The organism is Bacillus sp. FSL R5-0712 (genome assembly GCF_038593285.1).
In the GTDB taxonomy this organism is placed as follows: Bacteria; Bacillota; Bacilli; order Bacillales; family Bacillaceae; genus Bacillus; species Bacillus safensis.
On sequence record NZ_CP151981.1, the window covers coordinates 1091909 to 1553281 of the forward strand.

At 41.4% G+C, this 461373-nt stretch carries 478 protein-coding genes, 1 tRNA gene, 3 pseudogenes, 11 riboswitches and 3 other annotated features (2 of these 496 only partly in view); of the genes and pseudogenes, 367 read left to right on the plus strand and 115 right to left on the minus strand.

Going from position 1 to position 461373, the window contains the following annotated elements; translation table 11 throughout:
* The 5 genes in view from addB to NSU11_RS05355 are tightly spaced (at most 26 nt apart) and all read left to right on the plus strand, a layout consistent with a single transcriptional unit that may run on beyond the window.
* A protein-coding gene (gene addB, locus NSU11_RS05335) for a helicase-exonuclease AddAB subunit AddB (protein WP_342493828.1) crosses the window boundary here: on the plus strand, nt 1-3459 show its 3' portion. The gene continues 51 nt to the left of window position 1, outside the view; the window shows 3459 of its 3510 coding nt (coding positions 52-3510); its start codon lies off the left edge, out of view; it ends in the stop codon at nt 3457-3459.
* A complete protein-coding gene (gene addA / locus NSU11_RS05340) occupies nt 3437-7141 on the plus strand; it encodes a helicase-exonuclease AddAB subunit AddA (protein ID WP_342493829.1) in 3705 nt (1234 codons plus the stop codon). Before addB ends, addA begins: the two co-directional genes overlap by 23 nt.
* Nucleotides 7142-7167: 26 nt before the next feature.
* Nucleotides 7168-8343, plus strand: a complete 1176-nt coding sequence (gene sbcD / locus NSU11_RS05345) for an exonuclease subunit SbcD (protein ID WP_268420709.1) — start codon at nt 7168-7170, stop codon at nt 8341-8343.
* Nucleotides 8340-11735: an exonuclease subunit SbcC gene (gene sbcC / locus NSU11_RS05350; RefSeq protein WP_342493830.1), complete on the plus strand. Its 3396-nt coding sequence runs from the start codon at nt 8340-8342 to the stop codon at nt 11733-11735. Before sbcD ends, sbcC begins: the two co-directional genes overlap by 4 nt.
* Nucleotides 11736-11755: 20 nt before the next feature.
* A complete protein-coding gene (locus NSU11_RS05355) occupies nt 11756-12055 on the plus strand; it encodes a hypothetical protein (protein WP_024425503.1) in 300 nt (99 codons plus the stop codon).
* A 47-nt stretch (nt 12056-12102) separates the two neighbouring features.
* Here the strand turns inward: NSU11_RS05355 and NSU11_RS05360 are convergent, their stop codons facing one another.
* The 8 genes from NSU11_RS05360 to NSU11_RS05395 all read right to left on the minus strand — a co-directional run bounded on the left by NSU11_RS05360 (nt 12103) and on the right by NSU11_RS05395 (nt 15566).
* Nucleotides 12103-12321 carry a spore germination protein gene (locus tag NSU11_RS05360; RefSeq protein ID WP_003211468.1) on the minus strand — a complete coding sequence of 73 codons (219 nt, stop codon included), beginning with the start codon at nt 12319-12321 and terminating at the stop codon, nt 12103-12105.
* Nucleotides 12322-12343: 22 nt separating this feature from the next.
* On the minus strand, nt 12344-12775 hold the full coding sequence (locus NSU11_RS05365) for a spore germination protein GerPE (protein ID WP_024425504.1): 432 nt from the start codon (nt 12773-12775) through the stop codon (nt 12344-12346).
* A complete protein-coding gene (locus NSU11_RS05370) occupies nt 12775-12951 on the minus strand; it encodes a germination protein GerPD (protein WP_003210893.1) in 177 nt (58 codons plus the stop codon). Before NSU11_RS05370 ends, NSU11_RS05365 begins: the two co-directional genes overlap by 1 nt.
* Complete coding sequence (locus tag NSU11_RS05375; RefSeq protein ID WP_024425505.1) at nt 12948-13562, minus strand: spore germination protein GerPC; 615 nt, start codon at nt 13560-13562, stop codon at nt 12948-12950. The genes NSU11_RS05370 and NSU11_RS05375 overlap by 4 nt, the downstream gene beginning before the upstream one ends.
* Before the next feature lie 30 nt (nt 13563-13592).
* Nucleotides 13593-13826, minus strand: coding sequence for a spore germination protein GerPB (locus tag NSU11_RS05380; protein WP_003210877.1), 234 nt, complete (start codon nt 13824-13826; stop codon nt 13593-13595).
* A gap of 14 nt (nt 13827-13840) precedes the next feature.
* Nucleotides 13841-14062, minus strand: coding sequence for a spore germination protein (locus NSU11_RS05385; protein WP_024425506.1), 222 nt, complete (start codon nt 14060-14062; stop codon nt 13841-13843).
* Nucleotides 14063-14187: 125 nt separating this feature from the next.
* Nucleotides 14188-14349: an aspartyl-phosphate phosphatase Spo0E family protein gene (locus NSU11_RS05390; RefSeq protein WP_029707539.1), complete on the minus strand. Its 162-nt coding sequence runs from the start codon at nt 14347-14349 to the stop codon at nt 14188-14190.
* A 122-nt stretch (nt 14350-14471) separates the two neighbouring features.
* The gene (locus tag NSU11_RS05395) at nt 14472-15566 is read right to left on the minus strand and encodes a CotH kinase family protein (protein ID WP_149125788.1); all 1095 of its coding nucleotides are present in this window, start codon (nt 15564-15566) and stop codon (nt 14472-14474) included.
* A gap of 932 nt (nt 15567-16498) precedes the next feature.
* On the opposite strand from NSU11_RS05395, the gene NSU11_RS05400 reads away from it, so the two are divergent.
* Together NSU11_RS05400 and NSU11_RS05405 are read left to right on the plus strand one after the other, a co-directional pair.
* Nucleotides 16499-17404 carry a fumarylacetoacetate hydrolase family protein gene (locus NSU11_RS05400; protein ID WP_342493831.1) on the plus strand — a complete coding sequence of 302 codons (906 nt, stop codon included), beginning with the start codon at nt 16499-16501 and terminating at the stop codon, nt 17402-17404.
* Between the two features lie 92 nt (nt 17405-17496).
* Nucleotides 17497-17865 (plus strand): YisL family protein, encoded by a 369-nt coding sequence (locus NSU11_RS05405; protein WP_034282135.1) that lies wholly within the window; start codon nt 17497-17499, stop codon nt 17863-17865.
* 38 nt (nt 17866-17903) lie between these two features.
* Here the strand turns inward: NSU11_RS05405 and NSU11_RS05410 are convergent, their stop codons facing one another.
* The gene (locus tag NSU11_RS05410) at nt 17904-18431 is read right to left on the minus strand and encodes a DUF2777 family protein (protein ID WP_342493832.1); all 528 of its coding nucleotides are present in this window, start codon (nt 18429-18431) and stop codon (nt 17904-17906) included.
* 154 nt (nt 18432-18585) lie between these two features.
* On the opposite strand from NSU11_RS05410, the gene asnB reads away from it, so the two are divergent.
* The 4 genes from asnB (at nt 18586) to NSU11_RS05430 (ending at nt 24396) form a co-directional block, all read left to right on the plus strand.
* A complete protein-coding gene (asnB, locus tag NSU11_RS05415; RefSeq protein WP_075622772.1) occupies nt 18586-20427 on the plus strand; it encodes an asparagine synthase (glutamine-hydrolyzing) in 1842 nt (613 codons plus the stop codon).
* 147 nt (nt 20428-20574) lie between these two features.
* Nucleotides 20575-22092: a phytoene desaturase family protein gene (crtI, locus tag NSU11_RS05420; RefSeq protein WP_024425093.1), complete on the plus strand. Its 1518-nt coding sequence runs from the start codon at nt 20575-20577 to the stop codon at nt 22090-22092.
* Nucleotides 22089-23564: a phytoene desaturase family protein gene (gene crtI / locus NSU11_RS05425; protein WP_024425092.1), complete on the plus strand. Its 1476-nt coding sequence runs from the start codon at nt 22089-22091 to the stop codon at nt 23562-23564. Before crtI (NSU11_RS05420) ends, crtI (NSU11_RS05425) begins: the two co-directional genes overlap by 4 nt.
* Nucleotides 23557-24396 (plus strand): phytoene/squalene synthase family protein, encoded by an 840-nt coding sequence (locus NSU11_RS05430; protein WP_024425091.1) that lies wholly within the window; start codon nt 23557-23559, stop codon nt 24394-24396. The genes crtI (NSU11_RS05425) and NSU11_RS05430 overlap by 8 nt, the downstream gene beginning before the upstream one ends.
* 26 nt (nt 24397-24422) lie before the next feature.
* Here the strand turns inward: NSU11_RS05430 and NSU11_RS05435 are convergent, their stop codons facing one another.
* Nucleotides 24423-25799, minus strand: coding sequence for an MATE family efflux transporter (locus tag NSU11_RS05435; protein WP_342493833.1), 1377 nt, complete (start codon nt 25797-25799; stop codon nt 24423-24425).
* Between the two features lie 113 nt (nt 25800-25912).
* On the opposite strand from NSU11_RS05435, the gene NSU11_RS05440 reads away from it, so the two are divergent.
* From NSU11_RS05440 to NSU11_RS05455, 4 genes are all read left to right on the plus strand, one after another.
* Nucleotides 25913-26779, plus strand: a complete 867-nt coding sequence (locus NSU11_RS05440; protein WP_024426517.1) for an AraC family transcriptional regulator — start codon at nt 25913-25915, stop codon at nt 26777-26779.
* A gap of 14 nt (nt 26780-26793) precedes the next feature.
* Entirely contained in the window at nt 26794-27351 is a 558-nt protein-coding gene (locus NSU11_RS05445) for a GNAT family protein (RefSeq protein WP_073204656.1), read from the plus strand.
* A 62-nt stretch (nt 27352-27413) separates the two neighbouring features.
* Nucleotides 27414-27689, plus strand: coding sequence for a hypothetical protein (locus tag NSU11_RS05450; RefSeq protein ID WP_024425087.1), 276 nt, complete (start codon nt 27414-27416; stop codon nt 27687-27689).
* Nucleotides 27690-27720: 31 nt separating this feature from the next.
* Nucleotides 27721-27978, plus strand: a complete 258-nt coding sequence (locus NSU11_RS05455) for a hypothetical protein (RefSeq protein ID WP_024425086.1) — start codon at nt 27721-27723, stop codon at nt 27976-27978.
* Here the strand turns inward: NSU11_RS05455 and NSU11_RS05460 are convergent.
* Nucleotides 27973-28509 carry a serine acetyltransferase gene (locus NSU11_RS05460; protein WP_044334187.1) on the minus strand — a complete coding sequence of 179 codons (537 nt, stop codon included), beginning with the start codon at nt 28507-28509 and terminating at the stop codon, nt 27973-27975. The two genes, NSU11_RS05455 and NSU11_RS05460, sit on opposite strands and share 6 nt — an antisense overlap.
* A 384-nt stretch (nt 28510-28893) precedes the next feature.
* Here NSU11_RS05460 and NSU11_RS05465 point away from each other — a divergent pair, with 384 nt between their 5' ends.
* Genes NSU11_RS05465 through NSU11_RS05490 form a run of 6 tightly spaced genes read left to right on the plus strand, consistent with a single transcriptional unit; the run spans nt 28894 to nt 37204 of the window.
* On the plus strand, nt 28894-30240 hold the full coding sequence (locus tag NSU11_RS05465; protein WP_024425084.1) for an aspartate aminotransferase family protein: 1347 nt from the start codon (nt 28894-28896) through the stop codon (nt 30238-30240).
* Nucleotides 30227-31723, plus strand: a complete 1497-nt coding sequence (locus NSU11_RS05470) for an aspartate aminotransferase family protein (protein ID WP_332284620.1) — start codon at nt 30227-30229, stop codon at nt 31721-31723. Before NSU11_RS05465 ends, NSU11_RS05470 begins: the two co-directional genes overlap by 14 nt.
* Nucleotides 31720-33501, plus strand: coding sequence for an IucA/IucC family protein (locus NSU11_RS05475; RefSeq protein WP_332284619.1), 1782 nt, complete (start codon nt 31720-31722; stop codon nt 33499-33501). Before NSU11_RS05470 ends, NSU11_RS05475 begins: the two co-directional genes overlap by 4 nt.
* Complete coding sequence (locus NSU11_RS05480; RefSeq protein ID WP_103132112.1) at nt 33498-34052, plus strand: GNAT family N-acetyltransferase; 555 nt, start codon at nt 33498-33500, stop codon at nt 34050-34052. The genes NSU11_RS05475 and NSU11_RS05480 overlap by 4 nt, the downstream gene beginning before the upstream one ends.
* Nucleotides 34027-35376, plus strand: a complete 1350-nt coding sequence (locus NSU11_RS05485; protein WP_041117094.1) for a lysine N(6)-hydroxylase/L-ornithine N(5)-oxygenase family protein — start codon at nt 34027-34029, stop codon at nt 35374-35376. Before NSU11_RS05480 ends, NSU11_RS05485 begins: the two co-directional genes overlap by 26 nt.
* Nucleotides 35377-35389: 13 nt before the next feature.
* A complete protein-coding gene (locus tag NSU11_RS05490) occupies nt 35390-37204 on the plus strand; it encodes an IucA/IucC family siderophore biosynthesis protein (protein WP_342493834.1) in 1815 nt (604 codons plus the stop codon).
* A 43-nt stretch (nt 37205-37247) separates the two neighbouring features.
* On the opposite strand, the gene NSU11_RS05495 is transcribed toward NSU11_RS05490, so the two are convergent.
* The 4 genes from NSU11_RS05495 to NSU11_RS05510 form a co-directional block, all read right to left on the minus strand.
* Nucleotides 37248-38105, minus strand: coding sequence for a GNAT family N-acetyltransferase (locus NSU11_RS05495; RefSeq protein WP_342493835.1), 858 nt, complete (start codon nt 38103-38105; stop codon nt 37248-37250).
* 134 nt (nt 38106-38239) lie between these two features.
* Nucleotides 38240-41668 (minus strand): methionine synthase, encoded by a 3429-nt coding sequence (gene metH, locus NSU11_RS05500; protein ID WP_342493836.1) that lies wholly within the window; start codon nt 41666-41668, stop codon nt 38240-38242.
* Entirely contained in the window at nt 41652-43493 is a 1842-nt protein-coding gene (locus tag NSU11_RS05505; RefSeq protein WP_342493837.1) for a bifunctional homocysteine S-methyltransferase/methylenetetrahydrofolate reductase, read from the minus strand. The genes metH and NSU11_RS05505 overlap by 17 nt, the downstream gene beginning before the upstream one ends.
* A 78-nt stretch (nt 43494-43571) precedes the next feature.
* A riboswitch (SAM riboswitch) is annotated at nt 43572-43690 on the minus strand.
* Nucleotides 43691-43771: 81 nt separating this feature from the next.
* A complete protein-coding gene (locus NSU11_RS05510; protein ID WP_216431217.1) occupies nt 43772-44263 on the minus strand; it encodes a YajQ family cyclic di-GMP-binding protein in 492 nt (163 codons plus the stop codon).
* 237 nt (nt 44264-44500) lie between these two features.
* Between NSU11_RS05510 and NSU11_RS05515 the strand changes: the two genes are divergently transcribed.
* From NSU11_RS05515 to NSU11_RS05525, 3 genes are all read left to right on the plus strand, one after another.
* Nucleotides 44501-45349, plus strand: a complete 849-nt coding sequence (locus NSU11_RS05515; RefSeq protein ID WP_039177728.1) for a S1 RNA-binding domain-containing protein — start codon at nt 44501-44503, stop codon at nt 45347-45349.
* Nucleotides 45350-45495: 146 nt separating this feature from the next.
* Nucleotides 45496-46473, plus strand: a complete 978-nt coding sequence (locus NSU11_RS05520; protein WP_332284613.1) for a BMP family ABC transporter substrate-binding protein — start codon at nt 45496-45498, stop codon at nt 46471-46473.
* Entirely contained in the window at nt 46470-48119 is a 1650-nt protein-coding gene (locus NSU11_RS05525) for a methyl-accepting chemotaxis protein (RefSeq protein ID WP_024425074.1), read from the plus strand. Before NSU11_RS05520 ends, NSU11_RS05525 begins: the two co-directional genes overlap by 4 nt.
* A 47-nt stretch (nt 48120-48166) precedes the next feature.
* On the opposite strand, the gene NSU11_RS05530 is transcribed toward NSU11_RS05525, so the two are convergent.
* On the minus strand, nt 48167-49018 hold the full coding sequence (locus NSU11_RS05530; protein WP_024425073.1) for a DegV family protein: 852 nt from the start codon (nt 49016-49018) through the stop codon (nt 48167-48169).
* 139 nt (nt 49019-49157) lie between these two features.
* On the opposite strand from NSU11_RS05530, the gene NSU11_RS05535 reads away from it, so the two are divergent.
* Both NSU11_RS05535 and NSU11_RS05540 read left to right on the plus strand, forming a co-directional pair.
* Complete coding sequence (locus NSU11_RS05535; RefSeq protein WP_024425072.1) at nt 49158-50000, plus strand: YitT family protein; 843 nt, start codon at nt 49158-49160, stop codon at nt 49998-50000.
* Nucleotides 50001-50014: 14 nt separating this feature from the next.
* Entirely contained in the window at nt 50015-50470 is a 456-nt protein-coding gene (locus NSU11_RS05540; RefSeq protein WP_048238454.1) for a BsuPI-related putative proteinase inhibitor, read from the plus strand.
* Nucleotides 50471-50520: 50 nt separating this feature from the next.
* Here the strand turns inward: NSU11_RS05540 and NSU11_RS05545 are convergent, their stop codons facing one another.
* From NSU11_RS05545 to NSU11_RS05555, 3 genes are all read right to left on the minus strand, one after another.
* Nucleotides 50521-50712, minus strand: a complete 192-nt coding sequence (locus NSU11_RS05545; RefSeq protein ID WP_024425070.1) for a DUF3813 domain-containing protein — start codon at nt 50710-50712, stop codon at nt 50521-50523.
* A complete protein-coding gene (locus tag NSU11_RS05550; RefSeq protein WP_024425069.1) occupies nt 50709-50858 on the minus strand; it encodes a hypothetical protein in 150 nt (49 codons plus the stop codon). Before NSU11_RS05550 ends, NSU11_RS05545 begins: the two co-directional genes overlap by 4 nt.
* Before the next feature lie 88 nt (nt 50859-50946).
* Nucleotides 50947-51759: a Cof-type HAD-IIB family hydrolase gene (locus NSU11_RS05555; protein WP_122631171.1), complete on the minus strand. Its 813-nt coding sequence runs from the start codon at nt 51757-51759 to the stop codon at nt 50947-50949.
* Between the two features lie 137 nt (nt 51760-51896).
* Between NSU11_RS05555 and NSU11_RS05560 the strand changes: the two genes are divergently transcribed.
* The 12 genes and pseudogenes from NSU11_RS05560 to NSU11_RS05615 all read left to right on the plus strand — a co-directional run bounded on the left by NSU11_RS05560 (nt 51897) and on the right by NSU11_RS05615 (nt 64648).
* Complete coding sequence (locus NSU11_RS05560) at nt 51897-52682, plus strand: alpha/beta fold hydrolase (protein ID WP_024425067.1); 786 nt, start codon at nt 51897-51899, stop codon at nt 52680-52682.
* A 46-nt stretch (nt 52683-52728) separates the two neighbouring features.
* A complete protein-coding gene (locus tag NSU11_RS05565) occupies nt 52729-53037 on the plus strand; it encodes a metal-sulfur cluster assembly factor (protein ID WP_024425066.1) in 309 nt (102 codons plus the stop codon).
* 87 nt (nt 53038-53124) lie between these two features.
* Nucleotides 53125-53427: pseudogene (locus tag NSU11_RS05570) on the plus strand (hypothetical protein).
* Nucleotides 53428-53564: 137 nt separating this feature from the next.
* Entirely contained in the window at nt 53565-54602 is a 1038-nt protein-coding gene (argC, locus tag NSU11_RS05575; protein WP_024425065.1) for an N-acetyl-gamma-glutamyl-phosphate reductase, read from the plus strand.
* 22 nt (nt 54603-54624) lie between these two features.
* Nucleotides 54625-55845, plus strand: coding sequence for a bifunctional ornithine acetyltransferase/N-acetylglutamate synthase (gene argJ / locus NSU11_RS05580; RefSeq protein WP_103132104.1), 1221 nt, complete (start codon nt 54625-54627; stop codon nt 55843-55845).
* 14 nt (nt 55846-55859) lie between these two features.
* Entirely contained in the window at nt 55860-56636 is a 777-nt protein-coding gene (gene argB, locus NSU11_RS05585; protein ID WP_024425063.1) for an acetylglutamate kinase, read from the plus strand.
* Nucleotides 56633-57784 (plus strand): acetylornithine transaminase, encoded by a 1152-nt coding sequence (locus NSU11_RS05590; RefSeq protein WP_024425062.1) that lies wholly within the window; start codon nt 56633-56635, stop codon nt 57782-57784. The genes argB and NSU11_RS05590 overlap by 4 nt, the downstream gene beginning before the upstream one ends.
* Nucleotides 57785-57855: 71 nt before the next feature.
* Complete coding sequence (locus NSU11_RS05595) at nt 57856-58917, plus strand: carbamoyl phosphate synthase small subunit (protein ID WP_024425061.1); 1062 nt, start codon at nt 57856-57858, stop codon at nt 58915-58917.
* Nucleotides 58910-61990 carry a carbamoyl phosphate synthase large subunit gene (locus tag NSU11_RS05600; protein WP_342493838.1) on the plus strand — a complete coding sequence of 1027 codons (3081 nt, stop codon included), beginning with the start codon at nt 58910-58912 and terminating at the stop codon, nt 61988-61990. Before NSU11_RS05595 ends, NSU11_RS05600 begins: the two co-directional genes overlap by 8 nt.
* Nucleotides 61987-62937 carry an ornithine carbamoyltransferase gene (argF, locus tag NSU11_RS05605; protein ID WP_342493839.1) on the plus strand — a complete coding sequence of 317 codons (951 nt, stop codon included), beginning with the start codon at nt 61987-61989 and terminating at the stop codon, nt 62935-62937. The genes NSU11_RS05600 and argF overlap by 4 nt, the downstream gene beginning before the upstream one ends.
* Nucleotides 62938-63039: 102 nt before the next feature.
* Complete coding sequence (locus tag NSU11_RS05610; protein ID WP_008348517.1) at nt 63040-63219, plus strand: YjzC family protein; 180 nt, start codon at nt 63040-63042, stop codon at nt 63217-63219.
* A gap of 163 nt (nt 63220-63382) precedes the next feature.
* A complete protein-coding gene (locus NSU11_RS05615) occupies nt 63383-64648 on the plus strand; it encodes an MFS transporter (protein ID WP_342493840.1) in 1266 nt (421 codons plus the stop codon).
* Nucleotides 64649-64758: 110 nt separating this feature from the next.
* On the opposite strand, the gene NSU11_RS05620 is transcribed toward NSU11_RS05615, so the two are convergent.
* Nucleotides 64759-64953: a YjzD family protein gene (locus NSU11_RS05620; protein WP_003211779.1), complete on the minus strand. Its 195-nt coding sequence runs from the start codon at nt 64951-64953 to the stop codon at nt 64759-64761.
* Nucleotides 64954-65165: 212 nt separating this feature from the next.
* Between NSU11_RS05620 and NSU11_RS05625 the strand changes: the two genes are divergently transcribed.
* The 4 genes from NSU11_RS05625 (at nt 65166) to NSU11_RS05640 (ending at nt 67819) form a co-directional block, all read left to right on the plus strand.
* On the plus strand, nt 65166-65906 hold the full coding sequence (locus NSU11_RS05625) for a hypothetical protein (protein ID WP_024425057.1): 741 nt from the start codon (nt 65166-65168) through the stop codon (nt 65904-65906).
* A 73-nt stretch (nt 65907-65979) separates the two neighbouring features.
* Nucleotides 65980-66555, plus strand: a complete 576-nt coding sequence (locus NSU11_RS05630) for a nad binding enzyme (protein WP_342493841.1) — start codon at nt 65980-65982, stop codon at nt 66553-66555.
* A gap of 91 nt (nt 66556-66646) precedes the next feature.
* On the plus strand, nt 66647-67609 hold the full coding sequence (locus tag NSU11_RS05635; RefSeq protein WP_024425055.1) for a BMP family ABC transporter substrate-binding protein: 963 nt from the start codon (nt 66647-66649) through the stop codon (nt 67607-67609).
* Between the two features lie 12 nt (nt 67610-67621).
* Nucleotides 67622-67819: a ComZ family protein gene (locus tag NSU11_RS05640; RefSeq protein ID WP_024425054.1), complete on the plus strand. Its 198-nt coding sequence runs from the start codon at nt 67622-67624 to the stop codon at nt 67817-67819.
* A 9-nt stretch (nt 67820-67828) separates the two neighbouring features.
* Here the strand turns inward: NSU11_RS05640 and NSU11_RS05645 are convergent, their stop codons facing one another.
* Nucleotides 67829-68062 (minus strand): hypothetical protein, encoded by a 234-nt coding sequence (locus NSU11_RS05645; RefSeq protein WP_024426489.1) that lies wholly within the window; start codon nt 68060-68062, stop codon nt 67829-67831.
* Nucleotides 68063-68233: 171 nt separating this feature from the next.
* Between NSU11_RS05645 and NSU11_RS05650 the strand changes: the two genes are divergently transcribed.
* The 9 genes from NSU11_RS05650 to NSU11_RS05690 all read left to right on the plus strand — a co-directional run bounded on the left by NSU11_RS05650 (nt 68234) and on the right by NSU11_RS05690 (nt 78194).
* On the plus strand, nt 68234-69172 hold the full coding sequence (locus NSU11_RS05650) for a beta-ketoacyl-ACP synthase III (protein WP_024425052.1): 939 nt from the start codon (nt 68234-68236) through the stop codon (nt 69170-69172).
* A gap of 21 nt (nt 69173-69193) precedes the next feature.
* Nucleotides 69194-70435, plus strand: coding sequence for a beta-ketoacyl-ACP synthase II (gene fabF / locus NSU11_RS05655; protein ID WP_024425051.1), 1242 nt, complete (start codon nt 69194-69196; stop codon nt 70433-70435).
* 77 nt (nt 70436-70512) lie between these two features.
* Complete coding sequence (locus NSU11_RS05660; protein ID WP_268436410.1) at nt 70513-71316, plus strand: DUF2268 domain-containing protein; 804 nt, start codon at nt 70513-70515, stop codon at nt 71314-71316.
* A 149-nt stretch (nt 71317-71465) separates the two neighbouring features.
* Complete coding sequence (locus tag NSU11_RS05665) at nt 71466-72446, plus strand: ABC transporter ATP-binding protein (protein ID WP_025093401.1); 981 nt, start codon at nt 71466-71468, stop codon at nt 72444-72446.
* A complete protein-coding gene (locus NSU11_RS05670; protein ID WP_024426487.1) occupies nt 72443-73465 on the plus strand; it encodes a dipeptide ABC transporter ATP-binding protein in 1023 nt (340 codons plus the stop codon). Before NSU11_RS05665 ends, NSU11_RS05670 begins: the two co-directional genes overlap by 4 nt.
* 83 nt (nt 73466-73548) lie before the next feature.
* Nucleotides 73549-75183, plus strand: a complete 1635-nt coding sequence (locus NSU11_RS05675; protein WP_342493842.1) for a peptide-binding protein — start codon at nt 73549-73551, stop codon at nt 75181-75183.
* Nucleotides 75184-75412: 229 nt separating this feature from the next.
* Entirely contained in the window at nt 75413-76363 is a 951-nt protein-coding gene (locus NSU11_RS05680; RefSeq protein ID WP_024426486.1) for an ABC transporter permease, read from the plus strand.
* Nucleotides 76364-76380: 17 nt separating this feature from the next.
* Entirely contained in the window at nt 76381-77295 is a 915-nt protein-coding gene (opp4C, locus tag NSU11_RS05685) for an oligopeptide ABC transporter permease (RefSeq protein WP_342493843.1), read from the plus strand.
* 146 nt (nt 77296-77441) lie between these two features.
* Nucleotides 77442-78194, plus strand: coding sequence for a YjbA family protein (locus tag NSU11_RS05690; protein ID WP_024426484.1), 753 nt, complete (start codon nt 77442-77444; stop codon nt 78192-78194).
* 35 nt (nt 78195-78229) lie between these two features.
* Here NSU11_RS05690 and trpS read toward each other — a convergent pair whose 3' ends face one another.
* Nucleotides 78230-79225, minus strand: coding sequence for a tryptophan--tRNA ligase (trpS, locus tag NSU11_RS05695; RefSeq protein ID WP_024425046.1), 996 nt, complete (start codon nt 79223-79225; stop codon nt 78230-78232).
* A 53-nt stretch (nt 79226-79278) separates the two neighbouring features.
* Nucleotides 79279-79499, minus strand: a binding site (T-box leader).
* Between the two features lie 482 nt (nt 79500-79981).
* On the opposite strand from trpS, the gene NSU11_RS05700 reads away from it, so the two are divergent.
* The 8 genes from NSU11_RS05700 (at nt 79982) to spxA (ending at nt 87312) form a co-directional block, all read left to right on the plus strand.
* Nucleotides 79982-81619 carry a peptide ABC transporter substrate-binding protein gene (locus NSU11_RS05700; protein WP_024425045.1) on the plus strand — a complete coding sequence of 546 codons (1638 nt, stop codon included), beginning with the start codon at nt 79982-79984 and terminating at the stop codon, nt 81617-81619.
* A 116-nt stretch (nt 81620-81735) separates the two neighbouring features.
* Nucleotides 81736-82680: an ABC transporter permease gene (locus NSU11_RS05705; RefSeq protein WP_024425044.1), complete on the plus strand. Its 945-nt coding sequence runs from the start codon at nt 81736-81738 to the stop codon at nt 82678-82680.
* A 3-nt stretch (nt 82681-82683) separates the two neighbouring features.
* Complete coding sequence (locus NSU11_RS05710; protein ID WP_024425043.1) at nt 82684-83601, plus strand: ABC transporter permease; 918 nt, start codon at nt 82684-82686, stop codon at nt 83599-83601.
* A gap of 3 nt (nt 83602-83604) precedes the next feature.
* Complete coding sequence (locus tag NSU11_RS05715; RefSeq protein ID WP_087975602.1) at nt 83605-84693, plus strand: ABC transporter ATP-binding protein; 1089 nt, start codon at nt 83605-83607, stop codon at nt 84691-84693.
* 1 nt (nt 84694) lies between these two features.
* Nucleotides 84695-85615 (plus strand): ATP-binding cassette domain-containing protein, encoded by a 921-nt coding sequence (locus NSU11_RS05720; protein ID WP_024425041.1) that lies wholly within the window; start codon nt 84695-84697, stop codon nt 85613-85615.
* 104 nt (nt 85616-85719) lie between these two features.
* Complete coding sequence (locus NSU11_RS05725) at nt 85720-86007, plus strand: hypothetical protein (RefSeq protein ID WP_149125764.1); 288 nt, start codon at nt 85720-85722, stop codon at nt 86005-86007.
* Nucleotides 86008-86144: 137 nt separating this feature from the next.
* The gene (locus NSU11_RS05730; protein ID WP_024425040.1) at nt 86145-86723 is read left to right on the plus strand and encodes a GNAT family N-acetyltransferase; all 579 of its coding nucleotides are present in this window, start codon (nt 86145-86147) and stop codon (nt 86721-86723) included.
* Nucleotides 86724-86916: 193 nt separating this feature from the next.
* Nucleotides 86917-87312, plus strand: coding sequence for a transcriptional regulator SpxA (gene spxA, locus NSU11_RS05735; protein ID WP_003211421.1), 396 nt, complete (start codon nt 86917-86919; stop codon nt 87310-87312).
* A gap of 39 nt (nt 87313-87351) precedes the next feature.
* Here the strand turns inward: spxA and NSU11_RS05740 are convergent, their stop codons facing one another.
* Complete coding sequence (locus NSU11_RS05740; protein WP_149125763.1) at nt 87352-88017, minus strand: TerC family protein; 666 nt, start codon at nt 88015-88017, stop codon at nt 87352-87354.
* A 263-nt stretch (nt 88018-88280) separates the two neighbouring features.
* Between NSU11_RS05740 and mecA the strand changes: the two genes are divergently transcribed.
* The 4 genes from mecA to pepF all read left to right on the plus strand — a co-directional run bounded on the left by mecA (nt 88281) and on the right by pepF (nt 93918).
* Nucleotides 88281-88946: an adaptor protein MecA gene (mecA, locus tag NSU11_RS05745; protein ID WP_024425038.1), complete on the plus strand. Its 666-nt coding sequence runs from the start codon at nt 88281-88283 to the stop codon at nt 88944-88946.
* Between the two features lie 87 nt (nt 88947-89033).
* Complete coding sequence (cls, locus tag NSU11_RS05750) at nt 89034-90554, plus strand: cardiolipin synthase (protein WP_044334757.1); 1521 nt, start codon at nt 89034-89036, stop codon at nt 90552-90554.
* A 162-nt stretch (nt 90555-90716) separates the two neighbouring features.
* Complete coding sequence (locus NSU11_RS05755; RefSeq protein ID WP_149125762.1) at nt 90717-91877, plus strand: competence protein CoiA family protein; 1161 nt, start codon at nt 90717-90719, stop codon at nt 91875-91877.
* A 214-nt stretch (nt 91878-92091) separates the two neighbouring features.
* The gene (pepF, locus tag NSU11_RS05760) at nt 92092-93918 is read left to right on the plus strand and encodes an oligoendopeptidase F (protein WP_342493844.1); all 1827 of its coding nucleotides are present in this window, start codon (nt 92092-92094) and stop codon (nt 93916-93918) included.
* Nucleotides 93919-94025: 107 nt separating this feature from the next.
* Here pepF and NSU11_RS05765 read toward each other — a convergent pair whose 3' ends face one another.
* The 5 genes from NSU11_RS05765 to NSU11_RS05785 form a co-directional block, all read right to left on the minus strand.
* Nucleotides 94026-94199 carry a hypothetical protein gene (locus tag NSU11_RS05765; protein WP_024425034.1) on the minus strand — a complete coding sequence of 58 codons (174 nt, stop codon included), beginning with the start codon at nt 94197-94199 and terminating at the stop codon, nt 94026-94028.
* 295 nt (nt 94200-94494) lie between these two features.
* A complete protein-coding gene (locus NSU11_RS05770) occupies nt 94495-95406 on the minus strand; it encodes a ClpXP adapter SpxH family protein (RefSeq protein ID WP_024425033.1) in 912 nt (303 codons plus the stop codon).
* Nucleotides 95403-95801: a thiol management oxidoreductase gene (locus NSU11_RS05775; RefSeq protein WP_008355333.1), complete on the minus strand. Its 399-nt coding sequence runs from the start codon at nt 95799-95801 to the stop codon at nt 95403-95405. Before NSU11_RS05775 ends, NSU11_RS05770 begins: the two co-directional genes overlap by 4 nt.
* A gap of 275 nt (nt 95802-96076) precedes the next feature.
* Complete coding sequence (locus NSU11_RS05780; protein WP_024426472.1) at nt 96077-96844, minus strand: lytic transglycosylase domain-containing protein; 768 nt, start codon at nt 96842-96844, stop codon at nt 96077-96079.
* Between the two features lie 21 nt (nt 96845-96865).
* Nucleotides 96866-97444: a CYTH domain-containing protein gene (locus tag NSU11_RS05785; protein ID WP_342493845.1), complete on the minus strand. Its 579-nt coding sequence runs from the start codon at nt 97442-97444 to the stop codon at nt 96866-96868.
* A gap of 237 nt (nt 97445-97681) precedes the next feature.
* Between NSU11_RS05785 and NSU11_RS05790 the strand changes: the two genes are divergently transcribed.
* From NSU11_RS05790 to NSU11_RS05805, 4 genes are all read left to right on the plus strand, one after another.
* Nucleotides 97682-98047 (plus strand): hypothetical protein, encoded by a 366-nt coding sequence (locus NSU11_RS05790; RefSeq protein ID WP_024425029.1) that lies wholly within the window; start codon nt 97682-97684, stop codon nt 98045-98047.
* A 33-nt stretch (nt 98048-98080) separates the two neighbouring features.
* Nucleotides 98081-98710 (plus strand): GTP pyrophosphokinase family protein, encoded by a 630-nt coding sequence (locus NSU11_RS05795; protein ID WP_024425028.1) that lies wholly within the window; start codon nt 98081-98083, stop codon nt 98708-98710.
* Nucleotides 98711-98773: 63 nt separating this feature from the next.
* Nucleotides 98774-99574 carry an NAD kinase gene (locus NSU11_RS05800; RefSeq protein ID WP_003211364.1) on the plus strand — a complete coding sequence of 267 codons (801 nt, stop codon included), beginning with the start codon at nt 98774-98776 and terminating at the stop codon, nt 99572-99574.
* A gap of 8 nt (nt 99575-99582) precedes the next feature.
* A complete protein-coding gene (locus NSU11_RS05805) occupies nt 99583-100485 on the plus strand; it encodes an RluA family pseudouridine synthase (RefSeq protein WP_034621762.1) in 903 nt (300 codons plus the stop codon).
* A 41-nt stretch (nt 100486-100526) separates the two neighbouring features.
* Here NSU11_RS05805 and prpE read toward each other — a convergent pair whose 3' ends face one another.
* Nucleotides 100527-101270: a bis(5'-nucleosyl)-tetraphosphatase PrpE gene (gene prpE / locus NSU11_RS05810; RefSeq protein ID WP_044334771.1), complete on the minus strand. Its 744-nt coding sequence runs from the start codon at nt 101268-101270 to the stop codon at nt 100527-100529.
* Between the two features lie 161 nt (nt 101271-101431).
* Here prpE and NSU11_RS05815 point away from each other — a divergent pair, with 161 nt between their 5' ends.
* The 10 genes from NSU11_RS05815 (at nt 101432) to NSU11_RS05860 (ending at nt 110415) form a co-directional block, all read left to right on the plus strand.
* Nucleotides 101432-103273: a monovalent cation:proton antiporter family protein gene (locus tag NSU11_RS05815; protein WP_025093414.1), complete on the plus strand. Its 1842-nt coding sequence runs from the start codon at nt 101432-101434 to the stop codon at nt 103271-103273.
* A 59-nt stretch (nt 103274-103332) separates the two neighbouring features.
* Nucleotides 103333-103442: riboswitch (TPP riboswitch) on the plus strand.
* 78 nt (nt 103443-103520) lie between these two features.
* Nucleotides 103521-104231 (plus strand): thiaminase II, encoded by a 711-nt coding sequence (gene tenA / locus NSU11_RS05820; protein WP_024425024.1) that lies wholly within the window; start codon nt 103521-103523, stop codon nt 104229-104231.
* A complete protein-coding gene (tenI, locus tag NSU11_RS05825) occupies nt 104206-104823 on the plus strand; it encodes a thiazole tautomerase TenI (protein WP_171464151.1) in 618 nt (205 codons plus the stop codon). The genes tenA and tenI overlap by 26 nt, the downstream gene beginning before the upstream one ends.
* A complete protein-coding gene (gene thiO / locus NSU11_RS05830; RefSeq protein WP_171464152.1) occupies nt 104807-105919 on the plus strand; it encodes a glycine oxidase ThiO in 1113 nt (370 codons plus the stop codon). The genes tenI and thiO overlap by 17 nt, the downstream gene beginning before the upstream one ends.
* Complete coding sequence (gene thiS, locus NSU11_RS05835) at nt 105916-106119, plus strand: sulfur carrier protein ThiS (protein ID WP_024426466.1); 204 nt, start codon at nt 105916-105918, stop codon at nt 106117-106119. Before thiO ends, thiS begins: the two co-directional genes overlap by 4 nt.
* Nucleotides 106120-106123: 4 nt before the next feature.
* On the plus strand, nt 106124-106891 hold the full coding sequence (locus NSU11_RS05840; RefSeq protein ID WP_041117145.1) for a thiazole synthase: 768 nt from the start codon (nt 106124-106126) through the stop codon (nt 106889-106891).
* Nucleotides 106888-107901, plus strand: coding sequence for a thiazole biosynthesis adenylyltransferase ThiF (locus tag NSU11_RS05845; RefSeq protein ID WP_342493846.1), 1014 nt, complete (start codon nt 106888-106890; stop codon nt 107899-107901). The genes NSU11_RS05840 and NSU11_RS05845 overlap by 4 nt, the downstream gene beginning before the upstream one ends.
* 16 nt (nt 107902-107917) lie before the next feature.
* Nucleotides 107918-108724 (plus strand): bifunctional hydroxymethylpyrimidine kinase/phosphomethylpyrimidine kinase, encoded by an 807-nt coding sequence (thiD, locus tag NSU11_RS05850; protein ID WP_342493847.1) that lies wholly within the window; start codon nt 107918-107920, stop codon nt 108722-108724.
* 149 nt (nt 108725-108873) lie between these two features.
* Nucleotides 108874-109650 (plus strand): enoyl-ACP reductase FabI, encoded by a 777-nt coding sequence (gene fabI / locus NSU11_RS05855; protein ID WP_024425017.1) that lies wholly within the window; start codon nt 108874-108876, stop codon nt 109648-109650.
* 114 nt (nt 109651-109764) lie between these two features.
* Nucleotides 109765-110415: a CotO family spore coat protein gene (locus NSU11_RS05860; RefSeq protein ID WP_342493848.1), complete on the plus strand. Its 651-nt coding sequence runs from the start codon at nt 109765-109767 to the stop codon at nt 110413-110415.
* A 35-nt stretch (nt 110416-110450) separates the two neighbouring features.
* On the opposite strand, the gene NSU11_RS05865 is transcribed toward NSU11_RS05860, so the two are convergent.
* The 5 genes from NSU11_RS05865 to NSU11_RS05885 all read right to left on the minus strand — a co-directional run bounded on the left by NSU11_RS05865 (nt 110451) and on the right by NSU11_RS05885 (nt 113105).
* A complete protein-coding gene (locus NSU11_RS05865) occupies nt 110451-110894 on the minus strand; it encodes a CotY/CotZ family spore coat protein (protein ID WP_342493849.1) in 444 nt (147 codons plus the stop codon).
* Between the two features lie 205 nt (nt 110895-111099).
* Entirely contained in the window at nt 111100-111591 is a 492-nt protein-coding gene (locus tag NSU11_RS05870; protein ID WP_003211658.1) for a CotY/CotZ family spore coat protein, read from the minus strand.
* Between the two features lie 146 nt (nt 111592-111737).
* Nucleotides 111738-112241 (minus strand): spore coat protein, encoded by a 504-nt coding sequence (locus NSU11_RS05875; protein WP_048238524.1) that lies wholly within the window; start codon nt 112239-112241, stop codon nt 111738-111740.
* A gap of 88 nt (nt 112242-112329) precedes the next feature.
* Nucleotides 112330-112665 carry a hypothetical protein gene (locus NSU11_RS05880; RefSeq protein WP_048238867.1) on the minus strand — a complete coding sequence of 112 codons (336 nt, stop codon included), beginning with the start codon at nt 112663-112665 and terminating at the stop codon, nt 112330-112332.
* A gap of 44 nt (nt 112666-112709) precedes the next feature.
* Nucleotides 112710-113105 (minus strand): spore coat protein, encoded by a 396-nt coding sequence (locus NSU11_RS05885; RefSeq protein ID WP_252057859.1) that lies wholly within the window; start codon nt 113103-113105, stop codon nt 112710-112712.
* A gap of 167 nt (nt 113106-113272) precedes the next feature.
* Between NSU11_RS05885 and NSU11_RS05890 the strand changes: the two genes are divergently transcribed.
* The 5 genes from NSU11_RS05890 to NSU11_RS05910 all read left to right on the plus strand — a co-directional run bounded on the left by NSU11_RS05890 (nt 113273) and on the right by NSU11_RS05910 (nt 114750).
* On the plus strand, nt 113273-113623 hold the full coding sequence (locus tag NSU11_RS05890) for a DUF1360 domain-containing protein (protein WP_342493902.1): 351 nt from the start codon (nt 113273-113275) through the stop codon (nt 113621-113623).
* A 71-nt stretch (nt 113624-113694) separates the two neighbouring features.
* Nucleotides 113695-113823 (plus strand): hypothetical protein, encoded by a 129-nt coding sequence (locus NSU11_RS05895; protein WP_254967544.1) that lies wholly within the window; start codon nt 113695-113697, stop codon nt 113821-113823.
* A 90-nt stretch (nt 113824-113913) separates the two neighbouring features.
* Nucleotides 113914-114135 (plus strand): hypothetical protein, encoded by a 222-nt coding sequence (locus NSU11_RS05900; RefSeq protein WP_342493850.1) that lies wholly within the window; start codon nt 113914-113916, stop codon nt 114133-114135.
* Between the two features lie 84 nt (nt 114136-114219).
* Nucleotides 114220-114354, plus strand: a complete 135-nt coding sequence (locus NSU11_RS05905) for a YjcZ family sporulation protein (protein WP_047201816.1) — start codon at nt 114220-114222, stop codon at nt 114352-114354.
* 138 nt (nt 114355-114492) lie between these two features.
* Complete coding sequence (locus tag NSU11_RS05910) at nt 114493-114750, plus strand: stage VI sporulation protein F (RefSeq protein WP_008348417.1); 258 nt, start codon at nt 114493-114495, stop codon at nt 114748-114750.
* Nucleotides 114751-114766: 16 nt separating this feature from the next.
* Here the strand turns inward: NSU11_RS05910 and NSU11_RS05915 are convergent, their stop codons facing one another.
* The gene (locus tag NSU11_RS05915; protein WP_342493851.1) at nt 114767-117079 is read right to left on the minus strand and encodes an ATP-dependent helicase; all 2313 of its coding nucleotides are present in this window, start codon (nt 117077-117079) and stop codon (nt 114767-114769) included.
* Nucleotides 117080-117205: 126 nt separating this feature from the next.
* On the opposite strand from NSU11_RS05915, the gene NSU11_RS05920 reads away from it, so the two are divergent.
* Nucleotides 117206-117463 (plus strand): hypothetical protein, encoded by a 258-nt coding sequence (locus NSU11_RS05920; RefSeq protein ID WP_003210759.1) that lies wholly within the window; start codon nt 117206-117208, stop codon nt 117461-117463.
* Nucleotides 117464-117545: 82 nt separating this feature from the next.
* Here NSU11_RS05920 and NSU11_RS05925 read toward each other — a convergent pair whose 3' ends face one another.
* Genes NSU11_RS05925 through NSU11_RS05935 form a run of 3 tightly spaced genes read right to left on the minus strand, consistent with a single transcriptional unit; the run spans nt 117546 to nt 119295 of the window.
* Nucleotides 117546-117980: a GNAT family N-acetyltransferase gene (locus NSU11_RS05925; protein ID WP_151039290.1), complete on the minus strand. Its 435-nt coding sequence runs from the start codon at nt 117978-117980 to the stop codon at nt 117546-117548.
* Between the two features lie 6 nt (nt 117981-117986).
* Nucleotides 117987-118502, minus strand: coding sequence for a YjcG family protein (locus NSU11_RS05930; protein WP_024426454.1), 516 nt, complete (start codon nt 118500-118502; stop codon nt 117987-117989).
* Between the two features lie 52 nt (nt 118503-118554).
* Complete coding sequence (locus tag NSU11_RS05935; protein WP_172881641.1) at nt 118555-119295, minus strand: esterase family protein; 741 nt, start codon at nt 119293-119295, stop codon at nt 118555-118557.
* Between the two features lie 221 nt (nt 119296-119516).
* Nucleotides 119517-119639: riboswitch (SAM riboswitch) on the plus strand.
* Nucleotides 119640-119717: 78 nt separating this feature from the next.
* Here NSU11_RS05935 and NSU11_RS05940 point away from each other — a divergent pair.
* The 10 genes and pseudogenes from NSU11_RS05940 to NSU11_RS05985 all read left to right on the plus strand — a co-directional run bounded on the left by NSU11_RS05940 (nt 119718) and on the right by NSU11_RS05985 (nt 127649).
* Entirely contained in the window at nt 119718-120836 is a 1119-nt protein-coding gene (locus tag NSU11_RS05940; protein WP_197172783.1) for a methionine biosynthesis PLP-dependent protein, read from the plus strand.
* Nucleotides 120833-122011, plus strand: a complete 1179-nt coding sequence (metC, locus tag NSU11_RS05945; protein WP_197172784.1) for a cystathionine beta-lyase — start codon at nt 120833-120835, stop codon at nt 122009-122011. Before NSU11_RS05940 ends, metC begins: the two co-directional genes overlap by 4 nt.
* A 132-nt stretch (nt 122012-122143) precedes the next feature.
* Nucleotides 122144-122216, plus strand: a tRNA-Val gene (locus tag NSU11_RS05950).
* 524 nt (nt 122217-122740) lie between these two features.
* Entirely contained in the window at nt 122741-123358 is a 618-nt protein-coding gene (locus tag NSU11_RS05955) for a hypothetical protein (protein WP_197172785.1), read from the plus strand.
* A gap of 74 nt (nt 123359-123432) precedes the next feature.
* Nucleotides 123433-123938 (plus strand): annotated as a pseudogene (locus NSU11_RS05960) (site-specific integrase); the annotation flags it as partial.
* An 807-nt stretch (nt 123939-124745) separates the two neighbouring features.
* Nucleotides 124746-125096: a hypothetical protein gene (locus NSU11_RS05965; RefSeq protein WP_342493852.1), complete on the plus strand. Its 351-nt coding sequence runs from the start codon at nt 124746-124748 to the stop codon at nt 125094-125096.
* Nucleotides 125093-126145 (plus strand): serine/threonine-protein kinase, encoded by a 1053-nt coding sequence (locus NSU11_RS05970; protein ID WP_197172787.1) that lies wholly within the window; start codon nt 125093-125095, stop codon nt 126143-126145. The genes NSU11_RS05965 and NSU11_RS05970 overlap by 4 nt, the downstream gene beginning before the upstream one ends.
* A 23-nt stretch (nt 126146-126168) precedes the next feature.
* Nucleotides 126169-126351 carry a hypothetical protein gene (locus tag NSU11_RS05975; RefSeq protein ID WP_197172788.1) on the plus strand — a complete coding sequence of 61 codons (183 nt, stop codon included), beginning with the start codon at nt 126169-126171 and terminating at the stop codon, nt 126349-126351.
* 115 nt (nt 126352-126466) lie between these two features.
* Nucleotides 126467-126997 (plus strand): hypothetical protein, encoded by a 531-nt coding sequence (locus tag NSU11_RS05980; RefSeq protein WP_197172789.1) that lies wholly within the window; start codon nt 126467-126469, stop codon nt 126995-126997.
* A 127-nt stretch (nt 126998-127124) separates the two neighbouring features.
* Complete coding sequence (locus NSU11_RS05985) at nt 127125-127649, plus strand: hypothetical protein (RefSeq protein WP_197172790.1); 525 nt, start codon at nt 127125-127127, stop codon at nt 127647-127649.
* Nucleotides 127650-127971: 322 nt separating this feature from the next.
* On the opposite strand, the gene NSU11_RS05990 is transcribed toward NSU11_RS05985, so the two are convergent.
* The 3 genes from NSU11_RS05990 to NSU11_RS06000 are packed head-to-tail and all read right to left on the minus strand — an operon-like array spanning nt 127972 to nt 129696.
* Nucleotides 127972-128277, minus strand: a complete 306-nt coding sequence (locus tag NSU11_RS05990; RefSeq protein ID WP_342493853.1) for a hypothetical protein — start codon at nt 128275-128277, stop codon at nt 127972-127974.
* The gene (locus NSU11_RS05995) at nt 128264-129217 is read right to left on the minus strand and encodes an acetyl-CoA carboxylase carboxyltransferase subunit alpha (RefSeq protein WP_197172791.1); all 954 of its coding nucleotides are present in this window, start codon (nt 129215-129217) and stop codon (nt 128264-128266) included. Before NSU11_RS05995 ends, NSU11_RS05990 begins: the two co-directional genes overlap by 14 nt.
* 32 nt (nt 129218-129249) lie before the next feature.
* Nucleotides 129250-129696 carry a MarR family transcriptional regulator gene (locus NSU11_RS06000; protein ID WP_197172792.1) on the minus strand — a complete coding sequence of 149 codons (447 nt, stop codon included), beginning with the start codon at nt 129694-129696 and terminating at the stop codon, nt 129250-129252.
* A 273-nt stretch (nt 129697-129969) separates the two neighbouring features.
* Between NSU11_RS06000 and NSU11_RS06005 the strand changes: the two genes are divergently transcribed.
* From NSU11_RS06005 to NSU11_RS06030, 6 genes are all read left to right on the plus strand, one after another.
* Nucleotides 129970-130155, plus strand: coding sequence for a hypothetical protein (locus tag NSU11_RS06005; protein WP_024424989.1), 186 nt, complete (start codon nt 129970-129972; stop codon nt 130153-130155).
* Nucleotides 130145-131116: a flagellin Hag gene (gene hag, locus NSU11_RS06010; RefSeq protein WP_024424988.1), complete on the plus strand. Its 972-nt coding sequence runs from the start codon at nt 130145-130147 to the stop codon at nt 131114-131116. Before NSU11_RS06005 ends, hag (NSU11_RS06010) begins: the two co-directional genes overlap by 11 nt.
* Before the next feature lie 258 nt (nt 131117-131374).
* Complete coding sequence (locus tag NSU11_RS06015; RefSeq protein WP_024424987.1) at nt 131375-131698, plus strand: hypothetical protein; 324 nt, start codon at nt 131375-131377, stop codon at nt 131696-131698.
* A 255-nt stretch (nt 131699-131953) separates the two neighbouring features.
* Nucleotides 131954-132610 (plus strand): type A chloramphenicol O-acetyltransferase, encoded by a 657-nt coding sequence (gene catA / locus NSU11_RS06020; RefSeq protein ID WP_024424986.1) that lies wholly within the window; start codon nt 131954-131956, stop codon nt 132608-132610.
* Nucleotides 132611-132859: 249 nt separating this feature from the next.
* Complete coding sequence (locus NSU11_RS06025; RefSeq protein WP_024424985.1) at nt 132860-133159, plus strand: contact-dependent growth inhibition system immunity protein; 300 nt, start codon at nt 132860-132862, stop codon at nt 133157-133159.
* 345 nt (nt 133160-133504) lie between these two features.
* Entirely contained in the window at nt 133505-134335 is an 831-nt protein-coding gene (locus tag NSU11_RS06030; protein WP_024424984.1) for an SMI1/KNR4 family protein, read from the plus strand.
* Nucleotides 134336-134378: 43 nt separating this feature from the next.
* On the opposite strand, the gene NSU11_RS06035 is transcribed toward NSU11_RS06030, so the two are convergent.
* Entirely contained in the window at nt 134379-134627 is a 249-nt protein-coding gene (locus NSU11_RS06035) for a DUF2651 family protein (protein ID WP_024424983.1), read from the minus strand.
* A gap of 585 nt (nt 134628-135212) precedes the next feature.
* Here NSU11_RS06035 and NSU11_RS06040 point away from each other — a divergent pair.
* Nucleotides 135213-136109: a macrolide 2'-phosphotransferase gene (locus tag NSU11_RS06040; protein WP_024424982.1), complete on the plus strand. Its 897-nt coding sequence runs from the start codon at nt 135213-135215 to the stop codon at nt 136107-136109.
* Between the two features lie 44 nt (nt 136110-136153).
* Here NSU11_RS06040 and NSU11_RS06045 read toward each other — a convergent pair whose 3' ends face one another.
* Together NSU11_RS06045 and NSU11_RS06050 are read right to left on the minus strand one after the other, a co-directional pair.
* Entirely contained in the window at nt 136154-137029 is an 876-nt protein-coding gene (locus NSU11_RS06045) for a LysR family transcriptional regulator (protein ID WP_024424981.1), read from the minus strand.
* Nucleotides 137030-137052: 23 nt separating this feature from the next.
* Nucleotides 137053-137751, minus strand: a complete 699-nt coding sequence (locus tag NSU11_RS06050; RefSeq protein WP_024424980.1) for an amino acid racemase — start codon at nt 137749-137751, stop codon at nt 137053-137055.
* 178 nt (nt 137752-137929) lie between these two features.
* Here NSU11_RS06050 and NSU11_RS06055 point away from each other — a divergent pair, with 178 nt between their 5' ends.
* Nucleotides 137930-138454, plus strand: coding sequence for a DinB family protein (locus tag NSU11_RS06055; protein WP_024424979.1), 525 nt, complete (start codon nt 137930-137932; stop codon nt 138452-138454).
* 4 nt (nt 138455-138458) lie between these two features.
* Here NSU11_RS06055 and NSU11_RS06060 read toward each other — a convergent pair whose 3' ends face one another.
* Both NSU11_RS06060 and NSU11_RS06065 read right to left on the minus strand, forming a co-directional pair.
* A complete protein-coding gene (locus tag NSU11_RS06060) occupies nt 138459-139022 on the minus strand; it encodes a GNAT family protein (protein WP_024424978.1) in 564 nt (187 codons plus the stop codon).
* A 16-nt stretch (nt 139023-139038) separates the two neighbouring features.
* Nucleotides 139039-139929: a LysR family transcriptional regulator gene (locus NSU11_RS06065; RefSeq protein ID WP_024424977.1), complete on the minus strand. Its 891-nt coding sequence runs from the start codon at nt 139927-139929 to the stop codon at nt 139039-139041.
* A gap of 127 nt (nt 139930-140056) precedes the next feature.
* On the opposite strand from NSU11_RS06065, the gene NSU11_RS06070 reads away from it, so the two are divergent.
* The 4 genes from NSU11_RS06070 to NSU11_RS06085 all read left to right on the plus strand — a co-directional run bounded on the left by NSU11_RS06070 (nt 140057) and on the right by NSU11_RS06085 (nt 143065).
* On the plus strand, nt 140057-141214 hold the full coding sequence (locus NSU11_RS06070) for an MFS transporter (RefSeq protein WP_024424976.1): 1158 nt from the start codon (nt 140057-140059) through the stop codon (nt 141212-141214).
* A 41-nt stretch (nt 141215-141255) separates the two neighbouring features.
* Entirely contained in the window at nt 141256-141675 is a 420-nt protein-coding gene (locus NSU11_RS06075; protein WP_024424975.1) for a GNAT family N-acetyltransferase, read from the plus strand.
* Between the two features lie 129 nt (nt 141676-141804).
* Nucleotides 141805-142938: a tetratricopeptide repeat protein gene (locus tag NSU11_RS06080; RefSeq protein ID WP_341053096.1), complete on the plus strand. Its 1134-nt coding sequence runs from the start codon at nt 141805-141807 to the stop codon at nt 142936-142938.
* Complete coding sequence (locus tag NSU11_RS06085; protein WP_095408252.1) at nt 142928-143065, plus strand: aspartate phosphatase; 138 nt, start codon at nt 142928-142930, stop codon at nt 143063-143065. The genes NSU11_RS06080 and NSU11_RS06085 overlap by 11 nt, the downstream gene beginning before the upstream one ends.
* Nucleotides 143066-143102: 37 nt before the next feature.
* On the opposite strand, the gene NSU11_RS06090 is transcribed toward NSU11_RS06085, so the two are convergent.
* Nucleotides 143103-143450 (minus strand): hypothetical protein, encoded by a 348-nt coding sequence (locus NSU11_RS06090; RefSeq protein WP_134817552.1) that lies wholly within the window; start codon nt 143448-143450, stop codon nt 143103-143105.
* Between the two features lie 140 nt (nt 143451-143590).
* Between NSU11_RS06090 and NSU11_RS06095 the strand changes: the two genes are divergently transcribed.
* Nucleotides 143591-144202, plus strand: a complete 612-nt coding sequence (locus NSU11_RS06095; RefSeq protein ID WP_342493854.1) for a GlsB/YeaQ/YmgE family stress response membrane protein — start codon at nt 143591-143593, stop codon at nt 144200-144202.
* Between the two features lie 171 nt (nt 144203-144373).
* A complete protein-coding gene (alr, locus tag NSU11_RS06100; protein WP_024424972.1) occupies nt 144374-145555 on the plus strand; it encodes an alanine racemase in 1182 nt (393 codons plus the stop codon).
* A 69-nt stretch (nt 145556-145624) separates the two neighbouring features.
* Here the strand turns inward: alr and NSU11_RS06105 are convergent, their stop codons facing one another.
* Nucleotides 145625-146737: an NAD(P)-dependent alcohol dehydrogenase gene (locus NSU11_RS06105; protein ID WP_024424971.1), complete on the minus strand. Its 1113-nt coding sequence runs from the start codon at nt 146735-146737 to the stop codon at nt 145625-145627.
* Nucleotides 146738-146946: 209 nt separating this feature from the next.
* Here NSU11_RS06105 and NSU11_RS06110 point away from each other — a divergent pair, with 209 nt between their 5' ends.
* The 4 genes from NSU11_RS06110 to hag (NSU11_RS06125) all read left to right on the plus strand — a co-directional run bounded on the left by NSU11_RS06110 (nt 146947) and on the right by hag (NSU11_RS06125) (nt 151752).
* A complete protein-coding gene (locus tag NSU11_RS06110) occupies nt 146947-147567 on the plus strand; it encodes a TetR/AcrR family transcriptional regulator (RefSeq protein ID WP_024424970.1) in 621 nt (206 codons plus the stop codon).
* Between the two features lie 380 nt (nt 147568-147947).
* Complete coding sequence (locus NSU11_RS06115; RefSeq protein WP_024424969.1) at nt 147948-149477, plus strand: kelch repeat-containing protein; 1530 nt, start codon at nt 147948-147950, stop codon at nt 149475-149477.
* Nucleotides 149478-149707: 230 nt separating this feature from the next.
* Nucleotides 149708-150643 (plus strand): flagellin Hag, encoded by a 936-nt coding sequence (gene hag / locus NSU11_RS06120; protein ID WP_024424968.1) that lies wholly within the window; start codon nt 149708-149710, stop codon nt 150641-150643.
* A 287-nt stretch (nt 150644-150930) separates the two neighbouring features.
* Nucleotides 150931-151752: a flagellin Hag gene (gene hag / locus NSU11_RS06125; RefSeq protein WP_024424967.1), complete on the plus strand. Its 822-nt coding sequence runs from the start codon at nt 150931-150933 to the stop codon at nt 151750-151752.
* Nucleotides 151753-151786: 34 nt separating this feature from the next.
* Here hag (NSU11_RS06125) and NSU11_RS06130 read toward each other — a convergent pair whose 3' ends face one another.
* Entirely contained in the window at nt 151787-153259 is a 1473-nt protein-coding gene (locus NSU11_RS06130; RefSeq protein WP_342493855.1) for an FAD-dependent monooxygenase, read from the minus strand.
* Nucleotides 153260-153477: 218 nt separating this feature from the next.
* On the opposite strand from NSU11_RS06130, the gene NSU11_RS06135 reads away from it, so the two are divergent.
* A complete protein-coding gene (locus NSU11_RS06135; protein WP_024424965.1) occupies nt 153478-154302 on the plus strand; it encodes a methyl-accepting chemotaxis protein in 825 nt (274 codons plus the stop codon).
* A 42-nt stretch (nt 154303-154344) separates the two neighbouring features.
* On the opposite strand, the gene NSU11_RS06140 is transcribed toward NSU11_RS06135, so the two are convergent.
* Nucleotides 154345-154710, minus strand: coding sequence for a DUF5412 domain-containing protein (locus NSU11_RS06140; RefSeq protein WP_029706785.1), 366 nt, complete (start codon nt 154708-154710; stop codon nt 154345-154347).
* Between the two features lie 242 nt (nt 154711-154952).
* On the opposite strand from NSU11_RS06140, the gene NSU11_RS06145 reads away from it, so the two are divergent.
* The gene (locus NSU11_RS06145; protein WP_024424964.1) at nt 154953-155576 is read left to right on the plus strand and encodes a poly-gamma-glutamate hydrolase family protein; all 624 of its coding nucleotides are present in this window, start codon (nt 154953-154955) and stop codon (nt 155574-155576) included.
* Nucleotides 155577-155602: 26 nt separating this feature from the next.
* Here NSU11_RS06145 and NSU11_RS06150 read toward each other — a convergent pair whose 3' ends face one another.
* Nucleotides 155603-156151 (minus strand): ImmA/IrrE family metallo-endopeptidase, encoded by a 549-nt coding sequence (locus NSU11_RS06150; RefSeq protein ID WP_024424963.1) that lies wholly within the window; start codon nt 156149-156151, stop codon nt 155603-155605.
* A 310-nt stretch (nt 156152-156461) separates the two neighbouring features.
* On the opposite strand from NSU11_RS06150, the gene NSU11_RS06155 reads away from it, so the two are divergent.
* Complete coding sequence (locus tag NSU11_RS06155) at nt 156462-157361, plus strand: N-acetylmuramoyl-L-alanine amidase (RefSeq protein ID WP_024424962.1); 900 nt, start codon at nt 156462-156464, stop codon at nt 157359-157361.
* On the opposite strand, the gene NSU11_RS06160 is transcribed toward NSU11_RS06155, so the two are convergent.
* The 6 genes from NSU11_RS06160 to NSU11_RS06185 form a co-directional block, all read right to left on the minus strand.
* Complete coding sequence (locus tag NSU11_RS06160) at nt 157350-157481, minus strand: type II toxin-antitoxin system SpoIISB family antitoxin (RefSeq protein WP_120207232.1); 132 nt, start codon at nt 157479-157481, stop codon at nt 157350-157352. The genes NSU11_RS06155 and NSU11_RS06160 overlap by 12 nt on opposite strands.
* Nucleotides 157482-157579: 98 nt before the next feature.
* Nucleotides 157580-157756, minus strand: a complete 177-nt coding sequence (locus NSU11_RS06165) for a type II toxin-antitoxin system SpoIISB family antitoxin (RefSeq protein ID WP_080652934.1) — start codon at nt 157754-157756, stop codon at nt 157580-157582.
* Complete coding sequence (locus tag NSU11_RS06170; protein WP_024424960.1) at nt 157725-158495, minus strand: type II toxin-antitoxin system SpoIISA family toxin; 771 nt, start codon at nt 158493-158495, stop codon at nt 157725-157727. Before NSU11_RS06170 ends, NSU11_RS06165 begins: the two co-directional genes overlap by 32 nt.
* Before the next feature lie 146 nt (nt 158496-158641).
* Nucleotides 158642-159640: an inorganic phosphate transporter gene (locus NSU11_RS06175; protein ID WP_017359158.1), complete on the minus strand. Its 999-nt coding sequence runs from the start codon at nt 159638-159640 to the stop codon at nt 158642-158644.
* 15 nt (nt 159641-159655) lie between these two features.
* Nucleotides 159656-160273 (minus strand): DUF47 domain-containing protein, encoded by a 618-nt coding sequence (locus NSU11_RS06180; protein WP_024426775.1) that lies wholly within the window; start codon nt 160271-160273, stop codon nt 159656-159658.
* Nucleotides 160274-160479: 206 nt separating this feature from the next.
* Nucleotides 160480-160938: an ASCH domain-containing protein gene (locus NSU11_RS06185; protein WP_024424958.1), complete on the minus strand. Its 459-nt coding sequence runs from the start codon at nt 160936-160938 to the stop codon at nt 160480-160482.
* 227 nt (nt 160939-161165) lie between these two features.
* On the opposite strand from NSU11_RS06185, the gene ggt reads away from it, so the two are divergent.
* The 18 genes from ggt to NSU11_RS06275 all read left to right on the plus strand — a co-directional run bounded on the left by ggt (nt 161166) and on the right by NSU11_RS06275 (nt 178510).
* Entirely contained in the window at nt 161166-162917 is a 1752-nt protein-coding gene (gene ggt, locus NSU11_RS06190; RefSeq protein ID WP_029706783.1) for a gamma-glutamyltransferase, read from the plus strand.
* 260 nt (nt 162918-163177) lie between these two features.
* Entirely contained in the window at nt 163178-164215 is a 1038-nt protein-coding gene (locus NSU11_RS06195; protein WP_342493856.1) for a sulfate ABC transporter substrate-binding protein, read from the plus strand.
* Nucleotides 164216-164226: 11 nt separating this feature from the next.
* Nucleotides 164227-165072: a sulfate ABC transporter permease subunit CysT gene (gene cysT / locus NSU11_RS06200; protein WP_024424955.1), complete on the plus strand. Its 846-nt coding sequence runs from the start codon at nt 164227-164229 to the stop codon at nt 165070-165072.
* A gap of 5 nt (nt 165073-165077) precedes the next feature.
* Nucleotides 165078-165947: a sulfate ABC transporter permease subunit CysW gene (gene cysW / locus NSU11_RS06205; protein WP_024424954.1), complete on the plus strand. Its 870-nt coding sequence runs from the start codon at nt 165078-165080 to the stop codon at nt 165945-165947.
* A 15-nt stretch (nt 165948-165962) separates the two neighbouring features.
* Nucleotides 165963-166694, plus strand: coding sequence for a sulfate ABC transporter ATP-binding protein (gene cysA, locus NSU11_RS06210; RefSeq protein ID WP_024424953.1), 732 nt, complete (start codon nt 165963-165965; stop codon nt 166692-166694).
* 240 nt (nt 166695-166934) lie between these two features.
* Nucleotides 166935-167402: a PTS sugar transporter subunit IIA gene (locus tag NSU11_RS06215; protein ID WP_024424952.1), complete on the plus strand. Its 468-nt coding sequence runs from the start codon at nt 166935-166937 to the stop codon at nt 167400-167402.
* Between the two features lie 53 nt (nt 167403-167455).
* Complete coding sequence (locus tag NSU11_RS06220; RefSeq protein WP_025093457.1) at nt 167456-168829, plus strand: PTS transporter subunit IIC; 1374 nt, start codon at nt 167456-167458, stop codon at nt 168827-168829.
* A 19-nt stretch (nt 168830-168848) separates the two neighbouring features.
* Nucleotides 168849-169127 carry a PTS sugar transporter subunit IIB gene (locus NSU11_RS06225; protein WP_003212259.1) on the plus strand — a complete coding sequence of 93 codons (279 nt, stop codon included), beginning with the start codon at nt 168849-168851 and terminating at the stop codon, nt 169125-169127.
* Nucleotides 169128-169188: 61 nt separating this feature from the next.
* Nucleotides 169189-169635, plus strand: a complete 447-nt coding sequence (locus NSU11_RS06230; protein ID WP_024424951.1) for a hypothetical protein — start codon at nt 169189-169191, stop codon at nt 169633-169635.
* Nucleotides 169632-170663: an alcohol dehydrogenase catalytic domain-containing protein gene (locus NSU11_RS06235; protein ID WP_311165241.1), complete on the plus strand. Its 1032-nt coding sequence runs from the start codon at nt 169632-169634 to the stop codon at nt 170661-170663. Before NSU11_RS06230 ends, NSU11_RS06235 begins: the two co-directional genes overlap by 4 nt.
* A gap of 180 nt (nt 170664-170843) precedes the next feature.
* On the plus strand, nt 170844-171827 hold the full coding sequence (gene pdhA, locus NSU11_RS06240) for a pyruvate dehydrogenase (acetyl-transferring) E1 component subunit alpha (protein WP_024424949.1): 984 nt from the start codon (nt 170844-170846) through the stop codon (nt 171825-171827).
* A gap of 31 nt (nt 171828-171858) precedes the next feature.
* The gene (locus NSU11_RS06245; RefSeq protein ID WP_034281944.1) at nt 171859-172839 is read left to right on the plus strand and encodes an alpha-ketoacid dehydrogenase subunit beta; all 981 of its coding nucleotides are present in this window, start codon (nt 171859-171861) and stop codon (nt 172837-172839) included.
* A gap of 17 nt (nt 172840-172856) precedes the next feature.
* Nucleotides 172857-174182 (plus strand): dihydrolipoamide acetyltransferase family protein, encoded by a 1326-nt coding sequence (locus tag NSU11_RS06250; protein ID WP_224426333.1) that lies wholly within the window; start codon nt 172857-172859, stop codon nt 174180-174182.
* 12 nt (nt 174183-174194) lie between these two features.
* Entirely contained in the window at nt 174195-175577 is a 1383-nt protein-coding gene (lpdA, locus tag NSU11_RS06255; protein ID WP_311165242.1) for a dihydrolipoyl dehydrogenase, read from the plus strand.
* A gap of 25 nt (nt 175578-175602) precedes the next feature.
* Complete coding sequence (locus NSU11_RS06260) at nt 175603-176304, plus strand: SDR family NAD(P)-dependent oxidoreductase (protein ID WP_175579094.1); 702 nt, start codon at nt 175603-175605, stop codon at nt 176302-176304.
* The gene (locus tag NSU11_RS06265; RefSeq protein WP_025093463.1) at nt 176282-177067 is read left to right on the plus strand and encodes an SDR family oxidoreductase; all 786 of its coding nucleotides are present in this window, start codon (nt 176282-176284) and stop codon (nt 177065-177067) included. The genes NSU11_RS06260 and NSU11_RS06265 overlap by 23 nt, the downstream gene beginning before the upstream one ends.
* A gap of 93 nt (nt 177068-177160) precedes the next feature.
* Nucleotides 177161-178117 carry a sugar-binding transcriptional regulator gene (locus NSU11_RS06270; protein WP_024426787.1) on the plus strand — a complete coding sequence of 319 codons (957 nt, stop codon included), beginning with the start codon at nt 177161-177163 and terminating at the stop codon, nt 178115-178117.
* A 63-nt stretch (nt 178118-178180) separates the two neighbouring features.
* Nucleotides 178181-178510 (plus strand): bh protein, encoded by a 330-nt coding sequence (locus NSU11_RS06275; RefSeq protein ID WP_034281483.1) that lies wholly within the window; start codon nt 178181-178183, stop codon nt 178508-178510.
* A gap of 174 nt (nt 178511-178684) precedes the next feature.
* Here NSU11_RS06275 and NSU11_RS06280 read toward each other — a convergent pair whose 3' ends face one another.
* On the minus strand, nt 178685-180007 hold the full coding sequence (locus tag NSU11_RS06280) for an amino acid permease (RefSeq protein WP_034623410.1): 1323 nt from the start codon (nt 180005-180007) through the stop codon (nt 178685-178687).
* A gap of 329 nt (nt 180008-180336) precedes the next feature.
* On the opposite strand from NSU11_RS06280, the gene NSU11_RS06285 reads away from it, so the two are divergent.
* Complete coding sequence (locus NSU11_RS06285) at nt 180337-181293, plus strand: ring-cleaving dioxygenase (protein WP_149125721.1); 957 nt, start codon at nt 180337-180339, stop codon at nt 181291-181293.
* A gap of 34 nt (nt 181294-181327) precedes the next feature.
* On the opposite strand, the gene NSU11_RS06290 is transcribed toward NSU11_RS06285, so the two are convergent.
* Nucleotides 181328-182617 (minus strand): trypsin-like peptidase domain-containing protein, encoded by a 1290-nt coding sequence (locus NSU11_RS06290; protein ID WP_149125720.1) that lies wholly within the window; start codon nt 182615-182617, stop codon nt 181328-181330.
* A 168-nt stretch (nt 182618-182785) separates the two neighbouring features.
* Between NSU11_RS06290 and proG the strand changes: the two genes are divergently transcribed.
* The 10 genes from proG (at nt 182786) to NSU11_RS06340 (ending at nt 193385) form a co-directional block, all read left to right on the plus strand.
* Nucleotides 182786-183610 (plus strand): pyrroline-5-carboxylate reductase ProG, encoded by an 825-nt coding sequence (proG, locus tag NSU11_RS06295; RefSeq protein ID WP_149125719.1) that lies wholly within the window; start codon nt 182786-182788, stop codon nt 183608-183610.
* A 189-nt stretch (nt 183611-183799) separates the two neighbouring features.
* Nucleotides 183800-184624, plus strand: a complete 825-nt coding sequence (locus NSU11_RS06300; RefSeq protein ID WP_149125718.1) for a M55 family metallopeptidase — start codon at nt 183800-183802, stop codon at nt 184622-184624.
* A gap of 18 nt (nt 184625-184642) precedes the next feature.
* A complete protein-coding gene (locus tag NSU11_RS06305) occupies nt 184643-185578 on the plus strand; it encodes an ABC transporter permease (RefSeq protein ID WP_041116384.1) in 936 nt (311 codons plus the stop codon).
* Nucleotides 185575-186537, plus strand: coding sequence for an ABC transporter permease (locus tag NSU11_RS06310; protein WP_024424622.1), 963 nt, complete (start codon nt 185575-185577; stop codon nt 186535-186537). Before NSU11_RS06305 ends, NSU11_RS06310 begins: the two co-directional genes overlap by 4 nt.
* Before the next feature lie 7 nt (nt 186538-186544).
* Nucleotides 186545-187558, plus strand: a complete 1014-nt coding sequence (locus tag NSU11_RS06315; RefSeq protein WP_135031944.1) for an ABC transporter ATP-binding protein — start codon at nt 186545-186547, stop codon at nt 187556-187558.
* On the plus strand, nt 187555-189177 hold the full coding sequence (locus NSU11_RS06320; RefSeq protein ID WP_135031942.1) for a peptide ABC transporter substrate-binding protein: 1623 nt from the start codon (nt 187555-187557) through the stop codon (nt 189175-189177). Before NSU11_RS06315 ends, NSU11_RS06320 begins: the two co-directional genes overlap by 4 nt.
* Nucleotides 189178-189492: 315 nt before the next feature.
* Nucleotides 189493-190434 (plus strand): LD-carboxypeptidase, encoded by a 942-nt coding sequence (locus tag NSU11_RS06325; protein ID WP_025092301.1) that lies wholly within the window; start codon nt 189493-189495, stop codon nt 190432-190434.
* Complete coding sequence (locus tag NSU11_RS06330; RefSeq protein ID WP_135031940.1) at nt 190431-191510, plus strand: dipeptide epimerase; 1080 nt, start codon at nt 190431-190433, stop codon at nt 191508-191510. Before NSU11_RS06325 ends, NSU11_RS06330 begins: the two co-directional genes overlap by 4 nt.
* Entirely contained in the window at nt 191510-192427 is a 918-nt protein-coding gene (locus NSU11_RS06335; protein WP_034623397.1) for a C40 family peptidase, read from the plus strand. The genes NSU11_RS06330 and NSU11_RS06335 overlap by 1 nt, the downstream gene beginning before the upstream one ends.
* Nucleotides 192417-193385, plus strand: coding sequence for an oligopeptide/dipeptide ABC transporter ATP-binding protein (locus NSU11_RS06340; protein WP_024426800.1), 969 nt, complete (start codon nt 192417-192419; stop codon nt 193383-193385). The genes NSU11_RS06335 and NSU11_RS06340 overlap by 11 nt, the downstream gene beginning before the upstream one ends.
* A gap of 38 nt (nt 193386-193423) precedes the next feature.
* Here NSU11_RS06340 and NSU11_RS06345 read toward each other — a convergent pair whose 3' ends face one another.
* On the minus strand, nt 193424-194305 hold the full coding sequence (locus NSU11_RS06345) for a dimethylarginine dimethylaminohydrolase family protein (protein WP_034623395.1): 882 nt from the start codon (nt 194303-194305) through the stop codon (nt 193424-193426).
* Between the two features lie 179 nt (nt 194306-194484).
* On the opposite strand from NSU11_RS06345, the gene NSU11_RS06350 reads away from it, so the two are divergent.
* The 5 genes from NSU11_RS06350 (at nt 194485) to NSU11_RS06370 (ending at nt 197367) form a co-directional block, all read left to right on the plus strand.
* Nucleotides 194485-195006 carry an acyl-CoA thioesterase gene (locus NSU11_RS06350; protein ID WP_008346212.1) on the plus strand — a complete coding sequence of 174 codons (522 nt, stop codon included), beginning with the start codon at nt 194485-194487 and terminating at the stop codon, nt 195004-195006.
* Between the two features lie 114 nt (nt 195007-195120).
* A complete protein-coding gene (locus tag NSU11_RS06355; protein WP_149125715.1) occupies nt 195121-195447 on the plus strand; it encodes a PadR family transcriptional regulator in 327 nt (108 codons plus the stop codon).
* Nucleotides 195448-195451: 4 nt separating this feature from the next.
* Nucleotides 195452-196210 (plus strand): hypothetical protein, encoded by a 759-nt coding sequence (locus NSU11_RS06360; RefSeq protein ID WP_149125714.1) that lies wholly within the window; start codon nt 195452-195454, stop codon nt 196208-196210.
* A gap of 105 nt (nt 196211-196315) precedes the next feature.
* Nucleotides 196316-196804, plus strand: coding sequence for a small multi-drug export protein (locus tag NSU11_RS06365; RefSeq protein ID WP_034623389.1), 489 nt, complete (start codon nt 196316-196318; stop codon nt 196802-196804).
* 17 nt (nt 196805-196821) lie between these two features.
* Nucleotides 196822-197367 carry a GNAT family N-acetyltransferase gene (locus NSU11_RS06370; protein ID WP_135031933.1) on the plus strand — a complete coding sequence of 182 codons (546 nt, stop codon included), beginning with the start codon at nt 196822-196824 and terminating at the stop codon, nt 197365-197367.
* Between the two features lie 14 nt (nt 197368-197381).
* On the opposite strand, the gene NSU11_RS06375 is transcribed toward NSU11_RS06370, so the two are convergent.
* Together NSU11_RS06375 and NSU11_RS06380 are read right to left on the minus strand one after the other, a co-directional pair.
* The gene (locus NSU11_RS06375) at nt 197382-198425 is read right to left on the minus strand and encodes a trifunctional transcriptional activator/DNA repair protein Ada/methylated-DNA--[protein]-cysteine S-methyltransferase (protein ID WP_034623385.1); all 1044 of its coding nucleotides are present in this window, start codon (nt 198423-198425) and stop codon (nt 197382-197384) included.
* 208 nt (nt 198426-198633) lie between these two features.
* Entirely contained in the window at nt 198634-198768 is a 135-nt protein-coding gene (locus NSU11_RS06380; protein ID WP_073204910.1) for a YrzI family small protein, read from the minus strand.
* 222 nt (nt 198769-198990) lie between these two features.
* A riboswitch (guanidine-I (ykkC/yxkD leader) is annotated at nt 198991-199100 on the plus strand.
* Nucleotides 199101-199167: 67 nt separating this feature from the next.
* Here NSU11_RS06380 and NSU11_RS06385 point away from each other — a divergent pair.
* On the plus strand, nt 199168-199497 hold the full coding sequence (locus NSU11_RS06385; RefSeq protein WP_034623384.1) for a multidrug efflux SMR transporter: 330 nt from the start codon (nt 199168-199170) through the stop codon (nt 199495-199497).
* Complete coding sequence (locus tag NSU11_RS06390; RefSeq protein ID WP_024424636.1) at nt 199494-199808, plus strand: multidrug efflux SMR transporter; 315 nt, start codon at nt 199494-199496, stop codon at nt 199806-199808. Before NSU11_RS06385 ends, NSU11_RS06390 begins: the two co-directional genes overlap by 4 nt.
* 136 nt (nt 199809-199944) lie before the next feature.
* On the opposite strand, the gene NSU11_RS06395 is transcribed toward NSU11_RS06390, so the two are convergent.
* The gene (locus NSU11_RS06395; protein ID WP_024424637.1) at nt 199945-200130 is read right to left on the minus strand and encodes a hypothetical protein; all 186 of its coding nucleotides are present in this window, start codon (nt 200128-200130) and stop codon (nt 199945-199947) included.
* Nucleotides 200131-200291: 161 nt separating this feature from the next.
* Here NSU11_RS06395 and purU point away from each other — a divergent pair, with 161 nt between their 5' ends.
* The 6 genes from purU (at nt 200292) to NSU11_RS06425 (ending at nt 205853) form a co-directional block, all read left to right on the plus strand.
* Entirely contained in the window at nt 200292-201194 is a 903-nt protein-coding gene (gene purU / locus NSU11_RS06400; protein WP_024424638.1) for a formyltetrahydrofolate deformylase, read from the plus strand.
* A gap of 43 nt (nt 201195-201237) precedes the next feature.
* Nucleotides 201238-201456: a binding site (T-box leader), on the plus strand.
* Between the two features lie 55 nt (nt 201457-201511).
* Entirely contained in the window at nt 201512-202609 is a 1098-nt protein-coding gene (gene proB, locus NSU11_RS06405; protein WP_024424639.1) for a glutamate 5-kinase, read from the plus strand.
* A 12-nt stretch (nt 202610-202621) separates the two neighbouring features.
* The gene (locus NSU11_RS06410) at nt 202622-203869 is read left to right on the plus strand and encodes a glutamate-5-semialdehyde dehydrogenase (protein WP_135031929.1); all 1248 of its coding nucleotides are present in this window, start codon (nt 202622-202624) and stop codon (nt 203867-203869) included.
* Nucleotides 203870-203993: 124 nt separating this feature from the next.
* On the plus strand, nt 203994-205130 hold the full coding sequence (locus NSU11_RS06415) for a Rap family tetratricopeptide repeat protein (RefSeq protein WP_024426809.1): 1137 nt from the start codon (nt 203994-203996) through the stop codon (nt 205128-205130).
* Nucleotides 205120-205254, plus strand: coding sequence for a hypothetical protein (locus NSU11_RS06420; protein ID WP_024424642.1), 135 nt, complete (start codon nt 205120-205122; stop codon nt 205252-205254). Before NSU11_RS06415 ends, NSU11_RS06420 begins: the two co-directional genes overlap by 11 nt.
* A gap of 170 nt (nt 205255-205424) precedes the next feature.
* On the plus strand, nt 205425-205853 hold the full coding sequence (locus NSU11_RS06425) for an organic hydroperoxide resistance protein (protein WP_024424643.1): 429 nt from the start codon (nt 205425-205427) through the stop codon (nt 205851-205853).
* A gap of 32 nt (nt 205854-205885) precedes the next feature.
* Here the strand turns inward: NSU11_RS06425 and NSU11_RS06430 are convergent, their stop codons facing one another.
* Nucleotides 205886-206332, minus strand: a complete 447-nt coding sequence (locus tag NSU11_RS06430; protein ID WP_024424644.1) for a MarR family transcriptional regulator — start codon at nt 206330-206332, stop codon at nt 205886-205888.
* A gap of 161 nt (nt 206333-206493) precedes the next feature.
* On the opposite strand from NSU11_RS06430, the gene NSU11_RS06435 reads away from it, so the two are divergent.
* A complete protein-coding gene (locus NSU11_RS06435; protein ID WP_149125712.1) occupies nt 206494-206910 on the plus strand; it encodes an organic hydroperoxide resistance protein in 417 nt (138 codons plus the stop codon).
* 86 nt (nt 206911-206996) lie between these two features.
* On the opposite strand, the gene NSU11_RS06440 is transcribed toward NSU11_RS06435, so the two are convergent.
* The 3 genes from NSU11_RS06440 to NSU11_RS06450 all read right to left on the minus strand — a co-directional run bounded on the left by NSU11_RS06440 (nt 206997) and on the right by NSU11_RS06450 (nt 211309).
* Nucleotides 206997-207467, minus strand: a complete 471-nt coding sequence (locus tag NSU11_RS06440; RefSeq protein ID WP_024424646.1) for a nucleoside deaminase — start codon at nt 207465-207467, stop codon at nt 206997-206999.
* A 139-nt stretch (nt 207468-207606) separates the two neighbouring features.
* Complete coding sequence (gene metE / locus NSU11_RS06445; RefSeq protein ID WP_342493857.1) at nt 207607-209895, minus strand: 5-methyltetrahydropteroyltriglutamate--homocysteine S-methyltransferase; 2289 nt, start codon at nt 209893-209895, stop codon at nt 207607-207609.
* A 149-nt stretch (nt 209896-210044) separates the two neighbouring features.
* Nucleotides 210045-210236: riboswitch (cobalamin riboswitch) on the minus strand.
* A gap of 113 nt (nt 210237-210349) precedes the next feature.
* The gene (locus NSU11_RS06450; protein WP_024424648.1) at nt 210350-211309 is read right to left on the minus strand and encodes a S8 family peptidase; all 960 of its coding nucleotides are present in this window, start codon (nt 211307-211309) and stop codon (nt 210350-210352) included.
* Nucleotides 211310-211752: 443 nt separating this feature from the next.
* Here NSU11_RS06450 and NSU11_RS06455 point away from each other — a divergent pair, with 443 nt between their 5' ends.
* From NSU11_RS06455 to NSU11_RS06485, 7 genes are all read left to right on the plus strand, one after another.
* Nucleotides 211753-212439, plus strand: coding sequence for a response regulator transcription factor (locus NSU11_RS06455; RefSeq protein WP_024424649.1), 687 nt, complete (start codon nt 211753-211755; stop codon nt 212437-212439).
* A 3-nt stretch (nt 212440-212442) separates the two neighbouring features.
* Complete coding sequence (locus tag NSU11_RS06460) at nt 212443-213792, plus strand: ATP-binding protein (protein ID WP_076840934.1); 1350 nt, start codon at nt 212443-212445, stop codon at nt 213790-213792.
* Between the two features lie 66 nt (nt 213793-213858).
* Nucleotides 213859-214548 (plus strand): PepSY domain-containing protein, encoded by a 690-nt coding sequence (locus NSU11_RS06465; RefSeq protein ID WP_024424651.1) that lies wholly within the window; start codon nt 213859-213861, stop codon nt 214546-214548.
* A 93-nt stretch (nt 214549-214641) separates the two neighbouring features.
* Entirely contained in the window at nt 214642-215160 is a 519-nt protein-coding gene (locus NSU11_RS06470; RefSeq protein ID WP_024424652.1) for a PepSY domain-containing protein, read from the plus strand.
* Between the two features lie 250 nt (nt 215161-215410).
* Nucleotides 215411-215551, plus strand: coding sequence for a hypothetical protein (locus NSU11_RS06475; protein WP_003212346.1), 141 nt, complete (start codon nt 215411-215413; stop codon nt 215549-215551).
* 133 nt (nt 215552-215684) lie between these two features.
* Nucleotides 215685-215849: riboswitch (M-box (ykoK) riboswitch) on the plus strand.
* A gap of 208 nt (nt 215850-216057) precedes the next feature.
* Nucleotides 216058-217416, plus strand: coding sequence for a magnesium transporter (gene mgtE, locus NSU11_RS06480; protein WP_024424654.1), 1359 nt, complete (start codon nt 216058-216060; stop codon nt 217414-217416).
* A 290-nt stretch (nt 217417-217706) separates the two neighbouring features.
* On the plus strand, nt 217707-218105 hold the full coding sequence (locus NSU11_RS06485; RefSeq protein ID WP_149125711.1) for a hypothetical protein: 399 nt from the start codon (nt 217707-217709) through the stop codon (nt 218103-218105).
* 34 nt (nt 218106-218139) lie between these two features.
* On the opposite strand, the gene NSU11_RS06490 is transcribed toward NSU11_RS06485, so the two are convergent.
* Nucleotides 218140-218469 (minus strand): MerR family transcriptional regulator, encoded by a 330-nt coding sequence (locus NSU11_RS06490; RefSeq protein WP_024424656.1) that lies wholly within the window; start codon nt 218467-218469, stop codon nt 218140-218142.
* A gap of 192 nt (nt 218470-218661) precedes the next feature.
* Here NSU11_RS06490 and NSU11_RS06495 point away from each other — a divergent pair, with 192 nt between their 5' ends.
* The 3 genes from NSU11_RS06495 (at nt 218662) to NSU11_RS06505 (ending at nt 219840) form a co-directional block, all read left to right on the plus strand.
* Nucleotides 218662-218817: a hypothetical protein gene (locus tag NSU11_RS06495; protein WP_087977671.1), complete on the plus strand. Its 156-nt coding sequence runs from the start codon at nt 218662-218664 to the stop codon at nt 218815-218817.
* Nucleotides 218818-218854: 37 nt separating this feature from the next.
* Entirely contained in the window at nt 218855-219019 is a 165-nt protein-coding gene (locus NSU11_RS06500) for a hypothetical protein (RefSeq protein ID WP_024426818.1), read from the plus strand.
* A gap of 356 nt (nt 219020-219375) precedes the next feature.
* Nucleotides 219376-219840, plus strand: a complete 465-nt coding sequence (locus tag NSU11_RS06505; protein WP_087975546.1) for a MarR family transcriptional regulator — start codon at nt 219376-219378, stop codon at nt 219838-219840.
* Nucleotides 219841-220074: 234 nt separating this feature from the next.
* On the opposite strand, the gene NSU11_RS06510 is transcribed toward NSU11_RS06505, so the two are convergent.
* Nucleotides 220075-222495: an EAL domain-containing protein gene (locus NSU11_RS06510; RefSeq protein WP_149125710.1), complete on the minus strand. Its 2421-nt coding sequence runs from the start codon at nt 222493-222495 to the stop codon at nt 220075-220077.
* 246 nt (nt 222496-222741) lie between these two features.
* On the opposite strand from NSU11_RS06510, the gene NSU11_RS06515 reads away from it, so the two are divergent.
* The 4 genes and pseudogenes from NSU11_RS06515 to NSU11_RS06530 all read left to right on the plus strand — a co-directional run bounded on the left by NSU11_RS06515 (nt 222742) and on the right by NSU11_RS06530 (nt 226573).
* Nucleotides 222742-223356 carry a DedA family protein gene (locus NSU11_RS06515; protein WP_025092317.1) on the plus strand — a complete coding sequence of 205 codons (615 nt, stop codon included), beginning with the start codon at nt 222742-222744 and terminating at the stop codon, nt 223354-223356.
* Nucleotides 223357-223433: 77 nt separating this feature from the next.
* A riboswitch (yybP-ykoY riboswitch) is annotated at nt 223434-223540 on the plus strand.
* A pseudogene (locus NSU11_RS06520) lies at nt 223536-224427 on the plus strand (TerC family protein). Its footprint overlaps the riboswitch before it by 5 nt.
* Before the next feature lie 215 nt (nt 224428-224642).
* A complete protein-coding gene (gene sigI, locus NSU11_RS06525; RefSeq protein WP_003210952.1) occupies nt 224643-225398 on the plus strand; it encodes an RNA polymerase sigma factor SigI in 756 nt (251 codons plus the stop codon).
* Nucleotides 225395-226573, plus strand: a complete 1179-nt coding sequence (locus NSU11_RS06530; protein WP_149125709.1) for an anti-sigma factor domain-containing protein — start codon at nt 225395-225397, stop codon at nt 226571-226573. Before sigI ends, NSU11_RS06530 begins: the two co-directional genes overlap by 4 nt.
* Nucleotides 226574-226611: 38 nt before the next feature.
* Here the strand turns inward: NSU11_RS06530 and NSU11_RS06535 are convergent, their stop codons facing one another.
* Nucleotides 226612-226806 carry an alpha/beta-type small acid-soluble spore protein gene (locus tag NSU11_RS06535; RefSeq protein WP_024424662.1) on the minus strand — a complete coding sequence of 65 codons (195 nt, stop codon included), beginning with the start codon at nt 226804-226806 and terminating at the stop codon, nt 226612-226614.
* A gap of 123 nt (nt 226807-226929) precedes the next feature.
* The gene (locus tag NSU11_RS06540; protein ID WP_025092320.1) at nt 226930-227646 is read right to left on the minus strand and encodes a DUF1836 domain-containing protein; all 717 of its coding nucleotides are present in this window, start codon (nt 227644-227646) and stop codon (nt 226930-226932) included.
* Between the two features lie 278 nt (nt 227647-227924).
* Here NSU11_RS06540 and htpX point away from each other — a divergent pair, with 278 nt between their 5' ends.
* The 5 genes from htpX to NSU11_RS06565 all read left to right on the plus strand — a co-directional run bounded on the left by htpX (nt 227925) and on the right by NSU11_RS06565 (nt 231268).
* Nucleotides 227925-228824 carry a protease HtpX gene (htpX, locus tag NSU11_RS06545; RefSeq protein WP_024424664.1) on the plus strand — a complete coding sequence of 300 codons (900 nt, stop codon included), beginning with the start codon at nt 227925-227927 and terminating at the stop codon, nt 228822-228824.
* A 144-nt stretch (nt 228825-228968) separates the two neighbouring features.
* Nucleotides 228969-230315: a TrkH family potassium uptake protein gene (locus tag NSU11_RS06550; RefSeq protein ID WP_342493858.1), complete on the plus strand. Its 1347-nt coding sequence runs from the start codon at nt 228969-228971 to the stop codon at nt 230313-230315.
* Nucleotides 230316-230412: 97 nt separating this feature from the next.
* Nucleotides 230413-230931 (plus strand): YetF domain-containing protein, encoded by a 519-nt coding sequence (locus tag NSU11_RS06555; protein ID WP_024424666.1) that lies wholly within the window; start codon nt 230413-230415, stop codon nt 230929-230931.
* A 6-nt stretch (nt 230932-230937) separates the two neighbouring features.
* Entirely contained in the window at nt 230938-231102 is a 165-nt protein-coding gene (locus tag NSU11_RS06560) for a hypothetical protein (RefSeq protein WP_087975542.1), read from the plus strand.
* A complete protein-coding gene (locus NSU11_RS06565) occupies nt 231095-231268 on the plus strand; it encodes a hypothetical protein (RefSeq protein ID WP_166644678.1) in 174 nt (57 codons plus the stop codon). Before NSU11_RS06560 ends, NSU11_RS06565 begins: the two co-directional genes overlap by 8 nt.
* A 28-nt stretch (nt 231269-231296) precedes the next feature.
* Here the strand turns inward: NSU11_RS06565 and NSU11_RS06570 are convergent, their stop codons facing one another.
* The gene (locus NSU11_RS06570; RefSeq protein WP_041116436.1) at nt 231297-232316 is read right to left on the minus strand and encodes an acyltransferase family protein; all 1020 of its coding nucleotides are present in this window, start codon (nt 232314-232316) and stop codon (nt 231297-231299) included.
* A gap of 293 nt (nt 232317-232609) precedes the next feature.
* Between NSU11_RS06570 and NSU11_RS06575 the strand changes: the two genes are divergently transcribed.
* The 3 genes from NSU11_RS06575 to NSU11_RS06585 all read left to right on the plus strand — a co-directional run bounded on the left by NSU11_RS06575 (nt 232610) and on the right by NSU11_RS06585 (nt 235540).
* Complete coding sequence (locus NSU11_RS06575; protein WP_034623371.1) at nt 232610-234820, plus strand: PAS domain-containing sensor histidine kinase; 2211 nt, start codon at nt 232610-232612, stop codon at nt 234818-234820.
* A 1-nt stretch (nt 234821) separates the two neighbouring features.
* Nucleotides 234822-235313, plus strand: a complete 492-nt coding sequence (locus NSU11_RS06580; protein ID WP_149125707.1) for a methylated-DNA--[protein]-cysteine S-methyltransferase — start codon at nt 234822-234824, stop codon at nt 235311-235313.
* 89 nt (nt 235314-235402) lie between these two features.
* Complete coding sequence (locus NSU11_RS06585) at nt 235403-235540, plus strand: hypothetical protein (protein WP_162860203.1); 138 nt, start codon at nt 235403-235405, stop codon at nt 235538-235540.
* A 24-nt stretch (nt 235541-235564) separates the two neighbouring features.
* On the opposite strand, the gene mtnA is transcribed toward NSU11_RS06585, so the two are convergent.
* Nucleotides 235565-236626: an S-methyl-5-thioribose-1-phosphate isomerase gene (mtnA, locus tag NSU11_RS06590; protein ID WP_024426829.1), complete on the minus strand. Its 1062-nt coding sequence runs from the start codon at nt 236624-236626 to the stop codon at nt 235565-235567.
* A 6-nt stretch (nt 236627-236632) separates the two neighbouring features.
* The gene (mtnK, locus tag NSU11_RS06595) at nt 236633-237826 is read right to left on the minus strand and encodes an S-methyl-5-thioribose kinase (protein WP_056766282.1); all 1194 of its coding nucleotides are present in this window, start codon (nt 237824-237826) and stop codon (nt 236633-236635) included.
* Nucleotides 237827-237905: 79 nt separating this feature from the next.
* A riboswitch (SAM riboswitch) is annotated at nt 237906-238065 on the minus strand.
* A gap of 163 nt (nt 238066-238228) precedes the next feature.
* On the opposite strand from mtnK, the gene NSU11_RS06600 reads away from it, so the two are divergent.
* From NSU11_RS06600 to NSU11_RS06625, 6 genes are all read left to right on the plus strand, one after another.
* Nucleotides 238229-239419: a pyridoxal phosphate-dependent aminotransferase gene (locus NSU11_RS06600; RefSeq protein ID WP_133743890.1), complete on the plus strand. Its 1191-nt coding sequence runs from the start codon at nt 238229-238231 to the stop codon at nt 239417-239419.
* A 44-nt stretch (nt 239420-239463) separates the two neighbouring features.
* Nucleotides 239464-239565, plus strand: a riboswitch (SAM riboswitch).
* Between the two features lie 72 nt (nt 239566-239637).
* Nucleotides 239638-240888, plus strand: coding sequence for a 2,3-diketo-5-methylthiopentyl-1-phosphate enolase (mtnW, locus tag NSU11_RS06605; RefSeq protein ID WP_166644677.1), 1251 nt, complete (start codon nt 239638-239640; stop codon nt 240886-240888).
* Nucleotides 240888-241583 (plus strand): 2-hydroxy-3-keto-5-methylthiopentenyl-1-phosphate phosphatase, encoded by a 696-nt coding sequence (locus tag NSU11_RS06610; RefSeq protein ID WP_171464181.1) that lies wholly within the window; start codon nt 240888-240890, stop codon nt 241581-241583. Before mtnW ends, NSU11_RS06610 begins: the two co-directional genes overlap by 1 nt.
* Nucleotides 241547-242185: a methylthioribulose 1-phosphate dehydratase gene (locus tag NSU11_RS06615; RefSeq protein ID WP_197172798.1), complete on the plus strand. Its 639-nt coding sequence runs from the start codon at nt 241547-241549 to the stop codon at nt 242183-242185. The genes NSU11_RS06610 and NSU11_RS06615 overlap by 37 nt, the downstream gene beginning before the upstream one ends.
* A 16-nt stretch (nt 242186-242201) precedes the next feature.
* Nucleotides 242202-242732: a cupin domain-containing protein gene (locus NSU11_RS06620; protein ID WP_171464183.1), complete on the plus strand. Its 531-nt coding sequence runs from the start codon at nt 242202-242204 to the stop codon at nt 242730-242732.
* Between the two features lie 300 nt (nt 242733-243032).
* Nucleotides 243033-243275 carry an aspartyl-phosphate phosphatase Spo0E family protein gene (locus NSU11_RS06625; RefSeq protein ID WP_024424676.1) on the plus strand — a complete coding sequence of 81 codons (243 nt, stop codon included), beginning with the start codon at nt 243033-243035 and terminating at the stop codon, nt 243273-243275.
* A gap of 46 nt (nt 243276-243321) precedes the next feature.
* Here the strand turns inward: NSU11_RS06625 and NSU11_RS06630 are convergent, their stop codons facing one another.
* Nucleotides 243322-244827 carry an ATP-binding protein gene (locus tag NSU11_RS06630; RefSeq protein ID WP_024424677.1) on the minus strand — a complete coding sequence of 502 codons (1506 nt, stop codon included), beginning with the start codon at nt 244825-244827 and terminating at the stop codon, nt 243322-243324.
* Nucleotides 244828-245031: 204 nt separating this feature from the next.
* Between NSU11_RS06630 and NSU11_RS06635 the strand changes: the two genes are divergently transcribed.
* Nucleotides 245032-245487, plus strand: coding sequence for a MarR family transcriptional regulator (locus tag NSU11_RS06635; protein WP_024424678.1), 456 nt, complete (start codon nt 245032-245034; stop codon nt 245485-245487).
* A 192-nt stretch (nt 245488-245679) separates the two neighbouring features.
* Here NSU11_RS06635 and motB read toward each other — a convergent pair whose 3' ends face one another.
* The 3 genes from motB to NSU11_RS06650 all read right to left on the minus strand — a co-directional run bounded on the left by motB (nt 245680) and on the right by NSU11_RS06650 (nt 249718).
* Nucleotides 245680-246450, minus strand: a complete 771-nt coding sequence (gene motB / locus NSU11_RS06640) for a flagellar motor protein MotB (RefSeq protein ID WP_024424679.1) — start codon at nt 246448-246450, stop codon at nt 245680-245682.
* Nucleotides 246443-247237: a flagellar motor stator protein MotA gene (gene motA, locus NSU11_RS06645; RefSeq protein ID WP_024424680.1), complete on the minus strand. Its 795-nt coding sequence runs from the start codon at nt 247235-247237 to the stop codon at nt 246443-246445. Before motA ends, motB begins: the two co-directional genes overlap by 8 nt.
* Before the next feature lie 378 nt (nt 247238-247615).
* Nucleotides 247616-249718 (minus strand): ATP-dependent Clp protease ATP-binding subunit, encoded by a 2103-nt coding sequence (locus NSU11_RS06650; protein WP_024426836.1) that lies wholly within the window; start codon nt 249716-249718, stop codon nt 247616-247618.
* A 244-nt stretch (nt 249719-249962) separates the two neighbouring features.
* Here NSU11_RS06650 and NSU11_RS06655 point away from each other — a divergent pair, with 244 nt between their 5' ends.
* From NSU11_RS06655 to queF, 5 genes are all read left to right on the plus strand, one after another.
* Nucleotides 249963-251006, plus strand: a complete 1044-nt coding sequence (locus NSU11_RS06655) for a membrane protein (RefSeq protein ID WP_034623360.1) — start codon at nt 249963-249965, stop codon at nt 251004-251006.
* A 71-nt stretch (nt 251007-251077) separates the two neighbouring features.
* A riboswitch (PreQ1 riboswitch) is annotated at nt 251078-251122 on the plus strand.
* 158 nt (nt 251123-251280) lie between these two features.
* Nucleotides 251281-251937 (plus strand): 7-cyano-7-deazaguanine synthase QueC, encoded by a 657-nt coding sequence (gene queC, locus NSU11_RS06660; protein WP_024424683.1) that lies wholly within the window; start codon nt 251281-251283, stop codon nt 251935-251937.
* On the plus strand, nt 251938-252378 hold the full coding sequence (queD, locus tag NSU11_RS06665; protein WP_024424684.1) for a 6-carboxytetrahydropterin synthase QueD: 441 nt from the start codon (nt 251938-251940) through the stop codon (nt 252376-252378).
* Nucleotides 252371-253102, plus strand: a complete 732-nt coding sequence (gene queE, locus NSU11_RS06670) for a 7-carboxy-7-deazaguanine synthase QueE (protein WP_034623358.1) — start codon at nt 252371-252373, stop codon at nt 253100-253102. The genes queD and queE overlap by 8 nt, the downstream gene beginning before the upstream one ends.
* Before the next feature lie 15 nt (nt 253103-253117).
* Nucleotides 253118-253615, plus strand: coding sequence for a preQ(1) synthase (gene queF / locus NSU11_RS06675; RefSeq protein WP_024426839.1), 498 nt, complete (start codon nt 253118-253120; stop codon nt 253613-253615).
* 432 nt (nt 253616-254047) lie between these two features.
* On the opposite strand, the gene NSU11_RS06680 is transcribed toward queF, so the two are convergent.
* Nucleotides 254048-254410, minus strand: a complete 363-nt coding sequence (locus NSU11_RS06680; RefSeq protein ID WP_034667321.1) for a winged helix-turn-helix transcriptional regulator — start codon at nt 254408-254410, stop codon at nt 254048-254050.
* A gap of 168 nt (nt 254411-254578) precedes the next feature.
* On the opposite strand from NSU11_RS06680, the gene NSU11_RS06685 reads away from it, so the two are divergent.
* Both NSU11_RS06685 and NSU11_RS06690 read left to right on the plus strand, forming a co-directional pair.
* Nucleotides 254579-255325, plus strand: coding sequence for a glucose 1-dehydrogenase (locus tag NSU11_RS06685; RefSeq protein WP_171464184.1), 747 nt, complete (start codon nt 254579-254581; stop codon nt 255323-255325).
* A gap of 379 nt (nt 255326-255704) precedes the next feature.
* Nucleotides 255705-255923, plus strand: coding sequence for a hypothetical protein (locus NSU11_RS06690; RefSeq protein ID WP_024424687.1), 219 nt, complete (start codon nt 255705-255707; stop codon nt 255921-255923).
* A 123-nt stretch (nt 255924-256046) separates the two neighbouring features.
* Here NSU11_RS06690 and NSU11_RS06695 read toward each other — a convergent pair whose 3' ends face one another.
* Nucleotides 256047-256235, minus strand: a complete 189-nt coding sequence (locus NSU11_RS06695; RefSeq protein ID WP_003211747.1) for a DUF2187 family protein — start codon at nt 256233-256235, stop codon at nt 256047-256049.
* Between the two features lie 167 nt (nt 256236-256402).
* Between NSU11_RS06695 and NSU11_RS06700 the strand changes: the two genes are divergently transcribed.
* From NSU11_RS06700 to NSU11_RS06725, 6 genes are all read left to right on the plus strand, one after another.
* On the plus strand, nt 256403-256597 hold the full coding sequence (locus tag NSU11_RS06700) for a hypothetical protein (RefSeq protein WP_024424688.1): 195 nt from the start codon (nt 256403-256405) through the stop codon (nt 256595-256597).
* A 307-nt stretch (nt 256598-256904) separates the two neighbouring features.
* A complete protein-coding gene (locus tag NSU11_RS06705; protein ID WP_044331914.1) occupies nt 256905-257555 on the plus strand; it encodes a cell wall hydrolase in 651 nt (216 codons plus the stop codon).
* Between the two features lie 114 nt (nt 257556-257669).
* On the plus strand, nt 257670-258986 hold the full coding sequence (locus NSU11_RS06710; RefSeq protein WP_342493859.1) for a polysaccharide biosynthesis protein: 1317 nt from the start codon (nt 257670-257672) through the stop codon (nt 258984-258986).
* 54 nt (nt 258987-259040) lie between these two features.
* Complete coding sequence (stoA, locus tag NSU11_RS06715; RefSeq protein WP_044331916.1) at nt 259041-259529, plus strand: endospore biogenesis thiol-disulfide oxidoreductase StoA; 489 nt, start codon at nt 259041-259043, stop codon at nt 259527-259529.
* Nucleotides 259530-259818: 289 nt separating this feature from the next.
* On the plus strand, nt 259819-261738 hold the full coding sequence (locus tag NSU11_RS06720; RefSeq protein WP_056766305.1) for a heavy metal translocating P-type ATPase: 1920 nt from the start codon (nt 259819-259821) through the stop codon (nt 261736-261738).
* A 104-nt stretch (nt 261739-261842) separates the two neighbouring features.
* Nucleotides 261843-262937: a Xaa-Pro peptidase family protein gene (locus NSU11_RS06725; RefSeq protein ID WP_073204970.1), complete on the plus strand. Its 1095-nt coding sequence runs from the start codon at nt 261843-261845 to the stop codon at nt 262935-262937.
* A 54-nt stretch (nt 262938-262991) separates the two neighbouring features.
* On the opposite strand, the gene NSU11_RS06730 is transcribed toward NSU11_RS06725, so the two are convergent.
* A complete protein-coding gene (locus tag NSU11_RS06730) occupies nt 262992-263135 on the minus strand; it encodes a hypothetical protein (RefSeq protein WP_162842493.1) in 144 nt (47 codons plus the stop codon).
* A 93-nt stretch (nt 263136-263228) separates the two neighbouring features.
* Here NSU11_RS06730 and NSU11_RS06735 point away from each other — a divergent pair, with 93 nt between their 5' ends.
* The 10 genes from NSU11_RS06735 to NSU11_RS06780 all read left to right on the plus strand — a co-directional run bounded on the left by NSU11_RS06735 (nt 263229) and on the right by NSU11_RS06780 (nt 274782).
* Entirely contained in the window at nt 263229-264218 is a 990-nt protein-coding gene (locus NSU11_RS06735) for a LacI family DNA-binding transcriptional regulator (RefSeq protein WP_073204972.1), read from the plus strand.
* 55 nt (nt 264219-264273) lie between these two features.
* Complete coding sequence (locus NSU11_RS06740; RefSeq protein WP_073204974.1) at nt 264274-265128, plus strand: transcription antiterminator; 855 nt, start codon at nt 264274-264276, stop codon at nt 265126-265128.
* A gap of 202 nt (nt 265129-265330) precedes the next feature.
* On the plus strand, nt 265331-267430 hold the full coding sequence (ptsG, locus tag NSU11_RS06745) for a glucose-specific PTS transporter subunit IIBC (protein WP_149125700.1): 2100 nt from the start codon (nt 265331-265333) through the stop codon (nt 267428-267430).
* Between the two features lie 93 nt (nt 267431-267523).
* Nucleotides 267524-267790, plus strand: coding sequence for a phosphocarrier protein HPr (locus NSU11_RS06750; RefSeq protein WP_003211078.1), 267 nt, complete (start codon nt 267524-267526; stop codon nt 267788-267790).
* Complete coding sequence (ptsP, locus tag NSU11_RS06755; protein ID WP_024426847.1) at nt 267790-269508, plus strand: phosphoenolpyruvate--protein phosphotransferase; 1719 nt, start codon at nt 267790-267792, stop codon at nt 269506-269508. Before NSU11_RS06750 ends, ptsP begins: the two co-directional genes overlap by 1 nt.
* Before the next feature lie 100 nt (nt 269509-269608).
* Entirely contained in the window at nt 269609-269851 is a 243-nt protein-coding gene (locus NSU11_RS06760) for a transcriptional regulator SplA domain-containing protein (RefSeq protein ID WP_044331928.1), read from the plus strand.
* An 82-nt stretch (nt 269852-269933) separates the two neighbouring features.
* Nucleotides 269934-270962, plus strand: a complete 1029-nt coding sequence (gene splB / locus NSU11_RS06765) for a spore photoproduct lyase (RefSeq protein WP_024424698.1) — start codon at nt 269934-269936, stop codon at nt 270960-270962.
* A gap of 113 nt (nt 270963-271075) precedes the next feature.
* Nucleotides 271076-273037, plus strand: a complete 1962-nt coding sequence (locus tag NSU11_RS06770) for a methyl-accepting chemotaxis protein (protein WP_171464187.1) — start codon at nt 271076-271078, stop codon at nt 273035-273037.
* Between the two features lie 73 nt (nt 273038-273110).
* Nucleotides 273111-273896, plus strand: coding sequence for an SDR family oxidoreductase (locus NSU11_RS06775; protein WP_041106064.1), 786 nt, complete (start codon nt 273111-273113; stop codon nt 273894-273896).
* 13 nt (nt 273897-273909) lie between these two features.
* Complete coding sequence (locus NSU11_RS06780) at nt 273910-274782, plus strand: NAD(P)-dependent oxidoreductase (RefSeq protein ID WP_024426850.1); 873 nt, start codon at nt 273910-273912, stop codon at nt 274780-274782.
* A gap of 61 nt (nt 274783-274843) precedes the next feature.
* Here NSU11_RS06780 and NSU11_RS06785 read toward each other — a convergent pair whose 3' ends face one another.
* A complete protein-coding gene (locus NSU11_RS06785; protein ID WP_041108781.1) occupies nt 274844-275644 on the minus strand; it encodes a CAP domain-containing protein in 801 nt (266 codons plus the stop codon).
* A 337-nt stretch (nt 275645-275981) separates the two neighbouring features.
* Between NSU11_RS06785 and NSU11_RS06790 the strand changes: the two genes are divergently transcribed.
* Together NSU11_RS06790 and NSU11_RS06795 are read left to right on the plus strand one after the other, a co-directional pair.
* Entirely contained in the window at nt 275982-278108 is a 2127-nt protein-coding gene (locus tag NSU11_RS06790; protein WP_185854366.1) for a penicillin-binding protein 2, read from the plus strand.
* Nucleotides 278109-278264: 156 nt separating this feature from the next.
* Nucleotides 278265-280094, plus strand: a complete 1830-nt coding sequence (locus NSU11_RS06795) for a PAS domain-containing sensor histidine kinase (protein WP_034623336.1) — start codon at nt 278265-278267, stop codon at nt 280092-280094.
* Nucleotides 280095-280119: 25 nt separating this feature from the next.
* Here NSU11_RS06795 and NSU11_RS06800 read toward each other — a convergent pair whose 3' ends face one another.
* Nucleotides 280120-281289 carry an aminotransferase A gene (locus tag NSU11_RS06800; RefSeq protein ID WP_024426854.1) on the minus strand — a complete coding sequence of 390 codons (1170 nt, stop codon included), beginning with the start codon at nt 281287-281289 and terminating at the stop codon, nt 280120-280122.
* Between the two features lie 293 nt (nt 281290-281582).
* Between NSU11_RS06800 and NSU11_RS06805 the strand changes: the two genes are divergently transcribed.
* Nucleotides 281583-282467: a cation diffusion facilitator family transporter gene (locus NSU11_RS06805; RefSeq protein ID WP_024424706.1), complete on the plus strand. Its 885-nt coding sequence runs from the start codon at nt 281583-281585 to the stop codon at nt 282465-282467.
* 63 nt (nt 282468-282530) lie between these two features.
* Here NSU11_RS06805 and NSU11_RS06810 read toward each other — a convergent pair whose 3' ends face one another.
* On the minus strand, nt 282531-282683 hold the full coding sequence (locus NSU11_RS06810) for a hypothetical protein (RefSeq protein WP_162842519.1): 153 nt from the start codon (nt 282681-282683) through the stop codon (nt 282531-282533).
* A 301-nt stretch (nt 282684-282984) separates the two neighbouring features.
* Between NSU11_RS06810 and NSU11_RS06815 the strand changes: the two genes are divergently transcribed.
* From NSU11_RS06815 to NSU11_RS06825, 3 genes are all read left to right on the plus strand, one after another.
* Nucleotides 282985-283524, plus strand: coding sequence for an RDD family protein (locus tag NSU11_RS06815; RefSeq protein ID WP_024424707.1), 540 nt, complete (start codon nt 282985-282987; stop codon nt 283522-283524).
* Between the two features lie 125 nt (nt 283525-283649).
* A complete protein-coding gene (locus NSU11_RS06820) occupies nt 283650-284960 on the plus strand; it encodes an MFS transporter (protein ID WP_034281575.1) in 1311 nt (436 codons plus the stop codon).
* 73 nt (nt 284961-285033) lie between these two features.
* Complete coding sequence (locus NSU11_RS06825; protein WP_024424709.1) at nt 285034-285942, plus strand: chemotaxis protein; 909 nt, start codon at nt 285034-285036, stop codon at nt 285940-285942.
* A gap of 36 nt (nt 285943-285978) precedes the next feature.
* Here NSU11_RS06825 and NSU11_RS06830 read toward each other — a convergent pair whose 3' ends face one another.
* Both NSU11_RS06830 and NSU11_RS06835 read right to left on the minus strand, forming a co-directional pair.
* Nucleotides 285979-286440, minus strand: a complete 462-nt coding sequence (locus NSU11_RS06830) for a YkyB family protein (protein ID WP_008356877.1) — start codon at nt 286438-286440, stop codon at nt 285979-285981.
* Nucleotides 286441-286618: 178 nt separating this feature from the next.
* A complete protein-coding gene (locus tag NSU11_RS06835) occupies nt 286619-287536 on the minus strand; it encodes an AraC family transcriptional regulator (RefSeq protein WP_024424710.1) in 918 nt (305 codons plus the stop codon).
* A 113-nt stretch (nt 287537-287649) separates the two neighbouring features.
* On the opposite strand from NSU11_RS06835, the gene NSU11_RS06840 reads away from it, so the two are divergent.
* Entirely contained in the window at nt 287650-288546 is an 897-nt protein-coding gene (locus NSU11_RS06840) for an EamA family transporter (RefSeq protein WP_024424711.1), read from the plus strand.
* A gap of 151 nt (nt 288547-288697) precedes the next feature.
* On the opposite strand, the gene NSU11_RS06845 is transcribed toward NSU11_RS06840, so the two are convergent.
* The 4 genes from NSU11_RS06845 to NSU11_RS06860 all read right to left on the minus strand — a co-directional run bounded on the left by NSU11_RS06845 (nt 288698) and on the right by NSU11_RS06860 (nt 292034).
* On the minus strand, nt 288698-288913 hold the full coding sequence (locus tag NSU11_RS06845; protein ID WP_024424712.1) for a hypothetical protein: 216 nt from the start codon (nt 288911-288913) through the stop codon (nt 288698-288700).
* Between the two features lie 258 nt (nt 288914-289171).
* Nucleotides 289172-290449: an MFS transporter gene (locus NSU11_RS06850; RefSeq protein ID WP_024426859.1), complete on the minus strand. Its 1278-nt coding sequence runs from the start codon at nt 290447-290449 to the stop codon at nt 289172-289174.
* 73 nt (nt 290450-290522) lie between these two features.
* Nucleotides 290523-291020, minus strand: coding sequence for a L,D-transpeptidase family protein (locus tag NSU11_RS06855; protein WP_034623332.1), 498 nt, complete (start codon nt 291018-291020; stop codon nt 290523-290525).
* Between the two features lie 156 nt (nt 291021-291176).
* Nucleotides 291177-292034, minus strand: a complete 858-nt coding sequence (locus NSU11_RS06860; protein WP_073204995.1) for a metallophosphoesterase — start codon at nt 292032-292034, stop codon at nt 291177-291179.
* Nucleotides 292035-292172: 138 nt separating this feature from the next.
* On the opposite strand from NSU11_RS06860, the gene fadH reads away from it, so the two are divergent.
* The 15 genes from fadH (at nt 292173) to NSU11_RS06935 (ending at nt 303361) form a co-directional block, all read left to right on the plus strand.
* Nucleotides 292173-292937, plus strand: a complete 765-nt coding sequence (fadH, locus tag NSU11_RS06865; protein WP_041117243.1) for a 2,4-dienoyl-CoA reductase — start codon at nt 292173-292175, stop codon at nt 292935-292937.
* Between the two features lie 64 nt (nt 292938-293001).
* A complete protein-coding gene (locus tag NSU11_RS06870; protein WP_342493903.1) occupies nt 293002-294222 on the plus strand; it encodes an EAL-associated domain-containing protein in 1221 nt (406 codons plus the stop codon).
* Nucleotides 294223-294622: 400 nt separating this feature from the next.
* Complete coding sequence (locus NSU11_RS06875; RefSeq protein WP_024424718.1) at nt 294623-295519, plus strand: manganese catalase family protein; 897 nt, start codon at nt 294623-294625, stop codon at nt 295517-295519.
* 183 nt (nt 295520-295702) lie between these two features.
* On the plus strand, nt 295703-295945 hold the full coding sequence (locus NSU11_RS06880; RefSeq protein ID WP_003212254.1) for a DUF1797 family protein: 243 nt from the start codon (nt 295703-295705) through the stop codon (nt 295943-295945).
* A gap of 146 nt (nt 295946-296091) precedes the next feature.
* A complete protein-coding gene (locus tag NSU11_RS06885; RefSeq protein WP_024426864.1) occupies nt 296092-296607 on the plus strand; it encodes a ribonuclease H-like YkuK family protein in 516 nt (171 codons plus the stop codon).
* A gap of 149 nt (nt 296608-296756) precedes the next feature.
* A complete protein-coding gene (gene abbA, locus NSU11_RS06890) occupies nt 296757-296948 on the plus strand; it encodes an antirepressor AbbA (protein ID WP_003210802.1) in 192 nt (63 codons plus the stop codon).
* Nucleotides 296949-297094: 146 nt separating this feature from the next.
* Nucleotides 297095-297538 carry a cyclic-di-AMP-binding protein CbpB gene (gene cbpB / locus NSU11_RS06895; protein ID WP_024424720.1) on the plus strand — a complete coding sequence of 148 codons (444 nt, stop codon included), beginning with the start codon at nt 297095-297097 and terminating at the stop codon, nt 297536-297538.
* A gap of 96 nt (nt 297539-297634) precedes the next feature.
* The gene (locus tag NSU11_RS06900) at nt 297635-298516 is read left to right on the plus strand and encodes a LysR family transcriptional regulator (RefSeq protein WP_024424721.1); all 882 of its coding nucleotides are present in this window, start codon (nt 297635-297637) and stop codon (nt 298514-298516) included.
* 77 nt (nt 298517-298593) lie between these two features.
* Entirely contained in the window at nt 298594-298986 is a 393-nt protein-coding gene (locus NSU11_RS06905) for a DUF4275 family protein (protein WP_342493860.1), read from the plus strand.
* A 214-nt stretch (nt 298987-299200) separates the two neighbouring features.
* Nucleotides 299201-299677 (plus strand): flavodoxin, encoded by a 477-nt coding sequence (locus NSU11_RS06910; protein WP_024426866.1) that lies wholly within the window; start codon nt 299201-299203, stop codon nt 299675-299677.
* On the plus strand, nt 299667-300560 hold the full coding sequence (locus NSU11_RS06915; protein WP_342493861.1) for an exo-alpha-sialidase: 894 nt from the start codon (nt 299667-299669) through the stop codon (nt 300558-300560). Before NSU11_RS06910 ends, NSU11_RS06915 begins: the two co-directional genes overlap by 11 nt.
* Before the next feature lie 49 nt (nt 300561-300609).
* Nucleotides 300610-301035 (plus strand): flavodoxin, encoded by a 426-nt coding sequence (locus NSU11_RS06920; protein ID WP_029706705.1) that lies wholly within the window; start codon nt 300610-300612, stop codon nt 301033-301035.
* Nucleotides 301036-301144: 109 nt separating this feature from the next.
* Nucleotides 301145-301855, plus strand: coding sequence for a 2,3,4,5-tetrahydropyridine-2,6-dicarboxylate N-acetyltransferase (gene dapD / locus NSU11_RS06925; protein WP_342493862.1), 711 nt, complete (start codon nt 301145-301147; stop codon nt 301853-301855).
* A gap of 82 nt (nt 301856-301937) precedes the next feature.
* Nucleotides 301938-303068, plus strand: a complete 1131-nt coding sequence (locus NSU11_RS06930; protein ID WP_103132185.1) for an N-acetyldiaminopimelate deacetylase — start codon at nt 301938-301940, stop codon at nt 303066-303068.
* A gap of 50 nt (nt 303069-303118) precedes the next feature.
* The gene (locus NSU11_RS06935) at nt 303119-303361 is read left to right on the plus strand and encodes a YkuS family protein (protein WP_024424725.1); all 243 of its coding nucleotides are present in this window, start codon (nt 303119-303121) and stop codon (nt 303359-303361) included.
* Between the two features lie 22 nt (nt 303362-303383).
* On the opposite strand, the gene NSU11_RS06940 is transcribed toward NSU11_RS06935, so the two are convergent.
* A complete protein-coding gene (locus NSU11_RS06940; protein WP_024424726.1) occupies nt 303384-304193 on the minus strand; it encodes a mechanosensitive ion channel family protein in 810 nt (269 codons plus the stop codon).
* A gap of 271 nt (nt 304194-304464) precedes the next feature.
* Between NSU11_RS06940 and ahpA the strand changes: the two genes are divergently transcribed.
* The 3 genes from ahpA (at nt 304465) to rok (ending at nt 306591) form a co-directional block, all read left to right on the plus strand.
* A complete protein-coding gene (gene ahpA / locus NSU11_RS06945) occupies nt 304465-305007 on the plus strand; it encodes a biofilm-specific peroxidase AhpA (RefSeq protein WP_003211758.1) in 543 nt (180 codons plus the stop codon).
* Between the two features lie 82 nt (nt 305008-305089).
* A complete protein-coding gene (locus NSU11_RS06950) occupies nt 305090-305548 on the plus strand; it encodes a TlpA disulfide reductase family protein (protein ID WP_024424727.1) in 459 nt (152 codons plus the stop codon).
* Between the two features lie 470 nt (nt 305549-306018).
* Nucleotides 306019-306591, plus strand: a complete 573-nt coding sequence (gene rok, locus NSU11_RS06955; protein ID WP_024426871.1) for a transcriptional regulator Rok — start codon at nt 306019-306021, stop codon at nt 306589-306591.
* A gap of 48 nt (nt 306592-306639) precedes the next feature.
* Here the strand turns inward: rok and NSU11_RS06960 are convergent, their stop codons facing one another.
* Nucleotides 306640-307557, minus strand: coding sequence for a hypothetical protein (locus tag NSU11_RS06960; protein ID WP_024424729.1), 918 nt, complete (start codon nt 307555-307557; stop codon nt 306640-306642).
* A gap of 85 nt (nt 307558-307642) precedes the next feature.
* Here NSU11_RS06960 and NSU11_RS06965 point away from each other — a divergent pair, with 85 nt between their 5' ends.
* The 6 genes from NSU11_RS06965 to moaD are packed head-to-tail and all read left to right on the plus strand — an operon-like array spanning nt 307643 to nt 311778.
* The gene (locus tag NSU11_RS06965) at nt 307643-308224 is read left to right on the plus strand and encodes a molybdenum cofactor guanylyltransferase (protein WP_332284469.1); all 582 of its coding nucleotides are present in this window, start codon (nt 307643-307645) and stop codon (nt 308222-308224) included.
* Nucleotides 308225-308254: 30 nt separating this feature from the next.
* Nucleotides 308255-309271: a thiazole biosynthesis adenylyltransferase ThiF gene (locus tag NSU11_RS06970; protein WP_024424730.1), complete on the plus strand. Its 1017-nt coding sequence runs from the start codon at nt 308255-308257 to the stop codon at nt 309269-309271.
* A 9-nt stretch (nt 309272-309280) separates the two neighbouring features.
* On the plus strand, nt 309281-310558 hold the full coding sequence (gene glp, locus NSU11_RS06975) for a gephyrin-like molybdotransferase Glp (RefSeq protein ID WP_024424731.1): 1278 nt from the start codon (nt 309281-309283) through the stop codon (nt 310556-310558).
* Nucleotides 310540-311064 (plus strand): molybdopterin-guanine dinucleotide biosynthesis protein B, encoded by a 525-nt coding sequence (gene mobB / locus NSU11_RS06980; RefSeq protein ID WP_024424784.1) that lies wholly within the window; start codon nt 310540-310542, stop codon nt 311062-311064. Before glp ends, mobB begins: the two co-directional genes overlap by 19 nt.
* Entirely contained in the window at nt 311061-311552 is a 492-nt protein-coding gene (locus NSU11_RS06985; RefSeq protein ID WP_024424732.1) for a molybdenum cofactor biosynthesis protein MoaE, read from the plus strand. The genes mobB and NSU11_RS06985 overlap by 4 nt, the downstream gene beginning before the upstream one ends.
* On the plus strand, nt 311545-311778 hold the full coding sequence (gene moaD, locus NSU11_RS06990) for a molybdopterin converting factor subunit 1 (RefSeq protein ID WP_024424733.1): 234 nt from the start codon (nt 311545-311547) through the stop codon (nt 311776-311778). The genes NSU11_RS06985 and moaD overlap by 8 nt, the downstream gene beginning before the upstream one ends.
* A 47-nt stretch (nt 311779-311825) precedes the next feature.
* Here the strand turns inward: moaD and NSU11_RS06995 are convergent, their stop codons facing one another.
* Nucleotides 311826-312203: a hypothetical protein gene (locus tag NSU11_RS06995; RefSeq protein ID WP_024424734.1), complete on the minus strand. Its 378-nt coding sequence runs from the start codon at nt 312201-312203 to the stop codon at nt 311826-311828.
* A 517-nt stretch (nt 312204-312720) separates the two neighbouring features.
* On the opposite strand from NSU11_RS06995, the gene NSU11_RS07000 reads away from it, so the two are divergent.
* The 8 genes from NSU11_RS07000 to lepB all read left to right on the plus strand — a co-directional run bounded on the left by NSU11_RS07000 (nt 312721) and on the right by lepB (nt 321013).
* Complete coding sequence (locus tag NSU11_RS07000) at nt 312721-313347, plus strand: YIP1 family protein (protein ID WP_024424735.1); 627 nt, start codon at nt 312721-312723, stop codon at nt 313345-313347.
* A 9-nt stretch (nt 313348-313356) separates the two neighbouring features.
* Nucleotides 313357-314463: an efflux RND transporter periplasmic adaptor subunit gene (locus NSU11_RS07005; RefSeq protein WP_342493863.1), complete on the plus strand. Its 1107-nt coding sequence runs from the start codon at nt 313357-313359 to the stop codon at nt 314461-314463.
* Nucleotides 314460-315161, plus strand: a complete 702-nt coding sequence (locus NSU11_RS07010; RefSeq protein WP_024424737.1) for an ABC transporter ATP-binding protein — start codon at nt 314460-314462, stop codon at nt 315159-315161. The genes NSU11_RS07005 and NSU11_RS07010 overlap by 4 nt, the downstream gene beginning before the upstream one ends.
* Entirely contained in the window at nt 315148-316341 is a 1194-nt protein-coding gene (locus NSU11_RS07015; RefSeq protein WP_024424738.1) for an ABC transporter permease, read from the plus strand. Before NSU11_RS07010 ends, NSU11_RS07015 begins: the two co-directional genes overlap by 14 nt.
* A gap of 318 nt (nt 316342-316659) precedes the next feature.
* The gene (locus NSU11_RS07020) at nt 316660-317415 is read left to right on the plus strand and encodes a DeoR/GlpR family DNA-binding transcription regulator (RefSeq protein ID WP_024424739.1); all 756 of its coding nucleotides are present in this window, start codon (nt 316660-316662) and stop codon (nt 317413-317415) included.
* On the plus strand, nt 317412-318323 hold the full coding sequence (gene pfkB / locus NSU11_RS07025) for a 1-phosphofructokinase (RefSeq protein ID WP_024424740.1): 912 nt from the start codon (nt 317412-317414) through the stop codon (nt 318321-318323). Before NSU11_RS07020 ends, pfkB begins: the two co-directional genes overlap by 4 nt.
* A gap of 13 nt (nt 318324-318336) precedes the next feature.
* Nucleotides 318337-320229: a fructose-specific PTS transporter subunit EIIC gene (locus tag NSU11_RS07030; RefSeq protein ID WP_342493864.1), complete on the plus strand. Its 1893-nt coding sequence runs from the start codon at nt 318337-318339 to the stop codon at nt 320227-320229.
* 211 nt (nt 320230-320440) lie between these two features.
* Nucleotides 320441-321013, plus strand: coding sequence for a signal peptidase I (lepB, locus tag NSU11_RS07035; RefSeq protein WP_029706712.1), 573 nt, complete (start codon nt 320441-320443; stop codon nt 321011-321013).
* Nucleotides 321014-321076: 63 nt separating this feature from the next.
* Here lepB and NSU11_RS07040 read toward each other — a convergent pair whose 3' ends face one another.
* Nucleotides 321077-321352, minus strand: a complete 276-nt coding sequence (locus NSU11_RS07040) for a hypothetical protein (RefSeq protein WP_039178200.1) — start codon at nt 321350-321352, stop codon at nt 321077-321079.
* Between the two features lie 143 nt (nt 321353-321495).
* On the opposite strand from NSU11_RS07040, the gene NSU11_RS07045 reads away from it, so the two are divergent.
* Nucleotides 321496-323115, plus strand: coding sequence for an ATP-binding cassette domain-containing protein (locus NSU11_RS07045; RefSeq protein ID WP_342493865.1), 1620 nt, complete (start codon nt 321496-321498; stop codon nt 323113-323115).
* Between the two features lie 34 nt (nt 323116-323149).
* Here NSU11_RS07045 and NSU11_RS07050 read toward each other — a convergent pair whose 3' ends face one another.
* The 3 genes from NSU11_RS07050 to mreBH form a co-directional block, all read right to left on the minus strand.
* Complete coding sequence (locus NSU11_RS07050) at nt 323150-324382, minus strand: aminopeptidase (protein WP_058837765.1); 1233 nt, start codon at nt 324380-324382, stop codon at nt 323150-323152.
* A gap of 107 nt (nt 324383-324489) precedes the next feature.
* Nucleotides 324490-324621, minus strand: a complete 132-nt coding sequence (locus NSU11_RS07055) for a protein YkpC (protein WP_003210922.1) — start codon at nt 324619-324621, stop codon at nt 324490-324492.
* Between the two features lie 74 nt (nt 324622-324695).
* Nucleotides 324696-325703, minus strand: coding sequence for a rod-share determining protein MreBH (gene mreBH / locus NSU11_RS07060; RefSeq protein ID WP_024424745.1), 1008 nt, complete (start codon nt 325701-325703; stop codon nt 324696-324698).
* A gap of 276 nt (nt 325704-325979) precedes the next feature.
* Here mreBH and NSU11_RS07065 point away from each other — a divergent pair, with 276 nt between their 5' ends.
* The 5 genes from NSU11_RS07065 to ade all read left to right on the plus strand — a co-directional run bounded on the left by NSU11_RS07065 (nt 325980) and on the right by ade (nt 331249).
* Complete coding sequence (locus NSU11_RS07065) at nt 325980-326258, plus strand: AbrB/MazE/SpoVT family DNA-binding domain-containing protein (protein WP_017359400.1); 279 nt, start codon at nt 325980-325982, stop codon at nt 326256-326258.
* 144 nt (nt 326259-326402) lie between these two features.
* A complete protein-coding gene (locus NSU11_RS07070) occupies nt 326403-327713 on the plus strand; it encodes an ATP-binding protein (protein WP_058837764.1) in 1311 nt (436 codons plus the stop codon).
* Nucleotides 327714-327717: 4 nt separating this feature from the next.
* The gene (locus NSU11_RS07075) at nt 327718-328554 is read left to right on the plus strand and encodes a gamma-glutamylcyclotransferase (protein ID WP_342493866.1); all 837 of its coding nucleotides are present in this window, start codon (nt 327718-327720) and stop codon (nt 328552-328554) included.
* A 37-nt stretch (nt 328555-328591) separates the two neighbouring features.
* Nucleotides 328592-329260 carry a TrkA family potassium uptake protein gene (locus tag NSU11_RS07080; RefSeq protein WP_008345123.1) on the plus strand — a complete coding sequence of 223 codons (669 nt, stop codon included), beginning with the start codon at nt 328592-328594 and terminating at the stop codon, nt 329258-329260.
* Nucleotides 329261-329521: 261 nt separating this feature from the next.
* The gene (gene ade, locus NSU11_RS07085; protein WP_025092364.1) at nt 329522-331249 is read left to right on the plus strand and encodes an adenine deaminase; all 1728 of its coding nucleotides are present in this window, start codon (nt 329522-329524) and stop codon (nt 331247-331249) included.
* Nucleotides 331250-331347: 98 nt separating this feature from the next.
* Here ade and rnjA read toward each other — a convergent pair whose 3' ends face one another.
* Together rnjA and NSU11_RS07095 are read right to left on the minus strand one after the other, a co-directional pair.
* Nucleotides 331348-333015 (minus strand): ribonuclease J1, encoded by a 1668-nt coding sequence (gene rnjA / locus NSU11_RS07090; RefSeq protein ID WP_012009818.1) that lies wholly within the window; start codon nt 333013-333015, stop codon nt 331348-331350.
* Nucleotides 333016-333020: 5 nt separating this feature from the next.
* Complete coding sequence (locus NSU11_RS07095) at nt 333021-333230, minus strand: DNA-directed RNA polymerase subunit epsilon (protein ID WP_008345114.1); 210 nt, start codon at nt 333228-333230, stop codon at nt 333021-333023.
* 397 nt (nt 333231-333627) lie between these two features.
* Between NSU11_RS07095 and NSU11_RS07100 the strand changes: the two genes are divergently transcribed.
* A complete protein-coding gene (locus tag NSU11_RS07100) occupies nt 333628-334407 on the plus strand; it encodes a Cof-type HAD-IIB family hydrolase (RefSeq protein ID WP_101677235.1) in 780 nt (259 codons plus the stop codon).
* Nucleotides 334408-334445: 38 nt separating this feature from the next.
* Here NSU11_RS07100 and def (NSU11_RS07105) read toward each other — a convergent pair whose 3' ends face one another.
* Complete coding sequence (gene def / locus NSU11_RS07105; RefSeq protein WP_024424751.1) at nt 334446-335003, minus strand: peptide deformylase; 558 nt, start codon at nt 335001-335003, stop codon at nt 334446-334448.
* Between the two features lie 111 nt (nt 335004-335114).
* A complete protein-coding gene (locus tag NSU11_RS07110; RefSeq protein ID WP_029706718.1) occupies nt 335115-335306 on the minus strand; it encodes a YjcZ family sporulation protein in 192 nt (63 codons plus the stop codon).
* A 233-nt stretch (nt 335307-335539) separates the two neighbouring features.
* Between NSU11_RS07110 and NSU11_RS07115 the strand changes: the two genes are divergently transcribed.
* The 5 genes from NSU11_RS07115 (at nt 335540) to lpdA (NSU11_RS07135) (ending at nt 341579) form a co-directional block, all read left to right on the plus strand.
* Nucleotides 335540-336208 carry a YkyA family protein gene (locus NSU11_RS07115; protein ID WP_064498399.1) on the plus strand — a complete coding sequence of 223 codons (669 nt, stop codon included), beginning with the start codon at nt 335540-335542 and terminating at the stop codon, nt 336206-336208.
* A 409-nt stretch (nt 336209-336617) separates the two neighbouring features.
* Nucleotides 336618-337733 carry a pyruvate dehydrogenase (acetyl-transferring) E1 component subunit alpha gene (gene pdhA / locus NSU11_RS07120; protein ID WP_039178223.1) on the plus strand — a complete coding sequence of 372 codons (1116 nt, stop codon included), beginning with the start codon at nt 336618-336620 and terminating at the stop codon, nt 337731-337733.
* Nucleotides 337734-337736: 3 nt separating this feature from the next.
* The gene (pdhB, locus tag NSU11_RS07125) at nt 337737-338714 is read left to right on the plus strand and encodes a pyruvate dehydrogenase complex E1 component subunit beta (RefSeq protein WP_039178226.1); all 978 of its coding nucleotides are present in this window, start codon (nt 337737-337739) and stop codon (nt 338712-338714) included.
* A 107-nt stretch (nt 338715-338821) separates the two neighbouring features.
* Nucleotides 338822-340162 carry a dihydrolipoamide acetyltransferase family protein gene (locus NSU11_RS07130; RefSeq protein ID WP_039178229.1) on the plus strand — a complete coding sequence of 447 codons (1341 nt, stop codon included), beginning with the start codon at nt 338822-338824 and terminating at the stop codon, nt 340160-340162.
* 4 nt (nt 340163-340166) lie between these two features.
* Nucleotides 340167-341579, plus strand: a complete 1413-nt coding sequence (gene lpdA / locus NSU11_RS07135; protein ID WP_039178233.1) for a dihydrolipoyl dehydrogenase — start codon at nt 340167-340169, stop codon at nt 341577-341579.
* 124 nt (nt 341580-341703) lie between these two features.
* Here the strand turns inward: lpdA (NSU11_RS07135) and NSU11_RS07140 are convergent, their stop codons facing one another.
* Nucleotides 341704-342084, minus strand: coding sequence for a hypothetical protein (locus NSU11_RS07140; RefSeq protein ID WP_223250976.1), 381 nt, complete (start codon nt 342082-342084; stop codon nt 341704-341706).
* Nucleotides 342085-342400: 316 nt separating this feature from the next.
* On the opposite strand from NSU11_RS07140, the gene NSU11_RS07145 reads away from it, so the two are divergent.
* A complete protein-coding gene (locus NSU11_RS07145; RefSeq protein WP_003212464.1) occupies nt 342401-342520 on the plus strand; it encodes a GapA-binding peptide SR1P in 120 nt (39 codons plus the stop codon).
* 44 nt (nt 342521-342564) lie between these two features.
* Here NSU11_RS07145 and NSU11_RS07150 read toward each other — a convergent pair whose 3' ends face one another.
* Nucleotides 342565-344037, minus strand: a complete 1473-nt coding sequence (locus NSU11_RS07150; protein WP_342493867.1) for an aminotransferase class I/II-fold pyridoxal phosphate-dependent enzyme — start codon at nt 344035-344037, stop codon at nt 342565-342567.
* Nucleotides 344038-344227: 190 nt separating this feature from the next.
* On the opposite strand from NSU11_RS07150, the gene NSU11_RS07155 reads away from it, so the two are divergent.
* Nucleotides 344228-344497 (plus strand): UPF0223 family protein, encoded by a 270-nt coding sequence (locus NSU11_RS07155; RefSeq protein WP_034281639.1) that lies wholly within the window; start codon nt 344228-344230, stop codon nt 344495-344497.
* 27 nt (nt 344498-344524) lie between these two features.
* Here NSU11_RS07155 and NSU11_RS07160 read toward each other — a convergent pair whose 3' ends face one another.
* Nucleotides 344525-345160 carry a DUF1054 domain-containing protein gene (locus tag NSU11_RS07160; RefSeq protein WP_171464198.1) on the minus strand — a complete coding sequence of 212 codons (636 nt, stop codon included), beginning with the start codon at nt 345158-345160 and terminating at the stop codon, nt 344525-344527.
* A 277-nt stretch (nt 345161-345437) separates the two neighbouring features.
* Between NSU11_RS07160 and NSU11_RS07165 the strand changes: the two genes are divergently transcribed.
* The 6 genes from NSU11_RS07165 to NSU11_RS07190 all read left to right on the plus strand — a co-directional run bounded on the left by NSU11_RS07165 (nt 345438) and on the right by NSU11_RS07190 (nt 349667).
* Nucleotides 345438-345626 carry a hypothetical protein gene (locus NSU11_RS07165; protein ID WP_024424761.1) on the plus strand — a complete coding sequence of 63 codons (189 nt, stop codon included), beginning with the start codon at nt 345438-345440 and terminating at the stop codon, nt 345624-345626.
* A gap of 133 nt (nt 345627-345759) precedes the next feature.
* Nucleotides 345760-346566, plus strand: coding sequence for an inositol monophosphatase family protein (locus NSU11_RS07170; protein ID WP_024426895.1), 807 nt, complete (start codon nt 345760-345762; stop codon nt 346564-346566).
* Nucleotides 346567-346677: 111 nt separating this feature from the next.
* Entirely contained in the window at nt 346678-348603 is a 1926-nt protein-coding gene (locus NSU11_RS07175) for a hypothetical protein (RefSeq protein ID WP_216100329.1), read from the plus strand.
* Nucleotides 348593-348856: a hypothetical protein gene (locus tag NSU11_RS07180; RefSeq protein WP_024424763.1), complete on the plus strand. Its 264-nt coding sequence runs from the start codon at nt 348593-348595 to the stop codon at nt 348854-348856. Before NSU11_RS07175 ends, NSU11_RS07180 begins: the two co-directional genes overlap by 11 nt.
* A complete protein-coding gene (locus NSU11_RS07185; protein WP_029706720.1) occupies nt 348856-349374 on the plus strand; it encodes a sigma-70 family RNA polymerase sigma factor in 519 nt (172 codons plus the stop codon). The genes NSU11_RS07180 and NSU11_RS07185 overlap by 1 nt, the downstream gene beginning before the upstream one ends.
* A complete protein-coding gene (locus tag NSU11_RS07190) occupies nt 349371-349667 on the plus strand; it encodes a zf-HC2 domain-containing protein (RefSeq protein ID WP_024424765.1) in 297 nt (98 codons plus the stop codon). Before NSU11_RS07185 ends, NSU11_RS07190 begins: the two co-directional genes overlap by 4 nt.
* A gap of 41 nt (nt 349668-349708) precedes the next feature.
* On the opposite strand, the gene NSU11_RS07195 is transcribed toward NSU11_RS07190, so the two are convergent.
* Nucleotides 349709-350344, minus strand: coding sequence for a hypothetical protein (locus tag NSU11_RS07195; RefSeq protein WP_024424766.1), 636 nt, complete (start codon nt 350342-350344; stop codon nt 349709-349711).
* Between the two features lie 275 nt (nt 350345-350619).
* Entirely contained in the window at nt 350620-350799 is a 180-nt protein-coding gene (locus NSU11_RS07200) for a DUF5325 family protein (RefSeq protein WP_024426900.1), read from the minus strand.
* A 113-nt stretch (nt 350800-350912) separates the two neighbouring features.
* On the opposite strand from NSU11_RS07200, the gene typA reads away from it, so the two are divergent.
* Together typA and NSU11_RS07210 are read left to right on the plus strand one after the other, a co-directional pair.
* Nucleotides 350913-352751: a translational GTPase TypA gene (gene typA, locus NSU11_RS07205; RefSeq protein WP_048238847.1), complete on the plus strand. Its 1839-nt coding sequence runs from the start codon at nt 350913-350915 to the stop codon at nt 352749-352751.
* A gap of 54 nt (nt 352752-352805) precedes the next feature.
* Nucleotides 352806-353129, plus strand: a complete 324-nt coding sequence (locus tag NSU11_RS07210) for a YlaH-like family protein (protein ID WP_003210819.1) — start codon at nt 352806-352808, stop codon at nt 353127-353129.
* 31 nt (nt 353130-353160) lie between these two features.
* On the opposite strand, the gene NSU11_RS07215 is transcribed toward NSU11_RS07210, so the two are convergent.
* Nucleotides 353161-353394: a YlaI family protein gene (locus tag NSU11_RS07215; protein ID WP_223250959.1), complete on the minus strand. Its 234-nt coding sequence runs from the start codon at nt 353392-353394 to the stop codon at nt 353161-353163.
* Between the two features lie 99 nt (nt 353395-353493).
* A complete protein-coding gene (locus NSU11_RS07220) occupies nt 353494-354111 on the minus strand; it encodes a YhcN/YlaJ family sporulation lipoprotein (RefSeq protein ID WP_149125679.1) in 618 nt (205 codons plus the stop codon).
* 140 nt (nt 354112-354251) lie between these two features.
* Here NSU11_RS07220 and NSU11_RS07225 point away from each other — a divergent pair, with 140 nt between their 5' ends.
* On the plus strand, nt 354252-355574 hold the full coding sequence (locus NSU11_RS07225) for a PhoH family protein (RefSeq protein ID WP_025092370.1): 1323 nt from the start codon (nt 354252-354254) through the stop codon (nt 355572-355574).
* A gap of 15 nt (nt 355575-355589) precedes the next feature.
* Here NSU11_RS07225 and NSU11_RS07230 read toward each other — a convergent pair whose 3' ends face one another.
* Nucleotides 355590-356072 carry a hypothetical protein gene (locus NSU11_RS07230; protein ID WP_024426903.1) on the minus strand — a complete coding sequence of 161 codons (483 nt, stop codon included), beginning with the start codon at nt 356070-356072 and terminating at the stop codon, nt 355590-355592.
* A 120-nt stretch (nt 356073-356192) separates the two neighbouring features.
* Between NSU11_RS07230 and glsA the strand changes: the two genes are divergently transcribed.
* The 5 genes from glsA to NSU11_RS07255 all read left to right on the plus strand — a co-directional run bounded on the left by glsA (nt 356193) and on the right by NSU11_RS07255 (nt 364011).
* Nucleotides 356193-357122, plus strand: a complete 930-nt coding sequence (glsA, locus tag NSU11_RS07235) for a glutaminase A (protein WP_044334025.1) — start codon at nt 356193-356195, stop codon at nt 357120-357122.
* A 122-nt stretch (nt 357123-357244) separates the two neighbouring features.
* On the plus strand, nt 357245-357526 hold the full coding sequence (locus tag NSU11_RS07240; protein WP_003212509.1) for a YlaN family protein: 282 nt from the start codon (nt 357245-357247) through the stop codon (nt 357524-357526).
* 210 nt (nt 357527-357736) lie between these two features.
* On the plus strand, nt 357737-358948 hold the full coding sequence (ftsW, locus tag NSU11_RS07245; RefSeq protein ID WP_024426905.1) for a putative lipid II flippase FtsW: 1212 nt from the start codon (nt 357737-357739) through the stop codon (nt 358946-358948).
* Nucleotides 358949-359027: 79 nt separating this feature from the next.
* Nucleotides 359028-362474, plus strand: a complete 3447-nt coding sequence (gene pyc, locus NSU11_RS07250; protein ID WP_025092374.1) for a pyruvate carboxylase — start codon at nt 359028-359030, stop codon at nt 362472-362474.
* 100 nt (nt 362475-362574) lie between these two features.
* Nucleotides 362575-364011 (plus strand): deoxyribodipyrimidine photo-lyase, encoded by a 1437-nt coding sequence (locus NSU11_RS07255; protein ID WP_276507234.1) that lies wholly within the window; start codon nt 362575-362577, stop codon nt 364009-364011.
* Between the two features lie 37 nt (nt 364012-364048).
* Here NSU11_RS07255 and NSU11_RS07260 read toward each other — a convergent pair whose 3' ends face one another.
* A complete protein-coding gene (locus tag NSU11_RS07260; protein WP_024426908.1) occupies nt 364049-364972 on the minus strand; it encodes a heme A synthase in 924 nt (307 codons plus the stop codon).
* A 393-nt stretch (nt 364973-365365) separates the two neighbouring features.
* Between NSU11_RS07260 and cyoE the strand changes: the two genes are divergently transcribed.
* The 6 genes from cyoE (at nt 365366) to ctaG (ending at nt 371538) form a co-directional block, all read left to right on the plus strand.
* Entirely contained in the window at nt 365366-366283 is a 918-nt protein-coding gene (cyoE, locus tag NSU11_RS07265; protein WP_024424777.1) for a heme o synthase, read from the plus strand.
* 279 nt (nt 366284-366562) lie between these two features.
* A complete protein-coding gene (coxB, locus tag NSU11_RS07270) occupies nt 366563-367630 on the plus strand; it encodes a cytochrome c oxidase subunit II (RefSeq protein WP_342493868.1) in 1068 nt (355 codons plus the stop codon).
* A 175-nt stretch (nt 367631-367805) separates the two neighbouring features.
* Nucleotides 367806-369677, plus strand: coding sequence for a cytochrome c oxidase subunit I (gene ctaD, locus NSU11_RS07275; protein ID WP_034621096.1), 1872 nt, complete (start codon nt 367806-367808; stop codon nt 369675-369677).
* Nucleotides 369674-370297: a cytochrome c oxidase subunit III gene (ctaE, locus tag NSU11_RS07280; RefSeq protein WP_087977219.1), complete on the plus strand. Its 624-nt coding sequence runs from the start codon at nt 369674-369676 to the stop codon at nt 370295-370297. The genes ctaD and ctaE overlap by 4 nt, the downstream gene beginning before the upstream one ends.
* A 2-nt stretch (nt 370298-370299) precedes the next feature.
* A complete protein-coding gene (gene ctaF / locus NSU11_RS07285; protein WP_024426910.1) occupies nt 370300-370629 on the plus strand; it encodes a cytochrome c oxidase subunit IVB in 330 nt (109 codons plus the stop codon).
* A 30-nt stretch (nt 370630-370659) separates the two neighbouring features.
* The gene (gene ctaG / locus NSU11_RS07290) at nt 370660-371538 is read left to right on the plus strand and encodes a cytochrome c oxidase assembly factor CtaG (RefSeq protein ID WP_024424782.1); all 879 of its coding nucleotides are present in this window, start codon (nt 370660-370662) and stop codon (nt 371536-371538) included.
* 74 nt (nt 371539-371612) lie between these two features.
* On the opposite strand, the gene NSU11_RS07295 is transcribed toward ctaG, so the two are convergent.
* Nucleotides 371613-371978: a YugN family protein gene (locus NSU11_RS07295; RefSeq protein WP_024424282.1), complete on the minus strand. Its 366-nt coding sequence runs from the start codon at nt 371976-371978 to the stop codon at nt 371613-371615.
* A gap of 161 nt (nt 371979-372139) precedes the next feature.
* Here NSU11_RS07295 and NSU11_RS07300 point away from each other — a divergent pair, with 161 nt between their 5' ends.
* From NSU11_RS07300 to coaD, 9 genes are all read left to right on the plus strand, one after another.
* A complete protein-coding gene (locus tag NSU11_RS07300; RefSeq protein WP_029706548.1) occupies nt 372140-372562 on the plus strand; it encodes a CBS domain-containing protein in 423 nt (140 codons plus the stop codon).
* 122 nt (nt 372563-372684) lie between these two features.
* Complete coding sequence (locus NSU11_RS07305) at nt 372685-373728, plus strand: CAP domain-containing protein (protein ID WP_024424280.1); 1044 nt, start codon at nt 372685-372687, stop codon at nt 373726-373728.
* Nucleotides 373729-373838: 110 nt separating this feature from the next.
* Nucleotides 373839-374252, plus strand: a complete 414-nt coding sequence (locus NSU11_RS07310; protein ID WP_025092528.1) for a YlbD family protein — start codon at nt 373839-373841, stop codon at nt 374250-374252.
* 19 nt (nt 374253-374271) lie between these two features.
* On the plus strand, nt 374272-374520 hold the full coding sequence (locus NSU11_RS07315) for a YlbE-like family protein (protein ID WP_024424278.1): 249 nt from the start codon (nt 374272-374274) through the stop codon (nt 374518-374520).
* A gap of 70 nt (nt 374521-374590) precedes the next feature.
* Complete coding sequence (locus NSU11_RS07320) at nt 374591-375001, plus strand: hypothetical protein (RefSeq protein ID WP_225315492.1); 411 nt, start codon at nt 374591-374593, stop codon at nt 374999-375001.
* A 57-nt stretch (nt 375002-375058) separates the two neighbouring features.
* Nucleotides 375059-375508, plus strand: coding sequence for a YlbF family regulator (locus NSU11_RS07325; protein WP_007499807.1), 450 nt, complete (start codon nt 375059-375061; stop codon nt 375506-375508).
* Between the two features lie 65 nt (nt 375509-375573).
* Nucleotides 375574-375846: a YlbG family protein gene (locus tag NSU11_RS07330; protein WP_024424276.1), complete on the plus strand. Its 273-nt coding sequence runs from the start codon at nt 375574-375576 to the stop codon at nt 375844-375846.
* 280 nt (nt 375847-376126) lie between these two features.
* A complete protein-coding gene (rsmD, locus tag NSU11_RS07335; protein WP_254967935.1) occupies nt 376127-376714 on the plus strand; it encodes a 16S rRNA (guanine(966)-N(2))-methyltransferase RsmD in 588 nt (195 codons plus the stop codon).
* A 1-nt stretch (nt 376715) separates the two neighbouring features.
* Nucleotides 376716-377198 (plus strand): pantetheine-phosphate adenylyltransferase, encoded by a 483-nt coding sequence (coaD, locus tag NSU11_RS07340; protein WP_024424274.1) that lies wholly within the window; start codon nt 376716-376718, stop codon nt 377196-377198.
* Between the two features lie 14 nt (nt 377199-377212).
* On the opposite strand, the gene ylbJ is transcribed toward coaD, so the two are convergent.
* Nucleotides 377213-378421 (minus strand): sporulation integral membrane protein YlbJ, encoded by a 1209-nt coding sequence (ylbJ, locus tag NSU11_RS07345; RefSeq protein ID WP_042968177.1) that lies wholly within the window; start codon nt 378419-378421, stop codon nt 377213-377215.
* 156 nt (nt 378422-378577) lie between these two features.
* Between ylbJ and NSU11_RS07350 the strand changes: the two genes are divergently transcribed.
* Together NSU11_RS07350 and NSU11_RS07355 are read left to right on the plus strand one after the other, a co-directional pair.
* On the plus strand, nt 378578-379357 hold the full coding sequence (locus NSU11_RS07350; RefSeq protein ID WP_073205073.1) for a patatin-like phospholipase family protein: 780 nt from the start codon (nt 378578-378580) through the stop codon (nt 379355-379357).
* A gap of 4 nt (nt 379358-379361) precedes the next feature.
* Nucleotides 379362-380390 carry a SepM family pheromone-processing serine protease gene (locus NSU11_RS07355; RefSeq protein WP_056766360.1) on the plus strand — a complete coding sequence of 343 codons (1029 nt, stop codon included), beginning with the start codon at nt 379362-379364 and terminating at the stop codon, nt 380388-380390.
* A 233-nt stretch (nt 380391-380623) separates the two neighbouring features.
* Here the strand turns inward: NSU11_RS07355 and NSU11_RS07360 are convergent, their stop codons facing one another.
* Entirely contained in the window at nt 380624-381871 is a 1248-nt protein-coding gene (locus NSU11_RS07360; protein WP_197172819.1) for a nucleotidyltransferase, read from the minus strand.
* Between the two features lie 206 nt (nt 381872-382077).
* Here NSU11_RS07360 and NSU11_RS07365 point away from each other — a divergent pair, with 206 nt between their 5' ends.
* The 3 genes from NSU11_RS07365 (at nt 382078) to gerR (ending at nt 383469) form a co-directional block, all read left to right on the plus strand.
* Complete coding sequence (locus NSU11_RS07365; protein WP_019743276.1) at nt 382078-382596, plus strand: DUF177 domain-containing protein; 519 nt, start codon at nt 382078-382080, stop codon at nt 382594-382596.
* Nucleotides 382597-382617: 21 nt separating this feature from the next.
* Nucleotides 382618-382791 (plus strand): 50S ribosomal protein L32, encoded by a 174-nt coding sequence (gene rpmF, locus NSU11_RS07370; RefSeq protein WP_008354700.1) that lies wholly within the window; start codon nt 382618-382620, stop codon nt 382789-382791.
* 138 nt (nt 382792-382929) lie between these two features.
* Nucleotides 382930-383469: a sporulation-specific transcriptional regulator GerR gene (gene gerR, locus NSU11_RS07375; protein WP_024426922.1), complete on the plus strand. Its 540-nt coding sequence runs from the start codon at nt 382930-382932 to the stop codon at nt 383467-383469.
* A 45-nt stretch (nt 383470-383514) separates the two neighbouring features.
* Here the strand turns inward: gerR and NSU11_RS07380 are convergent, their stop codons facing one another.
* Nucleotides 383515-383994 carry an N-acetyltransferase gene (locus NSU11_RS07380; protein WP_007499784.1) on the minus strand — a complete coding sequence of 160 codons (480 nt, stop codon included), beginning with the start codon at nt 383992-383994 and terminating at the stop codon, nt 383515-383517.
* A 210-nt stretch (nt 383995-384204) separates the two neighbouring features.
* On the opposite strand from NSU11_RS07380, the gene NSU11_RS07385 reads away from it, so the two are divergent.
* From NSU11_RS07385 to NSU11_RS07675, 59 genes are all read left to right on the plus strand, one after another.
* Nucleotides 384205-385104 carry a 2-dehydropantoate 2-reductase gene (locus NSU11_RS07385; protein ID WP_339241323.1) on the plus strand — a complete coding sequence of 300 codons (900 nt, stop codon included), beginning with the start codon at nt 384205-384207 and terminating at the stop codon, nt 385102-385104.
* Between the two features lie 65 nt (nt 385105-385169).
* Nucleotides 385170-386789: a bacillithiol biosynthesis cysteine-adding enzyme BshC gene (bshC, locus tag NSU11_RS07390; RefSeq protein WP_342493869.1), complete on the plus strand. Its 1620-nt coding sequence runs from the start codon at nt 385170-385172 to the stop codon at nt 386787-386789.
* A 128-nt stretch (nt 386790-386917) separates the two neighbouring features.
* Nucleotides 386918-387349 carry a division/cell wall cluster transcriptional repressor MraZ gene (mraZ, locus tag NSU11_RS07395; protein ID WP_003211163.1) on the plus strand — a complete coding sequence of 144 codons (432 nt, stop codon included), beginning with the start codon at nt 386918-386920 and terminating at the stop codon, nt 387347-387349.
* A gap of 66 nt (nt 387350-387415) precedes the next feature.
* Nucleotides 387416-388348, plus strand: a complete 933-nt coding sequence (rsmH, locus tag NSU11_RS07400) for a 16S rRNA (cytosine(1402)-N(4))-methyltransferase RsmH (protein WP_024426925.1) — start codon at nt 387416-387418, stop codon at nt 388346-388348.
* 37 nt (nt 388349-388385) lie between these two features.
* The gene (gene ftsL, locus NSU11_RS07405; RefSeq protein ID WP_024424265.1) at nt 388386-388733 is read left to right on the plus strand and encodes a cell division protein FtsL; all 348 of its coding nucleotides are present in this window, start codon (nt 388386-388388) and stop codon (nt 388731-388733) included.
* Between the two features lie 7 nt (nt 388734-388740).
* Nucleotides 388741-390891, plus strand: coding sequence for a penicillin-binding protein (locus NSU11_RS07410; protein ID WP_034623711.1), 2151 nt, complete (start codon nt 388741-388743; stop codon nt 390889-390891).
* Between the two features lie 128 nt (nt 390892-391019).
* On the plus strand, nt 391020-392939 hold the full coding sequence (locus tag NSU11_RS07415; RefSeq protein WP_024424263.1) for a stage V sporulation protein D: 1920 nt from the start codon (nt 391020-391022) through the stop codon (nt 392937-392939).
* Between the two features lie 211 nt (nt 392940-393150).
* Nucleotides 393151-394626 carry a UDP-N-acetylmuramoyl-L-alanyl-D-glutamate--2,6-diaminopimelate ligase gene (locus tag NSU11_RS07420; protein ID WP_024424262.1) on the plus strand — a complete coding sequence of 492 codons (1476 nt, stop codon included), beginning with the start codon at nt 393151-393153 and terminating at the stop codon, nt 394624-394626.
* 135 nt (nt 394627-394761) lie between these two features.
* Nucleotides 394762-395736: a phospho-N-acetylmuramoyl-pentapeptide-transferase gene (gene mraY / locus NSU11_RS07425; RefSeq protein WP_003211854.1), complete on the plus strand. Its 975-nt coding sequence runs from the start codon at nt 394762-394764 to the stop codon at nt 395734-395736.
* A complete protein-coding gene (gene murD, locus NSU11_RS07430; RefSeq protein WP_149125677.1) occupies nt 395737-397092 on the plus strand; it encodes a UDP-N-acetylmuramoyl-L-alanine--D-glutamate ligase in 1356 nt (451 codons plus the stop codon).
* Between the two features lie 59 nt (nt 397093-397151).
* Nucleotides 397152-398252, plus strand: coding sequence for a stage V sporulation protein E (gene spoVE, locus NSU11_RS07435; RefSeq protein WP_024424259.1), 1101 nt, complete (start codon nt 397152-397154; stop codon nt 398250-398252).
* Between the two features lie 196 nt (nt 398253-398448).
* The gene (gene murG / locus NSU11_RS07440) at nt 398449-399543 is read left to right on the plus strand and encodes an undecaprenyldiphospho-muramoylpentapeptide beta-N-acetylglucosaminyltransferase (RefSeq protein WP_024426929.1); all 1095 of its coding nucleotides are present in this window, start codon (nt 398449-398451) and stop codon (nt 399541-399543) included.
* A gap of 31 nt (nt 399544-399574) precedes the next feature.
* Complete coding sequence (murB, locus tag NSU11_RS07445; protein ID WP_024426930.1) at nt 399575-400486, plus strand: UDP-N-acetylmuramate dehydrogenase; 912 nt, start codon at nt 399575-399577, stop codon at nt 400484-400486.
* Between the two features lie 125 nt (nt 400487-400611).
* Nucleotides 400612-401391 (plus strand): cell division protein FtsQ/DivIB, encoded by a 780-nt coding sequence (locus NSU11_RS07450; protein WP_024424256.1) that lies wholly within the window; start codon nt 400612-400614, stop codon nt 401389-401391.
* Nucleotides 401388-402077, plus strand: coding sequence for a DUF881 domain-containing protein (locus NSU11_RS07455; protein WP_025092542.1), 690 nt, complete (start codon nt 401388-401390; stop codon nt 402075-402077). Before NSU11_RS07450 ends, NSU11_RS07455 begins: the two co-directional genes overlap by 4 nt.
* A 20-nt stretch (nt 402078-402097) precedes the next feature.
* Nucleotides 402098-402823 (plus strand): DUF881 domain-containing protein, encoded by a 726-nt coding sequence (locus NSU11_RS07460; protein WP_041117315.1) that lies wholly within the window; start codon nt 402098-402100, stop codon nt 402821-402823.
* Nucleotides 402823-403191, plus strand: coding sequence for a small basic family protein (locus NSU11_RS07465; RefSeq protein ID WP_003210988.1), 369 nt, complete (start codon nt 402823-402825; stop codon nt 403189-403191). The genes NSU11_RS07460 and NSU11_RS07465 overlap by 1 nt, the downstream gene beginning before the upstream one ends.
* 159 nt (nt 403192-403350) lie before the next feature.
* Nucleotides 403351-404673 carry a cell division protein FtsA gene (gene ftsA / locus NSU11_RS07470; RefSeq protein ID WP_024424253.1) on the plus strand — a complete coding sequence of 441 codons (1323 nt, stop codon included), beginning with the start codon at nt 403351-403353 and terminating at the stop codon, nt 404671-404673.
* Between the two features lie 33 nt (nt 404674-404706).
* Nucleotides 404707-405852, plus strand: a complete 1146-nt coding sequence (gene ftsZ, locus NSU11_RS07475; protein ID WP_056766369.1) for a cell division protein FtsZ — start codon at nt 404707-404709, stop codon at nt 405850-405852.
* 308 nt (nt 405853-406160) lie between these two features.
* Nucleotides 406161-410471 carry a S8 family peptidase gene (locus NSU11_RS07480; protein ID WP_235566715.1) on the plus strand — a complete coding sequence of 1437 codons (4311 nt, stop codon included), beginning with the start codon at nt 406161-406163 and terminating at the stop codon, nt 410469-410471.
* A 249-nt stretch (nt 410472-410720) separates the two neighbouring features.
* On the plus strand, nt 410721-411650 hold the full coding sequence (gene spoIIGA / locus NSU11_RS07485; RefSeq protein ID WP_056766373.1) for a sigma-E processing peptidase SpoIIGA: 930 nt from the start codon (nt 410721-410723) through the stop codon (nt 411648-411650).
* 58 nt (nt 411651-411708) lie between these two features.
* Nucleotides 411709-412428, plus strand: coding sequence for an RNA polymerase sporulation sigma factor SigE (gene sigE / locus NSU11_RS07490; RefSeq protein WP_007499746.1), 720 nt, complete (start codon nt 411709-411711; stop codon nt 412426-412428).
* A gap of 143 nt (nt 412429-412571) precedes the next feature.
* Nucleotides 412572-413351, plus strand: coding sequence for an RNA polymerase sporulation sigma factor SigG (gene sigG / locus NSU11_RS07495; protein WP_024424250.1), 780 nt, complete (start codon nt 412572-412574; stop codon nt 413349-413351).
* A 150-nt stretch (nt 413352-413501) separates the two neighbouring features.
* Nucleotides 413502-414440, plus strand: coding sequence for a sugar-binding transcriptional regulator (locus NSU11_RS07500; RefSeq protein WP_056766375.1), 939 nt, complete (start codon nt 413502-413504; stop codon nt 414438-414440).
* A 244-nt stretch (nt 414441-414684) separates the two neighbouring features.
* The gene (locus NSU11_RS07505) at nt 414685-415929 is read left to right on the plus strand and encodes an SAF domain-containing protein (protein ID WP_056766377.1); all 1245 of its coding nucleotides are present in this window, start codon (nt 414685-414687) and stop codon (nt 415927-415929) included.
* A 12-nt stretch (nt 415930-415941) separates the two neighbouring features.
* Nucleotides 415942-416373, plus strand: coding sequence for a transcriptional regulator GutM (locus tag NSU11_RS07510; RefSeq protein ID WP_024424247.1), 432 nt, complete (start codon nt 415942-415944; stop codon nt 416371-416373).
* Between the two features lie 18 nt (nt 416374-416391).
* Nucleotides 416392-416922 (plus strand): PTS glucitol/sorbitol transporter subunit IIC, encoded by a 531-nt coding sequence (locus NSU11_RS07515; RefSeq protein WP_024424246.1) that lies wholly within the window; start codon nt 416392-416394, stop codon nt 416920-416922.
* Between the two features lie 13 nt (nt 416923-416935).
* Complete coding sequence (locus NSU11_RS07520) at nt 416936-417946, plus strand: PTS glucitol/sorbitol transporter subunit IIB (protein ID WP_024426936.1); 1011 nt, start codon at nt 416936-416938, stop codon at nt 417944-417946.
* A gap of 26 nt (nt 417947-417972) precedes the next feature.
* On the plus strand, nt 417973-418329 hold the full coding sequence (locus NSU11_RS07525) for a PTS glucitol/sorbitol transporter subunit IIA (protein ID WP_007499733.1): 357 nt from the start codon (nt 417973-417975) through the stop codon (nt 418327-418329).
* A 130-nt stretch (nt 418330-418459) separates the two neighbouring features.
* Complete coding sequence (locus NSU11_RS07530) at nt 418460-419236, plus strand: ABC transporter ATP-binding protein (RefSeq protein WP_024424244.1); 777 nt, start codon at nt 418460-418462, stop codon at nt 419234-419236.
* A gap of 79 nt (nt 419237-419315) precedes the next feature.
* The gene (locus NSU11_RS07535) at nt 419316-419552 is read left to right on the plus strand and encodes a YlmC/YmxH family sporulation protein (RefSeq protein ID WP_008344958.1); all 237 of its coding nucleotides are present in this window, start codon (nt 419316-419318) and stop codon (nt 419550-419552) included.
* A gap of 235 nt (nt 419553-419787) precedes the next feature.
* Nucleotides 419788-420627, plus strand: coding sequence for a peptidoglycan editing factor PgeF (gene pgeF, locus NSU11_RS07540; protein WP_235183640.1), 840 nt, complete (start codon nt 419788-419790; stop codon nt 420625-420627).
* A 6-nt stretch (nt 420628-420633) separates the two neighbouring features.
* Nucleotides 420634-421323 carry a YggS family pyridoxal phosphate-dependent enzyme gene (locus NSU11_RS07545; RefSeq protein WP_056766881.1) on the plus strand — a complete coding sequence of 230 codons (690 nt, stop codon included), beginning with the start codon at nt 420634-420636 and terminating at the stop codon, nt 421321-421323.
* A gap of 1 nt (nt 421324) precedes the next feature.
* Nucleotides 421325-421783 (plus strand): cell division protein SepF, encoded by a 459-nt coding sequence (sepF, locus tag NSU11_RS07550; protein WP_024424241.1) that lies wholly within the window; start codon nt 421325-421327, stop codon nt 421781-421783.
* A 6-nt stretch (nt 421784-421789) separates the two neighbouring features.
* Complete coding sequence (locus NSU11_RS07555; RefSeq protein ID WP_024424240.1) at nt 421790-422071, plus strand: YggT family protein; 282 nt, start codon at nt 421790-421792, stop codon at nt 422069-422071.
* Between the two features lie 53 nt (nt 422072-422124).
* Complete coding sequence (locus NSU11_RS07560) at nt 422125-422901, plus strand: RNA-binding protein (RefSeq protein WP_056766379.1); 777 nt, start codon at nt 422125-422127, stop codon at nt 422899-422901.
* 26 nt (nt 422902-422927) lie between these two features.
* Entirely contained in the window at nt 422928-423422 is a 495-nt protein-coding gene (locus NSU11_RS07565; protein ID WP_008344947.1) for a DivIVA domain-containing protein, read from the plus strand.
* A 61-nt stretch (nt 423423-423483) separates the two neighbouring features.
* Nucleotides 423484-423718: a binding site (T-box leader), on the plus strand.
* Between the two features lie 59 nt (nt 423719-423777).
* Nucleotides 423778-426543, plus strand: a complete 2766-nt coding sequence (gene ileS, locus NSU11_RS07570; protein WP_056766381.1) for an isoleucine--tRNA ligase — start codon at nt 423778-423780, stop codon at nt 426541-426543.
* A 159-nt stretch (nt 426544-426702) separates the two neighbouring features.
* Nucleotides 426703-427077 (plus strand): hypothetical protein, encoded by a 375-nt coding sequence (locus NSU11_RS07575; protein ID WP_024424237.1) that lies wholly within the window; start codon nt 426703-426705, stop codon nt 427075-427077.
* A gap of 94 nt (nt 427078-427171) precedes the next feature.
* On the plus strand, nt 427172-427639 hold the full coding sequence (lspA, locus tag NSU11_RS07580; RefSeq protein ID WP_024424236.1) for a signal peptidase II: 468 nt from the start codon (nt 427172-427174) through the stop codon (nt 427637-427639).
* A complete protein-coding gene (locus NSU11_RS07585) occupies nt 427636-428550 on the plus strand; it encodes an RluA family pseudouridine synthase (protein WP_024426940.1) in 915 nt (304 codons plus the stop codon). Before lspA ends, NSU11_RS07585 begins: the two co-directional genes overlap by 4 nt.
* A gap of 170 nt (nt 428551-428720) precedes the next feature.
* Nucleotides 428721-429263, plus strand: a complete 543-nt coding sequence (gene pyrR / locus NSU11_RS07590; RefSeq protein WP_024424234.1) for a bifunctional pyr operon transcriptional regulator/uracil phosphoribosyltransferase PyrR — start codon at nt 428721-428723, stop codon at nt 429261-429263.
* A 155-nt stretch (nt 429264-429418) separates the two neighbouring features.
* A complete protein-coding gene (locus NSU11_RS07595; RefSeq protein ID WP_025092549.1) occupies nt 429419-430747 on the plus strand; it encodes a solute carrier family 23 protein in 1329 nt (442 codons plus the stop codon).
* A 130-nt stretch (nt 430748-430877) separates the two neighbouring features.
* Nucleotides 430878-431801: an aspartate carbamoyltransferase catalytic subunit gene (locus NSU11_RS07600; RefSeq protein WP_024424232.1), complete on the plus strand. Its 924-nt coding sequence runs from the start codon at nt 430878-430880 to the stop codon at nt 431799-431801.
* A complete protein-coding gene (locus NSU11_RS07605) occupies nt 431785-433071 on the plus strand; it encodes a dihydroorotase (protein WP_024424231.1) in 1287 nt (428 codons plus the stop codon). Before NSU11_RS07600 ends, NSU11_RS07605 begins: the two co-directional genes overlap by 17 nt.
* On the plus strand, nt 433068-434162 hold the full coding sequence (locus NSU11_RS07610; protein WP_024424230.1) for a carbamoyl phosphate synthase small subunit: 1095 nt from the start codon (nt 433068-433070) through the stop codon (nt 434160-434162). The genes NSU11_RS07605 and NSU11_RS07610 overlap by 4 nt, the downstream gene beginning before the upstream one ends.
* Nucleotides 434147-437362, plus strand: a complete 3216-nt coding sequence (gene carB, locus NSU11_RS07615) for a carbamoyl-phosphate synthase (glutamine-hydrolyzing) large subunit (RefSeq protein ID WP_149125674.1) — start codon at nt 434147-434149, stop codon at nt 437360-437362. The genes NSU11_RS07610 and carB overlap by 16 nt, the downstream gene beginning before the upstream one ends.
* Entirely contained in the window at nt 437359-438135 is a 777-nt protein-coding gene (locus NSU11_RS07620) for a dihydroorotate dehydrogenase electron transfer subunit (protein ID WP_103132564.1), read from the plus strand. Before carB ends, NSU11_RS07620 begins: the two co-directional genes overlap by 4 nt.
* The gene (locus NSU11_RS07625; RefSeq protein WP_044330734.1) at nt 438129-439061 is read left to right on the plus strand and encodes a dihydroorotate dehydrogenase; all 933 of its coding nucleotides are present in this window, start codon (nt 438129-438131) and stop codon (nt 439059-439061) included. The genes NSU11_RS07620 and NSU11_RS07625 overlap by 7 nt, the downstream gene beginning before the upstream one ends.
* The gene (gene pyrF / locus NSU11_RS07630) at nt 439033-439737 is read left to right on the plus strand and encodes an orotidine-5'-phosphate decarboxylase (protein ID WP_171464215.1); all 705 of its coding nucleotides are present in this window, start codon (nt 439033-439035) and stop codon (nt 439735-439737) included. The genes NSU11_RS07625 and pyrF overlap by 29 nt, the downstream gene beginning before the upstream one ends.
* Nucleotides 439738-439744: 7 nt before the next feature.
* Nucleotides 439745-440383: an orotate phosphoribosyltransferase gene (gene pyrE / locus NSU11_RS07635; protein ID WP_024424225.1), complete on the plus strand. Its 639-nt coding sequence runs from the start codon at nt 439745-439747 to the stop codon at nt 440381-440383.
* Between the two features lie 166 nt (nt 440384-440549).
* Nucleotides 440550-440652, plus strand: a riboswitch (SAM riboswitch).
* A gap of 74 nt (nt 440653-440726) precedes the next feature.
* Nucleotides 440727-440873, plus strand: a complete 147-nt coding sequence (locus tag NSU11_RS07640) for a YezD family protein (protein ID WP_073205135.1) — start codon at nt 440727-440729, stop codon at nt 440871-440873.
* A gap of 45 nt (nt 440874-440918) precedes the next feature.
* Nucleotides 440919-441620, plus strand: coding sequence for a phosphoadenylyl-sulfate reductase (locus NSU11_RS07645; RefSeq protein WP_024424224.1), 702 nt, complete (start codon nt 440919-440921; stop codon nt 441618-441620).
* A 13-nt stretch (nt 441621-441633) separates the two neighbouring features.
* Nucleotides 441634-442698, plus strand: coding sequence for an inorganic phosphate transporter (locus NSU11_RS07650; protein ID WP_025092551.1), 1065 nt, complete (start codon nt 441634-441636; stop codon nt 442696-442698).
* A 57-nt stretch (nt 442699-442755) separates the two neighbouring features.
* Nucleotides 442756-443892, plus strand: coding sequence for a sulfate adenylyltransferase (gene sat / locus NSU11_RS07655; RefSeq protein WP_149126681.1), 1137 nt, complete (start codon nt 442756-442758; stop codon nt 443890-443892).
* Between the two features lie 14 nt (nt 443893-443906).
* Nucleotides 443907-444500 (plus strand): adenylyl-sulfate kinase, encoded by a 594-nt coding sequence (cysC, locus tag NSU11_RS07660; protein ID WP_149126680.1) that lies wholly within the window; start codon nt 443907-443909, stop codon nt 444498-444500.
* A 29-nt stretch (nt 444501-444529) separates the two neighbouring features.
* Nucleotides 444530-445285 carry a uroporphyrinogen-III C-methyltransferase gene (gene cobA, locus NSU11_RS07665; protein WP_025092552.1) on the plus strand — a complete coding sequence of 252 codons (756 nt, stop codon included), beginning with the start codon at nt 444530-444532 and terminating at the stop codon, nt 445283-445285.
* A 74-nt stretch (nt 445286-445359) separates the two neighbouring features.
* Nucleotides 445360-446145: a sirohydrochlorin chelatase gene (locus tag NSU11_RS07670; RefSeq protein ID WP_149126679.1), complete on the plus strand. Its 786-nt coding sequence runs from the start codon at nt 445360-445362 to the stop codon at nt 446143-446145.
* The gene (locus NSU11_RS07675) at nt 446126-446629 is read left to right on the plus strand and encodes a bifunctional precorrin-2 dehydrogenase/sirohydrochlorin ferrochelatase (protein ID WP_149126678.1); all 504 of its coding nucleotides are present in this window, start codon (nt 446126-446128) and stop codon (nt 446627-446629) included. The genes NSU11_RS07670 and NSU11_RS07675 overlap by 20 nt, the downstream gene beginning before the upstream one ends.
* A 34-nt stretch (nt 446630-446663) precedes the next feature.
* Here NSU11_RS07675 and NSU11_RS07680 read toward each other — a convergent pair whose 3' ends face one another.
* Entirely contained in the window at nt 446664-448373 is a 1710-nt protein-coding gene (locus NSU11_RS07680) for an NFACT RNA binding domain-containing protein (protein ID WP_024426952.1), read from the minus strand.
* Between the two features lie 164 nt (nt 448374-448537).
* Between NSU11_RS07680 and NSU11_RS07685 the strand changes: the two genes are divergently transcribed.
* From NSU11_RS07685 to NSU11_RS07740, 12 genes are all read left to right on the plus strand, one after another.
* A complete protein-coding gene (locus NSU11_RS07685) occupies nt 448538-451213 on the plus strand; it encodes a calcium-translocating P-type ATPase, SERCA-type (protein WP_149126677.1) in 2676 nt (891 codons plus the stop codon).
* An 83-nt stretch (nt 451214-451296) separates the two neighbouring features.
* Nucleotides 451297-452172: a YicC/YloC family endoribonuclease gene (locus NSU11_RS07690; protein WP_034281735.1), complete on the plus strand. Its 876-nt coding sequence runs from the start codon at nt 451297-451299 to the stop codon at nt 452170-452172.
* A gap of 76 nt (nt 452173-452248) precedes the next feature.
* Nucleotides 452249-452518 carry an extracellular matrix/biofilm regulator RemA gene (gene remA / locus NSU11_RS07695; RefSeq protein WP_008344898.1) on the plus strand — a complete coding sequence of 90 codons (270 nt, stop codon included), beginning with the start codon at nt 452249-452251 and terminating at the stop codon, nt 452516-452518.
* A gap of 9 nt (nt 452519-452527) precedes the next feature.
* Nucleotides 452528-453142, plus strand: a complete 615-nt coding sequence (gene gmk, locus NSU11_RS07700; protein ID WP_149126676.1) for a guanylate kinase — start codon at nt 452528-452530, stop codon at nt 453140-453142.
* A 3-nt stretch (nt 453143-453145) separates the two neighbouring features.
* Nucleotides 453146-453349, plus strand: a complete 204-nt coding sequence (rpoZ, locus tag NSU11_RS07705; RefSeq protein ID WP_003211647.1) for a DNA-directed RNA polymerase subunit omega — start codon at nt 453146-453148, stop codon at nt 453347-453349.
* 117 nt (nt 453350-453466) lie between these two features.
* Nucleotides 453467-454684, plus strand: a complete 1218-nt coding sequence (gene coaBC, locus NSU11_RS07710; RefSeq protein ID WP_149126675.1) for a bifunctional phosphopantothenoylcysteine decarboxylase/phosphopantothenate--cysteine ligase CoaBC — start codon at nt 453467-453469, stop codon at nt 454682-454684.
* Nucleotides 454681-457089, plus strand: coding sequence for a primosomal protein N' (priA, locus tag NSU11_RS07715; RefSeq protein ID WP_087978869.1), 2409 nt, complete (start codon nt 454681-454683; stop codon nt 457087-457089). Before coaBC ends, priA begins: the two co-directional genes overlap by 4 nt.
* 15 nt (nt 457090-457104) lie before the next feature.
* Complete coding sequence (def, locus tag NSU11_RS07720) at nt 457105-457587, plus strand: peptide deformylase (protein ID WP_025092560.1); 483 nt, start codon at nt 457105-457107, stop codon at nt 457585-457587.
* A gap of 5 nt (nt 457588-457592) precedes the next feature.
* Entirely contained in the window at nt 457593-458546 is a 954-nt protein-coding gene (fmt, locus tag NSU11_RS07725) for a methionyl-tRNA formyltransferase (protein ID WP_087975456.1), read from the plus strand.
* Nucleotides 458533-459876: a 16S rRNA (cytosine(967)-C(5))-methyltransferase RsmB gene (gene rsmB / locus NSU11_RS07730; protein WP_149126673.1), complete on the plus strand. Its 1344-nt coding sequence runs from the start codon at nt 458533-458535 to the stop codon at nt 459874-459876. The genes fmt and rsmB overlap by 14 nt, the downstream gene beginning before the upstream one ends.
* Before the next feature lie 3 nt (nt 459877-459879).
* Nucleotides 459880-460962, plus strand: a complete 1083-nt coding sequence (rlmN, locus tag NSU11_RS07735; RefSeq protein ID WP_149126672.1) for a 23S rRNA (adenine(2503)-C(2))-methyltransferase RlmN — start codon at nt 459880-459882, stop codon at nt 460960-460962.
* A gap of 3 nt (nt 460963-460965) precedes the next feature.
* Nucleotides 460966-461373 carry the 5' portion of a Stp1/IreP family PP2C-type Ser/Thr phosphatase gene (locus tag NSU11_RS07740; protein ID WP_029706534.1) on the plus strand. The gene runs 363 nt beyond the window's last position, so the window shows 408 of its 771 coding nt (coding positions 1-408); it begins with the start codon at nt 460966-460968; the stop codon falls past the right edge of the window.

The window sequence follows — 461373 nt, forward strand, 5'->3', positions numbered from 1 at the left end:
ATCTTAGAGGAAATCAAAGAACAGCTTCGGCTTGATCCGTTGGGTCCGCCAATCATTTTTTTAGTCCCGGATCAAATGACATTCTTAATGGAATACGAGCTTGCAAAAACGTCTGAAGCTGGCGGAATGATCAGGGCCAAAGTATTTAGTTTCACGCGTCTTGCTTGGTCTATTTTACAGCAGACTGGCGGAGCGAACCGGCAATTTGTGACAAGCACAGGAATTCAAATGCTTTTAAGAAAAGTGATTGAAGAGGAGAAAGAAAAGTTTAAGGTATTCAAAAAAGCAAGTGATAAGCCGGGGTTTGTGGAGCAAATCGAAAAGACGATGGCTGAGTTCAAGAGATACTGCATGCTTCCGGAGGATATTGAAAAAATTTATTTATCGAGCATGCATTCAGAGTATACAGAAGAAAGACGGGCAGCCGAGAAATTGCATGATCTGCATGTTCTTTATCAGCAGATGGAGCAGCATTTACAAGATGAATATGTGCACTCAGAAGACTATTTGACGCTTCTCACGCAGCAAATTCCTTTATCTGAAGAAATAAAAGGAGCACACATTTATATAGATGGTTTTTATCAATTTACACCGCAGCAGCTTCTCGTCATTGAACAGCTTCTGCTGCATGCTGAGAAAATAACGGCTGCTTTCACAGTGGATCGTTCCTATCATGATAAGCAGCCAAATGAACTTGATTTATTTCGTATGACAGGTAAAACGTATTTCCAGCTCCATCAGCTTGCAAGAGAGTGCGGAGCGGCCATTTCTGAGAACATTTTGGAGGGAAATAACCGTCATCTTCATACGCCAGATCTTGCTTATTTAGAACGCCAATATGAGCAGAGACCGGTGCAGCCATATCAGGAAGTAACCCCTCATCTCACAGTATCTAAAAGTGCAAGTAAACGAGCTGAAATTGAGGGAGTAGCGAGAGAAATTCTTCATTTAGTGAGAGAAGAAGGACTTAGACTGCGAGATATTTCGATTGTAGCGCGGCATGTAGACGACTATAAAGATACGTTAAAAGAGGTTTTTCGAGATTACGATATTCCATTTTTTATTGATGGAAATGAATCAATGCAGTATCATCCGCTCATTGAATTGATTCGTTCGAGCTTGGATGTCATAAAAGGAAACTGGCGGTATGAGGCCGTGTTTCGCTGCGTGAAGACAGAGTTTTTATTTCCGCTCGAACTTGCCAAAAACAAAGCGAGAGAACAGGCAGATCAGCTTGAAAACTACTGTATTGCTTATGGTGTAAAAGGAGAACGCTGGACAAACGGCTCCCGTTTCCATTACAGACGGTTCCAATCCTTAGATGAGGATTTTGGACAAACAGACCAAGAAATTGAAATGGAACAGATGCTGAATGATGTAAAGGAATGGATCGCACCCCCGCTTTTCCAGTTGCAAAAAAGGCTGAAAAAAGCACAAAAGGTCAAAGACATGGTGGAGGCAGTCTATGTCTTTTTAGAGGAAATACAAGTGCCGGAAAAACTTGAAAAGGCGAGGCTGGAGGCTGAAGAAGCAGGTAGATTAACTGAAGCCATGCAGCATGGACAAGTATGGGATGCTGTAATTCAATTAATGGATGAATTTGTTGAAATGCTCGGTGAAGAGGAGCTCTCATTTCCTTTATTCCAACAGATGATGGATACAGGACTGGCCTCTCTCAAATTCGCTTTAATTCCGCCTTCACTCGACCAAGTATTTATCGGAAGTATGGATTTATCCAGAATGTATCAAGTGAAGTGCATGTTTATCATTGGGGTAAATGATGGCGTTATTCCCGCACGCCCATCTGACGAAAGTGTTTTGTCTGAGGATGACCGGGAATGGTTAAAGCGAGCAGGAGCAGAGCTTGCAGAGACAGGAAAGGAACGGTTGTTAGATGAGCAATTTTTAATTTACCAAGCGCTGTCGAGCCCATCCCATCATTTGTATCTGTCTTATTCGGTGTCAGATGAAGAGGGGCGATCTCTATTGCCTTCGACTCTTATCAAGTATTGTCAGGAGCTTATGCCGAATCATCAGCATGCTTTGTATGTGTTAGACCCGGAACAGCTGGGTGACGATGAGCAATTAAAATTTGTAGCGAATGAGCATGTCTCGTTATCTTATACCGTCTCGCAGCTGCAGCAATGGCTCAATCAATATCCCATCAGTGGTGTATGGTGGAGTGTCTATAATTATTTGATGACGTCATCTCATCGGGATGTTTCAAAAAATATCTTGTCGAGTTTGTTTTTTACAAATCGAGCGAAGCACTTAAAACCAAACGTCACAAAAGAACTTTACGGTGATCACATTCAAGGCAGTGTTTCAAGAATGGAGAAATTCAATGCGTGTGCGTTTTCTCACTTTGCTTCCCACGGGTTAAAACTAAAAGACCGGCAATTTTATAAACTGGAGGCCCCTGATATCGGCCAGCTGTTTCACTCAGCTTTAAAGCATATTTCAGATACGCTTGTTGAACAAAAAAAGGATTGGAAAAACCTAACGAAGGAAGAGTGTGTCACTTATTCAAGACATGCAATCGAACAGCTTGCTCCGCGTCTTCAAAAGGAAATTCTATTAAGCTCTAATCGGCATGCTTATATTAAAGAAAAGCTCCAGAAAATCTTGATTCGAGTCTCTTCTATTTTAAGTGAGCATGCAAAAGTGAGCGGATTTTCTCCCGTTGGGCTTGAGTTAGGCTTTGGCGGTCAAGGACCTTTGCCGCCGTTTACTTTTCAATTGAAAAATGGCTGCACGATGGAGCTTGTCGGAAGAATTGACCGGGTGGATAAAGCAGAAGGTTCAAAAGGGCTGCTGTTGAGAATCGTCGACTACAAATCGAGTGAGAAAGGTCTTGATCTAGCAGAAGTATACTATGGGCTGGCCTTGCAAATGCTCACTTACTTAGACCTGACCATTACGTATTCGAAGGAATGGCTCGGCGTAGAAGCAACACCAGCTGGCATTTTATATTTCCATATTCATGATCCACTCGTTCAAGCACCGATTCCGCTTGCAGAGGATGAAATTGAGCAAGAAATATTCAAGAAATTTAAAATGAAAGGTCTATTGCTTGAAGATGTAGAAGCGGTAAAGCTAATGGATCAAACGCTTGAGTCAGGAAGATCACAAGTCATTCAAGCCGGTTTGAAAAAGGATGGGTCTTTCCGTTCTGACTCTGCTGTTTTAAGTGAAGATCATTTTCATATACTCACACAGCATGTTCGGCGCACGTTTGAAGAGGCAGGCGAAAGAATTACAAATGGCGAGGTAGCCATTAATCCATATAAATTAAAGGATCAAACACCATGCCGCTTTTGTTCATTTAAGTCTATTTGCCAATTTGATGAATCGATAGAGGACAATGAATTTAGAGTGCTTTCATCTGAAAAGGATGATGTCGTGATAGACCGGATCAAAAAAGAAGGGGATCAGTATGCAAATACCAAAACCGAATAACAGTACTTGGACGGATGACCAGTGGGAAGCCATCGTTTCAGAAGGACAAGATATCCTTGTTGCGGCGGCGGCAGGGTCAGGTAAAACAGCTGTTTTGGTTGAACGGCTGATTCGAAAAATGACCCGTCCTGAAGATCCAGTTGATGTGGATCGTCTGCTCGTTGTGACTTTCACAAATGCATCTGCGGCAGAGATGAAGCATCGGATCACAGAAGCACTTGAAAAGGAATTAGTCAAAAACCCCGGGTCCCTTCATATGAGAAGACAGCTGTCACTCATGAATCGTGCCAATATTTCTACCCTGCACTCCTTTTGCTTGCAGGTTCTGCGCACCTTTTACTATGAGATTGACCTAGATCCAGGCTTTCGTTTGGCTGATCAAACAGAGGGAGAATTATTAGGAGATGAAGTGTTAGATGAACTGTTTGAGGATGAATATAAGGCTGGAAAGCCAGCGTTCTTTGAACTGGTTGATCGTTACACTTCTGACCGGCATGATTTAGACTTGCAATGGCTTGTAAAGAGAATTTATGAGTTTTCCAGATCTCACCCTTCACCTGAGCAATGGATGAGGGCATTCCTTTCTCTTTATGATGTAGATGCTCAAACAAAAGTAGAACAATTACCGTTTTATCCATATATCAAAGAGGATCTTTCTCTCGTTTTTCGAAGCTGTCTGGAACTGCTCGAACGAGCTCTCGCTCTATCAAAAGAACCGGGCGGCCCAGCACCGAGAGCGGAAAATTTTATAGATGATTTAGAGCAAGTCAATGAATTAATCAGGCATCAAGATGATTTTGAGAAGCTTTACGAGCTTTTGCCAAACATCAATTTTAAAAGGCTCAAAACATGTAAAGGGGACGAATATGACCCTGTGCTGTTAGAAAAAGCCACAGATGCACGCAATCAAGCAAAAAAACAATTAGAAAAGCTCAAAGATGAATACTTTATGCGAAGTCCCGCTCAGCATCTGAAAAGCTTAGCTGAAATGAAGCCAGTGGTCGAAACACTTGTGGAGCTTGTCATCCAATTTGGACAGCGATTCGAAAGAGCGAAGCAAGAAAAATCAATCGTGGACTTTTCGGATTTAGAGCATTATTGCTTACGCATTTTAGCGGAGCAGGACGCGGAAGGAAATTTAATCGAAACAGAAGCGGCCAAGTACTATCAACAGCAGTTTGAAGAAGTGCTCGTTGATGAATACCAAGATACAAACCTTGTACAGGAAACGATTTTAAAGCTTGTATCTAAAGGGGAACATGCTGCAGAGGGCAACCTGTTTATGGTTGGTGATGTAAAGCAGTCCATTTATCGTTTTAGATTGGCTGAGCCCATGCTCTTTTTAAACAAATATAAACAATTTAAACCAGATGGCAAAGAAACAGGGAAGAGAATTGATTTAAATAAAAACTTCCGCAGCCGTTCAGATGTGTTAGACAGTACGAACTTTTTGTTCAAACAGCTGATGGGGGAAACAGTTGGAGAAATTGAATATGATGAACAAGCTGAATTAAAGCTTGGAGCGAGTTATCCAGAAAGCGAAGATACAACGACAGAAATGCTTCTTGTACATTTAGATCAACAGGAAGCAGAAACTGATGAAGAGCGAGAAGAGCTAGAAACCGTACAGGTTGAAGCGAGAGTCATTGCTAAAAAAATAAGAAAATTAGTGGAGCAGCCATTTCAAGTGTACGATTCAAAACAGCAAATGACCCGTAACTTGCAGTATCGGGACATTGTGATATTGCTTCGCTCCATGCCGTGGGCACCGCAAATGATGGAGGAATTGAAGAAGCAGGGAATCCCTGTGTATGCGAATCTTTCCTCTGGTTATTTTGAAGCAACAGAGGTGTCTGTGATTCTTTCTCTGTTAAAAGTCATTGATAATCCATATCAAGATATCCCGCTTGCAGCTGTATTAAGATCACCAATTGTTCATTTAGACGAAAATGAAATGGCACTGATCCGCACGAGTGATAAAAAAGGCACCTATTATGATGCTGTGAAAGCATTTATGAGTGTGACTCATTCAGATCACCCTACATGCAAAAAACTAGAACGATTTTTCAGGTTGCTGCGTAAGTGGCGTGATTTCTCTATGAATCATTCAGTAGCGGAATTGATTTGGGAAGTATACCGCGATACGCAGTATCTAGATTACGTCGGCGGGATGCCTGGAGGCAAACAGAGACAGGCGAATCTCCGTGCTCTTTATGATCGAGCGAAGCAGTATGAAAAAGCTGCTTTTAGAGGGCTGTTCCGTTTTCTTCGCTTTATTGAAAGAATGCAGGAGCGTGGAGATGATCTTGGGGCGGCAAAAACGTTCAGTGAAACAGAGGACGTTGTTCGCATGATGACGATCCACAGCAGTAAAGGATTAGAATTTCCAGTCGTCTTTACCGCAGGACTCGGCAGAAACTTTAATATGATGGACTTAAACCAGTCCTACTTACTTGATAAAGAATTAGGCTTTGGAAGCAAATATATTCATCCAGAGCTGAGAATTAGTTATGCAACATTACCGCTTGTTGCGATGAAAAAAAAGATGAGGAAAGAGCTATTATCTGAAGAGCTGAGAGTTCTATATGTAGCGCTCACAAGGGCTAAGGAAAAATTATTTCTTGTCGGCTCTGTCAAAAATCAGGTGAAGGCATTAAGCAAATGGCAAAATGCTGCAACCGGAGAGGACTGGCTCCTCCCTGATTTTGAACGTTATCAATCGAAAACATACTTAGATTTTATTGGTCCTGCTCTCATCCGTCACCAAGCAATGTCATCTATTTTAGAAGAAACAGGTGATGTTGTTCTTTCGCACCCATCAGCATTCACAATCTCATTTACTCAAGCTTCCGATCTTCTAAAAGAAGATATGTCACTTGAAAAGAAGCAGCAAGATGAGGTGGTACAAGCATTGATGGACGGCTTACCTGTTGAAGGATATGGTGATGCTGATGAGAAAGTAGCAGAGAGACTTTCATGGAGATACCCGTATCTAGCGGCCTCACAAGTCGGGACAAAGCAGTCTGTTTCAGAGATAAAGAGAATGAAAGAAATACAGGATGAGTACAGTGTTCCTTCTTCTCTTAGAAGAGCTCATGCAACGTTGTATGACCGGCCGGCTTTCATGAAGAAAAAAGCACTCACTGCCGCAGAGCAAGGCACCGCAATGCATACAGTCATGCAGCATATTCCGCTTTCTTCTGACGAGCCCCTCGATGAAATCCGTATACATCAGCTGCTCGATTCCTTACAGCAGCGAGACTTGCTAACAAATGAGCAAGTTCAGTCAATTGATCAAGAAGGAATTTCCGCTTTTTTCTCTACTTCTATTGGTCAAAAGCTGCTGAAAGCGGACTGGGTGAAACGAGAAGTGTCATTTAGTATGGTGTTACCTGTTAAAGAGGTATACAGCCATATTGATGCAGAGGGGGAGCCTGTCCTAATTCAAGGGATGATTGACTGTTTATTTGAAACGGATGGAAAACTATATTTACTAGATTATAAAACAGATAGAGTGCAAGGCAGATATACAGGCGGTCTTGAAGCAGCTGTATCTATTTTGAAAAAGCGCTATGAAACTCAAATAGCGTTGTATGCACAAGCGGTGGAACGTTTAACAAACAGAACATTAGAGGAGAAAATTCTTTATTTCTTTGATGGGAATTTAGAAATTTCATTATAAATGTATCGGAATGAGAGGTGAATCACATGAGGATTTTGCATACGGCAGATTGGCATTTAGGAAAAACCCTTGAAGGCCGGAGCCGGCTTGATGAGCAAGCACAGTTTTTAGATGAGCTGTATCAAATCGTAAAAGACGAACACATTGATGTCATTGTCATGGCTGGAGACGCCTTTGATACAGTGAATCCGCCTGCTAGAGCAGAACAGCTTTTTTATGAAAGTCTATCTGCCTTATCTGATAAAGGAAAACGTCAGGTCGTGGTCATCTCAGGCAACCATGATAATCCGGATCGACTATCTGCCGCATCGCCTTTAACAAATGATCAGGGGATTCATTTAATTGGATATCCGACAAATGACATCATCCGCGTCGATGTTCCTTCTTCGAGTGAACGTTTATCCATTGCAGCACTCGCTTATCCGTCTGAAGCGAGACTTAACGAGGTGCTGGCTGAAACATTTGAAGAGAAATTGCTTCGTGATCATTACAATTTAAAAATACAGCAAGCGTTCCAACATTTAAGCGCTCAATTTCAAGCCGATACGGTCAATATCGCAACAAGCCATATTTATGTGGCAGGAGGAAGTCAAACAGATTCAGAAAGACCGATTGAAGTAGGCGGTGCATATACCGTTGCGGCTGAAAGTTTGCCAGAAGCAGCCTGCTATGTGGCCCTTGGTCATTTGCACCGCCCGCAAACCATCAAACGTGCCAAAACGACTGCCCGCTATTCCGGGTCACCTCTTGCTTACAGCTTTTCTGAATCAGGATATGCCAAATCAGTCACGATTGTAGAGGCAAAACCTAATGAAAAAGCAAGCTGGAAAGAAGTGTTGTTATCAAGCGGAAAACCACTTGTGAAATGGAAGGCAACTGAAGGATTGAGCCAAGTACACGAGTGGCTGGATGAAAAACGGGATCTTCAGGCATGGATTGATTTAGAGATTCATTTAACAGATCAGCTCTCCATAGAAGAGATTCATCAGCTCCGAAAGCAGCATAGCGGGTTTGTCCATATTAGACCGAAATTTAAAGAACTGCAGCAAATGGAAGAACAAAAACAAGCCGAAAAGCTCTCAATCGAAGAGCGGTTCGTGAAATTTTATGAGCGCCAGACAGGCGGCGGTCTTCCTGATGCAAAAACAGTCAAGCTGTTTTTGGAGCTCGCCAATGAAATGCAAGAGGAGGAAGCGACTTGAAGCCGATTACGCTAACCATTAAAGGACTTCATAGCTTCAGAGAAGAACAAACAATTGACTTTAGCTCATTATGTGATGCAGGTGTGTTTGGCATTTTTGGACCGACAGGAAGCGGAAAGTCGTCCATATTAGACGCCATGACCCTGGCGCTTTATGGAAAAGTGGAACGTGCGTTAAATAATACACATGGTATTTTGAACCAAGCGGAAGAGAAGCTGTCAGTTTCCTTTACGTTCGCTTTACAAAAGGAACACCACATTTCTTATAAAGTCGAACGTGCTTTCAAGCGGGCAGATGAAATGAAAGTCAGAACGACACTATGCCGTCTGATTGAAATTGGGGATACGCAGACAGTTCTTGCAGATAAAGCGAGTGAGGTCAATCGTAAAATAGAAGAATTACTCGGGTTAACCATTGATGATTTTACGCGTGCGGTAGTCTTGCCCCAAGGGAAGTTTGCAGAATTCCTTTCTTTAAAAGGAGCCGATAGACGACAAATGCTTCAGCGTTTGTTTAACCTAGAGAAGTATGGGGATCAGCTCGTTAAACGTTTGCGCGCAAAGGCGCAGAATCAGTATGGACAAAAAAATGAACTGCTTGCTGAGCTGAATGGCTTAGGAGAAGCTGGCCCAGAGGCGCTCGCAAAGGCAAAGGAAGCGGCTGAGCAGGCAAAGGCTATTTTTCATGAGAAAAAACAAGCGCGGGATGAAGCGTTCACTGCTTTTACAAAGGCGCAAACAATTTGGCAGTATCAAAAGGAACGAGAAGCTTATGAGACGGAACTAAACCATCTGAATCAACTGGCACCATCAATGGAAGAGAAAAAGGCCAAGCTTCATATTGCTGAGCAGGCAGAGGCATTAAAGCCTTATGCGGATGCATTAACAAAGGCTGAAAATCAGCTTTCTCAAGCATTAAAAGAGAAGCAGGAAGCAGAAAATCAGCTGCTGCATCAACGAACGATCTATGATCAAATGACACAGAACTATGAGCAAGCAAGGCAAAAGAAAATAGAAACTGAGCCAGAACTTCTTCAAAAGAAAGAGCAGCTGCTTCAGCTAAAGGAAATTGAACGAAAAAAAGAGGCGGCTCTTCAGGAAAAGACGGCAATCGAACAGCGAAAAAACGATACAGCGCAGCAATTATTACAAAAGAAAGAAGAAGCAGACAATCTCCAATCTTTGTTAGAACGTGCACTGGCAAAACAAACACAGCTGAAGCGTGAGCTGGAGCAATTACAAGTCTCTGTAAAAGAACGGAAAAGTGTACAGGATGCTTTGCGTTTAAGCGAAAATATTCAAAGAATACACCAAAGCATACACAAGGAAGAACAAAAGATGGAGGAGCTCAAAAAGCGATCATCACAGACCGCAGCAGCATTTGAAAAGTTTCAAAAACAGCAAAAAGACCATCATGAAAAAATAGACCAATCGTTTCAAGCGATTGAACAGCTCTATTTCTATGTATGTGAATTTGAACGGGCTTTTACAGAATGGAGTAAAAGAGAACAAAGTCAGAAGCTCGAAAAATTAAAACAGCGTGATGCTGTTAGGGCGGCAGAATTAAGAAAAGAATTAGCGGCAGAGCTCGTAGATGGTGAGCCATGTCCTGTTTGTGGATCGATTCATCATGACCCAAAGGCACTGGAAAACAATGACCATGAAGAAACAGTGGCACAAATCGATGAAGTGATTCAACGGATGGACACAGAGCTCAAGCAGGCAGAGGAATATACAAGAGACATGTATGCCGCCAAGCAGTTATTGGAAACGCACGCCAATCAATTAGTAAAGCAGTTTGCCTTTTTATCTCAGAAAGCTCCAGGTGCGGAAGTTGCAGCAGCAGTAGAAGCAGTGCAAAAGCCGGAGTCCTTGCAGTATCTCATGCAAGAATGGAAAGGCTTGAAACAAGATATTCAAGAAGTTGAACGTAAACGAGCTCGTTTAATGGATGAAACACATGATCAAGCAGCAGAGATAAACAAGATAAAAGATCAGATGACATTTGAACAGCAGCGTATCGAAGAATTAGACGGGCTGATCAAGGAGCTTCAATCTGAGCTTTCAGAGCAAACATCTCAATTTGAACAGGCCTTCCCGCACTTTACATTGCATCAAGTACAAGAAATGCAAAAGCAGATAGATGAAAAGGACCAGCAAGCGGAAGGCTATAAAGAGCGGATTGAGAAAAGTATTTCATTTTTGGAAGAAAAACAGCAGGCAAAAGAACAGCTGCAAACAGCCATATACGATGTGGAGAAGGAACTTGATAAACTAGCGCATCAGCTGGAAAGTCAGCAAAAGCTCATTCATCAATATGAAACAGATTTAGGGAGATATCCATTGAAAGCTGTCTCTATTTCTGATGAATTGATCGAGGTTGAACACACGCTTGCTCGTCTCAATGAAATGGAACAGCAATCGTACAAGCAATTACAGCAAGCGCAGGAGCTCTTTAGTGAAGCACAAAGTCATTTTTCAAGCTGTGAGCGTCAGCTTCAAGAGGCTGACCGGAGAAAACAAGAAGCAAGTGAAGCATGGACTAAAGAATCGGAGTCTTCTCCTTTTGATAAGCCTCAAGAGATTGAATCTGCTTTCATGAATCAATCAGTACGTCAAACTGTTAAACAAGAAATTGACGAATTTGAGGATAAAAGAAAGCAATGTGCCGCAAACTTAAAGCGAATTTCTGAACTGCTGAAAGATGAGTCACTAGATGAAAAGCAATGGACTGACATTCAACTGAGGAAAGAAGCGGCAGAAAAGGCATTGGAAGAAGCAACAGTGATGAGCGGCTCTGCATATGAACATCTGCGTGTAATGGAAGAAAATCACCAGCGATTTGCAAGTATTCATGAACGTTTGGCGGAGCTGCAGCAAGAAATTGATCGGCTCGATAAGCTGCAAACCGTGTTTAAAGGAAATACATTTGTTGAGTTTTTAGCAGAAGAACAGCTGGAAAGTGTCAGTCGTGATGCATCTGCCCGTCTTGGTATTTTGACAAGACAAAGGTATGCGATTGAGGTTGATTCAGAAGGCGGTTTTGTCATGCGTGATGATGCGAATGGCGGTGTCAGACGTCCAGTGTCCAGCTTGTCCGGCGGGGAAACCTTCCTGACGTCGCTTGCGCTTGCTCTAGCTCTTTCAGCGCAGATTCAGCTGAGAGGCGAGTTCCCGCTGCAATTCTTTTTCCTTGATGAAGGCTTTGGTACCCTTGATCAAGACTTGCTTGATACAGTGATTACTGCATTAGAGAAATTACAGTCTCAAAACTTAGCTGTTGGCGTCATCAGCCATGTGGAAGAATTGAAAATGCGGCTGCCGAAAAAACTAATTGTCCATCCGGCAGATCCAAGCGGGAAAGGGACAACAGTCTCAATGGAATTAATGTAAATATTGAGGTGATGACACGGGTGGCAAAGCAAACAATTGGATTATGTGAGATGTGCGGAAGACAAGATGTCCTGCTCACAGAACATCACTTAACCCCAAGAGAAGAAGGCGGGGCTTTTTTACCGACTGCCTACCTATGCATCCCTTGTCATAAACAAGTACATGCCCTCTATACAAACCAGGAGCTTGCCGCACGTTTGAACACAATTGATGCGCTGAGGCAGGATGAAAAGCTTGCTTCGTACATCAAATGGATTCGGAAACAGCCGGCAAGCAAGCTGGTCAAAACAAAAAAATCGAGACAGCGCAGAAAGAAATAAGCATAAAAAAGCGCTCCTCTATTTGAAATGGATGTAGAGGAGCTGCTTTATGCATTGCCTACCATATTCTGATCATTTAAGTCAGGATCCACATAGTTGGTGGCGCTAATGCCATTATTTAATATCAAGAAATCTCCGGTATTCCCCGCTCCAGAGCCTAAAGCAGATTTTGACGAACTTTTAGGCGACAGGTAGAATGAGTCACCGACGTTTACGACGCCTCCAGAAATAGAGTTAATGTAAATGGGTCCGACAATTGCTGGCATAATCGACATCCTTTATTCGAAGTCATATCACCATCATATGCGCAGGTAGGTCCATTTGTGAGTTTTGCGGACTTTCATCATTGCTAAACAGCTCTCTAATATGCTTCACTCGCGCAACGCCATTCATTCTACAAGTAGAGCCGATTTGATAGACAGAGGACGATGATACCCCTTCTACATGGATTGAAGACACTTTAATCACAGGCTTTTCATGGTAAAATGCCGTTCTCACTGATCGCTCTGGCAGCATCAAAGGAATGGGCTCATAATACACTTCAAATTCTTTCGCATCTAAATTTTCTGCTTCATAGCCATAAAACAAACTAATGGTTCGTTGAACAGCTAATACCTTGACTTTCGGGCATAGCTCCTGAGTATCACCAATTTGAACCACACTCGAAATCCCGACAGAATTCACCTTTGAGAACTTTACTTGAGATGTGCGCTTGATCATTATCGAGGCGCCAGAGGAACAAACGGGCCAATAATCAGTGATTCTGGCGGAGTATCGAAAATCGAGGATAATTGTACATGGTCTGTGTCCCCGATGATAAATAGGGAAGAAGACGATACCCCGACTACTTTAATGCTTCCAGTCTCGATGTTGCGGTTGACAACTGTGAAATTCATCCGTTTTCCTCTCCTTTCGTTTCACTTGGAATATGGGCTAAAAAGTGCTCAATCGCCCGCTTTACATCATGCTTCACATATTCGGCAATTTGCTCTGAACGCTGCAGCGGTGTCATATCTTCCCGGTGTGGCAGCTGTCCCGCATAGTATTTGATCCTGCTGTCAATTTGCTTGCGAATATCCTCAATGATATGGTGTTTGTTGCTTTCATCGAGGGACCCTTCGTATCGCTGTTCTAGTTCTTCAAGAAGTTCTGGTGCTTCTTCATTTAAAAATGCATCGACAAGCTGCCGTGTTTGATTGAAAAATTGACCAGCCATTTCTTGCTGCATCATTCCAATTCCCGGGGTTGTTGTTTGGCCCACTTCAAAGTTTTGAACACTGTTTGGATCAGATGGATTGAGGCCGATATTCAGCGTTCCTTCCAGCCGTTCGATTTTCAGTTGATCAAATTGATAATCAATCCGTTCAATATTCGTTGTCGGTTTATCTTTGATCATTTGTATTTCCTGCTGAAGCTCGTTAAGCCTTTTTTCCAGCATCATGATTTGTTGCGAGTGTTTTTGAATGATGCCATATACTTGTGAAGCGTTGCTCTGATAATCATACATTTACATACACCTCCGGGGATTGCAGATGGCTTAAGTTGTTGGTGACTGAAGCGGTACAAAAGGTGCTGTGCTTGCGCCTTGAGATTCTTCAATTCCTTGTGTACCTGCTGCGGCAGGCGCTGCTTCTACATAGCTTCCCGTGTTATACAGGTTGGAAAGGGCCTTGATGGATCCAGCACTCCCAATTTGCAGAACAGAGGAGTTACTCACAGACTCTACACGTAAATAATTAATTTGTATCGCTTGATTAATATAGAAGTTCAACGGATCCTCACTCCTTACAAGTTACCAACAAGCGGTTGATCAATGACATCACTGTCGTACGTATTTGTCACACTTTTGTAGTTGCTAATTTGTAATTGATCACCTGTATTAAAACTGCCTGCGCCAGCAAACGTTTTAACCTGACTATTTGGAGAAATGGTGATGCAGTCTCCAACATGAACGACTCCGCTCGTTCCGACGGCATTTACTTTAAAGGCTCCCACAATAGCCGGCATAGCGGTGCACATCCTTTATAAAATTAGGGCACTTGTTTTGGGCGTTTCACCATAGCTTATGATGGGTCTTTTAATGTGTGATTGTCTTTTTGAAAGCTTTTGATGAGAGGAATTAGATGTATCGCTTACCCTTTTTTTGAGCAATCTTTAGAGGTGGATTTGATGCCTTTATTTAAGAGTGTGTCAAGCTCTTGACTGCACCTGATCGTTTCTTCGGCATTCATCCCGAATTTTTTCGCAGTCTCAATTAAATGTAATCTTTTTTGTTCAATTTCATAATTGATCATAACGGACGCCAACTCTCACATTTTTTATCAAATAGAAGGATATGGTTAGTATACCCTATTTTTCTATAAAAAAAGCTGTTTCGTCAATATGAGTAATAAAGTGACAAAATTCGAAAGTGTTCTTACGTACCAAATATCTCTTTTTTGATCTCAGTCTGTAAATAGCGTCGTCTTTTGTTGATATACTGCCGAATTAAGTCTCTTTCAGACTGCAAGATGTCTTTTCGATCTTTCGTATATGGATCATCTCCAATTCGATTCTCAATCGATTCATGCCATTTCTCGATGATTGGGCAGAGCCGGTCTTCTACAAAATGTGTATCGAGTACATGCTGGAAAAGTGTGTAATAGGCTCTTTTAAACGAAGGAATATCTAGTAATCTAGCAGTTAATGTATTAAATCCGTTAACTGGGATATAATCAAACGGCATTTCTTCTCCATGAATGTCACGACCCCATGTTGCATCATAATCCCAAGGAAGTACTTGAAACCTCCCTTGTTCATTTACATAAAGAGCGTAGTTATGGACAAAACCATCAAAGTTTTGTGTGCATACCACACCGATGAGCCAGCGGAAATATTGTGTCACATCTAGGTATTGTTCAATTTTTTCTGCAAAAGTGTCATCTTTCGCTGTGTTGAGAAAGTAAATAAATTCACTCAGCTGCTGATCATGTTGAGAAGTTCCCGTTTTTTTCTCGTATCCGAGAAGAAGGTGCTTTTTTGGTTTTTTATCAAAAGAACTCAAAAGGGAGAAGTTCGCGTCATCATCAACCGCATAATAAATGCCGCCTCCTGAAAGCTGCCGTTTTTGAAGAAAGAACTCATCGACGGATTCTATTTTCAAATAAATCCCTTCTTTTCTTCCATTTATGGTGAGAAACACATGAGAAGCAGCGGGGCTATGCACCCCCATCTGCTCAAAGAAATAAAAGGACAGCCTGTTTCGGCTAAATGAAGGATCATTGTACTCTGCATTTAAATGAAAGATCGATTCGCCCTGTCTTTGTTTCGGCTTTCGATATTCAATTTGATAGGACTTTTTCTTAAGCTTTCTAATGTGTGATCCGCGGTATGAAGCATAAATATGTGATTTGGTTTGGCCTGTTTTTAGAATAGCTTCAACAGGTTCATCGTTCCAAATGTCTCTTTTTAATTCAATCAGGTCCTTTGGATGAATCCACATATCAAGTTGTTTTAAAGGTTCTGTGTTCATACGTTCATCAGCCTCCTATATGCTCTTCTTTACAATATGAAAGTGAAGGAATGTCCTGTACCGGCTGGTAGGTATTCATGGAGTTTTAAAGGAAAGAGGCATTCGTCACGAACACTTGTCTACCGAGTCTCGTAACATAAAGCAGAGAAGATAAACAGCTTTGTCTGTTTGTTTTGTCGAAGCATAGACTGGGAGGGGAATTGTTCGTGAGTACATTTGATCATTCACACATTGAACATGCAGTGGCTTCACTTCGAAGTGAGGGACGTGATCATCACTTAGATCGTGAACCAGAATCGAGACGTTCGCACAAGTCAGCTCGTTCTCGTCATTCAAGTCGCGGTCATTGGTTCTTTGGCGGTGGTGGACACCGTAAATCACGCCGCAGTAAAAAAAGTTACAAAAGCTATCGTTCAAAGAAAAGTTATCGCTCTAAGAAAAGCATGAAGAGCAAGAAGTCATGTAAAAGCAAAAAATCTTACAGAAGCAAAAAGAGCGAACCGAAAAAGTCATGTCGCAGCAAACACAGATCGCATCATAAGAAGAGCTGCCGCAAATCACATCGCAGCAAGCACAGATCGCATCATAAGAAAAGCTGCCGCAAATCACATCGCAGCAAGCACAAATCCCACAATAAGAAGAGCCGAAAGTCACACCGCAGCTATCGATCTAAACGTTCTCATCACCATAAACGTAGCCGTTCTTGCCATAGATGTGGAAAGAAGAAGCATCGTTCTCGAAGAACAGGAAATGTTGAGCGTAAATGGGATCAAGGGAATATGTGGGAATATCGCCGTTTCCGCTAGGCATTCAATCATCATTTTTGAAACCCTTTTTAAAAGAGAGTATGATAAAAAAGGGTTTTTTTTATTTCATAGAGAAATAAAATGAGACATCATAACTTAGCGAAATGAAGATTGTGAGGGGAAGACATGAAGTTTTTTACAGGTGAGATACATAGCAGCATGTTTATTGGGGTAGTCATTGATGATGAATGGGTGATGGACGTCAAAAAGGCAGAAGCCAAATTATTTGAGCTTGAGACTCTGCCAAACTCTTTATCTGAGTGCATCAAAATGGGGGACAAGTTTGTAGAACATGTGGGGCAGCTTCTTAATTGGGCTGAGAAAAAAGAAGAAGACCGCGGCTCTTATGTATATCCGCTTTCGGACGTAAAACTCCATGCCCCGATTCCAAAGCCGTCTAAAAACATTATGTGTGTCGGAAAGAATTATCAAGATCATGTTATGGAGATGGGAAGTGCAGCGGATATTCCTAAAGACGTGATGATTTTTACAAAGGCACCTACTTCTGTCATTGGGCACGAAGATGAGATTCTTCTTCATGAAGATGTGACAAGTGAATTGGATTATGAAGGAGAGCTTGCTATCGTGATGGGCAAATCAGGGAAAAACATTGCTCCTGAAGAGGTCCGAGATTTTATATTCGGTTACACCATTTTAAATGATGTGACGGCAAGAGATTTGCAAAAAAAACATAAACAATTTTTCATTGGCAAAAGCTTAGATACAACCTGCCCGATAGGACCTTATATCGTTCATAAGTCAATGATCGAGGATCATGGTGCGCTCCATGTGGAAACAAAGGTAAACGGAGAGGTTCGTCAATCTGCCAGTACGGAATTAATGATCTTCACAATTGAGAACATTGTCTCCACTCTTTCAAAAGGGATGACGCTAGAAGCAGGTGACATCATTGCAACAGGCACACCTTCCGGGGTAGGGAAGGGCTTTGAACCGCCTAAGTTTTTAGCTTCTGGAGATCGAATTGACATCACGATTGAACCGATTGGGACGCTGACAAATCACGTCAAATAAAGCACGTGATGACACAGGATTGTCGCTTTGTGTTCGACTTATTTCGTGGTACGATGAGAAGGTACTTGTTCTGATAAAGGGGGAAATCACAAATGGGAACACATTTACATATCACAGCATGGGTGCTGGGGATTATTTTATTCTTCGTAGCCTTTGCTCTAGCAGGTAAAAACGATAAAGGCGCTAAAATTGTGCACATGATCGTTCGCTTATTCTACTTAATCATTATCGCAACAGGCGTAGAGCTGTATGTTCGCACAGGAATGAAAATTCCAGGTTTCGGGGGCGAGTATATCGGAAAAATGATTCTCGGTATCCTAGTGATCGGTTTCATGGAAATGGTCCTAGTGCGCAAGAAAAAAGGGAAATCGGTGACTGGTGTGTTGATTGGTTTTATCGTATTTGCGATTGTGACCATTCTTCTCGGTTTACGTCTGCCGATCGGTTTCCATATCTTTTAATATAAAAAGGACATTGCTTATACGAAGCAGTGTCCTTTTTATGTGGCATCAAATTGTGAAACGATCCGTTGTCCATCTGAAGTGGTCCATTCAAAACGGATGTGACTGGAGGCAGGGTCATGGTGACATTGAAGTGCAAGTGATTGCGTATCTGCCGAAAACTGAAAGAAAGAGACGCGCTGCAATGAATGAAAGGAAGAGAAGACACAATCATAGACGGAAAAACCAAGCTGCTCTATCTGGTCAAGGATGTGATCAAAAACGTTTTCCTGTACGAACATGAGAAGATCAAGCCAGCCTTTGGCAAGAGACGCCGTATATTGAATGTTTTCTCCTCCCTGTACTTCTATTAGCTGCCCGTTTTCATAAAGAATCATAGAACCGAGCAATTCTCCTTTTGTCCATCGGTCATTTTCCTTCAAACAGATCATCGTGCTTTGAAGACTTTCTGGCAGCATGATCTCTCCTTCTTCATCTTCAATCAGGCAATGCCCGTTTTCAATGAGCAAATACCCATTACACCATCTTCTGCTGCAGCGTTCAAGCTGCCTCATTCGATTCTCCATTTGCAAAAGCTCCTTTCCTCTTTCTTTTCTTACCAAATCAAGCTTGTCCTATACGCCGGGAAAAAAGGACAAATCAACTATCAAGGAGACGATGCATAAACTAAGAAAGGCTGAATGAGAACACTTGAGGAAAAACGGATGGGAGCTGATGATGATGTGTGGAATTACAGGCTGGGCAGACTTTAAAAAGCAGCTCATCCAACAGGATCATGTAATCAATCAAATGACAGATACATTATCTAAAAGAGGGCCAGATGATACAAATACATGGAAAAGTGAGCACGTTCTTTTCGGGCATAAAAGGTTAGCGGTGGTAGATGTAGAAGGCGGAAAGCAGCCGATGACATATACACATCAAAACCATGCTTATACGATTGTATACAATGGAGAGCTCTATAACACGGAGGATATAAGAAAAGAATTGTTAAAAAGGGGGCACCGCTTTCTTGGGCATTCTGATACAGAAGTTCTTCTTCATGCCTATACAGAATGGAAGGAAGAGTGTGTCTCTCATTTTAATGGCATTTTTGCATTTGTGATCTGGGATAGTGAGCGTGAATTGTTATTTGCAGGGAGAGACCGGCTAGGCGTCAAGCCATTTTTCTATACAGAACGTCATCATTCCTTCTTATTTGGTTCAGAGATCAAAGCACTTCTTGCTCACCCTGATATCAAAGCAAAAGTCGATCATGAAGGACTGTCGGAGATCTTTGGGTTAGGACCGTCAAGAACACCAGGTCAAGGCGTATTTAAAGGGATAAAAGAGCTGAGACCTGCACATGCCTTGACCTTTTCAAAAGACGGTCTGCGCGTATGGAGATACTGGAATGTTAAAAGCAAGAAACATACCGATTCACTTGATGACACCGCACAGCACATTAAGCATCTCTTTACAGATGCCGTGACAAGACAGCTCGTCTCTGATGTGCCTGTATGTACATTTTTATCTGGGGGCGTCGATTCTAGTGCCATTACTGCCATTGCCGCTAAGCACTTTGAGAAAATAGGGAAAGCACCGCTTCATACGTATTCCATTGATTACGAAGGAAACGATCAATTTTTTGAGGCAAATCAATTCCAGCCGAATGCTGACGGCCCATGGATTGATCGAATGACCAAAGCGTTTCAAACGAATCATCACAGCTGTATCATTGGACAAAAAGAGCTCGCTTCCTATCTGAAGGAAGCCGTTGAGGTTCGAGACTTACCGGGTATGGCAGATATTGATTCTTCCTTGCTTTGGTTTTGCCGAGAAATTAAAAAGGACTTCGTTGTTGGCTTGTCAGGTGAATGTGCGGATGAAATCTTTGGCGGCTATCCTTGGTTCCATATGGAAAATGAAACGAATGGTTTTCCTTGGATGAGATCGACTGAAGCTAGAACTCAGCTCCTGCAAGACTCGTGGCAAAAAAAGCTGTCACTTAAGGAATATGCGCAAAGCAAATATGAAGAAACGGTGGCAGAAACGCCTCTTTTAGATGGAGAAACCGGCGTCGATAAAGCCCGGAGAGAACTTTTTTACTTAAATATGATCTGGTTTATGACAACACTGCTTGATCGAAAAGATCGAATGAGTATGGGGGCTAGTCTTGAGGTACGTGTGCCATTTGCAGATCATCGCCTTGTCGAATATGTGTGGAATATTCCTTGGGAAATGAAAATGCATGGAAATCGTGAAAAAGGGGTTTTACGAAAAGCATTAGAGGGAATTTTACCGAATGAAGTGCTTTATCGAAAGAAGAGTCCTTACCCGAAAACACATCATCCAGCCTATACTCAGGCTGTGAAAGAGATGCTCACAGACTGCCTCGCGCAAAAAGACTCTGTACTTCACGAATTTTTAGATCCACATCAATTAAAGCAGCTGATTGAAACGGAAGGGGCTTCCTTTCATGTGCCATGGTATGGCCAGCTCATGAAGGGCCCGCAGTTGATTGCCCATCTAGCACAGATTCATCATTGGTTTGAAACGTATCGAATTGATATAGAAGCGTAATAAAGAGTCGGCTTTCTTGCACATGTTGAAAGGAAGCCGGCTTTTTTGATACATAACATGAGGATTTTTGAGCACATCAAAAGTTGATCTAATCTTTCTAATTTGTATAATTAACTTAAAGTGAATTAATTTGGAGGAAAAAGGATAATGAAAATCATTGTGATTGGAGCGGGACCAGGGGGCCTTGCAGCAGCTATGATGCTTCAAAGCAAAGGACATGATGTTCATGTATACGAAAAACAGCCCTTTGTCGGCGGGCGTAACGCTAAGTTTCAGCTTGGTGATTTCACGTTTGATACAGGTCCTACCTTTCTCAGTATGATTCATATTGCAGAGGAGCTGTTCACCTTTGCTGGTAAAAATCTTTATGACTATATTGATGTGATTGAATTAAAAGAGATGTATAGATTAATATTTCAAGACAATCAGCTGGATATGATCCGGGATCGCGATGAAATGTACAAACGATTAGAAGCCTTTGCACCTGGTGAGGGCGAAGGGTATTTACGATTTATGAATGATACAAAGCGCAAAATGGATCGTCTCACACCAATTTTACAAAGTAAAATGGACCGCTTTCATCATTACCTTCGCCCGAAGGTGATCAAAGCACTTCCACAGCTTTCACTAAATAAAAGTTTGTATGATGTGCTGTCAGACTATTTCTCGAATGAATCAGTAAAATATGCCTTTACATTTCAATCAAAGTACTTAGGAATGTCGCCGTGGGAATGCCCTGGTGCGTTCTCGATCCTTTCGTTTATGGAACATGACTCAGGTGTTTTCCATCCGAAAGGCGGTGTCAATCAGCTGTCAGAAGCGATGGCAAAGGCGGCGGTTGAAGCTGGAGCAGCGATTCATCTGTCAGCTGGCGTTGAAAAGCTGCTCACGGAGGGAAGGAAAGTAAAAGGCATTCGTTTAGAATCTGGGGAAGAAATACAGGCAGATGAGGTTGTCGTCAATGGAGACTTTGCACATGTGATGACAAGGCTTGTCGAGCCAGGTCTTTTAAAGAAATACAGTGAGAAAAAACTAAAAAAGAAAAAATTCTCATGCTCTACCTTTATGCTCTATTTAGGATTGGATACCATGTACGATGAGCCGCATCATACCATTGTTTTTTCCGATGATTATGCTAGATTCGTCAAAGGCATTACGAAAACATATGAGCTGCCAGATGATCCGTCTATTTATATTCAAAATGCAAGTGTAACCGATGACTCACTTGCTCCAAAAGGAAAATCAGCTCTTTATGTGCTGGCTCCAGTTGCCAATAACCAAAGCGGTATTGACTGGGAAACGCATCAAGATGAATTTAGAGAGCTTGTGCTGGATACATTGGAGCGGAAAACCGGCTTTCAAAATGTGAGGCAGCATATAGAAGTTGAGAGGATGATCACACCGACACAATGGGAGGAAGACCTTTACGTATATGAAGGAGCTACATTTAACCTTGGCCACCAGCTCACGCAGATGATGGTCCTAAGGCCGCACAATGAATTTGATGAATTAAAGCACTGCTGGCTCGTTGGAGGAGGCACACATCCAGGAAGCGGGCTGCCAACCATTTTAGAATCAGCGCGTATCACGACAAATGCCATTCTTTCAAAAGAGAAACATTCACACAAAACAATGCGGCATCAAGAAAAGGGGAGCGCCTCATGAAACAACATATATTGATTGCTGGCGGTGGTATTGGCGGAATGATCTCAGCGCTTTATTTAAAAAAAGCGGGACATGATGTCACCCTTGTCGAAAAAAATGAACGGCTTGGCGGGAGACTTGCATTTGTACGTGAGAAAGGATATAAAGTAGATGAAGGTCCGACCATTGTCCTACTTCCTGACATGTTAAAAGGCATTTTACATGAGGTAGGAATTGACGATTCATCTCTTGATCTGTTGCAGCTTGATCCGCTGTATACCATTCAATATCAAGATGGAACCTCCTATACGAAATACTCTGATGCACGTCGTCAGCTAGATGAAATCAGACGTGTATTTCCAAAGGAAGATCAAGGGTTCCAGAGGTTTATGGAAGAAATGACGGATCGGTTTCAAGAAGGGCAGAAAGCTTTTCTAGAAAAATCATTTCACGAAAAACGTACATTTTTTACAAAAGCGAATATGAAGATTTTAATGAAATTAAAGGCGTATCGAACGGTACAAAGCGCTCTGAAAAAATATTTCTCAGACGAACGCCTGCGAGATGCATACGCACTTCAAACTCTCTATGTTGGGGGAAACCCGTATGAAGCATCGGCCATTTATTCGCTTGTTTCATATAGTGAGCATGCACATGGTATTTACTATTTAAAAGGCGGTTATGCAAGTTTAGTAGATATATTGGAAGGGCAGCTCATCAAAATGGGTGTGCATGTAAGAAAAAATGAAGAAGTCACGCAATTGATGTTTGAGGGAAAACGGGCAGTCAAAGCAAAGGTGAATGATGAACATGTAGCCGCTGATGCATTTGTGATCAATGGAGATTATCCAGCTGCGTTAAAACAGTTTGGTTTATACGAACAAGATCGCCGGAAATACGTGCCGTCCTCTGGCTGTGTGATGGTGTATCTTGGGTTAAACAAGATGTATCATGAAGCACCTGTTCATCAATTTTTTATGGGAGAACACTTTGATCAGCATATGAAAGAGGTTTTTCAAACGAAAACGATTCCTCAAGACCCGTCGTTTTATACATTTAATCCATCGATCATTGATCCATCTCTTGCCCCAGCTGGCTGTAGTGTTTTATACATGCTCGTTCCCGTTCCTTCAGGTGATCATATCAACTGGGAAGAGGAGACAGATTTTGCCGAGAACATGGTGGAGCGCCTTGAGAAAAGAGGCTTTCCGAGATTGCGAGAGTCGATTGTTTGGAAAAAGGTCAGAACACCAAATGATTCCTTGCAAGAAGGATTGTTTGAAGGCGGCAGCTTTGGACTTGCACCTAATTTGTTTCAATCAGGTGTCTTCCGCCCGCAAGTGAAGGTCAGTGAGACAGACAATCTTTATGCGGCAGGTGCTTCCATCCATCCGGGCGGAGGAGTGCCGATCGTGATGCAAAGTGCGAAGCTCATGGCTTCTGTACTACTAAAAGATTTGAATGATAGAAAGGAAGTGAAGCTAAGTGGTTGATGTACAAACAGCATTAAAAGTGTGTGAGGAAACCATTCAAACCCATTCCAAAACGTTTTACCGGGCCTTTTCCATGCTGCCTAAAAAGAAAAGACAGGCCGTCTGGGCCGTGTATTCTTTTTGCCGGAGAGCAGATGACATTGTAGATGAGTCGCCTACGCCACAAGAGGACCTTGCATCCTTTCGGGAGACGTTTGATCGATTTTTACAAGGTGAGGTAGACCGGAATGATCCGATATGGGTGGCGCTAGAGCATACATTTCAAGAGTTTCGGATGGATGAAGCCCCGTTTCGTGACCTGCTCCAAGGACAGGAGATGGATTTAGAGCAGCAGCGATACGAAACGTTAGATGAACTGCTCATCTATTCCTATCATGTTGCTAGTACCGTTGGACTCATGCTCCTTCCCATTATTGCACCGCGTAAAAAAGAGCAGCTAAAAGAAGCAGCCATTTCGTTAGGGATCGCTATGCAGCTAACCAACATTCTTCGAGATATTGGGGAAGATCAGGCTGAAAGAGACCGCATTTATTTGCCAAAGCAGGTGATGGATCAATTCGGGTACACAGAGCAAGAATTGCAGGAAGGGATTGTCAATCAAGCCTTCCAGCACGTCTGGGAGTACATTGCCTTTGAGGCAGAGGCATACTACGAGGAGTTTTTTGACCATCTTCATGAATTCCCCCTATATTCACGTATGCCGGTGAAAGCAGCAGCCCACTTTTATAAAGCCATTTTAGATAAAACAAGAGAAAACGAATATCGCGTCTTTACAGAGCGAGCATTTATTTCAAAACAGGAAAAAGCACTTATTTTAGAAGATATTAGATAAAAAAAGGACTGCACCCGCAGTCCTTTTTATGTGGAAGAAAAACGATACTCCGTCCATACTCTGGAACGCCAGCGCCTATACATGAAGATGCCTCTGACCCATTCATCCACGATAAAAGAAATCCAAACTCCGATGAGACCCATTTCAAATTGAATGCCTAACAAATAAGCGATCGGAAGCCCAATTCCCCACATTGAAATCATCGCCATATACACTGGAAACTTCGCGTCACCAGCAGCCCGCAATGAATTAATAATGACCATATTAAAAGAGCGTCCCGGCTCTAAAATGATCGTCAATAGGAGAAGTGTGGCGGCGATTTGAATGATTTCACGATTGCTAGTGAAAAAGGTAAGCAAATGCGTCGATGATAAAGATAAAGCAGTGGAAGAAAGAAGAGAGATCCCAATGGCCCAGTATAAGCTTTTCATACATCTGCGGTAGGCAGCATCAAATTCTTTCGCTCCAATATGGCGCCCGATTAAAATCTGTGTCCCTTGGCTAATCGCTGCACCAAACAACATAATGAACATCATCAAATTTTGAGTGTAGACCTTTGCGGCTAAAGCCTGCGTTCCCATAAATGTAATAAACAGTGTAATGATCATTTGAGAGCCGTTATAAGAAAGCTGCTCTCCGGCAGAAGGAATACCAATTTTCAGCAGCTTTTTTAAATGCGTCCGCTGGATGTGAAACATACTCTTCAGCGAAAAATGCAATCCAATGCGGCGGCGGGCAATGAGGATCATCGCCATCAATCCGATCAACCGAGCCAGTGAGGTTGAAAAGGCAACACCCATGACACCTAATACAGGAAAGCCAAACGGACCAAAAATGACCAAATAATTACCGGCAACGTTGAGCAAATTCATTCCGATGGTGACATACATCGTGTCTCTTGTATATCCGTAGCTTTTTAAAATAGCACTATACGTCATAATGAGTGCTTGAATAAAAGAAAGCAGGCCGACAATTTGTAAAAAGACCGCCGCATCCGGCATGAGTTCACTTGATAAGCCCATCATGTTCAGGATTGGAACAGCTAAAATAAACATAAGGAGACTAATGACAAAGCTGATCAAGAAGTTGGTTCCTAGTGAGACATAGGCGACTTGAGCCGCTTCCTGCTTGCGGTCAGCTCCTAAAAGCTGCGCAATCACAATGGTCGTTCCTGTTGTAATGAAGCTGAACATGACAATTAATAAATTCAGGAGCTGGTTGCTTACACCTACTGCGGCCACACTGTTATCGGAGTATTGGCTGAGCATGAGTGTATCAGCGCTCCCCATGAGCATATATAAAGAGATTTCGATAAAAATAGGCCAAGTTAATGCAAATAATGAAGGGTGTGTTTTCTCATCTTTTGCTTGAACCTTTTCATATGACAGGGTTTGAGATTTCATCACATAGCCCCCTTTCGTATAAATCCGATTTATAGTGTACCGTGCATCGACTATAATAAGAAGAGACGAAACCGAAACTTATTGGAGAAATCCGACTTCATAAGGGGATGAATATGGATCGATTTATTACATTTACTGTACCGCCGTTTCCTACTTATATTGCATCAGGTAAAGGGGTATTTCATCAAGGAGAAAGACATATCTCAAGAACCTTCACTGTATTTGATCTGCTCTATGTCACAAAAGGTGAACTATGGATGACAGAGGGCGAGGAGGCTTTTCATGTAAAAGAAGGTGAATATACGATTCTCTCACCGGGCCTGTCTCATGGTGGACATCTGCCATGTGAAGAGGAAACCCACTATGAGTGGCTGCATTTCTCAATTGACCGATTTGAGCTGACGAACCGGCTGAGAGAACACTGGATTGATATGAAACAAAATCAAGCTACCTTTGAAAAGCCGGCAACCTATGAATTTAGTCTGCCCCGTTTAGGAAAAGTGAAAGGACGAAGTGTGTTAGAAAAACACCTTTCAGCGATGAGAGCACTAAATCATGGTGCATCTGAACTTCCGCTGAAAAAACAGCTTCTATTTGAGGAACTGCTCATTCACCTGCAAAAGGAAGCATTCCATATTCCAAGTGCAAAGGAGACCGTCGCATCAGAAGTGGTTCATTATCTTGAGCATCATTTTATGGAGAAATTACACATGGAGCAGCTTGCAGAGAAACTGCACTATCATCCTGACTACATGACAAGATGTATGCAGACGGTATATGGATTGACGCCAAACCAGTACAGCCATCGTCTCAAAATCGAAAAAGCCAAAAGCATGCTGGCATCAACGAATGAAAAAATCGCTGCTATTGCAGATCATGTAGGTATTGACGACCCTACTTATTTTTCTAAACTGTTTCGGCAAAATGAAGGCATGACGCCGATCGAGTACCGTCATTTAGCAAAAAGAACGACAAAGTAAAGGAACGTGAACAGATGAAAAGGGAAAAGGAAGAGCTTGTGAACATACGTCCATTAACCGAAACGGACTTAGAGACGGTGTGGCATTTAAAATTTAAAGCATCAGACCAGTCCTATCGAAAATGGAATGCCCCTTATTTTTATGAACACGAAATCCCGCTTGCTGCATTTAAGAAACGTTACTTACAGGAAGAATCCATTCCCCAAAAGCTATATGGCATTGAAATAGATGGTGATATCAAAGGCACCGTCTCATATTATTGGGAGAATGAACGTACGAGGTGGCTTGAATGCGGCATTATCATTTATGACTCACGTTTTTGGAGCGGGGGTATTGGGACAAAGGCATTAAATCTATGGATTGATGTGTTATTTACGCATATTGATATCCCTCGAATTGGTTTAACAACTTGGTCAGGGAATGAACGGATGATGCGGTGCGCAGAGAAATGCGGATTTGTCCTTGAGGGGAGACTGAGAAAGGTCCGTTATTATCAAGGAGAGTATTATGACTCTATGCGCTTTGGGATGCTGAGAGAGGAATGGCAAAGCCTCCCGCGCAATATCCTCTGAATCATTATTTTTTAGGACAAAAGTATCATATAATGGAATAAACTGAAGAAGAAGGTTGGCAGATGAATGTGGGCTGGATAACTGGATGGTTTGTTTCTATTTTAGTCGCAATCTATCTATTGATAGATGCACCAAAACATGGGAAAAATAAATGGTTATGGTCTATTTTAGGTCTTTTATTCGGGCTCTTTGCATTTGGGATATACCTCATCAAAACAGGAAGAAAAGGATTGGGCTGGACAGTTCTGATCGTGTCCATCATCATCTATTCTATTGTTATACTAGTCTTTGTCTTTTACTTCCTGTTGCTGATCTTCGGATACTCAAACGCATCATAGAGAGCGCGTATACATAAGGGGGAATTTAAATATGAGATTAACGGGTCTATTCGTTTCACTTGCTGTTGCCATCTATTTATGGTTTGATGCGCCAAAGCACAACAAAGACAAATGGCTGTGGGCCATTTTAGGCGTGCTATTTAGTACCATCGTACTCGGTATTTATTTGATCAAGACAGAGAGGAAGGGGCTGGGCTGGACGATCTTGATTTTAACCATCTTGTTTTATCTCATGCTGCTCATCTCTGTTTTGATCGGTGTTATTCTTTTTTATCAGGCGCCTTCATGAAGAAGGGCCTTTTTCTTTTACCTTTTGAGCCGGTACACCAGCAATGACGATCTGCTCTTCATGAAAGGAACGATTCACTACGGCATTTGCTCCGATTGAAATATGATTTGCAATATAAATGTCTCCAAACAGCTTAGCACCGGGGCCAATCCATACGTGATCTCCAATGGTTGGTACATCCTTTTCGGAATGGTTTTGGCCAATATTCACCCCTTGATGAATATCACAAAATGCCCCAATTTTTGCGTGCTTATTCACAATTAAGAGACCACTATGATTGATTCTAAGGCCGGGGCCAAAGACGCCAATCGGAATATCAAAGCCAAGCTGCATGCCTTTCTTTTTATGTAAATAGCGATAAAACCATTTGCGCAGTAGAGCGCCGCTATTAGAATAGTATTCATATTTTCGCAAATACCTTTGATATTTCCATATATCGTCCCCAAACCACTTTGGTCTTCTGCGCGTAATCGCTAATGCTTTCTTATCCTGCATTAAGTAATGGTGAAGATCGTGCTTTGTAAAAATCATCAAATTCCCCTCCATTCCTTTATGTTTCAGAGAAATTATACCATCAAATCCATTTATATCAAGAAAAAATGGTGTTACTTCTTCAATTTTCTACCTTCATTTCATCCAAATTTCTTCATAAAATGAGCGCTTTGAGTTGAATAGAACAAAAGAACCAGGAAGAATGATTTGTAATTTTTTTCAATATCAAACCGTCTCATGCGTTCCATCCCCTTATGGCAGTAAGGTTTGTAAAAATTACTCGAAAATACTCATTAAAAAGAGAATATTGCATTCATATGCTTTTTGAATCATCTTTTTGAATACAATTGACTTTCCTATCTCACATCCTCTAGGCTAATAAATGAAAATGATAATCTTTATCAATTGGAGGAGTGTTTTATTATGTCCATCAAAACCGTTTCTAAAAATCAGCAATTTTTAGAGCAGCAAAGTCAAAGAGAATCTAATGCAAGGTCTTACCCGAGACGGTTCCCATTAGCCATGCAAAAAGCCGAGGGTATGATCGTGACAGATGCAGATGGCAGAGAGTTTTATGACTGTCTGGCAGGCGCAGGAACACTTGCACTTGGTCACAATCATCCGGTTGTTATAGAAGCTATTGAACGTATGCTTCATGAAAAAAGACCATTGCATACGTTGGACATAACCTCAGAAATTAAAGAAGAGTTTGTGAATGAAATTTTTTCTCACCTGCCAGAAGAGTTTGCAAAGAGAGCAAAAATTCAATTTTGTGGACCAACTGGCGGTGATGCCATAGAAGCTGCGATTAAATTAGTCAAGACAGCGACAGGTAATCGTTCCATTCTTTCTTTCCACGGTGCTTATCACGGTGCGACACATGGCACGATGTCATTAAGCGGAAATTTGTCTCCAAAGGAAAGAGTGCAAGGGTTAATTCCAGATGTGCATTTCATGCCTTATCCATATGAATATCGCTGCCCATTTGGCATTGGCGGTAAAGATTCACACCGTATTTCCAGTTCTTATATTGAGCGTGTATTAAATGATCCTGAAAGTGGTATTCTTCCGCCAGCAGGTATGATCTTTGAAGCTGTGCAAGGTGAGGGAGGCTCAATTCCAGCATCTATTGAATGGATAAAAGAAATGAGAAGAATCACAAAAGAAAAAGGCATTCCGCTCATTATCGATGAGGTTCAATCAGGCATTGGCCGAACAGGTAAGATGTTTGCCTTTGAACATGCAGGAATTGTGCCAGACGTTATTGTATTATCTAAAGCCATTGGTGGAAGTCTGCCGCTTTCAGTTGTGATTTATGATCAAGATTTGGATCAATGGAATCCAGGTGCACACATTGGCACATTTAGAGGAAATCAAATGGCGATGGCTGCAGGAACTGCTACGCTTAAATTTATAAAAGAAACCAATCTGCTTGATCATGTAGACCAGTTAGGTAATCGCATGCAGGCTTATTTAAAAGACATTCAAAAAAATGTACCTGCTATCGGTGATGTTCGAGGAAGAGGATTAATGATTGGTGCTGAAATTGTCAATCCAAATGAAAAGCAGGATGTGGATGGAAGTTATCCAGCAAATCCTGAGCTAGCAAGTCTCATTCAAAAGAATTGCTTCGACAAAGGCTTAATTGTAGAGACAGGAGGCCGTTTCGGCAGCGTCATTCGATTCTTACCGCCATTGATCATGACAGAAGAACAGCTTGAACAAGTCATCGCCATTTTCAAAGAGGCCGTTTACGATGCAATCAACTAAAGCTTCTGTGGATTCATTATTTATCAATCAAAGCCAGCTTGGAAGAGAGTCCTTCCGAGCGGCTCTTCATACATCTATCGACAGCTTACTGGATCAGTGGCAAAAAGACCAAGGACCATACAGCGGAATATTGCCTGGGAAATTAGCGGCTAGTGTCGAATCCTTATTTCAGTTTCAACCGTCTGGCGAATCAATGGAATCTGTCTTTCAAGATATAAAGCAGCATCTTTTGCCGCATCTCGTTGATGTATCGCATCCTAAATGCTTGGCACATTTGCATTGCCCGCCGCTCATACCTGCTCTTGCCGCAGAGGTGATGGTAAGCTCCTTTAACCAATCAATGGATTCCTTCGATCAAAGCGGTATTGCATCTTTGGTTGAGGAGGAAATTTTAAAGTGGCTATGTGCGAAGTTTTCTTATGGAAATCTAGCAGATGGGACATTTACGAGCGGTGGCACCCAATCTAACTATATGGGACTGCTTCTTGCAAGAGATGCATTTTGTGAAAACACATGGCAATGGAATGTTCAGCAGAAAGGCTTGCCGAGTGAGGCTCACCGCATGAGAATTCTTTGCTCTAAGAATGCTCACTTCACTGTGAAGAAATCTGCATCACAGATAGGCTTAGGGGAGCAGGCAGTTGTTCTAGTAGAGACAGATGAGCATCACCGCATGGACCTCAACGATTTGAAGAAGAAACTTGTTGAGTTAAAGGAACAGGATCTCCTGCCTTTTGCGGTAGTGGCGACTTGCGGGACAACTGATTTTGGCAGTATTGACCAGGTTCGAGATGTGTATGACATCGTCAAGCCATACGGTCTATGGATTCACGCAGATGCTGCTTACGGAGGTGCGCTTATATTAAGCGAAACCTACGGGTGTAAATTAGACGGTATTGAGCTTGCTGATTCAATCACGATCGACTTCCACAAACAATTTTATCAGCCGATCTCCTGCGGGGCATTTTTGCTGAAGGATAAAAGACATTTTGGTTTGATCAATTATCATGCAGATTATCTTAACCCAAAGGAAGATGAACTGGATGGAATTCTACATCTCGTCAATAAATCTGTCCAAACGACGCGCCGGTTCGACGCACTGAAATTGCTTCTTTCTCTTCGTCTGATTGGAGAGGAGGGGTTTGGTGACATCATTGACCATACCATTGATTTTGCGAAGGATGTGGCAGCACTTATCGAGAGAAATGATCACCTTGAAGTGATCAATCCTGAGCCAGAAATCAATGCAGTTGTGTTTCGATTTAAGGATGACCAACGAACGGATGACATCAATAAAATCATTCATCGAACGTTATTCAAATCAGGAACTGCTGTCATTGCGAAAACAGTGGTGGATGGTCAAACATGCTTAAAATTCACTTTGTTAAATCCGAGAACGACAATTACACATATTGAGGAAATCCTTTCTGACATCGTTGATATCGGGATCGCTCATATTCAATCCGGGAGGGTACTACGTTGAGTCAATATAAACAAATGGCTGAAAATGCAACTATGCAAAGCTTTTTAAACTGTTTTTTACGTGAAACAGGAATCGATCGATCTGCAAAAAAAGAGACGAAAGCAGATGGATCGCTTGTATTCGTGGCAAAACTAGCAAAGCAAGACCTTGAGCTTGTGATTCCGATCCGATATTTTTCATCTGTAGGCCGCCATCTCTTTGATTTTCCGATTCGCTTTCGTCCAAGTGGCAGCGAAAAAGAGGGAACGGTCGTCGATTACACGACACTTGTTGCTTTATGTTCAAAGGAGCTTCTCATTGCATATGGCCGTACAGATGCAGAGGATGAATTCATGCTTCGCATCATTTTAAGCTGCCGAAATATTGAACGATTCTTAAAGGAGAGAGAAAGTGATCAAGCTGCTTTATCTCAAGCTGATTTTGAGTACATCGAGGCTGAGCAGTCACTTCTCCTTGGACATTTAACACATCCTACACCAAAAAGCAGACAAGGGATGACAGAAGAAGAGGAAGCCGTCTATTCTCCTGAGCTGAAAGGAGCTTTCCAGCTTCATTACTTTAAAGCGCACCATTCGATTGTGCTTCAGGATTCGTCTATTTCACAATCTGCGGCAAGCCTCATGTTAGAAGAGCTTTCGCGTCAGGTGCCAGAAGAAACAGAGAGGCTGAATAGGTTAACAGAAAACGGAGAATATGTGCTCATTCCGATTCATCCGCTGCAAGTCAAAGTGGTCATGGAGAAGGCATTCGTGAAGCGTTATATAGTGGAGGGGAAACTGACTTATTTAGGACCGCTCGGGTCTGAATACACAGCGACCTCATCCTTTAGAACGGTCTATCAAAAAGATTCTGCTTACATGCTCAAATTCTCTGTTCCTGTGAAAATTACAAACTCGTTACGCATCAATAAACAAAAGGAACTGGATCGAGGAGTAGAGATGTCCCGCATCTTAAAAACAGAATTAGGCGTTTCTTTATATGAAAAATTCTCTGGATTCCGGGTCATTGAAGATCCTGCATATCTCTCTATTCGAGGAGATGAAGCGGAATCTGGCTTTGAAGTGGTTATTCGTCAAAATCCATTCTTGCATCGTGAAAAAGGCGCAAGCTTAATTGCTGGGCTGTGTCAGGATCATGCGTATGGAGGAAAATCGAGATTAGCAGGAATTATTCATAAACTTGCAGGCGCAGAAGGCAGGTCAACAGAAGCGGTCAGCCAAGATTGGTTTAAACAATATTTGACTATTTCGTTAAAGCCGATGCTCTGGCTGTTTGAAACGTATGGTCTTGCACTCGAGGCCCATCAGCAAAATGCTGTTGTGCAAATGAAGGATGGTTATCCAGAGACCTTCTATTACCGTGACAACCAAGGCTACTATTATAGTGAATCGAAAAAGGATAAGCTCGCGAATCTAGTTCAAAACTTGAGCGTGAGAAGTGAAACCATTTGTGCAGATGATGTAGCCGTTGAGAGACTTCGTTATTATTTCTTCTTTAATCATCTATTTGGTCTCATTAATGGCTTTGGCACGGAAGGCCTTGCAAAGGAAGAAGACTTGCTGGCACTTGTGAGAGATACATTGCTCGCTCATGAGGAGACGTACGGAGCATCTGATCTGACTAACAGCCTTCTCCGCTCAAAAGAACTTCCTTCAAAAGCGAATTTGCTGACACGATTTGAAGATATGGATGAGCTGACCGGATCTCTGGAAACACAATCTCGTTACACGGCTGTCTTGAATCCGCTCTTTTTACATAAGGAGGCGCTGATTGGATGAGGCATCGTATTAGGTTTATTCGCGCTGAATATGAAAGAGACGTCCAGCTTGTCCATAAGTGGATGCAAGAAGAGTATGTTCACCCATTTTGGCATTTGAATATTCCGTTTTCTGATTTTGAAAAGCATTTTTATCAGGCGATACATGATCCGCATCAAACCCTTTATTTAGGCACGATTGATGGTACACCAATGAGTTATTTTGAGGCTTATAACGTCAAAGGGGATATCATTGAATCCTACTATGAGCCTTCTCCGCATGATCAAGGCATCCACCTGTTAATAGGGGAGCCGGATTATGTGGGGAAAGGATTTGCTGCGCCGCTCCTTAAGGCAATGACAGCATTTCAATTTGAGCAGAACAAACGAACAGAAAAAATCGTTGCTGAGCCGGATATTCGCAATGAAAAAATGATTCATGTATTTGAAAAATGCGGCTTCGAACGTGTAAAACCAGTTACTTTACCCGACAAAACAGGTCTTTTGATGTTTTGTGATCGAGAACGATTCGAAAGGAAGTATAACCATGACGCGGTTCAACAAGCAAAATAATGTAGTGGATGTAATAGGGATCGGCATTGGCCCGTTTAACCTGGGGCTTGCCGCATTATCTGAAGAGGTAAATGAAATCAACGCTTTGTTTTTTGAAAGAAGTGAAGCCTTTCACTGGCACCCAGGGATGCTCATTGAAGGGACAACACTGCAAGTCCCATTTTTAGCGGACCTTGTCAGCATGGCAGATGTGAAAAGCAAATATAGCTTTCTCAACTATTTGCAGGAACAAAACCGTTTGTATTCATTTTACTTTCTAGAAGACTTCCATATCCCGCGCAAGGAATACAGTCATTATTGCCGCTGGGTCGCTGACCAGTTAGACTCCTGCCGATTTGGCATGAACGTCGAATCTGTCTCACTGATTGAAAAGGCAGGGGAAAAGCGCTATGAAGTGCATGTCCGTCATGTAAAGGACCAAACTGTAGAGGTGTTTGAAAGCAAACATCTCGTCTTAGGAATTGGCACGCAGCCGGCGATACCCGCATCGCTCCAGCCAGCTTTAGGAGAGAAGGTTTTTCACTCAGCTGACTATTTAAAACGAAAAAAAGAAGGCTGTTTCAAAGGGAAATCTGTAACAGTTATCGGCTCTGGTCAAAGTGCGGCAGAAGTGTTTTATGACATTTTATCAGATGATGAGGCAAAGGATATTCACTGGTTTACACGATCAAAAGGATTTTTCCCAATGGAATATTCAAACCTTGGACTTGAGTATTTCTCCCCTGACTATATTGATTTCTTTTATGAGCTTCCGCAAGCCAAAAAGGATGCGTTATTAAAACAGCAAGACTTGCTTTATAAAGGTATCAGTTCGGCGATGATTCGTGATATTTATCATTTGCTTTATGAACGTTCTGCCTGCGGAAACCAGCTGAACACAGTGCTTCAAGCCATGACAGAGGTCAACTTGATTGAGGAAACAGCGGGCGGGTTATCACTTTCATGCACGCAATGGGTCAAGGAAGAATCCTTTACACATGAGACGGATATTGTCGTATTGGCGACTGGCTATCAATCCGTTCTGCCGCCATTTATCAATCCTATTTCTCATCACATTCAATGGGATGATCAAGGGAGATTCCAAGTTGAACGTGAATATCGTTTGAAAACAAATACGATGGGTGAAAATGATATTTTTGTACAAAATGCAGAGCTTCATACTCATGGGGTCGGCGCACCAGATTTGGGGCTGGGGGCTTATCGAAACAGTGTGATCATCAATGAACTTGCTCGTCAAACTGTGTATCCACTTTATCAAAAGCACGTCTTCCAGACATTTGGTACACACAAGAACGCACACACATTTGAAGAAATGAAAGGATAAGGAGGATGAAGCGATGAGTGTACAAGATGAATTGAAAAAAGCGGTGAATCCTGCTGCTTGGAAAAAGGCAAACCAGCGAATGGTGGCTAAAATGCTGTCTGAATATATGTATGAGGACATGCTTCATCCTGTTGAGCTGGATTGTAAGGATGGCATCGCGCAGTATGAATTAATCATTCACGAACATAAGAAATATCGTTATCTGGCAAAACCTCGGTTGTTTGATAGTTTTGATACAATCGCTGAATCAATTGAGTACTGTCAAGATGGAAAATGGTCAAAGGATGTCAGTGCCATTGTGTTTTTACTAGACATTCAGCCGATCATTCCAATGTCCTCTGACACAACAGGCCATCTTATCAAAGAGCTTCACCATACTTTGTTAGCCGATGTCCATTTGCTGTCGAAAAAAGCACTTCGTGCGGATGAACTGACAGATACGGATTATGCATGGATTGAAGGAGAAATGACAGGCCATCCTTGGATTGTGTATAACAAAGGACGTATAGGATTCAGCTACGATGATTACTTAGCCTATGCACCTGAACGGCAGGAATGTGTGCAGCTGTCTTGGATTGCTTTACATAGAGAGCTTGCGACATTCCATGCAGTCGATCATGAAAACTATGAGCAGGTGATCGCCAAAGAATTAGATGAAGTCACGATTCGTCAATTTCAGCGTGTGTTAAAGGATGAAGGACTGAATGCAGCTGACTATTATATGATGCCTGTTCATCAGTGGCAGTGGACGCATATGATTATTCAGCATTTCCCTGAAGATTTGGCCTTGCGCCGGATTGTGTATTTGGGAGAAGGGCTGGATCAATATATCCCGCAGCAGTCGATCAGAACCTTTACAAATATCTCAAATAAAGACAAGCATCATATTAAACTGCCAATGAGTATTTTAAATACGCTCGTGTACCGTGGACTCCCATCAGAACGTACGGTCATTGCCCCGCGCATTACAGCGCATATTAAAGGGATTGCCGATCAAGACTCATTTTTATCTGATGTCTGCCGCGTCATTTTACCAGGTGAGAATGCAAGTATCAATGTCGATCATCCATACTACAGCAAACTGCCTGGTGCGCCGTATCAATATCTTGAGATGCTCGGTGTCATTTTTAGAGAAAGCATTTATACGTACTTAGAAGAAGGGGAGAGCCCTGTTACACTTGCGGCACTTACTTACGAGGATCATGAAGGTGAGCCGTATATCAAGCAGCTGATTGAAAAATCAGGTCTCTCAGCAAAAGAATGGATGGCGAAGTTCTTCCATGTCGTGATGCCGCCGCTGCTGCACTTTATGTATCAATACGGCACAGTCTTTTCACCGCATGGGCAAAATACAATTCTTGTGTTAAAAAATCATCAGCCGCATCGTTTGGCGATCAAAGATTTCGTTGATGATGTGAATATAAGTGACCAGCCGCTGCCTGAATTAGCTTCACTAGAAGAAGATTTAAAAGAAGTGCTGCGCAGTGAGCCGCCAGAAGGTCTAGTACAATTTATCTTTACAGGATTATTTATTTGCAATCTGCGTTATGTATCCAACGTATTAGACAATCACAATCTGTTAGATGAAACGACTCTTTGGCGTTTGCTTGCTGAAGAAATTCAGCAGTATCAAAAGCAATTTCCACAGCTAAAAGACCGTTTTGAATTATTTGATCTATTCCAGCCGAAGCTGACAAAGCTTTGCTTAAATCGTAATCGAATGATTGATTATGGCTATGGAGATGGAGATGACCGCCCGCATGCTTCAGAGCATGGGAAGGTCACAAATGCACTCGCTCATGTTCTTTCGTCAGTTGGGGAGAAGTAATAGAAAAGCTGTAGACATCAAGTGTCTACAGCTTGTTTGTTTTTTAAGAAAATGCTTGAGAGGCAAGAAAATAGAAAAGGGCGGGATCATTTAGTTTTTCTTTCCCGCGAATCATCATAAAATGCGCTACGTTTGTTTTTGTAAATCCTGCTTCAACAAGTGTTTCATGCAGGCGCTCAGCAGTTTCTTCCTGCATATCTATACGAATTGCCCCTGAATAAGACGAGATGAGTGATTGGATGAGAGCGAGAGCGGTTTGTTCATTGTTTGCTGTAAGCGGTCCAATCATTAGATTAGCAGGGGTTTCGATGCCAAATGCAAAGCCAGTTGTTTCATGATGCGCATTCTTTGCGATCAGCCGGAACGATGCTCGTTCCATTCGCTTTCTTATAAAGCTTGATCGATTGGTGCCTGCACCTTTTTCGTCAAGTGCTTCAATAGATGGAAGGTCCGCTTCATCAGCAGGAGAAAGGTGAATCCCGCGTGACACACGAAAAGCCGATGGATTCGTGGTCTGTGCTTTGTATGTATGAATATAGCCGGCCGTTTGGAATCCGATTTTTTCGTAAACGGGCTGTCCTTGTACAGTAGCAGTTAAAACGACAGGAACACTTTGATCGCTTCGGCGAAGCAGGGTGTCAATCATTTTCCGCGCAAGGCCTAAGCCGCGATGCGTCTCAGATACAATAACGGCACCAATTGATGCTGCTTTATCATATTGGAAAAGTCCCGCACATGAGATCACTTGTCCATCTGTTGTTGAAAAACCTGTAAAATATCCGTTTGTTAAAAGAGATGTAAGCTCATCCTCATTGTAATCAGGCCAGTCGACCTCTTTTGACAATGCGATAAGATCGGGTATGTCATCAAGTGTTAAAGTTCGTTGTACAACGTTTTTCAATACACGCAACTCCTTCTTAGCTGATTTCATCTATATGTATCGTACCATATGAAGGCATAAGAAAAAGGAAAAGGAAGATCCTTTTCCTCTCAGCGTGTATCAAATAAGAACCCCCAATGACGGAGGTTCTAGTCTTAATGAACATTAAAATATCGAGCTTCAGGGTGGGAAACGACGATCGCAGAAACAGATGCTTCAGGTTCCATCATGAATCCTTCTGTCAGATGGATGCCGATTTTTTCAGGCTGAAGCAGCTTGAACAGCTTTTCCTGGTCCTCAAGATTTGGACACGCTGGATAACCAAAGGAATAGCGCTGCCCTTGATATTTCGCTTGGAATCGTTTTTCCATTGTAAAATCGACTGGATCAGGGAATCCCCATTTGTCACGAATCACTTGGTGGGTTCTTTCAGCTAATCCTTCTGCAAGCTCAAGTGCCAGAGCTTGGACAGCATGCATTTTTAAATAATCTCCTTCCTGCTTAAATTGCTGCGCGACTTCACGTATACGCGCGCCGGCTGTGACGGCGAATAAGGCAATATAATCTTTCTCGTTTTCATCACTTTTCCGTACATAATCAGAAATAGAGCGGTACGGGAGTTTCTCCTGCCTTGGAAATTGGAACGTTTCAATGATGCGGTCAGGTTCTTCGGGATCATAAATATGCAAATCATTTCCGTCTGAACTGGCAGGGAAGAATTGATACACAAATGCTGGCGCAAACCAGTTTTTCTCTCTGCCTTCGTTTAGAAGATCTGTGACAAGCTGTTTTAATTCCAATGCTTTTGGGTGCTGTTCAGCTAATAAGGTTTTGACCTTTCCCTTTAAACCGAGATGATGACCAATGAGCATTTGTTCATTCACATATGGCATAATATGATGCAAATCGATGTCCTTCACATAATGGCGTGTGGTATTTTCTGGCGTAAATACCGGTGCTTGCGGGAGAGATGCGCGTTTTTCTAGTAATTCAATGACAGCTTTCGGCTGCTTTCCTTCTTTCTCCTTGATAGGTGCCGCTGGCTCTTCTGGCGGCTTTGTTTGAAATTGCAGTGGATTTGCTTTTAACTCATTGGCTAATGACAGTCCGTCCATAGCATCTTTTGCATAAAGAACAGGCCCATCATAATGAGGCGAAATTTTCATTTTTGTAAATTTACGAGAAAGGGCAGCACCGCCGACCAAAATAGGAACAGAAATGTTTGCTTTTTGTAAATCCTGAGCGGTTAGTACCATTTGCTGTGCGGACTTTACAAGTAAGCCTGATAATCCAATCATATCTGGTTTTTCCTTTTGCACAGCTTCAATCAATGTTTGAGGAGTCACCTTGATGCCGAGGTCGACCACTTGAAAGCCATTATTGCTCAAAATGATGTCGACAAGGTTTTTCCCGATATCATGGACATCTCCTTTAACGGTGGCAAGCAGAATCTTTCCTTTCCCGCTTGCATGCTGCTTTTCCATATATTGCTCAAGAAACGAAACAGATGCTTTCATGACCTCTGCCGATTGGAGTACCTCGGCTACGATCAGTTCGTTTTGATTAAAAAGACGACCAACTTCAGCCATTCCCTGCATTAACGGGCCATTGATGATATGAAGCGGCGATTCATAATGCTCCAAAGCAAGGGATAGATCATCGATGAGACCTTCTTTCGTTCCCTCGACGACGTAGAGCGCCAGCCTTTCATCAAGTGATAAGGAGACCTTTGGTTTTTTCTCCGTTTTCTTTTTGCCGCGGTAAAATTGGGTGAATTCAGCCAGTGTTTGATCATTTGTTTCATAAAGCAAGGTTTCAGCTAGTTTGATTTCTTCCTTTGGAATGGAAGCGAAGCGTTCAAGCTTTTCTGTATTGACAATGGCATAGTCAAGTCCTGCTTGCACGCAATGATATAAATAGACAGCATTTAAGATTTCTCTGCCAACAGGCGGAAGTCCGAAAGATACGTTGCTAATGCCTAAAATGGTGAGGCACTCAGGCAGGGTTTCCTTGATCATTTTAATGCCTTTGATCGTTTCTTCAGCGGCGCCAATATATTGCTCGTCTCCAGTGCCTACGGGAAAGACAAGCGGATCAAAAATGATGTCACTTGCGGGAATTCCATACTTCCTCGTTAGCAAATCGTGAGAACGTACAGCAATTTCAAGCTTTCGTTCTGCTGTCACGGCCATTCCTATTTCATCAATCGTGCCAACAACAAGTGCACCGCCATATAGCTTTACAAGAGGAAGAATCTCTTCAAAGCGTTCCTCGCCATCCTCAAGGTTGATGGAATTGATGATGGCTTTCCCTTGAGAATAGGTGAGTGCCTTTTCAATCACGTGTTTATCCGTTGAATCAATGACAAAAGGGGCTTTCACCTTTTTCATGGCTTCTTGTAAAAAGCCTTCCATGTCTGCTGCCTCATCACGGTCTGGGTCGGCGAGACACACATCAACGACGTGAGCGCCATTTTTCACTTGAGCACGAGCAATTTCTGCTGCTTCTTCAAACTTTTGTTCCGCAATGAGCCGTTTGAATTTGCGAGAACCAATGACATTGGTCCGTTCGCCTACAAAAAGAGGACGCATTGAATCCTCATAAATAAGGGGCTCAATTCCTGATACGGTATGCTGCGGTGATTCTCGAGTGATATGACGCGGCTGAATCGTGCGTACTTCATCTGACAATGCTTGAATATGCGCAGGTGTAGTCCCACAGCAGCCGCCGACGATATTTAACCAGCCTTCCTTAGCAAAGGCGGCGATTTTTTTAGCAAGAGAAGCAGGGGATTCGTGATAATGACCTTCTTCATCTGGGAGTCCAGCATTCGGATAGCAGCTCACCGCTGACTTTGCGATGGAGGAGAGCGTGCGGATATGGTCTGTCATAAATTCTGGACCAGTCGCACAGTTAAGGCCCACACTGATGGGTTTCATATGCTCAAGAGAGATATAAAAGGCTTCGATATCCTGACCAGCAAGGGTGGTGCCCATCGGTTCAATCGTCCCTGATACCATGAGTGGTAATTGAATGCCGGTCTGCTGAAAGGCTTCCTGAATCCCTTTGAATCCAGCTTTTACATTCAGCATGTCTTGGCTTGTTTCTAAAAGAAGGGCATCACACTTTCCGTCAATCAGAGCTCGGGCCTGTTCTTCATAGTTTTTGACGAGCTCACTGAAGGTTGTGCCGCCTGTTACAGATAATGTTTTCGTTGTCGGGCCCATTGCGCCTACAACAAAACGAGGCTTTTCCGGTGTGGAGAAACGGTCAGCTTCTGCCTTTGCCAGCTGCGCTGCTCGAACATTGAGTTCATAGGCAAGGTGGCCAAGCCCATATTCATCAAGGACGAGCTTTGTAGCGCCGAACGTATTTGTTTCAATAAGATCGGCACTTGCCTCCAGGTACTCCCTATGAATCGCACGGATGACGTGAGGGGCTGTCACATTCAAATATTCGTTACAGCCCTCATACTCTTCTCCGCCAAAGTCCTCTGCTGTCAGGTTGGCGTTTTGAATCATTGTGCCCATTGCCCCATCAAGGACGAGGATGCGTTTCTTGAGCTGTTCAGTGATAGTTGACATGGACGTTAGACTCCTTTTCTTTCTGATGGATGTAGGTGGTCAGTTCTGCTGTTAAATCTGATCGAAGGAAAGGAGTAATTAAATAAATGCCATTAAACAATTCGCAGGCTGTATCTAATAAAGAGCGGGCAATCGCTAAGCCTTCTACTCGCTGCTTTTCTTTATCCTCGCCAGCTTTGGCCATAATGTCACGAATAGAATCAGATAATTTGATGCCTGGAATTTCGTGATGAATAAACTCGGCATTTCGGCTGCTTGTTAATGGCATAATGCCGATGTAAATCGGTTTATCCAAGTGGCGGCTTTCCTCATGAATTTTCACAAGCTGTTCCTCAGAATAAACAGGCTGTGAAATAAAATAATCAGCACCGTATTCGATTTTTTTCTCAAGACGTTTGACTGCTTTATCAATATGGCGCACATTTGGGTTAAACGCGCCAGCCACTGAAAAATTGGTCTTTTTGCCAAGGGGCTTTCCTGAGAAAGAAAGGCCTTCGTTAAACTGTTTGATGAGACGAATCAAATCAAAGGAGGTTAAATCATACACAGATGTTGCACCTGGGAAGTCTCCAATTTTAGATGGATCGCCTGTAATGGCTAAAATATCGGTTAATCCAAGGGTGTCGAGCCCCATTAAATGAGATTGAAGCCCAATCAAATTACGGTCGCGGCATGTGATATGAACAAGAGAACGCATATCAAGCTGCTGCTTTAATAATGCGCCGCAAGCGACATTGCTAATGCGCGGAGTCGCAAGAGAATTATCGGCTAACGTCAATGCATCAATGCCAGCATTCTTTAATTCATTTGCAGCAACGAGAAATCTTTCGAAGTTCAGCTTCTTCGGCGGATCGAGCTCTACGATAATCGAACGTTTTTTCACAGCCAGCTCATCAAGACCTGGTTCAGTGCGCTGATCTTGGATTGAAATGATTTCTTCTTTTAACACCTTTACTTCTTTTTCAGTGATCGGCGCTAAATCTTTGACCGCTTCAGCTATTGCGCTAATATGCTGGGGCGTTGTTCCGCAGCAGCCTCCGATAATACGTGCGCCCTGATTTCTAAATTCAAGTGCACTTTTTCGGAAATAATCGTTATCGGTATCATAGACGAGTCTGCCTGCTTCAAGAGAGGGGAGACTGCTGTTAGGATAGACAGATAAATGCGAATTTTCCAAAAGTGGAACGCCTTCTAGTGCCTGAATCATATGATAAGGACCCAGCCGGCAGTTGATGCCGACAACATCTGCACCAAGAGATGATAACTCAGATAAACCATCCTTCAGCGGGGTACCATCCTGCAAGACTCCTTGTTCATGCATAGAGACGTTCATGACAATCGGAAGAGTCGTTTCTTTGCGGGCAATTTGGAGAACAGCCTTCGCTTCTTCTATGTCATAATACGTTTCAAGCAACAATCCGTCAGGTTCTTCATTTAATAGGATGTACAGCTGCTCTCTAAAGCTTCGTTTGATTTCTTCTATAGAGTAGGCATTTTTGTTAAACGTTCGAATTCCGCCAATTGTTCCGAGTACATAAGCAGAGCCTGCGGCTGCTTTTGCGATTTGCACCGCTTTTGTATTGATGCGTTTCGTTTCTTCCTCTAAGCCGTAGCGGGATAGTTTAATATAATTCGCACCGTATGTGTTCGTTTGGATGATGTCAGCGCCTGCCTGCACATATGCTTCGTGCACGCGTTTCACTTCATCCGCTTTCGATAAATTTAATTCTTCAAAGCAGCGGTCAATGCCGTAAGAGTATAAAAGTGTTCCCATCGCTCCGTCAGCTATCAGTACACGGTTTTGTAAGTCTTGTAATAGGCCCATTGTATTCCTCCTTATTTCTATGTAACAAAAAAAGCCTTCTGATAAGAAGAAGACTTTTTGGCTGTATCGTAATTCTTCTCCTTATCTTCCAAGCAGTTGCTTGCTGGATTTAGCACCTTGGTCATAGAAAATAGATTTCTACTACACCGGTTGCTGAGGCTTCACAGGGCCAGTCCCTCTGCCTCTCTTGATAAGAAAGCAATATGAACATGTCAATGAATTGAACTTCCATCAACTGTAACGAAAAATACAGAAATAATCAATGGAAAATTTGAAATTTATCGAAAATTTATAAATTGGACATCAATCGGCAAATCAGCCTTACGCATAAGAGAAATAACCTCTTGTAAATCATCTTTATTTTTCCCTGTCACACGCAATTGGTCATCCTGAAATTGTGATTTCACTTTGATACCAGACTGCTTGATGAGTGCGTTGATCTTTTTGGCGTTGTCTTGATCAATCCCGCTGATCAGCTTCGCACGCTGGCGTACTGTACCGCCAAGAGCATGCTCGGTTTTTCCGTAATCGATGTTTTTAGTTGGCACATTTCGTTTGATCAGCTTTGTCACAAGTACATCTTTTAGCTGCTCAAGCTTGAAGTCATCATCAGAAATGAGAACAAGTTCTTCTTTTTCGAGAGAAATATCACTTTTACTTCCTTTAAAATCATAACGGTTTTTAATTTCTTTCAGCGCTGCTTGAACAGCGTTTTGCACCTCAGGCAGTTCGACTTTCGATACAATGTCAAATGAGCTTTCTTTTGCCATCACACATGACCTCCAAGTATTGATATTGCGTCTATTTTATCATGCCAATAGGCGAAGAAGAAACTTTATCGAAGAGATGAGGCAAAGAGTTCAGCCGGCTGCGGTATAAATCGTGTCCAGTTTGTCCACTTTAGCTAACAGAACTAGAGATGTTCATGCGGGGAGAAGTATAGTAGAATAAAGTGAATCAAAAGATGAACGAACGCTCTTTTATGGGCAGATAGGAAGGAAGAGAACATGAGACCAGGTGAGCAACTGACCTTGCAAATAGAGAACGAAATGGAATACGGCTACTTTTTGACAGATGGTGAAGATTCGGTTCTCCTGCACCGCAGTGAAATGACAGAGGATCTTGATGACCGAGATGAAGTAGAGGTCTATTTATATGTAGATCATGAAGAAAGACTCGCTGCCACAATGAAAATCCCTACAATTAACGCACATACATATGGCTGGGTACAAGTTGTAGACGTGGTAGAAGACATGGGTGCATTTGTCGATGTTGGACTGTCAAAGGATGCACTTGTGGCAACAGAACACCTCCCGCCATTTGAGGAAGCATGGCCGAAAAAAGGAGACAAACTCTACTGTATGCTGAAAGTCACAAGTTACGGCAGAATGTTCGCAAAACCAGCCACAGAAGACGTGATCAGTGAATTGTTTACTGAGGCACCAGAAACCTTAATGAACAAAGAAATCACTGGAACAATCTATCGTTTAATTGCGACAGGTTCTTTTATGCTGACAGATACAGGTGTGCGAGGGTTTATTCACCGCACGGAACGAAAAGAAGAGCCAAGACTAGGATCGACCGTTACAGGACGCGTTATTGCAGTGAAAGAGGATGGAACCGTGAACGTTTCTCTGCTTCCTAGAAAACAGGATGCATTATCTGTCGATGCAGAAGAAATTTTAACCTATATGAGAACAAGAAACGGCGCCATGCCTTACGGAGACAAAAGTGATCCAGAGGATATCCGCGAAAGATTTCAAATGAGCAAAGCAGCCTTTAAACGAGCACTAGGTCATCTCATGAAAAATGATCTAGTTTACCAAAAAGAAGGCTGGACATACGAGAAAAAGTGAGCATTTGCTCACTTTTTTATTTTTGTCTTAAATAATGGATTTTTTCTATGAAAAAAGTCATGAAAAACCTTCACTATATCATTGAAACAACGCCCCTCAAATCCGATAAAAAAGGAGTAAGGATGATAAAAGGAGTGTGTTTTTGGATGAAAGTGAAAATATCATTACTTCTGATGGCAGCCATGCTTATGATGCTCGCCGCATGCGGTAATCAACAGGAAGGGGCGCCAAAATCAACTGCGAAGCATATTGGCGTTATGCTCACAGATGATGGTCTTGGTGATCAATCATTTAACGATTCATCATTTAAAGGATTAGAAAAAGCACGTGATGAGCTTGGCATTGAATTTGATTATAGAGAAATTGCAGAAACTGATACATATGAAAAAGGGCTGACAGAGCTCGTGAAAGATGGAAATGATCTCATCATTGGTGTAGGTTTCAGTATGCAAGAAGACCTAGAAAAAGTCGCGAAGAAATATCCGAAGAAGCAGTTCCTGCTTATTGATGCCGTATCTGAGCTGAAAAATGTGACCTCTGTGACGTTTAAAGAAGAGCAAGGCAGCTATTTAGCAGGAGCACTTGCTGCAATGACAACGAAAAGCGATGTCATTGGATTTGTTGGCGGTGTTGACGCAGATGTCATCCATCGTTTTGAAAAAGGATTTCAAAAAGGCGCTAAATCAGTCAATCCGAAAATTAAGATCTTATCCACCTATGCCGGTACGTTTAGTGATGCAGGCAAGGGGAGTAAAATAGCCAAAGACATGATCAAAAAGAAAGCAGACGTTCTATATGCCGCAGCCGGCTACTCAGGTGTCGGTGTATTAAAAGAAGCACAGTCACAGGGTAAATATGCTATTGGTGTAGACAGCGATCAGTACTATACTGCTGAAAAAGCGGTCATTTCGTCTATGGTGAAAAAAGTCGATGAAGTGGTATATCAATTCAGCGAACAGCTCGTTAAGAACAATCAAATGAAAAGCGGGCATGTTGTCTATGACTTAAGCAATGATGGAATCGATATGGCAAAAATCCGGGTTTTGAAAAATGCTGAGACATTGACTAAAAAATTAAATGGGCTGAAACAGACGCTTCTAAAAGAAGAGGGAGGCGCATCATGAGCTTACGCGTCAAAATTTTACTCAACTCACTTATCTCACTTCTTTTAGCAGTTGGCGTTATTGCCTTTATCATTGTCAGCATGACAAAAATCCAATCATCAAATGAGACAGATGTCCAAACCCTATTAAATGTACAAAAAACGAAGGCAGGCTTTGAAAGTGTCGAGCAAGCCATGACCAATTATTCGATGACACTCTCAGATGAACAGCTAGAGATCGTTCAAAACGATATTTCTACAGCAAAGAAACAGCTGCAAACGTTAAACAAACATGCAGGAAATATGAACAAAGAGGCATTAACTAGGTTAAATTCAAAATATGACACGTGGACCAAGGAAGCAAACAATGCCATTGGTGAAAAAAACGCATCGGATGCAAGACGTGTGGCAGCAAGAATTGATGGCGTTTTAAACGATGTGCATACGATGAATAAAAGGGCAGAAGAAGCGTATAAACAAAATCTAGAGGCTGCAGCAGACAATGTCCAATGGATTATCACAAGTGCACTCGTCTCAGCCCTCACACTAATTGTCATTGCTGTCTTTTTGAATATTGGATTAACACGATCCATCGTGACACCTATCAAATCATTATCCTACAGAGCAAAGCAGATCGCAGAAGGCAACCTTGCTGTGGAGCGGATGGATATTCAGCGTAAGGATGAAATCGGCGGCTTGAATGAATCCTTTAATCAAATGACCGAGCAGCTGATTAGTCTGATTAAAGAAATCAGCAATGTCTCAAGCCGAGTAGAGACATTCTCGATCCACCTGAATGATGAAAACAAAAAGATGATGGAGTCTGCGAATCAAGTATCTGTTTCGACAGACGAAATGGCCAATGGATCACAAGCGATTTCAGAAGATCTCCAGCACGGCGTCAGCTTGATTGAGAAAATGGACCAGCATGGACGTAAAAATTCCGAACGCTCACAAACGGTCATCCGCAGTACAGAGGATGCCATCGAAGCCGTAGAAAGCGGAAAGCACACGTTAACAGAAACAAAAAAAGCGATTGAAAAAAATACACATGCGACGAGACAAATCGAAGAATCAGCCGGAGAATTCACGCAATACGCCAGCGGAATCTCGGCCATGGCCAAAACGGTTTCTGACATTGCGGACCAAACAAACCTGCTTTCCTTAAACGCAGCCATTGAAGCGGCAAGAGCAGGCGAAGCTGGAAAAGGCTTTGCTGTTGTAGCGGATGAAATTCGCAAGCTTGCCGATGAATCGTCTAATGCAACAAGACAAATCTTTGACATGGTCAGTCATATTGAAAGAGGCATTCAATCCATTAGTCAAACGGTCCAAGAAGGGGTCAAGCTTTCACTTCAGCAGCAGGATGCGATGGACAAAACCTCACACTCCTTTGAAGATATAGAAACAAAAGCGCAGCATATTAAACAAGAAATGGCGGTCTTAAATGACCAAATTATGCAATCAACAGAACTTGGCGGACAAGTGCTGCACTCGATTGAAAATATTAGTGCAGTGGTAGAAGAAACAGCAGCTGGCAGCGAAGAAATTTCTGCCTCAGCCAATGAACAGCTGCAATCGTTCCATCAAATGAACAAACAGGTCGAAGAATTGATGAGTATGACGGCGAGGTTAAATGAAACCGTGCAGCGATTTAAACTTTCATAAGAAAAGCACCCTTCCCGTGTTGAGTCAGGGAAGGGTGCTTTTTCTGATCATTTGCCTGTAAAAAAGATCGCAAGCGTACTAGGTCCTGAATGGGACCCAACAGCGGCGCCGATGATCTGAATATCAATTTCCTTTGGATGAAATTCGGCTTCGATCAGCTGTTTCATGTCTTCCGCCAGTGCAGGATCATCACCATGACTAATACCAACCGTTTGGTTCGACCAATCCGTTCCGCGTTCTTTCATTAGTTCAATAATGCGTTTTAGCAGCTTTTTACGTCCGCGGATTTTTTCAAGCGGGATGAGTTTTCCATCTTCGACATGTAAAATGGGCTTAATGCTTAACAAACCGCCAACAAATGCGGACGCTTTACTGATTCTTCCGCCTCTTGCTAAATACGATAAATCGTCTACAGTAAAAATATGTTGTAAAGATTCACAAAAATGCTTTACAGACGTTTCAATTTCTTGTATTGTATTTCCGTCAATGGCAAGTGATTGAGCGTGTTTGACAGCAAGCCCATAGCCGAGTGAAGCGCATTTAGAATCAATGATTCGTAAATCAAAATCAGGGTATTCTTCCTTCACTTCGTTTGCCATCATCACAGCTGTCTGGTATGTACCTGAAAGCTCTGATGAAAAAGCGACATAGATGGCAGATGTATGGGTTTGAGCGGCGGAAACAAAGGTTTCCTTGATCCGGTTTGGTGAAGCCTGTGACGTTTTTGGACTGGCTCCTTGTCTCATCGCATCAAATACTTGTTTTGGTTCAATGGTGATCAAATCCTCAAATTCCTGCTCGCCAAGTAACACGCGTAGCGGAATGAGCGTTATGTTATGTTCATCATAATAAGAAAGAGGCAGATCAGCAGCACTGTCTGCTATGATATGAACAGTCATATAAATCCCTTCTTTCTAAAAAATAAGCCATATTTTACATCTTTTTAGCCTAACTATATCATAGAAATCATCTTTTCGTGTTCAAATTCTAAATTTTAGGGAAAACCATAGAGAGAATGGTAAGTGGAGGAATGACAACATGTTCATTGGAGAAGCAAAAAAACTCATTGTCGTCGTTATTGGTGCATTACTCAATGCGATTGGACTGAATTTATTCTTAATCCCAGCTGACGTATATGCGAGCGGTTTTACAGGGGTAGCCCAGCTGTTATCCAGCTTAATCGATCAATATGCGCCATTTTATGTATCAACAGGGATTCTATTATTTATTTTAAACATTCCAGTCGGCATTTTAGGCTGGATGAAAGTTGGCCGTTCCTTTACTTTGTACAGCATCATCAGTGTTGCACTGACGACCATTTTCCTTGGCATTTTACCAGAAACGAGTGTTTCCCACGATATTTTATTAAATGCTGTGTTTGGCGGTGTCATATCCGCAGTAGGGATTGGAATCACGCTCAAATACGGGGCTTCGACAGGCGGACTTGACATTGTTGCTATGGTTTTAGCGAAATGGAAGGATAAACCAGTTGGCACGTATTTCTTCATTTTAAATGGAATCATCATTTTTACAGCAGGATTATTACAAGGTTGGGAGAAAGCATTATATACCCTTGTCACATTATATGTGACCACAAGGGTCATTGATGCCATCCATACAAGACATGAGAAGCTGACCGCGATGATTGTCACGAAGAAAGCAGATGAAATCAAAGAAGCCATTTATGGAAAAATGGTCAGAGGCATTACGACTGTACCTGCAAAAGGCGCATTCACCAACGAACAAAAGGAAATGATGGTGATCGTCATTACAAGGTATGAGCTATATGAACTTGAACAAATTATTAAAGAAGTCGATCCAAAAGCCTTTACAAATATTGTGCAGACAACCAATATTCTTGGATTTTTCAGACGAGATTAAAAGGTGGGTAGCAGATGAAAAAAGGGTTGGTGCTTCTTCTCATTCTATTGGTTTTAGCCGCTTGTGGACAACAAAAAAAGGATGAACCAGACAAGGAGGTATCCGGTCAAATGGGAGAAAAAACGGTTGAGCTCACAGTAGACCCCGTCCAGAAAGGTTCTTCAGTTCAATTTAACATGTCACTGAAAAATGAATCAGATCGAGATATTGAATTTACCTTTAACACAAGCCAAAAATTCGAACTTAGTGTGTATGACGAAAACGGAAATGAACAATACCGCTATTCGAAAGACCGTATGTTCACACAGGCCATCCAATCTTTCGTACTGAAAAAAGGCGAGGCCTATGATTTTCAAGATACGTGGTCAAACGGAGTAAAGCCCGGAACGTACGAAGCAGTCGTTACGTTTAAAGGAAAAGCAGAAGGGCTGAAACAAATCACGGAGAAGAAAACGTTCCAAGTCAAATAAGTGCAGGAATCAGAAAAAGCTGTCCATCTATTGTGGACAGCTTTTTTATGTTAGAGATCATCGAGCAAGTCTTGGAAGGTATGCAGCTGGTTTCTTTCTGCATCTGTCGAATTGGCAAATGCAGACGATACGGCGTTTTTCGCCCGTTTCACTGCCTGCTGACGCTCTAACCCAGATGAAAATGAAGAAGTAAGAGCTTCTTCAGTAAACGATTTGGCTTGATCAAAAAGTTCGTTTCTCACAATGAACCTCCAGAAGCATCAGTCTTCATATTTCCTCTGTCTGACGCTTCTTCAAGTGTCGAACGATAAGGAAAGCGTGCGTCATGAAGACTGACTGAATCTTTACCTTGTTGTATAAAGCGTTTCGATTTGCTTCTTTTACCCATTCGGAATCCGCCCCTTTACACAAGCTGACAGGACAACCTGTCTAACGGTAGTATGCCCGCTTCCATCTGCTATGTATGAATGGAAAAATTAAAGCGAGAAGTAATTCGTTAGAAACTTCGCAATCCCGTCTTGTTCATTTGTATCAGTGACTTCATTTGAGACACGTTTCACGGCATCAATGCCGTTGCCCATTGCTACACCGCAACCAGCAAATTCAAGCATTTCTAAATCATTGTCTTCATCTCCGAATGCCACAATCCGCTCCTTAGGAACACCGTAATAATCACTGATCTTTTGCAGTCCAACGGCTTTGTTCATGCCTGTTTTAATGATTTCAATCACGTGCCACGGGGCAGCCCAGCGCCTGTGATCAATCACTTCTGCATGGACATCTGATAAATAGCTTCGAATAGCTCCGACGTCCTCTTCTTTTGCATGGATTAACACGCTCGTCACATTCTCTCCAAGGTTGTCCCTAAGGTCTCCAACAGTAACTTTGTTTGCATTCATATTAAAGATATCAATGAGTTTTTCATCATGATAATGGAAATACAAATCGTCTAACACTTCAGCCAACACATTGTGCACTTTATACTCTTCACTAATGTCTACAAGCTGTTTGACCACTTGAAGATCAAGTGACGTATGAAATCTGCCCCATTTTTCATCAAGAGGATGATGGACAAACGCTCCGTTAAAATTCACAATGGGTGAATCAAGCTGTAATTGCAGATAATAAGGAGAGCTGGATCGAAATGGCCGGCCTGTTGATATACAGACATGATGCCCGCTGTCTCTCACTTTTCGAATGACGTCAAGTGTATGCGCAGAAATGGTTTTATCATCTTTTAATAATGTGCCATCCAGGTCAAGTGCGATTAGATAAGGTTTAGTCTCCATAAAATCTCCTTTGATCTGTAAGTGATAGGAGGCAATTCATGTTAACGCCTCTATCTATAGTGTATCTTTATCACATCTTTGTTGTCTACATGTTAAAATAAACAAAGACGGGAATGATAAAGGAGGATTCATAGGCTGTGATCACCATTGATGAGCAAATTACGCGCGATATTCCATTTTTACATATCGTAAAAGCTGAAAATAAAGACAAACCGCTGCCGCTTGTATTTTTTATTCATGGATTTACAAGTGCACGCGAGCATAATTTACACTTCGCCTTCCATTTGGCGGAAAAAGGCATGAGAGTCATTTTGCCTGACTGTGCTTATCATGGTGTAAGATCAGAAAACCTCAGCTTAGAGGAACTGGCATCAAAGTTCTGGGAAATTGTCCTGAACGAAATTCGTGAAATCGATATACTTAAAACATACTTTCAAGAAAAACAATTGATTGAAGCCGATCTGATAGGCGTTGCGGGTACATCCATGGGCGGCATCACCACCTTTGGTGCACTTGCCAAGCATGATTGGATCAAAGCCGCTGTCAGCTTGATGGGAAGTCCAAACTATACGACGTTTCTAAAAGCACAAATCATGGACATGCGTCACAAAGGGTTAATGAAAGACATTACAGACGAAGAGGTTCATCTGCAATTAGACGCCCTGCGCCCATATGATTTAACGCTGCAAACGGATCGATTAAATAAAAGACCGCTCTTATTCTGGCATGCAGAAAATGATCCTGTCGTCCCTTACCGGCACGCAAAATCCCTATATGATGAGTTAGCGGCCACACAATATAAGCAGGATCCGCATCTGATTCGCTTTATTACTGATGGACAAGCAGGCCATAAAGTCTCAAGACAAGCGATGTTTGAAACGATTGACTGGTTTGTGACACATCTGAAAAGCACAAACGTTTAGTCAGAAGAAAAAGTACGTTATACTAATGGAAAAAGGAGTGGATATCATGGATGAAGCATTGAAAGAAAATATTTTAGGCGCCCTAGAACAGGTGATTGACCCTGAGCTGAATGTCGACATTGTCAACCTTGGACTTGTCTATGATGTCGATCTTGATGAGAATGGAAAAGCGGATATCACCATGACCTTAACATCAATGGGTTGTCCTCTTGCACCAATTATCGTGGATGAAGTCAAAAAAGCATTAAGTGATCTTCCAGAAGTAAAAGAAACAGAAGTTCACATCGTATGGAATCCGCCTTGGACACGAGACAAAATGTCAAGATACGCAAAAATTGCGCTCGGTATTCAATAAGCAAAAATGCCTGGTATGAGTTAAACTCATGCCAGGTTTTTTTTATGAAAAATTAAGGTGGAGGAAGAGAGTAGCTTGATATAATGGATGTTTTTCGCCAGCAGTTTGATATTTCCTTTTACATTATTTTTATTAAAAATGTTGAATCAAGCTATTCACAGTTTGGTCTTGCCTAAGGTGTGTTTGGTTTAAGCGGTCCTCACAACAGAGAACAAACGAATGAAAGAAGTCGGTCACTATCATTTTTGGACAGCCCTATTTTCATCCATCGCCATTATGCTTGGCGGCCTGTTTGCTGATTTCTTTACCGTTTACTTCATTTTTTATGCAAGCTCCATATTATATTTATGCAGTGCACTCATGGTCATCTATATCAAAAACGAAAGATAAATCCGCATGTCTCATGAAGATATGCGGTTTTTTTGTTGAAAAAAAATAAAAATAAATATTAAATATACAATTGAATTAATTTTTATACATGTTATAATGTTAAATAATTTCACAAAGATCAAGAGGGTGTATTGACGTTGAAAATAGGTATTATAGGTGCTACAGGGTACGGTGGTGCGGAATTGGTTCGTATCTTCAAGCATCACCCGCATGTGGAGGAATGTATATTGTATTCATCAAGTGGTGATGGGCAATCATACAGTCAATCTTATCCGCATCTGACAACGATTACTGACCAAACATTAAAAGCCATTGACCCGGCTGCCATTGTGCGAGAGACAGATGCTGTGTTTTTAGCGACACCAGCAGGCGTATCAAGTGAACTGACGCCAAAGCTTATGAATCAAGGAGTGCCGATCATTGATTTATCAGGTGATTTGCGCATTCAAGATGGAGCAACCTATGAAGCATGGTATAAACGAAGGGCAGCGGATGGAGCATCTGTTCAACAAGCGGTGTACGGTTTATCCGAACTGAATCGTGACAAAATTCAACAGGCTGAAGTGATTGCCAACCCGGGCTGCTTTCCTACCGCAGTTCTTCTCGGTTTAGCACCGCTCATCAAACAGAATGTCATCGATGAATCCATGATTATAATAGATGCAAAAACAGGGGTGTCCGGTGCCGGACGATCTGCCTCACTTGGCACGCATTTTTCAGAACTAAACGATAACTTTAAAATTTATAAGGTGAATGAGCATCAGCATACGCCAGAAATAGAGCAAATATTAAGAGAATGGAATCCGCAGACGGCGAACGTCACATTTTCTACGCATCTTGTCCCGATGACAAGAGGGATTATGGCGACGATGTATACACAATTAAAAACAGATGTCACAAAAGAAGAATTGATGAAGCGAATGAAAGACTTTTATGAAGATTCCTATTTTGTCAGAGTGAGAGATCACGGCGTTTATCCACAAACGAAAGAAGTATACGGCAGTAACTTCTGTGATATTGGCTTTCATTTAGATGAGCGAACAGGGAGACTGACAATCGTGTCGGTCATAGACAATCTCATGAAAGGTGCGGCCGGTCAAGCGGTTCAAAACTTCAACATCATCAAAGGTTTACATGAAGAGGCGGGCCTCACAATGACACCTCTTTATCCATAAGAGAACAGGGGAGACAACAAACATGATCGAATTGAATGAAAAAAGCATTGTCAAAATAGACGGTGACGTATCATCACCAAAAGGCTTTGAAGCAAAGGGGATTCACATTGGCTTGCGCTATTCAAAAAAAGACCTTGGCCTCATCGTCAGCGAAGTGCCAGCAGTAAGTGCAGCGGTCTACACACAAAGTCACTTTCAAGCTGCGCCTCTCAAAGTCACACAACAAAGCTTAAAAAAGACAGGACAATTAAAAGGTGTCATTGTCAATAGTGCTATCGCCAATGCATGTACTGGTGAGCAGGGATTAAAAGACGCATACGACATGCAGGCAGCCTGTGCAGATATGTTAGGTGTAGCACCTGATTATATTGCTGTTTCTTCTACAGGTGTCATTGGGGAATGTCTGGAGATGGATAAAATCAAAAAGGGCATCGCCGAGTTAAAAGAAGCAAAAGCCGAAAAAGGCCATTTTGAAGAAGCGATCTTAACGACAGATACTGTCATTAAAAATACAGCATACACCCTTACGATAGACGGAAAAGAGATCATCATTTCAGGCGCAGCAAAAGGTTCGGGCATGATTCACCCGAACATGGCGACAATGCTTGGCTTTGTCACAACAGATGCAAATGTCGAACAGGAAGCCTTACAGCAAGCGCTTCGTGACATTACGGATGTGACTTTTAATCAAATTACCGTCGATGGAGAAACTTCGACAAACGATATGGTGCTTGTAATGGCAAATGGAATGGCACAAAACGATGCACTCAATCAAGAGCATCCAGAGTGGCCATTGTTTAAAGAAGGATTAAAACTAGCTTGCGAGGATTTAGCTAAAGAGATTGCGAGAGATGGAGAAGGCGCAACCAAATTAATTGAAGCAAAAGTCGCTGGTGCTAAAAATAACTTGGAAGCCGGCATCATTGCGAAAAAGATTGTTGGTTCAAGTCTTGTTAAAACCGCCGTATATGGTACAGATGCCAACTGGGGACGAATCGTTGGAGCCATTGGTCATAGTGCAGCTTCCGTCACACCGGAAGAGGTAGAAGTCTATTTAGGCGGACAATGTTTGTTCAAACACAATGAACCGCAGCCATTCTCAGAAGAGAAAGCAAAAACATATCTAGAGCAGGATGAGATTACGATTTTCATTCAAATGAGTGAGGGGAATGGTGAAGCAGCAGCATGGGGCTGTGATCTTACCTATGATTATGTGAAAATTAACGCGAGCTATCGCACATAAAGAAGGAGATAGACATGAATAAAACGATCGTGTTCAAGTGTGGAGGCAGTGTCATTCGAGAACTTTCAGATACCTTTTATGAGAATGTCCGCTCACTTCAAGCTGCTGGATTTAAGCTGGCTATCGTGCATGGCGGAGGACCTGAGATCACCGACATGTTGCAAAAATTAGAAGTGAAAACAGAATTTGTTGACGGTCAGCGTAAAACAACGAAGCCTGTGTTAGAGGTAGCCGAAATGGTTCTCTCAGGAACAGTCAATAAATACTTTGTGTCAGAGCTTGCAAAGCATGATATATCATCTGTCGGCGTATCCGGTAAAGATGGGCAGATGCTTGTCGCCGATTTCCTTGATCAAGACGTTTACGGGTACGTTGGTGAAATCAAAGAAGTTCATCCAGAAATGGCAGAAGCACTCATGGAGAAACAATTCATTCCTGTGATTGCGCCGCTGTCTATGACGGAAGAATGCCAAACCTTAAATGTGAATGCTGATTTAGCTGCATCAGCTGTCGCCGGAGCTATGAAAGCTGATAAGCTCATGTTTGTCACAGATGTTGAAGGCATTTTAAAAAATGGTGAACTATTAGATGTCGTCACAGAACAAGAAGCCCTTTCACTCATTGATGAAGGCATTATTTCCGGGGGAATGATTCCAAAAGTACAATCCGCTTTGAGTGCTTTATCAGGTGATGTAGATGAAGTGATGATCGTAAATGGCAAAGGCAGTATCTTTACAGGAGAAACCTTTATAGGAACAAGAATCGTGAAACAAAAGGAGGCGGTCCTGTGAGTCATCTTTTTCAAAACTATGGACGGTGGAATGTTGAAATTAAAGAGGCAGCAGGTTCTTGGGCAATCGATACAAATGGAAAAAAATATTTAGACTTTATACAAGGCATTGCTGTTACAAATTTAGGCCACAATCACCCAAAGGTCAATGAGGCCATTAAGGAACAGCTTGACCACGTCTGGCATGTATCGAATCTATTTGAAAATGGACTGCAAGAAAAAGCAGCAGAAAAGCTTGCAGCAAACAGTTCAGGGGATCTCGTGTTTTTCTGTAATAGCGGGGCAGAGGCAAATGAAGGTGCCATTAAATTAGCACGTAAAGCGACAGGGAAAACAAATATCGTCACATTTTTGCACTCTTTCCATGGGCGCACGTATGCTGGTATGGCTGCCACAGGTCAAGATAAAATCAAAACTGGCTTTGGCCCTATGCTAGAAGGCTTTCACTACGTACCGTTTAATGATCCAGACGCTATGTCAGCCTGTGCAGTCGATGATGTGGCAGCAGTGATGCTGGAGGTTGTGCAAGGTGAAGGTGGAGTGAATCCAGCGACACCAGCATTCCTTGAAGCCGTTCAAGCATTTTGCAAAAAGCATGAAGCACTGCTGATTGTAGATGAAATTCAAACAGGCATCGGTCGTACAGGAACTGCATTTGCGTACGAAGAGACGTGTCTTGACCCTGATATTATCTCAGCAGCAAAAGGGTTAGGAAACGGCTTTCCAGTTGGTGCAGTCATAGGGAAAAAAGCTCTAGGAGATGCATTCTCTCCAGGTTCACATGGTACAACATTTGGTGGGAATATGCTCGCCATGGCCGCTGTGAATGCGACACTCGATGTCATTTTCAAAGAAGAGTTTCTTTCAGAAGTGAAAGAAAAGGGTGATTACCTGTTAGAAAAGCTGCAAAATGTCAAACAGCTGAATATCGTAAAAGAAGTGCGGGGAAAAGGATTGATGGCAGGTATTGAATGTGATCAGCCAGTCGCCGGCTATATCACAGCTCTTAGAGAACAAGGGCTGCTGGTGCTTCCAGCTGGTCCGAATGTCATTCGTTTATTACCTCCGCTGAATGTGAAGAAAGCAGAGCTGGATCAAGCGATCGAAGCAATTGTTCAAGTATTAGCCAATAAAACAGTTTCGGTGTAAATTTTTTTACAAACGAACGTATAAAAATACATTTGTATCATTAATTATTCAATTTTTGGGGTGACATAAGCATGAAAGGTTATTTAAATTTAGAAGATGGAGCCTCTTTTGAAGGAGATCTGACAGGAGAAGCTGGCATCACAGGTGAAGTGGTCTTTTTTACAGGTATGACAGGTTATCAAGAGGTGCTCACAGATCCTTCCTATAAAGGTCAGATCATTGTTTTCACATATCCGCTGATCGGAAATTACGGCATTAACCATGAAGACTTTGAGAGCAAGAAGCCTCAAGTAAAAGCGGTGGTTGTGTACGAGGCAGCAGAGCATTTTTCACATCATCTTGCAGCGGTCAGCTTAAAAGATTATTTACAAAAGTGGAATATCCCGCTTCTGACACATACAGATACGCGCGCAGTCGTGCAAAACATCCGGGCAAATGGAACGATGAACGCTGTGCTCAGTGTAGACGAAAACGAAACACCGCCTGCAATGAAACAAGACAATGTCGTCGCACAGGTGACAGATAGTGAGATTTACACACAAGGCAGCGGTGAAGAACATGTGGCGCTCATTGATTTTGGCTTTAAAAAATCAATTGCAGATTCGCTTGCAGCACGCGGCTGTAAAGTAACCGTCATTCCATATAAACAAATGGAAAAGGTATTTGAGATTAAGCCGGATGCGATCCTCTTGTCAAACGGACCTGGAGACCCGAAAACCATGACACCGTATTTAAAAACAATTCATGACATTATGATGTCATTTCCGACACTTGGGATCTGCCTAGGTCACCAATTAATCGCTCTTGCACTTGGCGGAGATACGTATAAGCTGCCATTTGGCCACAGGGGAGCAAATCATCCTGTCCAGGATACAGAATCCAAACGTGTCTTTATGACAAGTCAGAACCATAGCTATGTTGTGAATGAAAAAAGCATGAATGACAAAGAAGTGGACGTGAAATTCCTTCATGTCAATGATGGATCTGTAGAAGGATTCATTCATAAAGAAAAGCTGATTATGTCAGTTCAATTTCATCCAGAAGCACACCCAGGGCCTGCTGAAAGTGAATGGGTATTCGATGATTTTATTGAGAAAGTGAAACAAGCAAGGAGAGAAGTCGCACATGCCTAAAGATCAAAGCATACAAACCATTCTAGTCATCGGGTCTGGTCCAATCATCATTGGTCAGGCAGCAGAATTTGATTACTCAGGAACACAAGGATGTATGGCCTTAAAAGAAGAAGGCTACAAAGTCATCTTAGTGAATAATAACCCAGCAACCATTATGACAGACGAGTCATTTGCTGATGAAATCTATTTTGAACCGCTTTCAGTTGATTCAGTGACAAGAATCATTGAAAAGGAAAAACCAGATGGTCTTTTAGCCAACCTTGGCGGACAGACGGCTTTAAACCTTGCTGTCGAGCTGGAAAAAGCCGGTGTGCTGAAAAAGCATGGGGTGACCCTGCTCGGAACGTCAGTTGAAACCATTGAAAACGGTGAAGATCGAGAGAAATTCCGTGCTCTCATGAAGCATTTGAACGAACCTGTGCCAGATAGTGAAATTGTGGATAATGCGGAAGATGCTCTTCAATTTGCAAAAGAAGTCGGCTTCCCAGTTATCCTAAGACCAGCATACACACTTGGCGGTAAAGGCGGCGGAATCGCTCTAACAGAAGAGGCGTTTAAGCCGCTCATTGAAGGAGCTCTTTTAGCGAGTCCAATTCACCAGTGTTTAGTTGAAAAAAGCATAGCTGGCTTTAAAGAAGTTGAATATGAGGTCATGAGAGACCGTCAAAATACGTGTATCACGGTATGCAACATGGAAAATATCGATCCAGTTGGTGTGCATACAGGAGACTCGATTGTCGTTGCACCTTCCCAAACATTAACAGATCAGGATTACCAAATGCTCCGTTCTGCAAGCTTGAAAATCATTTCAGCGCTGGATGTAGTCGGTGGCTGCAACATCCAATTTGCCCTTGATCCACTCAGTAAAGAATACTTTGTCATTGAGGTGAATCCTCGGGTCAGCCGTTCTTCCGCTCTTGCATCAAAAGCAACAGGCTATCCGATTGCGAAAATGGCAGCTAAGCTTGCGGTGGGTTATACGCTAGACGAATTGAAAAACCCTCTCACAGGCACAACCTATGCTAGTTTTGAGCCGGCACTCGATTATGTTGTCGTGAAATTCCCGCGCTGGCCGTTTGATAAATTTAAACAGGCAGATCGTCAATTAGGCACAAAAATGAAGGCCACTGGCGAAGTCATGGCGATTGATCGGAATTTAGAGTCAGCCATTCAAAAAGCAGTTGCATCACTTGAAATTAAAACGAAGGGCTTCCACCTTCCAGAACTGAAAGAGCAATCGACAGAACAATTATTTGAACTCATCAAAACACCAGACGATCGCCGGTTTTTCGCTGTTATGGAGCTTCTTTCAAGACAAGAAACGGTTGAAACGATTCATCAAACGACGAAAATTGATCGATTCTTCTTACATGTGTTTCAGAATATGATTACGCTCGAACAAGAATTGAAAGATCATAAGGGGACGTTATCAAAAGATACCTTGAAAAAGGTAAAGGAAAAGGGTTTCCTTGATGAAACGATTGCTCTTCTTACGGGTCACACGGAAGAGTCAATCAGGCAGCTTCGTCAAGAATACGGCATTGCTGCTTCATTTAAAATTGTTGACACATGTGCGGCGGAATTTGATGCAAAAACGAATTACTTCTATTCCACCTACTTCGGCAAAAGCGATGGTGAACATCAAGAAAAAACAAAGCAGCGTGCACTCATCATTGGCTCTGGTCCGATCCGAATCGGGCAGGGGGTCGAGTTTGATTACAGTGCCGTTCATGGCGTTCTGACCTTGCAAAAGCTTGGATTTGAAACCATCATGATGAACAACAATCCAGAAACAGTCAGTACTGATTATGAGATTGCCGATCGTTTATATTTTGAGCCGATTACATTAGAGCACATCCTAAACGTTGTGGAAGCAGAACAGATTGATTTTGTCATTGTCCAATTTGGCGGACAGACTGCAATCAATGTCGCAGAAGGCTTGGAAAAAGCCGGTGTCACGTTGTTAGGTACGTCCTTTGATACGCTGGATGCACTTGAAGACCGTAATTTATTCTATCAGCTTCTTGATGAACTGAATCTTCCTCACGCAAAAGGAGATACGGCTCATTCAAAAGAAGAAGCACTCGTACATGCGAAAAGCATCGGTTACCCTGTATTAATTCGCCCATCGTATGTCATTGGCGGAATGGGAATGATCGTTGTTCAGTCAGAAGCACATTTGGCGTCACTGCTTGATCAGCCAGATCATTTACCATACCCAATCTTAATTGATGAGTACGTCACAGGAAAAGAAATTGAAGTCGATCTTATTTCTGACGGAAAAAAGGCGTTCATTCCAACCATCGTAGAACATATTGAGAAAGCGGGCGTGCACTCAGGTGACAGCTTTGCCATTTTACCAAGTATCTCAATCAGTGAAGACATCAAACAGCAGGTGCATACTGCGTCTGAACAAATAGCGAAGAAATTAGCGTTCAAGGGCATTATGAATATCCAATTTGTCATCAAAGGGGATCAGGCGCTTGTATTAGAAGTGAATCCGCGGGCAAGCCGGACTGTACCAGTCGTCAGTAAGGTAATGGGCATTGATATGATCCCAATGGCCACTCAATTATTAGCCGGTGCATCGCTTGAAGAACTAAACCCTGCAACGAAAAACAAAGGGGGGACAGCGGTCAAATTCCCAGTGTTCTCATCACATGCCATTCAAGATATCGACCTCAAGCTGACACCTGAAATGAAAGCGACAGGAGAAGGAATGTGTGTAGGCAAGAACGCCGAAAGCGCCTTGAAAAAAGTGTTTGCGCCGATCTGGAAGCAAAAAGGAAGCCTCTTTATACAAGGCAGCGATCAATTGATAGATGAAGCGAAGCATGCAGGCTTTGACGTCTGGACTGGCAGCTTTGAATCTTGGCTGCAGAATGAAGATAAATCCCTTCATATTCATTTAGGAGAAGATGAAGAGGCAAAAGAGCAGCGTGTAAAAGCACTCACACACGGCGTTCAAGTCCTAACCGAATATGAAACAGTTCAAGCATTCCTGCAAGGGAAAAATGGAGATGTATCACCAGTATCGCTCCATGAATTATATAAAAAGGAAGTGACGGCATGAGTCAAGTCGACGTGCAACCGGCATTATACGGAAAAGACTTTTTATCATTAAAAGATTTCTCAATCCATGAGATTGCTTATTTAATTGAAAAAGCGGAAGAAATGAAACAAAACCCATATCAAGATTTATTCAAAGGAAAAACGTTAGCGATGATCTTTGAAAAATCTTCAACTAGAACCCGTGTCTCGTTTGAAGCGGGGATGACGCAGCTAGGAGGACATGCGCTCTTCCTCAGCTCAAGTGATTTGCAAATTGGCAGAGGAGAAACCATCAGTGATACAGCGCAGGTGCTGTCTGGTTATGTCGACGGTATTATGATTCGAACCTTTGAACATGAGAAGGTTGAAGAGCTTGCACAATACGCGTCTATTCCAGTCATTAATGGATTAACCGACTACTCACATCCATGTCAGGCGCTTGCTGATTTATTAACCATTAAAGAAACAAAAGGTACTTTAAAAGGAATCAAAGTGGCCTATATCGGTGACGGAAATAACGTGGCGCACTCCTTGATGGTCGGCTGTGCGCAGCTAGGCTGTGACATTGCGGTTGCATCACCAAAAGGCTATGAACCACTTCAAGAAGTAACAGACACTGCTCGTGGGTTTGCAAAACAATCAGGCGCAGAAGTGACCGTGACAACAGATCCTGTTGCAGCTGTAAAAGATGCAGATGTTATTTATTCAGATGTGTTTACAAGCATGGGGCAGGAAGCAGAAACAGAGAAACGTCTTGCTGAATTTAAAGAATATCAAGTCAATGACGAACTGATGAGTCATGCAGCAAAGGACTATATTTTCCTTCATTGTCTCCCGGCACATCGCGGGGAAGAAGTGACGGCAGATATTATTGACGGGCCGCAATCAAAAGTATTTCAACAGGCAGAAAACCGCCTGCATGTGCAAAAAGCGTTAATGAAAGAACTTATGTATCAACCATCCAAATAAATCCAAGTGTCCCTGACTCGTATGAGCAGGGACTTTTTGCATAAAGGATTGGAGAGCCAAGGGACGGGACATAATAACATCAATCGAGAAAGGAGGATGAAAATGGGTCAGCAGCATCAGTTTAAATCAGGGAATAAAGCACCGAATAATGGTGTGTATATCGAGATCGGCGAAACTGGAAGTATGGTGAAAGATCCTTTAAAGATTAAGCTTAAAGCAGGCGATGTCTTTCCTGATAACTCGAACCATAATCGTGTTTGGACCTACCAAAGAAAGCCGTAAGCAATTGACTAAGAGTCAGCAGGAATAAGACTTTAGAGGCATGTGTCATGCCTCTTTTTTCTTTATAATAAAAAACAATTAAGTTCAAATTTTCAAATAAATAGTATGAAAAAAAGAGAACTTAAGGTAAAATATGTAATATATTGTTGAAAGGATTTGTGTGATGGAAAAGATGAATCTCAGTGAAAGTGTTTGGAATAAACGCTTCACCTCATTATTCATATCAAGACTCATTAAAAACACAGGGGAAAGTTTTGCTTTTACATCCGTCCTTTGGCTATTGATTTTAAGAGGGGATGGAGCGCTCGGTACAGGACTTCTTCTAGCAGTAACTGTTCTCCCTTCATCTTTGTTAGCCCCAATATTAGGACCTCTTATGAAAAAGCACCATTTGTCTAAATGGATGTTCGCTTCAGATGTTGTTCGAGCAACAATTGTACTCATTATTCCACTTCTGCACTTTTCGCATCTATTGCCTCTATGGTTATTGATTTCATTAATGGTTATTCAATCGGCAACAGGTGCAGCTTATAATCCAGCTTCGGTGGCAATCTTACCGCAGATTGTTCCAAAGCATCTCATTCAAAAAGCAAATGCAATCCTGCAATCTTCTTTTGAGATTGTTGCACTTGCAGCAGTCATGGTGGCAGGTCTTTTGGTTAAATTAATTGGACCTGCAGATACTCTGCTGATCACCACTGCTTTATTTGTGATTTCTGGTCTGTTTATTATCGGGGTCAAACTAAAGAAAACTGATGAAGAAGAAGCAGCGGGCATTAAACAAGCGAAGAATACATATTTGTATAACTTAAAAAGAGGTTTTCTCGTTGTCAAAAACCATCACATTTTATTTGCGCTCACGCTGTATTGTATCTTAATGAATGTCGCAGCAGCTCCGTGGCAGGCACTGTCAGCGGTATACGTAGCAGAAGCGCTGCAAAGCGACTCCATGGTGTATTCCATTTTAAGAGGTGTTGCCGCAGTTGGCGCGTTTATGATGGGCTTTGCTCTGGCAAAAGTGAAAATTAAGAGATTTGGTTTGTTCTTTATTGTCGCTGGCATGATTGAAGGGGCTGCATTCTTTATTACAGGGATGAGTACATGGCTGCCGGTTGTTCTGCTTGCTTCCTTTATTTTCGGAGCTGCTGTCAGTGCGATCAATGTGCCGGAAATGGTCATTATTCAAACATCTGTTGACCAAGAGGATCAGCCGCAAGTATATGCTGTGATCAATGCCTCATCAAATGTCTTTCTCCCGCTTGCAGCTGTCGTATCAGGCGTCCTGGCAGAAAGATTTGGAGCGGGACCTGTCATTGCTGGCGGAGGAATCCTTGAAATTTTATCAGGTATCGCGATCTTCCTGTTTACAGGGCTTGCGAAAAGCCATTTGACAGCGGACAAACAGAAGTCCGAAACCGTCGAGGTATAAACAATAAAAACCCCCTGTATGTTTAAGGCAGGGGGTTTTAGCGTGCCGCAATCACTCTGCAAAAAGAAAAAAGAGCTAAACATCAATTTAGCTCTTTTTCACAAGTCATATTAAGAATGTTTTGTTGAACTTTCCGTTTCTTTCATTGGACTTACTTCAGCAAAGATGAATAAAATAACCGTAAACACAACTGCAAGAATGGAAGTGAGCGTAAAATCATAAGCAGCTCCATTCATAGAGGCAACGATGTAACCAGCCATATGTGTCAGCAGAAAAGTCCAAATGAGGGTGATAATATAATGCATAATCCCACCGTCCTTTATGTAACAATCTATTGATTATCATACCATAGATGCAAGTGAAGGGAAAAGACTGTTTTCCGCCTTTATGTGACCATTTTGAGACCTTCTGCTATAAAAATAAAAAGAATTCTTCTGTCTTTAGGGGATTTCCTTATTCCTACAAGAGTTGTTGTTCATATCATAGAAAGCAGAATCACTGAAAGGAGGCTGGCCATATGGGTGTAAGCGAACGTTTTTTCCAGCTTGGTTCCCAGTGGAACATCATTCACCTTCCTCAAAAACCAAATGGCTTTGGCATTCTAATCCTCGGTGACCGAAATCACTTTGTGCAGGAAAATACATCATTCTGGCTTCAGCATTATGGAAGAAACCAGCTTTTAACTGCCTTAAAGGATGAAGGATATACATTGTTTAATAGTCATCTTCATGGGAATCACTGGGGATGCGAAGATGCTGTTTTTAGCGCCAAGCAGCTCGTGCATCACACACTAAAACAAGAAATATTAAACCGGGAAATTCATGTGCTCGCAGAGGGAATGGGTGCACTTGTTGCCATGAGCCTTGCTGAGGAGATGCCTGAAGTACTAAGGTCCATTGCGATGGTGAATCCATGTCTGAATCTGGATGCACAACGAGAAAGAGAAAAGGAACACAAATTCTTTTATAAGCAGCTGCTCAAAGAGTTAGCAGAGAGCTATGGCTGTTCTGAAAAGGAAGCTGAAACGTATCCACTGCCTTCTTGTCCTGTTCATTCTGCTCATGTGCCGATTCATATATGGCAAAGGCTAAACGGCGCACCTTATGCATATGAACTTCACGCAAAGCCTTTTATTGATCAGCATATGAAAAATCCAGAACATTGTCAGGTCGATCTCACGCTGCATATGTTTGATCATCCGAGAAGAATCTTTCAATCCATTCACAAGTTTTATAAATCGCATGAAAGAGAATTGTGATGAATAGGATGATAACAGCCCTTCATAGAAAGGGCTCTTCTTTTTATTCGATATTAAAAAAGGGGACGTGAACATGGAAACAGGACTGATCATAGGAGCAGATGAGTTTTTTGGCCTGACACTTTGTGAATATATGATGAAAGAGGGCATTCAAGTGGATATCACGTGTCCTCATGATCTTAAAGAAGAACAAAAGGCACTGTTAGAAGAGCGGATGATGTGGCTGGGCAGAAATGATCTCGTTCGTGTCATTGACCTTCAGGATAGCAAAGACACGTATGACCTCATTTTTATTCAATCAGAGGAACCGCATAACAGGCAGAAAGACATCAAAGCAGAGCATGGCATGTACCAGATTCTTTATGAAAAACCTGAAAACGAATCAGCGAAACAGAATGTGCCGGCAGTGATTCTTCCTCGCATGTTCGGACCATGGACACTCAATGAAGATCAAACAAAGCGTGCAGATTCACTTTTTGTAGAAGATGTGGCAAAGGAATTGTTAAAATGGGCATCGGACACAGGTCAAAGACAGGACATGACGTATGAATTGAAGGTAGAAAGCCAAACAGATGACAAACAAGCAGAAGACATGATTGCAGAATGGAAAAGACAAAACTCAACATTTTTCGACAAAAAGCAAGAATGATCTTCCATCTTATCTTTTTTCAGTATAAAATAAACCTATATTTAACATACAGGTTCATCACTGCATGTTGTAAAAGGGAGTTGAACATGGCATGAAGTACCAGCGGCTTGTCATGATCTTTTCGTTCCTTCTTCTATTATCTGCCTGCTCGCAGGCGCCTTTAAAAGGAAAAATTGAGAAGGTGGGTTTACTCGTCCCCGATACGATCAATGATCAAGTTTGGGGAACGAAAGGTTATAAAGGCTTATTAAGTATCCAATCAACATTTGGTGTAGATGTTTATTATAAGGAAGGAATGGTCGACAAGGAGAAAATCGTTGATGCCATTGAAGAATTCCATAAAAAAGGAGTCAATTTGATTATTGGCCATGGCAATGAATACAGTGAAATTTTTAACTTGATCAGTGAAGATTATCCAAACATACAATTTATTACGGTCAATGGAAACAAGCCTCAGGCGGGCAATGTCACAAACGTGACGTTTAAAGGTGAAGCGATGGGCTTTTTCGGAGGCATGACAGCTGCACATATGTCAAAAACAAAAAAGATTGGTATTCTTGCTACATATGATTGGCAAAGTGAAGTAGACGGCTTTATCAAAGGAGCAAAATATCAAGATGAACATGTACAAGTATTAGCAGAGTTTGTCGAAAACTGGGATGATGCTGACAAAGCGGTGGAGCTCTATCAAAAATTAAAAAAGCAGGGCGTTGATGTTGTGTATCCAGCAGGTGATGGTTATAATATCCCTGTCATTGAACAAATCAAAGCCGATAATTTATCAGCGATCGGGTACGTCACCGATCAATCCAACCTCGGCAGCCATACAGTTTTAACGAGCACTGTACAGCATGTTGATAAAGCGTATAGTATCATTGCAAAGAAGTTTAATGAAGGCAAGCTAAATGAACAAGATGAGTACTCCTTTGATTTTAAAGAAGGAGTGGTCGAGATGGGGAAATTTAGTTCCACCATTGACGACGCTTTTGTGAAAGACATTGAAAGTGATATTGCGTCATACAAAAAAACAGGTAAACTGCCAAATGAAAAGTGAGGAGACGACGACATGCAGCACGAAAAATCGATGGAATTTTTACAAATTGCCATGAAGTATTTTCCGCAGGCGAAGGAAGAGTTAGATAAAGCAGGGATTCAGCTTGAGCCTGAAGCACTTCAGCCGCTTCTAACATTGTTTACATCTGTCATGCAAGAAGCATACGAGCTTGGAAAAGCAGATGCAGAATCAGAAAAAGCCACAGAATAGTGGCTTTTTTTATGATAATTTTTTCTTGAAGGCACTAATCATAGGACCAACATCTTTAAACACAGGCTTCAGCTCATCGATGGAGTTCATAATGTTCCCAATTTGATTCATGACATGCATGTAGTCAATTGAGTCCTCACTTGAAGATGTCTCCGCACGTTCCTCCTTTGCCTCTGTCTTGCTTTTCTCCTTTTCAAGCGGCTGTCCAAACATCATTGCTGAGAAAATATCTTTTTGCGCCATATCACATGTTCCTTTCTACTATTGGTATATATCATTAATCTATGAAAAAAGTGAGAGGAAAGGTTAGACGTTTGTATTGCCAAGAAGAAAAAAATAAGGTAAAATTAGTACCAGATACTAATATAAGATCACAATATCACATGCTCGTATGAGTAAAAGGAGTCTTATTCAATGAATGCTGGAATTATTGGCCTTGGCCGCTATATACCTGAAAAAGTATTAACAAATCATGATTTAGAAAAAATGGTTGAAACTTCTGACGAGTGGATTCGTACTAGAACAGGTATAGAAGAAAGAAGAATTGCATCTGATGATGTCAATACATCTCATATGGCGCTTGCTGCTGCGAAAAAAGCATTAGCTGACGCAGATGTGGCTGCAGAAGATATCGATATGATTCTTGTGGCGACAGTCACGCCAGATCAAGCATTTCCGACAGTTGCTTGTATGATTCAAGAGCAGCTCGGTGCACATAAAGCATGTGCAATGGATATTAGCGCTGCGTGTGCTGGCTTTATGTATGGGCTTGTTACTGGAAAACAATTTATCGAATCAGGAACTTACAAACACGTGCTTGTCGTCGGTGTTGAAAAGCTTTCTCGTATTACCGACTGGGATGACCGCAATACAGCTGTTTTGTTTGGAGATGGAGCTGGAGCTGCTGTGCTGGGAGAAGTCAGCGAAGGTAAAGGAATTCTATCATTTGAACTTGGAGCAGATGGAAGCGGCGGGAAGCACTTGTACTTAGATGAAAAAGATCATACAATCATGAATGGACGAGAAGTATTTAAATTTGCTGTAAGACAAATGGGCGAGTCAAGTGTAAATGTCATTGAAAAAGCTGGACTATCAAAAGAAGACGTTGATTTCTTGATCCCGCATCAAGCAAATATTCGCATTATGGAAGCAGCACGTGAACGCTTAGAGCTTCCAGTTGAAAAAATGTCGAAGACTGTCCATAAATATGGAAACACATCAGCAGCATCCATTCCAATTTCACTATGTGAAGAAATCGAAGCCGGAAAAATTCATGACGGCGATGTGATTGTAATGGTTGGTTTTGGTGGCGGATTAACTTGGGGCGCAATCGCTATGCGATGGGGCCGATAAAAGAGTGGGGTGCACAAATTAATGGATAAAAAACGAGTAGTTGTTACAGGATTAGGTGCTTTGACACCACTTGGCAACGATGTAGAGTCAACATGGAAAAATGCTTTAGCGGGTGTATCAGGGGTTGGACCGATTACACGTGTCGATTCAAGTGAATATACCGCAAAAGTAGCGGCAGAACTAAAAGATTTTAACATTGAAGATTACATGGAGAAAAAAGAAGCGCGAAAAATGGCACGCTTCACGCAATATGCAGTCGTTGCTGCTCAAAAAGCGCTGGAAGATTCACGTCTTGAAATCACAGATGAAATCGCACCGCGTGTTGGTGTATGGGTTGGGTCTGGTATTGGCGGACTTGAAACATTTGAAGAGCAGTTCGAAGTGTATTCAAATAAAGGGGCAAGACGCGTCAGTCCATTCTTCGTCCCAATGATGATTCCTGATATGGCGACAGGCCAAATCTCTATTGCACTTGGCGCAAAAGGGGTTAACTCTTGTACAGTGACAGCATGTGCAACAGGAACAAACTCAATTGGTGATGCATTTAAAGTTATTCAGCGCGGCGATGCAGATGCGATGATCACAGGCGGAACAGAAGCGCCATTAACAAAAATGTCGTTTGCAGGCTTCTGTGCGAACAAAGCCCTTTCGACAAATCCTGATCCAAAGACAGCAAGCCGTCCATTCGACAAAAACCGTGACGGATTTGTCATGGGTGAGGGTGCAGGGATTATTGTTCTTGAAGAACTTGAGCATGCCTTAAAACGTGGTGCGACCATTTATGCAGAAATCGTTGGTTATGGTTCAACTGGAGATGCCTACCATATAACAGCACCAGCTCCAAATGGAGAAGGCGGCGTCCGTGCAATGAAAGAAGCGATTCGAGATGCAGGTTTGTCTGTGGAAGACATTGATTATATCAATGCCCACGGTACAAGCACACCTTACAATGATAAATTTGAAACAATGGCGATTAAAGAAGTGTTCGGAGAGCATGCAAACAAGCTTGCGATCAGTTCGACAAAATCAATGACAGGTCACTTACTTGGCGCAGCAGGCGGAGTAGAAGCCATTTTCTCTGTTCTTGCGATTAAAGACAGCGTCCTTCCTCCAACCATTAATCTTGAAACACCGGATGAAGAATGTGATCTTGATTATGTAGCAAATGAAGCACGTTCAAAAGAAGTACAAGTGGCTTTAAGTAACTCACTTGGTTTTGGCGGGCATAATGCGACAATTATTTTCAAAAAATATGAAGCATAATACTTGCTGAGAAAGCGGCGGTCGATAAACAGATCGCCGCTTTTTTGCATATGATGAAAATGGAGGTGTTCAGCGGTATGGGTCTGATCAATACACAATATCTCATTCATCAATCATCATCATTTCAGGAGCTTGCAGCGCGCTTTGTTCCTTATTTTAAAGGGGCCGAGGAAAAAGAATGGTCGTCTATCCTCGCTCACCTGCAGCATCACGGGATGGTTCGGTCTTGGAGCTCGTGCAAAAACATAATCGACAAGCTCAAGGAAAAAGGGTACTTCAAGCTTGTCATGAAAGAATATCAAACGCTTCAAAAGCAGTGGGAAGGTCCAGACATTCCTGTGTTTATTTTACCTGTCAATGAGAGCAGCAGAGAAATCAGAGAGCAATTTTATTATCAATCCGGCATGGCATTTGATGACAAGGTCTTTCTTTTTTTGTCTCCAAATACCCCGAAGGAGCGAATCGGTACATTGCTGACTCATGAATATCACCATGTATGCAGGCTGCATTTTCTCTCAAAAGAAGAAAAAGACTTTACATTCCTCGATACAATCATGATGGAGGGGCTCGCTGAATATGCTGTGTATCATAGATATGGAGAAAACTATACAGCGAAATGGACCACCTTCTATAGCGAAGAACAGCTTCAGCGTATGTACAAGAAATGGGTATCCAGTCATCTTGATCAAAGAGTCCAGGACGACGAAAGGCTGATACAGAATCTTCTTTATGGAAAAGGGAACTACCCTAAAATGCTTGGTTACGCTACCGGGTTTTATATCGTGAAAAAATATTTCAATGAGCACCGAATCAGCGAGGAATCTATGATTGCAGAGCCAGCAGAAACCTTTTTAAAGGCAATAGAATCACAAAGTGAATAATTCACATAAAAAGAGACATATTACAAATTTACTAAATACTTCTTGATTTCGTCATAACGATGTAATAATATACAAATAATTCTTTTTATTTTTAAAATACAGAATATTCAGGTTCGATTCTATTGATCTAAGGAGAAAGGGGCGAATGAATGAGCACGCTGCTTGAAGTGCAAAACTTAAAAACATATTTTTTTCGAAAAAAGGAACCGATACCTGCTGTGGATGGCGTTGATTTCAGCATCAACAGAGGAGAAACTGTCGCATTAGTCGGTGAGTCTGGGTCTGGCAAAAGCATTACGTCCTTATCCATTATGGGTCTGATTCATGGCACGGGCGGGAAAATTATGGACGGTTCCATCAAACTTGATGGAAAGGACCTTGTTACATATAGTGAAAAGGAATTATGCAGCATCCGTGGTAATGATGTATCTATGATCTTTCAGGAACCCATGACCTCACTTAATCCCGTCTTAACCATCGGAGAACAAATAACAGAAATCCTCATCTATCACAAAAAACTTTCAAAAAAAGAAGCGGTCAAAAAAGCGGTTGATCTGCTGAAGCTTGTTGGTTTTTCCCGCCCGGAGCAAATCATGAAAGATTATCCGCATCGTTTATCAGGCGGCATGCGGCAAAGAGTGATGATTGCCATAGCGCTAAGCTGTGATCCGAAGCTTCTCATTGCAGATGAACCGACAACTGCCCTGGATGTGACCATTCAAGCACAGGTACTCACTTTAATGAAAGATTTATGCTCTACCTTTGGTACATCTATTCTTCTTATCACACATGATTTAGGTGTCGTGTCTGAAGTGGCAGATCGAGTGATTGTCATGTACTGCGGACAGGTTGTTGAAAATGGGACTGTCGAAGAGTTGTTTGAACAGCCGCTTCATCCTTACACAGAAGGGCTGCTTGAATCGATTCCTGTCATTGACGGAGACATACAGCCGTTAACAGCCATCAAAGGAAATGTTCCTGCGCCAGATCAGCTTCCAGCCGGCTGCCGCTTTGCTCCTAGATGTCCGCAAGTGAAGGAACGCTGCCTGGGAGAACTGCCTAAGCTGAGAACATTTGAAGATGGCAGAAGCGTCAGATGTTTCTTATATGAGGAGGCAGACCACACATGACACTTGCTCAAAATCAAACACAAATAACAGACTTACCAGAGAAAGAAACGATCCTTGAACTGAAACAGATTCGAAAACATTTTCCGATTAAAGCGGGCGTCTTTCAGAAGAAAGTCGGTGCAGTGAAAGCTGTTGACGGCATAGACTTGAAGATTTATAAAGGTGAAACGTTAGGTATTGTCGGGGAGTCAGGATGCGGGAAATCCACCCTAGGCCGGACAATGATTCGCCTATACGAACCAACCGACGGTCAAATCTTTTTTAAAGGGCAAGACATCACGCGCGTGTCAGAATCAAAGCTAAGACAATCTACACGAAAAAACATCCAAATGGTTTTTCAAGATCCCTTTGCATCACTCAACCCTAGAAAAACACTTCGAAGCATCATCAAAGAACCCTACAAAACACATCACTTATATTCCTTAAAAGAAAGAAATGAAAAAGTAGAACAGCTTTTATCAAAGGTAGGTCTTCATCCAAGCTTTGCAAACCGCTATCCCCATGAATTTTCAGGCGGCCAGAGGCAGCGGATCGGCATCGCTCGTGCGCTTGCCATGAATCCCGACATGATCATCGCAGATGAGCCTGTATCAGCACTTGATGTATCTATTCAGGCGCAGGTTATTAATCTGATGGAGGAGCTTCAGGAGGAATTTGACCTTACCTATCTATTTATCTCTCACGATTTAAGTGTGGTCAGACATATTAGCGATAGAGTCGGCGTCATGTATCTCGGCAAAATGATGGAGCTTGCCGATAAGCACAGTCTGTACGATGAACCGCTCCATCCGTATACACAGGCTCTGCTTTCTTCCGTTCCTGTCACCCGTAAAAAAGGGCAGGTGAAAAGAGAACGCATTATGCTGCAAGGCGATTTGCCGAGTCCTGCAAATCCGCCAAAAGGCTGCGTATTTCATACAAGATGCCCGCATGCGAAAGAAATCTGTAAAGAAAAAGTACCAGCATTTCAGGAGTTAAAAACGAACCACTTTGTTGCCTGCCACCTCTACAACGCTTGATCAAGTGTATGATCTCATCTTTGAGAGGGGGGATGAAACAGGATTCGGTCATTATTTTAAAAAAAGAATAGGGGGAATTGTCTATGAAAGGTAGAAATAGAAAGTCCATTCTGGTCAGTTTACTGCTGATTTTTACATTAATCCTTGCTGCTTGTTCTGGTGGAAATAAAACGTCTGGAGACAGTGAAAAGAAATCCACAGGTAAACCGGTACAAGGCGGCGATCTTGTCATCGGTTCAATTGCAGAGCCAACATTATTTAACTCGCTGTATTCTACAGATGTGGCAAGCTCTGATATTGAGGAAAGAATCTACAGCTTCTTACTTCAAACAGACGGAAAGCTCAACCCTCAGCTATCGCTGGCAGAGGATATTAAAGAATCTGATGACGGCAAGCAGTTTGATGTCACCATTAAAAAAGGTGTGAAGTTTCATGATGGTGAAGAACTGACTGCTGATGATGTTGTGTTTACATACAGCATACCAATCAATAAGGACTACAACGGGGAGCGCGGATCAGGCTTTGAAGTTTTAGAGTCTGTTAAAAAGACAGGGGACTACTCGATCGAATTCAAGCTCAATAAAAAAGATCCTTATTTTTATAATGTCACACTAGGAAGCTACGGTATTTTACCTAAGCATATTTTAGGTGATGTGCCTATAAAAGATCTAGGTGAAAACGAATTTAACCGAAAAAAACCAATCGGTTCAGGTCCATTTAAATTCGCAGAATGGAAAGAAGGAGACTACGTCAAACTAGAAGCCTTTGACGATTATTGGGATGGACGTCCTTACCTTGATACTGTCACCATTAAAACCATTCCTGATCAGAATGCAGCGATTGCCCAGCTGTCAGCAGGAGATATTGATTTCTTTGCTGTACCAGGATCCGAGCTGCAAACAGCTGAAAAAGTGAGCAACATTAAAATCGAATCTGATCTAGGACTCAATTATTCATACATTGGCTGGAACCAGAAAAATGAACTCTTTAAAAGTAAAAAGGTCCGCCAAGCACTGACACATGCCATTGATCGTCAAACGATTGTTGACCAAGTGCTAGATGGAGACGGCAAAGTAGCCAATATTCCAGAAAGTCCGCTGTCCTGGAACTATCCAAAGGATGAAAATGTTCCAGTGTTTGAGTTTGATCAAGAAAAAGCGAAAAAGATGCTGGAAGAAGAGGGCTGGGAGGATACAGATGGAGACGGCTATCTTGATAAAGATGGCAAGAAATTCTCCTTTGTCATAAAGACCAACCAAGGAAATAAAGTTCGTGAAGATATCGCTGTCGTTGTCCAGCAGCAGCTCAAAGAAATCGGTGTGGAAGCGAAGCCGCAAATTGTGGAATTCAGTGCACTCATTGAGCAGACGACACCGCCTAAGTGGGATTATGATGCGCTGCTGCTCGGCTGGAGCCTTGCGACATTCCCTGATCAATTCAGCATATTCCACTCAAGCCAGTCAGAAAAAGGTTTAAATAACATCTGGTATAAAAATAAAGAGGTCGATAAGCTGTTAGTTGATGCTAAAAACTTAAGCGATCGAAAAGATTATTCAAAGGCATATGAAAAAATTTATAAACTGATCGCAGAGGATCAGCCGTATACGTTCCTTTACTATGCTAACTCACATCGTGCTATGCCATCTAATCTCCAAGGCTACTCTTACCACCCGAAAGATGAATATTACAAAATTGAAAAATGGTGGCTTGAACAGTAGGCTGATAGTGAAGAAGGGGGGGATTCTCCCCTTTCACCGTGAGAACAATCCCTTGCATTCGGTGTCAGTTCTCTGCGTGGGTGCTAAAAAGATCACTTCGTTCGCTCCGCATCAGCACGAGAATTCAAGGGTTTTCAGATCACGCTGAAAAGCAGACAAAGGGCTAAAATCCATCATTTTGGCCTTTTTTTTTACAGATTGGCGATCCGATGAAAAAGGAGTTGTGCATATGGTTACATATATCATTAGAAGGACATTACTCTCCATTCCCATTTTATTAGGGATTACCATCTTGTCCTTTGCCATTATGAAAGCAGCACCAGGCGATCCGATGTCACTCATGATGGACCCTACCATTAGTGCGGCAGACCGGGAAGCCTTTATTGATAAGTACGGCTTGAACGATCCTGAATATGTCCAATATATGAAATGGCTTGGCAATATGCTTCAAGGTGACTTTGGCACATCCATTGTCAAAAAGGGAACACCCGTGGCTGATTTGATTTTTGCCCGGCTGCCAAATACCCTCATCCTCATGATCTTTTCTACATTAGTTGCCCTGCTGATCGCAATTCCATTTGGTGTCCTTTCAGCAAAACGTCCATATACAAAGCTTGACTATGGCATTACGGTTACATCTTTTATCGGACTGGCTATTCCAAACTTTTGGTTTGGTCTCATCCTCATTATGGTTTTATCCGTGAATCTGGGTTGGTTTCCAACTGGCGGAGTTTCTACCTTGAATGCCGATTTTAATGTGTTAGACCGGCTCCATCATATCATTTTACCTGCCTTTGTTTTAGCAACGGCTGATATGGCAGGGCTGACCCGATACACAAGGTCGAGTATGCTTGATGTGATGAGGCAGGATTACATTCGCACAGCAAGAGCGAAAGGCTTTAGAGAAAACAAAGTCATTTTTAAGCATGGTTTAAGAAACGGTCTTATGCCTGTCATAACGATTTTCGGATTAATGATACCATCTTTTATTGGCGGCGCAGTCGTGGTGGAACAAATCTTCACCTGGCCTGGACTTGGAAAGCTGTTCATTGATTCTGCCTTTTCGAGAGATTATCCGGTCATTATGGCAATGACCGTTATTTCCGCAGTGCTTGTGGTGGTTGGAAATTTAATAGCGGATATTTTATATGCGATCGTTGATCCGCGTATTGAATATTAGAAGGGAGCTGAAGCACAATGGCACAGCCTAATATGGGAACACCTCCTGTTGATATCAAATTAAAGGAGGGCCTTGCGCCAAAGCCTGAGACGATGCTGCGTTTATTTTGTGAGAAATTTTTCAAAAATAAATTGGCGGTTGCCGGCTCCGTGATCTTATTGGTCATTATCTTTTCAGCCATTTTCGCTCCAGTGATCGCTCCATATGCACCAGAGCATCAAGATTTATTGAAGCGGCTCCAGCCGCCAAGTGCTGAGCATTTTATGGGCACAGACAAGTTTGGCCGTGATATTTTCTCAAGGGTGCTATATGGCGCGCGGGTCTCTTTGTTGGTCGGTTTCGTCTCGGTGGTTGGTGCAATTACTATTGGAACTGTCGTTGGCGCGGTCGCGGGGTATTTCAAAGGGTTTGTTGATTCCTTGTTAATGAGGTTTGTGGATGTCGTCTTGTCGATTCCAGACATTTTTCTATTGATCACGCTCGTCACCATTTTCAAACCGGGCATTGATAAATTGATTTTAATCTTTGCTTTGACAGGCTGGACAACAACCGCCAGGCTCATCCGCAGTGAATTCTTATCACTTCGAACAAGAGAATTCGTCCTCGCGGCAAGAACCATTGGAACGAAAAATCATGTCATCATCTTTTCGCATATTTTACCGAACTGTATCGGTCCTATTATTGTATCAGCTACATTAAAAGTAGGCTCCGTCATTTTAGCTGAATCAACGCTCAGCTACCTTGGATTTGGTATTCAGCCGCCAACAGCAAGCTGGGGCAACATGCTGCAAGATGCACAAAATTTCTCGATTATGGTGCAAGCGTGGTGGTACCCGCTTTTCCCAGGTTTACTCATTTTGCTGACTGTTTTATGCTTTAATTTTTTAGGAGATGGGCTGAGAGATGCGCTTGATCCTAAAAAGCTGAAATAAAGTTTAAAGGGGCTCTGCGGTTCCTGAACGAAAGAAAGACATGAAGCCATCATATACTCACCTTGAAGTTTTGATAAAGTTGGAATAATTTCTCTATCCCTTGCCCATACTGTGGACAACAGTTTTTATAAAGTGAGGGATTGGTTATGTTATTTCTTCATGACGTATGGGTGAATTGGTTTGAAGGGGAAGAAAATGGCTACAATGTGTGTCATTTTCATGAGTGGCGTAAGGAGGACAGCGTTGAACTGTTAGATCAAGTGCCTTTACTTAAGGTGCAGAGTCCTTTGTTTGATTACATAGAGAATGATCTTTCAGAGCTGCCGAAGACACTGCTAGAGTCTGTATTTGAGAAATCCTATATTCGAAAAAATCATGAACGCCGTAAATTAGAGTATTGCTTTGTGGTCACAGACGGCATTCGAATTATTGCTGTAGATACGATTGGGTATTCCATACCTGTGAGAAAAAGCCGCTTGATCCCAAGGCAGGAGCAATTGGTGTATGAAATGGTGAAAGATGTGAAGGCAGAGGAATATGAATTTTCTAAGGACAGCCTTGAATCGACGAAAGAGTATCATATTCTATCACTGCCGCCGCAGCATATCAGCGGATTAACGAGAAAAGAAAGACAGCTGAAACAGCTGATGTTTATGGCGCTCGATCAATTAAAAGGGCTCAAAAACAGGGCGGAGATTGCGTATTGGTATACGGAATGGAACCCGCGCATGTACAACCAAATCAAACGAATGTCTTTCGAAGAGATTTGGAACATGCTTTACAATGAAACGATTGATGGGTGGTCAGAGAATCATTTAGCCTTCTGTGAAAAAATGATTAAAGGACAGCCTTTTTTCGAAAAGCTTTGGGAAATGGAAAACGAATCAAAAGTAAATTAGAAAAAGCTTGCAGCGAGTCGTGCTGCAAGCTTTTTTTATTTACGTTTTCTGCCAAGACCCATCGCATTCTCCATTTTTTTCAGCATTTTGTTTGCTGCGCGGTTTGCTTTTTCAGCACCTTCGTCTAGAATGCGGTCAAGCTCGTCTGATTCAATGAGTTCATAGTATCGATCTTGAATTGGTTTTAAAGCATCAACGACAACGTTCGCAAGATCTCCTTTAAACTCACCATATCCTTTGCCTTCGTACTTTTGCTCCAGCTCTGCAATGGATATGTTGCCTAATACAGAATAAATCGTCAGCAAGTTGGCTATACCAGGCTTGTTCTCTTTGTCATACTTGACGATGCCTTCTGAATCCGTCACAGCACTTTTAATTTTCTTTTCAAGCTGCTTTGGTTCATCTAATAAGGTAATGAAAGATTTTTGGTTCGGATCGGATTTGCTCATTTTTTTCGTTGGATCTGTTAAAGACATAATCCGTGCGCCTTCTTTTGGAATTTTCACTTCAGGCACAGTGAAGATGTCATTGTACTTTCGGTTAAAGCGTTCAGCGAGCGTTCTAGTCAATTCAAGATGCTGCTTTTGGTCTTCTCCAACAGGGACTAAATCAGTACCATATAATAAGATATCGCCAGCCATTAATGGGGGATACGTTAATAGGCCTGAAACAACTGCTTCTTTGCCAGCGGATTTGTCCTTAAATTGGGTCATTCTTTCTAATTCCCCAATATAAGCAACACATTGAAGCATCCATCCTGCCTGGGCGTGAGCAGGTACCTCTGATTGGATAAACAATGTCGCTTTCTCTGGATCAAGACCAACAGCTAAATAAAGAGCTGCTAAGCTTCTAATATTTTGGCGGAGAGCTAATCGGTCCTGACTCACTGTAATCGCATGTTGATCGACGACACAAAAATAGCCATTATAGTCATGCTGCAAATCGACAAATTGCTTCATTGCTCCAATATAGTTCCCTAATGTGACAGAACCGCTCGGCTGAATGCCTGAAAAAATTGTCTTCTTTGTCATACTAAAACCTCTTTTCTTCAATATAAAAAGGCCCACCCATCACTTTTCGACAGAAAAGGGACGAATGAACCGTGGTACCACCCTTGTTATTTCACATAGAAATCACTCAAGACGTTGATAACGGAGACTGCTCCGTCTAAGCCTACTCACTTTTTTAGAAGTGTTCGGTTAGCTGCTCCAAAGCCCATTCCATACATGCCATTATCTGCTCACACCGGCCGCAGACTCTCTGTAAATGGTGAATATATGTACTCTTCTTTTTCATCGCAACAATATGTCTATCTATTATAAAGGATGACCATGAAAAAGTCACGAAGCCATTATGTGACCTTCTCATCATGCCTATTGACACTTAAAATTTTAGATAAAATACCAAATATCTGTCAGAATTTTTTAAAAAAGGATGATTAATTATATGTATAAAACATTATTCCTGCTGAATTTGTTAAATTATTTTAATCAATTTACGCTTTAATTTGTTGAAGTGATTGAGACTTTAGTTTATAAAAATCCCTCTTTATCCCCATTTACGTTTTTAAAAAATATATGAAATTGATATTGCAATAAATTATTCTATTCATTATAATGAATTTGTTCACACGTTTGTGCTAGGCTCTTTACATAGTGAAAATTCAGAAAAAACAAAAGAAATAGAAAGTAAGCTATTTAGGGACTTTTTTACGCTATTTCTTAAATCTGAATCTCATCTTCTATCGAGACCTTTGAACTAAAAACATATTATAAGGGGGAATACAGTTGAAAAAGCGTTGGTCTGTTGTTACTTTAATGCTTATTTTCACACTTGTATTAAGCGCTTGTGGTTTCAGCGGAAACAAATCAGGCGACAGCACGAGCAGTTCTGGAGAGGCTAAAACAACATTAAATGTGAATATCTCCACTGAGCCTTTTTCTCTACATCCGGGATTGGCAAATGATTCAACTTCAGGTAGTGTCATCCGTCAGACTTTTGAGGGATTAACAAGAATTAACGCTGAAGGAAAGCCAGAAAATGCAATGGCTTCTGATATCAAAACAAGTGCTGATGGTAAAACTTATACATTCACACTTCGTGATGCAAAATGGTCTAATGGTGACCCTGTAAAAGCAGAAGATTTTGAATATGCTTGGAAATGGGCATTAGATCCTAAAAATGAATCTCAATATGCTTACCAGCTTTACTATATTAAAGGTGCTGAAGCAGCAAACAAAGGGAAAGCGAAAGTTGCTGATGTTGGCATTAAAGCTAAAGACGACAAAACGCTTGTAGTTGAGCTAGAGAACCCAACACCGTTCTTTACTGAACTAACTGCATTCTATACTTATATGCCAGTCAACAAAAAAGTGGCTGAAAAGAATAAAAACTGGTACACAAATGCTGGTGAAAACTACGTATCTAACGGACCATTCGTTCTTTCTAAATGGAAACATGGCGGTTCTATCACGCTTGAAAAGAACAATGAATACTGGGATAAAGATACTGTGAAATTGAAAAAAATCAACATGTCTATGATCAAAGATACAAACACTGAACTTAGCATGTTCAAAAAAGGCGAGCTTGACTGGGCTGGTTCTCCGACTGGAAGCCTTCCAACTGAGTCTTTAAAAACATTGAAAAAAGAGGGCGGTCTGAAAATCCAGACGATCGCTGGTATCTATAACTACAAATTCAACACAGAAGTAAAACCTTTAAACAATGCAAACATCCGTAAGGCCCTTGCATACTCAATCAACCGTCAAGCGATCGTTGACAAAATTACGCAAGGTGAACAAGTTCCAGCAATGGCAATCGTTCCACCAACAATGGAAGGATTCACAGATAACAAAACTGGCTACTTCAAAGATCACGATGTAGATACAGCTAAAAAGCTTCTTGAAAAAGGTGCGAAAGAATTAGGTTATAAGTCTGTTTCTGATCTTCCAACATTGAAACTTTCTTACAACACAGATGAAGGCCACCAAAAGATTGCACAAGCAATTCAAGAAATGTGGAAAAAAGATTTAGGTGTGAAAGTTGAACTTGATAACTCTGAGTGGAACGTATACATCGACAAAATCCACAGCGGAGACTACCAAATCGGACGTATGGGCTGGTTAGGTGACTTCAACGATCCAGTGAACTTCCTTGAGCTTTACAAAGATAAAGACGGTGGAAACAACGACACTGGATGGGAAAGCAAAGAGTACAAACAATTGTTGAATGATTCTGCAAAAGAAACAGATAAAACGAAGCGTGAAGAAATGCTGAAAAAAGCAGAAGAAATCATCATCAACGATATGCCTGTAGCACCAATTTACTTCTACACTCAGCTTTGGGTACAAGATCCAAAACTTAAAGGTGTAGTTGTATCTGGACTAGGTGATGTTCAATACAAATGGGCACATTTCGAAAAGTAAGAGTCATAGTGTAAGAGATCTACGGCAAGGATCTTAAGGTATATGGAGGATGTCTCTCCATATACCTTTCTTGCTGATTAGAGAAATTGTTGTAAAATCATGGAGGTGCAATTCCGTTGCTTAAATATATCGGTAAGCGATTAATATATATTTTAATCACACTGTTTGTTATTGTAACTGCAACTTTCTTTCTCATGCAGGCAGCACCTGGTGGTCCATTCTCTGGAGAGAAGAAACTTCCTGCTGAAATTGAAGCAAACCTAAACGAGCACTACGGATTGGACAAGCCCTTATTTGTTCAATATGTAAACTACCTAGGTTCAGTTGCAACATTAGATTTTGGTCCCTCATTTAAATATAAAGGACAAACTGTAAATGACTTAATCAGTTCTGGATTCCCCGTTTCCTTTACCCTCGGAATTGAGGCAATTCTCCTCGCATTAGCATTTGGTGTATTGTTTGGGGTCCTTGCAGCGCTCTATCATAACAAGTGGCAAGACTATACGATTGCCATTTTAACGATCTTTGGAATTTCAGTTCCAAGTTTCATTTTAGCGGCGCTACTACAATATGTATTTGCATCTGAGGCAAGTATTATAGCGATCTTCCCAGTTGCAGGATGGGAGTCTTGGGCAAGCACCGTACTACCTTCTATTGCACTTTCCTTCATGCCAATGGCATTTATCGCTAGACTTGCACGGTCAAGTATGCTTGAAGTACTAAATAGTGACTACATTAGAACGGCTAGAGCGAAAGGATTAACAAAATCTGCTGTGACGATCAAACACGCCATCCGAAACGCATTGTTACCTGTTATCACATACATGGGACCAATGGCTGCTTCAGTTTTAACAGGTAGTTTTGTCGTTGAGAAGATTTTTGGTATCCCTGGATTAGGCTCTCACTTTGTCACAAGCATTACAAACCGTGATTACACCGTCATCATGGGTGTTACAGTCTTCTACAGTATTATTCTATTAATCAGTATTCTAGTCGTTGACGTCCTCTACGGTATTATCGATCCTAGAATTAAACTGACGAAGGCGAAGAAAGGGGTCTAACACATGGAAGAGATGAGAAAAGATTTATTTGTGCCTGCGACAGCTGACGCAGCAGAATCTGAAAAAATTTCTAAACCTAGTCTATCTTTATGGAAGGATGCCATGCTTCGCTTCCGTGCCAATAAACTTGCAATGGTTGGACTTACAATCATTTTTATTATTGTGATGCTGGCCATCTTTGTTCCGATGTTTTCTAAATATGATTACTCCACGACCGATTTGCTGAATGCTGACCAGCCGCCTTCAAAAGAGCACTGGTTTGGTACAGATGATTTAGGACGTGACATGTTTGTCCGTACATGGGTCGGGGCAAGAATTTCGATCTTCATCGGTCTTGCTGCAGCGGTTCTTGACGTGATCATCGGTATTATCTGGGGAAGTATTGCTGCGTTCAAAGGCGGCCGTACAGATGAAGTGATGATGCGTATCGCAGACGTTTTATGGGCAATTCCAACACTATTAATGGTTATCTTAATGATGGTTGTTCTGCCAAAAGGATTATTAACGATTATCCTCGCCATGACAGTCGTAGGCTGGATTAACATGGCACGTATTGTTCGGGGACAGGTTTTACAATTAAAGAGTCAAGAATACGTTCTTGCAGCACAAACATTAGGTGCGAAAACATCTAGACTTTTATTTAAACACTTAATTCCAAACTCAATGGGACCAATTCTTGTGACAATGACATTAACGATTCCTTCTGCTATCTTCACAGAGGCATTCCTAAGCTACCTAGGGCTTGGTGTACCGGCTCCGTTAGCGAGCTGGGGAACAATGGCGTCTGACGGAATTCCAGCCATGACGTACTACCCTTGGAGATTATGGTTCCCAGCCGCATTTATCTGTATTACAATGTTTGGTTTTAACGTGGTTGGAGACGGACTAAGAGACGCTTTAGATCCGAAGTTGCGTAAATAAGGAGTGATTAGGATGGAACGTGAACGTATTCTAGAGGTGAAAGACCTTGCAATCTCATTTAAAACATATGGTGGAGAGGTTCAAGCCATTCGTGGTGTGAACTTCCACTTAAATAAAGGCGAGACACTTGCTATTGTAGGTGAATCTGGCTCTGGTAAAAGTGTAACATCACAAGCGATCATGAGATTAATTCCGATGCCGCCGGGTTATTTCAAGCGCGGACAGATCCTGTTTGATGGCCAAGATATTGTCAAGAAAACTGAGAAACAAATGCAAACCATTCGAGGAAAAGATATCTCAATGATCTTCCAAGATCCGATGACATCTTTGAATCCAACGATGAAAGTCGGGAAACAAATTACAGAAGTGCTGTTCAAGCATGAACAAATTTCAAAAGAAGCGGCTGAAAAAAGAGCCATTGAACTATTGGAGCTCGTTGGAATTCCAATGCCTGAAAAAAGAATTAAACAATATCCGCACGAATTTAGTGGCGGGATGAGACAAAGGGTTGTCATCGCCATGGCGCTTGCAGCAGATCCAAAGCTGCTGATTGCCGATGAGCCAACGACTGCACTTGATGTAACAATTCAAGCACAAATTTTAGAATTAATGAAAGAAATTCAGCAAAAGGTTGACACTTCGATTATCTTTATTACGCATGATCTAGGTGTTGTTGCCAACGTCGCTGATCGTGTAGCTGTTATGTATGCAGGACAGATTGTGGAGACAGGGACTGTCGATGAAATTTTCTACAATCCTAAGCATCCGTATACATGGGGACTTTTAGCATCCATGCCGAGTCTTGACACAGATGGCGGAGATGAAGGAAAGCTGACTGCCATTCCAGGAACACCGCCAGATCTGACAAACCCGCCGAAAGGAGATGCATTTGCACTCCGCAGCGATTATGCAATGAAAATTGACTTTGAACAAGAACCGCCAATGTTCAAAGTATCAGATACGCATTATGTGAAATCATGGCTACTTCATCCGAATGCACCTAAAGTTGAACCGCCTGCTTCTGTAAAGGCGAGAATGCGTGAACTAGAAGGTAGCTACGAAAAACCTGTATTAGTAAAAGAGGGTGAATAGCATGGCAGAAAAACTGTTAGAAATCAAAAATTTGAAACAGCATTTCCATACAGCAAGAGGAACTGTGAAAGCAGTTGATGGGGTTTCATTTGATATTTACAAAGGTGAAACGCTTGGTCTTGTAGGTGAGTCTGGTTGTGGTAAATCCACTACGGGCCGTTCGATCATTAGACTTTATGATGCGACAGATGGTGAAGTTCTTTATAAGGGTGAAAATGTACACGGGAAGAAATCAAGACAAAAAATGCTTGAGTTCAACCGTCAAATGCAGATGATCTTCCAAGATCCATATGCTTCACTCAACCCTAGAATGACAGTGCTTGACATCATTGCAGAGGGCATCGACATTCATGGCCTTGCAAAAACAAAACAGGCGCGTAAAGAGCGTGTGTACCAATTACTTGAAACTGTTGGCTTGAACAAAGAGCACGCGAACAGATACCCGCATGAATTCTCAGGCGGTCAAAGACAGCGTATCGGAATTGCACGTGCATTAGCAGTAGAGCCGGATTTCATCATCGCCGATGAACCAATCTCTGCATTAGACGTGTCGATCCAAGCGCAGGTCGTCAATTTATTGAAAGAGCTTCAAGAGGAAAAAGGTTTAACGTACTTATTCATTGCCCATGACTTGTCCATGGTAAAATACATCAGCGATCGTATCGGCGTGATGTATTTCGGAAAATTGGTTGAACTGGCACCAGCGAATGAATTATACGAAAACCCGCTTCATCCATATACAAAATCATTGCTGTCTGCGATTCCGCTTCCAGATCCTGATTATGAGCGTAACCGCAAACGAATCAAGTATGATCCATCTGTTCACAAAGGAACAAACACCGAGTTCCGTGAAGTGAAGCCAGGTCACTTTGTGAGCTGCACAGAGGAAGAATTCAAAGAGCTACAGGCGAAACAATCATAAGAAGGAAGAAGCACTGCTAAGTCAGTGCTTCTTTTTTTATTTTACAAAAAAACAAGATGATGGTAATTTTTAGTTAAGTACAAGCAGATACCGGAGGAAATCAAATGTTAAATTGGAAAACCTTTCGTTATTCATTGCTTCATGTACTCATTGTATTCATGCTTTTTTCAACGTCTTTTTTCAGGAAACCAAACGGAGGAAAGTGGATGCTCGCGTTTATGGTGCTCATTGGGATTGTGTCTTTTTCAGTGGAATATATGCTTAACCGAAAGACAAGCGGTCAGAAGCAAGAAGCACGGCGTGTAAAATATCTTTATTTCATCATGCTTCAAATTGTCATGACACTTATCCTGTTTGTCTGCATTCAACTCGTCATGAATCGTTCGTTATAAAACTTTTTTTGCGTTAATTGAAAAAAAGTGAAACTACTTTAGACTTTGCTGCGTCTTACTAGTACAGGCGTTTAAATAGCAGGAAATCGGGAATATCTAAGGAAGTGGTTCTTAACTATAGCATAAGGAGCAGATCCATGAATTGGTATGAAAAGCTCAGTGAATATTTCCCGATAGAAGAAATGAAGTCAAAAGAGCATATGGAAGCTTTATTAAAGGAAAGAAGTGATATTTATCATAAGGAGGAAGGACCTCATCATGTGATGATGTACGCCGAATTTGATTCTTTCATCTTTATTGATTATTTATTTGTTTCCAAAGATGCAAGAGGTGAAGGCCTCGGGTCAAAGCTTATTCATAAGCTGAAGGAAAAAAAGAAACCGATCTTGCTTGAGGTCGAGCCTGTAGATGAAGATGATGCAGATACTGCAAAACGCCTAAAGTTTTACCAAAGAGAGCACTTCAAGCATGCAGAATCAATCGGTTATAAACGCAGGTCACTTGCAACAAATGAAGTGAACCGCATGGAAATTCTTTATTGGTCGCCTCTTACAAATCATGAGGAAGAGATCATGGAAGCCATGAGGAAGACCTATGAACGAATCCATACGTATAAAGATGAAGAATGGTATGGACAATCGTATGAGGATGTTGATGATGTATTGAAGATCATTGAAAATAGAAAGCAAAAAAATATTTTCGATCATCTCGACTAAATGAGAATGTTCTGACATCCAGCAGCACCACAAAATGAATGAAATTGTCTAGTTTTTGTCACAAAAATTGCAAGAAAATCTGTTCACACTTACTTTTTTATAGTATAATCACTATAAAGATTACTTATTTAGAACAATTTTAATTTAAGAATACAGATCAATATTCATTCTACAAATTGAGGAGTGAAGATTTATGGTAACATTATACACATCACCAAGCTGTACATCATGTAGAAAAGCAAGAGCGTGGTTAGAAGAGCACAATATCCCATATCAAGAGAGAAACATTTTTTCTGAGCCTCTTTCAATCGATGAAATCAAAGAAATTCTTCGAATGACAGAAGACGGTACAGACGAAATTATCTCAACACGTTCAAAAGTATTCCAAAAACTAAATGTCAATGTTGAGACAATGCCGCTTCAACAATTGTATAAACTAATCAATGAGCATCCAGGTCTTTTGCGTCGTCCAATTATCTTGGATGAAAAAAGATTACAAGTTGGGTACAATGAAGATGAAATTAGACGTTTCTTACCAAGAACGGTTCGTACATTCCAACTAAGAGAAGCTCAGCGACTTGCTAACTAATAAAAATACGAAAAGCTGCCGATCATTTGGCAGCTTTTTTTATTTGTTTTCAGCCGTTTGTTCGTAAAAGAGGCTTGCTAATATGACTGTAATGACGGTTAAAAACGGTAGCATCAATTCAAGCGTGGCATGCTGTGACATAAATTCAGTCAATTTCACATCACGCACAATCATTTCTCCGCCAGTAAAGGCCAAAAGCGCACTTCCTCCGTATAAAAGAAACGGAAATTTAGTTAAAGCTGCATGAATCAGCTTGCTTCCCCAAATAATAATCGGTACAGAAATCATGAGGCCAAAAGCGGTCAGAATCATGTTGCCTTTTGCCGCACCTGCAACTGCGATGACATTATCAAGTGACATAAAGAGGTCTGCAATCACAATGGTTTGAACCGCACGCCAAAGGGAGCCGCTGCTCTTAATCCGAATCGATTCCTTTTTTTGTTCAATTAACAGATTGTATCCTATATAAAGGAGAAAAAGACCGCCAATAAACTGCAAATAAGGGATAGTCAATAAATAAACTGCGGCACCAGTCATTGTAATTCTCATCAGAACGGCCAAAAGAGTGCCGATCCAAATGGCTTTATTGCGTTTGTCTTGTGATAAACTGCGACTGGCCATCGCAATGATGAGCGCATTATCTCCGCCTAAAATCAGGTCTATGCCAATAATCATCAGTAAGGATACGATCCACTCTGTTTCCATCCATTTCACCTCTTGTCCTAATAGAGCTCGTACAACCAATATATGAAGACAATTCAAATATATGTTTCTGCAAGTTTTCTCTGCAAAAAATGCGTTTTTATTTCTTTTATTCATGTTTTATCATAAAATAGACAATACGAAGCAATACCTCAATTCTTTAAACGGTTAACATGTAGACGGAACGGGTAAAGTGTAGTAAAGTACTATTAATTGGGAGCTTGTATGTCCCTTCAACATCTTATATAGAAGGGAAGGTTGGCAAAATGGAAATCGAAAGAATAAATGAACATACAGTAAAATTTTATATTTCCTACGGTGATATTGAAGATCGCGGATTTGACCGTGAAGAGATTTGGTATAATCGTGAGCGCAGTGAAGAGCTGTTTTGGGAAGTAATGGACGAAGTGCACGAAGAAGAAGAATTTGCAGTAGAGGGGCCGCTTTGGATTCAAGTACAGGCACTTGATAAAGGTCTTGAAATTGTCGTGACAAAAGCCCAACTTTCTAAAGATGGACAAAAGCTCGAATTGCCGATTCCAGAAGATAAAAAAGATCAAACAGATGAAGAAAGCTTAGACGCACTGCTTGATGATTTTCATAAAGAAGAGCAAGATCAAGAAGACCATAATGAGAAGGACAAAAAACTTCAACTTCAATTCGTGTTGAAAATGGATGACTTTGAAGATTTGATTGCACTTTCTCAATTAAATATGCAGGATTTTACCACAAGTTTATATTCGTTTGAAAACCGTTATTATCTATATGTTGACTTCCACGAGGATTTGTCAGATGAGCAAGTGGAAAATAAGCTCAGCATTTTGCTTGAATATGCTCATGAATCAGTGGTCAGCATCTACAGACTGAAAGAATACGGTCAGCTGATTATCGAAGGGAATGCCCTTGAAACGATTCAACAGCACTTCTCGTAACTAACAAAAAGTCGATTTCTATAGAGGAATCGGCTTTTTTATCTGAATGAATAGGTAAATAAAGAGATCGGCAAGGAGAAAAATGAAATGAGAAATGTAGTCAAAGTTCTATTTTTTCTAATCATTACGATAGGTGCTTATTTAATCATCCAATTGATTGTCGGTGATTTAGCGGTAAGTGTATTAAGTTCTGTCAGTGTTCTATTTACTTTATCGATTATTTTCATCGGATTTGTTATTTTCTTGGAGAACCGGAATCCGTCTCAAACGATTACATGGCTTGTCCTGCTTGGCAGCTTTCCGTTATTCGGCTTTTTGTTCTACATTTTCTTTGGACGCAATATTAAAAAGCGCCGACTGTTTGAAAAGAAGGCGGTATTGGACGAGAAGTTAATCCAGGAAGATGAAAATATCCATAGAGAAGCAATTGAAAAAATGACGCATATGGGTGATCATCAGCAGCTCTTATTTAAGCTGGCCCACAGACTTGGACATACTCCTATTACATATCGCACGTCCTCTAAAGTCTTAACCAATGGTGAAGAAACATTCTCTCATATTTTTGAAGAGATTAAAAAAGCAACACATCACATTCATTTAGAATATTACATTCTCCGCCACGATGACCTTGGCCAAGAATTAAAGGACATTCTCATTGAAAAAGCGAAAAATGGCGTGATTGTCCGCTTTTTATATGACGATGTAGGAAGCTTAAAACTTTCTCGTCAATATATTGCTGACCTAGAAAAGGCTGGCGTTCAGATCGTTCCGTTTTTACCAGTAAGGCTCCCCCTTTTAAATAATAAAATCAACTTCCGAAATCATAGAAAAATTGTCGTAATTGATGGGGAAGTGGGATTTGTCGGCGGGCTTAACATTGGAGACGAATACATGGGCAGAAGCAGACAATATGGATTCTGGCGTGATACTCATTTGATGATTAAGGGCGAAGCTGTTCGTGACCTCCAGCAGATTTTCATGCAGGATTGGTATTATATGACGAATGAAAGATGCTCTGGTGTGGACTATTTCAAAGATTTCAGCCACCTTGAGAGTACAACAGAAGGCGTACAAATGATTGCTGGCGGGCCTGACAAGCAGTGGGAGGTCATTAAAAATCTCTTTTTCTCCATGATCATCTCCGCCAAAAAATCCATCTGGATCGCTTCACCGTATTTTGTGCCGGATGATGATATTTTGTCCGCATTGAAAATTGCCGCATTGAGCGGAGTAGATGTACGGATTATTGCTCCAAAGAATCCAGATAAACGGATTGTTTTCCATGCGTCTCGTTCTTACTTCCCGGAGCTTCTTGACGCAGGGGCAAAGGTGTACGAGTATGATCAAGGCTTTATGCATAGTAAATTTATTATTGTGGATAGCGAGTTGGCTTCGATAGGAACGGCAAACATGGATATGAGAAGCTTTCATTTGAACTTTGAAGTGAATGCCTTCCTCTATAAAACAAAAAGCACCGAGAAGCTCGTCAACGATTTCTTAGGTGATTTAGAGCAGTCACATGAAATTGTTCCTGAAGAGTTTGCAAAGAGACCTTTGGGGGTCAGACTGTTTGAATCAACAGCAAGATTATTATCACCACTTTTATAAAGATTGTATTTTCCCCCTTTTCTATAAGGGGGATTTTTAATTTTCCTGAAGAGATGATCATTAAAATCATCTTTTGACACGGTAAAAATTCATTTTGCCTTTTCGCTTCCTTATAGACGAACAAGCTATAATACGGTCATCAAAGAGCGAGGGGCGAACTGAATGAATACAGCAATGATGGATAACGGTAAGCTTATCCGAATGACACATCATTTATCGAAAAGCCGTCTGGAGCATGTAAGAAAGACGTGCAAATTTTATTGTCCTGAGTGCAGGGAGGAGGTGCAATTAAAGCTAGGGGAGCATCGTGTCTATCATTTTGCGCATAAACAGCTGACAGCATGTCCGTTAGCCTCAGGCGAAACGGCTTATCATCAGGCGGGAAAGGAAGCTATTATGAATTGGCTGAAGGGGCTTGGACATAAACCGGCGCTGGAAAAGTATATGTCAAAGATTCATCAGCGTCCTGATGTGACCGTCTCTATAGGAAATGAAACTTATGCAATCGAATTTCAATGTGCAAATATTTCCCGGCAAGAGCTTCGCAGAAGAACTGCAGGTCTCCGCGAGGGAGGGCTCTTTCCCATATGGATGATAGGGGCAAATCGTTTAAACCGAAAATCTGCCCAGCTTTTTTCTTTCTCCTCCATTCATTGGGGAATTTTAAGGGAATCAGAGGAAAGGCGGTTGATTTTTTTCTGCCCGATCCAGAATAGGTTCATCCATCTCGATCAATTCCTTGTGTTTCAATCAACGAAAATATGTGCGGCAATAACTGTCAGACCACCTTCAGCATACCGCGAAATTCCGGCATTTCTATCTCCGCCTTCAAGCAAGCGTCAAGTAAACCAACAATGGATTAAATGTATACAGCAATTTAGGTTGCGTCCTCCTCGCATTTTATCAAATGAAAGCAAACGTTTGAGAAGTATTTTTTATGAGCATCATCAAACAGCATTCCCTTTTTTGCCAACTGAATTATTTATTCCAGTGCAAGAAGCGTATATTTTTACAAGTCCCGTGTATGTTTGGCAGGGGTGTCTCTATGATTGGATGATGAGGAAAAAAGGAAGCGGAAGAGTGACAATTCAGCAGCTAATGATGGAAATCAATCGATGTGTGCAAATGAAAGAAGTGAAACTCCGATATGGCGATGTTTCAAGAGAAGAAATAAAAGAGGTGGTCACTGCATATGTAAATGCGCTTGTAAGACAAGGGTTTTTACATATGACGAAAGAGGGTAATTATGAAGTATCGTCGAATCAAATGCCTATACGAACACTAGATGAAGTGTTAAAACGAGATGCTTTCATATTTCATTAGCATGTTTCATCACCACTTTGATCATGATAAGAAAAAGGTGGTGCTGCTATTGAATCAAAAGAAACGCTTTTTTCTCATTTTTTTAGTCTGTTTGGTATTTATTTCTGCATATGATTTGACAAATATAGTTCAAAACAAAGAAGATAAATACAACACCAATTTCTTTCACTTTCCGAAAGGTTGGTTCAACACAACTCAAGCAAGGGGGATTCATATGACTTCACAAAACAAAAACAATCATCTACCAGACAGAAGCGAAGTAAAAGAAGAAAACAAATGGCGTCTTGAAGATATTTTTGAAAGCGTCGATGCATGGAACAAGGAATTCGAAGCGGTCAAAAAAGAAATTCCGAAGCTGGCTCAGTTTAAAGGCAAGCTGGCCCATTCTGCTGATGTCCTGTATGAAGCCCTAACCTTTCAGGATCAACTTTCTGAAAAGCTTGGCAAGCTTTATACATATGCGCACATGAAATACGATGAAGATACAACGAACTCATCATTTCAGGCGTTAAATGATAAGGCATCAAATCTATTTACACAGCTGTCAAGTACATCTGCTTATATTGTTCCAGAGATTTTATCGATTCAAGAAGATAAATTGCAGCAATTCATACTAGAAAAAGAAGAATTAAAACTGTACTCACATGCTCTCGAAGAAATTAATAAAGAGCGTCCACATATTTTAAGTGAGGAGCAAGAAGCTTTATTAGCTGAGGCCTCTGAACCACTTTCATCTTCATCTACTACTTTTAGTATGTTTAACAACGCCGACATTTCTTTTCCTTCTGTAAAGGATGAGAATGGGGAGGAAAAGAAGATTACCCACGGCAACTTCATCACATTTTTAAATAGTGATGATCGTGAAGTGAGAAAGAATGCCTTTAAAGCTGTGTATAAAACGTATGATCAGTATAAGAATACACTTGCTTCTACACTGAGCGGTTCAATTAAGAAGGATAATTTTTATGCAAAAGTACGAAATTACAAATCGGCAAGAGAAGCAGCATTATCACGAAACAGCATCCCGGAAGAAGTGTATGACAATCTAATTGATACAGTTCATCAATATTTACCGTTATTACACCGTTATATTGAATTACGTAAAAAGGTATTAAAGCTTGATGAAGTGCACAATTACGACTTGTACACACCACTTGTGAAAGATGCTGGCATGAAGCTCACCTACGATGAAGCAAAGGATTATATGCTGAAAGGGTTAGCCCCATTAGGAGAAGAATATGTGTCCGTGTTAAAAGAAGGACTCGAAAATCGCTGGGTAGACGTTTATGAGAATAAAGGGAAACGAAGCGGTGCTTATTCATCTGGGAGCTATGGTACAAAGCCATATATCCTCATGAACTGGCAAAATAACATTGATAATTTGTTTACACTGGCTCATGAATTTGGGCATTCTGTACACAGCTACTATACAAGAAAGCACCAGCCATATCCGTATGGAAACTACAGTATCTTTGTAGCGGAAGTGGCTTCCACTACAAATGAGGCGTTACTAGGTGAATACCTGCTTAATCATTTAGACGATAAAAAGCAGCGTTTGTATGTATTAAACCACTTGTTAGAAGGATTTAGAGGAACGGTATTTAGACAAACGATGTTTGCTGAGTTTGAGCATCTTATTCATGTGAAAGCACAAGAAGGAGAGGCTTTAACGCCAGAATTTATGACGAACCTTTATTATGACCTGAACAAGAAGTACTTTGGTGACGGCATGGTGGTTGATAAGGAAATCGGATTAGAGTGGACGAGAATCCCTCATTTCTATTACAACTATTATGTGTATCAATACGCGACAGGCTATAGCGCGGCGCAGGCATTAAGCAAGCAAATATTACAAGAAGGAAAACCAGCGGTAGAGCGCTACACCGATTTCCTTAAAGCAGGAAGCTCTGATTATCCAATCAATGTGCTGAAAAAAGCAGGGGTTGATATGGCTTCTAAAGAACCAATCAAAGCAGCATGTCAATTGTTCGAAGAAAAACTAAAAGAAATGGAAGAGCTCATCTCCAAAACAGGTGAGTGATGAAAAGACTTCTGTCAGACGTGTGAGTGCTATCTCATCTTTTGACAGGAGTTTTTTTCTCATAAAAAAAGACCTCTTCAGATGTCGAGGCCATTCCATGTCAAACATCAACCTTTAAAACCTCTAAAGGTCTTACGGTGATTCATTCGATAAAGCGTAAAAAGAATCGAAGCAAATAAGAGTGGAGACGTCAAATAAAGAGGAAGCATCTTCATTAAGCCTAATATATTTAAAAAGAAACATAAGCCAATGGCAACAAGTCCAATAGTTGTGCTGCGCATGCAGATCCCCCCATTTTTTTGTTACTTTTACTATATGAAAGTGACAACCCTCTTATGTTTTGTGACAAAAATATGAACATATAGTATATCTGTTGTCATAAGTCGACAAAATTTGATATACTACAGATGTGAAATTAATCACATACAAACATTACCCCTTTGTTTGACCGTGAAAAATTTCTCCCATCCCCTTTGTTGTCGTTAAGACATAGTGAAACCGCGCTTATCCCGGCGCGGTTTCTTCGTATTTATAAACAGAACGAATGTTCCTAGTGGAGGTAAAGAAAAACATGGGTCAGCACCCATGTTCATTTTCACAGCGATAGACATCAAGATCTGTATGGTGGTCATTCTCTTTATAGCGCCAAAACATTTCTTGCTGCACTTGGACACGTTCTACCTTTTGAGCGAAAGCCAGCTTCTTCATTTCTCGTTCAACTTCTTCAAGCGTCAGGTCATAGACAACGGCTATCTCTTTTGCGGAAGCAAATTGAAAGTAAGCAATAAACCATTCAATTGGAGGCCGTTCTGATGGTGTTGGTTTTTCACCAATCATTTCAAAAAGGATTTCTTCGTAAATATCATAAGAGTAGGCACCTGAAATTTTTAATCCTTCGTCTCCATTTACTGTATTAAAAAAGGCGAAGGTCGGAAGCTCAGATACGTCCATTTCTGCTGCAATTTTCATATCACATTGCAGTGCTTTCACAGCACTTTGAGAATGAATGTCGCGCTGGAATTCCTCGATGTCCAGTCCAGCACTTTTTGCATTTTCTATCAGCACCTGCTCACTTGTGACATCTTGCTGATGGCAAAAAAGTGATTCTTGAATGAGACGCAAAAATTTCATTCCGCATTTTCTGCCTTGAAGCTCCGCTGCTTTTAGTGCGAGTGAGGCGAGGTAGGGTGATGTCACAATTTGTTCAGACAGCATTTGTTCTTTTTTGGTCTGCGTTTTAGTGGCAAATTTCCCCCATGCTTCAGTCAGTAAATGTTTCTTTCTTTTCCGATTCAAAGCATTAATACTAGAACTTGTTACCGTTCGTAAAGTGAAAAAACGGCCATATTTCATTTTCAACTTTTTAATGGACGGCTCTAATAACCAGCAGTCTGGGCTTAGAGGATCAATGAATACATAGATTTCAATCGGCTTTTGAGGATGTCCGTGACAGTGTGAGAAATATTGATCGTGCGTATTGCAGCTCAAGATCGTCCATCCTTTTCAGGTGTTTGGTTGACCATATGACGAGCCGTCAGAGAAAGCCGTTCAAATAAAAAGTCACGAATATCGCCGGTTAATCCTACTTGATCCATTGCATCCTCCATGCATTCAAGCCATGCGTCAGCTCGCTCCTCAGTAATCGGAAAAGGGAGATGTCTCGCCCGCAGCATTGGGTGGCCATGCTCTTCTGTATAAAGCGGTGGTCCGCCTAAATATTGCGTTAAAAACTGTTTTTGTTTTCTTGCTGTTTCTTTTAAGTCATCCGGGAAAATAGGATGAAGCAAAGGATGACACTTTACATTTTCATAAAAAGTATCAACAAGTTGCGATAGAAGTTCCTCTCCAACCGCTTCGTAAGGTGCGTTAAACGATTGTACCATGTTGACTACTCCTTTTACTCGTAGTTAATAGGATGACTCACCCTATTGCGCATTTCATTTATTTCAAAAGTGATATTCAGTTTGTTCTATTTTATTGTTTCTATTCTTGTACTTATTTTAACAACCTCATCTCAATTCCACAAACAAACCGCTTTGGTCTGCTCGAAATAAAGAGAGAATCGGGTTCTGTGATCAATTGACCATATCATAACACATTCAGTCAAAAAAGGGGGAAAAGCGACATACAAAAAACCGAAGAGGTTATTCTCTTCGGTTTAAGCGAAATATTGAGCTGTGATTTTCTTTACATAATTTTGTGTTTCTTTAAATGGAGGAATGCCTCCGTATTTATCTACATTTCCTGAGCCTGCATTATAGGCAGCTAAGGCGAGTGAGATATTCCCGTTATATTTATTGAGCATTTGTTTTAAATACTTCGTTCCGCCTTCAATGTTTTGGGACGCATCAAAAGCATTGTTGACGCCAAGTGATTTAGCAGTAGATGGCATGAGCTGCATGAGTCCAAGCGCACCTGCATGGCTGACAGCATTTGTGCGGTAGCCGGATTCCTGCTTGATGACCGCGTGAATCAGCTTTTCGGGAACGCCATGCTTTTGAGCCATTTGTGACACGATTTGATTCATCTCTTTTGATGATGAGCCGCTGGAGACAGCCTTTTGAAGCGGCGGCGTGTAGCTGTTGTTTAAGACATTTCCAATGCCATTCGCTGTATTTAATTGGTTGTCATTTGCATACAAAGATTGGGCCTCAAGCTGATCACTGCCGGAAGTGGCAGATAAATATGGGTTTGTACGCGCATATTGCGTGTTCGGAGCCGTTGATGGGTCCGTGCCCATAAAAGCAGAGATGGAAAGCGGGAGACGTGATAATTCTGATCCGCCTAAAAAATCTTGCAGCAGCGACTGAAATGAAGCTTGGGCATTCGATTCTTGACCCGCAGACATTTGCGTTTGTGCTGGATCTGTCTGTAACGTTTTAAGCGCTTGAAGCTGCATAAAGGATTGAAGTTGATTGACGTTCATCATGTTCCTCCTTCAAGGAATTCATCTATTCTGTGTTTTCATTTTTTCTTCATAAAAACGAACGACTTTGTTTTTCGTGTTTCGTACTGGAATATGAAATTTGCGGAGCAATGCGGAGAAAGCGGCTTGTCCGATTTCCAGGTCGCTCACTTCAAATTCAAGTTCATAGTCCTCTACTGTTAAATATCGGCTGTGATCCAAAACAATTAAGCCTTCTTGAATCATTTTTTCTGCTCTTGACGTTTCAAGTGAACCAAAGTACACAATTTGATCCTTTTGAATGTTCAGGTGGTCTAATCTTTCCGCAACTTCACCATCTGGCAGCTCAAAATCGTCAAGTTGAGATGGGGGAGCGATCGTTTGGTGGGTTTCGAGCAAGCCTATTTTGTGAGGTTCCTTTAATGTGAGCACCCATTGACCGTTTTTTTCTCTCATTCTTAATGCAGCCAATTGAGATTTTATATCAAATTGAGGTGTATCAAAATAATAGTTGGTTTGCGTGTGGAAATCCGCATCCTTCAATTGAAAATGCTGTTTCAGCTGTTCAAATTCTTCTTTCATTAATAATTGCTTTAGTTCGATTTCAATTTCCTGTGCCATTTTGACATCAACCTTTCATTAGAGGAAATATGATTATTGTACATGAAGTGTGTTCACCATGTAAAAGACTGTTTTTTTCACTCTATTTTCAATTTAGGTATGGACCAAAATGAATGAAGAATCTTGGGAAAGGATCATTTAAAAGAGAAAAACAGGGTTTTCTCAAAAAGTTCGGTTTATCAATATTGAACTTGATATGATAAAATAAAGCTGTACTTTGTTGTAAAGGAGATCATGATGCAAAACAGAATTGAAATCACAGAAGCAACTTTAAAAGAAGACAGGCTGATTTTGACAATCCAGTCAGAAGAGCAAATCCAAAAAGCAAAAGCATCAGGACAAATGCTTGTTGATTCTGATCACTTTGCGTTCGTTTACATACTTGAAACCGAGGAGTCCTTTTCGTATCTTATTTTAGGGGAACATACATGGGCTCCATTAAAAGAAGCAATGAATCGTGACATCCCTGTCTATTTGGCATCGGATGAATATTCGCTGGAACTCATTCAGCTTCAACAGGAATTACATTATTTAATCGACAATATTAAAGACAATGCCAATTACGGAGATATGGAAGAGAAAGTGAAAAGCACATTCCTCTGAAATAATTAGGTATATGGAATTGGGGGAAGTTTCATGGACAAAAAACAATGGGATCAATTCCTCGCACCGTATAAACAAGCAGTCGAAGAATTAAAAGTGAAACTAAAAGGCATTCGAAAGCTGTATGAATTCGAGGATGACCATTCACCAGTAGAATTTGTCACAGGCCGAGTGAAACCCGTTGCCAGCATATTAGAAAAGGCAAAGCGTAAAAACATCCCGATGCATGAGATTGAAACGATGCAGGATATTGCAGGGCTTCGCATTATGTGCCAGTTTGTAGAAGATATACAAGTCGTGAAAAAAATGCTCCAGTCACGTAAAGATTTTGTGGTTGTAGATAAACGCGACTATATTGCAGAACATAAAGAAAGCGGATACCGCTCTTACCACCTTGTTGTGTTATATCCGCTGCAAACCGTAAGTGGAGAGAAACAGCTCCTCGTCGAAATCCAAATTCGTACGCTTGCGATGAACTTTTGGGCGACCATTGAGCATTCTCTGAATTATAAATATAGCGGGAATATCCCGGAGAAGGTCAAGCTGCGCCTTCAAAGAGCATCTGAGGCAGCATCTCGTCTCGATGAAGAAATGTCCGAAATCAGAGGGGAAATTCAAGAAGCACAAGTGGCATTTTCCCGGAAAAAGAAAAACGACAGCTGAGCCAGTTTGATCAAATATGATGCTGCCCTCTCATAGCAGCAAGGTGAAAAAGGAGAAGAATTCATGAAATTTGCAGTTTCTTCAAAAGGGAATTCTGTATCTGACACGCTCAAAAGTAAAATTCAGACCTACTTATTGGATTTTGGTATGGAACTAAATGAAGAGGAACCGGATCTTGTCATTACGGTTGGTGGAGACGGCACCCTTCTTTATGCGTTTCACCGTTATAGCGACCGTCTAAATGAAACAGCGTTTGTCGGTGTTCATACAGGTCATCTTGGCTTCTATGCTGACTGGGTGCCGAGTGAAATTGAAAAACTCGTCTTAGCCATTGCGAAAACGCCTTATCATATTGTGGAATATCCGATCTTAGAAGTCATTGTCAGATACAACGACGGCGGCAGAGAAGAGAAATATTTAGCAATGAATGAATGTACGATTAAAAGCATGGAAGGGACACTTGTAGCAGATGTTGAAATTAGAGGCCAGCTGTTTGAAACATTCAGAGGTGACGGCCTTTGTCTGTCTACACCATCTGGCAGTACGGCCTATAATAAGGCACTGGGTGGCGCCATTATTCATCCTTCTATTAGAGCCATTCAGCTGGCAGAAATGGCTTCAATCAACAACCGAGTGTTTCGGACGGTCGGTTCACCGCTTATTTTGCCTGACCATCATACTTGTGTGATTAAACCGAGGAATGATGTCGATTTTCAGGTGACCATTGATCATTTGACACTGCTTCATAAAGACGTCAAATCCATTCAATGCCGGGTGGCAGACGAGAATGTCCGTTTTGCCAGATTTAGACCGTTTCCGTTTTGGAAAAGGGTGCAAGATTCCTTTATCGGAAAAGGAGAATAAGAAAGAGGTTGTTCCCGCTGGAATACTTTACGTTAAACAAAACCATAACAGCCAAAGAAGAAGGGCTGCTTTTAAAGGAATATTTAATTGATCTTGGCATTTCGAAAAGAATGCTGACGGATATTAAGTTTGATGGCGGTGACCTCCTCATTAATGGAGAGCATGTTACCGTGAAGTGCGAGCTGCATGAAGGGGACAGACTCACCATTTTATTTCCCGAGGAAAAAGTGAGTGAAGGGCTGAAGCCTGCACCGATTCCACTTGATATTATATTTGAGGACGAGCATGTCCTTGTGCTGAATAAAAGGCCGTATATTCCTTCGATCCCTTCTCGGGAGCACCCTGCGCACAGTATTGCGAATGGATTACTGCATCATTATGCCAAGCAGTCTGTTCGGCATACGGTTCATTTGGTGAACCGTCTTGATCGTGATACATCTGGTGTCATGCTTGTGGCGAAGCATCGCTTTGCCCATAGCCTTTTATCAAAGGCGCAAAAAAGTGGAGCGGTTAAACGAACATACAGAGCCTTTACACATGGCATGATCACAGAAAAACATGGAACGATCGCTGCAAAAATTGCCCGAAAAGGGGATAGTATTATCGAGCGGATGGTTGATGATGCTGGGCAGGAGGCAGTAACGCATTATTCCGTGCGAGCGGTAATCGCTGAGTTGAACATGTCGGATGTGTCTCTCTCACTTGAAACCGGGAGAACACATCAAATTCGTGTGCATATGCAATTTCTTGGGCATCCGCTCATCGGAGATACGCTGTATGGCGGAACGACCGAGCGGATAGACCGGCAGGCACTGCATAGTGAAACCCTTGTGTTTCCTCATCCGATGACAGGTGAGCAAATGACATTTTCAGCCCCGCTTCCTGATGATATGAAATCATTGCTTTTTTAAATAGAGAAACCCGGTCACCTGCAGCGCAGGACCGGGTTTTTTTATGATGTGAAATGCTGAAATCTAGAATCGTCATAAGGCATGGATGAAGGAACGGAGACCGTTTTAAGCTCAGGGTATGTGAGGGCAGACAGCTTGTTGCCAAATACGCAGCCTGTATCAATATTGACCGTTCTGCCAACGAATCGAGGTTCTTTTACTGGTGTATGGCCGTACACAATCCATGGTTTTCCGAGATACTCTTTTGCCCAGTCCTTGCGAACAGGCCGTCCATCTGGCCATGTTTCTCCTGTGACGGCACCAAATAATAAATAGGACCGCATTTGTTTATTCGGCTTTTTTCCAATATCCTTTTCCTTCATCGCCGCGTGTGCAATGATCAGCTCATCAGGAATGAGTACATCATAAAGCGGAGCCTTCTCGAATAACTGCTTAAATTCATGTGACAATTTGTTTTGTTCATGGATTGGCAGTTTTTTTATTTCGTTCACTGTGGTTTCGATGCCATGAAGCAATTTGACGGGATTTCCTTTTAAGTAGCGATAAAGCTTAAAGCAGTGGTTGCCAGGTACATAGCGGATTGCGCCGTGTGAATAGGCATGAATGACAAATCGCATGACGTCTACTGACTGAGGTCCACGATCTGTTAGATCACCAACAAGGGCCAGCGTTCTCTTATCAGGATGGACGGGTAATCCATGTTTGAGTTCGTATCCTAGTTTGTGTATGAGGGTAAGCAGCTCTTCGTAGCAGCCGTGGATATCGCCAATAATATCGAATTTCATAAGGTTTCCTCCTGATTTTTTCATCCATTCATCGGATATAAAGAAGTTTGAATTTTAGAAAATATAACGAATAGCTTTCATTTCATTTGGGCAATTGTTAGAATCAATGCTTTAACGTAAAACTTAAAAAATTAAACATGAATGTTAGGAGGCTTTAGCCAATGGAGCATACATCTGTTTCATCACTCGTTGTCGTTATTATTGTCGCCTTTTTCACCCCTATTTTATTGCACCGATTTAAGCTGACCATTCCGGTCGTTGTAGCTGAAATCATCATGGGGCTCATCATTGGGAAAAGCGGCCTTCAACTGGTTGTCGAACATGATGCGTGGTTAGATACATTATCCATGCTCGGTTTTATTTTTCTGATGTTTTTAAGTGGACTTGAAATAGATTTTTCTTCTTTTGAGTCAAAGAAGAAAGCACGAGAACTTCCAAATGGTTTAAAAGAACCAAATACATTTAAAGCAGCCACCATTATTTTTCTTGGGGTATTTTGTATTTCCTTTATCCTGTCCTATGCGTTTGTACTCGCAGGGTTTATCCAAAATGCCTTTTTAATGACGCTCATTATCTCTACCATTTCATTAGGCGTAGTGGTGCCAACCTTAAAAGAGGAAAAGTTGATGCAGACGAATATCGGTCAAATCATTCTGCTTGTAGCTGTCATTGCCGATTTGGTCACGATGATTTTACTTGCTGTGTTTTCCTCCATTTATGGAGATGGAACAGGGAACATGTGGCTCCTGCTCTTATTATTTGCTGCAGGCATTCTTCTTTATTTATTTGGCCGCGTATTTAAGACAAAGTCAATTTTTCAGTCGATGTCTAAAGGAACCGTGCAAATTGGGACAAGGGCAATCTTTACTCTCATTATAGTCTTAGTTGCCTTATCTGAATCACTCGGGGCTGAAAATATTCTAGGGGCGTTTTTAGCTGGTGTGCTTGTGTCCCTTCTTTCGCCAAATAAAGAACTCGTTCAGCAGCTGGACTCATTTGGCTACGGATTTTTAATCCCGATCTTTTTTGTGATGGTCGGAGTGGATCTGAATATATGGGCACTGTTTAAGGACCCGACGATTATGATCATGATTCCGCTTCTGTTTATTGCGCTGCTTATAAGTAAGCTCATCCCGATTCTTTATTTGAAAAAATGGTATGACATGAAAAAGGTCATTGGCTCCGGCTTTTTATTAACTTCAACTTTATCTCTCGTCATTGCAGCTGCGACGATTGGTGAGCGGCTCGGTGTCATTGATCATAAAATGTCAGGAGCGCTGATTTTAGTTGCTGTGCTAACGAGTATTTTAACACCTGTTTGGTTTAAAGCGCTGTTTAAAAAAGAACAAGCGGCAAGCCATAAGAAGCGTGTGACCTTTATTGGTGCAAATCAGCTGACTTTACCTGTCACACTTGATTTACATCAGGATGAATATGACATTCGGATTTTGCATGTGTTTCAAGAAAATAAGGAAGCACTGCTGGCAGACTCTATCTTTGAAGTCGAATCAATTGAACAATATGATGATGAGACGCTGAGAAAGGCAGGCGTCGGCCAAGAGGATGTCCTTGTCGTCGCAACAGGCAGTGAGACGAAAAATAAGGAAATTGCTTTATTTGCAAAAGAAGAAGGTTCAAAACAAGTCATTGCAAGTGTCAACAAAGCAGAGGCAGAGCTGACATTGAAGGAAGCGGGAATTGATACGTTTTCTACTTTCCTTTCATCTAAAACGGTGCTAAGAGCTTTGATTGAAGCACCTGATGCGATTCGATTGCTAACAAATGAGGATTCTTCTTTGTATCAAATTCAAATGAACAATCATCGTTATCATAATGTCATGCTAAGAGAATTTCCTTTCACCGGTGATTTGGTATTTGTTCGCATTTTTAGAGGGGTAGACAGCTTAGTACCGCATGGAGATACGACACTTAGAAGCGGCGACCGTGTGCTTGTATCGGGCTCCCGGGAGTATGTGGCAGGACTAAGAGCCCAATTAGAATGACAATGAACCCTTGACCAATGAACAATTCCTGATTAAGATAGAGGTACAACATCATATATTTGATCCACTAGGGGAGTCCTTTAAAAGGGCTGAGATAAAAGTGTTCACTTTTAGACCCTCATTACCTGAACAGGTTCATACCTGCGTAGGAAAGTGGTGCGGTTTTTGACTATGCTTTTTACAAATTCCAAGCCACTTTCCATGCGGAAAGTGGCTTTTTTATATGGAAAAACAGGAGGAGAGGAACATGACGTTTTCAACAGAATGTAAAGAGGCTGCAGCAACATGGTGGAATGGAAGCTTTACACATCCTTTTGTCAAAGGGATTGGGGATGGCACACTTTCACTCGATCGTTTCACCTATTACGTGATGCAGGATTCTTATTATTTAACTCATTTTGCAAAGGTGCAGGCATATGGAGCGGCGATAAGTGAGGACTTACATACGACGGGCAGAATGGCGTATCATGCCCAGGGCACGTATGAAGCAGAGCTGTCGCTGCATCGGAAATTTACAGAGCTTCTGCAAATTTCTGATGAAGCCATTGAGAACTTTAAGCCTTCTCCCACTGCTTATGCGTATACCTCTCATATGTACCGATCTGTAAAAAGCGGACGGTTTGAAGAGATTTTAGCCGCGCTATTACCGTGTTACTGGCTCTATTATGAGGTAGGTGAAAAGCTGAAACAAACAACACCTGACCATCCAATTTACCAAGAATGGATTTTGACATACGGAGGCGATTGGTTTAAGGAACTCGTCTTTGAACAAGTGAATCGCTTTGATGAACTAGCAGAAAAAGCACCAGACCATGTACGGGCCAATATGAAAGAAAATTTTGTGATTTCAAGCTATTACGAATATCACTTTTGGGAGATGGCGTATCAAAAAGAAATGTGGCAAACAGCATGCTTAGATGGGGTTGGTGCAAATGGAACTCCACGCAGTGACAAATGATTCCCTTCCTGCGGGTGAACTGATCAAACAAATAAAAGCCATAGCGTCTGAAGTGGATTTTATTCATATTCGGGAACGGTCTAAAACAGCAAGTGAGCTTGTTGATCTCGTGAAGAATCTCCTTTTAGAAGGTGTATCGAAAGAAAAGCTCGTGATCAATGACCGTGTAGACGTTGCACTGCTTACCAATATTCACAGGGTGCATCTCCCGGGCCACAGCTTTTCGCCAAAAGAACTGCGAAAAAAATTTCCTCACCTTCATGCGGGAGTATCTGTCCATTCGATAGAAGAAGCGAAAGCAGCAGAGAAAAATGGAGCAGAGTATGTCATGTTTGGGCACATATATGCTACCTCTTGTAAACCAGGACTTCAGGCAAGAGGTGTACATCTTGTGAAGAAACTGACTTCTGCACTAACGATTCCAGTGGTGGCCATCGGCGGGGTGACCCCAGAACGAGTTCCAGAATTGAAACAAGCAAATGTGAAAGGAATTGCTGTCATGTCTGGGATTTTTGCTCATCATCAGCCGCGTATGATGGCACAAGCATTTTCTGAAAAGGTAAAGGAGAATCCTTATGAAAAAGCATTATGACGTTGCAATCATTGGTGGTGGAATCATAGGGGTCTCCATCGCCTATCACCTTGCAAAAGCAGGAAAACAGGTGGTCTTATTTGAAGCGAATGAGATAGGGAAGCAAACGACAAGTGCGGCTGCCGGGATGCTCGGTGCACATGCTGAAGGAGAGGGTCATGAGGATGTTTTCTTTCAGGCAGGCAGAGCAAGCCAGGCATTGTACGAAAAATTAAAAGTCGATCTTCTGCATGAATCAGGCATTGATATTCGAACTTCAGCGGGCGGTATCATGAAGGTCGCCTTTACAGAAGAAGAGAAACAAGCCCTTTGCCGGATGCAGCATTTGTCTACATTTAAATGGCTTGACGCAAGCAGCGTAAAAAAATGCATGCCTCAAGTTACAGATCACATGCTGGGAGCAGGTTTGATTGAAGAGGATGTGCATGTGGAACCTTACGCTGTATGCAGGGCTTTATGGCAGGCGGCTGTCCGGTACGGGGCAGATGTGAAAGAGTGTACACCTGTGATCGAAGTGAAGCGGGACAAAGAAGCGTTAACTGTCAGAACAACGAAGGGCACATTCACATGTGATGACCTGACAGTCGCAAGTGGTGTATGGTCTGGCCGTTTTTTTGAAGAACTCGGATTATCTCATTCTCTTTATCCAGTAAAAGGGGAATGTGTGTCTGTATGGAATAATGGTCCGGCGCTCGCACACACCATTTATCATGATCATTGTTATATCGTTCAGCGAGATAGCGGAAAGCTTGTTATCGGCGCAACAATGAAGGCAAACGAGTGGCAGGCTGTTCCAACGCTTGGCGGCATGGAAGCTGTGATTCAAAAGGCGTCTCAGCTTATGCCTTCTATTAAGGAGATGCCGATTGAAGAGTGCTGGGCAGGCCTTCGTCCGGCGACAAACGACCGGCATCCTTATATCGGAAGACATCCAGAAGACAAGCGTATTCTTTTTGCTGCAGGGCATTACAGGAATGGCATTTTACTTGCGCCGATTACTGGAGAAATCATTCGTGACCTGATATTAGACGAACCGGTCAAAGAGGAATGGCTTCACGCGTTTCGTATTGGACGAAAGGAGGCACTATTCGTATGAAGATTCAATTGAATGGCAGAATCGTTGATTTCGATCAAGAGAATGGAACGATTTATGATCTGCTATCAGCCTATCAGCTTGAAAACCGTGTGGTGATCGTTGAAAAGAACCATGAAATCATTGATAAAGAAGCGTTTCAACAAGTAGAAATTCAACCAAATGACACGATTGAAATCGTTCATTTCGTAGGAGGAGGATGATCCAATGCTGCACATTGGCGGAAAAACATTCACATCAAGACTATTACTCGGAACAGGAAAGTACCCATCATTTGAGGTTCAAAAAGAAGCGGTGAACGTATCGGAAGCCGAAATTTTAACCTTTGCCGTCAGAAGAATGAACATATTCGAAGCATCTCAGCCTAATTTTTTGGAGCAGCTTGATTTATCAAAATATACGCTGCTTCCGAATACAGCTGGAGCAAGTACAGCAGAAGAGGCAGTGCGTATTGCCCGTTTAGCAAAGGCTTCTGGGCTTTGTGACATGATTAAGGTAGAAGTCATTGGCTGTTCAAGGTCTCTTCTGCCAGATCCAGTTGAAACATTAAAAGCATCTGAAATGCTGCTCGAAGAAGGATTTATCGTGCTGCCATATACATCTGATGATGTGGTGCTGGCAAGAAAATTAGAAGAACTCGGTGTCCATGCTATCATGCCTGGTGCTTCACCGATTGGTTCAGGCCAAGGCTTACTAAATCCTTTGAATCTCTCATTTATTATTGAGCAGGCGAAGGTGCCGGTCATTATTGATGCTGGCGTAGGTTCTCCAAAAGATGCAGCTTATGCGATGGAGCTTGGAGCAGACGCTGTATTACTAAATACCGCTGTCTCTGGTGCAAAGGATCCTGTGAAAATGGCAAAAGCAATGAAACTCGCGATTGAATCAGGAAGACTAGGCTATGAGGCAGGACGTATTCCGCTGAAAAACTATGGGACAGCGAGCAGTCCACAGGAAGGAATGCCGACATTTTGAGCACTCGTTATTCACGCCAAGAGCTTTTTCAGCCAATTGGAACAGAGGGACAAAAGCGGCTAAATGACTCAAAGGCGGTCATTATTGGAGCGGGGGCACTTGGAACCGCAAGTGCTGAAATGCTCGTTCGTGCCGGCGTTGGATCTGTCACCATTTTGGACCGAGATTATATTGAATGGAGCAACCTTCAGCGTCAGCAGCTTTACACGGAGCAAGACGTGATGGATCGGCTGCCAAAAGCTGTGGCGGCTGAAAAAAGACTCAAGCAAGTAAACAGTGACGTGCACATCAAAGGAATCGTAATCGATGTGACTGCTCACAATATTGACGAACTTGTCAGTGGGGCTTCAATCATTGTCGATGCAGCGGATAATTTTGAGGTAAGAATGATTGCAAATGATGCCGCTGTCAAACATCAAATTCCGTTCCATTATGGGGCCTGTGTAGCCAGTTATGGCATTCAATTCACAGTGATCCCTGGTGAAACGCCGTGTTTACACTGTCTGCTTGAACATTTACCCGCACAAGGCATGACATGTGATACAGCAGGTATCATTAGTCCAGTTGTGCAGCAGGTGGCCGCATACCAAGTGGCAGATGCACTTAAATATTTAACAGGACATCAAGTGACGCCAATTTTAAAATCCTTCGATTTATGGAAAAATGAACGGTCTGACATTCGGTCGGCCGCGTCTTTAAAGAAGAAGCAATGTCCAAGCTGTGGACTGAAGAACTATCCATTTCTTTCATATGACAAGAGAGCGAAGGCAGATGTACTATGCGGCCGCAATACGGTACAAATCCGCAGTGCAGCAGAAACACCGCCGCCTTTACATGAAGTAGCTCTTCGGTTAAAGCAAGCAGGGATGGATGTGCTTGAAAATCCATATTTGCTTTCGTGTCAAAAGGATGAGTTTAAGCTTGTCTTATTTAAAGATGGCAGAGCGCTTGTTCATGGTACGAATGATATTGCCAAAGCAAGAACCATTTATCATCAATGGATTGGCTAATGAGAGGTGTGAAGAAATGACGATCAAAAAAGCATTCACAATCGCGGGTTCTGATTCTGGCGGCGGGGCAGGCATTCAGGCAGATTTGAAAACTTTTCAGGAGCTCGGTGTGTACGGAATGTCTGCGATCACAGCGATTACTGCGCAAAACACACTAGGTGTTCACGGGATATACCCGCTTTCAATTGAGGCGTTAGAGCGTCAAATAGATGCAGTGGCAGAAGACTTACTGCCAGATGCCGTCAAAACAGGGATGCTGTGGAGTGCAGACATGATCAAGATCGTAGCTGAAAAAACGGTTCAATATGAGATGAAGCTGATTGTAGATCCAGTCATGATCGCAAAAGGAGGGTCCTCTTTATTAAATGAAGATGCGGTCTCTGCGATGAAAACACACTTGCTGCCTGTCAGCTATGCCGTAACGCCAAACCTTCCTGAGGCAGAAGTACTGACAGGCATACGTATTCAGACGAAAGAGGACCGCTATCTGGCAGCGGAGCGTCTTTATGAGCTCGGTACGAAACATGTCGTGATCAAAGGCGGTCATGGTCCATCTGATGGGATGATTTCAGACCTGCTGTATGATGGCAAAGGCTTTATTGAAGTCACAAATGAATATATTGATACACCACATACACATGGCACAGGCTGCACGTTTGCAGCAGCATTAACAGCTGAAATTGCGAAAGGATATTCGATGAAGGAAGCCTTTGAAACAGCAGAAACCTTTGTCCATGAAGCCATCAAATTCCCTTTGCGTATTGGATCTGGACACGGGCCTACGAATCATTTTGCTTATCAGCAAAACAGAATCAAACGTTAAGGGAATCGAACCGTCTTCCTTGTGAAGGCGGTTTTTTTGCGAAAATGAAACTTTCTTTCAGAGGAAATTGTCATTCTCTTATGATCTGTGATAATATTATGATCAGGTACTAATACTATGTCTTGAAAAAATAGGAGGCTTTATTACATATGAACTTTTCTTTAGAAGGCCGTAATATCGTGGTGATGGGTGTTGCCAATAAACGAAGCATCGCATGGGGAATTGCCCGCTCACTTCATGAAGCTGGAGCTCGTTTGATTTTTACTTATGTTGGAGATCGCCTTGCTGAATCGGTAAAAGAGCTTGCAAGCACACTTGAGCGTGATGATTCAATCATTCTTCCATGTGATGTGACAAGTGATGAAGAAATCGAAAAATGTTTTGCTGCAATTAAAGAAAAAGTACAAGTCATTCATGGCGTTGCGCATGCCATTGCATTTGCAAACAAGGAAGAGCTTGTAGGCGAATACTTGAACACGAACCGTGAAGGTTTCCTTTTGGCGCACAACATTAGTGCATACTCATTAACTGCTGTAGCAAAAGCAGCACGTCCATTGATGACAGAGGGTGGAAGCATTGTGACGCTTACATACCTAGGCGGAGAGCGTGTTGTATCAAACTACAACGTAATGGGTGTAGCGAAAGCATCTCTTGAAGCAAGTGTGAAATATTTAGCAGCTGATTTAGGCGCAGAAGGTATCCGTGTGAACAGTATTTCTGCTGGTCCAATTCGTACGTTATCTGCAAAAGGCATCAGCGGCTTTAATACCATTCTGAAGGATATTGAAGAGCGTGCACCGCTTCGCCGTACAACAACTCCTGAAGAAGTTGGCGATACAGCTCTATTCTTATTCAGTGATCTATCTCGCGGCATGACAGGTGAGAATCTGCATGTTGATTCTGGCTTCCATATCATTGCCCGCTAAACGAATACATGACTTGCAGCATACCGATGAAGGGTATGCTGTTTTTTTATTTTTCTTCTGATTTGAGCCCTCCGTTCATATATATAAGGAATGAATCATTCGGGAGGGATTAGTATGTCAAATAAAGGTGATGAGAATCAAAAGCCGCTGATGTATATTGTTCAGCCGAGCTATCAAGAATCAAAGCCGGCCATGCAACATATTGTGAGAAAGCGAAAGAAATCAGAAAAACAGCCAGAAAGTGATACCAATACAAAAGATGTGATCAAAAAAAGCACGCAGGAGGAACCTGCAGCTCAAGAAATAGAGCATAAAAAAGAAGCCGAGCCGCCTAAACTTCAACAAGAACGAGATATGACACAAGAAGCTGAGTTTACAGAAGAACAAGAGGATACACAAGAAGCCGAACTTACACAGGAACAAGAAATCATACAAGAACCAGAGCTCATACAAAAGCGAGAGTCTCAGCAAGAAGAGGGAAACCAGCCAGAAGGTGTCTTTCATGAAACAAAAGAAGAACCAAGAAGAAAACGAGTGAAAAAACCTTTAAGTCAGATGAGTATTGATGAAAAAGTCGATTTTCTCACAAGACTGCCTCATAATATGCCAAGGGCTCTTTGTCTGATTGAAGCTGATGGTAAAACATATAGAGGAATCATCATGGATCGAAAAGATGATACAGTGGTCATTCGTACAGCAGGCGGGGGAAATCCAGTCGAATTAGCGATTGCTGAGATTACTTCCATCCATCCGCTAGGTTTTTAACTAATAAAAAAAGTCCCATATAGGGACTTTTTTTATTAGCAGTTACGGTTGATGAGTCGTGGGTTTAGGCATTCGATTGCGCAGAAGCAGTCAAGGTCTACTTCAATGCAATATTTCGATTTTTCTAATCGGAACACATCACATAAGGAATCTTTATCTGTAAAATCTAAAATATGACGGTCTTTGTCAAATGCGATAAGCAAGCTGAGTGTTGCGCAGTGATCACAGATGTGTTCGACTCTGAAAAATGCAGTGCTGAAGCAAGGACCTGGATCTACTTCTCCGACATTTCCGAATGCGACGAATGGTTTTGATTTGGATGTAAAGAGAACAAACGGAACAGTGTCACCTAATGAATGTGATGGAGAAAGAAGATTGCTGTAACAGCTGGTCGGGCACTCTTCTTTGACAGCATTTTGTAAGTCGCTAATGTTTTCAACAGCCTCTGTTACACAGTTCCATGAATGTTTGCTGCTCATATTCAACCCTCCTATACTAGGAAATTTGTTTGAGTGTTTGAGCACTGTTATCATCTACAAGCTATCTTTGCCGGCTCGTGCATCTACTTTTAACCAATGCGGAAGCGGCCGCTTCTTATGCCGACTGCTCCGCATGATTGGCTGTCATTCGTGAGAGGAAGGGGATGCTTTGACTTATGACAAGTTAGATGAGCGGCCTGTTGATTTAGCCGTGGTGATGATGCTTTTTATCTTTTGATGGCATGACTCTGTCGACAAGCTCTGGGTTTAAGCATTGGATTGCGCAGAAGCAGTTTAGATCAACCTCAATACAAAAGTCCGTTTTTTCTAGACCAAAGAAGTCAGGGTCACAAGGGTGACACACGCTTAACGTATGTCCGTGTACATCAACAGGTCTTAATACAGATAACGTAGCACAGCAGTCGTGTAATTTTTCAACCCGGAAGAAAATGGATTCGAAGCATTGGCAATCGTCAACAAATCCTCCGATGTTTCCGAAAGTAGAGAACAACCCGCCCTTTTTATCAAAAAGTAAAAACGGAATCGTATCTTTTCCAGAAACTGTTGGGCTTAATAAATTACTGTAGCAGCTCGTAGGACATTTATCTTCTACAGCTTCCTGCTCTGCTAAAATCTTATCAACCGCATCGCATACACAGTTTTCATCATGTCGGCCATGGTGTTTTCCGCAGCTCATGGATTTCAGCTCCTTTAACAAGGTATTTGACTTTAGTCCTTAACAACATATGTATGCGCCCTCTAGTTGGTGTGGGTAAATGACCATTTATATTTGTTGTATTTTTATAAAAGGAAAAGCAGAGCTTTTCGCTCTGCTTTTGTACATTAGAGGATACCGATTGCAACGATTGTCGCAACAAGTGTTTGTGTAAGTGTTTGGATTGCGATAGAGATGTCCGCATCGATTGTAGATACTGTAACGTTTCTTGAATTTTCGATGACAAGTTTTTGGCGGTTTGTTTGTTTGTGAGTAGCTGCTTGTAAGAGATCCTGAGTGACGCGGTCTGCCAAATCACCGTCAGCGATTGAGATATTTGTAATGGTGATGATCGCTGTTTGAATCGCTACTTGGATAGATGCTGCAACCTGTGCATCGACAGAAGATACGTTAATGTCACAAGAGTCTCTGACGATAATGACTTCCTCAGATGTCTGCTTTGTGAAGCTTACTTGATCCAAGTCTTGTAAGACATCTTCATCATCATAATAATCGTCACAAAGTGCTTTTCTTTCATAGTTGCATTCGTCGTGGCGTTCGTGGTATCTGTGGTGTCCGTGGTGTGAACAGTTACGATCTAGAGCGACCCAAGAATATGGTTTAGAATCCATTTCTATTCCTCCTTCCGTTTACTTTATTAAATGCTGGAATGCGTGGTTTTGTCTCGGGCATTTACCCTAGCAGGCAACCCATTTTTATTTAATCGTTATTACGCTGCGCATTACGACGCTGCTGAATACGATTTCGAAGTGAATTTCGATTTGGACGTACTTTTGGTTCAGGCACTACTTCTTCCGGCTGTTTTGCTGCCTCAGCCTGCCTTTTTTTCTCCTGCTGCTGTTCTACGAAATCATTTGCTTTCTTTTGTAAGTCCTCGACTAATTTCAAAATCATTCTTCTTTGATCATCTGAGATATTTGCTTTCTGATCATCAGTGATATTGTTTTTGTTTAACACATCACTGACAAGAAGACTTGTTAATGGATCAATATCCGTATTGATTTGAAACTCCTTTTTTTCGTTCTCTTCAGCCACGATGATTTCACCTCTTTCATACGTCATGTTAGAAAAAGAAAGGGTCAAAGAATGCCGGCTTCAACTAAGAGTACATTCAATGTTTGAGTGAGAATTTGGACGGAGTTCATAATGGATGCATCTGATAATGTAATCGTAATGTTATGGCAGTTGATGATTTGAATCACAGTTTTCTTTTGGACTGTCACTTGTTGGGTGGATAAAAGCTGATCTGTGATGTCTGCAGCCACTTCATCGTCTGGTACAAGAATTTGGATTAAAAGAGTAATGATTGTCGTTACGGTCGCTTGAAGGGAGAGTGCAGCTGTTACATCTGTTTTATGAATTGTGACATTTTCGGAATCTTTGATCTCAATGAAATCATCATAATTGCTGATTAATTCGTTTAACAGTTGTGTATACAATGTTTCAGCACTTTCTTCAATAGACAATACTTTCACTCCTTTCTTATCTATACATTATTTAATGCAGCAAGGACGTAAGGTGGAATCGGAAAGTGTGAAAAAGTACAACCCAATTTTATTTCCGCTCGATTCATCATGTCGGTCTTTTTTCTTGCATATATAAAGAAAGGACGGAAAAAGAAGAAAGAAGGAGGTGGAGGCTTCTGAGCGGTGCTTTGTCATTTGTCGTGTTTGCCCTCGCATCCTTTAGACTGACGAGACTGATTGTGTTTGATACCATTACTGCCCCTTTCCGCCGTCTATTTCATGAAGAACAGGAAGAGGTAAACGAACAAGGTGAGGTTGAAACATATATCATCATTAAAGGAGAAGGACTGCGGTCCTGGATTGGAGAACTGTTAAGCTGTTATTGGTGTACCGGCATGTGGTGCACTGCTGCCTTACTTCTGATATACATACTTTTTCCTGTCATCAGCATGTGGCTTAATTTACTATTAGCGATTGCCGCAGCAGCAGGCATCATTGAAGCGGTCGTCTCGAAGCTTGTGAAATAAACAGGCATTCTGATCAGACACGCTTTCAATAAATGCATATACTATCAAGGAATAGGAAAGGAAGGGTTGCGATGAAACCAACTGAAACGCCGTCACATATGCTTCAAGGTTATCCAGCGCAGTCAAATCAACAATCTGTATATACGAAAAAAATCAAGAAAACTGGCTGCGGCTGTGGAAACAAAAAGAAACCTCAATAATAGAAGAGAAAAACAAAAGCCGGATTTATCCGGTTTTTTTGTTGCCCTTTTTTTGAGTGGTGCATATGTAAGAGAGAAGGGGTGACCAGAATGGATGCATTCGAACAATTAATCGGTTCCTTGTTCACTAAACCCCATGATGGGAAAGAACAAGCGCACGAAAAGGCTGAAATGGATCTATCGGATAAAGCGCATGATCTTGAGGAGCACTTAAAAGCATTTGGCGTGAAGATGGAGGTTTTTGCAAAAGAAACAGAAGCATTCATGATGCGTCATACAGAGGCAGATTACGTCTTTAAACAGCAGAAATAAAAATTCCGCACTTTTTTATGTGATCGTCCAAACCATTTCTTGCATTTTTCATACTTTGTAAGGGAGAAGAGGAGGTGCTTAAATATGAGTTGTTACGGTGGCGGTTATTGCGGCGGCTACGGAGGTGGCTACGGCGGCGGATATGGATCAACATTTGTTCTTGTTGTCGTGCTTTTCATCCTTCTAATTATCGTTGGTGCTTCTTTCTTTAACTACTAAAAAGTAAGAAGGTGAGGGAAGCAGGGGGGAAGCCTTTTGCTTTCCTTTCTCTTTGGTCAAACAAGGTTTTAGGATAGGCACATATCCCGCCTATTTTCATATAGTAAGGTGATTACTCCACAAAGAGGAGGCAAATGAATGGATAATAAATTCTTTAAAAGCGTAGAAAACAAAACCGGTGTGAATATGAATGATGTGTTTAAACTTGCAGGTTCTTTGCAAAATGCCAACTTTAAAGATGAGAATACCGTTCGAGGTGTCATTAAAAAAGTAGCGCAGCTTGCGAACAAACGTGTACCTAAAGAAATGGAAGACAAAATCGTTCAATCGATTACAAGTGGAAAAGAAAAGCTTGATTTCAATACAATCGCTAAAATGATGAATAACAAAAAATAAACAACAGGCTCTCCGTTTAAAGGGGGGCCTGTTGTTTTTGCGTAAATAATTCACGGTTTTTCTTTAGAAGAGGATACAAAAAGCGAGAACGATGAGCCGTTTTGCCTCGTCTAAATGAAGGAACAGACAGATAAAGAGATTGCTCAGCTCTTGTCATGGCCACGTATAATAAACGGCGCTCTTCTTCCAGCGCTTCTTCATCACCGTTTCTGAGTTCATCCAGTGAGAAATCATGAGGCAGTGCTCCGTCGACCACACATGTGATGTATACTGTCTGGAATTCAAGACCCTTTGCGCGGTGGATCGTCATGAGCTGAACACCGGGTTCATCTGTTTTTTCCTTTTCGGCAGATTTCATATGTTCGGCATGTGCGAGAAAGGCTTCAATCGTTTCAAAGCGTCTGGCAGCTGTTTTCACATCACGTACATCATCTGTCCCTTTTTCAAGTACATTCGTATCGTTCACCCGTTTTTTTAAGTAATCACCGAGTCCCATCTTTTGTTCAATAAATGTCACCGCGTCTGATGGCTTTAATGTTCGTAACGTTCGAAACAAAGGAACGATTGATTGCAGCTTTTTCCGTTGAAACGGCTGTATATCTGTCAGTTTTCCGAGCGCTTCTACCATTGAGCAATCTTCTGTGATGGTCAGTGCCTTTAGTGTATTCAGCGTTTGCTGCTTTAAAAAGAAAACCGGCAGCAGCTGTTTCATGGCTGCCACATCATCTGCATCCTGACTTAAGGAAAGAAAGGCGAGGAGTACCCGAACCATTCGTCTGCTGTAGAAGGCTTTGACGCCAGCATCCGTTTCATACGGAATGGCCGATTGATGCAGTCGTTCATAAATCGCACGGCCGCCTGTATTCGTACGAAACAGCACGCAGAAGTCATTCGGCTTTGCACCATTTTTAATTTTCTCCTGAATATCTGCGACAATCATTGTCGCTTCCTCTTCTTCATCATATGGATAAAAGAGCGTCGGCGGAATTTTCTCCTCGCGCACGGCTTTTAACGTCTTCTCATAACGATGCTGATTTTTCTTAATAATCGCATCTGCACTTGCGACAATTGTATGATGAGACCGGTAATTCGCATGTAAATGGACGATCTGAGCCGAAGGATAGTCCTGTTTGAATTCAAGAATGAAAGCAGGATTGCTGCCTCTAAAGGCGTAAATGGCTTGATCATCATCACCTACACAAAATAACTGCTCTGATTCTCCGGCTAAAAGTTGAATCAAGCGATATTGCACTGGATTAATATCCTGAAATTCATCCACTAAAATATACTGGAATCGTTCTTGATACCGTTTTAACAGTTCAGGCTGTTCTGTCAGCATATGTAAGCAGGCAATCGCCATATCATCAAAGTCAAATTGCTGATGATCTCGTTTTTGTTGTTCATATGATTGATAGATCGTCCACATGTGTTTTTCCTTTTCATCCTTCAAATCAGGAAGTTCACCTGGTAAAAAGGCATTTTTCCAATAGCCGATGGATTGCAGCACTTGATCAGTAGGGTAGTCTTTCTCATCAAGTCCTTCATTCATTATGGCTTTTCGAATGTATTGCTCCTTTTGCCAGTCAAACTTGATCAGATGCTGGCCGTTCCATTTATTTGCGTCATCGTGAAGCAGCATTTTATAAAAAAGACTGTGGAAGGTGCCTGTCACCACTTGGCTGGCTTGTGAAGGATGAAGCTGGTATTGCTTGCCCAGTCTTTCTTTCATCTCACTGCTCGCTTTTGTAGTAAAAGTTACGAGTAAAATATGGTGAGCAGGAATATGATGATGGGACATGAGATAAGCCGCTCTAGCCGTCAGGACTCTTGTTTTTCCGCTGCCGGCACCAGCCAGCACAAGCATCGGACCATCTAAATGTGTGACAGCTTGAAGCTGCGGTGTGCTAAAGGTGATATGCGGGAAGAGGTCGATCGTATGGACTTGTTCATTTTCTTCTAAATGTAAGGCGTCGCTAAATTGAATCGACTTTGGTTCCTGCCAGTCATATGATTCGCTAGTTTGCGAGATGATCTGTTTGCCGGTTGGAAAACGGAAGCCGCCAAGTTCTTTATAGGAAGCCTTCTCCTCCTGTTCAGCCGTTTGATGATGATCTGCTTGTTCTTCAGCTTGTTCACAGATCTCTTGCTGAGACATGTGCTTATGAATAAAGGCAGGTTCATCATGTATATTTAATCTGAAAAAGACCGGTTGTCCGCAATATGGGCAGAATAATTGTCCTTTTTTTCCCTCGTCATGGAGGAATTGATAATGTTCTCTCGAATACGTATGTAATGAGATCGTTCGATCATGTCGTCGTGCGCATTTCAAAGCTAGTCCTCCAATAGTCAATCAATCTTAAAATGAAACACATCTAATCATATCAAATGAGGCGTGTTTCAAACAGTCATAATTAGGGAATAGTAGAGTAAGAGAGAAGCAAAGGAGGCGTTCTTGATGGGATATATAGCCCCGATTCAGCCGGATCTGTATTTTCAATATATCAATCGTCCAGCTCCTCAGGATAAAGAAGACTACGCGAAAGTAACAAAGGTTACTCGCACCTTTCATGACAAGATTTACAGAGAGCTGGAGAAAAAAGAGGACTTAGTGACAGAAGCGGAAACGAAAGTACAGCAAAAAAAGCGGGAACGCTTTGTACGAGATATGTTTATGGAGGAAGGTAAGGGCGTTCATATCAACACGTATATATAAATGTTTGCGCTTTCTTCCTGTGACGAACGATAATGAAAAAGAAAAAGCCAGGGCATCTTGAATGCTCTGGCTTTTCTTTTGGTCAAACAGACAGTGTTTTTGTCATTTTGACATGTGTGATTCCCGCTTCTTCAAACGGTTCAGAAACCGCTTTGTAGCCTTTCTTTTCGTAGAAAGGAAGCGCATGGACTTGGGCATGCATCACCGCTTCTTTTGCTCCATTAGAAATTGCTTCTGTTTCTAACGCCTCTAACAGCTTAAGGCCAAGGCCGAAGGAGCGCGCCTCTTTTAACACACAAATTCTTTCTAGCTTTGCCTTTGATCCCTCAATGATCCGCAGTCTAGCGGCCGCCTGAGGCTTTTTGTCATCATTGTAAATGACAAAATGGGTGGCTTTGTCCTCTAGTTCATCTATTTCGATCTCTACTGGAACTTCTTGTTCTTTGACGAATACTTCTTTTCGAACGTAATATGCATCTTCTCGTTGTGTTTGTTCTGTTGCGATGACTGTTTTCAAATGTCTTTAACCCTCTTCTCCTAAAATAAATGTTTCATAGACGGTCCAAGATCCGTTTTCTAATTGATATAAAAGGTGGAAGCGATCCACTGTTTCTTCATGGTCAATTTTTCTCAGCTTTAATGTGCCAAGTACGTCTGAATGCTCATCATCGGATAGTTTTTGAGCGACTGTCACATGCGGAACAAAGGCATATTCAGGTGTACCAGCAAGTGGATCTGCATACAATCTTTCATTGAGCGCCATGATGTCCTCGTTCGGTTCTACTTTCATATAAATGACGTTGTTTACAGGAGCGAATGAACTGAATTTTTTAATACGTAACGTAATAGGAGAAGCATTTTTTGCATAATCTCTTAACGTTGAGACGACCTCAGCCGCTTCTAGATCCGTTAATTCAAAAGGTGTTCTTAATGTTAAATGAGGCGGTATGAGTGCATAGTTCGGATCATAACGCTTCCGGTAAGAGTTCGCAATATCTTGCAATTTTTTTGATGGAAATATAACAACTCCGTATTTCATCATGTTCCCTCCTGAATAAGAAAGTATTTATTATTGTTTATTATAACAAAATTCAGTTGATTAACGAATATGGGAGCATTCTTTTTAACGAAGGCGCAATGAGCGGCTGCCAAAACGTCCATTTATGATCCCCTTCGAATGTCTCAAATAAGTAATCCGCACCAGATTTTTCAAGAAGGGCCTTTAAATCTTCGTTCGGCTGAACAAAATCAAGCACCTGGCCATCTGTTGTTTTCACAGCCGTTTCCTCAAGCCCAATTTGATGGATAATGGCATAATGAGAAAGGGCTGTCGACTGTTTGACGGCTTCTAGAACCGACTCGTCAACGTAAGGGGACTGCAAAATCAGCCCGCCGAATAAAGAAGGATAATCAATGGCTGTCATGAGGGAAATCGTCGCACCAAGTGAATCACCAATAAACGTTCGTCCTGATCCAATTTGATAGGTTGGATAGTGTTCATCAATATAAGGAACCAGTTCATTTGCTAAAAAGCGTTTATACGCTTCAAACTTTGTACCGTCTGGATGATACGTGTTCCGTCTTTCCGTGACATTTTCATAAGGAACACCAATGATAATCGAGCGTTCCATTTCTTTGTTTTGCATCAATTCTTCTGCCTGTCTGCCTATTTTGCCTAGGCGGAAATAATCATGACCATCCTGGGCAATGATGACATGATATGTATAAAGGGGGGAGTAATTGACTGGCAAATAGATCAAAATGGTCATGTCCGCCCCAAGTTCTTTTGACTGTATGGTTTCTTCTTGAATGATTCCTGTTTTCTTCACCATAATCCATTCCTCCAGCTAACCAAATTCATCATAAAGTGAAACGTTTCCATTCATTGTAACATGAAAAACTGTGATGTTCCTATATGCTAACATGCAATCAAATCGTATAATATCGATTCTGTTATAAAATACAGAAAATTTTAATTAATCATGACATTTCCCCTTGAAAAATGAGATTTAATGGGTTACAGTATTAAGAATTAGAACAGACAGACAACACATTCTTATCGTGAGAGGTGGAGGGACTGGCCCTTTGAAACCTCAGCAACCGGTATGCATCACTTCATGTGATGTACCAAGGTGCTAAATCCAGCAAGCAGCTTTTTTTGCTTGGAAGATAAGAGGAAGCGATTAAACCCCTTCTTCTTATGAAGAAGGGGTTTTCTGTTTTGAAATCAGATTTTTACTTAGGATGGTGTCAAATGACAGAACATGTGGAAACGAAATTAGCGCAGATTGGAAACCGTAGCGATGAGGTGACTGGCACTGTCAGTCCTCCCGTTTATCTTTCGACAGCATATAGACATAGAGGCATAGGGGAATCTACAGGATTTGATTACATTCGAACGAAAAACCCAACAAGACAGCTTGTAGAGGATGCAATTGCTTCACTCGAAGAAGGGACGGCCGGTTTTGCCTTCAGTTCGGGAATGGCGGCAATCCAAACGATCATGGCTCTATTTGAAAGCGGAGATGAACTCATCGTCTCATCAGACCTATATGGCGGTACATACCGTTTGTTTGAAAACGAATGGAAAAAGTACGGCCTGCGTTTTCTTTATGATGATTTTTCAGATGAAGACTGTTTACGCTCTAAAATCACGCCAAACACAAAAGCGGTCTTTATTGAAACACCGACAAATCCATTGATGCAGGAAGCAGATATTCAAAAAATAGCGAAGATTGCAAAAGAGCATGACGCTTTGGTGATTGTCGATAACACCTTTTACACACCAGTCTTGCAAAAGCCGATTACGCTTGGAGCGGACATTGTCATTCATAGCGCAACCAAATATTTAGGCGGACATAATGACGTTCTTGCAGGGCTTGTGGTGACAAAAGGAGAGCAGCTGTCTGAAGACATGTTCCAGCATCAAAACGCGATAGGAGCGGTTCTATCACCATTTGACTCATGGCTTTTAATGAGAGGCATGAAAACACTGGCTCTTAGAATGCGCCAGCACGAGGCAAATGCGAAGGAGCTGGCTGAGTTTTTAAAGAAACAGCCAGAAATTCAAGATGTGCTTTATCCAGGAAAGGGAGGCATGCTGTCATTCCGAGTAGCTAAAGAGGACTGGGTCAATCCATTTTTAAAGCAGCTGAAAACGATTTGTTTTGCTGAAAGCCTTGGCGGAGTCGAAAGCTTCATTACGTATCCTGCAACACAAACGCACATGGATATTCCAGAAGAGATTCGCATTGCAAACGGTGTATGTAACAAGCTGCTCCGTTTCTCTGTTGGCATCGAGCATGTAGATGACTTGAAAGCAGACCTGAAACAGGCACTATCACAAGTAAAAGAGGAGGTACACGCCAAATGACCACACACGATTGGACACTCGAAACACAACTCGTTCATAATGCGTTTAAAACAGACCGTTCAACAGGTGCAGTCAGTGTACCGATTCAGCATGCATCCACATTTCATCAAAGCAGCTTCGATGAATTCGGCCAATATGACTACTCCAGATCGGGAACTCCGACACGTCAAGCATTAGAGGATACGATTGCAGCGCTGGAAGGTGGAACGAGAGGGCTTGCCTTTGCATCAGGCATGGCAGCCATTTCAACCGCTTTTCTTCTATTGTCAAAGGGAGATCACGTCCTTGTCACAAGAGATGTGTACGGCGGGACTTTCCGAATGATCACCCAAGTTCTTTCAAGATTTGGAATTGAGCATACCTTCGTGGACATGACCGATTTGAATGAAGTCAAAAGAGGCATTCAATCAAATACAAAGGTCATTTACATGGAAACACCGTCAAATCCAACACTAGGCATTACAGATATTGAAGGTGTCGTACAGCTTGCAAAAGAGCATGACTGTCTGACTTTCTTAGATAATACGTTTTTAACACCTGCGCTTCAGCGTCCGCTTGACCTTGGTGTGGATGTTGTTCTGCACAGCGCAACGAAATTTTTAAGCGGCCATAGTGATGTGCTGTCAGGCTTAGCCGTGGTAAAAGATGAGAAGCTGGGAGAGGAACTTTATTCGCTGCAAAACTCCTTCGGTGCGGTCCTTGGCGTGCAGGACTGCTGGCTCGTGTTAAGAGGGTTAAAAACCCTTCAGGTGAGATTAGAAAAAGCAAACCAAACGGCCTTCGAACTAGCTTCATTTCTAAAAGAACATCCTGCGGTGAAAAAAGTATACTATCCAGGCTTAGACGATCATCCTGGGGCACACATTCAGCGCAAGCAAGCAAGCGGAGCAGGAGCCGTTCTCTCATTTGAACTAGAAAACCAAGCGGCTGTCAAAGAATTGGTGGATGCCGTCACATTACCTGTATTCGCCGTCAGCCTCGGCGCCGTTGAATCCATTCTGTCGTATCCAGCTAAAATGTCACATGCGGCTATGCCAAAAGAAGAAAGAGAAAAAAGAGGGATTACAGATGGGCTGCTTCGTTTAAGTGTCGGAGTTGAAAACGGAGAAGACCTCAAACGCGACTTCAAACAAGCACTCGATCAACTAAAGCCCGTCCTTGTGAACCAATCATAAAGAAGGAGAGAAAAAAGCCGGCACAGCCGCCGGCTTTTTGACCTTTTTTGAACAAAACCATTGACGGCTTAATATGATGGTTATATAATAGAGACTGTCAGTAACAGAAAGCCCAGAACTGATACATAACCCGATTCCGTAGCTCAGCTGGGAGAGCGCTACCTTGACAGGGTAGAGGTCGCTGGTTCGAGCCCAGTCGGAATCATATGAAAAGACGTTGATACAGAGCCATTCTTGAGATAATCGAGAATGGCTTTTGTATTTCTAAAAACGAAAAGGTAACATTACCAAAATAAAAACCACACTGAAAATATAGTGTGGTCAATTTAAAATGCCGTCCATTTGATCAGCTTTCTGTTGGCTTGTTGAAGGTAGTACATGAGCATATGTTTGAAGCGTTACTTTTTATTGTCCTAGTCTTTCACTTACTGCTTTAACAGGAGCTTAGATTAACTTAGCTCTTACGCTTTTTTACTGATGTGCTAAAAGTTTGATGTTTTTGTATTTCATTGTCCAGCTCCTGTGAGTATTCTTTATCTTTTCTCTGCAGATATAATGCATTACGACTGACTCCAATTTCATCACCTGCATTTTCAGCCTTGCTTTAGCTATTAATGAGATTGATTTAATCTTTCTTTCATCTAATATATTTTACTTTACACGCCTTTATATTTACATAATTTTGTTTATTTATTATAATTCACCTATTAAGTTGAAGTAGGTGTTAATTTGTCCAGATCATCTCAGGCTAAGCTATTCAATGCACTCGAAGAATTATCTCATATAAAAGATTTTTACATAGAATCAGAAAGAAGAAACGAAAAAGCTTTATTAGGATTAGAAAGAAAATTTCAAAAAGCAACAGAAGGAAAAAGTGAAGAATATAAACAGCAATATTTTGATTTTAAGAGCTTAGAATTTTATTACTATGAACAAATATATCCTCAACTAATAAGGAAGACTGTATTTTTACAAATCTATTTTACTCTAGAAAACTATATTAAAACTCTTTGTGATGTAGCTCAAGAAAGAAGAAACCTCACTGTATCATATAAGGATTTACATGGTCAGGGTATTAGAAAAGCAGAGAAGTATTTTACTAAAGTCTGCAACATTACAGAGCCATTCAATTCTAGCAATTGGGAATCCATTAAGGCTTATAATGAATTGAGAAATGTCATTGCTCACAATTCATCAATTCTAAATGAGAAGTTAAAAGTCACCCTACATGATTTAATAATTAGTAATAATGATAAAGGTGAAATGATATTCCAGTTAGAAAAAGAATTTATTCCAAGTTGTATAAACATTGTAGAAGAGTTCCTTTTACAATTTAGAGATATCTAAACAACACAAAAACTATTATTACCCCATCCTCATGGTGATAATAGCTTTCCCACTTTCTATTATCCTTCTTGGACGAAGAAGGAAACTATCTTGGAATGGCATGGCTGGCAACCGCATTTAACGTAGGTGGCCGTAGAGCAGAACTAGTCCAATTTAAAACAGAAATTATAGACTTTCCTTTGAATGAAGGCCAATCATATGTTATGAGTCATAAAGTATTTGGTAAAGGTACAGGTGAAGGCAAAGTTTTAGAATACATGGTGAATTTAGAGGCACAAAAGTATATGAGGTTATGGCATAAAAAACGTGGGTATGATTATGAGTTCAACTTCACTACATATGGTGGAGAACCAAAGCAAATCTCAGAGTCGTTTGCTCCAATGTTCTGTCGGACATCCTTGGTAGACGGATTAATCCTCACCTATTTAAGGCCTCTTGTATCACTTACCTTCTTGAAGTTAAAAAGATCAAGTTAGAATTGGTTAGCAGATACATCGCTCATCATGAAGATGTCTCAACTACAATCAAGCATTACGACTTAAGAAACTTTGAGGAAGAAAACAATCAAATCTTCATATAAAAAACGGGCTTTTTCTTTAGGCATTCCCCCAACCTATTTTTCACAAGCTTCATATTATGTGACCATTAGGCATAAGGAGGAAATGAGAAAATGTTTAATTATTACCCGTATGAAATGCATTATGTTAGAACGCACGTTCCACCACAGCAACATATATGGACTCCAACGGAGGCTGCAGACTATTTAGCTCAATATAGAGGTCAGTATATTCGGACATCTATTACAGGATATGGCGTTGTTACCGCACAGTTAACAGATTACAATCCCGCAACAGGCACTGTGGACTTAAATGTTTATTTTACACCAGGCCGCCCCCCATCATTTATGAGAGTAAACAGGCAAGATCTGACGGCGATAGTCCCTCTAGGGTTTCAGCCCCCGCCTGAAATACTGGCACAGCCTGCCCCAGCTACGTCAACTCCAACTGCAAAACCTGCTTTCTGTTCCTGGATGCCAAATCATCCAATGTGTCGATAATAACTGGCAGCACTTTGTGGATAGGTTGTATATATCTTTAAAATCCCTCTTTTATTCAGAATCAAGATCCTTCTTTTGAGGGATTTTGCTTATGATTGAAATAAAATGTAAAAAAAGAAGGTAATTTATCCTATCATGTCGAAATGATATTTTATAGAATAATGATAGGAGAGAAAAAAGTTGCATTCCATTGGTATTAGAGTTTCGACCAAAAAGAAAGAATCAAAAGGGAAAATATTTTTCGCGATAACCGAGATCGAAAATTAGAATCTAAGTTTAATTAGAACATCCTGTATTATTATTCCAACCTCTCTAGAAGTTCCAGAGCAATTGGCATATATAAGAACAAATCTTCTAGCCTTAATGAAAGAATTTAACATTAAATTCGCAGGACTAAAAATTGTGGAGGGATCGGCTAACACTCAAATTCCATACAGGAAAAATATTGAGGGAGTTATCCAAGAGCTTTTTGCAAATAGTGAGATTAAAGCTTATGATCTATTGCTAATTAATAAATTCGCAAGAATATTTAGCAAAAGTACTACTGAAATAAAAAGCGTTATCGAAGGCGAACTTGATTTTGCTGGTATCTCGAAAGAAGAATGGAAATCGCATCCTAAAGAAATTAGAGAAAGTATTCTGGCTAGCCTTTCAATTATCTCTTGGGGGAAAGCTGCATGATAACATATACTGACACTATTTTAAAACTAGAGTTCAAAAAAGAAATTGGGGTTGAGGGAAGAAACTCAACAGTTTATATAGCTTATGACCCTCAACTTGATACCGATTTAGTTATAAAGAAAATAAGTAAAACTGATTTCACAAAAGTTGAGGAATATTTCACCGAAGCACAAATGCTTTATTTTACACAACACCCCAATATAATGCCAGTGAAGTATGCCTCACAGGATGAGCAAAATGTATATATTGCGATGGAATTTATGGAAAAAGGTTCGCTTAACAGTATTATAGAAGAACAATTTTTAACACCTAGAGAAATAATTAAAGTATCTTTAGAATTCCTTTCTGGTATACACTTTATGCATGCAAAGAAACTTGTGCACTTCGACATAAAACCAACAAACATCCTAATTAACAATGCTAACAAAGCGATCGTGACTGATTTTGGTACAAGTAAATATTTAAATGATTTCGGTTTAGCAAGACCTGATAAATTATACAGTCTACACATTCCTCCAGAAAAATTCGATTTTGGGCATTTCTCATTCTTTAGTGATATTTATCAAGCTGGTCTTACAATATATAGAATGTGCAATGGCAACAAGTTTTTTAAGGAACAACTCACAGACTTGAACATAAAAAAAGCAGAAGAACTTGCTGATGCTATTTCTTCCAACAAGTTTCCTAATAAGAAAAAGTTTCTTCCGCATATACCGAAAGAATTAAGAAATATTATAACTAAATCACTTTCGATAAATGTTGAGGATAGATACCAAAGTGTTTTGGAAATGATGAATGATCTTGCTAAACTTGAAAATAAGTTAGATTGGGGTTACAATGAAATAACAAACACACATTCGATTGTTTCGTTTAAAACAGATACTCACTTATCCGAAGTTTCTGTTTTAAGAAGTGACTCAGGTCAATGGTGTACTGAAGGTTATAAAATAAGATTAGCCGACGGCAAACGAACAAAAATAAATAAATTTTTTATAAAAAATTTAAAAACAAAGCAAGATGCTTTCGAAGCAATTTATAAAATTCTTTAATTGAAGAAAGGTGTGATCAAGGCATGGGTTTTGAACTCAAATTAAATACAAAGAGAAACAATGTAACGCCATACCCTCTTTGCACCTTGAAAGAAAGATTGATTAAAGATAAGGCTGTGGACATGAATGATAATTATCGAATTATTGATTTGGAGAATGGTTTTGTTAAAGTTGTCCCAATCGATGGAAATAAGTTGGTTAGATAATTAAATCCTTTAGGTTAAATTGAAATTAACTGAGCCTCACCTTTGGTGGGGTTTTTCTATGCCATCATTTAACAATCCCTCCCTTCTGCCGATAACTTTGTTGAGGTGGTAAAGATTGATACTCAAGAAAATGAAACAAAAAATAGAAAAAAGAAAACTAAGAATAGAAGAAAATAAGGCAATGGAGGAATTTAAAAAAGAAGAATTTAACCACGTCAATTTAAAAAATAACCTGATAAAAATGAGAATGCGTGTTCTTGTTAAATATATAGATTTCCATTTCTCTCTTGAGGGACAGGACGACTTGATAGTATTTAGAAGTAAACTTCGAGTAGTGAGGTCGCTCGATAAAGATGTTCTGTTGAGTGCGATAGCTAGAACGAAAGGAATGGAAAAGATATATGAAACAAAATATACTACTTTTTTTGTTGGTGCTATTCTTGCAGCTACAGTTCCAGTAATAGCAGCCTTTGGAGACTTGATTCCTGCATATACTATTATCATACGTGTTTATATTATGATATTTACAATGTTAACGTTAATTTTCTTTTTAAAGGATCTGATTAAAGACAAATATTTTGTAGCGCTACTGGTATCATTTCGGGAGATGATGGAACAAGCTTTAGCGGAAAAACATGAAAAGTGATTAGCTTTCTCTCCCCTGCTCCTTTCTAATTGAAGCAATTCTCATTATGAAATTTCCTATGTAATATAAGTAGGATTGCACTCAAAAACATGGCTTTCTTCCGATATTATCCATGAGGTGACTATAAGTGAGAAGCACACTAAAGGAAAAGAGAGAAATTAAGGAATTGAGAAAACAGAAGTTTACTAAACAAAATTTAAAGCATAATTTGGTGGAGTTGAGTTCACGTGGACTCATTGTTTACTTAACAGAAAACTTCCCTAGAGATGGTCAAGATTATCCCGAACATAAAAAGAAGATGATGATTCTAAAATCATTAGATACGGAAGATATATCAGGCGCTATCGCTCGAATGGATAGGATTAATCATGTTAATGATCAAAAAAGATTCTTCTTCTTTATTGGAATAATATCCACAATTATCGCTGCTGCAATTGGCACTATTCTTGGGAGTATAGAATTCGATCCTGATGCATCAAATTTAGACATTGGTGCAACTATTACAATGATATGCACAGTTCCCGTATTTATTTATCTATTGTTTTCTTTGGCGGTGATAATGGACAGTTTTAACAAAGCAACACTTGAATATTTTAAAGACTTGCTTATACTTGCAAGAGATGGGAAAAAGAATGATATTGAAATTCTTTAGGCTTCCCCCTTACTTGTTTAATTTATATCCTGTTTACTCATCATAAATTATGGCGATTTGTTGAAGAAAATAATCATTTTAAATGAGGGTAATGGTGATAAAGCTTAAATTTACAGAATGGAATAAGTTTAAAACAGTTGTATAAAAAGGTAACATTTTTTTCGGTTTTTAAAAAATACGAAGGAACACCAGAGGATACAGAAGGGTAAAGAAAGCTTATGTATCAAGGTTTATAAGTGAATATAGAGTATCGCTGATAATCACAGGATTCCATATATTTACCTTGACAGGGTAGAGGTCGCAGGTTCGAGCCCAGTCGGAATCATCGTTGAAACCCTTGCTTAGCAAGGGTTTTTTGTTTTTTTACAACGAATGTTTGTTCTATTTCTTTTGGTTGGGGACGAACTTTATCCGCCAGATTGTTTCTCAATATTTTTAGGATCAAAATGATTAAAGTGTTAAATTCTAATTTGTTTGTGACATGACCATAAATATCTGAGGTTGTTTTAGCACTGGCATGTCCGGCTCTTTTCTGAATAGCATTCATGCTCTCAACTGCCTCTATAAGGACAGCCACCATTTTTGCAAGAATCCTCCGAAATGCAATACGGACTTTAAATATTTTCATTTATATTCTCTATTTGTCTATATTTTTCATAACGCTGTTGTATAAGCTCTTCCGAGGATAATAGGATCAATTTTTTAAGAGATGATTCGATTGCAGATTCAATCATTTTTGCCTGTGATTTTATATCATTTTGTGCTCCACCTTTCATTTCAGGTATGATTTCATCAATCATTCCTAACTGTTTTAAATCTTTTGCTGAAATTTTCATATGTTCAGCAGCTTCTGGAGCATACTTAGCGTCCTTCCATAGGATAGATGCTGCTCCTTCTGGCGAAATTACTGAGTACCATGAATACTCTAACATATGGATATGGTTACCGACACTAATGCCAAGAGCTCCACCACTTGATGCCTCTCCAATTACAATACAAACAATTGGCACTTTAAGCGTAGCCATTTCAAATAGATTTCGAGCTATCGCTTCAGAAATTCCACGTTCTTCAGACCCTTTTCCTGGATAGGCGCCTATTGTATCAATAAATGTAATAATAGGGCGATTAAATTTATCAGCTTGTTTCATTAGTCTTAGCGCTTTTCTATAACCTTCTGGATGAGCCATTCCAAAATTTCTTTCTATATTTTCCTTTGTACTTCTACCTCTTTGATGACCAATAACCGTAACGGGCATCCCTTTAAATTTTGCAATACCACCTATCATTGCTTTATCATCACCATATAATCGATCACCATGAAGTTCGAAAAAGTTTGTAAACAATAAAGGTATATAATCTAATGTCGTGGGCCGGTTACGTAGTCTTGCAATTTGAACTCGTTGAAAAGCTGTAAGATTAGAATAAATTTCATCTTGCATTTTATTTAAACGTTTTTCTAATAAATGAATTTCTGACGATAAATCTACATTATTTTCTTTCATCATTTTCTTTAATTCATCAAATTTCTCTTTTAGTTCAATAATAGGACGTTCAAAATCCAAACTCATTTTACCCTCCAAAGGTTATGATTTACCTCACTCTAATCAAAAGACTTAGAAATAGAATCAATAAATAATTCAAAACCATCCACAACTATTTTTTGTTCTGATTCTGATAAATTATTGAGGATACGTTGATAAAATGTAAGGGATTGTTCTCTTAAGCGATTAACAGTAATGTGACCCTTTTCTGTGAGGTGCAGAAAAAGTTCTCTTCTATTTTTTTCATTTACTTCACGATAAACAAGCCCCATTTTTACTAACTTATCTACCAACCTACTTACAGTTGAAGTCTCTAATCTAAGTTTATTGGATAGTTGCCAAACAGTTAATTTTTCCACCTCTAGTTCCTCTAACGCCATCATTTGAGAAGTTGGTAGAGGTTTTTCAAATGGTCCATTGGGCAAATTATGAGATTCGAAAACCCCAGTTAATATAATCATTTTCTTAATATCTGTTCTTAGTTTTAAGGCATCTTCTCTTTTCAAAAGGTCACCCTCCTACAATTCATGCATAATACATCAATTGTATTATACATCAATTTGATTTTTTCACAAACTTAACATAAGCCAATGTGACAACATGGACGAGATATTTCTTCTTGTTAAATGTGTCTAATTTGTGAATTTAACAAATTCCACAAACTAAAATATATGGAAGTTCAGTCTATAGTAGGTAACATAATACTCATTGTTATGGCGGGTATCTAGTCTCGTAAAAGTGACAAGACTAATCATTTTGAATGAATAGAAGGAGGTTTCATGATTATTGCCATAACTGATGTTACATACGGTAGTAAAGTAAGAGAGCCAAAAGGTGCTCTGCGTTACTACTATACACATGCCTTAGAAATCGAAAATTCTAAGGAAGAGCTTCTCATCCAAATGGACTTTACAGATAAGCTCTCTAAAAAAAATTACACGGAGGTAATAGGAAATGAGAATTAACCACAATATCGCAGCACTTAACACATTAAACCGTTTATCAGCAAACAATGGTGCAAGCCAAAAGAACATGGAGAAACTTTCTTCTGGTCTTAAAATCAACCGTGCAGGGGATGATGCAGCAGGTCTAGCTATCTCTGAAAAAATGCGTGGACAAATCCGCGGTTTAGAAATGGCTTCTAAAAACGCACAGGACGGTATCTCTCTTATCCAAACAGCTGAAGGCGCATTGACTGAAACTCACTCAATCCTTCAACGTGTTCGTGAACTAGTCGTTCAAGCTGGAAATACTGGTACACAGCAAGGTGAAGACTTAGCTGCAATTAAAGATGAGATCACAGCGCTTGTTGAAGAGGTCGATGGTATTTCTAATCGTACTGAGTTTAACGGAAAAAAATTATTAAATGGTACGTTTAATGGAGTAGGTACACCTGGCACACCAGCAACTCCGCCGACAGATCCAGATGATCCAAGTACAGGTACACCTGCAGTCCCAGCAACTCCTGGTGATGCTTTAGTATTCCAAATTGGTGCAAATGCTACACAACAAATTAAAGTCAACATTCAAGATATGAGCGCTGCTGCTTTAGGCGTTACAGACAACGATGGTGCAGTTGAGACAGGTAAGTCTGTTAAAGATATCGATGTATCTAAATTTGAAACAATTGCAGCTGATGACGATGGTGGATTTGATGATCAGTTAGCAATCGTTGATGGGGCTATTAAACAAGTTTCTGCACAGCGTGCTAAACTTGGTGCAGTCCAAAACCGTCTAGAACACACAATCAACAACCTTGGTGCTTCTTCTGAAAACTTAACGGCTGCTGAGTCTCGTATTCGTGACGTTGACATGGCAAAAGAAATGAGTGAGTTCACGAAGAACAACATTCTTTCTCAAGCTTCTCAAGCTATGCTTGCACAAGCGAATCAACAGCCACAAAACGTACTTCAATTATTACGTTAATAAATCAAAAGCCCCTTTATATAGGGGCTTTTTTTGTTAGTCTTTATTGGTTCGATGCCTCATTTTATTGATCGTTCTAAAAGATGCTTCAACGCCAATAAATACGACAAAGAATATTACTATCCAACTGACCAACCTTCATAGAACATGCCTTACTAGGGTGAATTAAAACATATATAATACTTCTATTAAAGTTGTTGGTTTTAAAAAGTAAAAAACATGGTAAAATTAGATAAAAGTATAAAAAAGAGTGATTCTATGGAATATGTAATTATGTTAATCTTTTTATTAGCACTTTTCTTTATTTTTACTGTTTTCCTAAAAACCCGTTACAGTTTTGGTGAAAAATACTTAGTCTTAAAATTTGGTTTATCTAAAACAGAAATACCAATTGATCAAATCGTTAGTATTAAAGAGTCGGACAAGTATGGAATTGCAGATAATATTGATTATAGAATTGGTGCTCCATATGGTCAACCAGATAGAATCGTTATTGAAACTATGAATAAGCGTTTTCTAGTTTTTTTAAATGAAGGTCATCATTTTCTTCAAAATTATAAAAAAGCTAGTGCTAGAATATAAGATAAGTACTTTCTACGATAGAAGGTGCTTTTTTATTCGAGTTCCTCTTCTTTAAATATACTAATAGAATGAATATTTCAATACTTCAGCCAGCTCACTTATGAAGAGTTGCTGCAGGGTTTATCGTAGGCAAAACTCATGGTAGACTTTGAATGGACAGAAACATGACAAATCACTTGAAAGGATGATTGTGGTGGTGAAAACAGATAAAGTCTCCTCCTGAATTCATGAAATTACATTCAGGAGGAGATAAAAATGTTTAAACAAATAGATAATTATCCGAGAAAAGAACACTTCCATCATTATACGAAGGTAACCCGATGCTCATATAGCCTGGTGATCGATCTAGACATCACGAAATTGCATGCAATATTAAAAGAAAAAAATCTAAAAGTATATCCTGTGCAAATTTATTTGTTAGCAAGGGCTGTGCAAAAAATACCGGAGTTTCGGATGGATCTAGTGAACGATGAACTTGGTCACTGGGATCTTCTAAATCCTAGTTATACGATTCTAAATAAAGAAACAAAGACATTTTCAAGTATTTGGACGCCTTATGACGAAAACTTTGCTCAGTTTTATAAAAGCTGTGTAGCTGATATTGAAGCTTATAGCGAAAGTAACAAACTATTTCCGAAACCTCATATGCCAGAAAATATGTTCAATATTTCAAGCCTGCCTTGGATTGATTTTACTTCTTTTAACCTTAATGTATCTACAGATGAAACTTATTTACTGCCGATATTTACGTTAGGCAAATTTAAGGTGGAAGAAGGAAAAATCATCTTGCCAGTCGCCATTCAAGTACATCATGCTGTTTGTGACGGCTTTCATGTCGGTCAATATGTGGAATATTTGAAGTGGCTGATAGAACATTGTGAAGAGTGGTTAAACGAGTCATTGTATACTTAATTTTCAAAAGGTGAAAAAGGCAGACTTTTGCAGAGTCTGCTTTTTCTGTCGTGAGAAGAAATGTGTAACATCACGTTATGTTACTCTATTAAAATATAAGGGTGATGGAGAGGTAATTGGCAGAAAGTGTTTCGAGAAATTCAGAAGTAGTCGAGAATGTTACAAATGCGAAAATTATATTGAAAAAAGATGAGAATGGGGGTTTTATTTTAACGGGATACCCTGTTAAATAGAAAGAAGGATGATAAAATGAATGAGAGTTACAGTTATTTAGAAGAGTTAGAAGATTTTTTAGGTGGCACATTTCATCAGGATATCGATTCCCCAGAAGAAGCGATTGATGAGTTTATTCATGAAGCTAGTAAAGAATGTCTGCTGTCTACTATAAAGGATTGTCAGGATTTTTTGAATAGTACTTTAACAATACAGGAAAAAGAAAACTTTATCGATAATAATGCAGAAATCTATTTTCCGGCGATCTCATTAAACCCTTTACAGTGGTTTAATAAAATAATAGAGGAAATGAAAGAAGCAGTGAAGATGAAGTAACAAAATGAACCTTGATTGACTAATGCCTTTCAAGGTTTTTTTGTGTCTATTGGTCAACAAACTGAGAAAAAGAAGATCTTTTTCTACGTGGATCATCGCATGATATAGATAAACAAATCGAACGTGAATATTTTGTCCAGAAGGAATAACCTGAGGATGCTGGCATTGAGCACTTTAAGTGCCTTGTACTTAGCTGGTACTCCAGTCAGATCTTTTTTATATCTACTGATAAATTCTTTATTGGAGGAAGGGATTGAACAGGTTTGTAATTTGAGGTTTTAAAATGGTAAATGATTAGTTGGTCAATGTTATACTAACCTCAATAGATATAGGGAGGCATCCACTTTGAAATCATTCTGGGAGAAAGAAGAAGAGAGTCCTTTCACGTTAGAAAAGATAGATGAGGAAAAAATTCGTGAAGCAGAGGGAAGACTTGGTGTCGCTTTACCTGATACATATAAAAAGCTCATCTTAGAATGGAATGGTGGCTTTACAGTTCGTAATGCGTTTCCAACGGAACAACCGAATTCATGGGCTGAGGATCATGTTCAATTTGACCATCTAAGAGGAATCGCCAAAGATGATGGCATCATGAATAGTTCCCAGTTAAGTGATGAATTGGAGCTCCCGGAGGGACTTGTGATCATCAGCGGAGAGGAAGATACATGGATCGCAATGGATTATCGAAAAATGAAGGAACACCCGCCTATTCACTATTTTGATTTAGAAATGGGAGTCGATTTTAAGCTGGCGGATACTTTCGATGATTTTATTGAGCAGTTATATACAGCTGAAGACGCGATGGTCGAGGTAGTAGAGATTGATGAGGAATCCTCGGATTTGTATATCAGTAAAGAAGAGCTTGAACAAATTTTTGAAAGACAAGACCTTCGTCAGCAGAATCTTTTTAAAACGGCACATTATCCGATGGAAGACATTGAAGAGATTGAATGGTTTTTCGATCGAATGAAAAAATGCATCAAACAGATAAAAGATCAAAATGTCTTGTACGAAGCAGCCACGACTGTTCACTCCATTCTTTTGTTAAATCCAGATATGCCAAGGAATGACCGTATCAATAAAGAGCTGCAAGAAATTGCTGAGTTTCTAGAAAAGAGTGGAGAATCTCTTACCGTCCTTTTGGGAGAAGACATTCATTCAGTGAAAAAACGATAGTGAAAGAATAAAAGCCCCTCAAAAGGGCTTTTAAAAATGTAGTTTAAGATCTCTTTTTATTTAAAGTTTTCATGATGAATAATGCTATATATGAAGCAATGAATGAGCCTAAAGTGTAAACAACTGACCACCCTAAGAAAGAGACATTAAAAAGTGTAAATGTCAGGATGAGCAAAATGATAAAGCTCACAACTGGCATGAAATAAACTTTTTGTACAAACAATGTGACGATAAAAGAAGCGATGATTATACTTACTGGAAGCAAGCCGAATACGAATTCTAAATGAGTCATATCAATTCTCCCTTTAAATGACTTAGCTACATTTGATTTGTTCTAATTGCCACTCATACACTCATAATTCATAGTACATCGGGTTTTTGAGTTTAATAAATTTATTAGACAAAGGAATCAATAACCATATCTTAACACAAGTAAATACATTTATTATATTAAATGTAATCAACAGGATGTTGGATGATTTTAAATCCTTCTTTTTGTAATGTTATTGAAAGGCATATTTAAATAAAGTATAGTAACTTTATATAACAAAGAGGAAGATGGTTAAAGATGATGCATGCAGGAAGATTACGCCAGCAAACTTTGAACAATCAGTAATTTCATATGTTCAAAGGCTCTGTTTTCATCAAACGGGGTAGTCTGCACATTTTTAATGATCTTCAGCGGGAAAGTATGCAATTTCACTAGAAGACAGGCAGATAATTGTTCTGTCTTTTTTGTATGTTTTTATAATACAAAGAAAGGTATAAGTCTAGCTTTGTTTACTCTGACCACATAAAGTAGTCTGTTTGTGGTTTTTTGTGATGATATTCTTGATGCCTATTGATCATGACTAAATGAGCAATTGGAGGAATGGATATGAATAGACTGGAATTAAAGCAGTTAGCCAAACATCACGGATTAGAGATTTTAGAGAATACCATGAAAATAAATGAATCAGGTGTTGATTTCTGTGTCGCACATGTCGAAGATTTACATGGTGATCAATGGATATTAAGAGTGCCTCGCAGACCTGAATCAATGAAACATACCTTACAAGAAAAAAAGACATTAGATCATATGAGTAAGCAGGTTCACTTTCAGGTCCCTAAGTGGTCTATCTTTACAGAAAGTCTGATTGCTTATAAACAATTAGAGGGGGTACCGGCGGCTAGTATTGATATGGAGAAGCAATCGTATGTGTGGAGTTTTGACCAAACGAATGTACCGCAAGCCTATTACGAATCATTAGGAAGAGTTCTAGCGAATGTACATTCCTTAGATCAACCGCCATTTAAAACGATCGGTGTGGAGATGCTCCGTGCTCATGAATTAAGAGCATCAATGAAACAGCGAATGGAACGTGTCAAATCGCAATACACCATTAACAGTGGTTTATGGGAGCGCTGGCAAGAATGGCTAGCAAAAGATTCTTTATGGCCGCCTTTCGTGGGGGTGAAGCATGGAGATTTACATCCTGGCCACATTCTGATTGATGAAAATCAATGTGTGACGGGTGTGATTGATTGGACTGAAGTGGGGGTTGGTGATGTATCTGCAGACTTTTTGTCGCATCAACTTCTCTTTGGGAAAGAAGGATTAACAAAACTTATCCATGCGTATGAAAAAGCAGGCGGGAGAACTTGGCCAGGAATGGATGAACATATAATAGAACTTCTGACTACAAGTGCGATCACTGTGGCCGAGTACGCACAGAGATCAGGATTGAAAGATATGCATGAAGCTGCAGCATACATGTTGGCAAACGAAAGTTAATCAATCAGAATGAATCCAAAAAAAAGCCCCTAAAAAGGGCTTTTTTAATTTAATTCATGAAAAAACTGTTTGAGTTGATCAATGAAAACGGATTTTGATTTTCCTTTTTTATAAATGAACTCGATATTGATATTGAAATTGATGGATGGATCGATTGAAATTTGTTTTAATGTTCCTTGTTCTACTTCATTTCTAACACAATGATGAGGTAGAAACGATAGCCCCATTCCTTGTAGCACTAAATTTTTTGCTGTTTCCATATGATCAACCTCAATGGAAATGTTCGGTGTGATGTTGTTTTTTTGAAATAATCGGTGAAGCATCAACCAATCAAATGACCCGTAGTCAAAGAAAATAAAAGGCTGTTCTTCTAGTTCTTTCATATTGATATTGTCAAGGCTGGCAAGCGGATGATGAGTTGGGACGAACAGCCCAATCGGATCGCTGAAAATAGGAATCGATTCAATTTGAGGATGTGTTTCAGTCCTGACAATGCCAAAGTCTACTTGATTGTTAATCACTTTTTGGACAACATCCTTTGAATGCCCTGTTACAATTTTTACTTTCAGGTTTTCGTATTTTTCTTTTAGGGCTGGCAATATGTTAGGCAATAGATTATTGGAAATAGAGGATGCGCATCCAATTGTCAATTCATAAGGGATCATCGTTTGTTTGAGACTATGCTTTGCTTCTTGATAAGAATGGAGAATCTTTTTGGCATGCGGGTAAAACTGTTCACCTTTTTCCGTCAGAGATAGTTTATTTCTCTGTCTATCAAATAATTTCAGGTCTAATTCCTTTTCTAACGATTGAATACGTGCCGAAACAGAAGGCTGGGTTAAATACAGTGCTTCCGCAGCTTTATTGATACTGCCTAGCTGGCATACATAAATAAACGCTTCTATATTCTCAATATTCATGTTATCCCCTTATATGACGTTCTTTAAATGTTTAGCTTTTCAAGCTCATACACTAATTTTACAGCTTCTTTCGCCAAAATGACAGTAGGGTCAATCACTTTCACAGCATTGGTTGACCTTAGAACTAAAGGGATTTCTGTGCAGCCGGCAATGATGGCTTCGGCTCCTTGATTGATTAAAATTTCTGATGCTAATGCCAGTTCACTTTCGCCTTTACTCAATTTCCCAGCTTTCACTGCATATATCCCATTCATGACGTTTTTCTGAAGCTCTTCACTTGGGGTCATGACGTCAATCTTGTGATGAGCACAAGCCTTTTGGTAGAGCTTAGTTTTTAATGTGCCATCAGTACATAGTAAGCCCACAGACGTATAGTGATGTTTGTTCAGGTGCTTTGCGGTTTCTAGTGGCATATTCATAATAGGGATATGAGTGGATTGTTGAACATTTTCTAAAAAGAAGTGAGCGGTATTGCATGCAATCAGAATAAAGTCCGCTCCTGCGCGTTCTAATCTTTTAGCTGATGCAATCATATATTCTGTAGGATCTTCGCCTTTCCCAAATATGGCATTGGTTCTATCAGGAATTTGCGGATAATTATCAGCAATCACATGGAGATGATCCTGATCTTTTATCGCTGGAGTATGAGAAATGATTTTTTTCATCAGATCAATCGTTGCTAAAGGGCCCATCCCGCCCATAATTCCGATCGTTGTAGACATATACACCACCACATTTCTTTTTTTTCTATTATAAAAAAAGAAAGCATGGTGATCGTTATAGAAAAGTTCTATTTGTATATAGAAGGTTGATCAAAAAAGCCTTTATCTGTCTTGAAGTATGAGTTACAATCTATCCAAAATCCATTAGAATAAAGAAAATGGATAAAGGAGCAACCACATGAATTTCAATTTAAATGAAGCTTTAGATATGTTGAGTCGAACTCCTCACACGTTAGAAAGTCTTTTGTCCGGTTTATCGAAGGATTGGCTTCACAGCCGTGAAGGGGAGGGGACGTGGAATCCAGTTGAAGTCATTGAACATTTGATTGAAGCAGAGAAATTCAATTGGATTCCTCGATTAAATGTGATTCTTGCTGATGGAGAGAATACACCATTTCCTGCGTTTGACCGATACTCTCATTTGAACCATTCTGAAAGACAGATAGAGCAAGCACTATCTGAGTTTCAGCATGTGCGGATGGAGAATGTGGCATACATTCAACGCATGACACAATCAGGCCTTGATTTAGAGAAAAAGGGCGTCCATCCGGAGTTTGGGGTCGTGCAAGTGAGCGAATTACTTTCTGCGTGGGTTGTCCATGACTTCACACATATGTCCCAGATTGTTCGGGTCATGGCGGAACGATATCGAGCCGATGTGGGTCCATGGAGCGCTTATTTAGGAATTTTGAATAAAAAATAATTGTTTAATGGTGCTTAGCGGCCCACTCTGATTGAAGCATGGCATATTGATATTCATCAACCCAATGTCCCTTAGACATATAATTTTGCAGCAAATGTCCTTCGCGTCTCATTTCTAAACGTTCCAGCACTCGAATGGATTTTTCGTTGCGCACATCTGTAAAGGCAATGATTTTATGTTTGTTCAGTGTCATAAAAATATATTCGAAGATTGAACTGAGAGCTTCGTGAATATAGCCCATTCCTTGGTATTCAGGCGCGAGGGTAAAACCTATTTCGACGATTCTAGGTTCACTATCTAGTGTATGGATGGCGCAATCTCCTATCAGCTGATTGGACTCAGATAAGGCAATAGCGTATTGAAACCATGTCCCCGGTTGATTAGGTTTTTGTGCCATTTGATGTTGAACAAATGATTCAGCATCTTCGTATGTGTAGTTTTCCCAGGATTGAAATTTTGCTATAGAAGGATTTGCTCGATATTGATAAAATGCTTCAATATCCTGTCTATCGAATTGGCGAATAACAACTCGGTTTGTTCTTGTAAATATGCTGTTTGCATTCTTCATGTGTTAACCTCACTTTTTAATTTGTTCTTGATTTGAAAAAGTCTATCAGCCATTCAGATAGCTGCTGTTGTGCTTTGCTGACAAATCGATCTGCATAATAAATTAATTCCAAGTGCCGGACAGGTGCTGGCTCAGCAATAGGAATCGAAACAATATTGGGCCACGTCGAATGTTGTTTTAGTAATCCTCTTGGCTGAATGGTTGCGCCGATTCCCGCTTCAACCAGCTGCAATAGCGAAGATGCAGACCCAACCTCCATGGCAGTGTCCAGTTCAACACCCTGTTCTTTACATACGTCATCTACTAAATCCCTTCCAAGATATCCCTTCGGATACATGACCAACGCATGCTGAGTCAGCTCTTCTAAAGTCACTTCACTCTTTTGGGCGAAATCACTTTCTGAATGAACAAATAATTCGTAGGGCTCACTACCAAGTGGAATTTGAACGAGACGCTTATCCGCAGGCCCTTGAAGTCCGATGCCGAGATCTACTTTATGTGAAAGGACTTCGTCACGAACGAAGATATTTGAATATGCCTTCAGATTGGTTTCGGGGTAAAGTGTTTTAAATTCTACAAAAAGTGGCACCAGCTGAAAATCAAGATCGGAGGGGAGTACTGCGAGACGAACGGTTCCTCGTTTTTCTGATAATAGTTCTTTCATCGCATTTTTTGCATCTCTTTCAGCTTGAAGCATTTTCATGCCATATTGATAAAGCAGCGAACCAGCTTCGGTAGCAACGACTTTTTTGCCGATTCGATCAAAGAGCGGCATCCCAACTTCTGCTTCAAGCAGTCGAATTTGCTGGCTAAGTGTAGGTTGTGATATGCCTAGCTGCTCAGCAGCTTTTGTAAAATGCAAATGATTGAATACAGCCATAAAATAGGTAATATGCCGGGTATCCATTTGTCTTCCTTTCGTAAATGATAGTTTTCTCCTATCATCATAATACGAATTATTGTATTGATCAATGAATGCAGCAGATTTATACTCAAAGTAACCTTAACAAGATGAGAGAGAAAGAAGGGTATTGATGAAAAAAATATATTATTTAGCCGCTTTATTTTTAGCGGCATTAAACTTACGTCCGATCATTACTTCCGTAGCTTCCATGATGAGCATGATCCAATCAGAGCTTGGCGTAAACGCACTGACAGCAAGTCTTTTGACCACTTTGCCTGTTCTTTGTATGGGAATATTTGCTCCTGTTGCGACGATACTCAGCCGGCGGTTTGGTTTAGAGAGAACGCTGTTTTTCTCGATTCTTCTTATCACGATTGCCACCGCACTGCGTGGTACAAGCCAATCGGTTGCTATCCTGCTCATGACTGCTTTTGCAGGAGGTGTAGGGATTAGCTTCGCGGGTCCTTTATTGTCTAGTTTTATTAAAAAATATTTCCCGAGAAATCCTGGTATCGTCAGTGTGTATTCAATTTCGATGACGATAGGTGCAGCGCTCGCATCCGGCTTCACCATTCCAATTTATCTGCGTAGCCAGCATCATCTTCCATTTGCGTTGTCCTGCTGGGCTATTCTAGGAGTGATTGCACTTATTCTATGGGTCGGTTTAGTTCGCAAAAATGAGCAGAGTGATCATGTAACTTTGCCGTTAAAATTGCCGTTGAGAAACAAAAAGGCCATACAATTCACCTTGTTCTTTGGCTTTATGTCCAGTATGTTTTATTCTTTGACGGCATGGATTTCACCGATTGCTCTTAGTTTCGGAAACAGTCCGCAATATGCTGCCATGCTCTTGACCATATTTACACTCATTCAGATTCCGGTGGCACTACTCGTTCCAGCGGTCGTTACTCGATTAGGAAAACCGAAATTATTTCTCATCTTATGCAGTTTGTCTGAACTCATTGGTCTTATCTTTCTTCTTCTGCCAATGCCGATCTTGCCAGCCGTCATTTTCCTAGGTATGGGTGCAGGTGGATTATTTCCTTTAGCGCTTATGCTTCCGATTATGGAGACGAGCACTCCGGAGGAAGCCGGAACATGGTCCGCGATGTCGCAGATGGGCGGGTACATCGTGGGTGGATTCGGTCCGTTTTTCATTGGCTTGGTTTTCGATCTAAGCGGACATTTTTATGCTTCCATTGTGGCAATGCTTGTCATCGTCTCGTTAATGATTGGCGTTCAGTTATCAATGAAACTTGGTAGAAAAGCAGGAGAAGTGTCGAGTTAAATAATGCTGCTTCACATTTCAATAAAAACGGGGGAATTCTATTGCTCATTCGAGAAGCAAAAACGATCGATTATCCACAATTAAGGCAAATTTATTTAGAATCACGGCGCCAGAGCTTTCACTGGCTCAATCCAGAAGAACTCAATCTGCAAGATTTTGATCAAGATACGCAGGAAGAGCAAATTTTCTTAGCTGAGGAGAACAATAAAATCCTTGGATTCATTTCTCTATATGTACCAGATCGTTTTATTCATCTCTTGTTTGTACATCCTGAAGCTGCTGGTCAAGGGGCTGGCGATCTGCTGCTCAAACAAGCGATAAAAGTTTTGGGAACACCGGTCACCCTCAAATGTGTCTCCGAAAATCACAAAGCTTTATCTTTTTATCAAAAAAGAGGCTGGAAGGCTGTTGTAGAAGAAGGAGAACCTGGGGCGGAATACTGGGTGCTTATTTATGAATAGAAGTCTTTTTATCTTATCATTCACAGGGCCCTTTATAGGGCTTTTTTGCGGTTTCTTTTCGGTGTCGAATGGTTCATAAAATGATAATATATGTCATTATAGGGAAAATAGAGGAAGGGGTAGGGGCTGATGGAGAAAGTGCTTTCTTCTCACGTCGGTTTGAAAATCAATGAATGGTATTATCATATTCAAAGATTTAACGTACCGGACGCCGAAGCATATAAAGAGGAAATCAAATCAATGCTTGATCATATGGAAGAAAATCAAGATTTATTATTGTATTTCTCACTCATGGAGTTCAGACATAAATTAATGCTTGATTACTTGAATCCTTTAGAAAATGGGAAAGAGCGGGCTAACTTCAAGGAGCTCGCAATGAAGATCAAAAGGGACCAAGAGAAATTAACAGGATTACTCGAGTATTACTTCAATTTTTTCTACGGCATGTATGAATTTGAAAACTATGAATACCTAAATGCGATTACCTTCTATAAACGGGCAGAAAAAAAGCTGTCTCTTGTCAGTGACGATATTGAACGGGCCGAGTTCAATTACAAGATGGCTGAAATCTATTACCACATGAAACAAACCCACATGTCTATGCACCATATCGCACAGGCGATACAATGTTATCGAGAAAAAGATACATACACTGTAAGAGAAATACAATGTTCTTTTGTGATCGGATTAAACTATATAGATATGGGCTGCCCCGAAAAAGCAATACCCCATTTTCAACACGCACTAGAAAAAGCCGCCGACAATTCAACAAAACGATTAAAAGGATCAGCACTCTATAATTTAGGGTTGAGTTATTTTCATAATAAAGAAATAGCACAAGCAATTATTCATTTTAATGACTCAATTCGAGCATTTAGAGAACAGGGATACGAACATTTAAATAGAATCTTAGACCCGCTCATTATGTTGTCAAAAGCCTATTTCAAAAAGAAAGAACAGGATTTAGGTATATATGCTTTAAATAACGGCATAGAACTATCTGAAAAGCTGAAAGATCATGTGCTGTTATTGATATTCAAATTTTTAAGGGCACTATACGTTGACAACAACTTTGAACAATTGGAAAAGATAATGGAATTGCTAGAAATAAAGTCAATGTATCCTGATCTTGAAGATTTAGCCAAAGATGCTGCAAAATATTATAATGAGATGGGAGATAAAGACAATGCGATGCATTTCTATGAAAAGATTCTTTATTTCCAAACTCAAGTGAAACGGGGGGACTGTCAGTATGAAATTTAAAACGTTATCAGTCGTATTCGTGATGATAAGTGTCATCAGTATTGTTGGTTATTTTACATCTGAAGTGACAGCAAGTCATGATGAAGCTAGGAGAGGTCATACTGCAAGTATCGGTTATACAGCTTAAATAAAAAGCCCCTTAAGGGCTTTTTATTAAGTTTATCTCATGCATTTAAATGATCTAGGATTGCTTGCTTTAAATATCGATATTGATCATCATTCGTATCTTCAAATGCTTCTTCTCGATTAGAAGGTACATCCATATAAACGATTTCATCAGAGAATTGTGAAGAAGTAAAGTCGATTCTTGTTCCATTCACTACGTTGTAAAAGTGCCATCCATTGGGTAATGCAGTTTTGTTTATTTTTCCGCCTAAAAGATCATGTACGACTAAAGAAGTGACGCCGCATTGTCCGTTTGCCGGGTTGTCTTTACTCCATTTTGAGCTAGATTGAGAAGACCATGCTTTAAAAAGAGCATCAATGATTTCGTCTGTCGTGTAGAGGTTCATCATAAAAATCCTTTCTATTTAAAAGCGAAATGAATATAGTATCTGTTTAGTCTATAGTAGATTTTTTTTCGATCAAAATCCAGATGCTATACTTGATTAAACCAATATAACAATGAGGGTCATGACAGGAGGAGCATGGAGTGATATTCATCATAGGCATTGTAATCGCTTTTATTGTTGCTATTTTAGGCTTTACTATTTTCGTAGATATAGGTAATGGGCTGGGAACGGTTTTTAGCATCATCGGTGCAATGGTCATTTTATGGATAGCAGGTAGGCTGCAAAGACAAAAAGAAAAGAATGATCCAAACATATTATTAGATAAAATGATGATGCTTTTTCAAGAAGACGGTTTTCAGGCATCAACATACATCTTTTCACAAAATGTTGATAAAGGCTTTGCGATTGATGATGAGCGAAAAGTAATGCGCTTTATTACACACCAACCTGGCGGCTCATCTCGAAAATTCAGGTTTGAAGTCACTGAGCTTTCCTTGAAAGAGTTGAAACAAGTTGACATGTTAGAAGATGGTGTACCGATTGAACAATCTACTGAGAGTGATAATAATGAAGAGATCTCGACACTTGAATTAAGATTAACTATGAATGATCAGGAATCATCAACGATCACGATCACCTTCCTGCAATTTGATGTGCCAGTTCGTAAGAGCGACGCCGAATATTCGACTGAACGACAAAATCTGGAAGAGATTTATCGTGAAATTGATTCAATGATGAAATCTGCGGTTTAATAAATGACTGTTCATAAAGAAGAAATCACAGTTTGAGGTGGTTTCTTTTTTATGTCCATCAAGACAAAAGCTGGTTCAATCATTGCGGTTGAATGTTTTTCTCAAAAATGAATAAAGATAGACTAGACACGAAAACGAACATTGATATCGAAATGACTGGAGGAAACATACATGCAAAAGCTTTGCAGGGAAGTCTGGATCGAGGTCAATCTTGACGCGATTAAAAGAAATATCGAAGCCATTCAAGCGCATATTCCAAGGAAAAGCAAGATCATGGCTGTCGTAAAGGCGAATGCTTATGGACACGGTTCAGTTGAAGTAGCGCGGCAGGCACTAGAAAGCGGTGCGACAGAGCTTGCGGTTGCCAGCTTGGAAGAAGGCATTGTATTGCGGAGAGCAAAAATTGAAGCACCGATTCTGGTCCTTGGATTTACCCCTCTCGACTGTGTGAAAAGGGCTGCAGCCTGGAGAATTGACCTCTCCGGCCTTCGAGAAGACTGGATTGTTCAAGCAAATGAGATCTTAGCGGAAGAAGAAAGTCAGCATCGCCTTGGGATTCATGTCAATGTTGACACAGGGATGGGACGATTAGGTGTACGGACAAAGGAAGAGCTGTTAGAGGTGGTGGAGGCGCTTGAAAAGAGTGAAAACCTGAGGTGGGATGGAATATTTACGCATTTCTCCACTGCGGATGAGCCTGACCCTGATTTCACACTGCTGCAGCACAGCATTTTTATTGATTTTCTTCGTTTCTTAAAAAAACAAGACATTACTTTGCCCACGGTACATATGAACAATACAGCGGCTGCCATCGCATTTCCTGAATTTAGCGCAGATATGATACGGCTAGGCATCGGACTATATGGACTGTACCCATCGCAATACATTGAGAGTTTAGATGCTGTTAAGCTAGAGCCCGCTCTCAGTTTAAAAGCAAGGATTGCATTCGTGAAGGAAATGGTGACAAAGCCAAGGACCGTCAGCTATGGGGCAACCTATGTAGCAAAACCTGATGAAGTGATAGCAACCATACCAATCGGTTATGCAGATGGGTACTCACGAGCATTATCCAATCGAGGATTTATGCTTTTCCGTGGAAAACGAATGCCGATTGCTGGCCGCGTCACCATGGATATGACCATGATCAGTTTAGGAGAAATGAAAGCAAAGCAAGGCGAAGAAGTCGTCATATATGGTCGTCAAAAGGGCGGAGAAATTTCTGTCGATGAAATCGCCGAAATGCTCAATACGATCAACTACGAAGTCATCGCCACCTTAAGCCGCCGCGTCCCAAGATTTTACCGTCGAGGCGGGAAGATTATTAAAATATCGACACCGGTGATGTATGTGTGATCTCAATTTAAGCAGACTGCAAAATTCGATTAGCCCCCTTTACATGGCAAGGGGGCTAACTTTCACGACTTAAGCACGATACTCTTTATCTAAAATAAGAATTGGTTTAATCGTAGATCCATTTTTAGAATCTTCAAAGGCTTGTTCAATATCTTCTAATTCGTAGAATTTTGCTAGTTTCTCAACTGGGAATCGTCCATTTTTAAAGAACTTCACTAGTTTAGGAATAAGTAGTTGTGGAACGGCATCCCCTTCTATCACACCTTTTAATGTGAGAGCATTGATCATTAGGTCATTTGTTACATTAAATGTTAAATCGCGCTTTCCTACTGCTACTGTTGCACAAGTCCCTTTGACACGCAGGCAATGAAGGGCAGCTAGAGTGACTTCTGGTACACCAGTTGTTTCAAATGAGTAATGTGCACCTTTGCCTTCTGTTATCTCCTTAATTTTTTCAGCTGGATTCTCATGCTTACTGTTGATGATATGTGTTGCACCTAATTCTTTTGCTAACTCAAGGCGGCTATCATGAATATCAACGGCAATAATCGGATCACAGCCAGCGATTTTAGCTGCCATTAACCCACTTAAACCAACAGCACCTGTACCGAACACTACAAAGCTTGTACCTGGTGCTGGAGCAAGTGAATTTAAGACAGTACCGCTCCCGGTCATTAAGCCGCATCCGAATGGGCCTAAATAACGCAAATCGGTTTCTTTGTCTACTTTCACCACATTTTTCTCATCAACGGTGGCATATGTACCAAATGACGATTGACCAAAAAATTGCGATACATCTTGGTGATCATGTGTATGAAGTGGCGTTTCATTATGCTTATTACGACCAGAGAAATTCAAAGGCATCATGTTCTCACATCCACCTGCGTTCCCATCTAGACAATTATGACAATGACCACAATAAGCGAAGCCTAGTACAACGTGGTCTCCTTCTTGAACGGTTGTGACATTAGAACCTGCTTTGACTACAATGCCAGAGCCTTCATGTCCTAATACAGCAGGCCGTGGGACAGGAAGCGTTCCATCTAATACTGTCGCATCAGTATGACAGACGCCAGATGCAACAATTTTGACAAGCACTTCATCTGCTTTTGGGTCATCTAGTAATAACGTTTGTTTCTCGAAATCTTTTTCATTTGTTGTGACCATCGCTTGAATTTCCATATCATGTGCCCTCACTTTGTATAGTATAATATTTAATAAAGTTAGATCAAATGTCACAAAAAATTCATTTCTTTATGACTAATTTGATTGTAGGACGAAAGATTTTTCGTTTCAATCAGCAAAAAAACTTTTTTGTATAGGTTTTCAACACACAGGAATTTATGTATCTCTAATCAACATTTTTTAAAAAGTGTCTAAAGGAGGGGCCAATGATCAAAAAAGAGGATCGCCGTGTTGAGCGAACAAAAGAAACACTTCGGCAAACATTCAAAATACTAGTAAAAGAAAAAGGATATTCGCACGTAAAAGTAAAGGATATTGTGGAAAATGCAAACTATAATCGGACGACGTTTTATGTGCATTATGAAAGTAAAGATGAACTAGCAGCAGATTTTATTTATCGGGAAATGGAAGATTTCGAATATGAATTTTGTAAGCCGACTCGTGAAAATCCCCTGTTAGACTTAACTCGCATGAAACCAGAGGGCACCTATGTATTTCAATATATCGTCGAAAATCGCGACTATTATGATTTATTAGTGATGGAAGATCGCATCCCGCAAATACAAGAACAATTGCTTAAGAAAATACAATACATCTTCCAAAATAGAATGTCGTTTGTGAGTGATCAGTATGCAGAAATCAACGACAGTTATTTTATCCAATATCGTTCATACGGCATCTTTGGTTTTATCATTGAATGGATTAGAAATGACTACAATGCGTCCCCCTCTGAAATGGCACGCCGCATTATCAATTTATTATATAATCAATCCTCGCTCATGATTGAGCTGAATGGCGATGAACCGATTATTAAACGTGATGCTTAGAACATATCTTCACCACACAATATATTTTAATGATTGAATGAATGACTTATTGATTTATTGAATGAGAATGAAGCCTTTAAAGTTCCATTGAAGAAGATGTAAAATTATATTTTTTGCATTTGAGGTACTCATGTGCTTTATCAAATTAAGAATTTAAGCTTTTTGTTCAAAAAAGATAAAGTAAGCCGGAGAGGTCTTCATTTGCGTTCATTGAAAGATATGTTCAGAGAGAAAAATACAGATAAATTTGATATATGTAGAAAGATATTAATAGAAATGTGTGCATCCTGAATTTATTATGGGACACAATTGTAAAATTTAAATGTTATTACAAATATGTCGATAAAAGGAGGGACATTTAAATATGGAGGAAAGAAACGATGAAAAAAGGTTTATTCTTAGTGCTTTTGACCATTTTTATGATGGTCACAATTCATCCGTTAAAAGCTCATGCTGCTGAAACAAATGGGTGGACGAAGCGAGCGGACTTACCGGAAGAGCGTATCGGAGCAAGTGTAGGAGTAGTTGAGGGGAAAATATATGTATTCGGTGGGGCAAGTCAGCAGTCTAAATTCAACAATTCGACATATATGTATGATCCTAAAACTGATTTGTGGTCAGAAAAAGCAAGTATGCCTAGATTAAGAACAGGAGCTGCCTACGCAACAGTAGGTAAAAAAATCTATGTTATTGGCGGTCTTACTGATACAACTAAAACAGTTCACAAAACCATCGATGTTTATGATACGGAACTAGATCAATGGACAGAAGAACCGATTCAGATGCCTGAGAAATTTATATATACATCCTATATAAATGGTTCCTTAAGAGCAGTTACAGTTGGAGAAAAAATTTATATAGTGGCATCTTTATCAAGCTCTCAAGTAAATTTTTACTCCTATGATACGGTGAGTGGAGAGTGGGAAAGCTTAGATAATTCTCAATTAACTTCTCGTCAAGGGAGAAGTATTGCAGAGATAAATGGAAAGTTATACATTGCTGGTGGTGAGGCTAATGTTAGCCGAACGAATGATAAAAATATTTTAGAATATGATATGACGCTAGAGAAGTGGCAACGCTTAAAGGATATTCAATTAAATTCTTTTGCTTATGAAGCTGCATATGCGACATACAATCATAAATTATTTATGATTGGTGGTCAGAGAATTGGAGATAGATCGAGTAAATTATTAAAACAAGTCCAGATATTTGATCCAAAAACTAGTCAAGTCCAAGATTCTTTATATGAAATCCCTGAAGGAAGAGTTGGATCTATGGCAGCTATTGCTGATGATCAATTATATGTTATTGGTGGAAGAGATTATGCTGAATCAATTGGTAGTTATTCTGTCAAAAACAATTTTAAATCTGTTATCTCTATTCCATTAAAAAATCTGCAAAAAGTGTCAAAGGATCAGGATGAAACAAAACCAGATGATGGCACAAGCGAAGAACCGAAAGATCAAGACGGAACAAAACCAGATGATGGCACAAGCGAAGAACCGAAAGATCAAGACGGAACAAAACCAGGTGATGGCACAAGCGAAGAACCAAAAGATCAGGATGGGACAAAGCCAGGTGATGGCACAAGCGAAGAACCGAAAGATCAGGACGGGACAAAGCCAGGTGATGGTTCAACTGAAGAACCAAAGGATCAAGACGGAACAAAACCTGGTGAAGAAGCAGCAAAAGGCATACTTTCAATTACGATGATAAACGGGCTGCAAAAGGATTATTTGCTTTCAATGAAAGAAATCAACGATTTTCTTAACTGGTATAAAGAAAGAAGCTTTGGAATTGGTATGAACTTCTATGAAATCAATGATGAACACAATAAAGGTCCTTTCACAAGTAAGAAGGATTATGTGGTGTACCAAAATATCTTAATGTTTGATATCAAGCAATACTGAAATTCATAAATGTTAAGCTGCTGATAAGAGATCAGCAGCTTTTTATTTTGATAAAATTGTTAAAATTAGGATTAACGTCATGAAAAAATAAGATATTTTTTTAAAAATCTGCTAAACATCCTATAAACACATCCGATAATAGAATTGTCAGGGTTGATAAGCCCTAGAATAAAGGACTTTTTTCAGACAAGGACGTCTGTCAGGTCCCACATACATGGAGGTAATAGGAAATGAGAATTAACCACAATATCGCAGCACTTAACACATTAAACCGTTTGTCTGCAAACAACGGTGCGAGCCAAAAGAACATGGAGAAACTTTCTTCTGGTCTTAAAATCAACCGTGCAGGAGATGACGCAGCAGGTCTAGCAATCTCTGAAAAAATGCGTGGACAAATCCGCGGATTAGAAATGGCTTCTAAAAACGCACAAGACGGTATCTCTCTTATCCAAACAGCTGAAGGTGCATTGACTGAAACTCACTCAATCCTTCAACGTGTTCGTGAACTAGTTGTTCAAGCTGGAAACACAGGTACACAGGATAAAACTACTGATCTTCAATCTATTCAAGATGAGATTAAAGCTCTACAAGAAGAAGTAGATGGTATCTCAAATCGTACAGAGTTTAACGGTAAGAAATTGTTAGATGGTACATTTAAAGCTCCTGCTGATCCTGCAGCACCAGCTGCTGGTGAGCAATCTTTAGTTTTCCAAATCGGTGCTAATGCAACTCAACAAATTTCAGTGAACATCGAAAAAATGAGCACTGATGCACTAGGAGTTAAAGATCCAGCTGATACAACTGGAAGAACAATCTTAGCTAATCAATCTGTAAAAGATATTGATGTAACTAAATTTGCTGATAATGCAGCAGATGCAACAGATGTTGGTTTTGATACTCAATTGAAAATCGTTGATGCTGCTATCAACCAAGTATCTGCTCAACGTGGTAAACTTGGTGCAGTACAAAACCGTCTAGAGCACACAATCAACAACCTTAGTGCTTCTTCTGAAAACTTAACAGCTGCTGAGTCTCGTATTCGTGACGTTGACATGGCGAAAGAAATGAGTGAGTTCACTAAGAACAACATTCTTTCTCAAGCGTCTCAAGCTATGCTTGCACAAGCGAACCAACAGCCACAAAACGTACTTCAATTACTACGTTAATGACAGGCCCCTATATGGGGCTTTTTTTTATGCTTCTTTTCTTCACATTTTCTTCAGTCTTATGATTCTTAAATCCCTCTGTTAAATCATGATAAATGACCTTTAATTTTGGCATACTCTAGCGAAACGATCATAGTTAATGAGACTTTATCCTTATTTATTCCTTTTTTGTTAAACATATTCCAGTTAAGTTCGATAAATGGATTGTAAGGCTTACAAAAAAATTCTAATTTAGAACTTTTGGATAAGGACGTCCAATTGGTTCAAACACACGGAGGTCATTTAACATGAGAATTAACCACAATATCGCAGCACTTAACACATTAAACCGTTTGTCTGCAAACAATGGAGCAGGGCAAAAGAACATGGAAAAGCTTTCTTCTGGTCTTCGAATCAACCGTGCAGGAGATGACGCAGCAGGTCTTGCCATCTCTGAGAAAATGCGTGGACAAATCCGCGGATTAGAAATGGCGTCTAAAAACGCACAAGATGGTATTTCTCTTATTCAAACAGCTGAGGGTGCATTAACTGAAACACATGCGATTCTTCAACGTATGCGTGAATTGACAGTTCAAGCGGGTAACGTGGGTACTCAACAAACAGAAGATTTAACAGCTATTCAAGAAGAACTCGATGCTTTGGTTGAGGAAATTGATGGTATTTCTCAGCGTACAGCATTTAACGGAAAGCAACTGTTGGATGGTACTGTTGAGGATGGATTCCAATTTCAAATTGGAGCGAACATTGAGCAAAATATCAATGTAAAGATTGGTAAAATGGACGCTGAAACACTGACTGTCAAAGATATTAAAGTAAATGAAGAAGGCTTTAACTTTGACACTGAAGTAGCAAAAATCGACGTAGCAATCGGCGCTGTATCTAAACAGCGTTCAGCTCTTGGTGCAGTCCAAAACCGTCTAGAGCACACAATCAATAACCTTGGTGCTTCTGCTGAAAACTTAACAGCTGCTGAGTCTCGTATTCGTGACGTTGACATGGCGAAAGAAATGAGTGAGTTCACAAAGAACAACATTCTTTCTCAAGCATCTCAAGCAATGTTAGCGCAAGCAAACCAGCAGCCGCAAAACGTACTTCAATTATTACGTTAATGAAAAAGCCCCCTTTATCGGGGCTTTTTTTGTTTCAATCGAATGAGAGCAAGTGCTCTAGACGAAAATCAGGAACCGCTTCATGGAAAAAAGCTCGGTTGCCTTCATCGTTCTTTTGATCCCATTGCTTCCACCATTCAGCGGTTTCTCCTGAGGTGTCAGCTTGAATCATGTCGTTCAGCTGTTCTAAGTTGATGATTTCTCTCGGTTCTGTTAAGAAAGAATGCATCCGGTGATACGCTTCAAGTCGTTTGGGCTGTTTTGTGACAATGGCGTATTGTACGTAGCGATTTAAAAATTCCTGTACGAACGTCAAATGGGGGATGGGTGTTTCCCCTTTTAACTCGACACCGTCCCACGCCATATCAGCAATTGCACAAAGCCACCAGCCAAGTTCACTCGTTTGCTGCATTTGTTGTAATGTGTCCTTTTCAAAAGACAGCCGCTCATTTTTTTGTGCTTGTTTGAGCATACGGTGAAGTGTTTGTGCTTCGAGGGCAGCCTTTGTCATGCCCTGTCCATGAATGGGATCTAACGTACACAAGGCATCGCCCATCACCAATAATCCACTTGGCCAATCCTGCATGTGTTCATAGTGATGTCTCAAGCAAGAAGGAACTCTAAATCCTTTTGGTTTTGTAAAGGGCGTTAAATGGGTGATGGCTTCTGCTATCGCTGGATGGGTCAGTGCAGCGGTTTCTGAATCAAATTGATCTGCATCCGTTGTTGGATAATGTGAACCGCCAGCTGCAGAAAGAAGCACAGCTACTAAATCATGATCAACCCGTTCAAACAGTCCTGTTGGGATTTGCTTGTCTGGCTGGCCAACTACAACCATTGATTGCAGGGATGGCGCACCTGATGGTATTTGATAATATCTTGTGCTGTAGCCTAGAAACACATGTAACTCATCAGTCTGTGGCAAGGTTAATCCAGCGTCTTTCAACCATTTTGGCAACTTAGACATTCTTCCAGACGTATCGATCACTAAGTCTGCTTTCATTTCATGAAGGCTGCCAGGTTTTACTTGCCGGTCCTTCACGATGAGCCCCATGACCTGATTCGTTCCCTCTTTAAACTGAAGGGAGATGGCTTCATGTTTTTCTAAAAACTGCACACGTTCCTCTTTTACCATTCTTTGCATCAATACCCACTCTAGCATTGCGCGTCTTGTGACGGCGGTTTCTTCTGTATCAGTGAGCGTTAACTCGCCATCTTTTGTGATAAATCGAGAGGTTTGATGCATGGTATTAAATCCGCCCATTACCAGTAACTCTTTTGTATAACCAGGAAATAGACGTTCAACGATTTGCTTGCCAAGTGGCAGCATTCTATGTGGATGAAAGGCTTGAGGAGTGCCGAGACGATTCTCAGGAGAGTCTGGCAGTTCATCCTTTTCAATAATTAAGACTTGATGATAATATGTTGATAAAACTTTTGCAGCGAGCATCCCGGTGATACCTCCGCCAATGACGATTGCCCGCTCATATTTCATGGGTTGTTTCACAACATGCGCCTCCAATGAATACACAAAATGGTTACATGACCATTTCGTCATATGTCGATTCATTAATTATAGCAAATTTACGTTTGAATATAGAAAGGAAAAGTACTTCTTTTTACTCGTAAATATGAAGAATTTCTTCTAATCATCATCATTATTTTTAAAAAGTAACTATTAAATTAAGAAGAACGACCGATAAACTATATAAGGGGGTAGAGAAATTGGATATACTACAGAGTATTGTGACAGCAGCACCTTATATGATGCAGATTTTAAAAAACGAAGTGACGATGGGTGTCATTGATCGAGAGAAATTCTTGCTGTATTTGCCATCGAAAGATGTGGATTTTCAAATTCGTGCTGGAGAACCCATTAAACCAGATGATTTAAATATGAAAAAAGCGCTCAGAGGTGAAACATCAAGTACGTTTGTACCTGAATCGGTCTATGGAATACCGTTAAATGCAATGGGTTTGCCAATTTTTGATGAAAATCAACAAGTGATTGGTGCACTCGCTTTAGGTTTTCCGCTTAAAAATCAATTAGAGCTTGAAGCGTATATGGAGTCATTAAATGACATCATTCATAGTATTCAAGAAAAGGTGCATGTGGTGGCGGCGCATTCGGAGGAGCTTTCTGCGACAAGTGAGGAAATGACCTTACAAACGCAGCAAACACTTGAAAGCTCGAAAAAAACATCTGATATTACAAAAATGATTAAGGGCATTTCGAAACAAACGAGTTTGCTGGGATTGAATGCGTCAATCGAAGCAGCCAGGGCAGGAAAAGAGGGGGCTGGATTTAGTGTTGTAGCCAGTGAGGTTCAAAAGCTTTCAAGTGAAACTTCACGTGCAACAGAAAATATTGAAAGTTCACTGCAAGGAATTTCCTCTAATATACATACATTACTTGAGAGTATGGATCATATGAAAGGTTCATCATCAGAGCAGGCTTTACTTGTGACAGAGTTTAGTGAAATTGTGGAACGACTGACGAGCGTAAGTAAAGAAATGAAAGAATTCATGCAGCATGTGATGTCAACGTAAAAAACGAATCTAAGAGGGATTCGTTTTTTTGATACGCTATTTTCATTTGTTCCGGTCAAAGCGATAATCGTATGTTTCTCCTTTTACCACATTTAAAAATTCATGCCCAATTTGAACAAGCTGTCCATTTTTCCATTTGATGAGAGGGTCTTTGTCAGGGTATTTCCAGTAAATCGTTTTCTTTCGGTGGGTGAGTTTGTTTTCAATTTCTGCTCTAACTGCGTTCTCCTTTAGTTTCCCTCCGCTATGTCGATAGGTGTTGATGATATATGTTCCGTCAGGTGATGTCATCGAGCGGATAAAGGTTCCGTGAGATACGCCTTGAAGAGAAAAGCATTTCCAGTAAATGATGCCAGCGAAGCTAAGGATTAAGATGACAAAGGTGATGGTGGTTTTCTTTTTTAACATGAATTCCTCCAGATGTAGATCACAATATTTCTAATTTATGAGAGAGAATGCAAAAAGATTCATATAGTCCAAAAGTTCTATTCATTTCAATTATCGGTCATTTTTTCTCAAAATTCAACAGATAGCCGAAAAGATAAGGAAAATTTAAGGATGTATTAAGTCGATAGGTCATGCGAAATCCCTTTACAAAAGAATTTAAGATCAGTAGACTTATGCTCATATAGAGAAATGGGGAAGATGGAATGACGCAAATCATTGATACATATCAAAGTTATGAAGAGCTTTCCGCTCATGAAAGAGAGGGAATCGACTATCAAATTCTTCACGAGCGGAAAGGAGATCAGCTTTTGGTTTTGTCCCCTCATGCTGGGGGAATTGAATCTGGCGTGAGTGAGCTCATTCATGAAATCGCAAGTGATGATTCTATGTATTTATTTGAAGGCCTTAAAGTGAAAGGCAATCATGTGCTTCATATTACAAGCACACGTTTCAATGAGCCGGTCTGCCTTTCTCTAGTGCATGCCCATCATTACACGTTTGCGCTCCATGGCTACGGGGAAACGGAGGTGCTTCAAACATTAGTGGGCGGGACAGACAGAGAAAAAGCGGCAGAAACAGTGAAACGTTTAACGCTTAATGGATTTCCCGCAGTGCTGCTATCTGAATCTGATCGCTATTCTGGAACACATCCTCACAATATTAATAATCAATGTCTGACCGGAAAAAGTGTACAACTTGAAATCAGTCAGGCGCAAAGAAGAGCATTCTTTCAAGACTTCAGACGGCGCTATCGCCGTGAAACGCAAAATGAGCAATTTTATCGGTACACAAATGTACTCAAGCAAGTATTAAATCTTTATGGATAAACCCTGTCGCCCTATGCAGAAGAGGCTTACGTTTGATAAACAGCTTCTTTTTCCGCGACCTTCTCGGCTTTCATTAAATAAGATGTAAACTCTTGTTGGAAGCGAATGCCTGCTTTCCGCTGTTCGAACAAGGCGAGCCGCTTTTCAGCGAAAGCCCAGGTGACGTGAAATGTTTGCGCAATGTGCAAAATGGCTTGCTGCCGAAGGTTTGGAAGCTTCATTTGCATCAGCATAAAGGTCGGCACACAAAAGTGATACATGAATTGTTTAGCCTGAAACTCTTGCAGTTCTCGAAAGAGTTTGTGCATCTTGAAATGGTTGCCTGCATGCTTCAGCACATGACAAAGCTCGTGGGCAAAATCCTGCCATTGTTCCTCTGACGATAGAGATCTGTTTAATATAATACTGTAAAGACCTTGATGTTTGATCATCATGCTGCCAGTATCCTCATAGTGGACCCATACATGAAATTCAGAAGCGATCCTTTGCATGTCTCTATAAGCAGGACCGCTTATTTGTAATTTGGCATATAACCGCTTAATCTCTTCTTCTAAATGGGTTAAAAAACCAGTCATTTAAAAACCTCCAAGCAAACGTACGTTCTGTTTTTGGCGTAAAAGAAAAGTCCATATAGGACTAAATAGCTAATGAAGCTATTACTTACTTTTAATATCGGCTTATTTTTAACAATTTTAACATAAAATCAAGGAAAAATGGAATTAATTCCTGTTTTTTTCTTCATTTTTGCGTTTTCCATTACTAAAAAGAGTGGATTGAATTCAAATTTTACCATAGTCTTCTCACTAAAACAAACACAAGTTGTCTTACGAACGCCACCAATTGATGAGAAAGATCAATTCAATTTAGCAAAAGGGAGTGCAGAACATGGTAGAAATTTATCAAGATTTTATTCCAGTTGGAAACGGGAACCGCCCAGGATACGCCATGACACCGATGTATGTGACGGTGCATAACACAGCAAACACGTCAAAGGGAGCGGATGCAAAAAGTCATGCGGCATATGTGAAACGCCCAACGACAGCGGAAAGCTGGCACTTTACAGTGGATGATCATGAAATCTTTCAGCATCTGCCGTTAAATGAAAATGGCTGGCATGCAGGGGACGGAAATGGAAATGGGAACAGAAAGTCGATCGGGATTGAAATTTGTGAAAATGAAGATGGGAATTTCCAGCAAGCGGTCAAACATGCGCAATGGCTCATTCAAAAGCTGCTGAAAGAGCATAATATTCCACTAGCGAATGTGGTCACACATCAGCACTGGTCTGGAAAAGCATGTCCGCGTCTGCTTCTCGCTACATGGGATGAATTTAAAAAAGGAATTGAAACGGCAGGAGACCCTGAAACGGTCATCACGTATGTCGTCAAAAGCGGGGATACGTTAACGAGTATTGCCAAAGCTCATGACGTCACAGTTCAAGATCTTCAGAAGTGGAATAACATTAGCGACCCGAACAAGATTCAAATTGGACAGGTTCTCAAAATTTATCGAAATGATGGAAAAATGATGTATGAGCTGCCAGATGGGATTTTAAAGGTGACTTCGCCTCTAACGAAGGGAGAGCACGTACGCCTCGTCCAAAAAGCGCTTGCTGCTGTTTATTTTTACCCTGATAAATCGGCTGCAGATAAAGGCATCGATGGTGTTTACGGAGAAAAAACGGCGAATGCCGTAGCGCGCTTTCAGCTGGTGAACGGTCTGACAAGTGATGGGGTATACGGTCCTAAAACGAAGGAGAAGCTGCTTAAACTGTTAAATCAGTGAGTGTTTCTGTTTGTATGATTGGATGGCTGTTTCACTCTTTTCAATTAAACGCTTAGTATATGGGGATGGCTGATATTCAGCAAACTGAACATATCTCAGTTGTTTGATTTTCTTTTTCATTTTGGCACCTCAATCGTTGCAGCGTATAGTGTATTGTATGCAAGTCTATGTGAAAATGGAAGCAGGACGCGGATTTCGTTCCGCGTCCTTTAGTGTAATCAAGCCTTTTTATTTTTATACTCATCCAGAAGCTGTTCATTCTTTTTAAAAATTCGCTCAGTATGGGGGCTTACCTTATAATCGGCCATACTGATATGGCGTTTTTTCTTTAAAATCTTAAAAGGGTTTTTCTTAGGATTGTTGTTATCCCCTTGAAGTGCGTGGTCCATCTTCATCACCTTCCTCTTCGTCAGGCAAGATTAGGTCATAAATTGTTGTAAGTGATGTCATTAATAAATAGTCGAACTCCGTGACAATCTCATCGGAGGTGAGCTTAATGACAAAATGAGCATCTGCTACAGAAAATGGGATGAGCACCAAATGACCGAAATCATCGTAATATACTTCCTGCCTGTCAAGCTTCGCCTGAATAAGAGCCCGCTGGTCAAGTGTCCGAAGCAGGTCGTCTTTTTGTTCCTGCATATCGTATGGACAAAGCACCGCTTGAATATTCATCTTGTCGGCAAAAGAATAAATCAGCCGCTCAATTCCCTCTATATATGCCTCTACACTTCCATAATATACATGGATCGGTTCATTTTTCAATAGGTATTGGTACGTTTTTAGTTTATTGAGGTAGGAATGAAGCAAATCGTTATTTTGTTCAAGGAGTTGATGGGTGTCGGTTTCCAGCTCATGATTTCCGAGTTTCTTTATATAGGAGCTGAGAAAGATGAAAGCATCGGTTAATGCGAAAAAAACGGCAATGATCAAGTAGTGCATCCAATCGGTGAAGATAGAAGAAGGGTCATTTGTCCAGTACACAACAGCACCTGCTACATAAATCCAATACCACGTTTTACGAATGGCAAACATCTTTTCTTTTACTTTTTGTTCAAAGCGCCAAACTGCAAATACATACACTGCAAGAGCACCTAGCAATAACCATACAGTCAATTGAAAAAATAATAGCATGTTCTTCTCTCCCATAGACAGATGAATACTTGTTTATTTCTATGGATATGATTGGAAACCCTGCTTCATGAAAAAATGTCCTGCAGGAAAAGGGTTTTTAAGTGTGCGGGCAAATAAAAAAAGACCTGTCAGACAGGTCTTTGATATTAGAGAATCGCATTTAACACAAAGTATATAAGAGCTCCTAGAGTTCCTGAAATCGGTAATGTAATCACCCAAGTGACAAGCATACGTTTTGCCGTACCCCAGTTAACCCCTTTGACTCTGTGTGCAGAACCTACACCTAGAATAGAAGATGAGATCACGTGAGTCGTACTAACAGGTAAGTGAATAAACGTCGCACCGAAGATAATAGCTGCACCCGTTAAGTCGGCAGATACTCCGTTTACTGGACGAATTTTCATAATTTTACCGCCGACTGTTTTGATAATCTTCCAGCCGCCGATAGAAGTACCGAGTCCCATTGCAAGCGCACAAGAGAATTGTACCCAGAAAGGAATGTCGTCTGTTGTATGCAAATTACCTGCAATTAAAGCCATCGTAATAATTCCCATCGCTTTTTGCGCATCGTTTGTCCCATGGGTATACGATTGCAGTGCAGCCGTTAAAATTTGAACACGTCGGAATTGTTTATTTGTTTTTGCGAGATTGTTGTTTCTAAATATAATTTTGATAATGGTATACACGATATATCCCAATACGAAAGCTAGGATAGGTGAAAGCAAAAGTGCTTGAATGATTTTAATGAATCCCGAATAGTTTAAAGCGCCAAAACCGGCAGAGGCAATAACCGCTCCTGCAATTGATCCGATTAATGCATGTGAAGAACTACTCGGAATCCCGTAATACCAAGTAAGCAAGTTCCATGTGATGGCCGCAATTAAAGCAGCCAAGATCACAACAGAGCCGTTTTGAAGTGTAAATGGATCTGCGATATCTTTTGTAATGGATTTTGCCACACCTGTAAATGTCATTGCTCCTAAGAAGTTCATGAACGCTGCCATGATGATCGCATGTCTAGGCTTTAATGCCTTCGTTGAAACTGAAGTCGCAATGGCATTTGCTGTATCGTGGAACCCGTTAATGAAATCAAAAGCAAGTGCACAAATGACAATAAGTATGGTAAGGATGAGTAATGTGTCCATGTTTAACTAACCCCGTTACGCATTCTTCATAATGATTGTTTCTAGATTGTTGGCAACACTTTGACAGGAATCAGCGATTTCTTCAAGTGTTTCGTAAATTTCTTTGTATTGAATCACTTTAATTGGATCTGTTTCTTTTCCAAACAAGTTCTTTAATGATTTACGATGAAGATTGTCACAATTATGTTCAATCTCTTTGATCTTGATTGCGTGCGGATGAATATCTTTCAAGCGATTTTCAGCTAGTAGATCAATTGTGATTAAAATTTCTTTTGCACACTCTCTGATGTAGTGGCTGAATTTGTCGATATGTTCGTCAGAGCTTGTAATTGAGTAAATTTCTAATGTTGCGGAAAAATGCTCAATTCCATCTAAAACATCATCGAGGCTATTCGTCAATTGAAGAATGTCTTCACGTTCAATCGGTGTAATAAAGGCTTTGTTCAGCTCTTTAATCATGGTATGAACATGATTATCACCTTTTGTCTCATATTCCTTCAATGTGTCAGAAAATTCTTTCAGAGTGGTTTGATTTGTTACTTTATAGCTAACAAAATACTCAGCAGTTTCATCTAAATTTTTAGCAATTTCCGTTAACAAGACGGAAAACTTGTCTTTTTTCCTTTTTAACATGTAAAAACCCTCCATTGTATAAATGAGACAATGCACACATCAAATAATTATATATTCTTTTGTCGAAAAAAAACAGGTGTAGTCGAAAATTTCTTCACTTTTTCTATTTGATCTTATTCTGACCTAAAGATGTGATCTCAACACACCTTTTTCTAAAAGGGGAAAAGCAACGAAAAAAGCGGGCCATATTTGGCGCCGCTTAAAGGCTAAGAAGCTGAATGAATCAGCTTAAACCGTTCACAAACAAGAAGCATATCCTCTTTGAATTCTAAACCGTATGATTGGAGTGCTTCTGTGAAAAATTCTTTATGTTCTCTGTACCAATAGTCATAAGATAAGTCGCCTTCACCCTCTGCTTGTGCAAATGATACGGGAACTTCATTCATTGGCATGACATCAACATGTGTAATTTCAATGATGGCTTTTGGCTCTTCTTGGCTGTCCAAAATGACCGCATATTGTCCGGGTTGTGGAAGCGGCTCCTGTTCCTTTTCATAAAAAAGGTGTCCAGAACAAGTGGCTGTTTTTTTTCCTTGCTTTACAAGATCAAGCAAATGATCAGGATCTGAGCCGAATGCCCACGCCGAAACAAACGCGTCAGCAGGTGCTTTTTCTGATTTCTCTTTCCAATAGTCTTCCCAAAATAATCTGCATTTGTTGTTCAATGTTTTTCCCCCTCTTTGTTGTGTTTATTATACCTTGAAGCTGAATCGTTGGAAATGATGTGTCTTTATTCCTAATGAGTGAGTGCGTCATATGTTTTGAAAAACAATGTTTGATTTGGGAAATGTAGGATGATAGGATGAAAATTTTTGAAATTTTAGAATAATCTATTGTATTCTGGTCAAGAAGTCGGTAAGGTCAAAGTAAGAATATGGAAGGGGTGTTGTTCATGAAACGCATTTCTCTAACTGTTTTGTCCATATGTCTGTTTGTTTTCTCGTTTTTTCTGCCTGTCAGCCAAGTCAATGCGAACGAATCTCATGGGAGTAAAGTAGCTGTTGGTAAAGATGGCATGGTGGCTACTGCTCACCCGCTGGCATCAGAAGTAGGTGCTGATGTATTGAAGAAAGGTGGAAACGCAGTGGATGCTGCTGTTGCCATCCAGTACGCACTGAATGTGACAGAGCCAATGATGTCTGGAATTGGCGGCGGTGGTTTTATGATGGTTTATGATGGAAAGACAAAAGAAACATCCATCATCAATAGTAGAGAACGAGCACCACAGGGCGCAACACCTGACATGTTTTTAACGGATGAGGGAAAAGTCATCCCATTTGCTGAGCGGTCCACACACGGTAATGCGGTTGGTGTTCCAGGGACAGTAAAAGGTCTCGAAGCAGCATTAGATAAGTGGGGAACCCGTTCGATGAAGGAATTGATTGAGCCTTCCATTCAGCTTGCAGAGGATGGATTTGAAATCGATTCTGTTCTGGCAAAAGCCATTGAAGATCATCAAGAAAAGCTGAAAAAAACGGCCGCAGCGCCAATCTTTCTTCCAGATGATCAGCCGCTCAAAGAAGGCGATCTGCTTGTACAGCCAGGTCTTGCGAAAACATTTAAGCTCATTGCAAAAAAAGGAAGCAAAGCATTTTATGAAGGAAAAGTAGCAAAAGCACTTGCAAAGACAGTCCAAGATTTTGGCGGAACGATGACAACTGATGACCTTGGTCGTTATGAGGTCAAGACTGACAAGCCTATCTGGGGGGACTATAAAGGATACCAGCTTGCAAGTATGCCTCCACCAAGCTCAGGCGGTGTGTTTATGCTGCAAATACTCAAAATACTAGATCACTTCAATCTATCACAATATGACCCCAAATCATTCGAAAAATATCAGCTGCTAGCTGAAACAATGCATCTCTCCTATGCTGACCGTGCTGCATATGCAGGCGACCCCGAATTCGTAGATGTTCCACTAAAAGGACTACTAGACGATGATTACATTTCAAAAAGAGCTTCTCTCATTCAATTAGATCAAATGAACAAAAACCCGAAAGAAGGAGATCCATGGGCGTATGAGGAGCAAAAAAATCCATCCCCAATTATCCCGCAGCCAGAAGATAAAACCATTGGCGAGACCACTCATTTTACTGTTGCTGATCAGTGGGGAAATGTCGTGTCATTCACAACAACCATTGAACAGTTATTTGGTACAGGGATTCTTGTTCCGGAATATGGCTTTTTCTTAAACAATGAACTAACAGATTTTGACGCAAGACCAGGCGGAGCAAATGAAGTCCAGCCGAATAAGCGTCCATTATCCAGTATGACCCCGACCATCATATTTAAAGATAACGAGCCGGTCATGACTGTGGGCTCACCTGGAGGAACGACTATTATTGCTTCTGTTTCACAAACCATATTAAACTTGCTTGAATACGACATGGAGCTGCAAGATGCGGTGGAAGAGCCGCGGATTTATACAAACAGTACAACTTCTTACCGTTACGAAGTAGGTGTTCCCCTTGATGTAAGAACGAAGCTAAATGATATGGGTCATCGTTTTGGCAGTTCACCTATTGATATAGGAAATGTGCAAGCCTTGCTCATTGATCGGAAAGCAGGGACATTTACAGGAGTAGCTGACTCCTCGAGAAATGGAACCGCTGTTGGTGTCAATTTAAAGCTTTCTGCCGATTAAAACCATTTCCCGGGAAAAGAAGCGCCTCTTCAAGATGGCGTTTCTTTTTTTGTTTAAATGGAAAAACAGAGTTGACACCTGTGAATAGTTTGAATAATATATAGACTAACATCAATCATACATAGCTGATCGGACAACCGAAGGCTCTTGGCAATTTGAAGTACAGGACTGTGATGTATTTCAGGTGGCTAAGGGTCTTTTTTGCGTATGAAACGGCAAGGTTGGTGTCACTATTTTTGATAACGGGGGAGCGGGATAACATGAAAAAGTGGAAATGGGTCTGGGTCGTGACCATTATATTCGTCTTGGCTGTGACGAGTACTGCATGCTCAAACGCAAACGAAGCCTCGAGCCAAAAAGGAAAGGTTGAGCTGTTAAATGTTTCGTATGATCCTACACGTGAATTGTATCAGGAATACAATCAAGCCTTTCAGACGTATTGGAAAGACAAAACAGGTGAGGATGTCACGATCAAGCAGTCTCATGGTGGATCAGGAAAGCAGGGAAGATCGATTATTGATGGACTCGAGGCAGATGTGGCAACACTGGCTTTAGGGTATGACATTGATGCGATTGCAGATCGCGGACTGCTTTCAAAAGATTGGCAAAAAGAATTTCCAAATCAGTCAACACCGTATACATCGACCATTGTGTTTCTTGTGAAGAAAGGGAATCCTAAAAATATTAAAGATTGGGACGACTTGATTCGGCCAGGTGTGTCCATCATTACGCCAAATCCGAAAACGTCCGGCGGTGCGAGATGGAATTACTTAGCTGCATGGGCCTACGCCGATAAAACATTTCATGGGAATGAAGAAAAAACAAAGGATTTTGTCAAAAAGCTATATGAACATGTCGAAGTCCTTGATTCAGGTGCTCGCGGAGCTACAACGACCTTTGTTGAACGCGGACTTGGGGATGTGTTAATTGCATGGGAAAATGAAGCCTATTTAACGCAGCACGAACTAGGCAAAGACAAATTTGAAATTGTCACCCCATCAATTAGTATTCTAGCAGAGCCGCCTGTTGCGGTCGTTGATCAAAATGTGAAACGTAAAGGAACAGAGAAAGTGGCAAAGGCTTATTTAGATTATTTATATTCTAAAAAAGGGCAGGAAATTGCGGCAAAAAACTATTATCGCCCTAGAAATCAACAAGTCTTAAACAAATATAAAGACCAGTTTAAAAAGATTGATATGGTGACGATTGATCAAGCGTTTGGCGGGTGGAGAAAGGCGCAGAAAAGATTTTTTGATGATGGCGGATTATTTGATCAAATATACAGCGGACAAAAATAGGGGGCGATGTGATGAAGAAAGCACATGCAGCCGCCAATAAAAGAAAACGTATATTGCCTGGATTTGGGCTGAGCCTTGGGGTGACGCTCGTTTATGTGAGTGCGATTGTCGTCATTCCTTTATCCATGGTATTTATTTGGACGGCTTCATTAGGAGCAGAGGGGATTTGGAAGGTTTTTACCGATGCAAGAGTATTGAAGTCGCTTCAGCTGACTGTGACGACTTCCTTTGCAGCTGCTCTCATCAATGCAGGGTTTGGTGTACTAATTGCCTGGGTTCTCGCCAGGTACACATTCCATGGAAAGAAAATCTTAGATGCTCTCATTGATTTGCCTTTTGCTCTCCCAACAGCTGTTGCAGGTATTGCCCTGACCACCCTCTATTCTCCTAATGGATGGATTGGTCAATTTTTGCATATAAAGGTGGCGTACACACCGATTGGGATTATTTTGGCACTGATTTTTATTGGCATTCCATTCGTTATCCGAACCGTTCAGCCAGTGATAGAAGGGCTGCAGCAGGAAGTCGAAGAGGCTGCGGCGATTCTTGGTGCGACAAGGAGACAGACCTTTTTTCACGTACTGCTGCCGGCCCTGTTTCCTGCGGTGATGACTGGATTTTCACTTGCGTTTGCAAGAGCGCTAGGTGAATATGGCTCTGTTGTGTTTATTGCTGGAAATATTCCGTTTAAAACAGAAATTACACCGCTGATGATCATGTCCAAGCTTGAACAATATGATTATCATGGTGCAGCAGCGATTGCATGCTTGATGCTGCTTCTTTCGTTTTTCATCCTGTTATTGATTCACGGCATTCAGTGGTATGTTGAGCGGAAAAAACAAGTATACGTGAGGTGAAACCATTGGAGAGAGAGCTTAGTCATCAGCACCATGTTCAGTATAAAAGTCCTGTAACCGAATCTAAAGGGGTGAAAATCCTCTTGATTACGGTCGTTTATGCTTTTTTGATTTTATTTTTACTCATACCGCTGATCGCCGTTTTTTCAAAAGCATTTGAGAAAGGGTGGAGTTCATACCTTCTGGCCATCTCACATCCAGATACACTCGCGGCGATCAAATTGACTGTTTTCATTGTCGTCGTCACCTTGCCGCTTCAAATGATCTTTGGGGTGAGTGCTGCATGGCTTATCACAAAATTTAATTTCCGCGGAAAACGTTTGTTAACGACTGTGATTGATCTCCCGTTTGCCGTTTCTCCTGTGATTGCTGGACTTGTATTTGTGCTTTTATTTGGTTCAAACGGGCTTTTAGGACCTTGGCTTATGGCGAATGGATGGAAAGTCATTTATTCTGTACCAGGCATGATCCTAGCCACCATATTCGTTACATTTCCGTTTATTGCTAGAGAATTAATCCCGTTTATGCAGCATGAAGGCATTCATGAGGAGGAAGCATCGCTCACACTTGGTGCAAACGGATGGAAGACTTTTTTCTTTGTGACACTGCCGAATATCAAATGGGCTCTTTTTTACGGTGTCATTTTAGCCGGGACAAGAGCGATTGGTGAATTTGGTGCCGTGTCGGTTGTATCAGGTCATATTCGAGGCATGACCAATACGATGCCGCTTCATATCGAAATTTTATACAATGAGTACCAATTTCAAGCCGCTTTTGCTGTGGCGTCTCTCATGGCGTTTGTGGCAGTCATTACTTTAATCATTAAGCAAATCATTCAGCAGAGGGATCACCGGCTTGGCAAGCGCTCAACATAAATGGAGGGATCGGCCTTGGGGATTACAGCAAAACAAATATCAAAACAATTTGGTCAGACAAAGGTTTTGCAAAACGTGGATTTATCGATAAGAAATGGTGAATTAATCTCTTTACTAGGACCGTCTGGCTCTGGGAAAACGACTTTATTAAGAATCATTGCAGGTCTTGATTATGCCAATAACGGACAGATTTTATTTGGAGATCAGGATTACACACACATTCCAGTACGAAAACGGCAGATCGGTTTTGTATTTCAGCAATATGCGCTTTTTCGAAATATGACGGTTTTTGATAATGTGGCATATGGGCTGAAAATGAAACCTAGAGGAGAAAGACTGCCTAAAAAAGACATCAAAGAGCGGGTACATGAGCTTTTAGAGGTTGTTCAGCTTACGCAGTTTGAGCAGCGGTATCCAGATCAGCTGTCAGGCGGGCAAAAGCAGCGTGTGGCACTTGCGCGCGCACTTGCCGTTCAGCCGAAGGCACTCCTCTTAGATGAACCCTTTGGTGCACTTGATACAAAGGTGAGGAAAGAATTAAGGCATTGGCTGAAAAAAGTTCATCGTGACTTTCAAATGACCACCATTTTTGTGACACATGATCAAGAAGAAGCATTCGATATTGCTGATCGTGTTGTGGTGATGAATGAAGGAAGAATCGAAAAAATTGGCACAAAGGAAGAAATGGCAGTGCAGACAGACAATCTATTTGTATCTGAATTTTTAGATATAGGAAGCCACATTTAACATGCAGTATAGAAGAATAGAAGGAAGAGACGCGGTGATGACTGCGTCTTTTTTTTATTTAAATTTCCCTAGGGACATTGACTTATAATTTTGAATATTATAATATCTTTACAAAGGTAACAGTATTGAACATTTTTTAGAATTCACAATTGTAAGCGCTTTATAAAAGGTTATATTCTAAAAATGTTCTTTCTTTTGTTACATGTGTTCATATTTATACCAAATGAAAGGGGTGGTTGTTTGAACAGCTTGTTTGAGTTAGATGAACAACTGATTAAGCTGCAGTTCGAAGCATCTTCGAGAGAGGAGGTGACCACATATTTAGCAGGGCGGTTAGAAGCTGGAGGGTACATTAAATCGAGCTTTTTACCAGCAGTGCTTGAAAGAGAAAAAACATATCCTACAGGCCTTCCACTGGCAGCCTTTGGGGTAGCGATTCCGCATACAGATCCTGAGCATGTGAACAAACCAGCGATTAGTGTAGCTACTTTAAAGGAACCTGTCATTTTTCATAAGATGGGAAGCCCTGATGAAACAGTGCAAGCCAAAATTGTGTTTGTCCTAGCAATCTCTGAGCCTAGCAAACAGCTTGTGATGCTGGAGAAGCTAATGACACTTTTTAGAAAAGAAGAGGTGATGACAAAGCTCTCACACATGACATCTTATGAAGAAGCAGTTGACGTGCTTCAGCAAGAATTAAACCAATAGCCATTCACGAAAATATGTAAGCGCTTTATCTTAAAAATTCAGGAGGTGGATGTATGATTAAGCAAGCCGTCGATTTTATATTAGACCTTGGACCAACTATTATGCTCCCGATTATTATGACGCTTTTCGGTATGATTTTAAGGCAGGGCTTTAAGAAATCCTTCAGGGCCGGTATTACGATCGGAATTGGATTTGTCGGTGTCAATCTTGTCATTAATTTGCTCGTGAGCGGACTTGGACCAGCAGCAAAAGCCATGGTTAATTCCCTTGGGCTAAAGCTCGATATTTTGGATGTTGGATGGCCGATTGGAGCTGCCATATCCTTTGGTACACCCGTTGCCCCGCTCATGATTCCTCTTGTGCTTTTATTAAATGTCATCTTATTGTCCGTAAACTTTACGAAAACGCTGAATGTGGATATTTGGAACTTCTGGCATTTGATTTTCGCAGCCTCTGTTACTTACTATGCTTATCATAATATGTTCTTGGCTCTTGCTGTTGGCTTGATCGTCTCTGCGATCACGCTAAAATTAGCCGATTGGACGGCGCCGACAATCGAACACCATTTCGGATTAAAAGGGGTATCGATGGCTCATGCTGAAACGGTCAACTTTGCACCGCTGATGTATGCGTCAAACCGCGTCATTGATAAGATCCCTGGTTTAAACAAAATTCATGCTGATCCAGAAACATTGAAGAAACGCTTTGGCATTTTTGGTGAACCGCTTGTGATGGGTCTCATACTTGGTATCATTATTGGTCTTCTCGGCGGCTATGATGCAAAAGGTGTGATGACGCTCGGTATTCAAATGGCAGCAGTTCTTGTTTTAATGCCAAGAATGGTTGCGCTATTAATGGAAGGGCTCATTCCAATCTCTGAGGGCGCTCGTTCTTATATTCAAAAGCGTTTCCCAGGGAAAAATGTCTATATTGGTTTAGATACAGCGATTGTGATTGGTCATCCAGCGAATATGGCGGTAGCCCTTTTAATGGTGCCGATTACGATTTTGCTCGCAGTTGTCCTGCCTTACAATGGCATGCTCCCGTTTGCTGACTTATCGGTTCTGCCATTTACAGTTGTCTGGGCAGTAGCAGCCGCTCGTGGAAATATTATTCGCGGTCTTATTAACAGTATTTTTACATTAATGATTGTCTTCTTTATCGCAACGAACCTTGCACCGCTTGCGACAACCATGGGGAAAGCAGTCGGCTTTGATTTCCCAGAAGGGGCAAACATGATTTCAGGTATTGACCTTGGTTCTCACGTTATTCCTTGGATCATGGTGAGACTTCTTGATCCGAGCAACCCTTACTTTATTGCAGCGATTATCTGTGCTTTGGCTTATGCGCTTCTATGGTACTGGGTGCGAAATGATATTAAAAAGCAGTATGCAAAAGAAATGGGCTTAGATCAGAAAGAACAATAAATGAGCTGGAGGGATTCTAATGGCGAAGAAAATATTAGTATCATGCGGAACGGCAGTTGCAACATCAACGGTTGTGGCTAAAAAGGTAGAAGAAACGTTAAAGGAAAAAGGATATGATGTCGTCGTGGAACAGTGTAAGGCATCTGAAGTCCCGCAAAAAGCGGAGGGTGCTGATTTAATTGTGACAACAACGCCTGTGAGTGATACAAAAGGGACACCTGTGATTCAAACATTATCCTTTTTAACTGGATTTGGTATTGAAGATGATATCGAGAAAATCATCGATCATATCAAGTAGAAGACTATTTCAAGGAGGAGCTTTTGCGGCTCCTTCTAGTGATCTGAAAGGAGGAAGTCTCATGCAGCATCATGCTTATAGCCGAACGTCTGCAATGTTGTCTATTTTTCTTCCGGCTGTGCTCATTTCTCTATTTTTTCTCTGGTCTCTTTATACGTTATGGTCAGCAGGACCTGAGCCGTTAGCTGTATTAGGCGTTTATACGCTGCCTATTCTCATACTTTCTAGTATCACGGGACTGAACCAGCCGACAAACGTCATCATTAGTGAAGATCAACTGAAGATAGGGGCTTTTGGCAGATGGCACACATATGCAGTTTCTGATATTAAAGGAAAGCTTTTTTTAAAGCCTTATCCTCATATCGGGAAAGTCTATGTCAGGGTGGGGCCAGCTCGTATATTCGGAGGGCGCTACTGGATATCCAGTGAGATGAGTGAGTACAAGCAGCTTGTTCAAACACTACAGGATTTTGCGAAGGGTGATGAAAAGGAGGATGCTGCTACATGAAATCAGCTGTCTTTTATTCTTCAGAGGACATTCGGTATGAGGAGCGGAACCGGCCAGTCATCGGTGATGATGAAGTTTTGTTAAAGCTGCGAGCCTGCGGCTTATGCGGAACGGATATTTACAAAGCAACGCATGAGACAGTACCTCCTGGGACGGTGTTAGGGCATGAAATCGCTGGTGATATTGTCGAGACCGGCAAGCGTGTGACAAATGTCCAGACGGGAGACAGGGTTTATGTGGCGCATCATGTGCCTTGTTTCACCTGTGACTTTTGTCAAAAGGGGTTTTATACGATGTGTCCGCAGTTTACAGCCACAAATGTAGAGCCGGGCGGGTTTTCAGAATATATCCGTGTACCTGCTTTGCATGTCAAGCACACGATGGGCAAGCTTCCAAAAGACGTATCGTATGAGCAAGGGGCGATGGTAGAACCGGTTGCCTGCTGTCTGCATGGGTTTGAACGAGCTCCTGTTCATCCAGGAGATTCCGTATTGATCCTTGGAGCGGGGCAAATTGGCTGTATTCAATTGCAGCTCGCCAAATATTATTTGGCTGGGAAAGTGATGATAACAGATGTGAATGAGAACAGGCTGCTGCAAGCGAGGAGTTTAGGTGCAGATGTCGCTTTTCATCCAGCAGCTGAGCCGGTTGAAAACCGGGTGATGAAGGAAACAGATGGAAAGGGAGCAGACCTCGTCATTATTTCTGTTGGGAGCAGTGCGCTTTTAAAAGAGGCGTTTCAGGCTGTAGCGCGAGGCGGGACGATTTTGGTGTTTGCTCATTTTCCAAAGGGAGATGTGGCCATTCCTGCTGAACGATTTTTCAATGATGAAGTGAAGGTAGTAGGAGCCTATTCCTCGCATCCATATCATTATCGTGAAGCCCTTGAGCTTTTGAAAGCAAAAGTGGTCAACACTGAAAAGATGGTAACGCATCGTTATCCGTTAAGCCAGCTGCTTCAGGCGATAGAATGTGCGAGGCATCCTGAGGGTGAGAGCGTCAAAATCATGATGTATCCAGATGAATGAGTGTATGAGATTAAAAGAGAAAGAGAAGTTCTTTGGAAAAGGGCTTTGCCTTTCTCTTTTTTTCTGACAAAAGATGAAAACGCTTAAAAATGAGAGAGAAATGCTTGACTTCGATGACACTTAAACGTATGATAATTACAAATGTAACACATAAGAACAAATGTAAAGGGGAGAGAAGAAATGCAAAAACAAATCACTTTGCCTGAACAGATTAGTCATGAGAAATTAGCAGATTTATATAAACAAATGTGGTTAGTGAGATATTTTGATGAAAAGGTCGATCAATTCTTTGCAAAAGGACTTATCCATGGCACCACTCATTTATGTGTTGGACAGGAAGCGTCAGCTGTTGGATCGATTGCCGTATTAGAAGATAAAGATAAGATCGTCAGCACACACAGGGGACACGGTCACTGTATTGCAAAAGGGGCCGAGGTTAATAAAATGATGGCTGAATTGTTTGGACGTGAAACCGGCTATTGTAAAGGAAAAGGCGGCTCCATGCATATTGCGGACTTAGAAAAAGGAAATCTTGGGGCAAATGGAATCGTTGGCGGCGGTATCCCGCTGGCAACAGGTGCAGCGCTCACATCTAAAATGAAGCAGGAAGGCTTTGTTGTTCTTTGTTTCTTCGGAGATGGCGCCACAAATGAAGGCAGCTTCCATGAAGCATTAAACCTTGCGTCTATTTGGGATTTACCAGTTGTGTTTATTTGTGAAAACAACCAGTACGGCATGTCTGGCCCTGTGAAAGAAATGATCAACATTGAAGACATTTCAACAAGAGCAGAAAGCTACGGAATGCCAGGGAAAACGGTTGATGGAAATGACATGGTCGAAATTATGAACACAGTTGATGAAGCAGTCAGCCGTGCGAGAGCGGGAGAAGGCCCATCACTCATTGAAATGAAAACATACCGCTGGAAGGGTCACTCTAAGAGTGATGCGAAAAAATACCGTACACGTGAAGAAGAGACAGAGTGGAGACAAAAAGACGGCATCAAACGCTTTAAGTCTCTCTTGATTGAACTGAATGTTTTGACAGAAGAGCAGGCAGCAAGCCTACAGGAAGAAGCAAAGCAGGAAATTGAAGCGTCTGTCGAATTCGCCAAAAACAGTAAAGAACCGTCAATTGACACACTATTAGAGGATGTATACGCCTAATTAGGAGGGGAATCACGTGACAAAAACAACAGTGAGAGAGATTTCGTATTTAGAAGCCGTTCGAGAGGCAATGAGTCAGGAAATGAGAGAAAACCAAGATGTCTTCATTTTAGGTGAAGATATCGGCGTATATGGAGGTGCTTTTGGTGTCACGCGCGGCATGATTGAAGAATTCGGGCCAGAGCGCGTTCGCAATACACCTATCTCAGAGGCTGCCATCGCAGGTGGGGCAGTCGGAGCGGCTTTAACTGGTATGCGTCCGATTTTAGAACTTCAATTCTCTGACTTTATCACAATCGCAATGGATCAGCTTGTGAACCAAGCAGCCAAAACACGATACATGTTTGGCGGAAAAGGAAAGGTGCCGCTTGTCGTAAGAACACCAGCAGGATCAGGAACGGGTGCAGCGGCGCAGCACTCCCAAAGCTTAGAAGCGTGGATGGCGCATATTCCAGGACTTAAAGTGGTTCAGCCTTCAACAGCCTATGATGCAAAAGGACTTTTAAAAGCGGCGATGGATGATGACAACCCTGTCATTTTCTACGAGCACAAGCTTTTATATAAAACAATCGGTGAAGTGCCTGAAGAGCAATATTCCATTCCTCTAGGGAAAGCAGATGTGAAAAGAAGCGGGAAAGACGTCACGATTGTAGCAACAGCGATAATGGTACACAAAGCGTTAGAAGCGGCGAAGGAACTAGAAGCTGAGGGAATCGATGTTGAAATCATTGACCCAAGAACACTCGTCCCATTAGATGAAGAAACGATTATCGAATCTGTGAAGAAAACAGGTAAATGCATCGTCGTTCATGAAGCGGTAAAACGAGGCGGCTATGGCGGAGAGATTGCAAGTATGATTGCGGAAAGTGAAGCCTTTGACTACTTAGATGCTCCAATTAAACGACTTGGCGGTCTTGCGGTCCCAATACCATACAACCCGACGCTGGAAAAAGCGGTCATTCCACAAGTGCCAGATATTATTGAAGCAGCAAAAGAGCTTGTGCGCTCTTAAGTAAAGGGGAGAAGATCATGCCAAAAGAGATATTTATGCCGAAGCTGAGCAGTACGATGGAAGTCGGCACCTTGCTTCAATGGTTTAAAGAAGAAGGAGATTCAGTTGAAATCGGTGAGCCTCTTTTTGAAATTATGACAGACAAGATCAATATTGAGGTGGAAGCCTATGATGATGGTATTTTTCTAAAGAAATATTATGAAGCCGATGATCAAATTCCAGTTAATGCTGTCATTGGATACATCGGTGAGGCAAATGAACAGGTGCCAAGCGAACCGCCAGCACAATCAGATGAAGAATCACCAGACAGCAGCGAATCGTCTTCATCAGAAGCGGCTTCATCCAGTTCTACTGAAGCCCCCAAAACACCTAATGAAAAAGTACGTGCCACACCTGCGGCGAGAAAAACGGCAAAGGATCATCATGTAGCGATTCATGAGGTATCTGGCACAGGACCTAAAGGCAGAGTTCAAAAGCGTGACGTCGAGGCGGCCGTCCACTCTAGTGAGAAAGATCAGCGCGTGTCACCGCTTGCAGAAAAAGTGGCTGCTCGTGAAGGAATCAATTTAGCGAATGTTGCTGGATCTGGTGCACACGGAAAAATTATGAAGAGTGATGTAACGGCAGCAGCTGCACAAACAGCAGAGTCTTCTCCAGCGAAAACACAAAAACTAGCTGGCATGAGAAAAGTGATTGCTGACCGCATGTCACAAAGTGCCTTTACAGCACCGCACGTGACATTAACAAGTGAAATCGATATGACAAAAGCGAAAGAAGTACGCAAACAGCTATTGCCAGCGATTGAAAAAGAGACAGGCTACAGACTGTCGTTCACAGAAATTATCATTCATGCGGTCAGCAACGTACTCACACGCCACCCGCATATCAATATGACGTTTGAACAAAATGAGCTCCATTTCCATGATGATGTGCACATTGGTCTCGCTGTCGCTGTAAAAGATGGCTTAATGGTTCCAGTCATTTCTCATGCGAACCAAAAAGGGTTAAAACAGCTGACAAAAGAGGCGAAAGAAATCGGCCGAAACGCACGTGACCAAAAACTGCTGCCAGACCAGCTGAAAGGGTCCACTTTTACCATTAGTAACTTAGGGATGTATGCCATTGATACCTTTACCCCGATTATTAATCAGCCGGAAGTGGCGATCTTAGGGGTTGGGCGCATTCAAGAAAAACCTGTTGTAGTAGATGGAGAAATTCAGGTGCGGCCGATGATGGGCGTTAGTTTATCGTTTGATCACCGAGTGGTAGATGGCGCACCAGCGGCTGCCTTTTTAACAGATCTTAAAAAAGTGCTTGAACAACCATTTGAATTGCTAATGTAGGAGATGAATCGGATGACGAAAACGTATGATCTGACAGTCATTGGCGGAGGGCCTGGCGGGTATACTGCCGCCCTTCAAGCAGCTGAGCGTGGACGGAAGGTCGCATTGATTGAAGAGGATTTTCTAGGCGGTACTTGTTTAAATCGGGGCTGTATTCCTTCAAAGACGCTGCTCAAACATGCAGAAGTCATTGAATCAATTGAGAAGGCGAAAAGCTGGGGAATTGAAACAGGTGATTTGATCCTTTCCTTCGATAAAATGAGAAAGCGCAAAGATGACGTCATTGAAAAGCTCAGAGGCGGAATTGCCTTTTTATTAAAGCAAGGAAAGATTGATGTATATAACGGCAGAGGTACAGCTGTTACAAAGCACCGGATTGAGATTGAAAAGCAAGATGGGGCAGAATCGATCGAAACGAAAGAACTCATCATTGCTACTGGATCTTCACCTGCCATTCCGCCAATACCGGGCCTTAAAGACATTCAATTTGACACAAGTGATACAATCTTTGACATTCCAGATATTCCGGCTTCTGTCGTCATTATTGGCGGCGGTGTCATTGGACTTGAGCTGGCTTGTATCTTCCAGAGTCTTCAATCAAAAGTCACGATTATCGAAGCGGCTCCGTCTATTATTCCGCAAGAGGATGAGGAAGCATCTAAGCTGCTAGAAAGAGAATTAAAGAAAAAAGGCATCCATATCGCGAAAAAAACCACTGTGACAGAGGTGACGGAAAGCGAAGGAATCAAAGCGGTTCATGCATCAGACGATAAAGGAGAGACGCATATCTTTACGGCTGAAAGACTGCTTGTTTGTGTAGGAAGAAGACCTAGCGTTTCTGCTGTCAGCCAGCTTGACCTTCAGTTGGATGGTCCTTTTATCAAGGTGAACGACAAGATGCAGACAAGCGTGGAAGGTGTCTATGCAGTTGGGGATGTCGCTGGCGGCTATCAGCTTGCTCACGCAGCGATGGCAGAGGCCGCTGTTGCGGTCAGTAATATTTGCGGTGTGTCTGAAAAAATAAATGCTGATATCATGCCTAGATGTATTTATACATTACCAGAGGTAGCAAGTGTTGGTCTAACTGAAAAAGAGGCAAAAGCCAAAGGACTTAACGTGCGGGCAGAACGATTTGATTTAGCAGCAAGTGGTAAAGCACTAGCGGCAGGCGAGCAAACAGGTTTTATTAAATTGGTATACGATACAGCCTATGGTGAAGTGATTGGTGCGACGATGGTTGGCCCGCACGTCACAGAGATGATTTCAGAAGCTTCCTCCTTTATGTATTTAGAAGGAACAGCAGAAGAGATGGCGAAAATGATTCATCCGCATCCGACCATCTCAGAAGGTTTTTACGAAGCAGCACTTGATATCGTGAGTAAGCTGAGAAAATAAATGCCAAACAAGGGAAAGGGAGGAGATGCATGTGCACGTCCAGCTTCATCAGAAAGCGGCACTTGTGACAGGTAGCACAGATGGATTTGGAGAAGCCATCTGCCTGGCTTTAGCCCGGGCAGGTGCACATGTTTTTTTACACACGTTTCATGATGAATCAAAGGCTAAAACCATTCGTGAAGACATTCAAAAAATGGGCGGTCAAGCGAGTATCATTCAGAACCCGCTGGAAACGCCGCGTGATGCCACACGGATGCTGAGGCAAGTGATTGATACATGCGGTAAACTGGATATTTTGGTCAATCAAGCTGAACAAGGAGCGGACGCGGAGCTTGATGACGTGAGCCCAGATGAGTGGGTGGATGAAGTGGAATCGGCTGTGAATACCGTCTTTCTTTCCAGTCAGGCTGCCGTATGGCATATGGTTGATCAGAAGCAAGGCTGCATCATTAATATATCGTCATCAGGCAGTATCACAGGGGATGGCGGGATCTCACATGCTACATCAAATTCTATGCTGAATGCCATGACAAAAGGGTTAGCGAGAGAATTTAAGGACAAAGGTATCCGGGTGCTTGCGCTGCTGCCGCCGCCTCTCGATTTGGTTCCTGATACAGAGCAAATCAAGGAGACTGTGGCCCATATGACGGTGTTTCTCAGTACATCCTATGGTGCATTTACAGATGGCGCGGCGATTATGCTTGATGGGGGTGAGAGTGCTGGCTAATGTTCAAAAACCAGTTCTCATCGTTGGCGGAGCCCAAGGGATCGGAAAAGAAATTGCTGAGCGGTTTTTAAAAGAAGGGCACCAAGTCGCCGTGTCAGATATAGACGAAAAGGGACTTTCGCTCTTAAAGACACAGTATCCTCAGCTACTGATATTTCAAGCTGACGTTTCATCGTGGGAAAGTGTTCAGCAAATGATATCAGCAGCTGAAAGGGAGCTGGGCGGTATTGCTCACCTTGTGTATTCAGCAGGAATGACAAAATCACTGCCTTTTTTAGAAGTCGATTTTTCACTTTGGAAAAAGACACTGGCTGTGAACTTATATGGTCTTTACTATTGCATCAAAGCGTTGGCACCCTATATGTGTGAGCGGCAGGAAGGCAGTGTTGTCATTATTGGATCGGGATCGGCAATCACCGGATCAGGCGGCGGTATTCAATATTATGCATCAAAAGCAGGGGCTTTTGGATTGATGCGTTCGCTCGTAAAAGAACTAGGCTCGCATCATATACGCATCAATGTGATTGCCCCCCGCGTCATTGAATCTCAAATGCTTGATACGCTCTATCCTACTGTAGAGGAGAAACGGCAGCTGCAATCACTTATTCCCATCGGAAGATTAGGAAAGCCTGAGGATATTGCAGGACTCACTTTATTTCTCACACGTGGCGAGGGGAGTTATTTGCACGGACAAATTATCCTGTTAGACGGAGGGAGAACGTATCAGCCGAAATATACTGAGGGAAAAAGAGCGGAGAGTTAATCGCTCTTTTTGTCATTTTCATAACAATTGTTCCAATTGGAAACGAATGTTTGGTATACTGGTAATCATAGTATATTAAAAGGATGATGTCACATGCTGAATTGGGAAGAAAGACGACAGCTCGTCAAAGTTGCTCATCTTTATTATACAGACGGGTGGACGCAGCAGGAAATTGCAAAAAAGCTCAATGTCTCAAGACCAGTCATTTCAAAGCTCTTACAAAAAGCAAAAGATGTGGGAATCGTTGAAGTGTACATTAAAGACGAAAGCATTCATACGGTGGAACTTGAAAAGCAGCTAGAAACAACCTTTCAATTAACAGATGCGGTCGTTGTTCCAAGTGTCGGGACAATGTCTGAGATGGTGAAGCGGGCAGTCGGTCAAGCAGGCGCCTATTATTTGTCTAAAAACATGAAAGATGCGGAGAAAATCGGTATTTCATGGGGCACGACGCTTGCTGAGCTTGTCAAAGAATATCCTTTTGAACGAAGAAATGATGTGAAGGTCATTCCTTTAGAAGGCGGAATGGGCAGGCAGGCGGTCGACATTCATGCCAATCAGCTGGCATATGAGCTGGCAAAGAAAATGAACGGCACGTGTTCCTATTTATATGCCCCTGCGATTTTAGAAACAGAAGAATTAAAAGAACGGCTTATGGCGATGCAGGACATAGAAGCTGTGCTTGAAGAAGGCAGAAATGTGGATATTGCCCTCATCGGTATTGGCAACCCGCATAAAGGGTCAACTTTAAAAACAGTCGGTTATTTAAAAGAAGAGGACTTATCTGGTTTAAGGCAATCAGGGGCTGTCGGTGATATTGGCTTTCGTTTCTTTGATGGAGAAGGAAAACCTGTCCAAGATGAACTGAATCAGAAGGTCATTGGCTTATCGCTGGAACAATTAAAGAGCGTCAAAACGGTCATCGCTGTTGTAGAAGGCACCCATAAAGCTGAGAGCATTTTAGGGGCTTTAAATGGCGGCTTCATCCAAGTACTGGTGACAGACGAACTAACGGCGGCAGCCATTTTAAAGGAAGCATCCGTTCAATAAAAGACTGGCAGCGTTCGAATGATATAACAAGAGCAACATCAAACGAGAAAGGAGCTGTGTATCTTGAAGCAAACCGAAATGGAAGCAAACCTACACTGTACTCGGTGCCAAGAAGAGACCCTCCACAGCATCGTTTATGTGAATGATCAGATGAAAAGCGTTGAGTGTACAGAGTGTCATCAAAAGATCAGTGTGCAAGTCGACATCATGAAGGAATTTTACAAGGAAGTATACGAGAAAATAGCAACAAAGCCAAAGCGGATCACGCAGGAATATAAGTCGAACCTGAATGGATTTATCTCAAGACTCCCAATCCGCGTGCTTAGTAAGCCATACCGGCTCATGAGATATTTAAACGAATCATACAAAGTGATCAAACAATATAAAAAATGAAGCAGAGACCATTTAGCACTCTGCTTCAGCGTGTAGGCAAACCCTCGCATTTTTTGTCAGTCCTCTGTTCCTGTGCTCACGAATGTCACATTCTCTCCGCTCCGGTACTCGTCTTTCCTAGACTGCAAAGGTTTTCTATTACGCTGAGAAGAAGGAAAAAAAGCAGAGCACTGCTTAGTGCTCTGCTTTTTGTGCTTTTTTCATATAATAATAAATAGGCAGTCCGGCCATCCCGATCAGCATGGAGATCAGGCAGCTTTTCCAATCGGTGATCATGGTGCTGATTAAAACGAATAATGAACCGATAATCGCAATGATCGGTGTCAGCGGGTAAAGTGGTACACTGTACGCACGCTTCATTCCGCTGTTTTGTTTTCTCAGCTTAAAGACGGCGAAAAAGGCCATGACATAAAAGATGTAGATCATGAAAATCGACACCTCAGACAGCTTCTCTGGATTACTGACGATCATAAACACAATGGCGATCAAAATTTGCACAAATACAGCGATCCAAGGTGTTTTAAACGTTGGGTGAATCCGCGAAATCGCGTTCGCGAAAGGAATCTGCTTTCGCTCTGCCATCGCAAAAATCACACGTGGGAATGAAAGAACCTTTCCGTTCAAACAGCCAAAGATACTGATGATGATCCCAATACTAATGATTTTCCCGCCAATTGGTCCAAAGAGCATGGTAGCAGCAGTGCTTGTTGCATTTTCACCTAACTGGACGATTTGATCAGCTGGCAGCACGTGCAAAAGTGCGACATTAATAAAGAGATAACAAGCCGTCACGATTAAAATTCCACCTGCCATCGCGCGAGGAAGCAGTTTCTCAGGGTTTTTCATTTCACCACCAAGCGCAGCAAGTAAAATCCAGCCATCATAGGCAAACAGCGTAGCCAAAATCGCTGCACCGAAGTTCATTTGAGCGATACTATCGTTGACGGCCATGAAGATGTTTTCGTTACCTTTCCATATGCCAAACACAATAATCGCGGCAATTGGGACAAGCTTTCCGATAGTGGTCAGCCCCTGAACAAATCCGCCGTATTTTGTTCCCATGATGTTAATGATACATAAAAATAAAACGGTGATAATGCCGATCGTTGTAGACCATAAAGTCGAAAGAGAAAATAAATTGGCTAATAATGAACCAAAATAAAGACCAAGTGCACCAATGATGGCAGGTCCGTAAATAATAATCTGCACCCAGCCGCATAAGTAGCCCCAAAATTCACCATACACTTCTTCAAGATAGGCGTACAAACCGCCAGTTCTCGGGATTTGTGTACCAATTTCAGCGACAGTCAGTCCGCCTGCAAGGGTTAAGATTCCACCTAACAGCCAAGCGAATAATGCGATGTCTGAGCTTCCTGAATAGGAAAGGACGTTGCCTGGCTTCATAAAGACGCCTGACCCGATAATGGTCCCGATGACAAGAGATAGGGCGAAAAATAAGCCGATGTCTTGTTTTAACGCTGGTTGTTCTTTGTTCATTACACACGACCTCCTGCATCACTTTCGTACGTTACTGTGACATGTATTTTGTTCATTGTAATACGATTTTAGGAAAACAAGAATTAAAAAAATTTTCTGATTTTCGTATTTGTATTTAAAAGTGTTCATTTATTGGAGATATTAGGGTAAATGTTGTGTTAAAAACGAACAATAAAAGTTTATTTTTGATTTAATGTTAATTTAATGACCGGAAACCGAACAACCAGTAAACGTGCAGCCAAATGGTTGACTTTTTTTGAAAAATGAACTATTTTATTCATAAGGATATTATCTCGAATTCGAGATATTTTAAAATAGGAGTGAAAATAATGAAAATCAATGGGATTCACCACGTATCTGCGTTAACAGCCAATGCTCAGAAAAATGTTGATTTCTACCGCCAAATCCTTGGCTTAAAACTTGTAAAGAAAACAGTCAATCAGGATGATCCGTCTATGTACCACTTGTTTTATGGAGATGAGGTCGCTTCACCAGGAACAGAGCTAACATTCTTTGAAATTCCAATGCTTGCCCGCCGTTTGGAAGGGACAAATGCGATCACAAGCACAGGTCTTCTCGTTTCTTCTGAAGAGGCACTCACGTTTTGGGAAAAACGGTTTGAAGATAAAGGCGTGCAGCAAGAAACAGCTTCCTTGAGAGGCGGAAGACCTGCTTTGCGTTTTAAAGACCCAGAAGGGCAGCAGCTGTTTTTAACAGTAGAACCGAATACGCAAAAGGCAGGCTCACCGCCAGTGCATGACGATATTCCGGCAGAGTTTGCGATTAGAGGTTTAGGTCCAGTTGAATTAACTGTTGCAGAAGCTGATAAGACGATCCGTGTTTTAACAGACATCCTTGGATTCACTGAAAGAGCACGTGAACAATCAAATGATGGTGAGATCGTGACCATTTTTGAATCAGGAAATGGCGGTGCTGGAACAGAAATTCATGTGATTGAAAAAACAGAAGGGCCTTCTGAACGTTCCGGCAGAGGCAGTGTGCATCACGTCGCATTTCGCGTGAAGGATGCAGAAGAGCTTGAAAAATGGTATGAAAAAATCTCAAAAGCAGGCTTTACGAACTCTGGTGTTGTAGAACGTTTTTACTTTAAAGCTCTTTACTTTAGAGAGCCAAATGGTATTTTATTTGAAATTTCAACAGATGGTCCTGGGTTTACAGTCGATGAAGGGGTGGATGTACTTGGCGATCAATTAGCCCTTCCGCCGTTCCTAGAGCATAAACGAGCAGAAATTGAACAAAGATTAACGCCAATTCAGTCGTCATAAAAAAAAGCAGCTCATCAACTGAGCTGCTTTTTCATTAGGAACTGACCTGCTTAGATTCAGATTGTGTTAATGTGACCTGCTTTGTTTCTTGTTTTCCGTTTCGAATGAGGGTGATGCTCACGGTGTCTCCTACTTTTGCATTCGTGTATAGCTCATGACGTAATTCACTGCCAGTTTTGATTTGTTTCCCATTGATGCCGGTAATGACATCCTCTGACTTTAAGCCAGCTTTGGCGGCAGGTGAACCTGCGGCGATATCTTTGACATACACGCCTTGATTGAGCTGACTGCTTTTGAGTCCGAGAGTTTCTTTTTGATACACATCTGGAACTTGTTCGAGATCCAGCATGCTGATGCCGATATATGGACGTTCAATTTTACCTTTTGTGAGAAGCTGATCAGCGATTGGTTTGACATCATTGATTGGCAGTGCGAACCCAATGCCTTCAACACCTGTTTCAGAGATTTTCATACTCGTGATCCCCACAACCTTTCCGTCTGTCGTCAGAAGCGGACCGCCGCTGTTACCAGGATTAATGGCTGCATCTGTTTGAATGACATTAATGCTGCTTTCGCCTGCTGATGTGTTCATAGAGACTGTTCGGTCGACGCCGCTGACAATTCCTTGTGTCACCGTTCTTGAAAGATCTTCACCAAGCGGGTTTCCGATCGCAATGACGGTTTCCCCAGCACGCAGTGAGGAGGAATTGCCTAATGCCGCAACCTTTGTCACATGACTACTGCTAATTTCCACAACGGCTAAGTCAGTGAGCGGATCAGCTCCAACCAGTTTTCCTTCAATGGTTTTGCCATCGTGTAAGGATACGGTTAGTTTATTTGCGCCTTCAATGACGTGGTTGTTTGTTAAGATATAGGCTTTATTGCCTGATTTTTTGAAAATGACGCCTGAGCCTGTACCGGTTTCTTCCTCTTGACTGCTTTTGTTTTGCTGTGATTCATCGAAAGGCGTACTGAAATCGCCAAAGCTCGTGTCTGTTTGAGTTTGCGCTTGGTAGTTTGTAATGCCGACAATAGCTGGTGATACATTTTCGACCATACTGGAGATGCTGCTTGATGAATTTGATGTTTGGACGGCTGTTGTTTTTGACGAATTCGTGTGATTTGTCGATACTGCTTCTGTTTTTGCTGCCGAATCATTTGCGGTGCTGTCTGATGAATGCTGAGCATATGGCGTAAGAACGTAGACACCTAACGCTAATGTACCGCCTACAACCCCGCTGACAAATGGCTTAAACCAGCCGTTTGGTTTTTTCTGTTTTTGAGGTTGTTCAATTATTTGTTTGTCATCTTTGTGCTGTGTCATTTCAATCACTCTCTTTCAAAGATTTTTTCATGTATGTGTTTGGGTGTTTTACCGTATGTGGTGGGGGCTGACTTTATCGTATGAAAAAAGTGTGGGATAAAAATGAAAACATTGTGGGAAATTGTTAAAATAAGTAGTGAATCTAAGCAAGATAGAGGAGATTAAACTGTGGAGAAAATTGGAATCATTGGATATGGAAGTATGGCTGATATGATGGTGCAAAAGTGGCTGGAAAATGGGGTGCTGGATGCTCATCAAATCATGATCCATACAAGAAGTGAAACGGAGCGCCTTCATCAGCTCAAAGAAAAGCACCAAGAAGTCAACATTTGTTCATTAGAGGAACTTTCTGCGTCATGTGATATATTGTTTGTCTGCGTGCCGCCGCTTGCTGTACTAAATGTTCTGGATCAGCTGCCTTCTAAAGGGAGAGCGGTACATATTGTGTCAGTAGCAGCAGCTGTGACATTAGAAAAGTTACAGGAGCATACAGCGCAGCCAGTATCCAGATACATCCCAACGCTCACGTCAGCTGTTGGGACAGGCGTATCCCTTGTTGCGCATGGTGCAGCCGCAGGACGTGAGGACAAGGAGCGTTTGCACCGGCTGCTTTCAGCTTTTAGCATCGTCAGGGAAGTAGAGGAAGACCGGTTTGATGCGGCGAGCAATTTGACAAGCTCATCTCCTGGTTTTATCGCTGCTCTTTTTGAAGAAATGGCAAAAGCGGCTGTGAGAAATAGTGATCTTTCCTTAGAGGAAGCGAATGAATTTTTAACGTATGCCCTTTTAGGAACTGGCCAGATCCTCGTAGAACGAGGCCTAACCTTTGCTGAAACTGTCGATAGAGTGGCGACAAAAGGGGGAATTACAGGAGAAGGTGCTGAGGTCATTCAACAGCAGGCACCTCAGATGTTTGATGATTTATTTACACAAACCATGAAGAAATATGAACAGCTGAAATCGCAGATTAACGAAGCGGATAAACACCACTAAAGACATAGTTAGTGGTGTTTTATTTGTTAAAAAAATCCTTTCTAAAAAAGCCGTTTGACCTGTATTATCTGAGTCTAAACTCCTTATTTTCGGACATTGTATTGAAAAATCAATCAAGTTCTCATATAATTTTTTAGAAAATTTAGAAAAATATACACAAATTTTATGTTTAATTAAAGGGGGATGGGAATGAAGCTCTATCTATCTGTCGATATGGAGGGAATTACTGGTCTAGCTGATCATACATTTGTTGATTCACGCCAGCATAACTATGAGCGTGGCAGACGCATTATGACGGGTGAAGTGAACGCCTGTGTAGAGGCGCTTGTCCAGCATGGTGCCACCGACATTTTGGTCAATGACAGTCATTCTAAAATGAATAATCTTTTGATCGAAGAGCTGCATGAAGAGGCAGTTCTCATATCAGGTGACGTAAAGCCTTATTCAATGGTGCAAGGATTGGATCAAACCTATGATGCAGCTGTTTTTTTAGGCTATCATGCAAGGGCATCAATGAAAGGTGTGATGTCACACAGTATGATTTTTGGGGTCAGACATTTTTACATAAATGATCATCCAATTGGTGAAATGGGCTTTAATGCGTATGTTGCAGGCTACTATGGTGTGCCGGTGATTCTTGTTTGCGGGGATGATCAAGCAGCACTTGAGGCAGAAAAGCTGATGCCTGGTGTGAAAACAGTGGCAGTGAAAGAGACCATCTCAAGATCTGCTGTGAAATGCTTACCTCCAGCCAAAGTCAATCAACAAATCTCGCAGCAAGTGGAAGCCGCGATGAAACAGATTGATCAAATGAAGCCGCTGACGCCTCCTGATCAGCCGCTGCTTAAGATTGAGTTTGCCAATTATGGACAAGCTGAATGGGCGAATTTAATGCCCGGTACTGCCATCATAGAAGGAACATCGACGGTGACGTACCAGGCAGACAATATATTAGAAGCCTATCAAGCAATGCTTGTCATGACAGAGCTTGCCGCACGTACAACATTTTGTTAAGCGAGGGGGAGACAGCAGATGGCCAGCTTTTTGCTCAAGCGTTTTATTGCGATGATCGCTACGATCTTAACGATTACGACTTTAACGTTTATTTTAATGAAGGTCATCCCAGGATCGCCTTTCAATGAAGAACGAAATACAAACGAAACCGTCCAGCGAAACCTCGAAAGCTACTATCACTTAGACGAACCACTCTATGTTCAATATGTCATTTATTTAAAATCCATTGTTACCTTTGATTTTGGTCCTTCCATTAAAAAGCCTTCTGAAAGTGTCAATGATCTATTGGCGAGAGGCTTCCCAGTCTCATTAGAACTTGGTCTTATCTCAATATTGATTGCTGTCATCTCTGGCATCCTGCTAGGGGTTATGGCTGCCCTCCGGCATAATGGTTTGATTGATTACATCGCCATGACGATTGCTGTATTCGGTATATCCATTCCAAACTTTATCTTTGCTACCTTATTAATTCAGCAGCTTGCTGTCAATTTGAAGCTCTTTCCTACAGCGATGTGGACAAGTCCAATGCATATGGTGCTGCCTACAATCGCCCTTGCTGTCGGCCCAATGGCCATTATCGCCAGGTTAACGAGGTCGAGCATGATTGAAGTGCTGTCGCAAGACTATATCCGTACGGCCAAAGCAAAAGGACTTTCTCCCTTTAAAATTGTATTTAAACATGCGCTTCGGAATGCACTTTTACCCGTTGTAACCATTCTTGGAACACTTGTCGCAAGTATTTTAACAGGAAGTTTTGTCATTGAAAAAATATTTGCCATTCCTGGAATGGGAAAATACTTTGTCGAGAGCATTAACAACCGTGATTATCCTGTCATCATGGGAACCACTGTTTTTTACAGCATTATTTTAATCACACTTCTCTTCATTGTCGATGTGGCGTATCGTCTCCTTGATCCAAGGATTCAGCTGCATCAGAAAGGAGGAAAGGCATGAGTATACACCTTCAGCATGATCCACCGAACAGGCATCCTGAAGTGCCGGACGAATGGTTTTCTCCACGAGAGCAAAAGAAAACAGAAGCCCATGCCATTAAAAGACCCTCTCTTTCCTATTGGGCAGATACATGGAGGCGGCTGAAGCAAAATAAGCTTGCGATGTTTAGTCTATCGGTTCTGATTTTTCTTTTTGTCATGGCAGTCTTAGGTCCATTGCTTGCACCAAATAGTGTGACAGAGCAGCGTCTTTCGATGCAAAATCTGCCGCCCTCAGCTGCTCACTGGTTTGGAACAGATGAGCTTGGGCGAGATGTGTTTACTCGTACTTGGTACGGAGCACGCATTTCGTTATTTGTGGGTGTCATGGCAGCCTTGATTGATTTTGCCATCGGTGTGATTTATGGGGGCATAGCCGGCTATAAAGGCGGACGCTATGACCATGTCATGATGCGGATTGTCGAGGTGCTCTACGGACTTCCTTATTTACTTGTCGTCATTTTATTGATGGTGCTGATGGGGCCAGGGCTTGTCACCATTATTGTAGCGCTCACTGTCACCGGATGGATTGGAATGGCAAGAATTGTGAGAGGTCAGGTTCTTCAGCTGAAAAGCCAGGAATATGTCCTTGCCTCAAAGACCTTTGGTGCCAAAAGCCTGCGGATCATTCGCCGCAACCTGCTGCCGAATACGATGGGGCCGATTATCGTCCAAATGACCCTGACTGTGCCGACTGCGATATTTGCTGAAGCGTTCCTAAGCTTTCTCGGTTTAGGTATTCAGGCACCGTTTGCAAGCTGGGGCGTGATGGCCAATGATGCTTTGCCGACTGTGCTGTCAGACAATGGACATTGGTGGCGTTTATTTTTTCCAGCATTTTTTATTTCACTCACGATGTTTTGCTTTAACAATTTAGGTGATGGCTTGCAAGATGCGCTTGATCCAAAGATGAAGAGGTGATGGCGCTTTGAAAAAAGTTCTACAAATCATCGATCTGCACGTCAGCTTTCGGACATACGGCGGTTCAGTTCAAGCAGTACGCGGAGTGAATGTCGATGTATATGAAAAAGAAACCTTAGCCATTGTGGGAGAATCAGGCTGCGGGAAAAGTGTGACATCACAAAGCATTATGAGGCTTCTGCCTGCATACAGCGCGCATGTCGATCAGGGAGAAATCTGGTTTCAAGACCGCAACTTGCTGTCATTATCTGAAAAAGAAATGCGCGCCATACGAGGTGTCGATATTTCGATGATCTTCCAAGATCCGATGACGGCACTGAACCCTACCTTGACAATAGGGGATCAGCTGATGGAGGCGGCGAAGGAGCATCAAAAGCTGACGAAAAAAGAAGTGAAAGAAGCTGCCATACAGATGCTTGATTTGGTTGGTATTCCGCAGCCGAAGGAGAGATTAAAGCAATACCCGCACCAATTCAGCGGGGGAATGAGGCAGCGGCTCATGATTGCCATGGCACTGATTTGTGAGCCAAAGGTGCTGATCGCAGATGAACCGACGACCGCGCTGGATGTGACCATACAGGCACAAATTTTAGAACTGTTTAAAGAGATTCAGAGGAAAACAGGGGTTACCATTATCTTAATCACACACGACTTAGGGGTCGTAGCCCAAGTTGCCGACCGGGTAGCAGTCATGTACGGAGGGAAAATGGTTGAAACCGGAACAAGGCAAGATATTTTTTACAGTCCGCAGCATCCTTATACAAAAGGACTCCTGCAATCCGTTCCAAGACTTGATATGAAAGATGAACTGATTCCGATTGAAGGAAGCCCGCCTGATTTATTTGCACCGCCAAAGGGCTGTCCGTATACCGATCGCTGCCCGGCTGCCATGAAAGTGTGCGATCATATCATGCCGCACGAAACGCAGCGGTCACCTACTCATACAGTGCATTGCTGGCTCCAGGATGAGCGAGCGAACCAAGCGATGTTATCTTCAACACAAAGGGGGAGTTTTTCATGAGAAAAAAAGGGTGGATCATTAGTGTTTGTTTGTTCATCATCATGCTGCTCGCAGGATGTACAGCCAATGAGCAAGCAGGTAAAGGATCATCAAGCAACAAGAATGAAAAGAAAGTATTAACCTTAAATAACGAAAACGAACCGACGTCATTTGACCCGCCGATTGGTTTTAATAATGTATCGTGGCAAGGTCTGAATAACTTAATGGAGGGATTAACAAGACTGAATGAAAAGCACGAACCATCTCCTGCAATGGCGGAAAAATGGGAAATTTCAGAGGATGGAAAAACGTACACATTTCATTTAAGAGACGGCATCAAGTGGTCGAATGGTGATCCAGTGAAAGCGAGTGACTTTGAATATGCGTGGAAGCGTCTGCTTGATCCGAAAACAGGCTCCTCTGCATCGTTCTTAGCTTACATGATTGAAGGCGGAGAGGCATTTAACAGCGGAAAAGGAAAGAAAGAGGATGTAAAAGTCAGTGCTGAAAATGACAAAACGCTAAAGGTCACACTGGCATACCCGCAGAAATCGTTCTTAAATATGACCGCAAACCCTGCCTTTTTCCCTGTCAATGAGAAGGTAGCAGAGAAGGATCCAAACTGGGCAAAGGATGCCAAAACCTTTGTTGGGAATGGACCGTTTCAGCTGACAGAATGGAAGCATGATGAGAGCTTCACTATGGAAAAAAGTGAGACGTATTGGGACAAAAAATCAGTCAAGCTGGATCAGGTAAAGTGGCTGATGATCAGCGATCGAAACACTGATTATCAAATGTATCAATCGGGAGATTTAGATACTGCCTTCGTTCCAGCAGAACAAAGTGAAAATTTGCTGAAAAATAAAGATGTACAAATTGAAGATCAGGCTGGACTATTCTTTTATCGTCTGAATGTGAACATGGAACCTTTTCAAAATAAGAACATTCGCAAAGCCTTTCAAATGGCGATCAATCCGCAAGATATCGTGGATTATGTAACGAAAAATAAAGAGAAGCCAGCTCGCGCCTTCGTTTCACCGGGGATTTTAGATTCAAAGGGTGAGGATTTCAGAGAAGCTGGCGGTGATCTTGTCAAACAAGATACGAGTGAAGCTGCAAAACTATTAGAAAAAGGGCTGAAAGAAGAAAACTATTCAAAGCTGCCGCCCGTCACATTAACATATAGTACAAAGCCTGAGAACAAGAAAAAAGCTGAAGCCATCCAGCAGCAACTAAAAGAAGCGCTGGGTGTGGACGTGAAGCTTGCAAACATGGAAGCCAATGTATTTGCAGAAGATCAAAAGGCACTGAAATTCCAATTCTCGCAAAGTTCATTTTTAGCAGACTATGCAGATCCGATTAATTTCCTAGAGAGCTTTCAAACAGGGAATGCGATGAACCGGACTGGATGGTCAAACGACACCTATGATCAGCTGATGAAAAAGGCGAGAAAGGAAGCAGATGAACAAAAAAGAAACAGCATCCTTCATGAGGCAGAGGCACTTCTCATTGAAGAAGCACCGATCATTCCAATTCATTTTTATAACCAAGTTCATTTGCAAAAAGAGGGCGTGAAGGGAATTGTCCGCCACCCTGTTGGGTATATCGATTTGAAATGGGCACAAGTAGATGGAGAGTAATTGAAGGGAATGAGGGACACGGACGTTTTGAACAAAAGCGTCTCAGCACGCGGACAAACCCTCGCATTCTTTGTCAGTCCTGCGCTTCGGTGCTCATGAATGTCAAATTCGCTCCGCTCCGATGCTCGTCCTTCCTAGGGCTGCAAAGGTTTTCAGGTCACGCTGAATAGAAGACAAAGGGCTAAAATAAAGATCATTTTAGCCCTTTGTCAACAATATGGGACGCTTTGAACAAAGCGTCTGTTCCTTTATTTATTCATGTTATGGAGAAAATGCCCATAGATTGTAAGAAATAAAGAGAAAGAGGGGATTGGCATGAACCAGCTGCCAGCGGCGCTTCAAACAGGGGATACGGTGGGGATTATCGCACCAGCAAGCCCGCCTGATGAATTGAAATTAGCAAAAGGGATTGCCTTTTTAGAGAGCCTTGGGCTAAAGGTGAAAAAAGGGAAGTATCTCGATTCCCGGTACGGGTATTTAGCAGGGCGTGATCATGAAAGAGTGGAAGATCTTCATGGCATGTTTCAAGATCCAGAAGTCAAAGCAGTTATTTGTGCCTGCGGAGGGTACGGAACTGGAAGACTTGCGGAAGCCATTGATTATGACCTCATTCGCCGGAATCCAAAAATCTTTTGGGGTTATAGTGACATTACGTTTTTACATACGGCCATCCAGCAGCAGACCGGTCTTGTGACCTTTCATGGTCCAATGCTTTCCTCTGATGTGGGACTTGAAGAGGTCCATCCGTATACGAAGGATACCTTTTTGCAGCTGTTCACGCCGAAGGCCTTTACGTATACGCATCACTTGTCACCTCTTCATACCTTCTACCCCGGCACCGTGTCAGGTGACATCATAGGAGGGAATCTTGCTCTCATCGTGACAACACTTGGTACACCTTTTGAAATTGATACGAAGGGAAAGCTGTTGTTCATTGAAGATATTGACGAAGAGCCTTATAAAATCGATCGTATGATGCAGCACCTCACATCTGCTGGAAAATTGGATGATGCGGCTGGATTCATCATTGGAGATTTTCATCAATGTGAACCAAAAAAGAAAGACCAGTCCTTAACCTTGGAACAGCTGTGGGAAACCTATATTGTGCCGCAAAAGAAACCCGCACTCGGCGGCTTTCGGATCGGTCATTCATCACCGAACTTTGCCTTTCCGATGGGCGTGCAGGCTGCACTAGATGCCGCAGGGAAAAAACTGCACATTTCTCCAGGCGTTGCAGCGAAAGAGGCGATTAAATGAAAATTGTCGATGTTCGTACATGCAGAACGAGTGTACCGCTAAAAAAGCCTTTCAAAACCGCTTTAAGAACGGTGTATGACGCCGCATCTTTGATCGTTATCATCACATATGATCAAGGTGATGTCAGCTACGGAGAGGCAGTTCCCACATCGGTGATTACAGGAGAAACGCTGGAAAGCATCGACTATGCCATCTGTGAAGTGATCAGACCCATTTTGCTCGGGGCTTCCTTGGCAGAGTATGAACAAATCTTTTCTGCTATGAACCGCGTGCTCGCAAGCAACACAAGCGCAAAGGCTGCAATCGATATGGCCATTTATGATGGCTTAGCAAAGCAGGCAGGACTCCCGCTTTATCAATACCTTGGCGGATATCGTCATCAGCTCGAAACCGACTATACGGTCAGTGTAAACCGGCCGCTTGAGATGGCAGAAGATGCGAAGCAATACGCAGCTGAAGGTTTTCAGACGTTAAAGATCAAAGTAGGAAAAGATGATATACACACGGACATTCAGCGGATCAAGCGGATTCGAGAAAAAGTCGGGCCAGACATTCAGATCAGGCTCGACGCCAATCAGGGCTGGACATGGAAGGAAGCGATCACAGCTATTCGAAAAATGGAAGTGCTGAATATTGAATTAGTAGAACAGCCAGTGCCGAAAGAAGATATCGAAGGCCTGCGTCGTGTGACGGAAGCAACTGAAACATTGATCATGGCAGACGAAAGCATTTTCAGTTTTCATGATGCAATCAAGGTGCTTGAAATGAGAAGCTGTGATCTGATCAATTTAAAATTAATGAAATCAGGCGGCATAAAAGAAGCATTAAAAATCAATGCCCTTGCCGAAGCATACGGTGTTCAGTGCATGGTTGGCAGTATGATTGAGTCAAAGCTTGGCATTACAGCAGCGGCACATTTCGCCGCAAGCCAGCCGAATATCACCCGCTGCGATTTTGATGCCCCGCTTATGCTGAAAGAGGACATGATAGACGGAGGAATCGTGTACAAAGGAAAAGATATATTTTTACCGCTGCATCATGGGTTAGGCATTCAAGGGGTGAAAGGAGTCTCATGATGATATACGAATCAAAGGTTCCAGTCGCTAATGTATGGACAGCGCCGCAGTCTCCCCGAGAAATCGATCGAAAGGTACTTCAGGACTCCATCAACATCAAAGAATGGATTGACCAGCAAACATATGAAGAAAAGCTGGCTTTATGTGAAGAAAATTTGATTCAATCTCAAGTACTGCTCGGCGGACGAGTGATTGGATTAGAAGAGACAGATGGTTGGATGAAAGTCGTCATTCCGCAGCAGGCCAGCCGGAAACATCCGCAAGGCTATCCAGGCTATATACCTGCTGAGCAATTAAAACAAGTAACAGAGGGAAGTGCGTCAGCTGCATCTCTTATCGTTTGTCAGAAAAAAGCCACGCTCTATCAAAACGGGGAACCTGATATGGAGATTAGCTTTTTAACAGAGCTGGCAGCCGCCAAAGAAACAGATGATCAATTTCATGTTGTCACCCCATTAGGAATAAGAGAAATCAACAAAGCGGATGTACGCCCAGTATCGCAAGCTTTCTCTATGACCGGCAAAGATGTCGTAGACGCAGGAAAACAATTTATTGGCCTTTCTTATTTATGGGGAGGCATGAGCAGCTTTGGCTATGATTGTTCAGGCTTTGCTTACAGTATGTACAAAGCGTGCGGATATCTTTTGCCAAGAGACGCAAGTGACCAAGCAGTTCAAGGAACGCCGGTTACATCAAGCCATTTAGAACAAGGTGACTTGCTGTTTTTTGCAAATGAAAACGGAAAGGGAGCGGTCCGCCATGTAGGGATCTACGCTGGGGATGGGATGATGCTTCATTCGCCTAAAACCGGCAGACAAATTGAGCTTCTTTCCCTTTCTGGCACTTCATATGAAAAGGAATGGGCAGGTGCAAGGCGGTATTTACCAAGCGAGAGGAGGAGCGATCATGACAGTTGAACCACTTTTACAAGTAAACAACCTTAAAAAACATTTTCATCTATCGAAAGGGAGAACCTTAAAAGCGCTGGATGGTGTCTCTTTTCAGCTGAAACAAGGTGAAACCTTTGGTCTCGTTGGTGAGTCTGGCTGCGGCAAATCCACACTTGGAAAAGTGCTCATGCGTCTTTATGAACCAACAGATGGTGAAGCCTTATATGAAGGGAAAAGTCTTCACCACCTTTCTAAAAAAGAATCATTTGATTTCAATCGGCAAATGCAAATGGTCTTTCAAGATCCGTATTCCTCGTTAAATCCAAGACTGTCAGTAAAAGATATTATGCTGGAGCCAATGGAGATTCATCAGCTTTATGGGAGTCAAAAGAAAAGGATTGCCCGCGTGAAAGAACTGCTCGAAGCGGTAGGATTAAGCTATGATTTTGCCACCCGCTATCCGCACGAATTTAGCGGAGGACAGAGGCAGAGAATCGGCATTGCAAGAGCACTTGCCTTAGCGCCAAAATTTATTGTGGCAGATGAGCCGATTTCTGCACTAGACGTCTCCGTTCAAGCGCAGGTCGTGAATCTGCTGAAAAAATTGCAAAAAGAGGAAGGATTAACATTTCTCTTTATTGCACATGACTTGTCAATGGTGAAATATATTAGCGACCGGATCGGTGTGATGTATTTAGGCCATCTCGTCGAGTTGACGACAAGTGATGCATTATATCAAACACCGCTTCACCCATATACACAAGCCTTGCTGTCGGCAATCCCCATTCCAGATCCTGACGTAGAGGACAAGCGCAAAAGGTTTATTTTAAAAGGAGAAATTCCAAGTCCAGTGAACCCGCCAAGCGGCTGTGTATTTCGAACAAGATGTCCTGCCGCGATGGATGTGTGTGCTGAAAAAAAGCCGGCATTACAAGCGGTGGAAGAAGGACATGAAGTCGCCTGTCATTTATATAATAGAAAATAGGACAAGCTAGACAAAAGCCAGCAAGTAGACAAGCTGTTCTACATGCTGGCTTTTTTAATAGATGAACGCCGAATAGGCAATGTGCAGCATCTGAAAGAGCCGCCGGATTTAATAATTTCAGAAAAGTCAACTTCAATAACGGTGTATCCGTGAGCGGTTAACGCAGCATTTGTTTCTTGGTTGCTGGGCAAGCTGATCACTTTTTTCTGCCCAATGGATAAAACATTTGGTCCAAGTGTGAATTGCTCTTGTTCGCTGATTTCAATCAAATCATAATACGTTTTGAGCAGCTGGAGATCCTTTTGCTTGAATGCTTCAGGATAAATGATGATCTCGTCATGAGACAGAATATTCATCACACAATCAAGATGCAGAATGTGAGGAGGAAGGTGAATCGGAATGATGTCATGATCCGGCAGCTCCTTTTTGAGCTGGTAGATAGCGGCTGGACTAGTTCTTTTGCTCGTGCCAACAAATACACGGTTTTGATCCACAAGCACATCGCCGCCTTCAATCGTTCCGTCTGTCAAAGTGACAGCTGACCACCCTTTTGCGTGTGCCCATTCTTTTAGGTATTGTTCTTCCCCTTGCCGAACCGGAGCGGCCATACTTGAAACAAACAGTGTATGTCCAATCGTAAACCCAATATCCCGAGTGAAGACTTGCTCAGGGAAGCGGTCATTCGCCGGGAGCAGGATGGGCCGTACTTGATTCTCTTTAAGGGTTTGGATCAATTGCTTATGCTGAGCGACTGCTTTCATTTGAGAAATATTTTCTTTTGCAAAATGTTTCTGGGTTTCGTTAATAATTTGTTTGATTTCCATATAAATAGGACTGCATAAAAGAACTTCTTCTAAATCGTCGTATTCACTCATGCATTGCGGCATTTTGTATAATTGCTCTGCTCTCATAGAATCCATCAAATGGCCTCCTTGTTCATTCATAGTTCTATTATTCCTTCTTCTAGCCATGGTTGAAACATTTCCGAAAGAAAATCTCTCACATAAGACTAAAGCAAAAAGTTTAGACAAACCTAAAAGAATAGTGTTTAATAAAAGTCGTTCCGCATCCACGAAAACAGCAAGAAGGAGCTATGATGATGAGTGAAGAAAATTTCAAATACTGCAAGGAATCGAAAGTTGTTAAAACCAGCAGGGTGTTTCCTCTTGATACGAATAACCACCAAACGTTATTTGGCGGGAAATTAATGAGTTATATAGATGACATTGCCTCCATCTCGGCTGCAAGACACAGCCGCAGTGAAACGGTCACAGCTTCAATGGATTCTGTTGACTTTTTAGAGCCGATTGGACAAAAGGAGTCCGTATGCTTGGAATCCTATGTCACATGGGTGGGTACGTCTTCTATGGAAGTGTTCGTCAAAGTCATTAAAGAAAACTTGATGTCTGGAGAGCGCAGACTCGCAGCAACTTCATTTCTGACATTTGTCTCATTAGATGAAAACGGAAAGCCTAAACGAGTCCCGCAGGTGATGCCGGAAACAGAGGAAGAGATCATGCTTCATCAAACAGCGAAGCAGCGGGCAGAGGAAAGAAAAAGCCGCCGAAAGCATAGTAAGGCGCTTGCTGACGCACTTGGGACAGATAAGCCTTGGGCGTAAAAATCACCCTTTAAGCGGTGATTTTTTTCTGTGCCAGTATCTTGCATGGCAAGATAGTGTGTGGTAAGATGAAGCTATCTTGTGATGCAAGGTACTGGAATCGGAGGAACAATCATGACAACATCCACACAAATGCTAAAAGGAATTTTAGAAGGCTGCCTGCTGTCGATTATTTCTGAGGGCGAAATTTATGGGTATGAAATGACGAAGAAGCTCGCGCATTATGGGTTTGATCAAATAAGTGAAGGCAGTATCTATCCGATTTTGCTGCGTATGCAAAAGGAACAGCTGGTGACCACCGTCACAAAAGCGTCAGCGACCGGCCCGAACAGGAAATACTATACGCTCACACAAGCGGGTGAACAAGCACTCACAGAGTTTATTGCCCGCTGGGATGAGCTTTCAAAAAATGTAAACCGCTTATTACAAAAAGGGAAGTGAGATTATGGTATCAAAAGAAACAAGACAAATTCTACTAGAGCTGCAACTTTATCTCATATCAAAGGGGAAAAATCAGGGTGAAATCGATGAGCTGATGGACGAACTGACAGCACATGCGGTTGAGGCTGAAAAAGACGGCAAAACAGGTGAGGATGTGTTCGGTGGAGATCCGCGGGGCTATGCTGATGAACTGGCAAAAGAGCTGTCAGGGAATCATAAAGACTGGGTGCCATTCGTCAGTGCTTTCTTAATTGGATCGCTTTTTTACATGATTTTAGCAGATGCAATCAGCCAAAACTTATCCTATTCTTGGTTTGCTTTGATTGGATATCCGCTCGTTTTAGTGGCCAATGTTATCATGATCATTGTGATGTTTAGAGCGTCCGCCTTTCAAACAAGCAGCCGGGTATTTCTCTACTTTTGGATGTTAGGAATCTTTCAGCTGACAGCGATGGTGACAATCAAACTATTGGATCAAAAAGTCGGCACACCACTACTTGTCCTTACTTCTGGCCAGAGGTGGGGCGTCATTTTGCTCATGCTGCTATGTATCGTTGTATTTAATGCAATCTTAAAGGCGAATGTCGTTTCATTGATTCCGATTATCTTTTTCGGACCGCAGCTCATATTCGAATGGATTGGCTGGACGTCACCAAGTGTGATTTTGCTGCAAAGTCTGCTATCTATTGTGATTTTAATGGGGCTTATATTCATTGTACTGCGCCGGACAAATAAGAAAAATGAAAATACGAATGTAAACTGAGCACATCCTATCCGATGTGCTTTTCTTTTTCTAAAAAAATGTAGAAATGGAATTGTCTTTTTCATTACAATGGGGAGAGGACAAAAATGAAAAGGGGTTCTGTTTTTGGATATCGTATGGGGATATGTACTCGTTTTTGTATTGGCTGCCTTGCCTTTTTTTGAAGTGATTGGTGTCGTTCCATTCGCAATCTTAAGTGGGCTGCATCCTGTGACAACGGCTGTGATTGGATTCGTTGGAAACTTTTTGACAGTCTTGCTTCTCATTGTGTTCGTCGACCGGTTTAAAGCATGGTGGTTAAAAAGAAAAGAGGAAAAAGGTGATGAAAAAGGAGAGAAAAAGCAGCTGCGCGCGAGAAAAATTTGGGAACGATACGGTCTGCCTGGGTTAGCGCTCATAGGACCTTTTATCATCGGCAGTCATTTAGCAGCCTTGATGTGTATGAGCTTTGGAACGAAAAGAAAGCAAGTCGCGGTGTGGATGACCGTCAGTTTAATGATGTGGACAGCGCTGGCTGCAAGTTTAACCGGTGCGGGCTTCCATTACTTTGCCCCAGATTCAAATGGATTGTTCGGAGATATTTTTAGCAAGTAAAAAAGGGGGGATCATCAATGACAGTTCAAACAAGAACAGTATTTGAAACAGAGCGCCTGAAACTGAGAACGATGAATGAACATGATGCGTCATTTTTATATGACGAGCTGTTCCAGGATGAAGAAGTGATGAAGTATTATCCTTCTTTGAAGGATGAACAGCAGACAAAAGAGTGGATTGCATGGAATCAAAAAAATGACCGCATGTACAACACCTCGCTATGGATCATTGAAGATAAAGAAACAAATGAACGACTTGGACAAAGCGGCATTGTCCTGCAAAACATTGAAGGACAAACCGAGCTTGAGATTGGCTATATGCTAAAGAAAGCGGCGTGGGGGAATGGCTATGCTGCTGAGGCTGCAAAAGGCTGCCTTACCTATGGATTTGAAGAAATGAAGGTCAGACGGATGGTCAGCCTAATTCGTCCTGAGAATGAAGCGTCGGTGAAGGTCGCTTTAAAAATGGGCATGAAAAAAGAAAAAACCATTTCAAAATGGGACCAAATCGTTGATGTATACAGCATCACCCGTAACGGAGAAAACGGCTCGCTTACCGAATAAGCAGAGCCGTTTTTTTATGCACGCTGTTCTAACTGAAGCAAATATTTCTTCCGTTCAATCCCTCCGCCGTAGCCTCCAAGCTCACCACTTGTTTGAATCACGCGGTGGCAGGGAATGATAATCGCCAATTGATTGGCACCATTTGCATTACCGACAGCACGAACCAAATGCGGATCGCCTAGTTTCGTGGCTAGATCTCGATAGGATCTCGTTTCGCCTGCTGGAATGCGTGAGAGCTGGTCCCACACCTTCATTTGAAAAGGGGTGCCATGTAAGGAAAGCGGTACAGTAAACTTGGTCAGCTTTTTCTCAAAATATAAGGCCAATTCCTTTGCTAATTGCTGATGGACGTTTGTTTCTCCAACTAAAATGCGGGCATGATGCTTCTTTCTTAATGTTTCAATTTCTTTTTCGAGTCCCCGCCTGTCCATAAACTCCAGTAAATACACATGTGTGGTATCTGTCACACTCATCATGCGCCCGATCGGTGTGGAAATAAAATTAGCATAGAGAATGTGAATCTGCGCTTTTTTGGGAGGATTTCCCATGATTTTCGTAAATGCATCATTGAAGGCACTTGAAGATTCATAGCCGAAAGTGACCTGCTGATCGATTACTTTTTTTCCGTTCAAAATTTCTTTAAAGGCAAGTCCCATTCGGCGTGATCTTGCATATTGAACAAAGGTCATGCCGTAAATGTCTTTAAACTTTCTTCGAGCTGTGGCAGAGTGAATCCCTAATTGGCGGAAGTCCTCTTCCTTCCAGCGTTTCTCAGGATTTTTTTCTACTGCTGAAACGAGTGTTTTGACTTCTTCAGGAATGCTGTTAGGGTATGTTAATGGTGTGCAGCGCTTGCACGGGCGATACCCTGCCAGCAGTGCTTCCTCCGCTGTAAAGAAAAACTCACAGTTTTCAAATTTTGGCTTTCTGGCCGTACATGTGGCATGACAGAAGATACCGGTTGTCTTAATACAGGCAAAGAATGTGCCGTCATATTGCGGATTCTTGTCAACAAGTGCTTGATAAAATTCATGTTTTTGTTCATCGGTCATCATCATATGAAGCCACCTCTTGATTTTCTATAAAATGTTTTTCAGCATTGTTTGGGGTACGACGGATGATCTGTAAATACATCATCCTAAAGTTGGACGTTCATCGCATCAATCTGATTTCATTATATCAGCGATGTGATCATTGACGTATCCGTGCTTTAAGGAACATCAAGCATCATAAACATGTCAATCTCCTCCTTTTCTCATTCCTGTTTTAGTTCATATATTTTAGTTGCTTCTGTTTCATTTCTTCATAAAATGCTTCAACTTCTTGTTCGTAAAGTACGGTCTCCATGTCCTTGTATTTACGCTTGATCGTCAATGTCATAAAAAATAAATGGATTGTCATATACGCTCATTTCCCTTCAGTCCGCTTCACGCGAAACAGCCCGCAAAGCTTCTTTATCAGTTGACCTGCTTCTAACACTTAGTATACGGCGGCTCATTAAAAATTCTTTCGAAAAATGAACAAGTATATTTGCATGTGGAAAGCAAAGCGGTAGACCGGTATTTCGGGGTGTGATACAATTTTGACACACAGAATCTGCTTTAAGTCAGATCTGCTTATTAAGAAATGGTTTTCTAGGGTTCCGTGCGGGTGGCGCAGTCTGGACCGAGAGAAAACACATAGGGTCTAGACAATAGACCGTATGGACACGGAGGGATAAAAGCCCGGGAGATTTGATCAAACGATCGATTTCCGGGCTTTTTTTATTGCTTGGAATCGTTCAGAAAGGAAGAGAATCGGATGAAATGGGGAAATGTATTGATTGCAGCCATCTTTGAAGTTGGCTGGGTGATGGGGTTGAAATATGCTGACTCTTTATTGGAATGGGCCGCAACCATCGTTTGTATTGTCGTGAGCTTTTATTTACTCCTGAAAGCCACGACTGTACTGCCAGTTGGCACACTTTATGCCGTTTTCACCGGACTTGGGACAGCAGGTACTGTCATAGTAGGTATGGTACTGGGAGAGCCAGTACAGCTAGTGAAATTACTTTTAATCATGTTGCTTTTAAGTGGTGTATTAGGGCTTAAACTAACCACAGGTGAAAAGAAAGGAGAGACTGAATCATGAGCTGGCTTTTACTCATTGGTGCAGGCATTTTAGAAATGCTTTGTGTCACCATGATGAATCAATTCCAGAAAGACCGGCATGTCAAATGGATTTTATTCATTGCAGCTGGATTTTCGCTGTCCTTTCTCATGCTCTCTCTTGCGATGAATACAATTCCGATGGGAACGGCATACGCCATTTGGACTGGCATTGGAGCTGCTGGAGGAGCCATTGTCGGCATGCTGTTTTACGGTGAGTCGAAGGACGCAAAACGTATATTCTTTATCGCACTGATTTTATCTGCGGCGGTCGGGTTAAAAATCATTGAATAAGAAAAGGCTGTCATCTGTCTGCCAGCCTCAGCATGTAGACAAACCCACACATTCTTTGTCAGGCCTGCAATGGTTTTCTATCACGCTGAAAAAGAAGAAAAAGGGCTAAAATAAAAATCATTTCAGCCCTTTTTTGTTACATCGAATGATGATTGGAATCGTTTTCATTTTTGCGGTAAAGCTGACTCACTAGAAGAAAACAGACACCAAATGTGAGCAAAGGAATGAGTCTCTCACCGGCCATAAAAAGATAAATACCTGTGATCAGACATACGATGCCGAGCCAAAAGCTCACTTTACCAAACAAAGTCATGCTTTTCATCTCCATCACTCCTTTTGTGATAAAAGGTCTACTCACATTATATCATGCTAGGTGCAGAATTGAATGAATATTCAATAAAAAATGGACTCTTCATTGCTTTTTCTCTTTCCAGTCCAGTATAATATTTCATTAGAATGAAAACGCAAATGAGGTCATGATACATGAGAACATTGATTACAGAGAAACTTGAATTACACAGACAAAAGCACGAGCAAAAAGGCAGATTACTTGTCAGCTGCCCAGATCAGCCTGGTATTGTATCAGCTGTTTCTTCCTTTTTATTTGAGCACGGAGCGAACATCATTGAATCGAGCCAATACACAACCGATCATGAAAGCGGCCGGTTCTTTTTAAGAATTGAATTTGATTGGAAAGACATCTCGGCGAATATGGATCAATTGAAAAATAGTTTTGAGCCAATCGCAGCATCATTTCAAATGACGTGGAGCATGTCGCGTGCAAGTGAGCTTAAAAAGCTGGCAATCTTTGTCTCAAAAGAGCTTCATTGTCTGCATGAGCTTCTGTGGGAATGGCAAAGCGGAAATTTAATGGCTGAAATCGCAGTTGTGATCAGCAATCATGAAACGGCAAAAGATACAGTAGAATCGCTTGGAATCCCATTCCATTTTGTAAAGGCGAACAAAGACATTCGCAAAGAAGCTGAAAAAGAGCAGCTCGCCTTATTAGAAGAGTACGACATTGATGTGGTTGTGCTTGCTAGATACATGCAAATTTTAACGCCTGGATTCATTGAAGAGCATCCGAACAAAATCATTAATATTCATCATTCCTTCCTGCCAGCGTTTATTGGTGCAAACCCATACAAGCGGGCATATGAGCGGGGGGTCAAATTAATTGGTGCGACTTCTCATTATGTCACCAATGATTTAGACGAAGGCCCGATCATTGAACAGGATATTGAGCGGGTCGATCACCGGGATGATGCGGAAGCCCTAAAAAATATTGGCCGGACAATTGAGCGCAGTGTGCTTGCACGTGCTGTCAAATGGCACCTTGAAGATCGCATTATTGTTCATGAGAATAAAACGATTGTCTTTAATTGACCGCTTGACTTTTCTTTAGCAATTGGTGATAATATAAAAAAATTAACGAGCGTTGAAAAGGAATAGTAAGCAGGAACTGATGCGTAAAGAGAGCAAATGATGTGCTGAAACATTTGCCGCAGACAGCTGCTGAACCTGCCCTTTGAGCCTTAGAGGAAAAATCTAAGCGCGTGCCTGGCGTTACAGGAGTTGAGTGGAATAAGCAGATTGCATGCTTATTCAATGAAGGTGGTACCACGGAAAATCCCTTTTCGTCCTTTACATAAGGAGAAATAGGGATTTTTTTGTGCCTAAAGGTATAGCGGAGGGAATCAAGGATGAAAAAGCAAAGGATCGTCATAAAAATTGGCAGCAGTTCATTAACAGAGCAAAAAGGAGCCATTGATGAACAAAAGATGCAGGATCATGTAAGAGCCATAGCAAAGCTCAAAGAAGCAGGTCATGAAATCATTTTAATTTCATCAGGAGCCGTTGCAGCAGGATTTGGCAGTTTAGGCTATCCATCAAGACCTGTGACCTTAAAGGGGAAACAGGCAGCTGCCGCCGTTGGACAGGGTTTGTTAATGCAGAAATATACAGAGCTTTTTTCACAGTTTCATATGACACCTGCTCAAATGCTTTTAACACGTAATGACTTTTCAGATCGAACAAGATATCGAAATGCGTACGCAACGATGATGGAGCTGCTTGAAAGAAAAATCTTGCCGATCATAAACGAAAATGATTCAGTCTCCATCGAGGAGCTTACCTTTGGGGATAATGACATGCTGTCAGCTCTTGTCAGTGGATTAATCCATGCAGACCAATTGATCATATTAACAGACATCAATGGCATTTATGATGCAAATCCAAATGAGCATCCTGAGGCGAAGCGATTTGATGTCCTGACCCACATTTCAGAAGAATTGTTTTCATATGCAAAGAGCACCGGTTCAAAGGTTGGAACAGGCGGAATGAAATCGAAGCTCTCAGCTGCACAAACGGCACTTTCACTTGGCGTGAAAGTCTTCATTGGCACAGGCACTGGGGAAGACAAGCTGCTTCGCATACTTGCGGGTCAAGGCGACGGAACGTATATCGGTGAACAGGATTTATCAGCTGTGAACAACCGCCGTCAATGGATTCAATTCCACTCACCGGTCTCTGGGAAGATCATGATTGATGCAGGAGCGGAAGCGGCGATTTTGCATAATGGCAGAAGCCTTCTTCCGGCAGGAGTCATTGATGTCGCTGGTGACTTTTCTAAAGGAGAAGTCGTAGAAGTCGTCGGTCCAAACGGATTAGTTGGTAAGGGACAAACCTTGTACGCCTCCGACGAGCTTCTCGGCATTAAAGGAATGCGAAGTGACGAGCTTGCAAAAGAGAAGCCTGAGGTCATACACCGAGATCACTGGGTACAGCATGTACAAAACTGAGGAGGGAATACGATGAATGAAGTTCTTGAAAAAGCAAAAAAAGCAAGTGCAGCCAAAGATCAGCTGCTTCTAAAAACGACGGAACAAAAAAATGCTGCCCTGCACGCCATTGCCAGTGCACTAAAAGCATCTTCAGCTTATTTAATAGAAGAGAACCAAAAAGATGTTCAGGCTGCTGAGGAAAAGCAGTTCACGCCATCTGTCATTGACCGGATCACACTCACGGAAGAGAGAATTGAAGCCATAGCAGATGCGACCCTTCAACTCATTCAGCTAAAAGACCCAATTGGTGAAACGTTAGAAACCATTCAAAAAGAAAACGGTCTGTTCATCGAAAAGGTTCGTGTACCGCTTGGAACGGTTGGAATGATTTATGAAGCAAGACCAAACGTGACAGTCGATGCTGCGACCCTTTGCTTGAAAACTGGGAATGCTGTGATTCTGCGCGGAAGCTCCTCTGCTATTCATAGTAATAAAGCGATTGTAAAGGTGATTCATGAAGCGCTTCATACGACGGATATTCCAGTAGACAGTGTGCAATTAATTGAAGATACTGGCCGTGAAACGGCGAAAACGCTGTTCACTTTAAATGAATACCTGGATGTCCTCATTCCGCGCGGCGGGAAGAATTTAATTGATCTTGTCGTGAGAGAGTCAACTGTGCCAGTGCTTGAAACAGGTGCAGGAAATTGTCATATCTACATTGATGAAACAGCGAAAAACGAAATGGCTGAGCGGATTGTGCTCAATGCCAAAACTCAAAGACCTTCTGTTTGTAATGCGATTGAGAGCATTGTCATTCATAAAAAATGGGCAAACAACTACGGTGCTTCTTTATTTGAAGCCCTTCAATCAAATGGGGTAGAAATACGCGGTGATGAAGCCGTTTGTGCGCTTGCTCCTAGTGCTGCATTAGCGACAGCAGAGGACTATGCAACGGAGTTTTTAGCACCGATCGTCAGTATTAAAATTGTAGAAAACATAGAACAAGCGATTCTGCATATTCAAACATATAGCTCTAAGCACTCTGAAGCGATCATTACGGAAAACGATGAGCATGCAGCCCTTTTCTTAACAGCTGTCGATGCTGCCGCTGTTTATCATAATGCCTCTACTCGTTTCACAGATGGATTTGAATTTGGCTATGGAGCGGAAATAGGAATTAGTACGCAAAAACTTCATGCAAGAGGGCCAATGGGTCTGCCAGCCTTAACGTCTGAAAAATTTGTCATTCGTGGTCAAGGACAAATAAGAGAATAACGAATTTAAAAGAGAGTCTTGTGACAACAGGCTCTCTTTTTCCTTTCATTTTTGTATTTCTCCGGTCAAGTATGATAAAATATGGTAATGTTTTATATTTTGAGAAGATTGGAGAAGGCAACGTATGGCGAAAATCATTCCCTCTTCGGATATTGGAGTGAAAATCAACAAGTGGTATGAATTAATCCGCAGATTTGATTCCGAACAAGCAGAACAGTTAAAGCAGGAAATTCGCACCTCTCTTGATTCAATGGAAGAAGATCAGAATTTGCTTCTCTATTTTTCTTTAATGGAATTTAGGCATGAGGTCATGCTCGATTATTTAAAGCCATTAAAGGAAGGAAAGCTTCGCGCCAACTTTTCCGAGCTTTCGAAAGAAATAGATGAGCATCAAACGCATGTCACAGGCATGCTTGAATACTACTATCATTTTTTTAGAGGCATGTATGAATTCGGGCGGAGGGAGTATATTGCTGCCATATCGTCTTATCAAAAGGCAGAGCATAAGCTTTCTTTTGTATCAGATGATATTGAACGTGCGGAATTTCATTTTAAAATGTCAGAAATATATTATCACATGAAACAAACTCATATCTCGATGCACCATGCTAAACTAGCGCTGGATGTTTATGTTCAGCATGAACTGTATGCGCTTCGCACGATTCAGTGTGAATTTATTGTGGCCGGTAACTACGATGATATGAGAAGGCATGAAAAAGCATTACCACATCTCGAAAGAGCACTTGCGAGATCAAGAGAGTTTCAAAATGTGCGTTTTATTGCCTCCTCTTTGTTTAATATGGGCAACAGTTATTACCGAATGGGAGACTTGGGCCGCGCACTCGAATTAATGAAAGAATCCATCTCGTTATTTGATCAAAATCAATCCGATCATCTTCGTCGATCTATAGACCCTCTTTATACAGCCGCTCAGATATTATACAAACAAGGAAAACACGAAGAAGCATTACACTACAGAGAAGAATGTATGAAGAGAGCAGAAGCTCTTCAAGATGACATTCATATTCAGAAAACCATATTTCTAGAAGCATTGTATTTAAGACAAGATGCTGAGCATATTAAACGGATTTTCCATTTTTTAGAGTCTGCCTATGCATATCCAGATATAGAGGAGCTGGCATTAGATACCGCAAAGTATTATAATGAAATGGGGGATTATGAAAAATCTTCCATGTTCTATGGGGAAGCGGAACATGCTCGAATCTATATTCAGAGAGGGGATTGTTTATATGAATTTTAAAAAATGGGCAGTCGTCTGTACAAGTATCACCATTATGGCATTGTGGCTGGCAGCAGCAAATGCCGACCCAGATAACAGAAACCATACGCTAGAACAACCGAATCCGCAGCATGACACGATCTAAAAGCCCTTTTTAAAGGGCTTTTTTTACTGCCTAACAATTTCCGGACATACTCATAAAAAGGGTTCAGGCAGGAAAACTTAAAAAAGAGTATTTATTGATTGACTCTGTAATTTAAATTGTGTACAATTCAATTGTAGAAAACATTATTGGAGAGAAAGAGGGTTATATTCATGTCAGACGTTTTATTTACAGCAACGGTATCAGCTGTCGGAGGAAGAGAAGGTAAGGTTGTTTCAACAGATGGTGTACTTGAACATGATGTAGCAATGCCTGGAACACCAAGAGCAAAAAAACTTGAAAAAGCAACAAATCCAGAGCAATTATTCGCAGCAGGCTACTCTGCATGTTTTGATTCAGCCCTTCAAATGGTAGCAAGACAAGAGCGTATTCGCTTTGAAAGTGAAGTTACAGCACATGTCAGCTTATTAAAAGACAGTTCAGATGGCGGCTTCAAACTAGGCGTTCAATTAGAGGTAAAAGGAACTGGAATTGAGCAGTCAGCATTAGAAGAACTTGTTCATAAAGCACACGGCGTTTGCCCATATTCAAAAGCAACTCAAGGAAACATCGAAGTAGAACTAGTAGCTGTCGCACAATAATAGACATTATAAAAGGCTGAGGGAACATTCCCTCAGCCTTTTGATTGTGTTAAATTTTGCAAAAGCTCATGTAAAGAGGCACGCAGTGTTTTTAGCTCTTCTTCCGATCTGCCTGTCCCAGTCAGCATGTGAGACGGAATCGCAGTGGCCTTTTCTTTTAGCTGCTCTCCATATTCCGTTAAACGAATTTGTACAGACCGCTCATCCTCTTTCGAGCGTTCTCGGATAATGAGTCCATTTTGCTCCATTCGTTTCAGCATGGGCGTGAGTGTACCGGAGTCTAAATAGAGAAGCTCTCCCATCGTTTTCACATTTAATGTTCCATGCTCCCACAATAAAAGCAGTGCCAAATATTGCGGGTACGTAATGTTTAATTCTTCTAACAACGGTTTATACTGCTTCGTCATCTCTCGTGAACTTGCATATAACAAGAAACAAAGCTGATTTTCCAGCTTCATATGTTCAAATTCATTTGTCATGTCAGTCACCAACTATTTTTTGTCATACTTATCATTGTATAAGATTTTCTTCCTTTTTAAAATAAATACAGACGAAAAATGAAAAATTCTTCAATGTGCGATAAATGTTTGAGAAATGAATAGAACGTGAAAAGGATGAATAGATGAAGGAGGAGATGAAGATGAAACCATTATTCACAGCAAAAGTAAAGGCGCAGCATGGAAGAGCTGGACATGTTCGTTCAGAGGATGGTGTGCTCGACCATAACATTGTCATGCCTAACGCAAAGAAAGATGGAGAGACTGGTACAAACCCAGAGCAATTATTTGCAGCAGGCTATGCAGCTTGTTTCGGAGGAGCACTTGAGCACATAGCGAAGAAGCAAGGGATAGAAATAGAATCGGAAGTAGAAGGACATGTCAGTCTTTTAAAAGATGAAAGCGACGGCGGCTTTAAGCTTGGCGTAAAGCTGATTGTGTCTGCGAAAGGTCATGATCATGACAAAGTGAAAGAGCTTGTCCATGCTGCCCATGAATTCTGTCCATATTCAAAAGCAACAAGAGGGAACATTGAAGTAGAGCTTGAAGTGGCAGAGTAATAGTAGAAGACAAAGGGCTAAAATAAAGATCATTTTAGCCCTTTGTCAACAATCCGCAACACCTGCTTACGAGCAGGTGTCTTTTTTTAATATTCTTTCTTTTTATCGTATGCTTCCCATGCTTCAAATGGTGCAAGGGTTTTTTGAGGTGTCAGCTTGTAAAATGGTATATTTCTTGATTCGTATTCTTTGTTGATTTCTTCATAAATAAATGAGTCATCAAAACCAGAATCCGCTGCATCCTGATGTCCAGCAGCAAAATACACAGCTTTTGGTCTAGCCCAGTAAATAGCGCCAAGGCACATCGGACAAGGCTCGCAGCTTGTGTATAGAATGCAATCTTCTAATTGGTATGTATGTAGAGTTTGGCACGCTTTGCGAATGGCTGTGACTTCTGCATGTGCAGTTGGATCGTTACTCGTTGTCACGTTGTTGCTGCCCTCTGCAATAATCTGACCATCCTTGACAATGACTGCTCCAAAAGGGCCGCCAGTACCACTATTGACTCCTTCTACTGCAAGATCAATTGCGCGTTGTAAAAAATCTTCGTGATTCATTGTCTTCCTCCCTTTGTTCGACTGACTTCTCTAGTATAAACGAATCATGCTAGAAAAGAAATCATCATAGTAGGAGATCGAACAGGCCAATTTGCGCATAAAAAACCCCTGCCGAGTTCAGCAGGGAAGAGACATTCAATTAAGCGTGCTGCGCCAGCTTTTTACGAGCGACTTCAGCAGCTGTGACCATGTTTTTCAAAGCAGCAATGGTTTCAGGCTCTTGTCTAGTTTTTAGACCACAATCTGGATTCACCCAGAAGCGATCTGTTGGACAAACGTTCAGCGCATCATCAATAATTTCGCTCATTTCTTCAACAGATGGAACGCGCGGGCTATGGATGTCATAAACACCTAGTCCAAGTCCTTTCAAATACGGGTGTTTTTCTAAGTAATCGAGGAATCCGCCATGACTGCGTGAATGTTCAATTGTAATCACGTCAGCATCCAAGTCTTCGATTGTATCGACAATATCCTCGAAGTTACTGTAGCACATATGTGTATGAATTTGTGTTTCATTTTGAACGGATGATGTGGATAAACGGAATGACTCTGCTGCCCAGTTTAAATATTCTGCCCAATCACTTTCTTTGAGCGGAAGTCCTTCTCTTAGCGCAGGCTCATCCACTTGGATCACTTGAATACCAGCTGCTTCTAAAGCTTCTACCTCTTTACGCAAAGCGAAAGCGATTTGGAAAGCAATGTCTTTGCGAGAGATATCCGTTCTTGGGAAAGACCAGTTTAAGATGGTAACAGGTCCTGTCAGCATGCCCTTGACTTTTTTCTTTGTTAAACTTTGTGCGTAAACTGTCTCTTTCACTGTCATTGGTTCTGTAAACTCTACATCTCCATAAATGATTGGCGGCTTCACGCAGCGTGATCCATAGGATTGAACCCAAGCAAATTTTGTAAAGGCAAATCCGGCTAGCTTCTCACCGAAGTATTCAACCATGTCTGTACGTTCAAATTCTCCATGTACGAGCACATCCAGACCAATTTCTTCTTGAATATCAATCCATCGTTTTGTTTCTTTCTTAATAAACTCATCGTACTCTGCATCTGTCCACTCATTTTTGCGCCACTTTTGACGAGCACTGCGCACTTCGGCAGACTGCGGGAAACTGCCAATTGTTGTTGTTGGAAGAAGCGGGAGCTCAAGAGATTCGTTTTGGATACGAAGGCGTTCTTCAAAGGCAGCTGGACGTTTAAAATCTTTCGATGAAAGATTGTTGCGTTCCGCTGTTAGATCCGCATTTGTTCCTTTTGCGAACTCTTTTAAGGTAAGAAGTGCTTGTGCTGCTTCGTTAATATCAGCATCAATGGCAGCTGCTCCTTTTGTTAAACCTTCTTTTAGCAGTGTCAATTCAGCCAGCTTTTCAGTGGCATAAGACAGTCCGTTTAATAGTTTTTCTTCAAGCTGTTCGCTTGGGTGTTTGGCAACTGGCACATGCAGCAAGCTGCTTGATGGCTGTAGCCACACTTCTTTCGGCTGAACGTCAGCAATGACTTCAGAAATAAAGGATAATCTTTCGCCAAGATCTGATCTCCAAATATTTCTTCCATCAATGACGCCTGCTGCTAAAATTTTATCTTTCGGGAAGCCGTGCTTTTTCACTTGATCAAGGTTGCGCCCTTGATCATGGACAAAATCAAGACCGATTGCTTCAACAGGATATGTGACAAGCTCTTCATACGCATCTACTGAATCAAAGTATGTTTGAAGAAGAATGTTCAACCCAGGTACGGCTTCTTTGATCGTTTGATAGATTTCTTTTACGGCTTTTACGTCTTCACTGGAAGCTGTGACAAGTGCAGATTCATCAATTTGAACCCATTTGACGCCTGCTTCTTTAAGTTCTTTTAAAAGCTGAGTATAAAGCGGCACTAGACGCTGCTGGATTTCTTTTACTTCATTTGCTTCATAACCTTTAGAAAGTGAGACAAATGTATATAGACCAAGTACAACCGGTTTTGTTTCAACACCAAACGCCTTTTTCACCTTTTCGTAAGCTTCAAGCGGTTTGTTGTGTGTGAGTTTAAATTCTGTGCTTTTTTCGTATTCTGGAACGATGTAGTGATAGTTTGTATTAAACCATTTTGTCATTTCACTTGAGACGGCATCTTTTGTTCCTCTTGCCATCGCGAAGTATGTATCTAGCGGGTCTTTTAAGCTGCGGAAGCGCTCTGGAATCCAATTGAACATAACAGCGGTATCCAGTACGTGATCATAGAAGGTAAAGTCTCCAGAAGGAACAACATCAATTTGTTGATCGATTTGTGTTTTAATGGCAGTTAAAAATTGTTCATCCAGTGTGCTTAAGAGGGTTTCGCGGTCTGTTTGACCTTTCCAGTAAGACTCAAGTGCTTTTTTCCATTCTCTGTTTAAACCAATTCGCGGAAAGCCTAGATTACTTGTTTTAACAATTGTCAATTCCAATTCCTCCTCTAAATATAAAAAGACATTTACGCTCATGATCATGATTGATGAGGTAAATGTCTGGTTTAAAAGACAAAATGTGTGTGCGAAATAAGGCGTGAGTATCACTGACGCTTTTCCGACATCTCCTATCAACCGTAGGGGGTTTGATGTGATAGAGCGGCTGGTATCCTGGCTGGTGAATCTGCAAGCTTTTCATCCTTCCCATCCTAATGACAGTGGATTCCTGAGAAAAGCTCTCCTCACTCACAGTGGCGGGACCGCGCCGGATTTTCACCGGTCTTCCCAATTAAAATTCGACGTGTAATCGAATTACCGACTCTCAAACTATGAATTTATTGTGTTCGATTATATAACGTTCACTTCATTTCGTCAAAGTAAATTTTGAATAATTTTAATTAAAAAAATCCTGAGAAAATTCTATCTTTTCTCAGGACCTCTATTTAAGCTATAGAGATAAAAGATCTGCTTCCAATGTTTTTTCTAAAAGGACATCAGGCGCAGTTAAATATAAAAATCCATTCCCTACAAGGGCTTTCGACTGTTTTAATGGAAGGGTTCTTCTGACAAGCTGAGCATAAACCTCAGGCTCTGTCAGCTTGCGCTGGAACGCTTCTTCTTCGGCATTTTTAATAATGGCTAGTGCACCGCTTACGTGAGGGGCAGCCATTGAAGTCCCTGTGAGCCTGCCATATTTATGGTTAGGGAGAGTGGATAAAATGTCTTCTCCTGGAGCGACGAGGTCGATTTCTTTATTGGCGTTAGAAAATTCAGAGGATTCTCTAGCAAGGGAAACAGAACCGACGGCAATGACTTCATTGTATGCTGCTGGGTAGGAGAACTCTTCCGTACGCTCGTCCCCGTCCCCTTCATTTCCTGCTGCGCACACAACAAGCACACCGCTTTTTACCGCATTTTGAATGGCTTCCTGCAGGGCAGGCTCATTGCTTGGACCACCGAGAGACATGGAGATAATATCCACCTTCTGCTCTGCGGCATAGTTGATGCCATCAATGATCCATTCATATTTTCCGCTGCCATTTTCACCGCCAAGAACTTTCACGATGAGAAGCTTGGCTTCAGGGGCAACCCCTAAAATTCCGCCATTTTGATCTGTTGCGGCAATCGTTCCTGCTACATGGGTACCATGCCCATTATAGTCTTTTACATTTTCAGCATCTCCATCGTCATCATCGGTAAAGTTCTTCCCACCGATAATCTGATCTTTTAAGTCGGGATGCTCTGTGTCACAGCCTGTATCAAGGACAGCAATGGTTATGCCTTTTCCTTTGAAGCCACTTGACCAAAGTTCGGGTGCTTTAATCTCCTGAATACTTTCCGGCGTCTCTTTCGCTTCCATCACATTGGCTTTTACTTCATACGGAATTAAGCGAATTTCACCTTTCATAAGAAAGCCCTCCTTATTTTGTTTTCAAAGTAGATTCAGGCTGCATAATGTTATTGTATAAAAGAAACTTTTGATCGGAAAGGGTCAATTGTAATAATTTTTCAAATAATCAATCTATTATCAAAAGTGCAGTTCTCCTCACATATTGACGAAAGAGCTCGCCTTTTGAAGAAAACTCTTGATATCATATGAAAAAGAAGGAAATGCTGCATAGTGAGGTTGCACCTGTACAGATGAAAATGGGTGAATAGAACTAAAAGCGGCAGACTAAAAAATAATGAGATGAAGTAACAACTTGAGAAGAAGGCTCAAGTTAAATGTTTTTTCTCAAAAATAATTGCCTCCATAAAAAAATAGATGTGAAGATTGTGACTGTTCCAAATAAGAAAGGCAACATATAATAATGGAAAGACAAGCTTGCCTTTTAGATAGGAGAGATAGAGATGAACAAAGGGAAGATACTCGTAGTCGAAGATGAAAAGAAAATCGCAAGGGTGCTGTCACTTGAGCTTGAATATGAAGGATATGAGGTGACAGTCAAAGAGACAGGAATAGACGGGCTTCAGGCTCTTGAAGAAGATAGCTTCGATTTGGTACTGCTTGATGTCATGCTTCCAGAGTTAAGCGGGCTTGAAGTGCTGAGAAGGGTTCGGAAGACAAATACAGCGACACCTATTATTTTGATTACAGCAAGGGGAAGTGTTCCTGATAAAGTAAGCGGGCTCGATCTTGGGGCGAATGATTATATAACAAAACCTTTTGACATAGAAGAATTATTAGCACGAATTCGTGCACAGCTAAGGTTGAATATACATGCACAAGAAGAAAAGGAGACAGAGCTGAGCATAGCAGACTTAACGGTCAACGAGAAAACAAGAGAAATACAAAGGGCTGGGCAAATGCTTGAACTCACACCGAGAGAATATGACCTGCTTGTTCACTTACTGAACCATCAGCAGCAAGTGCTCACAAGAGATCAGCTTTTAACAGCGGTTTGGGGTTTTGATTATTTCGGTGATACAAACGTGGTAGATGTCTATATCCGTTATTTAAGGAAAAAAATCGATTACCCATTCGAGAAACAGCTGATTCACACAGTGAGAGGTGTGGGTTATGTGATGAAAGGATAAAGAATGAGATTAAAAAATAAGATTCAGCTTTATACGTCGTTGTCTTTGTTTTTAATGGTGCTCTTGTTTCATACAGCCATCTATTTTATTTTTTCGATGACCTTGACGCAAAAAGATATGTCCCGCTTGTCTGAGGTGGCTGAAAATATTGCGATTGCTTTAAAAAAATCAGAGGAAGAGGGTCTTCCGTCCTCGGAGCTGCTGAAGGCGTACCTGCCTCAAAATGGTATGATCCGTGTCGTGACAGAAACGGGAGAGTCAAAACTGACTGTCACAAAGGAATCAACGTTTAGCTCACTGCCTTTTACATACGAATCTGGCCAGACAGCAGAAATCAAAGAATACAATAAGCATATGATTGCGTTCGCTGCTATTCCGGTCATTTGGACAAATGGTGAGATTATGTCGCTTCAAGTATATGAAGAAATCGAAAATACGGAAGAGAACTTAGCGTTATTAAAAATGATTTTAATCGCTACCGGCGTTTTGTTTATTGTGCTTTCCTATTTTGCAGGCCACGTTTTAACAAAGCAAATTGTCCGGCCGATTAGCAGAATGACGAATACCATGAAGGCAAGTATGAAAGAGAAGGCGTTTAAACGAATTGAATTAACAGGCGATTCAAAGGATGAACTATATCAAATGGGACAAACCTTTAATGAAATGTCCGAGATTCTCGAGAAGCATTATGAAAAAGAACAGCAATTTTTGCATGATGCCTCCCATGAATTGAAGACGCCGATTACCGTCATTATGAGCTACAGCAATTTACTCAAACGCTGGGGGCAAACACGTCCAGAGGTTGTAGAAGAATCCTCCCAAGCGATTCATGATGAAGCGAAAAAAATGAAAAGACTGACAGATCAATTACTGACATTGGCGAAAAACGGCCAGCCGTTATACTTGGATATGAAGCCGGTTGATCTTGGTCATTTGTGCAAGCAGCTATGTCATACACTTGAAGTGGCTACCAATCGAACGATTCAATCTCATGTACAGACAGATCAGCCGCTGATCGCAGAAGGAGACGAAGAGAAAATCAAACAGCTTTTGACTATCTTAATTGATAATGCGGTCAAATATAGCAGAGAGCCAGTTGATGTGACCTGCGGATGGGCAGGAGACAAGCCATTTATTTCAGTGATTGATCAAGGAATTGGCATAAAAGAAGAGGATCTGCCGAAAATCTTTGACCGCTTTTTCCGTGTGGATGAAGCGAGAAACAGTGAGACGGGCGGAACCGGACTCGGTCTTTCAATTGCGAAGCAAATTGCAGAAGAACATGAAGCCGAGCTGAAGGTAGACAGCCGTATCGGCGAAGGAACAGCCATGACCATTCTTTTTCAGAAATAAATGGGTCTTTTCTCATCAATTTCTCATTTCCTCCTTATAAAATAGGAAATAGGAAGGAGGCGCTGCATGTCTAGAAAAACGAAAATGGTGCTTGCGCTCGCAGGATGTCTTGTGATTCTTGCGGCCTTTGCAATGCTCATGATCCAAACCATTGATCAAAAAATATTAAGTGAAGCAGAAATGAAAAAAATGATCTCAAAAGACTATAATGGAAACATTACACATATTGATTTAATCAATCATAAACAGGACTACACAATGACGCTGGAAAATGCAAATGGCATCTATCAAATCATTGCATCTTCTGCAAGCGGTCAAATGAAAGAAATTAGACAGTTAAAAAGCTATCAGAAGCCAAATGAAAAAAATGCTGAGCTCCAGGCAGAAGAGGCGGCTGTTAAAAAGGTGAGCGGAACCGTCATTCAAAAAAAGGAGACGTCAGATCGTTTCATTTTTACCATCCAATCAAAAAAAGAATTGTATCAAGTTGAGGTCGGCAAACAGTCATTTAAGGTGCTTGAAGCAGAAAAGAAAAAACCAACCTCTAAAGAAAAGAAGCTCACGAAAATCACCGTCGAGGAAGCCATCCAAATTGCCGTCAAAGAAGTTGGCGGAACAGTGGATGATGCTGATCTTGAAACATTCAGCGGTATGCTCGTATTTGAGGTGGAGCTGGATTTGCCTGACGGCAGAGAGGCAGAGGTGCTTGTGAACGCCTATACAGGAGACATTGAGGGCATTACGTACGAAAACTAATCCTTTTCTCATGATATTCTCATGTTTCTTTCCTTCCTTTATCATCTTGTTTTCTTAAGATATAGAAGAAATCAAACAGAGGAGGAAATGAACATGATGAAAAAAGTACTAGTAGCTACAGCATTAACGGGAACTCTTGTCGCAGGTGGTTTCACACTTCAAGCGCAAAATACAAATCAAACAGCAAACGCCGAGCAAGTCGTGCAAAAGAAATCGTCATTTGTTTCAAAGAAACAAGCTGAAAAAGCAGCCTTAAAAGTGGTAAAAGGCTATGTGGATGATGTGGATCTTGAACGTAAAAAAGGAAAATGGGTGTATGAGGTCGAGATTAAAAAAGGCGGCTTTGAATATAAAGTATATGTCGATGCAAAAACTGGAAAAGCGTTGAATGATCCAGTCAAAGAAAAGAAACAGAACGTGAAGATCACGAAAAAACAGGCTGAAAAAATTGCTCTTGCAAAAGTAAAAGGCACAGTCACTGATTCTGATCTAGATAAAGAAAATGGTGTGTACATTTACGAAATTGAAATCACAACACCAAGCGGCGAGGAAGTTGATTTTGAGATTTCCGCTAAAACAGGCAAAATCCTGAAGCAAGAGTGGGATGATTAAGTTATGACCAAACCTTACACTTTCATGTGTAAGGTTTTCATCGTGTAGACAAACCCTCGCATTCGGTGTCAGGTCTGCGCTCCGGTGCTCGCCCTTCCTAGGGCTGCAAAGGTTTTCTATCACGCTGAATAGAAGACAAAGGGCTAAAATAAAGATCATTTTAGCCCTTTGTCAACAATCTGCAAACCTTACACTTTCATGTGTAAGGTTTTTTCATTGGGACAAACTACGGGAAAGGAGGCGAGAGAATATGAAGAAAAAAGAAGAAGAGCAAACAATGGATCACGCGGAATACGTTCCGCATCCTGATGGAGAAGGATATGCTTTGTTTTTGCATGATTCCTTTCATCTCCTCTCCCAAGAGGATATGAATCAGCCGGAAGAGGAATAAAAAGACATGAAAAGGGCGATGGCTGAGCTGTCTATCGCTCTTTTTTTGAAAAGTAAGCGAATACATAAGGATACTTGGCATCTTGCTTATTGACATCATTCCGCTTTTTCTGTAATCTCAGTGTGTTAACAATATGAGACTTCGTTAGGTGAGGCTCCTGTATGGAGATACGCTGCTGCCCAAAAATGTCCAAAGACGCCAATGGGTCAACAGAAATCATCGACATAAGGTGATTTTTAATGCAGCTGGATTTGATCCTATGCCATACAGTGCTAAAGCTCTACGATTGAAGGAGCAAGTGTTTATTTTGTCATGCTTACAAAGCGCCTTCATTCGGTTGAAGGTGCTTTTTTATGAGAAAAGGAGGTGTGGGGATGGATCATCCCGATTCGAGACACATAAAGAGTATGTCAAAAGATCAGATTGACGCATCAGACAGAGGAGATCCTGACCCCCGCACATTCTAAGGGATTCGGGTATCTCCTGACTTTGGGGAGGTAACAGCGATGATACAGAACATTACGTACGATGAACTCATTTTAAGAATCATTATTTTATTAAGAGACGGCAAACGCAAAGAATTTAAAAACATTATGGAAGAACTTCAGCCATATGATATGGCCTATTTATTTAAAGAACTTCCAGAAAAACACCGCGGCCGTTTCCTCAGCTTTTTAACAATCGATGATGTGACGGAAATGATGGGTGAGCTTGAGCGAGAATATCAAGAAATTGTGCTTGAAAAAGTAGGAAAAGACAAAGCCACCTTCGTCACAAACAAAATGGATAACGATGACCTAGCCAACTTGTTTGATGAAATGGATGATGAGCTGAAAGACCAGCTTTTATCAAACATGGAGGCAGAGGAATCAAAGGCCGTCCAGCTTCTCATGAATTATCCTGCTGAGACAGCAGGCCGGATCATGACCAACCGGTACGTTTGGATTCCTCAACACTATACGGTTCAGGACGCAGTTGTAAAGCTGAAAAGCTTTGCTGAAATTGCAGAATCGATCAACTATTTATATGTCATTAATGATCAAAAGCAGCTTGTGGGGGTTCTGTCGTACCGGGATCTCATTTTAGGTGAACCAGATGAAAAAGTGCAGGATCTTATGTTTACAAGAGTCATTGCCGTTGGAGCTTTTCAAGATCAGGAAGAAATCGCAAAGCTGATTGAACGGTATGATTTTCTTGCCATTCCTGTTGTAGAAGAGAACAATGTCCTGGTCGGAATCGTCACAGTCGATGATATCATTGATGTCGTCATTCAAGAGGCAGGAGAAGACTATGAGAAGTTCGCTGCCTCTGGTAAAGATATTACATTCGACACGCCCGCTTTTGTTGCGGCATACCGCCGTCTCCCGTGGCTCATTTTACTCTTATTCATTGGGCTGATTTCAGGCAGTATTTTAAATTACTTTGAAGATACCCTTCAGCAAGTCGTCGCCTTAGCCTTCTTCATGCCAATGATTGCAGGAATGACAGGGAATACAGGCACACAGTCGCTTGCCGTCGTCATTAGAGGGCTTTCAAAAGAAGAATTAACGAAAAAAACCATTATGCGCCTGATTTTTAGAGAGCTCCGAACAAGTATTTACATTGGGATTGTCTGTTCCATCATTATTACAGTCGTCGCAATGGTGTGGCAGGGCAATATGATTTTAGGATTTGTTGTCGGTTCCTCACTGCTTGCTACACTGATTATTGGAACGATGGCAGGTACGATCGTGCCTATTATTTTACACAGATTAAACGTCGATCCTGCGATTGCATCTGGGCCGCTGATTACAACATTGAACGATATTTTATCATTGCTTATCTATTTTGGTATTGCGACAGCGTTCCTTCATACACTTATGTAGCAAGAAGACTGTAAAACATGACGTTTTGCAGTCTCAGCGCGCTGACAAACCCTTGAATTCGGTGTCAGTCCTTGCGTGCCGGTGCTCACGAATGTTCAATTCGATCCGCTCCGGTACTCGTCCTTCCTAGACTTCAAAGGTTTTCAGATCGCGCTGAAAGGTAGACAAAGGACCATCCCTTGTCCACAATCTAAGCCTGTAAAACATGACGTTTTACAGGCTTTTTTTGTATAAAGATTGCATATAGCGCTTCCATCCTTTACATTTTAAGGAGAAGGTGGGAGAGAAACATGAAGAAATTCTTATTCGTTTTGATGTGTATGTTTTTGCTGAGTGCATGTCAAAGGGAGGACGAGGGGAAAGACCGAAGGCTAGTGGCTGCAGAGCATATGCTTGAAGCCATCACCGAAGGAAATAAAAGAAAAATGGAAGACATCTACGTCGAAGGTGCGGTCCCGAGCCCGGAAGACATTCTGAAACTGAAAAAAGAATGGGGCATAGACACGCTTTCTTATGAGGATTTTCAATTGGAAGAAGCCAGCATTCATGTGTTCCATGCGAATTACGAAGATGCAAAAACCAGGAAGAAAAAGGCACTTGCCCTGCGGGTGAAAGAAGATCCTGAAAGAGGTGGCGTGCTGATTGACTTTGTAGGGGTTGTAGAAGGTACTGAAGCTTCCTCTAAATAAAAAGAATCGTTCAAAAGAGCGATTCTTTTTTTGTTTAACGATTTTTATACCGAAAGTGTGCGTTAATCTGGCCTTCCAGCATTTTTTTCTTAAATTGTCCGCTTTTTAGCGCTTGTTCTTTTTTCTTCATGTCTTTTAAAATTTCAGCTGTCTGCACACCGTCTTCCCGTTTATTGGCGATGTCCATCAAACGTTCAACATCTGCAAAAGAATATTTCCGTGTGCCTCTTGTTGAGCGCTGGGGGTAAATGAGTTTACGTTCCTCATAATATCGGATTTGCCTGACGGAAAGCCCTGTTAGCTCACTGACAATCCCGATTGAAATGACTTTTTTATCTTTATAAGATACATCTTCCTGCGTCATATACTCACCCCTGCAAGTCTTTTCTTCATATTATATAGAACGAGAAGTGAAAAAACCTATCGTTTGTTAGAAAATATAACACAAAAACGAAAAAAATGAAAAAACCATGGGAGGAAAGATTACAGAGAGTGTGCAATACATCTTACGGCGGCATATAATCATGGTGAATTGACATAGGAGGAGGAGCATATGATGGAGGAAGCACAGATCATTCGTATGGCAAAAGAAATCATCGCATTAGATGTGAAGAGGGATGAATTGCTTGAGCAATTCATGCAGGCTGCAGGTCAGAATGCACATGCGCTTCTAAGAGCCATGCAAAATGATTTGTATAAGAAGTCTTCATAAGCACCCGATCCAAATCACTTGATAGGAGGGATAATCGGTGCGGCGTATATTAAAAGAAGCTTTAGCAAAGGAAAGACATTATTATACGAAGCAGCTATGTTCATTAGGGGTTTACAGCCCTGATGCGGCCAAGAACATGACAATTAGTGACCTAAAAAAAGAGTATCATTTCTTTTTCAACAAAACAGAACGCTGTCTGTAAAAATCCCTTGAAATGTGCGTATGTCACATAAAGGGTTCTTTTTTTTGTTTAATATTATAGCAATATTGAATTTTGTAGAAATTTGGCGAATGAAGTGCAAGAAACCATAGATTCTTTACAGATTTTGTTAAAGTGTGTCGCATCTTGATGGTTTGCTGAAAAAGCTTTTTTTCGAGATGATTGTGAAAAATAAGAAGGATTTTAAAAGTTTATATCGAAACCTTATACATAACACGAATGGAGTCACTTATGTGGTTGAAAGGGTTTTCAAAAACGTACTTCTATTTTTTACGAAAGGCTCCAACTGCACCGCAAGACAGCCTTGAAGTTAAAAAAATATTATAAGAGGTAGATATGTGATGAGACTATCGTTTAATGAAGAAGAAGTAGAACGCTCAATGACGCTTTACAAGGTTTTTGCAAGAGCATTTAAAAGCGTTTCAGAACACAGTATTAGAGACAGCAAAGAGCATGGGTTTAATCCAACTGAATTTGCCGTTCTTGAATTACTGTACACAAGAGGTGCTCAAAAGCTTCAGCAAATCGGCTCAAGACTCCTGCTTGTCAGCGGGAATGTGACGTACGTAATTGACAAATTAGAACGAAATGGTTTCATTGAAAGAGAACAGGACCCCAAGGATAAACGGTCGGTTTATGCCCATTTAACGGAAAAAGGGCGAAGCTATCTTGACAAGATTTATCCGATCCACTCTCTTCGGATTGCGCGTGCATTCTCTGGTCTGACGCGTGAAGAGCAAGAGCAATTGATTAGTCTATTGAAAAAAGCAGGTATTCACAGTCAGCATTTATTATTTAGATAAAACGAAAAGGTGCCATCATTGGCACCTTTTAAATTGTTGACAAAGGGCTAAAGTGATCTTTATTTTAGCCCTTTGTCTTCTTCTCAGCTCAGCGTGACAGAAAACCTTTGAAGTCTAGGAAGGACGAGTACCGGAGCGGAGCGAATTGAGCATTCGTGAGCACCGGCACGCAGGACTGACACCGAATGCGAGGGTTTGTCTGCACGCTGGAAGGTGCCATCATTGGCACCTTTTTTATGTGTCAAGCAGCGCCGGATAGGCGATGAATTTTTCAATATCGCTTGCTGGCAGCGGTTTGGCATAATAAAACCCCTGCAGGTCGTCACAGCCCTGGGCAGATAATAGCTGAGCCTGTGCAAACGTTTCAACACCTTCTGCTATCACTTCGAGAGATAACTGGTGTCCCATCGCTATAATAGCCCCTGTAATCTGTTCAGACTTTGAATCACTTAAAATATCCTCAATAAAGGATTTATCAATTTTCAGTCGATGAATCGGTAAATCCTTTAAATAGCTTAATGAGCTGTGGCCTGTACCGAAATCATCAATACTAATGCGGACGCCAAGCTGTTTTAGCGATGTTAACACCTGTTTTGATTGCTTGATATTGTCCATTGTCATACTTTCTGTGACTTCAAGCTCCAAGAGTGACGGTTTCAGGTCGTATTTTTTCAGTGTGAGCTTGATCAAATCAATTAAGTCTTCAGAATTGAATTGTTTCGCAGATAAATTGACAGCCACAGGAATTTTCAGCCCATCGTCATACCACTTTTTTGCCTGTTTGCCAGCCGTATCAATGACCCATCTGCCAATATCAATGATCAGACCTGATTCCTCTGCCAGCTCAATAAAAGCCTCAGGTGATTTTAAGGACCCATCTGGTGCCTTCATTCTCAAAAGGGCTTCAACCCCAGTCATCTTTCTTGTTTTGGCACTGACTTGCGGCTGGTAGTGAAGGACAAATTGCTCTCTTTGAATGGCATCCCTCAGCTCCAGCTCCCGGTTTAACCTGTCCTCACTTAATCTTTCCATGGATTCGGTAAAGAACTCATAACGGCTCTGCTTATGTTTTTTGGATAAATACATGGCCATATCGGCTTTTCTCATCAGCTCCATTCCGTCTTTGCCATTTTGCGGAGAGATGGCGATCCCAATGCTGATTGACGTAATAAGCTGATGGTTCTGGATGAAAAAAGGACGTTCAAATTGATGGATGATATTTTTAGAAAATTGTTCGATTTTATGTGTATCATGATCCATGTGGGGAAAGATCATTAAAAATTCATCACCGCCAAGTCTTGCGATAAAGCCATTGTCCGGTAAACATTGCGTCAGTCTGTTTGCGGCAGCTTTCAGCAGTAAATCTCCTATGTTATGCCCGAGTGCATCATTAATAATTTTAAAACGATTTAAGTCCAGAAACAGAACTGCTGTTGATGTTTTTGACTTTTCTTGAGCGGAGAGAACATCATTTAAATGATTGATGCCGTGGCGGCGGTTAGGAAGCTCTGTTAGTGCATCATAATGTGCCATCACATGAATTTCCTTTTCTGCAATCCGCTGCTGCGTTAAATCTTTTAAAACAAGATAAATGCTGTCGAGTGAATTGTTCACATGAACAGGTATGTAAGTGACATGATAATAATAAAAACGATCTGCTGTTTTCAGTTCTGCTTCGCGTGTGATAGCTTTTTTTGACTGAGAAATAAATTCTTCCCACAACTCAGTCGGCATCACATATTGGCTGACATCATCACCAATCTTAGAATTGTACAACTCTAAGATTTGTTTACCAGAGTCATTTGCAGAAAGAACCTTTCGATCGACAGATAACACGATAATGCCGTCTATATTATGTTTGATAAGCGATTGAAACCGTTGTTCATTTTCTTTCAGCTGATCTGACTGCGTCATGATCCGGTGATCAATATAGGCCCCAAAAATCATCAGTGTTTGGACTATAAGTGTCATTAAGCCGACAAAAATCGACAGACTGAATGGCGACATTTCAAGAGATCCACCTATAGTAGCCTGTCCATTTGAATGATAAAACATGGTAGAGGCAGCCATACCAGTATAATGCATACCTGCTATAGCACCGCCCATCAACATTGAACCGAGACCCTTTAAAAGATAATTCTCCCGTTTACTTTTCGTGCGGTCAACACGAAAGAAGAGTTTCAATGAGAAGTAGGAGGTAATGGCAGCAATGAAAAACGAAAGAAAAAAGAGGACTGGATCATAGCTGATTGAGACATTGGCCATTGATTCCATTCCAAGATAATGCATGCTGCAAATAGCTGAACCCATGGTGATTGAACTAATGAGCAGCCGTCTTCTAGAGAGCTGCTTTTGAATGCATATTGAAAAAGCGATCAAGGATCCGATAAATGAGGCCAAAATCGATAAAATCAGTAAGGATGTATCATATGTGATGCCAACACGCATTTGAAATGCCATCATGCCAATAAAATGCATCGACCATATCCCCATTCCCATGATCATTGCACCAATGAGCAGCCATACCTTTTTCTTTGCACCGCTTGATTGTGCTACCCTGCTGGCTATATGAAGAGCTGAGTAGGAGGCAACAGCGGCGACAGCGATTGACAGAAAGACAAGCCATCCATTGTAGCTTCCTGTTAAATGGGTCATGTAAGAAAACCTCCTGTACTTTAAAACAGACATATACTTAATATATCGGATCGAATGGCTTCTGTGTTCACCTTTCCTTCACTTAAATACAATAATCAACGTTTTTTTCACCCTTCTTTTATAGTAAAATCAAATTTAATGTAAAAAAACGACGAAAAGCGAATCGTTTCTTCGGTTTTATTCGTTTAATATATGGTGTGATTCTAAAAGAGATAGAATCAGTCAAATGATTATGTTTGAAAGGGATTGATAAACATCGAAGATTTTATTATTTCTTTAGCTGATGCCTTTAAGAACTTGTCATACTTTGGCATCTTCCTCGCATTATGCATTGAATTTGTACCTGCTGAAGTGGTTTTGCCTCTTGCGGGTTACTGGGTCTCAGAAGGGGACATGGCTTTTATCGGTGTTGTGGCGGCCGGCTCCATTGGCGGCGTGGCTGGTCCTTTGACCTTGTACTGGTTAGGACGTTACGGCGGCAGACCCTTCTTAAATAAATATGGAAAGTACTTTTTTATAAAACCTGAGTCGCTTGATAAATCGGATGCTTTCTTTGAAAAGCATGGCGGATTCGTCGCATTCAGCGGCCGGTTCATACCAGGAGTCAGAACGCTGATCTCCATCCCGTGCGGTATTGCCAAGATGAATGTGTGGGTCTTTTGCTTGTATACGTTTTTGGCAATTACACCAATTACGTTTGTGTATGTGTATCTTGGGTTTATGCTTGGGGAGAACTGGAAAGAGGTTGGCGCCATGATAGATCCTTATCTTTTACCAATTGGGATCGGTGTTGTGTTATTGTTTGTTGTCTACCTATTGATAAAACGAAGAAAAAGAAAAACAGAAACGCCAACTGCCTAATCACTGGATTGAACAGAAAGTCAGCTGTTGACAATCCAGTGTCTATTGATTATGATATAAGTAATCTAAATATTCTAAATCCCGCCAAAGGGGAGTAGCGTCCGGTTTTTACCGGAAACAAAGTCGTCATTACATGGACTGATGTTCATCGGCTTTGTTGGCATGATTCTACATATCACATGTCTAGCAAGACCTTTGCCATTACAGGCAAAGGTCTTTTTTGCATTCATAAGCCTTTGTCTGTTGTGGGACAATAGATAAAAACAAGGAGGAATGATGATGGATGCAGCTATTATTTTAGAGTACGGGTGGGTTCTGCTCGTACTGATTGGATTAGAAGGGATTTTAGCAGCTGATAACGCGCTGGTCATGGCCGTGATGGTCAAACACCTTCCTGAAAAACAAAGAAAAAAGGCATTGTTTTACGGACTTGCAGGTGCGTTTGTCATGCGGTTTGGTTCTCTGTTTCTTATTTCGTTTTTAGTGGATGTGTGGCAAGTTCAAGCCATTGGTGCAATTTATCTTCTTTATATTTCCATTCACCATATTTTAAAATCGCACGTATTTAAGAAAAAGGAAACTGAAACAAATGTGAAACAAAGCGGCTTCTGGGCAACAGTCGTGAAAGTAGAGCTGGCTGACATTGCTTTTGCCGTAGATTCCATTTTAGCGGCCGTCGCTTTAGCTGTGACACTGCCAAAAACAAGTCTTCCGCAAATCGGTGGACTCGATGGCGGTCAATTTATTGTCATTCTTTTAGGCGGTATCATTGGTCTTGTGATTATGCGATTTGCAGCAACTGTCTTTGTGAAACTGCTCAAAACAAGACCGAGCCTAGAAACAGCAGCATTTGTCATTGTCGGATGGGTGGGTGTGAAGCTCACGCTTTATACACTGTCACATCCAGCTATTGGGGTCGTATCGTCTCATTTTATCCATTCAGCATTATGGAAAGTCATTTTCTGGACAGTGCTTCTCGCAATTGCAGCATTTGGCTGGTTTTTATCAAGTCCATCAAGAAAAGGCGGGCAGGAAAACGAGGAGAAGCAAGAGGCACGCCTGGGAGAGTAGGTTTTTTGAAAGAAATATCATTTCATTTTCATAACACGTATATTACAAATAAGGGGGAGATACCCCCTTATTTCTTTGCTTTTAGACGAAACATTGTAAAGTAGATGGTGACATACATGTCATAATTGAGTAACAGGAAATGAATTCCTCATTTCTTCCTTTGCGCTTCCCTCATAAATTAGCTATCATAAATGAGTAATATAGGGAGAACTGAGGTGAAACCATTGCTTAGCCTTTTGTTTAAAAAAGGAAAGAAAAAGCAAACATTAGAGCAGTCGGCTATCAGTATTCAACAAGGTGATATCGAACTGCAAAATGCATTAATAGAGCAATACAAACCATTTGTCGCTAAGACGGTTTCATCCGTTTGTAAACGATATATAGATGAAAAAGATGATGAATTCAGCATAGGCTTAATAGCCTTTAATGAAGCGATAGAAAAATACTCTGCCGAAAAAGGAAACTCACTGCTTGCTTTCGCAGAATTAATTATTAAAAGAAAAGTGATTGACTATATTCGAAAAGAAGCAAGAAATGCGCCAACGGTTCAAATGGACCTGCAAGAAAGTGAGAACGGCGAATACTCTCAAAGCATGATTGAAGCCGAGCTCTCCGCAAATGAATATAGGCGTTTAATTGAACAAGAACATAGAAGAGAAGAGATTGAACATTTTAAAGAACGATTGAAAGTATACGGTCTCACGTTTCAAGAGCTGCTTGAGCATTCACCAAAGCATGCAGATGCCAGGCAAAATGCCATTAAAGTAGCCCATACACTCGTTGAACACGATGAGCTGAGAACCATTTTATTTCAGAAGAAACAATTGCCTGTCAAACAGCTGGAAAAGTTAGTGGAAGTCAGCCGCAAAACGATTGAGAGAAATAGAAAATATATCATTGCGATGGCGATCATTATGACAGGTGATTATGTGTATTTGAAAGATTACCTTAAAGGGGTGCTTAATTCATGAGAAGAGGCATTATAGTAGAGAAAAACAAAAAATATGTCACGCTGCTGACCCCTGATGGACAATTTCTGCGGACTAAATATGAAGAGCAAAACTATGAAATCGGCCAAGAAGTGACATTTCCGAATGAATCACGTCTCGAAAGAAAAAGAGCCGGTTTTTTTGACCTGCTTCGTTTACGTCCGTTAAATGCAGGAATCCTATCAATAGCAGCGATTATTGTCGTAATTTTTACTATGATGCCATCTTTCTCAAGTCAAAAAGCATATGCGTATATGACAATTGATATTAACCCAAGCTTTGAGCTGAAGCTTGATCACAATTATCAAGTGATCGGTGTCACACCGCTGAATAAAGATGCAAAGCAAGTACTGGCGAGTATGAAGGATTTAGAAAAAAACGACATGACCAAAGTCGTCCAGGAAATTATAGATGACTGTGACAAAAAAGGATATGTGAACCATTCTAAAAGTATTTATATTTCAACCGTTTATGAAAACAAGCAGGACAATACATATAAAACAAACGTAAAAAGCAAAATTAACACCATTTCTGGTGAATATCAAAAACGCAATTATAAGCTGGAAACTGTGGAAAGTGACATGGAAACAAGAGAAAAGGCTCAAAAGGCAGGTATTTCAACAGGAACATATATTAGAAATCAAGAAATGCAAGATCAAGAACATGAAGACATCAAAAAGGATGAAGACGGAGCAGATAACGATGCTGTGAAGGAAGAAGATCCTAAGAAACATGATGAAGAACAAGCAGAAAAAGACAAACAAGAAGACGTAAAGACAGACGATAGCGAAGAGATGCAGCCAGATCAAGAGGCTCCTGAAGCTGAGGACAAAGAGCAGAAGGAGGCAGAGAGGGAAGAGCAAGGATCTGTTCAAAAGCCTCAAAAACCTGATGATGCAAGCAAAGACAACAAGATAAAGGAAGAAAAGGATCATTCTTTCGATAAAGAGCAAAAAAAAAATCAATCAACTAATCCTGATGAAAGAAGACACTGGAACGGCACATCACGTGGTGATGCGGAAAAACATGCAAAAAAAAACGGCAGGGATCAGAACAATCCATCCGCTGAACAAAAAAGAGAACATGTGAAGCAAAAAGGGAAAGGTGCACCGTTTCCTTATCGCGATAACCGGCATGAGCACACATATGAACAATAAAAAACGCCAGATTAGCTCCGGCGTATTTCACCATGTCTTTATTTAGATTGATTGCCCATTTGTGATTGAGCCTGTTGAACGAGTCTTTTTGTGATTTCACCGCCAACAGAACCGTTTGCACGTGAGACTGTATCTGAACCGAGAGTGACGCCAAATTCTTGAGCGATCTCGTATTTAAATTGATCTAAAGCTTGTTCTACTCCAGGAACAAGAAGTTGATTTCGATTTGCCATGTCATATTCCTCCTTTCACCTCATGTTTGTTGCGCCTTCTTATTTTGAAAAAAAAGCCGCACATTTATGCTGGCAATTGCTGTACAAAAAAACCGAGATGATGAAGGTCACCTCGGTTCTTATTTATCCCTTATTCAGCTGAAGCGTATTATACATCATTTCTTGAGCTGTACTTTGCAAATGAGAAGTAAATACAGAGAAGACGGTAGAACTGATAATGCCTTTAATCAAATTCCATTGGCTCTTCGTCAATTCTGTAAACTCGTCATGGAGCTTGTCTGTCTGCTCCTCAGTTATTTCTCGTAAATTTGTTTCCTTTAATGGAAATTGTGTATGGTGATAAATAAAATCAAGGACGTGCGCATATGCTTCATAAAAACGGATTGGACTAATAATATCATCTGTTCGATCTGTGATGGTGTTAAATAAGGCAGATAAGATCATACGAATGGTATCGAAGTCAAAAACTGATTTTAAATCCCTGACAATTAATAAAATAACGACCTGATCAATAGAGTACTTCTTGCCAAGCTCTGGATGGCCAATCATATCTTTAATATCACGTTTGATCCAATTTTGAATCGCCGTCGATTTAAGAGAAGTCAGCTCACACAAGTTGCCAAGCTCAACAATTTCATTTGTAGAAAGACCATGCTCTGATTTTTGCTTCCGCCGTTCAAGCTTCTCAAAAAAAGACGGGATCTTTAATTCATCATAGTCATGATCCTTGCCATTTTTTACAGATAGTTTCAAAAGCTGAAGCGGAGTCAGATCTCCCTCTCCTTTTAGAGAATACAGAAGTCTTGTCATGTCAATTCTCGTTAATTTAAAAGTAACCATGTTCCACCTCATTTGTACGTCAAAACGTGATTATTGATCTAATTCAACATCATAGTCTCTTTTTGATGAAAATGCAAAATAAACTCAAATTCAGACCTGTGCGTCACAATTTGTTCACTTTTCTGCTGGGGCAAATGTCGTAAATATTGATGTGATGGGGCTTTAGCCGTTATGATAAACAGAGAAAGTAATTCCTTTTTCCTTGCAATTTGAGACGTTTATTTTTATAATTTTATTAATAAGTTCATTTGAACTTAATATGACAACGGAGGTTATGTATGGGTAAGAGAATATTTCTGTTTATATTAACGAACATTCTTGTTATCACTACGATTGGTATTGTACTGTCGGTTATTAGTGCAGCAACTGGTGTTGGTTCTTATATAGGAGCAGACGGAAGACTTAATATCCTTTATCTTCTTGTATTCAGTGCAGTTGTTGGTTTTGTTGGCTCGTTTATGTCACTTGCAATGTCTCGCTGGATGGCAAAAATGATGATGGGTGTACGTGTGTTAAATCCAGAAAAGGATTCATTAACATATGATGAGCAGCAGCTTGTTGACCGCGTGCACAGACTTTCAAGAGCAGCAGGTCTTTCTAAAATGCCTGAGGTTGGTATTTATCAATCATCTGAAGTGAATGCATTTGCAACAGGTCCTTCTAAGAGAAGATCACTTGTTGCGGTATCAACTGGATTGCTTCATGAAATGGATGATGCAGCAGTTGAAGGTGTCATCGCCCACGAAGTCGCTCACGTTGCGAATGGTGATATGGTGACGATGACGCTGCTTCAAGGAATCGTCAACACGTTTGTTGTGTTCCTTTCAAGAATTGCGGCATGGATCGCAAGCCGTTTTGTTTCACGTGAAGAGCTTGTGCCGATTGTTCACTTTATCGCTGTGATTGTCTTCCAAATCATTTTCTCTATCCTAGGAAGCCTTGTCGTGTTTGCATATTCTAGACACCGTGAATTCCATGCAGACCGCGGCGGAGCCGACCTTGCAGGTAAAGACAAAATGATTCATGCGCTTCGTTCACTTGAGGCGTATACGTCAAGAATCAAAGATGATGATCAAACAGCAGTCGCTACACTGAAAATCAGCGGTAAACGAAAAGCTTCTCTTTTCTCAACACACCCTGATTTGAACGAAAGAATCAGAAGGCTAGAAGCAAAATAAGAAAGACGAAAAGACATTCTTTAACAGGATGTCTTTTTCTTTTTGATGAAAAAGAAAATAAAGCATAAAATAGCTTTAAAATCATGTCTCTTTTCATTAAAATGATAAAGGTATTCGAAAAGATAGATAAAAGAAGGAATGACAATGAATCCTATAAAAAAGCTAATTGACCGGCTGTCAGCTTTTCAGTTGATTGCCCTTTATTATTTTCTTGCTGTGACCGTGTCGTTTATTCTTCTCAGCCTGCCAGTGGCTCATCAAGAGGGAGTCAAATGGACATTCATTGATGCCTTGTTTACAGCGGTGAGTGCGGTAAGTGTTACAGGACTGACTGTTGTCGACACCTCACAAACATTTAGTGTGGCAGGGATGTGGATCCTTGCGTTTGTTCTGCAAATTGGAGGCATCGGCATTATGACGCTCGGTACCTTCGTATGGCTTGTCATGCGAAAAAGAATTGGAATTAAAGAAAGAAAGCTGATCATGGCAGATCAAAACCAAAGCAATTTATCTGGAATTGTGAAACTAATGAAGCAGGTCTTATATTTAATTTTGCTGATTGAGTTTGTCGGCGGGCTGATTTTAAGCATGTATTTTCTCAAGTATTACGATGTGCAAAGCGCTTTCTTGCATGGCTTCTTCTCAAGTATTAGTGCGACAACCAATGGTGGCTTCGATATTACAGGGAGCTCTCTTATCCCTTACAAAGATGATTATTTCGTCCAGTTTATTACGATGCTGCTGATCATCTTTGGAGCGATTGGCTTTCCTGTGCTTGTGGAAGTAAAGGATTATTTGTTCAATCAGGACCGTAAGCACGCATCGTTCTCATTGTTTACAAAAATCACCACGCTCACGTTCGGCGGCCTTGTCGTTGTTGGAGCGATTGGAATCTATGCACTTGAAGTAGGGTTTAGTTTTGTAGGGAAAAGCTGGCACGAAATCTTGTTCTATTCTTTGTTTCAATCGACTGCAACAAGAAGCGGGGGGCTGACAACGTTAGATATTACGCAGCTGACGGAACCGACGCTTTTATTTTTATGTATGCTCATGTTTATCGGGGCTTCCCCAAGCTCTGTGGGGGGCGGCATTCGGACAACTACGTTTGCTCTTAATTTACTCGCCTTGTTTCATTTTGCTAGGGGAAATAAGTCCATTAAAATCTTCAAGAGAGAGCTTCATCAAGCGGATATTAATAAATCCCTTATGGTAACCATGATGGCGTTTATTTTGGTCTTTGGCGCTACGTTCCTGTTATCCTTAACAGAGCATAATACACTTCTTGAAAATTTATTTGAAGTTTGCTCTGCTTTCGGAACAACGGGGCTGTCGCTTGGGATCACCTCAGATCTCACTGTGTTTGGTAAATGTATCATCATGGTGGTCATGTTTATTGGCCGGATCGGCATTCCAAGCTTTTTATATTTAATAGGCCGAAGAGAAAGCGAAGCAAATTATCATTATCCGAAAGAGCGCGTCATTATTGGTTAAACAGCATTCCATTTGAATGCTGTTTTTTTATTTCCATTATCTAACTGGCTAAATCATATGGGATGTTCGCAATCTATAGGTAAGAGGTGAACGAGACGTGCTGGATGTATTATGGAAAGCAATTGTCATGCTGCTAGTTGGTACCTTGCTGCTGAGAATAGCAGGGCCTAAATCCATTAGTCAATTAACTGTACAACAAACAGTGATTATGATTTCAATCGGATCGATTATTATCCAACCCTTTATTGAGCATAATTTACTTGAAACCATTTATGCAGCTACCATCTTTATTGTGGCACTTGTCATTATGGAAAAGCTGTCAATTCAATCGGATTTTTTTGAAAAATTGCTTTCAGGAAAATCGGTTGTGATTTTACAGGATGGCGAAATGCTTGATCATAAGCTGAAGAAAACAAGGCTCACAAGGGATCAATTTAAAATGCGTTTAAAGCAGCAAGGCATCACTGACATCAGCTGTCTCAAAAAAGCCACGCTAGAAGCCAATGGACAAATTGGCTATGAGTTAAAACCTGAGGAAAAGCCAGTGACGGTCAAGCAAATGAAAGAACTCCTTGACCAATTAAGAGAAGAACTAAACCTGTCAAAAAAGGACTGAATGCAGATGAAAAGAAAAGCAGCGAAAAATGAAGCATTAACAAATAATATGACGCCGACAGAAAGCATGGCACATGATCAAGGACAAACCCAATTTGACGAACAATCAAGAGATCGTCAGGCAAACCGAAATTCTCATAAAGGAAAACAAGGGGGAGCATCTCGTGACTAAGAAGCATATGAAGAGCAAAGAGATGAAGGACCATAAAAAGCCAATGGACCCAGATATTTTAGAAGAGGAATTTGGCAGTGAGCTTGGAGATATTAACAGCAGCAAATGGATTGATACATTGGTGAAGCCAAAGAAAGATGCTGCATGTCAGCAGAATAAGAAATAGAAAAAAACGATCCATGAAGGATCGTTTTTTATTTGATATAACTGCCTTGCCTGCCGGTGATTGTTCGCATGAGATTGGTCATTTTGAGCTCAATCACTGGCTGTGCAACGGTTTTGACAAAAGTGCTAGACAGGGTAAAGGTTAACAAAATGGTCAGCAGCAATAAAATGAGTACACTTGCTGCATTTAGCGCCCAGTCATCAAACCAAGTGGTTCTTAGCAGTTTGATTACAAAGCCATGTAATAAATAAACATATAACGTTCTTGTTCCCCATTTTGTAAAGAAGAAACGGCGTGTTGGAACTAATGCAAAGAAGCTGAATGTAGCGCCAAATGCAAGCAAATACCATGCCATTCGTTTCATCGCCGCAATCATTCCTTCATCTCCAAGAGAAGCATACGACTTTGAGCCAAATAAGAAGGAATAATCAAATTCATAGAAGTAGCAAAACAGGAACACAGCCATTAATACAAAAAGTGCTGCAAGCTTTCCTTTGCTTGTACGGATGAATTCAAAATGCTGCTTTTTTAAATAGAATCCAGCTAAAAACATAGGCAAGAAGACAAACGTGCGTGATAAGCTGAGTGTATCGCTGATGCTGTCCACATAACCGACAAGTAATGCAATTGATAAACTGACGATCATCGCCCAGTGGAACGGCAGTTTTGAAAAAGGAATAAGCAGCAAGTTCCAAAAGAATAAACTAATTAAAAACCATAAGGACCATTGCGGATCAATTGGATTTAAATTGGCCATGCTTTGATCCTGTAATAGATAATAGTAAACCGAATAGATCACCTGAAAGATTAAATATGGGATGATCAGCTTAACGGCGACTTTTTTCATAAAGCCTGGTTTTCTAAACCCTTTTGCAAAAAAGCCAGAAACTAAAATAAAGGCGGGCATGTGAAAGGTATAAATAAACTTGTATAAATAGAGCATCCAGTCATTATCATGAATGAATGATCGTAACAAATGACCAAAAACAACTAGAAAAATCAGAAGGAATTTCGCATTATCAAAATAACTATCTCGTGAGGATGCCATAACATCACCTTTCCTGCTCGTTTTCGAACATAAATGTTCTAAGTGCACTGTTCCCTTATTTGCCTCATTCTAAAATACATTTTGGCTTAATTCGCTATTTGATGTGAAATTGTAGAACGGTTGTAAAAGAAGCGTAAGAAAAGTGAATCGTTATACAATCCTGTCATCCAAATGAAATAAATGAGACAGTCTTCGTGTAAAAAGTTATCTTTTTTTATGAGTCGAATGAAGGAACAATGAAAATATTGTAGAAATATTGTAGAGGAATGAGGCTGGAAAAGGAGTGTAAGAGAATGACTGAAACGCTCGATGGCAATAGGTTAACCCCTGCGGGAGATATCAGAAAATTAGAAAAAGAGAACGAATATTTGCGAACTGAGTTGATGCAGCAAAAAATGCTGTTAAATAAGACGCTCGATGCCATTTTTATATTTGATCAGCACCTCAACATCATCCAAGCCAACGAAGCAACTTGCAGGCTTGTCCAGACACCGAAAGAAGACCTCCTCAATAAATCCGTTCTAGATTTCCTATACGGCATCCCGAAAGATAAAGTTGAATGCTCACTCGATCTATTTTTTCGAAAAGGTACGTTAAAAAGAGAAATCTCCATTCAGCTGGAAAATGGCGAAACAAAATACATTGAATTTGTCGCAGAGCACGACACCATGAATCAGCAGTATATAGTGGTTATGCGAGATATTTCATCAAAGAAAATATTAGAACGAGAACGCTCCATGAATGAGCAGCTGTTCAAAGATTTGTTTGACCGAGCCATTGACGGGATGGTCATTTTTGATCAGGATGGCTGCATGATTGATGCGAATCATTCTTTTTGTCAGAGCTTTGAGCTGCAAAAGACTGATTTAACCGATCGCTATTTACATGAATTTGTCGAAGAAGAAAATCTTCCCGCCTTGCAGCACCTTTTAACGTCACTTAAAGAAACAGGAAAAGCAAAAGGAGAGCTTCCTGTTACTCTACAATCTGGCCAGCACAAATTATTCGAACTCACCATTACATCAAATGTGATGAGTGGTTTTTATATGTCCATCATGCGGGATATTACAGAAAAAAGGCTGATGGAAGAGAAGCTGTTAAAAAGTGAAGAACGCTTTAGAGAAATTTTCGAAAATGCAATGGATGCCATCATCATATGGGCGGACGATGGAGAGATTGTGAGAGCCAATGAATCAGCCTGCCGAATTTTTGAATTACCTATGCACTCGCTGATTGGCAAAAAACTTACCGACTTTCTCGTCAAATCTGATAAGAGATATAGACCAACAAGAAGACGCTATATCCGGAATCATGAAATAAGGGAAGAGCTATTGTTCAAAATGGCAAATGGACAGTATAAAGAGCTTGAGTTTACATCAAAGCATGCGGTATTAGAAGGACAGCACTTAACCATTTTACGTAATGTAAGTGATCGAAAAAGAATGGAGCAGGAGCTGCGCGAAAGTGAGCTCAAATTCCGCAAAGTATTTAATGGATCAATGGACGGCATTGTTCTTTTTGATAATCAATACCGAATCATTGAAGTCAATCCATCTGCCAGCGAGCTGCTTCAATTGAAGGACGATCATTTAACAGAAATGAATCTTTTCCACATCCTTGCCCCTTATCAAATAGAAAATTTGGCTCAGCCCGCCGAGGCGATGTCATTAGATGAAATGGATAATGAGGTTCCGTTTGTACTGAACCATCCAGATCAGCGTATCCTGGAATTCTCTTTTAAACGCAACATTATCCATAATATGAATTTAGCGATCTTTAGAGATGTGACAGAGCGGAAGGAATTAGAAGAGCGGGTGAGAAAATCAGATACCCTTCATGTGGTCGGAGAGCTTGCCGCTGGAATTGCTCATGAAATTAGAAACCCGATGACAGCCTTAAAAGGCTTCATTCAGCTGTTAAAAGGAAATATAGAAGGGGAGTATTCGCTCTATTTTAATGTCATCACATCAGAGCTGAAAAGAATTGAATCCATCATCACCGAATTTTTGATTTTAGCGAAACCGCAAGCCATTGTATATGAAGAAAAAAATGTGGTGCAGATTGTGAAAGACACGATGGATCTTCTGCACGCACAGGCGAATCTTGGCAATGTTCAAATGCATCTCAATGTGCTGGATGAGATTCCGCTCATTTATTGTGAACAAAACCAATTAAAGCAGGTCTTTATTAACATTTTAAAAAATGCAATTGAAGTCATGCCGCGCAAAGGAAATGTCTATGTGAGCATTCAGCGGAAGGGCGAGGAGCATATTGTCATTTCACTGCGTGATGAAGGCTGCGGAATGGCAGAGGATAAGCTAAAGCGTCTAGGTGAGCCTTTTTATACAACGAAAGAAAGAGGAACTGGACTTGGCTTAATGGTTAGTTATAAAATTATTGAAGAGCATCAAGGAACCATTGAGGTAGAAAGTGAGGAAGGCGTAGGAACCGTCTTCCATCTCACGCTGCCACTTAGGCAGCAGAAACAAGAAGGAGAGCAGTAACGTGTATTATACCGTCTATCACGCACCTATCGGGGAATTATACATACTAGAAAAGGATGGTGCCATCATCGAGGTGATGTTTGATGATGAACCGTTTTTAGCAAAAAAGCAGGCAGCGAATCTAAAGCAAGCAGATACGCCTGTCTTACAAGAAGCGAAAAAACAGCTAGATGAATATTTCAAGGGTGAGCGTCAAATATTCGATCTCCCGCTTAAGCAAACAGGTTCTCCGTTCCAAGAGCAGGTGTGGGGAGCATTGTCGGCCATACCATATGGTGAATCAAAAAGCTATGCAGACATTGCAGAAGCGATTGGCAATCCCAAGGCTGTAAGAGCCATCGGACAAGCTAACAGACGAAATGCATTACCTATTTTTATCCCATGTCACAGGGTGATTGGAAAAGACCGGTCTTTGACGGGCTATGCAGGATCGAAGACAGACATGAAAGCGGTCCTCCTTGAATTAGAAGGCATCCCATTTGTTCAAAAATAAATCGATTGACCTGTTCCAAATGTTTGTCAAGCGACATATCCTTTTATTAAGCTAAAAAAGTTGGTTGAGGGAAAAAGGAGGGCGCTGGCATGTTTTGGGGCAAAAAAGGTAAAATGTATGCCGTTACGTCACTATGTGTCAAAATGAACGTTTTGACAGAAGAACAAAAAAAAGAAATCTTAACAAAAACGAATCAAGAAACAAAAAAGCGCGGTGCTCTTAAATGACAAGAACACGGCGCTTTTTTGCGATTATTGAGAGATGCTTTCGGCGAAAAGAGCATCAATCTCTTCTGCATAGTTCGAAGTGATAATTCCCTTTTCTGTAATGATGCCTGAAATAAGATGATGAGGAGTGACATCAAAGGCGGGATTGAATACCTGAACATCAGGCGGTGCAATGGGGACGCCGTTTAATTCCTTTACTTCCAGCGGGTCGCGCTCTTCAATTGGAATATCTGATCCGTCGCGGGTGGATACATCAAAGGTTGAAAGCGGTGCTGCTACAAAAAACGGAATGTTAAAATGCTTGGCTAGAACGGCAAGACCTAACGTTCCAATCTTATTCGCTGTATCTCCATTACGGGCGATACGGTCAGCTCCAACAATGACAGCAGAAATTTGCTTTTCCTTCATCGTATGGGCTGCCATGTTATCTGTAATGAGCGTCACATCCACGCCGCCTTGCATAAGCTCCCATGTTGTCAGACGAGCACCTTGAAGAACAGGGCGTGTTTCACATGCATAAATGTGAAGATCAAGATTTTTCTTTTTGGCTAAATAAAAGGGAGCAAGGGCTGTTCCGTACCGGCTCGTTGCGATGGAGCCTGCATTACAAATGGTCATGATACGGTCACCTGATTTAAAGAGCTGAAGAGCATTTTGACCGATTTGTCTGCATGTTTCTTCATCTTCAATTTGAATTTGAATGGCTTCATGGACAAGGTCTGTTTTGGCTGCATTCACTGATGCTGCACGCTGAATGCGCTGCAGCAGCCGGTCTAATGCCCAGGCGAGGTTCACAGCGGTTGGACGAGCACTGTTTAAATATTCTTTGATTCGTATGACTTCTTGTTTAAACACATCCATTTCTTCTGTCTCAATGGCTTGCGCACTAAGCGCCAGCCCAAAAGCTGCTGTAATGCCAATCGCAGGCGCTCCGCGTACTTTTAATGACACAATCGCATCATACACATCTTCTTTCGTATATAAATGCTCAAATACGGTTTCGGCCGGTAATTTTTGCTGATTTAAAATGTGAATACGGTTTTCTTCCCATTCGACAGAACGGGGGACTTCAAATTCTTTTGACAAAACCCGTCACTCCTTTACAGATGGCTGGAATAATGCGACGAGATCAGACGCTGTTTCCACTGTATGATATTGTTTGATAAATGTTTTTCCAAGTGTCAGTGCTGCTTTTTTCTGCTGAATCCGTCTAGTTGGTGATGGAATCGCATCAAGATCAGCGGCATGAGCAAGACCAATTGTTCGGCGGACAAGCTCACAGCCGGCAAAGCCTGTCGCTTCTTTTAAAATCCGGTCAAAGGTTGTTTCTAAAAAGCTGTCCGATACACTAAACGCTTCAATGCTGTCCTCTTTCCAAGCTTTTGTGAACACTTCTTTGAAGGTTGCCCATACATTGACGACATGGTCAAAAAGGTGCTGCTGCTCGTGTTCATTCTCGCGAGATAAAGCATTCAGGAACAGATTGGCGATAAAGTGGCCGATATCGAATCCAAAGGGACCGTAAAACGCGAATTCTGGATCAATGATTTTCGTTTCAGTCTCATTTGCAAAAATACTGCCTGTATGAAGATCTCCATGAACCAATGTTTCAGCTGATGTCAGGAAGATACGCTTCAATTCCGCTGCTTTGGCTTGCAGCTCAAGATCTTTCCAAAGCGCTTCTGCTGATTCTCTTAATTCTTCTTCGAAGTCATTTGTTTCACTATCAAAGAAAGGGTCTGTGAAGACGAGTTTTTCTGTAATATCACACAGGTCAGGGTTCGTAAATTGCTTCACAAATTGTTTTTTGATTTTAGGATTTGTAGCAAAGTCAGATGTGTAAAAAAGTGTTTTTCCTAAAAATTCTCCAACATGATCAGATAAATGCGGATATTGTTTTCCGGCAATTAGCCCTTTTCTGACGATTTCTAAGTGAGAGAGATCCTCCATGGCTGTCACTGCAAGAGCTGTATCTGAATAGTAGACTGCTGGTACGAGGTGCGGCGCATATTCTGACTGCTTGATCAGGGCGGCACTTTCAATTCTTGCCCGGTCTAATGTAAGCGGCCAGCTCTCCCCAACCACCTTTGCATAAGGCAGCGCCTGCTTGATGATCAATCCTTTTTCTTGTTTGTGATCATAAATATGAAAGACGTAATTTAAATTCCCGTCACCAATTTCAGTACATGTCAAATGGCTGCTTTCTTGGATCAAACCAAGTCTAATTGCGAGTGCAACTGCCGAGCTTTCTGTTAGTTCTTCATATGATGCCGTAAGTGTAACCAATTGCTTCCCCTCCAAATCATATAAAAAAGCCTCTTTCTCCTGAGAGAAAGAGGCTTGATGGTGTGTATGCTCAAAGCCTCTCTTATCTCTCAGCACATACGTCTGATGGAATTAGCACCGTGCCCTATAAGACAATTGTCTTGGCGCGTTACTTGCTGCGCCCCACTTCACAGTGGTATTAACGGTCGGTTGCTGTTGGGGTCAAAAGGCCAAATCCCTCGCCCAACTCTCGATAAGAGAAATCAATATGTAATTGTTTCGTGTCTGTTTGCATTTCTTAATTCAAGATATTATCAGAGCGTTGCTTTACATGTCAATCTTTTTTCAAAATTGCTTTACAATTCATAAAACAATCCATTACAGTGATTGTATTGTCACGTAACTTGAATAGAAGGTGAAGAAATGGAATTCCAGCAATCAGATGTGTTGAAACAATTACCGAAGCAATTTTTTGCGTCCCTTGTCCAAAAGGTGCAGAAAAAAGTGCAGGAAGGGGCAGATATCATTAATTTGGGACAGGGAAATCCTGATCAGCCAACTCCTCCGCACATTGTAAAAGCCATGCAGGAAGCGGTAGCAAAACCTGAAAATCATCAATACTCCTCATTCCGTGGAACAGCGAAATTAAAAAAGGCTGCTGCCGCTTTTTATGAAAGAGAATATGGCGTCACACTTGATCCAAAGACGGAAATTGCGATTTTATTTGGCGGAAAAGCAGGGCTTGTTGAGCTGCCGCAATGCCTGCTGAATCCGGGTGATACGCTTCTTGTCCCTGATCCTGGCTATCCTGATTATTGGTCAGGTGCTGTGCTTGCTGGAGCGCATATGGTAACCATGCCACTTCTTGAAAAAAATGATTTTTTACCTGACTACGATTTGCTGCCTGAGGATGATAAGAAAAAGGCAAAATTAATGTATTTAAATTACCCCAACAATCCGACGGGGGCTACGGCAAGCCGTTCATTTTTTGAAGAAACCGTTACATTTGCGAAAGATCACAAGCTATGTGTTGTCCATGATTTTGCATATGGCGGCATTGGATTTGATGGAGAAAAGCCGCTCAGCTTTCTGCAAATAGAGGGAGCGAAAGAGACGGGAATAGAAATTTACACATTGTCTAAAACGTATAATATGGCAGGGTGGAGAGTAGGATTTGCAGCTGGAAATTCGTCTGTTATTGAAGCCATTGAGCTTTATCAGGATCATCTGTTTGTCTCCCTGTTTAAAGCCACTCAAGATGCAGCAGCGGAAGCCCTATTAAGCGATCAAACGTGCGTACAGGTGCAAAATGATCGATATGAGAAAAGGCGGAATGTATGGATTGCTGCCTGCAAAGAAATTGGCTGGGAAGTCAGTGCACCAAAGGGATCATTTTTTGCTTGGTTAAAGGTGCCGGAAGGATATACATCTGAAGCCTTTTCTGACTTATTATTAGAGAAGGCACATGTTGTGGTTGCGCCAGGTAATGGCTTTGGTGATCACGGTGAAGGGTACGTGAGAGTAGGACTTCTAACAAGTGAGGAGCGGTTACAAGAAGCTGCTCAGCGCATCGCTGCTTTGAATCTGTTTGAAAAAAAGCCATTGACAACATAAAAAAATGGTGCGATAATTCAGGCAATATTTAAGAAAATTGAATATTCTTATCAAGAGTAGGCAGAGGGACTAGCCCAATGAAGCCCGGCAACCGACTTCCATGAAGCACGGTGCTAATTCTTGCAGCAAGCGCTGAGAGATAAGATTCGGACGAATGACACGAAACAACCTCTTTAAGGCGCTCAAGAAGCACTTGAAGAGGTTTTTTTATTGAACATATGCATGACGCAATCGAAAGGGGATTCCTAGTGAGTGAATTACTGGCAACATACGTATTAACACATCGAGAGGATGAACAAATAAATCGAAAAGCGGAGCAGATCGCGCTTGGTTTAACAGTTGGATCATGGACGGATTTGCCGCAGCTCAAAAAGGAGCAGCTTCAAAAGCATAAAGGCCGAGTTGAAAAAGTATTAGAAAAGGCTGCTCCAGCCGAAAATGGTCTTTATCAATCAGAGGTGACGATTGCTTATCCTGAGGCAAACTTTTCAGCTGATTTACCAGCAGTTTTCACGACGATTTTTGGAAAGCTTTCACTAGATGGAAAAGTGAAGCTAGTCGATATCCAATTTTCTGAAGAATTTAAAAAAAGCCTGCCAGGACCTGTATTTGGAATTGATGGCATTCGAAAAAAGGTAAATGTGTTTGATCGTCCATTATTGATGAGTATTTTTAAAGGCGTTATCGGCCGTGATATGCAGGATTTAAAAGAGCAGCTCCGTTTACAGGCATTAGGCGGGGTTGACTTCATCAAAGACGATGAAATTTTATTTGAAAGTCCATTAGCTCCTTTTGAAGAGCGAATCAAAGAAGGAAAAGCGATTTTAAAAGAAACCTATGAAGAGACAGGACACCGCACGCTGTATGCTGTCAATTTAACGGGCAGAACCTTTGACCTGAAGGATCGGGCGAGAAAGGCCGCTGAACTTGGGGCAGATGCGCTCTTATTCAATGTCTTTGCTTACGGCCTGGATGTCATGCAAAGCCTAGCTGAGGACCCAGACATTCCACTGCCGATTATGGCGCATCCCGCTGTGAGTGGTGCTTTGACATCCTCTCCTGAATATGGATTCTCGCATTCTCTTCTTTTAGGCAAATTAAATCGATATGCTGGCGCTGATTTGAGCCTTTTCCCCTCACCTTATGGGTCGGTTGCACTTCCGAAAAAAGATGCCCTTGGAATCTATGAAGCTTGCGTGAAAGAGGATACGGTTCAAAAAACATTCCCTGTCCCGTCAGCAGGCATTCATCCAGGAATGGTTCCAGTATTGATCAAAGATTTTGGAATTGATCATGTGATAAATGCAGGTGGAGGCATTCACGGACATCCGCGGGGAGCCATCGGCGGAGGGCAGGCATTTCGTTCGATCATTGATGCCGTGATTCATGAAGAGTCCATCCAAGATAAGGCGGCTTCCTGCCAAGACTTAAAAGCGGCACTTGATCTTTGGGGAAGGGTAGCAGAATAATGAAAAAACCAATTGTATGTTGTGATTTTGATGGAACAATTACAAAAAATGATAATATCATCCGCATCATGAAACAGTTTGCACCAAGTGAATGGACGAAGTTGAAGGATGGTGTCCTGTCAAAGGAAATCACCATTCAAGAAGGCGTCGGGCAAATGTTTCAATTACTGACAAGTGATCAGAAGGATGCCATTCAATCATTTATTTTAGAGGATACAGAGATTCGAGAAGGATTTAAGCAATTTGTGGATGAGGTAAAAAAAGCAGACATTCCTTTCTATGTACTTAGTGGGGGGATGGACTTTTTTGTCTACCCCATCCTCGAAGGCATTGTCGATCGATACGATATTTATTGCAATCATGCATCATTTGGGGAAGAGCATATTCAGATTGAATGGCCGCATGCCTGCGATACGCAATGTCAAAATGGGTGCGGATGCTGCAAGCCCTCAATCATTCGAAACCTGACTCATGAGGATGATTTCATCATCATGATCGGAGATTCAGTGACTGATGTGGAGGCGGCGAAACATGCAGATCTTACGTTTGCGCGCGACTACTTGCTCAATGAATGTCAAGAGCTCGGGCTCGTACATAAGGAGTTTGACACATTTATTGATCTACACGCGCAATTTGTTCAAATAAAGGAAGTGAAGGAATGGCAGACGCAAAGAGCAAACGCTGGCAGGAGCTAGCAGATGTTAAACGTGAACTGGCCCAAAGAGACTGGTTTTTCGGAACAAGCGGTAATTTATCGATCAAGGTGTCGGATGATCCAATCACGTTCTTGGTGACGGCAAGCGGCAAAGATAAACGAAAAGAAACAAACGAAGATTTTGTGCTAGTAAATGCGGCAGGCCAGCCACATGATCCGAACGAGACGCTTAGGCCATCAGCTGAAACACTGCTTCACACGTACGTGTATAGACGGACGAAAGCAGGCTGCTGCCTCCATGTCCATACAATCGATAATAATGTGATGTCAGAGCTGTATGGGGATAAGGGAGAGATTCGTTTTAAAGGCAACGAAATCATCAAAGCGCTTGGTTATTGGGAAGAGGATGCAGAAGTGTCGATTCCGATTATTGAAAATCCAGCTCATATTCCGCATCTTGCAGAGCAATTTGCCAAACATCTGACACTAGAGGCGTCATCTGGTGCTGTACTCATTCGCAATCATGGCATCACGGTCTGGGGAAAAACAGTCTTTGAAGCAAAACGAGTATTAGAAGCATATGAATTTTTATTTAGCTATCACTTAAAATTAGCGCTTTATCAACAGCAGCTTGTAAGATAAAAAGGAGGAAAAGCATATGGCGACGATTTTGATTCATAACGAAGAGAACACATTACTTGAGAACGAACAAGAGGTAGCATCATATTTAGAAAACCAAGGGGTCATTTATGAGCATTGGGATATTGAAAAGCTGCCAAACCGTTTATCAGAAAAGTATGATTTAACCGATGAGGAAAAGGAAGAGATTTTGACTGTTTTCCAAAAGGAAATCCAAAGTATTTCTGAAAAAAGAGGGTACAAAGCGCAGGATGTCATTTCATTGTCTGATGCCACTCCAAATCTTGATGAGCTGCTCCAAAACTTTAAACGTGAGCATCACCATACAGATGATGAAGTACGCTTTATTGTGAGCGGGCACGGAATCTTTGCTATTCAAGGCAAGGATGGCATCTTTTTTGATGTGAGATTGAATCCAGGTGATTTAATTTCTGTGCCGCCAAACATTCGTCATTACTTTACACTTCAAGAGGATCGCAAAGTGGTCGCAGTTCGCATATTTGTCACAACTGAGGGCTGGGTGCCGATTTACGAGGAAGAAACGGTTTAATGATAGAGCTGATCATTCTGCATGAGGCGGAAGATCAGCTTTTTTTTAGGAAATTAGACATAAAATGAGAAAGAAAATAGTTGATTTTGATCTTCTGCATAGGATAAAATTCTGTTTAATCAATGTGTCAGTCCTGTCCAAATTTGAAGTTTACCCCCAAATTTGATTGGGTAAAAGGTCTTTAGGCTGTAAAAAATTAAATAAAATAAGCATATTTAATTTAATTTACAAATAAAGTATAATTTTGGTGTCGGATCATTTTGAGCATAGACAGTCGAAATCATTGCGGGAGCTGAGATCATGAATATTTATGTAAGGAAAGAACAATTGCTGATGTCCATTGATGAGAAGAGAAAACAAATGGTAGAAGCTGCTCAAGTGGAAGGGTACACTGGTGAGAAGACAATTAAATATAGTCAAGAACTGGACAACCTGATGAATGAGTATCAGCATCTTCTTTTTCATGAGAAACAATCTGCCCCCTCCTTTCATGATCTTGTGTCTCAAATGAGTCTTTTATCTGTGAACCGCCCCTCTTATTGACATGAAAAACCGGTCTTGCATAAGCAAAACCGGCTGACATCTTCAGTTATGCTGAGTGAGCAGAAGGAAGCATGATCATAACAGTCGTTCCTTTATTCACTTCGCTATGAATATCAATTGTTCCGCCATACATCGAAATGATTCGTTTACACACGACAAGCCCAAGACCTGTGCCTTTTTCCTTCGACGTAATAAAGGGGAGGAAGATGTGCTTTAACATCTCTTCTGGTATGCCTTCACCTGTATCCTCTACTTTAATGATGACATGTTCTTTTTCAGCTTCGATCACAATCTTCAAATGACCGCCGTTTGGCATCGCTTCTAAAGAGTTCTTTGCTACATTTAAAACGACTTGTTTAATATGATCCTTTGTGCAATACACGCCCACATCTTGAATCGTATTGATTTGCAAATCCACTTCCACATTATAAAGGTTTGCCTCAGAGAAAACGATCGGCATGATCTCACTTACAATTTCTTTTACAGAGTTATTTTGCCATTTTTCTGCCGTTGGTTTTCCTAATACAAGAAATTCACTGACGATTTGGTTGATCCGTTTAATTTCTTCCTCGATGACAGAAAAATAGAGCTGATCTTCTTCTGAATGATACTTCTTTTGCAATAGCTGGATAAATCCGCTAATCCCTGTTAATGGGTTGCGAATTTCGTGTGCTGTACTTGCTGCGAGTGTTCCGATCAATTCAAGCTTTTGCGCTTCATTTTCATGACGCTCCTGCTGAGTTTGCCGCCTTAACACGATATATTGGACGAGTGTGAATAAAATATTTAATAAAATAAACGCACTGGATAAAGGGATGAGCATCACAGACAGCACTTCACTAGTTGAAGCACGCTGCGGAAAGACCTCCAGCTTCCAGCTGTTTTCATCTAAATATGTAGACACGGTGCTGCCGCCCTCGGGTACTGGCTGTGGACCGCTTGTAAATACGACATGTCCATTTTGATTCAGCATCTTAAAATGAAGATCAGGGTTCAATACATTCATAATATTTCTTAAATAATCAATTTGAATGGCGGCAATCAGTACATTGGTGACCTCTTCGTTTTCATCGAGAACAGGCACACAAATGGAGAGAATCCGCTGTTTTGTAATTCGGCTCACATAGTTGTCTGTGATCACGGTCTGCTTGGTCACTTGAATGCGTTTAAAGTAATCTCTGAATGATAGGTTGATTTTTTCCTTTAACGGGGTGGTGCTTGCTGTTACATTTCCTTTTTTATCTAGGAGATACAGACCTGAAAAACGAGGTTCTTGTTTATAGATTTTCTCTAGGATGTTTTGTACTTTTTTCGTCTCAAGCGGCTGGTCAAATCCCATGGCAAGGGAAGTTAATCTCGCTTCTGTCTCACTTATTAAATAATTCATTTGGTTTTTGTGAATATTTAACATAAGTGTAGCGGTTTGTTTGTTCTTTAAATCGATTTTTTCAGTTTCTTTTTCGTAGATAAAATAACTAATGATTAGGGTTGGAAGCATGACCAAAATAAGGTAAAGCCTGATCTTCTTCCAAAACCCTTTCAGTATACTCATCATTCATCGCTCCAACGTATTACCTAATAGACTTATTATAGCATTGAACCTATCTTTATTACGATGACTTGTGTGATTTTTAAAAAATTAGGTGATTCGTTCTGGTCTCATTTTCGTGCTAAAGATGGATCAAAATGTTGACATTTTACTTATTGTTTATTAATGTCACATTAGTAGGTTGCATTTCATAAAGGATGATAAAAAATGGAAAATCATAATGTTGAAAAATCATTGAAACTATTTATTGTATTATCACGTGCCTATCGCTCAATTAATCATCACATGAACAAACATATTGTGAAGCACGGGCTGAATCCAACTGAATTTGCTGTGCTAGAATTGCTATATCATAAAGGTGATCAGCCGCTTCAGCAAATCGGTGATAAGATTTTACTTGCAAGCGGCAGCATCACGTATGTGGTCGATAAATTGGAGAAGAAAGAACTCCTCAGTCGCAAGGCTTGTGCAGAAGACCGCAGAGTGACATTTGCGCATATTACCAAGCAGGGACGAGCTTTGCTTGATGACATCTTCCCAGATCATGCGAAAGAAATTCATGAGATGATCAGTGTCCTGAGCGAAGAAGAGAAAGATGTCTGCATTGATATGCTCAAACATGTAGGGCTGCGTGCAAAGCATTTATATGATCATCAAGACTAAATAAAAAGGAAGCCGCTGGCTTCCTTTTCAGCGTGCAGGCAATCCCTCGCATTCGGCGTTAGTCCTGCGTGCCGGTGCTCGTTCCTAGACTGCAAAGGTATTCTATCACGCTGAAAAGAAGAAAAAGGGCTAAAATAGAGATCATTTTAGCCCTTTGTCAACAATCTGTAAAGAAGCCCCTGGCTTCTTTTTTTATTTCGCTTTTTTCTCAATCGGTAAAATGAGTACTTCTACACGCCGGTTTTTACTTCTGCCTTCTGCTGTATCGTTTGAGGCAATCGGTTTGAATTCGCCGTATCCTTTTGTACTAAAGTTCTCTTGGTTTAGATTGCTGTTTTCAAGAAGAATATTTAAAAAGTTCACAGCGCGAATGGCGCTTAAATACCAGTTTGATTCAAATTCTGAATTTCTGATCGGTACATTATCTGTATGTCCGCTAATGACAATGTCACGTGCGGGATTAATGACGAGCAGTTTTGAGATTTCTTTTGCTAACGGGACATCTTGAGGGCGAATAACTGCCCGCCCAGAATCAAAGAAGATACTGTCTTCAATCGTAATGAGAAGTCCTTCATCCGTAAGCTTTGTTTCGAGCTTGGCACCAAGTTTTTTATTTGCAATGAATGAATCGACCTGCTTTTTGACCTTTGTGAGAACCGCTTGGTCCCTAGCCTTTGCTTTGGCTTCTTCATCTTTCTCTTCCTCGGCTGCTTTCTTGACCTGGTTGCTGTTTTCAGTTTCTTCCGTGCTTTGCATGCTGGATTGATCCATAACACCGGTACCGCCAGTAAAAACTACATTAAAAGACTTAGCCATCTGTTCATATTTTGCCGCATCAATTGAACTAGATGCAAAAAGCACAATGAAGAGGGCGAGAAGAAGCGTCAGAAGATCGGCATAAGGGATAAGCCAAGATTCATCTACATGGTCTTCATGATCATGGTTTTTACGTTTCCTAGCCATTTTGATTTTCTCCTTCTTCAATGACAAGATTTGCACGTTCTTTTGCTGGTAAGTACATAAGAAGTTTTTGTTCAATGACTTTTGGAGACTGACCTTCAAGAACAGACAGAATACCTTCGATCATAATCAGACGAAGCTTTACTTCTTCCTTTGATTTACGCTTCAGCTTGTTGGCAAATGGATGCCATAATACATACCCGGTAAAAATCCCAAGCAGTGTGGCGACGAAGGCAGCACTGATTGCATGTCCAAGTGCCTCAATATCTCCCATGTTGGCAAGTGCGGCAATAAGTCCGACAACGGCGCCAAGTACCCCTAGCGTCGGAGCGTATGTACCAGCTTGTGTAAAGATTAATGCACCTGACTGATGTCGTTCAGACATGGCGTCAACTTCTTCTGTTAAGACGTCTCGAATAAATTCAGCACTTTGGCCGTCAACTGCCATGCTTAACCCGTTCTTTAAAAAATCATCATCGACTTCCTCAAGACTTGCTTCTAATGCCAAAAGACCTTCACGACGCGCAATTTGTGCCCAGTTTGAAAATAGAGGGATCATTTCTTGAATCGTTGGAAGCTGGCTGTCTTTGAAAATTTTTCCGAACAATTTTGGTGTTTTCTTAATTTCACTAGAAGGGAATGCGATGACAACAGCTGCAACCGTTCCAACAATAATGATTAATATAGCCGCCGGGTTGAGAAGAGCAGTTAGACTCACACCTTTCAAAACCATACCGACACCTAGTGCAATAAATGCTAAAATAATACCAATTAACGATGTTTTGTCCATTATCTCACCAAATCCTTTAACTATCTTTTTCTATAGTTAATATCGGTGTGTTCTAGAATGGTTTTAGTCAGAATATAAAATTAAGACAGTTTCTGTGAAGAATTTTTGACGAAAGCGCTTTCTGAATATGTAAAAGAAGAAACTCCCTCTCATATAAAGGGAGTCTCCATTTAATCGTTTTGAGCTGGTTCATCTAAATGAAGCAGTTCTTTTAATTTTTCTTCATATATGATTTTGACAAGATCGTAGCTCCAATTCATCATATGATCCACCTCTTTTTCTTTTATCGTAAAGGAAAAGAGGCGGGGGAGCGTCGGCGTTCAGATGGAACTTAGACGCCGCAACATGATGGAGGTGCATATCATCCTGAAGATGTAGTTATCCTTTTTTTACGACGATTTCGTCATGTTCAACATCCACAGTAAATCCAGAAAGCTGCTCCTCTTCAAGCAGGATCTCCGTCATTTGGTCTTCAACGTGCTCTTGGATGGTTCTTCGAAGTGGACGAGCACCAAATGCAGGATGATATCCAAGCTCTGCGATCTTTTCTTTTGCTTCATTTGTGACATGAACTGTTAAATTCTGCTCTTTTAATTGCTCTGACAGCTCATTGAGCAGAAGATCAACAATCTTCACTAAGTCCTCTCTGTCTAGTGAATCAAATTGAATGATGCTGTCAAAACGGTTCAAAAATTCTGGTTTGAAGTAGCTGCTCAGTGAATCAATGAGTGATTGTTCCTCAAACGCTTCTTCCTGATCAGATTGGAAGCCCACTTTGACTGTTTTATCTGCGGTGCCTGCGTTACTTGTCATGATGATGACTGTATCTTTAAAGCTGACCGTTCTGCCTTGGCTGTCTGTTAAGCGGCCGTCTTCCATGATTTGCAGGAACATGTGCTGTACATCTGGGTGTGCTTTTTCGATTTCATCCAGCAAAATGATGCTGTATGGTTTTCTGCGCACTTTTTCAGTCAGCTGGCCGGCTTCATCATGTCCAACGTAACCAGGAGGAGAACCGATGAGTTTGGACACAGAATGTTTTTCCATGTACTCACTCATATCTAAACGAATGATCGCATCTCTTGAACCGAATAATTCTTCAGCTAACGTTTTAGACAATTCGGTTTTCCCGACACCTGTTGGTCCAACGAAAAGGAAGGAGCCTGTTGGTCTATGTTTCGATTTTAATCCAGCTCTGCTTCTTTTCACGGCTTTGGCCACTTTATCAACCGCATGCTCCTGCCCAATCACTCGTGCTTTTAGACGGACGTCAATTTCTTTCATTTTAGTTTGTTCGTCTGCTTGGAGTTTCCCGACAGGAATGCCTGTTTTTTGTTCCACAATGGCCTGAATGTCCTCTGCTGTAACGATATGCTCTTTTTCAGTTGTTTTGTTTTGAAGTCTTGCTTCAATGGCTTCTTCTTCATCGCGAAGCTTCGCTGCTTTTTCATATTGTTCTTCTTTTAGCGCAGCTTGTTTTTCTGCGGCAATTTCCGCTAATCGATTTGTCAGCTCATCTTCACTTGCTGCATCAATGGAGAGGTTCGCTTTTGAACCAGCTTCATCCATTAAATCAATGGCTTTATCCGGTAAATGGCGGTCTTGAATATACCGCGAAGATAATTGAACACACGCTTTGATTGCTTCATCTGAATAGGTGACACCATGATAAGCCTCGTATTTATCTTGAATGCCTTTTAAGATGTCGATCGCTTCATCTTGTGTTGGCTCATCTACGATGACGGGCTGGAAGCGCCGTTCGAGTGCAGCATCTTTTTCAATTTGGCGATATTCTTTTAATGTCGTCGCACCTACTAGCTGCAGTTCACCTCTTGCAAGGGCTGGTTTTAAAATGTTTCCAGCATCCATTGATCCTTCTGCAGATCCTGCGCCCACAAGAAGATGGATTTCATCTACAAATAAGATGATATTTTTACGGCTTTGCAGTTCTTTGATTAACTGCTTCATTCTTTCCTCAAATTGACCGCGTACACCTGTGTTTGCGACAAGTGAAGAAACATCTAATAAATAAATTTGTTTGTTCTTTAATTTATTTGGCACATCGCCGCTCGCAATTTTGAGCGCGAGTCCTTCTGCGATCGCTGTTTTCCCAACACCTGGTTCACCAATAAGAACAGGGTTATTTTTATTTCTTCTATTTAAAATCTCAATGACTCTTGCGACTTCTTCATCACGGCCAATGACTGGATCAATTAAACCAGCATTTGCTCCATCTGTTAAGTTACGGCCAAGCTCATCGAGTAAGCCTTTTTGCTTTGGCTGCTCCATGTTTGGGGCATGACCTGCTGCCTGAGAGAAGAATGAACTTCCTCCAAAGAGTTGCGGTCCCATTTTCATTTTTGACTGCTCCATCAAAGAGGTATAGCAGTCTTCACATAAAACCATTTGGCTCCGGGACGAATTTACTTGCATATTCAGGCGAATAGTTGCTTCATTTACTTGACAATGTTGACAACGCATTTGCCATGACCTCCTTAAAATAAAGTTTGACTTTATTTGACCAATGAATGTTAAAGAAAATGGTCTATTGTTTGACCATCTTTGACTATAGTATACTCTGACCTATTTTGACTTTCAACTGTTTTGCTCAAAGGGGAATAAAAATCCTTTTTTGCATTTAATCATGGTTTGTCCTTCTTTTCAAGGAACTTGTCTCATAGGATAAAAAAGGAACAATCGAAAGTGATGGGTGCGGAGGGGTCACATGAAACGTTCAAATGAATCCGCTTTTCAGCTTGCCTTTGTATATGTAGGAACAGTGGTTGGAGCTGGGTTTGCGACAGGAAAAGAAATCGTAGAATTTTTTGTTCGTTTTGGCTGGATTGGACTATTAGGAATCCTGATTAGCGGTGTTATTTTTACTGGTCTTGGTGCAAAAATGATGCTGATTTCGAAACGAATCGAAGCAGAATCTTATCAAGATATGAACCGTTTTTTATTTGGCGCAGCTGCGAGTCGATATATTAATATTGTCATGTTTTTTATTTTACTTGGTGTCACCTCAGTGATGATTTCAGGCGCAGGGGCTATTTTTGAAGAACAACTTGGTATATCGAAGGAATATGGGATCTTTTTGACGATCATTCTGAGCGTCATTGTACTCTTTAAAGGTTCAAAAGGGCTATTTGGCGTCAACGTCCTTGTCGTTCCAATGCTGATTTTCTTTTCAATGATCGTGTTTCTTGATTCATTTGTGTTTAGCAGCAGTGAAAGTTATGTTCTTGCGCTGCAAATGGGTGAGGGCGAGTGGATATTATCAGCAGTGTCATATGGTGCCTTTAATTTAGCACTGTCACAGGCAGTGTTAGTACCCGTCGCAAATGAAATGACCTCTGAAGCAGTCATTAAAAAGGGAGCGGTGCTTGGGGGTGTCATGCTGACACTCATTTTGCTTGCTTGCTTCTTATCTCTTTCTTCATTAGATATGCTGGAGGCGTTTGATATTCCAATGGCCCAGGTGGTGTATCAAGTTGCAAACTCGATTCATCTCATTTATTTATTTGTCATCTTCGGTGAAGTTTTTACATCCGTCATAGGCAATTTATACGGGCTGGAGAGACAAGTGAGGGCATATATCCGAATGAACAGCATCTTTACGATATCCCTTATTCTCATATGCTGCTATGTGATTAGTAAAATTGGTTACGGTACACTGATTTCAACGGTTTATCCGGTTTTTGGCTATGTCAGCATCTTTTTTATCCTCTTTCTTTGTCTAAAAAAAGTGCCTGCACCGCTAGATAAGTAAAGAAAGGATAGCCTGTATGAAAAATATGTGGTACACTATCCTCTGTGAAAATTGAACAAAAATCCGTGAAGACGGGAGAGGTTCTAGCAAAACCCTCTATAAAAAACTAAGGACTTGCCGTATCCTTGGATGTGGCATTTTTTATTTTTTATGGCTGGGACACCTCATACACATGTAAAGGTGTCTTTTCTTTTGAGAAAAATAGGGGTTTTCAGGAGCCTTTCAGATGCAGTGTTGTACGGTTGTACCATCTGCAAAAGGAGGAGAACAGAAAATGAAAAATGAAAAAGCAGTCGTTGTCTTTAGCGGGGGACAGGACAGTACGACCTGTTTATTATGGGCACTTCAACAATTTGAAGAGGTAGAAACAGTGACCTTTCATTATAATCAGCGTCATCAAGAAGAAATTGATGTCGCCAAAAGAATCGCTGACAAATTAGGTGTGAAGAATCATCTATTAGATATGTCACTTTTAAATCAACTGGCACCTAATGCTTTAACAAGAGATGACATTGACATTGAGGAAAAAGAAGGAGAGCTTCCTTCCACATTTGTACCAGGAAGAAACTTAGTGTTCTTATCCTTCGCCTCTATATTAGCGTATCAAATTGGAGCAAGACATATTATCACAGGTGTTTGTGAGACAGACTTTAGCGGCTATCCAGATTGCCGTGACGAGTTTGTGAAATCTTGCAACGTCACAGTGAATTTAGCAATGGAAAAACCATTTGTGATTCATACACCACTGATGTGGCTGAATAAAGCAGAAACATGGAAGCTGGCAGACGAGCTTAATGCGCTGGATTTTGTGAAAAATGAAACGCTCACTTGCTATAACGGCATCATCTCTGATGGCTGCGGGGAATGTCCTGCGTGTAAGCTGCGGAAAAATGGCTATGACACTTATATGGAAATGAAGGAGGCAAAATAAATGCTTTCTCAAATCTATCCACAAACCGATCATCCATTTTCATTTGAATTAAATAAAGACATGCATGTATCAGCTGCCCATTTCATCCCGCGGGAAGATGCGGGCGCATGCAGCCGTGTTCATGGTCATACGTACACCATCAATATCACGATTGCGGGAGACGAGCTAGATGAATCGGGTTTCCTTGTCAATTTCAGTACATTGAAGAAGCTCATTCATGGGCAGTACGATCACACGCTGCTCAATGATCATGAGGAATTCTCATCAAACGATCGATACGCGATGCCAACCACTGAGGTGGTGGCAAAGACCGTACATGACAAAGTTGCAGCGTATTTATCGACTTTAGCGAACAAGCCGACCTGTGTTCAGGTCTTTGTCAGAGAGACACCAACAAGCTATTGCATTTACCGTCCGAAACGAGTTGAGATCAATGGCTAAAGCGATTCCCGTATTAGAAATCTTTGGTCCAACCATTCAAGGAGAAGGAATGGTCATTGGACAAAAAACCATGTTTGTCAGAACGGCTGGCTGTGACTACTCGTGCAGCTGGTGTGATTCCTCTTTTACATGGGATGGCTCAGCGAAGCATGACATTCAGTGGCTTGAGGCAGAAGACATTGTCAAAGAATTAAAAAGAATAGGCGGACAGGCTTTTTCTCATGTCACCATTTCAGGGGGAAACCCGGCGCTTTTAAAACAAATGGAATCCCTCATTGATTTGCTGCATGAAGAAGGAATTGATACAGCGCTTGAAACACAAGGGACGATGTATCAGGAATGGTTTTTGAAAATTGATGATTTAACCATTTCTCCTAAGCCACCAAGCTCGAATATGAAAACAGATTTTACGAAACTAACACGTATCATAGATGAGCTGAAAAGCGGGAATAGATTGCAGCATGCTAGCTTGAAAGTCGTGATTTTTGACGATCGTGATCTTGCGTATGCGAAGGATGTTCATGCGAAATATCCTGAGCTTCCTTTTTATTTGCAGGTAGGAAATGATGACACAACGACAGGTGATGATGCGTACTTATTAACGCATTTATTAAAGAAATATGAAGCGCTTGTGAATCAAGTCGCGCAAGATCCAGACTTAAACCGCGTAAGAGTGCTGCCGCAGCTGCACACGTTATTGTGGGGAAATAAACGAGGCGTATAGAAAGGAAGAGATGACATGACGACAAGAAAACCAGAAGAATTAGAAGGTGTCACGCTACTAGGAAACCAAGGAACCAATTATTTGTTTGATTATGCACCACAAGTGCTTGAAACGTTTCCAAATAAACATACAAATAGAGATTACTTTGTGAAATTCAACTGCCCAGAATTTACATCACTATGTCCGCAAACAGGTCAGCCTGATTTTGCGACAGTTTATATCAGCTATATCCCAAATGAAATCATGGTCGAAAGTAAATCGTTAAAATTATATTTGTTCAGCTTCCGTAACCATGGTGACTTCCATGAGGACTGTATGAACATTATTATGAACGACCTGATTGAATTGATGGACCCAAGGTATATTGAAGTTTGGGGCAAATTTACGCCAAGAGGCGGTATTTCCATTGACCCATATACGAACTACGGGAAACCTGGCACGAAATATGAGGAAATGGCAGAATACCGTATGATGAACCATGATATGTATCCGGAGACGATTGATAATCGGTAATTATTCCGCTGTGTGAAACGAATTGGTGTCACATTAAAGTGGAAAAAGTCACACCTGAAAATACTCATGAGAATTGTATGAAAAAGTGTGACCTGAGGTGCAACCTGAACTGTGACTTTTATGCAGTGAAAAATTGATAGTACAGAAGCAGATGAAGGCGTACAATTTGTACGTCTTTTCTTTTTTATCCGAAAGAAAAAATGCCTATTATGAGATCATAGGCATTATTGTTTGGTTAAGTTACTGAACCTTCTCTTTAACATTTGAAACAGCTCATTTTTGAATTTCATCAAAGCTCTCCTGAATATAGTCCATGACACTTCTGATTAGAACTTCACTTTCAAAGTTGACAATCTCATTTATTTCATGACTGTTCCTCATTTGTTAGGTGAGGCTATTGAAGTTGTTTAGCATTTACTTCAGCAGCTACATTTATCCTAACTTTAGTTGTTCTGGTTGTACAATTTCATATTCACCTTCTGCATACTCTTGCTCCGCATAATGGCTCCCCCATTGACAGAGCTCCTGCAAGATAGGTTTAAGAGATTTTCCAAGTTCAGTGGATGAATATTCAACCTTCGGCGGTACTTGATTATACATCTTTCTTGTCACAAGTCCACTGGCTTCAAGCTCTCTAAGAGTTTGAATCAGCATTTTCTGAGTTATATTTGGGATAATGCGCTTTAATTCACTCGTTCTCTTTGGTCCATTCATTAAAAAGTATAATACAAGTCCTTTCCATTTTCCGCCAATCACTTCCTTTGTCACTTCAAACCCACAGCTAAATTTTTTCATGTCTAGAGCTCTCCATTCCACATTTGTTTCTTTTTAGTTACTATATCACAAAAAAGTGGGTACTTCCGATAATGTGCTTACTGAAGGATACTATTACTTGTAAGTTGTTCTTCAAGTATTTAAAGGTACTAGACATAAAATAATATGAATTCTAAAGGAGTGTTAAGTATGAGGAAATTTGAAGGTAAAATAGCGCTTGTAACGGGTGGAACAAGTGGGATTGGTCTTGCTACAGCAAAAAAATTTGTAAACGAAGGTGCATATGTTTATATCACGGGACGTAGACAAAACGAACTTGATAAAGCTGTTAACCAAATTGGCAAGAACGTAACCGGTGTTCAAGGTGATATTTCTAAGCTTGAAGACTTAGACAAACTATATGACATGATAAAGCAGGAAAAAGGTAAGTTGGACATCCTTTTTGCTAATGCAGGCATCGGCAACTTCCTTCCATTAGGTGAAATTACTGAAGAGCAGGTTGATAGAACGTTCGACATTAACGTGAAAGGAACCATTTTTACTGTTCAAAAAGCGCTATCACTATTCCCGGACAAAGTAGGTTCTATTATTGTAACGGGCTCTACTGCTGGATCAATTGGCAACCCAGCATTTAGTGTATATGGAGCATCTAAAGCAGCATTAAGAGCACTAGTTCGCAACTGGATTCTTGACCTAAAAGGTACTGAAATTCGTGTAAATGTGGTAAGTCCAGGAGTGATTCTTACACCTGCATACGATGAGCTTTTTGGTGATGCACTTGAAGGAGCGATGGAAAATGCCAGAAATACTGTTCCAGTTGGAAAAGTTGGGACACCTGAAGAAGTAGCAAACGCTGTATCTTTCCTTGCATCAGACGAAAGCAGTTACTTGACGGGTGTTGAATTGTTCGTAGATGGCGGGCTAGCACAGGTATAATGTCACTGCGAAGGGATTACAAATCGTCCTTAATGGGGATTTCCTTGAGTCGTATAAAAAAGTCGTTTTCCTTATGTCCTGAGTAACCATAAATGCTGCAAACTAAGTTTGATGATGGATATGTAAAATGAGAAAGAAGGAAAAGACATGCCGGATGCATGTCTTTTTTTGCGAATCAACCATAAAAAAAGAGAAGAGTCATGTCACTCTTCTCATACGAATGGGAATAGAACTTGCTAGGACGGCTGGGGGCTACCAGCTCGTAAACATATTATACATGACAGAACGTATGTTTGTAAAGAGGGATGATGCTTTTTTGCTTATCTCATTTGATGTAAGATAAAATAGAGGCAATGAATGAGAAACGGAGGCGTTTGAGTTGGCAAACAAAGAAGAGCGGGCAGAGCAGCTGCTAATGGAACTAAAGGAAGAGCTTCAAATGCTTGAACATCAAAACAAAGAACGGTATAAATGGAGTGCCTCCACATTGCTTGGAGTGATTGCCCTCTTGATTGATAAAGGAGTGATCACACCCGAGGAAGTCGAGATGTACAAGACGAAGGCGGAAATGCAAACTTTTCATACGCAAAAAGACTGACCCCTCTTTAAGTGGTATCAGTCTTTTTCATATGTGATTGTTCAAATAGAGCAAAGTTGTCAAACGAGCCAAATTTGCTTTATATATACGTATGTACCGATCGTCTGAATTGAGGATTGCAAATTAATGTACGGAGTCTTTGATGATTTTATAGTTTTTATGATTAACGACTGTTAGTGAATCCAGTTCTAAATCTCTATAGTTGTCCATAATGGTGACATCCACAATGACAGAGTTTTCATTCACTTTTTCAACTACACCTGTTAAACCATTTCTAAATTCGATCACATTTCCAATTTTTGCAATCTTCAACCGATCCCTCTCCTTTAAAAACAGATTTCATTCCCTATTAAAAAGTATTTTGCAATATTTTCATACCAATGTAAAGGATAAAGACGTTTTTGTTTTGTTTTCGTTGTAAGCTCTTCTAACGAATGGTATATTTAATAATTAATCATGGCTGAAAAGGAGCGGTTTTTTTGACTGAAGAACAAATCCTCACCATCCTCGAATCTTTACGGAATGGGACAGAAAAACAGGTGACCATCCAAAAAGATGACTTTTTAACGTTTCGTTCTGTTTTGGTGAATCAAGATGATTTTAAACATTTTCGCGGGATCGCCAAACATGGTGGAGATGTTATTTTTGAATATCTTACAGAAGCAAGAAGCTAAAGCTTTTTCTCATTGATGAGAGAAAGCTTTTTTATTTTCGTTCTTTTGTCACACTTCAAACCACTCTGATACATATGAAAAGAAAATGTAATAACCCATAATCAGGAGCATAAGGATGATGATAGGTGAAAAAGGGACCTTTTTAAGCGCTAACAATTCCATTTTATGTGCGCTCAACTAGGACATGCCATTTAATGACGGAATTTGGACAGGCATGTAAATCTTTGTGCGTGAAAATAGAATGAGCTCTTGTTAGAGTGGACAAGTATCTTACAGCCTACTTTTGATTAAAGGAGGAAAAAGGCGAATGATTAAAATTCATACAGCTCTTTTTGTCATCCTTATGCTAGTTGCAGCAATGAAGATGGACAATATACAAGAGCAGCAAGGCACATTAAGTCACGAACTTTCACAAGCACCTGTTAAACATCAGCTTTCATATATAGATCAAGACCACGATCAAGTCATCCCGGCATTTTCTGAAGAGAAGCGTCAGCCAAAAGTGAAAATGCTAAGTACGTCAACAGAAGAAAAGTCTTCAAAACCGAAGCAAAAGAAAAAAGTGAAATCTGAATCGACGAATAAGGCAAGCGGCAAACAGTATTCTAATGAAGAAATGGATTTGCTTTCTCGATTGGTACATGCTGAAGCGAAAGGTGAATCTTACGAAGGGAAAAAAGCGGTGGCAAGCGTTGTTTTAAACAGGGTGGAGCATCGATCTTTTCCTGACAGCGTTAAAGGTGTGATTTATCAGCGAAATGCCTTCCAGCCAGTATCGAATGGAAGCATTCATGATAAGGCAGATCAAGATTCGATTAAAGCGGTGAAGCAGGTAGTAAAAGAGCATGACAGAACAACAAAGGCTATCTATTTTTATAATCCAAAAACGGCAACAGATCATTGGATTCGTTCCCGCAAAATTGTAGAACGCATCGGACGTCACGTGTTTGCCGTATAAAGAAAAAGAGCGATCAATGAGATTGCTCTTTTTTTTGTCTTCAATTATTAAAATATTTTTTGGACTTGTCTCATAGAATGTGAAAAGAATTTGCTTTAGACAAGGGGAGGCTACATGAATCGATTTGTAAAAGGGGTCATTCTGCTATCTGTCGCAGCTTTTATTGCGGAGTGTATAGAGTTTTTAGTCAATATGATTTTAGCGAGAGAGCTTGGAGAACATGGAATGGGTTTATATATGAGTATCCTTCCAATCATCATGCTTGTCCTTGTGATCGCCAGTTTAGAGCTGCCAGTCTCCATTTCTAAATTCATTGCAGAATCACATGAGCGTCTCCACAAAAGCATGCTCCGTCATGCTTTTAAAATGACACTTGTGGTGACAAGTACAACAACAGCTATAGCAGCCATTGTACTGCCTTTCATTCCAGTGTTTCAGTTGTATCATCCGCTGATGAAGGGCCTAGTGCTGTCACTTATCCCGATTATTGCGTTTACCTCCATTGCCCGCGGCTATTTTATGGGAAAGCAGCAAATGGGCAGAATTGCTTTAGCCAATATGCTGAAGAAAACGATCCAGCTTATCTGCTTGTTTTTGTTTTTTCATTGGTATTCGTTTGATATTGAAACAGCAGTACTCATCGCCATTGGTGTCATTGTTGCGAGTGATCTTGTTGTCTTTATTTATTTATACTCCCAATACGTCATGGCAAGAAATGCTGTGAATGTCAGGTCTGTTGAATTAAGAGGAAGTGATGTGCGAAAGCGCCTATTAGCCGTTTCCATTCCGACAACGGGCATGCGCATCTTTCATGCGATTGCCAATGCGGTTGAACCATTTTTAATCAAAGGAGCGCTCGTGGCAGCAGGCATTTCTGGAACACTTGCTGTTGATCATTACGGCATGCTGGCTGGTGTCGCAATGTCGATCGGGTTTTTCCCGGCGTTTATCGCTCATTCCATCATGATTGTGATGATTCCGAGTGTCTCTGAAGCCTATGCTTTAGGTCAGTATGATCTTGTGAAAAAACGTGTTAGACAGGCGATTCTCATAACGTTTGGATATGGGGTGCCGGCAGTGATGGTGATGTATTATTTTGCTTACCCGCTCACACAGCTTTTTTTTGATTCACCGCAAGCTGCTGTCTATTTACAGCTGCTTTGGCCATACTTTTTATGCCATCTGTTTGTGATGCCTTTTCAAGCATGTTTAATCGGAATGGGGCTCATCAAAGATGTGTTCCTACATAATATATGGGTGCATGTCGTCTCTTTTTCTATGGTGTATTTCCTTGGTTCAATTGAAAGCTTGAATATGATGGGGGTTATTTTAGGGATGAACACAGGCATGCTGCTGTTGACTGCGCTGCATTATGCGACGATTTGTAAGGAGCTCGGCGTTTCAATGTTTCTTACATTGAAAAAAGCTTGAATGTCATCGTCATCGAGAGGGCAAGCTATAAGAAAACTGGGAAGGAAGATCCTGATGAATCGTAAACATCTACCCGCCAGTCTTCTGATGATGACCCTGCTTCTATTTCTCATGAGCGCAGCAGCAGAAGCAAAAGAGCCTGTGATGGCGCCAAGGATAGAGGCGCCGACATTAAATGGTGACATGCAGATGGTTCCCGAAAAAGGGAAAAAGACCATTTTGCATTTTTGGACAACATGGTGCCCGTCCTGCAAAATGGAGCTGCCCGAATTTGAACAGATTGTGAAAGAAAATCAGAGTGATGTTGACATATTGACCGTGAATTTACTAGGTGCTGAACAAAGTAAACATGCTGTTGCCCAATTTGTGAAAGACAGAAGGTTTACATTCCCGATCATCCTAGATGAACACGGAGAAATGATGAAGAAATATCAAATCATCACCATCCCAACGACCTTTTTGATTAACGAAAAAGGAGAAGTGGTGAAAAATCATGTAGGTCCACTGACGAAAAAACAAATCAAAGAGTGGACAAATTCGTAGAACAAATCCTTTATGTGAAAGAACCAATTCTGTTGGTTCTTTTTTGTGTTCGTTTGCTTTTCATCTGAATACACTGTGCTCAGAAGAAGACGGAACGATCTATATCAATAATGATAATTATTATCAAAAAGAAATTATAATAATTATTAATTGAAAATTGATCAGAACCTGTTATAATGAGTTACAGACCAATAAAAAGCTTGAAATAGCAGAAAATATAGATGGAAAAAGAAACGGGTAACGATTGATAATGTGAAAACGATTATCAATTAGAGAGGAGAAAACAATCATGAATGAGAATACAGCACTTTACCAAACGACAAATCAAAAGGAATCGAAATGGTCCTTACATAAATGGGCACAGCACGGAGAATTAATTGCAGCAGGTATCTCGGGGATTCTCATTTTAATTGGATGGATTCTAAAGGATCAGAGCATGTGGAGCATTCCTCTTTTCATCCTAGCATTTGTTATTGGAGGTTTTGCAAAGGCGAAGGAAGGAATTGAAGAAACGATTTCGTCGAAGACCTTGAATGTGGAACTTTTAATGATTTTCGCAGCAATAGGCTCAGCTCTAATCGGCTATTGGGCAGAAGGCGCTATCTTAATTTTTATTTTCTCACTGAGTGGTGCGCTTGAAACGTATACGTCAAATAAAAGCAAGAAAGATTTAACAGCATTAATGAGCATTGCACCAGATGAAGCAACTTTAATTGAAGAAGACGGTACGACCATTCAAATCGCCGCTTCATCATTAACACCAGGTGACCGGATTATGGTCAAAGCTGGGGAACGTATTGCAGCAGATGGTGTCATTTTAAGCGGGAGAACAAGTGTGGATGAATCTGCCCTCACAGGCGAATCTATTCCACAGGAAAAAGGGCAGGGGGAAGACGTATTTGCAGGAACAGTGAATTTAAATGGTTCCTTAACAGTGGAAGTCACGAAACATAATGAAGAAACGTTATTCCATAAAATTATTAAACTTGTTGAATCCGCTCAAGAAAGTGTTTCGCCAAGCCAGGCATTTATCGAAAAATTTGAGGGGGCCTATGTAAAAGGTGTGCTGATCACCGTTGCGGTATTAATGGTTCTGCCTCATTTTGTACTCGGCTGGAGTATGAGTGAAACCTTCTATCGGGCAATGGTGTTTATGGTCGTTGCTTCACCTTGTGCTCTTGTTGCATCCATTATGCCAGCCGCACTGTCACTGATCTCAAATGGCGCAAGAAATGGGATGCTTGTCAAAGGAAGCGTCTTTTTAGAAAAACTAGGCACAAGCAGTATGATTGCTTTTGATAAAACGGGGACGATTACAAGCGGGAAGCCAGCCGTAGAACAAGTTGTCATGACGGAAGGGCAGGATGAATCTGCTTTTTACCAGGCACTCTATCAAATTGAGAGTCAATCAAACCACCCATTAGCGAAAGCAATTTCTGATATGGCAAAAGAGCACCAAACAGAAAGAACAGTCCATGTCACCATTGAAGAAACCTCTGGATTTGGTGTGAAAGCACAATTAAATGGAGAAACGTGGCGGATTGGGAAGAAAGACTTTGCGGGTAAGGCGTCAATCGACCGCGAGATTGAAGAGACAGGTGATGACCTTTCAGCGCAAGGATACACAGTGGTCTACGTTCAAAAGGATGAAAAAGTTGTTGGCTGTCTTGGCCTTAAGGATCAAATCAGACCTGAAGCCAAAAAAATGATTCAAGAACTAAATGATTTAGGCATCCAGACCGTCATGCTGACAGGAGATCAGCAAAAAACGGCTGAAGCGATTGCGCAGGAAGCCGGCATCCAAACCGTAGTGGCTGAATGTCTTCCAGATGAAAAGGTACATGAGGTCAATCAATTAAAAAAACAAGGTAATTCAATCATCATGGTAGGAGACGGAATCAATGATGCACCAGCGCTTGCCACAGCAGATGTTGGGGTTGCGATGGGCGGAGGCACAGATGTTGCCTTAGAAACAGCGGATCTCATCTTAATGAAGAACAATTTAAATAACCTAACAAAGATGATCCGTCTTTCAAGAAAAATGAATCGAATCATTAAGCAAAACATTATTTTCTCATTAACGGTGATCTGTCTGTTAATTTGTGCGAATTTCTTACAAGTGCTTGATTTGCCTTTTGGCGTCATCGGGCATGAAGGAAGTACGATTTTGGTCATTTTAAATGGTCTGCGTCTGCTTCGTGCATCTTAAATCAATCATCAGAGCGCACTGGATTCATGCCAGTGCGCTTTTGTGCGAAATAAAGCAAAAACTGATACAATAGACCAGTAGTAAAACGTGTGAGGAGGATCATGATGAACCGAATGAAGAGCTTGTCTTCTTGGCTTAAGAAAGAAGACATTCAAGGTGCATTTATACATACAAAGGAAAATGTGTTTTATCTATCTGGATACTTCACAGAGCCGCATGAAAGAGTGATGGGGCTGTTTGTGTTCCAAGAGGCAGAACCATTTTTTATTTTGCCTAAAATGGAAGTCGAGCAGGCAAAAAATGCAGGATGGTCCGGCGATATTATTGGATATGAAGATCATGAGAATCCATTTGATTTCATTCAATCAGCGATAGAAAAACGCGGTATTCAAACGGCGCGTCTTGCGATTGAAAAAGAATCGATTCCGCTTCAAAGAGCTGAACAGCTCCAAGCTGTTACCGGGGCAGAAACGTTCGTCCGGGCTGAAGATGCGCTCAATCAGCTCAGACTGATTAAAGATGAATCTGAAATTGCTACACTCAAAAAAGCGGCTCAATTGGCAGATGAAGGTGTAAAAATTGGGGTTAACGCCTTAAAAGAAGGAGTCACAGAAACAGAAGTGCTCGCTGTCATAGAATATGAACTAAAGAAAAAAGGCATTCAAGGTATGTCCTTTTCAACTATGGTTCTCTTTGGTGAAAAATCAGGCGAGCCTCATGGAAATCCGGGACAGGCAGCCTTAAAAAAAGGTGATTTTGTGTTATTTGACCTTGGCGTCATTGTCGATGGATATTGCTCAGATATCACAAGAACATTTATCTATCAGGAAGCTTCTGAAAAGCAAAAGGACATCTATCAAACCGTCTTAAATGCAGAAATGGCAGCTCTTGAAATGAGTAAGCCCGGCGTGAGAATCGGTGATCTTGATTTAAAAGCCCGCGGGCTGATCACAGAAGCGGGATATGGTGAATATTTCCCTCATCGCCTCGGACATGGGTTAGGGGTTTCTGTTCATGAGTTTCCTTCTATGAGTCAGGCAAATGACGATCTTCTGCAAGAAGGTATGGTGTATACGATTGAACCAGGAATTTATGTCCCAGAAGTCGGCGGCGTAAGAATTGAAGATGATGTTCTCATTACGGCAGATGGTCCAGTCACCTTAACCAATTATCCGAAAGAGCTGACGATCATCAAGTAATGAAAAAAATCACGATGAACGTCCAGGTATTGGAAGTGTCATCGTGATTTTTTATCACTCTTCTCGATCCTTATCAACAAAAAAATCATCAATTGATTGAAACGGTTTGATTTTATGTTCTTTTCCTAAAGGATGTAATGCAAAACGAGCAGAAAACAAAACAGTCATACATAATATAATCCATATGATGAAACCCATCTTGAATTCCCCTTTCCATCCAGTGATTTGTTCAGCTCACATACATCTTAAAGTATGAAACGCTTACCATATCAAGAGAAAGTAGGAGAAAAAATGGCAAACATAAGGGAGATTGCGAAAAGAGCGGGCGTATCTGTGACAACCGTATCACGTGTGTTGAATGAGCATCCTTATGTTAAAGAAGAAAAAAGGGAACGTGTTCTACAAGCGATGAAAGAGCTCAAGTATACGAGAAACATCCAGGCGGTTCATTTAGCGAAGGGCTATTCGAATATGCTTGGCATCGTCCTTCCAAACATTGAACACTCTTATTTCAGTGCACTCGTCACAGGTATTGCAGAAAAAGCACAGGCGCGCGGCATGCATTTTGCTTTATTTCAAACAGGATATGACCCATTAAAAGAAAAAGAAGCGTTAATGAGTTTAAAAGAGCGCCGTGTGGATGGTTTAATATTTTGTTCAAATGCGTTAAGTGATGGTCACATTTTAAAGTGGCAGGAATCAGGGCCGATTATATTTTGTCATCCTGCACCGCACGATCAATGCTCAACCGTGTCGATTGCGCATGATCAAGCATTTAAGGAAGGCCTGCATCATTTGGCGGCATGCGGCCATCAACGAATTGCGATTGTTCTCGCCAGAACAGAAGGAGCGAATAGCGAGTCGCGACTTCAGGCTTATCAAGATATGATGCAATCGCTCGGGCAGACCATTGATGAGGATTGGATCATCGAAGGGAAGTTATCTCTGCTTGATGGGAAGCAATTATTTGTAGAATGGCAGAGAATGGAAAATCGTCCTACAGCTTTATTCATTACAAATGACGAAGTCTCTGCCGGCTTTTTATTAGAGGCGCAGCGTCATGACATAAAAGTAGGAGAATCACCAGCCATACTCAGCTTTCAAAATAACCAATTAAGTGAGGTTTTGGGGATTTCCAGCATTCATATTCCCCTCAAACAAATGGGACAGGAAGCGTTTGACTTGTTTGACCGGGCATTAAAGGGAGAGAAATCAGAAAAAAGAATGCTGCCATTTCGCCTGATTGAGCGAACAACAACCGTTTTGAAAAACAATCGTTGACGCACGTTTCATCTGTTTTGTACGATAAGAGGGATTGAATAAGAAGGAGGTGGGGATGTTCATGGAATCCTTCACCGTTGATAAAGCGTTAAATAATAATGTCATCATCGCAAGACACCCTTCTTTGGGCGAAGTGGTTCTGATTGGGAAAGGGATCGGCTTCGGTAAAAAATCGGGGGATCTTCTCGATCAAGACGTGTTTGAAAAAATGTTTGTGTTAAAAAACACGAAGGAACAAACAGAATATAAACAACTGCTTCATCATATTGATGAGAACATGATCGGGCTTGCCAATGACGTCATTTATCATATACGAGAAAAAATGGGACAACGATTGAATGAGCATATACATGTTGCACTGACCGACCATATTGCGTTTAGTTTTAAGCGGGTGCAGCAAGGCTATGATATCACGAACCCTTTTATGCTTGAGACGCAATCGCTTTACCCGAAAGAATACGAGGTTGCAAAGGAAGTTGTTGAACTGATTAACGAGCGGCCAGATGTCGAAACGAAGCTGCCAGAAGGAGAAATTGGCTTTATAGCGCTCCATATCCATTCAGCTTTGACGAATCGGCCATTATCTGAAGTGAACCGTCATTCGCAGCTCATTACACAAATGGTCCAAGTCATTGAAGATTCATTTCATATGAAAGTAGACAGAGAAAGTATTCATTATTTACGCTTATTACGCCATATTACGTTTTCAATTGAGCGTATTAAACGGGGAGAATCATTAGAGGAGCCAGAAAAATTGCTTCATCTATTGAAAAATGAATATCCTTTATGCTACAATACTGCTTGGAAAATGATCAAAATTTTGCAGCATGCATTGAAAAAGCCTGTACAGGATGCTGAGGCTGTCTACCTGACACTTCATCTGTACAGATTGACAAATAAAATTTCATAGTTTCCTTGAAACGTGTAACTGATTCGATCAGGCATGAGTGACTTAAGGTAAATACAGGATAAGATCCTGTTATTTGCGCAACCTTATATCACCATGCCTTTTTTTGCGTTTGAAAGTGAAATGTAAACGGTTAATTATGAAATGTACGTCAGGGAGCATCCCAAATGTATGTTGTAAGCGAAAACAAAAGGAGGTTCAACCAGTGTTTAAATCACTTTTTGGTGTGTTGCAAAAAATTGGACGAGCACTCATGCTTCCAGTTGCGATCCTTCCTGCTGCTGGTATTTTACTGGCACTTGGGAATGCGATGCAAAATCCGCAGCTGATTGATGTAGCTCAATTTTTAAGCAATGATACAATTCAGCTTGTTGCAAGTGTCATGGAGAATGCGGGGAACATCGTCTTCTCGAATCTTCCGCTATTATTTGCTGTAGGGGTTGCCATCGGTCTTGCCAATGGAGACGGAGTGGCAGGGATTGCCGCTATCATCGGTTACCTTGTCATGAACGTCACGATGAGTGCCGTATTAATGGCTAACGGATCCATTCCATCTGATTCACTCAAACTGGCTAAGTTCTTCAAGGAAAGCCATCCAGCATATATTAATATGCTCGGCATACCGACCTTGTCTACCGGCGTTTTTGGCGGGATTATCGTCGGGGTATTAGCAGCTTATATGTATAATAAATTTTACAAAATTGAGCTCCCGCAATATCTTGGCTTCTTTGCTGGTAAGCGTTTTGTTCCAATCGTTACTTCTATTTCAGCACTTATTTTAGGGCTATTGATGCTAGTCATTTGGCCGCCAATCCAAGGTGCACTGAACTCATTTTCAACAGGACTGCTCGCAGCGAATGAGCCGCTGGCTGCCTTTGTATTCGGAGTCATTGAACGATCATTAATTCCGTTTGGTCTGCACCACATTTTCTACTCACCATTCTGGTATGAGTTCTTTAGCTACAAGAGCTTATCAGGAGAGCTTGTCCGTGGTGACCAGCGTATTTTCATGGCGCAAATCAAAGATGGTGTACAGCTGACAGCTGGTACATTCATGACAGGGAAATATCCGTTCATGATGTTCGGTCTTCCAGCAGCAGCACTTGCGATTTACCATGAAGCAAAACCAAAGAATAAAAAGCTAGTAGCAGGAATTATGGGATCAGCGGCCCTTACTTCTTTCCTTACAGGGATCACTGAACCGCTTGAATTCTCATTCTTGTTTGTTGCACCAGTATTATTTGCGATTCACTGTGTATTCGCTGGATTATCCTTTATGATAATGGATATTCTAAACGTGAAAATCGGGATGACCTTCTCAGGAGGGTTAATCGACTTCTTCCTATTTGGTATCCTGCCAAATAGAACCGCTTGGTGGCTCGTCATTCCAGTAGGTCTCGTACTTGCTGTCATTTACTACTTCGGATTTAGATTCGCTATTCGCAAATTTAATCTGAAAACACCTGGCCGCGAGGATGAAGCAGCAGACGGAGCAAGTGAGGCGAAGTCTGAAAAAGGTAATGACTTGCCTTATGAAATCCTTGAAGCAATGGGTGATCAAGAAAACATTAAGCACCTGGATGCTTGTATCACGCGTTTACGTGTCACTGTGAATGATCAGAAGAAAGTGGATAAAGACCGTTTGAAAAAGCTTGGCGCTTCTGGTGTTCTCGAAGTAGGAAACAACATCCAGGCCATTTTCGGCCCGCGCTCTGATAACTTAAAAACACAAATGCAGGACATCATTGCAGGCCGGACGCCTCGTCCAGCGAAAGACCCTTCTGCAAAAGAAGAAGTCAGCCAGCAGGTTGAAGAAGTTATTGCAGAGCCGCTTCAAAATGAGCAAGGGGAAGAAATTTTCGCTTCACCAATTACAGGGGAGCTTCATCCAATTACAGATGTACCAGATCAAGTATTCTCAGGGAAAATGATGGGTGACGGTTTCGCCATCTTGCCAACAGATGGAACGGTTGTTTCACCGGTAAGAGGGAAGATCTTAAATGTGTTCCCGACGAAACACGCCATTGGCCTGCAATCTGATGGTGGACTTGAAATTTTGATCCACTTCGGAATTGATACGGTCGGCCTCAAAGGAGAAGGGTTTGAAGCATTTGTACAAGAGGGAGATCAAGTAGAAATCGGTCAAAAACTTTTAGAGGTTGATATTGATAAAATTAAGTCTGAAGTACCATCTTTGATGACTCCAATTGTATTTACCAACTTAAGTGAAGGACAATTTATTGACCTTCAAGCATCCGGTGAAATCAAAGCTGGACAAGAAAACATCATGAAAATTTCAAAATAATTTTCATAACTGCCGTTCTTGTTAGATGACAAGCTCGGCAGTATGATATAATATTGTGGATGTATTAATTGTATAAAAAGGAGATTGATAAAAATGGCTCAACAAACATTCAAAGTAACTGCAGATTCTGGAATTCACGCACGTCCTGCAACAGTTCTTGTACAAACTGCTAGTAAATATGATGCTGATATCAACTTAGAATATAATGGTAAAACAGTGAACCTGAAATCTATTATGGGTGTAATGTCTCTAGGAATTGCGAAAGGTGCTACAATCACAATCTCTGCTTCTGGTTCTGATGAAAATGATGCACTTGCTGCGCTTAAAGACACAATGAAAAGTGAAGGCCTAGGCGAGTAATGCAACAACTGAAAGGAATCGGTGCTTCAGCAGGCGTTGCGATTGCAAAAGCGTATCGTCTGGAAGAACCAGATTTAACAGTTCACCAAAAAGACATCAATGATCCAGAGACAGAAGTGAAGCGTTTTGAAGAAGCAATTCATGTTTCTAAACAAGAACTTGAAGCAATTAAAGAGCATGCGCTAAAAGAGCTTGGCCAAGACAAAGCAGATATCTTTTCTGCCCACCTTCTTGTGTTAAGTGATCCTGAACTGCTAAACCCAGTAAAGGATAAAATCAAATCTGATAAAGTAAATGCTGAGTTTGCTTTAAAAGAAACAGCGACAATGTTTGTCACAATGTTCGAAGCAATGGACAATGAATACATGAAGGAACGTGCAGCGGATATTCGCGACGTAACGAAACGTGTGACTGGCCATTTGCTAGGCGTTGACATTCCAAACCCAAGCATGATTTCTGAAGAAGTCATCATCATTGCTGAAGATTTAACACCTTCTGATACTGCTCAGCTGAACAGACAATTTGTCAAAGGCTTTGCAACAGATATCGGCGGTCGTACTTCTCACTCAGCGATCATGGCAAGATCTATGGAGATTCCAGCAGTTGTTGGGACAAAAGAAGCAACAAAAACGGTGAAAAACGATGATCTGATCATTGTGGATGGTATTAGCGGCGACGTCATCATTCAGCCTTCTGAAGATGAAGTGAAAGCGTATCAAAAAAAGCATGAAGACTACTTAGCTCAAAAAGCGGAATGGGCGAAACTTGTTGACCAGCCAACGGTTACAAAAGACGGCGTTCACGTAGAGCTAGCTGCAAATATCGGAACACCTGAAGATGTAAAAGGTGTACTTGAAAATGGCGGCGAAGCAGTCGGATTGTACCGTACTGAATTTTTATACATGGGCAGAGACCAGCTTCCTACAGAAGAAGAGCAGTTCGATGCGTATAAAACAGTTTTAGAGAAGATGGAAGGGAAAGCAGTGGTTGTCCGCACACTAGATATTGGTGGCGATAAAGAACTTCCTTACTTGCAACTTCCAAAAGAAATGAACCCATTCCTTGGCTATAGAGCCATTCGCCTTTGCCTGGAAGAGCAGGAGATTTTCAGAACACAACTACGCGCCTTACTTCGTGCAAGTACATATGGAAACTTGAAAATCATGTTCCCTATGATCGCGACGTTATCAGAATTTAGAGAAGCAAAAGCCATTTTACTTGAAGAAAAAGAAGCATTGGTTGCCGCTGGTACAGACGTTTCTGATTCCATTGAAATCGGAATGATGGTAGAAATTCCATCAACAGCTGTCATCGCAGACCAATTTGCAAAAGAAGTAGATTTCTTCAGTATTGGAACGAATGATTTGATTCAATACACAATGGCTGCTGATCGAATGAACGAACGAGTGTCTTATCTTTACCAGCCTTACAACCCAGCGATTTTACGTCTTATTACGCTTGTGATCGAAGCAGCGCATAAAGAGGGTAAATGGGTCGGCATGTGCGGTGAGATGGCAGGAGATGAAATCGCAATCCCGCTTCTACTTGGATTAGGATTAGATGAATTCTCAATGAGTGCAACATCCATTCTTCCAGCTAGAACGCAGCTAAGCAAGCTTTCTAAAGAAGAAGCTGCATCATTTAAAGAGCATATTTTATCACTTAGCACAACAGAAGAAGTGGTTGATTTCGTCAAGAAGACGTTTCAACAGAACTAAGTGAATGAAAACCAGACAGGTGAAACTGTCTGGTTTTTTTGTCGAATTTTATCATATTGAGTCATATTGGGCAGTGAGAAGGGCACCCTATAATTAAAAAATGGAGGTGACCAGATTGCCTTTCTCAGACTACAAACCGGGTGATCAAGTATATGTGATTTATCGAAATCCACATGCTGCAAACGTAGCACAAATTAAAGAAGCAGAAATTGTTTCACATCCATACAACGAAGAAGAGCTTGCCCTCTTTTTACTTGAAACGTATCATCCATTAGCACCTGATGATGCTGTGTTTCCAACATATGAGGAAGCAGAAGCTCTTTATCAAGACTTGTTTGAATAAGGGAGATTTTAGAAAGGATAAAAGCCATCCTGTGCGGTTAAAGTAACGGTATGAAAACTTTAAAGGTAAGGATGTGCTTAATATGATCAAACCTTTCGTTCCCCAGCTTGTTTACATTGAACCCCGGGCGTTAGAGTACCCGTTAGGACGAGAGCTGAAGGAAAAGTTTGAGGGTATGGGAATCGAAATAAGAGAAACGACTTCACACAACCAGGTCAGAAATATTCCGGGAAAAAATGACTTGCAAAAGTATCGTAATGCGAAGTCAACGCTTGTTATTGGTGTGAGGAAGACATTGAAGTTTGACTCGTCTAAACCATCTGCAGAGTATGCGATCCCATTTGCAACAGGGTGTATGGGACATTGTCATTATTGCTATTTGCAAACAACAATGGGAAGTAAGCCGTACATTCGAACGTACGTCAATGTAGAAGAAATATTAGATCAGGCAGAGCAATACATGAACGAGCGGGCGCCGGATATCACGAGATTTGAAGCATCATGTACTTCAGACATCGTAGGAATTGACCATTTGACACATACACTCAAACGAGCGATTGAATACTTTGGGCAGACCGACTTAGGAAAGCTTCGCTTCGTCACGAAGTTCCATCATGTCGATCATCTGTTAGATGCAAAGCATAATGGCCGGACAAGATTCCGTTTTAGTATCAATGCCGATTATGTCATTAAATATTTTGAGCCCGGCACATCACCGCTAGATCAGCGGATTGAAGCGGCTGTTAAGGTCGCAAAGGCAGGCTATCCTCTAGGCTTTATTGTTGCTCCAATCTACATCCATGAAGGCTGGCAGGAAGGATATAAAGTTCTTTTTGAAAAGCTTGATGCAGCTCTTCCTGAAGATGTGAGAGACGATATCACCTTTGAGATGATTCAGCATCGCTTTACAAAACCAGCAAAGCGTGTGATTCAAAAAAACTACCCAAAATCAAAATTAGAGTTGGATGAAGAAAAAAGAAGGTACAAGTGGGGAAGATACGGAATAGGAAAATATATCTATCAAAAAGATGAGGAACAAGAACTAAGAAAGACTTTAGAGTCATATATAGATCAGTACTTTCCTTCTGCAAAAATTGAATATTTTACTTAAAACAAGCCAATAAGGCTTGTTTTTTCTATTTAAATTTTCTTACAACTATTGAATGCGGTATCATTTTGCCGATATATAAATTAAGGTGTGAAAGTAGATGTAGGGGTGATGAGATGTTTAAGAAACTTCAAGTGAGAATAGCTGTTTTCATCTCAGTTATTTTAATTTTAACCGTCGTGGCTGTTCAAGTGGGTTCTAACTTAGTGTTAAGACCACTGATTGAACGAGATGCAAAAACCACCGCAGCAGCAACGGCAGAAAGCATGAAAGACATTATTACAGAAAAGCTTGATAATTACGGCAATACAATTAATAAACTCGCAACAAGTACAATGACTGAAGAATTTGCGCGAAAACAAACCAAGCAAACATTGGCTTTTGAAAACGATGAACTAAAAAACATGCAGGAACAGGATAAGCTCATTTCGTTTGCCTATATTGGAACAAGTGACGGAAAAATGTTCGGCTTTCCGGAGTTCGATCTTGGCGAAGGATATGATCCATCGAAACAAGGCTGGTTTAAACAAGCAGCAGAAAAGCCTGATCAGGTCGTTTGGACAGATCCATATGTCGATGAAGCAACGAAAAAAGTGATTGTCTCAGCCACGAAGGCGATTGTCAAAAATGGAAAAGTCATTGGGGTCGCTGGACTTGATTTGAAGCTGTCGTCTATTCAAACGTATATAAATGAACAAGAGATTCCTTATAAGGGGACCGCTTTCTTAGTTGATGGCACAGGCACCCTTTTGGCGCATCCAACAGAGCAAGGAAAAAACATATCAAAGGTCCCTTCTGTGAAAAAAGCGCTTGACAACTCAGGTGTTGATGACAGCAAAGAACTGTCGGTTCTATCTAAAATCAAAGAAGCCGATTGGACGGTTGGTGTCAGCTTTGAGAAAAGTAAACTGCTTTGGATCACAGAACAAATGAATCAGACAAGTATCATTATATCCGTCATTGCCATTATTCTTGCGATAATCCTCAGCTTCTTATTGGCAAGAAGCATTACAACGCCAATCAAGCGTCTAATAGAGCATGTGCGTAAGGTGTCAGAAGGCGATTTAACAAGTACGCTTGCAGTGAAATCCCAAGATGAAATTGGTTCCCTCACGAAAAGCATTAATCAAATGACCGAGGATGTCAGGGAGTTAATTGAAAAAGTGAAAGGGGCTTCAGATCAAGTTGTGAAATCAGCGGATGAAGTGACCCACATTTCAAATGAGACTTTGCTGTCTAGCGAACAGATTGCAACGGCCATTCAAGAGGTGGCAACAGGAGCGACTAAGCAGGCATCAGATGCAGAAACGATTAATGAAAAATCAGAGTATTTGTATGAGAAAGTGCGCCATATGGGTGAGCTCGCTTCACAAATGCAAACCAACTCAAAATCATCTGAAGATGCAAGCTATAAAGGGCTTGACGCACTTGGTTTGCTCGTCCAAAAATCAACACAAGCGAGTGAAGAATCGAAAAAGGTTGAGCAAATGCTGCTAGACCTTGAGCATAAAACGAAAAATATTGAAAATGTCGTGACCGCCATCTCTGAAATCTCGGATCAAACGAATTTACTTGCACTGAATGCAAGCATTGAAGCAGCGAGAGCAGGAGAAAGTGGACGAGGATTTGCTGTAGTTGCAGAAGAAGTGAGAAAGCTTGCTGAACAATCTGCGCAGTCAACAAAACACATTAGTGAAACCGTCAAACTCATTCAAGATGAATCGAAGAAGGCGGCTGAAGCGATGACAACAGCAAGTAAAATGAATGAGGAACAAGGTGCCGCCATCAATGCAACCGGTGAGGCACTCAGCAGTATCACAATGGAAATGCAGGCACTTGTCGGTTCAATCGACAGCATTCATACACAGATTAATGAAATGACAGAAGAACAGCAGAAGATGAGTGACTCCATTCAAAGTATTGCTGCCATTTCAGAAGAATCTGCTGCCTCAGCTGAGGAAGTGCATGCGTCTACAGATGAACAAGTTCAAGTGTTAGAAAGAACGAAAACCTCAACTGAAATGTTGAACGAATCAAGCCAGGCACTGCGTCAGGCGGTTGATCGATTTAAGGTGTAATGAGCGGAAAGGAACCTTGCGATGTGAGCAAGGTTCTTTTTGTATGATAAAATAAACTAGAGGAGGTGTTGACATGGATGTCAATCTAACTGGAAAAAAAGCATTGGTAGCTGCAAGCAGTCAAGGTATCGGAAAATCGATTGCCTTTGCTCTAGCAAAAGAGGGAGCAGATGTGATGCTCTCGGGAAGACATGAACAGAAGCTGAAAGAAACAGTCAAGGAGCTGTCTCCGCTTGTCAAAGGACAGCTGACTTATCAAGTATGTGATGTATCTGACGCCGGGCAAATCAAGGCGCTTGTTCAAGCGGCGGCTGGTGATGAGAAGTGTCTAGACATTCTTGTGAACAATACAGGCGGGCCTAAAACAGGAACGCTCGACACCTTAACAGATGAAGATTGGATCGAATCATTTCAGCTTCATTTACTCAGCTATATTCGATTATTAAAAGAGGCATTGCCTTATTTGAAAAAACGCGGCGCACGTGTGTTAAATATTGCGTCAATGTCAGTGAAAGAACCGATCCCGGGCTTGATGCTGTCGAATACATTTAGACCGGCCATAGCCGGCTGGACAAAAACAGCCGCTCTGGAGTTTGCAAAGGATGGTATTTTGATCAATACGTTAGCACCGGGAAAAATTGAAACAGACCGTGTGAAACAGCTGGAGAAGCACCGCGCACAAAGAGAGAATCGAACGGTTGAAGAAATCAAAGCACAGGCTGAACGAGCGATCCCGCTTGGCCGTTACGGCCAGCCAGAGGAATTTGCAGCATATGCAGTGTTTCTTTTATCAGAAGCCAATACATATATGACAGGTCAAACACTGATCATTGATGGTGGATTGACAAAGTCTCTTTAAGGAGGAACAAGTGATGGCACAAATCAAAACAGTTGGTTTTATAGGAATCGGTGTAATGGGTCGCAGTATGGCAGGACATTTAATGGATGCAGGCTATGAAGTGATCGTTTATACAAGAACGAAAGCAAAAGCAGACGCATTGATTCAAAAAGGCGCATCATGGAAGCCGGCAGTAAAGGAGATTGCAGAAAGTGCAGATGCCGTCATTACAATGGTGGGATATCCATCTGATGTAGAAGAGATCTATTTAGGAGAAGATGGGCTTGTGGCACATGCCGCGCCAGGTACATATCTCATTGATATGACAACATCGAAGCCTCAGCTTGCAAAAGAAATTGAGTTGAAAGCGAAGGAAAGAGGTATATTTACATTAGATGCACCTGTATCAGGCGGAGACATAGGAGCCAAAAATGGCACGCTGGCCATTATGATCGGCGGAGAAAGGTCAGCCTATGAAGCCTGTCTGCCGCTATTTGAGCAAATGGGTGAAAACATTCAATATCAAGGACCGGCAGGAAGCGGTCAGCATACAAAAATGTGTAACCAAATTGCCATTGCAGCAGGAATGGTCGGTGTCGCAGAGGCAATGGCCTATGCCGAAAAATCAGGGCTTGATCCAGAGCAGGTGCTCAAAAGCATCACAACAGGTGCAGCCGGCAGCTGGTCTTTGTCAAACCTTGCACCAAGAATGCTGAAAGGCGATTTCGAGCCAGGGTTTTATGTGAAGCATTTTATCAAAGATATGGGCATTGCACTTGAAGAAGCAGAGCTGATGGGGGAAGAAATGCCAGGGCTCTCACTTGCGAAGTCCCTTTATGAAAAGCTGAGCGAACAGGGCGAAGAAAACAGCGGGACCCAGAGCATCTATAAATTATGGGTCAAATAGTTTGCAGCATCCTCAAAACAAACTAAAAACCTGTCCCAAATAGGGACAGGTTTTCTTGATATTATTTTCCGATGAATTGCTGCGTCCAGTAGTTGCCAGATTTCACATAACCAACACCGATATGTGTGTAGCTTTTGTTTAAAATGTTCGCTCTGTGGCCTTCACTGTTCATCCATGCTGTCACAACTTCTTGAGGAGATTTTTGACCTTGGGCAATGTTTTCACCTGCTGATTTGTAAGTGATACCGAATTGCTTCATTTGATCAAATGGAGATCCATAAGTTGGGCTTGTATGAGAGAAATAGTTTTTATCTTTCATATCTTGAGATTTTGCGCGAGCAGATTTGCTTAATTTAGAATCAACAGAAAGGGCCTTTAAGCCTTGTTTTGCACGCTCTTTATTTGTAAGCTCAACCACTTCTTTTTCAAATGCATTTAAGCTGCTGTCTGCTTTTGATGCCGTTGTGTCTTTTTGGTCAGCTTTTGTGTTGCTGTTGTTGTTTGTATTTTCTTTTGCTGGAGTGCTTGGTTTAGAAGCAGTTGGTTTTTTCACTGATTCTTGTTTTTGTTCTTGTTTTGCTTTGTTTACTTCTTTTACTACTTTTGTTCCTGTAACAGGTTGACCGCTTTTGATCAGTTTGTTTAATAGAGCTTCGATCTCTTTTTGATTCGACTTGCTTAGCTTGTTTACATCTGAAGAGATATGTAATTTTGCTGCTAGTGTATGAAGATCAATAGCTTGATGCTGTACATTTATTACTTGTTTCAGGTTAAGCTCCTTCGCATCAGCTGAATGTCCTCCAGTGAATGTGATGAGTGCAGCAGCTGTCAGCGCTGAAAAAAAGAATGATTTCTTCTTCATATTGTAACTCCTCCTAAAATCTTTGTTTTGTTTTCTCACAAAAAATCATAACATGGACTTTTTGTTATAAACGTACCAGCATCCTCCATTGACAATGCAAGTTTGTCATTTTTGTTAAAGTCATCGTAAGAGCCGCTTCATATCAAAGGATAGGGAATTCTTCCATTTAAAGAAAACGACATAAACATACCATTATTTTAAAGTGTTAGTATATTTTTTTGCAGATTAGGGATTGACAGCTTTTTTTCACTCGTTTCGCTGTAACAACTATTACAAAAGTGTTACAATAATGAGTGGTAATTGTAAAAGATTGAAAAGGATGAGAGGAGCTACATAAGTGGGAGAGAAACAGCATCAAGGTGCTGCCGAGCAAAAAAAAATCAAGCGCCGGAACGCCTGGAGAATTAATCTCTTTTTCTTCGCTGTATTTAGTTTATTTGCTGGACTTGTGATCAAGCTTGGTGTGCTGCAAATCGTCAATGGTGAAGATTATAAAAAGCAAGCCAACCGAACAGAGGTCAAAACAGCATCATACCCGTCTCCAAGAGGAAAAATGTATGACGCGAGAGGAAGAGTCGTCGTTGATAACGAAAGTGTACCTGCCATCGTTTATACATCAGAAAGCGGTGTGAAAGCGGAGGATAAGATTAAGGTAGCAAGAAAACTTGCGACTTATATAAAAATGGATACTGATTTTTTGAGAGAGCGTGACATTCGAGATTTTTGGCTGGCGAGCCATCCGAAAGAAGCGGATAAACTCATTTCAAAAGCGGAGAAAAAAGATATCGATGCAAAGGATGTCTATCCGCTTCAAGTAGAGCGTGTCCCAAAGAAAGAAGTCAAAGCGATCGAAAAGGATGCAGAGGAAAAAGCTGTTGCAGCGATCTACCGTAGATTTACAGGCGGATATGCCTTTGAGCCCCAAATCGTGAAGGCAATGAACCCAAACGAAGAGAAAAAAGGGAACGAAAAAGTGGCTTTACTCGATGAAACGAAAGAATCAAAACAAACTTCATCCGTAAGCCTGACATATGAAGAAATTTCACTTGTCTCAGAGCATCTTGATGAACTGCCTGGTGTGAACGTCATCAACGACTGGACAAGAAAATATCCGTATGAAAAGACCCTTTATAATGTACTTGGCGGTGTGACTACACCAGAGCAAGGAATCATTAAAGAGCGTGAAGATTACTATATGGCAAGAGGCTACTCGCGAAATGACCGGGTAGGGAAGAGCTATTTAGAATATCAATACGAGGATTTTCTAAACCCAGAGAAAGCGACCGTTCAATATACACAGGTTGGCGGGAAGCTGCTCGATGAAATCAAGCGGACAGAAGGACGAAGAGGACTTGATCTTGCGCTGACATTTGATATGGAGCTGCAAAAGGAAGTCGACAAAATCGTTGAATCAGAGCTTAGATCCGCCAGCGCGAGAAACTATATGATGGATCGTGCCTTTGTCGTCATGATGGACCCTCACACAGGGGATGTTCTCGCCATGTCAGGCAAGAAAATGGACGGCAGAGACGTCACAGATTATGCGATCGGAACATTTACGACCCAGTACGAAATGGGCTCTGTTGTCAAAGGAGCCACAGTACTTGGCGGTTATCAGGACGGGATGTCACACAACCAAGCCTATATGGATACACCGCTCTATTTTGCAGGGAGTAATGGAAAGCCGAAACAGTCTTACAAAGTTCTTGGATGGGTTAACGACATTCAAGCACTCCAAAAAAGTTCCAACGTCTACATGTTCCAAGTAGCGATGAGAATGGCGGGCATCACCTATCAAAAGGATGGACCGTTACCTGCAAGGCCTGAGCACTTACAAAAAATGAGAAACTACTATGCGCAATTCGGTCTTGGCGTGAAAACGGGGATCGATCTGCCGCAGGAATCAAGCGGGATGCAGACGCATCCTAAGACGGTCGGCGGACTCTTGCTTGATGAAGCAATTGGTCAGTATGACACGTATACACCGCTTCAAGTGGCACAATACATGTCAACGATCGCCAATGGAGGAAGCCGTATTCAGCCAAGAGTAGTGAAAAGTGTTCATCTTCCAACGAAGAAGGATGAAGTAGGCCCAGTCGTAAAAAAATATGAGCCGAAGGTGCTGAATACGATTAACAACTCGAAAGCAGATATTGACCGCGTAAAAACGGGACTGAAAATGGTCACATCAACAGGCGGAACTGCCGCTGGCCGGTTTGGTCAGCATGATGTCGCGGGAAAAACAGGTACAGCGCAAACGTTCTACTATGGTGCCAACCGCAGCTGGTGGGGAAATTCAACGTACAACTTAACCTTTGGAGGATATTATCCTTCTTCTAATCCAAAGGTGGCGTTTAGTGTCGTGACACCTTATGTCTCAGATAAGGATCCTGTTATTAAAAACATCCCGAGTAAAATTGTGGATAAGTACGTTGAATTACAAAAGAAATATGAAAAACAATAAACCGCAGGGAGCACAGCAGCAGAAAGTGCTCCCTTTTTGCTGAAAATATGGACGTTTCCCTCGATGACAGAAGGAAAATACGGGTTTTCTAGCGAATCTTTTTTATACATCAATCTAAGGACAACCCTAAAAAATGAAAAGGAGGGTCGGACGACGATGGAACAACAAATGAAAGATTCGAATCAATTGTATTCGAACATCGATTTACATGCCGTTCTTTCTTCTAATGGCCGCTTTCTCTACATTTCTTCCAACTGTAAGCAGCTTTTGCTCTATGAACAAAAGGATTTACTAGGGTGTTTTTTGAAAGACTTTGTTCATACCGAAGATCAATTTCTCGTCGAAAGTTATTTTTACAATCAGCACATGCTAGAGGTTTGCCACTTTAGACTGCTAAGAAGTGATCTGACAGCTGTATGGATCGAAGCAAGCATTGATTTTGTTGCTTGTGATGGGTTAGACAACGAAGTAAGTAGAGAAATGATCCTGAAAATGAGGGTGCTGGATACTGAGCCCCAAAAAGCAGCATTTCAAACAACATCAAACGTAGCAGAACAGTCGTTAGGCAGTCTGCCGGCTTTCCAAAATGTCGGTGAAGCTGAACAATTGATTGCCATGCTGCCAAATCCGTTATGTATTACGACTTTAGGGAAAATTGTGTATGCGAATGATGCAATGCTGCAATTAATGGGGGTAAGTGCAAGAGATGACATGATCGGCAAGTCCGCGTTTGATTTTATTGCTGAAGAGTACCATGACATTGTCAGAAGCCGAATAACAAGGCTGCAGCAAGGACTTCCAGTCGGAATGATTGAACAGATATGGAAGCGTCAAGATGGGAGCAGTATTCATATTGAGGTAAAGTCATCACCGACGATTTATCAAAATCAGCGGGCAGAGCTTTTACTGCTCGTGGACATCTCATCCCGTAAAAAATTTCAAACCGTTCTTCAAAAAAGCCGGGAGAGGTATCAGCTGCTCATTCAAAACTCCATTGATACGATTGCGGTCATCCATGATCACAAGTGGGTGTTTATGAATGAATCTGGCATTAAATTATTTGAAGCCGAGCATTACGATAAATTAATAGGAAAGGATATCTTTCATCAAATTCATTCCTGTGATCAGCAAAAGGTCAAAAAGAGTTTATCACGTATTATTGAAAGAGCATCAGATTCTGAGATTGTCACAATGAGCTGTCATACGTTTAAACATAAGCTGATTTATACAGAAATGGTCTGTATCCCAACTACATTTTTTGGAGAAACAGCGGTTCAAATTATTTTAAGAGATATCTCCGAACGTAAGCAGACAGAAGAGCTCATGCTCCGCTCTGAAAAATTATCGATTGCAGGCCAATTGGCGGCTGGCATTGCACATGAAATCAGAAACCCATTGACCGCCATCAAAGGCTTTTTACAGCTCATTAAACCGAAAACAAAAGATCGCGATCAATACTTCGAGATTGTTTTCTCTGAGCTGAGCCGAATAGAAATTATCTTGAGTGAGCTGCTAATGCTGGCGAAACCGCAGCAAACGTCCTCAATGCAGACGCTTGATTTGAAAAAAATCATCAGCGAAGTCACAGCCTTGTTAGAAACACAAGCGAACTTAAATGGCATTTTAATGAACACAAGTGAGATAGAGGAGGGTCTCCTGATGAACGGGGATCAAAATCAGCTCAAGCAAGTGTTTATCAATTTAATCAAAAATGCCGTAGAATCCATGCCGGACGGAGGAAAGGTAGACATCACAGCCAAAGCAGAAGGTGATGGAATACTTGTCACGATTCGTGATGAAGGGATCGGCATTCCTGAATCGGTGATGAAGCGGATTGGAGAGCCCTTTTTAACCACAAAGGAAAAAGGAACCGGACTTGGCCTCATGGTCACATTTAATATTTTAGAAAATCATAACGGGACGATCCGTGTGGATAGTCAGCCTGAAAAGGGCACCGTATTTCACATCATGTTTCCTGCAAAATAAAAACAACGGCAAGAGAGCCGTTGTTTCAATCTAGCGAATGAATAGAACGTTTTTCGAGTACAAATTGTTCTAGCCGGTCAAGTCCTTCTTTCAGCGTTTCAAGTGAATAAGCGTAAGACAGGCGCACATACCCTTCGCCGAGTGGAGAGAAAGCAGAGCCTGGTACGACCGCAAGTCTTGTACTTTCTAACAGCTCCATGCAAAAATCAAAGGAACTCATCCCAAACGATTCAATGGATGGAAAAATATAAAAAGCGCCAGAAGGTTTAATCACCGGAAGCCCCATAGAAATGAGCCGATCATATACATAATCGAGTCTTTTCTTATATTGCTCTCTCATGATCAGTGCATCATCCACACCATTTGTCACAGCTTCAAGTGCCGCCTTTTGTGAGACAGCCGAGGCACAAGACACGTTATATTGATGTACTTTTAATACATGTTTAGCAATTGGAGCTGAAGCAAATAAAAATCCAATTCTCCATCCAGTCATGCTATGAGATTTAGACAGTCCATTGATGACAATGGTCTGTTCTTTTAAGAAAGAGGCAATTGAATGATGCGGCCGGTCAAATGTCAGCTCGCTGTAGATTTCATCGGATAAAATAAAGATGTCTTTTCCTTCAAGGAGCTGGGCAATTTCTTTCAATTCTTCTTCTGAAAGCGTGACACCAGTCGGGTTTGAAGGGTAAGGAAGAACCACACACTTTGTCTTTTCCGTTAGCGCATCCTCAATCAGCTTGGCATTCAATTTAAAGCCGGCATTCGTTGTGTCAATATGTACGGGCATGGCACCGCACATTCGAATGATCGGTTCATATCCGGGGTATACAGGTCCAGGTAAAATGACCTCATCGCCTTCTGTTAAAATGGTTCGAAACGCAGCATCAATTGCTTGACTTGCACCTGTCGTCACAATGATTTCTGACTCTGCATCATAATCAAGATTCACTTTCTTCTTGATATAATGCTGGATCGCTTGTCTTAGCTCTAGGAAACCAGCATTGTGAGTGTATGAGGTGAAATTCTCGTCAATGGCTGCTTTGGCAGCTGTTTTGACATGATGCGGCGTATAAAAATCGGGCTGGCCTATCGTCAATGAAACGACATCTTCATATGACGATACGAGATTTGAAAATGTTCGAATGCCTGAAATTTCAATATCCTTTACTCTTGGATTCAGCAAATGCTCCATTTCTCATCACCTTAAAAATTTATGTTTTTATCCTATTTTACCATTCACTGCATAAATGTCACCTGCGAAAGGCACTGGATATCGTTATATGTAGTCTATTCTCCTATCCATCACCGCATGAGTGATATATTAAAGAAAGAGCAACATTTATTATAGCGTAACCTCAAGAGAAAATACAGGCTGTGATGAAGATGATTAGAAAACGGCAAAACTGCGTAAACTGAAAGAACGTGAGAATCAGGGTCATGGGAATTGCTTTCATAGACATACGATCTCCTAAAGGAGGACGATAGATGGAACAATCAGCGAAGACATCGAAAATCGCGTTTCTATCCGTGCTGAGCAACACATTTGTTGTCATCTTAAAAATCATTGTGGGTCTATTAACCGGATCTGTCGCGGTTTTATCAGAAGCCATTCATTCGTTTCTCGATTTAATGGCATCGTTTATTGCATTTATTTCTGTTCGTATTTCAAGAAAGCCAGCAGATTCTAAACATCCTTATGGACATGGAAAAGTCGAAAATATTTCTGGAACGATTGAGACACTGCTGATTTTCGTTGCTGGCATTTGGATTATATACGAATGTGTTCACAAATTAATGCATCCAGAGCCAGTCAAGCTGCCTGTGCTTGGCATTGTGGTCATGCTGCTAGGCGCGCTCATCAATTTTGTTGTATCGAGGGTTGTGAACAAAGAGGCTGAGCGAGTACATTCAGTTGCCATGAAATCAAATGCACTGCATCTTTTAACGGATGTGTTTACGTCATTAGGGGTGGCATTTAGTTTATTGCTTGTGGCATTAACCGACTGGTATTTCCTAGATCCGATCATTGGAATGGTTCTGGCCCTCTTTATTATGCGTGAAGCGTTTAAACTCATGAAGGAAGCCTTCCCGCCGCTTGTTGATGCTCGGTTAACACCAGAGGAAGAACAATCAATCGAAGCGATCATTCAAGGATTTAGTCAAGAATTTATTGAATATCATGACTTTCGAACAAGGCGGTCTGGTGCCGAGGAATATATTGATTTTCATTTGATTGTAGATGGAAAGACAACGATTGAAGATGTTCACCAATTATGTGATCGAATTGAAGAGAAGATTCAGCTGGAATTTCCGCATGCACAAATCTTTATTCATGTGGAACCTGAAAGTGAAAGAAGCGCACAAACGTAAAAAAGGCGATCAACCTATTCTCAGGTTGTATCGCCTTTTTTACGCTTCATCTATGAAATGAAATCAATATCCATAAGCAGTATCGTAGTCTTCATACCAAGAGATATAAGCTGTGTCATCATTTGACAAACCATGCTTCATATCTAAAAAATCAGCCTCGCAAATATCTTCAATTACAGTCATTTCGTTGTTCTTTAATAATACGACAGTTCCCATCATGAACACCTTTCTTTAAAAAATCCTTGACTATTGTACCATTTGAAGAATCATTGTCAACAGAAGAATGGAAACAAGACGAAAATATCACAAAATGTTAAAAAATCAGGAGGTAAAAGAACTAGAAGTGCCATGTTTTTCACAAATTTTCAGTATTTATTCACATAAATCGCTTAGATCAAACTGATCTAAAATGTATGTAAAAGTGTAAAGCTCCATTGATCTTGCTATATTCATAGGATATAATAACGAATGATTATAAGAAATTTATAGAAAACATACATAATAAAGGAGAAATAGGATGGAAACCAACATAACAGAACCACACATACAAGAAAAGAAGCATCCTGAGCTAGCAGGTGTAGGCTATCGTTTTCTTGCACACCTTTTGGACGGTATCATTATCGGCGTACCAATTGCATTTATCATGTTTATTTTGGCGTCAGTCTTTTTTATCTCAAGCCCAGAGGCAGCAATGATGATGGATGACGACAGTTATTACTATTCTTCAACCGTCATAACGGATGAGGAGTGGGAAGCTATTATGGGACTGATCTTTTTCTATATAGGGGCAATCTTGATGGGTACCGTGGTGACATGGCTTTATTACGCCATCATGGAATCATCAAAATTGCAAGGAACACTTGGAAAGATGGCTCTCGGCATCAAAGTAACAAAAGTCACAGGCGAAAAGGTCACATTCGGACGTGCAACTGGCCGCTTCTTTGCAAAAGGCTTTTTGTCTCCGATCTTATATATTGGCTATATCATTGCTTTCTTCACAGAAAAAAAACAAGCACTTCACGATTTGATTGCAAGTACCATTGTTGTGAAGAAATAATGAAAAAAGCACCTCTGCTATATGGTAAGAGGTGCTTTTTTTCATAGATCGATCGTATGGAAGAGGGAAACAGCACATAAAATAGAATGATAGTGAAAAATGAGGCAGGGAAGGGAGACAATCGATTGAGAACAGGAAAAAAGACCGCACAGAAAAAAGGGGCAGGCTTTGGGCTGTTTTTGACAGCACCTGTGCTGGCCTGGGCGTTGTATGATTTTGCAAATACGATCTTTTCATCAAATATGATCACCATTTTCTTCCCATTTTACTTGCAGGAAACGATCGGGGACAGTGCGAGAATGGACCAGATCGCCAGCACCTTTATTTCTTATGCAAACGCACTAGCCAGCTTTTTTCTCGTCATTTTTACACCTTTATACGGAGTGCTGATTGATCGTACAGGGAAAAAGAAACGCTACATTACGGTGTTTACGTTCATATGTATTGCTTGTACGTTGTTGATGGGGATTTTTGCTGGGATTGATTTCTCAAGTGAATGGTTTGGGCTGCCTGTTTCTTTATTAGTCGTGGTCACTTTGTTTGTGATCGCAAAGTTTTTTTATCATTCTAGTCTTGTTTTCTATGACACCATTTTGCCTGATCTTGGGACAAAGGAAGAAATCCCGCTTATTTCAGGATTTGGTATCGCCGTTGGCTATTTAGGAACACTTGTCGGTCTCTCTGTTTATTTACTTGTCGGCAATGACCAGTTTCATGAAGCATTTATTCCGACAGCTCTTTTATTCCTTCTCTTTTTTCTACCCTTTCTCTTTTTTGTAAAAGATCCTCATCCGCTGCCTCAGCGAGAGAAAAAGGCGTCTTTTTTCAGCGGGTATAAAGAGATTATTCACACGTTTAAAGAGATGAAAAAGTACAAGCCAGCTTTTATCTTTATGATTGCTTTCTTTTTTATGAATGATGCTTTACAAACAGCGATTGCGATGATGGCTGTTTATGCCAAAATCATCATTGGCTTTACCGCTGGGCAATTTATTTTGCTCTATCTTGTGTCGACCATTTCAAGTATCATTGGCTCCTTTCTGTTTGGATATATCACAAAAGCGATAGGGGCAAAGCGATCGATTACAGTCGTGTATGTCATTTTAATTGTGGCGCTCATTCTGGCTGTGACAGCGGCAACCGAATGGGTCTTCTGGATAGCGGGCAGTTTATTCGGGATTTCACTTGGCGCAAGCTGGGGGGCATCACGAATCTTGATTATTGAACTGACACCGAAGGAAAAGCGAGGACAGTTTTTTGGCCTCTTTGCATTCTCAGGGAAGGTGTCTTCCATTATCGGGCCGATCATTTATGGCTCAGTTACCCTGCTGTTTGCAGAGCACGGAAATCTCGCAAGCCGCCTTGCACTAGGGTCTTTGCTCATCCTTGCAGCGATAGGACTTGTGATTCATCAATTCGTTCGAGAGAAAGCGTAAAGAAACGTCAACTTTTTACCTATGCTGCCGATATAAAAAGTACAATCTTATATTGAAGAATAGAGGGATTTCCGTGGCTTTAAACAAACAAGAAATTTTACTTGACTCTGGTACCAATGAATTGGAAATTGTGAAGTTTGAAATTGGTGCAAATCAATTCGGCATTAACGTCATGAAAGTAAGAGAAATCATTCAGCCGGTTGAGGTGACGGTTGTACCGCACTCTCACCAAGATGTAGAAGGGATGATTAGTTTACGAGGCGAGATTTTACCAGTCATCAATCTATTTTCCTTTTTTAATGTCGAGTCAGATCAGTCAGAACAAGAGAAATATATTGTGACTGAATTCAACCAACGGAAATTTGTGTTCCATACAGGAACGGTATCACAAATTCACCGCGTCAGCTGGGAAGAGATTGAGAAGCCGACTGCACTCAATCAAGGGATGGACCGTCATTTAACGGGCATCATTAAGCTTGATGAAAAAATGATTTTCCTTCCAGATTACGAAAAAATCATTTATGATATTGAATCCGCTTCTGGTGTTGATACGTATCATATGTTTGACGGTGAGAAAGACGAGAGAAGAACAGGGAAGAAACTGTATGTCGTTGAAGATTCTCCGCTTCTCATGCGTTTATTAACAAATGAATTAACCGAAGCAGGCTATAAAAACATTGTGACCTTTGAAGATGGCAAACAGGCATATGATCATGTCATGGACCTTGTCAGCAAAGGAATCAGTGTCACAGAAGAAATTGATATGATTATTACGGATATTGAAATGCCTAAAATGGATGGCCACCGGCTAACAAAACTGCTGAAGGACAATCCTTTAACAAATTCCATTCCGATTCTTATTTTCTCTTCGTTAATCACTGAAGATTTGCGTCATAAAGGGGAAACGATCGGGGCAGATGATCAAATCAGTAAACCAGAAATTCATCAGCTGATTGAAAAAGTCGATCATTTTATTATCTAAACTAAAAAACCACTCGGTATGAGTGGTTTTTTCTGTTTAAAAATAACTTTCCCCGAGACGTTTGAAGACGGGCTTTGTGTAATGTGATTTTTGTTTTGTGGCGGCAGGTTTTTCTTTTAAACCGACATACGTTTGAAGTATTTGCTTTGCTCGGTTTAATGACATATTCGCTTTCGGATTGCGATATGATTGATTTAAATTTCCTAAGTGTGGCAAAAATTCGAAGTCTTCTTTCGTTGGTGGCAGGTGAAAATAATAATCTCCAATTTCAATCAGCACGTCGGACTGTTGTTGACTATACTTGGGATTGTTAGAGAAATGTAGGCCCACTTTTCTTCCTTTACCTTCTTGCAATAGTTTTTGCAGCGCGCGTTTTTTCAAAAGATAAAGAAACTTGGGGTTTGGTGCGGTTTTAGCATGGCGGTTAACAGTATAAATGGCTTTTGCGATGTTTTCTGCTGTAGGTTCTATGTCTTTAGTATGAGCATAATCGTCCATTTTTTCTCTCCTTTGTCTTTCGTCTTCCTGTGCTTAGTATAAATTATACGTTTTTATTAGTAAATTGCAAATAGAGTTATTGTAAAAAGCGATGGGATTCTCATCGCTTGTATTTACAATTGCCATTCATGATAGGTCTAAAACACCTTCTGCTTTTTAGTAAACAAGCTATCTGCCATCAGTTTTCCTCTACCTGTTTTATTTGGAGAAGATCCAGCTGTTTTAATTTTCTATATGCTAAAGGTGTCGTATTTTTTATTCTTTTAAACAAATTGATAAAATAGCTTGTGCTGTTGAAGCCTACTTGGTAAGCGATTTCTGTGATAGTGAAATCCGTTTCTTGAAGCAGGATGAGGCTTTGCTGAATTCTATATTCATTTACATAATGCATAGGTGATTTCTTTAAAATGTCTTTGAAGGATCTGCAGCATTCTGAGCGGCTAAGCTGTCCTGCACGAGCAATATCTTGGAGAAGGATCTTTTCATGATAATGCTGATGAATCCATTTCAGCATGTGTTTCATCCGTTCGTTTTTATCGTGTTTACGCGCATCATGTTTCATTTGGAAGCCATTTTGTAATAAGCTTTTCCAAATGGTGATGAGCTGAATATTGAGTTCAAGTTCATAATAGACTGGAGTTTCATCAATTAATTGTTGAATGGTTTGAATACATTGATAAATATGTTTAGGCCAGTGATCTTTTTGGTTGAGTAAAATATAAGCTGTCTGGCTCGCATGCATATAAGGATGGACAAAAGTGGTGAATAATTCATTCGCTGTGATGAAGTAGGGAGAGACATTTAAACAAACATAAGTACATGCCGTCCCATTCGCATCTTTTGCCATGTGCAGGCAGCCACTATTGATGAAAATGCCATCTCCTTGCTTTACATATAATGTCTCTTCATTGATATGAAATTCAGCCTCACCCTCTAAAATAAAGACAAATTGAAACTCGTCATGCCAGTGAAGAGGAATATAGCCGCTTCTATGATGACGAATCTTCGTATGATAAAGAGCAATAGGCCATGCTGTCGTGGAATGCTCCGTTAATTCTTTCAGGTTGCAGTCAATCAGAAAATGATGGTTGTGCATAATTCTCCTCAATATTCTTTTATTTTTATGTTCAATTAATATATCAATATGTAACAAAGTGAACTACTATCAACTATATTATCATGATTTGTTAAGAATTGAGGAGAATGAAAATGAATAGGAGAAAGGGCATTTTACTTGTACTCATAGGCGCCATCTGCTGGGGTGTAGGAGGAACGATTTCACAAAAATTGTTTCAGCAATATGGGATTGATGTCAATTGGCTTGTGACGGTCCGGCTGCTCATCTCAGGGGGATTGCTTTTATTTGTTCATGTGATGACAAAAGAAAAAACACATCTGATGGGTGTGTGGCAAAAGAAGAGGACAGCGATGCAAATCCTTCTATTTGGACTAATGGGGATGCTGGCTGTTCAATATACTTATATGGCATCCATTCAACATGGAAATGCTGCTGTGGCAACGCTGCTTCAGTATACAGCCCCTGTTATGATTATCGTGTATTTGGTCATTCGCAGGCAATCAACCTTCACTAGAAGAGATCTAGTCACAGTGGTATTGGCTTTAGCAGGTATGTTTTTCTTATTGACGAATGGTTCTATTTCAACATTAACCGTTCCATTTGCGGCAGTGATGTGGGGAATATTATCGGCTGTGGCGCTCTCGTTTTATACGTTATATCCAATCAGACTGTTAAAACAATTCGATTCTCTAGTGGTTGTCGGCTGGGCGATGCTGATAGGAGGAGGCGCCCTTAGCTTGATCCATCCTCCTTGGAAGGTTAATCTCACTCATTTACCTTTTGAAGCGTATGTCTATTTATTATTTGTGGTCATATTTGGAACGATGATCGCTTTTTGGTTTTACATAGAAAGTTTGCAATACTTATCACCAAAAGAGTCGAGCTTAATTGGAAGTGTTGAGCCCCTTGCAGCAGTCGTTACGACAGTTTTCTGGTTAAAAGAGCCATTCGGACTTTTCCAATGGATAGGGACAGCTTGTATTGTCTATATGATTTTATTCTTGGCATTGTATCAGCCGAAAAAATGAGAGGGATGGGTGTTGAACAATAGAAGGAACGATAAGAAGAGTTGACTGAATGAAATATAAATAAAGTGAACTATTAGTTCATGATAACTACCTATTTATTAAAATGGGTAGTTTCTCAAATGATATTTTTTATATGATGTAAGCAGATGAATTATTTTGTATGAATAGAATAAGCGCAATAAAAACAACCATTAAAGTCCGTTTCATTTGTCATTTGTTTGGCTTCGCCCATGGCGCTTTCCCCATTCATATGCATGCCAATCAATGTACGGCTTGCAGCATCACCTAAAAATGCACAATCTTCTGTATGTACAACAAACTGTCCCTGTTCATTCTTTGTATGAATAAAATAGTAACTTTTTAGCATTTCCTTCACCTCCAACCTGACTATCCTACTATAAAACGTTTAATGATGTAAAGGAATTTTATTGTGAAAAACAAGAAAAAATGGATCAACAAAACAAAACGAGAGGTGCTAAATGGATGGAGGGGGGAGTAAAGCGAGGTAAATGTGATTTATTTATGCATGCTTCAAGCAGATTCTATGGGCAGAGGAAATGAAATGAAGGATGTTTCAGCCATGCAAAAAGGACTTTCCTGAAAAGAAAGTCCTTTTGCTATTTACTTATTGAACTCCCTGACCCTTTAGTTCACGCTGCACGTCTAAGTCGGCAGCTTCTCTGCTGAACTTTGGCAGTGTAATGAAGTAAAAAAGGAAGACGAGTAAAATAATAAAGCCCATTCCGTAATAAATATAAGAAACATTTGTGATGAGTTTTGGAAATAATACAGCAATCAGACCTAATGTCATCGATTGAGCAAACATAGTAAGCGGATCAACCCATCCTGACACACGGCCCATCAGGCGTGGGTGGACGATTCTAGGCAGCCAGCCGCCAATGACAATGTTGACTGGGCCAATGCATGTACCAATGACAAATGATGTGACATAAAACAACCATAATGTATGGGTAGAACCAAGGACAAAAATCAAAATACCTGCGACCAGAATTGGAATCGACATGAGATATTGCATCTTTACCTTCTTAGCGAGGACAGAGCCCATTAAGCTTCCAACGAGCAATCCTGCACCGATCGCAATGGTAAAGAAGGATGTATGCAGCTCAAAATGGTCCGGTGAAAGTCCATATTTCATTGTAAACATCGGAAGAACGGCAAATGCGCCATTGACTAGACCGAAAACAAAAAAGCCAAAAATTAAAGAAGCCAATAATTTATTTTTTAAAATATACAGTATGCCTTCTTTAAAATCTTTCAGAGACGTTTTAATGGTCATGCCTCTCCAGCCAGCTTGTCCATTTGGCTGACGCGCTTCAATTGGAATGTTACATGAACGAATCAGGATGCCTGAAATAATAAAGCTGACTAAATCAATTGTAATGGCACCGTGAAGACCAATCGTTTTATACATAATGGCACCGAGTCCAACGCCAAATACCATAAATAAACTAAACAGCATTTGATTTAAGCCAGCGGCTTTTGCATATTGATCTTTATTTAAAATGGCCTGAACGAGAGAAGCTTCAGCTGGATAGAAGAATTTCGTAATGGCACTTCGAATAAACAAGATCAAGAAAATAAGTGGCAGTGAATTAAAATAAATAACGATGAATAATACAATCGTCAGCCCAGCTCGTATCCAATCACAATTCTCTGCGACTTTTTTACGATCAAACCGGTCTGCGACCACACCGACCATAAAAAAGACAAAGACAGTAGGAAGAGAATACATAAGCTCAGCCAATGTGGCGTATGCGGGCTGATGACTAAAATGGTCGAGCAAATAAAAGGCAAACGCCATATTGCCTACTGTTGTCCCCATTTGCGAAGCAAGTGCCGCAAAAAAGAGACGAACAAAATTTCTGTTTTTAAAAATATCCATAAATACGCTCCTTAACCTGAAGATCCCACTTTATATCATATAAAATTTTAACCATTCGTACAATTGATTTCATCTACTGGCTAATGGTCACAGGTGTTCCGTTTGGAACGAGTGAAGCAAGCTCGATGACATTCTGATTATACATGCGAATGCATCCTCTAGAAACAGCTTTACCAATTGAAGACGGGTTATTCGTACCGTGAATGCCGTAATGAATTTTTGAGAGGCTCAGCCAATAAGCGCCAAAGGGACCTCCTGGGTTTGGCTGTCTGTTGACAATATAATAAGAACCTGTCGGTGTCATATTTAAAATTTTCCCTGTTGCAATCGGATACGAACGAATAAGCTGTGATCCAGAAAACAAAACAAGACGTTTCGTTGAAATCGAAACAAAGATGCGGTAAGGGATCGTATTAGGATCCGGCAAACCAGGAATAATGATGACCTCATTTTGTTCGGGCTCGCGAGCTTGAAGTGACGGATTTGCAGCCTTTAAGGCATCTGTTGTTGTTCGAAAATCAAGTGCTATAGAAGCAAGGGTTTCCCCGCTTTTCACCGTGTATCGAAGCACCAAAGCACACTCCTTTTACTCAAATAAAAGAAGCCGTGATGCCGTCGCTTGACATACTATATGGACGGAATCAGGCCCCGTAAGGTTTCTCCTAACATTTGTCATGAGAAAGATCTTTGATTATACATATGCAGGAGAGGGCAGTTTGGCTTCTATTTATACGCGAGATGTCAAGGTAAAAAAGGTTAACTCGGGTTTGGCTAAAAACCGAAGCGGCAGCCGCGTTGTTCCAAGTCCACGGTTGACATAGATTCGGTGCTGATCGCTGCCGTATATACCTTCTACATATGTACGGCCGTAAGGTGCTGTGAGAATCGGTCCATAGAAAGGCAGCTGCACTTGACCGCCATGCGTATGCCCGGAAAGCTGCAAGTTAATAGGTGTGGTTTTCAGCTCTAATGCGGCATCAGGCTCATGGACGAGCAGTAATGTAAATAAATCAGTTGATACTTCCCGTTTGATCAAATCGTAATCAGGCACGCTCATCATGAGATCATCCAGTGAAGCAATCTGAATATGCGCATGATCTTTTTCTAATAGAAACACATCATTTTTACATAAAGTAAATCCACAAGCCTCCATTGTTTTCTCATAAAGCTCCACGCCAAATGGTCCGTAGTCATGATTTCCGTAGATGGCAAGCTTACCGAACGGAGCATGAAGCTTATTCAAATAAGCCTTCGCTTTTTCATGCTCTTCAGAGGATGCTTGAAAATCAACGAGATCACCTGTGAACACAATGAGATCTGGAGATGCAGCATTGATTTTCTGGACGATGGCTTCTAGATTCTTCGCAGCGAATGTATCACTCAAATGAACGTCACTAAATTGGGCTATTTTAAACTGGTCAAATGAAGCTGGAAGCTGAGCATCTTGAATGGTCAGTGACACGGTATCGATCATGCGCGGCTCAATGTACCTGGCATATCCATATCCACAACTTGTAGCCAAAAAACCGAGAATACTCGCACCAGCTGCTCCTTTTAAAAATTGTCTGCGGGAAAGCTGCTTCATATAAGACTCCTTTATAAATAAAATTAAGTATAGCATCATATTTGGATAATCTCCCATATGGTGCACCGAGGGTCAATCATGATATGATAGACAACAATGAATGAATAGTCATTCAAATGACACAGAGGGGGAGAACAAATGACGAAACAAACAGTGATTGTCACAGGGGGATCAAGCGGTATGGGGAAGGCGATGGCTGCTCATTTGGCAGCTGAAGGCTGGAATGTCGTGATTACTGGTAGAACGGAAGAGACGCTGGAAAAAACGGCAAAAGAAATGAAGCAGAAGGGCGGATCGGTTGCTTATTTCCAAATGGATGTACGAAACCCAGAGGATGCTGACCAAATGGTTAAGTTTGCAGTGGATACATTTGGTGATGTCGATGCCCTCATTAACAACGCAGCAGGAAACTTTTTAGTGCCAGCAGAAAAACTGTCTCCTAACGGCTGGAAGGCTGTCATTGATATTGTGTTAAATGGTACATTTTTTTGCAGCCATGCAGTGGGGAATTACTGGATTCGTCAAAAGAAAAGGGGAAGTATGATTAACATGGTGGCCACCTATGCATGGGGTGCTGGTGTAGGCGTGGCGCATTCGGCGGCAGCAAAGGCCGGTGTGTTGTCTCTCACTCGAACGCTTGCTGTGGAATGGGGGAAGCAATATCGAATTCGCGTCAATGCGATCGCACCAGGTCCAATTGAGAGAACAGGCGGTGCAGATAAACTATGGGAATCTGAAGAGGCAGCGCAAAGAACATTAGATAGTGTTCCTCTTGGCAGACTGGGCACACCTGAGGAAATTGCAGCGCTTGTGAGCTTTTTATTGTCTGAGCATGCGTCTTATATAAATGGAGATTGTATCACGATGGATGGGGGACAATGGCTCAACCAATCACCATTTTGATTGACGATGTAAGACCTGCTTTTGATGTGGTATAATCACACAAAGAGAGAAGCAGGTGATGAAAATGGTCGATCCATTGGATATTTTAACGAATATTGAAGATGTTTTCCCGCACTATCAAGCAATATTCAGTGCGGAAGAGCAAAAAGTGATAGGCTATGAGATTCTAGGAAGAATGAAGCTTGAGTCAGAAACGGTCAGCCTAGGCTCCTTCTTTACGGATTCATCTATTCCTGACGAATATAAATTGGAAGTAGATCACAAAGTATTGACTCAAGCACTTGATCTCTTCACAACTGCAGATGACGATTTGCTCATTTTTATTAATCATGATGCCAATATCCTCATGCTGGATCATGGAGAAAGCTTTTTAGAACTTTTAAAGGAATATGAAGCACGGGGCATTCAGCTTAACCGGTTTGTTATTGAGTTTGCAGAGCATACGTTTAGCGGCGACATTGAACAGCTATACCATACGTTAACGTATTATCGTACATATGGGATTAAAATCGCCGTCTCAAATATAGGAAAAGAAAGCAGTAATCTGGACCGGATTGCCTTGCTTTCACCCGATTTATTAAAAATAGATTTACAGGCATTAAAGGCATCGGCTCCATCTCCTTCCTATGAATATGTCTTGTACAGCATTTCATTGCTTGCAAGAAAAATAGGAGCAGCCTTAATTTATGAGGATATTGAAGCAAATTTCCAGCTGCAGTATGCTTGGAGAAATGGCGGGAGATATTTTCAAGGGTTCTATCTTCATGATCCTGCAGGAGAATTAATCGACCGAAACCACCGAAAAGATCAGCTTAGAGAAGAATTCCAGCAATTTATTGCCCATGAGAAAAAGAAGCTGCAAGCGGTCTACGAACATTCTGAAACATTCTATAAACGAATTCATCAAGCTGTTACGACTTTAAAGAAATCGTGCAGCACAAATGATGAGCTCATTCAAAAGCTGGCACTCGAACTAACAGATTGCAGCTTCCGGATTTATATGTGTAATGAAGAAGGCTTTCAAATCACTGGAAATGTGTTCAAAAAAGAAGAAGAATGGCTGTTTCAGCCGGAGTATATCGAAAAAAACTGGAGCTGGCGTCCTTATTTCCTAGCAAATATTCTTCAAATGAGAATTAGCGGAAAAGGATTTTTCAGCGATATTTACAGTGATTTAGAAACCGGTGAGAGGATACGTACGTTTTCTTATCCTTTAGAGGGAGATATGTATTTGTTTATAGACCTTCCGTATGCTTATTTATATGAGCAAGATGGATTAATTTGAAGATGCGGCGTGAAGACAAACCCTCTCATTCGTTGTCAGTCCTATGTGCTAGTGCTCACGAATGTATAATTCGCTCCGCTCCGGTACTCGTCCTTCCTAGACTTCAAAAGTTTTCTATCACACTGAAATGTAAACAAAAGGCAGCCTTGAAGGCTGCTTTTTTTTGATAGAAAAAAGAAATAAAAAATGGTTGACAATGAAACTGATAATCATTATCATTTAGTTATAGAGAGAAGCTACTCTCTGTTCCCCAACCCCTCTATCAGATCAAGATCCAAAAAACTTGGCGCTACCCCCGCCAAGTTTTTTTTGTGCTTCAATCTTTCCCTTCATGCATAGGACAGCCCAAACCTTCCATACATCTTAAGTGATGATAGTTAGACGGTAGGAGGGAAACATCATGATCAAACGTGACACGCGGCTGCTCATTGATTTGCCAAGGCCAGATCACCCAGATGCAAATGGTGCCGCTGCTGTGCAAGAATTACTCGGCGGAAAATTCGGTGAAATGTCCACATTAAATAATTACATGTTTCAATCCTTTAACTTTAGAGGAAAACGAAAACTTAAACCGTTTTATGACCTCGTATCCAGTATTACGGCTGAAGAATTCGGTCATGTTGAGCTTGTAACCACAGCCATCAATCTCATGATTACAGGAACCACCCATGGCGGGGACCCAGATACGACGCCGATGAAGGCAGCTGTCGATAAACGAAATACACAGCATTTTATTCAAACAGCCCAAACAGGCTATCCGTTTGATTCAATGGCAAAACCTTGGACCGGAGAGAATGTGTTCTCAAGCGGCAACCTCATTCTTGATCTTCTCCATAATTTCTTTCTTGAATGCGGAGCACGTACGCACAAAATGCGCGTATATGAAATGACGGACCATCCTACAGCAAGAGAGATGATCGGTTATTTACTTGTCAGGGGCGGCGTGCATATTGTGGCATATGCAAAGGCACTTGAAGTCGCTACAGGAGTAGATGTGGGGAAAATGCTGCCAATCCCAAACCTCGACAACAAATACTTTGACTCAGCGAGAAAATTTGAAGATCAGAATGTTCATACAAAGCTGTATACATTTAGTGATACGGATTACAAGGATATTAATAAAATTTGGAAAGGCAGCCATCCGATTGATGGAAAGCCGCTGACAGTCATTGAGGGCACCCCGCAAGGTGCACCTGTGCCAGATTATAGAGAATTACCGGAAGAGTTTGCTCCAGGCATTTCAAAAGAGGATTTTGATGAAATTGCGAAACGGCTGATGAGATCTGCTGGTTTATAAAATCATGGTGCATGAGATGAGAAAAAAGACTCAAACTAAAAAAACAGATTCTTTTTCTTTTTTTGAATTCAAGAGGAAAAATATCATCTGAGAACACTTTATGGTATGATGCTTTGTAGGACTTGTGTATAATCAATACGGGTTCATCTTGAGTTGTTTTTTTGAAAGGAGTCTTTTTTTAGAATGTCACAATTAATGGGTATCATTACAAGGCTGCAAAGTCTTCAAGAGACAGCAGAAGCTGCAAACGAGCCGGCACAGCGTTATTTCGAAGTGAACGGTGAGAAAATCTGTAGTGTTAAGTATTTCGAAAAGAATCAAACGTTTGAATTGACTGTTTTTCAACAAGGGGATAAGCCAAATACTTTCCCATTTGACAACATTGATATGATTTCGATTGAGATTTTTGAGCTTCTACAATCCTAAGCTGAATCGTATGAAATGTTTTTTCTGAGGATTCCTTCGTTTATTGCGGCAGCATACATGGATCATCATAGATGATATGTACAAATGGAAGATGATCAATCAGCGCATTTTTCGGATAAGAGACCATTAAAAAGGAGTTCCTTTCTGTGAGTGATTCTTTTTTCTACAATCTTTCTGAAGATCATTTAGCGTTTTCTGATGTCGTCATGAGAATGAAAGACTTTATTCGAAAAGACCCTAGATCCGCCTATGTGTTATCAATTGGTACGGACTCTCAGGTCAATCAAAATGTCACAACATTTATGACTGCAATTCATCTCCACCGGATTGGCAAAGGAGCATGGGGCTGTCTCACTCAACAAGTGATCGAGAGACCCGTGCAAAGTCTTAGAGAAAAAATTTCATTAGAGACAGCGTTTAGCCAAAAGGTATGTGCAGACATCCTTGAGGGGCCTTTAACAGAACTGATGGATTTGCTTCTTCCGTTTGCTGAGGAAGGGGCAGACCTTCGTTTTGAAGCCCATCTGGATATTGGCAAAAAAGGAAGTACGAAAGAGCTGATTCAGGAAATGACCGGAATGATCACAGCTATGGGAATTGAAGCAAAAATAAAACCCGACTCATATGCAGCATTTTGCTATGCCAATCGATACACAAAATAAATTCCGTCATTTTTCTCCAAACCTTGTCGAAACGTGCGGTTGACGATTCGATTCTAGTTCCTTATTCTAGCTGTATAGAGAGGAAGCAGACATTCAAAAGCCTGCTAATCAATATAAAAGCATATATGAAACAGGGGGCCTGATGTTGAATGAGCGTCATCGAAAATCGTTTTAATGAAGAAGAGAAAAAGCTATTATTAAACGTATTGCTGAATCAGGAATATGCTGTCGAATTACTAAGCAGTGAGATCAATGATATAGAATGTGGAACAAAAAATGTCGACGACAATACGTATAAGCAATTGATCACATTGTATGACAGAGTAAGGTTTGAGAATTAATATTGGTTTAACATTCTATTAGATACTCGGGGGCTGAGTATCTTTTTTATGCAGAAAAAATCTTTCGACAAAATTCGTTTTAGTTTATGCTTAATCGTAATGGGGAATGTATGATTGATGATTGAGAGAAAAGGGGTCGAAGAAACATGATAGAGATAGAACCGACTCAATTGCTTGAGTCCACAGTAGCCGAGCATATGATTGATGCAGATAAAGTCGCACATGTTCAAATTGGAAATAACCTTGAGCATGCCCTATTGGTTCTAACAAAAACAGGATATACAGCTATACCGGTATTAGACGCTTCTTATCATTTACACGGGTTAATTGGAACGAATATGATTATGGATAAAATCTTCGGTTTAGAACGAATCGAATTCGAGAAGCTTGATCAGTTGAAGGTTGAAGAAGTCATGCTGAAGGATATTCCGAGACTTAAAACAACAGATCCTGTACTAAAAGGCGTTCACGCTGTGACGAATAATGGATTTGTTTGTGTAGAAAATGAGGAGCAGGTCTTTGAAGGCATTTTTACTCGACGAGTTGTATTAAAGCGCTTAAATGAGGTCATTCATTCCGCAAAAAAATGAGCTGCAGCCCAGCTTATTTTTTTTGCCTTCATAAGTTAAAATTTATATAATGAGCATATAAAATAAGAAAAACTTATAGAGAGAAAGGGGACGCCCATGCAGCTTCAGGAGTTACATATGCTTGTTGTGCTAAGTGAAGAATTGAATATGAGAAAGGCTTCAGAGCGGCTCTTTGTCTCTCAGCCTGCATTATCTCAAAGATTGCAGACGATCGAAAAGGAATGGGGAACCAAAATCTTTTTTCGTTCACAAAAGGGGCTGACTGTGACTTCGGCAGGTGAACAGATTATTCAATTTGCAAAAGAGGTGACGGTTGAACAGGATCGAGTGAGAGAGCGAATTGATGAACTTGAGGGTGATATTCACGGTACACTCAAGCTTGCGGTGGCGTCGATTATTGGACAGCACTGGCTGCCAAAGGTGTTAAAACGGTATGTTGAAAAATATCCAAATGCCAAAGTATCACTCGTTACTGGCTGGAGCAGTGAAATGCTCAAAAGCTTGTATGAAGATCACGTGCACATAGGAATCATTCGCGGTAACCCTGATTGGAAGGGGACAAAGGAATACTTGATGACAGATCATTTATATTTAGTCGATTCCGTGATCAAGGACGTAGATGAATTAATCAAGACAGAGCGGCCATTTATCCAATTTAAAAGCGACAGCACGTATTATCAGGAAATCCAGCACTGGTGGCACCAAAAGTTTAAAGTGTCTCCAAAGCAGACGATTTTAGTAGACCAAATTGAAACATGTAAACAAATGGCCTACCACGGCATCGGTTACGCCATTTTGCCTTCTGTTACCTTATATGACCACGAAAAAAGTGTTTATAAAACACCGCTTGTTGATGTGAACGGAGAGCAAATTGGCCGTGACACATGGCTGCTAGGCTATGAAGCGTCTTTTCAGTTAAAACAGGTGCAAGCTTTTGTCGGTGTGGTTAAAGAAATGCTTGAGAATGATGCCGTGTAAGTACCTTCTTGGAAGAAAGAAGGTGCTTTTTTTTAAGACCTTCGACTTCATACACTATTTGAGGAGCGATTTCACAAATGAGAAACAAACAGTTGATCAAAATCAACAAACCGAAATGGGGACATGATTTACGCGCGAGATGGCGTGAACGTTTTGCTCGTCATTTGTCAATCAAGGAACAAAAAGAGGCGGCAATAGATGACTTTCCATGGCATTTATGTAGCTCAGGAATGGTTACATGCCTTGAAAAAGATGAAGCGATTGACGCATTTCTTAAACAACCAAAGTACAAATGTACTGTTTTTTATCAATTTGTGAACGAGGCGTATCTGTTTGAAAATGCCAGCTCACTTTCAATTAATGATTTACCATATCAATCTGATGATATGGATTATAACGATATGTATGTGATGGATTGGAATGAAAAATGGACATTTGTGATGACGCATGAAACGGACTATGGTCCATAATTTATTCAAATAGATGAAACGATCGAATGATCAAGCTATGATCCTTTCGAAATAAAAAAACCGCCTTCCAGTTGGAATGAGCGGGTTTTTTATTTGGTTATGCTGATCTTGATCAATGTCTTTTCATAAAACATTTGACAATGAAAATCATTATCATTTAAAGTGTACATATAATAATTGAAAATGATTATCATTTAGATGAGGTGACCGATAGATGAAAGCACTAATTGCATTTGCGAGTATGTCTGGAAATACGGAAGATATGGCAGCGATCTTAAAGCAAACACTTGAAGGAAAAGGGATCGATACAGAGATGATGGAATTTGATGATACGAATGCAGAAGACCTTTCCTCATACGATTACGTATTCATTGGTTCTTATACATGGGGTGATGGAGATTTGCCTTATGAAGCAGAGGATTTTTATGAAGAGGTCTCTACTCTTGAACTTAGCCACATCAAAGCAGCTGTCTTTGGATCGGGTGATTACAGCTATCCGAAGTTTTGCGAGGCTGTCCATACATTCCATGACATGCTGAAATCAACGGGTGCATCTGTTTTTCCTGAAACATTAAAAATGGAGCTTGCACCGGATACAGATGAAGATGTGGCGTGCTGTCAGGAATTTGCTGCGAGCTTTTTAACGTGGGCTGCTTTATCTGAGAAACGAGTTGAAAATCATGTTTCATAAAGGAGCAACAGCCGTTGCAGCATCTAAAAGCGGTGGATATTTTGTTGCTGTAAAACGTGAAGGTATTTTTCACTATAGTGTGGAGAGCGGATGGCAGCAGCTGTTTAAGCTCAAGCATAAAATCCATGCGATCAGCTATATTGGCCCTTATTTATTCGGTGTTGGTGAAAATGGTACAGTGATTAGATCAGGAGATGAAGGCAGTACATGGGCGTTATCTTCATTCCCAACAAATGCAGTCGTTTGGTCTATTACAGGACGCAAAGATGGATTTGTGTGTGCGCATGGAAAACATAGTATCTATGTGTCAAATGATTTCGGAATTTCCTGGGAAATTATGAAGCCATTTGCTCATGTGAATCATCCGCCGGTCATTCGTTCTTTATGTGCTGCAGGTGACCATCTTTATATTGGAACACAGATTCATGAGGTTCACGGAGGAATATGGGTGTATGACTTGCAAAGTGAACATATTTTTCTTCTAAACAGAGAGGAGCACCGAATGACGGCTTCTATGCTGCTCTGTCATGAACATCTTCTTGTTTGTGCATTAGGTTCAAAAAAAGGCAAAAAAGGATCTGTTCAAATTTTAGATTTACATACAAATATTCTGCATGATATTCAATCACAGGCCTTTGCTAGAGAAGAATCATTTTTGGATGTGTCAGAGGATAATGGCATTGTGTATGTGACCACCTCACAAGACGAACACGGATTTTCTAAAGTGTATCAGCTTGATATTGAGCAAAAAGAGCTCAAATGGTTTGATACGATCAAAGGACATGGTTTTCGTGTAGCCAATCAAAACGAAAACTTTTTCTGTGCGGGTTTATATGAAAGTAAGTTTGTCAGGCCATATGAGGAGCCTGCATTGATTCATTGATAAGGAGGAAGAAAAAGTGACAGAAAAGGTTTTATTGGTATATGCCACGATGTCTGGAAATACAGAAGCGATGGCAGATTTAATTGAAAAAGGTATAACGGAAGCAGGAGCCAGCGTAGACCGGCATGAAGCGATGGATATTGATGCCGAGCTGCTCAATGATTACTCGCACATTATGTTAGGTGCGTATACATGGGGAGATGGCGATCTTCCGGATGATTTTATTGATTTATATGAAGAAATGGAAGAGCTTGATTTAACGGGAAAAGCATTTGCAGTATTTGGTTCTGGCGATACATCTTATGAACATTTTTGCGGAGCTGTTGACCTAATTGAAGAAAAAGTGAAGGAGCTTGGCGGTGACATTGTCCTGCCCTCAGTTAAGATTGAGCTGAATCCAGAAGGGGAGGAAGAAGACGAATTAATTTCTTTTGGCAGACAATTTGTTCAGCTTCACCAGCAAGAAGCGGGATAATCGGTCCCGCTTGTTTTATTTTCCTTTGCGGAGATGACTCTTTCACTTGTCATTAAAACACTCCTTTGGTACAGTAATGAAGTATAAATTAAGAGGAGGACATACATACATGAAACAAATGGACGCTAATGAAATTATTTCATTTATTCAAAATAGTACAAAATCAACACCTGTCAAAGTCTATATCAAAGGTGACTTAGAAGGTATTGAGTTTGGTGAACATGCAAAAACATTCATCATAGGAAACACTGGAGTTGTTTTCGGTGAGTGGAGCGAAATTCAAGAAGCACTAGCATCTAACAAAGATAAAATTGAAGATGTTGTCGTGGAAAATGACCGCCGCAATTCTGCAATTCCGATGTTAGATTTGAAAAACATTAAAGCCCGTATTGAGCCAGGGGCAATCATTCGTGACCAAGTTGAAATCGGTGATAATGCAGTCATTATGATGGGTGCTTCTATTAATATCGGTTCTGTGATCGGCGAAGGTACGATGATTGACATGAACGTGGTGCTTGGCGGCCGTGCGACAGTAGGTAAGAACTGTCATATCGGTGCTGGATCTGTTCTTGCAGGTGTCATTGAGCCGCCGTCTGCTAAACCAGTTGTTGTAGAAGATGACGTTGTCATCGGTGCTAACGCTGTTGTTCTAGAAGGCGTGACAATTGGTAAAGGTGCAGTAGTAGCTGCTGGTGCAATCGTTGTAAACGATGTAGAGCCTTACACAGTTGTAGCAGGTACACCTGCTAAGAAAATCAAAGACATTGATGAGAAAACAAAAGGTAAGACTGAAATCAAACAAGAACTGCGTCAGCTTTAATTCATATAATTCGCAGCTGAAGACAAAGACGTGGATGAAATATCCACGTCTTATTCGTATAGAAGAAAGGAAGTGAGTTCACTTGTTAAATCGTGAGCAATTAATATCCATTCGAAGAGATTTACACCAAATCCCTGAGCTTGGTTTCCAAGAATTTAAAACACAAGCGTATCTCATTCAGCACCTTAATACCTATTCAAAAGATCGAGTTGAGATTGAAACGTGGCGCACTGGGCTTTTTGTGAAAGTGAAGGGAACAAATCCAACGCGCGTATTTGCTTATCGTGCAGATATGGACGGTCTGTCTATTCCTGAGGAAACAGGGTATCCATTTGAATCTGTGCATGAAGGAAAGATGCATGCATGTGGACATGACCTTCATATGACCATTGCACTTGGTATCATTGATCATTTCGTCCATGAACCGATCAAAGAAGACGTATTATTTATCTTCCAGCCGGCAGAAGAAGGTCCAGGCGGAGCTGAACCGATGCTTGCAAGTGATGTATTGAAAAAATGGACACCAGACTTTATTACAGCGCTGCATATCGCTCCTGAATATCCTGTTGGAACAATTGCTACGAAGCCTGGTTTGTTATTTGCCAATACGAGTGAGCTTGTAATTGAGCTTGAAGGAAAAGGCGGACATGCTGCATATCCTCATTTAGCAAATGATATGGTTGTTGCTGCAAGTGCACTTGTAGGTCAGCTGCAATCGGTCATTTCGCGTAATGTCGATCCCCTTGATAGTGCGGTCATTACAGTCGGCACGATTACCGGTGGAACGGCTCAAAATATTATTGCGCAGCATGCAAAGCTTGACGGTACCATTCGCACATTATCTCCAGAGTCTATGGACAAGGTGAGAAAGAGAATTGAAGCATTGGCAAAAGGCATTGAAATTGGCTACGAATGCAAGGCAACCGTTCGATACCCTTCATCTTATTACGAAGTGGACAATTCAAAGGATTTGACTGAGGAATTTATGTCATATGTAGCCGAAGAAGGGCTAGCAAATGTGATTGAATGCAGAGAAGCCATGACAGGAGAAGATTTTGGGTACATGCTGAAAAAGTATCCCGGCTTCATGTTTTGGTTAGGGGTCGATTCAGAATACGGCCTGCACCATGCAAAGCTGCAGCCTGCTGAAAACGCAATTGAAACAGCTGTGAAAGTCATGACGGCTTATTTTAAAAAGCAAGCTGGCGAATGAATAATCGAGCTGCCTCCTGTACACCTTATGAACAGGAGGTGTTCTTGATTATGACAAGAATTGGTGTAGAACAATCTTTATCCGATGTAGAAGAATTATTGAAGCAAAAAGGGTATGATGTCGTACGTATTCAAAATGAACAGCAAATGGATCAGTGTGACTGTTATGTCGTCACAGGACTAGATTCAAATGTTCTTGGCATTTCAGACACAACAACAAAGGCATCTGTTATTACAGCATCAGGTATGACGGCTGATGAAATTTGTCAAGAAGTAGAACAGCGTGTTCAATAAAACAAGAAAAAGAACCGGTAGATTATGATCCCGGTTCTTTTTGCTCTTTTTCTATATCGAGTACTTCTTTCATTTTTTTGCGCAAGATTCGTTCCACTCGCCATTGCTCCATTGTTTCAGTTTTCGCTATGATGCGCAGCACAAGGGAAGAAGAACCGAACGCCTCTACGCCGACAACTTGAGGACCTTCGATAATTTGCGGAGTTTCCTCTCGCACCTCATCACAGGCAGCTTGAAGGGCTGTGATCATCTGATCCACATTTTCATCCGGTGACAGCTCAATATCAACGAGTGCCTGCATCGTTCCTCTTGAATGATTGCTCACATTCAGTATGCTGCGATTTGGAATGAAATGAAGGGTGCCGTCAAAGCTTCGAAGCTGCGTGGTTCTTAGGCCAATTTGTTCGACAATCCCATCAAAGCCAGCGACCGTTATATATTCTCCTACATCAAATTGTTTTTCCAATAATATAAAGAATCCGGTCACAATATCACTCACTAACCCTTGAGCGCCAAAACCGATCGCAAGTCCCACAACGCCCGCACCTGCCAGCAAAGCGGTCGGGTTATAATGAAATAAGTCGAGGATCATCACAACTAGAATAAAAATCAATAAGTAGGCGAAAATATTTAACGTCAAACTTTGCAGTGTCTGAGCTCTTGATAAAGAGACTTCATGCTTTTCAGCGAATGTTGAATAGGCGCGCTTAATCATCTTGTTTCCTATGGCTCTGATGATAAAGTAAATGGCAAAAATGGCGACTAGTTTTAGCAAAATCATACTGCTATTGAGGATAATGGAAACCCAATCTACTTGTTGAAATGCTCTCATAATCTTCAAAACCTTTCTATGTATGCTCTAAAAGAGAAGCTAATCATTTGTTCCCTTATGCAAGTCATGTTAAACTTTTGATAAGTAGAGCAGGAATTGTGACAAATCGTTAATTAAATTTATTATTAATTAATATTGACTAAAAATCGCATAAGTAGTATAATTGTAATTGTGAAGTTATTAACTAAATGAGAATTTTAAGTTTTGATTCTCATTTTATATACAGCTAAGAAGACTGTATAAAGATATTATTTTTTGGAGGGATTTACATATGGCAGAGCGTTTTGTAGGAAAACAAGCTCCACGTTTTGAAATGGAAGCAGTACTTGCTAACAAGGAATTTGGTAAAGTAAGTTTAGAGGAAAACATGAAGAATGACAAATGGACAGTTCTTTTCTTCTATCCAATGGATTTCACATTTGTTTGCCCAACTGAAATTACAGCAATGAGCGATCGTTATGACGAGTTCGAAGATTTAGATGCAGAAATCATTGGTGTATCTACTGATACAATCCACACGCATCTTGCTTGGATCAATACAGACCGTAAAGATAATGGTCTAGGTGAATTAAAATACCCGTTAGCTGCTGATACTAACCACACAGTATCTAGAGAATACGGCGTTTTAATCGAAGAAGAAGGAATTGCTCTTCGCGGTTTATTCATCATTAACCCAGAAGGCGAACTACAATACCAAACAGTATTCCACAACAATATCGGTCGTGATGTAGATGAGACATTACGTGTTCTTCAAGCATTACAAACTGGTGGACTTTGCCCAGCGAACTGGAAACCTGGTCAAAAAACACTTTAATTGATAACTGAAGAAACAGGAGGGTCTAACTGATGTTAGACCTTTTTGTTTCGACACATACAATGGATGGAGGCGCTTCATAATGAAATTACGTCAACCAATGCCAGAACTAACTGGTGCAAAAGAATGGTTAAATGGAGAAGTAACAAAAGAAGATTTGATTGGTGACAAACCAACATTGATTCATTTCTGGTCAGTCAGCTGTCATCTTTGTAAAGAGGCAATGCCTCAAGTCAATCAATTCCGTGATGAATACAAGGATCAACTAAACGTTGTGGCAGTTCATATGCCTCGTTCAGAGGATGACCTAGATCTAGAAAAAATCAAAGAAGTTGCGAAAGAGCATGAAATCACGCAGCCAATCTTTGTGGACAGTGATCATCACTTAACAGAAGCCTTTGAAAACGAATATGTACCGGCATATTATGTGTTTGATAAAACAGGTGCTTTGCGCCACTTCCAAGCCGGCGGAAGCGGAATGAAAATGCTTGAAAAACGTGTCAATCGAGTGCTTTCTGAGTCTGAAAAGGCTGCAGAATAAGCTTTCCCCCATAAATGGGGGTTTTTTCATGGGTAAAAACAGGCGGCGTATTGCACTGGACGAGTTTGTTATTCCTAAGAAAAGAGAAAATGAGGGAGTTTATTAAAAAATATCCCTGAAACAAAAAGGTATAACGACCTATTTACATTTTTGTTTTGAAATGAAAATGTAAAGATTTTAACTTTTTACTATTCAGAACGTTTTTGCACAAAAGAAATTTCAGTTAGGTAAATAACTATATAAATCAAGTAGTATAAGCGTTTATTCAATTTTTTTACAATATTTTAAGGTTTGTCAAAAGCCTATAGTGGCAATGAAATGGGTGCCGATTTTTCCTCTTTGGCAAAATTTTAGTTGAAAATACCTATCTGTTAGCAAACTGTAAAATGATAAAAAAATAGTTGATAAAATTAGTTTTCTAATCTAATATTTACTATAGAATATTTTTTATATGATGAGGGGGAAATCCATTGTTTAATGAGAGGGAAGCGTTACGTTTACGATTGGAACAATTAAACGAGGCAGAAGTAAAGGTCATCCGTGAATATCAAATTGAGCGAGATGCGATTTATGCAAAATTAAGAGAATTAGACCGTCAAGGAACAGGTCTAGTGTCAGATACAAAAAAAGAAGTACGTACAGAGAGAAAGACGGATTCACTGCCTGTATTAGCTGAGCTTGCTGCGCAAGAAATGAGAAGCTACCAGCAGCCGGCACAACCACAATCATCATCTTTAGGAACAGGACAGCTAAACGGTGCACCTGTAGGTATTCCTGAAGGATCGACAAGACGCAGAAGAGGCACAGCTCGTCCTGGCTCTAAGGCAGCGAAGCTTCGTGAAGCTGCGATTAAAACGTTAAAACGTCATAATGCAGCGATTAAAAGCTCAGAACTTCAAAAAGAGATCGAAAAAGAGAGCGGTCTTGAAATCCCAAATATGACAACGTTTATGCAAAGCTTAATTAAAATGTATCCTGAAGTGAAGAAGCCTTATCGTGGACAGTATATTTTAGAAGGCGACATTCAAACAGAAGACGAATAAAATAAAAAACTGCTGGGCGTAAAAGCCAGCAGTTTTTTATTTCGAGAATTACTTCTTTTGATCAACTGTATAGACAATTTTGCGTTCCTTGGGCAGGTGATCACGCTGTTTTTTGAAGCTGTCGATTTTGACTGTCATGACCTCTCCATTACGCTGCACTGCATCAACGTGTTCCTGAAGTGTTTGAACTTGTTCGTTGAGTTTCTTCAAGATCGGTTCGATTTCTTCTGTCGTTTGCAGGATGCGGTCTCGTGAGAATGGCTGTGCATTTGTTTTTGCTGACTGGTCAATATCAGCAAAATGTGAGGCGATCCATTCTTCGCTTTCTGCTAACTGTTTTTGATAGCTTGTGAGCGTTTCGTAAAAAATCGCTTCTTTTGCTTTTTCTATTTGCAGCAATTTCTCTTGTGTTTCATAAAAACGCTCTTGAAGGTGTCTGACTCCTTCCTGTAATACATGAAACTCTGCATTTTTATCGCTCAATGTTTGCTGCAGCTTCTCAATCACTGCGGATAAAGTATTTCCTTTTTTCTCCTCTTTTGCAAGCTGTTTATCTTGATCCTCTATCCGCTCATTTAATTGTTGAGAGATTTCCTTATATTTGACAACTTTCAAATGCAGCTTGTGTTTTTCTTCGGTTTCTTTTCTTCTATGATAGGTTTCCTTTTGCAGCATCTCATGGAGAAGGACAATTTTATGTAATAATTCTGATTTGCTGTAGGAGAGTTCCTGTATTTTTGAGGCAGCATCGTGTTGATCATTGGTCATTTCATCCAATTGTTGTTTTAATTGCGTGAAATCCTTTTTCATCTCATGATATTCTTGAGTTAACTTCTTATTTTTAGAATACGTATATGAGGACTGTAAATCAGAGATCATTTGTTGATATTTGGCAGTTTCAGCTTTTAAGTATAAATTCTCTTGAGATAAATCATGGAATAGGGGAGAAGAATGGCGCCTGTTCATCGATAGACCCTCCTTATTCATGTTACCAATAAAGTATGCGAAAGGAGTGCGATTAGAACAACCATATCAAAGGAGGACTTAGAGGATGCACGTAGTGAATGTCATTTTAGCTGGAGGCGCTTCCAGACGCTTTGGAGAGCCAAAGGCAAGTCATATGTATCAAGGGAAACCATTATATGAGCATGTGAAAGAGCAGCTTTTAGAAGGGCAGACGGTTATCATCAGCCATCCGTCGCTTCTTCCTTTTTTCAAAGCAAGAGGTGAACAAAGTGTGTGGTTAGATGATGAAGAGGTGCGCGGATGCGGACCGCTTGCCGGCATATATACGGCGATGCAAAAGCAAGAGGCAGAATGGTATTTAGTAACGGCATGTGATATGCCTTTCATCCGGAAGGAAACGGCGGAAGTATTATCGTCCTATTTCAGCGAGCACACAGATGCCATTATCCCGCTTGTTCAGGGCAGATTACAGCCTTTGTTTGCGCTTTATCACCGCCGCTCTCTGCCGTTTATTCGCGCGTGTTTAAAAGAGAATCAATTTGCCGTCAAGGACTTGCTTCAAAAGCTTCAAGTGTGCATCGTTTCAGAGGAAGAACTGAACGTGACATCAAACGAATTTCGTAATATCAATAAAAGAAGCGATTTACCTGAAAACGGTATGATATGATACATAAAAAACGGTGAGGAGAGAACAGCATTGAATGACCGATATTCAAGACAAATCTTGTTCCCTCCGGTTGGGGAAAAAGGACAGCATGCGTTGGCTGAAAGTCATGTTCTGATCGTTGGAGCCGGTGCTCTTGGTACCGCCTCTGCGGAAGGGCTTGTTCGGTCTGGCATTGGTACGCTTACGATTGTCGATCGTGATTATGTGGAATTTTCAAATTTACAGCGGCAGCAGCTGTACACGGAACATGATGCAAACGCACATGTGCCAAAAGCAGCAGCGGCAAAAAAACGTCTCGAGCAGATCAATCATGAAGTGACGATACACGCCCTGATTGAAGATGCAGGGGCGGAGCTGTTAAGGCCGTTATTCCAGAGAGCAGATATCGTTATTGATGCAACAGATAATTTTGAGACAAGAATGGTGATGAATGATTTATCACTAGAAACGAAGACGCCGTGGATATATGGCGCTTGTGTGAGCAGTCAGGGGATGTATATGACCATATTGCCGGATAAAACGCCATGTTTATCATGTGTGTTCACGGCAATGCCTGTTGGCGGCTTGACGTGCGATACAGCGGGGATTATTTCACCTGCCGTTCAAATGGTTTCTGCTTATCAGCAAACAGAGGCACTCAAATATTTAACAGGTCATGAAGAGCAAATCGAGCGGAAATTTGTCACGTTTGATCTTTGGCAGTCTACATCATTTAAAATGGATTTATCTCGCACTAAAGAGAAGACCTGTCCAACTTGCGGCACGGCAAGGACCTATCCTTATTTACATGATCAGCGTAAAAAATCGACGGTCCTTTGCGGACGTGACACCGTTCAAATTGTATCAAAGGATTTAGCAAAACTATCATTTCAGCATATGAAAGAGCGGCTCTCATCTATATGTGAGGTGGAAGTAAACGACTTCTTAATCCATGTACGCTACGAAAACTACCGAATGGTCTGTTTCAAAGGGGGACGTGCATTAATCCATGGAACAAATGATGAAAAAGAAGCCAATTCATTACTAGCAAGACTGCTAGGGATATAGGAGTGATGTGTGATGGAAAGACGGCAGCCAATACCAGTAGAAGAGGCAATAAAGAAAGTCCATCAATACGAAAAACATGGAGAAATAGAATGGGTCCCTTTAAAAGACAGCCTTGGACGGTGTATTGCAGAAGATATTTTGGCAGACCATGATGTTCCGGCATTTGATCGTTCTCCGTATGATGGCTTTGCACTTCGGGCAGAAGATACAAAAGAAGCGTCAAGTGCGCATCCAGTTGAATTCGAGGTCATTGATCATATTGGTGCAGGAATGGTCTCAGCAAAAACCATCGGTCCCTTTCAGGCCATTCGTATTATGACAGGAGCAAAAATTCCAAATGGCGCAAATGTCGTCATCATGATTGAACTGACGAAGACTTTTGAAAAAGGCGGCAAATCAATCATGTCACTGAACAGACCGCTGAAAAAGGGAGACAATATTTCTCGTCAAGGAGAAGAAGTACTTAAAGGAAACGTGATGGTCAAAAAAGGAACAGATGTCACTCCTGGCGTCACGGCTCTATTGGCGACATTCGGATATGCGGTAGTGCCAGTAGTAAAAAAACCGTTGATTGGCATTATCTCAACGGGCACAGAGCTTCTTCAAGTAAGTGATGCCATGGTGGACGGCAAGATTAGAAATAGTAATCTTAGTATGGTCTATGCGCAAGTACTTGAGGCCGGAGCTGAGCCGCTTGATTTAGGCGGAGTCTCCGATGATTTTGACAAAAGTTATCATGCAGTAAAAGCAGCTATGAGTAAGGTAGACATTCTGATCACAACAGGCGGTGTGTCAGTGGGTGATTTTGACTTTCTGCCTGCTATTTATGAAAAGCTGGGAGCCAAGGTCCTGTTTAATAAAGTAGCCATGAGACCTGGAAGTGTGACGACTGTGGCTGCAATGCCGAATGGTCAATTGCTGTTTGGGCTGTCCGGAAACCCTGCTGCCTGTTTTGTGGGCTTTGAATTATTTGTGAAACCGATCATTTATAAATGGTATAGGAAAGAAAATCCGTTTTCCACTTTTGCTGAGGCGAAACTCACACATGATTTTCCAAAAGCCAATCCGTTCACTCGTTTTGTCAGGGCGGCCCTTCAATTCACTGGCAGTCAGATCAGTGTGACTCCAACAGGTCTTGATAAATCAAGTGCAGTGACCTCTATTGCAGAGGCTGACTGTTTCATCGTGCTGCCTGGGGGAACAAGAGGTTTTCAAGCAGGTGATCAAGTTGATGTTCTGCTGTTTCAGCACAAAGGCGGTGGGTCTCCATGCTGGATGACAAATTAAGCATATTACAGGTGGTCGGTTATCAAAATAGCGGCAAGACCACGTTGATCGAAAAGCTCTGTCAGTTGGCTGAATGTGAAGGGCTGAAGCTAGGCTGCTTTAAACATCATGGACATGGCGGGACACCAGATCGTCTTTTCAAAGAAAAAGATACTGATCGATATATTCAGGCAGGTGCATATGCCGCAGGTGTGGAAGGAGAAGGTGAATTTCACTTTTCGATGCAGGACTTCACGTTAGAGCAGCTGCTCAACATGTGTCAGCATCTTCCGTTAGACGCTGTTCTCATAGAGGGGTACAAACAGGCGCCTTATCGCAAAATCGTTTGTGTCAAGAATGAAGAGGAGCTTATTGACCTTTCAACTCTTTCTAATATACAAGCAGCTATTTATTTTTCTCAAGAGGATCCATTAACCGAAAATTACCCGTTTCCTGTGTTTTCAGCTTTTGATAAGCGCGGGATGACATTTGCTTTTCACTTATTGAAGGGAGGCGGCACGTTTTGAGCGAACTTTTTAAAATAACAAAAACGCCGATTGAGGTAAACGAATTGATTCAGTATGTGACAAGACGAAAGGCAGGAGCTATTACAACGTTTATCGGGACGGTCAGAGAATGGACAAACGGCAAGAAAACATTGCGTTTAACCTACGAAGCATACATACCAATGGCGGAAAACATGCTAAGGCAGATTGGACAAGAAATGAAGAATCGGTGGCCTGACACTGAAGCTGCGATTGTGCACCGGATTGGAACACTTGAGATAACCGATATTGCTGTTGCGATCGCCGTTTCGTCTCCTCATAGGAAGGCTGCCTACGAAGCCAATGAATATGCTATTGAACGAATCAAGGAAATCGTTCCTATTTGGAAAAAAGAATATTGGGAAGATGGAGAGGCCTGGATAGGTGATCAGCTTGAAACGGTTTCATATCCAGAAGGTAAACCTAGCCATCTTCAACTTGCAGAAAAAGAAGGTGATCAGCATGATTAATGTGTTATTGTTCGCCGGCCTTGCTGAGAAGGCCGGTAAACAACAAATCATCATTCAAAAAGATCAAACAACGGTTGATGAGATTAAAATAGAATTACAGGAGGTATATGGTGTTGATGCTGCACAAAATGTAATGGTTGCAGTCAACGAAATATATACGAGGGGAAATGCTGAAGTGCGTAGCGGGGACACTGTTGCACTCATTCCTCCTGTAAGTGGTGGATAATAGATATTAGAGGATTTGGTTATGGCCACCCGGCTGTAACCAATTTTTTATGTGTGAAAAGTTTGTAGAGGTGCTTGGGTGTGATCTTCGTAAATAAAACATCCCCTTCTTGCTTTAGAAATGTGAGGATCGAGCTGCTGAATGAGATCATACAATTCGCTGATTCGTCTCACATTGAAATCTGTTTGAGCTTGAAGCTGTTCCTTTAATTCTTTTGTGCTCACAATGCTTCCCTTTTTCTCTTTAATAATATCTACACATCTTGCAGCGTAGTATATTTTGTCGTTAGAAGGTCTGCTTTCTTTCATATCAAGTAATTTGAGCTCATGATAAATCGATTCTCTTTCCTTTCGAAAGTATTGCCATGCTTCTTGTTCCTTTTCATACAGTAAAATCAATTGCATTTTCAATTTTTCTCTTAACATTCACTTGACTCCATTTCCACTATCATTTAACCTACCTCTATTTTACATTATATGAAAAAATAACTTTTGATCAAGTAAAATCCCTTTATTTTTAATTTTTTAATATGAAAGTATTGATACTAAAGACTTATTTGTTCTGTAAAAGAAACCATTCATAGTCCTATAAAGCCGGGATTTGCCGAAATTACTAGGATTATTTTAACAAAAAATTGTTGTGTCTATGTAAGACTATGCGAATCCAAAAGAAAAGGATATTTATTCCGAAAGACATATTGTTTACTTAATAAAATGTTTTTAAGTCAGTAAAAGCACGATTCTGGATATGAATATGGTCGGATCATGAGGTCATTTGAAGGATTTCATTCGTGAAAATAGAATAATAGATAAAATTTTTTCTCAACGAAAATAAGAAAATTAAATGATCGATCACTTATTGGCAATCTTTTGATAAAATAGAAAGAAAAAGAGCGTCATTGTGCGTTTGCATACTTGCTTGACATAGAGAGGATGACATTTGATGAAAGAAAACATGCAAAAACCTACGATCATTGGAGTGAGCACAAGACCATCAGAGCACCTGATTAGAGTATGGGAACATCCAGTTGTTTGGTGGCCTTTATCTTGTGTGCTTATTTTAACAGTCGTTGTGACTTATTTGTCTGAGCTCGTAAATAAGGGAATGTGGGCAGATTTAAGTTTGCCGGTACCTGTTGTTTATGTGGTGACGCTCATTGGCCTGGTATTTGGCATTGTCATCAATGCAGCTATATATAAGTTCATCGTATTTTTAGCGAAAGGTGATGCATCATTTCGGCAGCTGTTTTCAGCGGTCCTGTTCATTACGCCCGTGACGATCATTGGAACGATTATTTCTCATTTGGCAGTCATCCTTTTTCATGTTCCAAAAGACATCACGGTTACCTCGTTAAACGCGCTCATTCGAATTTCTGGTCCATGGCAGGCGGTGTTAGCCAATATCGATCTTTTTGTGATCTGGAATCTTGTTTTAACAGGTTTTTTATTCATCCGAGTTGGGCGTATATCACCGAGAATTTCTTGGGTGATTATAGGCGTTTTTTATATCTTATCGTTAATTTTTCAATATATAGGAACAGCAATTAACATATCAGTAAGCTGGGGGTAGAAGGTTTTTATGAGAAAGAAAATCATCATCGGATCTATTTTAATTATTGTGATTGGACTATTTATTGGATTTAATATTGCGAAAAACCAAGCAAAGCCTGCTTCTACAGCAGCGATTAAAACAGTCAAACTCACGCCGAAAGAAATCACATCTACGGTGATGACACCCGGTACACTTTCGTTCTCTGAAGAGCAGTTCATCTATGAAGAAGAGGAAAAAGGGAAATTGAAGGGAATTGCTGTGAAAGAAGGGGAAAAGGTAAAGGCTGGAACGCCGCTTCTTACATATGAAAACAAGGAACTGGAGCTTGAGGAGCAGCAGCAAGCACTAGCCGCTGAGTCAAGTACATTAAAACTGGAACAATTGCAAAAAAGGCTGAGTGAATTAGATGAGAAAAAAGCAGGCGGATCTGACGCTAATGCCAAAAGCGAGCGAGATCAGCTTCAATTAGAACTGAAAGCGGTTGAATTAGAACAAAAGCAAGCAGAGATCAGCCAAGAAAAAGTAAAGGCGCAAATAGAAGATTTAACCGTACATAGTAAAATTGATGGAACAGTCATTTCCATTGAGCAAGAGGACGGAGCAGGGGGGCCGGAAGAAAGGCAGCCGATCATCCATATTGGTCATGAGAAAAAAATGATTGTGCGAGGTTTGATCTCAGAGTATGATGCCATCAAAATCAAAAAGAAGCAAAAAGTGAAGGTAACGTCTGATGTCATTCGCGGGAAGAGCTGGCAAGGAGTCGTGAAAAAAGTGGGCGCTGTTCCTGTCCAGACTGCAGCCGAAACAACTTCGAGCGATCAAACGGTTCAATATCCTGTTGAAGTTGAAATAAAGGGAAAGAAACCTGAGGCGAAGCCTGGTTTTAAAATGATCATGGAAATTGAAACTGATAAGCGCCAAGCGCAAACGATTCCTGAAACAGCGGTAAAAAAAGAGACTGATGGACAATACGTTTATGTTGTTCGAAAAAATGTACTGAAAAAAGTAAAAGTGGTCATAGGGGAAACATCAGGTCATGATCTTGAAGTGACAAAAGGTGTCAAGGCAGAGGATCAAATCATTGCTCATAGAGCAGATGATATGTATGACGGAATGGAAGTGGATGCTGAATGATTCAGCTTTCCAACGTAACAAAAAGCTATGAGGTCGCACACGAAACATTTGATGTATTAAGTGACATGAATCTTGTCATTGAAAAAGGCGAGTATATGTCCATTATGGGCCCGTCCGGCTCTGGGAAGTCAACATTAATGAATATTATTGGCTGTTTAGACCGCCCGACGACAGGACAATATCATTTTCAAGGTACAGAGCTGTCAGCAGCAAAGGATCAAGAGCTTGCGGTCATTCGAAATCAATCCATTGGATTTGTTTTTCAGCAATTTCACCTCCTGCCAAGGTTAAATGCGAGGCGCAATGTTGAACTGCCAATGATTTACGCTGGGATCAGCCAAAAGGAAAGAAAAGAACGTGCGGAATTGGCGCTTGAAAAGGTTGGTTTGGCAGATCGAATGAAACATATGCCAAGTGAGTTGTCAGGAGGACAAAAGCAAAGGGTGGCCATTGCACGAGCGATTGTCAATATGCCTCAGCTTATTTTAGCAGATGAACCGACTGGTGCCCTCGACTCAAAAACAAGCATGTCAATTATGGAACAGTTTACACAGCTGAATGAGGAAGGGACAACGATTGTGCTTGTCACCCATGAAGAAGAAATAGCTGCGTACACAAACCGTACGGTCGTTGTGAGAGATGGACGGCTTGTTGAAGATAGATGGATACAAGGGGACGCTATGAATGAAACTCTTTGAAAATATCAAAATAGCGCTGAATTCGGTTTTAGCTCATAAATTACGTTCTATTTTAACGATGCTTGGGATTATTATTGGTGTTGGATCAGTCATTGCAGTCGTGGCGATCGGTCAAGGCGGTGAGCAAATGTTAAAAGGATCGATTTCAGGTCCAAACAATACCATTGATATGACATATACGCCTTCTGACGAAGAGTTAAATGCAAATCCAAATGCTTTATTTGAAGCCTCATTTACTGAGGAAGACATAAAAAGCATTAGGACAATCAATGGGGTGAAGCAGATCGCCTCCTCGACTGCACAAGGAATGCAGCTGAGATTTCAAGATACGACAGTTGATGCGACAGTTAACGGCATAAATGAGGGGTATACGGATGTACATTCATTACAAATCGCAGAAGGACAGAATTTAAGAGATATTGACTTTAGAAGCGGCAGAAGAGCTGCCCTCATCTCGGATGGCTTACAAAAAGAACTATTCAATGGACAAAAGGCATTAGGTGAACTGATTTGGATAAACGGACAGCCAGTTGAAGTCATCGGTGTGTTAGCAAAACAGAAAGGGATGTTTTCATTTGATATGAATGAAATATATGTCCCATTTGCGATGCTCACCTCCACATTTGGTATGAATGAATATGATAAGTTGTCTATTCAAGTCGCACATGCGGATCAAATGAAGGAAGTAGGAAAGAGCGCGGCTGCCATATTAAATGAAAATCATCATACAGAAGATGCTTACGAAATGATCAATATGGAAGAAATCGCAGAAGGGATCGGTCAAATAACGTCCGTTATGACAACGATCATTGGCTCAATCGCCGGAATCTCTTTACTTGTTGGCGGCATCGGTGTGATGAATATTATGCTCGTTTCTGTGACAGAGAGGACAAGAGAAATCGGTATTCGAAAGGCGATGGGCGCAACAAGGGCGCAAATTCTCGTTCAGTTTTTAATTGAGTCTGTCGTTTTAACACTCATCGGCGGGCTGATGGGAATTGCACTTGGTTTAGGCGGCGCTTCGCTAGTATCACTATTTGCCGGCTGGCCGTCTCTCGTATCTTGGCAAGTGGTTTGTGGAGGCGTACTGTTTAGTATGCTCATTGGTATTGTTTTTGGGTTAATTCCTGCGAATAAAGCAGCGAGACTAGACCCTATTGAATCGCTCAGGTATGAATAATTCGGAGAAGAAAAAAGCATACAAATGGTCTACATTCGCCTTCATTACACACCAAAAGCTTTTATGCAAATCGCATAAAAGCTTTTTTTAGTTCCATTGAATGAAATAAAAAATGATAGAAATGCTAATATCATGACTTTCATCATAATGTCACATATTTTTCAGTTTACAAATGGTACATATAAAGGTAAGATGACCATGGTGAAAGATTTTGATAGTTATTGAATGTATTTGATTGTTTTGTATTGATAATGTTGAAAAAAGCGATTACAATAAAGGTGCGCGCAAAATGAATACGTTTTCAAAAGGGGTGTTCTCATGTTAACACCGGAAAGACATCAACTCATTATCGACAGCTTAGAAGAAAATGATGTCATTAAAATACAGGACTTAACGATGATGACGGATGCGTCTGAATCTACAATTAGAAGAGATTTATCAGCCCTTGAAGAAAAAGGATTTCTTAAAAGGGTTCATGGAGGAGCAGCCAAGATTTCGAGTATTCGCCTTGAACCAGATGTATTTGAGAAATCTGCCAAAAACCTTCAAGAAAAGTCATTGGTAGCAGAGGCAGCGGCATCTCTTTTAAAACAGGGCGACTGTATTTATTTAGATGCAGGTACAACCACACAGCAAATGATTGAATATATCGATCCAGATCAAGATATTGTTGTAGTGACAAACGGTGTGATGCACATTGAAGCACTTATGAGAAAAGGCATTACTTTTTACTTGATAGGCGGATCAGTGAAACATCGAACAGGAGCCATGGTGGGAGCCGCAGCTTTGACAGCGATGGAAAATTATCGTTTTGACAAAAGCTTTGTTGGGACAAACGGCATTCATCCCGAGGCGGGTTTTACAACGCCTGATCCAGAGGAAGCACTCATGAAAAAAAGAGCCATGAAACAGGCGAAAAAAACCTATATCTTATCAGATGCCTCGAAGTTTGGCGAAATATCGTTTTCAGCCTTTGCTAGTTTACAGGAAGCCACCATTATCACAAACGACGCAAAAGAGGATTCATTCGATAATTACCATGAAAAAACGGTTATAAAGGTAGTGAAAACATGATTTATACAGTTACTTTAAACCCATCAGTTGATTACATCGTACACGTGGAGGATTTTGCAGTCGGCGGTTTAAATCGTTCAACCTATGATCAAAAATATCCAGGTGGTAAAGGAATCAATGTCTCAAGGCTTTTAAAACGTCACGGTGTTGAATCAAAAGCACTTGGATTCATTGGTGGATTTACAGGCAAATATATTCAAGATTTTTTACAGAACGAACAATTACAAACAGCCTTTCACGAGGTGTCAGAAGATACAAGAATCAATGTGAAACTAAAAACAGGTGAAGAGACAGAAATCAACGGACTCGGCCCATCAATTACTGAAGCGCAATTTGAGTCGTTTCTATCTCAATTTTCTTCATTGACTGAAGGAGATGTCGTGGTTTTAGCTGGCAGCATTCCTTCTTCATTACCTCATAACACATATGAGCGTATTGCTGAAGTTTGCAGAGAGCAAGGTGTAAGAGTTGTTCTTGATATTTCTGGCGAAGCGTTAAAAAAAGCAGCAGACATGAAACCGTTCTTAATGAAGCCAAATCATCATGAGCTTGGTGAAATGTTTGAGACGAGTATTTCATCAGCAGCAGATGCAATTCCTTATGGGAAAAAGCTGTTAGAACAAGGTGCTGAACATGTCATCGTCTCCATGGCTGGAGATGGCGCTCTTTTATTCAGTAAAGAAGGTATCTTTCAGTCCAATGTTCCAAAGGGAACGCTCGTTAATTCAGTTGGAGCAGGGGATTCAGTCGTTGCAGGGTTTTTAGCCGGCGTTTCAAAAGGCCTTTCAATTGAAGATTCATTTAAGCTTGGTGTTACTTCAGGAAGCGCTACAGCCTTTTCTGAGGAGCTTGGCACAAAAGAGCTTGTTGACACACTATTACCACAAGTAAAAGTCACACGCATTTAAAGGAGGAGTCATCATGAAAATTACAGAACTACTCACGAAGCATACCATTAAGCTTCAATTAGACAGCCAGCAGAAAGAAGCAGTCATTGAAGAGCTGGTCACTGTTTTAGATACAGCAGGCAAGTTAAATGATAAAGAGGGCTACAAAGAAGCTGTGATCAATCGTGAAAAACAGAGCTCTACTGGTATTGGCGAAGGAATTGCCATCCCGCATGCTAAAACAGCAAGTGTAAAAGAGCCTGCCATTGCATTTGGCCGCTCAACTGCTGGTGTAGATTATGAATCACTAGACGCACAGCCGAGTCATCTTGTCTTTATGATTGCCGCAACTGAAGGTGCAAACAACACGCACTTAGAGGCACTTTCTCGTTTATCCACACTTCTTATGCGTGAAGAAATTCGAAAGCAGCTCCTTGAAGCGGCGACTGAAGATGAAATCATTGAGATCATCAATACACATGATCAAGATGATGAAGAAGAAGAGGAAGTTCAAGAGGAGCCGGCTGCAGAAGGAAAGCCTGCTAAAATTTTAGCGGTAACAGCCTGCCCGACAGGTATTGCCCATACATTTATGGCAGCAGATGCTTTGAAAGAAAAAGCAAAGGAAATGGGCGTTGACATTAAAGTTGAAACAAACGGCTCTGGCGGTATTAAACATGCCCTTACAGCAAAAGAAATTGAAGAAGCACCAGCCATCATTGTGGCAGCGGACAAGCAAGTAGAGATGGAACGCTTTAAAGGCAAGCATGTCATTGAAGTCCCTGTAACAGCTGGTATTCGCCGTCCACAGGAATTAATTGAAAAAGCAATCAATCAAGATGCGCCGATTTATAAAGGTTCAGGCGGCAGTTCTTCTAAAGAGGAAAATGAATCATCTGGCAAAGGAAGAAGCGGATTTTACAAGCACTTAATGAGTGGTGTAAGTAACATGCTTCCATTTGTTGTCGGAGGCGGTATTCTTGTTGCGATTTCATTCTTCTGGGGCATTAACTCAGCAGATCCTAAGGACCCTTCATTTAATTCATTTGCAGCTGTCTTAAAAGGAATTGGCGGCGATAATGCGCTTGCCTTAATCGTTGCGGTATTAGCTGGATTTATTGCCATGAGTATTGCAGATCGTCCAGGTTTTGCGCCAGGTATGGTCGGTGGTTTTATGGCGTCAGCAGCAGGTGCAGGGTTCTTAGGCGGATTGATTGCTGGTTTCCTAGCAGGTTACATTGTTGTGCTGCTCAAAAAAGTATTCACATTCGTACCGCAGACACTCGACGGGATTAAACCGGTTCTGCTGTATCCATTGTTCGGTATTTTCTTCACAGGCATTATCATGCATTATATTGTCAACACACCAGTGAAAATGGTGATGGACGGATTAACACATTGGCTTGAATCATTAGGTACTGGAAACCTTGTTTTAATGGGTATTATTTTAGCTGGTATGATGGCAATTGATATGGGTGGCCCAATTAACAAAGCGGCTTACACATTTGGTCTTGCAATGATTGCTGCTGGCAACTATGCACCGCATGCTGCGATTATGGCAGGCGGAATGGTTCCACCACTAGGTATTGCACTTGCAACAACGATCTTTAGAAATAAGTTCTCAAAACGTGACCGTGAGGCAGGGATTACATGCTACTTCATGGGAGCTGCCTTCATTACTGAAGGGGCGATCCCGTTTGCGGCGGCAGATCCTCTTCGTGTGATTCCTTCAGCTGTTATTGGTGCAGCAGTTGCTGGCGGATTAACGGAATTCTTTAGAGTGACGCTTCCTGCACCGCATGGCGGACTATTTGTTTTCTGGGTAACAAACCATCCAGTTCTTTACATCATCAGCATCTTAATCGGTGCTATTGTGACAGCGATTTTACTGGGTATTTTGAAAAAACCGGTTCAACAAGAAGCGTAATGCAGAAGAGAAGCATCGTGAAAAACGGTGCTTCTTTTTGTTTAATCATCTGTGAATTAGGAAAAAATATCTAATTAGATGGTTGTCTTGTGAATTTTTAAATGACATATGATAAAGTAAAGTTATTCAATTCACGTTTCAAGTCTTTTAGCAGAAAGTCTTAGGAGGAAGCAGTATTTTGAACGAAGAAAACAAACAAAACGAAAATGACATTCAATCTGATGCGAAGCAAGCCAAAACAGAGAAGAAAAGTTCACTGTTTGAATGGATCAAAGCCATTTTAATTGCACTTGCGCTCGTCTTGCTCATCCGTACATTTATATTTGAACCGTATGTAGTGGAAGGAGAGTCAATGGAACCGACACTTCATGACGGGGAAAAGCTGTTTGTCAACAAAACCATTAACTATCTCGGTGGTGTGAAACGCGGTGACATCGTGATTATTAATGGAAAAGATGGACAGAAGATTCATTATGTCAAACGATTGATCGGCCTTCCAGGTGATACGATTGAAATGAAGGATGATACGCTTTACATTAATGGTAAAAAAGTAGATGAGCCTTATTTAAAAGAGAACAAGGCGCATGCGAAAGAGTATGAAGTGCATTTAACTGGAGATTTTGGTCCAGTGAAAGTACCGAAAAACGATTACTTTGTGATGGGGGACAATAGACTCAATTCCATGGACAGCAGAAATGGACTTGGCCTCATTGAAAAGGATCGGGTTGTCGGGACATCAGAATTTGTTTTCTTCCCGTTTGGCGACATTCGACAGACAAAATAAAAGCACCTTCTCAGAGGCAAGAGAAAGGTGCTTGAACGAGCGACCCTTACAGAAGGGTCGTTTTTAATTTGGCGTGAGCACTGTAACAATGATCACAATGGCTAGTACCGAAGCGAATACAGATCCGGTAATGGCTAATACGGATCGAAACAATCCGATTTTTTTGTTTTCTTTTCCCCGCTTTTGTAAAAAGCGTTTGGAAAAGATGTGGACCAGTGTGTAAATGAGGACAAGCCCAATATAAAGGCCAAAGTCCTTCGCATTAAAGCCTGTTGCAGATAAATAAATGCCCATAAAGAAAATCAATAAACAGTATTCCATCAGTGTGAGTAATCTCAAATCGCCCGAACTCCTTCAATCAATCATTCCCGTTTATTATACCATAATGGACAAAAAGCCTTCGTTCTTAGCGAGAGACGTTTCTATCAAACGTTATTCATGTTATACTTCATAATGATGAATGAGTGATGGAGGATTAATAAATGATTGCAGTAAATAATGTTAGTTTGCGCTTTGCTGATCGTAAACTATTTGAAGAAGTAAATATTAAATTCACTCCTGGCAACTGCTACGGATTAATTGGTGCCAATGGAGCTGGTAAATCAACGTTCCTAAAAATTCTTTCTGGAGAAATTGAGGCTCAAACGGGTGATGTTCATATGAGCCCTGGTGAGCGTTTAGCGATTTTAAAACAGAACCACTTTGAATACGAAGAGTTTGAAGTGCTAAAAGTCGTCATCATGGGTCACAAACGTCTATATGACGTGATGCAGGAGAAAGATGCGATCTATATGAAACCTGATTTCTCAGATGAAGACGGGATTCGTGCAGCCGAGCTTGAAGGTGAGTTTGCTGAATTAAACGGATGGGAAGCTGAAAGTGAAGCAGCAATCCTATTAAAGGGTCTTGGCATTCCAGAAATCCTTCAATCGAAGAAAATGTCTGAGCTTGGCGGTTCTGAAAAGGTAAAAGTACTTTTAGCTCAAGCTTTATTTGGCAAGCCTGACGTTCTTCTTCTCGATGAGCCAACGAACCACTTGGACTTACAAGCGATCCAGTGGCTCGAAGAGTTCCTCATTAACTTTGAAAATACCGTCATCGTCGTTTCGCATGATCGTCATTTCTTAAACAAAGTATGTACACATATTGCGGACCTTGATTTCGGAAAAATCCAAGTATATGTCGGTAACTATGATTTTTGGTATGAGTCCAGCCAGTTAGCGCTGAAATTAAGCCAAGAAGCAAATAAGAAAAAAGAAGAACAAATTAAGCAGCTTCAAGAATTCGTTGCCCGGTTTAGTGCGAACGCTTCTAAATCGAAGCAAGCGACATCAAGAAAGAAATTGCTTGATAAAATCTCTTTAGATGACATTAAGCCGTCTTCACGTAAATATCCGTATGTTCATTTTGCGCCAGAGCGCGAAATCGGAAATGATGTCCTTCAAGTAGAAGGTCTATCAAAAACAATTGACGGTGTGAAAGTACTTGATAATGTCAGCTTTATTATGAACCGCGAAGATAAAATTGCGTTCTTAAGCCGTAATGAGCTTGCTGTGTCCACTTTATTTAAGATCCTTGCTGGTGAAATGGAGCCAGACAGCGGATCATTTAAATGGGGTGTCACAACGTCACAAGCCTTTTTCCCGAAAGACAATAGTGAATATTTTGAAGGAAACGATGTTGATCTCGTTGATTGGCTTCGTCAATATTCTCCGAATGATCAAAGTGAAAGCTTCCTGCGTGGTTTCTTAGGACGTATGCTTTTCTCTGGGGAAGAAGTGAAGAAAAAAGCAAGTGTCTTATCAGGAGGAGAAAAGGTTCGTTGTATGTTATCAAAAATGATGCTGTCTGGAGCGAATATTTTGCTGCTGGATGAGCCAACGAACCACTTAGACCTAGAATCCATTACAGCGCTGAATAACGGCCTCATGAGCTTTAAAGGAGCAATGCTCTTCTCATCTCATGACCATCAGTTTGTTGAAACAGTCGCAAACCGAATTATCGAAGTGACGCCAAATGGCATCGTCGATAAACAAACAACATATGATGAGTTCTTATCAGATCAAGACATCCAAAAAAGACTTCAAGAGCTTTACGCATAACAAAAAAAGACATCCTATGGATGTCTTTTTTTGATTAAATCGCCCAGTTTCCATTTCGGAAGATCGGTTCGCGTTTCCCGTCTTTTGTAATCCCGTCAATATTCATTTCCTTTGAACCAATCATGAAATCAACGTGTGTAATACTGCTGTTCACACCCGCTGCGTCTAATTCTTCTCGTTTCATTTCTTTTCCGCCTTCGATATTAAACGCATATCCGCTGCCGATCGCAAGGTGATTTGATGCATTTTCATCGTAAAGTGTATTGTAATAAAGAATATTGGAATTAGAAATTGGTGAATCATCTGGTACGAGGGCAACCTCACCTAGATAATGAGAGCCTTCATCTGTTTCAACGAGAGATTTTAAAATATCTTCGCCTTCTTTTGCTTTCACATCCACAATCCGGCCATTTTCAAAGGTTAATGAAAATTCATCAATGATGTTTCCGGCATAGCTGAGCGGCTTAGTGCTTGAGACGGTCCCATTTACACCGTCTTTTTTCGGTACGGTAAAGACTTCTTCTGTCGGCATGTTGGCCATGAACGAGACGCCGCGTTCACTTACGCTGCCAGCACCTACCCAAATATGCTGCACTGGAAGCTCAATCGTTAGGTCTGTGCCCGGTGCTTCATAATGAAGCTTATGGTAGTGACGTTCATTGAGTATTTTGACCTTTTCATTTAATGACGCATCATGCTTTTTCCAAGCCTCAACAGGATCTGCTTGATCAGCGCGTGCGACTTTAAAGATTTGATCCCACAATAAAGTGACAGCTTCTTCATCTGTATGATCAGGGAAAATCTTTTTCGCCCATTCTTTTGATGCAGCACCTACGACCGTCCAAGCGACTTTGTCAGATTGAACGTATTGACGATATGTATGTAGTGCTGAACCAGCAGCTTTTTGCTGTGCAGCGATTTTTTTCGAATCAATGCCTCGCAGAAGGTCAGGGCTTTCTGACAGGATGGTAATAAAAGCACCGCCGCGTTTTGCGATGGTTTCCATCATCTGTGCTTCCCATTCTGGGAATTGCTCAAAGACATCCTGTGGCGCATGTTCAAATTTTAAACGGGTGAGAACACCATCACTCCAGCGGATATGTACGTTTTTCGCCCCGCGCTCATACGCGTGTTTCGCGACAAGACGAACAAGGTGTGCAGATTCAGTAAATGCGGATACAACCACTTCCTGCCCCTTTTGTACATTCACACCGACTTCAACGATGGTCTTGGCATATTGATCAAGTTGTTTTTCAAATGAACTCATAAAAAACCCTCCTTTAGTCATGTTCATCATATCAGATTTATGACCGAAAAGGAAAATGGGGAGCACGCTTAAAGCCAAAATAAAAAAGCCGCTTTCGTGCGGCTTTTTTAGCGGTTCAGTTGTTTCACAGGCTGTGCATTAGAAGGCGGCATATGTGAAAACGACAGGCTCATTCCTCCTAAAATAATACCCGTTAAAATGACTGTGACAACGACCCGTTTACCTAAATCAAGCAACATGTTCTTCCTCCTTCACGTTTATCCATTTCTCACGATATGATCGAAATGACGAAAAAAGAAGTAGAACATGAAGATTATTTTAATGTTTTTTGCAATTTGTCGATGACTTCTAATGAACGACCTGTTCCAATGGCAACAGACTCAAGTGGATTAGCTGCAATATGAACTGGAACAACAATCTCTTGAGAGAGCCATTCTTGAATTCCATTTAACAGAGCGCCTCCGCCAGTTAAAATGACGCCGCGGTCTACAATATCTCCGCTTAGCTCTGGAGGGCTGTCCTCTAATGTGGCACGAATCGCTTCTAAAATATGAAGAAGTGATTCTCGCATAGCGCCTTGAATTTCATGAGAGACAAGTGTGATCGTTTTTGGCAGACCTGTCACAAGGTCGCGCCCGCGCACTTCTAATGATTCAGGCTCATGCTCAATAAGACCATACCCAATTTCCATTTTCACCTGCTCGGCAGTCCGTTCGCCGATTAATAGGTTATATTTCTTTCTGACAAACGTAATGATATCTTCATCCAGCTGATCGCCGCCAATTCGGATCGAATGACAAGAGACAACACCGCCAAATGAAATAATCGCAACTTCTGTTGTTCCGCCGCCAATATCGACTACGACGTTCGCAACAGGCTCGTCTACCGGAAGATCAGCACCGATTGCAGCTGCAACAGGTTCTTCAATTAAATGCACATGTTTTGCTCCGCAGTTTTTCACAGCATCGCTGATGGCGCGGCGCTCAACAGCTGTTGATCCAGAAGGTGTACATACAACGACAGTTGGTTTTCTAAAGGTAAACCCGATATTTTTTCCTGCTTTTTTCATGATCTGTTTAAGTAAATCTGTTGTCATATCATAATCAGCGATAACACCGTCTTTCATCGGACGGATCGCAACAATTTTCCCAGGTGTTTTCCCGATCATTTCTTTTGCTTCTGATCCGACGGCAAGTACAGTCTTTGTTTCTGTATCGACTGCCACGACGGACGGTTCATTTAAAATAATTCCCTTATTTTTACTATAAACCAATATGTTAGCTGTTCCTAAATCAATTCCAATTTCGGCATTTTGAAACATGTTTTCACCCAATCTCTATTTTTGCTGTTTTAAACAATTTTACATTTAAAAGTTCAGAGGGTTGATGTCATTTGTGGGGGTTTGTGATCACCTTGAAATGAATCTGTAAAATTCAAGTATCATTTTGACAATCACAATAAATTTTCCCTTTGTTTTTTCTTTTATGAAAAAAATTTTTATAGAGGAGAAACCTTTTAAGAATCTCTTACGTCTACGATATATCAATTGGTGAAAAACAGATTGATCTTGAGCTAATGAAAGAAAGAGGGAACGAAATTGAAATCTATCGGAGTCGTAAGAAAAGTAGACGAACTAGGGCGTATTGTCATGCCAATCGAATTGAGAAGAGCACTTGATATCGCTATTAAAGACAGTATGGAATTTTTTATAGATGGAGATAAAATCGTCTTGAAAAAATATCAGCCAGAGGGTGTTTGTCTCATGACTGGTGAGATTACATCAGAGAACCATGAATACGGAAATGGTCAAATTACATTAAGCGCTGAAGGCGCAGAACTGCTGTTAAAAGAGCTGCAAGAAGCTCTTCAGCAGTAATCGAAATAGCCTGCTCTCTTCCTTTGTGCTGAGAACAGGCTATTTTTCTTTAAAAAAGTTCCTTAAAAATGCCCCATCTCCCTCAAAAAATAAGTGGAAAATGGTACAATTGACAAAGAATCTCAGGGCGGCAGGTGGAATTATTTGAACAAAACATATCAAGTGCGGATCGTGTTATCTGTTCTTGCATTTATCTTAATCATAAGCTGGGATTTCTTTTATTATCTAGGCGGCTATCAAATTAATTGGCCGCTCGATTTAGCCTTTACAGTCGTTGTGTTAGCAGGGATCTGGGTTGTCTCAGGGTATGTAGACCGCTTGACTTTGCTTGTGTCAGATCTAAATAAAAGAGAAAAAGAAGCACACGAACTGACAGAGCGGCTGAATCGAATTACAGATAACTTGCAGGAAATCGTCTTTGAAACAGATGAAAAAGGGCACATCATTTTCTTAAATCAAGCATGGAAACAAATGACCGGCTATGACATAGATGAATGTCTAGGTACGATGTACAATCAGTACTTTGATCAAGAAGAAAGAGTTATTCAGCATTTGTCATCTGTCATCAAAGAACATAAAGATTCAGGACGGATCGAGCTCCAGCTTCTTCATAAAGAGGGAAAGAAAGTATGGGGAGACGTTCATTATAAGCTCTACTTTGATGAAGAGCACCAGTTTACTGGAGGTATAGGAACAGTTGCAGATATTACAAAACAAAAGCTGGCAAAGCTTGAGCTTGAAAGGTCAAATCAACAATTGCAAATGCAGGCGCAAAAGCTGGCCGTTGCAGGACAAATCGCCGCTGGAATCGCCCATGAAGTCAGAAATCCGCTGACCTCAGTAAACGGCTTTTTGCAGCTAATGAAAACTCAATATCCTGAAAGAACCGATTATTTTGACATTATCTTTTCCGAAATTAAACGGATTGATTTTGTTTTAAGTGAACTGCTTGTGCTGGCAAAGCCGCAGTCGGTCCATTTTCAAGAAGTTCAGCTTCATGGACTGTTAGAGCAGGTCATTACATTGCTAAAAACCAATGCAGTCCTTTCGAATATTGATCTCAAACAGCCATTTAAAAAGCAGGATGCCGGAGCTATATTAGCAGACGCTAACCAAATGAAGCAGCTGTTCATTAATTTAATCAAAAATGCCATTGAGGCAATGCCTGAAGGCGGCAGCATATACATATCAACAGAAAAAGTGATGAACGAATGGAAAATTACCATTCAAGATGAAGGAAAAGGGATGTCTGAAGAGGATATTCAGAAAATCTATGATCCTTTCTTCTCCACGAAAACAGAAGGGACGGGACTTGGCCTCACCATCTGTGCAACGATTTTAAAAGATCATCACGGTAGGATGGATGTGGTCAGTGAGCTGGGAAAAGGTACAACTTTTCATATCTATTTACCTGTGTGTCAAAAAAGCAGACAGCAGCAAGGCGAGAGGACGTGATTTCATGAAGGCGAAAGCTTTATTTGTATATGGGACGCTTCTGCAGCATGAAGAACACCACGAGACATATATGAAAGAAAGCAGACCATTAGCTAAATCAGCTTGGATCAGCGGCAAAATCTATGATACAGGTCAAGGATACCCTGCGTGCGTTCCAGAAGAAACAAGCACAGTATATGGAGAATTGTACGAGGTAACCGCAAGCACGCTGAATAAGATAGATTTACTTGAGGAAGGGTATGACAAGCAGGTGGTCGATGTCATGACAGACCGGGGGCTGGTGGCGGCTGTTACATACACTTTACCAAAACAGAAGGCATCAGCGCTGAAGGAAATCGAGACTGGCTGCTGGAAGGAATATAGACTATGGCAGCAGAGGCCGGCATCCTTCTATTATTTTGCCTATGGCTCTTGTATGGATGATGCAAGATTTAAACTGGCAGAAGTCGATCATTATTTTAAACAAATCATCGGCGGTGGTGCTCTGAACGGCTTTACAACTAGATTTACATTGGTGAGGCCTGATGGGTCAAGAGCCGATATGGTAGAAGACGGCGGAGAAACAGAGGGCGTTTTATATGAGGTTCCTTTTGATGCCATTCGATATTTGTACAAACGAGAAGGCGTATATGAGGGCACATATCGTCCAGCTTTTGTGGATGTTAAAATAGGTGACCAAATATATGAGGACTGTTTAACCTTTCTTGTTCTTCAAAAGAGCGAAGAAATTGCTCCACCAGGTCATTACCGCAGTGAAATTGAAAAAGGAGCAGACCTCTACTTAAGTGAAGCGTTCCGTAAAAAAATTCGCTCGCATATGGATTCATTAATCAAACCGTAGTAAAATGCATGGTAAGTGAGATAAAAGGAGTCTGAACATGAAAAAGGAATATGCAGTCATTGGTCTTGGACGCTTTGGCGGGAGTATTTGCAAGGCGCTGAGCGAAGAAGGACTTGAAGTCATGGCCATGGATATGAATGAAGATCGAGTGAACGAATACGCGAAAATTGCCTCACATGCGGTGATTGGTGATTCGACGGACGAATCTGTTTTAAAAAATCTCGGCATTCGCAATTTTGATCATGTCATCGTTGCGATTGGTGAAAACATTCAGGCCAGTATTTTAACGACGATCATGCTGAAAGAGCTTGGCGTCAAAATGGTCACAGTAAAGGCGCAAAACGACTATCACGAAAAGGTACTAAATAAAATTGGGGCTGACCGCATCGTTCATCCAGAGCGGGACATGGGCAGACGAATTGCACATAAAATCATCTCCAATAACGTATTAGATTATCTTGAGCTGTCAGATGAGTACAGCCTCATTGAAATCGTTGCCAACAGCAGGCTTGCAGGGCATTCTCTTCTAGATCTCGATATTCGAGCGAGATATGGCATTAATATTGTGGCGATTAAGCGTGGAAAAGAAGTGATTGTTTCACCGCTCGCAGATGAAATGATTCAAAAAGAAGATATTCTGATTGTCATTGGGGCAGTAGCCGATATTGGACGCTTTGAAAAACGAGAAATGCAGAACGATTATTAAACACCCTGGGCGGGGTGTTTTTTTATATGATTGTGTACACATGAGGTGGACAGTGAAGAGGGAAGAAGACATTTAAAAGGGCTGTTTTGTTCTGCATAAACAGCTAAAGTCAATCATCATATTATTCATGCAATTATCACTATTCAGAAATAAAAATCAGTCTTTTTATCTGGATGATTTTCTCTAAATGTCATTGACTGGGCAAACAGATTCGTTTACGATAAGAAACATTATATTGTTTACTTGGAGGAGGCAGTGTCGTTGGATAAGGAGCTTTTCAGACATCAAATTGAGGTAGCTGCAAAGAGAAAAAAAGCAGCCCTAGTGATTAAACATGCGAAGGTTATGGACGTGTTTAACCAGGAATGGCTAAACGCTGATGTCGCTGTTGAAAATGGACAAATAGTAGGGATTGGAGAGTACGAGGGAGAACAGGAGCTGGATGCAGCAGGTCAAATGCTTGTACCCGGTTTTATTGATGGCCACGTTCATATCGAGTCCTCTATGGTGACCCCTGCTGAATTCTCCAAAGCTGTCGTCCCGCGCGGTGTGACAACTGTCGTAACAGACCCGCATGAAATTGCCAATGTGTCAGGGATCACAGGCATCCGTTTTATGCTGGAAGAAGCGAGAAAAGCTGCCTTAAATATTTATTTCATGCTGCCATCCTGCGTACCGGCAGTTAGTTTTGAGCGATCAGGTGCTGTTTTAAAAGCGAAAGATTTAAAGCCTTTGTATCAAGAGAAAGAGGTACTTGGTCTTGCCGAGGTGATGGATTACGTCGGTGTGGAGCAGGCTGAAGAAGATATGCTTCAAAAACTGCTTGATGCTCAAAATGAGAATAAATTGATTGATGGCCATTTAGCAGGCTTAACGGACCGATTAATAAACGTTTACCGCACAGCTAGTGTCCAAACAGATCACGAGGTAACAACAGCCGGCGAAGCCCTTGAACGTGTAAAACGAGGCATGTATGTCATGCTGAGAGAAGGCTCTGTTGCCAAAAACGTGAAAAACGTTTTACCAGCTGTGAATGAAAAGAATGCGAGACGTTTTTTCTTTTGTACCGATGATAAACATTTAGATGATTTAATGGCTGAAGGAAGTATTGATGAACAAGTACGTATGTCTATAAAAGAAGGGTTAGACCCATTTTTAGCGTATCAAATGGGAAGTTTAAACGCAGCGGAGTGCTTTGGCCTCAAAACAAAGGGAGCCATTGCGCCAGGCTTTGATGCTGATTTTATGCTTGTCTCTGATCTTCATCAAGTAGACATCACCAGCGTATTTATTGCAGGAGAATTGGTGGCGCAGCATGGAGAGTACAAGCCAAGTGTCGAAAAAATTGCACCAAGTCCAGCCTTATTACAATCTGTTCATGCTATAGACGTTCAAGAGCAGGATCTGTCTCTGCCTATCACAGCTCATCAAAAAATGAATGTCATCCGCATTATTCCAAATCAGCTAGAAACAAAATTAGAACGCATCTCTCCATCAGAAACGAACGGACAATTCACTAGTGATACAGAAAGAGATGTATTAAAAATGGTGCTTGTTGAACGCCATCAAGGCTTATCTGAAATGGGGATAGGGGTTGTCAGCGGCTTTGGATTAGAAAAGGGCGCAATTGCAACAACGGTTGCGCATGATTCTCACAATTTAATTGCGGTTGGCACAAATGATGCTGATATCGTGAAAGCCATTGACGCATTAAAAGAAGCAGGGGGCGGTTTGACGGTTGTCAAAGAGGGTCAGTCTCTTCATACGCTGCCATTACCGATCTCTGGTTTACTTTCAGATCAGCCGGCACATCTTGTAAATGAAAGCCTTCATGCACTCCATGAAGCGTTGAAAGAAACAGGCTTTACATTAGATTTTAATCCATTTTTGACGCTGTCCTTCTTGGCACTCCCAGTCATTCCTGATGTGAAAATGACGACAAAGGGTTTGTTTGATGTCAGAAGCTTTCAGCATCTCCCAATTCAATAAAAATGAGAAACCGCATGTGTACCTTGTATATATGCGCTTTTTTCAATGAATAGTGAAAAAAAGAGACACAGCCAAGCGGCTTGTGTCTCTTTTTGTGATTACACTTCCATAATAATCGGTAAGATCATTGGACGGCGTCTTGTTTTTTCATAAAGGAAAGGTGCAAGGGTGTCAGTAATTTCGTTCTTGATTTCAGACCACTGAGTTGTCTTACGTTCCATTACTTTTTCAAGATGCTTCGAAATTAAATCCTGTGCATCGTTGATCAGGTCTCCAGATTCTCTCATGTAGACAAAACCTCTTGAGATCAAATCAGGACCAGCAGAGATTTTGAATTCTTTCATGTCCATGCTCACGACGACAATGACAAGACCTTCTTCAGAAAGAATGCGGCGGTCTCTTAAAACGATGTTTCCGATATCGCCAATACCGCTTCCGTCGATATACACGTTGCCTGATGGAATTTTGCCAGCGACACTTGCTTCGTCACCTTTAAGTGCAAGAACTTCACCGTTATCCATGATAAAGCAGTTTTCCTCAGGGATGCCGCAATCATTCGCAAGCTTGATATGCGTTTTTTGCATGCGGTATTCACCGTGAATCGGCATAAAGAATTTTGGTTTAATTAAACGGAGCATGAGTTTTTGTTCTTCTTGTCCGCCGTGACCAGATGTATGAATATTATTAAGCGAGCCATGAATGACCTCAGCACCTGCACGATAAAGCTGGTTAATGGTGCGGCTTACACTAATATTGTTACCTGGAATCGGTGAAGATGAGAAGACAACAGTGTCTCCAGGGTTAATAGAAATCTGGCGGTGAGTACCGTTGGCAATACGAGAAAGAGCTGCCATCGGTTCACCCTGGCTTCCAGTACAAAGAATGGTCACTTTGTTAGCCGGAAGGCGGTTGATTTCATTATGTTCAATAAACGTGTTTTTTGGACATTTAATATAGCCAAGATCTTGACCAATATCAATGGCAGATTCCATACTGCGTCCAAATACAGCGACTTTTCTGCCGTTGGCAACAGCAGATTCAATCACTTGCTGAAGTCTGTGAATGTTTGAAGCAAACGTGGCAAAGATGATGCGTCCATCGACTTTTCTAAAGATGTCATCAATGCTTTCACCTACGCGTCTTTCAGACATCGTAAATTCTGGGATTTCACTATTTGTACTATCAGATAAAAGACAAAGGACGCCTTCTTTTCCGATCTCAGCCATTTTGGTTAAATTGGCAGGCTCGCCAACAGGAGTAAAGTCAAACTTGAAATCACCTGTATGTACGATGTTACCAGGAGGTGTCTTGACGACAATTCCATAAGAATCTGGAATACTGTGAGTCGTTCTAAAGAAAGACACGGCTGTTTTTCTAAATTTAATGGTATCTTCTTCTTCAAAAATGTGAAGTTTTGTTTGTCTCAAGAGACCGTGCTCTTCCAATTTATTACGAAGTAGGCCGATTGCGAGTTTGCCGCCGTAAACTGGAATATTCACTTGCTTGAGAAGGTAAGGGATACCGCCGATGTGGTCTTCATGTCCGTGAGTGATGAAAAGACCTTTGATTTTATCTTCGTTTTTAACTAAGTACGTATAGTCAGGGATGACGTAGTCAATTCCAAGAAGCTCGTCTTCAGGAAACTTAATACCTGCATCAATTAAAATGATTTCATCTTGAAATTGAACGCCATACGTGTTTTTACCGATCTCGCCTAAACCGCCGAGCGCAAAAACTGCCGCCTGATCGTTTTTAACAAATTTCATTCCTCTCATAGCTCCAATACTTTAAAATTTTCACTTTCTCGTTCATAGTCTAAAAAAGCACCGTCTACAGGCTGAATGAATTCAATGTTGTAGTTATGTTTTTTCAACTTATCGCGTACGTCTCTTTCAGAAACCGCTTCAACGTATAGTGAATCTGTGTGTTCTCTTACAGGTACCTCAGTAGTACTTGCCTGAAAAAATACCTTATATATCATCCAAATCTCTCCTTAAATACCGTATGTTACACTCGCTTATTCTATTATATTAAAAAAACGCGCATAAGAAAAGTCTCTGAGAAAAAAGGACCTTCGGCAAATGTGCGGAAGATCCCTTTAAGCAATCGATTTTTTACGAAGCATGTCCTTCCATTGTCTTCGAATTTTCTTACGCAGACGACGAAGCATCACATGCCGCCTCCTTTCGGGTTGAAGTAAGCTTAACCAGCGTGTTCCGGTCTCTCTATATACTTGTATTATATGATGTTTCTATTGAATGTTACATGGTTATATGTGGGAAATAGGCGCTTTCAAAAGGAATTGGTTTCGAAAGCGGAAATCTTTCTGTATGATGAAAGGGAGTGTGTATACATAACGAAGAGCAGGAGGGCGAGATATGAATAAAAAAGTCATCTTCTTTGATATCGACGGTACTTTATATGACCATGATAAAAATATACCTGAGTCAACGAAGCGAGCGGTTCATTTATTAAAAGAAAAAGGTCATCATCTCTTCATTGCATCTGGGCGTTCTCCTTTTTTGATTCGGCCCATTTTAGAAGAATTAGGGCTTGACTCATTCATTGCTTATAACGGTCAGTATGTCATGTATGAGGGAGACGTTATTTACGGCAATCCGCTGAAGCAGGAGCTGATGGAGCGGATTTATGAGACAGCGGATCGTCATGATCATCCGCTTGTTTTTATGGGAGAAGAAACGATGAAGGCGTCTGTGCCGAATCATCCGTTTATCCATGAAGGAATCGGTACTTTAAAAACCGAGCATCCTGAGCACGATGTATCTTACTTTAAAGAAAACGACATTTTTCAAATGCTGTTATTTTGTAAGGCAGAAGAGGAAGTGGAGTATAAGGCATTCCGCGAAGAAATTGACCTTGTCAGATGGCATGAGCTGTCAACAGACGTTCTGCCAAAAGGCGGATCAAAAGCTGAAGGAATCAAACGAGTCATCGAAAGACTTCCTTACGATCAAAAGGATACCATTGCCTTTGGAGACGGACTGAACGATAGAGAAATGATTTCGTTTGCTGGAACAGGCGTGGCGATGGGAAATGCTGTGAGTGAACTGAAGGCATTGGCTGATTTTGTGACAAAGCCAGTAGATGAGGACGGCATATTCCATGCAGTGACCCAGCTTGGCCTCATTGAAGAATAAAAAAGAAGACCCTTAGATCGACGGGTCTTCTTTTTATGTCATGATCTGCCGATCGCAACAGAGTTTTCTGGCTCAGCGAATGGCTGATCCTTTTGAATATGATCATAAAACATAATACCATTTAAATGGTCAATTTCGTGCTGAAAGACAATGGCAGGGAACCCTTTTAGACGGATATCAATGTCCTCTCCTTCAAGCGTAGTGGCCTTGACCCTGATTTTTTGATATCGAGGAACAAATCCAGGGATGGCTTCATCAACTGATAAGCAGCCTTCACCAGTCGCTAAATAAGCTCTTTTGACTGAATGACTGACAATACGCGGGTTGAACAGAGCATAGCTGTATTCTTCTCCGTCTTCATCCTCACAGTGAACAGCGATCATTCGTTTACTAATATTGATTTGCGGAGCTGCCAATCCAACGCCGGGTCTTAGTCCATATTTTTCAGCAATGTCAGCATCCTGACTGTTTTTGACGAATTCGATCATGTCAGCTAATTGCTGTTTTTCCTCTTCTGTCGGCGGGAGCTCGACCGCTTCAGCTGTTTGTCTTAAGACGGGATGGCCGTCCCTTACGATATCATCCATGGTAATCACAAAACTTCACTCCTATTTCCTTTGTATGTAAAGTATATAAAATGATACACAACATATGCAATGAAATAAAGAAGACCGGTCCTATGAGACCGGTCAGAGGCTTAAACAGCCTTAGCAGCAGCCACCGCCGCCTAAGAATGCTGCGCCAACGATAATTAATAGGATGAAAAGCACAACGATTAAAGCGAATGTACGTCCGCCGCCGTATCCGCATCCGTATCCACCGCCATAGCTTGGGTAACAACAGCCGCCGCCATATCCACCACCGAATCCATACCCGTAACCGCCGTATCCACCATACATACTTCCATGACTATAATTAGACATACTTTTGACCTCCTTTGGAAATACACTTGGCCTCTCATAAGTGAAGGCGAAGCGTGTAATATAAACTATGTATGAATGCACTATTTGTATAGTCATGCGCCTATTGCTTGAAAAAAATCTTCTCCGCCTCATTTGACTGACCTCTTTCCTTGTCACAAACGTCTATAAAAATTATAGTGGTATGTGGAGATGTAAAGGGGGACCTTGTGATGAGACAGATGAAAAGAAGCATGAAAGCAGGTGCTGCTTTAGCGGGGATATGTACCCTTTTGCTGACAGGATGCGGAGGTCAAAATCCATTCAATGACATGCAGGATGCGATGACGAAAATGAGTGAAAAAGAAGCTTCCTTCGAAAAAGAGCAAGGTACACTGCAAAGCTATGAGAAAAAAGAGCAGAAGCTGTATACAAAAATGATTCAAACAACAAAGGACCATACAAAAACAGTGTCAAGCCTTTCTGATCAGGCATTAGCATCGGCAGCGAAACGAGAAGAACATTTAAAAACAGAAAAAGACAGCATGGATGAATCGAAAAAAGAATTGAATACGGTAAAGGAATCTGCCGCACGATTGCAAGATGCCGAGTTAAAAGAGAAAGCAGATCAAACAGTCAAATCGATCGAGAAACGATATGCATCATATGATCAGCTATACAAGGAGTATCAAAAGGCGCTGAAACAAGATCAGCATTTGTATCAATCTTTAAAGAAAAAGGATCTAGGATATGAAGAGCTGAAGTCTAAGCTGAAGACCGTCAATCGTTCATATAGCAAAGTCAGAAAAGAAAGTAAGAAGTTCAATCGATATACAGATCAATTGAATGATCATAAAAAGGATTTGTATAAAGCAGCAGAACAAGAGTCAAAAAAGAGCTGAAAAACAGCTCTTTTTTTATTTTTCGACAAAAACAAACATTTTCTATTGTAGTACAGTAGTACACTCTATACTAGTACAGATTAGGTTGTTTGTTAAACAGATTGATACAGTTCACCATAAAAAGTAAAGCGAATACATTTATTTAAATAAAGCCGTTAAATCAATTGACGGACTATTTTTCTTGTTGTAAACTATTCCTTGTTAACAGAAGTTGTATTAGTTTTTTGTGAACTATCGTTAATACAGTTAGAAGGACTCAAAAAAGAGTGGTCAACCTATGTTTCGACAACGATCTTAGTGGCTATTATATACAGGAGTCATATGAGTATTTTGGGTTATCCTATATCTGTATGTATAAATGGATTCACGACAAATGGACTGTTAAAAGAAAGGAAGAGGTGACTTTAGAATGGCTGCAAAAACAAAAAAAGCAATTGTTGATAGCAAAAAGCAATTTGATGCCATCAAAAAGCAGTTTGAAACGTTTCAAATTTTAAACGAAAAAGGCGAAGTCGTAAACGAAGCGGCAATGCCGGATCTTTCAGATGACCAATTAAAAGAATTAATGCGCCGTATGGTGTTTACACGTGTATTAGATCAACGTTCAATTTCATTGAACCGTCAAGGACGTCTTGGCTTCTATGCGCCAACAGCTGGACAAGAGGCTTCTCAGCTTGCAACTCACTTTGCACTTGAGAAAGAAGATTTCATTCTTCCAGGATATCGTGATGTACCACAATTAATCTGGCATGGTCTTCCGCTAACAAAAGCATTCTTGTTCTCTCGCGGACACTTTGTTGGTAACCAAATGCCTGATGATGTGAATGCACTTTCACCGCAAATCATTATCGGTGCACAAATCATTCAAGCTGCTGGTGTAGCTCTTGGTTTGAAAAAGCGCGGTAAAAAAGCTGTTGCAATCACTTACACTGGTGACGGTGGAGCTTCACAAGGTGATTTCTACGAAGGTATTAACTTTGCAGGGGCTTACAAAGCGCCAGCGATTTTTGTTGTCCAAAACAACAGATATGCGATCTCTACACCTGTTGAAAAGCAGTCTGCTGCACAAACAATTGCACAAAAAGCAGCTGCAGCTGGTATCGTAGGCGTACAAGTTGACGGTATGGATGCATTAGCTGTTTATGCAGCAACTGCTGAAGCTCGTGAGCGCGCTGTAAATGGTGAAGGTCCAACATTAATCGAAACTCTTACATTCCGTTACGGCCCACATACAATGGCTGGTGACGATCCAACAAGATATCGTACAAAAGAAGATGAAAACGAGTGGGAGCAAAAAGATCCATTGGTACGCTACCGCAAATTCTTGGAAAACAAAGGCCTATGGTCTGAAGAAGAAGAGAATAAAGTGATCGAAGATGCAAAAGAACAAATCAAACAAGCGATCAAAGAAGCTGACGAACAGCCTAAGCAAAAAGTCACTGACTTGATTGAAAACATGTACGATGTGAAACCATTCAACTTAGTTGAACAGCTTGAAATTTACAAACAGAAGGAGTCGAAGTAAGCCATGGCGCAAATGACAATGATTCAAGCGATCACTGATGCGTTACGCACAGAACTGAAAAATGACGAAAACGTTCTCGTTTTCGGAGAAGACGTTGGTAAAAACGGCGGCGTATTCCGTGCGACTGAAGGATTGCAAAAAGAGTTTGGTGAGGATCGTGTATTCGATACTCCACTTGCTGAATCTGGTATTGGCGGTCTTGCAATTGGCCTTGGACTACAAGAATTCCGCCCAGTAATGGAAATTCAATTCTTCGGATTCGTTTACGAAGTATTAGATTCTGTTTCTGGACAAATGGCTCGTATGCGTTACCGTTCTGGCGGACGCTGGCATTCTCCAGTGACAATCCGTTCTCCATTCGGTGGAGGAGTTCACACACCTGAGCTTCACGCTGACAGCTTAGAAGGTCTTATCGCACAACAGCCTGGTATCAAGGTTGTCATTCCTTCAACACCTTATGATGCAAAAGGACTTTTAATTTCTGCAATTCGTGACAACGATCCTGTAGTGTTCCTTGAGCATATGAAACTTTATCGTTCTTTCCGTCAGGAAGTTCCTGAAGAAGAGTACACAATTGAAATCGGTAAAGCTGACGTGAAACGTGAAGGTACTGACCTTTCAATCATCACTTACGGTGCAATGGTTCACGAATCACTAAAAGCTGCTGAAGAGCTAGAAAAAGAAGGCGTTTCTGCTGAAGTTATCGACCTTCGCACAGTAAGCCCGCTTGATATTGAAACAATCATCGCTTCTGTTGAAAAAACAGGCCGTGCGATCGTTGTTCAAGAAGCACAAAAACAAGCTGGTATTGCTGCAAACGTAGTAGCTGAAATCAATGACAGAGCGATCCTTAGCCTGGAAGCACCAGTACTTCGTGTAGCTGCACCTGATACTGTATTTGCTTTCTCTCAAGCTGAGAGCGTATGGCTTCCAAACCATAAAGATGTACTTGAAACAGCGAAAAAAGTTCTTGAATTTTAATTAAATGACAGAGGGGAAAAGAATTTATTTCTCTTCCCCTTTATCAATTACATGACCGTGTAAACATACACAACAAGGGTTCAACAAAATCTAGGAGGCGAAAAACAGTGGCATTTGAATTTAAACTTCCGGACATCGGAGAAGGTATCCACGAAGGTGAGATCGTTAAGTGGTTTGTTAAACCAAACGACGAAATCAATGAAGATGACGTTTTAGCAGAGGTACAAAATGATAAAGCAGTTGTAGAAATTCCTTCACCTGTTAAAGGAAAAGTATTAGAATTAAAAGTTGAAGAGGGAACAGTTGCAACTGTAGGACAAACAATCATTACGTTTGATGCACCTGGTTACGAAAATCTTCAATTTAAAGGCAGCGAAGAAGAAGGCGAAGCAAAAACTGAAGCTCAAGTACAAGGTACTGCTGAAGCTGGTAACGAGCCAGAGAAGAAAGAAGTAGCACAAGAAGAAGCGGCAGCAGCAACTGGTGCAGGCGCACAAGAGCAAGTAGATGCTGATCCAAACAAACGCGTGATCGCTATGCCATCTGTACGTAAATATGCTCGTGAAAAAGGCGTTGAAATTTACAAAGTTGCAGGTTCTGGTAAAAACGGACGTGTGTTAAAAGAAGATATCGACAGCTTCGTTAATGGTGGTTCTGCAGCCCCAGCAGCAGCACCTCAAGCAGCTGAAAGTGCGAAAGAAGAAGCAGCTCCTAAAGCGGCAGCAGCTCCAGTTCTTGAAGGAGAATTCCCAGAAACTCGCGAGAAAATGAGCGGAATCCGCAAAGCAATCGCGAAAGCAATGGTGAACTCTAAGCATACAGCTCCTCACGTAACATTAATGGATGAAGTTGATGTAACAAACCTTGTTGCACATCGTAAACAATTCAAACAAGTTGCAGCTGATCAAGGAATCAAGTTAACTTACTTGCCTTACGTTGTAAAAGCTTTAACTTCTGCTTTGAAAAAGTACCCAGTACTTAACACTTCTATCGATGATAAAACAGATGAAGTTGTGCAAAAGCATTACTACAACATCGGAATTGCAGCTGATACTGAAAAAGGCTTGCTCGTTCCAGTTGTGAAAAATGCAGATCGCAAAGCGATTTTCGAAGTTTCTAACGAAATCAATGAGCTTGCAACAAAAGCACGTGATGGTAAATTGGCTCCAGCTGAAATGAAAGGTGCATCTTGCACAATCACAAACATCGGTTCTGCTGGTGGACAATGGTTTACTCCAGTCATCAACCACCCAGAAGTAGCGATCCTTGGTATTGGCCGAATCGCTGAAAAAGCGGTTGTTCGTGATGGCGAAATCGTTGCAGCTCCAGTCTTAGCTCTTTCCCTAAGCTTTGACCACCGTATGATTGACGGAGCTACTGCGCAAAATGCCCTTAACCACATCAAGCGTTTATTGAATGATCCACAATTAATTTTAATGGAGGCGTAATGTCATGGTAGTAGGAGATTTCCCAATCGAAACAGATACTCTTGTCATCGGTGCAGGTCCTGGTGGATATGTAGCTGCTATTCGTGCTGCACAGCTTGGACAAAAAGTAACAATCGTTGAAAAAGGAACACTTGGCGGTGTATGTCTAAACGTTGGTTGTATTCCTTCAAAAGCATTAATCAATGCTGGCCATCGTTTCGAAAATGCTAAGCATTCTGAAGACATGGGTATCAAAGCTGAAAACGTAACAGTTGATTTCACAAAAGTTCAAGAGTGGAAAGCTTCTGTTGTAAACAAATTAACAGGTGGAGTTCAAGGTCTTCTTAAAGGAAATAAAGTAGACATCGTTAAAGGTGAAGCTTATTTCGTAGACAGCAACTCTGTACGTGTAATGGATGAAAATTCAGCACAGACTTACACTTTCAAAAATGCAATTCTTGCTACTGGATCTCGTCCAATCGAATTGCCTACTTTTAAATACACAGACCGCGTGATCAACTCAACTGGTGCTTTAGCGCTTAAAGAAGTACCTAAAAAGTTAGTTGTTATCGGTGGTGGATACATCGGTACTGAGCTTGGTACTGCTTATGCAAACTTTGGAACAGAAGTTGTGATCCTTGAAGGTGGAGACGAAATCCTTCCAGGTTTCGAAAAGCAAATGAGCTCATTGGTTAAACGTAACCTGAAGAAAAAAGGAAACGTTGAAATCCATACAAACGCTCTTGCAAAAGGCGTTGAAGAAAAATCTGATGGTGTCACTGTTACATTCGAAGTAAAAGGTGAAGAAAAAACAGTTGATGCTGATTACGTACTTGTGACTGTTGGTCGTCGTCCAAACACTGATGAGCTTGGTCTTGAGCAAGTTGGTGTTGAATTGACTGACCGCGGAGTTGTCAAAACAGACAAACAATGCCGTACAAGCGTATCTAACATCTATGCAATTGGTGACATCGTTGATGGACCACCACTTGCACACAAGGCTTCTTACGAAGGTAAAATTGCAGCTGAAGCAATCGCTGGAGAGCCAGCTGAAATTGATTACCTTGGTATTCCTGCTGTTGTATTCTCTGAGCCAGAACTTGCAACTGTTGGATACACTGAAGCAGAAGCAAAAGCAGAAGGAATCGAAATCGTTGCAGCGAAATTCCCATTCGCAGCAAACGGACGTGCACTTTCTCTTGATGCAACTGATGGCTTCATGAAAATGATCACTCGTAAAGAGGATGGTCTAGTTATCGGTGCACAAATCGCAGGTGTTGGCGCTTCTGATATGATTTCAGAGCTTAGCCTTGCAATTGAAGCTGGAGTGACTGCTGAAGACATCGCTATGACAATTCATGCTCACCCAACATTAGGTGAAATTACAATGGAAACGGCTGAAGTAGCAATCGGAAGCCCAATCCACATCGTAAAATAATGAACCTATGAAACCCTCTCCTTGATGGAGAGGGTTTTTTTGCGCCCTGAACACCATATGAAAAACCCCTCATGAGGTGAGGGGTTTTTTCATATGGTTATATATAAGTGCAAGGAAAATATCATTAGTTTGTATTGACGCGGTCTAAAGCATGGCATAAGGGCGATAAGATCTCCTGTTTACTGCGGACGTTTCCTTCCACCTTCACGATCACTTTTTCATCATTGACAAGTAAAATAGCCGGTAATTCGTCCACTTCATTTTTCCAGCCTTTACGATCTTCTTTCACAATCATTTTTGACATTTCCTTAGGGTATTCATTCTTTAAATCGAGGACTGCATCATAATAAGGGCTTTCTTTATCAAGGTTTTCTGCATCAGTAAAAAAGAGAATTCTCGGTTTTTGAATATGACGGACTTGGTCGGTCTGATTCGGTATGATATACGCAAATGAGCATGAACTAAGTACAAAGAGCATGGGGAATATAATGAGAAGTGTCCTCATAAAATTCAATCTATTCACCTCAAAATCATTTGGGGTTGTCCCAACATTTTTAGGAGCTTGTTCCCTGTTAGTCACTCTAGTGTATCATGTCCCTTTTGACAATTTTCGATTGTTACTCAATTGTTACAGAATTGATATGAAGCAAAATACAATTGAAACGTTCCCTCAATATGATGAGAAAAAAGCACATATTTATAAAAAATGATTAAATGTGTCATACAATTAACCGTTGACAACTTAAATGTGACATCATATTATAGAGATAAGAAATAGATCAAACGCTTTCAAACTATGAATGAAGAAAAGGGGAATGTACGTGGGTACAATTATTTGTCAAGATTGCAATGAAACCATTGATCAATTTGAAAATGAAAAAGTGACAACGCTATACGGAACGTGCGGTCACTGTCATTGCTGTGATGAAGCCTCTGAATAAATAAAAAAAGCATGCAGCTCCATTTGGGGCTGCATGTTTCTTTTTTATAAAATTGGTTTTTGTTCCTTAATCACACGGATCATTTCAAGCGTTGAATCTTCAGGTCCTTGGACAGGGAGGCCAATTTCAATATTTTTAAAGATATACGATATATTTTCTTCTGTGATAATTTCACCTGGTATAAAAATTGGAATACCTGGCGGATATACCATCACAAACTCTGCGGTGATGCGGCCGACTGCTTCCTTAAAAGGAACGACTTCTGTTGTGGCATAAAAGGCGTCACGCGGCGTCATAGCAAGCGATGGGATATCAGGCAGCAGTACCTCTGTTACCGCTTGTTTGCCGCCATCACGAGTAGAGACTGCGGCAATTTCCTGCATCGCCGTCACGAGCGTATCAATTGTCTCATCTGAATCGCCAGGGGTTACGATACATAAAATATTATAAAGGTCAGAGAGTTCTACTTCAATTCGATAGCTTTCTCTCAGCCATTTTTCGACATCATGTCCGTTTAACCCAAGGTCTTTAATGGAGATAATTAATTTCGTTGGGTCATAATCGTAAGTAGAAGCTGATCCAAGTATTTCCTTGCCAATGCAGCTAATACCGTCAATTTGATTCAAGCGGTCTCTCGCTGATTCAGCCAAACGAATGGCTTCGTCTGCAAGTGCCTTTCCTTCAGTGGCTAATCGTTTTCGAGCGACATCAAGTGACGCTAAGAGCAAATAAGAAGTGGATGTTGTCGTCAGCATACTCAAAATCGATTGCACGCGGTCTTTTGAAACAAGCCCTTCCTTCATATTTAAAATAGAGCTCTGCGTAAGAGAGCCGCCGAGTTTATGGACACTTGTTGCTGCCATGTCGGCACCTGCCTGCATCGCAGAGAGGGGAAGCTCATCGTGAAAATGTATATGCACACCGTGTGCTTCATCGACAAGGACAGGCACATCAAATGAATGGGCAATGTCTACGATTGATTTTAAGTCTGCTGAAATACCAAAATACGTTGGATTAATGACAAGCAATCCTTTCGCATCTGGATGCTCAGTGAGCGCCTTTTTGGCTGATTCAGGTGTAATACCGTGAGAGATGCCAAGTTCTTTGTCTATTTCTGGGTGAATAAAAACAGGAACTGCGCCAGAAAATACAATCGCGGACATAATTGATTTATGGACATTACGTGGAACGATAATTTTATCTCCAGGCCCGCATACCGTCATCACCATTGTCATGATAGCGCCGCTTGTGCCTTGAATGGAGAAAAACGTATGATCAGCACCGAAGGCTTCAGCAGCAAGCTCCTGTGCTTCTTTTATCATCCCTCGAGGTGAATGTAAATCATCGAGAGGTTCTATATTAATGAGGTCAATGCTTAATGCATTGTCGCCAATGAATGCTCTAAATTCAGGATCCATTCCGGCTCCTTTTTTATGGCCTGGAATGTGAAATTGGACTGGATTGGTTGCTGCGTGTTTTTTTAGTCCAGTATATAAGGGTGTATCATGTTGTGACAATTGCTTTCCCACCTTCATCGAAATACCTGCTATTATTGTGCCAATTACAGCAGATTTCATTGCATAAAACAAAAGAATTATATTATGAACTGATCGGAATGTAAAGCATAAAATCAATCGGTTTCTGATCAAACAGATGCTATAATAAAAGTTCAAATGAGAAATGAGTGTTAAAGTGAGGGACAAGTAAATGGAATATCAATATCCAATGGATGTCGACTGGACGACAGAGGAAAAAATTGCAGTCATTTCATTTTTTCAGGCTGTTGAAAAAGCCTATGAAAAAGGAATTGCGAAGCAGGAGTTATTAGATGCTTATAAACGATTTAAAGAGGTTGTGCCATCAAAAGCAGAGGAAAAAACGCATTGTGCAGCGTTTGAAAAGGGAAGCGGGTATTCCCCTTATCGTGCAGTGAAAACCGCAAGAGAGGCAGAAGAGACAGCCGTTATACGCATGTAAAAAACGAGCCTATAAAGGCTCGTTTTTTTATACAGATTCTTTCTGTGTGAAGCGGTATAGATACGTCAGCGTGCGGAAAGCATTTTCGATTTTCGATAGGAATTCTTCATTATTCATTTGAACGACTTCCTCTCTAGGCAGCTGAATGCCGCACAGAAGCTCGGCTTTCTTCACTGTTTGAACACGTTCAAAAAGCGTTTTCAGCTGTTCGGAATCTAGTTCGCTGTGAAGCATGACATCTGGTTTCATATGATCTTTAGACCAAACAAAATCTTGCGGTATTTTCTGCTGGATGGTGTCTAGCTCTTTTTCAAATAGCTGGCCGTACTCACCCTTAACTGGAGATTCATAAATGAGCGCAAACCAGACAAAGACATGTGTTTTCCAAAGCCCAATTTGAAAATGAGGGAGCTTTTTATATCCGCGCTTACTGTTTGCAAAAGCAACCCATGTATCATTTGGCGGGTTGACAGATCTTCTAGCATGCTTTGCGACGTGTACAAACATTTCGTCTCCTGTAATAGAAGAAAGAAGTGGTGCAAAATGTTCGCCAAGTGCCTCAAGCTTTGGACGGACTCTTTCTTTTAATACAGTCATTCGTTCATCTAAACCATCAACTGTGAATGTTTCAAAATCTTCATCTCTAAAACGCATTTCACTCATGTTATGCCTCCTGTATCTTTTCGCTGATCATATTTTATCATAGCTTGGGTCAAGCTCAAAAAAAGATGCACCGGCAGATAAAAGGGCGTGGTGCAGCGTTTAAAACCTTTCATTTTGTGGTACATCATTAATAGGTAAAGACACAATTTTCAGAATGTCGTTGCGGTTATGCGATCGCTTCATACGATATAAGCAAGAACCATTTCTCTTATCGATTGAATTTTTATCAATGAAAACTGACAAGGAATGAATCATTCTCTGGAAGGGGCGTTGACCAATGAAGCAAATCGTGAAGCAGGGCTATAGACAGGAGAAGAAAAATCGCATCGCTGTGTGGAGATTAGAGGTTGATTATGAGCTTTCTACGCTTCATGAAGCCATCGAACAAAAAGATGACATCCAAATCGAACGCAGCAAACGAAAGCTTGAGCGCCTAAGAAAAGAATGGGAGCAGCTTCAAGGGTAAAACAGCGTGAGGTAAAAACGAACCAATTCATCGGTTCGTTTTTGTATGAAGCTGCTTTTTTCTTGCTTTTACGTACATAATATCAGTATGCTATTACAAATAGGTCCTACATAGAAAAGAGGTTTACAATCTGATGACAAACTGGGTGGAAATTGACCGTCTTGCAAAGCTCTGGGTAAAAGAAGCAGGAAGCCGTATTAAAGCGTCCATGCAGGAAGGTCTATCAATTGAAACAAAATCAAATCCAAATGATCTAGTCACGAATATCGATAAAGAAACAGAACGTTTTTTTATTGAAAAAATACAGTCGACATTTTCAGATCATCACATTTTAGGAGAAGAGGGACAAGGGGAAGAGGTGACCTCACTCGATGGAATTGTGTGGATCATTGATCCGATCGATGGCACAATGAACTTTGTCCATCAAAAACGCAACTTTGCCATTTCAATCGGGATATTTGAAAATGGTGTGGGGAAAATCGGTCTTATTTATGACGTCATTCATGACGAGCTCTACCATGCCATTAAAGGAGAAGGAGCCTATATGAACGATATCCTGCTCCCTCCATTAAAAGATGTGGAGATTGAAAAAGCCATTGTGGGTATTAATCCGACATGGGCGATTGAAAGCCCTTATTTTGACGCCAAACCATTTGCCCGTCTTGTGCGTGACGTGAGAGGGACACGAACGATTGGATCAGCTGCTCTTGAGCTTGCTTATATTGCAAGCGGCAGAAGTGACGCATATGTCACCTTAAGGCTTGCGCCGTGGGATTATGCAGCGGGCTGCGTACTGCTTGATGAAGTAGGGGCCGTTTACTCAAATATTCACGGAGAACGTCTTACGTTCCTAGACAAAAACAGTATAGTGGCTGGAAATCGATCCATTTGTGAAAAAATCTTGCATGATTACATAAAAGGAAGCGGAAATAAAAAATAAACGACATCACTTCATGAGAATGAAGTGATTTTTTGTTTTTCCTGAAACTTTTTGGTAAGGCGGATGTCTATACGAATGAGGCCTTAATTTCAAGTAAAGGATTGTGTATCAATGTTTGATTTGTTTAGTGATTTATCGCTCCATTTTGAAAGGTATTTTATTTTAAATGAGTACAGTATCCACATCATTCAATGGTGTGTACTTGGACTATTTGTCCTGTTCGTAACACTCCCCATATGGAAAGAAAAGAGGAGTAGTTATGTATTTTATGCTGGAATCGTATTAAGAGTTGTTCTGCTTGGCGGGATGACAGTTGAAATGATCCACCAAGTTCTGTCTAGACAGTATACGATCGAAACATTTGAAGTGCTGACAGATTTCATGCAATTTCTCATTTATGGGTATGTCTTGCTTGCATCACTGTACTATGTGATTACTCTTCCTTATTTAAAAAATAAAGGTATGTTCTTTGTTTTTGATTTATCTGTATTACTTCTGCCTTTATGTCAAACAGTGTTTATTGTGTTTGCTGAAAGCAAAAAGTTCTTTCTTAGCGGTGATACGGGGCTAGTATGGAGAGATATGATCACCATTTTGGTTATGGCTTGCTTTGCCGCTTTGCTGCTGCACCTTTTCTTTCGCTTGTTTTGGCACCGAAAGTGGAAGGAATTGCTTTTCTTCTATGGCTTAATTTTCGCAGCCTTGCTTTATATATTTTATCCTTCTATCTCGAAGCATGAGCTCCAATCTTCATTTAAATCGATAGTCATTTTAGCGGCAGCAGCAGGAAGCTTTATGACGATTGATTTGTTATCTGCTTTACTACGGGACAAGCTGAGATTAAGGAAGTGGGGCGTTGGTTGTATAACTGTCTTTTTTCTGCTGTTACTCAACCCGGTTGTCAATATTCCTCATACCATGTTCCAATTTACCAAAACGGAACTGGTAGATACTTTTTCAGAAGAATATCGCCCTTTATCAGCAGCAAGTGCAAAAGCATTCGCTTCAAAGTTTGTACCGGAGAATCAATCGCTGTATTTAAATACTAGTCATCAGCCTATCCCTTACCATTACGTGTTTGCAGATGATCAGTATGAAGTGAATATTTCTCCGTTTACAGGTGAATTAAGCGGATATTCTTATCGAGGTCGTGTAGAGGGAAAGGAGATGACCGATAAAGAATATAGGAAAAAAACCATTGAATTTTTCGAAAGAAGCGGGCGGTCAATAGATCTCAATCGCATTCAATTGACTGTACAAAAAGAGGACGGAGAAACGGACGTTCTTCTTCTGCCAAAAATGTCTCAGAATGAAGAGGACAGTTTAGCGTCTGCCACCTGGAAAAAAGGGACGCTTCGACAAGCGCGATACGTAAACGCCATCTTTCAATTAAAGGATATAGACGGCATCCGTTTAACAGAAACGGAGATAAAAAACAGGATCAACAGTATTTATAAACATTTAAATTTAAAGCCGCCAGCTTATCAAATCACAGGCATTGATGAATTTTATTTTAATTGGCAGCATGAAGTGAGGGTCACAACTAAAGATCAATCGGAGTTTCTGTTTAATGGCTCAACAAAAGAAGTTATCAGCTTTAAGCTGTCAAAAACGATTCTTCAACAGAAAAAAGGGAACGTCAGCGATGAAGATTTGTTAAAAATCATAGGGAAAACGCCAAAAGACGTAAGGAAAGAAACAGGTACTAGTGAAAGCAAACAATATACGTTTAACCGTTTCTCTCATGTCGCCAATCTGTTTAAAGGGGATGATGGAATTGAGTTGAGAGTACAATCAGATTCTTCAATCCCGCACGCAGTATCTAATCAAGATCGGGAGGACGTCTATCAGCAAGTACTTAAAAGGTATAAACCATATACGATTTATAAAAAACAAATAAAACCTGTGAAGATGATCGACAAAGAAGGGAACATCGACATTTCATGGCTTGTCATCATCCAAACCTTCGGATCAAATGAGCATAAAATCTATGAAGTGAATGGACGAACAAAAGAGGTGCATCGTTTTGACAGATAAAGAAAAACAAGCCATCTTTCAAGACTTATATGAACTGTATCAAGAAGGGGATCTGGGAGCCGAGGCAGCGAGCTGGATGAAGGCACACAAGCAGCAATTTCAGCATGTGGACACGGGTAAAAAGCAGTCTTCAGCGCCGATGAAAGGTCAGAATGACTATGACGAGTTAAAACGTATGAAAGGGTTTATTTACTCGTTATATTTCTTTTTTATCGTTTTATCGATTTGGATGACTGTGTGGTTTTATTTTTGATGTCCAGACCAGCAGAGCAAATTGAAAAAATCTATGAAGAATATTTTCAGGAAATCACCAAATATTTATATCGCCGGACGGGAAATATGGAAACGGCCAAGGACCTTGCGCAGGACGTATTTATGAAGGCACTTCATGGGTTGTCCTCCTTTAAGGGACATTCAAGTATAAAAACATGGCTTTATACCATTGCGTATCACACATTTGTGAATGATTATCGCCGAAAAGTAAAATGGACTTTTACGAACGTAGAGGAAATAGATTTCTTAGAGCAGCAGTCGTTCACGACACCAGAAGATCACATTGAAAAACAAGCTGATGTAGAAAGGCTGTGGCATCATATTTATCAGCTGAAGGATTCCTACCGGGAGGTCCTTATTTTAAGAGATATTCAAGAATTGTCATATGAAGAAGTAGCTGAAATTTTGAATTGGAGTTTATCTAAAGTCAAAACAACCCTTCATCGAGCCAGATTAGAGCTGAAGCGAAAGCTACATTGTGAGGAGTTCAATAAATGAGCTGTTATTTGATTGAAGAATTGTTACCACTTTATATAGAGGGGGACACAAGTGCAGAAACAAATAAAATTGTTGCAGAGCACTTACAATCCTGCGAGAGCTGCCAACTCCTTTATCACGAAATGAAAGAGCCAATAACCTTTATACAAACTCCTGATCTCATGCCATATATAGATGAAAAGGAAGAAAGAAGAAAATTCGAAAAGCGCTACTATGGCAAGCTGTTATATCGAGCAAGTATCGCGTTTTGTATGGGATATGTCGTGATGATCATTCTTTATTGGCTGAAATAAAAAACCCCCATCTGGATAAACCAGGTGGGGGTTTTTCTAGCTTAGCTTAATTTTTCTTTCGCAATTTGAACTGCATCATAGAACGTTTTCAATTGCTCTTGAGGAATTTTCTTAAGCATTTGGTTGAAAACAAGTAATTCAGTAGAGCTGAATCCAAGACCTTTTGCGATTTTTGAATCAATCACAACGTTTCCTTTTTTGTCTAGAACAAGGGCATCACCAGCAAGATCAGCAATTCTGATCACTGATTTGAAAAGCTTTTCGAATTTAGCCGCTTCTTCTTTTGTAAGACCAAGTTCAACAGCTTTTGCTGCATCAAAAACCAATTTCCCTTTTTCGTTTTTAGTGATGCTTTCACTGAAAACGATTGTAAGAACAGCTGCGCGATCTAAGAATTTCTCAGCAGTCGCCGCTTCTTCTTCAGTTAGTCCGAGCTCAACAGCTTTTTTCACATCAAATGTGTAGTTGTTGTCTTCCTCAACAAATGAATTGATGAGAATGTTGATGACACGCTCGTTTTTCTCCAATAATTCTTTAATGATTTGCTGCTGTTCAAAAGGAATTCCTTTGAAAGTTGCAGCGCTTGCTTGCCCAGGAGCTACTGTTGTGAAAGTAAGAATGATAGCTAAAGCGAAAAATACAACAGAGCTGAGCGATTTGCTCAAAAACTTCTTCATGCTTCTTTTCTCTCCCTTTTCTGTTAAATTTTGTTGCAAGAAAAGCATACCATGAGAAACTTTGTGGAAGAATAGGAAAATTGTAACTTTATGTTTGATTTTGGAGAACTATAAAAGTTCTTGTCGAAAAATGGAGGGGTTCAGATTGCTTACTTTTGTCAACTCTTCAAGATACGTTCCGTCTGATGAATGAAGCTTTCATAGGTGATTTGTCTTGTTTTTACTCAAAATAAAAAGCCTTCTACATGTAGAATGTAAAAGGCTTTTAACTAATTTTATGATTGCACGTTTAATTTTCTTTTTAATGTAAATCCTGTACCCATGAAAATCATGGCGAATACAATGCTTAGACATATACCCAGTATGTTTTTTTCTGCAAGAGTTACCCCAATAAACGCCATACTGACAACTGCAAGTAATGCACATAATAATAGAAGCCATTTGATTTGTTTCATATGTCCCCATCCCTTTTTTTAGAGTTAATATAAGTTTACAGAAAAACGATCGGCATTTAAAGGGGATTGTGATATAATATGAAAGTTATCTAATTATTTTAGGAGATGAAAATGTGAAACTTCGAAAAGACCTTCGCAACATCGCAATTATTGCCCACGTTGACCATGGTAAAACGACGCTTGTTGACCAATTGCTCCATCAAGCTGGTACTTTCCGTGCGAATGAAAATATCGCTGAGAGAGCCATGGATTCAAATGATTTAGAGCGAGAGCGCGGTATTACGATTTTAGCTAAAAATACTGCGATAAATTATAAAGATACACGCATTAATATTTTAGATACACCAGGACACGCCGATTTCGGTGGTGAAGTTGAGCGTATCATGAAAATGGTAGATGGTGTACTCCTTGTTGTGGATGCTTATGAAGGCTGTATGCCTCAAACACGCTTTGTGCTGAAAAAAGCACTTGAGCAAAACTTAACACCAATCGTTGTCGTCAATAAAATTGACCGCGACTTTGCTCGTCCGGCTGAAGTAGTCGATGAAGTGATTGACTTGTTCATTGAATTGGATGCAACAGAAGAACAGCTTGAGTTCCCAGTTGTCTATGCATCAGCAATCAATGGTACAGCAAGTAACGATGCGAGCAAGCAAGATGAAAACATGGAATCATTGTTTGAAGCTATTGTGAACCATATTCCTTGCCCGGTCGATAACCATGAAGAGCCGCTTCAATTCCAAGTGGCGCTACTTGATTACAATGATTATGTTGGCAGAATTGGAATTGGCCGTGTATTCAGAGGAACAATGCAAGTAGGACAGCAGGTAGCCTTGATGAAAGTCGACGGCACTGTGAAACAATTCCGCGTGACAAAGATCTTTGGTTTCCAAGGGTTAAAACGAGTGGAAATCAACGAAGCGAAAGCGGGAGATCTTGTCGCTGTATCTGGAATGGAAGACATCAACGTAGGTGAAACGGTTTGTCCGGTAGAACACCAAGAGGCACTTCCAATCCTTCGTATTGATGAGCCGACACTTCAAATGACGTTTGTTGTAAACAACAGCCCATTTGCAGGCCGTGAAGGAAAATACGTGACATCACGTAAAATCGAAGAGCGTTTAGAGCAGCAGCTTCAAACAGACGTCAGTCTTCGTGTGGATCCAACTGATTCACCTGATGCTTGGGTTGTTTCTGGACGCGGAGAGCTTCACTTATCCATTCTCATTGAGAATATGAGACGTGAAGGATTTGAATTACAAGTATCGAAGCCAGAAGTTATTGTAAAAGAAGTTGATGGTGTTCGATGTGAGCCTGTTGAGCGCGTTCAAATTGATGTACCAGAAGAGCATACTGGCTCTGTCATGGAATCAATGGGTGCAAGAAAAGGTGAAATGATTGACATGATCAACAATGGTAACGGTCAAGTTCGCCTGATCTTTACAGTGCCATCACGTGGTTTAATTGGATATACAACTGAATTTCTTTCATTAACTCGTGGTTTTGGTATTTTGAACCATACGTTTGACAGCTACCAGCCAATGCAGTCTGGTCAAGTTGGCGGACGCCGTCAAGGTGTACTTGTTTCAATGGAAACAGGTAAAGCGACTGCTTACGGAATCCAAGGTGTTGAAGAGCGCGGTGTGATCTTCGTTGAGCCAGGTACTGAAGTATACCAAGGGATGATTGTTGGGGAGCATAACCGTGAGAATGACCTTGTTGTAAACGTAAGCCGTATGAAACAACAAACAAACGTACGTTCAGCGACGAAAGATCAAACGGTTAGTATGAAAAAACCTCGTATTATGTCACTTGAGGAATCTCTTGAGTACTTGAATGAAGACGAATACTGTGAGGTTACTCCTGAATCAATTCGTCTTAGAAAGAAAATTTTAGACAAAAACGAACGTGAGAGAGCAGCGAAGAAGAAAAAGCTAGCAGGATTATCTTAATTCCATGAAGAATTAAAAAGATAGAACCCTGAAAGATAAGGGGAGGGAATCTTTTTGAATGATCAGGAAGTAAGTGAAAATCTATCCTTTTTCGCGATGCTGTTTCGTGTCGATGAAAATCCGCAAACAGGGATGTGGCTCCTATATGGCACCATCCTTGTTTTAGCGATTATTGTTTTTAAGCTCGGCTTTGCAAGACGTTTACCGATTTTAAAAGCGCTCGTGATTTATTTGTTTTTGATTTTTGGCTGCACGTTTCTCACATTTCTAGGAATCTTCCTGCCAGTAGCGGAAGGCCTAGTTGTGGCAGCTGCCATTTTGATTATTTATAAAATACGGCTGCATCGTGCGAAAAAAGAAGGAACAGTCAATACGTAAAAAAAGACCTGAACATGTGTCAGGTCTTTTTTTATGTCTTTTGTTCTTTCTTTCCTTTTTTCTTCTTTTTCTCTTTTGTCGCAGGATCCTGATAAAGAGAGAATCTGCCGGTTTTGATGCGAGCTTCTGTCTTTATTTTAATGCGTTCTTGGCAGTCATCGCACATATATGTATGAATTGGCCGGTTTCTTAACCGTTTCGCAACGAGTGTATCATCATCAATGGTTTCAAGCTTTTCACATAATGAGCACTTCACTCTCATCATTTTCACCTCACTTTAATGCATTTATTATAGCATGTTTTCCAGCTACTTAAAATCAGCGTAGAAAAAGGCTTATATCACAGGAGATATAAGCCGTTCTCATTATTTCTTCTGATTCATATGATGGTTTGATTGGTCGTTCTGATTTTTTTCTAACTGTTTTTGATCTCGTTCTTTGAGCTGATTATTCGGATGATTTGTCGGATCCTTTTCGTTACGGTCGATCTCATTTTTCGGCATCTCAGGCATCACGCGGCCGACAATGGCAGCCAGTTCATCCATAATACCGCTTACAGGACGGCCTGCTTGGATTTCTTTGCCCATTTCTTTTAAACGGCTGACTGTATCCGGATCAGCAACCACAACAGCATTTGCACCTTCCGGGTCATTTCTCAGCGCTTTTGCAACTGAATATTTAATGGTTTCTACTTTGCTTCTATCTAAATCATCTTTTACATCAATACCAACAACAGCATAGCGTCCGATGACGATTGCCGTTGCATCATTGACATCTGCTACGTGCTCAGTCACATTGACAAGATGCTCCGCAACATCTGTGGATGGGCGGGCTTGATCTGTCTTTTTCTTCGATGAGTCAGACACCCTTACTAAGTGCTGGCGTCCATCTTGCTCATCCAGTGCTTCTGGCTTTTCCTGCTGCTGGCAAGCGCCTAACAGAATGATCGTTTGAATCATGAATAATGTCAAAAATAGTCGCATCTAAATTCCCTCCTTCACAAACTGCATGATTTATTTTATTGTTGAATTAACCTTCTAACTTTATTCATGAAAACATATATTTTAACAATCGTTTTGGGAAAGACAAGGATGAATGAAACCCCGATCAGGAGGCGAAGGACCTGAGTAAAATCTATGTATTAGACACAAATGTGTTATTACAGGATCCGAATTCAATCTTTTCATTTGAAGACAACGAGGTCGTCATTCCGGCCGTTGTGTTAGAAGAAGTAGACTCGAAAAAGAGATACATGGACGAGGTTGGGCAAAACGCCCGGCGCGTCTCACGTTTAATCGACGGTTTGAGATCGAAAGGGAAACTGCATGAAAAAATTACACTAGAATCAAAAGGGACGCTGCGCATCGAGCTGAATCACCGCTCTTTCCATGAACTTCAAGAAATTTTTATTGAAAAAACGAACGATAATCGGATTTTAGCGGTCGCGAAAAATTTGAGCTTAGAGGAAGAAACAAAGCCTCACGGCCGGCCTGTCATTTTGGTCAGTAAGGATGTCTTAGTCAGGGTAAAGGCAGATGCTATAGGTCTCCAAGCAGAGGACTTCTTAAGTGATCGTGTGCTGCAAAACGAAGACATTGATAACGGCTATCATGAGCTCTATATTCCGACCGAGCAATTGAATACATTTTATAAGCAAAGTCAATTGCCGATAAAAGAAGTCACAAGTGCACCATTAAACCCTCATCAATTTGTCATTATGAAGGGGAATGAAGGCGGTTCTGCTTTAGGAATGCTTGATCAAAAGGCAGAGCATGTGAAACGGCTTATTTATGATCAAGAGCATGTTTGGGGAATCCGTCCGAAAAATGTTCAGCAGACGATGGCCCTAGAGCTGCTATTGCGACGTGATATTCCGCTTGTGACATTGATCGGAAAAGCGGGTACTGGTAAAACACTCCTTGCACTTGCTGCCGGATTAATGCAGACAGAGGATCTCGGCATGTTTAAAAAACTGATCGTAGCCCGTTCCATTGTCCCTGTTGGCAAGGATTTAGGCTACTTGCCAGGTGAAAAGGAAGAGAAACTCAGACCATGGATGCAGCCGATTTATGACAACCTGGAATTTTTATTTAATACAAAAAAACCTGGTGAACTTGATGCGATTTTGGCGGGAATTGGTTCTATTCAAGTAGAAGCTTTAACGTATATCCGTGGAAGAAGTATTCCTGATCAATTTATTATCATTGATGAGGCGCAGAATTTAACGAAACACGAGGTGAAAACATTATTAACGCGCGTCGGAGAGGGAAGTAAAATTGTGCTGATGGGGGACCCGGAGCAGATCGATCATCCTTATTTAGACAGCTTAAATAATGGGCTTACGTATGTCATTGAGCGGTTCAAAGGTCAGCAAATATCTGGACATGTCAAGCTTGTCAAAGGAGAAAGGTCTGGACTTGCACAGCTTGCAGCTGATTTGCTGTAGTCCAGACCCTCTGTCTTATGTAATGATGAGCTCTTTGACACCTTTTATCGGCTGAGTGAGGTTGGACTGATCTGCGAAATAAACGTGGATTGGTCCTTCTTCTGTCATCGGCTTCCCATTTTGGCTGAAGTGTGCAATGCTTTCCATTGCCTGAGAAAGCGGAACAGCAATTGTCTCTGTTTCTGTGACAAATTCGCATGTGTCTGCATGTTCAAGCGGTTCTGCATTTTTCAGCATATCACCCAGCTTCATCCCGAAGCTGCCTGTGATGAGTCTTTCCTTTTCGTACTTCTTCTCTGTTTTTAAAGTGGGTGGAAGTGTTTGTCCTTCTCTGATCACCCGCTCTTGGTCAAGCTCCTGATCCAGCTGACTTTCTTCATTTGCCGTGCTTTTTTCAAAAAATGAATCCATTAAAAATTTGCGGTCATCAAAAATCCATACACTTGGATCAATGGTGATCTTGTACTTTACGTTCCCCTTAATTTGAATGATGCTCATGTTCAAGACAACCCCTTTCCAACATAAATTATAGAAGTTTTCGCCTGCTTTGTCACTTTCATAAACATGCTTTTCCTTGTACACACTAATCGTACATGAAAGATAGGGAGGATGTTGGGCATGGCATGTCGTGACAATGAAGAGCTTCAGCGATTTGTAGAAGAAGCAAAAAAAGTGGCCAAAGATGGCAAAGTAGCATCCTATATTCCCGCTCTCGCCAAAGCGGATCAGACGGATTTATCTGTGGCTGTGTACCATGTGAGTAATACTTGCCACTCGGCAGGAGATGTAGATAAACGCTTTACCCTGCAAAGTATTTCTAAAGTATTAGCCCTTGCGCTCGTGCTTTCAGAAGAAGGGCCAAAAAAAGTCTTTCAATTTGTTGGACAAGAGCCAACAGGTGACCCGTTTAATTCAATGATTAAGCTGGAAACAGCAAGTCCGAATAAGCCGCTGAATCCGATGATTAATGCAGGAGCGCTTGCAGTCACAAGCTTAATAAGAGGAGCGACTCCGCAAGATCAGCTGAACCGCCTGCTTGGCTTTATTAGAGAGCTCGCAAATGACAAAAGCATTACATACTGCAAGGAAACAGCCGCATCCGAATTTGAGACATCGATGATTAACCGGGCTATGTGCTATTATATGAAGCAATATCATATTATTAGAGGGAACGTAGAAGAGGTCATGGATGTGTATACGAAACAATGCGCCATCATGATGAACAGCTTAGATTTGGCGAAAATTGCTTGTGTTTTTTCATTAGATGGCAGACATCCAGAGACGGGCAAGCAAATTCTTTCAAAAGATGTCGCTAGAATTTGTAAAACCTTTATGGTGACGTGCGGCATGTATAATGCAAGCGGGGAATTTGCCATTAATATCGGCATACCTGCTAAAAGCGGTGTTTCAGGCGGGATTATGGGAGCGGCACCATATGATTTTGGGATCGGAATTTTCGGTCCTGCCCTGGATGAAAAAGGGAATAGTATTGCTGGGATTAAGCTGCTTGAGCTCATGAGTGAAAAATATGAGATGAGTATCTTTTAATGAGAAATGTCTTCTTTTTATTTTCACAAAGCGAACTGTACAAATCTGCTTGCAATTTTGGGCGTTTCGCTTTATGATAAATAGAAGAATTAGGTACTCGCCTGGGGAACGGAGGGATACTTTTGGCGTCAGAAATTTTAGTCGATCATCGGCAAAAAGCACTGGCTTTATTAAAATTGGATGCAGATAAAATTTTAAAATTGATCCAAGTGCAAATGGACAACTTAACGATGCCGCAATGTCCTCTTTATGAAGAGGTTTTAGATACTCAAATGTTCGGATTATCGAGAGAGATTGATTTTGCTGTCCGGCTTGGATTAGTTGATCAACATGAAGGCAAGAAACTACTCGATAAACTTGAGAGAGAGCTTTCCGCACTTCATGATGCGTTCACAAAAAAATAACGATTGAAAACTCAAACTTCCACAACATAAGTTTGAGTTTTTTTGTCCCCTATTTTCTTTTGATGGATTGACGGCAAACGGACTTGATTCTTTCATGAATGGCGAACAATATAAAAGAGGTAAAACGGGATCAAACGGAGAAAATGTAGTAGAATAAGAACAGCTAAGAAGATATCAAGCAGTAGAAACAGACGTTAGGAAGAGGATTATATGTTAAAGAGAATGCTAAAATCGTATGACTACTCATTATTGTTCGCCATTATCTTAATCAGCGCATTTGGTTTGGTTATGGTGTATAGCTCAAGTATGATTACATCTGTTATCAGATACGATGCCGCGCCAGATAACTTTTTTAAGAAACAGCTCTTATTTATGATTGTTGGAGCAGCCATCTTGATCTTTACAGCATTAGTTCCATATCAGCTGTTTTCAAATAAGAAATTCCAGATTGGTATGCTGCTGATTTCAGTTTTTTCCCTCATCTATGTGTACTTTGGCGGTCATATTGCAGGGAACGCAAGAAGCTGGATCAAATTAGGCCCTTTTAGTCTTCAGCCAGCTGAATTTGTAAAGATTGTCGTCATCATCTATCTTGCTGCGGTGTATGCCAAAAAGCAGCATTATATTGATCATATTTTAAGAGGTGTCACGCCTCCAATCGTGATTGTCTCTATCCTGTGCGGATTTATCATTTTGCAGCCAGACTATGGGACAGCCTTTATCATTGGCATGATTGCCCTTGCGATGATTTTATGCTCAGGCTTTAGCGGCAAAACGCTTGCGAAGCTGCTGGCGCTATTTAGTGCAGTAATGGTCGTCGTGACCCCGTTTATTATTCTTTTTTGGGATAAAATTTTCACGCAAAATCGTCTCGGACGTTTTGAGAGTTTCCAAGATCCATTTAAAGATGCAGGGGCTACTGGGCATCAATTGATTAATTCATATTATGCGATTGGATCAGGCGGCTTTTTTGGACTCGGTCTAGGAGAAAGCGTTCAAAAGTACGGGTATCTTCCAGAACCGCACACAGACTTTATCATGGCAATTATCTCAGAAGAGCTTGGTTTTTTCGGCGTGTTTTTTGTTCTCGCTCTTCTTGGTTTCATCGTCGTGAAAGGTTTTTATATTGCGAGAAAGTGTGAAGATCCATTTGGAAGTTTGCTTGCAATAGGAATTTCCTCCATGATTGCGATCCAAACTTGTATCAATTTAGGCGGTGTTTCAGGTCTTATTCCAATTACTGGGGTGACACTTCCGTTTATCAGCTACGGGGGATCGTCTATCATTTTACTTAGCATCTGTATGGGAATGCTGCTGAATATCAGCATGTTTACTGAATATAAAGAGCGTTACAAAAAGAAAAAATCAATGAGCAAACCATCGGTTGAAAAAAATGGATTGCAGAAAACTTTGAATCTTTAGAAAACAAAAGTGTACAGTTTTCATTTCTTCCTTTATTATAGAGTACATATAAAATTTTAAGGGATATGGAGGAGTGAGAATGTCACAGAGAACAATTCAAAAGGTTCTAGTTGCAAACAGAGGGGAAATCGCTATCAGAGTCTTCAGGGCCTGTACGGAGCTCAATTTACGTACAGTGGCCATTTATTCCAAAGAAGACTCGGGCTCTTATCATCGCTATAAAGCTGATGAAGCATATCTAGTTGGAGAAGGGAAGAAACCGATTGATGCCTACCTCGATATCGAGGGGATCATCGAAATTGCAAAACGAAATGACGTGGATGCGATTCATCCAGGCTACGGATTTTTATCCGAAAACATTCATTTTGCAAGACGATGCGAAGAGGAAGGCATTCAATTTATCGGTCCAACTTCTCAGCATTTAGATATGTTTGGAGATAAAGTAAAGGCGAGAGATGAAGCGAAAAAAGCTGGTATTCCAGTCATTCCAGGAAGTGACGGACCAGTTGATTCGGTCGAAGAAGTCGAAAAATTCGGTGAAGAATACGGTTACCCGTTTATTATTAAAGCTTCACTAGGCGGCGGCGGCCGGGGTATGCGGATTGTCAGATCAAAAGAAGAGCTGAAGGAAGCCTATGACCGTGCGAAGTCAGAGGCAAAAGCTGCTTTTGGAAATGACGAAGTATACGTTGAAAAGCTGATTGAAAATCCAAAACATATTGAAGTGCAGGTGATTGGAGACAATCACGGCAATATCATTCATTTATATGAGCGTGACTGCTCTGTTCAAAGGCGGCATCAAAAGGTCATTGAAGTGGCGCCAAGTGTGTCTCTAACAGATCAATTGCGTGAAGATATTTGCGAAGCGGCTGTCCAGCTGGCCCAGAATGTATCGTATATTAATGCAGGGACTGTAGAATTCCTAGTTGCAAATGGAGAGTTTTACTTTATTGAAGTCAATCCAAGGGTGCAGGTAGAACACACGATCACAGAAATGATTACAGGTGTCGATATCGTTCAAACCCAAATTCTTGTTGCAAAGGGGCATAACCTTCACAGCAAAGAAGTTGGTATTCCAAAGCAAGAAGATATCTTTACACACGGCTTTGCCATTCAATCAAGGGTCACAACAGAAGATCCTTTAAATGACTTTATGCCAGACACAGGAAAAATTATGGCCTACCGCTCAGGTGGGGGATTTGGTGTACGTCTTGATACAGGGAACAGCTTCCAAGGTGCGGTCATTACACCTTATTACGACTCACTATTGGTCAAGCTGTCTACATGGGCGCTCACGTTTGATCAAGCGGCTGCTAAAATGGTTCGAAATTTACAAGAATTCAGGATTCGCGGAATTAAAACTAACATCCCATTTCTTGAAAATGTGGCTAAGCATGAGAAGTTCCTAAAAGGGGAGTACGATACATCGTTTATCGACTCAACGCCAGAGCTATTTAATTTCCCTAAGCAAAAAGACCGCGGAACGAAGATGCTGACTTATATTGGTAACGTTACCATTAATGGGTTCCCAGGTATTGCGGAGAAAAAGAAGCCTCATTTTGACAAGCCAGACGTTCCGAAGCTTCCTCTCAATCAAGAGATTCCGTCTGGGACAAAACAATTGTTAGATACGCATGGACCTGAGGGGCTTGCCAACTGGGTGAAAGAACAAAATAACGTTCTTTTAACTGACACAACCTTTAGAGATGCGCATCAGTCTCTGCTTGCGACACGCTTTAGAACACATGATTTAAAGAAAGTTGCCCAGCCGACAGCAGGTTTATGGCCAGAGCTGTTTAGTATGGAAATGTGGGGCGGGGCTACATTTGATGTTGCGTACCGTTTCTTAAAAGAAGATCCTTGGGAACGATTGAAAGAGCTTCGTCAAGAAGTGCCAAACACGCTGTTCCAAATGCTTTTAAGATCATCAAACGCTGTCGGATATACAAACTATCCGGATAATGTGATCAAAGCATTTGTAAAAGAATCAGCCGAGGCAGGCATTGATGTGTTCCGTATTTTCGACAGCTTAAACTGGGTCAAAGGCATGACGCTTGCCATTGATTCTGTTCGGGAATCAGGCAAAGTGGCAGAGGCGGCGATTTGTTATACGGGGGATATTCTTGATCCATCTCGTCCAAAATATGATCTTGGGTACTATGTATCTCTTGCAAAAGAGCTTGAATCTGCCGGCGCACATATTTTAGGTATTAAAGATATGGCGGGGCTATTAAAACCGCAGGCAGCCTACGAGCTAGTCTCTGCTTTAAAAGATGAGCTTACGATCCCAATCCATCTTCATACGCATGACACGAGTGGAAATGGACTGTTCACCTATGCAAGAGCGATTGATGCAGGTGTTGATATTGTGGATGTTGCCGTCAGCTCTATGGCAGGACTCACATCGCAGCCAAGTGCAAGCTCACTTTATTATGCTTTAGATGGACATGAAAGAAAGCCAGACATGAATGTCCAATCTGTCGAACGCCTTTCTCAATACTGGGATTCCGTCAGAAAATACTATCATGAATTTGAAAGCGGCATGAATTCGCCTCATACAGAAATTTATGAGCATGAAATGCCTGGCGGTCAATATAGTAACTTGCAGCAGCAGGCGAAAGGTGTCGGTCTTGGCGAGCGCTGGAATGAAGTAAAGGAAATGTACAGACGTGTGAATGACATGTTTGGTGATATTGTAAAGGTGACACCATCCTCTAAAGTAGTTGGAGATATGGCACTTTATATGGTGCAAAATGATCTAACAGAAGAAGATGTTTATGAAAAAGGCGCAACACTAGACTTCCCGGATTCTGTTGTGGAATTATTTAAAGGCTATTTAGGCCAGCCGCATGGCGGATTCCCAGAAAAGCTACAAAAGCTGATTTTAAAAGGGGAAGAGCCTCTTACTGTCAGACCTGGTGAGAAGCTGAAGCCAGTGGACTTTGAAGACATTAAGAAGCAGTTCAAAGAATCTCATGACCTGACGTTAACAGAGCAAGACGCAATTGCGTATGCCTTATATCCGAAAGTCTTTTCTGAATTTGTCCAAACAGCAGAAAGCTATGGTGACATCTCTGTTCTTGATACACCAACGTTCTTCTACGGGATGAGACTCGGAGAAGAGATTGAGGTAGAAATCGAAAAAGGAAAAACCCTGATTGTCAAACTCGTATCAATTGGTGAACCGAATCCAGATGCCACAAGAGTTCTTTACTTTGAGTTAAATGGCCAGCCGCGTGAAGTGGTGATTAAGGATGAAAGCATCAAATCCTCCGTTCAAGAAAAAATGAAGGCGGACCGTTCAAATCCAAATCACATCGCCGCATCGATGCCAGGCACTGTCATCAAAGTACTCGTCGAAAAAGGGCAGAAAATTTCACAAGGTGAGCATTTGATGATCAATGAAGCCATGAAAATGGAAACGACTGTACAAGCTCCATTTTCTGCGGTCGTAGATGAAATACATGTGACAAATGGAGAACCGATTCAAACCGGTGATCTTTTAATTGTATTAAAGCCTGAATAAGAAGCGAGACACATCCACCGTGATGTGTCTTTTTTTTGAGCGCATTAAAATGTGCAGCAGCAAGTGAGAGTGATTACACTATAGAGTGAGGTGAAGAAGGTTGGACAACATTGTTGTGATTTGGTTTCGCCGGGATATGCGATTAGATGATCATATCGCCTTATCAAAAGCGATCACATATGCAAAAAAACACGAGTGCAAATTATTTGCTCTTTATCATCTAGATCCATTTTTTACTGAAATGGACCTCGATTTAAACAACGAACATTTTTTTCAAAACTTGGCGCATTTCGTCAAGGTAGCAAGAGAATCTCAAATGTATATTCATCTTCTCTATGGAGATGTCTTGCGTGCCTTTCAGCAAGTTATCGATGTGTATGACATCAAAGCTGTCTTTTTTAATGAAGATCAAGTGGGAATCGGTCAAAAGCGTGACCATCAAGTAACCGCTTTTTTAGAAAAGAAGGGCATTCATGTGTCAAAATGGCAAGATACACACCTTCACGGGGCGCAAGATATTTTAAAAGCGGATGGCACTCATTATCAAGTGTTTACTCCATACTATCAATCATGGCGAAAGCAAGAGAAGCAGCCTGTGATAAAAGTTGACAAATCATTTCTCAATAGCGCTCATACGATTTGTGATGAGTCACTTTCACACAAAGGGAATGACAAACTGCGCAGTATAATCATGAGATGCTCAAGAAAATTTGATCAAATCGGCTCACGCAAAGCGATGAACACGCTGCATGACTTTATCCAAAAAAGACTAACACGTTACCATGAAAAACGAGATATTCCATCTGTTTTTGGAACGAGTAAGCTGTCACGGTTCTTAAAAACAGGGACCATCTCAATTCGAACGATCTTTCATGCGGTACATGAGGAAGCACTGTTTGAAGACGAGGGCAGAGAAACCTTTATCAAAGAGCTGGCGTGGCGAGATTTTTACCATATGATTTATGCTCATTATCCAGAGATGAAAGAAAAAGAAATCAATTCAGCGTTTCAAGGGGTGAAATGGAATGAAGATGAGTCGCTGTTTGAAGCATGGTGTAAAGGTGAAACAGGCTTTCCTCTCGTTGATGCAGGGATGAGACAGTTAAATGAGGAAGGCTGGATGCATAACCGTTTAAGGATGGTCACCGCCTCATTTTTAACAAAAGATTATTTGATTGATTGGAGAAAGGGAGAAGCGTATTTTGCAAAAAAGCTTGTGGATTATGATGAGGCTTCGAATATCGGAGGATTTCAGTGGGCAGCTTCTGTTGGGACAGATGCCGTGCCGTACTTCCGTATTCTTAACCCAACGACCCAGTCGAAGCGGTTTGATCCAAGCGGGGAATATATTAGAAGATATGTACCAGAGCTAGAGCATGTTGATGAAAAATGGATTCATGAACCAAGTAAAATGCCGACTGATGAACAACTGAAATCGAGCTGTGTACTAGGGGATACATACCCGCTGCCAACAGTTGATCACAAGGAAAGACGCAAAAAAGCCATCTTGCTATTCGAAGAAGCAAAACAACAATAAAAAATCCCCCTCTCCACATGAAAGGGGGATACAATTCTTATCTAAATGGCTCTTTGCTTTCATATTTAAACCGGGCAATGAGTAAGCAGAAGTAGCATAGTACCCCAAACAAACAAGAAATAAAGAATGAATGAGCCAGCGCGTAACCAAGTGCAAGCTGAGAATAAACAGACATCACACCTGAAATGGCTTGAAGTGTAATCAGAATGGCTGAGATAATCCACCCATAATAAAGCTGCTTCTGTTCTTTATAATGTTTCATGGCATGGAACATTGCGACAAATATCCAGACGAATAAAAGAAGTGCTGCTGCTCGGTGAGACATTTGAACCCACTGATTAAAATACGTTGGAAGCGCACCGTCTTTTGAACAAAACGGGAAGACAGAACAAGCAAGGCTTGACTTTGTATGTCTCACATAAGCGCCCGTATATACCACGATATACGTATACGTGATCAACCCATAAATATGGAACTGCATTTTTTTGCCGATATGAAGCGGCTTCACAAGCTTTGTTTCAGATCTGGTTGCTTCAAAGACAAGAAGTGCAAGCAGTAATACTGAAGCAAATGAAATGAGTGAAATACCGAAGTGCAGTGCCATTACAAGTGCGTTAGAACCAAATACGACGGCAAGAGCTCCTAACAGCGCTTGAAGCATTAAGAATATAATGGACATGATGACCAAAAATTTGGTTTCACGGAATACTGGACTAATTTTTTTCCAGCATAAGACCGCCAGTGCCAGAACAAGAATGGTGGAAACCCCTGTTGACATGCGGTGACTCCATTCGATGATGGAAGCGGGGTTCATTTCAGGAAAGAAACGACCGTGGCAAAGGGGCCACTGTCTACCGCAGCCAAGACCCGAACCGGTTTTCGTCACAAGCGCACCGCCAATCAGTACGATCAGCATCACAAACGTTGTGATCACGCTCAATAGCCTTAAAGCAAATTTCATCAAATTATTTCACCTTCTCTAAAAAACTTCTGATGTAAATGAAAACCTCACATGCTCTCAAGTTTAAGCCAAATGCGTGTTCTGTTGCAATTCATAATGACCAAAGTTCACAAAAAAATGATATGTTAGTTCACAAAGTTTACAGATTTAGAGTGCTTGATCTTTCTTTGACAGTCTGATAGAAATAGAGGAGAGAATATTTCATTTTGCACCGCCTTCTGAAACACACATATATCCTAATAAATTCACGAAAAGTTCACAAATAACTTCAAGTTTGTCGTTTATTATTTAATAGGATGTTTTTTTACAGCTGTTTATCTTGTATGATAGAGTTGTAATGATTTTACGTGTCATTCGTTCGTTTGAAGGTTTGGGCAAGGGAGGTTATACACATTGGCAAATTCCAAAACAGCCGCGGAAGCAGCTATTCATGGACAAATAGAAGAAACAACAGCGTGGAAAGATTTTCTTGCTCTGATTAAAATGGGCATCGTCAATTCCAATTTCATTACGACATTTACTGGAATGTGGCTTGCTTTTTATTTTACAGATATGAGTTTTCTTGGAAATCTTGATATTGTGCTGTTAACAATGATTGGTTCTTCTCTTATTATTGCCGGTTCATGCGCGATTAATAATGCGTTTGACCGTGATATTGATATATTAATGGAAAGAACAAAAACAAGACCGACGGTTACAGGTAAAATTCAGCCGGGGCAAGCGTATGCATTTGGCATTCTGCTTGTTGTATTAGGACTCATTATGCTTCTGATGACAACCATTACATCAGCAGTGATTGGATTTATTGGAGTCTTTACTTATGCGGTTCTTTACACCATGTGGTCTAAACGCCATTACACCATCAATACAGTTATCGGAAGTGTATCTGGCGCGGTTCCGCCATTAATCGGCTGGACAGCTGTCACAGGTACAATCGACACAACAGCTTGGGTTTTGTTTATGATTATGTTCATTTGGCAAATCCCGCACTTCCTTTCACTTGCGATTAAGAAAACGGAAGATTACCGTAAGGCGGGCATTCCAATGCTGCCAGTTGTTTACGGCTTTGAAGTCACAAAACGCCAGATCATCATTTGGACAGCATGTCTTCTTCCGCTTCCATTTTTCTTAGGTGGATTAGGATGGCCGATTGTCGCACTTGGTACATTGCTTAATATTGGATGGCTTGTTATTGGCCTTATGGGCTTTAAAATGAAAGACATCATGAAGTGGTCAACGCTCATGTTCGTTTATTCATTAAACTACTTAACCATCTTTTTCGTAGCGATGATTATTATTACACTATTCTAGAGTGAAATACACTTTGATCACATCAAAACAATGGCTATATCTTATAACACAACATTTTCTAACAACTATGAAAGCCGCCTGATATTCAGTTCTATTTAGGCGGCTTTCTGTTTATACATAGATGGTATTTTGAGTAAAAACATCATTTTTTTATGAAAAGAGGAAATGTAAGTGCTTTTATAAGAGGCGGGGGTTATGCATGGGTGAGAAGTGATTTTATAAATAAGAGGTAAAAAGCGAAAGGCAAAGGAGATCAAGCAAAAGGGGTTGGGACAAATTATGATAAGAAAATGGCGTGTTTATTCACTGTTTCTCTTACTGACGCTCGTTTTGGCGGGCTGTGGTGAACCATACTTATCAACACTCAAGCCTGTTGGGGAAGTAGCAGATAAACAGTTTTTCCTAACGGTACTGAGTACACTCATTATGGTTCTTGTCGTCATTGTTGTATCGATCATTTTCTTTTACGTCATCATTAAATTCAAACGTTCTAAAGTGGGAGAAGATACGATTCCAAAGCAGGTGGAAGGGAACCGCAACCTGGAAATCACATGGACAGCGATTCCGATTCTTCTACTCATTATTCTCGTTGTACCTGTTGTGGCATACACGCTTGAACTAGGGGATACAAGCGCTATGGATAAGAAAAAACGAGATCCTGAAAAGACACTTGTTGTCAATGTAAGAGCCAGCTTATATTGGTGGGAATTTGAATACCCTGATTATGAGATTGTCACAAGTCAGGAATTGATCGTACCAACAGATCAGAAGGTATATTTTAAGCTGAAAGCGTCCGATGTCAAACACTCATTCTGGGTTCCATCGGCTGGCGGTAAAATTGATACAAACACAGATAATGAAAACAAATTTTATTTAACCTTTGACTCGAAACGAACGAAAGATGCAGGGGAATATTTCTACGGGAAATGTGCGGAGCTGTGCGGGCCGTCACATGCTTTAATGGACTTTAAAGTTAAAACGCTTTCTCAAGATGAGTTTTTAGGATGGACGAAAAAAATGGCTGATTACAAGAAGCCTGAATCCACAAAGGATCTCGCTTTAGAGGGCGAGAAGCTATTTAAAGAGAAAAATTGCTTAAGCTGTCACGCAGTAGAGCCTGGTGACGAACGGCCGGAAGCAGCAAGGACTGCACCAAACCTTGCGACCTTCGGAGAGCGGACGAAAGTAGCTGGAATTAAAGACATGAACAAAGAAAATGTGAAAGCATGGCTGAAAGATCCAGAAAGCTTTAAACCAGGTAATAAGATGACAGGAACGTACCCTAAATTAAATGACTCAGAAGCAGATGCACTTTACGAGTATTTAAAAGGTCTTAAAATCGAGTAACAACTAGAGCAGATATTCAAGAGGGTATGTGATCGATGTGAAGTTTTTGTTAAGAGCTCCCGAATATGTCTCTACAACCGAGAAGTCGTCATCTGTCAGACATAGTCTGCTTAAAGGATCGTGAAGAAAGACATCTATATGAAAAGGGGCAAATGGGAGATAAGAGGGGGATTTCATGGTGAGTACAATAGCTAAAAAGCGGGGGTTTGGCGCTGTCTTATGGGATTACTTGACAACGGTTGACCACAAAAAAATTGCCATATTATATTTAGTGGCAGGGGGATTTTTCTTTTTGGTTGGCGGCCTAGAAGCGATGTTTATCCGTATTCAGCTAGCCATCCCTGAAAATGATTTTGTCAGTGCAGGGGTTTACAATGAAATCATGACGATGCATGGAACGACAATGATTTTCCTTGCAGCTATGCCGCTGTTATTTGCATTAATGAATGCGGTAGTACCAATTCAAATTGGTGCACGTGACGTAGCATTTCCGTTTGTGAATTCACTTGGTTTTTGGTTATTCTTTTTCGGAGGAATTTTCTTAAACCTTGGATGGTTTATGGGCGGAGCACCTGATGCAGGCTGGACTGCATACGCTTCGCTCACGCTGAATTCAGAAGGTCATGGAATGGATTTCTACATTTTAGGTTTACAGATCGCGGGTATTGGTACGCTGATTGCAGGAATTAACTTTCTTGCAACGATTATTAATATGAGAGCGCCTGGTATGACGTATATGAGAATGCCGCTCTTTACTTGGACGACATTTGTCGCCTCCGCACTTATTTTATTCGCATTCCCTCCGCTGACAGCAGGGCTTGCGATGCTGATGCTTGATAGAATGTTTGACACGAGCTTTTTCAATCCAGAGCTTGGAGGAAATACAATCATCTGGGAGCATTTGTTCTGGATTTTCGGACACCCGGAAGTATATATCTTGATCCTGCCGGCATTCGGAATCTTCTCTGAGATCATTCCGGTGTTTGCAAGAAAAAGATTGTTTGGTTACTCGTCCATGGTGTTCGCTACTGTATTGATTGGTTTCCTTGGATTCATGGTGTGGGCGCATCACATGTTCACTACGGGGCTTGGACCTATCGCCAATGCGATCTTTGCTGTAGCGACCATGGCAATTGCGGTGCCAACAGGAATTAAAGTATTCAACTGGCTGCTCACGATATGGGGCGGTAATGTGAAGTTTACAACGCCGATGCTTTATTCTGTTGCCTTTATTCCGTCGTTCTTACTTGGCGGGGTAACTGGGGTCATGCTTGCAGCAGCTGCAGCGGATTATCAGTTCCATGATACGTATTTTGTTGTCGCGCATTTCCATTACGTCATTATCGGCGGGGTTGTATTCGGTATTCTAGCAGGTGTGCATTACTGGTGGCCGAAGATGTTTGGAAAAATACTGAATGAGAAGCTTGGGAAAATTGGCTTTGTGCTGTTTTTCGTCGGTTTCCATTTAACTTTCTTTATCCAGCATTTTCTCGGTTTATGGGGCATGCCGCGCCGGGTCTTTACATTCCTGCCAGGTCAGGGTCTCGAGCTTGGGAACTTAGTCAGTACGATTGGAGCACTGTTTATGTTTGTAGCTGTTGTGATCATGCTGATTAACATCATCTGGACAACAGCAAAAGGAGAGCGGGTATCGAGCGATCCTTGGGGAGATGGAAGAACACTTGAATGGGCAGTTTCTTCGCCTCCGCCAGAATACAACTTTAAACAGCTGCCGCTTGTGAGAGGACTAGATCCATTATGGATTGAAAAAATGGATGGTAAAAAAGGAATGACAGCATCTGAACCGCTCGATGATATTCACATGCCGAATAACTCCATTTTGCCTGTCATTATCTCATTCGGTCTATTTGTGTCAGCGTTTGGTTTCATGTATCGTCAAGAGCACAGCTGGGGGCTTCCGGTGATCTTCATTGGTCTTGGTATTACGTTTGCGACCATGCTCGTTAGATCTCTGAAAGATGATCATGGATACCATATTCACAAAGAAGATTTGACTGACGACGATGATAAAGGGGTGAAAGCATAATGGAACCACAAAAAATGACGGCGGAAACCTTTCCGGCTTCTCCTGAGAAGGCCACGTTAGAAGGGAAGAATAAGTTTGTCGGGTTCTGGCTGTTTCTTGGAGGAGAAACCGTTCTGTTTGCATCGCTTTTTGCCACTTATTTGGCGCTGAAAAACTCAAATGCAGGCGGAGCAAAAACAACTGATATGTTTGACCTCACACTTGTCTTTATTGCCACAATGCTTCTATTAACGAGCAGTTTAACGAGTGTGTATGCCATGTATCATATGAAAAACTTTGCCTTTAAAAAAATGCAGCTTTGGCTTGGTATCACGGTCCTTTTAGGTGCTGGATTTTTAGGGGTTGAGATATATGAGTTTTATCACTATGTGCATGCGTATGAATTTACGATTACCAGCTCTGCTCTTGGTTCTTCCTTCTATACACTTGTAGGAACTCACGGAGCTCACGTCGCCTTCGGACTTTGCTGGATTACCGCTCTTATGATTCGAAATATGAGACGCGGACTCGATTTATACAATGCGCCGAAATATTATGTGGCTAGTCTCTATTGGCACTTCATTGATGTTGTGTGGGTCTTCATCTTTACCGTTGTATATTTAATGGGAATGGTGGGATAAGAATGGGAAATAAAAACACAAATCAGTCTAAAGTCGACCTTGTATATCGTAAAAAGAAAAATGCCGAAGAAATGAAGCATCAGCTCATTTCTTTCGGCTTGATGATTGGATTAACATTTGTTGCGTTTTTAACGATCGCCTCAGAAGACGTTGGAAATTGGTTCGCAGTACCATTTATTTTACTGCTTGCAGGCATTCAGGTGGCTTTTCAGCTTTATTATTTTATGCACATGAACCAAAAAGGGCATGAAACACCCGCCTTGTTTCTATACTCAGGTGTGTTTGTTGCGTTTATTACCGTATTAGCCTTTTTGACCATTATATGGTGGTAAACCCGCTTTGCCCTTGAAGGAGGCGCAGCAATGGAGAACTTAGAAATTTTCGGATTTCGGGCTTTATGGAGCCCTTATTATTTGACTTGTATTGTGATAGCAGCTGCTCTTTATCTGCTTCTTGTGACAAAGGGAAAGCACCGTGCGACAGTGAAAGAGAAGACGTTGTTTCTGACAGGGCTTGTTCTGTTATATGCTGTGAAAGGGAGCCCAATTGATTTAATGGGGCATATTATGTTTAGTGCACATATGGCGCAAATGGCGGTGCTGTACTTAGTCATCCCGCCTCTCCTTATTACAGGATTGCCTCCAGCCATTTGGGAGCGGATTATTCAAACACCAGGTATTCAAGCTGTTTTCCGTTTGTTTTCCAAACCTTTAATTGCACTGCTTGGGTTTAACGGCTTGTTTTCGCTGTATCACATTCCGCTTGTGTTTGATTTTGTGAAAACAGATCCGTTTTACCACGCAGTGATGACGGTGGTTATTTTTATCGCTGCCTTTTTCATGTGGTGGCCGCTTGTTCATAAAGTTCAAAGTCAGCCGCAGATCACAGGTATTTTGAAGCTTGGATATATCATGGCAGACGGGATATTGATGACACCGGCCTGTGCACTCATCATGTTTAGTGAAGCACCGATCTATGCAACCTATTCAGATGCCGGCGCATGGATACAAGCACTGCATTTATGTGTGCCAAGTGATATGCTTGCAGGCCTTGCTCTCACTGGCCCTGATATGTTCCACACCTTGCCGCTGCTAGAGGACCAGCAGCTAGGTGCGATTTTGATGAAAATTATTCAGGAGATTGTGTACGGCTCTATTCTTGCTGTTGTCTTTTTTGACTGGGCAAGAAAAGAAAGAGCAAAAGATGCCGTACCAGATGCGCTTATTCCGAAATATGAATAAAAAAAGCACAGCCATCTGGCTGTGCTTTCATCTTAGAAAAAGGGCTAAAATTAAGATCATTTTAGCCCTTTGTTTTATGCTTCAGCCGTCATGGCTTCTAGTTTTTCCTTCAGCTGTGCAAGTGTTTTTTTGCTTGATTGGATGAGAGACTTAGGGAATTCTTCGCCTTCGCCGTATTCAACACCATGTGGATAATAGTGTTTTCCAAGTAACGGTGTTAGAAGCTGAATGTGTGCTTTTTTGGAACCGACATCTCCTTCAGTAGCGTAGCCGGAAATCCGTAAATAAAAGGTTCCCTCTACCATGCTGTACTTTCTGTCGTATGTCACACGCTCATAATCCCATTGATCGGCTCGTACAAATCCTTCACTTTCCATAATGAAATCTAATTTATTTAAGTCAGCTGATACCTTTTCAATCCCCGTACCTTCAAACTTCACCCAAAACCCCTCCTTATAAAATTTCCCTTTACTGACAATCATAGTATGAAAGCGTTAAACTTTCAACTGTGAAAGGTATGTTCTTTTATAAGCTGGTTACAGTAATAAAGAAAATAACGGATGGAGGAATCAACGTGAAAACGAAAAAAATCAAAGATATTATGACCAAAAAAGTAGTGACATGTAATCAAGATGACAATACGTATGAAGCAGCAGTCAAAATGAGAGATGCTGATATTGGTGCCATTCCAGTGGTTGACGGAGATCAGCTCGTAGGAATAGTGACAGACCGTGACCTTGTGCTTAGAGGCATTGCAGAAAAAAAGCCAAACTCACAGGAAGTAGGCTCGCTGATGACAAAGGAAGTATTAACAGCTGAAGAAGATGCAACACTTGAAGAAATTGTCCGGCTCATGTCAGAGCATCAGCTCCGCCGCATTCCCGTTGTGAAAAACGGCGCATTAACAGGGATTGTCGCTCTTGGAGATTTATCAGTCGAAGATTTATCAAATGATCGCGCGGGAGAGGCACTGACAGAAATCTCTCAACAGGATCAAGATCATGGACAAGGATTTCTTCATTAAGAGGGGCATATTTTAAATTCGTGTTAAATAGGCTGTATTGTCGTTGATAAATGGAGCAAGTTTTGTTTAAATGACAGTAGAAGGTACTTTTTGTACCTTGCCAATTTAACGGAGGTGTTTATTTGAAAACTGTGCTCAAAACACTCCTCATCCTCCTGATTATATCTGGAACGTACGTTCTGTTTATTCAATATGGATCTTCACCAGAAAAAGAAAACAGCAATGAACCGAAGGTGTCTAATGAAGAAACATCTAGCGATAAGCCGATCAACATCCCAAAAAAGGGGCTCATGTCCTTTATGGGGAAATCTTCAAACGAAGTGCTTAAACAGCTGGGAGAACCAGATCGAATTGATCCTTCCGCATATGATTATGACTGGTGGATTTACAACCAATCGAAGAAGCACTATATTCAAGTAGGGGTAAAGGATAGTAAAGTGGTGACCTTGTTTGCAACAGGAGACGGTCTGAATGTAGAACCGTTTAAAATCGGTCAAGCCACGAGTGAAGTATTTAAGAAAACACAAATTGCACCTTACATTCATGTGGAGGATGAACAAAATTCATACCGCTTTGAATTCTCAGAAGATGATATGAATACAAGACCTACTGTGAAAGTGGGAGATGATGTGTATGTTCAGCTTTACATGGATAAGTTTGAAAGCACCCTTTCAAGTATCAGGGCCTTCAACGCAGATACATTTGTGAAACAAAAGCCGTATGAGGTGGTCTACCGAGGTCAATTGGTAGAACCTGAAGCGATATCAGGCGAAAAGTGGAAAGATATCGAAGCTTCCAGTCAAAAACAAATTTTTGATATGACCAATATTATCCGCCATAAGTACAACCTGCCGATCTTAAAGTGGGATGATGAAACCTCTGAAGTGGCATTCATGCATAGTGAGGACATGAAAGAGAATCATTATTTCTCCCATGAATCTAAAAAATACGGTACGCTGAAAGATCGGTTAGAAAGAGGCGAGGTGGGCTTTCAGCTCGCAGGTGAAAACATTGCCTATAACTATGTCGATGGACCTGCAGCGGTAGAGGGCTGGCTCAATAGTGAAGGTCACAGGAAGGCGTTATTAAATAAAGATTACACGCATCTTGGCGTAGGGGTGAAAGAAAAATATTACACCCAAAATTTCATCAAGAAAACTTCTTAAACGAAAGCAGCTGCATGGTCGCAGCTGTTTTTTTGATGGTTAAAAAGAGGCTCACCAAAACAGATGCTGGTGTATATAGTATAGTAGGCATTTGTATGGGGGGTGAGGATATGACAAACAAGCATAAACAAACATCCATTGATGAATTTAAACAATTCGTCAGACGCCATCCGAAGTTAATTCAAGAAGTGCAAACGCAAGAAAAAAGCTGGCAAAGTGTATACGAGAATTGGGTCATGTTTGGTGAGGAAGATGAGATGTGGTCACCTTACCGGCAATCGAAATCAGAAGATGCGAAAGAAGAAAAAGTCTCTAAGCCAAGTGAAGCAGGAAAAGCAGATTTTATGTCTAAAATGGTTTCTGCTGTGAAAAAAATGGACGCTGATCAAATGAATGAACAGATTAACAAAATGAGCCAGTCTATTTCCTCTTTACAAAGCTTGCTCGGCCAATTTTCATCCAATGGTTCAAAGAAAGGTTCATCTGGAGGCAGTCAGCACCCATTCTCCTTCAGGAAAGATTAAGTGAAAGGGGATGCTTCTGGTGCGAAAAGAAGTACAGGAATTTGTCATGGCCGAAGAGGAGCGAATCAAATTCATAAGGCAGCGTCCTATCTGGTACAGACAGCTGACGCGACATCCTGAAAATCTAACGTCCTTTGAATTAGATAAAATGAACTTTTACGAAAAAACCATTCCTCATCGTGTGAGTCAGTTGAGCAATAGCGTCCAAATGGCTGAAATGATGATTCAAATGTTCCAAGCAATGCGCAATCAAAATGGAGCCGGTTGAGGCTTTTTTTGAGTTGATTAAGATGTCTATTTCCTGAGCATCCTATAAAAGTAGATGAAAGGAGAATCAGATGATGAAATGGATGCTGTCAATAGGCGCATTGCTTTTTCTTGTCACCGGGTGTCAAAGTCAACATGGAGAAGAGCAAGTGATTAAGCATGACCGAGCAGTACCAGTCATGCAGCAAGCCCAAAGCGAAATGAAGCAGCAAGGCTTTTTGAAATACAAAGTGCAAGGGTCGTCTGTCTATATAGAAAGTACACTTCAAGATTTTCATCTTCAGCCAGAGCGTCTGAAAAAGAACGAGAAGGCGGGATATTTTACAGTGTATGTAGACGGGAAACGTGCAGGGAATGAGTATACCGCGGCATTTGTGGTCAAGCATCTTTCAAAAGGAAAGCATAAAATGACTGTTGTGCTGAATTCCCGTCATCCAGAATATAAACAGAAAAGAGAAACATGGGATGTATTTGTCACGTAAAAGCATTTTCTGATCCATAGGTTTCATGGTAAACTATGAATTGGAGGTGCAACATTTATGTATGCGACAATCGAATCTGTGGAGCTCCAAGAGGAAGCAAATCAATTGGCTGCCATGATTCTTCAGTCGGAGGAGGCTGAACATTACCGCAACTGCTTTAAGCGTCTCCAGCAAGACGAAGAAGCCCAACAAATTATTGCCCATTTTACAAAAGTAAAAGAGCAGTATGAGGATGTGCAGCGGTTCGGCAAATATCATCCGGACTATAGAACGATCTCAAAGGAAATGCGTGAGGTCAAAAGAAAGCTAGATCTTCACGATACAGTGGTTGATTTCAAAAAAGCAGAAACAGCGATTCAATCCATCTTAGATGAGATTAGTATTGAAATCGGTCAAGCTGTATCAGCATATATTAAAGTTCCAACAGGGAACCCATATTTTGATGGTCTATCATCATGCGGCGGTGGCTGTGGATCAGGTGGCAGCTGCGGCTGTAAAGTATCTTGACGAGACTTGAATGTCTCGTCTTTTACATAATGAATGAAAAGAATTGAAAAGCGGCAGGTGAAAAGATGGAAACCAAACGTCAAGGGATGGTCGTCTGGCTGCATTCGTTAAAGCAGTCAAAAGCGCTAAGAAAATTCGGGAATGTTCACTATATTTCAAGGAAAATGAAATATGCGGTGATCTATTGTGATATGGATGATCTTGAGCGCCATATGGCTAAACTCAGCTCGTTACCATTTGTGAAACGTGTTGAGCCTTCATATAAACCTTTTATTAAATTAGAGTACGAATCCAAATTGGACAAAGCAAAAGAGTATGATTATAAGGTGGGCTTTTAAAGACACAAAAAAATCCCCGCGGCATCACCCGCGGGGTCCTTCTATTCTTAATGATTCATTAAGGAGAAGGCAAAGGGAGAGGAGAAACCGGAGGAAGAACTTATGGGGAAACGTAAGTCTTCTCCGCGGTTGGCAACAGCACCACATCAGATGCTGTTATAAGTAGTATGACCCCGGATTTCTTGATCTATACATAGAAAATGAATGAATATCATTGCATTGTTCCTTGAGGAGTGATGTGGTAAGATAATGTTGAATTTTTTGTCATAAACAATGACGAATAGAAGCAAGTAGAAAAAGTGGTGGAAAAATGAGAGTCATCTCTGGAACGAGAAAAGGCCGCACACTTAAAGCGGTACCAGGTCAATCAACAAGACCGACGACAGATAAAGTAAAAGAATCGATATTTAATATGATCGGCCCGTATTTTGATGGCGGATGGGCTCTTGATTTATTTGCAGGAAGCGGTGGTTTAGGGATTGAAGCGCTTTCTAGAGGATTCGATCATTGCATATTTGTTGATCGAGATATAAAGGCGATTCAGACGATTAAAGGAAACCTGAATCAATTGTCGCTAATGGATCAAAGTGAAGTGTTTCGAAATGAAGCAAAGCGTGCACTTGCAGCTGTTGTGAAACGAGAGGAATCCTTTCAAGCCATTTTCCTTGATCCGCCCTATAAAGATCAACAGCTAAAAGCACTTCTTGAAATGATTGACGAGCACGCCTTGTTAACAGATGACGGCGTGATCGTGTGTGAGCATGATAAAGATGTGAAGCTGCCAGAAGAAGCAGGGCAGCTCCACATCACAAGACAGGAACTGTACGGATTGACTGGTATTACGATCTATAGAAAGCGGGGAAATTAGCATGGGGAACATAGCCGTTTGTCCGGGCAGCTTCGATCCAGTTACATTGGGGCATTTGGATATCATTAAAAGAGGTGCAAAGATTTTTGATGAAGTGTATGTATGTGTACTAAATAATTCATCTAAAAAACCGTTATTTACTGTTGAAGAACGGTGTGAGCTTATTCGCCAAGCAACGAAGGAGCTGCCAAATATCAAAGTTGAATCGTTTCACGGCCTGCTTGTTGATTATGCGAAGCAAAAAGAAGCCAAAGTTATTTTACGCGGACTAAGAGCTGTGACGGACTTTGAGTATGAGATGCAAGGCACCTCAATGAACAAAGTGTTAGACGATGAAATTGAAACGTTTTTTATGATGACCAACAATCAATATTCCTTCTTAAGCTCCAGCATTGTCAAAGAAGTAGCGAAATATCATGGAGCAGTCAACGATCTTGTACCAAAAGAGGTAGAAGCAGCGCTGAAGGAAAAATTTAATGGATGAGTGCCACCCGGCACTCATCCATTTTTTAATTTCCGATAGTATAGCGCGATATACACTATCATACTGCAAAGTGTGATGAAGGGACCGGCTTTCACAAGCTGATTCCAAAGCACGCTGCTGAACATGACGACCTGCTGGCTTGCATCAAAGGCACCCGCTGGGAGAGCCATGTCTGATCGAGAGACATAAAGAGGCTTGAATAATAAAAAGGCAAAAACAGCTGCATAAATTCCGTGAAGCAAACGGGCGAAGAAAAACGGTTTAAAGCGGATATCGGTTGCAGCTAAAATGCCGGCGACTTGGGCTTGAACAGAAAACCCGCTGAATCCTAAAATAAAGCTGACGACAATGGTTTTAGCGAGAAGGGTGACTTCCTGTGACCCCGTCATCTGGCTTCCTAATGTGATTTCAAATAAACCGGCAATCATGGCAAGGTCTAATTCTGGCGGAAGATGCATCGTTTGCAGCATATATCCGAGCCCGATGGATAAAAGGTCTGTCACATGGACAACTGACAGCATTTTGCTAAACACAGAAAATAAGATAATAAAGCCGCCAATCATAAAGAGTGTTTGGACTGATGACATGACTGCATCACTTAAAATTTGGCCGAGCGGTCTTTTCTCTGCGAGTCTTGCTGTATGAAGAGCATTGAATGCCTCTTTAAACGGCGGGAATAAAAACTTCTTTCGGCTTCTTAGGTGTGCATCATGCCGCGCTTTATATCCCCTCATCGTCACACCAACAGCGAGATTCCCTAAATAATGAGCGCTGGCCAATACAATGCCTAAAGCTGGATGATGAAAAAAACCAACAGCCACTGCACCGAAAATAAACAATGGATTCGATGAATTTGTAAAGGAAACGAGACGCTCTGCTTCGATCCGCGTCAGCTGCCTTTCCTGCCTCAGTCTTGTCGTTAATTTCGCACCAGAAGGAAACCCTGAAGCCATTCCCATAGCCAGTACAAATCCCCCTACACCCGGCACCCGGAAGATGGGGCGCATAAATGGCTCTAATAATACCCCGACAAATCTGACAATCCCAAAACTAATTAATAGCTCGGACAAAATAAAAAAAGGAAGCAATGATGGAAATACAACCTCCCACCACATTGCAAGTCCATTTTTCGATGCTTGCAAAGAGGCTTGTGGGTGTGTAATCACAGTGGCTGTTAAGAAAATAAAAAAAGCAGCGATGAACAGAGTGTTCCATTTTTTCATGGAGATTTCGCCCCTTGCCGTTATGATCTATTGGCGAGCTCGTGATTATAGAAAAAGAAACTAGCCGAGCCTGTCTTCTATTACTATACGAGCAGTAGGGGCATGTTTAGACCTATAGATTCGTATATATGCATAGAAAGAGGAGGGTGGATTTTCATGAAGCGACCGATCATCGGGCTTGCACTAGGCTCCGGGGGTGCGAGGGGAATGGCGCATATCGGGGTTTTGTCTAGTCTTGAGAAGCAAGGGATACAGGTAGATATGATCGCTGGAAGCAGTATTGGCGCACTTGTTGGGAGCTTTTATGCGGCAGGACAAGACGTAGAAAAAATGAAAAAACTTGCACTTGTCTTCAGAAGAAAGTATTATGCTGACTATACACTGCCAAAAATCGGTCTTTTAAAAGGAAATCGAATTTTGCAGCTGATTCACACGTTTACATATGGGAAAAAATTCGAAGAATTAAGAATGCCCCTTGCGGTGGTTGCCTGTGACCTCGAGACAGGGGAAAAGGTTGTGTTTAAAGAAGGGTCTGTCTCACAAGCAGTCAGAGCAAGCATCAGCATTCCAGGCGTGTTTGTTCCTCACGAAATGGGCGGCAGACAGCTAGTGGATGGAGCGGTTGTTGACCGCATTCCTGTGTCTGTTTTAAAAGAAATGGGCGCAGACTTTATTATCGCCTCTGATGTATCTAGGGTGAAAAAAACAGAAAAGGCGACGAGATTATCGGATGTGATTATGCAAAGTTTGGACATCCTTCAAAATGAATTGGTCCGTCATCAAACCATTCATGCAGATCTCATGATTCGGCCGAGGCTTGAAACATTCAGCTCCAGTTCATTCACACAGGTTCAGGAGATGATTGAGGCCGGTGAGCTCGCCGCAGACCAATTAGCAGGTGAACTGAAAGATGTCATTGATAAATGGGAGTGTTAATCGAATGAAAAAATTGAATATTCGCTGGCTCAGCTTTTTTATCGTTGTTCTTGTCTTATTTGGCTTAACTTTTGTTAAACTGCCATATTACGTGACAAAGCCGGGTGATGCAACAGAGATTGCCCCTCACATTCAAGTGGATGGTGGATACGGCGAGAAGGGCAGCTTCTCTCTTATGACGATAAAAGTAGGTCCAGCCAATCCGTATACGTATTTGCTTGCGAAAATGAATAAATATGACGAAATCGTCCCAGAAGAAAATATTAAAGCGGACGGAGAGTCGGATGAAGATTATATGAAAAGACAGCTTCAGCTGATGAAAAGCTCTCAAGAAAATGCCATGATTGCAGCGTATACAAAAGCAGGCAAAAAAGTAGATTATACGTTTAATGGGGTATATGCGAGCTACGTCATGAAAGGCATGCCTGCTTACGGCAAAATTGAAGTGGGCGACCGGATTAAAAGCGTTGATGGCAAGACGTATGATTCTGCTGATAAAATGGTGTCGTATATCAGCCGTCAAAAAGCTGGTACATCTGTCCGTTTTGTCCTTGAACGCAACGGCAAGGATATCACGCAGAAAGTGAAGTTGAAGCCTTTTAAAGAAGAGCCGAATCGAGTCGGAATTGGCGTATCTTTATTTACAGACCGAGATGTGAAAGTGTCGCCATCTATTAAGGTGGATATTGAAAATATCGGCGGCCCGTCGGCAGGTTTAATGATGTCACTTGAAATTTATAATCAGCTGACAAAAGAAGACGAAACACATGGCTATGCGATTGCAGGGACTGGAACGATAGACGCTGATGGTACGGTCGGGCCAATTGGCGGAATTGATCAAAAGGTTGTTGCAGCAGATAAAGCAGGAAAAGATATCTTCTTTGCACCAAACGATAAAGGTGATCCAAATTCAGACTACAAAAATGCAGTGAAAACAGCGAAAGATATTAAAAGTAATATGAAAATCGTTCCTGTGGACACAATGCAGGACGCACTGAACTATTTAAACAAGTTAAAAGAGAAATCATCTTAAGTGAAAAAAGAGCAGCCTTAGGCTGCTCTCAGCGTGTAGACAAACCCTCGCATTCGGTGTCAGGTCTCTGCGCCGGTACTCACGAATGTCAAATTCGCTCCGTTCCGGTGCTCGCCCTTCCTAGACTTCAAAGGTTTTCTATCACGCTGAAAAGAAGACAAAGGGATAAAATAAAGATCATTTTAGCCCTTTGTCAACAATCAGAGAGCAGCCTTCATCAAAGGCTGCTCTTTTTATCGAGATTGGAAGAGACCAGTCTCTTCATCATAGCGGATCGGTGAGGTTTTAAATTCTGCTTCTGTTAACTTTGTTTGCATTGGTTCGCTGATGGGAAGGCTGAAGACGCGGGAAGCGCGAATGTCAAGATCAAGGGCAGGATGTGAAAAGGAAGACAGCTTGCTGACAAGCGGTACGTCCAATTCCTTTTTGACAAGAGATAAGTATTGCTGACCTTTCTTTGACATACCAAGTAAACGAATGTATGGCGCGTGTTTCTCCTTTAGCAGCTCATGCATAACAGTTTTCTTCACCCTCATTAAAAGGTGCGTATTCATCCGCTGCAGCCTTGTCCACGTATATCGTTTTGTTTTCACAAGTGATAGATATTCCTCGTAGGTGGACGCATGTGTGATCGCCTTTTGCATGCGGTGTTCGATGCCTTCTTCAATTTCATAGATGCCTTCTAATTCTGCTGTATCCATTGTGTGAAACACATGTTTTAAGAAGCTGAAATAGTCTTCTTGCGTATGTAAAAGACCATAAGAAGAATAATAGTCATGTAATTGCTTAAGCGAAGCTTCCGGGAGATAAGAGGCGACAGTTTCAAATGATCCGTTCTCTTTTAAGGCTTTTCGGATGCTTGTCGCGCTTGCGATTTTCTGATGTTTAGGAAGCTCTTGATCATGATAACCGGATGCAATTCTTTGAGAGGTAAAGGGCTCTATGTGAGGAGATCTCTCTAAGATGGCTTTGACATAGTGGAAGCCTAAAATGTTATTGGGCTTAGACAGATCCAGTAAGTGTTTAGGATCAATGATCTTTTGAAACGCAGCGGCAGAGGCTGCCGGATAACTAAGCCCTTCTTTGACCTTTGCTTTTGTGAAAAGGTCAATTTCTTCTTTTTTTTCATGCCAAGCGTGCGCTGTTCGCTCAAATGCTTTAATGTCCCCATCCTCGCTTCCGAAAAAAAGGGAGCGGCATTTTAAAGCGTCTAAAATGGACACAGCGCCATTTGCAAAGGTTTCTGCCTTTTGCACTGCATAGATGTATGGAAGCTCACATACGATGTCTACACCGTTTTGCAATGCCATTTTTGTACGTGCCCATTTGGAGACGATAGCAGGTTCTCCGCGCTGGAGGAAAGATCCGCTCATGACGGCAATGGCTACATCTGAGGAGGTATGTGTTTTCGCCTGGCGAACATGATAGGCATGCCCATAATGAAATGGATTGTACTCGACAACGACTCCTGTTGCTTTCAATAGATGTTCCGCCTTTCTTGCTATGGTTAAATGGTCTATGCTACAGTAGCATAAGGGAAAAATGAAGCCCATTTTTTTCAGTGTAGGCATTCCGTGAACTGATGTCAAACAACGCTCTGACATCACAAAGGACTGTAAAGAAAAAATATTGACAAATAGCATGATGAAAGCTATAATCATGTTTGTTGCTCTTAGAGGTGATACAATTGAAATGGACAGTTTATCAGTTACATCAAAAAGCTAAAAACAGCTTCGATTTTCATGAGACGGTTGACTTAAATGAACTTACTAGCCTTCATTCAGATATACGTCGCATTTCACCAGTAGAGGTGAAAGGGACTGGAGTGATCGAATCAAAGCAAGTCGCATTTGATTTAACCATCACAGGTGAAATGACATTGCCTTGTTCAAGAACGCTTGTTGATGTAAATTATCCATTTGCGATTTCAACGAAAGAACTATTTGTACTTCATAAGACAGACGATATAGAAGATGAAGACGTATCTGTTGTAGAAGACGATATCATCGACTTAACGCCTATAGTCAAGGAAGAAATTCTTCTTGAAGTGCCGATGCAAATCTTTTGCGACCAAACAGACGTAAAAGGTGCTGCACCACAGGAAGGGAATGACTGGGCGGTCATTTCGGAAGATGCACATCAAAACCGAATTGATCCGCGTCTGGAAGGCTTGAAGAAGCTCTTAGAAGAAAATAATGAATCTTAACTCTTTAAGGAGGTGGGAATAATGGCTGTACCTTTTAGAAGAACTTCTAAAATGAAAAAAAGATTGCGTCGTACGCATTTCAAACTACAAGTACCTGGTATGGTAGCTTGCCCAGAATGCGGTGAAATGAAAATTTCTCATCGTGTCTGCAAATCTTGCGGAACATACAAAGGCAAAGACGTAAAAAGCAACTAATGCTTGATAAAAAAGCGTAAGGGAATCTTCCCTTGCGTTTTTTTATTTGTCTATTTTTTAGGTTTCTCTCCTGCAAATAGTCTATCTACTCTAGTAAGCGCATATGATGTGGTATTCAGATTCAGGGGGGATGATCAATTGACGATTACAAGGCAGGACGCATGGACGCAAGATGAAGATTTACTTTTAGCAGAAGTCGTCTTAAGACACATTCGAGATGGAGGAACGCAGCTTTCCGCATTTGAAGAAGTCGGAAAAGCGTTGTCAAGAACGGCTGCAGCATGTGGATTCAGGTGGAATTCATACGTCAGAAAACAATATCAGGCAGGCATTGAGCTGGCGAAAAAACAGCGGAAAGAACTGCGTAAAAAGATTGGGATTCATTCCTCGGGTTTACCACAAAATACGTTAACGATAGAAGAAAAGGCAACTTCAGTTCAGGCTGAATTGACCTTGCGAGAAGTGATTCAGTTCTTAGAGCAGCTTGAAAAAGAACCTGCTGGCTCTGCTGATTTACGCGAAGAATTAGCGGACACGCAGCATCAACTGAAGTCGCTCACTGAGGAAAATGAACACTTGAAGCGGCAATTAAAAATGACAGAAGAAGATTACCGGGCACTCATTGGGATTGTTGAAAGAGTCAAACAGAATATCAACTTAAAAGAATATGCTAAATAAGAAAACGCCCCTCACAGAGAAAGGAGGGGCGTTTTGCCATCAGTATTAAGCAGATTCACCTGTATTTTTTTGGATATGGGCAGGTTCCCAGATGAGTGGATTTTCCCCTTTGTCGCGTTCCATATCGTATTTGACCGCTTCAAAGCCCATTTTATCCCAAAAACCGGCAGATTTGACGCGAGGATTGGTCCGGATTGGCAATCCGAAAGATTTGGCGAAATCAACAAGTGCCTCGCCGTACCCTTTACGCTGATACCCAGGAAGCACTTCCAGCTTCCACAGCTCTAAATAATCATGATTGTGGTCAAAATACGTTGTCGTCGAGCCGTCCACTTGATAAAGGCTCATACGTGCAACCAGCTTATCTCCAAAATAAATCCCGTAAAATGGAGAATTGCTGTCATTTTCAATCATATTACTTTCAAGGTCTTCAAGCATGGATAGTTCTTGTATGCCATATTCTTTAAATTGTTTAAATTCCTCTAAAGTTTTGTAATTGATTAGAAGTCGTTTTACTTGTGTCATATGATCTTCCCCCTTACACACATAATGTCGACAGTGATGTCATTGAAGGCGTTTTCATCCCATCCGCCTTAAAAAGTTTTTACACTTACTATTATAGTTTTTAAATTAAAAAAATTCAATCACGGCGCGCTATCTGCTTTTTGCATCGCGGCTTGAAACTGTTAAAATGGTTGATATGATGAAGTAAACAGAAAAAGGGAAGTGCGGCAGTTGAACATTGGAATCATTGGCGGCGGTGCGATTGGTCTGCTTTGTGCCAGTTATTTATCACAGCATCATGACATCACTGTTTTGACAAGAAGAAAAGAACAAGCAGAGGAGATTCGAACATCAGGAATTAAGCGAACGGTAAAAGGAGAGACATTCCGGGCGTCTGCGGAGGCAAGGGCGGGGATTACAGGAGTATTTGATCTGCTGATTGTGACAGTGAAATATCACCATCTGCAAGAGGTGCTTGATGAACTATCAACATTACCTCGTCAGCGAATCTTATTTTTACAAAATGGCATGGCCCACTTATTAGATTTAGAAAACTGGGACACGTCGCATTCGATATATATAGGTGTCGTAGAGCACGGCGCCATGAAGGTATCAGACCATGCAGTGAACCATACAGGGATCGGTGTCATCAAGTGGGGAGCTTTTCATCCTGAGGATACAGATGATGTGAGAAATGCTTTGAATGAAACGCCGGCCCATTTTCAGATGATTTATACGGATGAATGGAAAAAAGTGCTGGAGGAAAAACTGCTAGTCAATGTATGCATTAACCCGCTCACGGCTTTATTGCATGTGAAAAATGGAGAATTGATCGCAAATCCTGCATATGAATACATGATGAAATGTGCATTTGAAGAAGCATTGTCCATTCTAGGGCTGGCTGAAGAAGAGCGTCTCTGGTCACACGTCGTTTCAATTTGTAAAAAAACGGCCGCCAATCAATCGTCGATGCTTCAAGATATCGTCAAAGGCCGTGAAACCGAAAGAAAAGCCATCGTTGGCTATCTTTTAAAAAAGGCTCAAACTCAAGAGATTCTGGCGCCACATCTTACTTTCTTTAATCGAAGCTTGGAAGTATTGGAAAAAAAGCAAACAAAATCTTTTGAGTGAGCTCATTTACATGCTATACTTTTTTCGGGAAACTAACTATTTATTGAAGAAAGGAAGTTCTAAACATGCAATTGACTGAACTTTCCATCCGAAGTCAGAATTTATTCATACGTGATTATATAGAAGAAAAAAAAGAGATGACTGCTTTTTTTGATTATGATATACATTCTGAAGACACATGGAAAAAAAGATACGACGATCTCATGGAAATGAGCTTCCCGCGCGAGGCTTTAGCAGATTATATGAGCGCATACCACGCAAAGTTTGAATCGGCAGCGATGCGTCAGAACATTGAAAAGATCCGTGACAAGCGGAGTGTCATGGTGGTTGGAGGACAGCAGGCAGGCCTACTGGCAGGACCGCTTTATACCATACATAAAATCATATCCATTATTCAGTTCGCAAAAGAAAAAGAATCAGCGCTTGGCGTTCCAGTGATTCCAGTCTTTTGGGTAGCAGGTGAGGATCATGACGTAGATGAAATTAATTTTGTCTACACATCCGGCGAAAAAGGTCCAGTCAAGCAAAAGCTGCCATTACATAACCTCAAAAAAACTGCGGCCAAAAGAACACCTCTGCATCAAGAAAAAACAGAAAAATGGCTCCGCGATGTGTTTTCAACGTATGAAGAATCTGCGTATACTAATGACTTGCTTGATCAGCTTCTTCGATGTTTACGCAAATCACAAACGTTTACGGATTTCTTTGAATGGATTGTATGCGACCTTTTTGAAGAAGATGGACTGCTTCTATTTAATTCAGGAGACTTAGGCGTCAAACCACTTGAGCGTACGTTATTCAAGCACATTGTCGAGACAAATGATGCAGTCACAGCTCGTTTGAATGAAACGCAGGCTGCCATGAAACGAGCGGGATATCAGCCGATCATTGAAGCTGGTGACAATCAGGCGAACCTGTTTTACGAATATGATGAAGAGCGTTTCCTTATTGAAAAAGAAAACGGCCAGTTTTCTATATCAGAAGTGGGGCTTACGTGGACAAAAGAAGAGCTTTTGCAGGAAATTGAGGAGCACCCAGAACGGTTCAGCAACAATGTGGTGACGCGTCCCTTAATGCAGGAAACCCTTCTCCCAACACTTGCTTTTATGGCAGGACACGGTGAAGTCAACTATTGGGGAGAACTGAAAGGAATCTTTGAGCATTTTGAATTAAAGATGGCACCCGTTCTTCCAAGACTGCACGTGACCATTCTTGAAAGGCACATCGATAAGAAGCTGCCGGTCAGAGAACTTTCTCTAGAAGAAGTGCTCACAAACGGAGTAAAAGAAAAGAAAGAGGCTCACTTTGAGCAAAGCCTTCCAGACAGCTTTGTTCAAGCCGTTGATCAAGCGAAACGTGAATTAGCGAATGTTCATGGTGTATTGAGGCAAGAAGCACTGAAGGTTGAACCAAACTTCGAGCAGCTGCTAGATAAAAATGCCAAATTTATCGAAGATCAGCTTCAATTTGTTTATCAAAAGGTGGCGCAGCGTGTGGAAGAGAAGGAAGGATATATCCTTCGAGATTTTGAACGGATTGAAAACAGCTTAAAACCATTAGATGCCCCGCAAGAAAGAATTTGGAATATCATGTACTTTTTAAACAAACATGGTCCAGAATTCTTCAAAACGTTCAAAAATCTGCCATTTTCATTTCAAAACAAGCAGCAAATTGTCAAACTTTGAAATAAAGTTTTAATGAACCCTGACTAGTTCAGGGTTTTTTTTTATGTAGAAACAGTGTAAAATAAGTTTTGTGGAGAGAAGTGGTGGATAGTGGAGAGTAAGGGTGAGAAAGTGGGGCTCTGATTATCATGTTCATGGGTGAATACCAACATACGATTGATACAAAAGGGCGCATGATCATCCCTGCTAAATTTAGAGACGGTCTCGGAGAACAGTTTGTGCTGACGAGAGGGCTTGATCAATGTTTATTTGGCTACCCTATGAGTGAGTGGAAACTAATTGAAGAGAAACTCAAAGCACTGCCGCTAACGAAAAAAGATGCACGTGCGTTTACCCGGTTCTTCTTCTCCGGCGCAGTTGAATGTGATCTGGACAAGCAGGGGCGCATTAACATCGCATCAAACCTACTCCAATATGCAAAACTCGAAAAAGAATGTGTGGTCATCGGCGTTTCAAATCGAATTGAGTTGTGGAGTAAGTCGATCTGGGAACAATATACAGAAGAGCAAGAAGATTCTTTTGCTGAAATTGCTGAAAACATGATTGGGTTTGATATATAATAATCCCTTGTGCAGCAAGCTTTCTACACATTCATTTCTATTTGAAAAAGGTGGGACCATAACATCATGTTTCAACATGAGACAGTATTATTAAAAGAAACAGTTGACGGTTTAAACGTCAAAGAAGACGGTACATATGTAGACTGCACGCTGGGCGGAGCAGGTCATAGCTCATATTTACTATCTCAACTATCAGAAAAAGGTACATTGATTGGATTTGACCAAGACGATGCTGCACTGGATCATGCACGAGAGAAGCTCGCAGATTCAAAAGCGAACATTCTTTTCATAAAGAGCAACTTCCGATATTTAAAAGAACGTCTGAATGAACAAGGCATTACAAGCGTAGATGGTGTGATTTTTGACCTTGGGGTTTCATCTCCTCAGCTCGACACACCAGAGAGAGGCTTTAGTTATCACCATGATGCACCTCTTGACATGCGAATGGATCAAACAGCCGCATTGTCGGCAAAACAAGTGGTGAATGAATGGCCATTTGAAGATCTAGTTCGGATTTTCTACAAATATGGGGAAGAAAAATTCAGCAAGCAAATCGCACGCAAAATTGAAGAAGCTAGAAAAAAAGCACCAATTGAAACAACAGGTGAGCTTGTCGACATTATCAAAGAAGGAATTCCCGCACCTGCAAGACGAACTGGCGGACATCCAGCAAAAAGAGTGTTTCAAGCGATCCGAATTGCTGTCAATGATGAATTGAAAGTTTTTGAAGAAGCACTAGAACAAGCAATAGAGTTACTCAATCCGAAGGGGAGAATTTCTGTCATTACATTCCATTCACTTGAAGACCGGATTTGTAAAAGTACATTTAAAGAAATGTCTTCTCTTCCAGAACTTCCGCACGGACTACCAGTGATTCCAGAAGGACTTGAACCAAAGCTGAAGCTGATCACGAGAAAACCAATCGTTGCATCAGAACAAGAGCTGGAACATAACAACCGTGCCCGTTCAGCGAAGCTCCGAATTGCAGAAAAAAAGTAAAACGACACCATAGATGATGATAAAAAGGAGGTTTCTTATGAGTAATTTGGCTTACCAAAGAGAAGTAAAACAATATCAAACAGAGCAGCAAGGCCAATCGGTTGTTATTAAAAGAAGAGGTTCTATCACACTTGGTGAAAAAATCTTACTTGTCATGTTTGTCATGGCTCTTATGTGCAGCTCCATTCTCATCATTTCTAAAGCCTTTGCTGTCTATCACGCCAATATCGAGGTGCAGAAATTAGAGCAGCAAGTATCTTTAGAATCGAAGAAGATCACTGAGCTTCAAAAGGAAAAAGACTTGCTGAGTGAGCCAGAGAGAGTCATTGATACTGCGAAAAAAGCTGGCTTAAGCATTTCGAAAGATGTTAAGAAGGTCGATTAAGATGGCGATGCCTAAAAAGAATAAAATGATGAACAGAGGCGCGGCAATTGCGAGTATTTGCTTCGCCCTGTTTTTCTTTATCATCCTTGCACGTTTTATTTATATTCAGATTACAGGAACGGTCGATGGCCAAGTGTTAGCCGCAAAGGCAAATGAACAATATCAATCGAAGAAAACACTTGAAGCGAAAAGAGGGTCTATTTTAGACCGAAATGGGAATGTGATTGCCGAGGATACGTCTGTCTATAAGCTCATTGCAATCATGAGCAAGAAAATGACGGTCGATCCAAAGCACCCGATGCATGTCGTCGACAAAGAAAAGACAGCAAAAGAGCTGTCAAAAGTCATTGATATGAGTGAAAGCGAAATTTTAAAGCGTCTGAATACAAAAGATGCGTTCCAAGTTGAGTTTGGTAAAGCTGGGAAAGACATCAGTTTTTCAACAAAAGAAAAAATTGAAAAGCTAAAGCTTCCAGGGATCGCATTTGAAAAAGACACGAAGCGATATTATCCAAACGGCATGTTTGCGTCGAATCTGATCGGTTATGCAAGATTAGATGAGGCAACGAAGGACATGTCAGGCGCGATGGGACTTGAGAAGGCGCTGAACAAATTTTTAAAAGAAAAAGACGGCTATGTGACATATAACAGTGACAGAAGCGGATGGGCTCTTCCAAATAGTAAAGAAGACATTGTCGCTCCGAAGGATGGAAAAAATGTCACGCTGACCATCGATCAAAAAATCCAAGCGTTCCTTGAAGAAAGTATGACGCAGGTTGCCAAAAAATATAAACCGAAGAAAATCATTGCCACAGTCGTTGACCCAAAAACGGGAAAGGTGCTCGCGATGGGACAGCGGCCAAGCTTTAATTTAAATGAATTAGACATTACGAATTATAACAATGATGTCATTTCATATGCGTTTGAACCAGGTTCAACGATGAAAATCTTCACACTTGCTGCGGCAATCCAAGAAGGGGTCTACCAAGGCAATGATAAATATCAATCGGGTACTTATAAAGTAGGAGGCGGCCTTGTAAGAGACCACAACAATGGAAACGGCTGGGGAAAAATTGACTTTCATGAAGGGGTTCTCCGTTCGTCTAATGTAGCTTTTGCAAAGCTGGCAAAAGAAAAATTAGGCTTCACGCGCTACGAACAATATTTGCAGAAGTTCCATTTCTATGACAAAACAGGTATTGACTTACCGAACGAAGCGTCTAGTAAAATCAATTACAGATACGAATATGACAAAGCATCGACGGCTTATGGTCAAGCGTCTGCCATTACACCGATTCAACAAATCGAAGCAGCGACAGCAATAGCAAACGGCGGAACGATGATGAAGCCATATGTCATTGATCATATTACAGACCCGAACACAAACAAAACGATTTTACAGCACGAACCAACAGTAGCTGGAAAACCAATTTCCTCTGATACAGCAAAGCAAGTCCGTGACATTTTAGGTGAGGTGGTTTCCTCGAAGATTGGAACAGGCCAGCCTTACCAAATCAAAGGATTTGACGTTGCTGGGAAAACAGGAACAGGACAAATTGGCGGTGCCGGCGGTTATCTCAAAGGAAGAAACGATTACGTCTTTTCATTTATGGGAATGGCGCCAAAAGATGATCCGAAGCTGCTCGTTTATGTCGCTGTACAGCAGCCGCAGCTGTCTGATACAGAAACTGGCTCTGCCCCAGTTGCACAAATCTTTAACCCAGTGATGAAAAATAGTCTGCTATATTTAAATATTGCACCAACAAAAACAGACGATAAAAAATCAGGCGAACAAAAAGTGAAGCAAGAAACAATGCCTTCATTCTTAGATTTAGAAGTGAAGCAGGCGGAAACAGAAGCCAAAAACAAAAACTTAACGCCTGTTGTTATCGGCGACGGCCTCTCCATTAAACGACAGTGGCCAAGTGCAGGCTCTGAATTCTCTGAAAGCCAGAAAGTTTTCTTGAAAACAGCAGGAAAAACGATAAAAATGCCTGATATGACAGGCTGGTCGAGACGGGAAGTCCTTCAATATGCATCCATTTCCGGTGTGCATATCGAAACAAAAGGACAAGGATATGCTGTCAAACAAAGTGTGAAAAATGGAGCGGAGATTTCAGATAAAGTCGTCACTGTGACATTTAAAAGCCCGAATTAACTGCAAAACCTAGCAAACGACTTGCTAGGTTTTTTCTTTTGCCGAGCGGGATAGACGAGACGTTCTACATAAGGACGGGCCTGCATATGATGGAAACAAGCCATATGTATGTAAGGAGTGAACCGGGCGTGCGAGTATCAAGTGTAACAGTGAGAAAACGATTGCTTTTCGTGCTGCTGTTTGGGGTGATCATTTTTTTCATCATAGATACTAGATTAGGATATGTACAGTTTATTATGGGCGAGAAGCTCACAAGCTTAGCAAAAGATTCATGGAGCCGGAATCTCCCGTTCGAACCAGAAAGGGGAGATATTTTGGACCGAAATGGGGTAGAGCTTGCGACGAACAAAAGTGCCCCATCTATATTGGTCGTCCCGCGGCAAATTAAAGATCCCGCAGAAACAAGCAAAAAACTGGCGGCAGTACTGAATATGTCTGAAGAGAAAGCGTACAAGCACGTCACAAAGAAAACATCCATCGAACGAATTTCTCCAGAAGGCAGAAAAGTATCTCATGAAAAAGCAAAAGAAGTCAGAGAGCTTGATTTAGATGGCGTTTATGTTGCGGAAGACAGCATCAGACACTATCCGTTTGGCAGTTTTCTTTCTCATGTGCTGGGCTTCGCTGGAATTGATAATCAAGGGTTACTTGGACTGGAAGCCTATTATGATGATGACCTAAAAGGTGAAAAAGGCTCTGTCAAGTTCTATTCCGATGCAAAAGGGCAGAAAATGCCAGATGAAGCAGATGATTATACACCGCCTAAAGATGGTCTTGATATGAAGTTAACTGTCGATGCGAAGGTGCAAACCATTATAGAACGGGAATTAGACAATGCGCAGGCAAAATATAACCCAGATGGGATGATTGCAATTGCGATGAACCCGAAGAACGGTGAAGTGCTTGGGATGTCGAGCAGACCGGATTTTGATCCAGCGGATTATCAATCAGTTGACTCGAAAGTGTTTAACCGAAATCTACCGGTGTGGAGCACATATGAGCCAGGTTCGACGTTTAAAATTATTACGCTTGCAGCAGCACTAGAAGAGAAAAAAGTCAATTTAAAACGCGATCATTTTTTTGACAGCGGTTCTGTGACAGTTGATGGTGCAAGACTTAGGTGCTGGAAAAAAGGCGGCCACGGATCACAGTCATTTTTAGAAGTGGTTCAAAACTCCTGTAACCCCGGTTTTGTTGAACTAGGCGATCGTCTAGGAAAGGATAAATTATTTTCCTATATTAAAAATTTCGGATTTGGCCAAAAAACAGGAATCGATCTTCAAGGGGAAGGGCGAGGCATTTTGTTCCCGCTGGACCGAGTTGGCCCTGTAGAGCAGGCGACAACTGCCTTTGGTCAAGGTGTATCTGTTACGCCGATACAGCAAGTAGCTGCCGTAGCAGCTGCGGTAAATGGCGGAACACTTTACACGCCTTACATTGCAAAAGAATGGATAGATCCAATCACAAAAGAGGTAGTGAAAAAGCAATCACCGATTGCCAAAAAGAAAGTGATTTCAGCAGAAACATCAAAAGAAATCAGATATGCGCTTGAAAGTGTAGTCGCTCAAGGAACTGGCCGAAATGCATTTGTTGAAGGATATCGAGTTGGCGGAAAAACAGGGACAGCACAGAAGGTAAAAGACGGCAAGTACATGGAAAATAACCACATTGTGTCATTTATCGGGTTTGCGCCTGCTGATGATCCAAGTATCGTTGTATATGTGGCGGTAGATAACCCGAAAGGCACTATTCAATTTGGCGGGACAGTTGCTGCACCAATTGTGGGTCATATTATGCGGGACAGCCTGCCTGAGATGGGTGTGAAAAAAAGAAAAGGACAAATTGAAAAGAAGTACCAGTGGCTGGACACAAAAACCATTGAAGTACCGAATCTTGTAGGGGGATCTGTTTCAGACCTTGAATCCTTACTGATTAACCTTAAGATCGATGCTTCTGGAACTGGCAGTAAAGTGGTGAAGCAATCGCCTGCTGCCGGGACAAAAGTCAAAGAAGGCTCCACCATCAGATTATACTTAAACGATGAATAATAAAGAATGAACAGAGGGTAGCCGCACTCATTCGGCTGCCTCTTTTTGTTGAAAGAGAAGGTCTGTTTGTAAAAAAGAGCCCAAAGTGTGTTTTTTCCAAGAGAAACTTAAGGAATACGCTGGATGTATCCCTTTTTTTACGATAAAATATAGACTGTGTGTTTTTTTCACAAGACATGCACGTGAACGAATTTGAGAGGTTTGATATGAAATGAAATTACAAGAACTCCTTACATATTTTAAAAGTGAAAACAACGAACTAATAAACGAAAATCCTGATATCACTTCCATTGAAATGGATTCAAGAGAGGTGAAAAAAGGAAGCCTTTTTGTCTGTATAAAAGGCTATACAGTAGATGGACACGATTATGCTGAAAAAGCGGTGAAAAGCGGGGCTGCAGCGATTGTAGCAGAACACCCTCTTAACATATCAGATGTACCAGTCATTATTGTAAAACACTCTCAAAGAGCTCTTGCAAGAATAGCTGATGCGTTTTACGAGCAGCCAACTCATAAGCTGAATCTCATCGGGATCACAGGAACAAACGGAAAAACTTCGACAACACACATGATTGAACAAATGATGAGAAAAGCCGAAAAGAAAACTGGCTTAATCGGTACGATGTATATGAAGGTGAATGATGACATTCTCGATGTGAAAAACACCACACCTGAAAGTGTCACACTTCAGAAAACTTTTAAACAGATGCTTGACCAAGATGTAGACACAGCCATTATGGAAGTATCATCACATGCACTGCATCTTGGCAGGGTACATGGATGTGATTATGATATTGCTGTTTTCACAAACCTTTCTCAGGACCATCTTGATTACCACAACACAATGGAAGAATATAAACATGCGAAAAGCTTGCTATTCTCACAGCTTGGCAGTGCCTTTCATCACGACAAGCCGAAGCATGCGATTTTAAATGCAGATGATGACGCTTCGAGTTATTATGAAAAAGTGACAGCTGCTGAAGTCATGACATATGGCTTAGAGCAAAAAGCAGATGTAATGGCAAAGAATATTCAAATCAAACCGAAGGGGACTCAATTTGATTTGATCACTCCAATTGGCACAAAAAATGTGACAGTTGCCCTCATCGGTAAGTTTAATGTGTACAACATTCTAGCAGCTGTATCAGTAGGGATCGTATCTGGCTTAACATTTGAAACGATTGTAAGTGCTATTGAAGAGCTGGAGGGAGTCAAAGGCCGATTTGAACTTGTGAACTGTGATCAAGATTTCCCTGTTATCGTCGATTACGCCCATACACCTGACAGCTTAGAAAATGTCCTGACAACGTGTAGAGAATTAACAGAGGGCAAAATTTTCTGTGTGATAGGCTGCGGCGGCGACCGTGATAAAACAAAGCGTCCTCAAATGGCCCAAATCGCTGTGAAGTATGCAGATGAACCTGTATTTACTTCAGACAACCCAAGAAGCGAAGATCCTTCAGCTATTTTAAAGGATATGGAAAATGGGGTGCCAGACGCATATTATCATAGTTTTGTGAATCGCAAACAAGCCATCTTTTTTGCAATTGCCAATGCGAAAAAAGGCGATACAGTCTTAATAGCGGGTAAAGGTCATGAGACATATCAAATCGTCGGCGATCAAGTTTACGATTTTGATGATGCAAAGGTTGCTATGGACGCTATTTTAGATCTAAACAAATCTTAAAATGATGAAAAGAGTGTAATGAAATGAAGCATTTTGTACAAAAACAACATACGAAGAACGCGAATGAATACCTTAATAATGAATGTGATTTTCTGATGGAAAACGGCTTTGGAAATTCGGAAGGAGTAAAGAACGATGCTTGAACAGGTGATATTGTTTACAATCATAATGGGATTTTTAATCAGTGTTCTTTTATCCCCGATTTTTATTCCGTTTTTAAGAAGGCTTAAATTTGGTCAAAGTATTAGAGAAGAAGGACCACAGTCTCACCAAAAGAAATCAGGTACTCCGACAATGGGCGGAATTATGATTATCTTTTCTATTACCATTACAACGATTGTGATGATCAACAAATTTTCTGAGATTAGTCCAGAAATGTTTTTATTGTTATTTGTTACGCTTGGCTACGGTCTATTAGGATTTTTAGATGATTATATTAAAGTAGCGATGAAACGAAACCTAGGTTTAACATCGAAACAGAAATTAATTGGTCAAATTGTGATCGCAGTGATTTTTTATGCAGTCTTCCATTATTATCAGTTTGCAACGACGATTCGCATTCCAGGAACAGATGTGAGCTTCGATTTAGGATGGGCTTACTTTATCCTTGTCGTTTTCATGCTTGTCGGAGGTTCTAATGCCGTGAACTTAACGGATGGACTGGATGGTCTATTATCTGGAACCGCGGCTATTGCCTTTGGAGCCTTTGCTATATTGGCTTGGAATCAATCACAGTACGATGTAGCGATCTTTTCAGTAGCTGTTGCTGGAGCCGTTCTTGGGTTTCTTGTGTTTAACGCGCATCCTGCAAAAGTATTTATGGGTGATACAGGGTCGCTTGCTTTAGGCGGAGCGATTGTAGCAATTGCGATTTTAACAAAGCTTGAAATTTTACTTGTCATTATTGGAGGAGTATTTGTTGTCGAAACGTTATCCGTTATTCTTCAAGTGATCTCCTTTAAAACAACTGGAAAAAGAATCTTTAAGATGAGTCCGCTTCACCACCACTATGAGTTAGTTGGCTGGTCTGAGTGGAGAGTAGTTGTCACCTTCTGGACAGCTGGTTTATTACTTGCTGTTTTAGGAATTTACATCGAGGTGTGGTTATAATTGAATAAGATGCAAATGTTAAAAAACGAACATGTACTAGTATTAGGTCTTGCAAAAAGCGGATATGCGGCAGCTTCAATTCTTCATGAGCATGGAGTAAATGTCATAGTAAATGACCAAAAGCCGTTTGAAGAAAATGAACCTGCTCAGCTTCTTTCTGAAAAGGGGATTGATGTCGTTTGCGGCAGCCATCCTCTTCGTATGTTCGATGATAAAGAAATTACGATTTTAATTAAAAATCCAGGAATTCCATATGAAAATGTGATGGTTCAAGAAGCGCTTCGCCGACGAATTCCAGTTTGGACGGAAATAGAATTAGCTTATCATTTAACCTCAGCTCCTTTTATTGGGATTACTGGTTCAAATGGAAAAACCACTACCACGACTTTGATTTATGAAATGTTGAAACAAGACAGTCAAAAAACTTTAGTAGCAGGTAATATTGGCACAGTTGCCAGCGAAGTCGCTGCAAAGGCAGCTGGCGATGAGTGGATCGTAACTGAACTCTCTTCTTTTCAGTTAATGGGAACAGTTGATTTCAGACCTAAAATCAGCTTAATATTAAATATTTTTGATGCACATTTAGACTATCACCACACTCGTGATGAATATGAAAATGCAAAGCAGAAAGTATACGCACATCAACTTGAAGATGACATAGCTGTTATTAACCTCGATGATCCATCAGTCGTAAAACTGGCTGAAGCTTCAAAAGCAAAAAAAGTGTTTTTCTCAGTGAAAGAGCAAGTAGAACATGGTGCGTATATTAAAAATGGTGCGATCTACTACATGAATGAACATATCATCGATTTAAAGGATGTTGTTCTTCCTGGTGAGCATAACCAAGAAAATATTTTGGCAGCTATTTGTGTCGTAAAAAATGCAGGCTGTTCAAATGAAGCAATCGCACACGTTCTCACGACATTTAGTGGAGTGAAGCATCGTCTGCAGTTTGTAGATACAATTCAAAGCAGAAAATTCTATAACGATAGTAAAGCCACCAATATACTGGCAACAAGTAAAGCATTGTCAGCTTTTAATCAGCCGACCATTTTACTAGCTGGCGGGCTTGATCGCGGCAATGAATTTGATGAATTGAAACCTTTTATGAAAAATGTAAAAGGAATTATCACATTTGGTGAGACGGCACCTAAGTTTGTGAAGCTTGGTGAAGAACTGGGAATACATCACGTAAAACATGTCGATAATGTTGAACAAGCAGTACCTGCGGCGTTTAACATTTCTGAAGAAGAAGACGTGATTTTATTATCTCCGGCTTGTGCAAGCTGGGATCAACATAAAACATTTGAAGAACGTGGAGACATGTTTGTAAACGCCGTGCATATGCTTAAATAAGGGCTTGTCTCTCGTATGACTGACAGCCCAAATGAAATTATGCTTGGGGTGTCGGTCTCTTGACGAATAAGAAAACTTCTCCGGACTTTTTGCTTGTTGTCATTACGTTACTTTTATTGACGATTGGTTTAATTATGGTGTACAGCGCTAGTGCTGTGTGGGCATCGTATAAATTTGATGATTCGTTTTATTTTGCAAAAAGACAGCTTTTGTTTGCCGGAATCGGAGTTATCGCGATGTTTTTCATTATGCGAGTCGATTATTGGACGTGGCGGACTTGGTCAAAGATATTGATTGCTGTTTGTTTTCTCCTTTTGCTGCTTGTACTTATTCCTGGTATCGGTATGGAGAGAAATGGATCAAGAAGCTGGATCGGTGTCGGTGCGTTTAGTATTCAGCCCTCTGAATTTATGAAGCTTGCGATGATTGCGTTTCTTGCAAAATTCTTATCTGAAAAACAAAAAAATATCACATCCTTTCGTAAAGGTTTCGCACCAGCATTAGGCATTGTATTTTCTGCATTTGCCATCATCATGCTGCAGCCAGATTTGGGAACAGGGACGGTAATGGTTGGAACCTGTATTATTATGATATTTGTTTCAGGTGCGAGAATTGCTCACTTTATATTTCTCGGTCTTCTAGGGCTCAGCGGATTTGCTGCACTAGTCTTATCAGCGCCCTACCGCATAAAACGAATTACATCGTACTTAAATCCTTGGGAAGATCCACTAGGCAGTGGGTTTCAAATTATTCAATCCTTATACGCTGTTGGTCCAGGCGGTCTGTTCGGAATGGGTCTCGGTCAAAGTAGACAAAAATTCTTTTATTTACCTGAGCCTCAAACAGACTTCATCTTTGCAATATTGTCTGAAGAGCTTGGCTTTATAGGAGGATCACTCATTTTGCTGCTCTTTAGTGTTCTATTATGGAGAGGCATACGAATAGCACTTGGAGCCCCAGACTTATATGGAAGTTTCCTAGCAGTTGGTATTATTTCAATGGTTGCCATTCAAGTGATGATTAATATCGCAGTTGTTACTGGACTTATCCCTGTGACAGGTATCACGCTCCCATTCCTAAGTTATGGCGGCTCATCACTGACATTAATGCTGATGGCAATTGGCGTACTCTTGAATGTAAGCAGGTACGCTAGATATTAGTGCTGCTAGTTCATGAAACCATGATGACATTTATTTTGCAAAAGTACAAAAAAATGATTTGAAGAGTAGAAATGACAGATTTTGTATTGGAAACATGTTTTTTGACTCTTCTTTACAGGTTTTAACGGAGCCCTGTTGTTTAAAACAGGGTTTATACTTTGTTCAGAGCAGAAAAAAATTGAGGGGAAATGGTATAATGCGTATAGTAATCAGTGGAGGCGGAACAGGCGGACATATTTATCCAGCCTTAGCTTTTATTAAAGAAGTGAAAAGACTGCATCCTGATGTAGAATTTTTATATATTGGTACTGAAAATGGACTTGAAAAGAAAATTGTAGAAAGAGAAAATATCCCTTTCAAGTCCATAGAAATTTCAGGTTTTAAAAGAAAGCTTTCCTTTGATAACGTAAAAACGGTGATGAGATTTCTAAAAGGCGTTCAAAAAAGCAAATCTTACTTAAAGGAATTTAAGCCAGATGCGGTCATTGGAACAGGTGGTTATGTGTGCGGCCCTGTCGTTTATGCAGCTTCTAAGCTGAAAATCCCGACCATTATTCACGAACAGAACAGCCTGCCTGGTATCACAAATAAGTTTCTAGCAAGATATGTTGATAAGGTAGCCATCTGCTTTGAAGAAGCAAAGGCACATTTTCCTTCTGAAAAGGTTGTATTTACGGGAAACCCTAGAGCCTCTGAAGTCGTCTCTATAAAAGAGGGGAAATCTCTGAAGGAGTTTGGGCTGGATGAAACGAAAAAAACGGTTCTTATTTTTGGCGGGAGCCGGGGGGCTGCGCCGATTAATAGAGCAGTTATTGACATGCAAGATGCATTAAAGGCTAAGAACTATCAGCTTTTATATATCACGGGTGAGGTTCATTATGAAAAAGTGCTGAACGAACTAAAGGAAAAAGGTGCAGCACCTAATATGATCACAAAGCCTTTCTTGCATCAAATGCCAGAATACTTGAAATCGATTGATGTGATTGTTGCAAGAGCCGGTGCCACAACGATTGCTGAAGTGACAGCCCTTGGAATTCCAACTATTTTTATTCCAAGCCCATACGTGACGGCAAATCACCAGGAAATCAATGCAAGATCACTAGAAAAGCATGACGCTGCAATCGTTTTAAGAGAATCAGAGCTTTCTGGAGAAAGCCTCCTTCATGCCATTGATGAAATTGCTGGTAATGAAGAAAAATTAAACGAAATGAGCCGTTTAACAAAAGAACTTGGAGTACCAGATGCGGCTGGACGTTTATATAATGTATTAAAAGAAATTACGACTACATGATGGAATGATATTAGGTAAGGCGGAGGGTAATATGGAGAACTTGAAGAATGAATTATTAGAAGCGCAAGTCGGTAAAGTGCTTGAAAATGAGCCGCTTGCAAATCATACGACAATGAAAATAGGCGGGCCGGCAGATCTATTGATCGTTCCTAAAGATATCGATTCAGTTAAAACGATCATGGATCAGATAAAAAAACACCACGCGGACTGGACGGTTATTGGAAGAGGGTCAAATTTACTCGTACTTGATAAAGGAATACGTGGCGTCGTCCTGAAGTTAGGCGCTGGACTTGATCACTTAACTGTAAATGATGAAGAAATTACAGTTGGCGGCGGCTACTCTGTTGTAAGGCTTGCAACGTCTCTTAGTAAGCAGGGTCTTTCAGGGCTGGAATTTGCAGCTGGTATCCCAGGGTCTATTGGCGGCGCTGTTTATATGAACGCAGGTGCGCACGGATCTGATATCAGTAAGATTCTTGTGAAAGCGAGAATCTTATTTGAAGATGGAAGCATCGAGTGGCTAACAAATGAGCAGATGAACTTTAGCTATAGAACGTCTGTCCTTCAAAAGGAACGACCAGGCATTGTTCTCGAGGCCGTGTTTAAGCTCAAACAGGATGATCGCGAGAAAATCACAAAGAAAATGCAGCAAAATAAAGACTATCGCAAGGAAACACAGCCTTATAATCGACCATGTGCCGGAAGTATTTTTCGAAATCCGCTGCCTGAATATGCAGGACAGCTTGTAGAAAAAGCGAATTTAAAAGGGTACCAAATTGGCGGAGCAAGAATCTCTGATATGCATGGCAACTTTATTGTGAACGCTGGCGGGGCTACTGCTCAAGACGTGCTGGACTTAATCCAGTACATTCAAAAGAAAATTAAAGATGACTACAATGTAGATATGCATACAGAAGTAGAAATTATCGGTGAAGCAAATTAAAAGCAAGTTTTATGAATGATGGCATCACAGGAAAACAAACGGCATGAAAGAATGCCGTTTGTTTTCTCATCAAAAGATGACCCAAAGGTGTGGACAAGCAGCTTTGAATGGGGTGAAGAATATATATGCGGCCTGATCATGAAAATGAAAAGATCGTCAATATAGAAGAACGAATTCCTAAAATTAAAGAACAAAGGAAGCAGAAAGCGAATCGGAGACTAATCTCTTTTATTCTACTGTTTTTTATCATGGTTTTAATCATTATTTATTTGCAGACACCAATCAGTAAAATTTCTTCTTTAACTATCACGGGTAATGAGCATGTCCCTACAAAACAGCTTGTGAAACTTTCCCAGATTAAAGAAGGCGAAACAGAGTTTTGGAATTTAAATAAAGATTTAACAGCAGATCATATTAAGCAAAACAAACTGATTAAAAGTGTCAGTATCAAAAAACATTTTCCAAATAAGGTTAGTATTGCTGTCAAGGAATATGCCAATATTGCGTATCTTCAAAAGGGAAATTTATACTATGAGCTTCTTGAAAATGGGACAGCATTACCAGAAGAAGTCACACCAAGTCATGCAGGACCTATTTTTGTTGATTGGGACAATAAAGAGAAGCTGAAGCAAACGGTTAGATCTTTAAATCAGCTGCCAGCCTCTATTCAGGAACTCATCTCAGAAATATATTATGTGCCAACAAGCTCAAACCAGTGGCTCGTTAAATTTTATATGAATGACGGGAACACCGTGATTGCATCAATTAAAACATTCGCTGATAAAATGAAAACCTATCCTGCCATTGTAAAAGAACTTTCGCCATCTGAAAAAGGCACAATCCATATGGAAGTCGCGACGTATTTTGAAGCGTTTAAATCTAAGAAAAAGGAAGATGAACGTTGAGAGGCAAAACAGTTATATTCTCAATTGTCATGCTTGTTCTTGGTTTTCTGATTTCTTTTTCATACCAATATACTAAGCAGCATCAGGCAGATGTCATTCGAACAGAGCAATGGAAAAAAGAATACTCCTTGAAAAGTCAGCTGACAAAGCAAGAAAAGGCGAATCAGAAACTTGAAAAAGAATTATATAGTCTTCAATCACAGGTTCAAGCCACTGAGTCCAATTTGAAAAATGAAAAAGAGCAGTATTTTAATGTATTGGAAGATGTTGAGAAATACAGGATGTTTACAGGAGAGATCGGTGTAAAAGGAAAAGGGGTACAAGTATCCCTTGAAGATGCATCTTATATCCCGAGTGGACAAAATGTCAATAATTACATTGTTCATGAGAGCCACATTTTTCATGTGATAAACGAACTGTTTATATCAGGGGCCTCTGCCGTATCTATTAATGGACAGAGAATTACACACCAATCATACATACATTGTAATGGCCCAGTTGTCACAGTTGACGGTGTTCAGCATCCAGCGCCATTTGTTATTTCTGCTATTGGTGATCCGGCTGTGTTAATACCTGCATTAAATATTGCAGGAGGAGTGGTCGATCAGCTGACAAGTGATCACATTTCGATGACGATTGAAAAAAAGGATATTCGTATGAATCCTCTTTTAAAACACAAAGATTAAAAGTGAAAAGGTGAGTGGTGTTGAGGAAAAAGAAGCCTTTACTTAGTTTGACAGCCTTAATGGTGATATTCGGCATCATGGTCTCCATCCAATTTAATTCATTGCAAAAGCCCAAAGTTCGTGATACTCGCGATGTGTGGGAGCTAAGAGAGGATTTATCTGCATCTAAAAGTAAAGAATTGGATTTACTGAAAGAAATTGATAAATACGATGAAATGCTGAAAAAGTATGGTCGTCAAGGAGATCAATCAAAAGAAGCTCAACTAACTAAAACATTAAAAGATTTAAAAGAAAAGGCTGGTTTTACAGAAGTGACAGGGGAGGGAATTGAAGTTGACATCTCTCAGCTCTTCTCCAAGGATCTGACCGGGGAAGAAGTGAAAAATATCCCCCCTGATCTTCTGAAAAAGCTAATCAACGAAGCCAATATGTATGGAGCAAAACATATTTCTATTAATGACCACCGTGTGATTAATACAAGTGTGATTCGAGATATTAATGGTACGACGAAAATGGATGGCTACAGCTTAGATGGTGATGAAGTGACCATCAAGATGATCAGCGACCAGGCCGACAAATTATACAGCCGTTTAAATGTATCAGATATTGGTGATTTGTTTGCTCAGGAAAATTTCGGCTTAAGTATTAGCCAGCCGAAGCAGCAAATTCAATTAAAAGCATATGACGGTGCAATTCAGTTAAACGAGTTGAAGCCTCTTGACGATGTAAAGGAGGGAAAATCTTAATGTGGCTTCCTGTACTTGGCTTAATCATAGGAGTTGCGATCGGTTTCTTAACAAATTTTACGATACCGAATGAGTATTCTAATTATCTTTCCCTCGCTGTACTTGCTGCGCTTGATACATTGATTGGTGGAATCAGGGCACATCTGCAAGGGGCATACGATGAACTAGTGTTTGTATCAGGCTTTTTCTTTAATATTATACTTGCAATAAGTTTAGCTTTTCTGGGCGTCCATCTTGGTGTAGACTTGTATTTAGTCGGAATGTTTGCTTTCGGCGTTAGATTGTTTCAAAATATAGCAGTTATTCGCAGAATTCTACTAACAAAATGGACAATTTCTAGAGAAAAAAAGAAAAAAAGTGAGTCATAAAAAAGGATATACATATGATGTAACGAATATTTTCAGTAATCCTAATAAGAAATGTTGATTTTTTAAGTTTTGTTACACACTTGTAAAAACACATTCATTGTATTGTTGTTCAGCAAATAATAGAATAGAAAGTATTGATATGTGAGGAGGTGCCATAGAATGAACAACAATGAAATTTACGTCAGCCTTGACATCGGTACATCCAATATAAAAGTCATCGTCGGAGAAATGGCGGATGATTCGCTTAACATTATAGGTGTTGGAAATGTCCCTTCAGAAGGGTTAAAAAAAGGATCGATTGTTGATATAGATGAGACAGTTCATTCTATTAGACAAGCATTTGAACAGGCTGAGAGAATGGTAGGTTTTCCTTTACAAAAGGCGATTGTCGGAATTAACGGAAACCACATTCATATTCAGAATACGAGCGGCGTGGTCGCAGTATCTAGTGAAAACAAAGAAATACATGCTGAAGATGTGAGACGTGTCTTAGATGCTGCACAGGTAGTATCTATTCCTCAAGAACATCTCGTCGTAGACGTCATCCCGAGACAATTTATCGTCGACGGAAGAGATGAGATCACTGATCCGAAAAAAATGCTTGGTGTTCGGCTAGAGGTGGATGGATCGTTAATTACAGGTTCTAAAACGATTCTACATAACTGGCTCCGATGTGTAGAAAGAGCTGGAATTGAAATTATGGATATTTGCTTGCAGCCGCTCGCATCGGGCTCAGCAGCATTATCGAAAGATGAAAAAAATCTAGGGGTAGCTCTCGTCGATATTGGCGGCGGATCTACAACGATTTCCGTATTTGAAAACGGGCATCTCTATTCTACTCACAGTATCCCTTTGGGCGGAGAGAACATTACAAAAGATTTGTCTATAGGACTTAGAACTTCTACTGAAGAAGCTGAACGAATCAAAAAACAATTTGGACATGCGTTTTATGATGAGGCATCGTCTGAAGAAACATTTGAAGTTTCTGTCATCGGTACCGATCAGAAACAGACGTATACACAGCTTGAGGCGGCTAATATCATCGAGGCTCGGCTGGAAGAAATCTTGCTCTTTGTGGCAGAGGAATTAAGAAATATGGGTGTCCATGATTTGCCTGGCGGATTCGTTCTAACAGGTGGACAGGCAGCTATACCAGGTATCCTTTCTCTTGCACAAACGGTCTTGCAAAACAATGTTAGAATTGCAAGTCCGAATTATATTGGGGTGAGAGAACCTCAGTATATGACAGGAGTGGGTCTGATCCACTTTGCTTATCGCAATGCAAAGATTCAGGGCAGACAAGTTGGATTCCAAATGCCGGATGAGGCGTTTCATGAAGTAGGCGCATCCATGGAGCCGGTTTCTTCTGCACCACAAGTGAAAGAAGCGCAGCCAAGACCGAAAGTAAAACAAAAAGCACAAGAAGAGACAAATAAAAAACCGGGCAAAATGAAAAAACTATTTAATATGTTCTGGGAATAGAATTAGATTTTCGACGGATTAGGAGGATTCAGCATGTTGGAGTTTGAAACAAATATAGACGGCCTAGCATCAATTAAAGTAATCGGAGTAGGTGGAGGCGGAAATAACGCTGTCAACCGAATGATCGAAAATGACGTACAAGGTGTCGATTTCATTGCAGTCAACACAGATGCACAGGCGTTAAATCTATCAAAAGCAGAAACGAAAATGCAAATCGGTGCTAAGCTGACAAGAGGGCTTGGAGCAGGTGCGAATCCTGAAGTCGGTAAAAAAGCTGCTGAGGAAAGCAAAGAACAGATTGAAGAAGTATTAAAAGGCGCAGACATGGTCTTTGTTACTGCTGGTATGGGCGGTGGAACTGGTACGGGTGCTGCACCTGTCATTGCAAAAATCGCAAAAGATTCTGGTGCATTGACAGTTGGAGTCGTGACTCGTCCTTTCACATTTGAAGGAAGAAAGCGTCAGCTTCAAGCCGTCGAAGGAATTGCTTCTATGAAAGAAGCAGTTGACACATTAATCGTCATTCCAAACGATCGCTTGCTTGAAATTGTTGATAAAAACACGCCAATGCTTGAAGCATTCCGTGCAGCAGATAACGTGCTACGACAAGGTGTTCAAGGGATCTCAGATCTTATTGCTACACCAGGTTTAATTAACCTTGACTTTGCTGACGTGAAAACGATCATGTCCAATAAAGGTTCTGCTCTTATGGGTATTGGTGTCGCAACAGGTGAAAATCGTGCTGCTGAAGCTGCGAAGAAAGCTATTTCTTCACCACTTCTAGAAACGGCGATTGACGGTGCACAAGGTGTCATCATGAATATTACTGGTGGTACGAACCTAAGTCTTTATGAAGTACAAGAAGCAGCGGACATTGTTGCTTCTGCATCTGACGAAGATGTAAACATGATTTTCGGGTCTGTCATTAATGATAACTTGAAGGATGAAATTGTGGTAACCGTCATCGCTACTGGATTTATTGAGCAAGAGCCAGAAGTGACAAAACCACAAAGAAATCCATTAGGACAAGGATTAAAGCACAATCAGTCCATTCCTCAAAAGCGTGAAGTAAAACGTGAGGAACATCAGCAACCATCATCTCAACCGAGACAAAATACACAATCAAGTGATGATACGCTGGATATCCCAACGTTCTTGCGCAACCGTAATAAACGCTAATCGATTATCACTCATCCCCTTCCATTGGAAGGGGATTTTTTCATGTTCAATATATAAAGAAACCCGCATCTCTTCTGATCATAAAGTATTAAATGTGTCTGGATCACTTCATTCAACATATGTATTTTGGATTAGGGTGATTAAGTAAAAAGGATCATTTTTAAATCCTATTACAAAAAGCGACAAAATGATGAACTTTATTTGACTACATTAAATAGAACACCATGAATCTTGTCATGAACAAAGGAAAGAGAGGAGTGAGATCCACACTCTGTTTGACCATTTGAGGAGGAGGGATTTGATTGAAAATGAAGTTTCGCAAAACCGCCGGCTATCGTTTGATGAGTCTTTTGGTGATTGGTACTTTAACGATGACAAGCTTTGGGATGGTTCAAGCAAAATCGACTTCTACCTCATATCAAGAGGACGCTGTTTCCTCCAAGAAAGTAAAAGCAAAGATCTCATCTAGATTAATGAAACAGTTTCAACAAGAAGACAAGGTGACCTTTTTAGTCAAAATGAAGGAACAAACAAATGTGAAAAAAGTGGCGAAGGATGCTGTATCAAAAGCCAAAAGACAGAAGTTAACAGCTGCTAAAACGCAGTACACAAAAAGATCAGCTGTCGTATCAGAACTAAGAGCGACGTCTGAAGAGACGCAGGAAGCGCTGCTTACTTATTTACAAAAGGCACAGAAGAAAAAGCAAGTGAAGGATATTCATTCGTACTATATTGTGAATGGTCTCGCTGTGACAGGCACGAAAGAAGTTATGGAAAAGGTGGCTTCCTTCCCAGAAGTAGATCAAGTGCTGCCAAATGAAATCCGTCAAATCCATCGTCCTGTTGATTTGAAGACTTCAAAGAAGAATAAACAAATCAAAGCAGCAGATGGAATCGAGTGGAACATTTCTCAAGTTCATGCCCCAGAAGCATGGGCGTTAGGCTATGACGGAACTGGTACCGTTGTGGCAAGTATTGATACAGGTGTGGAATGGGATCATCCTGCATTAAAAGAAAAATACCGCGGATTCGATCCTGCACGTCCGAATGAACCTTCTCATGAATTCAATTGGTACGATGCAACGACAGGTTCTGAAGCGCCATACGATGATTTAGAGCATGGTACACATGTAACGGGAACGATGGTTGGCTCTGAGCCAAATGGAGAGAATCAAATTGGGGTCGCACCAGGTGCAAAATGGATCGCGGTGAAAGCTTTCTCAGAAGATGGTGGTTCAGATGCTGATCTGCTTGACGCAGGTGAATGGATTTTAGCTCCAAAAGATGAAAACGGAAACCCACATCCAGAAAAGGCGCCAGATGTGGTCAATAATTCTTGGGGCGGTGGACCCGGTCTTGATGATTGGTATAAAGATGTGGTCAATGCTTGGAGAGCAGCGGACATCTTCCCAGAGTTTTCAGCTGGCAATACGGATTTATTTAACCCTGGCGGTGAGGGATCTATTGCAAATCCTGCGAACTATCAGGAAGCCTTTGCGACGGGTGCAACAGATCAAAACAACAAATTGGGTTCTTTCTCTTTGCAAGGCCCCTCTCCATATGGCGTCATGAAACCAGATATTGCGGCCCCAGGGGTAAACATTCGTTCTTCTATTCCTGGGAAAGGGTATGAAGATGGCTGGAATGGAACCTCGATGGCAGGTCCGCATGTTTCAGCTGTTGTGGCTCTTCTGCGCCAAGTACAGTCAGATCTGTCTGTTGAAGAGATCGAAGACATTCTCACTGATACTGCAAAGCCGCTGACCGATCAGCAATTTCCGGAATCCCCTAACAATGGCTATGGGGCAGGATTAGTTGATGCAAAAGAAGCGATCACAGCATTAACAGATGGAATTGGTACGATTGAAGGACAGGTGACAAAAGAAGGAGAAGATACAGAACCACCCGTTTTTTCTCATAAAGGACCGAATGAAATTTTTGCCTCTACACCAACACCTCTAAGCATCACAGCAGAAGATGAAGTAGCTGTGACCAATGTCTCCTTGACTTATCAAGTGGATCAAGGGAAAAGAGAGACGCTGCAAGCAAAACGTACGGATGGAAATCATTTAAAAGGGACCTATGTTGTCCAGCTCCCAGAACTTGAGGGAGAAAACGTCACGTACCGATGGATTGTGAAAGATTTTGGAGAAAATGAAGCCGCATCAGAACCGTATACGATTCCGATTAAATCATCCATCACGACTGGCTACTCGCAAGATTTTGAAGCATGGCCAAGTGGATGGTTCAGTGGTGGAACAAAAGATCCTTGGCAGTGGGGGAAGCCGACCACAGGTCCGAAACAAGCCTTTACTGGAGATCATGTCTACGCCACAAACCTAGACAGTCCTTATGAAAATCAAACAGATGCTCATTTATCTATGCCGATGATTGCTGTACCTGAGTCAGGCTCCTCCTTTTTACAATATCAATACTGGCATGACCTTGAAGCAAATTATGACTATGTGCATATTCATGTGCAGCCTGAGGGGGAAGATGCTGTCCAAGTGGCAGCCTACACAGGCAAAACAAGTGGATGGACAAAAGGAGAAGTAGATTTATCTGCTTACAAAGGTCAGAACGTGAGAGTTATTTTTCAGCTAAGAACGGATGGCAGTGTGACAAAAGACGGTTTTTATTTAGATGATGTGAAAATAACAGATCAAGCCTTGCCTCAAAAGGCAAAGAAACAGCTTGGCGTCATCAAAAAAGAAAAGTCAGCACAGGAGCAGAAGAAACCCGTCGATCCGAAAAGCGCAAAGCCTGCTAAAATAAAAGAAAAACATGTCCAGATGAAAAAGGAAAAAAGCTTAGATGCCCCATCTATCAAAGCTCTTCCGATGAAGGCAGAAATCAGTGTTCTTGAAAGCGGCAAGTCCACGTACACAGATGAAGCGACAGGGAGATATCAGCTTTCTCATGGTGCAGGGGAATTTACAGTGAAAGCTGAAGCATATGGCTTTGAATCACGCACACAAAAAGTCAATATTCCTGCAAATGATCAGGCAGAGGCAAATTTCTCGTTACAGCCACTAGAAAAACGAACGATATCTGGCACAATTGTCAATGAAACAACGGGTGAAAAAGTAAAGGATGCTACGGTTTATCTTGTAGAGGATGCGAAAATTGAGCCGGTGAAAACAGATGAATCTGGCGAGTTTTCTCTAGAGGCATTGAGCGGTGTATATACAGTCAAAGTATTTGCGAAAGGGTTTAAAGGATATTCGTTTACAGCCGATGTGACAGAAAAGCCGCTTGAAAAAGCAATCAAGCTGGAACCTTTCATCGGTTTTGCTGGCGAAATTGGCTACGATGACGGAACAGCTGAAAATGCACGGGCGTTCTATGATCCTGGTAATGGCTGGGCGGTGAAATTTTCATTAGAAAAAGGGAAGAAACAAGCACAGGTCACAGGGGGGCTTTTCCGTTTCTGGACAACAGAGTGGCCAGCCCCTGGCGGGAATGAATTTGCGGTTGAAGTGTATGATGCTTCTGGGAAGGACGGCGCTCCAGGTGAGAAAATTGCGGGACCTTTTAAAGCGAATGCGCTGCGTAATGGTGAATGGACAAAAGTAGATTTAGAAGATCAAGCCATTACGGTGGATGGAGATTTCTATCTTGTCTATATTCAAACGAAAAAGAATACGGAATCTCCAGGCCTTGCAACAGATGAAGATGGACCAAATGCTGAAAGAAGCTGGCAGCTGACAAGCGGTGCCTTTTCTCCTTCTCCAAAAGAAGAGGGAAATTATATGATTCGTGCGCTTGTCCAATATGAAGCAGATGTGCCAGAAATAACATCTCCAAAGGCTGGAACGATCACGAACAAAGATGAACTGGAGATCGAAGGTAAAGCCTCTCCAGGGCTTGATGTAGCGATCTATCAAAACGATAAAGAGATTGCCAAAGTGAAAGCAGATCAGTCGGGTGCTTTCAAAGAGAAGGTTACAGTGTCAAGCGGAGAGCATGTATTCACGGCTGCTACTGTTACGGATAAAGGCGCAACGAAAAAATCCAAATCAGTCAAGGTGATCATTGATCAAACAGCCCCAGTGTTAACGATAGATACACCAAAAAAAGGGGAAAAGTCTAACAAAGAATCACTCACTGTAGAAGGAAAGGTAACGGATGATCATCTTGATCAAGTCACTGTGAATGGAAAAAAAGCAGCAATAAAAGATGGGAAATATTCTGCAAGAATCCTGCTTGAAAACGGGAAAAATACGATCAAAGTAACAGCAAAAGATGCAGCAGGAAACAAAACGACTAAAAAAGTCGATATCGATGTTCAATACGAAGCGCCTGAGATTTCTAAGCTGACACCAGCAGAGAATGTCAATCTATCATCAGGTGAGTCTGTTAAAATTTCATTTAACAGCAGAGAAAAGCTAGACGCAACGTTTGTCATTCACATGCCGCTGACAAACGCGAGATCAAAGCTGCAAAATACAACAGAGCTGCCGCTTCGTGAGGTAGCCAAGGGAACATATGAAGGTTACTGGACAGCTACTTCTACCGCCAAAGCAAAAGGTGCAGTCATTGAAGTAATTGTGCGGGATGATTATGGAAATGTTACTCGACAAAAGGCCCCAGGCACATTAAATATCAATGTAAAATAACCCTTAAAAAAGGCACGACTCCTTGGAGCGTGTCTTTTTCGTTTCGAATGATTGTTTGTAAGCTTGTCCGGAAGCACACTCTCTTTCTTTGTGCTCTCATTCCTCGACAAAAACAATAACAATCCACCAAAAGTTCTCTATCATCCCCAACAAGAATTGACAGACTTCCATCTCTTGGCTGTTTTATACTGGTACAAACAAGTGCAAGTACTGCTTTTGATTCTTTGTTTCAGATGAAAGGAGCAGAAGGTGGTCATTTATTTAGATGTGATTTGGCTGTTAAACTTTTGTTTTGATCTATTGCTTCTCTTACTCACTGCATTTATTCTCAAACGACAAGTAAAAAAACGGCGATATATGTTAGGAGCTCTGATTGGATCGAGCATTGTTCTCTTGCTCTTTACACCATTTGCAATGTTTGTGTCACACCCTCTAGGCAAACTGCTTTTTTCTGTCTTGATCGTGCTTGCAACTTTTGGATTTCAAAGATTTCGATTCTTTTTTCAAAACCTGTTTGCTTTTTACTTTGTCACATTTTTGATGGGAGGAGGCATGATCGGGGTTCATTCGTTTTTACAAACCAATACTGTTATTCAAGACGGGCTGCTGATTTCACAAAATGATGGCTTTGGTGATCCCATTAGCTGGCTTTTCGTTTTAACCGGCTTTCCTGCGATTTGGCTGTTTTCAAAGAAACGATTAGGAGAGGTCGGTGCGAAAAAAAGACAGTTTGATGAACAAGTCCTTGCGGAGATACACATTCAAGGAGAGACCATCCGCTTAAAGGGACTCGTCGATTCTGGCAATCAGCTGTATGATCCTATGACGAAAACACCTGTGATGATCGTTCAAGCAGATCAACTCATGGCCATTTGCGGAGAGCCATTTATAGAGCTTATGAAGCAGTCTCATCCTGTTGAAGTGATGCAAAAGCTCGATGATCAATTTCCGCTTCTTGACCGTTTAAGACTTGTTCCATATCGAGCGGTCGGTCATGATCACGGGTTTCTTCTATGCTTAAAACCAGATACGGTCATCATTTATTCAAAAACGCATATGATCCAGCCAGCCAAGTGTTTTGTAGGCATGAGTCTGAGCGGTTTATCAGCAGATCAGGAATTTCAATCCATCATTCATCCAGATATGTTAGACGGAAAAATCATCCAAGGGGTGTCTTAAGTTTTGGTGATGTCTTTTATCTTACGAGGTCAACTTGACATTTAGAAGGGAGAAGAAGATGAAAAAATTAAAATTTAAACTCACTTACTACTGGTATAAACTCCTCATGAAGCTAGGTCTTAAGAGTGATGAGATTTATTATATTGGTGGTAGTGAGGCGCTGCCGCCGCCATTATCAAAGGATGAAGAGCAGGAACTGCTTGTCAAATTACCAAAAGGTGATCAAACAGCAAGGGCTATCCTGATTGAAAGAAATTTGCGGTTGGTGGTCTACATCGCAAGAAAATTTGAAAACACAGGGATTAATATTGAGGATTTAATTAGTATTGGAACTATTGGTCTAATTAAGGCAGTCAATACATTTAACCCAGAAAAAAAGATCAAGCTTGCGACATATGCTTCGAGATGTATTGAAAATGAGATTCTGATGTATTTGCGCCGAAATAATAAAATTCGTTCAGAAGTGTCGTTTGATGAGCCGCTCAACATTGATTGGGACGGAAATGAACTTCTTTTATCAGACGTACTTGGAACAGATGATGATATTATCACACGAGATATTGAAGCAAATGTAGATAAAAAACTTTTGAAAAAAGCGCTGGAACAATTAAATGACCGCGAAAAGCAGATCATGGAGCTTAGATTCGGCTTGGTTGGCGGTGAGGAAAAAACCCAAAAAGATGTCGCTGATATGCTAGGCATTTCCCAGTCGTATATTTCAAGACTTGAAAAAAGAATTATTAAACGATTACAAAAAGAATTTAACAAAATGGTCTAAAAAAATTTTTTAAAAAGCTCTGTCCCTTTGCTGTCAAAGGAATCAACTTCTTTTCTCATGATTCTCGTCATCACTCGTGCATATTTTTCCATCCCAAGGAGATACTGAACTTTGTACAACAGCTCCTGTAGGGAGGGAAAAAAGTGTCCAGAAATAAAGTGGAAATCTGCGGAGTCGACACCTCCAAACTGCCTGTTCTGAAAAACGAAGAGATGAGAAAATTGTTCAGACAGCTGCAAGATGAGGGTGACGATACAGCAAGAGAAAAGCTAGTCAATGGCAATTTGCGGTTGGTTTTAAGTGTGATTCAGCGTTTTAACAACAGAGGCGAGTATGTGGATGATCTCTTCCAAGTAGGCTGTATCGGATTAATGAAATCAATTGATAATTTTGATTTAAGCCACAATGTCAGATTTTCAACTTATGCGGTCCCTATGATCATAGGAGAAATCCGTCGATACTTGCGTGATAACAACCCAATTCGGGTGTCTCGTTCACTAAGAGATATTGCCTACAAAGCGCTTCAGGTTCGTGAGAGGCTGATTAGTGAGACAAGCAAGGAGCCAACGGCAGAAGACATTGCCAAAGTGCTGGAAGTGCCTCATGAGGAAATTGTCTTTGCCCTAGATGCGATTCAAGATCCTGTTTCTTTGTTTGAACCGATCTATAATGACGGAGGAGATCCGATTTATGTGATGGATCAAATTAGTGATGATCGGAACAAAGACACACAATGGGTAGAGGAATTGGCCTTAAAAGAGGGAATGCGCAGATTGAATGATCGAGAAAAAATGATTCTCCGCAAACGCTTCTTCCAAGGAAAAACGCAAATGGAAGTCGCTGAAGAGATCGGGATTTCTCAAGCACAAGTCTCAAGACTTGAAAAAGCAGCCATCAAACAAATGAATAAAAACATCTTTTAAAGCCGCCGCTTCATGTGCGGCTTTTTTCATTCTTGGAAAGAGCACGTCTCTAGTATTGACTCTGTTATTTTTTTCATTTAATCTGTTTTTAACAAATGTTATTTTAGATATCATTTGTTAGGGAACACTTAAGCGGAAAGAAGGGTTATTATGACATTCCATGATGAAAGAAGGCTGCTCATTAAGGTTGCGCATATGTATTATGAAGAAGGCGCCACTCAATCTAAAATAGCAGATGCTGTTGGGGTTAGCCGTTCGCTCATATCGAAATATTTGGCAAAAGCACGTGAAGCAGGAATCGTGGAAATCATTATTCATGATGAAATGAATCAACAATATGGATCTTTAGAAAGAAAAATAGAGCGGAAATACGGGCTGCGAGAAGTCGTCTGTGTGGAAACGCTCAGCCAAGAAACAACAAAAAGCCGAATCGGCGCTGCGGCGGCAGGCTTTTTATTAAAAGTCATGAAGGATGGACAAGTCATCGGTTTTTCCTCAGGAACCACTTTGCATGAAATGGCGAAATCGCTTACGTCAATTCAGCACTACCCATCCGTGACATTTGTTCCGCTTGTCGGGGGTGTGGGAAACGAAGATGTTGATATCCATGCCAATTATATTATTGCGAGATGCACAGAGGCACTCAAATCTAAATGTGAGTTTTTACATGTGCCTGTCATGCTTGATACGAAAGAAGCGAAGGATGTACTGATACGGCAGCCGTCAATCAAAAAAGTGATTGAATTAGGAGAATCATCAAATATTGCGGTTGTCGGGATTGGCGGGGTTCCGCAGCATTCAACGATGGTGAAATCTTATATGACAAGCGGTGAGGAGGATATTCTTCAAGCGAAGGATGTAGCGGGTGACATTTGCTATAACTTTATTGATCACCAAGGGGAAGTGTATCCTCACCCATGGAACGACAGGGTAATGGGCATAAGCCCGCAAAAGTTGAAAGAAATCCCGCTAGTCATTGGTGTCGCTGGAGGAGAAGAAAAAGTTGAAGCGATCCGGGCAGCCTTAGAAGGTGGATTAATTCATGTATTAATTACGGATGAACGAACAGGAGATGCCTTATTAAAGTAACTACCTAATATGATTAGGTAGTTTTTTTGAGTCTTTAGACTCAAAAAGATTGAAAATTTTATTGATTTTATCTTGACACAAAGTTGACACATCATATAAACTAAGTTCATAACAAATGATAAATAAAATAACAAATGTTACAAGAAACAGATTTTTGTTAATTTTTATAACATTTGTTAAAAGTTTCAGATTATTTTTCTAGCAATCTACCCGAGAAGCAAGAAAACCTGAAAGGATGATTTAGATGTCAATCTATCAACAGTTGTTAGCTCGAGAACGCAGTGGAGATCCAATCAAAGTAGGAATTATTGGGGCAGGCCAAATGGGCTTTGGACTTATTTCACAAATTTCTAAAATTCCAGGCATGATTGTAGCAGGTGTTTGTGATATTCACCTTAGTGCAGCAGAGAAGGCAGCGAATTTTTACAAGCAGCATGCGAAGCCGCATCAAATGGTCGTCACAAATGATTATAGAGAAGTGATTCAATCAGATTTTGTGGAAGTTGTCGTAGATGCAACAGGAGTGCCAGAGGTCGGAGCAAACATTTCTTTGGAAGCGCTTAATTCAAAGAAACATCTCGTTCTTTTAAATGTAGAAGTTGATATTACCATCGGTTTGGTGATGCATAAATTATTCACAAATGCAGGACTTGTTTATTCTGGATCAGCTGGAGACGAACCGGCAGCAACACTAGAATTATATGAATTTGCAAAAACAATGGGACTTGAAGTGCTCGTTGCTGGGAAAGGCAAGAACAACCCATTCTTCCCAGAAGCAAATCCAGATACGTGTAAAGCAGAAGCAGATAGTAAACATATGAGTGCACATATGCTCGCTGCCTTCCAAGACGGAACAAAAACAATGGCAGAAATGAACTTATTAAGTAACGCGACAGGGCTTTTGCCAGATAAAGTCGGTATGCACGGAGTCGAAGCAAATTTAGAGAATGTAGCAGATAAATTGAATCAAAAACAACAAGGCGGCGTGCTCGATAACTTCGGAGTCGTTGAATATGTAAATGGACTTGCTCCTGGCGTATTCGTTATCGTCAAGAGTGATCTAGAGCCAGTAGATGAAGAGCTTCGTTACTTAAAAGTTGGAAAAGGTCCTCACTACACGCTTTACCGTCCTTTCCACTTAGCGAGTCTTGAAACACCTGTTACCATCGCAAAAGCGGTCTTACAGCATGATTCATCGATCCACCCTATTGGTGTACCAGTGTCAGAAACAGTCGCTGTTGCGAAAAGAGCTATTAAAGCAGGGGAATCACTTGACGGGATTGGCGGATACTCCGTAAGAGGTGTACTTGAAACGCATCAAGACATGAAAACGAACGGTCACATTCCAATTGGTTTAATCAGCGGAAAAGTCGTAGCGAAAAAAGACATCAAATTAGGACAGTTCCTGACTCATGATGATGTAGAGCTTGATTCAAACACAACCGTCTGGAAGCTGCGTTCATTACAAGATCACTTATTTCAATCATAAGGACGTGAAGCTATGGAAAAATTAGCAATCGTACTTTGTATCATTCTCATCGTGCAGTATGGGTTATCTTTTATTCAAATCAAGTATTACCGCAAAAGCATGGACTCACTAATTGATGACTACAGAGGGAAACAAGGCTATCACTTATTTTCAGGAATGGAACGGCGCAAAGTTGGCCCTGGGGCCATTGCGCTCATCATTGTGGATGAATCGTATATCATTCAAAAATGCCATGTGCTTGGCGGCGTGTCGATCTTATCTAAATTTAAAGAAGTCCCTGCATATGAAGGCAAGCATGTAGGGGCTGTGCTGGATGAGCACCACATGATGAAGAAAACGTTGAAAAAGCGTAAAAAGGCGCCAGCTGTCATGCAAGCACTTTCCATGGCGGCTGAGCAGGCACTTGTCTCGATTTCGAAAAAAAATATAACAAATGTGAACTAAAGAAAGGGGAGATGAAACATGGAATGGATTCAATGGTTTGGAGAGCACTTTATCGGAATGTTTGAAGCCGGCGGAAAGCAGTTCATGGGTCTGATTACAGGTATCGTTCCAACGCTTGTTGTGTTACTTACTTTCACTTATGCTGTCATGAAATTTATTGGAGAAGAGCGAGTGAATAGAGCCATTCAGTTTGCAGCGAAATATACCATTTTGCGCTACACGTTAATGCCGATCTTATCTGTTCTTATTTTGACAAACCCAATGGCTTATACGTTTGGCCGCTTCTTACCTGAAAAACAAAAACCAGCATTCTATGATTCAGCTGTTTCATTTGTTCATCCGGTGACATCACTGTTCCCGTATGCCAACGCAGGAGAACTATTTGTCTACTTAGGAATTGCGAACGGGATTAAAGAAGCTGGATATTCAATGTCAGAGCTTGCTGTTCGTTACTTCTTAGTCGGGATCGTCGTCATTTTGCTACGCGGAATCATTACTGAATGGATTACAAAATATTTAGCAGGAAAAATGAAAGCGAATTCACAATAGGGGAGGGTTAGACATGACAAACCACAAAGTATTTGTTGCAAAAGGTGCTGGCGGATGGGGAGAAGGCTTAGAGCTTGAACCAACTGGTAAAAGAAGAAAGGTTGTTTCCATTACAGGGGGAGGCATTCACCCGGTTGCACGTAAAATTGCAGAAATGACAGGGACAGAAGCATGTGATGGCTTTAAAAACTCTATACCAGAAGATGAAATGATGTGTGTTGTCATTGACTGCGGGGGAACAGCGCGAATCGGACTTTATCCAATGAAACGCATTCCAACTGTAGACGTTTTGGCATCCTCTCCTTCTGGGCCGCTTGCTAAACATATTACAGAAGATATCTTCGTATCAGGCGTAACAGAAAAAGATATTTCCTATGCAGAAGCATCTGATGGTGAGGCGAAAGCAGAAGGTCAGGAAAACAGTGAGTCGATTGATAAAGAGAATTTCAAAGAAACGTATGCAAAGCTGAAAGAGGAAAATATTGAGCGGCAGGAAAAAGGCAATTTCCTGATGAGATTCTCACGCGGAATCGGGAAAGTCACCGGTACGTTCTACCAGGCTGGCCGTGATTCTGTTGATATGCTTTTGAAAAACATTATTCCATTCATGGCATTTGTCAGTATGTTAATTGGAATTATCAATTATACAAAAATCGGTGATCTGATTGCCCATTTTCTATCACCTTTGGCAGGATCTCTTTGGGGGCTCTTACTGCTTGTTGTGGTCTGTACACTGCCGTTCCTATCACCTGTCTTAGGACCTGGAGCAGTCATTGCCCAAGTCATCGGTGTTCTGATTGGTAGTCAAATTGCACTAGGAAACATTCCGCCTCAATTTGCACTTCCAGCACTATTTGCCATTAACGGTCAAGTAGGGTGTGATTTTATTCCAGTGGGGCTGTCACTTGGTGAAGCGAAGCCGGAAACGGTACAATATGGGGTACCAGCTGTTTTGTATAGCCGTCTTATTACAGGGGTTCTATCTGTTGTGATCGCATACGTTGCCAGCTTCGGTATGTATTAAACGTATTAAAGGAGGAATCGAGATACATGGTAACACAATCTGTCGTAAAAGAAATTGGGATCTTAGTCCCGCAATTTAAAGAAGATAAGCTGATTGTTTTATTTGGACCCGCAGCGCCGCAGGAATTAAGAGATATGTCTGTCATTCATGAGTTCGAACATCTAGAAGAAGAGCCGCTGAAGCTAGGCGGAACCATTCAAGTGGGCGATCAAACGTACACGATCACAGCCCTAGGCAATAAAGCAAATGACAACTTTAAAGAGCTCGGCCATATTTCGATCTACTTCCAAGAGCCGTTTGATGATGTATTACCAGGAGCTGTATTTGCATCCCCGCACACGTTTCCTGATATAAAAGAAGGCGTACGAATTGAAATTTCGTAACCTTGTAAAAAAAGCTGTTCCTAAATTGGAACAGCTTTTTTATATGAGGTTTACCAGAAAGAGCATTTACGATATGCTGTAAACATTCATTATTTGTATATTCAGAATTTTTACTCAGGAGGAAGTTATGGTGTCACTTGAATTGAAGAATGTTTCATTAAAAAGAAATGGGAAATGGCTGCTGCAGTCTGTTGACTGGCAGGTAAATAAGCAGGAACACTGGGTGCTTTACGGTTTAAATGGTGCGGGAAAAACCGCTTTATTAAATATGCTCTGCTCCTATTATTTCCCCACCTCAGGCGAGATGACAGTGCTGGGGCATGTCTTTGGCAAGGAAGCTCTTGGTGAAAAGCTCAGGAGGAAAATTGGTCTCATCTCAGCGGGACTTGAAAAGAAATTGCACAGAGACGACAATGCTTTTGAAATTGTTTTAAGCGGCGCATTTGCTTCTATCGGGCTTTATGAGACCCCGACAGATGAAATGAGAGAGAAAGCCATTGATCTATTAAAAGCGTTTGGTTCATTCAAATATGCCAACAGAACATATGAAACCCTCTCACAGGGAGAGAAGCAAAAAGTCTTGATTGCGAGGGCTTTAATGAATGATCCGCAGCTCTTGATTTTAGATGAACCTGTGACGGGTCTTGATTTTTTAGCAAGAGAGCAAGTGCTGGAGACCATCTCATTTATTGCAGCTAAGCCTGATGCGCCTACTTTGCTCTATACGACCCATCATGCAGAGGAGATTCTGCCTGTTTTTCAGCATACCTTATTATTAAAAAATGGATCGGTTTTTGATCAAGGAGAAACAAAAGAGATGATGACAAGCGGCCTGCTTTCTTCTTTTTTTGAATGTCCGGTAGATGTCATGTGGAGAAATGGCCGTCCGCATTTAAGCAAATTGTAGATAAAAGAAACTATTGGTCTGCTTCCCTGCTTTTCCATCATACATATTATAGTAGAAAACGAAAGGCGGGGAAGGACAGATGATCAGTATTTCTGAATTCCAAATCAAGGATGTCGTCGATGTATCCAGCGGGAAAAAATTAGGTACCATTGGGGACATTGATATTAATGTCACAAGCGGCAAAATCCAAGCGATTATTATTGGCGGTACAGGTAAAATGATGGGATTTTTCGGAAAAGAAGAGGAAATGATTGTCCCATGGCGAAATATAGTAAAAATTGGCGAAGATGTGATACTTGTCCGCTTGTCTTCTTAATTCGTATAATTCCTCAATGAATCATTCAATTTTTCCTTAAAACAAACTCTTCATTCTTAGCAAACAATGTCTTTTTCGGGTAAAAAGATTACGTTTTCATATCAATTTGTAAAAAAAACTGCAGAAAGGGCACATTTGAGTGTAATATTTAATGAATCCCACTAACTGTCTATGCATGTCTTGTGGTAAAATAGGAGCGAAATAAAGAGAGATGAATGAAAGGTGGGAGGCAGCTTTGACATACAAATATGACCCCTTTCAGCAGAAATCACCATATGCAATGACCATTCATGATTGGACGAACATGACATGTTCTGGTAAAGAGGTATTGGCCGGGTTTACCACAAAAAACGGCGGCTTCAGCCTACCTCCATATCAATCATTGAACACTGGACTCCATGTAGGAGATGATGCTTCTAGTGTTCAAATGAATCGTCAAGTCATAGCAGATGCTGCTGCTGTGCCGCTCTCTGATTGGGTGTTTGCAGACCAAACACACGAGGATCGCATCCTGAAAGTCACCAAGGAGCAAAGAGGAAGAGGAAGTCTTCATTATCATGAGGCACTGCCTGGTACAGACGGTTTATATACGTCTGAGACGAACATGATGCTCGCTCTTTGTTTCGCTGATTGTGTTCCGCTTTATTTTCTAGCTCCGGAAAACGGATTAATTGGAACGGCTCATGCCGGCTGGAAAGGAACCGTCAAGCAAATTGGTGCAAAGATGGTTGATGTATGGGTCAGCCAAGAAGATGCCAAGGCCGATCATATTCAAGTCGTCATTGGACCATCCATTGGCAGCTGCTGCTACATAGTCGATGACGCAGTCATGGATCAAGTGAAACAGCTTCCTTTTTCAACAGAGGATGTGTATTCCGAGATTTCACCAGGACAATATAAAATTGATTTGAAAACATTAAACAAAAACGTATTGCTTCATGCAGGAATAAAGGAAGAAAACATACATGTCAGTTCGATGTGCACAAGCTGCAATGATCAGCTTTTCTTCTCACACCGGCGTGATCAAGGGAAAACAGGACGTATGATGTCTTTTGTCGGGTTTAAGGAGGCATAAGTGCAATTGAATGTACGAGAGAATCTCAGACAAATAAATGAACAAATAAACGAAGCATGTAAAAGAGCCGGTAGACAACCAGCAGATGTATCGGTCGTCGCTGTGACAAAGTATGTCTCAATTGAACGAGCACAAGAAGCTAAAGAAGCAGGAATTATGCACTTTGGTGAAAATCGTGACCAAGGGTTACTTGAAAAGCAGGCGGCCATAACCGATGAAAACATTAGCTGGCACTTCATCGGCAGTTTACAAACACGAAAAGTGAAATCTGTCATTCAGTCAATTGACTACTTACATTCGCTCGACAGGATGTCTCTTGCGAATGAAATTGAAAAAAGAGCGGATCACACAGTTCGCTGTTTTGTACAAGTGAACACATCACTTGAGGAGTCAAAACACGGCTTGAAAAGTGAAGAAGTCATTCCATTTGTAAAGCAGCTGGCAGATTTCAAACACATTGAAGTGGCTGGACTGATGACGATGGCTCCATTTACAGATGATCACACTGTGATTCGCAACTGTTTTAAAACATTAAAAAATCTTCGAGAAGAAGTAAAACATCTTAACCAAGTAAATGCACCTTGTCAGCATTTATCGATGGGCATGTCAAATGATTTTGAAATCGCAATTGAAGAAGGTGCGACATTCGTTCGGATTGGCTCTTCACTTGTTGGAAATGAAACAGGAGGTGCGTGACATGAGCATAAAAAATAAGTTTAAAAGCTTTTTCACTCTCGACGATGAAGAGTATGAGTACGAATATATTGATGAAGAAAGAGAACCCGTTCAAGAAGAAAAAGGAACGAAGGACAAAGCAGCATTTCAAGATCGCCCGCAGACAGGAAAACAAAATGTCGTCAGCTTGCAAAGCGTGCAAAAATCCTCTAAAGTGGTGTTAAGTGAGCCGCGTGTTTATGCAGAGGCGCAGGAGATTGCAGACCATATTAAAAACAGACGTGCAGTCGTCGTGAATTTGCAGCGCATTCAGCATGATCAAGCAAAGCGAATCATTGACTTCTTAAGCGGAACCGTTTATGCAATCGGTGGAGACATCCAGCGTATTGGCTCGAATATATTCCTCTGCACACCTGATAATGTAGATGTATCTGGTACAATATCAGAGCTATTGACAGAGGAAGAACCTCAGAGGTGGTAAATCATAGTGATTCTAAATTTCATTTTTAATATTTTAGGAACGGTATTAACGATTTACTCATTCGCGATTATTATTTACATCTTTATGTCATGGGTGCCATCTGCAAGAGAAACTGTGTTTGGCCGTTTTCTGACAAATATTTGCGAACCGTATTTAGAACCATTTCGTAAAATTATTCCGCCAATCGGCATGATTGACATCTCGCCGATTGTGGCATTGCTTGTGATTCGTTTTGCATCATCATATGGACTAACTGGTCTTTACAATATGATTGTGCGCTTCATGTAAACAGGCTGCCGGGCTTGGCACTGCCAGGCTCTTTTACATAAGAGGGGAACAAAATGAGCGATATCTATCAGCATTTTAGAAAAGACGAACAGCCATTTGTCGACCAAGTGTTAGGCTGGAAAAAAATCGCACTCGACCAATATCGAATGAAATTAACAGATTTCCTTGATCCGCGTGAGCAATTTATTACTGAGTCGGTCATCCAGCATGGCGAAGAACTTGGGATCATGTTTTTTGGCGGGTATGAGGGAGCGGAGCGCAAAAGAGCCCTCATTTATCCTGATTATTTAGAACCTTCTATTCAAGATGTTGAGCTGTCATATTTTCAGGTGAACTATGCGAAAAAGTTTATTTCTTTAGAACACCCGAAGCTTCTCGGCTCATTGATTGGGACAGGCTTGAAGCGTCAAAAATTCGGAGATCTATTATTTTCAGAGGAAGATGTGCAGTTTATTTGTACAAGTGATGTCGCCGATTTTGTGCGGGCGCAGCTGACTCATGTCGGCAGAGCAGCCGTTTCATTAGAGGAAATCACGCAGGCAGAAATAAAGCCAGTGATCATGAAGACTGATATCAAAGAAGATACCATTTCTTCACTTCGGCTTGATGCTGTATGTGCTGCTGTCAGCCGTCAGTCTCGGCAAAAAGCACAGCTTTTAGTCAAAAATGGGCTTGTCAAAGTCAATTGGAAAGTCACAGAGGACCCTTCTTTTACAATCGGTGAAGGCGATCAGCTCTCTGTTCGGGGATTTGGCCGCTTTAGCCTCAAAACGATTGATGGGAAGACCAAAAAAGATAAATTCAAAGTAACATTTGAGCTTCTGACATAACGAACTTGAATCTGGAGGTGGCGAGGTTGCCATTAACACCTAATGATATTCATAATAAAACGTTCACAAAAAGCTTTCGCGGCTATGATGAAGATGAAGTAAACGAGTTTTTAAGCCAAGTACGTAAAGACTATGAGATCGTACTTCGTAAAAAGAATGAGCTTGAAGACAAAGTAAACGAGCTTGACGAAAGACTAGGTCATTTTGCAACAATTGAAGAGACATTAAACAAATCGATTCTTGTGGCGCAGGAAGCAGCAGAAGACGTAAAGCGCCATTCTGATAAAGAAGCAAAATTGATTATTCGTGAAGCAGAGAAAAATGCAGACCGTATTATCAACGAAGCGCTGTCAAAATCAAGAAAAATTGCAATGGAAATCGAAGAGCTGAAGAAACAGTCGAAGGTCTTTAGAACTCGTTTCCAAATGCTCATCGAAGCACAGCTTGATCTTCTGAAAAATGACGATTGGGATCATTTACTGGAATATGAAGTAGACGCTGTCTTTGACGAAAAAGAATAAGCGCATCATCTTGACATGACGTGCTCATGTTGCATATAATACCATCATAAATTAACAAGAGATAAACGTTTGAAAGGGACACTCGCAGCTGTCATATGCGTAATAAAGCGAATCAGGGATGGTGGAAGCCTGACATTACGAGACGCTGCAATGAGATCACCCCTTTAGTTCCTTTTCTGAAAAAAACAGTAAGAAAAGGCGTCTGATCACGTTACGATTTTAGAGTGGATAAGCGGCTCTTTCATATCGCTTGTCTAAAAGGGTGGTACCGCGAGACAAGCCTTCTCGTCCCTTATGGGATGAGAGGGCTTTTTTTATTGTTTTTTAATCAGAATTTGCATGTGGAGGAATGGGTATGAACTACAAAGACACCTTATTAATGCCGAAAACAGAATTCCCGATGAGAGGGAACTTGCCGAACAAAGAGCCTGAAATCCAAGAGGAGTGGGCAGAGAAAGACATCTATCAAATGGTTTTAGAGCGGACTAAAGGACGCCCGACGTTTATTTTGCATGATGGACCTCCATATGCGAATGGTGACATTCATATGGGGCATGCACTTAATAAAATCCTAAAAGATTTTATCGTCCGATTTAAATCAATGAACGGGTATCATGCACCGTATGTTCCGGGCTGGGATACACACGGGCTGCCAATTGAAACAGCTCTTACTAAAAATAAAAAAGTCAAACGCAAAGAAATGTCTACAGCAGAATTCCGCAAACTATGCGAGGAGTATGCTTGGAAGCAAATTGAAGGTCAGCGCAGCCAGTTTAAGCGATTAGGCGTTAGAGCAGACTGGGACAATCCATATGTCACATTAAAGCCTGAATACGAAGCTCAGCAAATCCTTGTCTTTGGTGAAATGGCGAAGAGAGGCTATATCTATAAAGGATTAAAGCCTGTTAACTGGTCTCCTTCAAGTGAATCAGCCCTCGCTGAAGCGGAAATTGAATATAAAGACAAACGTTCACCATCGATTTACGTTTCGTTTAAAGTAAAAGATGGCAAAGGCGTTCTTGAAAACGGCGAACAATTCATTATCTGGACAACAACACCTTGGACGCTTCCTGCAAACCTTGGCATTTGTGTTCATCCAAACTTAGAGTACAGTGTTCTTCAAGTCGGTGCTGAGCGTTATGTCGTTGCATCTGAACTGGTTGAACAAGTAGTAAAAACACTCGGCTTTGAAGAATACGAAGTTGTGAAAACATTAAAAGGTAAAGAATTAGATAAAATCGTTGCAGCACATCCAATTTACGATAGAGATTCTCTTGTGATGCTTGGCGATCACGTGACAACTGATGCGGGAACTGGCTGTGTTCACACAGCACCAGGCCACGGGGAAGATGACTTTATTGTCGGTATGAAATACGGTCTTGATGTGCTCTGTCCAGTAGATGAAAAAGGTGTGATGACAGATGAGGCGCCTGGTTTTGAAGGACTATTCTACGAGGATGCCAATAAAGCCATCACAGAACAGCTTGAAGCAAAAGGTGCGCTGAAAAAGCTCGACTTTATCACGCACTCCTACCCGCATGACTGGAGAACGAAAAAACCAACGATTTATCGTGCGACAGCTCAGTGGTTTGCATCCATTAAAGATTTTAGAGAAGCGTTATTAGACAATATTAAAGAAACGAAATGGGTTCCAGCATGGGGAGAAACACGCCTGTTCAATATGGTGCGTGACAGAGGTGACTGGTGTATTTCAAGACAGCGTGTATGGGGCGTTCCAATTCCGGTCTTTTATGCGGAAAATGGTGAGCCGATCATCACGGACGAAACCATTCAGCATGTATCTCAATTATTTAGAGAGCATGGCTCGAATATTTGGTTTGAAAAAGAAGCAAAAGAGCTATTGCCAGAAGGCTTTACACATCCAGGCAGCCCGAATGGTGAATTCACAAAAGAGCAGGATATCATGGATGTATGGTTTGATTCCGGTTCTTCTCACCAAGCCGTTTTAGAAGAAAGAGACGACCTAGTCCGTCCGGCAGATCTTTACCTTGAAGGCTCTGACCAATATCGCGGCTGGTTTAACTCCTCATTATCAACAGCAGTTGCTGTCACTGGAAAAGCACCTTATAAAGGTGTCCTAAGCCATGGCTTTACGCTTGATAAAGAAGGACGTAAGATGAGTAAATCATTAGGCAATACGATTGATCCAACGAAGGTTGCGAAGCAGCTTGGTGCAGAGATTCTAAGACTTTGGGTATCTTCAGTCAACTATCAAGCCGATCATCCAGTATCTGATGATATTTTGAAACAAGTAGCAGAAGTCTATCGTAAAATCCGTAACACCTTCCGCTTCCTGCATGGAAACCTATTTGACTTTGACCCAGCAGTTAATGCCGTGCCGGTAGAAGAGCTTCGCGAAGTGGATCAATACATCATGATCAAATTAAACAAATTGATTGATAAAGTGAAAAAAGCTTATGATGATTACGAATTTGCGGTCGTGTATCATGCGATTCACAATTTCTGTACGATTGAGCTCAGCTCTTTCTATCTTGATTTTGCAAAGGATGTCGTCTACATTGAGCATGCGGATCATCCAGACCGCCGCAGCATGCAGACGGTCTTCTACGAAACATTAATGGCTTTAGTGAAGCTGACTGCACCAATTCTTCCGCATACCGCAGATGAATTATGGAGCCACTTAAGCTTTGTTGAAGAGCCAAGTGTTCAGTTAACAGATATGCCAGAAGGTGCGCTAGTTCCTCAAGCTGAAGCGACAGAAGCGAAATTTGACCGCTTTATGGAAGTACGTGACGATGTGCTAAAAGCGCTGGAGATTGCGCGTAACGAGAAAGTCATCGGACGTTCACTTGAAGCAAGTGTGACGCTTTATGCGACAGATGAAGTGAAAAACCTTCTTGCATCCATTAAAGAAGATGTGAAGCAGCTCTTTATCATCTCTGAATTAACGGTAGAAGATGAGCAGCTTGCAGATACATCAGCGCCTGAATATGCATCAGGACGAATTGTGGTTCAAAAAGCAGAAGGAGAACTGTGCGAACGTTCCCGCATTATTTCAAAAGACGTTGGTGCAAATCCGAAATACCCAACATTGTCGCTGAAAAATGCTGAAATCGTGGAGAAATATTACCAAAATTAACAATGCGATATCACAAGCTGGCGCCCCGTCATATGCGGGGCGTTTTCTTTTATGAGAAAATGACAGCCTTTAGAACGAAAGGAAAAATCTTATGGCTTTAAAGTGACCAGGCGGGGCAACAATATGATTATCACGACAGGCAGGAGTTGAAATAGCGACATGAATGGCGATCTAGAGACGATTTACACGGAACTCCTTCAAATGAAAGAAGAGCTGCAATCTAAACTGTTTGAATACGCATCATTTCGTTCACCCGCTGAGCATGTCACATTGAATGAGGTCAAAACGACCACGCTTCTTTATCACATCAAAGAAGAGCTGCAAGATGTGTCTCTCGCTATTGCAAAAATCGAACAAGGAACCTATGGCATATGTGAGGCAACAGGAGATGTGATTCCGCTTGAACAAATGAGTATTCTTCCTACCGCCCGCACGGCTGACGACTTTTTATATCATAAGCAATACGAGAAAAAAGCATTCACTCCTTATCCTTACGAATCAAATGATTCTCATTTTGAAGCCTTCCACATGTAGGGAGGTTTTTGTCTGTCAACTAAAGTTTCTTTACTCCTTCCTGTTTTCTTGATAAAATGCTTAAAGATCAAAGTATGAAGATGGAGGAACGTGTGTGTTCTATTACATAATCGCATTCGTTATCATTTGTTTAGACCAATTAACAAAATGGCTCATTGTCAAAAATATGATGCTCGGTGATTCTGTTCCAGTCATTGATGGATTCTTTTATATCACGTCTCACCGAAATTCAGGAGCCGCATGGGGAATTCTCCAAGGGCAAATGTGGTTTTTCTATGTGATCACACTCGTTGTTATTGCGGGAATTGTTTATTACTTACAAAAACATGGACAAAAGGACAAGCTGCTGGGAGTAGCGCTGGCCTTAATGCTTGGCGGAGCGATCGGAAACTTTATCGACCGTATTTTCCGTCAGGAAGTGGTTGATTTTGCTCATTTCGTATTTGGGGATTATCACTACCCAATCTTTAATATTGCAGATTCTTCTCTCTGTGTAGGGGTTATTCTGCTCTTCATTCAAATGCTGTTAGATGGAAAGAAAAATAAGGAGTCAACTACATGAATCAAGTAAATATTGCCGTTTCAGAAGAACAAACGAGTGAACGGCTAGATAAATTTCTAAGCACGACAGAACCAGAATGGTCAAGAACCCAAGTCCAGCAATGGGTAAAAGATGGGCTGATCGAAGTAAACGGGAAACAAGTAAAGGCCAATTACAAAGTACAAGCTGGAGATCAAATCAAAGTGGAGATTCCAGATCCGGAAGCCCTTGATGTAGAAGCTGAACCAATGGATCTTGATATTTATTATGAGGATGCAGATGTGTTAGTCGTAAATAAACCACGAGGAATGGTCGTTCATCCAGCGCCGGGTCATGTGTCAGGAACACTTGTAAATGGCCTGATGGCACATTGCAAAGACTTATCAGGGATTAACGGTGTGATGCGTCCTGGAATTGTCCACCGAATTGATAAAGATACGTCTGGGCTGTTAATGGTCGCTAAAAACGATATGGCACATGAGTCACTCGTCAATCAGCTGGTGGCTAAAACTGTCACAAGAAAGTATACGGCTGTTGTCCACGGTATTATCCAGCATGATACAGGCACAATTGATGCACCAATTGGCAGAGACAAAAAAGACCGCCAAAGCATGACGGTCACAAAAGAAAATGCAAAACAAGCCGTTACTCACTTTGATGTGATTGAACGCTTTAAAGACTTCACAGTTGTCGAATGCCGCCTTGAAACAGGAAGAACACACCAAATTCGTGTTCATATGAAATATATCGGCTACCCTCTTGCAGGAGATCCGAAATATGGGCCGAGAAAAACAGTCGATTTTAATGGACAGCTGCTGCATGCAGGTGTTTTAGGATTTGATCATCCTAGAACAGGAGAATATATCGAGTTCACAGCACCAATTCCAGCTGATATGCAAGCCTTTATCGATTCATTAAGAAATAACGATTGACAGGCCGTTCTTTTTTTGAAATAATAAACGAAGAAATTGAGATTCTTTAAAACAGTCCAGAGAGGCTGAGAAGGATAACGGATCAATTTGTGCACGCATATGCACAAATGAACGCCCCTCTCTGCCCTTTGCAGAAGGGGCTTTTTATTTGTCAAAAAGAGGTGTAAAAGATGGAACAAAAAGCAGTCATTCTTGATGAACAAGCGATCAGACGAGCGCTTACCCGAATTGCACATGAAATGATTGAGCGCAACAAAGGGATGAAGGATGTCATCCTTGCCGGGATCAAGACAAGAGGCATACATCTTGCAAAGCGCCTTGCAGAGCGCATCGAGCAAATTGAAGGGAATCCAGTCACTGTAGGTGAACTTGATATTACGCTATACCGTGATGACCTGACAAAAAAGACAGACAACCAAGACCCGCTTGTAAAGGGTGCAGACATACCAGCTGACATTAATGACAAAACACTTATTGTTGTTGACGATGTCCTGTTTACAGGCAGAACCGTCAGAGCAGCTATGGATGCCCTTGTGGATGTAGGAAGACCATCTTCCATTCAGCTGGCTGTGCTCGTTGACCGGGGACACCGGGAGCTGCCGATCCGAGCGGATTATATCGGGAAAAACATTCCGACTTCAAAAGCAGAGACAGTCATGGTTCAGCTCAATGAAGTAGATCAAAACGACCTTGTCGCTATATATGAAAAATAACCTTTTTAAATGCATTCCAGAGAGTTTGCAAAGAGGGCAATAACAGAGAAACCGAGCACACGGCCAACATGACGTGTCCGGTTTATCTAGGCCTCTTTGCGCATACTCGCAAAGAGGCTTTTTTAATGAAAAAGGACACATCTAGGAGGAAAATCATGAGTCAGCAAAAAGCCAATTTAGGCATTCGAGATATCCCAAAACCATTCACATGGCTGTCACTTAGCCTGCAGCATTTGTTTGCGATGTTTGGTGCGACCATTCTTGTACCAAAAATCATTGATATGAGTCCAGCCGTCGCGCTCATCTCAAGCGGAGTGGGAACGATTGTTTACTTAATCATCACAAGAGGACAAATTCCGGCGTATCTTGGATCGTCCTTTGCCTTCATCGCCCCCATACTGAATGTGAAAGCAACGGGCGGCCCTGGAGCCGCAATGGTTGGCGCCTTCATGGCGGGTGTCGCTTATGCACTCATCGCCCTATTCATTAAATGGCTCGGCACAGGCTGGCTGATGAAGCTTCTGCCGCCGGTGGTCGTAGGACCAGTCATTATGGTCATCGGACTCGGACTCGCTGGAACAGCAGTCAACATGGCGATGTATGTTGATCCAAATGCAACCGAGCTTGTTTACAGCCTCAAGCACTTAATGGTCGCTGGCTTCACACTGGCTGTCACCATTATCAGTATGATTTTCCTAAGAGGATTCCTTAGCTTAATCCCAGTATTAATCGGCATCATCAGCGGCTATCTCTTTGCCTTAACACAAGGCATCGTGAACTTCCAGCCGGTCATTGACGCAAAATGGTTTGCTGTACCAGACTTCGTTGTGCCATTTGTCGACTATACACCTGCTGTGACCTTAAGCATTCTCACAGTGATGGTGCCGGTAGCCTTTGTCACAATGTCTGAGCATATCGGCCACCAAGTGGTGTTAAGTAAGGTCGTAGGACAAGATTTCATTAAAAAACCAGGTCTTCACCGTTCCATTTTAGGAGACAGTGCGGCGACGATCTTCGCTTCACTTATTGGCGGACCACCAACAACAACTTATGGAGAGAACATTGGCGTACTAGCCATCACAAGAGTGTTCAGTATCTTCGTCATCGGCGGAGCAGCCGTGTTTGCGATCTGCTTCGGTTTTGTAGGAAAAATTTCAGCATTAATCAGTACAGTGCCGTCCGCGGTGATGGGAGGCGTTTCGTTCCTGCTCTTTGGAATCATTGCTTCAAGCGGCCTGAGAATTCTGATTGATCATAAAGTGAATTTTGAAGAAAAGCGTAATCTCATTATCGCATCAGTCATCCTAGTCATTGGGATTGGCGGGGCATTCATTGAGGTGAAACAAATCAATCTCACCCTATCTGGAATGGCACTTGCTGCGATTACGGGTGTCCTGTTAAATCTGATCCTGCCGCATCAAAAAGCAGAAGATGACAACTCAAATGAATCAAATACAGAAAACCTTTTAAAAGAAGTCCAGTGAGGCTGACAAGGGTTCTAAATGGAGCAGAATGCACAAAAGTGCCGCTGCTTCTTTTGGAGAACCCTAAGCTGCCGAGGCTTAGGGTTTTTTTGAACCTGAAAGTGATGAAAAACTAGAGGGGGAAGAAAAAATGAATGATTTATCGACAATGAGCAGCTTATCAAAAGAAGAGATTTTACAGCTGATTGAAGAAGCAGCTGCACTCAAAAAGGGGAAACAAGAACATGGATTAGCCGGAGAATTTGTGGCAAACCTTTTCTTTGAACCAAGCACAAGAACACGTTTTAGCTTCGAAGTAGCCGAAAAGAAACTAGGGATGAATGTCCTGAGCTTAGATGCAGCAAGCACCTCCGTTCAAAAAGGCGAAACACTTTACGATACGGTAAAAACACTTGAATCGATCGGAGTAAAGGCTTGTGTGATCAGAGACAGCACCGATGAATATTATAACGAGCTGATTGGGAAGGTTGGAATTCCCATCATCAATGCAGGAGATGGCTGCGGACAGCATCCAACCCAATCACTGCTTGACCTCATGACCATCTTTGAAGAGTTTGGCGGCTTTGAAGGCTTAACGATTTCGATTCATGGAGACATCAAACATAGCAGGGTGGCAAGATCAAATGCTGAGGTTCTCTCAAGGCTGGGAGCGACAGTCCTCTTTTCAGGGCCTGCTTCCTTCCAGGATGAACAAAACCCTCACGGAACGTATGTCCAAGTAGATGAAGCCATCGCACAATCTGATGTGGTGATGCTGCTTAGAATCCAGCATGAACGGCACGCTGAAAAAATGGGCAGCGAAGATTACTTATCAACTTATGGATTAACAGTAGACAGAGCAAACAAAATGAAAGAACGCGCGATTATTATGCATCCAGCACCAGTAAACAGAGGTGTTGAAATAGATGATTCATTAGTAGAGTCCAAGCAGTCAAGAATTTTTAAACAAATGGAAAATGGTGTTTATATCCGAATGGCCGTATTAAAAAGAGCTTTTCAAAATAGCACACTACATCAAAAAGGGAGAGATTCTGTCTATGTCATATCTCATTAAAAACGGTTTTATCTTAACAAGCACAGGTGAAAGAGTGCAGCAGGATATTAGGGTAAAAGGAAAAGTGATTCAAGCGATCGGTCACCTAGAAAGAGAAGACGGAGAAGAGGTTATTGATGCAGCAGGGCTATTTGTGTCACCAGGCTTGATTGATCTGCATGTGCATTTAAGAGAGCCAGGCGGAGAGAAAAAGGAAACGATTGAAACAGGTTCTAAAGCAGCCGCAAGAGGCGGATATACGACGATTGCAGCGATGCCGAATACAAGGCCGGTTCCAGATACAAAAGAGCAAATGGAATGGCTGATGAATCGAATCGAAGAGACCTCATCTGTGAGAGTGCTGCCATACGCATCCATCACAACGAGACAAATTGGGGAAGAGATGACGGATTTTGCAGCACTAAAAGAAGCAGGCGCCTTTGCTTTTACAGATGACGGTGTTGGCATCCAAACAGCAGGCATGATGTACGAAGCGATGAAACAGGCAGCAAGTCTTGATCAAGCGATTGTGGCGCACTGTGAAGATAACTCGCTCATTTACGGCGGGTGCGTTCATGAAGGAGAATTTTCAAAAGCAAATGGGTTAAACGGAATACCGTCCATTTGTGAATCGGTGCATATTGCAAGAGATGTTCTTTTAGCAGAAGCAGCGAACTGTCATTATCATGTATGTCATATCAGTACGAAAGAATCTGTGCGGGTCGTACGCGATGCAAAAAAAGCAGGCATCCGTGTGACGGCTGAGGTGTCACCGCATCACCTGCTGTTGTGTGATACGGACATTCCAGGTCTTGATACAAATTATAAAATGAACCCGCCGCTCAGAGGAAAAGAGGATCGCGAGGCATTGATCGAGGGACTATTAGATGGAACGATTGATTTCATCGCAACAGACCATGCGCCGCATACAGAAGAAGAAAAGAACGAAACCATGCAGCGTGCCCCGTTTGGAATTGTGGGACTTGAAACAGCGTTCCCGCTTCTGTATACACGATTTGTCAAAACAGGCGAATGGACATTAAAAGAACTCGTTGATTATATGACAATTAAACCAGCAGAAGCATTTTCTCTTCCATACGGAAAGCTTGAAGAAGGGCACATAGCTGATATCACACTTATTGATTTAAACAAAGAAATGGCAATCGATAAAACAAGCTTCTTATCTAAAGGGCAAAATACACCGTTTGACAAATTGACTGTATCAGGATGGCCGGTCATGACACTTGCATCTGGGAAAGTCGTTTATGAAGAGGGGAGACTAGTAAAATGAAGAGACGCTTAGTGCTAGAAAACGGAACAGTATTCGAAGGAACAGGCTTTGGCAGCTTAGAACCATCAGTCGGAGAAGTCGTCTTTAATACAGGGATGACGGGCTATCAAGAAATTTTATCTGATCCATCATACTGCGGACAAATTGTCACACTGACTTACCCGCTTATCGGCAACTATGGCATTAACCGTGACGATTTTGAATCGATCACACCGTTTGTGAAAGGGCTGATTGTGAAAGAGCTTTGTGAAAAGCCCTCAAACTGGCGCTCTTCATATTCACTCGATGAATATTTAAAAATGAAAAACATTCCGGGGCTGAGCGGAATCGATACACGGAAGCTGACTAGAATGATTCGAAGTGCAGGGACTTTAAGAGGGGCATTTGCAGGACCTGATGAACAAGTGGAAGACGTTGTCCGCCGCCTTCAAACATTGCAGCTGCCAACAGATCAAGTGAGTCAAGTATCTGTGAAAAATGCGTACCCAAGCCCAGGCAGAGGAAAAAGAATTGTCCTTGTCGATTTCGGCATGAAGCATGGCATTTTGCGCGAGCTCAATAAACGTGACTGCGACGTCATTGTGGTGCCATACAACATCACTGCAGATGAAGTGCTGCAGCTAAAGCCTGATGGCATCATGCTTTCAAACGGACCTGGAGATCCTGTGGATGTACCGGAAGCCGTTGAGATGATTCAGCAATTGATTGGAAAGGTGCCGCTCTTTGGTATATGCCTCGGACATCAATTATTTGCTCTAGCATGCGGTGCAAGCACAGAAAAAATGAAATTTGGCCACAGAGGATCAAACCATCCGGTGAAAGAACTAGCAACTGGCAAGGTGACACTGACGTCTCAAAACCACGGCTACACGGTTAGCAGTATTAACGAAGACGTGCTCGAAGTCACACATATTGCCCTAAACGACAATACGATTGAAGGATTAAAACATAAAGAAGCACCAGCTTTCACTGTTCAGTACCACCCAGAAGCATCACCGGGTCCAGAAGATGCAAACTACTTATTTGACCAGTTCATGGAAATGATTCATACGACTGAGAAAGAAGGGGAAGAAGTATGCCAAAACGCGTAGACATCAAAAAGATTTTAGTAATCGGATCAGGTCCTATCATCATCGGTCAGGCAGCGGAATTTGACTATGCAGGTACACAGGCTTGCTTAGCGCTAAAAGAAGAGGGCTATGAAGTCGTTCTTGTGAACTCTAACCCTGCGACCATCATGACAGATACAGAAATGGCTGATAAGGTATACATCGAACCACTGACACCAGAATTTTTAACACGAATCATTCGAAAAGAACGCCCTGATGCGATCTTGCCAACACTTGGCGGGCAAACTGGATTAAACCTTGCTGTTGAATTGTCAGACCTTGGCGTATTAGCTGAATGCGGCGTTGAAGTACTCGGTACAAAGCTGTCAGCCATCCAAAAAGCAGAGGATAGAGATTTATTCCGTAATTTAATGAATGAACTAAATGAGCCTGTACCAGAAAGTGAAATCATTCATAACCTGGAAGAAGCAATGGCGTTTACAGATCAAATCGGTTTCCCTGTCATCGTCAGACCAGCCTATACATTAGGCGGAACAGGCGGCGGAATTTGTACAAACGAGCAAGAACTGAAGGAAATCGTTGAAAACGGTCTGAAGCTAAGCCCAGTCACACAATGCTTACTTGAAAAAAGCATTGCAGGCTTTAAAGAAATTGAATATGAAGTCATGCGAGACAGCGGTGACCATGCAATCGTTGTTTGTAACATGGAAAACTTTGACCCTGTCGGCATCCATACTGGTGACAGTATTGTTGTAGCCCCAAGCCAAACGTTAAGTGACCGTGAATATCAGCTGCTTCGAAATGTGTCGCTTAAGCTGATCCGTGCACTTGGCATTGAAGGCGGCTGTAACGTTCAGCTGGCACTTGATCCAAACAGCTTTCAATACTATATCATCGAGGTAAACCCGCGTGTGAGCCGTTCATCTGCGCTTGCGTCAAAAGCGACAGGCTATCCAATTGCCAAATTGGCAGCGAAAATTGCTGTCGGCTTAACGCTTGATGAAATGATGAACCCAGTCACAGGTAAAACCTATGCAGCCTTCGAGCCGGCACTTGACTATATCGTTTCAAAAATACCGCGCTGGCCGTTCGATAAATTTGAATCTGCGAACAGACGTCTTGGTACGCAAATGAAGGCAACTGGTGAAGTCATGGCAATCGGCCGCACATTAGAAGAGTCTCTTCTAAAGGCTGTACGTTCACTTGAAGCCGATGTGCATCACATTGAATTAAAAGATGAAGCAGACATCACAAATGAAGTGCTTGAAAAACGGATTATCAAAGCGGGAGACGAACGATTATTTTATATCGCTGAGGCGCTTAGAAGAGGCTATACAGTCGAACAAATACATGAATTCTCAAAAATTGATTACTTCTTCCTTCATAAGCTGGAAGGCATCATTGCCTTTGAGAAGACATTAAAAGAAAACAAAGGCAATACAGACGTATTAAAAGAAGCGAAAGAAAAAGGCTTCTCAGATATCTACATTAGCCGCGAGTGGAAGATGAACGAAGCGGATGTCTACAAGCTAAGACAAGAAGCAGGCATTGTACCTGTATACAAAATGGTGGATACATGTGCGGCAGAATTTGAATCAGAGACACCTTATTTCTACAGCACGTATGAAGATGAAAATGAATCAGAACGTACAGACAAGAAAAGTGTTATCGTATTAGGTTCAGGTCCTATCCGAATTGGACAAGGGGTAGAATTTGATTATGCGACTGTTCACTCTGTGTGGGCAATTAAACAAGCAGGCTATGAAGCGATCATTATTAACAACAATCCTGAAACGGTCTCAACAGACTTTAGTATTTCAGATAAGCTTTACTTTGAACCACTCACTGTAGAAGATGTCATGCACATCATCGACCTTGAACAGCCTGAAGGAGTCGTCGTTCAGTTCGGCGGACAAACGGCGATCAACCTAGCAGATGAATTATCAAATAGAGGGGTTAAAATTCTTGGAACTTCTCTAGAAGACCTAGACCGCGCAGAAAACCGGGACAAGTTTGAACAAACGTTAGAAACACTCGGCGTGCCCCAGCCGAAAGGGAAAACAGCAACGTCTGTGCCTGAAGCTGTAGCGATTGCCAATCAAATCGGCTACCCAGTCCTTGTCCGTCCTTCCTATGTATTAGGCGGCCGCGCGATGGAAATTGTGTATCAAGAAGCTGAGCTTCTTCACTACATGGAGAATGCGGTGAAGGTCAACCCGCAGCATCCAGTGTTAATTGACAAGTATTTGACAGGAAAAGAAATTGAAGTAGATGCGGTGTCTGATGGAGAAACTGTCGTAATCCCAGGCATTATGGAACACATTGAAAGAGCCGGAGTTCACTCTGGTGACTCGATTGCGGTCTATCCGCCGCAAACATTGTCTGAGGACATCAAAGCAAAGATCGCAGAATACACGATCAAGCTTGCAAAAGGACTCAACATTATTGGGCTTTTGAACATTCAGTTTGTCCTATCAAAAGGTGAAGTGTATGTACTTGAAGTGAACCCGAGATCAAGCCGGACGGTTCCTTTCTTAAGTAAAATTACAGGCATTCCGATGGCAAACCTTGCGACAAAAGTCATCTTAGGAGACAAGCTCAAAAATTATGGCTACGAAGAAGGCCTTCATACAGAGCAAGAAGGAGTGTACGTCAAAGTTCCAGTCTTCTCTTTTGCAAAATTAAGAAGAGTGGATATTACACTCGGGCCTGAAATGAAATCAACAGGTGAGGTCATGGGGAAAGATGTCACGATCGAAAAAGCCCTATATAAAGGATTGATTGCATCAGGCATTCAAATCCCTAATGACGGAACAGTTCTTCTGACAGTGGCTGATAAGGATAAAGAAGAAGGACTTGAGATCGCAAGAAGATTCCATTCGATCGGCTATCATATTTTAGCAACAGAAGGAACGGCGAATTATTTAAAACAAGCCTCCATTCCATCAAGTGTGGTCGGCAAAATTGGAGAAGAAGGCAAAAACCTTCTCGATGTCATTCGAAACGGGGAAGCCCAATTTGTGATCAACACATTAACAAAAGGAAAACAGCCGGCAAGAGACGGCTTTAGAATTAGACGTGAATCTGTTGAAAACGGAGTGGCTTGCTTAACGTCACTAGATACAGCAGAAGCCATTTTAAGAGTGCTTGAGAGCATGACATTTAGAGCGGATGAAATGCCAGAAGTGAAAACGAATGCTGAGGTGACAGTAACGATATGAAAAAAGCATACTTGACGGTCGTCTCGAACCGAGAGATCGCTGATCATATTTACGAAATGACATTAAAAGGTGACCTTGTGGACTCCTTTCAAACGGCTGGACAATTTCTTCATCTAAAGGTCAGTGAATCGATGACACCGCTGCTGAGAAGACCGATCAGTATTGCCAACATTCATGCCGAGCAAAAAGAAGCAACCATCATTTACCGCGCAGAGGGTGAGGGCACAAAGCTCCTCTCCCAAAAGCGGGAGGGAGAATCAGTCGATGTATTAGGGCCGCTTGGAAACGGGTATGATCCTTCAGTCGTCAAGCCCGGAGAGACGGCATTACTAGTCGGCGGCGGAATTGGCGTACCGCCTCTATATGAGCTGTCCAAGCGTTTAACGAAAAAAGGCGTCATCGTGAAGCATGTCCTCGGCTTTCAATCGAAAAAGGATGTATTTTACGAGGGAAAATTTCAAGCACTCGGCGATACGTTTATTGCAACGGTTGATGGCACATACGGTGCTAAAGGCTTTGTAACAGATGTGATAAAAGAGCAAAACCTGAGCTTTGATGTGCTGCTTTCCTGTGGTCCAACACCTATGCTAAAAGCGCTGAAAGACACGTATCCTGATAAGCCTGTCTACATTTCGATGGAAGAACGAATGGGCTGCGGGATTGGTGCCTGCTTTGCATGTGTCTGTCATACCGATCAGCTCGACAAACCTTACGTCAAAGTGTGTCTTGATGGACCTGTTTTTAAAGCAGAGGAGGTGGCATTGTCATGCTAAACGTTGAGTTACCGGGATTATCTTTAAAGAATCCAATTATCCCTGCATCAGGTTGCTTTGGATTCGGGAGAGAATTTGCATCCTTATATGACCTATCATTGCTGGGCGGTATCATGATCAAAGCCACAACCCTTGAACCGAGATTTGGCAATCCGACACCAAGGGTAGCCGAGACAGGGGCCGGTATGCTCAATGCAATCGGCCTTCAAAACCCAGGTCTAAAAGGTGTGCTTGAAAATGAGCTGCCTTGGCTTGAGCAGTTTGATACGCCTATTATTGCGAATGTTGCTGGCTCACAGGTTGAAGATTATGTTGAAGTAGCCAAGCAAATCAGCCGAGCAAAAAATGTTCATGCCCTTGAACTGAATATTTCTTGTCCAAATGTTAAAACCGGCGGAATCGCCTTTGGTACAGATCCAAATATGGCAGCATCATTGACAAAAGCAGTCAAGGAAGTCTCTTCCGTACCTGTCTATGTCAAGCTGTCACCTAACGTAGCTAATATTGTAGAAATTGCTCAAGCGATTGAAGCTGCTGGAGCGGATGGACTCACCATGATTAATACATTAATTGGGATGCGTTTAGATTTAAAAACGGGGAAACCCATCCTTGCCAATAAAACAGGCGGATTATCAGGACCAGCTGTCAAACCTGTCGCTGTACGTATGGTGCATGAGGTGAGTCAAGCGGTTTCTATTCCGATTATCGGAATGGGCGGAGTGCAAAGTGCTGAAGATGTACTTGAATTTTTACTAGCAGGTGCAAGTGCAGTAGCTGTCGGTACAGCCAATTTTGTGAATCCATTTATTTGCCCGGAAATCATTGAAGAGCTGCCAAATGTGTTAGCAGCATATGGTTATTCATCTGTAGAGGAATGTATCGGAAGGAGCTGGAAACATGAAGCACTTGCCCATCATCGCGCTTGATTTTCCGTCAGGACAGGAGGCGCTTGCCTTTTTAGATCCCTTTGAAGGGACACCATTATTTGTGAAGGTCGGCATGGAGCTGTTTTACCAAGAAGGACCTGCCATCCTTGAAGCGCTGAAAGAAAAAAATTGCCGCATTTTTCTCGATCTAAAATTACATGACATTCCAACAACGGTGCAAAAAGCGATGAACCGGCTTGCCGCACTTGGCGTTGACTTGGTCAATGTGCATGCGGCTGGCGGGAAACGAATGATGCAGGCTGCGTTAGAGGGACTTGAAAGCGGGACTCCTGCTGGACAAAGCCGCCCGGGCATTATTGCAGTGACCCAGCTGACTAGTACGTCAGAAGACATGATGAGAAAAGAATTACTCATTGACCGTCCGCTGCAAGAGACTGTGATCCGGTACGGACAATTAGCATATGAAAGTGGGCTGGACGGGGTTGTTTGCTCTGTTCATGAATCTAAAGCACTTCATGAACATATCTCACCCTCCTTTCTCACTGTAACGCCAGGTATTCGCTTACCGAATGATCAAACCGATGACCAAAAGCGTGTGGCGACACCTGCCTATGCAAAAGAGCAAGGTGTTTCACAAATTGTTGTCGGAAGATCAATCACAAAAGCTGATAAACCAATAGAAGCCTATCATCAAATTTTGAAAGAGTGGGAGTGACTGCCAGATGAAATCAAAAATCGCGAAACATCTATTACAAATCAAAGCGGTCTCATTAAAACCAGACGAACCGTTTACATGGGCGAGCGGTATAAAATCACCGATCTATTGTGATAACCGCCTCACATTATCATATCCAGAAGTCAGACACGACATTGCGGAAGGTCTAAAAGATTTGATTCTCACTCATTTTAAGGGTGCAGAGGTTGTTGCGGGTACTGCAACAGCAGGCATTCCGCATGCGGCATTAGCAGCAGACCGCTTGAACATCCCGATGTGTTATGTCAGAAGTAAGCCGAAAGCACACGGCAAAGGAAATCAAATTGAAGGGGCCGTATCGAAAGGCCAAAAGGTTGTCGTCGTCGAAGACCTTATTTCCACAGGAGGCAGTGTACTGGAAGTGGTTGCTGCTCTTCAAGCTGAAGGCTGCGAGGTACTAGGAGTTGCCGCAATCTTCACATACGGACTGCCAAAAGCAGCGGCCGCTTTTCAAGAAAAAAATATTCCATATGTCACCCTGACAGACTATGACACATTGACAGATGTGGCACTTGAACTGAAAGCGATTGAGCCGTCTGCGATGAACAAACTAAAACGCTGGAGACAAGATCCTTCCTCTGAATCTTGGATGGAAGAAACGGTCTGAAAAGTCAAAGTCCATCGTTAACAATTTTAAAGCTGTGCCTGCCCGCACGGCTTTTTTATTTGGGTAAAAATAGTAAAATAGACTCAAATTTAATAAAAACTAATCCTATCAATAAAGTCGGGTTGACTTTTGTTTGAATTGTGTTAATATTTAAGACAAATTGAAACTCTTATCCAGAGAGGTGGAGGGACTGGCCCGATGAAACCCGGCAACCTGCGATTCGCAAGGTGCTACTTCCTGCAAAATGATTCTATTTTGAAAGATAAGGAAATTGTGAGCTTCCTCATCTTTCTTTCGGACTGAAAGAAAGTTTTTTTATTTTAACGGTGAGGAGGAAGAGGAGATGGAAGTGAAACAAAATCAGGATGAGGACTTAGTAAAGCATATGCAAGAACTGATTGGGGATATGAAATTTGGTTCAATTACGTTAATTGTTCAGGACGGTCAAGTGATTCAAGTGGAAAAAAACGAAAAAATTAGATTAAAGTAGTGCGGAAAATAGCAATATGAGCGGTACTCCGGAAGGGGAGAAATCATGTTAACTTATGAAAATTGGCAAGAGCCGTCCATTACATTTCAAGAGGATGATTTGTATAAAGGAGCCCTGTCTGTACTGAAATGGGCGTACGGTCATTATGGTGACCAGCTCGTATATGCGTGCAGCTTTGGGATTGAGGGCATTGTTCTAATTGATCTGATTGCAAAAGTAAAAAAAGATGCGAGAATTGTCTTTTTAGATACAGGTCTGCATTTTAAAGAAACTTACGACACAATTGATGCGGTAAAGGAAAGATATCCGGGCTTAGATATTGTACTGAAAACGCCTGAGCTGACGGTTGAACAGCAAAATGAGCAGCACGGTGATCAATTATGGAAAACAGATCCTCAAAGCTGCTGCCATATGCGTAAGGTCATTCCTTTGCAAGAAGCCTTATCTGGTTATCCAGCATGGCTTTCTGGTTTAAGAAGAGAGCAGTCACCAAAACGAGCAGGGACGAATTTCTTAAATAAGGATGAAAAATTCAAATCAGTGAAAGTATGTCCGCTCATCCATTGGACGTGGAAGGACATATGGAGATATGCATCTAGAGAGGAACTTACTTATAATCCGCTGCATGACCAAGGATATCCAAGTATCGGCTGTGCACCGTGTACACAGCCAGCATTTACTGCAGATGATCTGCGTTCTGGCAGATGGTCAGGCACAGCAAAGACAGAGTGCGGATTACATGAGTAAGGGAGCATAATGTATGGAAATCGCCGCAATTTTATTTAGTCTATTCTTTGCTTTAAACATAGGCGCAAGCGGAGCAGCTGCTTCTATGGGCATTGCGTATGGATCAGGTGCCATTCAAAAGCCCATTTATGCGCTCAGTTTTTGTGCAGTTGGGATTTTAGCAGGTTCAGTGATTGGCGGCGGTGAGGTCGTCAAAACGATCAGCTCTGGTATTATGCCAGAATCAGTCATTACACTTGAAATCGTTTGTATTATCATTGGTTCTGCTGCACTATCACTTTTCATAGCAAATCTGATGGCGATTCCTTTATCAACAAGTGAGGTCACAGTAGGGGCTGTAGTTGGTGTGGCAGTCGCATATAAAGTTTTGTTTGTGAAATCCATTTTAGTGATTGTGGCATTTTGGGTCATCATCCCGCTTTTCGCCTTTCTTTTTACCTTTGCTGTCGTCAAAATCATCAGAATGTTCCCTAAACGGAAGCTGTCTAAAAAAGGCACAGCTATTTTATCTATCGTATTAATTCTCAGCGGATTTTTAGAGGCATTTTCAGCCGGTATGAACAATGTGGCAAATGCCGTCGGCCCGCTCGTCGCTTCAGGCGTTTTGTCAGTTGGGCAGGGAACACTTTACGGCGGAATCTTCGTCGCAGCAGGGGCCCTCTTGCTAGGCAGAAGAGTACTGGAAACAAACGGAAAGAAAATTACCCGCTATCAAACAGGCGAAGGGATTTTACTTTCGAGTACCGGTGCCGGGCTTGTCATCGTCAGCTCTATTTTTGGGCTGCCCGTTCCACTTACGCAAATCACCTCCTCGTCTATTATCGGGCTTGGAATGGCAAAAGGCGGGCCTAACATTTTTCACAAACATGTGGTGAAAAAAATGCTGAAAGTATGGGTGGTCTCACCTTTCTTATCACTCAGCCTATCGTATTTGCTTGTGAGCCTTTTCTTAAAAGGAGACTATTACTCTATCTTTATCATGATGAGTGTACTGCTTGCCTCACTTGGTGCGCTGAGTCTGATGAAAGCAGTCAAAAATGAAAGCAGCTCTATTCATGAACAGGGCGGCGGGATTTAACCATAAATCCGACTATTAACATCTAATAAATATGAACATTGAGAGGAAGATGAACAAATGAGTTTAACACCACATGGTGGCGTATTAATTAATCGAGTAAATGAAGAATATGATCTCAGCACGGCTGCGAAGGAAATTGAACTAGATGCGATTTCCTTTGCAGACCTTGAACTCATTGCAATTGGCGGATATAGTCCAATTGAAGGGTTTTTAACAAAAGCTGATTATGAAGCAGTTGTAAGCAGTATGCGGCTAGCAAGTGGTGTCGTTTGGTCTCTTCCTATTACACTGCCAGTGACAAAAGAAAAGGCGGCGGAAATCCATCAAGGCGATATCGTGCGCTTATCCTACAATGGAACAGTATATGGGGTCATTGAAGTAGAAGATCAATACACACCAGATAAGGAAAAAGAAGCGGTGAATGTCTATAAAACAGATGACCGCAATCATCCAGGCGTGAAAAAATTATTTGAACGCGGCGATACTTACATTGGCGGAAAAATTACACTGACGAAACGCAGTGAAAAACCATTCCCTCAATTTACGTATGAGCCAGAAGAAACAAGATGTCATTTTAAAGAAAACGGCTGGAAAACCATTGTTGGTTTCCAAACGAGAAACCCGGTTCACCGTGCTCATGAATATATTCAAAAAACAGCACTGGAAACAGTCGATGGTTTATTTTTAAATCCTCTTGTCGGTGAAACAAAATCTGACGACATCCCGGCAGATGTAAGAATGAAAAGCTATCAAGTGTTATTGGACGGTTATTATCCAAAAGACCGCGTCTTTTTAGGTGTTTTTCCTGCTGCAATGCGTTATGCTGGACCAAAGGAAGCCATTTTTCATGCGCTAGTACGGAAAAATTATGGCTGCACCCATTTTATTGTCGGAAGAGATCATGCAGGTGTTGGTGACTATTACGGCACATACGAGGCGCAGGAACTATTTGATCAATTTACAAGCGAAGAAATCGGCATTACTCCATTAAAATTTGAACACAGCTTCTACTGTAATACATGTGAAGCGATGGCCACTCCAAAAACGTGTCCTCACGACAAAAGCGAGCATGTCATTCTTTCAGGTACAAAGGTTCGAACAATGCTGAGAAACGGTGAATTACCACCAAGCACGTTCAGCCGAAAAGAAGTCATTGAAACATTAATCGAAGGATTAAAAACGACGGTATCTTAACGGGAGGGTATGACATGAGCAACGAACATATCGTGTGGCATGATTCATCTATTACAAAAAAAGAATATCAACAAAAAAACAATCATACGAGCGGCATTATCTGGCTTACAGGTCTAAGCGGTTCAGGTAAATCAACGATCGCGAATGCAGCTGCAAGAGAACTGTTTGAACAAGGCTACCAAGTCACAGTTCTTGACGGCGATAACGTGCGGCACGGACTCAATAAAGATCTAGGGTTTTCAGATGATGATAGAAAAGAAAACATCCGCCGGATCGGAGAAGTGGCGAAATTATTTGTGGAGCAAGGAACGATTGTCATCACTGCTTTTATCTCTCCATTTCAGGAAGACCGCCACACTGTCAGACAGTTGGTCGAAGAGGGAGAATTTCACGAAGTGTTTGTCAAATGTGATCTGAACGTGTGTGAAGAGCGTGATCCAAAAGGGTTATATAAAAAGGCGAGAAACGGTGAAATTCCATTTTTTACTGGAATCGATTCACCGTATGAAGCGCCTGCTGCGCCTGAGCTTGTATTAGATACAGGGGAATTATCCCGTGAGGAATCTAAACAGCGTCTTGTTGATTATGTAAAAGGAACAACGAAATAATCGCCTGATGGCAGGGGGAGAAAAGCAAGATGGGAAAAGTATACATTGTGGGTGCTGGACCCGGTGACCCAGATTTAATCACATTAAAGGCCCATAAGGCGATACAGCAGGCAGATGTCATCTTATATGATCGTCTTGTCAATCAAGAAATTCTCGCCCATGCCAAACCGGAGGCGGAATTGATTTATTGCGGCAAGCTGCCAAATCATCATACAATGAGGCAGGAAGCCATCAATGAAGCGCTTGTGGCTCATGCAAAGGAAGGGAACGTTGTCGTTCGGCTGAAAGGCGGCGACCCCTTTGTCTTTGGCCGCGGCGGTGAAGAAATCGAATGCTTAGCTGAGCACGGAATTCCGTATGAGGTCGTCCCAGGAATTACTTCTGGGATTGCAGCGGCTGCTTATGCGGGCATCCCTGTGACACATCGTGAATTCAGCTCAAATGTTGCTTTTGTCACGGGCCACTATCAAAAGGATGAACATTTTGAAGAAAAGTGGGAGGCGCTGGCTACAGGGATTGATACTCTTGTGATTTACATGGGTGTCAAAAACGTGGAAAGAGTGCAGCGCCTGCTTTTAAAAAATGGACGGGACCCAGAAACACCCGCTGCATTTATACACTGGGGAACCACATCGAGGCAAAAGACAACTTGCTGCACGGTTGCGACACTGTCTGAAACTGTTGAAAAAGAAGGGATCGAGCATCCAAGTTTAATTGTTGTTGGAGATGTCGTTCATTTTCATCAAAAGCTGAACTGGTTTGAACCCGCATTAATTGAGAAATGAGAATGGTAGAGAAAAGACACGTGCATACATCGTGTCTTTTCGTCTGATGAAAACAAGTGAGAGGGAGGAGCCGCATGAAACAAGCTGTCCTTTATGTTGGGCATGGAAGCAGGGTGAAAGAAGCACAAGATAAGGCCATTTCTTTTATGAAAAGCTGTATGCCGTTAGTGAAAGCAGATATACAAGAAATTTGTTTTTTAGAGCTGACGGACCCTTCTATAGAAGAAGGATTTGAGGCCTGTGTGAAAAAAGGAGCGACACACATTGCAATCGTCCCGCTCCTCCTTTTGACTGCCATGCATGCCAAATCGGATATCCCGGTCGAAATTGAGAAAGTGCGTGCGCGTTTCCCGCAAGTGAAGGTCACATATGGAAAGCCGATCGGGGTGAATCAAGAAGTAACAAAAGCGGTTGCCGCAAGAATTAAAGAAGCAGGATATCAAGGCGAGCGCGCGCGGATTCTTTTAATTGGCCGCGGGAGTTCTGATCCGGATGTGAAGCGAGATGTGTTTGGCATTGCAGACGATGTCCGAAGCCTGCTTCCGCATGCAGAGGTTCTTCCGTGTTTTATTACAGCATGTGAGCCAAATTATCGAGATGTTCTCGCGCAGTTATCAGAAGATGACGATGGGCCTGTTTATATCGTTCCTTACTTACTGTTTACGGGGATTTTAATGAAAGAAATTGAAAGTGAAGCCGCTCAGGCGAGAAAGCGGCTGAAAGATGTCCGGGTATGCCGGTATATTGGCTTTCATCCGCATGTCAAAGCGGCTTATATTGAACGCGTGCAAGAAACCATTTTAAACAAAGACGATGCGTTTCGTTTCCGAGGAGAAAGCCATGCTTCCAGTCCATCTTGATTTAACCAATAAACAAGTGGTCATCGCCGGCGGCGGATCTGTTGCATTAAGAAGAGCAAAGACATTGTGTACGGAGCCTTGCCATCTAACTGTTGTGAGTCCTGATCTTTCTGAAGAGATGGCGTGCCTCATTGATACATACGCATTGAATTGGAAGGAAAAGAAGGTGGGCGCTGAAGATTTGAAGGATGCGTTTTTCATTGTAGCTGCTACAAACGACCCTTCGGTAAATGAATGGATTGCACAAACAGCACAGCCTCACCAGCTCGTGAATTGTGTGAGCCAATCTGAGCTCGGCAATGTGATGGTGCCGAAGGTTGTCAAAGCAGGAAAAGTGACGATTTCAGTCTCTACAAGCGGTGCTAGCCCCGCCCGGACAAAACAGCTGGCTGCGGCAATTGAATCCTTGCTTGAAGAAGAGGATATTGACGCACTTGATGCCCTTTACATCGAAAGAAAAAAACGACAAAGAAAAAGCCGATAAAATCCTTACAGGAGATTTTATCGGCTTCTTTTATTTATTTTCTTAGCTTGAGCACAAGATCTTCGTCAGGTGTGACAAATAATGTTTGCTGCTGATCATACGTAACAAAGCCTGGCTTTGCTCCGTTTGGTTTTTTCACATGCCGGATTTTTGTATAGTCGACAGGTACGGAGCTGGACTCTTTTGCCTTTGAAAAATAGGCGGCAATTTGAGCCGCTTCAAGCAGCGTTTGTTCATCAGGTGCTTGGTGACGGATGACGACATGTGACCCAGGAATATCCTTTGTATGCAGCCAAATATCATCACGAGCAGCTGCCTTTGTAGTCAAATACTCGTTTTGTTTGTTGTTTTTTCCGACTAAAATTGGTATGCCTTGGGATGATTCATACGTTTCGAGCTGAATAGCAGCCGGTTTTTTCTTTTTGGCGAGACGCTTTTGTTTGGCGCGCAAATATTTTCCTTCAACAAGCTCTTCTCTCATTTCCTCTAAATCCTTCGGTGAAGCAGAGGACAGCTGCTGAATCAGCTCTTCAAAATAAGCAATTTCTTCATGTGTCCGCTTAATTTGTTCATTTACAGCTTCTACAGCATTTTTTGCCTTTTGATATTTTGTAAAATATGCCTGGGCATTTTCAGAAGGGGTTTTGTTTGTTTTGAGCGGAATCGTGATTTCTCCGCCGTCTTCATCGTAATAATTGATGACAGTCGCTTCTTTATCCCCTTTTTTAATCGCATATAAATTGGCTGTTAACAGCTCACCATAGAGCTGATATTTGTGTGCATCTTGAGATTCTTCAAGGGTTCTTTTTAGCTTTTTCAGCTTGTTTTCATTTTTCTTTTTTTCATTTACGACAAACCGTTCAAGGTCCGCTGCCTGCTGTTTGACTCTATCTCTCTCAGCTTTTCCAAAATAAAAGCGGTCAAGCAGCTGGCTGAGTGAGTCGAATGTCTTCATCTCGCCATGGACATGCTGAAGCTCTAATAAATAGAAATACTCTTTTCCGTCTTTTCTTGTGAGCTGCGGTGTAAAAGAATGCATGCGAATGAGCTGGAACATGTCGAGCAGTGTATTTGGAATCGTTTCTTGATTGGCAAGACCGGCCCGGTGTACAACTTCCTTTGCAAACAGCGGGGAAACCCCAGAGAAGGTATCGACAATTTGATTTGCGATCTTTCCTTCTTGAAAGCGTAAATGCTTCAAAATATCATCCTTTGTCACGTCAAAAGGATTCAATTTTTGCTGCGCAGGCGGCAGAAGGTATTCGTGACCAGGAAGCACCGTTCGATAGCTGTTCACAGATGGAGAAAGGTGTTTCAAACCATCAATGATCTGCTGCGTTCCATCCTCTACCAGAATGAAATTACTATGACGTCCCATGATTTCAATGTAAAGCTTACGCGTCTGCTCATCGCCAATTTCATTTCTGCTTCTTACATGAAGCACGATCACCCGATCAAATCCAATCTGTTCAAAACGTTCAATGAAGCCGCCCTCAAGATGCTTTCTGAGGAGCATACAAAACATTGGCGGCTCGCTTGGATTGTCGTATTGATGCTCAGTGAGCTGCACTCTCGCATAGCTCGGATGGGCCGATAAAAGGAGCTTATGATTTTTCCCGTTTGCCCGAATATGAAAAATCAGCTCGTGCTTATATGGCTGATGGATTTTAGAAATCCTCCCGCCAGTTAATGTCTCTTGCAATTCATTTGTCATACCATATGTAAAAATGCCGTCAAATGACATGTTGGATACACCCTCTTCTTTCGCACAAATCTACTGAAAGAACTTCCGTTTACTCGTTCTTTAGGCAGTCTTATTATTATAGCATGATTTAGGACGAGTCTGAATAAACTGGCTTATAGAACACTGCATATGAGAGAGAACAAAAGAGGAGTGGACGAGGTCAAATGAATTGGCATGAACTGAACCAAACCGATTTATTAAAAACCATGAATACATCGATAGGTGACGGACTGTCAGAAAAAGATGTACAAAAGCGGCTTGAAAAACACGGGCCAAATGAATTGCAGGAAGGAAAAAAGGCGTCGGCTCTGATCATTTTTTTAGCACAGTTTAAAGATTTCATGGTGTTAATCTTGCTTGCAGCAACAATCATTTCTGCCTTTTTAGGAGAATACATTGATGCTGTTGCGATTGTAGCCATTGTTTTGATTAATGGTGTACTCGGCTTTTATCAAGAGCGCCGGGCGGAAAAATCCCTTCAAGCGTTAAAAGAATTATCAACTCCGCATGTATATGCAAGGAGAAATAATGAATGGGTCAAGATCCCGTCTAAACATCTCGTGCCAGGGGATATTGTGAAATTTTCAAGCGGAGACCGGATTGGGGCAGATATTAGATTACTAGAAACAAAGAGCTTAGAAATTGAGGAGTCCGCTCTCACTGGCGAGTCTATCCCAGCGGTCAAACACGCAAGTCCTCTTTCAAGCAGCCATGTCTCACTTGGAGATTTGACGAACATGGCCTTTATGGGGACGCTGGTTACTAGAGGAAGCGGCGTAGGGGTTGTCATTGGTACAGGAATGAATACGGCAATGGGACAAATTGCCGGTATGCTGGATGCAGCAGGTAATATGGAAACGCCGCTGCAAAGGCGTCTCGAGCAGCTCGGGAAAATTCTGATTGTGGCTGCTCTATTTTTAACGGTGCTCGTAGTGGTTCTCGGTGTTGTGCAAGGACATGAATTGTATCATATGTTCCTAGCGGGAGTATCTCTTGCTGTTGCGGCAATTCCAGAAGGACTGCCGGCGATCGTCACTGTTGCACTTTCCCTAGGAGTGCAGCGGATGATCAAACAAAAATCGATTGTCAGAAAGCTCCCGGCTGTGGAAACACTCGGCTGCGCGTCAATCATTTGCTCAGATAAAACAGGAACGATGACGCAAAATAAAATGACCGTGACCCATGTATGGGCAGAGGGGAAAACGTGGAATATTTCTGGCACAGGCTACGAGCCATCCGGTGACTTTACCTTAAACGGAGAAATCGTCCATGCCGACAAGCACCCAAGCCTGCAAAAGGTGTTATTATACGGGGCGCTTTGTAATACATCGACCATCGTTGAAAAAGATGGAGAGATGAGGCTTGATGGCGATCCGACAGAGGGAGCGCTTCTTACCGCAGCACGTAAAGCGGGTTTTACAGAGCAATTCATTGAAGCTGGATTTCATGTCATTGAGGAGTTTCCTTTTGACTCAGAAAGAAAGATGATGTCAGTCGTCGTTGAAACGAATCAAAAAGAGCGGTATGTCATTGCAAAAGGTGCGCCGGATGTACTAATGAACCGTTCAAGTCATATCATGCACGGCGGACGCACAGCTTCTTTTTCAGCGACTCACAGGCAAGAAGCAGAAGCTGCGATTCAAGGGTTGGCAAGACAGGCGCTTAGAACCATTGCCATTGCGTATAAAAAAGTCGGTCTGACAGAAAAAATCACCTCTGTAAAGCAGGCTGAAACCGATTTAACATTTATCGGGTTAGAGGGTATGATCGATCCACCGCGTCCTGAAGTCAGACGAGCGATTAAAGAGTGCCGGGATGCCGGGATTAAAACGGTCATGATTACAGGCGACCACGTAGAAACGGCCAAAGCGATCGCCAAAGACTTGAGCCTTTTACCGAAGCAAGGACAGGTGCTCGACGGGAAAGCGCTTGATCAGATGAACGACAAAGAGCTTGAGCAAACAGCTGAAAATGTATACGTCTTTGCCCGGGTTTCCCCTGAGCATAAACTGAGAATTGTCAAAGCCTATCAAAAAAATGGGCATGTTGTGGCGATGACAGGTGATGGGGTCAATGATGCGCCTGCCATTAAACAAGCTGATATCGGCATCTCCATGGGCATCACTGGAACAGACGTAGCCAAAGAAGCGTCTTCTCTTATTTTACTTGATGACAACTTTGCGACCATAAAATCCGCCATTAAAGAGGGCCGGAATATTTATGAAAACATTCGTAAGTTTGTCCGTTATTTGCTGGCATCAAATGTCGGAGAAATTTTGGTCATGCTGTTTGCGATGCTCCTCGCGCTGCCGCTGCCGCTCGTTCCTATACAAATCTTATGGGTAAACCTTGTCACAGATGGTCTGCCGGCTATGGCACTTGGCATGGATAAGCCAGAAGGCGATGTCATGAAGAGAAAGCCGCGGAATGTGAAAGAGGGCATTTTTGCTAGAGGGCTTGGCTGGAAGGTCATTTCAAGAGGCTTCCTCATCGGACTTGCGACCCTTTTGGCATTTATATTTGTGTATCACCGCGATCCAAACAACCTGCAATATGCACAGACTGTTGCATTTAGTACGCTTGTTTTGGCGCAGCTCATTCATGTATTTGACTGCCGCAGTGAACGGTCCATTTTTGAACGTAACCCATTTGGGAACCTTTATTTGATCGGTGCGGTTTTGTCATCACTTTTGCTCATGCTTGTGGTCATTTATTACCCGCCGCTTCAGCCGATTTTCAAAACGGTCGCGGTTGCACCAATTGATTGGCTGCTAATCATCGGGATGTCTGCACTGCCAACTTTTTTACTGGCAGGATCACTTTTGACAAGAAAAAAATAATTGATTATGGTATAATTTTGAGGTAATAGTGTCTGCTATTACCTTTTTCATTTTATTAATATGAAAGAATTGGGTGTTTTAACATGATACGCAGTATGACGGGATTCGGCCAAGCGAGTAAAACGGATGGAGAACTGACAGTGTCAGTTGAGCTAAAATCGGTCAATCACCGTTTTAAAGAGGTTCATGCCCGTTTGCCGAGGCCGCTTTTATATTTCGAAGATACATTAAAAAAGATCATTCTTCGTCACGTGCAGCGCGGTAGAATTGAGCTGTTTGTCACGATTGAAGGCGGTAAACTAGCAAGCCGGTCCTTACAGATCGACTGGCCGCTGCTTGATGAATACATGAAAGCCGCAAAAGACCTCGAGGAACGCTATCACATTTCAGGCATTCAGCATGCACATGACTTATTGGGGCTGGAGCTTGCCGTTCAGGTGGAAGAGTCAGCCAGCCGAAATGAACAGTTAGAGCAGCTGCTGATGGAAGCTTGCGAGGCTGCTGTCAAGGAGCTTTGCTTCATGAGAGAGCAAGAGGGAGCATCCCTTCAAAAAGACTGTGAACTGAGGCTTTCTGAACTAGAGGCCTATACAGAAGAAATCAAAGTCTTTGCACCAGAGGTTGTGAGTCAGTACAAAGAACGATTGAATCAGCGATTGCAAGAATGGATCGGAGAGGCGCTTGACGAGAGCAGACTGACTACAGAGGCAGCCATCTTTGCTGACCGGTGTGACATTACAGAAGAGATTACGAGATTAAAAAGTCATTTTCAGCAGTTTCAGCAAATCTTGCTGCAAGGCGGTGCTGCCGGCCGAAAACTTGACTTCCTTGTACAGGAGCTCAACCGTGAAGTGAACACCATTGGATCAAAAGCGAACCATCACCATTTAACAAAGCTGGTGGTTGAAATGAAAAGTGCTATTGAAAAAATAAAAGAACAAGTGCAAAATATAGAATAGTCATTGTGTATGCTGTTTACAGTGCGTCTCTTTCGGCGAGACTAGAGACGTTTATATTACAGGGGGACGAAAGAAGATGACCATAAAGTTGATCAATATCGGATTTGGAAACATCATTTCAGCGAATCGGATGATTTCGATCGTCAGTCCGGAATCAGCACCGATTAAACGAATGATACAAGACGCAAGAGATCGAGGCATGCTCATAGATGCTACATACGGAAGAAGAACCCGTGCTGTTGTCATTATGGACAGTGACCATGTCATCTTATCTGCCGTTCAGCCTGAGACTGTCGCGCAAAGACTTTCTGTAAAAGAAGAAATCATAGATGAAGGGCAGGGGTAATACGCCATTATGAAAGAAAGAGGACTTTTAATCGTTCTCTCTGGACCTTCGGGAGTTGGAAAAGGAACGGTCAGACAAGCCATTTTCTCCCAGGAAGATACGAGATTTGAATACTCTATTTCTGTGACGACACGCAAACCGCGTGAAGGTGAAAGAAATGGTGTCGATTATTTCTTTAAAACCAGGGAAGAATTTGAACATATGATTGAAAACAAAAAGCTGTTAGAATGGGCAGAGTACGTCGGGAATTACTACGGAACGCCTGTTGACTATGTAGAACAGACATTAAGCGAAGGAAAAGATGTTTTCCTTGAAATTGAAGTGCAAGGTGCACTTCAAGTAAGAGAAGCATTCCCGGAAGGTCTTTTTATTTTCCTTGCACCGCCTAGCCTTTCAGAACTTCAAAACCGCATCATTACACGCGGTACAGAGTCTGAAGAGCTCATTCGAAACCGAATGGCCGCTGCGAAAGAAGAAATTGAAATGATGGATGCTTACGACTATGTCGTTGAAAACGATGATGTCGAGCTGGCTTGTGAAAGAATCAAAGCGATCGTCCTTGCAGAACACCTGCGCAGAGACAGAGTCGCACCGAGATATAAAAAAATGCTGGGGGTAGAATAAACCATGTTAGATCCTTCAATTGACTCATTGATGAACAAACTTGATTCAAAATATACACTTGTAACAGTGTCTGCACGCCGTGCACGTGAAATGCAGATCCACCAAGATCAGCAGATTGAAAACACAAAGTCTTACAAATTCGTAGGCAAAGCACTAGAAGAAATCGACGCTGGTCTTTTGACATTTGAAAAAGAGGATCAAGAATAACACATCGCTTCTGCAATGCAGATACGATACGTTCAAAAAAGTCAAAACTATGATTGGTTTTGACTTTTTTGAATTGTAGACGAATTTGTGAAAAAGGCCGTTAAGGGGGACAAACAAATGTTACAGTCAAAAAATATTTTGCTCGGTGTCAGCGGAGGAATCGCCGTATATAAAGCAGCAGCACTTACTAGTAAACTCGTACAAGCAGGCGCAAATGTCAGAGTGATTATGACGGAATCTGCTCGTGAGTTTGTGTCTCCGCTAACCTTCCAAGCTCTGTCTCGGCATGAGGTATATGTAGATACATTCAAAGAAAACAATCCAAGAGTCATTGCGCATATTGACGTAGCTGACTGGGCCGATCTCATTCTTGTTGCCCCTGCAACAGCACATACGATTGGTAAAATGGCCGCTGGACTTGCAGATGATATGCTGACGACGACTTTGCTTGCTTCAACAGCGCCTGTATGGATCGCTCCAGCGATGAATGTGCATATGTACGATCACCCGGCTGTGAAACGGAACATTCGCACATTATATGAAGACGGCTACCGGTTTATTGAGCCAAGTGAAGGTTATTTAGCCTGCGGATACATTGGAAAAGGGCGATTAGAGGAGCCTGAAAAAATTGTTGAACACATCCGTGCTTTTTTTGATGAGCCAAAAAGCTTACCGCTCTCAGGAAAAAAAGTCGTGGTGACAGCTGGTCCTACACGTGAAGTCATCGATCCTGTCCGATTCTTTACAAATCATTCTAGTGGAAAAATGGGCTATGCGATCGCAGAGGCTGCTCAGCAAATGGGGGCAGATGTTACGCTGATTTCTGGACCTGTTTCTTTAACTGAACCTGACCATGTACATGTAGTGCACGTTGAATCAGCTGAAGATATGTATCAAGCTGCGCTAGATGTATACGGAGAAGCTGATCTTGTCATAAAATCAGCAGCTGTCGCCGATTACACCCCTGTCACGACATATGCTCATAAAATGAAAAAACAGGACGGCACACTGGACATTGAATTCACCCGGACAAAAGATATTTTAAAAGAGCTGGGGAAAAGAAAAGAGCATCAAGTGCTGATCGGATTTGCAGCTGAAACGCAGGATGTAGAATATTATGCGAAAAAGAAAATTGAATCCAAGCATCTAGATATGATTGTGGCCAATAACGTCACTAAAGAAGGTGCAGGATTTGGCACAGATACAAATGTGGCAGCGATCATCAAAGCAGATGGAACGAAAAAAGAGCTGCCGATGATGAGCAAAAAAGACCTCGCTTTTGAAATTTTAAAGGAGGCAATACAGCTGCTTCCAGAAGAGCGTGATCGCGCATGATTGCTGAAGTCATTGTAGATGTCACAACGAAAGCCATTGACCGGCCATTTGATTACCGTGTACCAGATCGATTCAAAGATCTCGTCAAAGCGGGAATGAGGGTGGTCGTTCCCTTTGGCCCGCGGAAGATTCAAGGGTTTGTGACAAAAGTCAAAGAGGAAACAGACATCAAGACAGGAAGCATCAAAGAGATAGTCGATTTATTTGATTTATCACCTGTTCTGACAGATGAGCTGCTGGAGCTTTCCCACTGGCTGACGGAAAAAACATTGTCCTATCATATTACGGCACTTCAATCGATGCTGCCCGCAGCCATGAAGGCAAAGTATGAAAAAGAAATACAGGTGCTATCAGAGGAAGAACTTCCGCAGTCATTGAAAGAGCTTTTCGGTCAGCGAGAGAGCATTCTTTATGCTGACATCCCGGCTGAACAATTAAAACAGATTCAAAAGCATGTCCAAAAAGGTCATCTAGAGGTGAGATACCATGTCTCGCAAAAATCTGGAAAGAAAAAGGTCCGCATGCTCCAGTTGGCTGTATCGAAAGAAAAACTTGAAGAAAAGCAGCAGCAGCTAAAGAAAAATGCGGTAAAACAAAAGGCACTGATCTCTTACTTGCTTCAAGCGGGAGAGACAACCTTTTTAGCGAAAGACTTGCAGCAGCAAACAGGCGCGAGTTCTCAAACGCTTAAAACCTTTATTCAAGAAGGGCTGTTAACAGAAAGCTATGAAGAGGTCTACCGGGATCCTTACCGTGACCGGGAGTTTACACCATCTGCATCACTTGATCTCACGCCTGAGCAAAGAGAGGCGGCAAAACATATTCATCAAGCGGTCAGTGAGGATCAGCACGAAACCTTTTTGCTGCACGGAGTGACAGGAAGCGGCAAAACGGAGATTTACTTGCAGACAATTGATCATGTTCTTCAAAAAGGGAAAGAAGCGATCGTTTTAGTTCCTGAAATTTCATTAACCCCTCAAATGGTGCAGCGATTTAAAGAACGATTTGGCTCAAATGTGGCTGTTCTTCACAGCGGCTTATCGACAGGAGAAAAATATGATGAATGGCGGAAGATTCATCGCAAGGAAGTCAAGCTTGTCGTTGGCGCAAGATCTGCTGTTTTCGCTCCATTTGAAAATTTAGGCATGATTATTATAGATGAAGAGCACGAATCCTCTTATAAACAAGAAGAAATGCCTCGTTACCATGCCAAGGATGTCGCCATTGAACGAGCAGTGCGGCATCAATGTCCAGTCGTATTAGGCAGTGCAACACCTTCACTTGAAACCTATGCACGTGCGAAAAAAGGCGTTTATACATTGCTGTCGCTCAAGCACCGCGTCAACCAGCAGCAGCTGCCGCACGTTTCGTTAATTGATATGAGAGAAGAATTAAGAAATGGCAACCGCTCCATGTTCTCAGAAGAATTAATGATCAGGTTAAAGGAAGTGCTTGAAAGAAAAGAACAAGCCGTTTTATTTCTGAACAAAAGAGGCTATTCATCTTTTGTGATGTGCCGTGATTGCGGATATGTGGAGCAATGTCCTCATTGCGAAATTTCTCTCACCTATCACCGCTATCAAAAACGGCTGAAGTGCCATTATTGTGGTCACGAAGCTCCAGTACCTTCTGAATGTCCAGAATGTCACAGTGAGCATATTCGCTACTTTGGGACTGGCACGCAGCGAGTAGAAGAGGAACTGACAAAGGTGTTGCCTGAGGCGCGTGTGATCCGAATGGATGTGGATACAACGTCTCGTAAAGGTGCTCACGAAAAGCTTCTTACGTCTTTTGGCAATAAAGAAGCGGACATTTTGCTCGGGACGCAGATGATTGCAAAGGGGCTGGATTTCCCAGATGTCACACTTGTTGGTGTTCTCAGTGCGGATACATCCCTTCACATCCCTGATTTTCGTTCAAGTGAAAAAACATTTCAGCTTCTCACGCAGGTCAGCGGCAGGGCAGGGCGCCATGAAAAAGCGGGCTCGGTTATTATTCAATCGTATACACCTTCTCACTATAGTATTGAATTAACGAAGCAGCATGACTACGAAGCCTTTTATGAACAGGAGATGCTGCATCGCCGCCACCAGTCCTATCCGCCTTATTACTTTTTGGCGATGGTGACAGTGTCACACGAAGAAGTGACGAAGGCAGCGCATGTTACTGACCAAATTGTCCAGTTCCTAAAAATGAACTGTGCACCGAATACTCGAATCCTTGGTCCAGCGGCATCGCCAATCGCTAAGATCAAAGATAGATATCGGTATCAATGCGTGATAAAATACAAAAGGGAAAATGAACTGGCAAGTTTACTACGGAAAATACAAGACCATTATCAAAAGGAAATGGAACAAAAACAATTGATGATTTCAATAGATATGAATCCATATATGATGATGTAAAACGGAGGGCTGTAAGTGGCAGTAAAACCAATAGTCATACATCCGGCAGAAGTGCTTGAACAAAAGACAGAGCGCGTCGAGACGTTCGATAAAAAGCTTAAAAAACTGCTGGATGATATGTATGATACAATGCTTGAGCTGGATGGAGTTGGACTAGCAGCACCACAAATCGGTATTTCAAAAAGAATCGCTGTTGTAGATATCGGAGAAGAATCTGGCAGAATTGACTTAGTGAACCCCGAGGTGCTTGAAGTAGAAGGAAGCCAGACAGATATTGAAGGCTGCCTGAGCTTTCCATCTTTATACGGCACTGTAGAGAGACCGAACTATGTGAAGGTAAAAGCCTTTGATAAGAAAGGTAAACCATTTACAATAGAAGCAGACGGATTTTTAGCAAGAGCTTTATTGCACGAAATTGATCATTTAGACGGCATTTTATTTACGTCAAAAATCATTGAAACGTATACAGAAAAAGAACTTGCGGAAATGGAAGGGTGAAGAAAATGGCACGTATCGTATTTATGGGAACCCCTGATTTCTCAGTACCTGTGCTGCAAACACTGATAACAGAAGGATACGAAGTGGTAGGGGTTGTCACGCAGCCAGACCGCCCAAAAGGAAGAAAACGAGTGCTCACACCGCCTCCTGTAAAAGTGGAAGCCTTAAAGCACGGCATTCCTGTGTTGCAGCCTGAAAAGGTGCGCCTTGATGAAGAAATTGATAAGGTGCTTGCATTACAGCCGGATTTAATCGTCACAGCGGCATTTGGACAAATCTTACCAAAGCGATTACTCGATGAACCTAAGTTTGGCTGTATCAATGTTCATGCCTCGCTCCTGCCAGAACTAAGAGGCGGCGCGCCGATCCATTATGCGATCCTTCAAGGCAAAAAGAAAACAGGCGTTACCATCATGTACATGGTGGAAAGACTTGATGCAGGTGACATGATCAGTAAAGTAGAAGTAGAAATCGATGAATTAGACAATGTCGGAACATTGCATGATAAATTAAGTGCAGCTGGTGCCGCGCTGCTAAAAGATACGGTGCCAAATGTTCTAAGCGGGTCTATTTCTCCAATTCCGCAAAATGAAGAAGCGGCCACATACGCACCAAATATTAAGCGGGAGCAAGAAAGATTAGACTGGACAAAAACCGGTGAAGAGCTTTACAACCAAGTTCGCGGGCTAAATCCTTGGCCAGTTGCCTATACTGAATGGAACGGCGCTCATCTAAAAGTATGGGAAGCGAAAAAGGTTCCGCTTCAAGCGCAAGAAGAACCTGGGAAAGTGATTGAGCTTCAAAAAGAAGGTCCGGTCATTGCAACGGGTAATGAGCAAGGCCTTTTATTAACAGGTGTGCAGCCAGCTGGTAAGAAAAAAATGAGCGGCGAAGACTTCTTAAGAGGCGCAAATATCGAAATTGGACAGAAATTAGGGCTAATGAATGAAGAAAAGTAATGTGAGAGAAGTAGCGCTGGACGCTTTAATCAAACTCGAACAAAATCAAGCTTACAGTAATTTGCTGTTGCAGTCAGTCATGAAAGATAAAGACTTAGCTGATCAGGACAAACCGCTGTTAACAGAGCTTGTATATGGTACACTGCAAAATAAGCTGGCATTAGATTATATGCTGATGCCCTTTGTGAAAAAACCGCAAAAGGTCGCTCCATGGGTGATGCAGCTTTTGCGGATGTCTCTTTATCAAATGGTGTATCTTGAAAAAATACCAGATCGTGCAGCCATTCATGAAGCTGTCGAGCTAACGAAAAAGCGCGGGCACAAAGGCATTTCTTCACTTGTGAACGGTGTTCTTCGTTCCGTGCAAAGAGAAGGCGTTCCGTCATTTGATGCGATCAAAGATCCCGTAAAGCGGCTGTCCATTGAGACAAGCCACCCATTATGGCTTGTGCAGGAGTGGGTTCAGGCGTACGGGTTTGAAGCGGCAGAAAGCATGTGCCGCATTCATTTAGTTCCGCCAAAGCAAACCCTTCGTGTCAATCGAATGAAAACTGACCGCATGGCACTGCAGCAAAAACTAATGGATGCAGGCATTGAAACGGAGCTTGGCGACTTATCTGAAGATGCACTTAAGCTCATGAAAGGGTCCATCGTCTCAACCCCTTCTTTTCAAGAAGGCTATGTGACGATACAAGATGAAAGCTCGATGCTTGTCGCAAGAGCGCTCGACCCACAGCCGGGAGAAACGGTGCTTGACGCCTGTGCGGCTCCTGGCGGAAAATCAACACATATTGCAGAACGTATGAACGATGAGGGCAAAATTGTTTCTCTTGATTTACATGAACACAAAGTGAAACTCATCAAACAAGCAGCAAAACGTCTGAACCTTACTCACATTGAGGCAAAAGCACTTGATGCAAGGAAAGCGGCAGACTATTACAGCGAAGCTTCGTTTGACCGTATTCTCATTGATGCACCGTGTTCCGGTTTTGGCGTCATTAGACGCAAACCAGATATGAAATATACAAAGTCACAAGAAGACTCAGCAAGGCTTGCAGCTATCCAGCAGGCCATTTTAAAGGAAGCGGCCCCGCTTTTAAAACCGGGCGGAACCCTTGTATACAGTACATGTACAATGGACCCAACAGAAAATCAACAAGTGATTCATGCGTTTTTACAAGAACACCAAGACTTCGAACCCGATCTATCTCTTAATGAACGGCTGCCTGAGCAGGTTGCTCCGTTTGTTCAAAACGGAAGTGTACAAATCCTTCCTCATTATTTCGGAACAGATGGTTTCTTTATTTGCAGCATGAGAAAGAAGGGATAAAAAATGACAGAACAAAAAGTAAGAAAAGAACTGAAGACAGAAATGCCGTCGATCTACTCATTTGAGCTTCACGAAATGAAAGAATGGTTAAAAGAACAAGGCGAAAAGCCTTTCCGCGCAGCCCAAATTTTCGAGTGGCTTTATGAGAAACGTGTGACATCCTTTGACGATATGTCTAACCTTTCAAAGGAATTAAGAGAAAAATTAAAAAATCAATTTGCGATCACCACATTAAAAACTGTGATCAAACAAACGTCTCAAGACGGAACGATCAAGTTTTTATTTGAATTACATGATGGCTATACGATTGAAACAGTACTGATGCGCCACGAATACGGCAACTCTGTCTGTGTCACAACTCAGGTTGGCTGCCGAATCGGCTGTACATTCTGTGCATCTACACTTGGCGGGTTAAAACGAAACCTTGAAGCAGGAGAAATCGTTGCTCAAGTATTGAAAGTGCAGCAGGCACTTGACGAAACAGATGAGAGAGTCAGCTCGGTTGTCATCATGGGAATTGGCGAACCGTTTGATAACTTTGACGAAATGCTTGCCTTCCTTAAAATCATCAACCATGACAACGGCTTAAACATTGGCGCGCGTCATATTACAGTGTCGACAAGCGGAATCATTCCAAAGATCTATCAATTCGCTGATGAGCAAATGCAAATCAATTTTGCTGTCTCTCTGCATGCACCGAACACAGAGATCAGAAGCCGTCTGATGCCGATCAATAAAGCATATAAGCTGCCGAAATTAATGGAAGCCATTGAATACTACATTCAAAAAACGGGTAGACGTGTCAGCTTTGAATACGGCCTGTTTGGCGGAGTAAATGATCAAGTGCATCATGCAGAAGAGCTTGCAGACTTATTAAAAGGAATCAAGTGCCACGTGAACCTCATTCCGGTGAACTATGTACCGGAAAGGGATTATGTAAGAACACCGAGAGAACAAATCTTCCTATTTGAAAAAACGCTGAAAGAACGCGGCGTAAACGTAACAATTAGACGAGAGCAAGGCCATGACATTGATGCTGCTTGCGGTCAGCTAAGAGCGAAGGAGCGTCAGGAAGAGACGAGGTGACGAATGTTGATAAGGGCAGCCTTTCAAACCGATACAGGAAAAGTCCGTCAGCATAATGAAGATGATGCAGGTATTTTTGAAGCAAAAGAAGACACCCTTCTAGCTGTTGTAGCAGATGGAATGGGAGGTCATCTTGCTGGTGATGTCGCCAGCAGGATGGCCGTCTCTTCTTTAAAAGAATACTGGGAAGAAACATCTTCAATTCCAGCAAAACCAGCAGAGCAAGAAAGCTGGTTAATCTCAAAAATAAGTGACATTAATGATCAAGTATATGAACATGCGAAAAACAATGAGGAGTGCCAAGGAATGGGGACAACCATTGTTTGTGCGCTCGTTCATTTGCAAACGGTCACAATTGCCCATATTGGCGACAGCCGCTGCTACTTGCTAAGAGAAGGAGCACTGACCCAG

What these genes read in the sequence shown, in the direction of transcription:
- addA (WP_342493829.1), top strand. Translation starts at nt 3,437, where the DNA reads ATGCAAATACCAAAACCGAATAACAGTACTTGGACGGATGACCAGTGG.
- sbcD (WP_268420709.1), top strand. Translation starts at nt 7,168, where the DNA reads ATGAGGATTTTGCATACGGCAGATTGGCATTTAGGAAAAACCCTTGAA.
- NSU11_RS05360 (WP_003211468.1), bottom strand. Translation starts at nt 12,321, where the DNA reads ATGCCAGCAATTGTCGGACCCATTTACATTAACTCTATTTCTGGAGGC.
- NSU11_RS05365 (WP_024425504.1), bottom strand. Translation starts at nt 12,775, where the DNA reads ATGATCAAGCGCACATCTCAAGTAAAGTTCTCAAAGGTGAATTCTGTC.
- NSU11_RS05370 (WP_003210893.1), bottom strand. Translation starts at nt 12,951, where the DNA reads ATGAATTTCACAGTTGTCAACCGCAACATCGAGACTGGAAGCATTAAA.
- NSU11_RS05375 (WP_024425505.1), bottom strand. Translation starts at nt 13,562, where the DNA reads ATGTATGATTATCAGAGCAACGCTTCACAAGTATATGGCATCATTCAA.
- NSU11_RS05385 (WP_024425506.1), bottom strand. Translation starts at nt 14,062, where the DNA reads ATGCCGGCTATTGTGGGAGCCTTTAAAGTAAATGCCGTCGGAACGAGC.
- NSU11_RS05390 (WP_029707539.1), bottom strand. Translation starts at nt 14,349, where the DNA reads ATGATCAATTATGAAATTGAACAAAAAAGATTACATTTAATTGAGACT.
- NSU11_RS05395 (WP_149125788.1), bottom strand. Translation starts at nt 15,566, where the DNA reads ATGAACACAGAACCTTTAAAACAACTTGATATGTGGATTCATCCAAAG.
- NSU11_RS05400 (WP_342493831.1), top strand. Translation starts at nt 16,499, where the DNA reads ATGAAGTTTTTTACAGGTGAGATACATAGCAGCATGTTTATTGGGGTA.
- NSU11_RS05405 (WP_034282135.1), top strand. Translation starts at nt 17,497, where the DNA reads ATGGGAACACATTTACATATCACAGCATGGGTGCTGGGGATTATTTTA.
- NSU11_RS05410 (WP_342493832.1), bottom strand. Translation starts at nt 18,431, where the DNA reads ATGGAGAATCGAATGAGGCAGCTTGAACGCTGCAGCAGAAGATGGTGT.
- asnB (WP_075622772.1), top strand. Translation starts at nt 18,586, where the DNA reads ATGTGTGGAATTACAGGCTGGGCAGACTTTAAAAAGCAGCTCATCCAA.
- crtI (WP_024425093.1), top strand. Translation starts at nt 20,575, where the DNA reads ATGAAAATCATTGTGATTGGAGCGGGACCAGGGGGCCTTGCAGCAGCT.
- crtI (WP_024425092.1), top strand. Translation starts at nt 22,089, where the DNA reads ATGAAACAACATATATTGATTGCTGGCGGTGGTATTGGCGGAATGATC.
- NSU11_RS05435 (WP_342493833.1), bottom strand. Translation starts at nt 25,799, where the DNA reads ATGAAATCTCAAACCCTGTCATATGAAAAGGTTCAAGCAAAAGATGAG.
- NSU11_RS05440 (WP_024426517.1), top strand. Translation starts at nt 25,913, where the DNA reads ATGGATCGATTTATTACATTTACTGTACCGCCGTTTCCTACTTATATT.
- NSU11_RS05445 (WP_073204656.1), top strand. Translation starts at nt 26,794, where the DNA reads ATGAAAAGGGAAAAGGAAGAGCTTGTGAACATACGTCCATTAACCGAA.
- NSU11_RS05450 (WP_024425087.1), top strand. Translation starts at nt 27,414, where the DNA reads ATGAATGTGGGCTGGATAACTGGATGGTTTGTTTCTATTTTAGTCGCA.
- NSU11_RS05455 (WP_024425086.1), top strand. Translation starts at nt 27,721, where the DNA reads ATGAGATTAACGGGTCTATTCGTTTCACTTGCTGTTGCCATCTATTTA.
- NSU11_RS05460 (WP_044334187.1), bottom strand. Translation starts at nt 28,509, where the DNA reads ATGATTTTTACAAAGCACGATCTTCACCATTACTTAATGCAGGATAAG.
- NSU11_RS05465 (WP_024425084.1), top strand. Translation starts at nt 28,894, where the DNA reads ATGTCCATCAAAACCGTTTCTAAAAATCAGCAATTTTTAGAGCAGCAA.
- NSU11_RS05470 (WP_332284620.1), top strand. Translation starts at nt 30,227, where the DNA reads ATGCAATCAACTAAAGCTTCTGTGGATTCATTATTTATCAATCAAAGC.
- NSU11_RS05480 (WP_103132112.1), top strand. Translation starts at nt 33,498, where the DNA reads ATGAGGCATCGTATTAGGTTTATTCGCGCTGAATATGAAAGAGACGTC.
- NSU11_RS05485 (WP_041117094.1), top strand. Translation starts at nt 34,027, where the DNA reads ATGACGCGGTTCAACAAGCAAAATAATGTAGTGGATGTAATAGGGATC.
- NSU11_RS05490 (WP_342493834.1), top strand. Translation starts at nt 35,390, where the DNA reads ATGAGTGTACAAGATGAATTGAAAAAAGCGGTGAATCCTGCTGCTTGG.
- metH (WP_342493836.1), bottom strand. Translation starts at nt 41,668, where the DNA reads ATGTCAACTATCACTGAACAGCTCAAGAAACGCATCCTCGTCCTTGAT.
- NSU11_RS05505 (WP_342493837.1), bottom strand. Translation starts at nt 43,493, where the DNA reads ATGGGCCTATTACAAGACTTACAAAACCGTGTACTGATAGCTGACGGA.
- NSU11_RS05510 (WP_216431217.1), bottom strand. Translation starts at nt 44,263, where the DNA reads ATGGCAAAAGAAAGCTCATTTGACATTGTATCGAAAGTCGAACTGCCT.
- NSU11_RS05515 (WP_039177728.1), top strand. Translation starts at nt 44,501, where the DNA reads ATGAGACCAGGTGAGCAACTGACCTTGCAAATAGAGAACGAAATGGAA.
- NSU11_RS05520 (WP_332284613.1), top strand. Translation starts at nt 45,496, where the DNA reads ATGAAAGTGAAAATATCATTACTTCTGATGGCAGCCATGCTTATGATG.
- NSU11_RS05525 (WP_024425074.1), top strand. Translation starts at nt 46,470, where the DNA reads ATGAGCTTACGCGTCAAAATTTTACTCAACTCACTTATCTCACTTCTT.
- NSU11_RS05530 (WP_024425073.1), bottom strand. Translation starts at nt 49,018, where the DNA reads ATGACTGTTCATATCATAGCAGACAGTGCTGCTGATCTGCCTCTTTCT.
- NSU11_RS05535 (WP_024425072.1), top strand. Translation starts at nt 49,158, where the DNA reads ATGTTCATTGGAGAAGCAAAAAAACTCATTGTCGTCGTTATTGGTGCA.
- NSU11_RS05540 (WP_048238454.1), top strand. Translation starts at nt 50,015, where the DNA reads ATGAAAAAAGGGTTGGTGCTTCTTCTCATTCTATTGGTTTTAGCCGCT.
- NSU11_RS05550 (WP_024425069.1), bottom strand. Translation starts at nt 50,858, where the DNA reads ATGGGTAAAAGAAGCAAATCGAAACGCTTTATACAACAAGGTAAAGAT.
- NSU11_RS05555 (WP_122631171.1), bottom strand. Translation starts at nt 51,759, where the DNA reads ATGGAGACTAAACCTTATCTAATCGCACTTGACCTGGATGGCACATTA.
- NSU11_RS05565 (WP_024425066.1), top strand. Translation starts at nt 52,729, where the DNA reads ATGGATGAAGCATTGAAAGAAAATATTTTAGGCGCCCTAGAACAGGTG.
- argJ (WP_103132104.1), top strand. Translation starts at nt 54,625, where the DNA reads ATGATCGAATTGAATGAAAAAAGCATTGTCAAAATAGACGGTGACGTA.
- argB (WP_024425063.1), top strand. Translation starts at nt 55,860, where the DNA reads ATGAATAAAACGATCGTGTTCAAGTGTGGAGGCAGTGTCATTCGAGAA.
- NSU11_RS05595 (WP_024425061.1), top strand. Translation starts at nt 57,856, where the DNA reads ATGAAAGGTTATTTAAATTTAGAAGATGGAGCCTCTTTTGAAGGAGAT.
- NSU11_RS05600 (WP_342493838.1), top strand. Translation starts at nt 58,910, where the DNA reads ATGCCTAAAGATCAAAGCATACAAACCATTCTAGTCATCGGGTCTGGT.
- argF (WP_342493839.1), top strand. Translation starts at nt 61,987, where the DNA reads ATGAGTCAAGTCGACGTGCAACCGGCATTATACGGAAAAGACTTTTTA.
- NSU11_RS05610 (WP_008348517.1), top strand. Translation starts at nt 63,040, where the DNA reads ATGGGTCAGCAGCATCAGTTTAAATCAGGGAATAAAGCACCGAATAAT.
- NSU11_RS05615 (WP_342493840.1), top strand. Translation starts at nt 63,383, where the DNA reads ATGGAAAAGATGAATCTCAGTGAAAGTGTTTGGAATAAACGCTTCACC.
- NSU11_RS05620 (WP_003211779.1), bottom strand. Translation starts at nt 64,953, where the DNA reads ATGCATTATATTATCACCCTCATTTGGACTTTTCTGCTGACACATATG.
- NSU11_RS05625 (WP_024425057.1), top strand. Translation starts at nt 65,166, where the DNA reads ATGGGTGTAAGCGAACGTTTTTTCCAGCTTGGTTCCCAGTGGAACATC.
- NSU11_RS05630 (WP_342493841.1), top strand. Translation starts at nt 65,980, where the DNA reads ATGGAAACAGGACTGATCATAGGAGCAGATGAGTTTTTTGGCCTGACA.
- NSU11_RS05635 (WP_024425055.1), top strand. Translation starts at nt 66,647, where the DNA reads ATGAAGTACCAGCGGCTTGTCATGATCTTTTCGTTCCTTCTTCTATTA.
- NSU11_RS05640 (WP_024425054.1), top strand. Translation starts at nt 67,622, where the DNA reads ATGCAGCACGAAAAATCGATGGAATTTTTACAAATTGCCATGAAGTAT.
- NSU11_RS05645 (WP_024426489.1), bottom strand. Translation starts at nt 68,062, where the DNA reads ATGGCGCAAAAAGATATTTTCTCAGCAATGATGTTTGGACAGCCGCTT.
- NSU11_RS05650 (WP_024425052.1), top strand. Translation starts at nt 68,234, where the DNA reads ATGAATGCTGGAATTATTGGCCTTGGCCGCTATATACCTGAAAAAGTA.
- fabF (WP_024425051.1), top strand. Translation starts at nt 69,194, where the DNA reads ATGGATAAAAAACGAGTAGTTGTTACAGGATTAGGTGCTTTGACACCA.
- NSU11_RS05660 (WP_268436410.1), top strand. Translation starts at nt 70,513, where the DNA reads ATGGGTCTGATCAATACACAATATCTCATTCATCAATCATCATCATTT.
- NSU11_RS05665 (WP_025093401.1), top strand. Translation starts at nt 71,466, where the DNA reads ATGAGCACGCTGCTTGAAGTGCAAAACTTAAAAACATATTTTTTTCGA.
- NSU11_RS05670 (WP_024426487.1), top strand. Translation starts at nt 72,443, where the DNA reads ATGACACTTGCTCAAAATCAAACACAAATAACAGACTTACCAGAGAAA.
- NSU11_RS05675 (WP_342493842.1), top strand. Translation starts at nt 73,549, where the DNA reads ATGAAAGGTAGAAATAGAAAGTCCATTCTGGTCAGTTTACTGCTGATT.
- NSU11_RS05680 (WP_024426486.1), top strand. Translation starts at nt 75,413, where the DNA reads ATGGTTACATATATCATTAGAAGGACATTACTCTCCATTCCCATTTTA.
- opp4C (WP_342493843.1), top strand. Translation starts at nt 76,381, where the DNA reads ATGGCACAGCCTAATATGGGAACACCTCCTGTTGATATCAAATTAAAG.
- NSU11_RS05690 (WP_024426484.1), top strand. Translation starts at nt 77,442, where the DNA reads ATGTTATTTCTTCATGACGTATGGGTGAATTGGTTTGAAGGGGAAGAA.
- trpS (WP_024425046.1), bottom strand. Translation starts at nt 79,225, where the DNA reads ATGACAAAGAAGACAATTTTTTCAGGCATTCAGCCGAGCGGTTCTGTC.
- NSU11_RS05710 (WP_024425043.1), top strand. Translation starts at nt 82,684, where the DNA reads ATGGAAGAGATGAGAAAAGATTTATTTGTGCCTGCGACAGCTGACGCA.
- NSU11_RS05720 (WP_024425041.1), top strand. Translation starts at nt 84,695, where the DNA reads ATGGCAGAAAAACTGTTAGAAATCAAAAATTTGAAACAGCATTTCCAT.
- NSU11_RS05725 (WP_149125764.1), top strand. Translation starts at nt 85,720, where the DNA reads ATGTTAAATTGGAAAACCTTTCGTTATTCATTGCTTCATGTACTCATT.
- NSU11_RS05730 (WP_024425040.1), top strand. Translation starts at nt 86,145, where the DNA reads ATGAATTGGTATGAAAAGCTCAGTGAATATTTCCCGATAGAAGAAATG.
- spxA (WP_003211421.1), top strand. Translation starts at nt 86,917, where the DNA reads ATGGTAACATTATACACATCACCAAGCTGTACATCATGTAGAAAAGCA.
- NSU11_RS05740 (WP_149125763.1), bottom strand. Translation starts at nt 88,017, where the DNA reads ATGGAAACAGAGTGGATCGTATCCTTACTGATGATTATTGGCATAGAC.
- mecA (WP_024425038.1), top strand. Translation starts at nt 88,281, where the DNA reads ATGGAAATCGAAAGAATAAATGAACATACAGTAAAATTTTATATTTCC.
- cls (WP_044334757.1), top strand. Translation starts at nt 89,034, where the DNA reads ATGAGAAATGTAGTCAAAGTTCTATTTTTTCTAATCATTACGATAGGT.
- NSU11_RS05755 (WP_149125762.1), top strand. Translation starts at nt 90,717, where the DNA reads ATGAATACAGCAATGATGGATAACGGTAAGCTTATCCGAATGACACAT.
- pepF (WP_342493844.1), top strand. Translation starts at nt 92,092, where the DNA reads ATGACTTCACAAAACAAAAACAATCATCTACCAGACAGAAGCGAAGTA.
- NSU11_RS05765 (WP_024425034.1), bottom strand. Translation starts at nt 94,199, where the DNA reads ATGCGCAGCACAACTATTGGACTTGTTGCCATTGGCTTATGTTTCTTT.
- NSU11_RS05775 (WP_008355333.1), bottom strand. Translation starts at nt 95,801, where the DNA reads ATGGTACAATCGTTTAACGCACCTTACGAAGCGGTTGGAGAGGAACTT.
- NSU11_RS05780 (WP_024426472.1), bottom strand. Translation starts at nt 96,844, where the DNA reads ATGAACGTCAATCAACTTCAATCCTTTATGCAGCTTCAAGCGCTTAAA.
- NSU11_RS05785 (WP_342493845.1), bottom strand. Translation starts at nt 97,444, where the DNA reads ATGGCACAGGAAATTGAAATCGAACTAAAGCAATTATTAATGAAAGAA.
- NSU11_RS05790 (WP_024425029.1), top strand. Translation starts at nt 97,682, where the DNA reads ATGCAAAACAGAATTGAAATCACAGAAGCAACTTTAAAAGAAGACAGG.
- NSU11_RS05795 (WP_024425028.1), top strand. Translation starts at nt 98,081, where the DNA reads ATGGACAAAAAACAATGGGATCAATTCCTCGCACCGTATAAACAAGCA.
- NSU11_RS05800 (WP_003211364.1), top strand. Translation starts at nt 98,774, where the DNA reads ATGAAATTTGCAGTTTCTTCAAAAGGGAATTCTGTATCTGACACGCTC.
- prpE (WP_044334771.1), bottom strand. Translation starts at nt 101,270, where the DNA reads ATGAAATTCGATATTATTGGCGATATCCACGGCTGCTACGAAGAGCTG.
- NSU11_RS05815 (WP_025093414.1), top strand. Translation starts at nt 101,432, where the DNA reads ATGGAGCATACATCTGTTTCATCACTCGTTGTCGTTATTATTGTCGCC.
- tenA (WP_024425024.1), top strand. Translation starts at nt 103,521, where the DNA reads ATGACGTTTTCAACAGAATGTAAAGAGGCTGCAGCAACATGGTGGAAT.
- tenI (WP_171464151.1), top strand. Translation starts at nt 104,206, where the DNA reads ATGGAACTCCACGCAGTGACAAATGATTCCCTTCCTGCGGGTGAACTG.
- thiO (WP_171464152.1), top strand. Translation starts at nt 104,807, where the DNA reads ATGAAAAAGCATTATGACGTTGCAATCATTGGTGGTGGAATCATAGGG.
- thiS (WP_024426466.1), top strand. Translation starts at nt 105,916, where the DNA reads ATGAAGATTCAATTGAATGGCAGAATCGTTGATTTCGATCAAGAGAAT.
- NSU11_RS05840 (WP_041117145.1), top strand. Translation starts at nt 106,124, where the DNA reads ATGCTGCACATTGGCGGAAAAACATTCACATCAAGACTATTACTCGGA.
- thiD (WP_342493847.1), top strand. Translation starts at nt 107,918, where the DNA reads ATGACGATCAAAAAAGCATTCACAATCGCGGGTTCTGATTCTGGCGGC.
- fabI (WP_024425017.1), top strand. Translation starts at nt 108,874, where the DNA reads ATGAACTTTTCTTTAGAAGGCCGTAATATCGTGGTGATGGGTGTTGCC.
- NSU11_RS05860 (WP_342493848.1), top strand. Translation starts at nt 109,765, where the DNA reads ATGTCAAATAAAGGTGATGAGAATCAAAAGCCGCTGATGTATATTGTT.
- NSU11_RS05865 (WP_342493849.1), bottom strand. Translation starts at nt 110,894, where the DNA reads ATGAGCAGCAAACATTCATGGAACTGTGTAACAGAGGCTGTTGAAAAC.
- NSU11_RS05870 (WP_003211658.1), bottom strand. Translation starts at nt 111,591, where the DNA reads ATGAGCTGCGGAAAACACCATGGCCGACATGATGAAAACTGTGTATGC.
- NSU11_RS05875 (WP_048238524.1), bottom strand. Translation starts at nt 112,241, where the DNA reads ATGGATTCTAAACCATATTCTTGGGTCGCTCTAGATCGTAACTGTTCA.
- NSU11_RS05895 (WP_254967544.1), top strand. Translation starts at nt 113,695, where the DNA reads ATGAAACCAACTGAAACGCCGTCACATATGCTTCAAGGTTATCCAGCG.
- NSU11_RS05900 (WP_342493850.1), top strand. Translation starts at nt 113,914, where the DNA reads ATGGATGCATTCGAACAATTAATCGGTTCCTTGTTCACTAAACCCCAT.
- NSU11_RS05905 (WP_047201816.1), top strand. Translation starts at nt 114,220, where the DNA reads ATGAGTTGTTACGGTGGCGGTTATTGCGGCGGCTACGGAGGTGGCTAC.
- NSU11_RS05910 (WP_008348417.1), top strand. Translation starts at nt 114,493, where the DNA reads ATGGATAATAAATTCTTTAAAAGCGTAGAAAACAAAACCGGTGTGAAT.
- NSU11_RS05920 (WP_003210759.1), top strand. Translation starts at nt 117,206, where the DNA reads ATGGGATATATAGCCCCGATTCAGCCGGATCTGTATTTTCAATATATC.
- NSU11_RS05930 (WP_024426454.1), bottom strand. Translation starts at nt 118,502, where the DNA reads ATGAAATACGGAGTTGTTATATTTCCATCAAAAAAATTGCAAGATATT.
- NSU11_RS05935 (WP_172881641.1), bottom strand. Translation starts at nt 119,295, where the DNA reads ATGGTGAAGAAAACAGGAATCATTCAAGAAGAAACCATACAGTCAAAA.
- NSU11_RS05940 (WP_197172783.1), top strand. Translation starts at nt 119,718, where the DNA reads ATGACAGAACATGTGGAAACGAAATTAGCGCAGATTGGAAACCGTAGC.
- metC (WP_197172784.1), top strand. Translation starts at nt 120,833, where the DNA reads ATGACCACACACGATTGGACACTCGAAACACAACTCGTTCATAATGCG.
- NSU11_RS05970 (WP_197172787.1), top strand. Translation starts at nt 125,093, where the DNA reads ATGATAACATATACTGACACTATTTTAAAACTAGAGTTCAAAAAAGAA.
- NSU11_RS05975 (WP_197172788.1), top strand. Translation starts at nt 126,169, where the DNA reads ATGGGTTTTGAACTCAAATTAAATACAAAGAGAAACAATGTAACGCCA.
- NSU11_RS05990 (WP_342493853.1), bottom strand. Translation starts at nt 128,277, where the DNA reads ATGAAAATATTTAAAGTCCGTATTGCATTTCGGAGGATTCTTGCAAAA.
- NSU11_RS05995 (WP_197172791.1), bottom strand. Translation starts at nt 129,217, where the DNA reads ATGAGTTTGGATTTTGAACGTCCTATTATTGAACTAAAAGAGAAATTT.
- NSU11_RS06005 (WP_024424989.1), top strand. Translation starts at nt 129,970, where the DNA reads ATGATTATTGCCATAACTGATGTTACATACGGTAGTAAAGTAAGAGAG.
- hag (WP_024424988.1), top strand. Translation starts at nt 130,145, where the DNA reads ATGAGAATTAACCACAATATCGCAGCACTTAACACATTAAACCGTTTA.
- NSU11_RS06015 (WP_024424987.1), top strand. Translation starts at nt 131,375, where the DNA reads ATGGAATATGTAATTATGTTAATCTTTTTATTAGCACTTTTCTTTATT.
- catA (WP_024424986.1), top strand. Translation starts at nt 131,954, where the DNA reads ATGTTTAAACAAATAGATAATTATCCGAGAAAAGAACACTTCCATCAT.
- NSU11_RS06025 (WP_024424985.1), top strand. Translation starts at nt 132,860, where the DNA reads ATGAATGAGAGTTACAGTTATTTAGAAGAGTTAGAAGATTTTTTAGGT.
- NSU11_RS06035 (WP_024424983.1), bottom strand. Translation starts at nt 134,627, where the DNA reads ATGACTCATTTAGAATTCGTATTCGGCTTGCTTCCAGTAAGTATAATC.
- NSU11_RS06040 (WP_024424982.1), top strand. Translation starts at nt 135,213, where the DNA reads ATGAATAGACTGGAATTAAAGCAGTTAGCCAAACATCACGGATTAGAG.
- NSU11_RS06045 (WP_024424981.1), bottom strand. Translation starts at nt 137,029, where the DNA reads ATGAATATTGAGAATATAGAAGCGTTTATTTATGTATGCCAGCTAGGC.
- NSU11_RS06050 (WP_024424980.1), bottom strand. Translation starts at nt 137,751, where the DNA reads ATGTCTACAACGATCGGAATTATGGGCGGGATGGGCCCTTTAGCAACG.
- NSU11_RS06055 (WP_024424979.1), top strand. Translation starts at nt 137,930, where the DNA reads ATGAATTTCAATTTAAATGAAGCTTTAGATATGTTGAGTCGAACTCCT.
- NSU11_RS06060 (WP_024424978.1), bottom strand. Translation starts at nt 139,022, where the DNA reads ATGAAGAATGCAAACAGCATATTTACAAGAACAAACCGAGTTGTTATT.
- NSU11_RS06065 (WP_024424977.1), bottom strand. Translation starts at nt 139,929, where the DNA reads ATGGATACCCGGCATATTACCTATTTTATGGCTGTATTCAATCATTTG.
- NSU11_RS06070 (WP_024424976.1), top strand. Translation starts at nt 140,057, where the DNA reads ATGAAAAAAATATATTATTTAGCCGCTTTATTTTTAGCGGCATTAAAC.
- NSU11_RS06080 (WP_341053096.1), top strand. Translation starts at nt 141,805, where the DNA reads ATGGAGAAAGTGCTTTCTTCTCACGTCGGTTTGAAAATCAATGAATGG.
- NSU11_RS06085 (WP_095408252.1), top strand. Translation starts at nt 142,928, where the DNA reads ATGAAATTTAAAACGTTATCAGTCGTATTCGTGATGATAAGTGTCATC.
- NSU11_RS06090 (WP_134817552.1), bottom strand. Translation starts at nt 143,450, where the DNA reads ATGAACCTCTACACGACAGACGAAATCATTGATGCTCTTTTTAAAGCA.
- alr (WP_024424972.1), top strand. Translation starts at nt 144,374, where the DNA reads ATGCAAAAGCTTTGCAGGGAAGTCTGGATCGAGGTCAATCTTGACGCG.
- NSU11_RS06105 (WP_024424971.1), bottom strand. Translation starts at nt 146,737, where the DNA reads ATGGAAATTCAAGCGATGGTCACAACAAATGAAAAAGATTTCGAGAAA.
- NSU11_RS06110 (WP_024424970.1), top strand. Translation starts at nt 146,947, where the DNA reads ATGATCAAAAAAGAGGATCGCCGTGTTGAGCGAACAAAAGAAACACTT.
- NSU11_RS06115 (WP_024424969.1), top strand. Translation starts at nt 147,948, where the DNA reads ATGAAAAAAGGTTTATTCTTAGTGCTTTTGACCATTTTTATGATGGTC.
- hag (WP_024424968.1), top strand. Translation starts at nt 149,708, where the DNA reads ATGAGAATTAACCACAATATCGCAGCACTTAACACATTAAACCGTTTG.
- hag (WP_024424967.1), top strand. Translation starts at nt 150,931, where the DNA reads ATGAGAATTAACCACAATATCGCAGCACTTAACACATTAAACCGTTTG.
- NSU11_RS06140 (WP_029706785.1), bottom strand. Translation starts at nt 154,710, where the DNA reads ATGTTAAAAAAGAAAACCACCATCACCTTTGTCATCTTAATCCTTAGC.
- NSU11_RS06145 (WP_024424964.1), top strand. Translation starts at nt 154,953, where the DNA reads ATGACGCAAATCATTGATACATATCAAAGTTATGAAGAGCTTTCCGCT.
- NSU11_RS06150 (WP_024424963.1), bottom strand. Translation starts at nt 156,151, where the DNA reads ATGACTGGTTTTTTAACCCATTTAGAAGAAGAGATTAAGCGGTTATAT.
- NSU11_RS06155 (WP_024424962.1), top strand. Translation starts at nt 156,462, where the DNA reads ATGGTAGAAATTTATCAAGATTTTATTCCAGTTGGAAACGGGAACCGC.
- NSU11_RS06160 (WP_120207232.1), bottom strand. Translation starts at nt 157,481, where the DNA reads ATGAAAAAGAAAATCAAACAACTGAGATATGTTCAGTTTGCTGAATAT.
- NSU11_RS06165 (WP_080652934.1), bottom strand. Translation starts at nt 157,756, where the DNA reads ATGAAGATGGACCACGCACTTCAAGGGGATAACAACAATCCTAAGAAA.
- NSU11_RS06170 (WP_024424960.1), bottom strand. Translation starts at nt 158,495, where the DNA reads ATGCTATTATTTTTTCAATTGACTGTATGGTTATTGCTAGGTGCTCTT.
- NSU11_RS06175 (WP_017359158.1), bottom strand. Translation starts at nt 159,640, where the DNA reads ATGGACACATTACTCATCCTTACCATACTTATTGTCATTTGTGCACTT.
- NSU11_RS06180 (WP_024426775.1), bottom strand. Translation starts at nt 160,273, where the DNA reads ATGTTAAAAAGGAAAAAAGACAAGTTTTCCGTCTTGTTAACGGAAATT.
- ggt (WP_029706783.1), top strand. Translation starts at nt 161,166, where the DNA reads ATGAAACGCATTTCTCTAACTGTTTTGTCCATATGTCTGTTTGTTTTC.
- NSU11_RS06195 (WP_342493856.1), top strand. Translation starts at nt 163,178, where the DNA reads ATGAAAAAGTGGAAATGGGTCTGGGTCGTGACCATTATATTCGTCTTG.
- cysT (WP_024424955.1), top strand. Translation starts at nt 164,227, where the DNA reads ATGAAGAAAGCACATGCAGCCGCCAATAAAAGAAAACGTATATTGCCT.
- NSU11_RS06220 (WP_025093457.1), top strand. Translation starts at nt 167,456, where the DNA reads ATGATTAAGCAAGCCGTCGATTTTATATTAGACCTTGGACCAACTATT.
- NSU11_RS06225 (WP_003212259.1), top strand. Translation starts at nt 168,849, where the DNA reads ATGGCGAAGAAAATATTAGTATCATGCGGAACGGCAGTTGCAACATCA.
- NSU11_RS06230 (WP_024424951.1), top strand. Translation starts at nt 169,189, where the DNA reads ATGCAGCATCATGCTTATAGCCGAACGTCTGCAATGTTGTCTATTTTT.
- NSU11_RS06235 (WP_311165241.1), top strand. Translation starts at nt 169,632, where the DNA reads ATGAAATCAGCTGTCTTTTATTCTTCAGAGGACATTCGGTATGAGGAG.
- pdhA (WP_024424949.1), top strand. Translation starts at nt 170,844, where the DNA reads ATGCAAAAACAAATCACTTTGCCTGAACAGATTAGTCATGAGAAATTA.
- NSU11_RS06250 (WP_224426333.1), top strand. Translation starts at nt 172,857, where the DNA reads ATGCCAAAAGAGATATTTATGCCGAAGCTGAGCAGTACGATGGAAGTC.
- lpdA (WP_311165242.1), top strand. Translation starts at nt 174,195, where the DNA reads ATGACGAAAACGTATGATCTGACAGTCATTGGCGGAGGGCCTGGCGGG.
- NSU11_RS06260 (WP_175579094.1), top strand. Translation starts at nt 175,603, where the DNA reads ATGCATGTGCACGTCCAGCTTCATCAGAAAGCGGCACTTGTGACAGGT.
- NSU11_RS06265 (WP_025093463.1), top strand. Translation starts at nt 176,282, where the DNA reads ATGGGGGTGAGAGTGCTGGCTAATGTTCAAAAACCAGTTCTCATCGTT.
- NSU11_RS06270 (WP_024426787.1), top strand. Translation starts at nt 177,161, where the DNA reads ATGCTGAATTGGGAAGAAAGACGACAGCTCGTCAAAGTTGCTCATCTT.
- NSU11_RS06280 (WP_034623410.1), bottom strand. Translation starts at nt 180,007, where the DNA reads ATGAACAAAGAACAACCAGCGTTAAAACAAGACATCGGCTTATTTTTC.
- NSU11_RS06285 (WP_149125721.1), top strand. Translation starts at nt 180,337, where the DNA reads ATGAAAATCAATGGGATTCACCACGTATCTGCGTTAACAGCCAATGCT.
- NSU11_RS06290 (WP_149125720.1), bottom strand. Translation starts at nt 182,617, where the DNA reads ATGACACAGCACAAAGATGACAAACAAATAATTGAACAACCTCAAAAA.
- NSU11_RS06300 (WP_149125718.1), top strand. Translation starts at nt 183,800, where the DNA reads ATGAAGCTCTATCTATCTGTCGATATGGAGGGAATTACTGGTCTAGCT.
- NSU11_RS06305 (WP_041116384.1), top strand. Translation starts at nt 184,643, where the DNA reads ATGGCCAGCTTTTTGCTCAAGCGTTTTATTGCGATGATCGCTACGATC.
- NSU11_RS06310 (WP_024424622.1), top strand. Translation starts at nt 185,575, where the DNA reads ATGAGTATACACCTTCAGCATGATCCACCGAACAGGCATCCTGAAGTG.
- NSU11_RS06320 (WP_135031942.1), top strand. Translation starts at nt 187,555, where the DNA reads ATGAGAAAAAAAGGGTGGATCATTAGTGTTTGTTTGTTCATCATCATG.
- NSU11_RS06325 (WP_025092301.1), top strand. Translation starts at nt 189,493, where the DNA reads ATGAACCAGCTGCCAGCGGCGCTTCAAACAGGGGATACGGTGGGGATT.
- NSU11_RS06330 (WP_135031940.1), top strand. Translation starts at nt 190,431, where the DNA reads ATGAAAATTGTCGATGTTCGTACATGCAGAACGAGTGTACCGCTAAAA.
- NSU11_RS06335 (WP_034623397.1), top strand. Translation starts at nt 191,510, where the DNA reads ATGATATACGAATCAAAGGTTCCAGTCGCTAATGTATGGACAGCGCCG.
- NSU11_RS06340 (WP_024426800.1), top strand. Translation starts at nt 192,417, where the DNA reads ATGACAGTTGAACCACTTTTACAAGTAAACAACCTTAAAAAACATTTT.
- NSU11_RS06345 (WP_034623395.1), bottom strand. Translation starts at nt 194,305, where the DNA reads ATGGATTCTATGAGAGCAGAGCAATTATACAAAATGCCGCAATGCATG.
- NSU11_RS06350 (WP_008346212.1), top strand. Translation starts at nt 194,485, where the DNA reads ATGAGTGAAGAAAATTTCAAATACTGCAAGGAATCGAAAGTTGTTAAA.
- NSU11_RS06355 (WP_149125715.1), top strand. Translation starts at nt 195,121, where the DNA reads ATGACAACATCCACACAAATGCTAAAAGGAATTTTAGAAGGCTGCCTG.
- NSU11_RS06360 (WP_149125714.1), top strand. Translation starts at nt 195,452, where the DNA reads ATGGTATCAAAAGAAACAAGACAAATTCTACTAGAGCTGCAACTTTAT.
- NSU11_RS06370 (WP_135031933.1), top strand. Translation starts at nt 196,822, where the DNA reads ATGACAGTTCAAACAAGAACAGTATTTGAAACAGAGCGCCTGAAACTG.
- NSU11_RS06375 (WP_034623385.1), bottom strand. Translation starts at nt 198,425, where the DNA reads ATGATGATGACCGATGAACAAAAACATGAATTTTATCAAGCACTTGTT.
- NSU11_RS06380 (WP_073204910.1), bottom strand. Translation starts at nt 198,768, where the DNA reads ATGACAATCCATTTATTTTTTATGACATTGACGATCAAGCGTAAATAC.
- NSU11_RS06385 (WP_034623384.1), top strand. Translation starts at nt 199,168, where the DNA reads ATGAAATGGGGAAATGTATTGATTGCAGCCATCTTTGAAGTTGGCTGG.
- NSU11_RS06390 (WP_024424636.1), top strand. Translation starts at nt 199,494, where the DNA reads ATGAGCTGGCTTTTACTCATTGGTGCAGGCATTTTAGAAATGCTTTGT.
- NSU11_RS06395 (WP_024424637.1), bottom strand. Translation starts at nt 200,130, where the DNA reads ATGAAAAGCATGACTTTGTTTGGTAAAGTGAGCTTTTGGCTCGGCATC.
- purU (WP_024424638.1), top strand. Translation starts at nt 200,292, where the DNA reads ATGAGAACATTGATTACAGAGAAACTTGAATTACACAGACAAAAGCAC.
- proB (WP_024424639.1), top strand. Translation starts at nt 201,512, where the DNA reads ATGAAAAAGCAAAGGATCGTCATAAAAATTGGCAGCAGTTCATTAACA.
- NSU11_RS06410 (WP_135031929.1), top strand. Translation starts at nt 202,622, where the DNA reads ATGAATGAAGTTCTTGAAAAAGCAAAAAAAGCAAGTGCAGCCAAAGAT.
- NSU11_RS06415 (WP_024426809.1), top strand. Translation starts at nt 203,994, where the DNA reads ATGGCGAAAATCATTCCCTCTTCGGATATTGGAGTGAAAATCAACAAG.
- NSU11_RS06420 (WP_024424642.1), top strand. Translation starts at nt 205,120, where the DNA reads ATGAATTTTAAAAAATGGGCAGTCGTCTGTACAAGTATCACCATTATG.
- NSU11_RS06425 (WP_024424643.1), top strand. Translation starts at nt 205,425, where the DNA reads ATGTCAGACGTTTTATTTACAGCAACGGTATCAGCTGTCGGAGGAAGA.
- NSU11_RS06430 (WP_024424644.1), bottom strand. Translation starts at nt 206,332, where the DNA reads ATGACAAATGAATTTGAACATATGAAGCTGGAAAATCAGCTTTGTTTC.
- NSU11_RS06435 (WP_149125712.1), top strand. Translation starts at nt 206,494, where the DNA reads ATGAAACCATTATTCACAGCAAAAGTAAAGGCGCAGCATGGAAGAGCT.
- NSU11_RS06440 (WP_024424646.1), bottom strand. Translation starts at nt 207,467, where the DNA reads ATGAATCACGAAGATTTTTTACAACGCGCAATTGATCTTGCAGTAGAA.
- NSU11_RS06450 (WP_024424648.1), bottom strand. Translation starts at nt 211,309, where the DNA reads ATGAAAGGTGAAATTCGCTTAATTCCGTATGAAGTAAAAGCCAATGTG.
- NSU11_RS06455 (WP_024424649.1), top strand. Translation starts at nt 211,753, where the DNA reads ATGAACAAAGGGAAGATACTCGTAGTCGAAGATGAAAAGAAAATCGCA.
- NSU11_RS06460 (WP_076840934.1), top strand. Translation starts at nt 212,443, where the DNA reads ATGAGATTAAAAAATAAGATTCAGCTTTATACGTCGTTGTCTTTGTTT.
- NSU11_RS06465 (WP_024424651.1), top strand. Translation starts at nt 213,859, where the DNA reads ATGTCTAGAAAAACGAAAATGGTGCTTGCGCTCGCAGGATGTCTTGTG.
- NSU11_RS06470 (WP_024424652.1), top strand. Translation starts at nt 214,642, where the DNA reads ATGATGAAAAAAGTACTAGTAGCTACAGCATTAACGGGAACTCTTGTC.
- NSU11_RS06475 (WP_003212346.1), top strand. Translation starts at nt 215,411, where the DNA reads ATGAAGAAAAAAGAAGAAGAGCAAACAATGGATCACGCGGAATACGTT.
- mgtE (WP_024424654.1), top strand. Translation starts at nt 216,058, where the DNA reads ATGATACAGAACATTACGTACGATGAACTCATTTTAAGAATCATTATT.
- NSU11_RS06485 (WP_149125711.1), top strand. Translation starts at nt 217,707, where the DNA reads ATGAAGAAATTCTTATTCGTTTTGATGTGTATGTTTTTGCTGAGTGCA.
- NSU11_RS06490 (WP_024424656.1), bottom strand. Translation starts at nt 218,469, where the DNA reads ATGACGCAGGAAGATGTATCTTATAAAGATAAAAAAGTCATTTCAATC.
- NSU11_RS06495 (WP_087977671.1), top strand. Translation starts at nt 218,662, where the DNA reads ATGGAGGAAGCACAGATCATTCGTATGGCAAAAGAAATCATCGCATTA.
- NSU11_RS06510 (WP_149125710.1), bottom strand. Translation starts at nt 222,495, where the DNA reads ATGACCCATTTAACAGGAAGCTACAATGGATGGCTTGTCTTTCTGTCA.
- NSU11_RS06530 (WP_149125709.1), top strand. Translation starts at nt 225,395, where the DNA reads ATGAGAAGAGGCATTATAGTAGAGAAAAACAAAAAATATGTCACGCTG.
- NSU11_RS06535 (WP_024424662.1), bottom strand. Translation starts at nt 226,806, where the DNA reads ATGGCAAATCGAAATCAACTTCTTGTTCCTGGAGTAGAACAAGCTTTA.
- NSU11_RS06540 (WP_025092320.1), bottom strand. Translation starts at nt 227,646, where the DNA reads ATGGTTACTTTTAAATTAACGAGAATTGACATGACAAGACTTCTGTAT.
- htpX (WP_024424664.1), top strand. Translation starts at nt 227,925, where the DNA reads ATGGGTAAGAGAATATTTCTGTTTATATTAACGAACATTCTTGTTATC.
- NSU11_RS06550 (WP_342493858.1), top strand. Translation starts at nt 228,969, where the DNA reads ATGAATCCTATAAAAAAGCTAATTGACCGGCTGTCAGCTTTTCAGTTG.
- NSU11_RS06560 (WP_087975542.1), top strand. Translation starts at nt 230,938, where the DNA reads ATGAAAAGAAAAGCAGCGAAAAATGAAGCATTAACAAATAATATGACG.
- NSU11_RS06570 (WP_041116436.1), bottom strand. Translation starts at nt 232,316, where the DNA reads ATGGCATCCTCACGAGATAGTTATTTTGATAATGCGAAATTCCTTCTG.
- NSU11_RS06575 (WP_034623371.1), top strand. Translation starts at nt 232,610, where the DNA reads ATGACTGAAACGCTCGATGGCAATAGGTTAACCCCTGCGGGAGATATC.
- NSU11_RS06585 (WP_162860203.1), top strand. Translation starts at nt 235,403, where the DNA reads ATGTTTTGGGGCAAAAAAGGTAAAATGTATGCCGTTACGTCACTATGT.
- NSU11_RS06600 (WP_133743890.1), top strand. Translation starts at nt 238,229, where the DNA reads ATGGAATTCCAGCAATCAGATGTGTTGAAACAATTACCGAAGCAATTT.
- mtnW (WP_166644677.1), top strand. Translation starts at nt 239,638, where the DNA reads ATGCATGACGCAATCGAAAGGGGATTCCTAGTGAGTGAATTACTGGCA.
- NSU11_RS06610 (WP_171464181.1), top strand. Translation starts at nt 240,888, where the DNA reads ATGAAAAAACCAATTGTATGTTGTGATTTTGATGGAACAATTACAAAA.
- NSU11_RS06615 (WP_197172798.1), top strand. Translation starts at nt 241,547, where the DNA reads ATGGCAGACGCAAAGAGCAAACGCTGGCAGGAGCTAGCAGATGTTAAA.
- NSU11_RS06620 (WP_171464183.1), top strand. Translation starts at nt 242,202, where the DNA reads ATGGCGACGATTTTGATTCATAACGAAGAGAACACATTACTTGAGAAC.
- NSU11_RS06625 (WP_024424676.1), top strand. Translation starts at nt 243,033, where the DNA reads ATGAATATTTATGTAAGGAAAGAACAATTGCTGATGTCCATTGATGAG.
- NSU11_RS06630 (WP_024424677.1), bottom strand. Translation starts at nt 244,827, where the DNA reads ATGAGTATACTGAAAGGGTTTTGGAAGAAGATCAGGCTTTACCTTATT.
- NSU11_RS06635 (WP_024424678.1), top strand. Translation starts at nt 245,032, where the DNA reads ATGGAAAATCATAATGTTGAAAAATCATTGAAACTATTTATTGTATTA.
- motB (WP_024424679.1), bottom strand. Translation starts at nt 246,450, where the DNA reads ATGGCTAGGAAACGTAAAAACCATGATCATGAAGACCATGTAGATGAA.
- motA (WP_024424680.1), bottom strand. Translation starts at nt 247,237, where the DNA reads ATGGACAAAACATCGTTAATTGGTATTATTTTAGCATTTATTGCACTA.
- NSU11_RS06650 (WP_024426836.1), bottom strand. Translation starts at nt 249,718, where the DNA reads ATGCGTTGTCAACATTGTCAAGTAAATGAAGCAACTATTCGCCTGAAT.
- NSU11_RS06655 (WP_034623360.1), top strand. Translation starts at nt 249,963, where the DNA reads ATGAAACGTTCAAATGAATCCGCTTTTCAGCTTGCCTTTGTATATGTA.
- queC (WP_024424683.1), top strand. Translation starts at nt 251,281, where the DNA reads ATGAAAAATGAAAAAGCAGTCGTTGTCTTTAGCGGGGGACAGGACAGT.
- queD (WP_024424684.1), top strand. Translation starts at nt 251,938, where the DNA reads ATGCTTTCTCAAATCTATCCACAAACCGATCATCCATTTTCATTTGAA.
- queE (WP_034623358.1), top strand. Translation starts at nt 252,371, where the DNA reads ATGGCTAAAGCGATTCCCGTATTAGAAATCTTTGGTCCAACCATTCAA.
- queF (WP_024426839.1), top strand. Translation starts at nt 253,118, where the DNA reads ATGACGACAAGAAAACCAGAAGAATTAGAAGGTGTCACGCTACTAGGA.
- NSU11_RS06680 (WP_034667321.1), bottom strand. Translation starts at nt 254,410, where the DNA reads ATGAAAAAATTTAGCTGTGGGTTTGAAGTGACAAAGGAAGTGATTGGC.
- NSU11_RS06685 (WP_171464184.1), top strand. Translation starts at nt 254,579, where the DNA reads ATGAGGAAATTTGAAGGTAAAATAGCGCTTGTAACGGGTGGAACAAGT.
- NSU11_RS06705 (WP_044331914.1), top strand. Translation starts at nt 256,905, where the DNA reads ATGATTAAAATTCATACAGCTCTTTTTGTCATCCTTATGCTAGTTGCA.
- NSU11_RS06710 (WP_342493859.1), top strand. Translation starts at nt 257,670, where the DNA reads ATGAATCGATTTGTAAAAGGGGTCATTCTGCTATCTGTCGCAGCTTTT.
- stoA (WP_044331916.1), top strand. Translation starts at nt 259,041, where the DNA reads ATGAATCGTAAACATCTACCCGCCAGTCTTCTGATGATGACCCTGCTT.
- NSU11_RS06720 (WP_056766305.1), top strand. Translation starts at nt 259,819, where the DNA reads ATGAATGAGAATACAGCACTTTACCAAACGACAAATCAAAAGGAATCG.
- NSU11_RS06725 (WP_073204970.1), top strand. Translation starts at nt 261,843, where the DNA reads ATGAACCGAATGAAGAGCTTGTCTTCTTGGCTTAAGAAAGAAGACATT.
- NSU11_RS06730 (WP_162842493.1), bottom strand. Translation starts at nt 263,135, where the DNA reads ATGGGTTTCATCATATGGATTATATTATGTATGACTGTTTTGTTTTCT.
- NSU11_RS06735 (WP_073204972.1), top strand. Translation starts at nt 263,229, where the DNA reads ATGGCAAACATAAGGGAGATTGCGAAAAGAGCGGGCGTATCTGTGACA.
- NSU11_RS06740 (WP_073204974.1), top strand. Translation starts at nt 264,274, where the DNA reads ATGTTCATGGAATCCTTCACCGTTGATAAAGCGTTAAATAATAATGTC.
- NSU11_RS06750 (WP_003211078.1), top strand. Translation starts at nt 267,524, where the DNA reads ATGGCTCAACAAACATTCAAAGTAACTGCAGATTCTGGAATTCACGCA.
- ptsP (WP_024426847.1), top strand. Translation starts at nt 267,790, where the DNA reads ATGCAACAACTGAAAGGAATCGGTGCTTCAGCAGGCGTTGCGATTGCA.
- NSU11_RS06760 (WP_044331928.1), top strand. Translation starts at nt 269,609, where the DNA reads ATGGAGGTGACCAGATTGCCTTTCTCAGACTACAAACCGGGTGATCAA.
- splB (WP_024424698.1), top strand. Translation starts at nt 269,934, where the DNA reads ATGATCAAACCTTTCGTTCCCCAGCTTGTTTACATTGAACCCCGGGCG.
- NSU11_RS06770 (WP_171464187.1), top strand. Translation starts at nt 271,076, where the DNA reads ATGTTTAAGAAACTTCAAGTGAGAATAGCTGTTTTCATCTCAGTTATT.
- NSU11_RS06775 (WP_041106064.1), top strand. Translation starts at nt 273,111, where the DNA reads ATGGATGTCAATCTAACTGGAAAAAAAGCATTGGTAGCTGCAAGCAGT.
- NSU11_RS06780 (WP_024426850.1), top strand. Translation starts at nt 273,910, where the DNA reads ATGGCACAAATCAAAACAGTTGGTTTTATAGGAATCGGTGTAATGGGT.
- NSU11_RS06785 (WP_041108781.1), bottom strand. Translation starts at nt 275,644, where the DNA reads ATGAAGAAGAAATCATTCTTTTTTTCAGCGCTGACAGCTGCTGCACTC.
- NSU11_RS06795 (WP_034623336.1), top strand. Translation starts at nt 278,265, where the DNA reads ATGGAACAACAAATGAAAGATTCGAATCAATTGTATTCGAACATCGAT.
- NSU11_RS06800 (WP_024426854.1), bottom strand. Translation starts at nt 281,289, where the DNA reads ATGGAGCATTTGCTGAATCCAAGAGTAAAGGATATTGAAATTTCAGGC.
- NSU11_RS06805 (WP_024424706.1), top strand. Translation starts at nt 281,583, where the DNA reads ATGGAACAATCAGCGAAGACATCGAAAATCGCGTTTCTATCCGTGCTG.
- NSU11_RS06810 (WP_162842519.1), bottom strand. Translation starts at nt 282,683, where the DNA reads ATGGGAACTGTCGTATTATTAAAGAACAACGAAATGACTGTAATTGAA.
- NSU11_RS06815 (WP_024424707.1), top strand. Translation starts at nt 282,985, where the DNA reads ATGGAAACCAACATAACAGAACCACACATACAAGAAAAGAAGCATCCT.
- NSU11_RS06830 (WP_008356877.1), bottom strand. Translation starts at nt 286,440, where the DNA reads ATGGACGATTATGCTCATACTAAAGACATAGAACCTACAGCAGAAAAC.
- NSU11_RS06835 (WP_024424710.1), bottom strand. Translation starts at nt 287,536, where the DNA reads ATGCACAACCATCATTTTCTGATTGACTGCAACCTGAAAGAATTAACG.
- NSU11_RS06840 (WP_024424711.1), top strand. Translation starts at nt 287,650, where the DNA reads ATGAATAGGAGAAAGGGCATTTTACTTGTACTCATAGGCGCCATCTGC.
- NSU11_RS06845 (WP_024424712.1), bottom strand. Translation starts at nt 288,913, where the DNA reads ATGCTAAAAAGTTACTATTTTATTCATACAAAGAATGAACAGGGACAG.
- NSU11_RS06850 (WP_024426859.1), bottom strand. Translation starts at nt 290,449, where the DNA reads ATGGATATTTTTAAAAACAGAAATTTTGTTCGTCTCTTTTTTGCGGCA.
- NSU11_RS06860 (WP_073204995.1), bottom strand. Translation starts at nt 292,034, where the DNA reads ATGAAGCAGCTTTCCCGCAGACAATTTTTAAAAGGAGCAGCTGGTGCG.
- fadH (WP_041117243.1), top strand. Translation starts at nt 292,173, where the DNA reads ATGACGAAACAAACAGTGATTGTCACAGGGGGATCAAGCGGTATGGGG.
- NSU11_RS06870 (WP_342493903.1), top strand. Translation starts at nt 293,002, where the DNA reads ATGGTCGATCCATTGGATATTTTAACGAATATTGAAGATGTTTTCCCG.
- NSU11_RS06875 (WP_024424718.1), top strand. Translation starts at nt 294,623, where the DNA reads ATGATCAAACGTGACACGCGGCTGCTCATTGATTTGCCAAGGCCAGAT.
- NSU11_RS06880 (WP_003212254.1), top strand. Translation starts at nt 295,703, where the DNA reads ATGTCACAATTAATGGGTATCATTACAAGGCTGCAAAGTCTTCAAGAG.
- abbA (WP_003210802.1), top strand. Translation starts at nt 296,757, where the DNA reads ATGAGCGTCATCGAAAATCGTTTTAATGAAGAAGAGAAAAAGCTATTA.
- cbpB (WP_024424720.1), top strand. Translation starts at nt 297,095, where the DNA reads ATGATAGAGATAGAACCGACTCAATTGCTTGAGTCCACAGTAGCCGAG.
- NSU11_RS06900 (WP_024424721.1), top strand. Translation starts at nt 297,635, where the DNA reads ATGCAGCTTCAGGAGTTACATATGCTTGTTGTGCTAAGTGAAGAATTG.
- NSU11_RS06905 (WP_342493860.1), top strand. Translation starts at nt 298,594, where the DNA reads ATGAGAAACAAACAGTTGATCAAAATCAACAAACCGAAATGGGGACAT.
- NSU11_RS06910 (WP_024426866.1), top strand. Translation starts at nt 299,201, where the DNA reads ATGAAAGCACTAATTGCATTTGCGAGTATGTCTGGAAATACGGAAGAT.
- NSU11_RS06915 (WP_342493861.1), top strand. Translation starts at nt 299,667, where the DNA reads ATGTTTCATAAAGGAGCAACAGCCGTTGCAGCATCTAAAAGCGGTGGA.
- NSU11_RS06920 (WP_029706705.1), top strand. Translation starts at nt 300,610, where the DNA reads ATGTCTGGAAATACAGAAGCGATGGCAGATTTAATTGAAAAAGGTATA.
- dapD (WP_342493862.1), top strand. Translation starts at nt 301,145, where the DNA reads ATGAAACAAATGGACGCTAATGAAATTATTTCATTTATTCAAAATAGT.
- NSU11_RS06935 (WP_024424725.1), top strand. Translation starts at nt 303,119, where the DNA reads ATGACAAGAATTGGTGTAGAACAATCTTTATCCGATGTAGAAGAATTA.
- NSU11_RS06940 (WP_024424726.1), bottom strand. Translation starts at nt 304,193, where the DNA reads ATGAGAGCATTTCAACAAGTAGATTGGGTTTCCATTATCCTCAATAGC.
- ahpA (WP_003211758.1), top strand. Translation starts at nt 304,465, where the DNA reads ATGGCAGAGCGTTTTGTAGGAAAACAAGCTCCACGTTTTGAAATGGAA.
- NSU11_RS06950 (WP_024424727.1), top strand. Translation starts at nt 305,090, where the DNA reads ATGAAATTACGTCAACCAATGCCAGAACTAACTGGTGCAAAAGAATGG.
- NSU11_RS06960 (WP_024424729.1), bottom strand. Translation starts at nt 307,557, where the DNA reads ATGAACAGGCGCCATTCTTCTCCCCTATTCCATGATTTATCTCAAGAG.
- NSU11_RS06965 (WP_332284469.1), top strand. Translation starts at nt 307,643, where the DNA reads ATGCACGTAGTGAATGTCATTTTAGCTGGAGGCGCTTCCAGACGCTTT.
- mobB (WP_024424784.1), top strand. Translation starts at nt 310,540, where the DNA reads ATGCTGGATGACAAATTAAGCATATTACAGGTGGTCGGTTATCAAAAT.
- moaD (WP_024424733.1), top strand. Translation starts at nt 311,545, where the DNA reads ATGATTAATGTGTTATTGTTCGCCGGCCTTGCTGAGAAGGCCGGTAAA.
- NSU11_RS06995 (WP_024424734.1), bottom strand. Translation starts at nt 312,203, where the DNA reads ATGTTAAGAGAAAAATTGAAAATGCAATTGATTTTACTGTATGAAAAG.
- NSU11_RS07000 (WP_024424735.1), top strand. Translation starts at nt 312,721, where the DNA reads ATGAAAGAAAACATGCAAAAACCTACGATCATTGGAGTGAGCACAAGA.
- NSU11_RS07005 (WP_342493863.1), top strand. Translation starts at nt 313,357, where the DNA reads ATGAGAAAGAAAATCATCATCGGATCTATTTTAATTATTGTGATTGGA.
- NSU11_RS07010 (WP_024424737.1), top strand. Translation starts at nt 314,460, where the DNA reads ATGATTCAGCTTTCCAACGTAACAAAAAGCTATGAGGTCGCACACGAA.
- NSU11_RS07015 (WP_024424738.1), top strand. Translation starts at nt 315,148, where the DNA reads ATGAAACTCTTTGAAAATATCAAAATAGCGCTGAATTCGGTTTTAGCT.
- NSU11_RS07020 (WP_024424739.1), top strand. Translation starts at nt 316,660, where the DNA reads ATGTTAACACCGGAAAGACATCAACTCATTATCGACAGCTTAGAAGAA.
- pfkB (WP_024424740.1), top strand. Translation starts at nt 317,412, where the DNA reads ATGATTTATACAGTTACTTTAAACCCATCAGTTGATTACATCGTACAC.
- NSU11_RS07030 (WP_342493864.1), top strand. Translation starts at nt 318,337, where the DNA reads ATGAAAATTACAGAACTACTCACGAAGCATACCATTAAGCTTCAATTA.
- NSU11_RS07045 (WP_342493865.1), top strand. Translation starts at nt 321,496, where the DNA reads ATGATTGCAGTAAATAATGTTAGTTTGCGCTTTGCTGATCGTAAACTA.
- NSU11_RS07050 (WP_058837765.1), bottom strand. Translation starts at nt 324,382, where the DNA reads ATGAGTTCATTTGAAAAACAACTTGATCAATATGCCAAGACCATCGTT.
- NSU11_RS07055 (WP_003210922.1), bottom strand. Translation starts at nt 324,621, where the DNA reads ATGTTGCTTGATTTAGGTAAACGGGTCGTTGTCACAGTCATTTTAACG.
- mreBH (WP_024424745.1), bottom strand. Translation starts at nt 325,703, where the DNA reads ATGTTTCAAAATGCCGAAATTGGAATTGATTTAGGAACAGCTAACATA.
- NSU11_RS07075 (WP_342493866.1), top strand. Translation starts at nt 327,718, where the DNA reads ATGAAGGCGAAAGCTTTATTTGTATATGGGACGCTTCTGCAGCATGAA.
- NSU11_RS07080 (WP_008345123.1), top strand. Translation starts at nt 328,592, where the DNA reads ATGAAAAAGGAATATGCAGTCATTGGTCTTGGACGCTTTGGCGGGAGT.
- rnjA (WP_012009818.1), bottom strand. Translation starts at nt 333,015, where the DNA reads ATGAAATTTGTTAAAAACGATCAGGCGGCAGTTTTTGCGCTCGGCGGT.
- NSU11_RS07095 (WP_008345114.1), bottom strand. Translation starts at nt 333,230, where the DNA reads ATGATATATAAGGTATTTTTTCAGGCAAGTACTACTGAGGTACCTGTA.
- NSU11_RS07100 (WP_101677235.1), top strand. Translation starts at nt 333,628, where the DNA reads ATGAATAAAAAAGTCATCTTCTTTGATATCGACGGTACTTTATATGAC.
- NSU11_RS07110 (WP_029706718.1), bottom strand. Translation starts at nt 335,306, where the DNA reads ATGTATGGTGGATACGGCGGTTACGGGTATGGATTCGGTGGTGGATAT.
- NSU11_RS07115 (WP_064498399.1), top strand. Translation starts at nt 335,540, where the DNA reads ATGAGACAGATGAAAAGAAGCATGAAAGCAGGTGCTGCTTTAGCGGGG.
- pdhA (WP_039178223.1), top strand. Translation starts at nt 336,618, where the DNA reads ATGGCTGCAAAAACAAAAAAAGCAATTGTTGATAGCAAAAAGCAATTT.
- pdhB (WP_039178226.1), top strand. Translation starts at nt 337,737, where the DNA reads ATGGCGCAAATGACAATGATTCAAGCGATCACTGATGCGTTACGCACA.
- lpdA (WP_039178233.1), top strand. Translation starts at nt 340,167, where the DNA reads ATGGTAGTAGGAGATTTCCCAATCGAAACAGATACTCTTGTCATCGGT.
- NSU11_RS07140 (WP_223250976.1), bottom strand. Translation starts at nt 342,084, where the DNA reads ATGAGGACACTTCTCATTATATTCCCCATGCTCTTTGTACTTAGTTCA.
- NSU11_RS07155 (WP_034281639.1), top strand. Translation starts at nt 344,228, where the DNA reads ATGGAATATCAATATCCAATGGATGTCGACTGGACGACAGAGGAAAAA.
- NSU11_RS07160 (WP_171464198.1), bottom strand. Translation starts at nt 345,160, where the DNA reads ATGAGTGAAATGCGTTTTAGAGATGAAGATTTTGAAACATTCACAGTT.
- NSU11_RS07165 (WP_024424761.1), top strand. Translation starts at nt 345,438, where the DNA reads ATGAAGCAAATCGTGAAGCAGGGCTATAGACAGGAGAAGAAAAATCGC.
- NSU11_RS07170 (WP_024426895.1), top strand. Translation starts at nt 345,760, where the DNA reads ATGACAAACTGGGTGGAAATTGACCGTCTTGCAAAGCTCTGGGTAAAA.
- NSU11_RS07175 (WP_216100329.1), top strand. Translation starts at nt 346,678, where the DNA reads ATGTTTGATTTGTTTAGTGATTTATCGCTCCATTTTGAAAGGTATTTT.
- NSU11_RS07185 (WP_029706720.1), top strand. Translation starts at nt 348,856, where the DNA reads ATGTCCAGACCAGCAGAGCAAATTGAAAAAATCTATGAAGAATATTTT.
- NSU11_RS07190 (WP_024424765.1), top strand. Translation starts at nt 349,371, where the DNA reads ATGAGCTGTTATTTGATTGAAGAATTGTTACCACTTTATATAGAGGGG.
- NSU11_RS07195 (WP_024424766.1), bottom strand. Translation starts at nt 350,344, where the DNA reads ATGAAGAAGTTTTTGAGCAAATCGCTCAGCTCTGTTGTATTTTTCGCT.
- NSU11_RS07200 (WP_024426900.1), bottom strand. Translation starts at nt 350,799, where the DNA reads ATGAAACAAATCAAATGGCTTCTATTATTATGTGCATTACTTGCAGTT.
- NSU11_RS07215 (WP_223250959.1), bottom strand. Translation starts at nt 353,394, where the DNA reads ATGATGAGAGTGAAGTGCTCATTATGTGAAAAGCTTGAAACCATTGAT.
- NSU11_RS07220 (WP_149125679.1), bottom strand. Translation starts at nt 354,111, where the DNA reads ATGCGACTATTTTTGACATTATTCATGATTCAAACGATCATTCTGTTA.
- NSU11_RS07230 (WP_024426903.1), bottom strand. Translation starts at nt 356,072, where the DNA reads ATGAGCATCATTCAAATTAAGGGGAACGTAAAGTACAAGATCACCATT.
- glsA (WP_044334025.1), top strand. Translation starts at nt 356,193, where the DNA reads ATGGCATGTCGTGACAATGAAGAGCTTCAGCGATTTGTAGAAGAAGCA.
- ftsW (WP_024426905.1), top strand. Translation starts at nt 357,737, where the DNA reads ATGTTAAAGAGAATGCTAAAATCGTATGACTACTCATTATTGTTCGCC.
- pyc (WP_025092374.1), top strand. Translation starts at nt 359,028, where the DNA reads ATGTCACAGAGAACAATTCAAAAGGTTCTAGTTGCAAACAGAGGGGAA.
- NSU11_RS07260 (WP_024426908.1), bottom strand. Translation starts at nt 364,972, where the DNA reads ATGAAATTTGCTTTAAGGCTATTGAGCGTGATCACAACGTTTGTGATG.
- coxB (WP_342493868.1), top strand. Translation starts at nt 366,563, where the DNA reads ATGATAAGAAAATGGCGTGTTTATTCACTGTTTCTCTTACTGACGCTC.
- ctaD (WP_034621096.1), top strand. Translation starts at nt 367,806, where the DNA reads ATGGTGAGTACAATAGCTAAAAAGCGGGGGTTTGGCGCTGTCTTATGG.
- ctaF (WP_024426910.1), top strand. Translation starts at nt 370,300, where the DNA reads ATGGGAAATAAAAACACAAATCAGTCTAAAGTCGACCTTGTATATCGT.
- ctaG (WP_024424782.1), top strand. Translation starts at nt 370,660, where the DNA reads ATGGAGAACTTAGAAATTTTCGGATTTCGGGCTTTATGGAGCCCTTAT.
- NSU11_RS07300 (WP_029706548.1), top strand. Translation starts at nt 372,140, where the DNA reads ATGACCAAAAAAGTAGTGACATGTAATCAAGATGACAATACGTATGAA.
- NSU11_RS07310 (WP_025092528.1), top strand. Translation starts at nt 373,839, where the DNA reads ATGACAAACAAGCATAAACAAACATCCATTGATGAATTTAAACAATTC.
- NSU11_RS07320 (WP_225315492.1), top strand. Translation starts at nt 374,591, where the DNA reads ATGATGAAATGGATGCTGTCAATAGGCGCATTGCTTTTTCTTGTCACC.
- NSU11_RS07325 (WP_007499807.1), top strand. Translation starts at nt 375,059, where the DNA reads ATGTATGCGACAATCGAATCTGTGGAGCTCCAAGAGGAAGCAAATCAA.
- NSU11_RS07330 (WP_024424276.1), top strand. Translation starts at nt 375,574, where the DNA reads ATGGAAACCAAACGTCAAGGGATGGTCGTCTGGCTGCATTCGTTAAAG.
- coaD (WP_024424274.1), top strand. Translation starts at nt 376,716, where the DNA reads ATGGGGAACATAGCCGTTTGTCCGGGCAGCTTCGATCCAGTTACATTG.
- ylbJ (WP_042968177.1), bottom strand. Translation starts at nt 378,421, where the DNA reads ATGAAAAAATGGAACACTCTGTTCATCGCTGCTTTTTTTATTTTCTTA.
- NSU11_RS07350 (WP_073205073.1), top strand. Translation starts at nt 378,578, where the DNA reads ATGAAGCGACCGATCATCGGGCTTGCACTAGGCTCCGGGGGTGCGAGG.
- NSU11_RS07355 (WP_056766360.1), top strand. Translation starts at nt 379,362, where the DNA reads ATGAAAAAATTGAATATTCGCTGGCTCAGCTTTTTTATCGTTGTTCTT.
- rpmF (WP_008354700.1), top strand. Translation starts at nt 382,618, where the DNA reads ATGGCTGTACCTTTTAGAAGAACTTCTAAAATGAAAAAAAGATTGCGT.
- NSU11_RS07380 (WP_007499784.1), bottom strand. Translation starts at nt 383,994, where the DNA reads ATGACACAAGTAAAACGACTTCTAATCAATTACAAAACTTTAGAGGAA.
- bshC (WP_342493869.1), top strand. Translation starts at nt 385,170, where the DNA reads ATGCAATTGACTGAACTTTCCATCCGAAGTCAGAATTTATTCATACGT.
- mraZ (WP_003211163.1), top strand. Translation starts at nt 386,918, where the DNA reads ATGTTCATGGGTGAATACCAACATACGATTGATACAAAAGGGCGCATG.
- rsmH (WP_024426925.1), top strand. Translation starts at nt 387,416, where the DNA reads ATGTTTCAACATGAGACAGTATTATTAAAAGAAACAGTTGACGGTTTA.
- ftsL (WP_024424265.1), top strand. Translation starts at nt 388,386, where the DNA reads ATGAGTAATTTGGCTTACCAAAGAGAAGTAAAACAATATCAAACAGAG.
- NSU11_RS07410 (WP_034623711.1), top strand. Translation starts at nt 388,741, where the DNA reads ATGCCTAAAAAGAATAAAATGATGAACAGAGGCGCGGCAATTGCGAGT.
- NSU11_RS07420 (WP_024424262.1), top strand. Translation starts at nt 393,151, where the DNA reads ATGAAATTACAAGAACTCCTTACATATTTTAAAAGTGAAAACAACGAA.
- mraY (WP_003211854.1), top strand. Translation starts at nt 394,762, where the DNA reads ATGCTTGAACAGGTGATATTGTTTACAATCATAATGGGATTTTTAATC.
- murG (WP_024426929.1), top strand. Translation starts at nt 398,449, where the DNA reads ATGCGTATAGTAATCAGTGGAGGCGGAACAGGCGGACATATTTATCCA.
- murB (WP_024426930.1), top strand. Translation starts at nt 399,575, where the DNA reads ATGGAGAACTTGAAGAATGAATTATTAGAAGCGCAAGTCGGTAAAGTG.
- NSU11_RS07450 (WP_024424256.1), top strand. Translation starts at nt 400,612, where the DNA reads ATGCGGCCTGATCATGAAAATGAAAAGATCGTCAATATAGAAGAACGA.
- NSU11_RS07465 (WP_003210988.1), top strand. Translation starts at nt 402,823, where the DNA reads ATGTGGCTTCCTGTACTTGGCTTAATCATAGGAGTTGCGATCGGTTTC.
- ftsA (WP_024424253.1), top strand. Translation starts at nt 403,351, where the DNA reads ATGAACAACAATGAAATTTACGTCAGCCTTGACATCGGTACATCCAAT.
- ftsZ (WP_056766369.1), top strand. Translation starts at nt 404,707, where the DNA reads ATGTTGGAGTTTGAAACAAATATAGACGGCCTAGCATCAATTAAAGTA.
- NSU11_RS07480 (WP_235566715.1), top strand. Translation starts at nt 406,161, where the DNA reads ATGAAGTTTCGCAAAACCGCCGGCTATCGTTTGATGAGTCTTTTGGTG.
- sigE (WP_007499746.1), top strand. Translation starts at nt 411,709, where the DNA reads ATGAAAAAATTAAAATTTAAACTCACTTACTACTGGTATAAACTCCTC.
- NSU11_RS07500 (WP_056766375.1), top strand. Translation starts at nt 413,502, where the DNA reads ATGACATTCCATGATGAAAGAAGGCTGCTCATTAAGGTTGCGCATATG.
- NSU11_RS07505 (WP_056766377.1), top strand. Translation starts at nt 414,685, where the DNA reads ATGTCAATCTATCAACAGTTGTTAGCTCGAGAACGCAGTGGAGATCCA.
- NSU11_RS07510 (WP_024424247.1), top strand. Translation starts at nt 415,942, where the DNA reads ATGGAAAAATTAGCAATCGTACTTTGTATCATTCTCATCGTGCAGTAT.
- NSU11_RS07515 (WP_024424246.1), top strand. Translation starts at nt 416,392, where the DNA reads ATGGAATGGATTCAATGGTTTGGAGAGCACTTTATCGGAATGTTTGAA.
- NSU11_RS07520 (WP_024426936.1), top strand. Translation starts at nt 416,936, where the DNA reads ATGACAAACCACAAAGTATTTGTTGCAAAAGGTGCTGGCGGATGGGGA.
- NSU11_RS07525 (WP_007499733.1), top strand. Translation starts at nt 417,973, where the DNA reads ATGGTAACACAATCTGTCGTAAAAGAAATTGGGATCTTAGTCCCGCAA.
- NSU11_RS07535 (WP_008344958.1), top strand. Translation starts at nt 419,316, where the DNA reads ATGATCAGTATTTCTGAATTCCAAATCAAGGATGTCGTCGATGTATCC.
- sepF (WP_024424241.1), top strand. Translation starts at nt 421,325, where the DNA reads ATGAGCATAAAAAATAAGTTTAAAAGCTTTTTCACTCTCGACGATGAA.
- NSU11_RS07560 (WP_056766379.1), top strand. Translation starts at nt 422,125, where the DNA reads ATGAGCGATATCTATCAGCATTTTAGAAAAGACGAACAGCCATTTGTC.
- ileS (WP_056766381.1), top strand. Translation starts at nt 423,778, where the DNA reads ATGAACTACAAAGACACCTTATTAATGCCGAAAACAGAATTCCCGATG.
- NSU11_RS07575 (WP_024424237.1), top strand. Translation starts at nt 426,703, where the DNA reads ATGAATGGCGATCTAGAGACGATTTACACGGAACTCCTTCAAATGAAA.
- NSU11_RS07585 (WP_024426940.1), top strand. Translation starts at nt 427,636, where the DNA reads ATGAATCAAGTAAATATTGCCGTTTCAGAAGAACAAACGAGTGAACGG.
- pyrR (WP_024424234.1), top strand. Translation starts at nt 428,721, where the DNA reads ATGGAACAAAAAGCAGTCATTCTTGATGAACAAGCGATCAGACGAGCG.
- NSU11_RS07595 (WP_025092549.1), top strand. Translation starts at nt 429,419, where the DNA reads ATGAGTCAGCAAAAAGCCAATTTAGGCATTCGAGATATCCCAAAACCA.
- NSU11_RS07600 (WP_024424232.1), top strand. Translation starts at nt 430,878, where the DNA reads ATGAATGATTTATCGACAATGAGCAGCTTATCAAAAGAAGAGATTTTA.
- NSU11_RS07605 (WP_024424231.1), top strand. Translation starts at nt 431,785, where the DNA reads ATGTCATATCTCATTAAAAACGGTTTTATCTTAACAAGCACAGGTGAA.
- NSU11_RS07610 (WP_024424230.1), top strand. Translation starts at nt 433,068, where the DNA reads ATGAAGAGACGCTTAGTGCTAGAAAACGGAACAGTATTCGAAGGAACA.
- carB (WP_149125674.1), top strand. Translation starts at nt 434,147, where the DNA reads ATGCCAAAACGCGTAGACATCAAAAAGATTTTAGTAATCGGATCAGGT.
- NSU11_RS07620 (WP_103132564.1), top strand. Translation starts at nt 437,359, where the DNA reads ATGAAAAAAGCATACTTGACGGTCGTCTCGAACCGAGAGATCGCTGAT.
- NSU11_RS07625 (WP_044330734.1), top strand. Translation starts at nt 438,129, where the DNA reads ATGCTAAACGTTGAGTTACCGGGATTATCTTTAAAGAATCCAATTATC.
- pyrF (WP_171464215.1), top strand. Translation starts at nt 439,033, where the DNA reads ATGAAGCACTTGCCCATCATCGCGCTTGATTTTCCGTCAGGACAGGAG.
- pyrE (WP_024424225.1), top strand. Translation starts at nt 439,745, where the DNA reads ATGAAATCAAAAATCGCGAAACATCTATTACAAATCAAAGCGGTCTCA.
- NSU11_RS07640 (WP_073205135.1), top strand. Translation starts at nt 440,727, where the DNA reads ATGGAAGTGAAACAAAATCAGGATGAGGACTTAGTAAAGCATATGCAA.
- NSU11_RS07645 (WP_024424224.1), top strand. Translation starts at nt 440,919, where the DNA reads ATGTTAACTTATGAAAATTGGCAAGAGCCGTCCATTACATTTCAAGAG.
- NSU11_RS07650 (WP_025092551.1), top strand. Translation starts at nt 441,634, where the DNA reads ATGGAAATCGCCGCAATTTTATTTAGTCTATTCTTTGCTTTAAACATA.
- sat (WP_149126681.1), top strand. Translation starts at nt 442,756, where the DNA reads ATGAGTTTAACACCACATGGTGGCGTATTAATTAATCGAGTAAATGAA.
- cysC (WP_149126680.1), top strand. Translation starts at nt 443,907, where the DNA reads ATGAGCAACGAACATATCGTGTGGCATGATTCATCTATTACAAAAAAA.
- cobA (WP_025092552.1), top strand. Translation starts at nt 444,530, where the DNA reads ATGGGAAAAGTATACATTGTGGGTGCTGGACCCGGTGACCCAGATTTA.
- NSU11_RS07670 (WP_149126679.1), top strand. Translation starts at nt 445,360, where the DNA reads ATGAAACAAGCTGTCCTTTATGTTGGGCATGGAAGCAGGGTGAAAGAA.
- NSU11_RS07675 (WP_149126678.1), top strand. Translation starts at nt 446,126, where the DNA reads ATGCTTCCAGTCCATCTTGATTTAACCAATAAACAAGTGGTCATCGCC.
- NSU11_RS07680 (WP_024426952.1), bottom strand. Translation starts at nt 448,373, where the DNA reads ATGTCATTTGACGGCATTTTTACATATGGTATGACAAATGAATTGCAA.
- NSU11_RS07685 (WP_149126677.1), top strand. Translation starts at nt 448,538, where the DNA reads ATGAATTGGCATGAACTGAACCAAACCGATTTATTAAAAACCATGAAT.
- NSU11_RS07690 (WP_034281735.1), top strand. Translation starts at nt 451,297, where the DNA reads ATGATACGCAGTATGACGGGATTCGGCCAAGCGAGTAAAACGGATGGA.
- remA (WP_008344898.1), top strand. Translation starts at nt 452,249, where the DNA reads ATGACCATAAAGTTGATCAATATCGGATTTGGAAACATCATTTCAGCG.
- gmk (WP_149126676.1), top strand. Translation starts at nt 452,528, where the DNA reads ATGAAAGAAAGAGGACTTTTAATCGTTCTCTCTGGACCTTCGGGAGTT.
- rpoZ (WP_003211647.1), top strand. Translation starts at nt 453,146, where the DNA reads ATGTTAGATCCTTCAATTGACTCATTGATGAACAAACTTGATTCAAAA.
- coaBC (WP_149126675.1), top strand. Translation starts at nt 453,467, where the DNA reads ATGTTACAGTCAAAAAATATTTTGCTCGGTGTCAGCGGAGGAATCGCC.
- priA (WP_087978869.1), top strand. Translation starts at nt 454,681, where the DNA reads ATGATTGCTGAAGTCATTGTAGATGTCACAACGAAAGCCATTGACCGG.
- fmt (WP_087975456.1), top strand. Translation starts at nt 457,593, where the DNA reads ATGGCACGTATCGTATTTATGGGAACCCCTGATTTCTCAGTACCTGTG.
- rsmB (WP_149126673.1), top strand. Translation starts at nt 458,533, where the DNA reads ATGAAGAAAAGTAATGTGAGAGAAGTAGCGCTGGACGCTTTAATCAAA.
- rlmN (WP_149126672.1), top strand. Translation starts at nt 459,880, where the DNA reads ATGACAGAACAAAAAGTAAGAAAAGAACTGAAGACAGAAATGCCGTCG.